We start from the raw sequence: 404,133 nt of genomic DNA on the forward strand, positions 1-404,133 counted from the left end.
CACACAAAGTGTCCAGGACGAATTTCGACCATTTCTGGCTTATCCGTTGAATAATCATGTTGATTAGCATCATAGACTTTCAACACTTTCTTCCGTTCCAAGATTGGGTCTGGAATTGGCACAGCTGATAATAAAGACTGAGTATAAGGATGAATTGGATTGTTAAAGAGTTCTTCTGTTTCAGCTACTTCGACAATCACACCCTTATAAATAACCGCAATACGATCTGAAATGAAGCGTACAACCGATAAATCGTGAGCAATAAAGAGATAAGTCAAACCTAATTCTTTTTGGAATTTTTTCAGTAGGTTTAAAACTTGCGCCCGCACAGATACGTCCAAAGCTGAAATTGGCTCATCGGCAATGACAAAATCTGGTTCCATAACAAGCGCACGAGCAATCCCAATCCGCTGACGTTGACCACCAGAAAATTCATGCGGGTAACGCGTTAAATGCTCTGATAACAATCCAACTTCATGAATAATATCTTTCACTTTTTTCTTGCGCTCTTCTTCATCTTTAAATAAGTGGAAATTATACAAGCCTTCCGAAATGATATAATCAACTGTCGCACGTTCATTCAAACTAGCGGCAGGGTCTTGGAAAATCATTTGAATTTTACGAATGATTTCTGACTCTTCTTCTTTTGATTTTTTGCCATTAATTTTTTTCCCTTCAAAGAAAATCTCTCCATGACTCGTATCATTTAAACCAATAATCGCACGACCAATTGTCGTTTTACCAGAACCAGATTCTCCTACAAGTGAAAACGTTTCTCCTTTATTGATAAAGAAATTAGCATTTTTAACAGCAACAAATTTCTTGCTTCCCTCACCGAAGGAAATTTCCAAATCTTTAACTTCTACTAATTTTTCAGGCATTTCCTTCCTCCTAGGCGTCTAAATGGGCAAAGCCCATTTTTGAGCTAATTTTTTCGTGTAAATCATCAATAACAGCTGGCTTATTCACTTTTGGAGCATTCTCATGTAACAACCATGTTTTTGCCCAATGGGTATCCGTTACATAGATTTGAGGTGGCTTCTCTTCAAAGTCAATTTCCATAGCATAATCCGAACGCAAGGCAAATGCATCTCCTTTCAAATGTGAATAAAGAGATGGCGGCGTTCCAGGAATTGAATACAACTCACCCTTGTCATCTGCCAACTGAGGTAGACTAGATAACAAACTCCAAGTATAGGGGTGGCGTGGGTCGTAAAAAACTTCTTCTACTGTTCCGTATTCAACGATTTCACCAGCATACATAACCGCAACCTTATCTGCAATACTTGCTACCACTCCCAGGTCGTGGGTGATAAAAATAGTTGTGAATTCATATTCGTGTTGCAAAGATTTCAACAAATCAATGATTTGTGCCTGAATCGTAACGTCAAGCGCTGTCGTTGGTTCATCACAGATAAGGATATCAGGTCGACAAGCAAGCGCAATAGCGATAACAATCCGTTGACGCATTCCTCCTGAATATTGAAATGGGTATTCATAAAAGCGCTTTTCAGCATCAGGAATGCCGACCTTATTCATATAGTCAACAGCCATTTCTTTCGCTTCTTTAGGCGTTTTCTTTTGATGCTTGATAATCACTTCTGTAATTTGGCTACCGATTGTGTTAATAGGATCCAAACTTGTCATCGGATCTTGGAAGATTGTCGCAATTTTAACACCACGTATAGGTTCCCAATCTTTATTTGACTTCAATTTTGTCAAATCTTGCCCCCGATAATCAATCGTTCCTTGAGCAACTCGACCATTTTCTTCTAACATTCCTGTAAATGTCTTTGTTAAAACAGACTTACCAGAACCAGATTCTCCTACAAGTGCAAGAACTTCACCTTCAATGAGGTCAAGCGAAACACCACGAATAGCTGTTAAGACCTTATCACGAACGTCAAATTCCACGACAATATCGCGAGCAGTCAATATTACATTTTTTTCTTGTGTCATATTTACTCCTATCTATGTGTACGTGGATCACTAGCATCCGCTAAGTTTTGACCGACAACGAATAATGAGAGGGAAACCAAAATCAAGGTTGTCAATGGAATCCAGAAAAGATACGCATTTGTTGTCACGTTTTGTGAATAATCTGAAATTAACCGTCCCAAACTTGGTACTGTGACAGGAAGCCCCAAACCAAAGAACGATAGAAATGCTTCATAAGAAATGAAACTTGGCAGCAGTTGTGAAGCCGTGGTCACAATAACAGAAACCAATTGTGGCATGATATTTTTTACAATGATTTTCAGTGTTGGCGTACCCAAAGTTCGGCTGGCAAGGTTATATTCCAAGTCGCGATAACGCATGATTTGGATACGAATCGTATAAGCAATCCCAACCCAACCTGTGATGGTCATAGCAAAAATCAAGTTCCAGAAACCAGCACCAATTGAATAAGTCAAGACAATGACAATCAAGAGAGATGGGATGTTAGAAATGATATTGTACACTTCCATCATGATACGGTCAACGGTTTTGGAAATTCCCCAGATACCACCAATCACAATACCAATAACTAAGTTAATCACAGTTGCAATGACAGAAATGAGGATAGAGTTACGAGCTCCAAACCATACTCCGTCAAAAAGGGATTTCCCGTTGCTATCTGTACCAAACCAATATTGACCATTTGGTTTAATATAACGCGCACCGAAATCATTCACCTTGCTGACATCGTTAAAGTCAAAATCTGAGAAAATCGGATAAATGAAACTCATCAAAATAATAGCGACCAAAATTCCCAACATGATAACTGTTGATTTCTTTTTTAGGAACTGACGCATAACTGATTTCCAGTAAGAATAGGCTGGAGCATCAATCGTTTCAGAGGCAAAATCATCGCGTTTGACAAATTGGAACTTAGTCTTATCAATTGTAGCCATTATTTACCTCCTTTTGATGTTAATTTAATACGTGGGTCAAGTACTGTCATCAGAATATCACCCAATAGAAGAGCGAAGATAGAAAGACATGTAAAGATAAAGACAAGACCAACGACCATAGAGTTATTTGAAGCTTTAACAGAGTCAATCAACATCTTACCCATACCAGGGAAAGCGAAGACTGTTTCAGTCAAAGTTGCACCTGTAATAACCCCAATAACTGAGTTTGGAATGCTGGATACAAGTGGCACCATGGCATTTTTGAAAATATGTTTATTTGAAATTTCTTTTTCAGAAAGACCTTTTGCACGTGCAAAACGAACAAAATCTTGTGATTGCAAGTCAATCATATAACGACGAATCCAAACGGCTGTCCAAGGCGCACTCAAGAGTCCAAGAATGACTGCCGGCAGCACATAAGAGCGCCAATCACCTGCTCCCAAAATAGGGAATGAATCAGGCAAGCCAATTGCCGAACCGATCAGCCGAATGATATAAACTAAAGCAATAGTTGGCAGTGACATCAAGAAAGTCAATGCACCGGTTGAAATACTATCAAATAACGTATTTTTAAAGCGAGCCATATAAGATCCAAGTGGAACGGCAATTAAGTAAGACAAAGCCAATCCAATCAAACCAACAATAGAAGAGCTCACAATCATCGATGGATATTGATAATTGCTCTCTGTTGCCGTATAAGGGTCATCTTTTCCGTAATTAGCAACATCGCGTGCATCAGCTTGTTTTGGAGACTTATATGTACGCGTATAAATATTAACAGATGAAGTTTTCTTTCCTGTTGGGAATTGAACTTCTGATGTTTTTGTTTGACCTTGCCCTTGTGAAATAACCTGTAAAACAGGAAGATTGGCATAGGTTGGATAGGAGATTCCCAGATTTAATCTCACAAAATTTTGGTGGATATATGGAAACTGACTATTGAAGTACAATAAATATTTATGTTTCGTTCCAGAACCAACAACAGACCAACCAATAGCAGGATCGTTTTCAATGCGAATATATCGCTTCAAGTTCGGATTAGAAGCATCTTTCACAGCACCGGTATGGTCAATTTGAATCAAATTACCATAGAAACCAAGAACGCGTTCATAGACTGGAACTTCACGAGTTGCATAAAATTGCTTGCTTTCTTTAAATTGCTGCAATTTCCAACCGCGTCCCAGCTTTTTGATGTAAGCTTCATAGATTTTTTTATTTGCATTAGTAGGTTCTACTGTTACAGAGGAATTCTCTTTACTAGCTTTTTCTTGCAATTCCTTCGTATCATAGTAGTCAATGTAACCCATACGCTCAAAAATCGTATTTTCGTAATTGGCTTTTTTATCAGGAGTTGTCGCTATTTTGTTATAGTTCGGGTCCTGTTTGAAAATCAACTTCCTAGGCACCATAGTATAGATAATGGTGTAAGTCAGCGTTGTTACCATGAAAATAGATACTAAAGAGCGTAAGATACGCATAAAAATATATTTCTTCATTTACCGTTTCCTTTAAAATCCCAAAAGAACTTTCCCTCCTGTTAGAGAAAGTTCTGATGAGAAGTTTATTTCACATGATCTGCTAATTCTTTTTATATTTTAATGATTCAGCATGAGTCACATCAGATATTCCACTTTAATAACTATGGTTAAGTTATTAAACATAACCTGTCAGCCAAGACCGAAGGAAGAGTTAGAGAAATGCCATACCTACGACAAATACCTATTTTCAATTTTAGAATACCTTCAATTTTTAAACTGATTGTTTAAAATTATATCATAATTCTGGTCAATTGTAAAATCAATTGTCAGAATATTTTTATCATAATTGAACTTTTTTTGTTTTTCTGTTAAATTTTATCTAATTTTTTTCAATTATTTAACATGATCTGCAAGTTCTTCTTGAGCTTTTTTATTAGATTTTGATCGCTCTTTATTCCATTTAGTCATAGCTTTCTTGTACTGATCTTGTGTAACAGGCTCATCTTGGAGTTCAAGATATTTATATAGAATGATTTCACTATTCCCTTTGTTTCCTGACCAAGCAAATGGATTAGTAAATGGCACTGTGCGAGAAAGAATTGGACGACCAGTCAAGGTTGTTGTCGGAATAACCAAAGCATTATCAGTCAACCAAGCTTGGGCTGCAGCATATTTTTCATAACGTGCATTCGTATTGTTGGTTTCTTTTTCAGCCTCATTCAACAACTTTTCATATTCGTTCATACCAACTTGGGCTGCAGCAGCGTTGTTCGTACCTGCATCAAATCCTAGATAAGTCTTAGTGCTTTCCCCGCTTGAAGGTTTGATAACATCAAGATAGGTAGATGGGTCTTGGAAGTCTGGACTCCAACCAACATTATCAGAAAGATCCCAATCTTCTGCCGCTGCAGATTCGGCAAAGTAAGTAATATTATTTACATCATCTTTAGACATTTGTTGAATATCAATTACAACATTTTCTTTACCAAGATTCTTTTCAATTGATTGCTTCAATGATTGCACGCGTTGAACTTTATTAGTCGCTGTTTGGTCAACTGGCATATCAATGTGGATTGGGAATTGAACGCCGTCTGCTTGAAGCGCCGCTTTAGCTTTGGCTAATTTTTCCTTGGCTTTGGTTGGATTGTAAAGTCCGTCTTGCGCATCATTTAAGTTGACATCTTTCCAACTTTCATCGTAGCTGACTAATTTTTCTTTGACTAATTCTCCAAAGCTCTTGTCATCTGTTTGAACAAACGTTGGTGGTACAAAGAGGTTACGAAGCATCTTCGTTGCACCATCTTTACCATTTACTTGTGACGCATAAGCTGTGCGGTCAAATGCAAATGTAATGGCTTGACGGAAGTCTTTATTTAGCAAAGCTTTCTTAGTAGAAGTCTTTTGAGCATCTGTTGTCTTTGAAGTATGTTTGTAAGATTGACGGTCAATGTTTGTAGCTACTAGGTAAGTCGTTGCATCTTGCGGAGTATAAACGATGTTATCTTTGTATTTCTTGCTGACAGAAGCATAACTTGGACTTGTTGGAAATACTTTGGCATTAGTAAATGAACCATCGCTAAATCCTTTAGCAAGTTTGTCCTGATCTTGACCATCATAGTAAGACAACTTGATGTTATCAATGTGCACATTTTTCTTATCCCAATAGTTTGGATTTTTCGCAAATTCGACAGATGATTTTGCTGTGATAGATTTTAGCAAGTATGGTCCATTATAAAGAAGACTAGATGGATCTGTTGCTTGTGCAAATTTATTGCCTTTTGATTTCAAAAATTCTGCATTAACTGGTGCTAGAACGCCCATTGTTGTTTTTGAGTTCCAAAAACTTTCTGGTCGATTAAGAGTGTATTGAACCGTGTAATCATCGACTGCTTTGATACCGACAGAAGAGAAATCTTTATTTTCACCTTTCATGTAAGCATCCAAGCCTTTAACAGAATCTTGCACCAAGTAAATAGCATCAGATTTATTGTCTGCAGCATATTTTAAGCCCGTTACAAAGTCTTGTGCCTTAACTTCTGCATACTCTTCGCCCTCTGATGTGTACCATTTCACACCCTTACGAAGTGTATAAGTATAAGTCAAGCCATCTTTAGAGACAGTCCAATCCTTCGCCACAGAAGGAACTAGATTTCCATAACGGTCATTTTCCAAAAGTCCGTCAATAACATTGCTGGTAAGATTTGCAGTAGCTGCTTTCCCAGTTGTCAAATAGTTCAAATTATCTGGATCTTGCTCATAAACATATGAGAATGTTTTGTTCCCTGAGCTTGTTTTAGAGCTAGAACAAGCTGCTAGGGTTCCTGTTGCAAGCAAGGCTAGCGCTGCTAGGGTAATGATTTTACTTTTCTTCATGAATATTCCTCCCAAAATCATTATTTTTATACATTCTAGCACACAAAATATAAAAAGTAAATAGAATTTTCTAAATTTTATGACATATTTTTTTAGACCTAGTATCAAAGGGATTATATTAATCTTACAATTTTATAGATAGAAAAAAGCAGATGAAACCCACTTTTAAGTGAGTTTCACCTGCTTTTATAAATGTATTATTTTACATGATCAGCTAATTCATCTTGAGCTTTTTTATTAGACTCGGCTTTTTCTTTTTGCCATTTCTTCTTAGCTGCTTCATAGTCTTTCTTAGTGACAGTATCGTTACCGACTTTAATGTATTTGAAGTAGGTTGAGCTACCTTTACTACCTGTTTGCGCAAATGCACCTGAGAACGGTTGAATGCGTGACACAAAAGTTCCGGCACCTGTTGAAGCCATTGTTGGTAAGACAAGTGAACTGTCTGTTAACCAAGCTTGTGCTGCTGCATATTTTTCATAACGTTTTGCAATGTCTGTTGTTTCTGCACCTGCTTCATCGACTAATTTATTATATTCGTCCAAGCCAACTGCTTTAGCACCAGCATTTTCACTACCAGAGTCAAATCCAAACCAAGTTTTCGTATTATCAGAAGATGTTGATTTCAAAATGTCAAGATAAGTAGATGGGTCTTGATAGTCAGGAGTCCAACCAACGATACCTGAGAGATCCCAATCTTCGCTAGCTGCATTCGGAGCATAATAAGTGATGTTCATTACATCATCTTCTGACATCATATTCAAGTCCATGACAACATTTTCTTTGCCAAGCACTTTTTCAATAGATTGTTTCATAGATTGCATACGAGCAACAAAGTTTTTAGAAGTTTCAATTACAGGAACATCTATGTGGATTGGGAATTGCACACCTTGAGCTTGCAATGCTTCTTTTGCTTTTGCAAATTTCGCTTTTGCTTTGTCTGGATTGTACAAACCGTTTTGTGAATCTGCTAATTTGACACCCTTCCAGTCATCACCATAGCTAGCTAATTTTTCTTCTACAACATCGCTAAATGATTTTTCTCCAACTTGGACAAAGTCAGACGGTACAAACATATTGCGGATTGCTTTAGCAGCGCCCTCTTTACCATTGACTTGTGCAGCGTAAGAGTCGCGGTCAAGCGCAAAGTTCAGCGCTTGACGGAAGTCTTTATTCAACAATGCTTTTTTCGTTGAATTTTTTTCTTCATCTGTTTTTTTAGCAGTGTGGTTGTACGTTTGACGGTCAATATTAAGTCCTAAAACTGCTGTTCCTGCACCAGCTTCTGATGTATAGATATTGTCTTTGAAGTCCTTTTCAAAAGTTGAAAAGTTTGAACTTGCTGGGAAGAGACGTGCATACGTATAAGCACCATCTTTAAAGTTACGTGCTAATGAATCCTGGTCTTGGCCATCATAATAAGCCAACTTGATGCTATCAACATTTACTTTATCTTTATCCCAATAATGTTTGTTTTTAACATATTCTACCGCAGATTTTGCTGTGATAGCTTTCATCAAGAATGGTCCATTATAAAGGATTGAGTTAGGGTCTGTTGATTGGCCAAATTTATTTCCTTTAGATTTCAAAAATTCGGCATTGATTGGCCACATAATGGCAGAGGTTGTCTTAGAATTCCAATATGGTTCTGGCTTGTTCAATGTATACTGAACAGTATAATCATCAACTGCTTTCACACCTACCGTTGAAAAGTCTTTTGTTTGACCATTCACGTAAGCATCTAAACCTTTAATTGAGTTTTGAACCAAATAAAGCGCCTCAGATTTTTTATCGGCAGCATGTTTCAAACCAGTTACAAAGTCTTGCGCTTTAACTTCTGCGTATTCTTCCCCTTCTGATGTGTACCATTTGGCACCCTTACGAAGTTTATAAGTATAGGTTAAACCATCTTTTGATACAGTCCATGACTTAGCCATTGATGGTACAAGATTTCCATATTTGTCATTTTCTAACAATCCGTCAACTCCATTTGTCACAAGATCGCTAGTGGTTGCTTTTCCTGATGTTACATAATCCAAAGTTTCTGGATCACTAGAATACACATAACCAAATTTTGTTTCAGCTGAGTTCGATTTCGAACCCGAGCAAGCAGCTAAAAGGCCAGAAGTTAAAAGAGCTAACCCCGCAACTGCGATGATTTTACCTTTTTTCATAGTTACCTCCGAAAAGTATGATATATTCTAATTATACTATATCTTACTAAAAAGTAAAGAATTTTCAAAACAAATCTTTCAACAAAAAACGTTGCTGTGAGCCGAAATGCTTTCAAACAACGGACTCACTTCTCGTATCCTATTGATGGATACATTGCTTTTTAGGTTATTTCCCCTCTGAGTGAATGACATACGTTTCAAATTCCAGATTTGGCATACATTCTGCCAAATCGTTCTCAATGCGCTCCAGTGCTTCTAAACGCATTTCCACAGATGTATGAGCATTTCCTTGAATGATAAAAATAGCATTCTTTGTCTCGTCATCAAATTTATAGTGTTCTCCATCGCGAACATCTAGCCATGCTAAAATTCCTTTTTGATCACGATAAACATAATCAGTCTGTGAAACGTGTTTTTCCGTAGATAAAATCGGTAGAAACACATCTTCTTTTTGACTAACCGTAAATTCAATTTGCCCCGCTATTTTATCCAAATCATGCCCACCAATGGCTAATAAAGAATGTAAAGATTCAACATTATAAATATCAATAATACTATTAATATTCGGGATGGAGCCACGATGTCGAATATTCCGAATAAGCGCCAAAACGGTAGGAGGATTCTTCTTGACACTACGTCCGACACTTTGCAATAAATCCTTGTAGCCTTGAATGACTGGAGTATCAGACACCTCATCGATATCGCAATTCAATGCCCACTTTTCCATCTCTTTTTGCTTTTTCAAAAATGAAGCAGGTAAAGGTGCACGTGGATCTACATTTTTAGCGATGCCAATAACCACATTTTTAATCCCAAGCATTGCGAGACTTTCATTCAGTATAAACTTCATCATGATCCACCTCCGTTTTATTATTTATTGAGCTCATCAACTATTCAAATTGTATCATTTTTAGGAGAAAATTTCTTACTTTAGTTTTAAAATGCTGTCTTTCATTCATATTGACAAATTTTTCTCCTATGAGAAATGCTAAAAAGACTGGAATTGCTTCCAATCTTATTTCTCACTATTTTCAACTGCTGCTGTGACAAAAGCGGTATAAAGTCCTTCTGGACGATTAGGACGGCTAGATAATTCTGGGTGGTATTGACAAGCCACAAAGAATTTATTTTCTGGCATTTCAACAATTTCCACCAGACGATTATCAGGTGAAACTCCTGAGAATACAAAACCAGCATCTTCAAATTGTTGACGGAATTCATTGTTAAATTCGTAACGGTGACGGTGACGACGCTGAACAACTTCTTGATTGTCATAAGCTGCAGCCGCTTTGGAACCGCGTTTCAACTTAGACGGATAAAGTCCTAAACGAAGCGTCCCTCCCATATCTTCTACATCAATCTGATCCCGCATCAAATCTATAACAGGATGTTTCGTATCTGGATTTAGTTCTGAAGAATTAGCATCATCAAATCCCAGCACATGGCGAGCAAATTCAACACAAGTCAACTGCATACCAAGGCAAATTCCAAGCATTGGCACATCATTTTCACGAGCATATTGAATAGTCGCAATCTTTCCTTCGGTCCCACGATGACCAAAGCCACCCGGAACAATGATACCGTCTGCATCTTTCAGTAATTCGGCGACATTTTCAGTTGTGACATCATTCGCATTGACCCAATTCAGCTTGATTTCCGCATCGTTGGCATAACCAGAGTGCTTGAGAGCTTCTACAACAGAGATGTACGCATCTGGTAGTTCCACATATTTTCCAACTAGTGCAATTTTTACTTGTTTCTTCAAGTTCATGACTTTATCAACCATAGCAGACCACTCTGTCATATCTGCTTCTGGCACGTCCAACTTCAAGTGATCACAAACGATTTGATCCATGTTTTGTGCTTGTAGGTTCAGCGGAATTTGATACAAATGTTCCACATCTAGCGACTCAATCACTGCTTCTGGTGCTACATCACAAAACTGTGCCAATTTATTCTTAATATTTTGACCTGCTGGCTTTTCGGTGCGAATGACCAGCATATTCGGTTGAATACCCAGACCACGCAATTCTTTTACAGAGTGTTGAGTTGGCTTGGTTTTCATTTCCCCAGCTGCCTTAAGATATGGAAGCAAGGTCGTGTGAATATACATTACATTATCTGCACCGACATCTGCCTTCATTTGACGAAGCGCCTCTAAGAATGGCAAACTTTCGATATCTCCAACAGTTCCTCCTACTTCTGTGATAATCACATCAGAGTCTGTTGTCGTTGCAGCACGTTTAATCTTTTCTTTTAAAGCGTCTGTAATGTGTGGAATGACTTGAACAGTCGCTCCAAGGTACTCACCTTTACGTTCTTTGCGAAGAACTTCACTATAAATCTTACCAGTTGTGACATTTGAATATTTATTTAGGTTAATGTCAATAAAACGTTCATAGTGCCCCAGATCCAAGTCTGTCTCTGCACCGTCGTCCGTCACAAATACTTCCCCGTGTTGGTAAGGGCTCATCGTTCCTGGGTCAATATTGATATATGGGTCAAACTTTTGAATAGTCACTTTAAGGCCACGGTTTTTCAAGAGACGACCAAGACTTGCCGCTACAATCCCTTTACCAATCGAACTAACTACACCACCTGTAACAAAAATATATTTTGTTGCCATAAATACTCCTTATCTAAAATACAACGTCCATTGCTTTTTAAGACGTGTTCATGAATAGCAAAACAAAAATAGCTCCCTAGAGCTAGGGAGCCTTTGACTTCTTTAAAAGAAGTGCCCGATATTATAATATCGCAGAATAGATTTTTTGTCAAATCAGAAAATGCTCTAAACTGAACTATTCTTCATCTTCTGGATCCACCTCATCATCTGAGTAATCCTCATCCTCTTCATTGAGTTCAACTTCTTCACCTAAATCATCAGGTGCGATTTCATTGATTTCAGCATCATACGCTTCAACTTCACTCTTCTCATCGTCCGGATTGTCCTCGTCGTAACTTAGAGCAGGATCAGCTTCGTATGAATCTTCATCTTCTGGATCATCATCACTGTAATCAATGGCGTTTTCATCTCCGTCCATAAAGGCATTCACACGTTTTTTCTTCCGTTTCTTAGGAGCTTCTTCATCGTCTTCTTCAAGAGTGATAATTTCTTCATCCACTTCATCAATCGCATACCATGAACGCAAGCCCCATTTGTTATCTCCAAGAGGAATGAAACTGCCGTCTACATTTAGCTCTGTATAAAAAAGTGGCAAGGCTTCACGAATATCACTATTTGATTTTTCAAGGTAATTTTGAATTTCATTGACAAGATCGTTAAAATACATTTCATGATGACGACCACGTGTTTCTAAGATAGCACGCGCTACTTCAATCATAGAAAGTTCACTTTTTTCTTGTCCAGCAAATACTTCTAATTCCAAAGTCGATCTCCTTTTAAGTCTGAGGGCTTCTGCCATGTTGACTCTCAAAAATTTAATTTATTGAATTTTTCGCTACTTTTTATTGTACGATAAAAATCCTCTTTCGTCAAAGGAATTTTATCCTCTATTCAAGAAAATCACTTTCTCACTAAAATGACTTCCGCTTTTATATAAAAAGAAGTAAAAAGGCAATTCAGCCGAATTTCCGACTGAACTTGCCTTATGTTATCGTTCGATTATTTTACTTTTGCAGTACTTGTAATCAATTCAACGGCTTTTTTAATCACAATATCATGTTTCAACATATCTGCTGAAAGAAGTTGACGAACGCGCTCTACTTCCATGCTGTAATCAGCGGCAAGTGAAGCAATTTCTGCTTCAATGTCTTCATCACTTGCTTCAAATCCTTCTGCTTTCGCAACAGCTTCAATCACAAGGTTGGTTTTAGTACGTTTTTCAGCATCAGCTTCATGTTGCTTGTGAAGGTCTTCTTGCGTTGTACCAGTGATTTGGAAATACATATCTGGTGAAATACCTTGACGTTGCATGTTTCCAAGGAATTCATTCACAGAGCGATGAACTTCTTCGTGAACCATTTCTTCTGGCAACTCAACAATTTCTGCATTTTCTACTGCAAGATCAAGTGCTGCAGATTCAACTGCGTCATCAAAAGCAATTTCTTTTGATTCAGCTAATTCTTTGCGATATTTTTCTTTTAATTCGTCAAGTGTTTCAACATCTTCGTCAATGTCTTTCGCTAGTTCATCATCTAGTTCTGGAACTTCTTTTTCTTTGACTTCATGAATGGTTGTAACAAACTTAGCATCTTTACCTGCAAGGTCTGTTGCTTGATAGTCTTCTGGGAATGTCACGTTTACTTCTACTGTTTCACCAGCAGCATGTCCAACCAATTGATCCTCAAAACCTGGAATGAATTGACCGCTTCCGAGTTCAAGTGAGAAGTTATCTCCTTTACCGCCGTCAAATTCAACGCCGTCAACTGTTCCAACAAAATCAATCACAACTGTGTCGCCATTAGCAGCCTTGTCTTCTTTCAATACAAGCTCTGCTAAATTGTTGCGCTCACGTTCAATTCTTGCGTCTACATCTGCGTCAGATACTTCTTTAGAGACATCAACAGATACTTCTAGATTTTTATATTCACCTAATTTTACTTCAGGTTTTGTAACCACTTCAGCGGTAATGGTCCAATCTTGACCTTTTTCCATAGACGCCACGTCAAATTGTGGTTGGGCAACAACTTCAATTTCTGCTTCTTTAACTGCAGCTTCATAAGCAGCTGGGAGAAGGGCGTTCAGTGTGTCTTGGTAAAGAGCTTCTTCCCCAAATTTTTGGTTAAACACCGGACGAGGAAGATGACCTTTACGGAAACCTGGTACATTCAGAGTTTTCTTAACTGAGTTAAACACGCGATCCAATTCTGGCTTGATTTGTTCTTGACTGATTGTAAATGTCAAAACTCCGCGATTTGTTTCTTTGTTTTCAAATGATACAGACATTCTGTCATTTCTCCTTAAAATTTATTGAATACAATCAATTATACCATAAATACACGTTATTTCACAAATTTTCTAATGAAAAATTTAACGATTTTTCCGTCCATTTGCTGATTTTGCTCTTTATGCTTTCCGAATTTTATCTTTTTGGTAAGCAGCTCGCGCTCCACCGATTAGCTTTGGACGACTGGCAAGCGCAGTCACATGCGCTTCTCCAAGTTCTCTCAAAATTGGTCGTACTGGAATTTGGACGTGCTTAATATGCATACCAATTGCTGTATCTCCGATATCCATCCCTGCTTGAGCCGTAATAAATTCCACTTCAACTGGATCGTTCATACATTTAAAAGCAGCTAACTGCCCGCTTCCACCGGCATGCAGAGTGGGCAAGACATTGACAATTTCTAGATTTCGTTTTTGAGCCAACTCTCGCTCCACAACCAAGGCTCGGTTAACATGTTCGCAGCCTTGAACAGCTAAGTAAAGACCACGCTCGGATAACATATCCAATATGGTTTTGACAATGACTTCTCCCACTTCTTGGCTGGAATTTTTTCCAATATGCCCTCCAATCACCTCACTGGAAGAAAGTCCAAGCACAAAAATATCACCAGCAGAAAGAACTGATTTTTCTAAAACATCTGCTAAAATTGTTTGTGTTTGTTCTCTAAGTTTTTGTAAATTCATGATTTCACCTCGTTTTAATTGTATTATAAATGATTTTTATTGCTTTTACAAACTGAAATTCTTAAAAGTAAAAAGGGCACAACGCCCCTTATTTACTTTATTTTTTCAAAACATCCACCAACAGTTTATTCAAGATCACCCCAACAATTATTCCTAAAGTATTTTGACAGAAGTTAGGAAATATTTCTGGAAAAGCTGCTCCCCAACCATGCATGATCGTGGAAGCAACAGCATACCCCCCTACCATAACAAGCGTCGCCAATACTAAACCAAGATAACGACTTTTCCCTTTAAAACCTGCAAAATAACCTTGTAGACCATGAAAAATCATGCTAAAAAACATCCACTGCGGATAACCCGAAATCAAATCAATAAGAAATCCGGCTAAACCACCAACAATTGCTCCTTCTTTTCTGCCAAAATAAAAGGCGGCAAAGAAAATTCCTGTATCAAGAAAAGTTAAAATTCCCGTTGGCGTTGGAATTTTTAAATAATATCCCAAAACAACTGTCAAAGTAGCAATCATAGATAAAAGGACAAGTTTATGCGTCTGATTCTTTTTCATATTGAACAACTCCATATTGATCTGAATGTTGGATAGCTCGGTAAACAAATTCTTTTGAATTTTGAACCGCTTCAAAAGTTGACTTCCCTAGTAATAGCTGACTGGCAATGCTGGAAGCAAAGGTGCAACCCGCTCCGGTATTATTTTTGTCTAAAACAGGCGATTCCAAAATTTTAAATTGCTCTCCGTCATAATAAACATCTATTGCTTTTTGAGCATCTAAGCGATTTCCTCCTTTGATAACAACGGATTTAGCACCCAAGGAATGAAGAAGTTTAGCCGCTTCTTTTACATCCTCCAATGTTCGTAACTCTTTTTGAACCAAGAGTTCAGCTTCTGGTAAATTGGGCGTGATAATATCTGTATAAGGAAAAAACTTGATGAGTTCATCTCGAAGCGCTGAAACCTCAACATCATGAGTTTCCTTGCAAACTAAGACAGGGTCTAACACAACAGGAGTCTCTGCATGAGCTTTCACAAAATCCAAAGCCAAATCTGCCACTTCTACATTGGGCAAAAGCCCCAATTTAATAGCTGAGAAAGGGACATCCTTGAGAGAGTTGAGCTGCTGAGCAAAGACGGTCGTGTCTACAGGAATAATCTCAAAACCTTGCTCCGTCATGGCGGTCAAACAAGTCACCGCCACAAAACCATGTAGTTGGTTGACCGTGTAAGTCGCTAAATCAGCATGCAGTCCGCCACCACTAAAAATATCATTCCCTGAAATTGCCAGAATAAGATTATTCTTCATATCGTATCTCCTTTAGATAAAGTCCGTTTGGCGCTGCAGTCGGTCCAGCCAAATGACGATCTTTCTCTGTTAAAATTCTATCAATCTGCTCAACTGGCATTCGACCGTTGCCGATCTTCAGCAATGTTCCGACCATATTGCGGATTTGCTTATATAAAAATCCATTGCCGGAAAAAGTAAACATCAGAAAATTACGTTTCTCATCAAAGTCTAAGCGTGCTTCTGTAATCGTCCGAACTTTATTTTCCACACTAGTCCCTGAAGCTGTGAAACCCGTAAAATCGTGAGTTCCTTCGAGCTTTGCAATAGCATTTTTCATTAAAGAAATGTCCAAAGGATAAGGAAAATGCGTTGCATAATGGCGCATCATAGGATTTTTAGGGCGTCCAACATCTACTATAAATTCATAGGTCTTACTATGTTTCCAATATCTAGAATGAAAATCCTCATCCACCTCTTCTACACTGATAAAATCAATGTCCTCTGGTGTTTGCGTATCGAGTGCAAAACGCAGCTTTTCTTCGTCTCTTTTTTGCGGCAAATCAAAATGAATAACCTGCTCCAAAGCATGAACACCGCTGTCTGTGCGTCCAGCTCCATGAACGATGACAGGTTTTCCTCTATTGATTTTAGTTAAAGTCTTTTCAATCTCTTCTTGGACGCTGCGAGCATGAGGTTGCCGCTGAAAACCAGCAAAATCATGACCGTCATAAGAAATAATCGCTTTATATCGTGTCATGTGTTTATTGTAACAAGAAATAAATTGGAAAACAAGAAACTAAAAACACAACTGTCCGGGGACAGGTTTTCATTAAAAATATGCTACACTAGAATACGGAGGAAAGATAAATGACTGATATTACTTTTTGCAAAAAGAAATCTCGATTTCGTTACAAAGCTGCTGCCGTCATTATTGAAGAAGGCGCGCTTGCTTTTATGACCAATCCAAACGAGGATTATTTTTATCCTTTAGGTGGAGCTGTTCAGCTAGGAGAAACATCAGAAGAAGCTATTCTTCGAGAAATTAAGGAAGAAACTGGACAGGACTACGAAATCGATCGATTGCTGTTCATTCACGAAAATTTTTTCCAACAAAATTCTGGCAAGTTAGCTGGTCTGAATTGCCATGAAATTTCCTTTTATTACTTGATGAAGTCAAAAGGCCAGCAGTTCCCAAGCTTCTCTCCTCGTGAAACAGTTGAATGGATTCCACTAGATCGAATGGATGAGTATCAAGCCTACCCAAATTTTCTAGCAAAACTTGTTTCCACACAACCAACTGGTATCAAGCGCGTCATCACCAAAGATGAAAAACACACAATTTTATCCTTATAATATAAAAGAGCAGCGTCAAACTGCTCTTTTCTTATTGCTCAAAGGCATCTTTCATTTTATCAAAGAAACCTTTTTTCTTTGGATTGACTTTCATATCACCAGCTTCTGCGAACTCTTTCAACGCTGCTTTTTGTTTGTCGTTAAGTCCTGTCGGTGTTACAACATTGACTGTGACATACTGGTCTCCCATGCTGCCGCCACGAAGGCTCGGTGCTCCCTTTCCACGCAGGCGGAAGCGTTTGCCGGTTTGTGTTCCTTCTGGAATGGTTAATTCCACATCACCGTGAACGGTTGGTATTTCCACGCTGTCACCTAAAGCTGCTTGAACGAAATTGAGATTGAGCTTATAATAAATGGTCGAGCCATCCCGCTCAAACTTATCACTTGATTCCACCTGAACGACGACATACAAATCACCATACGGTCCACCATTGAAACCAGCCTCCCCTTGACCAGACAAGCGAACTTGTTGACCACTTTCAACACCTGCAGGGATTTTTACATGAACACTATGGGCTTGTTTTTCATGTCCTGTTCCATGGCAGGTTTGGCAAGGGTCTTTGATTTCTTGTCCGCGCCCATGGCAGACATCACAAGTGACTTGACGACGCATCATTCCAAGTGGGGTTTGCGTATCCACATTGATGACACCAGATCCGTGACAGCGACTACAAGTTATTGGACTAGTTCCTGGTTTCGCACCAGAGCCATGACAAGTATGGCAAGTCGCCTCACGATTGTATTTAATTTCTTTATCTGTACCAAAAATCGCTTCTTCAAACTTAAGGTTGACCCGATATTGAAGATCATCTCCTTGACGAGGTGCGTTGGGATTGCGACTTGCACCACCTCCACCAAAGAAGCTAGAGAAAATATCTTCAAAGCCACCAAAGCTAGAACCGTCAAAGCCTCCGAAACCGCCAGCTCCGCCACCGAAGCCTCCGTTAGCTCCCGCAGCACCATATTGGTCATAGGCTGCCCGTTTTTGCTCATCACTCAAGGTTTCATAAGCTTCTTGGACTTCTTTGTATTTCTCTTCAGCACCCGGTTCTTTATTGATGTCTGGATGATATTTTTTTGATAATTTCCGATAGGCTTTCTTAATCTCATCCTGAGATGCGTTTTTTGAAACGCCTAAACGGTCATAAAATTCTGTATTGTTCATATAAGATACTAAGAGCGAACAGAAAGCGACTGAAATTTAGGAAACCGACAAGAAATCCTGATTTCTTAAGAGGTTTATCTAATTTCCGAGCTTTCCGCTCGTGTTCAATTCCATGAACACTCTTTGTTCCTTTCTGTTATTGTTACGAAACGAACCAATATTTAGGTCGGGTTCAGTTCCTCTTTATCCAAAAACAGAGGTTGGTTTATCAACCCCTGAATTTATCTGTTACAAATCGGCTACAAGTAAGATTGAGCAAGCACTAAATTATAATCCGCAATCGTTCTTGCCAAGATGTGACAAAGGAGGTTTCAGAATTTTCCTAAAGCACTCCTGTCTCATCGTTACGACGGGAGAAAGCAAAGACGATTTTTTCTTTGTTTTCGATCTAGTAAGCCGCTTAGCTTGACCGCCTTATAGCGGCAAGCGTTAGCAGATGAGCTGCTTTGGCGTCTTATTTCTCCGTAAACTCACCGTCTACGACATCATCACCTTTGTTGTCGCCTGTATTTGTTTGACTTGCTCCTTCTGCTCCTGCTTGAGCTTGTTGGGCTGCAGCCGCTTGTTCGTAAAGTTTCACAGCGAGGGCTTGCGCTTTTTCATTGAGTGCTTCAAGTTTTGCTTTCATGTCATCCAAATTGTTATCTTCTTGGGCTTTTTTCAATTCATCAAGAGCAGCTTGAGTAGCGTCACGTTCTGCGTCAAAACCTTTGCCTTCTGTTTCTTTGATTGTCTTTTCAGTTGCAAAGATAGCTTGATCCACTTCGTTGCGGAGATCTACTTCTTCTTTACGTTTTTTATCCGCTTCAGCGTTTGCTTCTGCATCTTTCATCATGCGGTCAATTTCTTCATCTGTCAAACCGGAGTTCGATTGAATAACAATGTGTTGTTCTTTTTGTGTACCAAGATCTTTAGCCTTAACAGACACGATACCGTTTTTGTCAATATCAAATGTTACTTCGATTTGAGGGATACCACGAGGAGCAGCAGGAATGTCAGTCAATTGGAAACGTCCAAGTGTCTTGTTGTCTGCTGCCATTGGGCGTTCACCTTGAAGAACATGGATATCAACGGCTGGCTGATTATCTGCTGCTGTAGAGAAGACTTGTGACTTAGAAGTTGGGATAGTCGTGTTGCGGTCAATAAGTTTTGTAAATACACCACCCATAGTTTCGATACCAAGTGACAACGGTGTTACGTCAAGAAGAACGACATCTTTAACATCACCAGTAATCACACCACCTTGGATAGCAGCACCCATAGCAACCACTTCGTCAGGGTTTACTGATTTGTTTGGCTCTTTACCAGTTTCAGCTTTTACTGCTTCCACAACGGCAGGGATACGTGTTGAACCACCAACAAGAATAACTTCATCAATTTCTGACAAGCTAAGACCAGCGTCAGACAATGCACGACGAACAGGTTCTTTTGTGCGATCCACAAGGTCACGAGTCAAGTCATCAAATTTTGCACGAGTCAAAGTCATTTCTAAGTGGAGCGGTCCAGCTTCTCCCGCAGTGATGAATGGCAAGCTGATTTGAGTAGAAGTTACACCAGAAAGGTCTTTCTTAGCTTTTTCAGCCGCATCCTTCAAACGTTGAAGAGCCATCTTGTCAGTTGACAAATCAATACCGTTTTCTTTCTTGAACTCTGCTACCATATAGTCGATAATCTTTTGGTCAAAGTCATCACCACCGAGTTTATTGTCCCCTGCAGTTGCTAGCACATCAAAGACACCATCGCCTAATTCAAGGATTGACACGTCAAATGTACCACCACCAAGGTCAAATACAAGGATTTTTTCTTCTTTATCTGTCTTGTCCAAACCATAAGCAAGGGCTGCTGCTGTTGGTTCGTTGACAATACGTTCTACTTCAAGACCAGCAATTTTACCAGCATCTTTAGTTGCTTGACGTTGGGCATCGTTGAAGTAAGCAGGAACTGTGATAACTGCTTTGGTTACTTTTTCACCAAGGTAATCTTCAGCATAGCCTTTCAAATATTGAAGAATCATAGCTGAGATTTCTTGTGGAGTATACTCTTTCCCATTTGCTGAAACTTTTTCAGAAGTTCCCATTTTTGATTTAATGGAGATAATCGTATCAGGATTTGTCACCGCTTGACGTTTTGCTGCGTCACCAACGATGATTTCACCGTTTTTGAAAGACACAACTGACGGTGTTGTACGGTTACCTTCTGGATTTGCGATAATTTTGCTTTCAGTTCCTTCAAGAACTGCAACTGCTGAATTTGTTGTACCTAAGTCAATACCAATAATTTTACTCATTATTTTTCCCTCTTTATTTTAGAATTTCTTTTTTGATACTCTTCTTAAGTGGCGGCGTCATCAGAGCTTGATTAAGTCAATCTCTTTATTAAAGTTTGCGCAGAGAGCACCACGGTGAAGAGTGTCGCTAATTGTTCGCTTCGCTCACGGTTTAGCAGAGCGAAAATATATTTTCTTTCTTCATAGTTTACCGTCGTTTCGGACGAGATTTTTTATTCTGCTACTACTACCATAGCTGGTCTTAGGAGACGTTCATGGAGTTTATAGCCCTTTTGGAAGACTTGTGCGATGCTTCCAGCTGGGTGATCATCATCTGCCGGCACCGTCTGAATAGCCATATGGAAGTTGTGATCAAACTCACCGTCTATCGGAACCTCTTCAATTCCTTCATCTTTAAGAGCGGCAATCAAACTTTCCTGTACCATTTCTAGCCCTTTTCGGACATCATCAGTCAATCCTTCAACTGCCAAGGCACGTTCTAAGTTGTCCAGCGAAGGAAGGATTGCTTTCCCTAAGTCTTGGCTACGATATTTCTGCAATTGTTGACGTTCTTCATTTGCTCGGCGCTGAATATTTTGCATTTCAGCAGCTGCACGAAGATATTTGTTTTCAAATTCGTCTGCGCGCTCATTCGCCAAGTCCAATTCAGACTTCTCAGGAGCTACCTCTGTTGTTTCTTCAGACGTTTCTTCTACTGAAACGTCCTCTTTTTTTACTTCTTCTTGCTGTTTTTCTTCTGCCACTAGGCACCTCCTTATGATCTTTTGATTATTTTTCTATCTATAGCTATCAGCTTTGTCGCCTTAATGCACTTCATAATGATTGCTACTCAGATATCTATAAAAATCTGTGAGCTTCATCGTTAAAACGCGATTGACAACATTGAGTTGACTGACAACTCGCTGATAATCTAAATTGACTGGTCCAATGACCGCTAGCATGCCAAATCCCCGGTAAGGAATGAGAAATTTGCTAGAGATGAGCGTCAAATTCGCCAGACTACTTTCTCTGCTATCCGCCACGCGCACCGTCTGCATTTGATCTTCAGCTAAACTATCTCGAATTTCAAAAGCCACTTTTTGCGGTTGGTCAAAGAATTGATAACTCTTTAGATCTGAAAAATTTAGCAACTTCACCTTACCAGATACAATGACATTTTCTTTGAAAATATCACTAAAGATATGCTCGAAAAGATCCATAACATTATCGGTCGTTGTAAAATAACGCTGAATAATTTGTGGAATCTCTGTCCGAATCTTATAGTGAATATCAAGAACTGTCTGTCCTAAGAAACGCTCTTGTATCAATTCTTTCAGCTGAATCAAATCACCTCGCAAGAAATTACGGGGAATCATGAACTGGCTGGTAATCGTATTGGATTCATCCAAAGTAAAGACTGCTAAAGCTGTATGCTGGCTGAGAATCACAATGTCAAAAGCTGTCAAGCGTTGTTGACTCGGTTCTACATCAAGTGCTACCACCGTACATCCACTTAGCGTTGAAAGAACGTCTGCTGCTTGTTGAAGAACATCCTCTAGTTTGAAGAATTCACGGTCAAATGCCTTGATTACTTCATAGAGTTCATTTTCAGCAAGACGATCAAAGGAAAGGGAATGTTTGACAAAGTATTGAAAACCCGCAACACTTGGTTTGCGTCCACTTGATGTGTGCGCTTTTTCCAAAAGCCCCTGCTTTTCAAGAACAGCCATGTCATTACGAATCGTCGCGCTGCTAGACTGGATTGATTCTTGTAGGGCTTTGGATCCGACTGGCTCATGGGTCTTTGTAAAGATGTCAATGATCAAATTTAAAATCTCATTCTGACGTTCCGTTACCATGACATCACCCCTTTCAGCTTTCAGCTGGAATATGAGATTTTCTTTTTAGCACTCTAAACACCCGAGTGCTAACTTATGTTTCTATTATACACGGTTCATTTTTAAAGTCAAGGCAAAAACTCAAAAAATTAGCACTCTTTTTAAAAGAGTGCTAAAAATCAGTCTGAGGACCTAGTTTTCTTCTTTTTCACAAGCCATATATAAAAGAACAATTCCGCAACCGCTAAAATCGGCAACAACAGAAGTATGACATTTGTTAGCCAACCTAAAAAATTTTCTTTTCCATTATACATCCTCCTTGCTATTTTGATAGAGTCGCTCAATTCGTTTCAGTTCTATTTTCAAAATCTCTCGTCCTATTTCTGTAATCTGATAAATTTTACGTTTCTCCTCTTCGTGAGAAAATACAATCAAACCATCTTTCTCCATTTTAGACAAAGTTCCATACATAGTTCCCGGACTAATTACAACCTGCCCTTTTGTCAGTTCTTTTACTTTCTGTGTAATGTTATAACCATGACTTTCTTTTTGCAAGCAAAATAAGATATAAAATCCCGTCTCTGTCATGGGAACATAAATCCGTCTTAATTTATCATCCATACTATTCACCTCGATATACTTGTCAAGTATTTTTTAGCAATAAAAAAAGGAGAGAAAGTCGTTCCCAAAAATCAACGCTTATCTCAACCTCTTAATTTATTTTCATTACAAAAACGACTCTTACTCAATCTCATCCAGTATTTTCTTGCCAACCTCACGATAAGACATATCTCCAATGCAGTCAACTGTAAACTGACCATTCTCGTATTCAATGACGGTCACACTACCATTGTCTAAACCATGTGGCCTTGTTTGGTCAATGAGATACACAAATGTTCCAATGGTCATACCGTGGCTAACAATCAGTGCATTGCCACCACTAGCGGCTTCGATTTCCTTGGCAATATCTGAAAATCCTTCCCAAATACGGCTACTCAATTTTTCCCAACTCTCAGCCCAACCAGCTGTATCAACTTCTACCAGGCCTTCAGCCAGTTCAGGGTAACTCAATTGATGAACATGCTCTACATTGAAAACACGGGGCATCACTCCCATAAACAGTTCACCATCGTAAGCTCCATCGAAACTACCAAAACACCATTCGCGAATTCGCTTATCTGTGCGATAAGGAATGCGCCCTGTCAAGTCAAGTTCTTCTAAAATAATCCCCATGGTTTGAATTGTCCGCCCGCTATCGCTAGAAAAAGCTTTTTTGAATGGAAGTCCTGACTCGCGAAGCCCAATTCCTAGCTCACGAATGCCACGTTCTCCTACAGCGGTCAAAGGCGTATCAGACCAGCCTTGTGCCCGACCGATTGTATTAAACATGGTCTTCCCATGGCGAACAATGTATAATTTTGTTTTTGCCATATTTTACCTCCGTTTTTCTTACTATATTATATCATTTTTTTGCAGAAAGTCGTTTGAGAGATGAAAGAAAAATCAGGAGTGAGATGAAAGCCACAATTCGTGAAAATTAACTTTTCTCACATTCCCGTTTTTGCGATTATTTCTGTCCTTCCAATATCTTAGCACCTACTTGGCGATAAGACATGTCTCCTAATGCCTGAATGGTGAATTTCCCATTTTCATACTCCACGACCGTTACACTGCCATTTTGTACGCCAGGATTTAAAATAATAGACGGATCAATCAAACAAGTAAAAGCACCGATTGTCATGCTGTGACTGACGACAAGAGCATTGCCCCCACCAGCAGCTTCTACCTCTTGCGCAATAGCTGTGAAACCATCTAGAATACGTCCACTCAGCTTTTCCCAAGGTTCTGCCCAGCCAGCTGTATCCACTTCGACTAGACCGTCTGCTAATTCCTGCAAGGTTAGTTTCTTATAGTCTTCAACATCCAGCACTCGTGGAATCACGCCATGAAACAGATCGCCACCATAAGCACCGTCGAAACTGCCAAAACACCATTCGCGGATTCGCTTGTCAAAGGTATAAGGAATTTTGCCTGTTAAACCGAGCTCTTCAAGGACAATCCCCATGGTCTGAATTGTCCGCCCAGAATCGCTGGAAAAAGCTCTTGTAAATGTAAGTCCTGATTCTCGCAAACCAATTCCTAATTCATGGATGCCACGTTCCCCTTCAGCCGTAAGCGGCGTATCACTCCAACCTTGCGCCCGACCAATTGTATTAAACATCGTTTTTCCATGACGAATAATGTATAATTTCGTTTTTGCCATTTCAATCTCCTTTTCAAAAGAAGAAGCTGGGACAAAAGTGCTCAGCTTCCTTTGCTTATATAGTCATAATTATAAGACGCAGTGGCTGAGTGGACTCTAATACGTTGATAAATCAACTTTTACAGCCCTACTCAACCGTGCGGAGGTGGGACGATGAAATCAAGTTTCTACGAAACTACTGATTTCTGTCCCACTCTCATTTTAATTTTTAAAACTATGAATCGGTGCTGGAATTTGTCCACCACGCGCGATAAAATCAGCTGATGAAGCTTTATTGACTCTCATCACTGGTGCCGTCCCTAAAAGACCGCCAAATTCAATCATGTCCCCTTCTTTTCCTTTAGGAATAATCCGCACCGCTGTTGTCTTTTGATTGATAACACCGATAGCGGCTTCATCGGCAATCATAGCTGCAATGGTTTCAGAAGGCGTGTCTGCTGGAATGGCAATCATATCCAATCCAACCGAGCAAATTGCGGTCATGGCCTCTAATTTTTCTAAATTGAGGGAACCGTTTTGAACCGCTGCTATCATACCTTCATCCTCTGATACAGGAATAAAGGCACCTGATAGACCACCAACCTGATTGCAAGCCATGACGCCACCTTTTTTGACTTGATCATTGAGCAAAGCCAGAGCGGCGGTTGTGCCATGCGTACCGACTGTTTCCAAGCCCATTTCTTCCAGAACGCGGGCAACAGAATCCCCAACAGCTGGCGTTGGTGCCAAACTTAAATCAACAATTCCAAATTTCACACCTAGGCGCTCTGAAGCCATTTGACCGACCAATTGACCGATCCGAGTGATTTTAAAAGCTGTTTTCTTGACTGTTTCCGCCACTACATCAAAACTTTCGCCGCGGACTTTTTCCAGCGCACGCTTGACAACACCAGGACCAGAAACGCCAACATTGATGACAACATCAGCTTCGCCAACGCCATGAAAGGCCCCAGCCATAAAAGGATTATCCTCGACCGCATTAGCAAAGACAACCAGTTTCGCTGCCCCCATGTCAGAAAGTTCTGCAGTTTCTTTGATAACACGTCCCATATCTGCAACCGCCGTCATGTTAATCCCAGACTTGGTGGAGCCAATATTAACAGATGAACAAACCTTGTCAGTTTCCGCTAAAGCTCGTGGAATGGAACGGATGAGGATTTCATCTCCTTTTTGATAGCCCTTTTGCACCAAGGCTGAAAAGCCACCGATAAAATCGACACCGATTTCTTTTGCTGCTCGATCCAGCGCTTTTGCTAGAAGCACATAGTCATCACTATCTGTCGCAGCACCGATCAAGGCAATTGGGGTCACCGATACACGTTTGTTGACAATGGGAATGCCCAGCTCCGCAGCTATTTCATCACCAACTGCCACCAAATCTTTAGCTTTCATGGTGATTTTTTGATAGATTTTTTCCGCTGCTCGCTCAATATCCGTATCAATACAGTCGAGAAGTGAAATCCCCATGGTAATCGTCCGAATATCAAAATTCTGCTCCTCAATCATGGAAATGGTTTCAGTAACTTGCTTTATATCCATTTTTCACCTCTATTAGATATTGTACATAGCGTCAAAAATCGCTGCACTTTGAATGTTAATTTTGACATTAAGTGTATTGCCAAAGGCTTCAAATTCATTGCGCAGTTCTGTAAAATCTTTCTTTTCTTCACTAGAAACGACTGCCATCATAGTGAAGAATTCATCTAAAACAGTCTGCGAAATGTCATCAATATTCAACCCAAGCTCTGCAATTTTGCTCGAAACTCCTGCCACAATCCCCGTTCTATCTTTGCCAACAACCGTAATAATCGCTTTCATTTTTTTACTCCAATCAACATCCTTTTTCCTATTGTAGCATAAGTAAAGGAAATTTGCATAAACCGAAAGAGAAAAATACGACTTTTGCCCTTAAGCTCTGCTTAATCGTTATCAATTGATTGTTGATTCTTTCCAATGAATACTACAATCCAGCACTTGTTGTTTTTCTTCTTGATGACGCCCCTCAATCTGGTCAATCAAAATCTTGGTTGCCTGCTGGCCTTCTTCAAAAGCTGGTTGGCCTTGTCGTGATACTCGGCGAAGATAAGCTCGTCATCTCGGTCAACGGGCTGAACGAAAACTCGTTCACTTCATCCGAGGGTCGGACAGGCTACCCGAAAACTGGTTTGCTCTGTCCTAAAGCGTTTTGTCAAGTATCTTTTTGATTTATTGATGCTTTTTCTTTTGACCTCATTCCCATTTTGAGCAAGAAAAATAGTAAACCATTTTTTTGATTTACTGTTTTGTAATTTGCTATATTATTGTTTTTATTTAATTATTTAATTTCAACAAACTGAAGTTTGTCAATCTCATTTGGCTTTCTTAGGTTTCTTCTCGGGCAGTTCCGTATACATTCCTCCCAGTAATCCTACAATCAAATTCGCATCCTCAAATTTGTCGAATACGTGCATCAGAGTCTTTGACCCTTCATACGGATAACGCAGTTCTGAATCTGCAAGAAGTCTGTCCGATGTCGGCGTTCTCTTTAAAAACAGTTCATTATTACAAATGTCACCTATCAGCTTACCATTAAAATATACAAGGTATCCGCCCATCATGGATTTTATGGTAATATCACCAACTGTAGAAAAACATTCACGTACATATTCGTTAAATTCATTCACTATGATTCCTCCCACAAATTCTAATTTATTTACGCCACTTCACTATTACTTCTTTATTGATTGCTGTCAACTCTAAAACCGAGAGTCATACCATACTATTTTTTCACATAGTGAATTTCTCATAATATCCCACCTTCCTAAAATCTTTAATATATATGGTATCATACCACTTTTAAGACAATTTCCCCATCGTCAAATTTCCTACTCGCTCCCAGAAATCGATACAAAGACAATCTACTTTTTCTTCATTCTTTTTAAAATGTATAATCTTTAACTACTTATCTTGAAAGATTTCCTTGCTATCAGGGGCAAAGAATATTTCAGTTGCAAAAGTCTTACCTCTAACCTTCTTCTAACCTTCTTCTAACCTTCTTCATTAGAACATTGTCAGACTTTCGAGGTGAAGTTTATTCTTTGATAGTCTTTAGTGTGTGCTTTGGGATTTTCTGCTATTCAATTCCTGCCAAAATTCATTACATATCTATTTATTTTGATACATTTCTATTTTTTGTCTACACTTTTGATTAAAACCGTTTACACTTTCTGGTATACTATCTTTGTATACTTCAAATAATAAGGGGAGAAAAATAACAGAGAATAACTAAGAGCTATTTTCGTTATTTTGGGTGCCCTCAATTTCATAAAGGAGGTTTCTTATGAAAAATTCATATAAGAAACGGTTGTACACAAATGTTCTCAGCTTGTCGGCTGCCGTTCTTGTTGCAGTTTTAACGCAAGGAACTGCTGCTGCCGATACGCAAGATAGCACAGAGACACAGCCTATTGCTAACAAGACAGAAACGGTAGTCCCTGCCGAAAAGTCAAGTACAGAAACAAACGCAACAGAAGCAACGGCAACGCCAGATTCTTCATCAGCTGAAGCTCAGCTTCCTACAACAACCAATCAAGAAGAAGCACAGAAATCAGAAAGTGCTCCTTCAATAGACAATTCGACTTCTACTACAAACGAATCCGAAACAGTGACTCCTGCAACACCTGCAAAACCAGAAACACGAGCAGCTGGAACAGAAGAAAAGAAGGTTCAATTAGCTGATAGTACAGTCCATATGTCTGAAAAAGCTACCATTACTGAGACTGTACAGGAACAAGGAGCCGCTGCTGGCAAGGTGACTTGGAAATTAGATAATAAGTCAATCGCTGAATGGAAAACTTGGAATATGGAAAAAGGAGACTTTTCAGGAGATTCCTTTGTCACCATTGAGGAAACAACCAATGGCTCTGACCTCAAACTTTCTCTCAAATTCAATGAATTATTTGGAAATGACTTAAGTCTTCGGACACCAAACAATATCCGCAGAACCTATCGGCAATTCATCGGAAATCATGAGCTCGTTGGAACAGATGAAGAATCCGGTCTGACGATTCGAAAAACACTTGTTTTCCGACCATATGAAAACTTCCATACTCACGAAGAAATGTTAGCTGCTATCGAAAAAAGTCGACAAGAAGCTAAAAATGACCGCCTTGTTCAAATTGAAGACATTGGTACCAGCGCTCAAGGACGGAAAATTAAGTTAGGCATTATCAGTTCTGATCAAAAAAGCATTGATGATTACCTAAACTCAACCAATAAAATGGCGCTAACCAAACCTGCTGAAATGTTAGCTGCCCTCAAAGACGGCAAATTAGACTACAAACTTCCTATTCTCATCAACAATACACATGCTGATGAGCAACCTGCTATCGATATCATTACCGGCTTGTTCAATACATTTGCAACCCAAGACCAGATCAGCTTTAAAACAACTCGAGCAGATGGAACACAAAAAATTGTAACCCTCTCCGTTAAAGACCTTCTCAAGAAATTTATTTTCCTCTTTGATTTCACAGAAAATCCTGACGGAGATGTTGCCAATACCCGTGCCCTAGCTAACGGAATCGATCCAAACCGCGATACTAGCTATCAGGCCAACCCAGAAACCCGGACTGTTGCTGGACTCATCAACAAATGGAATCCAATTGCACTTTACGACATCCACGGTTTTGTCAAGGACTTCCTGATTGAGCCAGCTACTCCACCGCATGATCCAAACTTTGAATATGACCTTTTGTCAAAAAATATGTTGGAAAATGCCCACCACATGGGCCGGGCTGGTGTTACCAATTCCAAGTATGATCACTACATCATTCCGAAGTTAGACTGGGGCGATGGCTGGGATGACTCTTTCTCTGGCTACACTGGTGTCTATGCTATGTACCACGGAATATTAGGACATACCGTTGAAATCCCTGAGGGCAATCAAGAATCCTATAAAGCTGGTTATCACGCTGTCCTTGGAGGTATCTCTTACCTGTCCCAAGATCCTGATAAACTCATGGAAATGCGCCTCAACTTCTATCTCCGTGGCATCAACAAGGTTGAAGATCCAAAAGCTGAAAATGAATTAGTTGGACCAGACGGTAAAGTAGTCGGTCGTATCAAACATGGACAAAAGAAATTCTTCCCTGATTACTATGTCATTCCAATGGAACTTGACAAATCCAATGACTCTCAACAAGCTTTCAATATGATTGAATACTTCAAGAGAAATGGTGTTGTCATTCAAGAATTGAAGGAAGACACTGGCAGTTATAAGAAGGGTGATTTGGTTGTTGACATGGCACAAGCTAAACGTGGCTATGCCAACCATATCCTCTACAAGGGCTCCAACGAATCTGCTTGGGCTGCTATGTATGCAGAATTGCTGGTTAATTTCCCGGATATGAGGGGATTCAAAGCAGTAGCAGTCTTTAAAGAAAAACTCTTTGACGGTAAACTCGGTAAAGTAACTGCTCTTCGTGCTACTCGGACTAGCGAAATTGACCACAAAGCACCATATTATGTCATTGCCAATACTTCAGAAAGTGCCGTTCGCGCTGTCAATCGTGCAATCCGAGACGGTAAGAAAGTTTATTTGACAGACGATGGCTACATCGTGGATACACCTACTTTTGCCAACCTGCTGAAAAACTATGCAATCTATGGAGATGCCCTTTATAAAACTCCTCAAGGGCAAACCTTAAAAGCTCTAAAAGTTTATGCACCGCCTCATCAATACTATTGGGCTGGTGTGGATACTCCTGCTCATACCGCTCTTGCTTTGAAGAATTTAGGATTTGACATTGTCAATACCCCTGAAGAAGCTGATGTGATTGTTTTAGAAAGTGACAACTTTGACAAGTCCCTCCTTGGTCTGAAGCCAACTATTGTAGTAGGCGGAACTGCTATGCAACGCCTTGAAGAACTCGGTGTGGTTGACGGCTTTGACGCAGAACAACTCAAAAATGGTGGTGATTATGAAGGCTTGATGAAAGCGATCATTGATGACAAAGATCCGTTGACTAGTGGTTACAATAAGAATGATCTCTTCTATTCTAACTCTGGAAATTGGATTGCTAAAGTACCTGCAAATTTCAAGACATTAGCTTCAATTGCTGGCAGTGATTATTATATCGCTGGTTGGTGGCCTGGTAATGAACAGCTAGCCAATAAAATTGTAGCTATTTCTGGTAACTACAAAGAACAACCACTCTTTATCTATGCTGGTAATCCAACAAATCGTCTTCATACAATTCATTTCTACCGTTGGGTATCCAATGCTATCTTTGGCAGTCAATTAGCTCAACTGAAAGATCTTGAGAAAGAACAAAAACCTTCTACTGAAGTTGTTGAAATCATCAATCAAAAACCTCAGGCTGGTCAAGCTACAACCCTACGCTACACTCCTCAACCTCAAATTGTGAATGCTACTCGAAAAGCTCAACTTCCGCAAACAGGAAGCAAAGAAAATCAAAGTAGCTTGGTTATTGCTAGCATGTTCATTCTTGTCAGCGGTTATTTGCTCCACTTAAAGAAAAAAGAAGAATAAAAATTCTCTTTTCTAACTCAAAACTTCCTCGGAGTTAATGTTCGAGGAAGTTTGTTTTTATAAATAGAAGACATCAGATGCTTGGTATTTTATTTTTTCATAAAAATCAGCAAGTCCCTATTAAAAATTGAACTGTTTTAATTACATAGAAAGCACCTCAAATTTTCTGACAGCCATTTTTATGCTTTAAATTGAATTCTTTCTTCATTTTCATTATACTAAAAAGAGAGAGGAGTTGTTTTATATGGTAAAAGGTAATCAACAAAAGATTTTGGATGCTTTCTATGACTTGGAAATGCAAAATCCTGCTGAAGTCAATCTCTCAATGAGTGACCTCGCCAAGAAAGCTGGCATTTCACGCCAAGCAATTTATAAACATCATTTCCATAATGTTGACGATATTATCGAATCAATTCATGAGAACATTGATAAACCTGTTTATGAGGCTTTTTTAGAATACAATACACTAACAAATAAAGACCCCTTTCTTTTCATTGCAGATAATATTTTCCCTATTCTTTATGAAAATCGAAAATGGCTAAAAATGCTGTATTCTAGCTCAACGGACCCTTATTGGACCAATTATTTAAAAAAGATTTACACAAAATGGGCACTTGAAAATATCAAACCGAATCAATCACTTGTTGATTTACCAGATGACTTTATCATCTCTCTATTAGTACATTATGTGATTGCCAACATTGAAGTGTGGCTCACCCAAGAAAAGCCAATTCCGCCACAAATCTTCAAAGAAAAATTTTTAACCCTTATTCATTCTTCTCTTGACCAATACATCTCACTAGACGAAGATGATCATATAGACTAGAAAAAAGAGCCCGAAAAATCGAGCTTTTAGAATATAGCTATTTTTCCTAGCTGGTAATTTTTGACAGAATAGCCCATACAATCAATATATTTGTAAAGGCTATTTTTGTATCTCTTTTTCCTTGGTTTGTAACAGCAACATTTAAACAGTGCTCTGACTTTCATATAATTTAGAATTCAGCAAAGAAAGAAATGATTTATCTACTTTTAAAGTAATCATCAGACTACAATTTACTACTTATATAACTGATGATGACAAACATTAGCGTAAAAATAATGGTTAAAATAGGAAGCACTATGGTAAAACTTCATAAATACAACTGCATAACTAAAAACTACATCAACACCTCTACCATCGTTCCAATGGACGTTGGAGAAATCGCCTACCGAACCCTAAAATAAATAATCGTGTGAATTTGGTGTGAAAAGTGGTGCTTTTTTTACTAAAAATCGCAAAAAAAGCACCTCATGGTGTGAACCATGAAGTGTTGTAAATACTGTATTGTAGCTAGTTCTTAACGTTTTGAGAACAAAACTTTAATTTTTTACGGAGAGCAGCACCAAACAAATCCCTTTATATCAACATTTAATAGGAAGAATGCTTCTCCCAAACCCTTTAAAATCCATAAAAATGGATAGCATTAACACCAATTAACACCATAAAATAGACTAGTCACTTCATCAAATTTTATTCCTCTAAACTGTCGGAAAAGCGTAGTCTTTCCGATTGAGCAGAAGAATCCAAAAGGCAGGTTCGCACCTGCCTTTATCTATTTTTTTGCCTTATGAGCTAATTCTTCTTGTAGAAATGGTTTTATTGATGTCAGAATAATAGCCACGGCTTTTTTATTTTGATTCTCAGTTCGATTACGTTTATTGAACATATCAATCATGAATTCATAATCTTTTTCTGGTTCAAAGTTATTCCATTTCGTTGCTTTAAATGCTCCAACTTCAAATAAATAACACAATAATTTACGACTGAAAAATTCTGATGATAATTGAAGAAATTCATTATCTTCTACTGCGTGTAACAACTTAAATAATTGTTCTTTGACATCCACTTCATATTTCAAATCATCACGCTCAAACTTCTTAATGCAAGAACTACCAATAGGATAAAGTACATTACCATTCAATTGATTTTCAATTGTAAAAAGATAACGAAGATGTTCTTTACCACATATACATGATTCTTCTAATAGTTCATCCTCTTCTACATCTGAAATCTCCCACTCTTTGACTGCTAAGTCCCAGTCATTGGAATCAGAGTTATCCATAACATCTTTGATAAGAGTCTGCAAATATTTACTTTGTGCTACCATAATGTAAGGATTTTCTAATTTATTTTATAAGCCACTTCTATCAGGAACAAGCTCTTTGAAGCCTTTATTGACCAATAGTGTATTACACATATTCACATCCCAGCTTGCTGTGCAATTAAGAATGAACTCATACAACATTTCTTGCTGATTTCCTACACGAAGTGTTCTTCCTGATAGTTCAACTAGCATTTTACTGATACTTGGTGGTAATTTCATACCAATACAAATGGCAATCACCGTTTCAAGTTTGGGTTCAGTCCTTCCATTCCTCAAGTTGGAAATAGCCTTCAATCCGAGATTGGTTTCATCAGCCAGTTCCTGATTTCGAACATCTCGCCATTTCATCACTTCTACTAATGCAGGAGCAAAACTATTCATCCCACTAAGCTTTAACATAATTTCCAGTGTATCATCAATGTGAACATCAACTTGTTCGAGCCAATTATTCTTATCCTTCGGATAACTAATCGTAAATTGAATATCAGAATCTGCATCACGATTGAGTAACAAGGTTAAAGAAGTAGAGCGACCTGTTCGAGTGCTTGACGAAATTTCAAAGACAATACAACATTCATCCATATGATGCCTTGCATAAGGCGTTAGGAATGGAGTTCCTGCAATATCATATGAAAGATACTTGGCATCATTGATACAGAGGTGGGATTCTACATAGAGTAATTCACCTTTCTCAACACGCTCTTTCAAGACTGGCTGAGATAATAATTGAAGACCAAGCTGAATCAGATTTACTGAAAAAGTTTGATTATCCTCTAAATTTCCCTGCTTCCATGTATGAGTTGGAACATAGGCGTCATCTATATAAATAAATGCACCTTTCACCTCTTCAAAACCACATTCTGCCAAGCGAACTTTAGCAGATAGACGAGAAACTCCGAAAAACTGAGCTAATTCATCAATCCATTTTTCAAGAATATCAAGAATATCTTGGGTTTGACTCAACTCTAGTAACCGTTGCTGTCTACTCCTTGCTTCTTGAATAAACATCTCTTTAGGCATCAAGATTTTGGGTGCAATTGATTCAGCGTGCCATTCCATCCAACCAATCATATCAGAAGCTTCTTCGTCCTTAATGTCATTTGTTGTAGATAGAACAGAAAGTTCCTCTTCCTCAGCTCTTGCCAATTCTAAAGCATAACGATGCAATTCCCAGTGAACACATTCATGAAGAATCGTATTTCTCACAACTCCAAGATTTCGTATCTGAGGAAGCTTTTCATCAATAACTACTGTTCCCGCAGAGATACCCTTTTCAGGATTATCTTGAAAATAGATTTGACCAAAAATTGAAGTATCCTCCGTAATGGAAGCATACTTTAACTGAAGCCCCATTTGTTGAACAATATAATCAGGTTCAACTCTTGTCGGTGTCAGCAAGGCATTTCGGTCATATTTATTCAAAATTGCTTCTGCCACCTTATCCAAATCATCCTTCCAAATAAATGGAACAAGTTTATCAGAGAGAGCATATTTAAAGGTACTATACGTCCCCCTCTCATAGGTATCAACTTTTACAATTTTAAAATTTTTGATTCCTGCATCAGGCTTTCCAATAGCAGATACACGAAGCCAACGATTCTTTTCGATGGTATTCTCATAATGATTCGTACGTTCAGTTACTACTGCATAGACATCTGTCAAAATATCTATATCAATTTCGCCATCTCCACGATGTCCAGCATAAACATACTTGAAGTCTACATCTGTAACTTCTACTTCATCGTCATAATCATAGGTAATACCTAGCTCTTCAAGATTGCCTAGGAAATATTTCTCACTTGCGTCATAAATTTCATTATAGAATGTTTTTTTTATATATTTGCTAAAAGAAATCAAGTTTCCTCCTAAAATCCAAATAGCTCATCAATGGAATGCCAATCTGTCATATCATCTTTCCATGCTCCTTCATTCAAATAGCGAAGAGTGCCCGAAATATCACGGATAAATGCCCCTTTTAAATTATATTTCTCAAGATAAGCTTTCAAGGCTTCGTATTTCAACGGTGCATACTCGTCAATATTCTTATCTTGACCTTTAGCACTTTCTCCACCCTTGGTTTCTACAATATAGACATCGCCATTCTTCATTTTGACAATATAGTCAGGATAGAAATGATGGGAAGAGCTGGCTGTATAATAGACAATTGAAAAATATTGACTTCCTTTATCACCGTTCTTATAGACAAACTCAACAGCATCTTCGTGTGATTCAATATAATCTTCAAAAAGTCGCTCAACTTCACTTCCCTTGATAACGCTATTGGTATAACCTGCATAGACATTGGTTGTTGTATCTACATGTTCCAACTTTGGATTATAAGAATAACGTTCTGTCATTGGAATGTAGAAATCATTCTCCTGAGGTACTACAAGTCCCATACTGATGGTTGGCTGAATATCAGCTTGTCTAAAGACTTCACGCAGAGCACGCCAATTATTCAAGATAAAGGCTGTCCATTCACTAGCTTCCAACTTCAAAAGTTTTTGCTTATTTGGTCGTTTATCATCCATGAAGAAGCGTTTCAGAAGAGCTTCAACCTGACTTACTTTCAAGTGAGTAACTCGGTCAAGTTCATGGTAAGCATGAAGCAAGTCAAGGCGATTAGCACGATAGTCTGCTTCTACACGTCTTTCTCTATCTTGAAGGCGGTCAGAGTGTTCCAACGTATCAAAACGACCTTGTTTATAAGTGTTGATAATGGAACTTCCAAATTGAAGTCCTTGATTTTCTAATTTTTGCTTATTCGATTCAACATCTTCTGTTAGATTCCATTCACGAACCAGACCTTGATAGAGATTTTCACGGATAGCTTTTTCATTTTGTCCTTCATGCAAATCAAGCACTCGCTCGCTGATTAAATGGAAATCTTTGGCTATATCTTTTCGATTCAGAAGTGGCGTAGGTGCTCCAACTCCTTTTTGAGTAAATGCACCATTCAAGAAATCCCCATCAAAGGTATAAAGATAAGCATTATCCAATACATCGACATCATAATGACCTTTGAAAGGTTCAGGCATCCTACGTATACGACCAATAGTTTGAATAGTAAAAGCTTCACCCATATTTTCACGAATCTTAATCAGAATCTTAGCTCGCGGGGCATCCCAACCCGTTGCAATCGCCTGCTTTATTATGAGGTACTCCACTTCATTATCAAGTTCTTGCACATTGAGATAGTTTCGTTTCTGGTCTGCCAACCAAATACCAAGTTTTCCATCTTCATAAGTTTTATGAAGTTTTTCTTGGATATAGGTTTCAATACGACTTACTAACTCGGGTTCTGAATCTGATTTATCAGGTAACTGAACCAACACCAATGGATTGATTCCTGTTACATCATGCTCAGCATAACTCTGAACAATCTCTTTACGTTTCTGTTCGGCACTTTCAAAGAGAAGTTCAAATTCTTTACTAATTTCCCGACTCTCATCAAGATAGTTTTCAATCCCTTCATTGACTACTACCGATTTTGTAATCAAACCTGATGCAATAACCTCTTCCTCACTGACCTCATAAAATTCTACCTTATCGGGTATATTGGGGTCTTCGATAGTAGCAGAAACCTTTACGGTTTTATCTGCCTTAAAGAGCGTGATAATCTCTCTAGCATTATCCGTATCATTGCTATGGGCCTCATCAATGATAAGGATAAAATGTCGGTTTGCTTCAAACGCCTTTTCTATCTTATCTTTTAGGTTATCCCGTTCAGTATCTGTCATCATAGCCTTTTTATTTTTACCTACTACCGATTCATAGTTGATAAAGGTTGCTGTGCCTTGTTCAAATCCTTGATTTAATGCATCAGAAAGTGACTGGGCTTTGATTGACGAAAAATTCTTTGCTTTGTCCTGACTCTGCTCCTCTAATTCCCCCGATCCAGGTGTAAACCAAACAAAAGCAACATTATCATATGTACTCTCAATATAAGTATTTACCCAATCCAGAAGGGTAATGGTCTTACCTGACCCCGTTGGCGATTTAATCACCATTTCATCAACAGCATATTCAGGAGCTGTAAATTTCAAGAGTTTATCAACCAGCTTTTGCTGGAATCGTTTTAATTCAATCATGACCAAATATCCTTTCCAAAGTAATAATGTGGAATTTCTTGTTTCGTAATTTTTTTCTCACGAAGAATTCTTTCCTGTTTCACGTCAAAGAAAATTTCAGGATGGAAGAAAATAGTAGAATTTTCAACAAAATCAGACTCATCCATCTCGTCTAATTGGTCTTCCGATAATATTACCTGTACTTTTGGATTTGAAATATCAACTCCAAACTCCAACTCAACAAGAGGTGTTACATAGTTAAGCAACTCATACTCAAGAGTAACATCAGGAAACTCTTCTTTATCCACAAAACTGGTCTTAAAATATTTAATATTGTGAGGAATCCCTTCAATTGGTTTTCCTTTTTTGTTAATACCTATTACTTTGATACTTGCATCTTCAAAAACAGTTTTTACAGAATCGTATTTTCCCTCCATTGTCTCGACAATCGTATCAACCTCTGCTTTGAGCAAATCAAACTTTTTAAATAGACTTTGTGTTAGCTTTTTCTCAAATAAAATTTCTTTAAAATCTTTTTTATGTATATATCCATCTGAAACTGCTTTTAGTCTAGGGTATGTTATAGAAGAGCAAATTCCAAATTCTTCCTCGTATTTTGAGTATTCATGTTTATTCTCTTCTGGAGATCCAAATTTCTTTTTAAATTCCCGTTCCTTCTTTTCTCCAATAGCATTATTAGTAGCCAGAATATATCTTCTATTACCACCATATAATTTATTGAGCATTTCAACTGCATGACCAGTTGTTCCAGAGCCAGCAAAGAAATCTAATATTACAGCATTTTCTTTTTCCTTTGTAGTTGCATACAAACATTCATATACATTCCATAGTGACTTTGGAAAATCAAAATCATTATGTGGAACCATGCTATTAATTATTTGAGTACCATACTCATTTGCATCATATTTTTTATCAAACCATACAGTTTTATAGGGTGCATATGGTTTACCAATTTCTATATCCCAAACATTTTTCTTACATGTTGCACGTAAAATATCCCAAATACTTTCAACAGTCTGCCTTGCATACCTCCATTTTCTTTCTATTCCAGAGTTGTCAATAGGATATACAATAATAGTCCCATCCTCAAGATACTTATTTTTTGTAGGATGCTCATCATCATCTAATACATCTTCAAAACCTATAATTTTTTCATCTTTTATCTTAATTCCGTAAAAACAGTTTTTTGCATCAGTTCTTAGTGACTCACTTCCCCAGTTTCTTAACGGAGACCAATCTATATCATTTTCGTCTACTTCTCTTTCAAAAATGACTTTATAATTTTTTTTATAAACAAATAAGGCAAATTCATTAGTATATGAAAAATTATTTCCTTGAATTCCTCTTGGATTTTGAATAATTGTTACAATATCAACAATAAATTCATTCCCAAAAACTTCTTCAAGTAACAGTTTTAATGTTGCAACTTCATTTTCATCAATTGCACAAACTAAAACGCCATCATCTTTTAGTAAATGTCTTGCACAGTCCAACCTACTCTTCATCATTGAAATCCATTTACTGTGTTTATATGAGTCCTTAGAATCAATGTAATTGTTATTATATTTCCAATTTTTTGCTCCTGTATTGTAAGGTGGATCAATATAGATAACGTCAATTTTTCCTGTATGAGTTTTCTTCAAAAGCTGTAGACTATGAAGATTATCTCCTTCCAAAAGGAAGTTAAAATCCTCTGATTCAGGATTACCCACAATTTTCTTTGTCCCGTTCTCAACAAAGACAGGAATTTTTGTCTTCATTTCCTCCTCAACCAATTCAGTATGCTCCTCCCAAACGAGACCATACTTCTTAGTATTGAGCAAACGAACTAGATTTTCCAGCTTGTCAACATCTTCATTTCGTCTATCCTCACGGGCTTGTTTTAGAAGATTCTGCACATAAGCAATTGCTCCATCTTTCTCGTTTTGACGTGGGCGTTCAATAAAATCCTTAGACATTACAAAACACCCCCTTTCTCAAAAGAGGGTGTTTTTGGTACGCCGAAAAGAGGTAGAAAACTACCTTGTTGCTTGTTGCTTGTTGCTTGTTGCTTGTTGCTTGTTGCTTGTTGCTTGTTGCTTGTTGCTTGTTGCTTGTTGCTTGTTGCTTGTTGCTTGTTGCTTGTTGCTTGTTGCTTGTTGCTTGTTGCTTGTTGCTTGTTGCTTGTTGCTTGTTGCTAATGGTATCAAGTTCTAAATCTCCTTGTCAACTAGGTTCTTTACTGTTCCATTATACCACGAAGAACTTTAGAAAAAAAATTTAATACTTCCAAAAGAAAAAAATGACCTGTCAAGTCATTTTTCAGGGTATTTTAGAGTGCTATTTCAAAGAAAATCACTAAAAAAACTATTATATCAAACCTTATCATAGTGACTTGCCAAGTTATATATTTATATCCCACAAAGAGTTAAGATTAGCTTATAAAAATAAATAGTCCAATTGCTGGCCAGCGAAGGACGGATTGAATCAATATGAAAATTAGTCACTAACAGGCTTATCATATATATTACTGTTTCACCGTTTCTTTGTTGTACCTTTTTGCATCCACTCGGTAACTGTAATAGCTCATTTGTTTCTTTCCGTCTAAGGGCTGGAAAGGACTGCTTATGCTAAAAGCTAAAGTTAAAATTCTCTATTGTGAACTGCTCGGTGAATCTCTCAAACAACAATTGATTGAGCAAGAAATCCCTCAAAATGAAGTAGCCTACTACTTTGATGATGACATCCGATTAATTTCAGCACCTACCATCAGTCAAATTTTAAAAGGGAAACGTAATATCTCTTTAGATACTGTGGATGCTTTGCAAGAGACACTAGAACTACCCAATGTAAAAGGTGTCTTCTTTCCTAATATTGATTTCTGTGAGTTACTCATTAGCCAATTGACAGAGTTACTTCTTACTGATGGTTTCAGCTCTACAAAAGAACTCATCCAAGCAAAAAAGAAGAACATTCAACAGAATCTCTCAGCCTTGGCATCTGCCTTATATGATTTTTTTCCTGATTTTCCTGAGGAAGAAACCTCTTACCAAATCGCTGATAGCTTAACTGAATGGTTAATTGAATTTGTCGTACTAGTAGCACAACTTTAAATGTAATACTTTCAAGATTCTTGAAATCGAGGAAAGGATAAATCCTATATCATAGAGATGTACTTAGCTAAGACAGTCAGCTCACGACTCAAACTGAGCAAATCACTTCAACAACTTTCAAAGACCATATGGAGGTAAATAATATGGCAATTAAAACCAAACACAAAAAAGGTGGCTACTCTGCCACAACTGCAACTGAATATGTGAATCCCACAAAACCAATTCATAGTTTGAGTATTGAACTTGAACCACAACAGCTCTTTGAAGATGGAAAGCCAACCGGTGAGATTATCGCCTACAAGGCAACCTTTGTCCAAGAAGGGCTCGAACCCTTCCAAGTCAAGTTTGAAGACAAGGTAAAACTTCCTGATTTCATGAATTTAGTTCAGTTTGACAATCTTCAAGCCGTTGAGGTTCGCTATAATGTCTACTTCAAAGCTGACGGTCTAAAGGAGGTCAAATAATGGCAACTAAAGCAGAAATAGTCCTGCAATCCTACTTGCTCCAGAGCCTGAACATGGCTCTTGGGGCTCTGATGCAGGGAGAAACCAGCTATACCAACAGCTTCAATATTGTGATTCAAGAGGATGGCTTCATCTTCATCCCTAGGCTTCCATGTGCCTATATCTTGGATGATGAACTCTACAATAAAATCTTCTTGATAGCTAACGCATCTCTATACCCTCACTATACCCTTCTGAAACAGAATGCCAATTACTTTGTCCCTCTAAAAACAGATGATATCCATGTTCAGCGTGGACTATTCTTTCCGTGGAAGGTAGGCATCTCAAAACGCTTGGTCATCCCTGACCTCGACAAATACACGGCAGGTCTTCCCAAGAACCACATTCCAATTATGGAAAACTTTTCTCTCAATCTTGATAAGGTCAACCATATGGCAATCTGTGGCAATAGTGGCTCAGGTAAGTCTTACGCACTCACCTATCTGCTGTCTGTGCTAAAAAATCAGTCTGATTTAATTATCGTAGACCCAAAATTCGATAGTCCAAGCCGTTGGGCTCGTGAACATAAAATTGCCGTCATCCATCCCGTGGAGAATCGCTCTAAATCTGACTTCGTTTCAGAAGTCAATGAGCGTTTGAGTCAATGCCTAAATCTGATTCAACAACGTCAGGCAATTCTTTATGACAACCCCCGCCATAAGTTCACTCATCTCACTATCGTCATGGACGAGGTGCTGGCTCTTTCAGAGGGTGTCAACAAGACCATCAAAGAGTCCTTCTTCTCCCTCTTATCGCAAATTGCTCTACTTGGACGGGCTACTAAGATTCACTTACTCCTTGTCAGCCAACGTTTCGACCACACAACTATCCCAATTTCTGTTCGTGAGCAACTCAATGTTCTCATCCAGATTGGCAATATCAATAAGAAAACAACCCAATTCTTATTCCCTAACCTCGACCCCGAAGGCATTGTCATTCCTACTGGACACGGTACTGGGTTGATTCAGGTGATTGATAATGAACATCCCTATCAAGTACTTCCTTTACTTTGTCCAACATACTACACAACGGAGGGTATTCACTAATTATGAAAAAATCATTCTTTATGAGGACTTACAACCTCAATATCTACTTGATTCTGTTTTCACTCTTAACAGGTTTCCTTGGATGGTCATTAGACTTTCTAGCAAGCACTCTTGACTTAACACTTCTTATCTCTCTTGACTTCTCTCAAATCAATAGCTATAGCCATTACGCTTATATGGCTATGAGTTACTTACTCGGTACTTTGTTTGCATCCGTTATGCTTGAAGTCTTGAATCGTATCCGATTTGATAATCTTTTCAACTATTTCAAATCTATCTACCACACCTTCAAGCTTCGTAACTTCCTGACTCAACGAGAAAAATCAGAGAAGGTCACCACCATAGACAACCAGACCATTACCACCTACAACCCAATTAATGGTAGTTTCAATCGCTGTGCTCATAAGAGCGTGGTAGACATCCGAAAAGATGAAGTAACAGTCTTCATAAAAGTCCCTAGAGACCAGCAAGGGCAAAAAGTCTTGGGAGATATGACTTCCCAATTGAAAGAAGAAGTATCTAGCCAGCATCCTGACTACTATTTCTCTGCACCTAATCGGGTTCGCAATAACCTTTGGTTAGTTGGGAAAAGACGGTAACAGAGGGGGCTATGGCTTGCGTTAAGCAGTTGCCAAATAGCTCCCTCTTTTCCATTGAACAATATAATTGGGGGTTACTACGACCCCCCAATTATCCAATAATCAGTAATCAAAATCAGAAAGGCATGTAAATATATGGCAAAAGAACAACGCTCAAGTAAGTGGACATTCCTTTTCTACAAAGAGAGTTGCCCTACCGACTATCTGGAGGTATTGGAAGAATTGCACGTCCCCTTCGTTCTGAGTCCTTGGCACGACAAGGACATCAATCGACAAACAGGAGAGCTGAAAAAAGCTCACAAACACGGAGCATTCTTCTTTGATTCACTCAAGAGCTACAAGCAAGTATCTGGGTTAATCAAGGATAAATTGAATGGTCCTGCCCATGTGGAAGTTGTCCAATCTCCTAAGGGACTCTTCGATTATTTCACTCACGCTGAAAATAAAGACAAAACCCAGTATGATGTGAATGATATTGAGGTGGGTTGTGGCTTCAATCTTGATAAGTTTCTTGTAGAGATTAACTCAGATGAGTTTATGCATGAAGTCGTGGATATTATTGAGCAGAATGACTTCACTGAGTTTGAAGAATTGGTTTGGTATGCTCGTGCTAATCACACACCACTTCTTGGACTCATCATTGAACGTACCTACTTCTTCGCCAAATATCTTGATTCACGGCGTTGCAATCCACAACGAAATCAAACAAAGAAAGGAAGTCAAACCGATGATTCAAAACACTCGACCACTTCTACTGACTAGGCAACAAGCTTCTGAACTACTTGGAATTGACCCTAAATCATTTGACAAATACATCAGAAATCACCCAGACTTTCAATGTTTTATGGTTGGGAAGCAGGAGCGATACCTAAAATCTAAACTTATAAGATTTATCGAAAATCACTGTGATTAACGGATAACGATTGATAAAATAAGATTTTTCATATATGCTATATGTGACTAGTCTATTTTATCAATCATTTTTCATATAGAAAGGCTGATAAGATGGCAACAATTACTAAACGTGGAAATTCTTTCCGTGCAACTGTATCACTCTACAAGAAAAGACAATACAAGAGAGAAACCAAGACTTTCTCTAACAAACAAGATGCTGAACTATGGGCTCTTGAAATGGAGCTGGAAAAAGGACGAGGGAAAGATATTGCTGAACGCTCTACCCTATTTACTGACTTTTATTGTAACTGGGTTAACTCTGTAAAACAGAATGAGGTTCGTGAAGCTACTTTCGTCAATTATAAGCGAACTCTTGTAATCGTGGATGAACTGTTTGAGGGAATGCGACTAAAACACTTAGATGATTTAGTCATGCAAAAGAAGCTTGATAAATACGCTGAAACTCACTCCAAAAAGACAACCAAAGAACTTGTCTTAAAAATCAGAGGTTCACTCAAATATGCCTATGCTAAAGGATTGATTACAAATGACTTTGGCTCACTCTTAAAAGCGAGAGGACAAGAACAACCTAAGCGAAATGTTCCCTTATCTGTAACAGAGTTTAAGACACTCCGAACATATTGCCTTGACCACCAAGAAGATGATGAATTTAATATACTTGTTCTTCTTGCCCTAGAAACTGGTGCAAGGCGAGGAGAATTACTTGGATTGAAGAAAGAAGATATTTTTGAGTATGGTATCAATATACGCAGGTCAATCAGTCCTATTAGTGATGATACTCAACTAAAAACGAAACACTCAAAACGGGATATTTCTATCAACCAAGATGTTTACTTCGCTCTAATGTCTCTAGCAGATAAAAAAGAGAATTATATCTTCAACTGGAATGGATTCAGACAAGCAAGCCAACTCCAAAAACTTTTGAAGAAACTAGACCTGAGCAAAACAACTTTTCATGGTTTGCGTGACACTCACGCTTCTTTCCTTTTTTCAAAAGATATTAGTTTAGATTATATTTCTCGTAGACTCGGACACAATAGTATTCTGACCACCCAGAACTATTATCTTGAGCTGATGCCAGAAAAAAAGCACCAGCAAGATGCTGATGCTTTAAGTCTCTTAAACGACTTATCAATATAATTAACACCAACTGACACCAAAAAGGTGCCATAATCGTTGGTATAATAAGGTTTTGATTAACGTTTTGAGAATTGGCTAGCTTTACGAGCTTTCTTAAGACCTGGTTGGTGGCACCTACATCTCTTTAAATACTAAAAGCCTTTATTTCTGCACTTTTATCACTATGCACTTTTCACTTTATGTTATATAATTTCAAATAATTTCATTTAAATAAGGTAAATTTCTCAACACTTCAAAAAATAGAATACTGGGCTAGAGGTTATCTTACTAGACAAGATGCCTTTTTTATTTTGATTAAATATAAAGTTGCTTAAAACAAAAAAATTGAGAGTTGGCAGGGCTTTGTCACTTACTTAATAGCATTGAAATTTTAAAAATTGACCAAAAATAATGACAAGACACACTAATTAAAAAATTTAAAGTTCCCAGATAAGAAATTGAGGTTGGGATGTTATACCCAGCCTTGTTTTAATATATTTGGAAAAATAGTTTGACACAGTGATTGGACGAAAGACTTAGGATTGAATAGTTGAAAGAACCTCAGTATCTGTCGCAATACTGCTGAAGGGCAAAGTTTTCTTGGACTGATACTGCTCTGTCTCTTTTATAATTGTGAATACAGATTTTTTAGGGTGATTAATCCTTCCTCCAGTTCTTCTACAGTGTCTGGAGAGCGAATGGCTATACGTATGGTTGATTGCTCTATCAAACTACCCGTAAAGAAACGTTCTGCACATAAAACTTCAATCCCCTCTTGTTTGGCAAGCTTCTCAAAGAACATAGCTAATAATCAAGAGCTATGGAAACAAGAGCTAGCAGCTTATCCATTTCATGAAGATGAATTAAAAATTAATAGAATCATTTTAAAGATAGAAGTTCCTTCCACTATTCAAAAGCGATTGATGAAGAGGGATAACAGTCATTGGGACAAAGATTTGATTGATTCTTTTCAAGCCAGAGAACAAAAGCGAGTAATCGAATTTGCTCGATTAGAAAAGATTCCATTATTCGTTTATGATAATAATTCAAAATTGGAAGAATTAAAACAATTTCTTCTTTAGAATAAAAATAAGCAAGAGTTGTAGCTACTACTTGCTTATTTTTCATATCGTATCATAATTGTAATATTTTTCTAGTATAATATTATAAAAGGAGGTTTGGAAAATGAAAAAATTACTTAGTCTATTACTTTTAGGAATTGCTACTATATTTCTAATATCTTGTTCCAAGCAAAATACTCTTGGCGGAGAATATTATAACCAATATGATTATCTAGTACTTGAAATTAAAGGAAATCAAGGAACATATCATGAAAATCACAATCATCCGATAACTAATGTAGATTCTCAAAATAAAACATTTACTTTTTCAGCTTCTGGAAGAGAATATGTTGCAACCTATGATATTAAAAAAGATGGGACTTTAACATTTGATACAGGAAACTTCCTAACAGGAGGAAATAAACAAACAGTTTATAAAAAAAATAGTGAAGCCTATAAGAAAAATATAAAAAAATGACTTAGAGATTTTCTCTAGGTCATTTTCTTGTTATTAAAAGGAGTTTCACATGCCATTTGGCTTCTACTTCTGTCAGTTGTTACAATAAAGGTTCGTGTGGATTAGAAATATACAAATCAAAATCATCAGACAGTTTGAGTATCAACTTTAAAAATAATTCCTTTTCTATCAGCTATGCTTTTAAATCGTTCTCTATTTAGTTCGTAAATTTCGTAGTAATTTTTTCTATTGCCTGTATCAAAATCGAGTGAATTTGTATAAATAGTATTGCCTCTTATCATTCTCATTAATTCCCAATATTGAATGAACTCGTTATCAGGTAGCTCATCAATCAAATGTTTAACATCATCTTCCTTTTCTTTGTATCCATCAAAAGTTCTAGTTATTAGAAAGTATATATAAGGTTTATATTTCTCAGAAGATAATTTTTCTTGATTATGAAGCATTTCATTTGATTCTTTTGTTAACAAAGAAATATCCTTTATATCTTTTTTGCGATTTTGTGAGGAATGCATAGTTTCAACAAGACGAATTTCTTCGATATCTTCATCCAAAAGCAACATACCAAAATCCTTCAATTCGAGGTAATATTTTGGATAAAATAAAAAAATATAATCTATCGTAATTAGCTGTTTAACATCAACTAGTTCTCTCTTTCCTCTTTTAAAAAGTTCATAATTTAATAAATCAGAGAATACTTTCAAAGACTGCCCCTTTTTCATATATCCTTTTATCTCTCTTTTTTCGTTCTTCCTGTTTCTGCTGACTGATGAGCTTTTTCCTTTTGTTTTGTAACTGCTTGATTTCTTCATCTGCCATTAAGATTTTTTCTTCAATGTTTTTCATTTTCTCGTTTCCTCCCTTTCTAATTTTGAGTAAAGAAAAACAGTAAACCTTTTTTTTGATTTACTGTTCCTGTGGTAATTTTTATTAAATTGTTAGTTCTACAAACTGGGATTTTCGTCGCTTATGACCGTTCTTTTATATAACCGTAAAACTGTCTGTGCAATTCTCTCATTTCATCCGGAGCCTTCATTGAATGGCGATACATGAACACATCTCCAAACTTACTTTTAAAAGCAAACGCCAGTCCGATTTTTATTAGATGTTTCGGCAATATGAGAAATATGTAAAATTTCCCTGGACTGAGTTTGCCTTTATGTTTTTTCAACCACTTCATATTCCTGCAGATCTTTTCCGCCGTCTTTGACATTAGAGTCGAATCTGTTCCTGCTTTCTCAGGCTCTTTCGATTCATAATAGGCATCTGCTATCGGAACGATCATTGCCAGATGGCAAAGCTGCCATAAATGCATATCCGAAACGATCTGATAAGGTATACGGGATCTGCGAAATAAATCTGCGAGTTCAGTAATACGTATGGTTCTTTCACCCGATATTTCCCCAAATGTTGTCGGCTGCACAATTGCTGGGGTTAATCCTGCATTAAGAATCCCATTATCTATACTGCCACCGGCTCCGGGAAACCCCGGAATTATCCTACCGCTTCCACATATATCTTCCCATTTCTTGTAATCATCCAGCGAATTTACCATCGTTACAATCGTACCGCTTGTATTATTCCGCAGTTCTTCTAAGGCTTTATACAGTTGATTTTCTCTGACCGTTAGGAAAATGTAATCGAATATATCATCATTCTTAACGGCTTCGACCACTTCGATATCGGCTGTATGTACTTCCCCATTTTTGCTGTATCTCAGCCCGTTTATACGGAGTTCATCAAGCCTTTTTCCTCTGGCATATACAGCCACATCATTATCTTTATTTTCTGAGAGCAATGCAGCATATAATGAGCCGATTACTCCCGCACCGTATATCAATATCTTCATCATCTTTTACTTCTTCAACTTCTGATTTGTTTATCTATATTGACTAATATTATAGCATTTTTTTTCGATATTTTTCTACTGTCATATTTCTCTACTCACTACTATTTACCCTTTGAATGTATTACCTTGAATAACTTATCTTGAAATGTTTCCTTGCTCTTTTTGTCAAAATATATCTCTGTTACAAAGGTCTATATCCTCATTGGTAAACATAAGAGGATTTTTAACCACTCTTTCTACTATCAATCCTCTTTGTATGAGTCTATGATTTCTTCTTTTTCGTTCCTTTTCGTTTGCAAGTTTTTCTAATTTCTTACCTTGATTTTGTAATTGTTTCAGCTTTACATCGCACTTTTGTCTTTCTTGCTGAAGTTCAAAAATTTGTTCCTGTACTTCCTGTAATGTGTTTTCTTTCTTCATTTTTCATTCCTCCGTTTCAATTTTTCTCAAATAAAAAAACAGTAAACTGTTCCTTTCAATTCACTGTTTTCATATTAGTTGTTAGTTATATAAGCTATAATTTACCTATCGCAGTGTGTACTTCATGATGGCAACCAAAACGATAACATCACACTTTCTCAAATATCAAGATTTTCTGTGATAGTTTGTGAGCAATCGGCAACCAGTTAATAAGCTTAAGCACTGGAAATATAGCAGACATCCCCCTCGTAATATCATCATCCTTTACACTACGGAAACCTCTTGCAATATCCTTAATATCATCAAAGGAATCCGCTCCAAATATAAATTTTGCTCCTGTTTTTTGTATGGACTTTTCAACATTTTCTTTCGCCACCCACCTTTTTGACAGGCACTCCATAAGAACATAAGCATTGTCAAAATTCTCTCGAATAATTCTGAGCATTTGGGCATTGTCTTCCCTTGTCAAGTACATTGACAAGCCCTCAATGATAAACAGAATGTTCCCATCTGCTTTTATTTCTTTTGCCCACGCCGAATCCGTTGTTGAAATACCGATGTTTGAAACTCTGCCGGATTCTGCAAAAATCTGATTCCTTACCTCAGCTGTTTCAGGCAAATCAAGGTTGTACCATGTGATTTTTCCGTTATCCATGCGATAAAATCTCGTGTCAAGTCCACAAGCAATATTTACGACTGTACAGGTTGGATTTTCGTCAATAAACTCTTTTACCAGTTCATCAAATACAAGCGTTCTTGCAATCACGCCATAACTCATAAGGGAATCATTTGTGGCGGCGGTAAAATCGTAATCAATTTTTTCAACCAATTCCACCGCTTTGGCATCATAAAATTTATGTCTTTTGCTCTTGGAATATTGTGCTCTTGCATAAAAACTCTGAAGCATCGTTTCCGCAGCACCATTCAAAATAGGTTTTATTTTTTCTTGCATTTTTATTTCTTCCAAGTATAAACACCTCCTACTAATTTGAATTTAGTTTTTAAAATAATGTGCATATCCATGCAATGACTAACGATCCGATAATCATAAATAACACTTGAATAATGTGTTCCCTTTTGTTATATCCAAAGAGTTTAGGACTAAGCTTATCTACCACTTCCGGATAATAATGTTCAAAAAAACTAAAACCTCGATTGCACAAAAGTATCCAATCAAAAAATACAATATCAAAGGCTTTCAACAAAAGAAGTATCATCAGAAATCTAATGAAAAACTGAATGTAAGTAAAGTTATTTTGAACACCATCCACTGCACCAACGATAATTGAACTCCCCATGAATAGTATTGCAATAATAGCTAATATCCATCCAACTAAACTCTGACCACGAAAGCGTTTTTCCTTTGGTTCAATAACATCAAACACTTCTTTAGGACACGAAGAAAAGAAGTCTTTGTTTTGAATAAATCCAACTCCTGCCCACAGCAATAAGAACAATCCAATCATCATAATAACGGCAAGCAGTATCGTCATATACATAATTATCAATCACCACACAATATCCACTTTTCTTCTGAAAACTACCTGTAGAATATTACAAGAGAAAGCCGTCATTTCTATCTCCCCTTATTACGGCATATATATTTCTTCTTACTTCCTTTGCCTCAGGTAAAAATCCTGCCGCCGCCCAAGCATGCATCATTCTTTCTCCTATGTATGTTTTCATAACCACGCCATCCATTTTAGCTTTTTCTTTTGCCTCCGGCAGTTCTGCTATCAACACTTCATAAGAACCATAAATGATATACATGTCAGGTAGCCCCTTCCATGAGTACTCAATTGGCGATTTCATATATTCCACATTATTTAAATTTATTCTTTGCATTACTTGATCTTGTTCTTTCATGTAGCAAGCCGGAATAATGCAATCAAACTTATCAAGTCTCTCCATCTCTTTCATCTGTTCTTTAGTTGGAGGAATACGAAAGGTCGGAGAGTGCATAATCAATCTTTTTGGCATTGATAATCTCATGTCGTTTTCAAGAATATGCAAACATATATTTTGTGCAAGGCTTGCTCCACTTGATAAACCAAAAAATATAATATCATCTGCATTAAACGCCTTAAGTGCCTCGCTATAAACGTTTAGACCTGCGTCGATAATTTGCAAGCCAGTTGCTTTTGGAAAAAGCGGGTACCATACAATCCAAACTTCAGCCTGACTTTGATTAGCCATATCTTGAGCAAACTCAAAATCACCGGAATCTCCCGGAATGGTATATCCACCACCAAAGAAATATAATACAAGCCTATTTGCCACTTTATTTTTTGGTTTGACGACATAATACAAAGTTCCGCTTGTACACTTTTCTTCAAAATCATAAGATTTATGAAGTTTTTCAAGAGGGAGTTTAGATTTCTGTTTCTTTTCTTGTTTAGCAAAACATTCATCCGGATTTTTTATTACTTTTTTCATCATAGGTTTTACAGTATGACGAAATAAAAATTCCGTTAATTTATATTTAACACTCACAATGCATACCTCCTTAATTCCAAAAATGGCAAATTATTTTATTTCTTAACTTCCATTAAATCTCTGAATTGATTAGCCATTTTCACAGGATAAAGACTTGCCATGCTGCCATGACCCATGTTTTCAAATTTAATAAACTCAGTATTTGGAAAATAAGTTTTCATATATTTGATATCCCATGCACGGGCTTTAGACTCTTTATCACCATACCAATATTGAATACGATCGCTATGTTCTGACACGTTCTTTGGCATAACATAGTTGTTGCAAGATTCAAATGTTCTCCATATCGTTTTATAACTAATAAAATTAAGGACTTTAGCAACATACTTCAATTCCTCTTCGCTGTATTCATCTGTAGAAAATGATTTTTCAAGAAGCTTTAACCCTCCAATTTTACCTATAGAAATCATAAGAAAATCTCTTATGGCAATCATTCTTGTAACAATCCAAGGAAGCTGATATGGTGTTATTGCTCCATCGCAAATAATGTTCCTTATTTTAATTCCGTGATTGGAGAACATTTTTAAAGCGATAGAACCGCCCATAGAGCAACCATACAAAAGATCAACTTTCTCAATTTTATGTTCTTTCAGCCATCCTAATAAATTATCGGCAATTTCTTCTACACTTGTAAAATTTTCGTTTGGATTCTCCTCATCATATCCGGGAAGTGCAGGAACAATAATATGATACTCTTCTTTAAGTATAGATAAAATGTATTCAAAATAGTCCCACATGACTAATGAAGGATGAATCAACACAATTATTTTATTTTTATCAGCTCCAAACTCATGTATGTTCACTAACTCTCCTCCAAAATCCCAATTTTAATATTACTTTTTATAAGCAATCATAACGCCGATGGGTGCAAGCCCTCCATGTATCAAATTCATTTCAACTACCGAAAATCCATGCTTCTCAATAAAATCTTTAAATTGTTTTTTATTCCATTCTTGATACATCTTAAATCCCACAACGGACATTATCCATTTTTTTGAATTTACTTTGGGTCCCTTCTTTCCATAGAAAAGTAGGAGCAGACAAAATGCCATTAGGTTTTAATACTCTGTATATTTCTCTCATTGCCTCATCCGGCTCCGGCATAATATGAAGTGCATTAGCAATTACAACGCAATTAAATTCACCATCAGAAAAAGATAATGAGGTTGCGTCAGCTACCTCAAAGGTAAGGTTTTCGTTTTCTCCACGCTTCCTTGCTTCTAAAATCATCTGTTCCGAAAAATCTGTCCCAATCCAATTTTTAGCATATTTTGAAAGATTAAATGATAACTGACCTGAACCGCAAGCAAGTTCAAGTACGTTCATATTTCTATTCAAGTAAGGACGAATATACTCACAAACATTATCATAAACTCCTTTATCCTTCTTCATAAAAGGAGCGTACAGCTTGGCGAATTTATTCCAAAACTTTTTATTGCTTTTATCATTCACTGCTAACACCCTCTTTTCAACAATATGTTTTAATCAATCTCAGCTTTTATCATTTTGCAATACTCTTCTACATTCGTTGTTATCTTTGTACAATGGTTTTGTCCCTTCCATATTCTTAACGCTGCATATGGATACTCTTTTGAAATAGCTCTCTTTGCATATTTTAAATTAACTTCTTTGGATCCATAACAGAATATGCACCTCTTTTGTTCTGCTTCTGATAACTTCGGAAGATCTACAAATGCACAATCATGGCAGATATTTTTAATGCTTTGTTTATCTATTCTGATTAGATTTTCAGTCATCATTCGTCCCTTTGTTTCTCCATATATGCTTATAATTTTTCTATTAGCTGAGTCACTATTTTTAATCGCTTTTTTCCGTTCATATAGAAAAATATTTCTTATAATAAACTCTAAAATACTCGCATTTTGACATAAACTACAGCCCTCAAATAAGGCTTTAACTATCTTTATATCCTTATGCTTTAATAATTCCAATAACACTACTCCACCTATTGATGCTCCAAAAGCAAGAGAAACTTCAGCAATATCATTTTCTTTAAAATAATTGTATAAATTCTCACTTTCTTGTTTTACCGACAAATACTTCCTATCTATCAATTTACCATGAGCAGACAGATCCGGAATAATGTATCTATACTCATTTCCAATATTATCGGCAATTAACTTTTTCATTCCCTCAGCAGAAGAAAGCATCGGATGTATGAGTAAAACTATTTTTTCTTTATCTTTATTTATGTCAATATATTCCATTTTGAACACCTCACAAACGGAAGTTAGTCTACATTAACTAATAATATTTTATCATTTTTAAGCCATTTTTTCTATATCGGCTTTTCATGTTGCTTAACAGTATTTTGCAAAGAAAGGTTAAGCACCTTTTTCGATACTTAACCTTTCTTCTTTACGAATTAGAGATGTGATTAGCTGATAAAATTCATCAATAATTTTTTGTAAAAACTTTCCGCTTTCATCATCACTTTTAGCAATCTTTTGATAGTCTCCTACAAATATTATTGGAAGTTTTCCATGTAGTATGTTAAATAATTTATAGGCTTCATTCTGTCTATCAGTCGTGATTCTATCAAAATCATCAATTACAAGCACCTTATTATTTGACAAAAATTTTGGCAAAAGACATATATACATTGAATCAGATTTTACTTTTAAAAGTTGATAAACCGTAACTATTAAAGCAATTATAGTGCTAAGTATGATGAGAAAATTGTGAAAATAAATTGGTAGACCTAAAAAGATTAATAAGTCCTTTAAATAACTTAGTAATCCTAAATTTATAGCAGGAGTCATTAAGACACTAGTAACTACTGCAATCACAATTAAAAATCTAAGTAGATAATATAAAAATGGATGTAAGAGACTAAAAGCTATCGCAGTCACACTTCTCTCATCATGTGCTTCCCAAAGCTTTAAGTAAATAAATTTAGTGCTTTTTGCTTGCCCTTCCACTTTTTTTAGGAAAGTTGTTTTGCCACTCCCCCATACACCATTTAGAAAAAAAGTTTGAAAGATATCCTCTTCTGTATTTTGCAATTTTTGTAAAATAATCTTAGAAAATGTTTCTTCAGCAACTTTTGTTGAAACTTTATCAAATCTGATTTCTTTCATATCGAACTCCTATTTTAAGTATCGCTTTGTTAATATTAGTATATCATATACTTTTTAATCAAAGAAAAAAAGAAACAGCTAGTAACAATATATTGACTGTTTCAAGGAGACTATGAAAAAGAAAAGTTTTAGCATTATTTATAATATATAGGTGTGGGCTTAAATAAGTCCTAACCTACCCAAACGGCTAGTTTGTTGTCCTATATACTGAGAGGTCCTGACGTTTTTATTCCCAGATTCTAAGGCATTTGAAACTGGAAGTAATGAAAAAGATAGTTAGTATCCTTCTATTTGGCTTAGCAACCATATTCTTAATACCATGCTCAAAACAAAAAAGCCTTGATGGGGATTATTATTGGATTAGTGATAATCGAAATGAAAAGATTATGACAGTGGAACTGTTGAGAGTAATGGGGATTCACTATCACTTTAAATACAGATAAGAAAACTTTTAAACTTCTTTTGGAACAACTGAAAACTATTCTTATAAAGATGGTGTTTTTACAGCTAATTTAACGGGAGTTAAAAGAGAATACTATAAAAAAGATAGTAACGCCTACAAAAAGGCTCTGAAAAAGTGGCTCTATAATTTCTGTAGTGGGTAAATCTACTACGGAGATTATGGAGCTTTTTCAGTGTATCAAAAAAGCTCCATAAGACTTATAATGAAAAGCGACTAAACAACTCATTAGGAAGACCTTATGGAACAACTTAAGAATACCACAGAACTCATCGGATTAAAAGACAAAAATATCAAAATCAAGACGGTTTTTAAGGCTGATACCCACATCACGATTGAGGCTAGCCTAGACTATCAGCCTCCACTCTGCCCTCACTGCAAAAGCCAGATGAGCAAGTATGACTTTCAACGAGCCTCTACCATCCCAATCCTTGATGTCCAAGGCATGCCAACAGTTCTCAAACTCAAGAAGCGACGCTTTCAATGTAAGGGCTGTCGTCGTGTAACAGTTTCTGAGACCAGCTTAGTCAAGAAGCATTGCCAAATCTCGAAGCCTGTCCGCCAGAAAATCACACAATACCATACCGAAAAGTTAACTAATACTGCCATCGCTAAGAGACTCCACCTTTCAGTATCTCTTGTCCAACGTCAGCTGGAAGCTTTCACCTTCAAGGAAGATTTTACTCGTCTTCCTGAGGTTCTATCAGTAGATGAATTTTCTCGAAACAAGGGACAACTAGCTTTCATTGCTCAAGATTTTGAGACCAGAAAGATTGTCACTCTCCTTGAAAACAACCGACAAACCACCATCAAAAACTACTTTTATCGCTATCCTAGAACTGTTCGTGAGGCGGTTAAAGCCGTTACTGTGGACATGTCTGGGTCTTACATTCCAATCCTAAGACCCTTCGCTCTCCTATTTTTAGGCTCAGGCTGAAACAGTCTCTCCCCAGACTGTTTCACTCCCCAAAGCTAAAATTGTGCTTGACCGCTTCCATATCGTCCAACACCTTGGCAGGGCTATGATGGCGACCAGAATTGCCATGGTGAAGACCTTTGACAAGCATTCTCTCCCTTATCGAGCCATGAAGAATCACTGGAGAATCCTGCAAAAGGACAGTCGCAAACTCTCTGACAAACGCTTTTATTCACGAACCTTTAGGCAAACCTTGACTCCAAAAGAAATTGTTAAGAAAATTCTAGATTTATCGGAGGAGCTCCGCTATTACTATGAGCTGTATCAACTCTTATTATTCCATTTTCAAGAGAAGAATACCGACCATTTTATGGCACTGATTGACGACAACCTTCCCTTTGTCAATCCTATATTTACCGCTGTCTTTAAGACCTTCAAGAAATACAAACCCTACATTGCAAACGCCCTGGAGCTCCCTTATTCTAACGCCAAGCTAGAAGCCACTAACAAACTCATCAAGGACATTAAGCGTCAAGCTTTCGGATTTCGAAACTTCAAGAACTTTAAAACAAAAATTCTCATCGCTTTGAACATCAAAATAGAGAGAACCAATCTGATTCTCTCTAGATGTTAGTGATGAGTCACCCACTACAGTTGACAATGAGCCGAAAAATAAGACAGTAACCTCAGAATAGATACTGTCTTATCTCTTTTTTTACTTAAAGCCTTGATAGACTTGACAAATGGTAGAAAAGAACCGTGAGTTCTTGCCAGAAGCTGAAGTTAATCCTTCAACCTGGAAAACCCGCAGAGGTGACTTTTTCTATACATTTCGATTTTTCTGGCAATAATCATTAACCGATAAATATGTCTGTGAATCACCCAGCGACTCCGCTATGTCCATAATCCGCGGTGGTAGTAATCCCACTCGCTGGACAAGTTCGTGATCGCTGAACAATTCCCGTGGACTGCCGGCGAAGCCAAACTTCCCGTGTTCCATAACATACACCGACTCAAACTCGGCGGCGACCCAATCCATATCATGGGTGATGGTCACAACTTGGTGGCCCGATTCAGCCAACTGATGGAAAATTGCGGTCAACTTGCGCCGGCTTTCCCAATCAAGCGACATCATCGGCTCATCAAATAAATAAATCGCCGGATCCACTGACAAAACTGTGGCAACGCTCAACAGCTTGCGTTCCGACAATGACAGGTCATATGGACTTTCAGCTGCTTTATCATCCAAGCCAACTCTTTTTAGAGCCGCTAAAGCCCGCCTCGTAATCGTGTCGTGGTCATCCATGACCTGCGCGACACTCCACTCCACCTCTCGTTGAACGGTCGGGTTGAAAAGCTGATCGTCAGGATTCTGAAAAGTAATCCCAACCTTCAGTAACTTTTCGACTGGTTTAAGATCATTAAAATTTTCTCCATCGATCTTAATCACACCGGTTTGTGGTGTCAGCAAGCCCGTCAACAATTTGAAGAGCGTTGATTTGCCGGCACCATTTTGGCCGACAATCGCCACCATCTGATCGGCGAAGTGTTTGTCTTCAACATCCAAGCTAAAGGACCGTTTCGGATAAGTGAACGTCAGGTGGTTCAGTTCAATTGTGGACATAACGAACCTCCTTCAGATCAGCGTAATTCACCGGATACCGGCCATCAGCCAAGTGCCAATCCATTTTTTGAGCAAGTTGCTGGATTGTCGGGGCTGGAATCTGCCAGTCAGCTGCCAAATGATTAAACACCTCACTCGGCCTGCCCTGGGCTACCATTTGACCCTCGTGCAGCACCCACACAACGTCGGCGACTTCGCACAAATCGTCAATTTCACTGGTGACAATGAAGACAGTCGTCTCTTTGACTTGGGCCAGCCATTGGAAAAATTGTCGGCGGCCAAGGGGATCCATCTCACTGGTCGGATCATCCATAATCAAAACAGCCGGGTTAGCCGCAATCGCCGTGGCAATTGCCAACCGCTGGATCTGACCACCGGAAAGGCTCTCGGGACGCAAATTCAGCTGTTCAATCAGCCCCATTTGCGTGGCAACTTCTTCAACCCGTTTTTGAATCAGTCCTTCAGCCATTCCCTGATTAATCAAGTCAAAGGCGATTTCATCGGCAACCGTGTCTGCCAACCCGCTTAGTTGGCCAGCTGGATTTTGCAGTACAACTCCATTCATGGCATTATAAACGAGCCAATTGTCGGACACTCTCTGGCCAAACATGTGCCAGTCGCCCTCAATCTCAGCAGACACAATTTTGGGAATGACCCCTGCCAGCACACGGCACAAAGTCGATTTGCCGGAGTGGCTATTCCCGATAATCCCAACCACCTGGCCGGTATGAACCTCCGCGTTAATCTGAAGCAGTTGTGGTTGCTCAGTACCCGGATAACGGGTGGTCAAATTTTCAATTACAATCCGTTTATCTTCGTCCATATCTTCCACCCAATCAATAAAATTGCCAATCCAGTCAGACCAATGTGCAGCGTCCGCGACAGGCGATACACGCGCTGGGAGGTTCTGACAGTCCGGTTGAGATTATCAAAACCTCTCAGTTGGAGAGAAATCGACCGCGCCATCGATTGATCCAAGGTCTTAATCACCAATGGAATTAGAACCGGCAAGACTGACTTTAATTTCTGAATCAACGTTTTTTGCGGATTGGTTCCGCGAACTTTTTGTGCCTGCTGGATTTTCCGCATATTGCGCATCATTTCCGGCAAAATATAACACACCGACATCAGAACGTAGACGGTTTTATAAGACAATCCGGACAGTTCCAAATAGGCCGCGTTTTCTGAAATACTCGTGGTCACCATAAAAAAGCCACTGGTCAAAATAATCACCAATACTCGACAACCCAGAGTGGTGGCGTAAATCAGGCCTTCTTTGTAGAACGACACCCCAAGCACAGAAAACAGCACAGTTTGATTCCGACTGTAAAATAACCCTTGGATGATCAGCATGGTGCAAATCAGAAACAGGCTGAATCCCACCGCCTTAAAGGTGGTAGAACTCAATTTGGAAAATAACAATAGCAGTGTTGCGACAAGAATTAATCCGGCCTGAAGCAATAAATTCATACTGGCAAAGCTCAACAACGTCATGTCCAAGATGAACAAGAGCTTAGTAATCGGATCGATCACCTGGTACCACTTGAGCTTGACCCGTGGCGCTCCAGAAATCAATGTTTGATCAGTTATCATTTATCACCGCTAAAGAAGTGCACCATCCGCTTCGGCAGCTGACGATAGATGAAGAATGCCAGGTAGGCCACGCATACTTTATCCAAAATATCCAAGACAAACTCATCGGTAAATGAGGCCAGCCACACTGGTGCATGATTGGCGACCATTACCGCAAACAATGAGTCACCCCAAGCGATACCGGTCTGGCCACCCCAAAAGATGACGTTGAGTGGCGTTGAAATGACAGCTGAAACGATGGCAATAATAATAGCAGAAACAAATACTCGTCGCGCTGACGAGAACCACCCATTAGCGTGCAAAACTCCGACAGCAATCCCAATTCCGATGCTGGTAATCGCATACACGGTTGAAATTGGCGATAAGGTCAGCCCATAGATCACGTTGTTGATGAAACCACTGATGCCACCGGCAATCGGCCCAGCCAACATGCTGGCAAGAAAAGTTCCCAAAGACCCCAGCCAAACGGGCAACTTTAACCCCTCCGCCAAGGCTTTGGCAACATAGTTAATTCCCACGGCAGCGGGAATCAAAGTCATGGTGGCAGCACTTAACTTAAATTTCCACATACTGGTACGATGAATCGGTTCTGTTTTCATAATCTTCTCCTTTTGTTTTTAAAGAGCCGTGTCGGGAATGACTTTCGGACGCAACGCTCTATAGTATAGTTAACAGAACTCTTAGGTCTTTTCACTGTACTAACCGTAGTCGACATAAGTTAATATAGTAAAATTACTATTTTCGAGTTCTTACTCATATCATACGCTTATTCTCAAAATTATCAAGTCTTTTCTGAAAATTCTGCGAAAAAGTTCGGTAATTGAAAATGCCCAGCTCCTGCTAGACATCTTTTGTTTTTATAATGACTTTAATCGTTATTACTTATACTTCTTTTTTAACAAGACAACATCTAGTCTGTTACATAAATCTCGCCACAGCTATAGAGGGCAGCTTTTCCTGCAAGGTAAATCCGATTTCCCTCCAAGCAACAAATAAGAACTCCGCTTCTCTCAGAAGCTTGGAAAGCCTTAAATTCTGTTTGTTCCAACTTACTAGCCCATAAAGGAATGACATGACAATGCCCTGAACCACAAACTGGATCTTCCTTGACTGACAATTTTGGAGCAAAACTACGTGTGACAGTATCGTATTTTCCCCTCTAGCAGTGATATTTAAGAGGAGACCATCTAAAGCTTTGACTCTGTCAAAATCTGGTGTCGCATCAATAACATCATTTTCATGGGGTAAGATACAGACTAGGTCTCTTCCCAGCCACGCTTCAAGCGGACGCACACCGATTGCTTCTTCCATCTCACTTGTGACTGGAACTTGCTGCGTAGCATACACTGGAAAATTTAGCTCATAATACTCAGCTTTCTTAGTAACCACAAGTTCGCCACTTTGTGTTGCAAAGGTTAGACTCTCAACATCCACTTCTATAAATTGAAAGAGAACGAAGGCAGTTGCTAAAGTAGCATGACCACACAAATGGTATATTGACTAATTGGTCTGGACTACTCCTTAATTTGTTATATTTATTACTCGTGGTGCTAGTTAATTTCAAAATACCATAAAAAGCCCAAAAGGACTATACTGTAAGTGACTAAACAAACAGAGAGGACGTCCAAATGAGCCACTTACAGTATACCGCTAAATCCCATCACTTACAATGGAATATCAAACAATTATCAAAACTTTGTTATCAGCTGTATCGTGATTATTGCCCTGAACCTTTCAAACATCGTCGCAATATTAGTCTATCTAAAGTTTCAGACCAATCTCTGAATCTATGGTTCTATGGGTTCAAAGTTTATATGCTGGTCACCCTATCAGGATATATTCTAAACTACGTTGTGACATCAGCCTCTGTTCACGATATTAGAGTAGTTGATGACTTATTGGAAAACTGCCATCACTCTTACATTTTGGCTGATTTGGGCTATCTTAGTCGCGAGCTTAGAAATAGTTTGGAACAAAAAGGTTATCATCTTTGGACTCCCTTGCGTCAAAATATGGCAGGGGCTAAGCAACATAATCATTGGAAACTGATGGCTATGAGAAGGACTATTGAAACACGTTTTTCAGAACTTTGTACGCTTTTCGATATGGAACAAACACTAGCTAGAGGAAAAACAGGATTGCAATTGAGGATAGAGCAAATCGTACTAGCCTATAATCTGAGATATTTTGAAATTAACTAGCACCACGGGTTAAATAATGATATTTCATAATGCTAGTACCTCTTATTAGTTCTTTAGTTATATTATATACATGCTTTAACAAAAAGAAAACCCCAACACGTATCATGTTAGGGTAGAGAATATGAAAAGAAAAGTTTTTGGAGTATCTAGATGATAGAATAACAGACTTAAACTATGCTAAAATAAGTTATTAATTATTTTGTTCTTACTATGCGCGTGGTTAATCACCTAAAAAGCATAGAAAAGAAGAGTTACTATGACTACTACTATTACTGTTAGATTAAATCAAAAAGAAAGAGTATTCGCAAAATCAACTTAAAACGTTAAATAAAGAAAACCGCTAAGCAATAACTTAGTGGCTTTTTAGTTTAATTGATTTATTCTTGTCGATAGTAAACATTGTCATTCGTTAAAGGTGTAGTTTGAAAACCTGCTTGGATACGGTTTTTTGTTGTATCAGAACTATCGCCAAGGTGACTAGTAACTCCTTTAGGATATAAGAAAAATAAACCTGCTCCTGCTGTTGGTCTGTTAACTTGTAAACCAAGATAAGGTATTGAACTATTTAACTCCGTGCTTAAATCAGGTACAGTCAATGTTGTTATATCAGTTGATGATGTTTGATTAAAGGTAACTGTGTTGTCACTATTAATAGTGAAGTAGCTACCATCACTTGCAACCCATGTGCCATAGAGAGTTGAGAAGTCACCGTCTAGAACCTTTGCAAGGTCAATACCATTTGGATAATAGCCTATTCCTCGATAGCTTGTTTCAGCTGTGATCCATTTGTGTTCTGCTAATCCGAACATTTCAAGTATTCCATCAGCTGTTATGCGATATTCTACTTTTTCTCCATTTGTCAACGACCAACCATACAATGTAGCATAAACTAAACCATCATCATGGGCTTTTACTGTTACGTGAAAGTTGGTAGGTGAGACTTCTAGACCTTTTAGATTAGTGTATGATGCAATTACCCATTCTCCTACTTGGTCTGTTGTTAGTTTTGTTGTATCTACTTCTTCTTTTAGTGAGGTTGCTACTGAGCTACTAGCATCTGTTTTTGATTCGGTAACTTTACTACTATTAGTTGTTTTTGACTTTGAAGTACTGCTTGTTGCTTGCTCGTTTTTAGTGCTTTTTTGTGTGTTTGATTGATTATATATAAATGCTCCGCTAATACCAGCTAGTACTACTAGCGAAAAGATAATGGCTTTTTTAGGCTTCCTCTCTTTAGTACACTCTGTTCGTTTAAATGGCGGTTGATTATTCATAGTTATGTCTCCTAATTCTACTTCTTTTTTAGCACGCGCTTCTACATCAAAACACTAGGGTGCTAGGCGTGTGATTTACTATTATTATAGTAAAATTCAGATAAAAATACCCCTCTGTAATGAATAGAATCAATTCCGAAAGTCCGTTTCTTGCCATCTATCACTCTTTGGAGGAACATTTTGACCATCAAAAAAGAATATGGTGTGCTCAAATCGCCTTGTTCAGTGTGATTTAGAATTGAAAGGAGTACTGTCCTCCCCAAAAGGGCAGACGCCACCCTTGGTCTTAAGGGAAACTTTTAAAGTTAAACACCCCAACTGGCCAAATGTGACGTCTGCCCGTGATTGAGCTTGTACAAGGCGAAGCCTACCATGACTAGAAGGCTCATGGTGACAACTACTTTCATTTTAGCTAAGCCCCTAATGATGTGATTTCCCAAACGAAAATCCCTGTCCAATCGCCCATTTAGCCTCGGCTGTCCGAAGACTTATCGTAACCTTTGTAGACCAACTCAATCGCTTTACCATTGTCAGTCACATACCAAACTTGGCCACTCTGATTGTCAATCAAATCAGTATCTAAATACTGTCTGGTCTCGTCCTCTTTCCACTGATGCTTATTGTCAACGATAGGGATAATTGCGGCTTCTTCTAAGAGAGTCTGGAGAGGCTTGCCGCTATAACCTTTATCAGCCATTAGGCACTTGGCTCTGTCAAGAATGGTCTGACTCATGTTTTTGATTATTCTTTTGGCAATTGTCGGCTCTCCTTTAGAAGCTGGTGTCACTTCCCAATCAACTGGTAAGCCGTACTTAGTATCCGCAAATAAGTGGAGACGATACCCAAAATGCTTAGTGCTTAAGACCTGACCGTTAGGTAATTGCGTCTCTTTCTTGGAGAAATCAGCGTCTAAATCAGAGCGGTGGTCCCGTCTTTTCTTATTCTTTTGATACGGACTAGCGTAACTGTCTAGATACTTCCCGTCTAAGGTCAAATGGACACCAAAATCAGGTAAGCTGTCATAGATCACGGTGACCGCAGTTTTAGCCCAAGCCTCTAAGTTGTCACCGACTGCTTCTAAGTCTGTCATAAAACGTGAGAAACTGGCTGCCGATGGGGCATGGACTTTCTTGGAGCTCCCATCTTTTAGAGTAACATAGTGAGTCTAAAAGTCACAGATTTGACGTAGCTGACTGTTAGAGTTGAGTTGACGAATCAGTTGCTTGTCAGTTTGAAATTGAAGCACTAATTTGACAATATAGGCTATAAAGTAAGACTCAACGCTATAGTCTTGACGCCCTCCCTTACGTTTGGATTCTATCTGTTCAAGTAGACCTGTCTCAGGAAGGCTATCAACCACAGCTAAAATTTTTTTCTAAATCACCTAGTTCTGTCTCCTCAAAGAGGTTGAGTTGTGTTACACTTTTCATTGTAAGACCTCGCTGTTTTTTTACAATTCTATTATAACGCTTTGACGTTTCACTGAGGCTTACAAAAGGGAAAATCGCCATTCTTTCGGCTCTATAATTTCTGTAGTGGGTAAATCTACTACGGAGATTATGGAGCTTTTTCAGTGTATCAAAAAAGCTCCATAAGACTTATAATGAAAAGCGACTAAACAACTCATTAGGAAGACCTTATGGAACAACTTAAGAATACCACAGAACTCATCGGATTAAAAGACAAAAATATCAAAATCAAGACGGTTTTTAAGGCTGATACCCACATCACGATTGAGGCTAGCCTAGACTATCAGCCTCCACTCTGCCCTCACTGCAAAAGCCAGATGAGCAAGTATGACTTTCAACGAGCCTCTACCATCCCAATCCTTGATGTCCAAGGCATGCCAACAGTTCTCAAACTCAAGAAGCGACGCTTTCAATGTAAGGGCTGTCGTCGTGTAACAGTTTCTGAGACCAGCTTAGTCAAGAAGCATTGCCAAATCTCGAAGCCTGTCCGCCAGAAAATCACACAATACCATACCGAAAAGTTAACTAATACTGCCATCGCTAAGAGACTCCACCTTTCAGTATCTCTTGTCCAACGTCAGCTGGAAGCTTTCACCTTCAAGGAAGACTTTACTCGTCTTCCTGAGGTTCTATCAGTAGATGAATTTTCTCGAAACAAGGGACAACTAGCTTTCATTGCTCAAGATTTTGAGACCAGAAAGATTGTCACTCTCCTTGAAAACAACCGACAAACCACCATCAAAAACTACTTTTATCGCTATCCTAGAACTGTTCGTGAGGCGGTTAAAGCCGTTACTGTGGACATGTCTGGGTCTTACATTCCAATCCTAAGACCCTTCGCTCTCCTATTTTTAGGCTCAGGCTGAAACAGTCTCTCCCCAGACTGTTTCACTCCCCAAAGCTAAAATTGTGCTTGACCGCTTCCATATCGTCCAACACCTTGGCAGGGCTATGATGGCGACCAGAATTGCCATGGTGAAGACCTTTGACAAGCATTCTCTCCCTTATCGAGCCATGAAGAATCACTGGAGAATCCTGCAAAAGGACAGTCGCAAACTCTCTGACAAACGCTTTTATTCACGAACCTTTAGGCAAACCTTGACTCCAAAAGAAATTGTTAAGAAAATTCTAGATTTATCGGAGGAGCTCCGCTATTACTATGAGCTGTATCAACTCTTATTATTCCATTTTCAAGAGAAGAATACCGACCATTTTATGGCACTGATTGACGACAACCTTCCCTTTGTCAATCCTATATTTACCGCTGTCTTTAAGACCTTCAAGAAATACAAACCCTACATTGCAAACGCCCTGGAGCTCCCTTATTCTAACGCCAAGCTAGAAGCCACTAACAAACTCATCAAGGACATTAAGCGTCAAGCTTTCGGATTTCGAAACTTCAAGAACTTTAAAACAAAAATTCTCATCGCTTTGAACATCAAAATAGAGAGAACCAATCTGATTCTCTCTAGATGTTAGTGATGAGTCACCCACTACAGTTGACAATGAGCCGAAAAAGTATGGTTACGACAGATAGAAAAAATGACTTAGAGACTTTCTCTAGGTCATTTTCTTGTTATTAAAAGGAGTTTCGCATGGCGTTTAGCTTCTACTTCTGTCAATTGTTTAGGATTCCAAGCATAGCTAATAGATTGTCCCTTATCATACAATCCCCAGATTTTGAACTTTGGATAACATTGTTTTATCAAAGAGGTGAATTGAGTATCTGCTAACTCTGGTAAATCAATATCTGAAATGAAGTTTACTTGATTCATTAAATGATTAAACTTTTCTAATGTGCTAGGCTCAAATTCGTTGTAATCAGAGATGATATAATCTTTAACTTGGTCAAAATAACCGATAATGTGTTTATTCTTTCTAGTTAGGTAATCTTCTACAATCTGTCTTGCAGATAGCCTATTGATGTCTAATTCAAAGTTTAAAAAGTCTGTCAAACGAGTTTTGAGAGCTTGACCAGAAACTTGTAATGCCGTTTCTACCTCTTGAAAAGCCATTTGCTGATAAAAAATCTTAGTTAGAAGCACAATATCAGGCATTAAGAGAAAAGCTGAGTAAAAATTAGCCTCTCTTTCTTGTAGAGAATCATCATGAAAATCAGTGAATACTCGCCCACTGTGATATAATAAGATGTGCCCTAATTCATGACATTTTGTAAAATTTTGACGAGTAATAGAATCACTATCTTGATAGGAAATCGTTAAAACATCATCATTGATATTAAAACCTGCTATATCTATCCGGATATGGTGAGGAATAACCAGTATATTTTTCTTGTTGACTTCATAATTGAAGTAATCCTGAAAAGTATAATAAAGAGGATGTACTTTATTTAATTTCATGAATGGATAAAGTGATTGTTTGACACGATTCCAAACATTAAAGTAAATTCTTTGCACGAAACATCAGTCTTTCTTTTCTTTATTCATAGCCTTAATGGCTTTTTCTCTCTCTAACAGAAATTCTCTCAAATCTTCTTCTAGTATTTTTTTCTCTTCATCAGATAAATTTTTAGAAGTTTTCCGATACAGAACTTCAAATGTTGATAAATCAATCTCATCTGAATTTTTGTAGTCAGATTTACCTAAAAGATAATCTGTCGAAACATTATAAAATTGCGCAAACTTTTCTAATGTTTCTGAAGATGGTTTTCTTCGTCCATTTTCCCATTGGGCATATGAAGGTTGCGATATATTTAAACTTTTAGCTATATCGTTTTGTGTCAGATTGGCTTCTAAACGCAGAGCCTTTAAGCGTTCAGGGAACATTTTTGTACCTCTTTAAAAAAATTTCTTTTTTTTACAAAAAACTCTTGACAATATAGTCACAAGACTATATAATATAAATATAGTCAGTTGACTATATAATAATTTTGCTAGACTTGACCTAAAAGTGAAATTAACTTCAATAAAGAATAGACAAGGCAATTTAGCAAAATAGTTGAATTTGTTCTTTGAAAATTGAATAAAAAAGTGCGTCAGACAACCTCACTCAAGCTTAGCTGACCAACACACAATAATCATTTAACAACTATTATTGTACAGGTTTTATCGCAAAAAGTCAAGGAGGTTGGAGTAGATGAACACAAAAATCCTTTGGAGTTATCTCACGCACTCGGCTTTTTGCCCCTCTTGACCGGATAACAAAGGGGAACTGCTGGCGCTGGTGGCGTCGGAAATGCTGACAGGTAAGATTCGTTCTGCTGGGGTAAGCATAGGCGGTTAATCGCGGCTATAGTGAAGTGAGATGACTATAATAACAGAGATTAGTCAAGTACAGCTATAGGACGGTGATAATAACAATGAGTGTGCGACGATATGAGCACGCCCTAAACAGGATTTCCTGTTTAGAAGAGTAGAAAATTGAAATTCAAAGTCACATCAATCAATAAACTTTAATTTTTTCCTCTATATTTGTAATTTTCTTTTGAAATATGGTATAATAAAGAAAATTACATTGAGAGGTGATGAAATGACACAAGAGGATATTTTATCTGAAGAACAGTGTCAACTACTTGTTGATGCTCTCCTTAAAGGAAACGAAGAATTTTGCGAAGAAATGAAAGCAAAAGAAAAAACAGAGCCGATTTACTCTGCTGCTAAAAATGGACGAGGAAATAAAATTGATAGTCGTCTTATCAAAACTTTTGCGAATCAAAAAATCAGCTTCATACAAGATTACAGTATAAAAAAAGCTGGATATAATTGGGACTACGGTGAGTATATTTGTGAAACACCTTTTGGTCGATTCTTATTTGTCATTAAATCTGACAAGGCATTAAAAAGAGCCTTTCCTAAGTCCAATAGTGATGAAAATCTTTCTGAGGATGAGGATAAAAAATATTTTGAAAATTATTTGGGAATTAACCAAAAAATAATTCGTCAAAGCAAAGAGCCTGTTGAAGGTTTATTTGAGATTCCGATTCCTCTTTTTGAAGAAGATAGAAATTCTGAAATCTTGTTAATCCCAGATGAAGTTGCTCATGAGGATATCGATTTCTTTTTTGTTCTGACTTATAAAACATCTGGCGAAGAGATAACAAGTATTGAGCTGACATTCCCTAATCCCGTTTCAAATGACCTACGATTAGCACAAGACTTATCAAGATACATTCAAACAAGTCAAATTAATGGTAACAATAGTCAAAACCCTATCAATACTACTTCTCCTCAAGAAAAAGATGAGGACATAGAAAACTTTGACGAAGGAGTGATTGAAACGAAGAAAAGTAAGTAAAAAATAAAACGTAAAGGGGGATTCACTCGTGTTTAACGGTGATATATTAAAACAATTACGCCTTTTATATGGCATGACAAGAAAGGAGCTGGCGGCTAAATTAGATATAACTGAGCAAGCAGTTTGGCAATTCGAAAAAAATGAAATCTCTCCTAAAACATCAGTTAGACTTAAAATGACCAATTTATTTGGAGTACGTTCAGACTATTTTTCACAAGTAAGTTCCAATTCAAATTTTGACATGACATCCGTAGCTTTCAGAAATGAGGCAGAAAGCACACGAAAAGCCACAGATATACAAGAAGCTTATCTAAATGCGTTGGATTCTCTTACCGTATTTCTTGAAAGTATGGTGATGATTCCTAATCAAAAAATTATAGATTTAGTAAACATTCTTTCTCAAAAAGAACCAGACAAGAATAATCTAGAAGAATTGGCGCTGTTTACTAAAGAGTTTCTAGGTATCTCTGACGATAATAGTGACCTTCTCTATCAATTGGAAAAGTCTGGTATTTATATTTTTGAAAGAAAAATGGCTAACAATGAAGACGCCTATAGTATCTGGTCTAACACAAATAGACCATTTATTATTTTAGGAACTGGGAAGACTGCCGTGAGACGAAATTTTGATTTAGCTCACGAATTAGGACACCTTCTCCTACATCGAAATATTGATTTTAGCACCTTGTCTAGAGATGAGTTTTTAGAGAAGGAATCGGAAGCCAATAACTTTGCTTCTTACTTTTTACTTCCACGAGAAAACTTTATTCAAGACATGGCTAATCTTGTTGGAAAGCGGGTAAGCAATCCCGATAACTATATTGACTTAAAACGGAAGTATACTGTTTCCATACAAGCACTGGAATACCGTGCCTTTAAGTTGGGCTTAGTTAGCCCTTCACAACATGGATATTTTTACAGATTGATTAACAAAAATAATTATAAAACATTTGAAAAACTTGATGACGAAATCATTGTAAAAAGACCATCTAAAGTCAGAAGCATGTTAAACACGATTTTGTTAAATATCTTGACGTTGGAGAGCCTATCTAGTGCTTTAAAGGTTGATAGCCGTTTCTTAGCTCATCTGTTATCGGTGCAGCCACAATTTTTTGATAAATATAAAAAAACGATTAGCGACGAAGATAAGTTTGATAACATTATCCGTCTGAATGATGTGTCTAGGGGGTCTATTTAAATGCCCAACAATAACAACTATAACCCGAAAATCTTAGACGCCTTGGCTGAAGCTAAACGGATTTCTCGAGATAAAATGGTTGTTTCTTATGGCAGCTTGACAGAGTTGAAGAAAGCTCTTGAAACTTAATAATGCTAGTATAGACAGTTCTTAATGGAGCTGTCTTTTTTATTTTCTACTCCTCTAAGCTGATAAAGCTACTTAACACATTCTAAAAGAAAGTGAGGTAACACTATGACCTATTATGAACAAAGTTTTCAGAGATTATATGAGAACTTTGTTTTTTCTTTGAAAATCTATCCGGATAACCATTATCAAAAGGTCTTATGTTATCAAGTGCTAGAAAAAATGGATAAGTTGTTTCACGACTACCAAAAACTAGGCTTGCCAACGGTTCAGTTAGTACAATGGAAAAATCACTACAAATTTAAAATTCAACAGTATTACATTATGAATGGAGGTACAACATGAATTATTTTGAAGAACGATTCCAACAAATCTATGAGAAGTTTCTTTTCTCCCTTAAAATTTATCACACGAATCCTACACACTGTGAAACGTGCTACCGAGACTGTCTAAACGAAATGGACAGTCTTTTTTTACGCCATGATACCCATGACCAGTTTGCTAAAGAGCTTTTGAATTGTAAAAAGACTTTTCAATTTAAAGTTAAAAAAGCCTATTTTGGAATGTAAGGAGGACGGTATGACCAGAGTAAGAGCACCTGCAGATTAAAAAGATGAGTTGATTTTTTGACCTAGACAAGTCATAAAACGGTCTAAACAAAATAGAAATTGAGGTAAACCTAATGGAAATTACAAAAGTATTCGTTGACCAAAACCAAGTCTTAGGAAATGAGGTCTTTGTCTCAGGTATGGAAGAAGTCCGTGCCAATGATTATAACCCTGTCTCTTATCGTATCTTTGAAATTTCAAGTCGAAAAGAGCCCTCTGCCTTTCTCATTGTAGAAGGATTTAAAATGTCAGATGTCCCTGAAGGGCGTCAAAAGGTTGTCTTCCCTCGTGGGATTGCTATTGAACGCCGTAACTTCCGCTTTGGAGGCAAACGTAAACATGAAAATGTCATTGTGGCGGAAGAAATGCGTACGGTAAAGTCTAAATAAGAAATAGAATAGGAGAAATACTATGACTGTAAAATTTGCTGCTGATGTGATTGAAACTTTTGATACTGCCAAAACACTTGGAACACTTAATTTTCTTGAAGCTCTTCCTAGTATGAAATGGGAAGATTACCTTGAAGAAGGAACGGGTGAAGAAAAGCGTCGTGAAACAAATGAAGTGGACTATGTAGATGTGAAGCTCTACTCTTCTGCTGTAAACGGGGACATTACCGTAACGGTTCCACCTGAAGCCAAAGTGGCGCAAATGACCGCTGAAAAGAACTACAATGAGGAAGTAACGCTGGTAGCTCCTACAGCTCGTTTCTGGTCAAATTCAGAAACTATTAACAATCGCCGTGTCCTAACAAGTGGGGTTAAACTACGGGCTAAAGATGTGGTGTTAGTGGGGAAGCCTGAACCTAAAAAGGAAGGATAATCGCCTATGAAGCTGTTCACCTATCGGGGGATTCGTGTTCGGAAGTTTCATGAAAAAATCAAACGGCTAACCTTTGCTCTTTTTCTTCTGCCCTTTCTCCTTGGAGGGGGCTTTTTAGCTTACCTGCACCAAGACCAGCTTCAAAGCCAGTTTCAACGTGACCCGCTAACCTACGGGATTCTTTTGGGTGGAAGCTTATTAGGGTTGTTACTACTAGACGACTTAGTGCAAGTAATTTGTTACCGAAAATTTCTTTTCTTTAGCCGTTTAGATAGTTTACGGATTCTTTCCCACTTTTTGCTAGATAATAACTTGTATAAGGTTAAGAAAGTTAAATCAAATCATCACACAAGGGAGCGAATTCTATTACCCAAAGTGTATTTGAAGCGTGACCGTTTTAGTATTACCGTTTCACTCCACCTTCAAGGTAGCCGATTCCAAGACCGTTTTATTGCTCTTGAAAAGCCTCTTGAAATTATGTTTGACGGAGACTTTATGAATAAGCAATTTACCAAAGGCTACGTGTCCTACACCATTGCCATTGACCAATTTTCAGGTCGCTTATCTATCTTTGATGTTAAGATGACTGAAAAAGGCATTTATCTAATGAAAGATGTCTATTGGGATTTCAATAAACACCCACACTTGCTGATTGGTGGTGGAACGGGTGGCGGTAAAACGGTTCTCTTGATGATTTTGATTTGGGTCTTGGCACAAATTGGTTATGTAGAAATTCTTGACCCGAAGCGCTCTGACTTTGTCGGATTGAAACAGATTCCTGTCTTTAAAGGGCGGGTTTACTGGGATAAACAAGAAATGTTAGCTTGTTTAAAGCGTGCTGAGCAGGAAATGGATAAACGTTATGATTACATGACTAGTCACCCTGACTATCAGGCAGGGAAAAAGTATTATGCTTACGGACTGAAGCCTCGCTTTATTGTCATTGATGAATTGGCAGCCTTAGCGGCTAAACTAGAACGGGATTACCAGTCATCTGGAGACTTTATCGAATACCTAACAGAATTGATTTTAAAAGGTCGCCAATCTGGAGTCATCATGATTGTTGCTATGCAGCGTCCTGACGGAGAATACCTCAAAACGTCTTTACGTGACCAATTTATGAAACGAATTTCTGTTGGGCACTTAGAAGATGTTGGGAATAAAATGATGTTTGGGGATGCTAACGCGAATAAAGTTTTTAAAAAGATTGATGAAATTGACGGGGAGGAGATTTTCGGTCGTGGTTATATTGCAAATGGTGGGGAGGTGGCTAGAGAATTTTATTCACCTGTTGTTCCCTTTGAGGAAGGCTTTTCTTTCTTTGAGGAATACAAGAAACTCCCCATCTTAGATGACCCATTATTAGAGATAACGGAAAGAACAGAAACCACGCAAACGCCATCATCTGACTTGACCGTTGAACAAGCGGAATCTTCCCTCCGTCCTCTGAATGACTTTGCCAAGGAAGCAGATGTGCCCATTTCAACCTTACGAAACCTTGTGAAATACATAGAAGAACAGGACTATACATTCAGAAGAGAGGACAACCGTATTCTGCTAGATGAAGCAGACATGGCTTTGTTGGAAGAAATTGTGACAGAGAAAGAACAGACTGACTTGCCTTATAAGCAAGTTGTCCTTCAACACTTTGAAACACCTCCTGAGCCAGCGTAGGCACGAAGGTCAAGGTCAGGGCTACGCCCGTCCGACCTGCCCGACCGAGCTGACAAGCGGGCGTTTTGGGGTGTGCCCTAGGCACGCCCCAAAAGGGCTTAACCTCCCGATACTAATAGGGGGGTTAAAACTAACACAAGCCCTTAAAAGGCTGTTAGATTCCCTATTTCTTTCCGTCACTAGAACAAACACAAAAAGGAGGTTAAAAAGAGTGATAAGCAATACTGATTTAAAACGTATCAGGCTTGAGTTAGGATTTACCCAGCGCAAAATGGCTGCTATGATTGGTTATAGTTACTACAACTACCGAAACATTGAACAAGGTCAGCGAAAAATGACCAAGGAATTTGAAAGGGCACTCTTTCACTTTCTGAATCGCAAATCAGAAACCAAACTAGAAAGCACGGTAGACTGGTTAAAAATTCGGTTCAAAACACTTGATTTTAAAACTGTCATCACATCTGTTTTAAAATTAAAACCAGCGGATTTTTTTCACGAAGAAAAGAGCTTATACAGCTATTCAGATATGGTGACCTATGGTTCTATTCGGGTGCTTTATTCCCATTCTGAAAAGAAAGCAGAAGCTGGAACGCTGATTGATTTAACAGGAGGTGGTTGTCGTGAGCTTGAATTGTTATTAAAGCAACAAAACCGAGATTGGTTTTCTTTTCTTCATGATGTCTTTCTCTTTGCTGAGCAAGAACGAAAAGATAGACCCTTGGAAGACTTTTTAGCCTTTCCACGCTTTGATATTGCTCTTGATGAATTATACAAAAAGTCAGGAAACCTTGACTTATTTGATATTAAAAATCGAATTTTTGACAATAAAATCATCATGAAAAAATTAAAAACTTTTACTGCTATTGAAGGCTTGAAAAAAGTTGAAAATCGTTTTGTTAATCAAGGGCTAACATTGAACTTTGGGAGCCGTCAGTCCAGTCTTATGATTCGCTTTTATCAAAAGGATTATGAACAAGCACTCTTAAAAGATGTGTCCGTTGACTATATCCATGAAGCCTATAATTATAAAAACCGTTACGAGATTGAATTGCACGATACTAAAGCTTTTGACATTTTAAAAGAATGGTATACGCTGGAAACAGACTTGACCAAAATAGGCGCTCGGATTTTAAATAACTATTTTGAAGTGAAAGATTGGAACGGTCACTATGATAGTGAATGGGATAACCTTCTTGGAACACAAGAGGGTTTTAAATTTGTCACACGTCCTCGCCAAATTAACTATGCGAGAACGAAACATTGGGTCACAAAGCAGGTTTCTAGTGCTTTGAAGTTGATGAAGATAGCAGATATTGTTTTTCAAACAGATGAGCTTTCAGAGATTATTTCTGAAGCTTATTTAAGTAATAATCATACCAAACTAGCAGAAGAAATCTGTGAACGAAATGGAGTTGATTTTGATGTCATTGTTGGACAGATATAAACCACTCAATATCCCTGATAAATTCAATCGCCCTCTTCAAACAAAGACCTTCCCAGTCGGCTATGAAGAGCTTTACTTATCATTTTATGATATAGAATTAGTTAAAGATTGGATAGACTACTGGGGACTGCTATATCATCAGCCTAAGAAAGATTCTGAATTGAAATATGCGGAACAATTTAGAAATCAATCCTTTAAAGATGAAAACCACCGACAAAATACGATTAAAAAGGCAGCTAGGCAAGAAGCTAGACAGCCTTTTTTTGATGAATTAACAACAAAACCGCTAAAAATGATGAGTAAAAACGCTCGCTGGGTGGCAGAGATGCTCCTACAGACGGGCTACGCTCAATTGGTACTATAAAAATGAAAGGAAAAATTTAATGGAATATAAAGTTGAATTAAATAGTCTAGACAATTTCAGGGCTTGGTCAGGTGCACGCAATACACTAGCAACTGTCCGTGAACGGGGTGACATGGATAGATTGACCTCGCTTGGTGAAGATATTTTTTCAGGAAGTATCCCCACAGAAACAGAAATCAATGATTGGCTTTGGTTTGATTCTGATGACATCTATCGATTTCTTGGTTATCATGATTTGGTAGAAGATGACGTATGAAGGTTGTAAAGAAAATTTATGAGGGAGTTTCCTATTTTCCTGATAAAAATGAATTCTGGAATCTTTATATAGTCTTAATGAAAGAAAAGGATTATTTTCTGGACGCCTTTGCCAGAAAAACAAATGATATAGAAGCTCTCCCTCAATACCAACATGCCTATTTTACCCTAGATGGAAATATCCTTGACCAAAATTGTGCAATGAATACACAGCTTGTCACCTTATTTAGACAAATCATTTTAGAAAAACAAATAGAATTTATGGAGGAAATCATAATGGCAACACAAAACACATTGGAAAAGAAAATCAGAACTATCTCTTTAGAGTTAGGAGAACTGATGAAAACCCACAATGACAAAGAAGCTTGGACAAAAGCAGGTGAATTAAACGGTCTCCTCAAAAAAGAAGAAGCTAAGCAAGTCCCAGAAGCGCTTGTTGAAAGTCTCCGCTCTGAACTGCGTGGTTACTATTATGTCAATGGAGAAATCAATAAACTTCATAAACAGCTTTATGCCAAAGGGAATAAATTGATTGAACTAGCTAATCAATAAGGAGAAATCATGGATAAATTGAAACTTATTTTTCATCAAGCAAAAGCTTATTTAGGACGTTTTTCTAAACGCCCTAAAAAGAAAAGAAAGCCTAAACTAATCATTGCCAACAAAAAAACAGTCAATCTTGCCGTTCTGTCAGGATTGGCTTTTATTTTACTTGTGGGGCTATTAGGAGGCATTCGGGCTATGACTTTATCCAGTCAAGTCACAAACCTTAAAAAAGCCGTTTCTTCTAACAAATCCGCTTCTGCTACTTCTTCTGCTACAACAATTGATAATCGCTTGCAGTATTATCTGAATGACTTTGTTAATTGTTATTTTACCGTTCCTAGTGATTCAGACGGTCAAACGAAGCATGCAAAACAACTGAATAGCTTTTATGGTTCAGAACCTGATATTCAAGCACAGGGTCAAGTCAAAAATCCTAGTCAATTGAGCTGGTCACGCTTACTAATGATAACAGACAATGTAGCCACTTATGAAGTACATTACAAACAAACTGTAAAGAATGGCGATAAAACAGAAGAAAAAGAAATCATAACAGGTTTTAATATTCCTTATGCCAAAACCAAAACGGGCTACTATGTTACCGGCTTACCTTGGTTTTCTAGTCTATCTACCAGTCAAGCAGATAAGAAAAGTACCGATACAGAAGTCAAACTTAATCAGTCTGATAGAGTTTCAGAGAAAGCAAAAAAGAAATTGGATAAGTTTCTCAATGTTTTCTTTACCAACTATACCACTGACCAAGATAACTTGGACTTGGTGGCTCACAATGTAACGGTTGTGAAGAATGCTACGTTTAAAACCTTGGATTTTAGTTACTATAAAGCGTCTGATAAAGTAGTTATCGCCTATGTTCAAGTGACTTTTGAAGTCGCAGGCTCTACACATGCTGAAAACTTTACCTTGACTTTATCAGAAAAAGGCAAGTCCTATTATGTGGAGAAAGTCAGCCATACAATCCCTGCTAATTACGCAGATACAAAAGAATAAAAGGAGATTTTAATCTATGAGTTCATCTAATTTACAAACATGGTTACAAGGAGACGGCTTTTGGTTCATTACCTTTGGAGCGATTATTCTTATCATTCTAGCTTGGAGAAACAGCTCTTGGGGTCGTCTGTTTTCAACCCTTATTTTCTATACTGTTATTGCGTCTTTAACAGGAGGTGGAAAACAGTTACTCCATGTCCTTGGCTGGTTCCTTCGTCTCTTTGGTATTGAAACGGGGTTATGATATGGAAGAAGAACGACTGTATGATTACGCTAGAGGGATAAACGCTCCCTACTGGATTCAAGAAGTCAAAACACAAAAAGGAAAACGCATTTGGTATTTTGCAACACCCATGCAACTTTCCTTTTTCGTGGTCTTTGCCCTAGTCTTGATTTTGATGTTGACAGTATTTAACTCAATTCTTCTTCCGTTGAACAAATTAACACATTCCATTTCGCTCTATCTTTACTGGTATATCCCTTATAAACTCGCCAAATTTTATACAGAATATGAACCACAAGGAAAGAAAATGCACGTTTTCCTATGGGATTATCTCTGCTATATGATGGATTTTCGGCTCAATCGTAAGGCGATTTATCATGGAGATAGAATGAAAATGATGGATGAAGAAGAAATAGTCTTTGAAAAAACAGATTTATAAAGGAGGTCTAATGGTTTTAAAACTAGTCTATCCGATTCTTAAAACACAGGATAATATAGCTTTAACAACAGATAAAACGGTGATGAGTTTTTATCGTATTCCCAACACTCCCATCACCATTACTGATAAAGCTAAGAAACAAAAACACAAGCTGACAACTGCTCAGCTAATAAAAAAACTGGTTAAAAACAAGTCCTTTGAAGTCTCCTTGATTCCAAAGGACTATTTGCTAGAAGAAAAGATGAAAGACTTTTCTCATGCCTTGTCCCCCGATAGTCAAGCATTGGGGGAAGAACTGTTGCAGTATTCGACAGACAAATTGACACAAGAAATGGAAATTCCCTATCAGTTTGACTGGTTGATTGGTGTCAATCTTTTAAAAGATGACCAAAACACTACCTTTCAGGATATGGCGGTTGAGCGCTTCTCTGAAGTCTCTGAAATGATTGCTAATAGCATGGGCTTTCAATATGATATTCCTGAAGATTGGGTTCAAGACTATCTTGTTAGTGAAGCGACCGTCTATCAAATCCTTTCCGCTCTTCGGGCACAACGTTTGACCAATGAAGAGCTCTTTTACTATCAACGCATGCAATACTTGCGCTATATCCCTCATCTAAAGCAAGAAGTCACCGCCAATCGGGCGCTCTTTAATGTGACAGATACCGTCTTAAGACCAATGGCAGGGGGCTTTATGAAGTTAGACAGCCCCTATGGCTCTTCTTTTCTCACCATACTTCCGATTGCTAAAACACCCATTATTTTTAATGGTTTTCATCTGGGAGAATTTACCCAACGCTTTAATTTCCCTGTAGAACTACGGATTAAAGCAGAATTTATCGAAAAGAACTCTTTAAAAGGACGAATGGCACGTTCTAATATTCGTTACCGCAACATTATGAATGAAGCCGAAAGTACTGATACCGTCCAACAAGATGAAATTATTCTGGGGGCAATGTCCCTCAAAGACTTGATGAAAAAGGTTGGTGGGAAAGAAGAAGTCATTGAATATGGAGCTTATCTCATTATTGCTGCTTCTAGCCTATCCCAATTACGACGTCGCCGTCAGGTAGTCTTAAGTTACTTTGAGGATATGCACGTAGAAGTGAGTGAAGCTAGTCATGATACGCCGTATCTCTTCCAGTCTCTCCTTTATGGTCAACCGCTTGAAAATAAGACCAGAACGTGGACACACTATGTCACTCCAAGAGGCTTTGCGGAGCTAATGCCGTTTACCAATACAGCTTCAGGAAACCATATTGGCTGGCATATTGGACGGGTGGATAATTGGACAGGTCGGTGGGAAAGTATTGAAAAGGCACAAGAAGCGTCTAAAAATATGGTGCTCTTTAATGCGACCGTTGGAAATAAAGAAGGGATTGCAGGAAAACTCACCAAGAATCCACATATCCTGATTACTGGCGCAACGGGTGAAGGAAAATCCTTTTTGGCAGAACTTATCTTTCTTCTAACCTCTCTTCAAGATGTGAAATGCTTGTATGTTGACCCTAAACGCTCTATCCGGAAACACTTTGAAGCAATTGCTCATCACCCAGACTTTGAAAAACGATTCCCACTTTTTGCTGAACATATCAAACAGATAAACTTTGTCACTTTGGATAGTAAGGTGAAATCCAATCATGGAGCTCTTGACCCAATTGTCATGTTGGATAAAGATGACGCTGTTTCGGTTTCAAAAAATATGCTCAATTATCTTATTTTCTCTAACAAGCGAATTAAGGTCACAATGAAGCAAATGACCGCTATTTCTAGAGCGATTAACAAAGTGGTTGCTCAAAGACAAGCAGGAGAAACGGTTGGGTTAAAACACGTCCTCAAAGAGCTCACCAATAGTCAAGATAGCACTATCTTTGAAGTAGGAGATTATCTAACATCTATTGTTGAAAATTCCATTTTGGAATTGGCTTTTTCAGACGGCGATGTCGAAGGATTGTCTTATGATAAACGGGTGACCGTTTTAGAAGTAGCGGACTTATCCCTACCAGATAAAGACACTCAACAAGATGTTACACCAGAAGATAAAGAAATCAATTCTACAGCTCTGATGTTTGCTTTAGGAGCTTTCTGTACACGTTTTGGAGAACTCAATCGTTATGAAGATACCATTGAATTCTTTGATGAAGCGTGGGTACTGATGAAGTCGGCAGAAGGACGAGCCGTTATCCAATCCATGCGCCGTGTTGGACGTTTCTTTAACAATGTCCTCTGCCTCATTACGCAATCCGTCCATGACGCTGAAGGAGATGATGATACCACAGGTTTTGGGACACTCTTTGCCTTTAGAGAAGACAATGAACTTTCTGATATTTTAGAACACGTTGGACTAACGGACAATGAAGAAAATCTGGAATGGATTAAAAATATGATTTCAGGTCAATGCCTCTATAAAGATGTTTACGGCAATCTCAATATGATTTCCATTTATAACATTTTTGATAGTATTGACCCACTTCTAAAACCAATGAAAGCTACTGTTTCTTCCAATCTTGAAAATAAATACGCATCTTAAGGAGGTGAGCTTGTGCAAGAAGCATTTGAAAAATTAAAAGGCATGGATATTTTTTCTTTAAAATCCTACATGATGAAAACTGGCTTTGGAGATTTCAGCGGTGTTTGGGTGATGTTCAACGAAATCTTTGTCAACTTCCCCTTTTTCCTCCTTAACCTCATTGTTGGTTTCTTCTCCCTGATGATTCGGATTTTAGAAAATGTCCGTCTTTACGACACTTACAAGCAATATGTCTTTAATGGGGCTCAATCCATTTGGCGAGGCTTTACAGGAGCTCCTTCTGGTGTGGCTCAATCTTCATTAGTCTTTTTGCTTCTCCTTTGCCTAGCTTTTTATCTCTTTTATCAGTTCCTCATTTCTAAAGGCAATTTCTCTCAAAGATTGCTTCATGTCCTTCTAGTTCTCTTTTTAGGCTTTGGTTGGTTTGGGACAGTTGCTGGAACTTCTGGCGGACTGTATCTGCTCAATACAGTAGACAATATCGCTAGTACTACGATTCATCACATTTCTAATGTCTCCGTCTCCTACGGAAAAAATCAGGCTTTAAAAATAGGGGCTTCTATCGCTGATTCTTATATCGCAGAAACCTCTTATAAAGCCTATCTCTTTGTCAATACAGGACAAGAAAACGGGAAATACAAAGACCGTCAAACAGGAAAAGAAGCACCGTTTGACGATTCAAAGGTTCTAGGAAGCTTGGATAAATCAGGCAAGTTTAAAGCCGTTTCTACCGCTGATAGGAATAAATATTTAGAAATAGGAAATGGAGCAGGTGATGATAATGAACATAACCGTTGGGTATCAGCCATTCCTGACTATATCCCTGTCAAGTTCTTCTATATCCTTTTTAAAATGGTAGAAGCGATTGTCATTGCCATTCCTATTGTCTTAATTCAGTTGCTCAATGTCCTTGCACAAGCCCTTGTCCTTATCATGATTCTTCTTTTCCCTATTGCCCTTTTGGTTTCCTTTATTCCCAAAATGCAAGATATTCTTTTTGGAGTTTTTAAGGTGATGTTTGGTGGCCTTGCCTTTCCAGCCATTACAAGCCTGTTAACTTTGGCTTTACTTTACCTTGAAAAAATCATTGAAAACTTAGTAAGTAGTGGCTTTGATAAGGTTATTGGAGATTTTTCTTCCTTGTCTACTTTTAGCGCTCTTTTTAAACTAATCGTCTCTGTTTGTGCTAAAGGCGTGATTTATTGGTTGCTTTGGAAATACAAAGGAGAATTGATTGAATTGTTACTCGGTTCACGAGCTAAGATTACGTTTGATGAGGTAAATACCAAAGTCAAAGAAACCGTGACAAATGGACAGGAAACTGTAAAGCAGCTGCCGGCAAAAGCCACTAACGCCTTTGAAATGGCTCAAACATCCGGAAACTTTTTCCTTGCAGGAGCAGGATTTGGGGCTGGACTCTTCATGAATGCTGGTAAACAGATGAAAACTCTTTTTTCAAATCCCCATCCGACTTCAGAAAAAACAGAAAGTTCAACACCTTCAGAAAATGACGAGGAGGAAACACCCGCTACTTCTTCCTTTGAAGAAACAGGCGTTCCCGACGAGGTAACAACACCATTTCAAGAGCCAGATATGCCAATGGAGACTTTTGAATCTGCTATTCAGGAAGAAGACACAAGCGTTCAACCTTTTGACACAGAACCTTCCCCGCTAATGGATACAAAGCAAAGCAGAGAACAGAAAGAGTTTGAAGAGCGCCGTCAAAATCGCCTCTCTTGGAGACAAAAACATCACATCAATAAACTTGAAAAGGAATTAGAACCTTATAAAGATGATGAAGCATTATACCAAGCGCAAGGTTCAAATGCCTTTATCAGGAACTATCGTAAAACCTTGCCAAAAGACGATAAATTAAAAGTCAATATCAACCGTAAACATCAGATAATAGAGGAATTAGCACGATTGAGAGGAGGAAAGGAATAATGAATACACGCATTTATTCTAAAAGAGGTTTTGAACAGACGGTGAACAATGCGGTTGCCCTTGCCTATGAAAGGAGAAAGCCTTCTATTGACTTTCTCCTTTTATTTTCAGTAAAAGAGGCTGAGAAAGAGCAATTGTTGGCAACTATCAAAGAAAATCCTCTTATTTTGACGGCTCAATGGCGATTTGAAACAGTGATGATGACAGTCTATGTGAAAACTTAGGAGGGAAGATGAAGAAAAAACTAGTAATTGTTAGTGCTTTAAGTGCTCTGTTTTTACCTTTGTTTTTAGTCGTCATTATCATGGGAGCTTTTGCGGGTAGTGCGTCTTCTAATGGACAAGCCAAAGGACTACAAACGAAACTAACCGCTAAAGAGGTGGCTCAAAAAGCTAATATTTCAGAAGAACGAGCTAGTGATGTCATCAAAATTCTCAACTATGAACTCTCACAAGAACAATTTACTATCGCAGGAGCTTCTGGAAGTTTAGCGGTTGCAGAGCGCGAAAGTGGCTTTGACCCTAAAGCCGTCAATACAGGTGGTGGCGTAGCTGGTTATTTCCAATGGTCGGGTTGGTCTTCTACTATCAATGGCAATCGCTGGTCAAAGGCAAAACAAAAGAAATTAGATTCTGATATTGAACTAGACCTCTTGTCTACAGAGCTAAACGGCTCTTATAGCAAAGTCAAAACAGAAATGCAAAAAGCGACTGACCCTGAAGAGGCAGCCCTTTATTGGTCAGAACATTATGAAGGGGTCGCTTTATCAGACGGTCAAACCAAAGCTAGTGACCTGAAGAAGAATGCGAGAAAATGGTATAACCTCTTCAAAGACACTTTAACAGGTGATACAACTAATGCCAAAACACGAGACGGTGGAGGCGTAACTTCTGATGGAGTGCCTGCTGGATATAGCCTTACAAAGGCAATCAACACTTCTAACTATACTTCTGCAACTTATCCTTGGGGACAATGTACATGGTTTGTCTATAACCGAGCCAAAGAGGTAGGCGTTAACTTTGACCCTTATATGGGCAATGGTGGGGATTGGAAGCAGAAAGCAGGCTACCAAACCACACATACACCAACTGAACATAGCGCTCTTAGCTTCTCTCCTGGTCAAGCTGGCGCAGACCCAACATACGGGCATGTTGCCTTTGTGGAGCAGGTCAAATCAGACGGGTCTATTCTCATTTCAGAAGCCAACGCCAAAGGACTTGGAGTTGTTTCTTACCGCACATTTGATAAAGCAACAGCTAACCAATTTACATACGCGATTGGGAAGTAAAAATTTGACAAAAAACTACATTTGTCGTACAATTGAAGTACAAAAGAGGTGATTGTATGACTAAAAAAATGTTTCAAAAGCGAGTAGATTCAGAATTACTAGATGAAGTATCGGTACTATACAAATCCTTAGGAACTTCTGTAGGTGACGCTTTCGTGATGTTCTTACAAAAATCAAAGGAGGTGAATGGATTGCCATTTGATTTAAGAAAACAAGTCCATGCTATTTCTGATAATCCTTTAGAAAGACTAGCTTTGGCAAACTCAAATGTTATCAAAGTGACTGCTTCTAATCCAGAAGCAATCGCAGATTTCTTTGATGAAGACTATCCAGAATACGAGGAAAGACATGGACAACTATAACCCATATGATATTCTGGTAGCAACTATCGCTTTTAGTGATGGGACAGGAGCTAAAAGACGTCCTGCTCTAGTCATTGCAAATAATGAAGAAGTTATCAGAACCTACCGTATCACTAGTCAGTATTCCCGTAAATCATCTTATATCCGTTCAAAATACTTTGAAATAAAAGAATGGGAAGAGGCAGGATTAGTGAAACCATCTTGGATTGATACCGTTCAACTTTATGATTTAGACGTAGAACTTGTTCAAGTTCGCTTAATCGGAAAGTTAACAGAAAATGACCAACAGAGATTTGAAAAATTTTTAAGAGAAAATTAAGATTATACGATTATATTATAAATAATGCTAAAACTTTTCTTTTTCATAATCTCCTTAAGGTAAGGGCTTTATAGCTCTTGCTTTTTTTATTGCCTAAAGGGGGGGGGAAACTATGCAAGTTATTTTACCAGAAGAACAAACAAAAGAAATTCAACTTTTTGTTGCAAATCTTATTAAAAATGAGATTGAAACCGTTAAAGAAGATTCAGGACAAATTAGTCCTTTTTTAAATAAAAAGCAGACCTGTCAGTATCTGGGAATTTCAAATAACACGCTGGATATCTGGATAAGAAAGGGAATGCCACATATTCGGATTGGAAAAACAATTCGATTTGATAAAGATAGTATCCGTAGATGGATGATACAACTGGAAAATCACTTTTGATTTCATTATAATAAAGTCAGGGTAATTTTCTAGCTCAGTAAAAAGGAGATTACTATGACAATTACAAAAACTTCAAATGGTTCTTATCGTTTAAAACTCTATGTTCCAACAGAAGCTAGACCTTCTTTGGGAATTTCAGGACATTACTACGATAAGCGTTTTAAAACAAAAAAGGAGGCTAAAGAAGCTGAATTACAAATTTTACTAGATATTAACACTATCCAAAAAGGGGGTGCATTACCACATCAAGCAATCAATGGCGATATTCTCTTCAAAGATTTTTATCATAATGTCTGGTGGGAAGCCTATAAAGCAGGTCAAACGACTTCAACAAATAAACCACCCACTCTTCCAACAGTTAACAATACAGAAACTGTTTTTAGATTACATATTTTACCAATATTTGGAAATTATTCCATTAAATTTTTAAATCAGAATAAAACGGTTGTTTTAAATTTGATGACTGCTAAAGCAAATGAATATGCCAATTTCAAGGTCATACGTAGTTATGTTAATTCTATTTTTGACTGGGCAGAGGAATTAGAATATATTGAAATGAATCGCCTATCTAAAACAATCAGTCGTATTAAGGCTACTAAAAAAATCAAATTACAAGAAGCTAAGCGTGATGAAGATTTATACCTTACTTTAAGTGAGTTACGGGAATGGTTTGAAATGTTCCAAGAGGACCTAGAAAACAAAAAATTGTCGCTTAAAGACTATGTTTTATTTTTTACAACTTTTATCTTAAACGACCGTAAATCGGAAAGCTATGCTTTACAGTGGAAACATATCTCCTTAGATATATCTGAAATTGGTTTAATTCAAGCCTTGGATAAATATAAGAAGCCTAAGTCTACTAAAGGAGAAAAGAAAACAATTTTTACTATTCCTCAAGAGTTAACTGTTCTCTTATATCAATGGAAAATTCAACAAAAAGCAGAATTAGCAAAATTTGGTATCATTCAAACTCCAGAACAATATGTCTTTACTTATATTGACACTAAAGGCAATGTGAATAGCCCTCTGCATGCAGATTACCTTAATAACAAGATGAAATCTGTAGAACGTCGCCATAAAAATCTTAGACATGCCACTCCTCACATGTTAAGGCATACTGGTGCTACTTTAGCTAAGAAGGCAGGAATGTCTCTGGAATCCATTTCAGAAGCTTTGACACATAGTGATTTGAGTACAACAAAGATTTATGTTAATACTTCAAATGTTGTTCCACTTAGTGCTGGCGAAACTGCTTACAGAGAGCTCAAAAATAAATAAGGTAAAAATAAGGTGAATTTTGAGGTGAGTTTTTCAAAAAGTGCACGAAAAAACACCCAATGAGGTAAACATTGAGTGTCTGTAATCGTTGCTGTAAAGCTGTTCTTAACGTTTTGAGAATTGTGAAGCTTTACGAGCTTTCTTAAGACCTGGTTTCTTACGTTCTACCATACGGGCATCACGTGTAAGGAGACCAGCGCGTTTGAGTGAGTCGCGGAAGTCTGGGTCTACTTGGAGGAGGGCACGGGCGATACCGTGACGGATAGCTCCTGCTTGACCAGCGTAGCCACCACCGAGAACGTTTACGAGAACATCGTATTGACCAACAGTTGAAGTAACTGCGAATGGTTGGTTGATGACAAGGCGAAGATCCGCATGTGGGATATATTCTTCAACATCTTTTTTGTTTACAGTAATTTTACCAGTTCCTGGAACAAGGCGAACGCGTGCAACAGCGTTTTTACGACGTCCAGTACCTGCATATTGTGCTTGTGACATAGCTTATTTGTTCCTTTCCTTAGATAAGTCCTGAAATATCAAGAACTTCTGGTTGTTGTGCAGCGTGCGTGTGTTCAGCGCCTACGAATACTTTCAATTTCATACCTTGAGCACGGCCAAGAGTATTGTGTGGAAGCATACCTTTAACTGATTTCTCAATCAAACGAACAGCATTTTTAGAACGGAGTTCACCAGCAGTGATTGATTTCAATCCACCTGGATACATTGAGTGTGTGTAGTAGACTTTATCAGTTGCTTTTTTACCAGTTAATTTTACTTTTTCAGCATTGATAACGATCACAAAGTCACCTGTATCAGTGTGAGGTGTGAAAGTTGGTTTATTTTTTCCACGAAGTACGCTTGCTACAACGGCAGAAAGGCGTCCAAGAGGTACATCAGTAGCGTCTACCACGTACCATTTACGTTCAACTTCACCTGGCTTAGCCATGTATGTTGTTTTGTTCATGATTTCTCCTATATGAATATCGTTTTTGTTTACAAGGCGGATGTTCCGGTCCGCAAGTTATTGGAAGGTTCCGGGGCCCTACAAATGGGGTAAACAATACCGTTTACTATCATACCAAATTTTAGGGGTAAAAGTCAATATATTTGATAAATTATTTATGAAAGAACGGTTTCATTTCGCTTAATCTTGATTTTCATGGGCAATACTGAATAGTCCCAAAGTTCCAGGACCTGTGTGAGTGGAAATGACTGGTCCTAATGGTAAAATTAAAACTTCATTGACTTGCTCTGACATAAGAAGTTGCTCTTTTAAGACTTGAGCCACCTCTTGGCTGTCTGCTCCAGCATAAGCAATCACCACGCGTGGATCAGAAATGCCTTCCAAGGTCATGCGCACCACTTCAGCATGGGCCTTTTTCTTTCCGCGAACTTTAGCCACAGAATCCAGCCTACCATCGGCTTTCACAGCAATAATCGGCTTAATATTGACTAAACTTCCCATAAGAGCTGCGGTCTTTGAAATTCGTCCGCCTCGCATGAGGTGATTTAGGTCATCTACTAGAAAATACGTTTTCACTTTTGGCACTAAAGATTTTATTAAGGCTACTACTTGTTCCAAACTTTGACCGGCAGCTTTCGCTTCCACCGCTTTCATCACCAGAATACCTTCTCCCATAGATGCCGCCTTGGTATCAATAATCCGGATAACCGCTTCTGGAAAATCTTCCAAAACCATATCCCGTGCCATAACCGCACTCTGATAAGTTCCTGACAAGACTGAAGCAAACGCAATATAAAGAACTGGCATACCGATTTCAGCGTAACCACGAAATATATCTTCAAACTGACCGACATTGATTTGGCTGGTTGTTGGCTGACTCCCTGCTTCCATTTTAGAGAGGAGCTGCTCACTCGTTAGCTTCTTCTCTCCGACTGTTTCATAGGTTATTCTGTCCAACTGAATAGTCAAACCAAGGATTTGAACATCATTTCCCAAAGCCCAGCTTTCTGGAAGGTCTGCGGTTGAATCCGTTAAAATTTTAAAAGCCATCTTTCTTTTTCTCCATCATTTTCTGTAAATCGCGCAAGGTTGGATTGTCCATAGGACGCAAAGGTGGTTTTCCCATTTGAAGCTGTTGGCTCATTTGATTCAGATCCGACTTTGTAACAGCTACTCGCTTTTCTAGTTCACGAGCCGATACACGTAAAGCCCCTTGTGCGAAAACAGTCCATTGCTCATTTAAGTCGCTCGTTGCCACAGATACTTGATTTATAGGGGTGTTGAGTTCAGCTGCTAAACGTTCAATGTAATCGTCTGCTGTTTCTTCTTCCTCAGTGAACACAACCGTAACATTGAATTCATCATAAGTCTGGCGAACTCCCGGCATATACTGAGCATCAAACACACAGATAATTTCTAGCTTTTCAAAACTAGCGTAATTACTGAGTCTATTGAGTAGAATAGTTCGTGCTGCGTCTAATTCCCCTTTGTTAAAGAGAGAACGAGTCTCCTGCCAAAATGCTACCATATTGTAGCCATCTACTAATAAAATTTTCCGTTTCATAGGCGATTTCTAAATACTTCATACATGAGAATAGCCGCCGCCACACTAGCGTTAAGGCTCTGCACATGTCCATTCATAGGAATGGTAATCATTTCATCAACTTGCTTTTTAATATTAGCAGAAATGCCCTTGCCTTCATTGCCGATAATCAGAGCCAGTTTACCTGCCGTATTCCACTTAGTCGAAAGGGTGCCATTCATATCTGTGCCAAAAATCCAAAAACCTGCATGTTTTAGTTTATCCAGAGCTTGGCTGAGATTGGTCACACGAGCAATGGGAATATGCTCCACCGCACCAGTAGAGGTCTTTGCGACGACCGGCGTAACACCAACCGCCCGATGCTTAGGAATAATGACGCCTGTAACATTTGTCGCGTCAGCTGTCCGCAGAATCGAGCCCAAATTATGTGGATCTGTTAGACCATCTAAAATGAGCAGCAGAGGATTCTCTTCTCGCTCTGCCATTTTTAACATCGCTTCAAAGTCTGTATAGGCAAATTCCGAAACGCGCAAGACAAAACCTTGATGAACGGCACCGTCTGTCATTTCTTGCAGTGTTTTTTTGCTTGTCCAAGAAATAGAAACCTTTTTTTCTGCTGCCAAATCTTTCATCTTAGCAACATTTTTCCCACGTAGGTCATCTTGAATATAGAGTTTATTCCCAGTATTGGCCATGAGAGCTTCCGTCACAGCATGTACACCGTAGACAATATCGTTATTTTCCATAGCTTTAGTATAACATAAATTTTAAAATGCTTCTTCTTATTTATAAATCACCTTATAGTTAACTTCTATAAAAAAACGCAGGAGTCTTGCATAAAACAAGGCATCCTGCATTTTCTTATTAATTTATTCTAGAGGCGTTGTAAATTAGTAAACTGTCTTTTCCGTTTCTGGATCAAAGAAGTGTGCTTTGTTCAAGTCAAAACCAAGGTCAATGCCTGCTCCAGCTTTGAGGTAATCGCGAGCATCTACTTTGGCAATAAATTCATTGTCTGCAACTTGGCAATACAAGTGGGATTCAGAGCCAAGCAATTCAGATACAGAGATTTTAGCATGAACTACTGAGTCTGGGAATGTTTCAAGGAAAGCAGCTTCTGTATTGATGTCTTCTGGACGAATACCAAAAATGAGTTTCTTGCCTTCATAGCCTTTTTCACGAAGTACCTTCAAGGCACCTTCTGGTACTTTCAGAGAAAGGTCTTGTGCGACGATTTCATCACCTTTCAAGGTAACATTGATGAAGTTCATCGCTGGGCTACCAATGAATCCTGCGACAAATTTATTGACTGGATTTTTGTAAACTTCTTGTGGTGTACCGATTTGTTCTACACGTCCGATTGTACCCGTTCCTGAAGGGTTTTTCGTTGCAGACATGATAACGATACGGTCAGCCAAGGTCATTGCTTCTGTTTGGTCATGGGTAACATAGATAGTGGTTGCCCCAATACGACGGTGGATTTTAGCAATTTCTGCCCGCATAGATACCCGCAATTTAGCATCCAAGTTAGAAAGCGGTTCATCCATAAGAAATACTTTTGCATCACGAACAATAGCACGTCCCATCGCTACACGTTGACGTTGCCCACCAGAAAGGTCTGCAGGTTTACGATCTAAAAATTCTTTCAAGCCAAGAATCTCTGCTGCTTCATTTACACGTTTTTCAATATCATCCTTGCTGTATTTACGAAGTTTCAAACCAAAAGCCATATTGTCATGCACGGTCATGTGTGGATACAAAGCATAGTTCTGGAAAACCATAGCAATATCACGGTCTTTTGGTGCCACATCGTTCACCACGCGTCCGTCAATTGAACATTCACCTTCCGTGATGTCTTCAAGACCAGCAATCATACGAAGCGTAGTAGATTTCCCACATCCTGAAGGACCTACGAAAACGATAAATTCTTTATCTTTAATATTCAAGTTGAAATCTTCTACAGAGTAGTGTTCGCTGTTTGGATATTTTTTGTAAATATTTTTTAAATTTAATTCTACCATAAAATAGAACTCCTTTGTTATTATGATTTTATTATATATGAAAACGCTTCATTATCCTATGGCAAAGTGAACAAAATAAAAAAAATGTTTTGTGCAGGATGCACAAAACATTACACTAAATCATTGATGACAATATGGTAACACAGGGTCAAATCTGTCAGGTCTTTTAGCTGTAAGCCCGTCAGTTCTTCCCATTTATCAATGTGATACTGTAAGGTGTTCCGATGAATATACAACTGCTGGGCAGCTTTTGTCACAACTGCCGTGTTTTCCCACAAAGCTGCAATAATATCAACGAGCTGATCCTGACTTTCAATCAATTGATGAAGTTTCTTCGTTAAAATTGGCAATATGAAATCCTTTTGACCAATCCCCCACAAAAAGAGGTGGGAAAAAGAATGCACATTGGAATGTTGAACCTGCTCCCACCATTTGACAAAAAGAGCATTTTCCGCTTGAAAAAGTTCTGGATAACTTTCTTCAAAAATTAGAGGCCAAATTTGCCCGATTTGAATCGTCAGAGTTAAGCTAAAGTCATATTCGATAGCCGATAAAGTATCACGGAGAACATCTTTTACAGGGACTAATTGCGTTTGATCCAGCACAAAGATGTAATCCTGAGAGGACAGCTGAAAATCTGCTATTCTATTGGGCAGTATGGTTCGCATCATTTCCAACCAAGACCCAATCGTTTCCTTTTCATAATGGAATAAATGACAATGGACGAACTGTAGCTTTTGAACGTTTTGAGGCATTTTGCCACGGTTATGAACCAAATAATCATACCAAGGTCCACCATCAAATGCAGAGTCTTTCCCAGTCAGTAAAGAAATAAGTTCTTGCTCTCGCTCTGTCAGACTGCTTTTTTTTAATAACAACCATTGATTACTTGAAATGGGAATTGCCACTTCATCCTCTTTTGCATTTGGATTGGATTGAAGCCTCCCTTGAGGGAACCATTCTAAAAGATCAGTTTTTGTCATGATGTGCGCCCTCCACTCTCACAATACACCAATCAATCAGCTCTTCTAAACGCTTGATTTGATCGGTCATGTGTAAATATCCCAGAACGGCTTCAAAACCTGTCGACATGCGATAGGTTACAATATCTGCGTTTTTAGCTTTAGTATGGCTATTAGCATTGCGTCCACGCTTATAAATGTCTTCTTCCTTTTCTGTCAGAATTTTTTCTTCCAACATTTGAGAAATGAGGTTAGCTTGCGCACGAGCTGACACATACTTGGTTGCTTCTCTGTGAAGCTGGTTCGGTTTTGTCAAGCCTTGGAAAATCAAGTGACGACGGATATAAGTTGAGTAGATAGCATCGCCTTCAAAAGCCAAGGCAATACCATTTATAAGATTGACATCAATCACGGATCCACCTCACTCCGTCCTTGGTATCTAAAAGCTTGATCCCTTTAGCTGCCAATTCATCACGGATTTTATCAGCTGTTGCAAAGTCCTTAGCAACACGCGCAGCTTGGCGCTGCTCAATCAAGGCTTCAATATCCGCATCCAGTACCTCTTCTGTAAAGACAATACCAAAAACTTGCAGAAGCTCAGCAAAAGCGCTTTTCACCTCTTGATTGTAATGACCGGAATTAATCCACTTAGCTAGTTCGAAAACGACTGTAATGCCATTTGCTGCATTGAAATCTTCATCCATAGCAGTGGTGAATTTATCCAGAAAAACCTGCAATTGTATCAGGTCAACCGTTCCCGTAAAGGGTTGCTCGTAAGTATTTTTCAGATATTTCAAATTCACTTCCGCATCGTGAACGGCTTTTTCTGTAAAATTGATAGGCTTGCGGTAGTGCTGAGTCGCAAAAAAGAAACGCAAGACTTGTCCGTCAATGGTTTTAAGGGCATCGTGAACCGTTATAAAGTTACCTAGAGACTTAGACATCTTGACATCATCAATATTGACAAAGCCATTGTGCATCCAGTAGTTGGCAAAAGTCTTTCCAGTTTTAGCTTCTGATTGAGCAATTTCATTAGTATGGTGCGGAAATTCTAAATCGGCTCCACCGCCGTGAATATCAATCGTATCTCCCAGAATTTCTGTCGCCATGACGGAACATTCGATATGCCAGCCTGGACGACCAGGTCCCCAAGGGCTATCCCAGAAGATTTCACCGGGCTTAGCAGCCTTCCAAAGAGCAAAGTCAACTGGATTTTCCTTGCGGGCCGTTTCTTCATCTGTCCGACCAGAAGCTCCAAGCTCTAAGTCTGCTAGGGTTTTATTAGCTAACTTAGCGTAATTAGAGGACTTTTCAACTCGGAAGTAAATATCCCCCTCTGACTCATAGGCAAACCCTTTGTCCACCAAGACCTGTACAAAATCAATGATGTCCGTCATATAATCCACCACGCGCGGGTGCTGGGTCGCTGGTTGAACCCCCAGCGCCGTCACATCTTCCCGAAAAGCAGCAATGTACTTGTCTGCCACTTCCTGAGGTGTGATCCCCTCTTCCTTAGCTCGATTGATAATTTTATCATCTACATCGGTGAAATTGGATATGTAAGCCACCTCATACCCACGATACTCAAAATAGCGCCGAACCGTGTCAAAAGCTACTGTTGAGCGAGCATTGCCGACATGGATATAGTTATAAACGGTCGGCCCGCAGACATACATCCTGACCTTGCCCTCTTCCAGAGGGACAAATTTACGCAGACTGCGGGTCATAGTATCATAAATTTTGATCATATTCTAACTTCATTCTTTCTGTTAGGTGAAAAACGACTTTTTGAAAAAGCATTTTTATTCTTTAGGAATAGTATCTACAGCTTAGACGAATAATAACTTTCTTCGCGGATTTCTTCTAAATTCTTGATCGTTGGAGCATCTTTTTGCCCGTGAACTCGGACAATTTTAGCTGGAATCCCAACAACAGTCACATCACTTGGCACGTCTGCTACCACAACCGCACCCGCTCCGACTTTGGCATTTTCACCAATTTCAATCGGACCAATTAGCTGCGCATGAGCTGAAATAAGCGCACCTTGACGAACCGTCGGATGACGTTTCCCACAATCTTTCCCTGTTCCTCCAAGAGTGACACCATGATAGAGCATCACTCCTTTTTCTACAATGGCCGTCTCGCCAATCACTAAACCACTCCCGTGGTCAATAAAGACACCTGAAGCAATCTGTGCCCCCGGATGAATCTCAATCTGAGTCCAAAAGCGCCAAAATTGGCTATGCATCCGAGCTAAAAGTTTACATCCATGATCCCACAGAAAGTGAGAAAGTCGGTGAGCAGCCAAAGCCTTAATCCCAGGATAAGTCAACAGCACCTCAAGTGAGGAGCGAGCTGCCGGATCATTTTCTTTCACAATCGCTATCGTCTCTTTCCACCAACCCATGATGACTCCTTTCTAGCTTTAGACTGAAGGCAAATACTTAGCAACCTGTCTAGTCTTGCGCCTTTTCTTCTTGAACAGCTTTATGCTCTTTATGTGTTTTATGATGATGTTTTTTTGCTTTCTCTTCTTTAGGAGGACGTGGTAGAAGAGCTTTCATAGAAGCGTCCACACGACCTTTTTCATCAATCTTAATAACTTTGACATCTACTTCATCACCAAGTTGTACCAAATCTTCAACCTTATTAGTACGCGTCCAAGCCATTTCTGAGATGTGCACCAAGGCATCTGTCTTGTCAAAGAGATTGACAAAAGCACCGAATTTCTCAATCCGAACCACTTTGGCATGATACACTTCATCTACTTTTGCTTCACGCACAAGAGCTGCAATGATTTCTTTGGCACGGTTAATCGCATCTTGATCGCTAGAGTAAATAGAAACATTTCCTTCTTCGTCAATGTCAATCTTGACACCTGTTTCTGCGATAATCTTGTCAATCGTTTCACCGCCTTTACCGATGACAATCTTAATTTTATCAACATCAATCTTGATGGTATCAATTTTTGGAGCGGTTGGAGCGAGTTCTGGACGAGGAGCTGGAATTGTACGTTCAATCAAATCTAAAATTTCAAAACGTGCTTTTTTAGCTTGAGCCAATGCTTCTTGCAAGATTTCAGCAGTAATTCCTTCAATCTTGATATCCATTTGAAGAGCAGTAATTCCTTCACGTGTACCAGCCACCTTGAAATCCATATCTCCGAAATGATCTTCTAAGCCTTGAATATCTGTTAAAATCGTGTAATTGCTACCATCTGAAATGAGCCCCATAGCAATTCCGGCTACAGGTGCTTTAATTGGTACCCCACCGGCCATGAGAGCAAGTGTCCCAGCACAAATCGAGGCCTGTGAAGAGGAACCATTTGACTCAAGAACTTCTGCTACCAAACGGATTGCATAAGGGAAATCTTCTAGACTAGGGAGAACTTGCGCAAGTGCACGTTCACCAAGTGCTCCATGACCGATTTCACGACGACCTGGTGCACCATAACGACCCGTTTCTCCTACAGAGTATTGTGGAAAGTTGTAGTGGTGCATAAAGCGTTTCTTGTATTCTGGATCCAAACCGTCAACGATTTGTGTTTCGCCCATTGGTGCCAAGGTCAAAACAGATAAAGCCTGAGTTTGCCCACGAGTAAAGAGACCAGAACCATGCACACGTGGTAGATAGTCAATTTCAGCATCCAATGGACGAATCTCATCTACCTTACGACCGTCTGGACGGACTTTGTCTTCAGTAATCAAGCGACGTACTTCTGCATGCTCCATTTGCTCTAAAATTTCAGCCACATCACGCATGATGCGGTCAAATTCTTCATGCTCAGCATATTTTTCTTCGTAAAGGGCTATAACTTCGTCTTTAACAGCTTGCGTTGCGGCTTCACGAGCTAATTTTTCTTCTACCTGAACGGCTTTTTGAAGATCGGCATTATAGCCTGCTACAATTTCTGTTTGCAATTCTTCATCCACACGAAGAAGCTCAACTTCTGCTTTTTCTTTTCCAACTACTGCCACGATTTCTTCTTGGAAAGCAATCAATTCCTTAACTGCTTCGTGACCTTTCAGAAGGGCTTCCAACATCAGCTCTTCTGACAATTCTTTGGCACCAGACTCAACCATGTTAATTGCTTCTTTGGTTCCTGCAACAGTTAATTCCAGTAAAGAAGCTTCTTTTTGCTCTTGACTTGGATTGATAATCAATTCTCCATTGACATAGCCAACCTGCACACCAGCAATTGGACCGTTAAAAGGAATGTCTGAGATTGATAAAGCAAGAGATGAACCAAACATGGCTGCCATAGGTGCTGAAGCATCTGCATCATAAGAAAGAACCGTATTGATAACCTGCACCTCATTGCGGAAACCGTCCGCAAACATCGGACGAATTGGACGGTCAATCAAGCGAGCTGTCAAAGTCGCATCTGTCGAAGGACGACCTTCACGCTTGTTAAATCCACCAGGGTATTTCCCAGCTGCATACATCTTTTCTTCATAATTGACTTGAAGTGGGAAGAAATCACCAGTCGCCATTTTCTTTGACATGACGGCTGCTGTCAAAACAGTGCTTTCACCATAGCGCACCACTACGCTGCCGTTTGCCTGTTTTGCCACTTGACCTGTTTCAACTACCAAGTCTTTACCAGCAAAAGTAGTTTTAAATACTTGCTTTGTCATATATATATTCCTCGTTGAGCTTATGCTCAATTTCTAATTTTTTTATACGTCTTGCCTACAAAGATCAAGATACAAAGCATTAAAATTGATTGGTACTTAGTACCTAATCAGTTTACGCTAATCGCTAAATACCTTGCTAAGTCAAAGCCTCTTGCCAAATAGTATTGATTTAACAAGTTCCTGTCGCAAATCTCGTTAAACGCTCACAATGTTCATCTGCTGTACTTTTGAAATAAACAAGGATTGTCTCCAATAAGCCTTTAAATCCTCATCTTTGTATCAAGCACGTATAAACCTTATTTTATCATATTTTCAACTAAAAGAAAAAGCCTTAAAACAGCTTTTTACCAAGAATTTTTGAGAATTTAGCGATAATTTTTGAAATGCTGTCTATTTATTGCGTTTTTCTGCTATACTAGAAGAAAGTTAATGACAAGGAGAAATAGATTTATGGTTGAACAAAAACAACGTTCTGAATTTCCAGAAAATGAACTGTGGGACTTAACAGCCCTCTATCAAGACCGAGAGGATTTCTTGCGTGCGATTGAAAAAACACGCGAGGACATTAACCAATTCACACGTGATTATAAGGATAACCTCCATACTTTCGAGGATTTTGAAAAGGCTTTTGCTGAATTGGAGCAAATCTACATTCAAAGAAGCCATATTGGCAACTACAGCTTTATGCCGCAAACAACGGACTACGGTGATGAAAGCTTTGCACAGATTGCGCAAGCTGGTACAGATTTTGAAACAGAAGCCAGCGTTGCGCTTAGCTTCTTTGACGCAGCTTTGGTAAATGCCAATGAAAAAGTACTCGACCGTCTCGGACAACTACCGCATTTGACTGCTGCAATTCGTCAAGCAAAAATTCAAAAAGCTCACTATTTAGGTGCCGATGTCGAAAAGGCTCTGACAAATCTCAGTGAAGTTTTTTACAGCCCACAAGACATTTACACCAAAATGAGGGCAGGTGATTTTGCTATGGAGGATTTTGAAGTAGACGGAAAAGTTTATAAGAATAGCTTTATCAGCTACGAAAATTTCTACCAAAATCACGAAAATGCTCAAGTCCGTGAAAAGTCTTTCCGTTCTTTCTCAGCTGGACTTCGTAAACATCAGCATACCGCTGCTGCAGCTTATCTGGCTCAAGTAAAATCTGAAAAACTGATTGCTGATATGCGGGGATATGACTCTGTCTTTGACTATCTTTTGGCTGAGCAAGAGGTAGACCGTTCTATGTTTGACCGGCAGATTGACCTCATCATGACTGAATTTGCACCTGTTGCACAAAAGTTCCTCAAACACGTTTCTAAAATCAACGGTCTTGAAAAAATGACCTTTGCAGATTGGAAATTGGACTTGGACAGCGCACTCAATCCTGATGTCACTATTGATGACGCTTACGACTTAGTGATGAAATCAGTTGCTCCGCTTGGAGAAGAATACACGCGCGAAATTGCCAATTATCAAAAAGAACGTTGGGTGGATTTTGCAGCTAATGCCGGTAAGGACTCCGGTGGTTATGCGACCGACCCTTATCGTGTGCACCCGTACGTTCTCATGAGCTGGACTGATCGCATGAGTGATGTATATACTCTAATTCACGAAATTGGTCACTCTGGGCAATTTATCTTCTCTGACAATAGCCAAAGCTACTTTAACACCCACATGTCAACTTATTATGTAGAAGCTCCTTCTACTTTTAATGAGCTGCTGCTTAGCGACTATTTAGAGCATCAATTTGACAATCCACGCCAAAAACGTTTTGCTCTTGCGCATCGCTTAACTGACACCTACTTCCATAACTTCATCACTCACCTCCTAGAAGCCGCTTTCCAACGTCGGGTTTACAATCTGATTGAAGCAGGCGAAACCTTTGGTGCCAATAAGCTCAATAGCATTATGAAAGAGGTTCTGACCGAATTCTGGGGTGATGCGGTGGAAATTGATGACGATGCTGCACTCACTTGGATGCGGCAAAGTCATTATTACATGGGACTATATAGTTATACCTATTCCGCAGGTCTCGTCATCTCGACTGCTGGCTATCTCCATTTGAAAAATAATGAAAATGGTGCTCGCGATTGGCTCAACTTCCTCAAATCTGGCGGAAGCAAAACGCCTCTTGAATCAGCTCGCATCATTGGTGCGGATATCTCTACTGATAAACCACTCCGTGATACCATTCAATTCTTGTCAGACACAGTTGATCAGATTATTGAATACAGTAAAGAATTGGAAGAATAACAGAAACTACTCAAAAATCCGCTTAGAAATTCTAAGTGGACTTTTTCGTCTGTAACTAATCCAAAGATCTTTCTGTTCACTTTTCTTCCAAGCCAAAGTCACTAGTCAGCTTGGCAATGATTTCTCTAAGTAAACTTTTATTTACATCATATTTCACATCTTTATGGTCACGATTAAAAAGTAGGAGTTTTACATTGATGAGCTTTTGAGTATGAAAAGAAACCGCTGCTCCAGTAATATCTAACTCTTCAGCAATCCGTTTGCTCTTAGCATACGGTTTAGCTAATTCTACCATAACATTATAGCGTGTGCTGTCACTAAGTACCTTGAGAACTGCGGCAAACGTATCCATATCCAGTTCTGTTCCGCTTTTAAGTAGTTGATCAATGCGACAAGAAACGATAAAATAATGACTCTCTTTCGGTTCTGTTTCACTGAAGTAAGATAAAAACTGCACCACCCATGGACTGACAACATAAAGCCTAATAAATTGATTTTCTTTAAAATTCCAATCAAAATGAGACAGACTAGCAGACTCTGTAATGGTATCCTCCAATGAAAAGGATGCCGCATAAGCTCTACGTTCGGCAGTACTTTTTTCCAAGTAAGGCTGGTAAAGCGGAATAAGTTCCCGAGACAATTCTATTAACTCTTTCATAGCTTCAAGTGGCTTCCGATAAAATTGACTGAAATACCACTTAGTTTCTGATTTAATAGATGACGCTTCTAAATAATCCCAAAAATCTCCACTTTTAGCCATGTGCTCAGGACCTGTGTTTAAGAGATCTTTTAGCTGTTCTCTTATCGCTTCGGCATCTAGCTGCAAACAATAGGCATGTACCGCTTCAACCGATTTGGGCATCAGCCCCTTATCTACCATCTCCAAATAGCAACTTTGCAGCAAGGTGATTCCATAACCAGTCAAATAATAGGTTTCCATTTTTTCCTTATAAGGTTGAAACAAAAGGCGAAGCTCTTCCATTACAGGAAAAACATCTTTAAAAAGCTCACGCTCTTTGCCACTAAAACTTTCGATAGTCTCTCTTCTATCCTGTATCAGAGTAGATAGAGAAAACTGCTCCATTAAATCACTTGCTTGTTCTGAATACTGTACTTCCACCATTATCTTTACTCCTTCTTTAGTGTTATCTTATCAAATTCACCCTAACAAGTAAACTGTTTGGAAAGCTATTGCATCACTTGTTTAGCATTTTTTCTGGGCACTTTCAGTGTATAAAAGAATAAAATTGATGATAATATTAAAAATAAGAAAGCAATTTGGGCTGATGACAAGAACGTTACCAAAACTGCTACTAGCATTTGACAAAGAACTAAGCCTAATGTGCAAAAACTACTAATCCCCGCACTGATTGTCGCCAAACGCTCCTCAGGAAGCGATGAAATGATAAAAGCATTCATCTTTGGCTGAAAAATGCCTACGATAACCATTGTCAAAAAATTAACCAAGAAAATAATATAAATACTGTGGAGTAAAAAACCAATAAAGAGAGCAGGGGGCATGAATACGGAAATCTTCAGTAAAAATTCCATACTTACTTTTTTTAATAAGGTCGTTACCAAAACACTCCCCAAAATATTTCCTATCAAAGTTACAACTGTAACGGTTGCTATAGTTGTGGCTGGATTGATAAATGCAAAACTGGAATTTTCTTTCATATTTAGGAGGAGCAGTGCATTCTCTGCTGCAAACACAGCATTTAAACCAGCAATGGTAAAAATAGAAGTCTTTAAGATGGAGATATTCTGAACAGTTTGATAAGATTGCTGCAAACTATTCCATGTATTTTTAATAAAATGCCTCTCTCCCTCACGATTCTCAACAGAAGAATGAATTGGATTATCTTTGAGCAGATTATTTAAACTGGGACGAAGTATCAGCATTATCAAAGCACTAACTACAAAAGTTCCAGCATTAAAAAATGCGAGGTGTTGATAACTCATCAGCCCAGCTAAAATTGCTCCACTGGATTGAAAGAGAATCTTTAGGATAGAGCTTGCTCCTTGACGAAAGGCATACATGGCTTCACGATTTTCCATTGGAATAATACGAAGGCTGAGTGGTATGTGCAAAGCATCTTCATATTGACCGGCTAGATCAGATAAAAGATTGACCAATACAGCTAAAATCACTACCCATAAAGCTGGCTGAAAGCCCATAGCCAGACCAATGAGCAGATACAGTCCTGTCCGAAACAAAAGCGTCACCAAAATCGTATCTACTTTCTTCTTAGTACGATCGCCCCACATGCCCATGAAAATCATCGTCAGAAAAGGCAAACTTTCAGATAAAGTCACTAAAGAGATTGCAAATTTTGCTTCTGGCAATAGCAGAACATAGTTCATTAAAGCCAAATAATAGAGTACATCTCCAAAATTAGACAACATATCCGAGACGAAAGTTCCCATAAACAGTTTATTTTGCAATATTCGTTTCATTTTATATCCACTTTCTTTTTGTTAATCAATCGCTTAATTTTTATTAAATATAATTATACGCTTAATTTTAAACAAGTCAATACTTTATTTTAAGTTTTATTATGGCTCCTCAAGAATCTCTTTTTTAAGTATCTGACTAAAAGTTTTCAGGCACCTAAAAATCCGCTTAAAAACTAAGCGGATTTTATGCTTTATCCTAATTCTGTCATGATTTGCTTGATTTGTGCTGCTGTATGTACCCCGGCGACTTGTTTCACAACCTGGCCGTCCTTTTTAAATAAGAGAGTTGGGATACTCATAATACCAAATTGTCGTGCGGTATTTGGATTTTCATCAACGTCTATCTTCACGATTTTCAATTCATCTTCTGGAATTTCTACGGAAAGTTTTTCTAGAATAGGAGCTTGCATACGACAAGGTCCACACCAAGTAGCCCAAAAGTCAATAATAACAAGACCGTCCTTTGTTTCTGCTTCAAACGTTGCATCAGTAATAGCTTTTGTCATCATTTTACCTCACTTTTATTTGTATTGATTTAAATCTTGCTTCATTAGATAAAAGAAAACATCACCGTAAGTCCCTTGGTAATCCAATTCGTGTCCATTAACAAGCAGCTTTTGAACCGGGTAATAATCTGCTACATTAATCAAGCAGGCTTGCTGCGATTGCTCAAATTCTTGATAGCTTTCAAACGTTATAACCCTCTCTTGCTTACTAGCATCCAAATAAGTGATTTCAATCATGGTCATTCTCCTTTTTATTATTCAATTACATTTGTAATTATTTTTATAAATACATTGTATCAATAGCTGTTACAACAGTCAAGAGATATGCTTACTCTACCACATTTCTATTTCTAATGGTAGAAAAAAAGCTCTCATTTTCATGAGAGACTTTTAATTGAATTAACGACGAAGTCCGAGTGAGTTAATCAATTCGCGGTAACGGTTAACATCGTTCTTACGCAAGTAGGCAAGAAGGTTACGACGACGACCGATTTTTTTCATCAAACCACGGTAAGTAGCGTGGTCTTTTTTGTGTACCTTGATGTGTTCGTTGAGGTGGTTAATTTCCCAAGTAAGAACAGCTACTTGTACTTCAACTGAACCTGTGTCACCTTCGTGACGTGCATATTGTGCAATGATTTCATTTTTTTTCTCTTTTGAGATTGCCATGATATTCTCCTTTTCTTTACGCTTCATCCGAGTGTTAGGCTTGGCCCACCTAATACCAAGAAAAAGTTATTTGTCTTTAACGACATTCTTATTCTACCAAGAAGGAAAGGTTTTGTCAAATGGGACATTCCGGCTTAGAGTTCTACACCAAAAATAGTGAGTTTTTCTAATTCTTCTTTTGTCAAACGGCGGAAAGTGCCTAATTCCAAACGCTCATCCAGCATAAGCGGTCCCATAGAAAGGCGTTCCAAATCTGTTATCGTTTTTCCGCAAGCCTGAACCATTCGCTTCACTTGGTGAAATTTTCCTTCAGAAATTATAATCTCCACCAGAGAAGTTTGCTGCTCTTCATTCACTTCTAATATGGTCAATTTTGCAGGCTGACAGGTAAAGTCCTTGAGCTCTATTCCTGCTTCAAAATGCTCCACATCTTTTTCAGTTATAATCCCATCTACCTTTGCACGATAAACTTTTGCTACATGCTTTTTAGGAGACAACATCGCATGTGCCAAAGCACCATTATTGGTTAATAACAAAAGTCCGTGAGTGTCAATATCAAGTCGTCCAACTGGAAAAACTTCTTTCTGGCGTGCACTTTCATCTAACAAATCCAAAACTATTTGATGGTTAGCATCTTCAGTAGCTGAAATGACTCCTTTCGGCTTATTTAAAAGATAATATACAAATTTTTCATAGTCCAATACTCGCTTATTGACTGAAATTTCGTCCTGATTTTCATCTATTTGAATTTTCGCAGATGTTTCTATTTTTCCATTAACCAAAACTTGCTTCTTTTTCAATAGGCGTTTGACTTCTGTTCGTGAACCAAGCCCCATTTCTACTAAAAACTTATCTAATCGCATCTTTTTCCTCATTTTGTTGATGAGTGACAAAAGCAGCTAAAATGGATACTGCTATCATGAGAACCCCTAGTACACTAAAAATAAAGGTTGGAACAGAAGAAATGATTCCAATCAAGGATAGGACGAATGTTGATACTGAAGCACCACTACTGCAACCCAAGACAACAATCGCTATTGCGCGATTGACCAAATGGGCAGGAATTTTCTCTGATACAATATGAAATACAGCTGTTAGAGATACGCTATAAGCAAAACCAGCCAACAGAGCACTTAAACTTAAGAACCAAATGTGGCTCGAAAAACCAATCATCACTTGACTGAAACCAAAAACAATTCCCGTTACTGTCAATAAGCGATTTTTCAACATACTCACTAAGCTGGCAAAGCTAACGCCAGCTAGAATCCCGACAAGCTGCATACAGCTGAGAATTAAGCTCGCTGTTTCAGCACTTCCCATTTTATTCTGTAAGACAAGACTTGGAATACGTAAATTGATAGCGACATTGGTACACACAATCATTCCAGCTATAAAAGCCAACAATATGCTTAAATGCACTTGTTTTGTGGTCATTTTCTGAGCAGACTTGAGATGCTCATGTTTATCGACTTTGCTTTTTTCATAAGGAACAAACAAAAGATATAGTGCTAAAATAATAAAGCCAACTGTATAAACTAGAAAAGTAGTTGTCCAGCCAAAACGCAAGAGTTGCCCGACCGCTAAAGTCAACAAAGCCATCCCTACAACTTCTGCTGACCCACGGTAGCCCAACATTTGCACACGCTCTCTCCCTTGGAAGCGCTCACTAATAATCGCAATTGCTCGAGGGTTCATCATACCTAGACCTAAACCAAAAATAAATCGCGAAGCAAAAACGAGACCATAAGCTTGATTGAAAAATGGGATGAGGCCACAAAGAGAAAATAACAATAGCCCTAGTATAATCATTTGTCGCTCAGATAAAAAACGCTCTAAAATACTATTAAAAAGCAATAAAGACATAATCCCAATAGATGGCAAGGAGACTAATAACTCTACCTGACTAGAAGAATAATTCTTATAAAACTGAAACATTGCCGGTAAGGCGCTGGAAATTGAAAATGCCGTTGTCAACACAAATGATAAAGCCAGAATACTAGCCTTCTCCATGAATCTTTTCATCTTATCTTCTTTCTAAAATCACACTATCCCTATCATACAGTTTTTTATGAAAAGACGCAATCTAATTCTGACATAAAAAACCAACGCCGTAAATAAGAATACAACGTTGGTTTGTTTAGTTTCAATCTTCATACAAGGTCAGCAATTTTTGTCTTTCCTGTCCTTTGTTAGCAAAATGAACAGCTGGTTTCTTGGTGAGAGGAGAAACAATTCCTAAAGCGATTTTGTATCCATTTCCTTCACCAGTCAAGTTAGCAGTTGAAAGAGAAATTTTTACTTTTTGTGCTTTATGAGGTAAGATTTTTGTCAATTCAATTGGTACAGTTTTACTTTCAACAATAGCGCCTGACTTATCTTGAACGTAAATCTTCACTTTCCAATTGCGATAAAAGGGAGCAACGCCTTTATTTGCTAATGTTATGGATAACTGAGTAGATTTCTTACTAGAAGTAAGTGTCATCTGTGGAACCCACAAACGATAACCCATATTTTTCAACAGTTCATTATAGCTACTATCGTCATTGTCTATCATTTCAGCAATTTTAGGACCCAAAAAAGTAGTATGAGATTCCTGAAGTTCTTTGATGATCTGTTTCAGCTTTTTCCCCATGAGAGTTTTCATAGTAGCTGAACTGGTTAATTCACCACCTATAGGGGCTGTTTGCCAAGCATCTGGCATAGAGACTAAGCCATTTTTGGCATTTTCCTGGTCATAATCTCCACCAGATTGAATCCAATTTAGCCAAACTTTTTTACTTTCTTCGTCTCCAACCACATCATTATAAAGACCAAATCCATACTTCTTGGCTGCTACAAACGGACGCCGCATTAGAATATTCGCTTCTGGAAAAGCATCTATCCAAGGGGTAATATATTTTTCACGAATAGCCGCTTCTGGCAACTTCCGAATATTAGCCTCATCATTCACATGCCACTCTCCCCAATGACCTAGTCCCCCTAGCTCAATAAAAGAAATTTGTCCAGAATCAGCCCAGCGTTGTCCCATTGCTTCAACCGCTTTTTGATAATAATGAATCAGCTTTTTATCCTCATAATTCGGCGAAAAGCCCTTTCCATAGGAAGAAGTATAGCGGTCTCCCGGATCAGACATTTCTTTGATTAACCAAGAAGGAATATCCTCATGAGTGGCTTTCCAAGGATAGTCCAAAACAAAGCGTAAAACAACATGTTTGCCTTCTTTTAGCCAACGTTTGAGCTGATTTTTCTCTTCTAAGGTTTCCCAAGCATACACTCCTTTTTGAGGTTCCAGCTCTTTCCAAGTCACATCCATATAGACCAACTGAATATCTTTGGTTACTTCTGGTTCTTTCGCTGAAGGAGCGTAGCCCATTAAAGGATTGGGCACCACTTTATCGGAGTAGGTGAAATTCTGCTCCACTCGTTTTCTATTTTTTTTCAAGGACGGGGAAAAAACTGCTACGCAAATAAATAGGGCTGCTAAAACGCTCAAACAAATTGATATTATTTTACTCATTCTCATCATCCGTGGTATTCACCATTATATTGGATTAGTGTTACGTCCGAAACCTGTTCAATATTACGTATTTGTTCTACAAAAGTGAAATCCTCTTTTTGACAAAAGACTTCTACTGCCATTTCAACGGTTTCTCCTCGCATTGTCTTTGATTTCACAAAATATTTCATTTTTCCAAAGACCTGAATGACTTTATCGCCAGCTTCATCTCCTTGATAATGGATAACAGCAATATAGACTTTTCCTTGTTCTTGCATTTTACTAAAAATGATTAACATGCCAAAAATGACAGCTGCTGTTACTAAGGCTAAAATATACATACCCGCTCCAACGGTAATTCCTGTTGTAATAGCCCAGAACAGATAAAGCAAGTCCATCGGATCCTTAACCGCCGTACGATAACGAACGATAGACAACGCCCCTACCATACCAAGTGAAATAACAATGTTTGAGCTAATAGCTAGTGTTACCATCGCTGTTAAAATAGACATTCCAACTAAGGTCATGGCAAAACTTCTAGAATAGACAACGCCGGTAAAAAATCGTTGATAAACAAAGTAAATAAAGGCTCCCAATGCAATGGCTAATAGTAAGGTCGCAACAATTTTCCCAATATTTTGGGTAGTAAAATTCTCTGATCGTAAGACAGATTTTTTAATGATATCTTGAACACTCATCTTTTTCTCCTCTACTAGTAGTCTGTATCATACCAGTATCCGAAATCATGCAAGTAGGCTGTTTTTTCATAACACAATACATATTTGGATACGGCAAGAAACTCGGAAGCTTGGGGGGGAATAACCTCTTTTATCATTTGGGGAAGCAATTCTGTATATTTTACTTCAAAAACTAACTTCCCCGGTGCTAAAACAGGTAAAGTTGGTAAGGTTTCATCAAATATATCATAGCTACCAATAGCAGCACGAACATTTGAATCAAATGTTAAACGAATTGTCCCCGTATCATAAACCCAAGGTTCACGCTCATAGTCTACTATGACACGAGGTCGCATCATATTTGCCACACATTCAACATAAAATTCTCGACACAACAAATAGGGACTATGGAGAAGAAAATCATAATTTCCATCAATAATTTTCTCTGTTTCTTCTCGTGTCAAAGGTGCAGCTTCCTTATAAATATACTGTCCAAATTTCTTTTTACGCTCCAATTTGATACTTCGGTCACTAAAATTATAGATCCGAATACGGTATTTTTTACGCATCAAAATTCCCGCTTCTTTCTCCTCATAAGCACTATTCCAGTAATCATCAAAGTACAGACTGCGAATGGTATAGCCACCATTTTGAGCATGTCTATCCAAAGATAGGATGGAGCCAAAGCGTTGCGTCAATAGTTCTTTTTCTTTCAGACCAATCAGGTATTTCCCTTCATGACGAAACTGTTCTTCTTTATTTATTTTCATAAACATCAACCTTTATCTTACCATCTTCCATCACATAAAAACTTAAAACGCCAAAAAGACTGGTAGTATCCACACGATATTGTTCAAAAGCAGCCTGAGATTTACCATCAGAATTTGTAGCAATCACGCGCATAAAATATTGACCTTTTGGAAGATGTTTTGTAGTGACACTTGTCTCTGTTAGACCTTTCTTGTCAAGGATCTTATCTTTAAAGTTAGGATCCTTAGCTAATTCTACATGATAAGTGATTTCTTTATTGTTAAAATCGTATGATGACATCCACTTAAGAACCAGTTCCCCATTCTCAACTCTTGGCTGGTCAATATAAAATGGTTGAGGAGACTGCAAACTATTTTTATAATCTTGATAATTTTTTTCAACTTCCTTTGGTAATTCATTTAAAATCTTGTCATATTGCTCCTCTTTTATAGGCATACGCTCCACATCTGGCATACGACTTAAATATGGTTTGACAATATTCGCATATTGCTTGCTCAAGTCACCGATACTGTTAGGACTAAGTTGATTTCTATATAATTTATCAACCACTTTATCCAAACCCGTTCTAAATCTTTCAGATTTTAGCAATCGTTGAAAAAGAAGATTCCCCCAATAATTACTCACACCATAACGCCAAGAATTTTGTCCCAGCGCACCCGATCTACGAAGTTCTCTCTCGCCTTTCCGTAAAGAATCGTCCAAATCCCAAGGTAAAATATACCAACGAGTTCCATTTTGTGGGCTATAAAGGAACATATTCCGATTTTGACTGTCAATGTTTCCCATTAAAATCTGAAAAGCTAACCAATATTGGATATTTTCGGCATCAAAATATTTTTCTAATATTTTATCGCCTGTCGTTGACTTATCATTCAATTTATCCAACATATCAATAAGCTTGGTATGATCGTGATCCCCCTTAACTTCTAAGAGTTCTTCAAATTTTTTCTTATCGAACTTTGGGTCATTTTCCTTTCGAATAGCATCTGCCTTCCGATAAAATTCAAAGTTGTTCAACTTATAAAGTTGACCAGCTCTATCTAATCCATGCGCTTCAAGAGCTGTTTTATTCAGTTGTTCAACTTGTGTATATAATCCATAGTCCTCAAAATTCTTTGAACCTGAACCAGTTTCATCTTTTACATACAAATGGACAAATTGAGTGCGAAGTCCAACAATTTGCGGAATGCCCTCCATCAATTTAAAAGCTAACCTATTTCGAAAACGAAGAGATTCATAAGGATGCTTATTCAAATTGATCGTTCGCTGTCCTTCCCAAATCCCTTTATTTTTTTTGATTTCTATCTTATAACTTTTCTGCTTTGAACGGCTAGAGCTTTGTCCTCGAATTTGAACGGTCGCATTTGGAACTTGCTCCTCAAATCCAAATTCACCCGCAACAGGACCTTTTTCATTTCCTACTTGCAAAAGACCCGCAACCTGATAGCGTTTCACTCCCATTTTTTCATAATCATAAGCAGAATATTGATTGATTTCTCGCCAAGAGTGATCGGTGTTCTCCGCAGTATTTCCGCGTCTCACTGTCAAATACATAGTAATAACATCAGGATTTTTTTGAGCATATAAAGATTCTTTATCACGGAGGTGACGATCGTTGATGTTTGCCACTTTTTCTTTTTTTACATGTTTTGTAGTTGGTTGCTTCGTTTTGTTTCCACCACTATCAGAAATAGCTAAAATAATAAATGCAAGTGCCATTAATCCAAAGACCAGTAAAAATTTAGTCCATTTATTATCCATCCTTCGACCTCGCTTTCAAAGTAGTGAATAACCTCGTAAAGAAGCCTTCCTCTTCACGATAAACGACTTCTTGACTTCCTAAGATACGATAGGGAAGATCTTTTGTATATTCGCTCAATCGCGTACTCGCCGTAAGATAAAGTACAAGAGCAGCTAATAAGAAGCCATATCCAATAAAAGATGTATCCATAAATTGGGTAAGGATACTAAAAATAACAGAGATTCCTGCAAACCATCTCGCACATTTCTTTGCCCCTTCATAATCAACAAAATAAAGTAGCATCAATAGATTGACATTTCCTACAGCATAAAGCCCGTAACCTAAGCAGAGTGTTTGAAAATAACCTTTCATCTGACTGTTAAAACCGAGCGGTAAAACTGTCAATAGAACAATTCCCACAAACATGGCTAATAAAGTAGCCAGAAGCTGTTTCCATGATAAATACTTTAATTCATTCCGAAGAACATTCATCATTTCAATTTCGCTCTGGTTGATTTTCTTAACGTTTCCCACTCCTTCATACATATGGTAATATTTCCTAAATTTAGGATAAAACTTCACCTCAACAGAGACCACAAAGTTTACAGTTGATACTAAAGTAACCAGATAAGCTAACATGGCAGGGACATCGTAAACCGGTGCTGTATGAAACAATCCTCCGATTCCCTTGCCGAGTGGGCCAAACCAATTGATGACGATATGGGAAAAAAGTCCAATAAACATATAAATGCCTACTTTGAAAAGATCTAAATATCGATCAAACCAAATTAAGAATTCAAAATTGGCGGCATAATTTTTGGGGAAGTGCCTGTACAAAATACGAATCATTTGTACAAGAATGAAGCCATAAGATATACAAACACTAAGGAGCAAACCATATGGAATAGCCGATGCAAGCGCCACTAAACCAACTCCAATAGTAATACCTATTGCTATAGCAAAAGTTTTTAGAATACTACGGTAATCTTTTACAGCTGTTAAGTAATTCACGGCATTCCAAATTAGGCATAGTTCACTAAACAAGACCAAATTTAAGATGATTTCTAACAAAGGAATCCCTGAAATCAAGAGAAAAACTCCATAAGTCACAACTCCAAGACCTAGCATCACGGCTCCAGAGGAAAAATAAGAAGATAGTACTTTTTCAAACTTTTTCTCATAAAGCATATCTGCTACATAGCGAGTGACAATCATTGAAAAGAGGTTGGTAATTGCTAGAGAAGCTAATATAGAATACGAAATCAAGCCCAGCAAATGATCACGTTCGCCATTCCCGAAGTGACCTAGAACACTTAGACCGACAACTGCTAAAATAAGCAAAATCCCAAGAAGCATCGGTCCGATATATACAACTCCTGCATAACCATAAGCTTTTTGTTTTGCAAGGAAGTTACCTTTATTATACACTTTTCGCAGCTCAAATCCCAACCCTGCCATTATTTTACATACTCCTTATATAATTGTCTATATTGTTCAATCATTTGATGATACTGGTAAAATTTCTCACTTCTCTTTTTAGCAATCTGTCCCATTTTTAGACGTTTTTCTTCTGAACTCGCCATGACAAGCATAGCATGAGCTAAACTCATTAAATCCGTTGGCGGAACGCAGTAACCAGCTACTCCCAGTTCATCATCCTCGCGCCCCTCTAATAATTCTTTGCAACAGCCGACATCTGTTGTAACACAAGGTTTTCCAGCAGCCATTGACTCCAAAATAGATAATGGTTGTCCTTCTGATATACTTGTTAGAATCATGAAATCCATCTTTTTTAAGTATTCCTTGACATCTACACGTCCTGTAAAAATCAGATTTTCTAATTTTAATTTACGAGCTAAAGCGTAGCATTCTTCCGCATAAGCTTTATCATCCACCCCACCCATGATATAAAGGCGAACATTTGACATCTGCGCTGATACTTCGTAAAAAGCATAAATCATAGTTTTAATATCTTTAATTGGCGCCATTCTGACAGCAGCGCCGATGTTAATCCAATCATCTTTTTCAAAAGGAATGTTAGAAAAGCTTTCATAATCAATACCATTTGAAATAACTCGGCATTTTTTCGCATCACAACCAAGAGCAATTTGTGTTTCACGAGCTTTTGAAAAAAGACTCGTAATACAATCTGCCTTAGAATAAATAGCATCTGATAACATATAAAAGAAATCAATCCATTGCTTACGCATAGAGGGCAAGAGCCAATCTGCACGAATAATTTCTTCCTCACGTTCACGTGTATAAATACCATGCTCCGTTAGAAGTAACGGCTTTCGCGTACGTGTGCTTGCTAATGTAGCTAGAATACCACCATACCCTGTAGAAATAGCATGATACGCATCCGCAGAAGGAATACTGCTTGATAAGAGGTTCAACAGAGGAAAAAGCATGGAACGAATGGTATGAAAGACATCTGACATAGGCTGTGAAGCATATTTTTCTTCACATAGCTCTTGAATCATGGAAAAGAACTCTTCGCTCGCTAAAAAATTATCTCGCTGAATTTTTCCTTCTTGTAGCAGATCAAATATAAGAGACCAAGCAGGTTTTGCACAAAAAACTAATTGTTTTAAAGCGTCATACTCTTCACGAGATAGTTCTTCAATTTTCTTCTCTATTATTTTTGAGCTACCTAAGCTATCCAGAAATACTTCATGAACTTCTACGACATTTTCAGGAAATTCATAGACAAATTTTCCCTTTTGTTCTTCATTGGCCCCAATAACCCAAATGATAAATTCATGTTCTTTCATTTCTGTGATATATTGGTGCATCCAAGTGGATACACCACCATGTACATAAGGGTAAGAGCCCTCTAAAACCAAACAGATTCTCATTTTTATTTTCTTTTCTCTTTTTATTTCAATTCAATCGCTACTTTTGCAGACGTAGCATGCAATAAATAAAGATTACCAGTCAAATGCTCTAATTTTCCACCTGTCACTTTTCCTGGTTTTCCTTCATTCAACCGAAGCATTACGTAAGCATTATCATGGAAATTCCCAAGATTTAATTCCAAACCAGTATCAGTCTTCTGTTGCTGAACACTTAAAATACCATAGCGTTGAATGGCCCCCGCCATTTCAGAACCCGTCAAATCTCTAATATTAGGTGCCATTTTATCAACCCATGCAATCTCATCACTAAAATCTTTATATAATTTTGCCCAGCCAAGTTTTGCACCTCGATCTTCGTCCATCACATCATCTGGATGGAGGAAATGGGTCATTACATAATGCATATTCAGCTCTGAAAAAACAGTCAACTTAGAATAATTGTCCCATGATGCACCTGAAACAATCCGTGGTTGCTCAATCAGTCCATCATCAGCTACCTCAAATTCTTGAGAATAGGTAAATCTTCCTGGGAAATAGTTACTGGCAATGCTTTTAATCTCTGGGAATTTCGCTCTCAACACTTCTCTTCCTTCTTTTGAAAGAACATTTGAAGGTGGAATATAGACAGACTTTTCGCCTTTTGGAAAGAGCTCCTTCGTAAATCGAATCAACTCACGAATAGAAGATTCCATTGCTTTTTTGTCTTTCCAAGTCTTGTATGTTGGAAATTCATCTCCATAATCAACATCCTTTGGAGAAAGTGGCTGGTGATTATAACCGTGGTAGCTAATCTCTCCGCCATTTGCTAAAAGAGATTTTCCAAAATACTTAAAGCGCTCTATATCTTTTTGTGCCGTTACATTTCCTGATGTATCATCTTCATAATTTTCAATGACACCACCAGTATACTTGATACCGTACTTTTCAGATAACTTCAATAAATCCGGCCACCAAATATTCGTATAAAAATCAGAAATACTTGTATTGTAATCTCGCTTAATGTAGGTAGCATCTCCTGCTGGTACTGGTGAAGGGAAATCATCCAAATAGAACGTAGCACCATTAATTACTGGATAAGCTGTTGCTTCTGTCAACAAGCTATAAGAAGCCGCATAAATCCCACGAACTGCTCTTTCGTAAATTCCAAAATTATCTACTACAAATTTGCCTTTGCCATATTTTTTCTCCCAAACAAGAGGAATACGCGCTTCATTATCTGTCCAAGCGTGAACTTTGGTGTCTGATGAAAGAGAGACCGTCCAAGCCGATTCAAATCCTCCATCAATTGGATAACTTTTCCCGCCACCAATCATGAAGTCTTTATCAATATACATTTTGTTTACCACAGAATTCTCAGCACTGGAATTCGTTACTCCTAATTTTTGCTCAATGGATGCAGAAGCATTATCCTTAACTAGCGTAACACCAAAGAGAACATTTCCGCCTTGCTCAACCCAGTCAACCATTTCCTGCGTTTTTTCTCCCAGAGTTTCTAAATCGCTTAAAAGTACGATAACTTTTTTATAATTTGAAAAACTAGGAAGAGAATCTTTTGAAATATCAACCAATTGATAGCCTTGCTTCATGTCTTTAAGAATCTGCGAGAATTGTTCTTTCGCTCGTCTACTGGTATCATTGCTCTCATCATAAAGGACAAGATTTTCTTTTGCCAAACTTTCAAAAACTGTTTTAGAAGTAGGAATATTCCCTTTTAGATAGGTATTTTTACTTGTAGCAACCGTATAACGCTCCCCACTTTTTTGAATCCATAAAAATGCGGCTAACAAAAGAAAAATAACCACCACTATAATGGATTCTCTTGAATAAGCCAACGTTTTTTTCTTCTTTTTCATTCCTTCCAACCTTTAAGACTGCCAAAAAGCTAATTGTTCTCGATTCTCTTTTGAGATGTAAATTGAATCTTCCTTTATAGCCTTTACTAATTCTTTTATCCTTTCCCCTTGTTTTGTTTCATAATAATATTGCAGATATAACATATAAATGTCTTCTTGTTGTGTCCACTTTTGTGAAATCAAATCTAAATAATCTTTAACTCGATTATAATGTTTGAGCAATAATTCATTTTTAATGAAGTTCAGATAATCCGACAACTCTTCTTTTTGTTGTATCTTTTTCTCCAAAAGATTTGAATAATCTGTTCTAAGTAGTTTTTCCAACCGTTTAGTGACAAGTCCCTTTTGCAAGTAACTTGCTAAGGTAGCACAATACTCTGTTAAAACTTGGAAATCATTAGGATTTTGACGATACTTTTTATTTAAATTTTGCAAACGAACATCGTACTGTCGTGACACCTCCGCAATCAAAGTTGTAGCGTAATGTACAACTTCTGTATCTTCATCTTTACGAGCCAAAAATAACAAATCAATAAAACGATTTGGAGTCCGACTAACCATTTCCATTAACATCCACCGTGCTGTCTCCTTATCTTGCAACAACAGCGCTTCTTCTAACGGAATGAGTTCTTCGACATCCTCATATGCATTTCCTAGTTCGTTCTTGTTTTCAATTCCACTTATCTCCGTCCAAACATCTGCCTCTTTTGCCAGAAGAGACACATTTGATTTATCGTCATGTCTAGATAGATTTAAAAGCCAAAGCAAAAGATAGCCTAGAAACGGTATTGCAATAGGAAAAACAATATAAAACAACGGTAGTTTGATTTTTTTATATTTGAGCAAATAGTAAGAATGAATACATAGAATCAAATCTAAAATCACACAAAAAATAGAAATAATGTATTCCATTTATCAACCTCCGTGTTTGATTGAGTTAGAATTATTCTCCAAAGACATCGGCTTTTTAATGTTTGCAAATGCTTGATGATAACCCGCTTTATCTAACATGGAAGCTGCTACTCCACCAATCATTTGCAAAAAGTGGAGGCGAGAAAGTGATAAACGGTTATAAGAAACATCTTCAATCCACAGGAGGTACTTTAATCCTGAAGCAGCTTTTATTTCTGATGCATAAAATGGGTAATCTGGAAGAAGATTCTTATTTATCCAAACTTCATCATTTTTTAACTCTTCTGCTAATGTAGGGTAGTTACTTAGATTGAAGTCAGAAGAATTAGATAATGAATAAATGTTGACTTTATTTGCTCCCAATTGCTCCTCAATAACTTTCTTCGTTTCATTTAAAACAGCTTCTACTGTCGGCTTATCCAATTGTTGAAAAATAGAGAATAGTTTGCTCGCACCATTTTGATTGCTAACGACTTGCTGAACGAGCTTTTCACGATCATAAACTGCATCCTCATAGGAGATAGATAAGAGTTCATTTCTTTCATTTAGCAGCTGATTTTCTTTTTCTAGCATTTCTTTCTCATCTTGGTACTTCATCTGGATAATCCCACAAATAAGAGCAACGAACATATAAGCCGCAAAGGAAATCCACCTATCGGTATTATAGACGATTGATTGCCAGTTTCCTCCCGAGAAGATATTGGCTGCAAATAACCCTAGTATTGAAAGGAGACCAGCAAAAATGCCATATAAAGTTCCAAAGATTGTACTAATCAAGGTTACAAAAAATAAGCGAATATCAATCATTTTGAATTGATTGAAACCATTTAATAACGTACTCAAACCTTCTGATAGTAAAAAAGCAAGCAAAATTTCAGCTACCTTTTGATAAACCTTATGAGACCGCATCAGATAAATAGCTTTTTTCAAATGATTGAATTCCAGATGATTAGACGTCTTATTTTCTTTTACGAAATCTTTGTAAAGATCTGATAGATCATCTAGAACCGAGTAACGAATAAACCAGCCATAACGTTGTCTTAAATTATCTTCATCTGTCGAGCGATAAAGATAAGGTTCAGTTGACTTTGAATCAATCTCTATGGCACTTTTAGAGAGAGACAGTTCTTCTAATTTCGCCGCAAATTGCTGAAATGTAATCTGAAAGGGATTATAAATAGTTAAGATTTCTGTTTGGTCATTCCAACTATCAAAAATTTTGCTGATTAGCTCTGCTAAATCTTCTGAATTGATAAAATTCGCAATTTCATCTGGATGTTCTCCAATATGAACTGTTTTATTTTGGTGAAGACTGTCAAACAACTGATACAAATAATCTTCTGGCAATTTGGAAGAATACAAATAAGGGCTACGAACTATTTTCAGAGATCGCCCATTTGTCTTGGACCAATTGAGGCAAATCTCCTCTGCCGCCCTTTCTAGCTCCTGAGGATCATTAAGCACTTCTGGTCCTGTCACATAAAGAATTTTCGAATGAGATAATTCTTCGGTATGATGTAAAAAAGTTTGCAGCCGTTCTAGCTCCCCTACTCGTTGATTCTTATAAGTTAGCAAATTAGAAAGATAAAGAATTTGGTCAAATTGATAGGTTCTTAAAACTTCTACTAAAATGGTTTCTTTTGTTTTCGGAAAAACTGTCAATTTTAATTTTTTTGAACTTTTTAAATCTGTTTCTCCCAAAAGATAAACCGTATCCTTTGGAAAAGCTTCTTGTATAAACTTTTTGGTTACATATCCCGTATTTCCAAATAGTAGAATTTTCAATTTTTTGTCCCTCCTAAAAAGTAATTTATTTTGTTACTAATAATATTTTAGGTATCCAACTAAATATCATACATATTTTTGCTAAAAATATCAAGCAAAATAGACTAATTTTTTACTAATTTATTTCGTGTTTTCTCCACATATTCATTACACGCTATTTCGATTTCTTTCTTTCTCCTTTATTTTGTGTTATATTTATCATATACAAAGAATTTAATTTGGAATAGAAATCCATTTTTAGAACGAAGGAGAAAACATGTCTGTTATTGAAAAATTAACAAAACCAGCTCACTTGATTGATATGAATGACATCATTCGTGAAGGGAATCCAACGCTTCGGGCAGTCGCCAAGGATGTCACCTTTCCACTTACAGAGCAAGAAGTTATCTTGGGTGAAAAAATGCTCCAATTTTTGAGAAATTCACAAGACCCTGCAACTGCTGAAAAAATGGGGCTTCGTGGCGGCGTTGGTCTAGCTGCACCTCAGCTAGATCTGTCAAAGCGTATTATTGCTGTATTGGTGCCAAACCTGCCAGACAAAGAGGGCAATCCACCAAAGGAAGCCTATGCTTTGCAAACGGTTATGTACAACGCTAAAGTAGTGGCACATTCTGTTCAAGATGCCGCACTCGCTGAGGGGGAGGGCTGCTTGTCAGTTGACCGTGAAGTGCCTGGTTATGTCGTGCGCCATGCACGCGTCACTGTTGAATATTTTGACAAAGAAGGTGAAAAACACCGTATCAAACTCAAAGGATACAACTCAATCGTGGTTCAACACGAGATTGACCACACCAACGGAATCATGTTCTATGACCGCATCAATGAAAAAGAACCCTTCGCAATCAAAGAAGGCATGCTAGTGATTGAATAATAAATAAAAGGGAATCTCTGTTCTAAAACAGCATTCCCAATTAAAATTTCTTTATAAAAGCACTATAACTCAAGAATACAAATAAAAAGAACAACTTTGGCTTCTGATAAACAGAAAATCAAGGTTGTTCTTTTTTGTAGTTATCGTGTGAATCTGTCTCAGACTCATGACTTTAGGATGACAAGCAATTTTAACGCAACTGCTATCGCACAAAACAAAGCACTATTTTGAGGTGGTAGATAGAACTTGTGAAGCAAGTCTCATCTTCATTCGCCTTTGAAACTCCAAAGAGCAATTTTGATGAAACCTTCGTTTTCTGCATTCACTATCTAAACAGTCTGAAAAACAGTTAAGTCGCCTTATGGGGCGAGACTATACAGAACATTTTGTACCGAAGCCTTGAAATAAGAAAGCTGAGATTAACATTTTCGAATTTTAATTCCTTTGTGGGCGACTGCACTAGCAATTGTAGGTATCGGTCTCACTCCTATTTTTAGAAGTCAGCTTCCTCTTTCCCAGAAAATAGCTAAAAGAATAATCGCTCCCAACACAGACGGTATAACCGCTGTATCTGACAGATGAGGTCCCCAGTTACCAAAGAGCATTTGCCCAAGCCAGGCCCCAAACCAACCTAGTAAGATCTTGCCAATACAACCCATTCGTTCCCCACGATTGGTGATTGCTGCTGCAATCAGACCAATAATGAAGCCGACAAACATACTTCCAATCATTTAGTTATCCTTCCTGATTATTCACAACTGGTACTATTGCATTATTTTTTATGCCAACAATAATTTTTCTTGTTTTTGAAAGAACAGGCACGACTTGCTAGCACAGCCAAACTGACCAATACTACCGAAGCAAGAACAGTCTTTCCAGAAAATTCAAGCGCATAATGAAAATCTCTTTGGGATTTTTTATCTTCAGCTGAAATCATTAACTTCATAATGTATCCTTTCTATTTGTAAATAGCTTACAAAGAACAACAAGAATCTATAAATTTTGTAAAAAATTTTACAAGTAGTAATTTTGAGGCAGAACCTTTCAAAAAACAGCTAGCTACTCGCAATAAATCATTACCATGAAAGATTGCAAAATCAATCATATTTCGCAAATGAATAAGCAAAAATTCTAGTTTAGTGGCAGCTGCCGTTGATGAAATTCCTGTCTTTCATCAAAAGAAGAAGTTTTAGAATAAATCATCAAAGAGACTGAGCTGATTGTCTTCTGGCATATTGCCTAGAATCCCCATTTCATCCATTTTATCGACTAGAGTAGTGGACAAGCCGCCACGCTTGCGCAATTCGGTTTTTGAAAGAAATTCTCCTTCTGCACGCGCTTTAACCAATTGTTTTGCAACGTTGTCTCCCAAACCATCCATAGCAGAAAATGGAGGAATTAAGCTATCTCCGTCAATAAGAAATTCTGTCGCATCACTCTTATACAGATTGAGTTTGCCAAATTTGAAACCTCTTTCCAACATTTCATTAACGATTTCCAAGGTTGTATACAGGTCAATTTCTACATTGGACGCTTCATTATTTTTACGTTTTTCAGAGATTTCATTCATTTTGCGCTTAACTGAATCTAATCCGCTACTCATGACTTTAATATCAAAGGCTTTGGCACGGATAGAAAAGTAAGCACAATAGTAATAAATCGGATGATGCACTTTGAAATAAGCTACCCGTAGAGCCATCATTACGTAGGCAGCTGCATGGGCTTTAGGAAACATGTACTTGATTTTTCCGCAAGATTCAATATACCATTCAGGGACATTGTTTTCTTTCATAGCGGCAATATAACCATTACGCTCTTCGTCAGAAATTTTCAACCATGCACCTTTCCGCACACGCTCCATAATGGTAAAGGCCATTTTTGGTTCTAAGCCCTTGTGCATGAGATAGACCATGATGTCGTCCCGACAACCGATAACGGTAGATAAGTCCGCAATTCCCTGCTTAATTAAATCTTGTGCATTTCCAAGCCATACGTCCGTACCGTGAGACAAGCCTGATAATTGAAGTAATTCTGCGAAAGTTGTTGGGTGAGTTTCATCCACCATGCCCCGTACAAAGTTGGTTCCAAACTCAGGAATCCCCAGCATACCAGTTGCCGTACCTATTTGCTCTTGTGTCACTCCCAGAACATCTGTTCCTGAAAAGAGTGCCATAACTTCCTTATCATCCATAGGAATATCATTAGGGTCAATACCTGATAAATCCTGCAATTTCCGAATCATAGTCGGATCATCATGACCGAGCACATCGAGTTTCAGGACATTTTCATCAATATCATGGAAGTTAAAGTGAGTTGTTTGCCATTCAGCAGTCAAGTCATCTGCTGGGTATTGAACCGGCGTAAAATCATAAACATCCATGTAATTTGGAATAACGACGATTCCTCCTGGGTGCTGTCCAGTCGTTCGTTTGACACCTGCTGCACCTTGCGCTAATCGTTCTACTTCTGCATCACGATAAAATTTATTATAATCCCGCTCATAACCTTTCACAAATCCATACGCTGTTTTGGCAGCGACTGTACCAACCGTACCAGCACGAAAGGCATATTCTTCACCAAAAATGTCTCGAACATCCAAGTGGGCACTCGGTTGATCTTCACCAGAAAAGTTCAAGTCAATATCAGGTACCTTATCACCGTCAAAACCAAGGAAGGTTTCAAAAGGAATATCCTGTCCATTTTTACTCAACTTATGCCCACAATGCGGACAATCTTTATCTGGCATATCAAAGCCTGAACCGTAAGAACCGTCCGTAATAAATTCTGAATACTGGCATTTGCCACAAACATAGTGAGGAGATAAAGGGTTTACCTCAGTAATCCCAATCATGGTCGCCACAAAACTAGAGCCGACCGAACCACGTGAACCCACCAAATAACCGCGTTCATTTGAGCGCTGTACCAACATTTGTGAAGCCAGATAAATCACGGCAAATCCATTCCCCAAAATGGAGGATAATTCCCGCTCAATTCGTCGGTCTACAATATCCGGCAGCGGATTTCCATAAATTTCAAAAGCTTTGGCATAAGTCATCTCAGCGACTTTTTCCTCTGATTTGTCAATAAATGGTGTATAAAGGTCACCTTTCACCACCTCAATCGGTTCAAAGGTTGCTGCCAATTGATTTGGATTATCAATAACCACCTGCCGAGCTAATTCTTCACCTAAGAAGGCAAACTCATCCAACATTTCATTGGTTGTGCGGAAATGCGCTTTTGGAAGTGGAGCTGGTTGAGCATTTTCGCCATGTCCAATGGTACGGTTAATCATCGCTCCTTGCCCTAGACTGCGGACGATAATTTCTCGATAAATTTCTTCTTCAGGCTCGATATAATGCACATCACCTGTAGCAAGAACAGGCTTGTCTAATCGATTTCCCACTTCAATCAAATTTTTGATAATAGTGTGAAGCTCTTCGACATCCTTAACCTGCTCTTTGGCAATCAACGGTGCATAAATTGCTGGAGGCATGATTTCAATAAAATCGTAGTATTTCGCAACTTCCACTGCAGCATCGACGCCTTGCGAAACAACCGCGTCAAACACTTCTCCTTCTGAACAGGCCGTTCCTAAAATCAAGCCTTCTCGGTGCGCATCCAAAACTGTTCGTGGAATCCGCGGTACGCCCTCAAAATACTTTGTATTAGACAAACTGACTAATTTAAAAATGTTCTTCAAACCCGTTTGATTTTTTACATAAATTGTAGCGTGTTTGACCCGCGCTTTTTTATAGGAGTTTTCATCCACCAAATCTGTGTTTAGCTTTTGAAGATTGGTGACACCTCGTTTTTCCGCCGCATCGTTAATGAAAATAAAGAGTAGGCGTCCTGTCGCTTCCGCGTCATAATTAGCCATGTGATGATGATCAAGCGATATTTGGAAACGCTTAGTCAATGGTCCCAAACCGTGGCGCTTGTATTCTGGGTAGAGATTACGGGCAAACTCCAAGGTATCAATGACTGGTTGCGTGATCTGTGGCAACCCATGCCGTTCATAATTGACATTCATAAATCCCACATCAAAGGTAGCATTGTGGGCAACGAGCACCGTATCTTGACAGAAGTCTTGAAATTCTTGCAAGACCTGCTCGAGTGGCTTCGCATTTTTGACATGCTCGTCTGTAATCCCCGTCAAATCTGTCGTAAAGGCACTCAAAGGATGACCTGGATTGATAAACTCGTCAAACTCAGCAATGACATTCCCCTTGTACATCTTACTTGCCGCTACTTGGATCAAGTCATTGTAAATAGCAGACAAACCGGTAGTTTCCACGTCAAAGACAACATAAGTGGCTTCCTTGAGTTCCATATCCACTTCGTTATAGGTAATAGGAACTCGGTCTTCCACGATATTAGCTTCCATGCCGTAAATCAGCTGAATACCAGCTTTTTTAGCAGCTTTATAGCCATGCGGAAAGCTCTGTACATTGCCGTGGTCAGTAATCGCAACTGCCTTATGTCCCCACTTAGCGGCTGTCGCAATCAATTCCTCCACTTCTGGCAGAGCATCCATGGTTGACATATTGGTGTGCGCGTGAAATTCAATCCGCTTCTCACCTTCTGGCATCAAGTCTTTCCGCTCATAATGTGTCACTTCTTGCACATCTTGAACATTCATGGTCAAGTCATGCGTGAAGTTGTTCATTTCAATATTCCCACGCACACGCAACCAAGAATTTTTCCTAATGATGTCAAATTTTTTGGCTTCTTCTTCGTTTTTAAACCATTTCTGAAGCGCAAAGCTAGAAGTATAATCAGTCATCTTAAAGTTAATCAGCACACGCCCTGTGCGGGTAACCTTTTGCTCAAGATCAAAGACCATACCTTCAAAGACAATGCGATTTTCCTCGGTCTGGATGTCAATCATCTGCGTAATCTCTGCCTTGTCCAGCTTTGGTCGAGCAGCCGCTTTTCGTGCTTGAAAATCAGAATAGTTTGGTTTTTCCTCAGCTGGTGGCGGTGCCATTTGTTGCAGTGCTTCGATAGCTTTTAGCGCCTCGTCATTAGCCGCTTGCACAATCTTTTCTTTTTCAGCTTGGAAAGTCTCAACTTGTTGCTGAGTTAAGGCGTCACTTGCTTTGACCCGACAGTGAAAATGCGGAAAGCCAAACTTCACCAATTGCTTGGCTAGATTTGGCAAATGGGTTTTCCGAAAATGCTCCGTATCAATACTGGATGGCCCCTCAATCCAGAGCTGATCGCCGTCCGCATGCACCTGTAGCTGTTGGTACATACTACGAAAGCCTTGACTGGCACAAGGTCCTTCTGTAAAAGCCTCTTTGTAATAAGCCTGCAACAGCTCCTCTGTAAAATCTTGATTGGCAGCCTTAATTTCAAAAATAGCTTGGTTGCCCGTCTTAGAAAATTCTTCATTTAAACGTTTTTTTAATTCTTGAAACAACTCAATGGGTAAAATTTCTCCAAAAGCAAACTGAAATTCCCAAACATGACTGACGGTATGCACTAAAACTTGCTCAATTTCTGCATGTAAAAAGGCACTTGATTGTCTCATATCAAGTGGCATATCAATTTGATTCATTAAAATTTCAAACGTAGATGACATCTTTTTCCCTCGTATTGTAATGAAACTATTTTACCATAAAACAAATGAATTTTCGATTAAAAAATAGATAAGGAATATCCCTCATTGTTTTTAATATAAACCAATCATCTCATCAAGGACGTCAAATGCTAAGCTTTTGGTTTCTGGAACTTTGACAATTTTAAAACGAAAATTCTCATCGCTTTGAACATCAAAAAAGAGAGAACCAATCTGATTCTCTCTCGCACTTAGCGATAGGTTACCCACTACAGTTGACATTGAGTCTGTTTTCCTTTTTATTTTTTATATCCTTCTAATGCTTTTTGACGTTCTTCAGTTTGGCCTTTCGCATCTAATTTTTTACCGTTATAAACAGTGCTTTCCCATGAACCGTACATTGGATTTGGGAAGATGATGAACTTTTCACCGAATTCGTTCTTTAATTCTTCTAATTTCTTACTACGTTCTTCTGCTGATGTTTTTGAGAAATCCGCAAAGTCAACGAGGTTATCACCTAAAAGCATGGCCAAATTCGTCGTTTCTTGTACTTTCTGACGGCGACCTTCTTTTGATTTCACACCTTTTTCTAAGAACATCAAATGGTCTTTCCCTTGTACTGGAATGCCTTCTTTTTCCAAATTCTTAATTGTCGCATCTACCTGGCTCGCATCACGGTCAGAAACATAGTAGATTTGAACACCGTTTTGATGTGCATACTGGAGAAATTCTTTGGCACCAGGAACTGCCTTAGCTGAAGCTTTTTTCACCCATGCATCCCAATTTTTAGGATTAAAGGCCGTACCGTCTTTGACATTTTGAACTTGATAAGGACTGTTGTCTAATACTGTTTCATCTAAGTCAAGAACGATTGAGTAAGGCTTATCTGTCGGTTTTTGCAGCAATTCTTTCAAACGATTTGTTGCAACATTATAACCTTGCAGGTACAGCGCTTTAGCTTCATCTGACTTTTGATACCAAAGAGTGGACATGGTATTTTCCCTTGACCGCAATTGGTCATAAGTCATGGTGACTTTACTGTCAGATGTGCTACTTTGCACAGCCTTATTGTCTGTCGTCTTCGTTCCACAGCTGGTCAATAAAATAACCGAAGCAAGAGCGGAAAAAATTGTGATTGTGGCTTTAGATGATTTCATAAAACCAATCCTCCTAATATTAATCTGTCAAAATTATAGCGCTTTCATATTAATTTTGCAAATTATCTGACCAAATGTAGGAGAAAAGTAGATTCGCAAAAAATGGTGAACTGTTGGAAAACTAGAATCCCTATACCACTTATTGTTGATTACAAGTCAAGAGCTTTTCATTATCTTTTCTTCAAGAAAGAAAAATAACTTAGTATTTATCCTTATTGCCTATAATAATACTGATCAGCAGGTTCATTTCCGATATTTTGACCGAGCAACAATCTTGGTCTGCTGGTATCAGATTTATCACCATACGGATTTTTAAAACCAATTTTAAATAAGGCAATCAGAGCCCCTGTATTACCCCATCGTATATTGAGTGTTGGAAACTTGGAAGTGGAGATTAAATTGGGAGAGATATTCTCATTTCTGTTCGTTTTTCCGTCTGAGCTTATAGTTATTTCTCTGCCTTCCTCATTCTTCCAGTATCCTGCCAAAGTCCTATAATCACCTTTCATAATGGCTGCAATATCTAAATCTTGTTGATTAGGGGGCTCTTTTTTACCCTCCTTGCTTGACTCAAAGAAATCCTTTTGATTTGCAAAAGCCATTTCGTGATTTGGGTTTCCATCAGACATAGTGATGGTAATCAGATGATTCTTTTTTGCTTTATATTTGAAAATACGTATCGTTATTGTAAAATCTGTATTTCCATCTGACTTTTTCATTTTATCCATTGCAACTAAAGCATCCCCTTCCGTTTTCCACTCTGTCGTAAATTGTCCTGAAACAGCACCATCAGGAGTCTGGTAGCCAATCGTCCATTGCTTACCATTCTGCTTACCATTCCTATCAAGTCGGGCTTTATCACCTGTATTGGCCATATAATCCCCTGTGATGTTAACTTGATTGTCAGAACTAGCCGACAGCGAAGATGTTGTAAATGACGCCACTTGTTTTTCATTAGGAGTGCCATCTGTCCTAGAATGAACAAGAAAATAGACTATGCTCCCTAAAACCAGTAGCAATACTGTACAGATCATAAATAAAAATTTATGTTTATCCCATTGATGATTCATTTAGCATGCCTCCAATAAAATATGTTATACCTAATATACCGTAATTATGCAACAAAGTAAAATAAAATAGTAAATATTAAACCTTCTAATACTTAACTTATCCCCTAGACGCCGTCATTCTAGTCAGTGTTAAGAAGACTGTTTATTCTAAAGAGATCGGACAAAAACGCCATTTTGGGGCATAAATAGATAACCAACGACACTATAAAAGGCTTAAAATCAAGGTTTATTTAAACCAGATTCTAAGCCTTTTTTGCTTTCATACTAATCTTCGTCCAGCCATTAAAACTCATTTTCTTACTATCCATTCACCCATTCACGTTTTTAAATGTGACTTTAGCTTCTGGATCAATACTCCTCACAATATTTGTATAGTAATGTTCTGCTGACTCTGTGATAATTTTTTTATACTGCTTGATATACCCTTCTTGCTCCTTACTACTAAGCCCTCTGGATACATATTCTCCCGTATCAATATTTTCGGTTGCTCCACTCAACAGCTGTCCTCTTGTATCATATAGTTTATATCGATATTTTGGATTATCTGGAACCCCTACTCCTATCACTTTATATTTAGGAATAGTTAATTCATACTGATGTTCCGCAAGCTTTCTAACCTTCACTGCTTCCTTAATCCCGAATTTAGCATTATAATTAAGAATAATAATAGCCTTCTTTATAGACAGTGGAATGCTGACATTAGTTCCAGGTATTTTCTTATCTTTCTCAATCATTTCAACCCTTTGAATTCCGACATTTAAAAAGACACTTTCGTTGACTTTCTCTAGATGCGTGATTTGAGTGTAAATCTGACTCCGCTCATCTGAAGCATTTTTCCCTTGGAAATACCCAATAATATTATAAGTTTTTGCGACAACAAAAAAAGTAGCAAGAACGGCTAACACAATCCAAACGTAAATCTTAGCCCCTAAAACTTTTTTTATGAAATTCTTCACTATTTTCATGTTCTATTTCCTCCGAATCAAAAATGCTATCCCTAGACTCATCACAGCGATAAAAGCTGCTATATAAGGATTCAGCGGAAAAAGAATGACAATCAAAAGCAACAAAACAAATGGTACAATTTTCCCTATTTTCATAATATAATTAAAACCTCTCCAGTACAAATTATATATATATATATAATTTGTCAAGTAATTTAATGCATTTTTATATCAAAAATTCCCCTAACAGAATTCTATATTCTGTCAGGGGAATTGCTATAGAATACAATCAAGAAACTTTTTAAGGATTCGTTTTTTATCTCTTAAATTTAATTTCACTAAACACATCCTTTCGTAGCTTCTAAAATCCAGTTTATGCCTGTCATTCTAAATTCGTGATATCAGCCGTTTCTAGGCTTAGATCAAACACAACATTCCTACATCAAAGTTATCAGGATTGACTTCACTCTAATGAGACTTTGCATCACCTCAAATAAAAAACGATACAAGTTAGACTACAAACAATATCTTTTTGCAAAACTACAGAATTTTCACCGTTCTATAAATTCCGATTTGAGTACAATGGTTCTTTTCTCTTCAGATAAAACCTGCTTGAAACTTTTCTGACCCAGCTGATAGGTAGAACTGCGCTTGTCTTTACGAGTGAAAATAAGGGCTAAATGTTGATAACCCAGTTACTTCAACCAGCGAAAAGCTTCTCTGCAAGCTGGTTTGCGATCCACATAGACACTACTCAGTTGAGAATGATTTACCGTTTCTAAGCAGACAATATTTCCGTACTTAGCATAGGAAGCAATGGTTTCCAAACCTATGCTTCGTGAGGTGAAAATCAAATGATCAAAAGCCTGACCTCGCAATTGTTCCAGGTACTGAAGCTCTAGTTCTTTGTCATACTGAGACGGCAAAAGCAGCAAATTATAGGCACTCCTCTGCGCTTGATCCAACATACCGTTGATGAACTTGGTAAAATAAGTGTGATGCACATGAGGAATGACTACACCCACTTTATAAGTATTGCCCAAACTCAGTTCTTTTGCGACTAGATTTAGAGTATAGTCCAGTTCTCTGACAATTTGCAGGATTTTCCCCCGTGCCTCGTCTGACACATATGGGTGATTGTTGAGCACGCGCGACACACTGGACACCGAATAGCCACTCAACTTCGCTATTTCTCAAATATTGGTCATCGAGTTCCTTTCTGATTTTCAAGCTTAACTGACGAGATACCTGTGAATTCCGTAACCAACTCCGTCCTCATCGTTACTCTTGGTAATTTTAAAAGCATGTGCCTTCACATCTTTAAAGGCATTGTCCATGACAATCGGAAAACCAACCATTTCTAGCATCGGAATGTCATTGTGACCGTCACCAAAGGCAGCTGTTTCTTCTTTTTTTAGATTTTCTTTCCGGCTAATGTAATCAATCCCTGATGATTTTCGAGCTTCTTTGCTAATGATTTCTAAATAAAACCGACCAGAACGCAGAATTGTCACACTAGTTAGTCCTAGACTATTCAGATAAGTCTGCAAATCTTGCATTTCTTCCTCTTCAAAACTAATCATCATGATTTTAAACAGATTATCACAAGCTGAAAAAAAACAATCTTCATCATGAACCTGAGTCGGTGCCTGATGAGTCAAGTCGTATTCGTAACAAATTCTTTCATCTACTGTATCACAATACCAATGATTCAAGTCATAATAACTGAGACTTGACCTGCTGAAAATGCTACCGCACCGCCTGTAAAATCGTTGCCGCGGTCTGCTTGAAAATAATCTTGATGTGCAGCGGACGAATTTGATGATTGACAACCTCATAAATCAAACCACCATTAAAGCCCACTTGCGGACCTTGCAAACCCAACAATTCAATAGCCTCACGCATCTCCATTGGCACACGCGCAGATACCAGCGTAATCGGAATATCTGCTCTGCGAATGCGTCTGGCATTCCTTTCGGAAACTTGCCCCTTTGAATTTAAAAGTGCCCCATCCATATTAGTAAAAATACGTTTAATCGTTCTTGTTTGCATGATTTTTCTCTCCTTTTCTTTATGGATTTGCGCTCCACTCCGAGTTCAAATCTTATTTCTTCGCTAGCTTGACTTCATTGTACAATCTGGAACGCGTTCCATGTCAAGAGGAAAATGAAAAAAAGTGAATTAAATTTTTTAGAGGTAGCAAAATGAAAATGACCTTTAAAAAGGGAAAAGTTCTGACTTGTCTTAATCGCTATAGTCTTTTAAGTAGGCTCTTAATTCTCGAATCATAGCTTGGCGGCCTTTGAACCGTTCATCGGCTAGTAAGCGTTCGTACTGCTCCTGTTTCTCTGGGCTCAGTTGAGCTTGATAGCTCTTTAGCTGGTCTCGGAGAATCACCAATTCATCCAGATATAGTTCTTTTAGGCTGAGCTTGTGACCAATCTCGCTCACTTCTTCATAAGCTTGACGATCAAGTTTGCGTTTTTGACTTTCCTGTTTACGGAGGACGTCCAGGATATGATTGCGGAACTTGGTCTTATAGTAAACATAGAGCTGACTTTCTGTCTCTACCAGCTGCGGATAGCGACTCACCAACTGATAGAGCACCAACATGCCCTCTTGGTCCCAATCGCTTAATTCCCACAGGTGGACATAATATTCCCTCCGACACTTCAACACAATTCCTCTCACCTTGGCATATAACTCCTTGAACTCCATTTCCTTCTCCTTCCTTTTACTTACCTTTTAAGGATAACATGAAGGAGAACCCTTTGGTTTTCTTCTATCTATTTTTTATCTTAGTGCATCTCTTTTGGGTCTCGTGAACAGCATCCCTGTCACTTCAGAGTGAAAACAAGCAAAAAGAGAGAACGAAGTTCGTTCTCTCAATCTATGTTCATTTCTTCTTAAAAGTTATTCTATAACAAATTTACTCAAAATGCCATTGATAAACTTGCTCGATTTTTCATCTGAGAATTTTTTAGATAGCTCAATTGCTTCATTGATTGCGACTAGTTGAGGTGTATCAAACTCTGTCATCTCAAACAATCCCAAGCGAAGAATATTTTTTTCTACCAATGTAAGACGTTCCAAAGTCCAACCTTCTTTTAGGTACTGGCTAAGCTTGTCATCCAACTCGTTTTTAGACTGTTCAACACCCGTGACGAGGTTCAATAAAAAGGCTGGAATTTCCACATCAGAATCGTTTGTCATATCTTTATCATAGAGATATGCAAAACGACACGCTTCTACAATGTCTTTTTCATATTCCAAACTCATTAATGCTTGAAATGCACGTTCACGTAGTTCTCTTCTTGCTTCCAGTTGTACATCAGTCATTGAGGAAATCCTCATCGAACAAATCTTTTAAATCTGGTTTTGGTGTTTTTTCAGGCACAATACCCGCTACATGGATGTTTACTGCGGATAATTCAACTTCTGCCATATCAGAAACAGCACTTTTAACAGCTTTTTGAATAGCAACAGCTACTGCTGGAACCCCTACACCGTATTCTAAGTATAAATAAATGTCAACAGTTACTTCACCATCACTGGCAGTATGAAGATAGACGCCACGTCCTAAAGAACGTTTTGCAAGGCTGTCAGACATGCTTTTATTTGCGAAAGAGTAAACACCGTCCACTTTAGCCGTTGCAATGGCAATAATTTTTTCTAAGACACGCGGTGCGATAACGATTTCGCCTAATTGTTCAGTTGCCATAACTTGTCCTTTCTTAAGACACAAAGACATTCAAGGAGTCTGCACAATATTTGTCAGGCTCTCAGTCTGAATTTGATAGTAATTTAAGAACTTCTAGTTCTTAGCATAAATTATGCACGAGAAATGTAAGTTCCTTCTTGCGTATTGATAATCAATTTTTGTCCAACTTCGATAAAGTCCGGTACGTTCACTACCAGACCTGTTTCAAGAGTAGCTGGCTTACCAGAACCTGTTACTGTTGCTCCTTTGATAGAAGGTTGTGTATCTGTTACGACTAATTCTACAGTCGTTGGAACTGTAACACCGATAACTTCGCTTCCGTAAAATTGAATTTTCACTTCTGAATTTTCAAGAATAAATTTCAATTCTTGCTCTACATTTGCTACTGGGATTTCATATTGTTCAAATGACTCTGTATCCATGAAATAAGCTGTGTCATCCATTTGGTACAAGTATTGTGCTGGGCGCGTTTCAATAATTGCTTGTTCAAATTTTTCTTCAGGGCGGTAAGTTGTGTCAAAAGTTGAACCTGTGCGTACATCCCGTAATTTCATACGCATAACAGTATTCCCTTTACCTGGTTTATGGTGGCTTGCTTCAAGGACACGAATCAATTTGCCGTCCGTTGTTTCAAACGTCATACCAGCTTTCAGCTTACTTGCTTCAATCATTATTATTACCTCTTTTAAAATAGATTTCTCTTTATTTTATCATAAACATTGACAATTCTCAAATAACAATTAATTCTTTTGGCGCAAGCGTTAAAAGCTCACAACCTGCGCCTGTGATGAGAATGTCATCTTCAATCCGCACGCCGTATTTTCCGTCCAAATAAATGCCTGGCTCATCTGTTAAGACCATACCTGCTTCAATCGGCTCAGAGGATTTACCAAAATAAGGGATTTCATGAATATCAAGACCAATCCCATGCCCAATTCCATGCGTGAAATATTGTCCGTAACCTGCATCGTTAATCACTTTGCGCGGTACTTGATCAAACTCAATACGACTCATACCAGCTTTCGCCGCTTCAATCAGAGCTTGGTTGCTCCGTAATACAATATCGTAAATCTCACGCTCCTCATCCGTCACATGACCGACATGAATAGTTCGCGTCATATCGCTGACGTAATGCTTGTAGTAGCAACCAAAATCCATGGTCAACGTCTCACCAGTCTGGATTACCTTCTCACTGGCAACCCCATGCGGCATGGCAGAGCGGTAACCTGATGCAATAATAAAGTCAAAAGAGGCTCCTGACGCGCCAAGTTGCCGCATGCGAGCATCTAAAAAGTTCATGACTTGTAGCTCCGTTGTTTGCCCCGGCTTGATAAAATCCAAAACATCTAGAAAGGCTTGGTCAGAAATTTGACAAGCTTTTCGAATCGTATCAATTTCTTCCGCATCTTTTATCATGCGTAGATTTTCAATGAAACTGCTCATAGGTATCAGTTCATAGGCTGCAAATACGCGTTTCAGCATTTTGAAGTAGGCATAGGACACTTGATCATCAAAGCCAATTTTTTCTAATTTATCGCCCCCAATAATTTTAGCGATTTCCCCCAAAGCATCACGCGTTTCGACAATATCAAAATCTTTTACCACGCCTTTGGCAATCAAGGTATAGCGGGAATCTGTCAAAAAAATCCGTCGCGTTTTGCTAATGAAAACTGTCGCTTCTGTTCCGCTAAAACCCGTTAGATAGTAAATATTCTTCAGATTGGTTACTAAAACAGCATCACACTCTGTCTGTTTTAAGGCTACTTCAAATTTTTCAACTCTTGATAACATGAGAAAACCTCCGTAAAATGATTCAATTTATTATAGCAAAAAAATACCGAAAATAATACAATCTATATAGTTAGGATTAGATGAAATTGACATTTGAAAGCGCTAAATGTATAATTTTTGTTAAACAAGAAAGAATGAGGTAACGATATGAATAAAACAGAATTACTGTTACAAAGACTAGATGAGATTGGTCAGTCTCTAAAAGATTCGAAACAAGCACTAGCTTTGCTGGCACTTGGTTCTTGCGGAACAGAAAGAGAACGATTGGATCAGTACTCAGATTTAGACTTCTTTGTTATTGTAAAAGATGGCTACAAGCAGACCTATATCCAAGACCTAACCTGGTTAAGTAAGCTAGAACCAATTGCATTTCACTACCAAAATACAGTGGACGGACATAAAGTTCTATTTGAAGATGATGTTTTTTGTGAATTTGCTGTCTTTGAAGCTCATGAACTAGTAAACATTCCCTTCGCTGAAGGCAAGATTATCTGGAAGGAGGTCGGTTTTGATGAAACAATCTGTCAGCCACAAAGACTGCCATCAAAAGAAAACAGAGACCGTGAATGGCTGTTGGGAGAAATTTCATGTAATCTATATTTAGGGCTAGGTCGCTATCAGCGAGGCGAAAATTTAGCTGCTTATGATTTCATCCAAAACAGATCCGTCAAGCTTTGGACTGAACTAATCAGTTTGGAAACAACTTCTAAATCTAATTTTATAGATATCTTTAATACCAACAGACGATTTGAAGAAGGTTATCCAAAGGAAGCCAAGCAATTGCCTCACTTTTTGCAAGGTTACGAACGCATTTCTGAGTCTGCTCAAGCACTCCTAGAATATCTGGATAAACACTATTCTCTTAACCCATTTATAAAAGAAAAAATTCGTAATTTATTATAAAAAAGACTCTGCCTAAAAAAGCAGAGTCTTTTAAATCTTATTTTAACTTTCCTTTTAGATACTGGCCAGTATAGCTAGCAGAGTTTGTAGCTACTTCTTCTGGTGTGCCAGTTGCAATAATAGTACCTCCACCAATACCACCTTCTGGTCCAAGGTCAATAATGTAATCGGCTGTCTTAATAACGTCCAAATTATGTTCGATGACGAGAACCGTGTTGCCATCGTCTACAAAACGTGATAGCACTTGGAGAAGTTTCGCAATATCCTCCGTGTGCAGACCTGTAGTTGGTTCATCCAGAATATAGAAAGACTTACCTGTTGAGCGCTTGTGAAGTTCGCTGGCTAGTTTCATCCGCTGAGCCTCCCCACCAGAAAGAGTTGTGGCTGGTTGTCCTAACGTTACATATCCTAGTCCTACGTCTTTAATCGTTTGTAATTTGCGCTCGATTTTCGGAATATGTTTGAAGAATTCGACTGCGTCATTGACTGTCATATCCAAAACTTGTGCGATATTCTTATCCTTATAATGCACTTCCAGAGTTTCACTATTGTAGCGAGTGCCGTGACAAACTTCACAAGGAACGTAGACATCTGGTAGAAAATGCATCTCAATTTTGATAATCCCGTCTCCAGAGCAGGCTTCACAACGTCCACCCTTGACATTGAAACTAAAGCGCCCCTTTTTATAACCGCGAATTTTGGCTTCATTGGTCTTGGCAAAAAGGTCACGAATATCATCGAAAACCCCAGTATAAGTAGCAGGATTGGAGCGAGGAGTCCGTCCAATCGGGCTTTGGTCAATATCAATCAAACGATCGATATGCTCAATCCCTGAAATCTTTTTAAATTTCCCCGGTTTATCTGAATTTCGATTGAGCTTTTGCGCAATCGCCTTTTTCAAAATCGAATTAACCAGAGTAGACTTTCCGGAACCAGAAACACCTGTCACAGCAATGAATTTTCCTAGAGGGAAACGAGCTGTGATATTTTGCAAATTGTGCTCTTGCGCACCTGTGATTTCAATAAAGCGCCCATTTCCAACTCGGCGTTCTAGCGGAACTTCAATCTTGCGTTTACCTGACAAGTATTGACCTGTAATGGATTTTTTGTTTTTCGCAACTTGATCAGGCGTGCCTGCCGCAACAATTTCGCCACCGAAAACACCTGCTCCAGGTCCAACATCAATCAACCAATCAGCTTCGCGCATAGTATCTTCATCATGTTCAACCACAATGAGGGTATTACCCAAATCACGCATTTTTTTGAGACTGGCAATCAAGCGATTGTTATCCCGCTGATGAAGACCGATAGAAGGCTCATCTAAGATATAAAGAACACCGCTGAGATTAGAGCCGATTTGAGTCGCCAAGCGGATCCGCTGACTCTCCCCACCCGACAATGTTCCCGCAGACCGAGACAGAGTTAGATAATTAAGTCCGACATTATGAAGAAAAGTCAAGCGATCGCGAATTTCTTTAATAATCGGTGTTGCAATGGCCACTTCATTTTCAGTCAAAGTCAGATGAGAAAGTAATTCTAAATGATCTGCAATAGACAAATCAGATACCTGGCCAATATTAAGACCACCTTCACCCCCCACTTTAACAGACAAGGCTTGTGGATTCAGTCGATAACCATGGCAGCTTGCACACGTCAGCTCATTCATATAAAGCCGCATCTGGGTACGGGTGAAATCACTATTGGTCTTATGGTAGCGACGGTTGATATTGGTCACGACGCCTTCAAAAGGGATGTCGATATCCCGCACGCCACCAAATTCATTTTCATAATGGAAATGAAATTCTCGCCCTTCAGAGCCAAAGAAAATCAGCTGCCGCTCGTCTTCTGTCAGGTCCTCAAATGGCTTATCCATATCAATACCAAATTCCGTCATTGCCTGCTCTAGCATTTGAGGATAGTAATTTGAAGAAATAGGATTCCACGGAGCTAAGGCGCCTTCCCGCAAGGTTTTACTACTGTCAGGAACCACCATATCCAAGTCCACTTCCAACTTCACACCCAGACCGTCACAATCAGGACAAGAGCCGAATGGTGCATTAAAAGAAAAGAGGCGAGGCTCCAACTCAGGTACCGTAAAGCCACAGACTGGACAAGCATAATGCTCGGAAAAGAGTAATTCCTTGCCATCCATCGTATCGATCACCACGTAACCGTCCGCAATTCTTAAGGCTGCTTCAATCGAATCAAACAACCGACTGCGTACACCGTCCTTAATAACAATTCGGTCCACCACTACTTCGATATCGTGCTTTTTCGTTTTAGAAAGATCTGGGACTTCGGTTACATCATAAACGTCCCCGTCCGCGCGCACTCGCACATACCCATCTTTTTGGATTTTTTCAAAGATTGTCTTGTGCTGTCCTTTTTTCTTACGGATAACTGGCGCTAGAATTTGTAATCGCTGACGTTCGGGTAATTCCAAAACTTGATTGACGATTTGTTCCACAGCAGAAGCAGTAATAGCTCCATGCCCATTGATACAGTAAGGAGTACCCACACGCGCATAGAGCAAACGAAGGTAATCGTTGATTTCTGTTGCTGTTCCAACCGTTGACCGTGGATTCTTGCTGGTCGTTTTTTGATCAATAGAAATGGCCGGACTAAGTCCGTCAATTGAGTCCACGTCTGGTTTTTCCATATTGCCCAAAAATTGGCGGGCATAGGCAGACAAACTTTCTACATAGCGACGTTGCCCCTCTGCATAGAGAGTGTCAAAAGCTAAGCTAGATTTGCCTGAACCAGACAAACCAGTCACGACAACCAGCTTGTCCCGCGGAATCGTAACATCAATATTTTTTAAATTATGAGCTCGTGCTCCATGAATGATAATTTTATCCTGCATTCTTACCACACTTTATTTTAAACTTCTTTTTATTATAACAAAATTTTCTACAATCTTTTACCCAAAAACTCGGAATTTTATAGTATAATAGTACGGTGTGCAAATAACTGAAGGAGGAAAACATGAAACAAGTCTTTCTATCAACAACAACTGAACTTAAAGAAATTGATACGCTTGAGTCGGGGACTTGGATCAATTTAGTCAACCCTTCTCAAAGTGAGTCTACTGAAATTGCCAACGCCTTTGACATTGATATTACGGACTTACGAGCACCCCTTGACGCAGAGGAAATGTCTCGTGTTACCATCGAAGATGAATATACCTTGATTATTGTGGATGTTCCAATTACAGAGGAGCGAAATAATCAGACTTACTATGTAACCATCCCTCTAGGGATTATTATTACCGAAGAGGCGATTATTACCACCTGTTTGGAAAAACTCCCTTTATTGGATATTTTTATCAATCGACGACTGCGTAATTTCTATACTTTCATGCGTTCGCGCTTTATTTTCCAAATTCTTTACCGCAATGCCGAGCTTTATCTGACAGCGTTACGCTCTATTGACCGCAAGAGTGAGCAGATTGAAAGTCAACTGCACAAGTCCACTCGCAATGAAGAATTGATTGAACTCATGGAGCTTGAAAAAACGATTGTCTATTTCAAAGCTTCCTTGAAAACCAATGAGCGCGTGATTAAAAAATTGACCAGCGCTACAAGCAATATTAAGAAATATTTGGAAGATGAGGACTTGCTGGAAGATACACTCATCGAGACCCAGCAGGCGATTGAGATGGCAGATATTTATGGAAATATCTTGCACAGCATGACCGATACGTTTGCTTCTATCATTTCAAATAATCAAAATAACATCATGAAAGCTCTAGCTTTAGTGACGATTGTCATGTCCATTCCAACTATGATTTTTTCAGCCTATGGAATGAACTTCAAAAACAATGACTTACCGCTCAACGGGGAACCTCACGCTTTTTGGATTATTATTTTTATCGCCTTTGCGATAAGTGTTTCCCTGACTGTTTACCTTATTCACAAAAAATTATTCTAATTAAAAGGAGATCTTATGACACAAGTTTCTTTGGATAAATTAAGCAAAAAGAATCAAGAATTTGTCCGTATCGCAACTCACCAACTCATCAAAGACGGAAAAACAGACGAAGAAATCAAAGCCTTGCTAGAGGAGATTATCCCAACAATCCTTGAAAATCAAGCAAAAGGCATCACCGCTCGCGGACTTTATGGAGCACCAACTGTTTGGGCAGCAAATTTCTCAGAAGCAAAACAAAAAGAAGCTCAGACCGTCCAAGAAAATACCAACCCTTATCTTATGATTATGGATGCTTTCTTATTTGTCTTTAGTTTGTTTGCTATTTTAAATAGTAGTGTTAACTTATTCTCCAAAAATCCTAGCAATTATGGCGTTGTGACGATTGTACTTGGTAGCGCGGTGGGGGCACTCGTATTTTACGGAATGTACTACTTTATTTACCGTTTTTATTATGCTGACCAAGACCAAAGTCAAAAACCACCATTTTTCAAATCGCTTCTTATCATTTCAGCTGCTACGATTTTGTGGGCTGTTGTTCTTTACGGAACAACCTTCCTGTTGCCAGCAGTTTTAAATCCAAAACTGCCGAACTTATTTATCCTTGTGTTTGGTGGAGGAACTTTGGCACTTCGTTTCTATCTCAAAAAGAAATTCAATATCCGCAGTGCTTTAACCGCACCAAGACAACTTTAGTCATATTTTTATTTGAACATCCGCTTGTTTCAACAGGTGGATGTTTTAATAAGATCTAATAAGTATTTTTGACAACCGTTTCAAACAATTTTGAGCATAAGAAAAGCAACCTATTTAGTTGCTGATTGAGTTTTAAAAAATGAGCATGATTTTATGAAATTCATGCTCATTTTTATATTTTAGTCTTCGTTTACGAAAGGCATTAAAGCCATTACGCGAGCGCGTTTGATTGCTGTTGTTACTTTACGTTGGTTTTTAGCTGAAGTTCCTGTTACACGACGAGGAAGGATTTTCCCACGTTCTGAAACGAAACGGCTAAGAAGCTCAGTATCTTTGTAATCAACATATTCAATCTTGTTTGCTGCGATGTAATCAACTTTTTTACGGCGTTTAAATCCGCCACGACGTTGTTGAGCCATGTTCTTTCTCCTTTATATCATTATTCTGTTTGTCCATTAAAATGGTAGATCGTCATCTGAGATATCCATTGGATTGGTATTGCCAAATGGATTTTCATCACGAGAAAAGTTGGGTACTTGATTGACAGAAGTTGAGTTCCCAAAATTGGAAGATGAATTTCCGAAGTTATTAGAAGTGTAGCCACCAGAAGATTGACCTTCACGGCTGGCACGGCTTTCTAGCAGTTGGAAATTGTCAGCTACCACTTCTGTCACATAGACACGTTGACCTTGCTGGTTTTCGTAGTTACGTGTCTGAATCCGACCAGTAATTCCGATAAGAGCTCCTTTTTTAGCCCAATTTGCAAGATTTTCTGCCTGCTGGCGCCAAATCACAACGTTAATGAAATCTGCTTCTCTCTCGCCACTTTGATTTTTAAAGTTGCGATTGACAGCAAGAGTAAAAGTTGCGACCGCTTGATTTTGCGGAGTATAGCGAAGTTCGGCATCTCGGGTCATCCGACCCACAAGTACAACGTTATTTATCATAGTAGCCCTTCTTATGCGTCAAGTTTGACGATCATGTGACGAAGAATGTCAGCGTTGATTTTTGAAAGACGATCAAATTCATTCAAAGCGACAGCATCTTCAGCTTCAACGTTCACGATGTGGTAAAGTCCTTCACGGAAATCTTGGATTTCGTATGCAAGACGACGTTTTTCCCAGTCTTTTGATTCAACAACAGTTGCACCGTTGTCAGTCAAGATAGAGTCAAAGCGTGCTACCAAAGCGTTTTTTGCTTCTTCTTCAATGTTTGGACGAATAATATAAAGAATTTCGTATTTAGCCATTGATTTTTCCTCCTTTTGGTCTAATGACCCCCAGACATTGCAAGGGGTAAGTGAGGTTTTCTCACGAATAACTATTATACTAAACTTTCTGGTAAATAGCAAGAAAAATTCGATTTTTGTTTTTGTAAAAAGCACAGTTTTTCCCTATATTCCATTACCCATTCCACTTCAAAACCTTAAAAAAAGCTGATATCAGTTAGTTTTAAGCTATGCTCTATATACTGTTGTGTAAATTTTCTATCACTTTTCTAAGAAAGGAGTAAACGCATGAACTATTTAGTCATTCCTGCTTACAAACCTGACCTTCATCTTATTCATTTGTTGCAAAAGGTGAAGGAAAAGAGCTCGCTGCAAATCATCGTGGTAAATGACGGCAGTCCAGCTAACGATGATTCCATTTTTCGAGAAGCACAGAAATATGCTACTATTCTATGCCATACAACAAATCAAGGGAAAGGGCAAGCGCTGAAAACAGCTTTTTCTTATATTGATTCCTTAGGTCAATATGGGGCAGTGGTCACAGCTGATGCAGACGGTCAACACAAAGTTTGGGATATTTTCCGAGTGAGCAAAAAGGCTCAAGAAAACCCTAATCGGTTGATTTTGGGAACTCGATCTTTTTCTGGTAACGTTCCTTTACGTTCGGCTTTTGGAAATAAATTAACACGATTTCTGTTTAAGCAACAGACTGGTGTTTCCGTGACAGACACCCAAACAGGACTTCGTGGATTTACAACCAACATGATTCCATTTATGTTGAAGGTTGAAGGGCGGCGTTATGAATATGAAATGAATATGCTGCTAGCTGCTTCCAAAGAATACCCTATCATTGAAGTTCCAATTGAGACGGTTTATATCAATGACAATCAAGCTTCTCACTTTAGACCGGTACGAGACGGGCTTATGATTTATAAAGATATGTTTAAGTTTGCTCTCTCTTCAATTAGTAGTTTTTTGATTGACTATATCGTCTATGCTCTCGCCCTCTTTGTGCTTGCTGCGGTACCAACTAGTCTCAAAATTTTACTGGCAAACGGAGTGGCTCGTGTCACGAGCTCGATTTTCAATTATTCCGCAAATAAAAAACTGGTCTTTAAAAATAAAGACAGTGTCGCCAAAACAGGGACTGGTTATTTCGGTTTAGCCTTGGGCTTGTTTATCCTTGACACCCTTTTGATTAGACTCTTTTATGCCATCTTCGGTCTCAATTTGCTGATTGTTAAAATCATTGTCGGCGCTCTACTTTTTTGCCTATCTTGGCTCGTGCAAAAAAAAATTATTTTCAAGGAAAGGACTCATACCTTATTATGAAATTATTTAAAAAATCCTATGCTTATGCCAGTCTCTTTGGTATTTTGCTAACAGGATCATTTACCCATTCAATGCTAAAAACCTTTGTCTTGTCAGAGTCTATTACAACTGTGAAATCTTCTTCAAGCTCGACAAGTACAACTGCTGCTAAAGCCACAACAAATGCTACAACGACTGATACGAGCTATAAAGACGATAATATTTCAGTAAAGATTACTACAAAAACCGTCAGCAACACGAAAGTATACATTGCAGATATTACGGTCAGCTCGCCTGAATATCTCAAAACCGCTCTAGCGCAAAATACTTATGGAAATAACGTGACTGCTAAGACTTCTGTCACAGCAGCCAATAACAACGCCATTCTTGCTATCAACGGAGACTACTACGGAGCCAACACGACTGGCTATGTCATCCGCAATGGTGTTGTCTATCGAAATACCGTTCGTGAAGATGCTAGTAATGGCGATCTAGCAATTTATAAAGATGGGAGCTTCGGAATTGTTTACGAAAATGATGTTTCTGCTGATGACTTGGTTAAAAAAGGTGTTGTAAACCTTCTCGCTTTTGGTCCAACTTTGGTTGAAAACGGTAAGATTGCTGTTTCAAGCAATTCGGAAGTGGGGCAATCCATGTCTTCCAATCCGCGTACAGCTATTGGAATGATTGACAAAAATCACTATATTATCGTTGTATCAGACGGTCGAACTTCAGAAAGCGCGGGACTTTCTCTCTATGAACTCGCAGAAGTTATGAAATCTTACGGGGTGAAAACAGCTTATAACCTTGACGGAGGAGGATCGTCTACTCTTTACTTCAATGGTAAGGTCATCAATAAACCAACAACAAACGGAACAATTTCAGAAAGGGCGGTGAGTGACATTGTCTACATCGGTTACTAAAGCAAGCAAGAAACGGTTCAAAAAGACAGCCGTTGTCTATGCCTTAATCACAATATTTTTCTTCATTTTTAGTCGTATTTACGAGCACTTCAGCTTTGGTGAGACTTCAGTTTATATGCATTATCTCTTTGGAGTGCCACTAATAGGAGGAGTGGTGCTTCTGATTTTCCAAAAAATGATTCCTAATCTTTCACGGCTCAGTCTCAATCTTTGGAATTCTGCGGTTGCAACCATTGCTACTGGCGTTCTCTTTCGTGGCATTGTCAACCTGTCTGGACGCTCCACCACAATGGACCTCCCCTACTGGTACGTAGGAGTAGGACTTGCTGGATTAGCCCTACTCTCCATGATCTTCACCAGAAGCGTGTGGGTGACAGAAGAATAGCTTTTATAATATTGCAGATCTCGAAAAATTCTTCGAGATTTTTCGTAAAATACTTGAGCTCAGGATAGTTTACTAATGCAATCACCTACAGAAAAAGGAAATTTGAGAAATTACATATAAAAAGAAAGAAAATGATGGTTTTGGTCATCATTTTCTTTCTTTTATTCAACTATTAAACAGTCACTCTATGCTATTTTCTCTATAAGAGATTAAGCGATAATAAGTAAGTTGCCGTTACAAGTCATAGACCGTTTTAGCCAATGGGTCAATAACTTGTCGAAGCAGAAACTGGTCGTTTTCATATTGGTAATGACAAATGGCACAGTTACTGAAATAAATATTAGGATCAGGCAAATAGCCTACTTTTAGATAAAAAGCCCACATAGCGCCACCGTGACTGACGACCAATGTTGGATTCTCAACAGCAGGCGTTTTTTTCATGACTTCTGTCAGAGAGGTCAGCATGCGTTCTCCTACTTGAGCCACATCTTCACCCCCATAAGGCACGTATAAATCTTCAAAAGACACCGCACCAGCTCGAAACTTGGGCTGCAATCTTTCTGGCTGAGCTTCAAAAAGTCCAAAATTCCACTCTTTCACCCCCTTGAGACGGGTGTAATCTGTTCGACCAGTCACAATTTCCAAGGTATCAGAAGCCCTCTCTTGAGTGGAAGAGTAGATACCGCCAAATTCAATGCCATTTTTCTCGAAAAAAGCTCGCGCTTGCTTGGCTTGCTCTATACCTAAATCAGTCAGCGGTGAATCACACACTCCTTGCACCAACCCTTCTTGATTGAAAAAAGTTTGACCATGCCGCATTAGATATAAATCTTTCATTTACGCTTCCTCCCAGCCGCTAAAATCGTGACCAATCACTTCTTCTAGGTAAAATTGGTCATGTTCAAAAGTAAACTTCAAAATACCACAATTTGTCATGTGACCCAACTCATCCAGTTGCCAATTATCTTTCCAAGCACGAGCAAAATTAGCCATAGCACCACCGTGAGATACCATGAGAACAGACTTGCCTTTCGTTTCTTGCATGAGCTGTAGGATGGTTGCAGCCGTGCGCTCTCGAACTTGGTCTTGAGATTCGCCACCATAGGTCACAAAAAAATCTTCATATGGCAAAGGAGGATTGAGGTCTTCACTTTCTCCTTCAAAGGTTCCAAAATTCCATTCCTTGAGGCCTTTAACTCGCTGATAAGGAAGACTACCATTTGTAACAATTTCTAAAGTATCGCAAGCTCGCTCAGATGTTGAGCTGTAAGCCGCATCAAACGTAATTGCTGCATTTTTAAAATATTGCCTAGCCACCTGAGCCTGATACACTCCTAAGTCCGTCAAAGGGGCGTCACACCAGCCTTGAATCCGATGCCGCTTATTGAATAAAGTTTGTCCGTGTCGCATCAAATAAAGTGTTTTTGTCATAAAATATTCCTCTAAAGAAGTTCTAATTTTTCAAAGGCATTGTAGAGACCGTCCTCGGCCACATCATCTGTCACCATATCCGCCATGGCTAATATTTCTGGGCCGCCATTGCCCATAGAAACCCCAATTTGACAATATTCCAACATCGGAATGTCAATCTTGGCATCTCCAAAAGCAATTGTATCTTCTTTTTTTGCCCCCAAATGCTCTAGCAGTACATCAATCGCATGTGCCTTCGTAATATCCTTAACTCCTAGATCGCCAAAGAGAGCTTCCTCTCCACGACCACCCCATGTACCAGCCTTGAGCTCTGGAAAAGCTTCCTTAGAGTCCAAGTGATCCTGATAAGAAGTGAGAATAAAGCTGATTTTATTCAGATCATCTCGGTAAAGCTCGCCACCAAAGACCATGCCGTGCATCACATCTTCAACCTCTTGATGTTCAACTTCCGCATCTGTTTTGCCTTTTTTCTTGGCATAAAGTTTCATGACCGGACGTGCTGCGTCACGAAAATGTTCACTAGCAAAGAGACCGTTGTTACTTTCTAAATAAAATTCCAATCCTCTCTCATGCAACCAGTCTACAACTCTCTTTTCCACTTCTAAAGGAATCAGCTGATGCATAATAACCTGGCCTTCATGCTCCACATAAGAACCATTCCCGCCAATCATACCGTCCAGACCAATATCCCAGATTTCCTGAGGCATTTCCGCCTTACTACGTCCCGTACAGACATAGATCAGATGCCCATTTTCCCGCGCCTGACGAATAGCCTGAATAGCAGATTCTGGAATGCGATTGTCATAATCCACCAAAGTTCCGTCTACATCTAAAAAGATAATTTTTCTGCTCATCTGTTGACCTTTCTATTCTTCTAAGGCTGCTGCCCCGTTTGTTTCAATCACTTTCTGGTACCAGAAGAAGGAATCCTTGCGGGAGCGGTCATAACTTCCATTTCCTTCATCATCTGCATCCACATAGATAAATCCATAGCGCTTGCTCATCTCAGAAGTAGAAGCAGAAACCAAGTCAATACAGCCCCAAGGCGTGTAACCCATAAGCTCCACTCCGTCCTCAATCGCTTCGTACATTTGCTTAATATGCGCCTTGAGATAATTGATTCGATAGTTGTCATGAATAGCACCATCTGCTTCTATCTTATCCAACGCTCCCAGACTATTTTCCACGATGAAAAGTGGCACTTGATAGCGGTCATAGAGCTTATTAAGGGTAATGCGCAGACCCACCGGGTCAATTTGCCAACCCCAATCAGAGGCTTCTAGATAAGGATTTTTTTCACCCATTGAGAAATTACCGGCAGTCTTTTCACCAGATGCTTCCTCTTGAGCGCGTACCACAGAGGACATATAATAACTAAAGGACATGAAATCAACTGGGTATTGTGCTAGAAGCTCCAAGTCACCATCTTCTATCTGCAATTCAATACCATTTTGTTTGAAAAAGCGTTGAGCATAACTTGGGTATTCCCCTCTGACTTGTACATCCGAGAAGAAAAGATTTTCATGATCTTTCTGAATCTCCTCCATGACATCCAAAGGATTGCAGGTAGCCGCATAAGCTTGCATACGAGCAAGCATCATACCGACTTTGAAGTCTGGGTTGATTTCTCGCGCTGCTTTGACTGCTAAACTGCTAGCTACAAATTGGTGATGTGCTGCTTGATACAAGTCTTGGAAATTTTGTTTCCCGTCTTCAAAAAGCAGTCCGCCGCCAACATAGCCAGAAATGCCCATAATATTGATTTCATTAAATGTCAGCCAATATTTCACCTTATTTTTATAACGTTCAAAAACTGTCCGCACATAGCGCTCGAAAAAGCCAATAACTCGGCGATCCTTCCAGCCACCGTACTCTAATGCCAAATGAATCGGTGTCTCATAGTGCGACAGGGTCACCAAAGGTTCGATGCCATATTTATTGAGTTCATCAAAAACTGCGTCATAGAAAGCCAAGCCTTCTTCATTAGGCTGGGTTTCATCTCCCTTGGGAAAAATTCGACTCCAAGCGATAGAGAGGCGGAAGGTTTTAAAGCCCATTTCCGCGAAAAGAGCAATATCTTCCTTGTAATGATGATAAAAGTCAGAGCCCCAGCGCTTAGGGTAGAGTCCTTCCTTGTCATTAAGAGCAGCTTCTACTTTTGCTTTGGTCATGGGCGCAGAGAAACCTTCTAAATTTTGACGTTCTTCAGGTCGCACTGCTTTAGCTGTACCAGATGTAGCCGGACCACGCCCACCTAAATTTCAGCCACCTTCATACTGATTGGCAGCAGTCGCACCACCCCATAAAAAGCCATTCGGAAACCGTTTTTCTGTCATTTCATTCACCTCATTCTTTGATTACTTCTATTATACTCTTTTTTGAAACCCTTTTCTTGTAGAATAGTCAGAGATAATGATACTATTCTTTCATTATTTAATATTTCCTATCTATCAGAAAACCAAAAAGAGCGCATTTTCAGCACTCTTTCAAGGTTTCTAGCTGCAACTGCAGAACAACAAAGGTCAGAACATCCTGTTCCCAAAACAAGTCAGGACATGCTTACTTATCAAAAAATGTATGCGTCGCTTTATAAATTCGATGAGCAGTATCGGAATTGTTCATTGTATATAAATGAACGCCTGCCACATCTTGAGTGACTAAGTCAACAATTTGGTCAATCGCATAAGCTAATCCTGCTGCTCTAAGTGACTCTGGATCGTGTTCATATTTATCTAGAATAGAGCAAAATTTTCGTGGTAAATAAATGTTTTCACAGGTTTTGAGCAAACGAAGAGCTTGATTTCAGTTTAAAATCGGCATAATCCCCGCATGAATAGGAACCTCAATCCCTGCTAAGATACATTTATCTTGAAAATCGTAAAAACTCTCATTATCAAAGAAAAGCTGTGTTAAAAGGCTGGAACAGCCGGCATCCACCTTCTTTTTGAGATTTTGGATATCTGAGATTTGATTGGGCGAGTCCGGATGACCTTCCGGATAGCAGGCCCCCACAATCTCAAAGTGAGGAGCTTCTTTCTTAATATACTCAATCAAATCTGTTGCATAGACGAAATCCTTTTGGGGCTCCACATCTGGGAGGATATCCCCTCTGAGTGCCAATACTTTATGAACACCTACCTTATCAAGTGCTGTCAGAGTTTCTGTAACCATTTCCTTAGTCAGATAAACCGCAGGCAGGTGAGCAATGGTCGGGATGTGCAGGTCATTGCGGATAAAGTCCGCCAGACGCACCGTCGTTTCTTCAATATTGAACTTATTATTACTCGCTGTAACACTGATGAAATGAGGCACCAGATCCTGCATTTCCTTCAGGGCCGCCATAATCTTTTCATTGCCTACTGCTGGATTGGGAGGAAATACTTCAAAAGAGAGAGACGGGCTTGGGCTAGACATGTTTTACAATTCCTTTACTAATACTCAATGAAAATCAAAATTAGACGCGAAAGCGAGACGAGGTTGCAGATAAAGCAAACCTAGTTTGCATCAAAAGTACTGGAGTTACATAAGAGAAAAGCTTCGCTTTCTTTATTTGCAACCTCTAACAGTCTCCCAGACAATTTTTGACAGGAACTGCATTCCTTTTATCCGCAACTTTCAACAGTCCACTGGACTGTTGAAACTGGCAAAGTATCATGTTGATTTTCGAAGAGTATAAGACAGCAAGGGCAGGGTCAGGTCCGCCCTTCTGTCAGCTCTTATTTTTTGATTAAAGTTTTTCACGCGCTGCCTTGGCTGCCTCTACCAGGCGGACCAGGCTGGCCTTGGTTTCAGTAATACCACGCGTTTTCAGACCGCAGTCAGGATTGATCCAGAGCTTGCGGCTCGGCACCTTGGTCAGGATGGCTTCGATGGTGTGGTCGATTTCCTCTTCATTTGGTACACGAGGAGAGTGGATATCGTAAACTCCAGGTCCCACTTCTGTCTGGAAGTTCTTGGCCTTGAGCTCATCCAGGATTTTCAGGTTGGAGCGGCTGGCCTCAAAAGAGATGACATCCGCATCCATGTTGTCAATGGCCGGAATGATATCGGTAAACTCTGAGTAGCACATGTGGGTATGGATCTGGGTATTCGGTGCTACGGTAGAGTGGACCAGACGGAAGGCCGGAATAGCCCAGTCCAGATAGTCTTCATACCAGTCGCTACGACGGAGCGGCAGCTTTTCACGCAGGGCAGCTTCATCGATTTGGATAATCTTAACGCCGGCAGCTTCCAGGTCCAGAACTTCGTCCTTGATGGCCAGAGCAATCTGCAGGGTAGAGTCCTTGATGGAAATATCTTCCCGTGGGAAGGACCAGTTGAGGATGGTTACAGGTCCCGTCAGCATTCCCTTAACCGGCTTGTCAGTCCGACTTTGAGCATAGCTGGACCATTTAACAGTAATCGGGTTGAGGCGGGTTACATCGCCCCAGATAATCGGCGGTTTCACCCCACGCATACCGTAGGACTGCACCCAACCGTTCTTGGAGAAGAGGTAGCTGGACAGGTTTTGACCGAAGTATTCTACCATGTCATTACGCTCAAATTCCCCGTGAACCAGAACATCAAAACCAACTTCTTCCTGCCACTTGATCCATTCGTCAATCTGTTCAGCCAGGAACTTGTCATAGTCTTCCTGGGACAGTTCTCCCTTACGGAAGGCCAGGCGCTTGGCCCGAACTTCCTTGGTCTGAGGGAAGGAACCGATGGTTGTCGTCGGAAGGGCCGGCAGTTTGAAGGCTTCTTTCTGAATGGCTTCGCGTTCTGCGAAGGTCGGCAGACGAGTATAGTCTGCATCTGTCAATCCAGCGATACGAGTCGCCAATTCAGCATTTTGACCGACACGCTCTGTCGCAAAGAGTTCCTTATTGGCAGCCAGGGCTTCTGCTCCGCCACCATTGCGGATGGCATCTAGGTCCCGAAGCTCATTCAACTTCTCAGCCGCAAAGGCAAAGTGCTTGAGGATGGCTTCTTCAAAGTCTTCATTGGCTGTGGTGAAAGGTACATGTAGGAGGGAGCAAGAGCTGGTCAGCACAAGCTTTTCAGCCGGAACCTGCTTCAGGACAGCTAGGCTCTTTTCATAATTATTGCACCAGATATTCTTACCGTTGACAATCCCGACATAGAGGGTCTTGTCGGCCGGGAAGCCGGACTTGACCAGCTCCAGGGTTTTCTTGCCTTCGACGAAGTCCAGACCGATAGCGTCTACCGGCAGTTCGATCAAATCAGAGTAGATATCCCGAACATCGCCGAAGTAGGTCTGAATCAGGACTTCCAGTCCCTTCTTGTCAGCCAGGAGTTTCCTGTAGAGATCAAGGAAGAGGTCCCTCTCTTCGGCGGACAGGTCCTTGACCAGGCTTGGCTCATCCAGCTGGATGCGCTCAGCTCCTAGGTCGGCCAATTTGGCAAAGACTTCCTGATAGGCCTTGGCCATGGCAGCCACAAACTGGGCAGCCTCTACCCCTTCTTCAAAGTCGGACAGCTGCAGAAGGGTAAAGGGACCTACCAGAACCGGACGGGTATCCAGACCCAGTTCCTTGGCTTCCTGGTATTCGTCAAAAATCTTGTGACCGGCCAGTTTGACCTGGGTGTCTTTTTCAAACTTTGGAACGATGTAATGGTAGTTGGTGTTAAACCATTTTTTCATGGGCAGGGCACGGACGTCCCCTTTTTCCCCTTGGTAGCCGCGGGCCAGGGAAAAATAACGCTCCAAATCAGACAGGTCCAAGCCCTGAACAGAGGACGGCACTACGTTAAAGAGGAAGGCAGCATCCAAAACGTTATCATAGTGAGAAAAATCGTTGGACGGCACTTCAGTAATCCCGTGCTCTTTGACGATATTCCAGTGCTTGGCGCGCAGGTCCTTGGCAGCAGCCAGGAGCTCTTGAGCTGAAATTTCATTCCTAAAGTATTTTTCAGTAGTGAATTTTAATTCGCGGAATTCTCCCAAACGCGGGAAGCCAATAATCGTAGTTGACATAGTCATCCTCCAAAATTTCTTGTTGACACTATCTTAACAGAAAATCTAAGCTCTGTATAATTGGAATTTCTAGGAGTTTGCTATAGTTAAAAACTATGGCAAGATTCTAAATATATATTAAGCGTTGATTTCATCGCGTGTCGTTTAACATTTTATGATTTGATATAGTTTAAGGCTATAGCAGCCGTATGCATCAAAATTTTTGAAAATCCTTTGCTTGCTATTTTTGAAAATAGATGTTAGAATAGCAACATAATAAAAAGAAAAGAACATTTGGGGTGCTGAGGCTGAGATTATACCCATGGAACCTGATGCAGTTAATGCTGCCGCAGGGAAATGTATAAGAAAGACCAAACCGTTCTAATCATTTATGTGATTAGATTTTATTTTGTCGTGCCAAAACTCCTCATCTGCTCTGTTAGAAGGAGTTTTTTTATGTTTGAAAAATGGAGTTTACGAGATGTTATCCTCTTAGCTCTTTTGGCTATTCTTTTTGGTGGGATTTTTGTCGGTTCAGGTTTTCTTTACAACATTTTGACAGCTATTTTAGCACCAGCAGGTTTGGAGCCTTTCGCCAATGAAGTCTTGTTTGGTCTTTGGTGTATGGCAGCTCCTATGTCAGCTATGCTCATTCACAAAGCTGGTAGCGCCACGATTGGAGAAGTGCTTGCAGCCCTCGCAGAGATACTATATGGCAGCCAATTTGGCATGAGCACGTTGATTTCTGGGCTCATTCAAGGTTTTGGTAGCGAGCTTGGGTTTGCTGCGACGCGATACAAACGCTACGACTGGCTAGCTCTGACTTATAGCGCCATTGGTACGACCCTTTTGAGCTTTACCTATGAATATTTCAAAATTGGTTACTATGCTTTTAACCCCGGTTTTGTCTTAGCATTGCTTATTGTTCGCTTCTTCTCTGTATTCTTTTTCTGCGCCGTTCTAGTCAAAATTATTATGAATCTTTACGACAAGATTAACCAAGCTGCTGGTAAATAAGATGAAACTAACATTAGAGCACATTTATTTTAAAGATGTCTTTAAAGATTTAACCTTCGCCTTTGAAACAGGAAAAATGACGCTCTTGATTGGTGATACCGGTGCTGGCAAATCAACCCTTTTTCGGATTTTAACGAATTTCAACGAACTAGACTTCTCTGGAGAGGTCAAACTAGGTGATACACTATTATCTCATTTACCTATTCATGAACGAGTCACCTACCTCAGTATGATGTTCCAAAATCCAAGCCGTCAATTCACCATGCCAACTCTCTATGAAGAATTGATTTTTACGTTGGAAAATCTCCAAACGCCTGCTGAACAGATTGATGCAGAAATCAAGCATGCTATCACTCTTGGGAAAGTAGAACACCTGCTCCATCGTAATTTTCTAACCTTATCTGGCGGAGAAAAACAACAAGTTTCTCTAGCCGTTCTGCTAGCTATGGATTCACAAATTATTTTGTTAGATGAACCCTTTGCTTCTGTCGATCAAGTAGCACGCAAACGCTTGATTCATTTACTAGCAGATTTGACAAAAATGGGGAAGACTGTTATTTTATGTGACCATGATCGTAGCCTCTATGCTGACTATGTCGACTGCCTTGTTGAATTAAAAAATGGGAAGCTTTTTAAACAAGATGTAGCTCTTTTAAAAAAGGCTCACCCAAGCTATCAGCTGGTACGTAAAAATACCCAGCGAAGTCCTCTCTTACAATTGCAACATGTTTCCTGTCAATTTGACAAAAAAATACTTTTTACAATTGAGGACTTTACTTTTCAGCAAGGTATTACAACACTCATCGGAGCTAACGGTGCCGGCAAATCAACTCTTTTTCGTGCCATTTTGCAATTGCAAAAATACAAAGGCAATATGAGTTATCAAGGACGAAAACTCAAGAAAAGCAAACAATTGTACCGCCATATTACTGCCGTTGTCCAAGATGCAGAGAAGCAATTCATTCGGACGACACCCACAGAGGAATTAAACCTGTCCTCTCTTTCCAGCGAAAACCAAGCAAAAGTACAAGAAGCTTTGGATTTATTTGGTTTAGCGGACAAAATGGATTCCAGCCTTTTCCACTTGAGTGGTGGGCAAAAAAAAATCATTCAATTATTATCTATCCTGACCTTGGAAACTCCTGTCATACTCATGGACGAGCCCTTTACTGGCTTGGATAAAAAAGCCTGTGTTTTTTTTGCTAATTGGATTGGAGAAAAAGCTGCACAACAGAGCTTTATTATTATTTCTCATCGCTTAGAACCCTTGGACGGCATTAGCGATTACTTGGTAGAGCTGACATCTCACGGACTGATAGAAAGGAGAGCGCTATGAAAAAAGAAGAAACAAATGTCCTAGCACTCTTGCTCCTTCTCATTGTATTGACGCTAGAAATTTCCTTTGTCCGCTCAACATGGCTCAACTGCGCTGTTGTCGTAGGGACACTTATCTACCTTACTTACCTTAGGAAATGGTGGGGCATTCTCTGGGTGTTCCTTCTGCCGTTGCTTCCGGCATTGGCAAATTTCTGGGCTATCCAGCTTCACGGCGATAAAAGTCAAGCAAGCGTTCTGTTTACACGTTCCTTTGCTTTAGCAGCTCTGGGAATGACCTTTTTATACGGCGTCAACCTCAATCAACTCTTGCGCTACTGGCATCAGAAGGGATTTCCAAGTCACTTTACTTACGGACTGCTCGTTGTCTTAAATGCTATTCCAATTATTCAAAAAGAAATCCAAGCTGTTCGCGAAGCTAGTCTCTTGCGAGGTAAAACCTTACATTTCTGGTCACCAATCTTTTATATCAAAGCTATTTTTATTGCCTTTAACTGGCGAGATTCCTATGTGGAAGCTATGTACGCCCACGGATTTGATGAAACAATCAAGCGAAGTTGTTACCGACAATTGGAAACACCCAAAAGTGCAAGCCTTGTCTGTTTCTTGATTTTCCTCATCATCAATTTAACCCTTTTTATCCCAAAGTAAGAATTTGATACAAAAAACACTGCGATAAGTTTCATTTTTTAAAAGGTCTTTCTATCCATTTAAAGTATTCTATCGCAACACAAGCACCGTCTTTATGCTATAATGATATCAAGTCCAATTTATTATAGATTTTAATAGGTTTACTCTTACAATCATTCCCATCTCTTTTGCTGAAAATAGAAAGGAATCACTCATGAAAATCATTTTTTTACACGGACTTGGACAGGATAAACACTCTTGGGATAAAGTCCGTGAACTTCTGCCACAATATGACACCGAGGCTTTAGACCTCTTTTACACAAATAACAACATCATGACAGTCTCTCAGCTAGAACAACACCTTTGTCAGGAACTTCAAGCCATCAATGAACCATTTGTTCTAGTTGGATTGTCTCTCGGTGGAACTCTTGCCTTAAAAGTGGGACAACAATTTCCTCAGCTCCAAGCACTCGTTTTATCAGGAACTCAATATAAACTAAGCTCCAATCTATTCTATAAACTCCAGCTGCTTATCTTCTCTTGCCTACCAGACTCCCTATTCAAAAAAGAGGGGCTTCATAAAAAATCTTTTGTTGGCCTGTTAAAAGACTTGAAAAATTTAGATTTATCAAGTCAACTAAGTGCAATACAACTTCCCAGCCTCATCATCTGTGGCAGCAAAGATTGGCCTAACCTGCCTTCCTCTAAAAAATTAGCTGCAGCTTTACCACAAGCAGATTTTGTGACACTTTCAGGTGGAAATCATACACTTAACACAGACCACCCTCAAGAAATGGCCGCTATGATTGAAAGATTTATCCTACAAAATTGTGAAATCTGAGGTTTGCTCAGATTTTTTAAATTTTAGAAATATTTGAGAATTGCTTGAGACTTATTTGACAAGCATTTTGTATACTAAATAGTGAACAGAGGGGAACTCTACGATAGAAAAATGGAGGTCATGTTATGGAAACTGTTGTAAATATGAAACACATCAGTAAGAGATTTGGTCAACAGCTGGCTCTAGATGATGTTAGTCTTACTGTGAAACAAGGAGAAATTTACGGTCTAATTGGGAAAAATGGAGCTGGTAAGACAACACTCATCAAAGTGATTACCCAGCTGATTCAGCCCAATAGCGGTACGATTGCTCTCTTTGGCTCTTCTAATAAATCCGAATGGACGCACGCTCTCAAGCGAGTCGGTTCTGTCATTGAAGCTCCTGCCGCTTATGCCCACCTGACCGCTTATGAAAATTTAAACTATTGCTGCAAAATACGACATATTCCCAATGCAAATAAGGTTATTCAAGAAACTCTCTCTTATGTGGGCTTGACTAATACTGGTAAGAAAAAATTTCGAGATTTTTCTCTTGGAATGAAACAGCGCTTGGGCATTGCCATTGCTCTTCTGTCAAAACCAGATTTGATGATTTTGGATGAACCGATTAACGGGCTTGACCCTGTCGGAATCAAAGAATTCCGCCAACTAGTGCAGCAGCTCAATGACGAATTGGATATGACTTTCATTATCTCTAGCCATATTTTAAGTGAACTTTATTTAGTTGCTACAAAGTTCGGAATCATCGAAAATGGGAAACTCATCAAAGAAATTACTAAAGCAGAATTTGAAGAAGAAAATGAAGATTATATCGTTTTGAAAACAAATAATCTTGCTGAAGCAAGCAAAATTCTTCACGATCATCTGGGCTACCGTCTGAAAGTCGTGAATGCAACAGACGAGCTGCATATTTTCACTCACTCGCACGAAATCAACAAGATTATTCAAGAGCTAGGAAAGGAGAATATTGCTATCAATGAAATCTACTATGCTCGTCAAGATTTAGAAAAATACTTTACAGATCTAGTAGAATAGAGGGAGGTTTATCATGTTTCATACTATTCAAGCAGACTTTTATCGTATCTTTCGCTCAAAGGGTTTTTGGATTACGGAGTTCTTCTTTATCATCACACTATTATCCGGTGTGCTCTATGGTGTTATGGGGAATGTCGGGGTTCATACAGATACAAAAGCTTTAGAAAAACTGGGCGACAACGGAGGCTGGACTGGCTTTGAGGCTATCACCAAGACTTCTGATAATTTTAGTAATACCATTATCTTTACTATTATCCTTGTTGTTTTATTGATTGGAATTGATCTCACCCAGAAATTATATAAAAATTCTATTACTAGTGGTATTTCACGGGCAGAATTCTATTTATCTAAATTCCTTGTTCTGGCAACTCTCATCGTACTTCAATTGATTCTAACCTATTCCTCATTTATTCCAGCTACGCTCATCAATGGTATGGGAACCGCACCCAAACATTTTCTTTCTAATTTTCTCATTACGATAGGGGTTCAATTTATTTGTACCCTAGCTTGGGTTAGTCTTGTTTCTTTCGTACTATATGCTACCAACTCTATTATAGCTGCTATTTTCACTTATTTGATCGGTGTTTCCCTGCTAAGTCTGCCAACTGCCTTTTATCCAGATATTGACTGGTTGAAATACTTGAACATGCAATTCTATTTTGACATGGTTTCTAAACAGGATATGGTATTCAAAACCATAACCATCGCTCTTCTCATCACACTTCTTTTTACATTTAGTGGTATACAGGTATTTAAAAGAAAAGATTTATAACAAAAGAAAACAGCTAGTCAAATGATTAGTTGTTTTTCTGTATAAAATATTCGCAAACGGATAAACAATCCAAACCATTCTCCTTCAGCTTTCATGGTTAAATCACCGCCAAGAATATCTACCAATTGCTGAGTGATATAAAGTCCTAAACCAGAGGATTCTTCCGTATTAGAGAGATTTTCAGAATAAAAACGATTGGTCAATTTTTCCAAATGTTGAATGGGCTGACGGACAATGTTTTTTACACTTAAATGAATAGTCGCATCTTTTCGGATTAAAGATAGCTGGGCAGTTTCCTTTCCATGCTTGAGGACATTGCTCAACATATTTTGGACAATTCGCTCCAAAATTTCTGGATCTGTCTTTATTACTAACCCCTCCTGCAAATTTACTTGCAATTCAATTCCTTGCTTTTGAAAAGCATCATAAAAAGAAAGCATTTGCTTTGCAATCAGCTTGGAAATATCTATTTGCCGAAACTGTGGTCGAACTGCACCTTCCATAAGACGGCGGTATTCCATGAGAGCTTCTAAACGATTGGAAACAACGGACAGATTGGTCGCAATTTTCAACAGCTGTTCATTTTCTTCTTTTCCTTTTATAAGCTGTTGGGTATAACCGCTAGCAATGGTCAAAGGTGTGCGAATATCATGAGCAATATTGCTAATCGCCATATCCAAGGTTTTCTTTTCCTGACGAGCGATAAAACGTGTCTGCTCTACTTCTTGAAAGAGCTTTTCAACTTCATTTGCCAACTCAACAATCGTTTGGCTGTGATTTTGAGGTGCCAAACGAATTTGACTACCAGTTTCTCGTTTCTCACGAATCTGCTGTGAAAAATTACGGACCGCAACATGATAACGCACGAGCAAGAACCCAAGCAGACCGATGAACATAATTAGTATAAATTCAAGCATTCTCAGTCCTCCTTAAGCCGTACACCCAGTCCCCAAATCGTTTCGATATATGCTTCCGAATCATCTACTTGTGCCAATTTCTTGCGAAGATTGCTTAGATGAGTGTTGAGCGTATTATCTTCCGGAAAATACGCCTCTTCCCAAATCAACTCAAACAGTTCTTCTTTTGTGTAAATTTTCTTCGGATGACGAAGCAAGGTTTGAAGTATCTGATACTCCTTCTTCCCCAAACGAACTCGCTTCTCGCCATTGACCACTTCAAATGTATCTGGTGAAAGACGGATATTTTTTATCCCTTGAATTTCCGTTGCTTGCTCTTGTGAAAGGTGGTTACGCAACTGCACTGTCACACGCGCAAAAAGCTCGTCCAGATCGAACGGTTTGACGATGTAATCATTCGCGCCGTCCAACAGATACTGACTAACCAGCGGCTTCTCACCCAAAGCTGTCAGCATGACCACTGGAATCTGACTGCTTTTGCGAATTTCTGCTAAGACTTGATCACCATTTTTTCCCGGCAACATAATATCCAGCAGCACCAAATCAATCTTCTGCTGCGCAAAAACAAGCAGTCCTTCCGTTCCAGAATAAGCTGAGAAAACTCTGTGCTCGGTTTCAAACAAATCTTTTAAAATTTCATGGATATCGTTATTATCTTCGATGATTAAAATAGTAGCCATATTACTTCCATTTCTAATGAAATCTTTTATCCTTAGTGTAACAAGGAAAAAGACGGAAGTCAACGGCACGCAAAAAAGAGAGTGGGATGACGAAATCAAGTTTCTACGAAGCTACTGATTTCTGTCCCACTCTCACCGAATTCTTGAAATAAGAGAGCCGATTAAAATGATTTTAAATTCTGTCTCATGCTCCAATTGTTCTATTTCACACTTGCCCCATTAGTCGCAATGACTTCTTTATACCAGTCAAAGGATTTCTTCTTGGAACGTTTGAGTGTGCCGTTTCCATCGTTGTCACGGTCAACATAGATGAAGCCATAACGTTTTTTCATCTCGCCAGTACCGGCTGACACTAGGTCGATACAGCCCCAAGTGGTGTATCCTAGAAGTTCTACGCCGTCTACATTGATTGCATCACGCATCGCCTTGATATGGGCAGCTAGGTAGTCAATGCGGTAGTCATCTTCGACATAGCCATTTTCATCCGGTGTATCAACTGCTCCCAGACCGTTTTCCACGATAAACATAGGCTTTTGATAGCGATCCCAGATGACATTGAGGGTAATTCGCAAGCCCAGCGGATCAATCTGCCAACCCCACTCAGAAGCTTCTAGGTAAGGATTCTTAAGCGAGGCAAAGATATTTCCGGCAGTTTTTTCATTGACCTTTGGATCACCAGAAGCCACACGGCTAGAATAATAAGAGAAGGAAATAAAATCCACCGTATAGGTCTTGAGCAAGCCTAGGTCTTCTTTTGTCATTTCAACCTCAATACCCAAACGCTCCCATTTCTTCTTGGCATAGTTTGGATATTCTCCTCTGGACTGGACATCGATGAAGAAATAGCTTTCTCGATCTTCCTGCAAAGCTGCCCAGTAATCTGCCGGATTGGCTGTATTTGGATAATACTGACCAGCTGCCAGCATGCAGCCAACCTTGTTTTCAGGGTCGATCTCGTGTGCCAATTTCGTCGCAATAGCTGAGGCTACCAATTCATGATGAGCTGCTTGGTATTTGACCTGCTCTTCATTTTCCCCTTCTTCAAAGTAAAGTCCTGCTCCCATAAAAGGCGCATGGAGAATCATGTTGATTTCATTGAAAGTCAGCCAGTATTTGACCAAACCCTTGTAACGAGTAAAGAGCGTACAGCAAAGGCGCTCGTAAAATTCCAGCATTTTGCGACTGCGCCACCCCCCGTACTCCTCAATCAAGTGCATAGGACAGTCAAAGTGGGTAATAGTCACCAAAGGCTCGATGCCATACTTATGGCATTCCTTAAAGAGGTCTTCGTAAAATTTCAAGCCTGCCTCATTAGGTTCCAGCTCGTCTCCCTTTGGAAAAATCCGAGACCAGGCGATAGAGAGTCGATAAGTTTTAAAGCCCATTTCGCCAAAAAGCGCAATATCTTCTTTAAAATGATGATACATATCAATGGATTCTTTTGCCGGATAGAAATAGCCATCCTCAAAGTCAAACATCTTCTTCTTACCAGCAATAATCGGGAAACGATCCGCACCAATCGGCACCACATCGACATTTGCAAGACCTCTACCATCAACATCATAGGCCCCTTCACATTGGTTGGCAGCGGTCGCTCCGCCCCATAAAAATCCATCTGGAAAAGTCAATTTTTCTGTCATATCTTCCTCCTTATAATATAAAACGTTTTCTACACTTTATATTATAACAAACAAAGAAGAAGTTTTCTTATAAAATACTGTCAAATAGTGATACTATTCTATTTTCCAAGTACATTAACGACTTTTGCTAACTTTTGTCATTTAGAACTGAACGTTTTTATTAAAATCGGGTATCTGACTTCATTTCTCTATCGCTTAGCATAACAAAACTCCCTTTGAAACGCCAAAGAGAGTTGGATGATAATTTATCCATTTTAGTACAATTTCAAATCCCGTGGGTCTACTGGGAAAGTTGGATTATAAGGATTATGACGAAGTTTGAAGTGTTTTACTTCTTCAATCGTTTGGGTACCAGATAATTGCATCACTGTTTTTAATTCATCATTGATATGCTCAAAGACTTGGCGGACACCAACACTACCACCAAGAGCTAGACCATAAATCACAGGTCGTCCAATAGCCACTAAATCTGCCCCAGAAGCGAGTGCCTTAAAGACATGCTGACCACGACGGACACCTGAGTCAAAGACAATTGGTACACGTTTGTCAACTGTTTCAGCCACTTCTTGCAATGAATCAAATGCTGCCGGGCCGCCGTCAATTTGCCGTCCACCGTGGTTGGTTACCCAAATACCAGAAGCACCGGCATCAAGCGAGCGCTCTACATCTTCACGGCATTGTGGACCTTTGACATAGACAGGAAGGTCTGAGTAAGATGCGATAAATTCCACATCACGAGGGGATAATTTTTGCTTAGCTGATTTGTAAACGAAGTCCATTGTCTTGCCTGCACCATCAGGAAGGTATTCTTCTACAATCGGCATGCCAACTGGAAAAACAAAGCCATTGCGTTTGTCCACTTCACGATTGCCCCCAACAGTCGCATCCGCTGTCAAAACAATTGCTTTATACCCTTCTGCTTTAACCCGATCCATGATATGACGATTAATGTCATCATCTTTACTAAAGTAGAACTGGAACCAATGTGGTGTTCCTTGAAGAGCTTGCGAAATTTCTGGAAGATCAACTGTGGAATAAGAGCTGGTGGTATAAAGAGAGCCAAATTCGTGCACACCTTTTGATGAAGCCACTTCTCCTTGTACATTCGCTAGCTTATGAGCCGCTACCGGAGCTAGAATAATTGGAGACGATAGTTTATCCCCGTCAAATTCAATCTCTGTACTTGGATTTTCCACATTGCGAAGTGTATGAGGCACAATTAGCTTATGGTTAAAAGCACGAATATTTTCCCGCAGAGTAAAAGTATCTTCGGCTCCACTTGCAATATAGCCAAATGCAGCTTTGGGAATGACCTTCTGAGCCATGGGCTCTAAATCATAAGTGTTAATGAAATCAACTGGGCCTTCAGCACTACTAGTTTGGTAAGACATCATATTTCCTCCTGTCTTATATGCGCATATCCATAGAGAGAATTCAATCAAGCCTTTAAAGCAAGCGCTTTCATTCTCTCGAAACAAAAAATTCAATCAGCCTATCTAACAAATCAGAATAATAAGAATTTGTATAAAATTTATACCAATTTAATGAAGTGAAACAGCTTCTGAAATTTATAGTAGAGTTAGAGAGGGATGCCCTCCCGCTCTAACTACTATAAACAGTCGTAAAAATTAAGATAAGCTGTGGCTCACGTTATGGCTTGACACCATATTCTTTGAAATAAGCTGTAATAGGTCGCAGCTCTTGCCCATCATAAGCCGCAAAGAATTCTTCTGGACTCATTTGACCATGTGTTTCTTGATAACCAGCAGAAATTTTTTCTACAAAGTCACCATCAACAATATCCAATTCCAACTCTTCCACAGGGATACCACGTTTGTCTGTGATTTTAGCATCAATCAGAACAGGCTTCCCAGATTTTGAAACTTCAAGTGCGCGGTCAAATGCAGCTGGCAATTCCTCTAAAGTTTTAACTGTTATTCCCTCTACTCCCATTCCTTCTGCAACTTTCGCAAAATCTACTTCGTAGAGATCTACGCCTGAAAAGTTCATGACCAGATCTTCCTGTTCAGACTTGATAAAGTTGAGTGAATTGTTAGAAGTGATAATATTAATAATTGGCAACTGGTATTTGACTTGGGTCGTCAAATCTTGCATGACCATTGAAAACGCACCATCTCCAGCAATATTGAAAACTTGGCGATTTGGAAAAGCAAATTGACCTGCGATAGAAGCTGGTACACCATAACCCATGGTGGCAAAAAGAGCGGAGATGGTCCATTTCTTCTCTGATGTAAAGTTTAAGAAGCGGAAGCTATTGATAATATTGTCCCCAACATCAATACCATAGACAGCATTGGCATCTGAAATGCGGTTGATTTCGCGATAAACTTGTTCAAACTCTAGTGGTCCGTCTGCTTTTTGCATTAAACGTTCCAGATAAGCTTTCCAATCTTTCATAGCTGCCACACTTGCTTGATAAAATGGTTGCGGAGCGACCGCTTCACTACGTTCCAAGGCTTTTTTCAGAAAACTTCCAGAATCTGATAAAATTCCTAAATCCAAGTAGTGATGACGACCAAAATTAGCAGCATCAATATCAATAGAAACAAACTTAAAATCATGAGAACGATAAACTAAGTTGGCAAATGGGAAGTTTGTCCCAAGAGCAATCACCAGATCAGCCGCCGCAAAAGCTTCATCACCAACCTTAGAAGCAGCACGATTCAATGTTCCTAAGTTGGCTTCAAAGTCATCTGGAATTTTGCCCTTAGCCAGACCCGCTACAGCAATCGGAATTTGCAATTTTTGAGACAGTTCTATCAATAACTGGGCATTGTTCCCGATACCAGAACCTACATGAAAAATAGGACGCTTAGCTGCTTTTACTAGTTCAAGAAATTGATCCACTTCGGCATCCGTTGCTTGTGGCAACGGTAAGTTTTTTTCTGCTGTATGAGAAGCATAATCTACATCTGGAATTTCTACATAACCAAAATTATTTGGCATAATAACAACAGCTACACCATTATGTTTATAAGCCTCACGAATCGCTTTATCGACAACATAGGGGAGACTTTCTGGTGTCATAACCACTCGGTTGTAAACCGCAACATCACTAAACATCGGTAATTCAGAAAACTCTTGGAAATAATCATAATTCATATTTGTGCTAGGAACTTGACCGACCAAAGCCAAAACCGGAGCATGATCTTCCCGCGCATCGTACAAGCCATTTAAAAGATTGACAGCACCAGGGCCAGCAGATCCAAGAGTTACGCCTATTTTTCCAGTCAATTTAGCATGAGCTGCAGCTGCAAGAGCTCCAACTTGTTCGTGACGAACTTGAACAAAGTGAATGTTTTCCTTTTCCAGATCTAGCGCATTCATAGTTGAATTGACAGAACCACCAGGGTAACCGTAAACATTTTCCACACCCCATGCTTCCAATACACGAAGCATAGCAACAGCAGCGGGCACTGTTTTCACATTAGACATAATAATCCTCCATCTCAGAGAATGGAATTGCAATTTCAAAATCTGTTTTTTAGTTACGGTAATATCATAATACTTTTTGAATTCGTTTACAAAAAATTTGCTCACAGATTTTCACAATCTCAGAAAATATCAAAAAAGCCTATACACAACAGCATTTCCTTTTATGCTTTATCTAAGTTTGTGAAACGATAAACAATGTTTTTCAAATATAAAAAAACACCTACGGATTGAACCGTAGATGTTGTAAAGTTTGAATTAAGCAATAGCAATATACCGTCTCTTTCCGCTAAAAGCAATGTAAGAAATCCATGTCGCACCATCTGCATTTAAAACCTTATCATAAGTGACCGATTGCCCGGCGTCATAATAAGCCAATTCAGGGGCTGACATTCTAGCTTCTGCTTTGATAGAGGAGCGTTTTGTAAAACGATAGACACCTTGAGCAGGGATAGCTGGTGTTTGGGGTGACGGAGTCGTTGGTTTTGACGGAGTTACTGATGAAGCGTAATCTCCACCTTCAAAGCCATAATATTCCTCTAAACTCAAACCAGAATGATAAACTTCATCAGCTTCCTTACCGATGTAACGAATATGCCATGCTTCTGGCATGTATCCTGTCGAAGCTTCTTTCCCTGGTTGGTAACGGACTACAAAACCGTAGCGATGTGCATTGTTCTTCAACCAATTACTTGCAGCAGTATCCTCTAAAAGATTGCCCGCTTTATCCGTTAAATCAAAGACAAGACCTGTTTGGTGCTCACTATAACCGGGGCGTGCAGAGTAACGATCCGCAGCAGCTTGTCCATCTTTATTCACATAATTTTGATACAAAACTTTTTGATAATCATAAGTTCTGAAGCCACTATAAGCGTATCCAACATTATAGCCTTTCGCAATCATATCATTTCTTAATCGAAGGAAAGCAGCTTTTGCAGTTAGATTTTCACCAGGATTGTAGTTAGCAGCCATCGGATGCTTTTTATTTGCTACTACAATTTCATCATATTTACCTTGGATAAAGTAGTAAGAGCCATTATATTGTACTTCTTTTGCACCCGTTTGAGAGCCTTCCACCTTGGTCGTTGTACCCGTTATACCTTGCAAGCTACCGTCTGACTGAATGTAATACATGTGTATGTTATATTCACCGCGATTATTTTTATGACGGCGGATATCTACACTCAACTTATAGGTGCCATCTGTTTGCTTAATCGCATCGTACCAGATTACATCATCTTGACCGCCTTGACTAGACCAAATAGGCAACTTCACTGTCTTCACACCCTTGGTCGAGCTGACATTCGTTACCACCACATCAAAGCCTTGCGAGGTCTTATTTTCAATGTGAATCGTGCCAGTCACCTGAACAGGTTTGGGAGCTTCTTCATTTGTTAAGGTTGCAATTGGGATATAGCGACGTGTACCACTGTAGCTAACATAACTAATCCATTGATGATGATCTGCGTCCAATACCTTATCATAGCGAATTCTTTCTCCTCTTGCAAAGGTAAATTCAGTCTTAGCCGTCATTGTGGGACTATTTTTGACTTCAACTTCCTTTTTAAAAGTATAAACTCCTTGAGACGGAATGGATTCTCTTGCAGAACTTGGTGCCACTACGGTTGTCTTGGTACCGCTAACACCTCTTACTTTGCCATTTGATTCAATGTAGTAAAGGTGAATATTATATTCGCCATATTCCCCCTTGTGCTTATCAATATTGACAGAAACTTTATAATTTCCATCACTTTGCTTAGTGGCATCATACCAAATAATATCGTCTTGACCGCCCTTATCTGTCCAGATAGGAACTTTCACTCTAGAAATTCCATTGCTGTCTGACGCATTTGTAATCAGGACATCAAAGCCTTGAGATGTCTTATTTTGAATGTTAATGGTGCCAGTCACACTATATTTTGGCTCTTCCACCTTAGTCGTGGTACCCGTTACACCTTGCAAGCTACCATCTGACTGAACGTAATACATGTGAATGTTGTATTCGCCTCGATTATTTTTATGGCGACGAATATCCACACTCAACTTGTAGGTGCCGTCTATTTGCTTGGCTGCATCGTACCAGATGATGTCATCTTGACCGCCTTGACTGGACCAAACAGGCAGCTTCACTGTCTTCACGCCTTTGGTGGAGCTAACATCTGTCACTACCACATCAAAACCTTGCGAAGTCTTATTTTCAATGTGAATCGTGCCGGTCACACTATATTTAGGTTCTTCCACCTTAGTCGTGGTACCCGTCACACCTTGCAAGCTGCCGTCTGACTGAACGTAATACATGTGCACATTATAGTCGCCGTAGTTATTCTTATGACGACGAATGTCCACACTCAATTTATAAGTGCCGTCATTTTGCTTAGTGGCATCGTACCAGATGATGTCATCTTGACCGCCTTGGCTAGACCAAATAGGCAACTTCACCGTCTTCACACCCTTGGTCGAGTTGACATTCGTCACCACCACATCAAAGCCTTGCGAGGTCTTATTTTCAATGTGAATCGTACCTGTCACTTGACTTTGAGCTGGTCTTTGAGGTGCTGGCTGAGCTAACTTTGTAACAGCTGCATAACGACGCATTCCACTATAAGAAATATAGCTAATCCATTGATAACCATCATTTTCCAGCACTTTATCATAGTTAACGCTATCGCCTCTATTAAAAGTAAATTGTGTCGGAGCTGACAATTTGGCTTCATTCTTAACCTCTGTCGTTCCAGAGAAAGTATATCTTCCTCTAGAAGGGAGTGTTCCTGTTGAAGAAGGTGTTTGCTTTGCTGGCTGTTGAGGTTCAGATTGAATCAGCTTGTTAATAGCCGCATAGCGACGAACACCACTATAAGAGCGGTAACTTAGCCATTGGTATCCATCTGCAATCAAAACTTGGTCGTAAAAAACACGATCCCCCGCATTTACATAAAATTGCAATGCTGCACTTGCTTTCGGTTCATTTTTCACTTCCGTACGTTTCGTATAAGTGTAATAGCCCTGACTTGGTAAGGATGGTACACTTTGCGTTACTTTGGATTCTGCCAAACGTGCTTCGTGCGCTGTTTGCGTTTTAGCCATCAACTTTGCGACATCAATTTCTTTTTTTCCTGCTTCTTTTTCAGCAGGATTCTTTTCAACTTTTGCAGTTGTTGAAGAATCAGCTGTGTCTGTTGTTGCATCAACAGATGAATTTGTTGTTTCGTCTTCTGTCTGTGTCGCTGCATCAACAGTCGTTGTTTGAGAAGGTGTCGTCTCTGTAGCTACAGAAACAGCTTTATCCGCTGATGAGCTAGCTGGCGCAGTTGTTGTTACAGCAGTTCCTTTCTGAGTTGCTGCTGATTGAGAAGACACATCAATTGATTCAGTTGTGTTTTGAGTCTTATTTACTGTGCCAACTTGAGCCGCTTCTGGTACTGTTCCAGTCGTGGCTTGTTCATCAGCTAACACGGTTTGACCGCCCATAAAGAGGACACATCCAATCAAAACAGAAGCTGCACCGCACGAATATTTACGAATGGAAAAACGTTGTTCTTCGTGATCAAACATTCTTTTTTTCATCACTTGTCCTACTTTCTAATTTATGTTTATCATCTTAATTTCTATAAAAGGTATGTGCATTGGCATTTTCATCTTGCCCAATCAAAATACGATCTGTATTAGAGACATTTCCTGTAATAGGATCAGCTATGCCTGCAGGAATCCTTAAATTCCAAAATCATTATACAACTTTGTTTTGTAAAAATTAACACATTTTATAAATGTTTGTAATTTATTTGTAATATTTCTCTTGTCCAAGAAAAAAGGTTAACAATATCTTTAATGTTTTACATCTGAATAGGCTATGTAGTAACGCTTAGACTCTGTTCCATTAGAAACTACAAAACTATACCAATTTTCACCGTTTTCAAAAACATACTGATCCCAATCAACATTTCCTTTAGGATAAGTATAAGCAACTTCGCTTGATTTATCTGGTGAAGCATAAACTGGCGTGTCTTGGTACAGTTCAAGAGTTCCAGAGGTCACTTGAGTACCTCCTCCTTGAGATTGAACAATTGAAGGAGTCGAAGATTGCTGACTACTTGCACTATTTTGGCTATTTGAATTACTAATCTCTGATGATTGAGCATTTGTAACCGAATTGTCTTGCTCTTTATCAGTTGTTTTATTATCATTAGTAGACGTTTTGTTATTTTGAGAAGCTTTTGTCTTTTTAGAACTACTACTTTTTGTTGTTTTCGTTGTTTTTACTGAATGTCCATTTGTCCCACTTTTGACTTCGTTTTTATGACAAGCACCAAGTAAAAACAAGGAACATAACATGGTTACACTTGCCAATTTATATGATTTTTTCATTGTATTTCCTTTCTTTTTCAGGAATCTTTAAATTCCAAAGTCATTATATAACTTTGTTTTGTAAAAATCAACATATTTTAGAAATATTTGTAATTTATTTGAAACAATTACCTTGTTCTCATATTCCTGATAGGAACAACAAAATTTTGATAACATTTTTTATGTTTTTCACAGAATTAAATCTCCTTTCTAGGTACACATTATATACCTTTGAATAAACTATTTCAATAGATTTTTATAAAAATAGTTATTTTTTTTGTAATTATGACTATAATCATCTTACGTGTTTGGATATATTCACTTAGTTGTAAGGTAGCAGTTCAAAAAATAAAACACGAATAAAATTAGCCCCATAATCAACTGGACATAAGATTATTCGTGTTTTCTAAAATTTATCTTTAACTTACACTTTTTGAAAATTATCACGAAGATACTTTTCAAGCGTCAATGCCATTTTTTCATTACCGCTTAGTTTATATAATACTTGCGAAAGTGTAAAATATTGTTTTACAATACTTTGGCTAGAAAAATCCTCGCTAATATTCGCTAATATACAGTATAAATCTGCTAATAAATAACTACAACTGTATTCATTACATTTTTCAATAACATCAAGCGTTTCCTCTATTCCCTTTTCAATCTGAGAACTTTTCCAAAGATATCGGCAAAAATTATATCTAATTTTAATATAAATTTTCAGCTCTATTATATGAGTAAAGTCAATACTTTGAAGTTTAGGTAGTACTGCTTGATAACATTTTTCAAATTCATCATTATTTTTTTCTTCTAAAAAGAAATTAAGCAAGGTATTAGAGATACGGAGGTACATTAACTCATCTTTACTTAATCGCACAAGCATTTGTTCTAATTTTTTAATAGCCTCTTCTCTTTTATTATCACAATGAAATGAAACAATTGCCCCTATCCATTCAAGATAATTTTGGTCTGATAGTGGCAATCTATGTTGTTTATCAATTTCTAAACTGTATAAATATTTTAATGAATCATACTCACGCTTTACTAGAAAAGATTCTACCAGCTCTTTAAATTGTACCAACTTAGATGTCTCACCAAGTACACTATCATCAAAAAAATAGTTCATTGTTACATTCATTTTTTTTGATAATGAATATAAAAGATCCGAACCAGGCATATACTTGCCTTTTTCCATTCTACTAATCTGACCTTGCTCACATACCCCTTCTGCTAATTCTTTTTGGGATAACCCTAATTCCAATCGCTTACTTTTTAATCTTGTAGCTAATAATGTACTCATACTATTCCTTCAATATTTTATAAATTATGTTTCATTATATCATATGAGTTAAAGTATATAAAATTAAATTTTTATGACAATAATAATTTTTTGATATTATCCCCATTAAAACGAGTTCAAAATTGCTAATCTATAGTTGACTCAAAGATTATAACTGTTCTGCTATTCGCTCTGCCAGCACTTGATAGCCTGCGACCGTCAAATGCAGCCCGTCAGTGGTAAATGCTTCTTTTAATTGTCCTGTTTCGTCTAGTAGGGCGTCATAGACATTTACAAAAGTCACATTCATATAAGCAGAAGTCAACTCTTGATAGACATGGTTGAGACTTTGAACTTTTCGATTGCTTCTTAGATGAACGCGCTTTTTGTAAGTAGGGCTTTCATTGACTGGTAAAACAGACAGAAGGCAGATTTCTGCAAGAGGATAATTTCTAGCAATCGTTTGGATGATGCTTTCCACATTTTTTACCGTTTCTTGCTGCGGAATTTCCTTTCCAATATCATTAGTGCCGATGAGAAGAAAAATCTTATCAACTGCCTGCCCAAATAAAAAAGATTCTAAATGCTCTAGTAGCAAATCTGACCGATAACCTCGAATACCACGATTTATCACTGTTTTGGGCGTCTTCAACAGCTCGTACAATGGAAAATATTCAACTATAGAATCTCCCAGAAAAAGTACATCGGGATCTTTGATGGATATACAATTCAAATTTTGGTATTTTTTTCTAATTTGTTCTTGTTCATTTAAAAGCCATTGGTCTAGTAATTGAACTGTCATATACACGCTCCTTTGCTCAAATAGTTCTCTAATATTTTTAAGACTCCTGCCTCTGTATTGGCTGGTGCAAGGTGATCGGCAACTGTTTTTACTCTCGGATCAGCATTCTCCATAGCATAGGAAATCCCTGCTAATTGCAGCATTTCAATGTCATTTTCACTATCTCCAAAGGCCATGATGTCTTGCTCTTGAATTTTCCATTTTTGCATCAGTTGTTTCAATCCCCAAGCTTTATGGATCCCTTTTTGTAAAATATCAATCGCTCCATAACCGCTTGTGACCGCATTTAAGGTACCTTCAAAATCCTGATTGAGCTGTCGAGTAGCTTGAACTGCTACTTGCTCGTTTACCATCATACTCATTTTCAAGACTTGTGGAAAATCGTCCGGACGCAATGCTTCGACAAAGTTTATCTTTCGATAAAATTCTTGTGCCATTTCTGCTGTCATAACTTTTTCAATCATTGGAAAAGTTGTCCCCGTTTTGACAAAGGCACCATTTTCAGCTGTAACAACTAAGTGTACATCGCGTTCTCTCCCTTCAAAATAAGACAAAACCTGTGCCACCAAGTCCGGAGACCAACATGTGCCCAGCAGTATCTCGTTTTTATCAAAAATTCGCGCACCGTTTGCGGCAATCAAGGTCACGCGCTCCAATAAATCACCAAACAGCAGGCGCATTCGATGAATTTCATTACCAGTTGCCACCACAAACCGCATCTCCTGCTTGTCCAGCTCATCCAATATATTTTTCAACCGACCTCGATCGAATTCCCCTTTTTCATCTAAGAGCGTTCCGTCCATATCGGTCACAACCATCTTAATTGTCATGTTATCACCTTTAACAATCATTCATTTCAAATTCAAATCCCAACGTTCATTTATTTCATGATGTACAACTATCCTTTTACCATTTCTGTAATTCCGCTTGGATAATGCAGGACAGGATTGGCTACATTTACATCCTATTCAAAAGGATTATAGCACATTTAAAAAATATCAAAATAGTAAACAAACCTTTTTCTTCTATTTTACCAAAAAAGAGGGGTGAAGAGGAAACAATTGTATTCAAGCAAGGACTGGTCTTTTCGGGTATAGTTTTAAACTATATCCCTTCCTCTAAATTAACTATTTTTCAAAAGTGCTTAGCTTGTGTACAATAAAAAGTAAGAAATTTAGAAAGAGGCTTTTGACATGACACAATCAAAATTCCAACTCGTTGGCTCCTTACTCCGCCCAGCCAACCTACTTGCCTACAAAAATAAAATCGAACATCGTGATGATATTCACTATCCATTTTACGACAGTTTTCCCGGCTATCTTGAAACGGAGACAGCAGCGATAAAAAAAGTGATTGCTGATGAAAAGGCAAATGGTATTGATATTTTGACAGATGGTGAATATTCTAAGTCCATGTGGCATTTAGATTTTATTTGGGGACTTAAAGGTATTGAACGTTACATTGCAGACCACGGTTACACTTTCCAAGATCATGATGGCGGACAGTACGAAACACGTAAAGACATCGGTATTCGCATTACCCAGCCACTTTCAGGTAAAAATCATCATTTTTTAGATATTTACAAACTGCTCAAGGAAGAAGCTGGTGATACGCAAACAAAATTAACCATTTGGGGTCCTGCTCATGCTTATACAGAACTGGCTATCTTTGACAGGCTGGCTGGCGATGATCAAGTTTACAAAACAAATGAAGAATTAAAGACCGGTCTCATCAAGGCTTACAAAGAATTCTTGGCGGAATATAAAGAAGCTGGCGGTGAAATTATCCAGTTTGACGACTGCCTTTGGGAACTTTTTGACGAATCAAATCCTGCTTCATTTTTTGCCGATGGCAATGCTGCGCTGGCTGATTTAGCTGATGAATTCATTGCAATCAATAACGAAGTGGCTGATTATGGGCATCAATTAGGACTCAAAGTTTGGACACATAACTGCCGCGGAAACTATGAAAGCCGTTCAGCATCAGGCGGAACTTATGAAGCCATTGCGGAAAAATTCCTACGTGATCAGCACTATGACCGCTTTTTCTTAGAATGGGACAGTGATGTATCTGGTGACTTGAAGGCTCTTGCTTCTCTGAAATATAAAGATGTCGAAGTTGTCCTTGGACTTCTTTCTAGTAAGACAACTGATCTGGATGATGAAGAACGTGTGCTTCGTTTATTAGAACAAGCCAGCACCATCCTTCCTAAGGAACGTCTCCTGCTGTCACATCAATGCGGTTTTGCTTCCTGCGATTCAGGTAATGAACTAGCTATTCCACAACAATGGGCTAAAATCAAACAAGGTCAAGAAATCGCTAAAAAGTTTTGGGATTAAGTTGTACGCGACAACAGCTCTTGTGACTATTTAGTGATCCCTTATAAAATGCGAGACAAACTTCTTTTTGAGGTTTGTCTTTTTTGACCTTTGGCAATAAATACGACTGAAAAAGAATACTATTAAAATGATTTCTCTATTGAGAAATTTTTAAGGTAAAAACAACAGAGAGCGGCACTGAGATATTTTCCACCTGATATCTATGTTACAACTTTCAGTTCATTTGTTTAACACAAAAAAGGAGGTTGGAACAAAAATTCCCAACCTCATGTATTTTATCGTTTAGCTTGCAAGACGCAGTGGTTGGTTGGATAGCCTTATCCCTTGTTATACCGGCGATAGCGGCTATCCTAACCAACTGTGCGGAGGTGGGAGTAAAACAGTCCACTGGACTGTTTTAGGTCAGCAAGTAGAAACTAGGACTTGCTGAAAAATCAAATTCTTCGAATGACTGATTTTTTCCCACTCTCTATTTATAAGGAGCAAATTTATCAATTATACGGTCAACTCAATCTGATTGCCTTCTAAAGCCAGAATGCAGCTTTCATAGTAGCCATCACCCGTCAGACGTGGACCGCTTAAAAGTTGATAACCGTCTGCTTGGAGTCTAGCTGTCAATTCATCTACCTTTTCTCTGCTTCCTAGACTGAAAGCCAAATGATGATAGCCCAAAAAGAGAAGTTCTTGGTTGTTCTCCGCTAAACCTTCCTTTCGAGTCATGATTTCCAATCTTGCTCCTTCGTCAAAGCTGAGGAAATAAGACTGAAAACCTGTTTTCTGATTATGGTAGAGCTGATTACTTTTTGCTTCAAAATATGTTTCAAAGAAGCATTTCGCTCCTTCTAAATCTCGAACATAAAGGGCTGCATGCTCAATCTTCATAGAGTTTTTCTCCGTTCGTTGCAATAACTTCTTTATACCAATCAAATGATTTCTTCTTATAGCGAGCCAAAGTCCCTGTTCCATCGTCATTTCGGTCAACATAGATAAATCCGTAACGCTTGCTCATTTGAGCTGTTGAAGCAGACACGAGGTCAATACAGCCCCAAGTGGTATAGCCCCAGAGTTCAACACCATCTTCAATCGCTTCACCAACCTGTTGCAAATGTTGTTTAAGATAATCAATACGATAATCATCTTCAACAGTTGGATCATTAGGGCCATCCACCAAGACATCTTTAGCCCCGAGACCATTTTCTACGATAAAGAGCGGTAACTGGTAACGGTCATAGAAAGCATTGAGAACCAGACGCAGACCAATTGGATCCACTTGCCAACCCCATTCAGAACTTGCCAGATAAGGGTTTTGCAGACCACCTAGAACATTTCCACGACCAGAAGAATAACTTTCTGGGTCATGAGCTTGAACCACACTCATATAATAAGAGAAGGAGATGAAGTCCACGGTATGTTCTGCCATCAATTCCTTATCACCCGGCGCAAATTGAATCTCGATTCCATTTTCCTTGAAGAAACGGTTCATATATGCTGGGTATTTACCACGCGCATGAATATCTGAAAAGAGATAGTTTTGATTTTCAAACTCACGGGCAGCCAGTACATCCTCTGGTTTTGGCGTCATCGGATAAGCTGGCATGGCTAGTACCATACAACCAATCTTAAAGTCTGGATTGATTTCATGCCCAATCTTCGTTGCAAGAGCTGATGCCACTAGTTCGTGATGGACTGCTTGATAAAGGTCTTGCTTGGACAATTCTTCTACTGGTGTTGCAATCCCTCCGCTCATAAATGGCGCATGAAGAACGGAGTTGATTTCATTAAAGGTCAACCAATAGTTCACCTTGTCTTTGTAGCGAGTAAAGACAGTGCGAACATAGCGCTCATAAAAACCAATCAAATCACGATTTGCCCAACCATTGTACTTGCGTGCCAAGTGTAGCGGTGTTTCATAGTGCGATAAAGTCACTAAAGGCTCAATACCATATTTTGCCAATTCATCAAAGAGGTCGTCATAAAACTTTAGACCTGCTTCATTTGGCTCCGTTTCATCACCATTTGGGAAAATCCGTGACCATGCAATGGAAGTACGATAGACCTTGAAGCCCATTTCTGCAAAAAGGGCAATGTCTTCTTTGTAACGATGATAAAAGTCAATCCCTTCTAATTTAAGATTGTCTAGTGTTGGCTCATCTGTAATCAAAGGATTGAGATCACCTGCTTTAGCTGGCATGCCGCCTTTTGGTGTCACATCTTGAACTGAAAGACCTTTCCCGTCCACATTGTAAGCTCCTTCGTATTGATTGGCAGCTGTTGCACCGCCCCAAAGAAAATCTGCTGGAAATTTACTCATGACTTTTACCTCTTTTATTTTTTACTTAATTATATTATAATCTTAGACAAGAGTATTTTCTAACACAATTCTCTTATAAATTGGTATTATTCTACGAAAGAGGCAACACTTATGGATCTGGGAACATTACACAAAGATATCGTTTACAAAACTCAAGGCACTCCTTATTCTCTCACACGAACCATTACAAAAAACGGTCAGCCGGACATTCTCTTTCATTGGCATACGGATGTTGAGCTGGTTTATGTTCATGAGGGAACTGCGCAGTTTCACATTGATTATGATTACTTTAATAGTGAAGCAGGTGATATTATCCTGATTCGTCCCAATGCTCTTCACTCCATTCACCCGATTGAAAATCAACGCCACTATATGGATGCGATTAACTTTCATTTGGACTTAATGGGCTATTCTGCTATGGATCAAGCTAGTATTGAATATTTGCAGCCGCTTTATAATGGTCAGCTGGATTTTGTTCGTGTCATCAAGCCCAATCAGCCAGCCTATGCAGACATTCGGCAGTGTCTACTTGATGCCATGAAAACAGGCTATTATCATACAGAGTATTTTGAATTTCAGCTCAAAGCCCAGCTCAACCAACTCTTTTTTCTCTTATTTGAAAATGGCTATGTGATTTCAAAAGAGCAATCCTTAGAAGGCTATCGCAAGGAAGAAAAAATCCGTACCATCATTGACTATATCGGTAGTCATTATCAAGAGGAACTCACGATTGATCAGCTTGCTCAAATTTGTGGTTACAGCGATACCCATTTCATGAATTTCTTTAAGAAACATCTTGGGGTATCTTGCATGGAATACGTGATTCAATTTCGCTTGCGAAAAGCGGCTGAACTCTTGCAACACTCTACCTTGCCCGTCCTAGAAATTGCTACACAGTCTGGCTTTAACAATCTCTCTAACTTCAATCGTCAGTTTAAAAAGTATTACCAAATAACTCCTAGTCAATATCGGAAAAAATAACAAGGAGGCATTCAATGAAAGATACTATCTGGTTGTTTCCGCTGCTATTCATTTTTCATGATTTGGAAGAAATCATCGGCTTCATGCCGTGGATAGAGCGAAATGAAAAACTGCTGGCGAAAAAAGCTACCTTCATTCTAAATACCCACAAAGGCTTATCCACAGAAGGTTTCGCGCTAGCTGTAGCAGAGGAATTTGTCGTGGTGCTCCTCGTCTCGTTCTTTGCTCTTTTTTACCATACTCGCCTACTTTACCTCATCTGGCTGGGCGGATTTGTCGCTTTCGCTCTTCATCTGGTGGTTCATATCCTGCAAGCTATCTGGCTTAGACGCTATATCCCAGCTCTTGCGACCTCTATCCTGTGCTTACCAGTTAGCAGTATCATCATTTGGAAAGCAAGCACTTTACTTCGTGTCAACACATCTGAGCTGCTCTTTTTCAGTCTCATTGGTATTCTCATTCTCATCAGTAATCTCTTTTTTGCACTCTGGTTAGGGAGGCAGTTTTCTGGGTGGCTGAATAAGATTTTTTACAACTCGGAAAAAATTGAAAAACTTTAACATAAATGGTACACTAAAAATGTAAACGAATTCACAAAAATTAGAAATACGGCATTATAGTTTTGAGAAATAAGGGGGGAAGAATTATGAAAAAAGTCATATACTCGTCAATTGTTTTCTTATTAGCCTTCATTGTGATTACTGCGTGTGTTCATGGAAACACAGCACCAGCAAAACCATCAGATACTGTTAAAGCCAAGCAAACACAACGTTCTCATTTTTCTGCCTCTCAACAAAATTCTTCTAGTTCAAGCCAGACAAGTTCTTCTCAAACCTCAACTGCTGGAGAAAACAATTCTTCAGCTACTAATAAAACAGTCCCCTCTGAATCTATAGATAGTACCGACCCAAAAAGTCATGTAGGAGGGGAAAAGGTTCAACTAAATATCTCTACAATTGTCCAACGACGGTGGAATTACTGCGCACCAGCAACCGTATCTATGATACTGGCAAGTCAAGGTCTTCAGGTTGACCAAGCCCAGCTAGCCAATGAAATAGGAACAGATGAAACTTTTGGAACTCATAATAGCAATGCTATAAAAGTTTTAAATCGCCATTTGTTTGGCTACGATGTACCATCAGGAAATCAAGCAGGATATCGTTTAGCAACTGTAACCAATCCTAATTCTGATTCAGAAGATATGAGATTATTCAAAAAACGCCTGATTCAAAATATCAATGGCGGCTATCCAATGTACTACACTTTCAATAATAGCAAAATATATCCCGGCAAAAGTGGAGAGCATAATGTTATCGGTGTAGGATATGTCTTAACAGAAGATGGTTCAGATGTTGCTTATGTCTATTATTTAGATCCATCTTATTTAGTCCAAGATTCTGTTTATGGAGGGTTAAAAATTGTGAGTCCAGAAGAATTGCTAAATGCAATGGTAAGTTGTACTGAACCAAATTATGCATGGTAAAAATCCTCTATACTATTGAATTTTACCAAAAACAAAAAGCCAGAAATTCTCAACGCAAGAATCTCTGGTCTTTTTTCTAAAGGAATAAACTTATTCGTTCCATTTCAAATTGACATGCTCATTCATTTCCTGATAAGCAGTGTCAATTCGCTCTTTGGTGGCTTGGTCTAGTTTGTCACGGTATTTTCCACCTTCAATGAAATCTTCTAAAATATAGGTCTGATAGGTGTAGAGAGGATAGCCTTCTGGTGAATACGTTCCTTTCGCCACACGACTAACCCAACTTGGATGCGCCTGTACTTTCTTGATAATCGTCCCTTTCTGTGATTTCTCAACTGTCACGTCCATGAGCACGCCGCGTTCTGTCCATTTTTTATTTTCCACACCGTCCATCGTCTCAATACGCTGATTGGAGATGAAATTTCCCATAGAATAGATAATGAATTTCTTTTGTCCATTTTGTTCGACGACTTCTGACGGCTCAACAACATGCGGATGTCCTCCAAAAATAATATCCGCTCCCCACTCAATCATCTTATGATAAAGAGTTTTTTGCTCCTGTGTCGGTTCCAATTGATATTCAACCCCCATCTGAGGCATGACAACGGTAATGTCTGCCTCTTTTTCGGCTCGCTCAATTTCTTTTTTCATCTTTTCTTCATTTAAATCTGACAAATGATGATTGTAGTCTGCCCGAGAGAGGTTTTCTTCCAAGCCATTAAATCCATAAGAATAAGCTAGAAGTGCAATTTTAATCCCATTTACTTTTTTAATGACAAGTGACGATTTATCCCGATTTTCATGAGTGTAAACCCCAATTGGTGTAATGTCTTGTTTTTCAAAAGCCTCCACTGTTGTGGTAACACCTTCCAATTGGGAATCCAAAATATGATTGTGTGCCAAATCCACCACTTGATAACCAGCATCTTTGATAGCGGATACCACCGACTCTGGCGCATTGAACAGCGGGTAGCCTGCCAAAGGATAATTTGGTCGAATCGTCCCCTCAAAGTCTCCTAATACCAAGTCCGCCTTTTTCAACCAAGGTTTGACATATTGATAATTCTCTGTGAAATCATACGTCCCATCTGACTGTAAGGCACTCATATATAGAAGGTCATGATACAGCAAATCTCCATTTGCCATGATACGAGCCGTCTGTACACCGTTTGGGGAAGAGGACGTTTTTTTCTTTTGTACAATACTTGTTTTTGTCGACTTTGCCTTAATCTTAACGCTATCGTTTATTTTCTCAGCTAATAAAATCCCACTTGCTACTAAAAACACTACGCAAAGCAAGCCTAAAATAAACTGCCAATTAGTTGCTGACTGTATTTTTCGTTCTGATCTTTTCATGTTCCATTCTCCTCTATCTACATTGTAGCACAAAGAAGCAAACATGACGCAGGAAATGATAAATAATAAAAAGGACAAAGCATGCTTGTAGTAGCTCTAGTTGATTTTTTCGACCAACTGTTTTGGAACTCTACAAATTTTGCTTGTCCTTTTCTTAGATTATTTACTTACTTTCAGCAAATCATCGCCTAGTTTCACATCTCCGCCAGCTAATGCTTCAACTGTCTTATAATCAGCTGTATTGGTTACAATGATTGGAGTTGTAACAGGATAACCTGCTTTTTTGATAGTATCTATATCAAAGCTTAGCAATAATTGACCCGCCTTGACCTTTGAGCCTTGAGTAACATGAGCCATAAACCCTTCTCCTTCAAGAGCGACTGTATCCATGCCCACGTGAATCAAGATTTCAGCGCCATCATCAGTCGCTAAGCCAATCGCATGGTTGGTTGGGAAAAGCAGACGAATCACACCGTCAGCAGGAGCGACAACTTCGCCAACACTAGGCTCAATTGCTATACCTTGACCCATTGCACCACTTGCAAAAACAGCATCAGGCGTATCTTCGAGTGCGACCACTTTCCCGCTAAGCGGAGCTGTGATGACTTGCTCAGGAGTAATCTCTTCAACTGGCAGACTGATTTCTTCAGCAGCGACTTCTTGTGCTCCACCATAAAGAGTTGGAATCTTTGTAAATTGGGTCAATACAAATCCAAGAACAAAACTGATTGCAATTGCTACAAGGAAGTGAATGAGTAATAGTGAATCTTTTGGATCAATGAAAGACGGAATCGCAAAGAGCCCCATTCCACCCATTACTTGCATTTTGGCATTAAAGAAAGCGAGATAAGCTCCTTGAACCGCACCGGCAATACAAGTCATAATAAATGGTGTTCGCATTGGCAAAGTAAGCCCGTAAATAGCTGGTTCTGTTACCCCAAACAAAGCTGAGATAAAGGCTGGAATAGCCAACTGTTTGACTTTTTCTTCTTTTGTACGCAAGAAGATATTGAGCAATGCTCCTGCTTGCGCAAAGCAAATAGCAATGGAAGCTACAAGAATGACACCTGGTCCTTTTTGTAATTCCAAAATTGCAAGCGGCACCAATCCCCAGTGGAGACCGAACATAACCAGCACTTGCCACAAAGCACCCAGAATAATTCCATAAATAATTGGGCTGAAGCTATAAATACCTGTGAAAATAGCACCGACTATATCAGAAGCCCATGTCATGACTGGTCCAATAACAAGAAATGATAACGGTACCGTGATTAAGATAACAAAGAATGGAACAACAAAGACTTTGACAACATCTGGAATAATTCGTTTAAAGAATTTTTCAATTTTTGAGCCGACCCAAATTGCTAGAATGATTGGCAATACAGTTGATAGATAACTAGAAGCAGGGAAGATAACCGGCAAACCTAAAAAAGTTGCGTAGATTTTTGACTCAATAAAAGTTCCTGCAAATAGCGTGTAGAGTGGTTTAGCAGCTGTAAAGCTAGCTGCGATTATTTGGATAGACCAAGGCAAAGCCAATTGCAAGCGCTGTGAATTTTTCCATTTTAAACCGCTTAGCAGCAGTCAAAGCCAGAATCAATGGTAAGAATTGGAAGAATCCATCACCAGCGGCATTTAAGATGACATAAGCACCGTCTGTCGACTTAACACCACAAGCTGCCATAATGGCAACTACACCTTTGATCATACCAGCTGCAGAAAGAGCTCCCAGCATTGGTTGGAAAAGTCCTGACACCAAAGCGATAAATCGGTCAAATAGATTTCCTTGCGGAACATCTCCCTCATCCACATCAATACTTCCCTCACCAGAAATGCCTGCTTCCTTAATGACCGCCGCATACACATCTGGCACATGGTTCCCAATCACCACTTGGTATTGTCCACCAGCTTTTACAACCGTTACAATACCGTCTCTATTTTTCAAGTATTCCGTGTCTGCCTTGCTCTCATCTTTCAGAGAAAAACGCAAACGCGTCACACAGTGCACTAACTTGATGATATTTTCCTTGCCACCAACGTGAGCAACAATATCCTGAGCTAAGTCAGTATAATCTTTTGCCATAATGGACCTCCTTTATTTTTTAGGTCAGCTGTGTTGTTGCACATATAAATATATAACAACGATAACAAAAAAACCTAAACACATACCAAATAGAAAGTAGTTCCCCTACTTCATATCTCGTATTTGTCTAGGTTTTGCCTGCATGACCAGTAACAATCCATGAATTAAGTATAACACAAGTTTCTAAAAATGCAAGCGGTTTCTAAAAGTTTTTTTAAAATTTGAAAAAATCGTTATCAAACTAGAGATAGAGCTACCATTCAATAACGAAGTAAGACAATTAAAAAACTTTGATTGGATTATCACCAACCAAAGTTTTGATTTATAAGAATGTGTAAAATCGTTTTTTTTACTTCATCTCATTTGTCAGCCGCTCGTATACATCAACGACTTCTTTTGCCAAGTCAATGAAAGTCAAACTTGTCATCAAATGATCCTGAGCATGCACCATCAAAAGACTAAGCTCAATCTTTTCACCTTGAGCTTCCTGTGTCAGCATTTCTGTCTGTGACTTGTGTGCTAAAACTAATGCCTCATCTGCTGCTTTTAACTTTTCACGTGCTTCTTCAAAAAGGCCTTTTTTAGCTTTTTGAATCGCTTCAAAAGCATTGCTCTTCGCCTCGCCGCCATACATAATGAGGGACATGATACTTTCTAAATTTGAATTTTCCATATCAACCTTCTAGCCTCCGATCAGTTCCTCAGCTAACGCTAGCACCTTTGAACCGTTCATCATGCCATAATCCACCATTGGGATAACTCCAACTGGGATATTCTTTTGAGCTAACTTTTCTGTAAATTGATCTAAAAGATAGCGCACTTGCGGGCCCAATAACAAGACATCTACTTCCTTCTCAGAAAGGATATCATCTACTTCTGGTGCTGGAACTGCAAAAATTTCTGCATCTAATCCTTTTTCATCAGCTGCAGCTTGCATTTTTGTAACAAGCAAGCTGGTACTCATACCTGCAGCACATGCTAACATAATGGTTGTTTTAGCCATGTTTACTCCTTCTATTTTATCAAATAATTACTCTCTACCGATTAACGGATCTTGCTAAACGTGACACAGTATGCCGAACGCCACGAATAGTATTGCTCAGTGCATAAATATTATCCACTACTGCCAAACCACCATAGCCTGCATCCCCAATATGTTGAATATCCACACCACAAATTTTATTACGAAGTGCGATTTGTTTAATCGTATCCACATCTGATGTCTCTTGGCTAGTGCCAATAGCACTTAAAACTAAACCTTTTTTACTATGTACTAAATCTACGACAGCTCTCATTTCCTCATCGCTGAAAGCAGGAACCGTTCCAACGGCTGGCACCAAAATCACATCTGCACCCGCGTCTAATAATTTCTCAGCTGTCTGAAGATCTGCAACCGGCTCGGATACCCCTGCACCGTGCATTTTCCCAGCTATAATCAAACCTGAAAAATGCTGCTTAGCTAATTTTACTGCATCAATAATTTCTTTATTGCTAACTCCTGTTCCTGGATTACCTGTTAAGCAGACAAAATCAAAGCCTAATTTTTCAATTTGTTCAAAAGAAGCCTGACTAGCTTGCCGACCGGCAGCAATCACTTGTACTTCTTCCAACATATCAGCTTCCAAATCAACAGGTTCTAGATTGACCCCAATTGGTGCTCCGACTAAGCGATGCAATTCGTGAACAATTTGCTCTTTTTTACAATCTAAGCCACATATTTCTGGCTGAAAAACATCTAAACAATTCAGTAAAATCATATCTGCGCCGAAAGCTCTTGCAATTTCAGCATTAGTGATATCTCCGATAAAGGTTTCACGAATGACCACATTTTCAGATAAGACAACCCGCCCTTCACTCGCTTGAATGCTTTGCTTGAGCTCTTGGGCTGTCATATTCAAAATTTCCGAAGGATTTGCACTAATTAATCGTTTCATATTCTCATCTCCCTACTGATTTTCTTCTGCTTTAAAGCGTTTTTCAATAGCAATTACAAATGGAATATAGATTAAAATATCAATTACAATAAGAACAGCTTGTAAAATAGACGCTTTAAAACTTCCCGTTGCCAGCAAGCCACTAATAATCGGAGGAGTTGTCCAACCTGGGTCAGTATATGTTAACGGTACAAGACCACTTGCCATGGATGACCATGCAACGATGAGATTCGCAATCGGTGTCAAAATAAATGGGAACAGAAGCAAAATGTTTAAGACAATTGGAACACCAAACATCGTTGGCTCATTGATATTGAACAAACCTGGAACCACTGTAATAGGTGCCAGTGTTTTGATCTGCTTGCTTGATTTTTTCTTTTTCGCTAAATAACCAAGTGCCAATACAAGTCCAATGGTAGCACCTCCGCCACCAATAAAGACAAAGTTATCCATAAAGACACTGGTAAAGATATGTGGTAGTTTTTCCCCTGCTTGATAAGCAACTTTATTGGCATCGAGATTCGAAAGCCACAATGGTTTCATAACCGCATTGACAACATTTCCTCCATGAAGTCCAACAAACCAGAATGAACTATTTAAAGCAACTAGAATCATCAAACCAAATAAATTATTACCTAGTAGACCTAGCGGTTTTCCTAAAACAGTTTGAGCTACCGCATGCAAATTTGGTAGTTTTAAACTTGCTAAAAGGGCATAAACCAACAACCAGCCTGTGATAATCACTGCACCTGGAATAATGGCGCTGAAACTTTTTGAAACTGCCGGTGGAACACCATCAGGCATTTTAATTTGGACATTATGATTGATGAACCATTGATAGATATAACCATTCACTAAACCAAGAATGATTGCTACAAAAAGGCCTTGTGAAGCTAAAAATGCTGTGGGAACACCGTTTCCTGTTTTAGTAGCAAGGAATGGTGTCACTGTGATAAAGGCAGCAAGCGAGATAATCCCAGAAGGAATCCCATCCACTTTGTATTGGCGGCTCATATAGTAGGCAATCCCAAAACTGGCTACCAAACCAATCAGACCAAAACTACTATCCACGCCTTTCCATAGATAGGCAGAAACCCCAATTTTTGTCAAATAAGCTTCCCATCCTGAAACAGGAAAACTAGCAATGACCATAAACAAAGAACCAATCAACAGTAATGGTACCGCAAGCGTAATGCCGTCCCGAATTGCTACTAAACCTTTATTGTTCCCCAACTTAATAGCAATAGGCATTAGTTTTGCTTGTAAAAATTTGTCCATCTTTACAATCTCCTTTGATTATAATATATTATTAAATAGCAGACAAAATCAACTTTATCTCGCTTTTTAATTATATTTTAAAAAAATATTCTAAAAAGTCAAGCGCTTTCACTTATATTTGATAATTTTTTATAATCAATATATAATAGATGCAGGGAAGGATGGTAGATAATGAATCAAACGAAAAAACAAGCTGAGTTACGAACAATTATTTTAGATAAAATTTACGCCAAGGGGCCAATTTCTCGCATTGATATTTCAAAAGAGACGGGCATTACTCCTGCTACAGTTAGTGCGATTACAGGAAGTTTGATCCAAGAAAAACTGCTGTATGAGCTGGGGGAAGATGAAGAACACACAAAAGTCGGGCGAAAGAAAATTCTCTTGGGTATAAAAAAACAGCACTCTTATTTCATCGGCTGTGAACTGTCTGAAAAATACTTTTCTTTTGTATTGAGTGATAATACAGGAAATGTGATTGATAAAAATAAAGCAACCGTCACCTCGGAAAAAATTCTAGCAGAAGGCGCTGATTTGTTTTGTCATTTACTTGAACAATTCATTTTTCGGAACAATTCCTATACAATTCAAGCCGTGGGAGTAGCTATCCCTGGACGCTATTTGCACAATGACTTGATTACAACAAACAATCAAACATGGAAACAATTTGATCTAGCGAAGATTAAAAACGAGTTTTCTTTTCCAATTTACTTTTCTAATAATGTCAATTGCATGGCACTAGCAAAGCGCCTTTTTTCTGCTTACCAACTGGATGAGAATTTTATCTATTTTCATTTTGCACGGGGTATGCACTGCTCTTATATGTACAATGGCAAAATCTACGGTAAAAGCAATATTGTCATCGGCGAAATTGGTCATACCGTTGTTTGTCCTGACGGAGAAGTCTGTGGTTGCGGACGCAGAGGCTGTTTGCAGACTTATGCTAGTGAAAGCTGGCTGATAAAAAAAGCAAAAATCATCTTTGAAACTGCGGAGTTGACACATTTAAAATCACTTGTCACAGATAAAGAAGAGATCACGATTCAAACTATCCTCACAGCATATAACTTAGGAGACCAAGCTATTCTCAATCTCCTTCATTTGGCATTTAAGTATTTGGCACAATCCCTGCTAAACCTTAGCATGATGATTGATGCAAAGAAAATTTATCTGCACAGTCCCATCTTGACTGATGACAAAGTCATTGCAGCTTTCTATCAAGAAATCTCACAACAACCAAAACTACTCTTCAAAGACTTGCCTGAACTCATTATCGAGCCTTACAATGACTTCACTGGTGCAACAGCTGGCGTTGCGCTTTGTCTGCAAAAGGAGTTTTTATCCATTTAGCTTCATTATGGCTCATAAGCTTGTTATACTTATTACAAAAATTAGAGGTTAGAACAATTGTTACGAACCTCTAATTTTTACTATACAATACAAGATGGACTTACTAATTGGTCTGAAATGTTTATAAAGAAAGAACCTCTATTGTGTCAAAGAGATTCTTCAAAGATTCGTTTAGAATTTTCATTTTAAATAACTGCATCCACCGTCAGGACTTGCCCATCCTTTACGACTTGCTCACCTGCTATATAGACATCTTTAACATCATTTCCCTTGACAGCATAGATGAGGTGGGAGAGCATCTTTTCTTCTGGATACAAGTGTACTTTACCTTTTGGCTGAATGATTAAAAAATCTGCTTGTTTGCCAACTTCTAGGCTGCCGATTTGATCATCCATGCCGAGTGCTTTGGCGCCTTCAATTGTCATTGTTTTCAAAGCCTGCTCAATGGTAAATTGGGTGGCATCACTTGTGCGCATTTTTTGTAAAAGAGCAGCGGTACGACTTTCTTCAAACATATCCAAATTATTATTAGAAGCGACCGAGTCCGTTGCAAGTCCGACTGTCACGCCAGCCTGAACCAAGTCTGTTACGGGAGCAATGCCAGATGCTAATTTGAGATTGCTGATGGGATTGTGGGCGATATGAATCTTAGAGGCTGTTAGTTCTGCAATTTCTCGCTCATTTAATTCCACACCGTGGGCAAAAATCCCCTCATGCTCCAGATAGCCTAATTCTTTCAAGAAAACAAGTGGACGTTTTCCATAACGCTCTAAAATCATGCCATTTTCTGCTTGTGTTTCTGCCACGTGGATATGCAATTTCAGCTGTAATTCACGCGCCAGCTCCAAGCTTCCCTTTAGCAAATCCTTACTGCAACTATATGGCGCATGTGGTGCTACCATTACTTTAAAGCGGTCATCGTTGTAGGACAGAATTTCCTCAATAATAGTCCGAGTACGCGCCAAGGTTTCTTCCGTCGTCTCCATATCGGAGCTAAACAAAGTCGGTGAAAAATAACAACGCATTTTAGAGCGTGCCACCACTTCATGAATCTGCCCAATTTCAACACCATTGGGATTGTACATATCATTAAAAGTCGTCGTCCCAGTCTGAAGCATTTCTGTAAGTGCCAGCTTGACAGCTCTTGTTGTGACCTCTGGTGTAAACTCGCTTTCTGCCGGCCAGATATAACCTTCTAGCCATTCGTGGAGATTGCTGTCGTCTCGAATGCCACGCAGTGTGGTCATAGCAGAGTGGGTATGGCAATTGACTAGACCAGGCATAAGCCAAGCTCCCTCACAATCTACTGTCTCATCTGCCCGCGCTTCCCAAGTAGCGTCCTCATTCCCACAATAAACAATCTTGTCCCCGTTTACCACCAGCAGCCCATTTCGATAGACATGAAAATCTACGTCACATGTCACCAAATTCACCTGTTTAAATGCTTTCATCGCTTCTCCTTTAAATAAGAGTCACAAGACATCCAATTACTATGCATTTGTCAGCGTAGCAATCGCAAAAACAAAAGTCGTATGGGACGATCATTTCACACTACCCTATGCTCTATTTGTATTTGACAACATAACTAAGGACAAAGCCACGCTTATTTACGGTAAGACGGTAGAAACTCTCCAACCCTATTATGGAGATTATATGTTTTCATTGAATTTTTTAGTTATTGTAGCAAAATCCACACCAAATAGCAAGCTTTAAAAAATAGGAAAAACATTGAAATTTACTCCGCAAATCCTATCTGCAATACTTTGAGCAATCAATCACTACAACATTTGTTTAGTCTGTAATTAGTTTTGAAACTGCTAGTCGCTCTATCCACACATTTATGAGTAGTTGCGAAATAAGCAGAGCCGTCTAGCTCAGTCCCTGTTTACTCTACTGATCTTACTTCATATATGAAAGCAAGTAGCCATATCCTGCTTGTTCCATTTTTTCTTTTTTAATAAAGCGTAGTGCTGCTGAATTGATACAATAGCGAAGTCCGCCTTGTTCCTGTGGACCGTCTGTGAAAACGTGGCCTAAGTGTGCATTTCCTGAACGCGACCGCACTTCAATTCGCTCCATGCCGTGACTTTTATCTTGATAATACTTGATCACATCTTTAGCAATCGGTCTTGTAAAACTCGGCCAACCACAACCAGCATCAAACTTATCACTGGCAAAGAAAAGCGGTTCTCCCGTTGTCACATCCACATAAATGCCTTCTTCAAACATTGCAAAATATTCGTTATGAAATGGTCGTTCGGTTGCGGCATGTTGAGTGACTTGGTAGGATTCTTCAGACAAATCTGCCTTTAAAGCTGCTTCGTTCGGTTTCTCATATTGTCCTGGATCTACTAGAGGCTGGTAGGCATCATTGACATTGATATGGCAATAACCACTAGGATTTTTCTTGAGGTAATCTTGATGATAATCCTCTGCCAATACATAATGGCGCAGCGGTTCTACTTCCACCGCAATCTTCTGACCGAATTGCCGCTCTTGCTCTTTCACGACTTCGTTAATAACTGGCACATCCGTGTCGTTTGTGTAATAAATCCCTGTGCGATATTGACGACCAATATCGTTTCCTTGCTTATTGATAGACAGCGGATCAACCACCCGAAAATAATAGAGCAGAATTTCTCGCAAGCTAACCAGATTTTCATCATAAGTCACATGAACCGTTTCAGCATGGTCGGTTTGATGAATCAACTGGTAATTGGTAGATTCCACCTGCCCATTGGCATAGCCGACAGTTGTATCAGTCACACCTGTGATACGGGAAAAATATTCTTCCAAGCCCCAAAAGCAGCCACCTGCTAGATAAATTTCAGCCATAAAAACACCTCATTTCTTTGTTCTTATTTTCTCACAAATTCCTAAAATGTTATAAGAATTTGATTAGAACTTTCTTGAGAATGATATGGCAATGAACTGTTAAATACCACTCTGGTTTAATCCAGATAGTTCAACTTCCCACGAAAATCTTCTATGCTTTCATAGCCTTTTTCTAACATGATTGCTTTCAGCTCCTCAGTAATACGCTCAAAAGCTCCTACACCTTCTTTGTGCAGCGTTGTTCCGACTTGCACCATACTAGCTCCACAGAGAATATGCTCAAAAGCATCTCGACCCGTCAACACACCACCTGTACCGATGATTTGGATTGTAGGATTGAGCCGTTGATAAAAAGCATGAACATTAGCAAGGGCAGTCGGTTTGATGTATTCACCACCAATTCCGCCAAAGCCATTTTTCGGACGAATAACAACTGTTTCATCATCAATATAAAGACCATTTCCGATTGAGTTAACACAGTTGACAAAAGAAAGAGGAAATTTGTTAAAAATTGCTGCCGCTTGATCAAAATGTGCCATATCAAAATATGGTGGCAATTTAATGCCCAGCGGTTTAGTGAAATAGGCAAATACTTCACTCAAAATCTTCTCTGTCGCCTCAAAATCATAAGCGATTTGTGGCTTTCCAGGAACATTTGGACAAGATAGATTGAGCTCAGTCAAGCCTTTAAAGTTACTATCCTGCACCTTTTTCAAAAGGATGTGGGTTTCTTCTAGCGACAGACCTACCAGCGACAAAAAGAAGGTTCGATTGGACTCTGTTTTTTGTAGGTCTAACAAATACTCCAAATAATAATCCAATCCATGATTGGGTAGTCCCATTGAATTGATTGAACCTAGTGGTACATCTTGGTAACGAGGTTCAGGATTTCCTGCTCGCGCTTGCAAGGTTGCTGTCTTAGTCACAAAAGTTCCCGCAGCTGAGTTTTTAACTTCTTCTAGTTCTTCAATCGTCATGCAGGCAACGCCAGCCGCATTCATCAGGCAGTTGTCAAAAGAAAAACCAGCAATTTGTGTTTGAGTTGATAGCATGAAATGCTCCTTTCATTTTTTCTATTGTACCACTAAAAGCAGAAATATGACTCTTTTAACGGAATAGAAAGAAGAAACGTTCGGGATAAACAACTGAATCTTTGCTGAGCAAGAGTTTGTTTTGAATATTAAGTCGGAATTTTCAGAAAATTCAACTTTTTTCTTTACAGCTCTTTTGTTTTCTGTTATAATGGCACATGTAACAAAAGATAACACACACAGAACTAGGACGAAAGTCTCGTTCTGTGATTGGGCTAAGACCATTGATAGCTAGAACAGACAAGTCTAACAAATCTTGCAAAGCAACTTTTGTTGAGCTACCTCTTTTTCCCATGACCGTTCGAGCATAGGGAATTACGGACGTGGATATTAAGGAGCATAGCGACGTGATTGCTTTTGTTTTTTACAGTCTTAGTATCTTATTGCAACTGAACTCGGATGGAAAGTCTAGCAAAAAAGATAGGTTTCCTTGTGTTTATCAAACACGGCGTTAGCCTCCTATTTTTGTACGACTTTTACTCGTCCTCGTATCTTATTTAAGGAGAAATCTATGACAACTGCTAAAGAATATATCCAAAGCACTTTTGAAGCTGTGAAAGCTCGCAATGCTCACGAAGCAGAATTTCTGCAAGCGGTAGAAGAATTTTTAAACACGCTTGAACCAGTTTTTGAAAAACATCCTGAATACATTGAAGAAAACATTTTGGCGCGCATTACCGAGCCAGAACGTGTGATTAGTTTCCGTGTTCCTTGGGTTGATCGCGACGGCAAGGTTCAAGTCAATCGCGGTTACCGCGTACAATTTAATTCCGCAGTTGGGCCATATAAGGGCGGTCTTCGTTTCCACCCAACGGTTAATCAAGGGATTTTGAAATTTCTTGGATTTGAACAAATCTTTAAAAATGTTTTGACTGGACTGCCAATCGGCGGTGGTAAAGGTGGATCTGACTTTGATCCGAAAGGCAAGACAGATGCTGAAGTGATGCGTTTCTGCCAAAGCTTCATGACAGAATTGCAAAAATACATCGGTCCTTCTCTTGACGTTCCTGCTGGTGATATTGGGGTTGGCGGACGCGAGATTGGCTATCTTTACGGTCAGTACAAACGCCTACGCCAATTTGATGCTGGTGTCTTGACTGGTAAACCACTTGGTTTTGGAGGTTCTCTGATTCGCCCAGAAGCAACTGGTTACGGTCTTGTTTACTATACGCAAGAAATGCTTAAAGCAAACGGTGAAAGTTTTGACGGAAAGACCGTTGTTGTATCCGGTGCCGGAAATGTCGCCCAATATGCTGTGCAAAAAGCAACAGCTCTTGGTGCTAAAGTTATTTCTGTGTCTGATTCAAATGGCTATGTCATTGACAAAGATGGTATTGATTTTGACCTTCTAGTTGATGTAAAAGAAAAACGACGTGCTCGTCTGACAGAATACGCTGCTGAAAGGGCAAGCGCTACTTACCATGACGGTTCTGTATGGACTTATACTGAGAAATATGACATCGCTCTGCCATGTGCCACTCAAAATGAAATCGATGGTGAAGCAGCAAAACGCTTGGTAGCGCAAGGCGTATTCTGTGTATCAGAAGGTGCTAATATGCCAAGTAATCTTGACGCCATTGCCGTTTACAAAGAAAATGGTCTCCTTTATGGTCCTGCCAAGGCTGCAAATGCCGGTGGGGTGGCTGTATCTGCTCTTGAAATGAGCCAAAATAGCCTCCGTCTCTCATGGACGCGTGAAGAAGTAGATACTCGTCTGAAAGACATCATGACCAACATCTTCAACACTGCTAAGACAACTGCTGAAAACTACAATCTTGGCAAAGACTATCTAGCAGGAGCAAACATTGCTGCTTTTGAAAATGTCGCCAATGCTATGATTGCCCAAGGAATTGTTTAAACGAATATACAGGATAAAAGGCTGTGGACGAATTTGTCCACAGCCTTTTACTGTTCTTCTGCTGAAAATTTCTAAAACTTCACGCTTTTGGTTTCTCCCCACTTGACATTGTCATAAGTGAGAGTGTAAGGCTGCTGCGATCCGTCCTCACCGTCATACATCAGCTTCCATTCTACCTTTTCACCCGCTACGAGTTCCTCTTTGATTTTGTTGACCTCAAAAATATCATCATCCATTACATAGGATTCGCCCATTTCGTCTTGTAAATCAAAGTCATAAACATTGAGTGGGAGCTTTTCGCTAGAGGTATTTTCGATAATAACCTTAGCCGTAATCATCGCACCTGTTGCTTGACCTTCCATTCGCTCTTTAGAATCCACGTGAATGTACTGGACAGTAACTTTCAGACCATTTTCAAAACGAACGCTATCTCCCAGGCGATGATGTTTGTAATTATCTTGATAAATTTCAGTTCGAGTGCCATGTCCTAGAAAAGCAAGGTTGACAATACTTAAACCAGCCACCATGAGGGTGATGCAAAAGAGCATGACACAGCTAATGATTGTCGTCCAAAACAAAGGCTGTTTATACAAAGGCTGTTTCAAGCGATAGACATGACCGTCAGGGGTCGTTATTTCATGCGGTACTTGTTCTTCCATAGTAATCTCCTTTCTGCCTATGCTGGCGCATAAATAGTTGGCAAATCAATTCCTCCCTTTAATAGAGCGTCATGATACAGTCTGTAAAATTGATGATAAACGGTGCTTTGGCTACCGCTTTGGACGGTGATACTGACACGAAAATAAAATTGTCCATTGTCTGCGAGTTGAGGGCCTAGAATCACTGGTTCCTGCAAAATTTCTACTTGATCGCCCGCGTATTCCTCATTGACCTGCTGGATAATCTGAGTGACCTTCTCCAAATCCGTCTGAGCGTATAATGGAATATCAATGAGCGCTCGCATATTGCCACGTGAGAGATTACTGACGACGGTAATGTTGCGATTAGGAACGTAATGCAAAGTGCCATCCGCATCGCGCACTTGTGTCGTCCGAATTCCGACACTCACGACTGTTCCTGCGATTTTAATCGAGCCATTAGTCAGACGAACGCTGTCTCCGACATCCAACTGCCGCTCCAACAAAATAAAGAAACCATTGACTAAATCAGACAAGAAGCCTTGCGCTCCCATCCCGATTGCCACCCCAGCAATCCCAGCTCCTGCCAGTAAACTTGACACCGGCAAGCCTAAAATCGCCAATATCCAATAAATCAAAAAAAAGTAAAGGGTGTAATTCAGCAAATTTTCAATCAAACGAGTGAGGGTCTTTTGCCTCCCTTCGTCTTGACTAGAGAGTTTCAATGAGGGGGAGATAATCTTTCTTACGAGTACATGTACCAGCTTTTTAGCAAGGTAAAAGAGAGCTAGCAAGAGCAAAAGTGAAACGAGCTTGCTAAAGACATCATCTACCAAATGAGACCAGTTGAGTTTTTCAAAGTAGCGATAGAATACATTCTTGTTTACTGAGAGCATACTTCACCTCCTCGTATTTATCTCTATTATACCATATCTGAGCCTAATTGAATCAGGGGAATGCTAACTCCCCCCAGTGTATTCTATCTAAAACAGATTGATTTTTCAGAATATTTATACTATAATGGGAGACATTATGATCATGAAGGGATTATATGATATGAAAAGAATAGTTTTAGCTTGGAAAAAATCTAGTTTGATTAAGCGTATTGCTATCGGGATTGCATTAGGAGCTGTCCTTGGCTTGACCTTTCCTAAGCTATCAGCAATTGGGTTATTAGGAGATATATTTGTTGGTGGCTTAAAAGGCATTGCTCCACTGTTGGTTTTTGCTTTGGTGACCAATGCTCTATCACAACATCGAAAAGGGCAAGAAACCAACATGAAAACTATCATTATCTTGTATCTTTTGGGAACATTCTCAGCAGCTTTAGTCGCAGTGCTAGCTAACTACCTTTTTCCTTTACACATCACACTCACAGCGTCAAAGACCAAGATTACACCACCAGATGGGATTGGGCAAGTCCTCAGTAATTTGTTGCTCAAAGTAGTGGACAATCCAGTCAATGCTCTCATCACCGCAAACTATATTGGAATATTATCTTGGGCTGTGGTATTTGGACTTGCCATGCGTGAAGCCAGCAAAAGCAGTAAAGAGCTTTTGCAAACTATGGCAAGTGTAACCTCTAAGGTCGTTGAATGGATTATCAATCTGGCTCCTTTTGGAATTCTTGGTTTAGTCTTTAAAACGATTTCTGACAAAGGGTTGGCAGTGTTGGCTAACTATGGCAGCTTGTTAGCAGTTTTAATCGCTATCATGCTTTTTGTAGCTCTGGTCGTCAACCCTTTCATTGCTTTTGTTCTGATGAGAAAAAATCCCTACCCACTTGTTTGGCGGTGTTTAAAAGTCAGTGGTGTGACAGCTTTCTTCACACGTAGTTCAGCTGCTAATATTCCTGTCAACATGAAACTTTGTGAAGAACTAGGACTCAACAAAGATACCTATTCCGTTTCTATCCCACTTGGTGCCACTATTAACATGGCTGGAGCAGCTATTACCATCAATGTGCTCACCCTTGCTGCAGTCAATACATTAGGCATTTCGATTGACTTTGCGACAGCATTAATCCTCAGCATTGTCGCCGCTATCTCTGCTTGTGGCGCTTCCGGGGTGGCAGGTGGCTCTCTTTTGCTCATTCCTGTTGCTTGTAGTCTCTTCGGGATTTCAAATGATGTTGCCATGCAAGTCGTTGGGGTAGGATTCATCATTGGAGTTATCCAAGATTCCTGTGAAACGGCGCTCAATTCCTCAACGGATGCCCTCTTTACCGCAGTTGCAGAAAAAAGTACTTGGAGAAAAAGGAAAAAAACGTAATACAATGAGATTGGAAATGTCCCAGCCTCATTTTTTAATTAACCCAATTCTGCTTTAGACTCCTTGCCCTTGCAACGGGCAAGGATATCCGCATAGTGCTTGCGGCTGTTATTGAGCACGGAAAGGAAGATTACTAAGTTTAAGTCCAATGAGCTTTTCTTGCTTCATAAATTTCTTCTTTCCTTTTTTACTTATCACTTAAAGCGACCGTTTCAATGACTTCTCCTTTTTCCGTCAGCGCGGCGGATGACCTCAACTACTTTTCGTTTGCTTCGTCCGCCCGGCGGAAAGTCTCCTTTACTTTTGGTTCACTCCGTCCGCCCGGCGGACGGCATGAATCAAAAGAAGTTTATCTCGTCCGCCGAGCGGACGAAATGAACGACAATCAGTTTGCCTTGTCAGCCGCGCGGACGAAATGAAATTGTCTCGTTTGTAGTTTTCTCATGCTTAACTTCTAACTTTATTTTTTGAAGATAACTTTGAAAAGAAGGTAGGTACAAATGAATAAAAGTACAACAATGACGAATACAGCTACTATTCCAAATGTTCCCAGGATTTAATCGTCCTTTCTGATTGAAACAATCTTTCTTCATTTTCATTATAGCACCGATTAGTGTATTGATCTATTAGCAAAAAGGTAGTGACTGATGAAAACGAATTTTCGTCAAAAGTACTCTTCTAATCTTGAAAAGAGAAAAGGCTTGAAACTTTCGTTCAAGCCTTTTCTTTTTTAGCTCAATTCCGCTACAATAGCTTTTAATTGTTCTTTGGTATGAACACCAACAACTTGCTTCACCACTTGCCCGTCTTTTTTGAAGATGAGGGTCGGGATTGACATGATACCAAATTCACGAGGTGTATTTGGATTGGCGTCCACGTCCATTTTAAAAATCTTCAATTCGTCTTCATGCACTTCTTCGGCTAATTTTTCCAAAATCGGTGCCTGCATGCGGCAAGGACCACACCATGCTGCCCAAAAGTCAATGAGGACAAGTCCGTCTTTTGTTTCTTCTGCAAAATTTGCATCTGTAACTGCTGCTACCATATTATTCTCCTCTGACGATGACCAATGTCATCGCTCTATTTCATTTCTTGACATCATTCTACACTAAAAGGGAGCATTTGCAAAATATTTGCTACGGAGCGAGGACTCCTCCGCAAATTAGTATTCAATAATTTTCCAAAAACGAACTTCTATTCGTTAGCAATTACTTGAGGCGAAGCATTTGTAGGGGCAGAATGTGCTACGGAGTTAGTCGCTCAAAGAAAAATGATTGGTCATCAGATTGCTGGCGTCTAGCAGGATTTTATTCAGAAGTTGGTCCGTTGCTTCTTGAATTTTATCGCTTAGGGCTTGATTTTCTGCTTCGAAGTCAACTATTTCTCCCTTTTCTAAGGCACAATCCACGCGCCCTAACATTTCATGTCCCAAAGCCATGGTCGTTTCTTGGTAATCATCCAAATCTCCCAGATGACTAGAAAAATGCGCGTCAGCCAAAGCAGCGATTAAGCGATTTGTCCAATAAAACGAATCCGTAGAGACTTTCTCACCTGTATTCGCAAAATAAGTCGGCGTCGTAGAAATTTGAGTAAAGAAAGGCACGGCTGTATTGTAAGGCATAGAGCCATAGGACAACCATTGAATGCCCGTCGTTTCCTGCGGTTTATTGGGTCTCAACTGCAAGATAGATGTTTGACTTGTGCGGTTAATCCCAATCGTGCGGAAGGTCCGCTGGCTGTGAGGTGTGCCTTCTAAGCCATAAGGGTCATAAGGAGAGTCTTGGTAATGGCTGCTAAGGACATACTTGACATCTTCAATCGTGATTTTGCGGTAGGGTTTTTGACACCAAGGAAGGAAAAAGGAGCGCGGCTCTTGCTCGATTTCTGGATTGAGAAAACGCTGAATATCCCAAGCACGCGGTGTATTGTAATGACGGTCTTTGTCACGCTGGCTGCCAAAAGCATAGCGCGGATTGAAAGATTCCCCGTCATAGTTGAGATTCAAATGATTGCGACGAATAAAGTCTTTCAAATCAGAATCACAGAGGAAATATTCTGGATTGTCAAACTCAAAATAATCCATTCCCAGCTGGTTTGGATTGGTCACATAGGCGTCATCTGGCACACGGCGAGCTATCCAATGATGTCCGCCGATTGTCTCCAACCACCAAATTTCATCCACGTCAGAAAAGGCAATCCCGTTTGACTCATAGGTGCCGTATTCTTCAAGAATCTTCCCTAAGCGCAACACGCCCTCACGCGCCGTTTTGATATAAGGTAGCACCAAGGTCAGCATATCTTCTTCTCCGATACCAGTCGCCACCAAAGGATCTGCTCCCAGCACTCGGCTATTGGTGGTAATCGTCTCTGTCTCGCTCATGGCTACATTGTAAACATTGATACCAGCTTCACCCCAAATCCCGTCTTTTGCAAGAGCGTCCGGTACACTGGTGTAGCGAACTGGATTGTCCGGCAAATCTATCTCAAAGCTTGATAGTAAAGACTTGTAATGCCGCGGCTGATCTTCTGGGCTAACAACAATAAATTTCTTGGGCGTAAACACACCATTTTGTGAATCTTCTGTACGTGCAATGATAGTTGAACCGTCATAACTTGCTTTTTTCCCAACCAGAATCGTTGTACAAGAATCTTGTATTCCTTTTTGTCTCATAAATGTTTCCTCTCTTCATTCTTTCTTTTTTATCCTGAACAGTTTTGCTTTGTTCACCAACTCTGCATTACTTAAACACCACAATCGTTGCTCCGCTGCCCCCAGCATTTTGCGGTGCATAGCCGAAACTCTTGACATGCTTATTGCGACGGAGATATTTGGTGACGCCTTCGCGAATGATGCCCGTCCCGATCCCGTGAATAATATCCACCTGTGCCATATTGTTGAGCAAGGCTTGGTCGATAAAGGTATCCAGCTCTTGCATGGCTTCTTCATAACGTTTTCCTCGCAAATCCAGTCGGGCTCTTGGTCCGCTTGTGGTTGTTCGTTTCACCACATTGACCTGCTTGCGCTTAGGCTGTTCTTTTTCAGCTTTGAGCAGGTTAAACTCTGCTTCCTCCAAGGTCATCTTGATGAGTCCCACCTGTGCTTCCCAGCGACCGTCTTTGAGCTGATTGACAAGCGTGCCTCTCTGACCGTAGCTAATCACCAGAATATCGTCTCCCACTTTTGGTTTCCGTGCTTTTTTGGCTTGTTTCAACACTTTATTCTGTGACAAATCCACCGTTTCAGGAGCCAATTTTTTCAGCTGGCTTTTGGCTTCGATAATTTCGTGCGGTTTGAGACTGGACTTAGCATGTAGATTTTTGAGAATCGTATCACTCTCGGTCAGCGCCACATCAATGATTTCCTGCGCTTCCAGCCTTGCCTTATTTAGCTCAGTTTCTTTTTCCCGATTGAACTCATTGTAGAGCTTTTTAAGAGCACGGTTAAATTTGAGATTTTCTTGCTCCACTTCTCGGATATTATCCAACCGCTTGCGACTTTCCAATGTCTGTTCTTCCAAGCGCTCAATAACGCGATTGACATCGCTGTCCGTGTCAGTCAATTCTTGAGCATCCTTGACCACTCTATCAGACAGACCTAAACGCCTTGCAATCTCAAAAGCATTGGAGCGACCCGGCACTCCCTGCATAAAACGATAAGTTGGCCTTAGGCTTTCTGTATCAAACTCCATGCTGGCATTTTGCACTCCCTCAGTCTCAATCCCATAGACCTTAAGCTCTGGATAGTGGGTCGTTGCCATTGTCTTGACCTGTCGCAGTCGCAAGTCTTCAAGAATTGCCATAGCAAGAGCTGCACCCTCCTGCGGGTCGGTTCCAGCTCCAAGCTCATCCAAAAGCACCAAGGCATTCTCATCAGCCTGCTCTAAAATAGAGACAATGTTCGTCATATGGCTGGAGAAAGTCGACAAACTCTGCTCAATAGACTGCTCGTCTCCAATGTCCGCAAAGATTTGGTCAAAAATCCCCACTCGACTCCCTTCATCTGCCAAAATAGGCAGGCCAGACTGTGCCATAAGCTGAGCCAAGCCTAGGGTTTTGAGCATAATGGTCTTTCCGCCTGTATTCGGGCCCGTAATGACAATCTCAGTCAAATCCGCCGCAAAGTACAAGTCATTGGCTACTGCATTTTCTATCAGAGGATGAGCAACATGGAGCAGGCGAATATCCTTACTATCAGACAGCATTGGCACCACCGCGCCTCTTTCCTGCATAAAACACACTTTTGCCCGAACTAGATCCAAATGTCCGATAATCCAAGCATTATTAGCAATTTCAGCAATATGAGGACGTATGCGGTCAGACAACTCTTGTAAAATCCGCAAAATCTCATAGCGCTCGTCTGCCCGCGCATTGGTGATTTCTTCATTGAGATTGACCACCGCCCGCGGCTCAATATACACCGTGTTTCCACTGGCAGAAATATCGTGCACCACGCCTGAGATACGATTGCGGAATGTATTTTTGACCGGCAAAACATTGCGACCGTTTCGACTAGCTACTACTTGATCTGCTAGCATATCGCCCTTGGTTTTGAGAATATCTTGCAAAATATCTCTCACTTGAACTTCATTTTCTTGAATTTTTCGGCGAATGCGAGCCAAATTATCACTAGCAAAACTTTCAACAAATCCGCCCTCATTGATAGCCTGCAACGCTCCTTGCAAGCTCGGAAAAGAAACCAAATTTTCAAAAAGCCGATTCAATCTTTGCAACTCAATATTTTCCAAATCCTCATAAAAATCAGTCAATTCTTGCGTGACAGCCAAAACCCGCTTCAGAGCGAGAAATTCTTCAATGTTTAAGTCGCCTTCCAGCTCCAAGCGCTTGGTCAAGCCCGTAATGTCTTGGGTCGCAGCTAGACTAAAATGCGGACGCTGTACAAAAATCTGCTGCATGTCCGTCATTTCTAAGAATGCTGTCTCCAGCCTTTCCTGTTTATTGGATGGGAACAGCTGCTGCAATTCCAAGCACCCTTGTTCTGTCAGCAGATAGGGTTCAAAGAGTGCCTTGATTTTCCCAAATTCTAATGTTTCTAAAATTTTTCTATTCATATTCTTATCTTTCCTGATGAAAAAGAAACTCAGCTAGCACCACCAACTGAGTCTTTGTATTTATCCGATGATTTTGGTCACCCAGAGTTGTTTTAACATTCCTGAAGTAATTGGTGTGTGACTGATGATAAAACGAGCTAAACCACTGGCATTGAGATGATTTTGAACAAGTGGTAAGGGAATCGTTGCTAAAACGGTCAGCAATATTTGAATCCCAAACAAAGTGACGCAAACAGCCAAAACACCGCTAGCAACATTGTACCAACGCTCATTGGCTTTCTTGTTTGGCACCAAGTGAATAAAAATCCCAATAAAACGGGCTATGCTATAAACAATCGTATAAACTGCTAGATAAGCCAGACCGGCATAAAAAACCTTGTCCAACTGGAACAATTGACTGCTGGGAAAGAAATAGGTAAATGTCCCTTCCTGTGCACTCGCATAGGGTACTAAAAGATTAATTTTTTCACCTAGAGATTGGTACAATTGCCCCGCAATAATAGCTGAAACAACCGCCGAAACAGTATAATAAGCTTGCAAAATAATTCCGCGCGAATAGCCAATGTAAAAACTCCAAGCTAAAATCAGCAAAATTACTAATGAAATCATAGGGCGCCCTCTTGCTCACTTACCTTTTGCTTGTTGGCTTCTAGCACTTTTTTACGAAGTTCTTCCAGCTCTTGCTCCTTGTCATCGAACTCAATCTCACGTGACAATTGCGTCGCTAAACTATTAACCGCCAGCAAAATAGCTAATGTTTCATCATCTGCCGCAGGCATCTTCTCTTTAATTGCGTGATATTTTTCTGTCGCAACCTTTTCAACTTCTTCCATGAATAAATTATCGTGTTCTGTTGTTAAGGTTACACTCTTCTTTCCGAAAGTAAATTTGTATCGATTTAAGTTTGCCATAAAATCACCTCAAAATATTATACCAAAAGGAAGCGATTTTGTCAGTTTTTAAAGAAATTTATAACTTTTATGGTACAATAACAATATGGAAAGTATTACCTTGCAACCAAGCGAGAGACAAATTCAAGATTTTGTCACACAATATCAGACACAGCTTGTCGCTAGCAAAAATCCCTACATTCGCTATCTTTTTAAGCTTGATAAGGCAACTGTCTCCATCTATACTTCAGGAAAAGTCCTCTTTCAAGGGGAAACAGCCGGACAGGCAGCACAATTTTTTGGCTATCAAGCGTCCAAAGAAAAAACGACATCTCATTGGCAGAATTGTCCTCTTATTGGGACAGATGAGGTGGGAAATGGCTCTTATTTTGGCGGGCTCGCTGTTGTGGCGTCTTTTGTGACACCAGAACAGCATGATTTTTTACGAAAGCTGAGAGTTGGAGATTCTAAAACTTTGACAGACCAAAAAATCAGGCAAATCGTTCCTCTGTTGAAAGAAAAAATTCAACACCAAGCTCTGCTATTGTCTCCGAAAAAATACAACCAAGTCATCGCTGCTGGCTATAATGCAGTCTCTGTCAAGGTTGCCCTTCACAATCAAGCCATTTATCTGCTCTTGCAAACGGGAGTGCAGCCAGAAAAAATTGTTATTGATGCCTTCACAAGTGACAAAAATTATCAGAAATATCTCCAGCAGGAAAGCAATCGCTTTTCAAATCCTATTACACTAGAGGAAAAAGCGGAAGGGAAATACTTAGCCGTAGCAGTCAGCTCCATGATTGCCCGTGACCTCTTTTTAGAAAATCTTGAAAATTTAAGTCAAGAGCTCGGCTATGAATTGCCCAGTGGAGCAGGAGCAAAGTCCGATAAAATCGCAAGTCAGCTTCTTCAAGCCTACGGCATAAAAGGCTTAGAAGCGAGTGCAAAACTGCATTTTCAAAATACTGAAAAAGCGAAGAAACTTCTAGAAAGGTAAGTTATGCAAACAAAATCAACTACTTTTTCAAAATTTATGAAAGAATGGGGATTTTTTATCCTCTTTATGGCCGTTCTTTTCTTATCACGCGCCTTTCTTTGGGTTCCTGTCAAGGTTGACGGGCATTCAATGGATCCAACCTTAGCTAATGGAGAATATCTATTCGTTGTCAAACACCTGCCTGTCAATCGCTTTGATATTGTCGTTGCAAGTGAAAAAGATGAAGATGGAAAAACTAAGCAAATTGTCAAGCGGGTGATTGGTCTTCCTGGAGACACTATCCGCTACGAAAACGACCAACTATATGTAAATGGCAAAAAGACCAACGAACCTTATCTTAAAAATTACCTCGCGAAGTTTAAAGATGATAAATTGCAGGCAACCTATTCCTATAACAGTTTCTTTCAGTCTTTAGCAGATAAAGCTCAAGCCTTTACGCAGGATGCAAATGGGAACACTAGCTTTACCATTGAAGTTCCAAAAGACGAATACCTGCTTTTAGGAGATGACCGTCTTGTCTCAAAAGACAGCCGTCAGGTGGGAACATTTAAAGCCAATCAATTGCAGGGCGAAGCAAAATTCCGTTTCTGGCCTTTGAATAGAATCGGCACTTTCTAATCTCAAACAAGTCTATTTTGATTCGTTGGAGCTGGGTAAAAAGTGTTCCAGCCTATCAGATTTAGGAATAAACGAATAACGCAGCTTCAACAATCTAGTGAATTGTTGACGGTTGGAAATCAGACTTGCGAAGCAAGCCACCGTGATTGCTCAAAGCACTGCTTTGAGGTGGCAGATAAAACTTGCGAAGCAAGTATCAAAGTTGTTCGCTTTTCAAGCTTGGAAGAGCACCTTTGACGAAAACTTCGTTTTCTTCATCTACAACCTTAAACAGCTTGATAACTGTTTAAGCACCCTTGCGGGGGTGGGACTACGAACTAAAAATTTTCGATTTTTAGTTCTGTTCCACTCCCATTCTTTTAACATTGATACAGGAAGATGATGGAATTTTACTTTTCAGGCACTATTGAACGCATTATTTTTGAAAATCCCAGCAGTTTCTTTCGGATTCTGCTGTTAGATATTGACGACACCGATGCAGATTTTGATGATTTTGAGATTATTGTCACGGGCACCATGGCGGATATTATGGAGGGCGAAGACTATACTTTTTGGGGAAACCTCGTGCAACACCCTAAATATGGGGAACAGCTCAAAATAACACGCTATGAGCGGGCAAAGCCAACCAGCAAAGGCTTAGTCAAATATTTTTCAAGCGATCATTTTAAAGGGATTGGTGTAAAAACAGCGCAAAAAATCGTGGATCTCTATGGCGATAACACGATTGACAAAGTTTTAGCAGAGCCAGAAAAATTAAAGGATATTGCAGGTCTTTCTGCCAAAAATCGCGAAGCCTTTCTCACGAAACTAAGACAAAATTACGGTACCGAGAGAATCCTTGCCAAGCTATCTGAATACGGTATCCCCAACAAACTAGCTTTTCAAGTGCAAGATTTCTACAAGGAAGAAACCTTAGAAATCGTGGAACACTATCCTTACCAATTGGTAGAAGACATTCAAGGAATTGGTTTTAAAATTGCCGACCAACTGGCACAAAGCTTAGGAATTGAAGGTACCGCTCCAGAGCGTTTTTGTGCTGGGTTGCTTCACACGCTCCTCACTCAATCTATGGAAAAAGGCGACACCTATCTTGAAGCAAAAGAACTTCTGGAACATACGATTGAACTCCTCGAAAGTTCCCGTCAGATTGAGTTAGACCCAAGTTCTGTTGCGGATGAGCTGGCACATTTGATTGAAGAAGATAAAGTTCAAAATATTGATACAAAGATTTTTGAAAACAGTCTCTTTTTTGCCGAAGAAGGGATTCGTAGCAATCTCTTGCACATTTTAGAAAAAGGGAAGCAAAACAAGTTTGAACCGAAAAAGATCGAAGCTGCTATTGCTCAAATCGAAAATGAGTTTGCCATTTCCTATGATGTGACTCAAAAACAAGCAATTTGTGACGCTATCAATCACAAAATTTTTATCCTAACGGGTGGCCCCGGAACAGGAAAAACGACCGTCATCAATGGAATCATTGCTGTTTATGCTCTGCTGCATGGGTTGGATTTGCGCAAATCTCAGGATTTGCCTATCCTGCTAGCAGCTCCTACTGGGCGTGCTGCCAGACGCATGAATGAATTAACAGGGCTTCCAAGCGCTACAATTCATCGGCATTTAGGCATGACAGGAGATGACGACACCAGCCATTTAGACGATTATTTGGACGCAGACTTTATTATTGTGGACGAATTTTCAATGGTAGATACTTGGTTAGCCAATCAACTCCTCAGCAACATTTCATCAAACACCAAACTCCTAATCGTCGGAGATGCCGACCAGCTGCCTTCTGTCAGCCCCGGACAAGTGCTGGCAGATTTGCTGAAAATCCCTCTTCTTCCGCAGACCAAATTAGAAAAAATTTATCGACAAAGCAAAGACTCCACTATCGTCACCTTAGCCAGTCAGATTAAAAAAGGCATCCTCCCAACTGATTTCACTGAGAAAAAAGCCGACCGCTCTTATTTTGAAGCGCGCAACGAGCATATTCCACAGATGATCGAGCGCATCGTGGAGGCAGCTCTCCGCAGTGGCATTCCAGCTCAAGATGTGCAGGTGCTTGCGCCTATGTACCGCGGACAGGCTGGGATTGACCACATCAATCAACTCATGCAAAATCTAATCAATCCTGTCGAAACAGAACAAATCATTTTTGAAGCAACTGATTGTCAATATCGACAAGGCGACAAGGTGATTCATCTGGTCAATGATGCGGAAAGCAATGTCTTTAACGGCGATTTGGGTTATATCACTGATTTGCTGCCAGCAAAATATACGGACTCTAAACAGGACGAGTTGACTATCAACTTTGATAGCAATGAAGTCATTTACCCACGCAGCGAATGGTATAAAATTCGTCTGGCATACGCTATGAGTATCCACAAATCTCAGGGTAGTGAATTTCCTGTAGTCATTTTACCGATTACATCCAGCAGCCACCGTATGCTGCAACGCAATCTTATCTATACTGCTATCACCCGTGCCAAGAGCAAATTGATTCTTCTTGGGGAAAAGTCTGCCTTTGACTTTGCTGTCAAAAACACTGGCACAGCTCGCAATACCTATCTAATCCAACGCTTTTCAGACCTCCTAACTGATGAAAAAGTTATACACACTTCTGTGAATAATTTGGAAACAACTGTGGAAAACTATGTCTTGACTGAGGAAAATTTCTTGAAAATCAACCCTATGATTGGAATAACGGATGAGGATATTCAAAATGTTTTTGGAGAATGATAGAAAAAAGTAGCTCTTTGTCAACTGTAGTGGGTTGATGTCAGCTAACATCGCGAGAGGACGAGATTCGTTCTCTCTCTTTTGATGTTCAAAGCGATGAGAATGCGTTTCTTAAAGTTGTCAAAGTTCCTGAATCCAAAAGCGTTTCGCTTAATGACCTTGATGAGATTGTTAGTTGCTTCCAGCTTGGCGTTGGAGTAGGGTAGTTCCAAGGCGTTGGTAATCTTGTCTCTGTCCTTCAGGAAAGTCCGAAAGACGGTTTGAAAAATTGGGTGAACAGCTGAAAGATTCTCCTCAATTAGGTCAAAGAAATAATCAGCTTGCTTTTCCTGAAAGTGAAAGAGCAGGAGCTGGTAAAGCTCATAGTGTTGTCGAAGTTGGTCCGAATAGCTGAGCAGCTGATGGAGAATCTCTTGATTGGTTAAATGCGCCCGAAAAGCTGGTCTGTAAAAACGCTTATGGCTAAGCTTGCGGCTGTCCTGCTGGAGGAGTTTCCAATAGCGTTTGAGGGCTCGGTATTCCTGAGATTTTCGGTCGAATGGGTTCATGATTTGGATGCGGACACGGTTCATAGCTCGGCTGAGGTGCTGGATAATGTGGAAACGATCGAGAACAATTTGGGCATGCGGGAAAAGTTGCTTGGCCAGCTGATAGTAAGGACTGAACATGTCCATGGTCATCACTTTAACCCTCATACGAACCTGTCTAGGATAGCGTAGAAAATGGTTTCGAATGACCGCTTGGGTTCTGCCGTCCAGGATGGCTAGGACCTCATTGGTATTAAAATCCTGAGCAAGAAAGCTCATCTTCCCTTTCTTGAAGCTATACTCATCCCAGCTCATGATTTCTGGCAGTTTCTGCCAGTTCATTTCAAATTTGAATTCCTTGAGCTTGCGAATGACGGTTGAAGTCGAGATCGAGAGCCTGTGGGCAATATCAGTCATGGCTTGCTTCTCAACTAATAATTGAGCGATTTTCTGTTTGACTGCAGAGGCAATCTGATGATTTTTCTGGACGAGGGAGGTTTCGGCGACAGCCATTTTTCCACAGTTCTTACAGCGAAAGCGCCGCTTTTTGAGTCGGATAAGAGTTTTGTATCCCGCTGTTTCCAGATAAGGGATTTTAGAAGGTTTCTGGAAGTCGTATTTGGCCATCTGTCCCTTGCAGGCAGGGCATGGAGGGGCATCATAGTCAAGATGGGCCAGAATTTCTTTGTGAGTATCGGCATCAAAAAGATTGTCTATTTTGATATTTTGGTCTTTAATTCCAAGAAGTTTTGTGATAAAATCGAGTTGTTCCATATGAGTCTTTCTAATGAGTAGTTTCGTCGCTTTTCATTATAGGTCATATGGGACTTTTTTCTACATAAAACATACTAAGATTAGTAGTGAAGAAATCTCCGACGGGAGAGAGTACTCACTGCTTTTTCTTTATGTTAAAGTAGAGGGTGTCTTGTTAAGTCGAGGGTCTTTTTGACGCTTGATGTCGTACACAAAACTGGCAAGACACCTGTTTTAGGAAGAATGTTATCAAAGTATGTGGGACGCTTGACGTCGTGTATTGAAAATGACATCACTAAAACAAGGTATCATTCAAGACAAAGAGGGATTTATCATGCGGACTGTGTTTGGAATTGATGTGAGTAAGGCAAGTTCAGAGGTGGCTATTTTAGTGAATGGTGAGAAAGTTCATGGCTACACCATGCCCAACGATACCATCGGATTTGCACGTCTCTTGAGCGATTTAAAAACCGTCCAACACCCTGAAATCATCTTTGAGGCGACTGGGGTCTATTCTCGGCGCCTTCAGGCATTTCTGGAGGAGAATAACTACGCTTATACACGGCTCAATCCTTTGGAAGCTAAGAAGTAGCTAGACAGCTTGCGTGTCCGTAAAACGGATAAAATCGATGCAGAGAAGTTGGCACAGTCACAATTCGTCTTAAACCGTAAGCCAAGCTATGTGCAAGAGGAGGTTTATCAAGACTTGCGGGATTTGAGTCGTTTCTATCAGAATCTGACAGAGGATACCGTTCGTACTAAGAACCGCCTTCACAAAGTACTGCAAGTGACCTTCCCCGAACTGGAGTCCATCTTGTCAACACCAACAGGTGAACAATACTGGCAGCTGGTGAGGGCATTCCCATGCAAAGCTTTCGTCCCGAAGGGATCTGAGATGGAACTGACTACCATCATTCGGCAGTCTACAGCCAAACGCATCTCTGACAAGCGTGTCGCTTATCTGGTGAGGAAACTCATTGAACTAGCCAAACAGTCTTATTGTGCTACCAAGAAAACCTCTACCAGAATACGAGATTCTTCTCTCCATCCCTGGTATCGCTGAAACAACCGCCACCTCTATCATAGGCGAATTAGGAGATATCCGTCGTTTTCAGTCTCCCAATCAAATCAACGACTTTATCGAGATTGATCTGAGACACTATGAATCAGGGAACTATTTAGCCCAAGAACATATCATCAAGCGGGGCAATCCTTATGCCAGAAAGATTCTCTTCAAGACCATTCACAACATTGCTTCGGCCAGTCATACCAATCCTTGCCACATTGCGGACTTTTATGAGAAACGAAAAAGACAATCGCAGACGACTTCAACTAAGCCTCATACGATTGCCTCAATGCATCGCCTCATAAGGACAATGTATTACCTCATTACGCATAACAAACTTTACGATTACACTTTAACCCAAAATCATTAAAGCCGTCTATGCTCTATCATTGTAACACCTTATGAAAAAAATAGCTAGATAAGGTGTTGATTTTGTGTACTCTTTTTCCAATCAAAAGAGCCGAAAAGGGATAGGATAAACTATTAAAATCAAATCAATCATCAATTCTTTGACTGAAAAACATTGAATTGCTTGACAAATGGTAGAAAAAAGACCACCTCTTTGGTGGCCCTTATAGGGAGATTATTATGAAAAAGTTTAGGATTTCTATCAAATAAAGTTAGGAGGTCTTCATTTGATAATATTATTATAAAACGATTTTCTTAAATGAAGCTTAAGCCGTATTTCAAATTTACAATTTCTGCAAAAGATACTGAAAAAGTTCTAGATTCCCTTTTTCTTCATTGACTAAAAACTCTGGGTGCCATTGAAGCCCAATGATCCGACTATTATCTAGCGACTCAATCGCTTCAATGGTTTTATCTCTAGGATCAAAAGCCGTTGCGCGAAAATTCGGCGCCAAATCCTTAATACTTTGTCGGTGGACAGAGTTGATCTGGCTAGCACGGCCAAACAGCTCTTCAACAACACTGCCTTTCTCAGTTTGAATGGAGTGAGAAGTTCCAAAAGGTAAACCCTGCCAATGGTTGTCAATGTGCTGATTCAGCGTTCCACCAAAAGCAACATTGACTAGCTGCAAGCCCCGGCAAATCGCCATAATTGGTTTTTCCTGTCGAAGAGTTTCTGCTAACAGAGCCAGCTCAAACTCATCTCGCACCATATTGTAATCATCACTCTCAATCGCCTGCTTTTCTCCATAAAAAGTGGGATGCACATGTTGTCCCCCAGACAAAATCAGCTTATCAATACTCTCAACATAATCCTTCACCAAGCTTTTATCACCAACAGGGATAATCATAGGCAATCCACCAGCGATTTTGATACTCTCAGCAAATTTACTAGAAACGGACGAGTGAATATTTTTACCTTCCTTATCAACAGGACAAAGATTAGCGGTCACTCCAACAATCGGTCTGCTCATACGATTCCCTCCTCATTGATATACACAATCTTACCACTTCCTCTACCTGCCGTCCAATTGATTTTTTTAAAGGTCGTGATAAATAGTTTTTATACTAGCCACAACTCCTGCCTCATTACACTCTTTTTATGCACTTTAATCAGACTTTATTCTTATAAAATAATAACTTATAAAAACAAGCTACTACTAAACAAGAAATTTATCGCTTTCTATGGTAAAATGAAATTAGAAAACTCTATAAGGAGAAGAACATGGAAAAACAAACAGTTGCTGTTTTAGGCCCTGGTTCATGGGGTACTGCCTTGGCACAAGTATTAAATGACAACGGACATGAGGTTCGTATTTGGGGCAATATTGCCGAACAAATTACTGAAATCAACGAGCATCACACTAACAAACGGTATTTTAAAGATATTGTTCTTGATGAAAAGATCACAGCGTATTACGACTTAAAAGAAACCCTTGATGGCGTGGATGCTATCCTTTTCGTCGTTCCAACCAAGGTTACACGTCTTGTAGCCAAACAAGTAGCCGAGGTGCTGGATCATCCAGTTAAAGTGATGCATGCTTCAAAAGGTCTGGAGCCCGACACTCACAAACGACTTTCCATGATTTTAGAGGAAGAATTGCCTGAACAATTCCGTAGCGAAATCGTCGTTGTTTCTGGTCCCAGCCATGCTGAGGAAACTATCGTTCGCGACATTACTCTCATCACAGCAGCTTCAAAAGACTTAGAAACAGCTAAATACGTCCAAAATCTTTTCAGCAATCACTACTTCCGTCTCTACACCAATACAGATGTCATCGGTGTGGAAACAGCGGGTGCACTCAAAAACATCATTGCGGTCGGAGCAGGGGCTCTTCACGGTCTTGGCTATGGTGACAATGCCAAAGCCGCTATTATCACGCGTGGCTTAGCAGAAATCACCCGTCTCGGTGTCAAACTCGGTGCCAGTCCTTTAACATATAGCGGTTTATCCGGAGTGGGAGATTTAATTGTCACAGGAACCTCCGTTCACTCACGCAATTGGCGCGCTGGTGATGCTCTTGGGCGCGGTGAAAAGTTAGAAGATATCGAAGCCAACATGGGCATGGTTATCGAAGGCATTTCCACTACCAGAGCTGCCTATGAACTCGCACAAGAGTTAGACGTCTACATGCCCATCACCCAAGCCATTTATCATGTCATTTATGAAAACCTTAACATAAAAGATGCTATTTATGATATAATGAATAATGAATTCAAAGCTGAGAACGAATGGTCGTGATCAGCCACATTAAATAAGGAGTCGTTCTATGACAAAAGTAAGAAAAGCAGTCATTCCTGCTGCTGGACTTGGAACTCGTTTCCTACCAGCCACAAAAGCACTCGCAAAAGAAATGCTACCTATTGTTGACAAACCAACTATTCAATTTATCGTTGAAGAAGCGTTAAAATCCGGTATCAAAGACATTCTGGTTGTAACAGGTAAATCCAAACGCTCTATTGAAGACCACTTTGATTCAAATTTTGAATTGGAGTACAACCTCAAAGAAAAAGGTAAATCTGATCTTTTAAAACTCGTAGATGAAACGACTGGTATCGGTCTTCATTTCATTCGTCAAAGCCATCCACGAGGGCTTGGCGATGCTGTTTTGCAAGCCAAGGCTTTCGTTGGTAACGAACCTTTCGTTGTCATGCTAGGCGATGACCTAATGGACATTACAAATAACAAAGCAGTACCACTTACCAAACAATTGATGAACGATTACGAGGAAACACACGCTTCAACTATTGCTGTCATGAAAGTACCACACGACGAAGTTTCTTCTTATGGCGTTATTGATCCACAAGGTGAAGGAGTAAATGGACTCTACAGCGTTGAAACTTTCGTTGAAAAGCCAAAACCAGAAGACGCACCAAGTGATCTCGCCATTATCGGACGCTACCTACTGACGCCTGAAATCTTCTCCATCTTGGAAACACAAGCGCCAGGTGCTGGGAATGAAATCCAGCTGACAGATGCTATTGATACTCTCAACAAAACACAAAGAGTATTCGCTCGTGAGTTTACAGGTGACCGTTATGATGTCGGCGACAAATTTGGCTTTATGAAAACATCTATTGACTATGCCCTCAAACATCCTCAAGTCAAAGACGATATGAAACAATACATTATTGAGTTAGGCAAGAAATTAGACAAAAAAGAAAACTAACAGATAGCTGTGATGGGTGGCACCTATTCCTAATCAATTGTTCCAAGGAACTCTAATTGATTAAAATCAAAAGTGCTTTTCCAATCACTACATTTGTTGGGAAAACAATAACTTGTAAAAGGCAGGGAAAATATCATCCCTGCCTTACTTTTTGATACCCAAAATTCTTAATGAAGTAGATAATTGCTCAAAGCACTAACTTGAGGTTATAGATAGAGTTTGCGAAGTAAGTCTCAATACTGCTTTTGGCAGACTCAGAAAAAGCCCCTTTGGAAATGAAAATAGTAACCGCAAATCTACTTTACAACAAACTCTCATTGTACCCAATCTAAATAAAAAACTCATTAAAATCCTGAATGGTCTGTTTTAGGTCTTAAACGGTCATTTTTAACTAAAACTCCGCCTTAGTGATTTCCTAAGACAGAGTTATTTCTATAAATTTAAAAGATGAATCGCAAACCAGCCACCAATACCACACCAAAAATCACAGTTACCACTAAGTTACGATAGCGAAAAGCAATATAAATTGTTGGAAAAACAGCTATTAAATCTAGCCATTTAAAGGTTGGCAACTGTCCTACTCCTCCCTTGGTAATGCTGGATAAAATCAACGCAAAAATAATAGAGACCGGTAAATATTGCAAGAAACGTTCGACAATCTTAGGTAACCCGCGATATTTTACCAATATAAACGGAGTAATCCGTGATAACCATGTCACCAAGGCTGAGAGAAGAATGGCGACAAATATATAATTATTTATCATCTAGCATTACCCCCGCAGCACAGCCTAATAAGGTCGACATTAAAACAGCTAAAGACGAAGAAACAAGCATGCTTAAAGCATAGAACGATAACGCTACCACAGACAACATCACTAATAGTTTTTGAAATTTTGTTTTGTGTAACATCACTAAAAATTGGGAAGAAAAAATCCCAATAAACATACCCACCAGCGCAAAATCCAAGCCAAACATTTCTGGATTTGGCAAAAGGCTTCCTAATGTCGTTCCGACTACAGATCCGACGAACCAAGCGAGATAGCTCGTAATGTTATTGCCGTACATCCATTGAAGCGAAATATATTTTGTATGGACGTGCTCACTTAGTAAAACGCCGTATGTTTCATCTGTCAAGAGTATTCCGATACCAATATTTTGCAAGAGACTTGCATGCCGAAAAAAAGTAGATGTATGAAGACCTAGCAAAAATAGACGCAAATTGATTAAAAAAACTGTCAGAGCAATAGCTGTTACCGGGGCGTGAATCGCAAGAAGTGCTAGCATAGCAAACTGAGCACTTCCTGCATAGACTAAACTGCTCATCAGTGTCATTTCAAGAGGACTGACATAAGAAGCACCAATAATTCCACAAGCTAGTCCAATACTAACATACCCAAGAGCCGTTGGCATCGCTGCCTTAGCCCCATCCTTAAAACTTTTTCCTATCATATTTATTCTTCCATTGTGTCAAATGCCAGACTTGGCTTAGCATTCAAGCTCAATGTTGCAAGATTCCCTTTGTTCCACTCACTAACACTCGCATAAGCAATCATTCCTGCATTGTCCCCACAGAGACGCAAAGGCGGTATGATTACCTTGATATCTGTCATTTCAGCTGCTAAACGTTCACGTAAACCTTGATTAGCAGCAACACCGCCCGCAACGACTAAGGTCTTAACAGGATATTTCTCCAAAGCTTTTTTTGTTTTTGCCATGAAAATATCTAAAACAGCAGCTTGAAAACTAGCAGCCAAATTTTCTTTTGCCAAACTTTCACCCCTTTGCTCCGCATTGTGACAGAGGTTGATAAAGGCAGATTTTAACCCAGAAAAGGAAAATTCCAAATTATCCTCTTTGATCATCGCCCTCGGAAAATCATAAATATCTTGTCCTTTATGGGCCAATTCATCTATCTCACGCCCTGCTGGATAAGTCAAGCCCATCACGCGACCAACTTTATCATAAGCTTCTCCAACTGCATCATCGCGTGTTTCCCCGACAATCTGATAATCACCGGCTTCGCTGACATAAACCAACTCAGTATGCCCCCCGCTGACTAATAACGCTAAAAGAGGGTATTCTAAGTTCTCAACACTTTGAGCCGCCATAAGATGACCTGCCATATGATTGACAGGAATAAGCGGTAAATGATGTGCCCACGCAAAAGACTTAGCAGCTGCCAGTCCGACTAAGAGGGCGCCTACGAGCCCTGGTCCATAAGTTACTGCTACTGCGGTCACCTCTTTTTCTGTAATACCGGCCTTCGCAAGAGCTTCCTCAATGCAAGCCGTGATAACTTCCACATGGTGACGGCTAGCCACTTCCGGTACCACGCCACCAAAACGTTTATGGCTCTCAATCTGGCTCGCAATAACATTGGATAAGAGTTCAGCGTCATTCTTTAAAACTGCCACGCTAGTCTCATCGCAGGACGTCTCAAAAGCTAAAATATATCTATCATTCATAGTTTTCCCTTTTCATTACAATCGCATTTTCCACTGGCTCATGATAGTAATTCTTGCGCCGAGCGATTTCTATAAATTTCTCTTTTTGGTAAAACAGCAGAGCTGCTTTGTTAGATTCTCGCACTTCGAGGAAAATCTCTTTGTCAATTGGCAGATGTTCAAACAAAGCGGTCGCAATTTTCTTTCCTTGATAGGCTTTCTTAACCGCAATTTGTAAAACTTCTGCTTCACAGTCCGACTCTTGAAAAGCCAGAAACCCGATTAAATTTTGGGCTTCTAAAGCCAAAACATAAACCGACAAAGGATTTTGTAAATCTTTCTCAATCTGCTCTATATTCCAAGGACTGACAGCATACACATCTTTCAATACTTGGTAAATTTGCTCCGCTAAATTAGCAACCCGCTTTTTTTCATCTTTTTTAATCTCAATCATAAGCGCTTGATGTAAGAATCGTTCGTTTCTTGATGGTTTTTGAGCCAATTCTCTTCTGCTTCCACTCGCTTGAGGTAATTCGGCACGAAATCATGAACAGAACGAGCTGATAGTTGCAGACCGATTTTAGCAAGGAGCACAGTGCTTGGCAGGGTTGCTTTGATAAGAGCTGCTGGCAAAGCGGATTGAATCTGCTCCACAAAATTTTCCACTTCTCCTACAAAAGTTACCTGAGAAGCAGACTTGGCTTTTTCTAAAACTTCTTCAAAAGATAAATGAGCTTCCGGCTGAGTTGCTCTGCCATTTTCATAAAAACCAGCATAGACATTGTTTCGTCTAGCATCCATGAGAGGAATGACCAAGCCGTCAATGTCCTCTGGCACCAGAATCCGCAAGCTAGAAACTCCCACCAAATCTATTTTAAGCGTATGTGCTAACGTTTTGGCCGTTGCCACAGCAATTCGCAAACCTGTATAACTACCAGGACCTTCTGCAACTACAATGCGACCTAAGTCACTTGGTTTCAAATCCAAACTTTCCATTAAAAAATCAATAGCCGGCATCAATGTAACGCTATGATTTTTTTTAATATTTACTGTCATCTCAGCAAGCAACTTATCATCTTCTAAAATCGCAATTGCTAAGGCTTTGCTGGATGTGTCAAAAGCTAAAACTTTCATTCTTATCTTTCCTTTGTGATAATCTACTTTCTATTATACTACAAAAAATACGGATTTCCTTAATATGATTTCCAAAAAAACAAGACCTTTTGAAAATCGCTTTCCTAGATTTTCTCACTTCTTTCTTTTACTAAATATCCTTTTTATGATATAATGATTGTAATTGTAACGTATCAAAATCAATCTATTACTCGGAAAATCAAATAGATGAAGACCGCCCTTGAAAATAAGGTGGCTATTTTCTGGTAGATTGATCATGAATGAGAAAGGAATTGAAATGATTTACAAAGTTTTTTATCAAGAAACAAAAGAACGCAATCCACGTCGGGAAAACACGCATTCTCTCTACTTGGATATTGACGCCAAAAACGAATTAGAAGGACGCATCAAAGCCCGGAAACTCGTCGAAGAAAAAACACCTTACAATGTTGAATTGATTACACTTTTGTCTGACAAACATTTAGAATACGAAAAAGAATCAGGCAACTTTACAATTACGGAGCTCTAAACCATGTCATATACTTTAAAACCCGAAGAAGTCGGTGTATTTGCCATTGGTGGTTTAGGAGAAATCGGGAAAAATACCTACGGGATTGAATACCAAGATGAGATTATCATCGTTGATGCAGGGATTAAATTTCCTGAAGATGACCTCTTAGGGATTGATTATGTCATTCCTGACTATTCTTATATCGTAGAAAATATTGACCGTATCAAAGGAGTGTTAATTACTCACGGTCATGAAGACCACATCGGAGGGATTCCCTTCCTTCTCAAGCAAGCAAATGTTCCTATTTATGCTGGACCACTTGCCCTTGCACTGATTCGTGGTAAATTGGAAGAGCACGGACTTTTACGTGACGCTAAACTCTACGAAATCAATCAAAATACCGAACTTCAATTTAAAAATTTAAAAGCAACCTTCTTCCGCACAACTCACTCCATCCCAGAGCCTTTGGGAATTGTCATCCACACACCTCAAGGGAAAATTGTTTGTACGGGTGACTTCAAGTTTGACTTTACACCTGTTGGCGAGCCAGCAGATTTACATCGAATGGCAGCACTTGGTGAAGATGGTGTTTTAGCACTTCTTTCTGACTCCACCAATGCAGAAATTCCAACTTTCACAAATTCCGAAAAAGTCGTTGGGCAGTCTATCATGAAAATCATTGAAGGCATTCACGGGCGGATTATTTTTGCCTCCTTTGCCTCAAATATCTTCCGTCTCCAACAAGCTGCGGATGCTGCGGTTAAAACTGGCCGAAAAATTGCTGTTTTTGGACGTTCAATGGAAAAAGCCATTGTCAACGGAATTGAACTAGGGTATATCAAAACCCCAAAAGGAACGTTCATTGAACCAAATGAAATCAAAGATTATCCCGCAAATGAAATTCTAATCATGTGTACAGGAAGTCAGGGAGAACCGATGGCAGCTCTTTCACGCATTGCGAATGGAACCCATCGTCAAGTCCAACTCCAACCAGGTGATACAGTGATTTTCTCTTCTAGTCCTATCCCTGGAAATACTACTAGTGTCAATAAGCTCATCAACACCATTTCAGAAGCTGGCGTTGATGTTATCCATGGAAAAATCAATAACATCCATACATCTGGACACGGTGGACAACAAGAGCAAAAATTGATGCTCCGTTTGATAAAACCGAAGTATTTCATGCCAGTCCATGGTGAATACCGCATGCAAAAAGTTCATGCTGGACTTGCAATGGATACAGGCATCCCTAAAAAGAATATCTTTATCATGAGTAATGGAGACGTCCTTGCTTTAACTGCCAATTCGGCTCGCATCGCAGGAAGTTTCAATGCCCAAGATATTTATGTTGACGGTAATCGTATCGGAGAAATCGGTGCTGCAGTCCTCCGCGACAGACGTGACCTTTCCGAAGATGGCGTTGTCCTTGCAGTAGCTACCGTTGACTTTAAATCAAAAATGATTTTGGCTGGTCCTGATATTCTTAGTCGCGGTTTTATCTATATGCGTGAATCAGGCGACCTCATTCGTCACAGCCAGCGTATTCTTTTCAATGCGATTCGTATTGCATTAAAAAATAAAGATGCTAGCATTCAGTCAGTCAATGGTGCTATCGTAAATGCTCTCAGACCATTTTTATATGAAAACACAGAGCGTGAGCCCATTATCATCCCAATGATTTTAACACCAGATGAAGAAATCTAACAATACAATCCTTACATAGTAAAAAAACAACTTGATTTAGGTAAAGTCAAGTTGTTTTTATTGTAGCTTGGTCATAACGACCAAACGAGTGGAAACTCTGGAGTTTTATCAACATTCTAATTTGATTTTTAATATATATTCAACTCCCAACTTCCACAAGTCTGAACTGAGGAGCGAATGGCAACAAAAAAGAGAGGCGAACCTCCCTTTTCTATACTGATGAATTATTTAGCAATTTTTGCAAAGTATTCAAGAGTACGTACAAGTTGTGCAGTGTATGACATTTCGTTATCGTACCAAGATACAACTTTCACCAATTGTTTTCCGTCAACATCAAGAACTTTAGTTTGAGTTGCATCAAACAATGAACCAAATGACATACCTACGATATCTGAAGATACGATTGGATCTTCTGTGTAACCGTATGATTCGTTAGCTGCTGCTTTCATAGCTGCATTTACTTCATCAACAGTAACATTCTTTTCAAGAACAGCAACCAATTCAGTAACTGATCCAGTTGGAGTTGGAACACGTTGAGCTGAACCATCAAGTTTACCGTTCAATTCTGGGATAACAAGACCGATAGCTTTAGCAGCACCAGTTGAGTTAGGAACGATGTTTGCAGCACCAGCACGAGCACGGCGAAGGTCACCTTTACGATGTGGACCGTCAAGGATCATTTGGTCACCAGTGTAAGCGTGGATTGTTGTCATCAAACCTTCAACGATACCGAAGTTGTCTTGAAGTGCTTTAGCCATTGGAGCCAAGCAGTTTGTAGTACATGAAGCACCTGAGATAACTGTTTCAGTACCATCAAGAACATCGTGGTTAGTGTTAAATACGATTGTTTTAACATCGTTTCCGCCAGGAGCAGTGATAACAACTTTCTTAGCTCCACCTTTAAGGTGTTTTTCAGCTGCATCTTTCTTAGCAAAGAAACCAGTTGCTTCCAAAACGATTTCTACACCGTCAGTAGCCCAGTCGATTTGTTCTGGGTCACGTTCAGCAGAAACTTTAACGAATTTACCGTTAACTTCGAATCCACCTTCTTTAACTTCCACAGTACCGTCGAAACGACCTTGAGTTGTGTCATATTTCAACAAATGTGCAAGCATAACTGGATCTGTAAGGTCGTTGATACGAGTAACTTCAACACCTTCTACGTTTTGGATACGACGGAATGCAAGACGACCGATACGACCGAAACCGTTAATACCAACTTTAACTACCATTCGTGATTTCCTCCTTATGAAAATCAAAAAATTTTTATGTGAAAAGAGTAACTTGAGTTGCTACAAATCACCTTTCAACATATCTATTATATACTTTATCCCTTAAAATTGCAACTGATTTCAGCATTATTAACAAGGAATATCATTTCTTTCAAAGATTTTCATTTCTCTTTCATTTCCGGAAGCTAAGTGGGAGATATGCAAAAAGAGAGTGGGACAGAAATCAGTAGTTTCGTAGAAACTTGATTTCATCGTCCCACCTCTGTACGGTTGAGTAGGGCTGTACAAGTTGATTTATCAACGTATTAGAGTCCACTCAGCAGTGATTGATTGGCGCTAAAGCGCCTAATCAACTGTGCATGGGAAACTCTACATTGACTAAAGTCAATAGAGCTTCTCCAAACTACTGCGTTTTATAATTCTGACTATATAAACAAAGGAAGCTGAGTACATTGTCCCAGCTTCCTTTGTTTATAAAAAACGCCCGCAATTGCGGTGCGGACGTATGGGCTTGACTTGATTAAGCCTCACCTTTGTTTTTCTTAATAATTTCTTCTTGTACTGACTTCGGTACATCTTCGTAGTGGTCAAAGACCATCATGAAAGTACCGCGTCCTTGTGATGCTGAACGAAGAACCGTTGCATAACCGAACATTTCAGCAAGTGGTACATAAGCACGCACGATTTGGCTGTTACCATGAGCTTCCATACCATCAACACGTCCACGACGAGCTGTTACGTGTCCCATAACGTCACCGAGGTTTTCTTCTGGAACAGTGATTGTAACAAGCATCATTGGTTCAAGAATGGTTGGTTGCGCAGTCTTAGCAGCTTCTTTAAGAGCAAGAGAGGCAGCAACTTTGAAGGCTGTTTCTGATGAGTCGACATCATGGTATGAACCATCATACAGTTTTGCTTTCACGTCAACGATTGGGTAACCAGCAAGAACACCATTTGCCATTGACTCAATCAAACCTTTTTCTACAGCTGGGATGAATTCACGTGGAACGACACCACCAACGATAGCATTTTCAAATTCAAAGCCTTTTCCTTCTTCGTTTGGAGTAAATTCAATCCAAACATCACCGAATTGACCTTTACCACCAGATTGACGTTTGAAGAATCCACGTGCTGATGTTTGGGCACGGAAGGTTTCACGATAAGATACTTGAGGAGCACCTACGTTTGCTTCCACTTTGAATTCACGACGCATACGGTCTACAAGGACATCCAAGTGAAGTTCACCCATACCAGAGATAACTGTTTCACCAGTTTCAACGTTAGTTTCAACGCGGAAAGTTGGGTCTTCTTCAGCCAATTTTTGAAGGGCAATACCCATCTTGTCTTGGTCAGCTTTTGACTTAGGTTCAACCATCAATTGGATAACTGGTTCTGGAACTTCAATCGATTCAAGGATAATTTTTGCCTTTTCATCTGTCAATGAGTCACCAGTTGTAGTATCTTTCAAACCAACAGCTGCAGCGATATCACCTGCGTAAACAGTTTCGATTTCATTCCGGTGGTTTGCGTGCATTTGCAGGATACGTCCAATACGTTCACGTTTTCCTTTAGAGGTATTCAAAACGTATGAACCTGAGTTCAAGACACCTGAGTACACACGGAAGAAAGTCAAACGACCAACAAATGGGTCTGTCATAATCTTGAAAGCAAGTGCTGCAAACGGTTCGTCATCAGATGCAGGACGAGTTTCTTCTTCTTCAGTATCTGGATTTACACCCTTGATAGCTGGAATGTCAAGTGGGCTTGGAAGGTAGTCAATAACTGCATCAAGCATCATTTGAACACCTTTGTTCTTGAAAGCAGAACCAGCAAGGACTGGGAAGAACTCAACATTGATAGTTGCTTTACGGATGGCAGCTTTTAGTTCTGCTTCAGTAATTTCTTTTCCTTCAAGGTATTTCATCATCAAGTCTTCATCAGTTTCAGCAACTGCTTCTACCAATTTTTCACGCCATTCTTGGGCTTGTTCAAGATAATCAGCTGGAATATCTTCTTCAAGAATATCTGTTCCAAGGTCATTTGTATAGATTTCAGCTTTCATGCGAACCAAGTCAATGATACCACGGAAATCATCTTCTGCACCGATTGGTAATTGAATTGGATGAGCATTTGCTTGAAGGCGATCGTGAAGAGTGCTTACTGAGTAAAGGAAGTCTGCACCGATTTTATCCATTTTGTTAGCAAATACGATACGCGGAACACCATATTCAGTTGCTTGACGCCAAACTGTTTCTGTTTGAGGTTCAACACCTGATTGTGAGTCAAGGACAGTTACTGCACCGTCCAATACACGAAGGGAACGTTGTACTTCAATTGTGAAGTCCACGTGTCCTGGTGTGTCAATAATGTTGACACGGTAATCTTTCCATTGTGCTGTTGTTGCAGCAGATGTAATGGTAATACCACGTTCTTGTTCTTGTTCCATCCAGTCCATTTGTGAAGCACCTTCGTGTGTTTCACCAATTTTATGGATTTTACCGGTATAGTAAAGAATACGTTCAGTCGTTGTTGTTTTACCAGCATCGACGTGAGCCATGATACCGATGTTACGAGTTTTTTCAAGTGAAAATTCGCGAGCCATTTGGTTGTTTCTCCTATTATTTTATTTACAGTTTATTATAACATATTTTAAGAAAAGCGAGTAGGCAAATCCTACCCGCTTGTTGATTACTCATGCTAATTAGTAAGAGTACTAAGCCTTGGAAAGAGCTTTTGCAATTCTCTAAAAAGAGAAGCAATCTTACCAGCGGAAGTGAGCAAAAGCACGGTTAGCTTCAGCCATACGGTGAGTATCTTCACGTTTTTTAACAGCTGCACCAGTATTGTTAGCTGCATCCATGATTTCTTTTGCAAGGCGATCTTGCATAGTGTGTTCTCCACGTGAACGTGAAATAGTTACCAACCAACGAAGTCCAAGAGTTGTACGACGTTCTGGACGAACTTCAACTGGGACTTGGTAGTTAGAACCACCAACACGGCGAGCACGTACTTCAAGTACAGGCATGATATTTTCCATAGCTGTTTCAAATACTTCAAGTGCATCATTTCCAGTAGCTTCTTTGATTTGTTCAAAAGCACCATATACGATTGAAGCTGCTGTACCACGTTTCCCATCAAGCATAACGCGGTTGATAAGACGTGTCACTAATTTTGAATTGTAGAGCGGATCTGGCAATACTTCGCGCTTAGGCGCACGGTTTTTACGACTCATTGATCTTTATCCCCTTTCCTTATGCTTTTGGTTTTTTCGTACCGTATTTAGAACGGCCTTGTTTACGATCAGTTACACCTGCAGTATCAAGTGCACCACGAACGATATGGTAACGTACCCCTGGAAGGTCTTTTACACGTCCACCACGAAGAAGCACAACGCTGTGTTCTTGCAAGTTATGTCCGATACCTGGGATATATGCAGTTACTTCGATCAGATTGCTCAAACGTACACGAGCAAATTTACGAAGAGCTGAGTTAGGTTTTTTAGGTGTCATAGTACCAACACGAGTTGCAACACCACGTTTTTGTGGTGAGTTTTCACGAGTAGGTACACGTTTAAGACTATTATAACCAACGTTTAAAGCTGGTGATTTAGATTTTTCTACTTTTGATTTACGCGGTTTGCGAACCAATTGGTTAATTGTAGGCATCTACATTTCTCCTGTATTTTTTTTAATTTTGGTGATGATACACTTGGTGACAGCTATCATCTGCGTGTACTTTCGCAACATTTGTCAGCACGTCTCTGTACACTTTTGAGAGACCAAAAGTAAAAAGTACCGTCTATTAGTATAACACGACGGCACTTTCTTTGTCAATATATTTTTTATAGTTTTCCTATTGAAATCCCAGTTACTGCCCCGTAGTATTTGCGGCTGGAGTTTGAGCTGAATTGGTCTCAGCCTGTCCTGTGGTAGCTGAAGTTGCTGGCGCTTGATAGGTTTGAGGATAAGTTTGTTGATAAGTTTGTTGGTACGTTTGCCCTGCATCTGTTTGAGGCGTCACAGCATTTTGACTTTCTGTAGCAGCTGCTTCGCTAGCTGCACGCGCCGCAATCGCATCACTGACTGCCTTAATCCGCTGTTGAAATTGAGTCTTTTGTGTTTCGTCTTTTACCTTATCTACTTTTTCCTGAGCAGCTGTTACATTAGCTGTTGTCTGCTCCGCTTCCAGTTTTTTAACAGCCTCTTCTGCTTCTTGCACAATTTTCGCTTGTTCTTTTTTGTCCTTTTCTGCTTTCGACTCTGAGGTTTTTGACGTTGAAACTGTTCGTCTTACAGTCGGAGCGGCTGCACGCGCCGCGTCATCTTGCTTTTTAACGAAAAATAATCCCGCAGCAAGAATGAGTGCCAAAACTGTAACAATCGAAACTCTCAGCCACAAGGAGCTTTGATCCAATTTATCCAATATATTTTTCAAATTTTCACCTCATCTATTTGTCAAAAATATTGCCAACTTCTACGCTGATTTTGTTGGACTTCACATCAATAGCTGTCACTTTCAACAATGATTTGTAATCCAAATGTTCGCGTTCTGTCTGTGCATTTTCCGCAAAGACCGCTACGCCAGCCAATTCCGAATCAAATTCTCGTAAAAGACTAATCATGCCATTGACTGTTCCGCCACCTTTTAAGAAATCATCTACGATTAACACACGGCTTCCAGCTTTCAGGCTGCGTTTCGACAAAAACATTTTTTCAATACGGTCACCACTTGAACCAGACACATAATTGACACTAACCGTTGAACCCTCTGTGATTTTCAAGTCGCGGCGCACAATGACAAATGGAACATTTAACACATTTGCCACTGCATTTGCCAACGGCACTCCTTTTGTGGCAACAGTCATTACGTCATCAATTTTTTGATTTCGAAACGTCTTGGCAATAATGCGTCCAATGTTGTTTAAAATAGAAGGCGTACTCAGCAAATCCGATAAGTAAATGTAGCCACCGGGTAAAATTCGATTGCTTTCAGACAATTTCGTGCGGAGGTCTTCCACCATTGCTCTAGCTTCTTTATCCGAGATAGAGGGAGTAAAAATAACGCCTCCTCCTGCTCCTGTAATGGTTTCGATGTGCCCAATTTCCATTTCTTCAAAAGCACGTTTGATAATGACAATATCTTCGGAAATGGAAGATTTTGCGGACTCATACTTTTCAGCAAATGTATTGAGACTTGTTAATTCGTACGGATGATTGATTAGGTAGTTAGAAATAACTACCATGCGTTCACTTCTTCTTAATTTCATTTTTTCACCAATTTATTTTATTTTCTTCATTATATCATAATCAGTCCAAAAAACGAACATTATTTTTGCAATAACATTCGTTTTTCGTTTTTTACTTATCAAAATTAGGCTTATAGAAAGAGCGGTTGTCCATAGCAAAGATTCGATTGGTCATCTCACCCTCGCCAACCAAGGCTAGAGCCGAAGTCATCATCATCATTTCCGCATCTAAATTATCAATCATGTGGATAATTTCAGCTTCCATGATTTTCGGACGCACTGGACTACCGTATTCCAACAAACCGTGATGACTTAGCAAAACATGTCGCAGAACAATGACATCTTCCTTTGTGTCGTCAATTTTTAATTCTGCCAACACTTTTGTTATTTCTTCATCAATCAAAGCGATGTGTCCGATGAGATTGCCTCGAACAGTGTATTCTGTTTGCTCTGGGCCTGTCAATTCCAGCACCTTTGCTAAATCATGGAGCATAATTCCTGCATAAAGTAAACTCTTATTTAGTTGCGGGTAAATCTCACCAATAGCATTTGCTAGCCGCACCATAGTCGCAGTATGAAAAGCAAGTCCTGCCTCAAAAGCGTGGTGATTGGTTTTCGCTGCTGGATAGGAGTAAAATTCTTTATCGTATTTAGCATACAAAGCCCGTACCACACGCTGCCAAACTGGATTTTCAATTTTAAAAATCATTTGTGAGAGATAGTCACGTAACTCCTGGACATCAACCGGTGGTTTTTCCTTAAAATCAGCTGGATTGTTTGGCTCACCAACTTTTGGCAGACGTAGTGTAATTTGATTCACTTGCGGAGTATTGTTATATACTTCTCTGCGCCCTTGCATATGGATGACTTTTCCAGCAGTAAATTCTTCCACATTGTGCGGTTGTGCATCCCACAATTTCCCTTCAATCGTTCCAGTGTCATCTTGAAAGGTGAATGCCAAATAGTTTTTCCCTGCCCTTGTTTGACGAAGTTCAGCAGATTTGATGAGATAAAACCCTTCAAACAGCTCGTCTTTTTTCATTTGGTTAATCTTCATATTCTTCCTCTTCATCTTGGAAATCTAGTAGACCGTTGAAGTCCGACTTGTCCGAAATTTCAATATGGCGCAAAGTTCGCTCGATAGCATTGGTTCTGCGCGTCAGCAATTCATCAATATTGCCAGAAGCATGTTGCAGATGTTTTTGTGCCTTGAGCAAAATGCCACCAAATTTATTAAATTCTGATTTGACATTACCCAAAACCTTGCTGATGTCATCTGCACTTCTTTGAATGTTGAGTGTTTTAAAACCGACCGAAAGCGAATTGAGTAGGGCAGACAACGTAGACGGTCCTGCGACCACAATCTGCTCGTCTCGACGCAAACTGTCAAAGAATTCCGGATTGCGAACGACTTCTGAATAAAGCCCTTCCGTTGGTAAAAACATCACGCCAAAGTTTGTTGTTGCAGGAGGCGCTAAGTATTTCTTATTGATGTCCTTGGCAAAACGTTTGACGCTCGCTAGCAAAGACTTACGATACAAATCAATCTCTTCTTTGTTTCCTGATTCGTAAGCATCCTCCAAGCGATAGTAGTCAGCAAGCGGAAACTTGGAATCAATCGGCAAATAGATATATTCTTTTTCCACTTGTCCCGGTAATTTAATCGCATACTCTACGCGCTCACTGGATCCTGCAACCGTCGCAAATTCGCGTTCATACTGACTCGGTGTCATAATATCTTCAATAATCTGACCAAGCTGCAATTCTCCTAAAATTCCACGCGTTTTGGTATTGGAGAGCACTTTGTTTAGAGTGCCGACATCACGCGCTACATTTTGCATTTCTCCCAAGCCACGATTGACCGACTCTAATTGTTTTGAAACTGTTTCAAAAGACGTTTGCAATCTCGCCTGCAACGTTTTCTCTAATTTTTCTTCCACTGTTTGGCGCATTTGCTCTAAACGACGGTCATTTGACTCTTGAATCTGACGCATTCGTTCGTCTGTCTTATCACGATTTTTAGTTAGATTCTCGCTTATCTCTAACCGCATTTCCGTTAAATTTCGATGTAAATCCGTACGCACCTCACCCAAACGATCTCCCAGAGCCAATTCCAGTTGTTGTTGTGTCAGAAGACTTCGTTGCCGTTCTTGCTCAAAACGGTAATCCAACTGATCAGATAAGTGATCAGCTTGATCTTCCAGCAATTTCTGTACCTGATCTGTCTGTTGCTGATTCTGTTGCCACAAAAGAAAGGTCACAATAAGATTTCCCAGCAATAAGAGGATAATTATAAACTCCATACTAACTCCTGTCTTTGCTATAAATGACAATAACATAACCTGATTGGCACTCTAAAAAAACGGGCTCATCTATAAATTCGTTAGAAGCATACACTTTTTTAAAAAAATAATTGGATTCGTTTAAAGGATATTTGGCGCCTTCAATGGTCAAACGACCGTCGTCCGCAGGCATAAAGGCTAGATAGTTCATACCAGCTACTAGCTTTATCTCGTGACGCCCTTGAGGGCAATAGCGGAGCTCATTTTGTGCATTGCACAGTCGAATTTGCTGCATATAAGGAGTAATTTCTGGATTACTTGGCAAGAAAATATTTGCCAAAGTATGATCCAAGCGCCCGCCAAAAGCACCAAAAATTGTCACTTGCGCCTGTGGATAACGTGCAAAAACAGCTTTAACTGCCAACTCTAAATCCGTATCATCTTTTTCAGGTTGTGCTTGAAGTACCTCTTTAGATTGAGAACAAATCAAAGCCAACTCTTTCTCCGAAACGGAATCAAAATCACCGACCGCTAAATCTGGGCAAATGCCTTGTTCAATGAGAAACAGGCTTCCCCTATCTACTCCGATAAAGAGGTCAAAATCCATTTGAAAGCTATCTATCGTCCCACCAGCAAAGAGAGCAATTTTAATCATGCAATGCTTCTTTCAAGGTTTGAACCTGACGAGCTACATCACCTTTGAACACATAACTACCTGCCACAAAGACATTAGCACCGGCCTCTTTGGCAATGCGAATGGTTTCATCATCAATACCACCGTCTACTTCAATATCAAAGTCTAGTTGGTTCACTTCTCTCAAAACGACTAATTCGCGTACTTTATCCATTGTTTCTGGTAGAAAAGCTTGTCCACCGAAGCCCGGATTGACAGTCATTACTAAGACTTGGTCAACTAGATTAAGTACGTTTTTCACCGCTTCAACAGGCGTTCCCGGATTGATAACAACACTTGCCTTGACACCAGCTGCCCGAATCTTTTGCAAAGCTCCGTGAATATGTGGTGTTGCTTCAGCGTGGATGCTGATAATATCTGCACCCGCACGAGCAAAATCTTTAATATGGTGTTCTGGATTGGAGACCATAAGATGACAATCAAATACCAATCTACTGTGTGGTCGCATGCTCGCTACCACACCCGCACCGAAGCTGATATTGGGAACAAAATGTCCGTCCATAATATCAATATGAGCGTACTCTGCCCCTGTGGCTTCTAATTTTTTCAATTCTGATTCAAAGTTTGCATAGTCTGCACTTAAAATAGACGGTGCAATTTTATAAGATTTCATTTGGCTTCCTCCTCATTTAGGTTGCTTTTTAACTGCTTTTTTATAGATTTCACGACGATGTTCAATTTCACTCAAAAATTGCAAGTAATCTTCAAATCGAAAGGCTGCAATTGTTCCATTTTCAACGGCAGGTTTCACCGCACAGTTTGGCTCATGCGTATGGGTACAGGTTCGGAATTTACAGCTGCGACTGACTTCAGCAATTTCAGGAAATGCTTGGTTTAAATCCTCCGCGTTGTCCACTTCGTAATCCAAGGAAGAAAATCCCGGAGTATCCGCAATTTTTCCTCCATTAAAATTGTAAAAACTGACAGCTCGTGTCGTATGACGACCGCGACCTAGACTCTCTGAAATCTCACCCGTCTCTAACTGTAAATCCGGTGCAATTTTATTGAGCAAAGTGGACTTGCCAACTCCCGTCTGCCCCATAAAAACTGTCTTTTTACTTGTCAAAAATGGCAACAGTTCTGCGACTGTTTTGGCAGTATCATAACCAATGGCTTGGTAAACCTCAAGGAAAGCATCTAGCTCTTTATCGTCCTCCAACAAATCCAATTTACTGATACAAATAATCGGATGAATGGCTTTCTGCTCCAAAAGGACTAAGAACCGATCCAAAAGATTAGAATTAAAATCTGGCTCTTTGGCACTCATTATCACGACAGCCTGATCGATATTAACAATAGGTGGACGTACCAGACTGTTTTTTCGCTCTGCTATTTTTAAAATGTATCCTTCAGAATCTTTCTCAGCAGAAAATTCGACCTCATCTCCCACATAGGGAGTTTGACCTTTCTTGCGAAAATTCCCTCTTGCTCTGGTCTGATACACCTTGCCTTCTGACTCTACATAATAGAAGCCAGCTAAAGCTTTCACAATTGTTCCTTTCAAATGAACTCCTTTAACGCTTAATAAGTTCATTATAACAAAAAAACAAGTATTTTGCTTTTTAGTGCAAAAAAAAGATGAAAAACGTCGCCAATGTGGTATAATAGATACCGAGCGGAAATGGCGGAACGGCAGACGCGCATGCTTCAGGCGCATGTGTCCATTCGGACGTGAGGGTTCAAATCCCTTTTTCCGCATTTTTATTTTGTTAGGTGTTTTGGTATTGCAGCTTATGCTGCGCTTTGCTTTCTCTCCTAAAACGAAATAGCCTATTTTGAATGCTTCTATCGAGCCCATTCAAAAATTCCTTATTCTAAATTTTGGAAAGGTGGCTCAGCTTGGTACGGCACCGGACTCGAAATCCGGCAAATGGATTTTATTCATGCGCGGGTTCAAATCCCGTCCTTTCCTTATAAAGAGCCTCACTAAGACGAACTTAGTGAGGCTTTTTGTTTACCATATTATCCAACTTATCTGAATCCTTCATCATATAAGCTGTCTGCTAAATGCGCAAATTCTTGCAAATCAAGCGCTTCTCCTCGTACACTTGGAGATAACTCAGCATTGTCCAAAGCGGACTCTAGCTTTGTTTTGACTTCATTAGACTTCCCAAAATAACTGGTCAGATTATTCCAGAGGGTTTTCCGACGGTGAGTAAAGCTAGCTTTTGAGACTTTGAAGAAGAAAGCTTCATCCTTGACCCCAACTGCTGGCTGGTCTCTGCGGACCATCTTGAGGATAGCCGAATCCACATTTGGAGCAGGAACAAAGACTGTTCGTGGTACGATAAAAGCGACCTTGGCGGTCATATAATACTGCACCGCTATTGACAAACTGCCATAAGATTTACTATTGGGTTGCGCCGAGATACGATCAGCCACTTCTCGCTGCATCATCACGACAAATTCACTAAAAGGAATGCCACTCTCAATCAAGTGCATGAGGATAGGAGTGGTAATATAGTAGGGCAGGTTGGCCACCACTTTGATAGGAAGATTTGGATTAGCAAATTCCTTGATTCGGGCTTGCAAGTCTGACTTAAGAATATCTTCATTGACCACGCGCACATTGTCAAAATCCCGCAAAGTATCTGCCAAAATCGGCACCAAGCGATCATCAATTTCAAAAGCCATGACTTCGGCTGCATTTTCCGCCAAAAACTCAGTCAGTGCCCCGATGCCTGGTCCGATTTCGATAACATTAACATTCTCATCAATCTCAGCTGTGTCCACAATTTTTTGTAAAATATTGGTATCCGTCAGAAAGTTCTGACCGAACGATTTTTTAAAAGTAAAACCATGACGCTCTAAAATAGCTCGCGTCACACTATAATCCGCAATTCTCATAAATCTCTTTTCTATCTGTTATCTGAATAAAATATATAAAATTCGCATAATTCCTAGCACAAGCAAAATCCAAAATGCCGGATGAATACGGCGTTTAGTTTCTGTTGAAGTAGATTCAGTCACATCAGTCATTTGCTTGTTTTTTTGATTTTTACGTTTCTTCAACTCATCTTGGTAGGCAACCGAATTTAGAATATTATCTACTGGCAACATGTCTGAAGCATAATCATCTGGGAAACCCATAGCTATCCCAAGCAAATCTTTATCTGTTAAAGAAAAATCCAAATCTTTCGGTTGATTTTGCTGAATAGCACGGACATTTTTTAAAAGTTTGTCAGAAGCAATAGGCAACTCGTCCATAGAAATAATTTCTAAAACGTCAAATCCTAGCGTATCGCCCTCTTTGATATTTGTAGTAATGTAACACACAAAGTCATCGTACAGTTGCAAAATTTGTGGAGCATGCTGCTCTAAAAAGGAGCGATTGCGACGAGCATTCTGATGAAAGTTTTCAACAGAAAGAGCAATCCCCATATCCTGTGTCCGATAAAATTCTTCTGTTTTTCCTTTATCTTCTTTTTCAAGCTCTTCTGCTTTTTTCCATAGAGCAATAGCCGCTTGCAGCTCTTCTTCACCCCAAAATAGTTGCCAGAAATAAGGAATCGTATAAATTCCCTCCGCTAAAACACGTGCCTCATCTCCGTTTTTTAAATAAATATAGCTTCTATTTGCCATCTCGCTTCCTTTCGTATTTTTTTCATTCCATCTCAACATCTGTCAATCCAATCTCAAATAATTCTAGTCGTTTGAGCAATTGTTTCTCATTTGGATAGCCCATGCAGAATTCTTCAACTCAGAATCCACAACATTTTTGGACATCAACTTCATATGAAACCAGTAGTACATAATGTTTCATTAGTGACATCAGTCATCATCACTGTCAAGCACTTCAAACATAATCTTTTGTAAATATCAAAGTTGACATATTATCGCCAGCTAAATCCCCCTTACCACTCATCATGCTTAAAAAACATACTAAACGCTATAATATTCGACTATCATTCTCCGGTCTTCTCTGTGGTTAGTTGCGTCAAAATTCGGTAGAGTTTCTCTTGTGCCTCTTGATCATAAACCGAGCGATTGGCTTTGACCTCTTGGCATTTTTCATTGTATAAAAAGCCGTTATAGCTGTTTCCCGTGGCGAGAGCGACATAGGTTTGTGCCATTTCTTCAGGCGAAATTGAGAATCGAGATTTCAGTTTGTATAGGTTTTTCATAAAGGAAGAAAGGTGACTATAACGCTTCATATCTACCTTAACACTAGGTACTCTGATAGCCTGAATTGTAACGTCTTTGTACCTTGCTCTCATCGCTAAGGTCAGCATCAGAAGCGCTAATTTGTTCTGGTAATAAGTTTTTGAAGGGGTGTAAGATTGTTCGCCCTTTAGATTATCAAAATTCAATTTAATAAAAGGATAGGCTTGTAAACCTTGCGATGAAATATTGAGAATGCGACCACTCTCGGACTCTTTCAATAAGGAAATAAAAGACTGGGATAGCAAAAAAGGAGCTACAACATTGGTCGCAAACTGCTTTTCCAATCCATCTTTGGTTAAAACTGGTTGCTTAATTGATAAATCAAAGTCAGCAGCATTATTTATCAAGACATCAAGCGCTCCTTGAGTCTGGATATAATTTTCAATAGCTGTTTTGGTACTCGTTAAGTCAGAAAGATCTGCTAATAGGTAGCTGACATGAGAATTACCAGTTTCACTAATGATTGTCTCACAGGCGCTCTCAGCTCTCTCTTTACTACGACAAAAAATCGTTACCTGCCAGCCTTTATCAGCTAGCTGTTTAGCTGCTTGATAACCTATCCCGCTATTTCCACCTGTTATGATACATTTTTTCATACTATTCCTTTACTTTTCACTTTCTTGATAATGCGCCATCACGCTCTCAACTTTTGCTAAATTTATCCCAAATAATTCCAAGCGTTTAAGCAATTGTTTCCCATTTGAATAGCCAATACGGAGTTCTTTCCCTAAAAACTCGCGACGTTTGCGGCTATCTTTTCCAGCTAGAAACCCTAAACGAATCAAATCTGAGCGTGTAATGTCAAAATCAGTCGTTTTTTCAAAATTCTTAGTCACCTGCGAAAGAGCTGTCCTCAAATCTTCATAAGAAGCATGCTCAATACCTAATGATTTCCCTTTACTTTTAGACTTAGGAGCTGCCTCATCGCGCCTTAAAAAAGCATGCTGAACACTAGGGATCGCTGTCATAATCATCCTACGAATCCGCTCACCATTGACATCTGGGTCAGTAAAAACAATCACTCCATACAGATCATGAAGGCGTTTGATGCGTTTCATATCTTCTTGGCAAATCGCAGACCCTCTCGTTTCGTAAGTTTCTACGTCAAAATACCGCTTGAGATTGGCCGTATCGTCCCGACCTTCTACAACGATGACTTGAGAAATTTTTTCTTTCATCAATCTTCTTTCAAATTAAATATTCGCAGCGCATTTTCATATGTCGCTTGCGCAACTTCTTCGACAGTTAACCTACGAAGTTCTGCAATCTTGTCTACAACATAGCGAGTATAAGCCGTCCGATTTTCACGACCACGTTTTGGAACAGGAGCTAAGTAAGGTGCATCAGTTTCAACTAGGATTTTATCCAAAGGGAGGTTTTGCGCAGCTTCCTGCACATCTACAGCCTTCTTAAACGTGACCACACCCGAAAATGAAATCATCATACCAAGCTGGATAAAACGCTCTGCCATTTCCAAAGAACCTGAATAAGAGTGCACAATGCCGCCGCGAGGACCAACACCTTCATTTTTAATAATCTCATATGTGTCGTCCAAGGCATCACGAGTGTGCACTACAAAAGGCAAGTCAAGATCTTTTGATAATTGAATCTGCCGTCGAAAAACTCGCTCTTGCATCTCTTTCGGTGTTGTCATCCAATGATAATCCAATCCAATTTCACCAAGGGCAATAACTTTGGGAGCATGCAAATGACTGACCAGCATGTCCTCCACTTCCTGCGTGTAAGAACCTGCCTCCGTCGGGTGCCAGCCAATCGTACTGTAAAGCTCATCATATTGACGAGACAGCGCTAGCGACTTTTCAATGGTTTCTGCATCAAAACCCACAATATTCATCTTGGTAACACCTAACTCGCGTGCAAAAACAATTTCTTCAGCTTCTTTGCCTGCAAAATTGTCCACGTTGAGGTGTGTATGTGTGTCAAAAATGTTCATCATTCATTCCTCTTTATATCAGTTTCTATTATATCAAAATCTCTGAGCAAATGCAGATTGTCCCTTTGTTCTCCAACAAAAAAACCAGCGGTCTCGAGTTTCCGTTGGTTCTTCATCTTGTATTCGTTTGGATTATGCAGCCAAAACTTTGCGTCCTTTACGACGACGGCTTGCAAGTACGCGACGACCGTTTTTAGTTGCCATACGATGACGGAAACCATGTTTGCGCGCACGACGGATTTTACTTGGTTGATAAGTACGTTTCACTTTGAATACCTCCTCTTAGATTCTTGTATTCGTTTAGCCGGCTATTGTGATCAGTTACTAAACATACTTTATTATTCTATATGATTCTAAGCCTTTTGTCAATAGCAGTGCGGAATTGTTTTTGGTAAATCTAAAGAAAGGTTGCTTAAACCTCTTATAATTCTCTGGTTGCCTCATAAAAAGGAATGAGAGTTGTCATAGCCTTCTGGAGTTGCTCCAACACTTGTCTTACCGATGTGGCTTGGGCTAAATCTACATCGTATTTTACTAAGACTTTACGGACTTGCCCTATTTTTACTTGCTGGCTCAAATACTGCCGATTCTCTTCTGCCCCAGCAAATCGTTGACTGACACCATTTATTTGAGCCAAGTAATAAACTGGAGCTGTGATTGGCACCTGCAAGACTCGATTTTGCTTCGTCAGACTGGTTTCATCTTTCTTGCGCTCGATAAAGCTAACTTCTAACGATACTCCAAAATCTCCTGGCTTTCCATATAAACGCAGGGCGAACATTGGTTCTGTGATATCGCCATAACCACACAAATAGTTCCAAAAATGGGGACGCAACGTTTGAGCTTGATTCATCCAGTTGCTGGTACGCTCCAGAGTTAATTTTGGATAAAATCTTTGAAATTGCTTAACCAAGTCCGAAAATTCCGTACGTGCTGCCTGACCTTTCCGTTTAAAATCAATCATCATTTCTCTTAATTCTCCCGCTTTATCAGGAGAAATATATTTATTTCCTTGTAATGCTAAGTATGTTTCAATAGCCGGAAAAATAGACATGTAAGCCCCTTTCTTCTCAATCTCAAGCACGTCAATTAGTGGACTAAGCGGAAAGAAAAACTGAAAAGAAATTCTTCCCAGTCCTCAGTTTATTATTCACTGTCAATATCCACGACAACATAACGATTTGGCTCATCACCTTCTGAATAGCTGGTAAGTCCGTCCATTTTAGAAATGATACGGTGGATAATTTTCCGCTCATTGTTGGACATTGGGTCGGTTTTTTGACTATGCTGGTATTCCAACACACGGTCAGCCAATTTTTGAGCGTAGCTTTGTAGAACTTCTGCTCGATGTTCTACATAATCATTAACATTGATAGAAATGTAAAAACTCTTAGAATAGCGATTATAAAGATAATTCTGTGCCAACAATTGAAGAGCTTTCAGCACTTTTCCGTGATAGCCGATAATGCGACCAGGCTCATTGGTATCAATCTGCATATTGATTGTCCGACGATTATGAGCACTTGCAATGCTAGCTTCAACGTCCATTTCGTCCACGATGTTTTGCACATAACCTGTCACACTCGCAACAACTTCTTCAACATCATAATCTTCTTCCACTTGAATACCCAGATCTTCAAAATCAGCCGGCTCCTCAGCTATCGGTTGGACTTCCGAGTGCTTTTCTACAGCTTGGTCAAAAGCAATAATCTTGTCAGTTGTCTTTTCTTCTTGAGCGACCGATTTTTGAAAATTTACGATGTCACTATCTTTCAATAAGTCAATTGTACCTGTTTCTTCAAGAATCGTGCTGGCTTCTTTTTCGTGCTTCAAAATTTCAGCTTTCACATCATCTGAGATTTCTTTGCCTTCTTCTTCGATTTTTTTAATAGCTGCAACAACATGTCCTAAGTCAACAGTTGCTTCACTCACGCTTTTAACGGGCTCATTTTGAGCATTGATTGCTTCCGGAACACCTTTGACAGCTTTTTGATTAGCTTTTACTACCGTTGTTTCGTTAATAGGTTCCACATCAACTTGGGCTAATTTCTTGCCAAATAATCCTAAAAATCCTTTTTTCTCACGAGAAATCACTTTGATATGTGCTTTCATCCGTGGAATATCTAACTCGCGCAAGCCATTTTGAATGGCTTCTTCAACACTCGCTCCTGTAAATAATACCATACAAGCGCCTCCTTACTTTTTCTTTTTTTGTGCTTTGCGATAAGCACGTTTTTTCTTTTCTTCACGTTCCCGCTCAGCAGTCGCTTTCGCTTCTCTTTCTGCAATGATTTTATATGGATTGCTCAGTAAAAGCGTTTGGAACACTTGATACGCGTACGATGTGCTCCAATACAAAGCAACCCCACTCGCTACACTCATGGCAAAGAAGAAGACAAACAGCGGCATGACAAACATCATTCCTGTCATCAAGCCATTGCGTTCCGCCATCCCTTTATTGCTCAACCAAGTACTCAAAAAGGTGAAAACGGCTGCTAAAACTGGCAAAATATAATAAGGGTCTGTCGCGCCCAGATTCAGCCAGAGAAAATGCCCTACTTTGAGAAATTCAACGCGTGTCAAGGCATGATACAAGGCAATCAACACAGGCATTTGAATGAGCAAGGGCCAAAATGATGCCGATGGCTTTACTCCTAATTCCTTATACAGCTTTTGTGTTTCTTCTGCCAAACGACTGCGACTTTCCATGTCGCGTCCTGGATACTTCGCCTGCAATTCTTTCACTAACGGCTGCGCTTCCTGCATTTTCCGAGAAGCATTAATCTGCAATTGGAAAACAGGCAAAAGAACTGTCCGAATAATCAATGTGAAAAGGATAATCCCAATTCCTGTACTTCCATTGAATGACAGAAAACGAATCGTTACGGCGAAGAAATAGACAAATCTCTCCCATAAATCCGGCGAACTCGCTGTGACCTCACTCGTCCCACACGCCGTTAAGATGAGCGAAGCTAAAATTAAAAGCCCCGCCAGTTTACTTTTCTTTTTCACTACTCAAACCTTCCTGATAAATTTTTGCTATTTTTAGTACATGAAGCAAATTTTGCTCTAATTCTTGATAAGTCAGAATTTCCACACCTTTTCGTGCAATAACGACAAAATCAAGCGTTGCTAACTCTGCTTGATGAACTATCAAAACGTGTCGAATACGGCGTTTAATCTTATTGCGCATTACCGCATTTCCTAGCTTTTTACTGACGGATATTCCAACTCGGAAGTGTTTTTGCTTCTTTTCTAATGTATAAATGACGAATTTTCTATTGGCAAAACTTTGCCCACTTTTGAAAATCGCATTAAAATCTTTCTCGCTCTTGACGCGATAGCTTTTCTTCAAAACTCAACTCCATCTACCAAAATTATATCTATTATACCATAATTTTCAAAAAAACCAATAAGAGTAGGCATATTCACCGTTTTACCCTATCCAACTGATATAAGAACGCATGTAATTCACTTTTATTCTGAAAATTTAATGCTAAAAGAGTTAGTAAAGTAAAGAAGAGCGACTAAGATTGTCTCCTAATCCCTCTTCTCGTATCTTATACTAAATGATTACCGACACTTGTAACTCATAGTTATATTTTTCAACTATTTGCTAGATTCTTTTGCAAAAAATTGCGTAGCTGCAACTGCTGCTTTCCAGCCTTTGTACAATTTTTGGCGCTCTGCTTCTAGCATCGTTGGTTGGAATACTTCTCCGACTGCATTTAATGTTTTAAGCTCTTCTATGTCTTTCCAATAGCTAACTGCAAGACCCGCCAGAAAAGCTGCTCCAAGAGCTGTTGTTTCCAAATTTGCCGCACGCGCTAATTCAATTCCCAAAATATCTGCTTGGAACTGCATGAGAAAATCATTCATGGCAGCACCACCATCTACCTTCAGAACTTGGATAGCTGTACCTGTATCCATTTGCATGGTGTCAATAATATCGCGCACTTGATAAGCAATGGATTGCAAAGTTGCTTTGATAAAATCTTCTTTACTCGTTCCACGTGTCAAGCCAAAAATAGAACCTCTTGCTTCTGGATTCCAATAAGGTGCTCCAAGGCCTGTAAAGGCTGGAACAATATATACTTCATTTTCATTGGTGGAATTTTTTGCATATCGCTCAGACTCAGGTGAGCTACCAATCATACGAAGCCCATCACGAAGCCACTGAATGGCACTACCCGCAATAAAAATCGAACCCTCCAAAGCATAAGTCACTTTGCCATTTATCCCATAACCAATAGTCGTCAAAAGATTATTTTTTGATAAATTGCATTCCTGACCAGTATTCATAATGATGAAAGAGCCCGTCCCATAAGTATTCTTCACCATTCCTGGCTCAAATGCTAATTGCCCAAAGAGAGCTGCCTGCTGATCGCCCGCCATTCCTGCAATTGGTACCTCTCCACCATAAAAATGATAGGGTGCTGTTTTGCCATAAATTTCTGAATTCGAGCGAACTTCTGGCAACATAGCCTTAGGAATATTGAGCAAGGATAAAATCTCATCATCCCATTGTAACTCTTTGATATTGTATAGCATGGTCCGCGCTGCATTTGAATAATCTGTCACATGAGCCGCACCATCCGTTAATTTCCAAACCAACCAGGTATCAATCGTACCAAAAAGCAATTCTCCTCGCTCTGCACGTTCCTGCGCGCCCTCTACCTGATCCAAAATCCAGCGTACCTTGGTCGCAGAGAAATAAGCATCTATGATTAAACCTGTTTTTTGATGAAAGAAATCTACATATCCATCTTGCTTGAGCTTTTCTGCTAAAGGAGCTGTTTGCCGAGACTGCCAGACAATGGCATTGTAAATGGGCAAACCCGTTTTCTTATCCCACACAACTGTTGTCTCCCGTTGATTGGTAATGCCAATTGCTTCAATCTCTGTGGGCTTGATGCCACTTTCAATAAAAGCATTTGCAATGACCGACTGCACAGAATTCCAAATCTCATTTGCATTGTGCTCAACCCAGCCCGCCTGTGGAAAAATCTGAGTAAACTCTTTTTGACTCGTAGCAACCTTCTCACCTTTCTTATTGAAAATAATCGCCCGTGAGCTGGTTGTTCCTTGGTCAATCGCCATGATATAAGTTTCTTGTGACATAAAGCGCCTCCGTTGTATAATCTGCTTTTATTATACACAATAAAGCGCTTTCTTTCTATCTTTTTCTTCTGTTTTTGTGAAAATTTCACTCAATTATATGCTTGGCGTATAAAAAACGACTCCTTTTCAGAAGTCGTTCCATTGTATACAAATTACAAACGAGCGTTCAATTCTTTGCTCAATTCTTCAAATCCTGGTTTTCCAAGAAGAGCAAACATATTTTTCTTATATGCTTCTACACCTGGTTGGTCAAATGGGTTAATAGCATTTAAGTAACCAGAAATAGCGATAGCAAGCTCAAAGAAGTAAATAGTGTAACCAAGAGTAAAGGCGTCTTGCTCTGGAAGAGTGACATACATATTTGGCACGTCACCGTCAGTATGAGCCAGAAGTACACCGTCTGTCGCTTTCTTGTTAACAAAGTCAACATCTTTTCCTTGAAGATATCCAAGTCCGTCTAAGTCTTCTGCCAATTCAGGAATCGTCACGTTTTTGCGTGGTTTGTCCACACGGACAACTGTTTCAAACATAATACGCGCACCTTCTTGGATGAATTGCCCAAGAGAGTGAAGGTCTGTTGAGAAATTAGCAGATGTTGGATAAATACCTTTTTGGTCTTTTCCTTCTGACTCACCAGCTAATTGTTTCCACCATTCTGAGAAGTATTGCAGAGATGGTTCGTAGTTAACCAAAATTTCAGTCGCATAGCCTTTGCGATAAAGGATGTTACGAAGAGCTGCGTACTGATAAGCTTCGTTTTCTGCAATCTTGTCTGAAGTGTAGTCCTTACGAGCAGCATTAGCACCTTCCATAAGGGCTTTGATGTCTGCGCCTGATGCTGCAATTGGTAGAAGTCCTACTGCTGTCAATACAGAGAAACGTCCGCCAATGTCATCTGGCACCACAAATGTTTCCCAACCATTGGCATCTGCTTCCACCTTAACTGCACCTTTTTGGCGGTCAGTTGTCGCATAGATACGTTTGTTAGCTTCAGCTTCACCATATTTTTTAATCAAAAGTTCTTTGAAGACGCGGAAAGCAATAGCAGGTTCTGTCGTTGTTCCTGATTTAGAAATCACATTAACTGAGAAATCTTTATCTGAGACGTATTCGACCAAGTCTGCAAGGTAAGTAGATGAAATAGAATTTCCAGCATAAAGGATTTGTGGAGCTTTGCGTTCTTCTTTGGTTTGCAAGTTTGCAAAATGATTGCTCAAGAAATCAATCGCTGCTTTTGCTCCAAGGTATGACCCACCAATCCCAATCACGACCAAAACATCGCTGTCTGATTTGATTTGTTCTGCCGCTTTCAAAATGCGAGCGAATTCTTCTTTGTCATAGTTTTCTGGAAGGTCAAGCCAGCCACGGAAGTCACTTCCTGCACCAGTTCCTTTTCGCAACAGTTCATCTGCCGCAGAAACTTGTGTTTGCATGTAATCTACTTCATGCGGTGCAACAAATTTTCCAAGCACGTTTGAGTAATTAAACTGAATATGTGTCATTATAGTCCTCCAATTTTTCTTCTCTACTATGATACCGCTTTACTACTTTTTTATCAAGCAATTTTCTTGACTAAAACGTTTCCAAATTGTTTTTTTATAATTAACTTTCAAAAATCGCAATCTCATACCAACCTTTAAAGCAATCGTTTGCGTAAATCAAAAAATAATCACCCACAGAATACTTCTAAAATAAAAAATAGAGGAAAATAAATAGTAGCCTAATCTTAGGTTCTAGAGTTTAACTAATGTTTCCTTTTTTGAGTCGATTATTTTGCAGAGACAGCAAAAGTGCCAACAGTGAAAAGACAACAAAAATAAACCAGCACAAGTAGATATTGTAGGCAGAGAGAACTGAAAAGAGGACCGTTCCTAAAGGCAAAGAGAAGGTAAACAACAATCCGAGAAAGTTATTGCTTTGAGCCAAGACATCAGATGGTAGATTTGCCATTAACATAGCATCTAGTTTAGGCGTGGATTTCCCCATTATGTAAGCAGAAAAAGCTAAGATAATAATCCCAATGATTGGTGGCAATCCTACTAAGTTGCTGATGCCAACTAGTCCAAATGAAGAACTATTCATTATGAGCAGAAAGGAAAATGATTTTTTTGAAAAATAATCGTGAGGTGTTAAACTTCCTAAAATAGCGCCAACCAATAACACTACTTCTACAATCAGAAGAGATTGTGCATAAGTCAGGTGAAAAATGGCATGTTTTAAAAAATAAAAATTGTAAATACTATTAACAGCTCCTCCTATCATATTCAGGGTTAAAATTGCAAGTAACAAGTGAATGAATGAAGCATTTTCGGATTCTTGAAAAATCAACTCCATATTTTGATAAAGCATTTTAAATTGCGTAAAAAGAGAAGTTTTTTCAGGAGTTGCTACCACAGCTTCATGAGTTAATTGACGACGCTTGTGCAAAAGCACTAAAGAAGAAGCTAAAAATGACAGCGCATTGATTATGGCAACTAGTGCAAAATTATTGTCTGAAGTTGCGAGCAACCAGACCCCTACTGTTTGTCCAGTAATGCTGCATAAATAAGTGATAAATTGCGTAAAGGAATAGGCTTCAAATAAATCAGCTTTTTCTAAATTCTTTTGCAAAATCGGCATTCTTAACCCACCAGCATAGTCACTTAACATATCTGTTATCACATTCAACAAACAGATGATTGCAAAAATGAGAAATGTCTTATTAGAAATCAGAAAAGCTACCCCTGTAAATAGAAGTGCCTGAACAAAGCCGATAAAAATCATGAAATCGCCTTTTCTACCTGTCCTATCAGCTTGTACTCCTATCCAAAATGTGAAAAGTGTAGGAATAATTGTAATGATATTTGCAATAAACACAGCTGTATTGGCATAAGGCAGACTAGCAGCATAAATCACAAATACAATATTGTATATGTAAGACCCCATTAAATTGAACATTCTCGATAGTGTGATACTTCTATATAGTGCATTAGAAAAAAATAATTTCATATTAAGTTCCCTTTCCAGTCTTTGCATGATTAGCAATAGACTTTCATTGCACTCAGTATATCTTAAAAGGTAACATTCAAACTAAATTTGTCATATATTCAAATCCATTTCAGTAACAAAAAAAGCAAGGAGCATGCTTTAGCCATGATTAGCTAAACCTATTTCCTTGCTTTTAGCCTTCTAACATTCTTCTGCTTTGTCATTTATTCAAATTCTTTTAACCATTCGGACATATTTTTAGAGTAATAATTTGCGCTATGCTCACAGCCGATGATTTCAAGAGTTGATATGGCATTTTTCATTTTTGTAAGCCCCTCATTTCTCTGTCCTAAAATATAATCATGCTGTCCATCTGCAAATAAATAGACAATTCTCAGGTATGCATCATTTTCATCAAAAAATTTTTCTTTGATTTTTTTATCAAAATAAGCAGCTTTTGTTAAACTTTTTTCTGCAATGGATTTAAACAAACCATTTAAAAGAATCGTGTAAATATAGTTTTTGTTTTTCTGTAAATCTCCTAAAAAATCAACCTTTTGAAGCATTTCTCGAGCATATCGAAAGTAAAGATCAAGAGGGAGCAAGGTGGCAATATCTGAAAACAAGCGTAATTCATACTCTCCCCAGATTTCAACAGAAAATAAATAATCATATAAAAAATTCAACTCAATCTCTGTTGCTTGAATGGTTTCATCTAAGAAAAACATGTGACCTTTGATGACAATCGCATTTAGGATATGCTTATCTTCTTTTGCAGATTGATATTGAGTCATTTCATTGTGGTACATTTCCCATAATGTATTCATATCCTTCTTTTCTTGAGCTTGCCACAGTTTATTTTTTAACAAAGTATAGGAAGTGGGCTGGAAGCCACGTACCAAATAGACAAATTCTTCTAGTTCTGTTCTGATATTCTCTAGACCAATTAACAGTTTTGAAGCCGAAATATCTGAATCTCCATTTTCAAATTTACTAAGCATGGAATAGGAAAATTCTTCTCCTGTTGCGGCTTTAAGAGAGATGTGCCGACCTGTTCGCAGTTCTCTAAAAATTTCACCCATGTAATACATATGTCTTTCCTTTACTGAAAAATGATATTGATTCATCACTGAATGTTGTTTTTTGAAAAATCCTTTCAACACACACTTTAGCAATCGTTCATACTTCTTCATATACAAAAAGAGCACACAATCCACACTCGCTTAGGGCTGCTGGATTCCTCCCCTGACCCACTTCACGCAGAATTGTTGCTCCGATAAGTATTATACCATAAATTTGTTTTTGTGCCAATCAAGATTTTCTTTTTCTCAAAAAAGAATAGATATTCAGAGCGAAAAATTGCTAACCTAGCAATAATAACATTAACTCTGCTACTATCTGGATAAGAGCATAGCCTTCTTAACAAAACGCTTCATTTTTGTCTCCTCTTTCTAAAAAAATCTTGCATCATCTGAGCACATTCTGCTTCCAAAATCCCATTTTCAAGCTCAACTCGGTGATTAAGTCGCTCATCTGTTAGAATATCATAGAGGCTACCGGCAGCACCAAATTTTTGATTTTTTGCTCCGTAAATAACCTGCGGAATGCGAGCTAGACCAATAGCACCGCTACACATGACACAAGGCTCAATGGTGACAAAAAGAGTCGTGTCTAACAAGCGCCAGCTTTTTTCATGAGCGTTGGCTTCTTCAATCGCCATCACCTCAGCATGCATGACAGCGCGCTGCAGCTCCTCACGCGCATTATGTCCACGACCGATAATCTTCCCGTCCTTGACAATAACACAACCAATCGGAATTTCATCATTAGCAAGCGCAATCTCTGCTTCTTTCAAGGCTTCTAGCATGAATTCTTCTTTTTCTTCGCGAGTATATTCCATCTTCTCATCTCTTCTTCAGTTCATTTTCACTCTGCTTTCCATTATATCATAAGACAAAGAGAAAGAAAAAAAGCCACTTTACAGTGACTTTCAGGAGATTATTATGAAAAAGTTTAGGATTTCTATCAAATAAAGTTAGGAGGTCTTCATCTGATGATGTTAGTATAAACCCGCTAGCTTAAAATTAACTTAAGAAGAGATGTATTATTTAAAATTTTTTAAATTCTTTGTTTTTTACGCATAAAAAGCGAGCTTGAACTCGCTTCCGACTATAATTTCTATTACAAACTTGACCAAACGCTTTCTAAAATATTAGTTTGTTCACGACCTGGTCCAACAGAGAAAGTGGAAATGCGAACACCAACAAGTTCACTCACACGGCGGACGTAGTTGCGGGCGTTTTCTGGCAACTCTTCTAAACTGCGAACGCCTGTAATATCCTCTGACCAGCCTGGTAATTCTTCATAGATTGGTTTGCAGCGTTTGAGTTGCTCTAAACTAGCTGGGTAATGGTCAATACGTTCCCCGTCTAGGTCGTAAGCTACACAGATTTTAACTATATCCAGTCCTGTCAAAACGTCAATTGAATTGAGAGAAAGGTTGGTAATCCCAGACACACGGCGACTGTGACGCATAACAACCGAATCAAACCAACCAACACGACGAGGACGCCCTGTGGTCGTTCCATATTCATGTCCGACTTCACGAATGCGGTTGCCTACTTCATCAAACAGTTCTGTAGGAAATGGTCCGTCACCAACACGACTGGTATAGGCTTTGCAAACCCCAACAACCTTGTCAATTTTGCTTGGACCCACACCGGAACCAATCGTCACACCACCTGCAACAGGATTGGAAGAGGTAACAAATGGATAAGTGCCCTGGTCAATATCTAGCATCACTCCCTGCGCTCCTTCAAAAAGGACACGTTTACCTTGATCAAGAGCATCGTTCAAGATAACCGACGTATCTGTCACGTATTGTTTAATCTGTTGACCATAAGCGTAGTATTCTTCAAAAATATCGTCAAATTGGATAGCTGTGCTGTCGTAGAGTTTTTCAAAGAGACGATTTTTTTCAGCTAAGTTGCGCTCCAAACGTTCTCTGAAAATATCTTTATCCAACAAATCCGCAATGCGGATTCCCACGCGGGCTGCTTTGTCCATATAAGCTGGACCAATCCCCTTGATAGTCGTTCCGATTTTGTGATCGCCTTTGGCTTCTTCTTGCAGACGGTCCAACTCGATATGATAAGGAAGAATCACATGTGCACGATCTGAAATGCGCAGATTATCTGTTGTGACACCTTCGCCATGCAAATAAGCTAATTCATTTACCAAAGATTTTGGATTGACTACCATTCCATTTCCGATAACAGAGATTTTCTCTGGGAAGAAAATACCTGACGGAATCAAGTGCAATTTATACTTTTTACCGTCAATTACAATGGTGTGACCGGCATTGTCTCCGCCTTGATAACGGGCAATCACTTCGGCATTGGCTGAAAGGAAATCTGTAATCTTTCCTTTTCCTTCATCTCCCCACTGGGTTCCTACAACTACAACTGATGTCATAATCTTGTCTGAGCTAAGCGCTCGTCCTTTCTTGTCTACATGGCAGGAGTTTCACCTGCAATTATGTCTTACACTCTATTATAAGAAAAATTCCTTCTTTTTTCAAGATAAGACTATCGCAGTTGTTTGCAAATGACGAAGTTTGAGACCCCCTCTTTTGGAAAATTCTTATCCTATCTAAAATAGAATCGTTTTCTTTTAAAAAAGGTTCGGAAAACGTAGTAGAAATTTGTTTTCTGAGCATTTTTATAATAGACTAAAAGTATTAGAAAACAAACAGGTATTTCCCATGAACATCAATCACTTATTCGAAAAATTAGCAGCAGATGCACCTATTTTACAAGCTACTTTCGGGTTGGAAAGGGAGGGCTTGCGCGTCAATCAAGACGGGAAATTAGCACAAACTTCTCATCCAAAAGCATTTGGCAGTCGCAATTTTCATCCAACGATTCAGACAGATTTTAGCGAGCAGCAGTTAGAACTCATCACTCCAATTGCTCCTTCTACAAAAGAAGCAAGGCGTTTTCTCGCTGCCATTACTGATGTAGCTGGACGCACCATTTCCAAAAGCGAAGCAATCTGGCCGCTCTCTATGCCTCCAAAATTGTCACCAGCAGAAATTCAAATCGCTCATTTAGAAAATGACTTTGAACGGCATTATCGAGAAAGTTTAGCAAAAAAATATGGAAAAACGCTACAAGCTATCTCAGGCATTCACTACAACATGGAATTAGGACCAGACTTGATTCAAGCCCTTTTCAAGGTCAGTGATTACCAAAATATTCGGCTTTTTAAAAATGACCTCTATCTTAAATTGGCTCGAAACTTTTTACGGTTCCGCTGGTTTCTGACTTATTTATACGGGGCAGCACCAATTGCTGAGGAAGGGGTTTTGACGAGAAAAATTTCTCAGCCTGTACGCTCTATCCGCAACAGTGATTTGGGATATGTAAATGATAAAAAGATTCACATTTCCTATGCTTCACTAGAGTCTTATGTGAGCGATATAGAGAAATACGTGGCACAAGGCGATTTAATTGCCGAGAAAGAATGCTACACACCCGTCCGCTTCCGTGGGCAAAAAGAAAATCGGCGTTACTTGGAAAAAGGCATTACCTATTTGGAATTCCGCTGCTTTGACCTCAATCCTTTTGAGGTGCTGGGAATCAGCCAAGAAACTATGGACACGGTTCATCTCTTTTTGCTTGCCTTGCTCTGGCTAGATGATATAGCAGCCCCTGATGAAATCCTAGAGCAAGCTCATGATCTAAATGAAAAAATCGCTCTTAGCCACCCTCTGACTCCTTTGCCTGTTGAAGCTGACAGCGATTTGCTCATCAAAGCCATGCAAGCTCTTATCCACCAGTTCGGATTAAGCTCCTATTATCAAGACCTGCTTCATCATGTGAAAGATGCAGTTGCTAATCCCCGTCTGACCCTTTCTGCTCAGCTCTTGCCTTATATTTATAACCAATCCTTAGAAGCCTTTGGTTTGGAAAAAGCTAAAGAATATCACCACTACGCCTGGACTGCTCCATACGCTCTGAAAGGCTACGAGGAAATGGAGCTCTCTACCCAGATGCTGCTCTTTGATGCGATTCAAAAAGGGTTGCAGGTCGAAATATTGGACGAAAGTGACCAGTTTTTAAAACTTCAACATAAAGATCACATCGAGTATGTCAAAAATGGCAATATGACCTCAAAGGACAACTATATCGTTCCTCTTGCGATGGCAAATAAGACGGTGACTAAGAAAATTTTATCTGCTGCTGGTTTTCCCGTTCCTGCTGGAGCTGAATTCTCCACTCTGGAAGAAGGGCTAGCTTACTATCCCCTTATCAAAAATATGCCGATTGTTGTCAAACCCAAATCCACCAATTTCGGGTTAGGAATTTCTATTTTTCAAGCACCTGCCAATCGAGACAGTTACCAAAAAGCATTGGAGATTGCCTTTTCAGAGGATAGCTCTGTCCTTGTTGAGGAATTTATCGCAGGAACCGAATATCGCTTCTTTGTCCTCGACAGAAAATGTGAGACAGTGCTTCTGCGCTTAGCAGCCAACGTTATAGGAGACGGTCAGCATACTATTCGAGAATTGGTAGCTTTTAAAAATACCAATCCCCTACGAGGTCGCGACCATCGCTCTCCACTGGAAATGATTGATCTTGGGGAGATTGAGCTACTCATGCTAGCCCAGCAAGGTTATAAAGCAGATGATGTCCTACCGCAAGGAATTCAAGTTTTTCTTCGCCGTAATTCTAATATTTCTACTGGTGGAGACTCAGTAGATGTGACTGAAATCATGCACACCTCCTATAAGGAACTAGCAGCAGAAATGGCAGCTGCTATAGGAGCTTGGGTCTGTGGCGTGGATTTAATTATCCCGAATAGCACACTTCCAGCCAGCAAAAATGAGCCCCACTGCACCTGCATTGAGCTCAATTTCAATCCTTCTATGTATATGCACACTTATTGTGCAGAAGGTCCCGGTCAAAGCATTACACCTAAAATATTGGCTAAACTTTTCCCAGAAATCCATTAAACTTTATTGCATAGAAAAACGAGCAAAAGAAGCAGCTCGTTTTTTTATGTATAACTTTCAATGAAAAATAGAAATATCTGCTAGAATTTCTCAGCTACTCCCAGTCCCTGCCATGTCCATGCTTGATTTCAAATTCAAAATAACCGTCTTCTTGGATTTTTTTGAAAATGTCACGATAGGCTTCTTCATCAAAAAACGGTCCTTTATAAAGAATTTCAAAACTTAAACCGTCGTATTCTAAGTAGGCGTGCGAAGAGCGAAAACCATTTCTCTTGTAGAAATCCATACGGGCTTTTCGCTGTTCCAGATTATCACAAGGCTCATCAAGTCGTTCTACCTCTAGCACCATAGTCCTTTGATAAAAATCCACCAACTTATCAATAATCTTCCCGCCATAACCATGACTACGCAAATGAGGCATAATCGCAAAAAAACTGATATAAAAGGCTCTTTCATTGTAAACTGAAAAGGCAAAACCGACAAATTCATTGCCATCATAAAAGGCAAAAAAATGAGAATATTCCCCATCTCCATAGCGTAGCAACTCGGATAGCGGTGCACGCTCCTCCTCAGGAAAGGCTTCTGTATTGAGTTGTTCTACTTTTTCTAAATCCGGAAATTCAGCTGTAACAATCTGACTAGTTAAAGACATGATTTTCTCCCCTTTTAACTGCTTTTCTTTTATTTTATCAAAAATGAAGGTATTTGAGAACTATTGGACTAACATTCACAACCATAAAAGAGGTCGGATTCTACCAACCTCTTTCGGAATTCTTAATTCATCACAATCATTGCTTTAATTGTTTTTCTGTCAGCCATATCTTTGTACGCTTGGTCAATATTTTCCAATTTGTAAGATTGAGTGAAAACTTTACCAGAATTGATTTGACCGTCTAGAACTGCTTTTAGCAAGATTTCTTTGTCATAAGTTGTACAAGAAGCTGGTCCACCAGCCATTGCCAAGTTGACCATCCAGTAGTCACCGATATTGATGTCTCCTGTATGTGGCACACCGACGCGTCCGACAACAGCACCGGGGCGAGCAACCTCTCTCACCTCCATTTTTCCTGGTTCTACAAAAACTGCTGCTTTCATCTTATTGCTCCTTTCTCTATTAAAAAGATGATGTTCCACATTCATCAAAAAGGTAAAATATTTACACTTTTATTATATACCTTGGAGCTCACTCTAAGTCAAGAAATTTTTGAAAAATCTGATCATTCCATGATTATTTTCAGCCAAACTTTTTATTAAAAATATCGTTCAGTTCCGTCTTTGATGCTTTTTTATGCTAAAATAGACTTAGAAATTTCAGAAGAAACGGGATTAGATAATTTATGTCCAGAAGAGATTATAGAAATGTACGTTCTAGAAGATGGATCGGTATACTGCTTATTCTTATCGCAGTTGGTATTATTATGCAGTACCTCATCCCGATCCTCTTTGCTGTCGGGATAGGCTACGGAATTTACTACTATGCAACCCATCAGCCGAAAAAAATCACAGGACCTAGCGCCAGTCAGCAAATTGAAGATTTGAAAGAGGAAATCGGTGCCGCAGATAGTCGAATCAAACAATTAGATGCTTATCTAGAAGAAAAGGCTTATGAAAAATACCAACAGTTGGCTGAACAGCTCTTGCCTCAATTAAGCTATATTCAAGGACGGGCTGATACTTTGAAAAAACATATCTCACCTGAGATTTACCAGCGTATTCAACGGAAAGTGCAAGACGTAACAGCAGACATTCATGCTCAACTTTACAATCTCCGCACGCAAAATGCTGAGAGTACAAAGTCAAGCCTTGAAGAATTAGCACCAGAATTGCTCGAAACCATTCACAATATCCAAACCGACCATGAAGCTATTCTCAAGAAAATTTCTCAATCAGAAAGCAACAACAAGGAAGAATTAACCGCTATTCATCAATCTCAAATGGAGCATTATGAGGATATTTTGGAAGGCTACCTAAAAATCAAGGCTTCCCCGAAAGATTTTTACAATGCCGAAGAACGACTGTCCAGCGCCAAAGCGGCTATTGAGCAGTTTGATTTAGACTTGGACGAAACACTCCGTCAGCTCAACGAAGCTGATCTACGAGATTTTGACATCAGCTTGCGGATTTTAACTAAAAAAGAAACGAACACAGAACTATAACATCAAAAGGAGACCTTATGAGCCAAGAATTTAACTTCGACATTGACAAAATCGCTAACAATGCCATTACGAAAACGGATAAAACCACCGAAATCATTGAATCAACCAAAACTCAAGCAAATGGGCAGTTAACTTTTTTGGAGAAATTAACTCCTGAACAACAAAATGCTATCATGGCAAAAGCCCCACAGTTGGTAGATAACTTTATTTCTGACCAGAATGCTCTTTTAGATTTTGGACAAGCCGCGGTCGAAGATGTTAATAACACTGTCAACCGTATTTTAGCCGAGCAAAAGAAACTTCAAATCCCACAAGTCGATGAATTGCTAAAAAATACTAATAAAGAGTTAAATGGTTTTGTTGCTAAGTACAAGGATGCTCAAATTGCAGAACTAGATAAAAAGCCAAATTTCTTAGAAAAACTCTTTAAACAAAGCAAGAATACCTTGCAAGAGTTCTATTTTGATTCACAAAATATCGAGCAAAAAATGGACGGAATGGCTGCTACTGTCGTCAAGCAAGAAGATGTACTCGCACGCAATATCGTTTCTGCTGAGATGTTGATTGAAGACAATACCAAATCCATTGAAAATCTAGTCGGTGTCATTTCCTTTATTGAAGCCAGTCAAAGAGAAGCCAGTGCGCGTGCCTTGACTCTTCAAAATGAAGTGGCACAATTAGATACCGCCACTCTAGATTACCAAACCAAATCACAAGAATTGGCTCGCTTAACCGAAGTTGTCAATACATTGGAACAGCAACACACTGAATACATCAGCCGTCTGTATGTTGCTTGGGCCACTACCCCGCAAATGCGTAATCTCGTGAAGGTGTCTTCTGATATGCGCCAAAAACTCGGCATGCTCCGTCGCAATACCATTCCGACCATGAAGCTCTCTATTGCTCAACTAGGTATTTTGCAACAATCAATGAAATCTGGTCAGGTAGCGGACGCCATTTCTAATGCCAACAATGCAGCGCTTCAAATGCTGGCTGAAACCAGCAAAGAAGTCATTCCACAAATGGAGAGAATCTCGCAAAATCCAACAATTGCTGTCGAATCTGTTACTAAGTTGGCTGAAAGCTTAGTCGCTCAAAACCAAGGTATTATCGAAGCCATTGACAAAGGACGGGAGAAACGCGCTCTCCTTGAAGCGACTGTTATCCAATCCGCTGAAACCATTAACGACTCTGTTAAACTACGCGACCACAAGATTATCCAGGCTCTGCTAGATCAGGGAAAAGAAACTCAAAAAGAAGTGGATGAACGGACTACAAACGAAAACTAATGGACTGGAACAAGAGTTTAGGACAAAAATTTCCTAAATTCTTACAATATACTATTTTTTCACCGAAACGAAATAGGTGCTTGGTGGTTGTTATTCCTTGCTATGCAAAGAATGACAACAGCCTCGTCAACTATGCGGGGTGGGACAACAAAATCAATTTCTTACGAAATACCGATTTTTGTCCCGCTCCCTTTTCTTTTTTTATGTTACAATAAAGGGTATGGACAAGATTATTAAAACTATTTCAAAAAACGGTGCTTTCCGAGCTTATGTACTGGACAGTACTGAAACGGTTCGGACAGCTCAAGAAAAGCATCATACTCAGGCCAGCTCAACTGTAGCACTAGGCCGTACGCTCATTGCCAGTCAAATCCTTGCCGCAAATGAAAAAGGAGATACAAAAATCACCGTCAAAGTGCTAGGGACAAGCTCTATCGGTGCTATTATTACCGTTGCAGATACAAAAGGTACGGTCAAAGGCTATGTGCAAAATCCCGGCGTAGACATTAAAAAAACCTCGACTGGCGAAGTGCTGGTCGGACCATTTGTTGGAAACGGCGAGTTCCTCGTCATTACAGACTATGGAACTGGAAATCCTTATCATTCTATGACACCACTTGTATCCAGTGAGATTGGCGAAGATTTGGCATTCTATCTAACAGAAAGCCAGCAAACTCCGTCAGCTGTCGGGTTAAATGTTCTACTAGATGCCAATGACAAGGTCAAGGTTGCTGGTGGTTTCCTCTTGCAAGTCCTTCCAGGTGCCAAAGAAGAAGAAATCGCCCGCTTTGAAAAACGAATCCAAGAAATGCCTGCTATTTCAACACTTTTGGAATCCGAAGACCATATTGAAGCCCTGCTTTCAGCTATCTACAGCAACGAACCTTACAAACGATTGTCAGAAGAAGAACTTCGCTTCCAATGCGATTGCAGCAAAGAGCGCTTCCTAAATGCTCTCTCAAGCCTACCTAAGTCAGACCTTGAAGAAATGCGAGACGAAGACCACGGAGCTGAAATCACTTGCCAATTCTGCCAAAACACGTATCATTTTGACGAGAAAGACTTGGAGGAACTCATTCGTGACAAATCTTAATACCCCTTTTCTGATTGGCGATGTAAAAATTCCCAATCGAACAGTTCTCGCTCCTATGGCAGGCGTCACCAATTCAGCTTTTCGGACGATTGCAAAAGAGCTGGGTGCAGGTCTTGTCGTCATGGAAATGGTCTCAGACAAGGGCATTCAGTACAACAACGAAAAGACACTTCACATGCTGCATATTGATGAAGGAGAACATCCCGTTTCCATTCAGTTGTTTGGGAGTGACGAAGATAGTTTGGCGCGCGCTGCCGAATTTATCCAAGAAAATACCCAAACAGATATTGTGGATATCAACATGGGCTGTCCCGTCAACAAAATTGTCAAAAACGAAGCTGGTGCAAAATGGCTCAAGGATCCAGACAAGATTTATTCTATTATCAGCAAGGTTCGGTCTGTTCTCAATATTCCGTTGACTGTGAAAATGCGCACTGGTTGGTCGGACGCCTCACTAGCTGTGGAAAATGCCTTAGCTGCGGAAAGTGCCGGTGCAGCAGCTCTTGCTATGCACGGACGCACACGCGAACAAATGTATACCGGTCACGCCGATCTTGAAACCCTCCACAGTGTTGCGCAAGCCTTAACCAAGATTCCTTTCATTGCCAATGGCGATATTCGCACCGTTCAAGATGCAAAACAACGTATAGAAGAAGTCGGTGCAGATGCAGTCATGATTGGACGTGCTGCCATGGGCAATCCTTACCTCTTCCAACAAATCAACCATTATTTTGAAACGGGAGAAATCTTACCCGACCTCAGCTTTGAGGATAAAATGCATATTGCTTACGATCATTTGAAGCGCTTGATTGACCTTAAAGGAGAACATATCGCCGTTCGAGAATTTCGCGGTTTAGCTCCTCATTACCTCCGCGGAACAGCTGGTGCTGCCAAACTCCGCGGTGCTATTTCCCAAGCCAACAGTCTTGCAGAAATTGAAGAGTTGCTGCAAATTTAAACATCAAAAAACACCAATTATCTGGAAGATTATTTCCAAATGGTTGGTGCTTTTTATTTAAAGAGCAATTTCTACTAGGTATCTATCCGAGTCATTTCAGTCCTTGCTTGATTGCGGTAAATGAGATCTTCTCAAACAGAGAAACCTAATCTTTCCCAAAATTGATTTCCTTCTGTGTTTCTTTTGAAAACAACCAAGGCAACCTTATGAATTTTTAAATCATCTAGGACGGTTAAAACTGTCTCAACCAGCTGTCTTGCAATCCCTCTCCTGCGATAATTCGGATGAACTGCTATATGGTAGATATAGGCTCTTCGTCCGTCCGAACCAACTAAAATCGCTCCGATAATCGTTTGATTTTCTACTGCCACCAGACAAGTTTGAGGATTTCTCTGCAAAAACCGAGCAATTCCCTCTTTTGAATCATCTAAATCATTCAATCCCATGCCTGCACATGACAGCCATAATTGGTAAACTTGGTCGTAATCTTCTTCTACCATTTCACGAATATTCATATTAAATACCTTATCTACTTTCTGATGAATGCTTCGAATAGAAACTCAGAGCACTTCAAACTTCAGCTGCCCAGCTTTGACACCGACTTTCAAACGTTGTCCCGTCTGTAACTCACCAGCTAAAAGAAATTCGGATAAATGATCTTCTACTTGAGTTTGTAGAGTTCTGCGAAGTGGCCTTGCTCCCATTTCAGGATCGTAACCTTTTTTAGCCAGAAGTTTCAAAGCACTAGGTTGGAATTTCAGCTCAATTCCTTTTTCAGCGAGACTGACAATGAGTGGTTTCACCATAATTTTTACCACTTCTTGCATATCTTCGCTAGTCAAGCTATGGAAAACAACCTTTTCATCAATCCGGTTGATAAATTCCGGACGATAACTTTTCTTGAGCTCTTCCATCATCCGTTTTTCCATGCTTTCATGATCAAAGCGGGCATCACGCGCTCCAAAACCGACCGTCTTATCGTCCCGCAAACTTGTCGCACCAAGATTGCTGGTCATAATGATAATGGTATTAGAAAAATCCACCTTACGTCCCTTGCTGTCGGTCAGCACCCCGTCATCTAAGACTTGAAGAAGCACATTGAAAATATCAGGATGAGCTTTTTCCACCTCGTCAAAGAGGAGCACCGAATAAGGACGATTGCGAACTTTTTCAGTCAATTCGCCCCCTTCTTCATAACCGACATAACCTGGAGGCGCTCCATTGAGACGACTGGCAGCAAATTTCTCCATATATTCGGACATATCAAAACGAATCAGCGCTGACTCATCATCAAAGAGGACTTCTGCTAAAGCCTTAGCCAGCTCAGTTTTTCCAACCCCGGTTGGGCCCAAGAACATAAAGGAGCCAATTGGACGTTTGCTGGTGCGGATGCCAGATTGATTGCGCCGAATCGCTCGACTGATAGCAGAAATTGCTTCATTTTGCCCAATGACCCGTTTGTGCAGTTCCTTCTCTAAATGGAGATATTTCTTCGCATCTGTTTGCGTCAACTTTTGCACAGGAATCCCTGATAAACCGCTGAGTGTTGCCAAAATATCCTCATCTTTAACCTTTAGTTTGTAGACAATTGGCTGACTTTCTTTCTCCAACAAAGCGCCAACCTTTTTCCAATCGCCTGCCATTAAAGCCGTATCTGCTGCACTCAATTCTGCTTTTACATGATTTTGCGGGCCTTTATTTTGTACCGTTGCAGCAGCTTCATCTAACAAATCAATCGCCGAGTCAGGTAGATGTTTGCTTGTTAGATAACGATGAGCATACTTAACAGCTGTCTCAATCGCTGAATCTGTAATCACCACTTTGTGGTGTTCTTCATAGCTTTTCTTGAGCCCCTGTAAAATCGCAATACTATCAGCTACTGTCGGCTCTTCAATAGTAACCTTGGCAAATCGCCGTGAAAGAGCTGCGTCCTTTTCAATATATTTCTGGTACTCTTCTTGTGTCGTTGCGCCGACCGTTCTAAGTGTTCCTCTGGCCAAAGCTGGCTTGAGAATGTTCGCTGCATCCAACGTCGAGTCAATCCCGCTACCAGAACCCATAATGGTATGAAGCTCATCAATGAAAAGAATCACATGCCCGTCTGTTTCAATATCATTGATAATATTGTTCATCCGTTCTTCAAAATCACCACGAAAACGAGTTCCAGCTACCACATTCATCAAATCCAGCTCCAGAACTCTCATCTTTGCAAGCTCATTTGGCACCTGACCAGCAGCCACACGCTGTGCCAAACCAAGGGCCAATGCTGTCTTCCCAACTCCTGCATCTCCTACCAAAACTGGATTGTTTTTCGTCTTGCGACTTAGAATCTGAAGCATACGCGAAATTTCTTCATCACGCCCAACGACCGGTTCTAAAAGACCAGCACGAGCCATTTCGGTTAAATCACGGGTATAGTCTTCTAGCCCGCCGCTGGTAGAAGGAGGCATTCCCATCATATTGGCCATCGTTTGTTTCGCAGCAGCAGTATTTTTATTTAAGTGGCGAATAGCCTTTATATCTTCTTTACCCCAGCTAGCCTTATGCTCTAAGTTTTTCCGAAGATCAGTCATGCGCAAAACGCCTTCTTTATCCTCATAGCTAAAGCCTGTAAATTCAAGGAGACGTGCCGCCAAACTTCCTCGGTCAAACAGCATAGCTAACAACACATGCTCTGTCCCAAGATTCTTAGCATGCACAGCCTCTGCAATTCGCTCAGCTGTCAAAAACAACACTTTCATACGATGAGAAAATGGCCAAATGGTAAAGCTTCCCTCTTGTTGATAAATCTTTCCTGTGATATGAAAGGCTGCTTTCTCAAAATCATCAATTTCAAGCGGATAATCATTTAAAACAGAACCCGCAACACTATAAGGATTATTCGCCATGGCAATCAACAAATGCCAAGACTCCAAATAATCTGTTTCAAAATGGCTTGCTAGCAGTTGCGCCGACTCAATACTTTTTGTCAAAGCTTTTGAATATTTCATATATTAGTTTTTCCCTTTTCTATCAACTTGTTGTAAAATCTTCTTTAACATTCGCGCACGAATTCGTGCAGCATCTGTTCCCAATACTCTATCAGTTGCCGTCGCTAAAAGAAGGTTACCTTCTCTTTCCGTCATGATTTTTTCATCAAATAGTAGCTGAATAATATCTGTAAAAACCTGCTGACTGATCTGTTCACCAACTCTATGCAGCAAATCACAAAGCAGCTCATGATGATTAGAGAATTCAATCCGACCAATCCGAATGTAGCCGCCTCCACCACGCTTGCTTTCAACAACATAGCCACGACTTTCCGTAAAACGTGTCTTGATGACATAATTTATCTGACTTGGAACAACCTGAAAAACATCCGCAATTTCACTGCGCTTCAACTCTGCAATCCCAGCTTGAGCTAAAATTGCTTTGATATATTCCTCAATACTGTCTGACGTATTCTTATGGCTCATGACAACCCTTTCTTCCAGTTCTTTCTTTTGCTCCATAAATGAGCAACTGACATTGACTATCTTTGACTAATATTATACCGAAAATCTCTTATTTTTGAAAGAAAAAGACCTAAATGAAAAACTGAAAAGTCTGATTATTCAAGCAAGTGAAAAAGCTTATAGAATAGGAATAATTTGAGTGTAAACGCTTGCCTTTTAATTTTAAAGCGTTATAATATAGATGAAAATTTGACGATAATAATAACAGGAGGCCAAATGAATGAAAATGGATTGGTTCAAATATACACGTCATGTACTGGTTTGGTTGGTTTCAACTTTATTCTTTTTTACAGTTATTTCTGCTGATTATGTGGATGTCCAAGTCGTCCCGTTAGTCATCTGCTTATTTGCTCCATTTTTATTTGAACCGTCTTTAATAAACCCTAGAACAAAATGGACAATCGATTTAGCCATCATTGCTGTAAGTATCTGTGCTATTCTCTTTACACAAACATACCGAATCGCTTTTACCTACTCCGAAATTACCTATCTACTAATTTCTTTAATCGTTCTAATATTTGTAAACTCTGTGATTTCTCACAAGGGATTCACGAAAAAAATTGTAAAATAAAAGCAGACACTACTAGAAAAGGCTAGAGAGTTATATCAGCTCTCTAACCTTTTTATTTATGATTTAAACGCTAGCTATTGATTGCCTTAGTTTTGACCAAGAGCAGCAGCCATCGTAGCAGCTACTTCTGATTCAAAATCGTTGGCAGCTTTTTCAATACCGTCACCTACTTCAAAACGAGTGAAGCTTGCAATTGTCACACCTTGGCTTTCAAGAAATGCTTCAACAGTCTTGCTGTCGTCCATGATATAGACTTGCGCAAGTAATGTGTAAGCTTGGTCAACTTTTGTATTGTCCAGCATGAAGCGATCCATTTTACCAGGAATAATTTTGTCCCAGATTTTTTCTGGTTTACCTTCAGCTGCAAGACCAGCTTTGATGTCTTCTTCAGCTTGTGCAATCACTTCATCCGTCAATTGAAGTTTAGAACCAAATTTGTAGTGTGGAAGCGCTGGTTTACCAACCATTGCACGACTTTCGTTGTCTTGATCAATTTTGTGGTTCATTTGAGCCAATTCATCATGGATAAATTCTTCACTCAATTCTTTGTATGAAAGAACAGAAGGTTTCATAGCGGCAACGTGCATTGCCACGTGTTTTGCAAGATCTTCGTCACTGCCTGAAAGAACTGTGATAACACCGATACGTCCACCATTGTGTTGGTAAGCTCCAAATACTTGATCATCTGCTTTTTCAACAACTGCAAAACGACGGAATGAGATTTTTTCTCCGATTGTAGCAGTTGCACTAACATAAGCAGCTTCAAGTGTTTCACCTGAAGGCATTGTCAAAGCAAGAGCTTCTTCGTTGTTAGCTGGTTTGCCTTCTGCGATTACTTTAGCTGTTTCGTTTACCAATTCAACGAATTGAGCATTTTTTGCTACAAAGTCTGTTTCTGAGTTCACTTCAACGATAGCAGCAACATTGCCGTCTACATAGACACCCGTCAATCCTTCAGCAGCAACACGATCTGCTTTTTTAGCAGCTTTTGCCATACCTTTTTCACGAAGCAATTCAATTGCTTTTTCGATATCGCCATCTACTTCTACAAGTGCTTTTTTAGCGTCCATGACACCAGCACCAGATTTTTCGCGCAATTCTTTTACAAGCTTAGCTGTAATTTCTGCCATTTTGATCCTCCAATTAAGATATTACGATTTTATTTAATAAAAAGGGGGAGGGCTAGGCCCCGCCCCATAGGTTCGTTACTTGATTATTCGTTTGAGCCTTCGACAACTTCAACGATTTCTTCGATAGAATCTGCTTGTGAATCAGCTGCAGCTAATTCTGCTTCTACTGATTCAACGTTGTCTTCTCCTTGACGGCCTTCGATAATCGCATCAGCCATTTTCGCAGTGATTAACTTAACAGCACGAATAGCATCATCGTTAGCTGGGATAATCACATCAATGTCATCTGGATCTGTATTTGTATCCACCATCGCTACAACTGGAATACCTAATTTCTTAGCTTCTTTAACAGCGATTTGTTCTTTATGTGGATCCACAACATACATCACATCTGGAATACGTGGCATTTCTTCGATACCACCCAAGAATTTTTCAAGACGAGCGCGTTGTTTGTTAAGAAGAGCGACTTCTTTTTTAGGAAGAACATCAAAAATTCCGTCTTCTTCCATACGTTTGATTTCTTTCAAACGAGCAACACGTTTTTGAATCGTTTCCCAGTTTGTAAGTGTTCCACCCAACCAACGGTGGTTGATGTAGTATTGACCAGCACGTTCTGCTTCTTCTTTTACAGCATCAGCAGCTTGTTTTTTCGTACCAACAAACAAGATAACTGCATCATTAGCAGCTGCGTCACGCATAAAGTCGTATGCTTGATCTGCAAATTTTACAGTTTGTTGCAAGTCGATAACGTGGATACCGTTACGTTCTGTGAAGATATACTTCGACATCTTAGGGTTCCAGCGACGAGTTTGGTGACCAAAGTGTACACCAGCCTCAAGAAGTTGTTTCATTGAAATTACTGCCATGAGTAATGTCTCCTTTTTTGTTTTTTCCTCTCCCAGATTTCAACTCGCAAAACCACCCGTAGGCAACGGCTTCACAATTCATCTGAAATGAGTATTTGCCGATTACACGACATCTACTATCATATCAAAATTTCTTCCATTTTACAAGAGAATTTCTGTTTTTTCATGCCAAATGCACGAAGAAAATCATTCAAAATTTATAACCTTTGAAAAGGGGAAAGTTCTGACTTATCTTAATCGCTATAGTCCTTTAAGTAGGCTCTTAATTCTCGAATCATAGCTTGGCGGCCTTTGAACCGTTCATCGGCTAGTAAGCGCTCGTACTGCTCTTGTTTCTCTGGACTCAGTTGAGCTTGATAGCTCTTTAGCTGGTCTCGGAGAATCACCAATTCATCCAAATACAGTTCTTTTAGACTGAGCTTGTGACCAATCTCGCTCACTTCTTCATAAGCTTGACGGTCCAGCTTGCGCTTTTGGCTTTCTTGTTTGCGGAGGATGTCCTTGATGTGATTTCGAAACTTGGTCTTATAGTAAACATAGAGCTGACTTTCTGTCTCTACCAGCTGCGGATAGCGACTCACCAACTGATAGAGTACTAACATGCCCTCTTGGTCCCAATCGCTTAATTCCCACAGGTGGACATAATATTCCCTCCGACACTTCAGCACAATTCCTCTCACCTTGGCATATAACTCCTTGAACTCCATTTCCTTCTCCTTCCTTTTACTTACCTTTTAAGGATAGCATGAAGGAGAAACCTTTGGTTTTCTGGTAGCTATTCTACTCTTTTTGGTTTCTATTTCGTACTTCTTAATACACCTATCTATCTCTTCAGGTACTTTTACATACTTTTCAGCAGATAAAGTTAAAACTAGTAGCTGTGATAAATTCAGCATGATAATTCTATAAGTTCTGTAGTGAGTTACCGATTATGAAATTCTAAAAAACGCCTGCTTACGAAATTGTTTTTTTGTAAAAGCAATTTCGTAAACAAGCGTCTACGTTTCTTATCATAAGATGAGTGTTCCCGCTAGGAAAAATCCTAGCGGTAGACCAGAGCTAGACTAAGAGTAACATTACTCCATCATCATAACACTCAACAAAATTGATAAAAATTATACTAATTCAATGATTGCCATTGGAGCAGCATCACCACGACGTGGTTCAGTTTTAAGGATACGAGTATATCCACCGTTACGTTCTGCATAACGAGAAGCTAAATCAGAGAATAATTTTTGAAGAGCAGTAGTTGAAGTATACTTTTCTGTTTCTTCATCATAGTTTTCTGATGCAATTTCGTTACGAACAAAAGCTGCTGCTTGACGACGAGCATGCAAATCACCACGTTTACCCAAAGTAATCATTTTTTCAACTGTTTTACGGATTTCTTTAGCACGAGCTTCTGTTGTCACAATTGATTCGTTGATAATCAAGTCAGTGGTCAAGTCGCGAAGCATTGCTTTACGTTGTGAGCTAGTGCGTCCTAGTTTACGGTAAGCCATGTTTTCCTCCTTTATTTATCGTTTTTTAATCCAAGACCGAGATCAGCAAGTTTTACTTTCACTTCTTCAAGACTCTTACGTCCTAGATTTCTTACTTTCATCATTTCAGGTTCAGTTTTTTCTGTCAAATCAAATACAGTATTGATACCAGCACGTTTCAAACAGTTGTACGAACGAACTGACAAATCTAATTCTTCAATTGTACGATCCAACACACGATCATCTGAAACTTTTTCTGTTTCTTTCATCACATCAGTAGATTTTGCTACTTCAGTTAAGTTAGTAAACAGGTCTAAATGTTCCGTTAAAATGCGCGCAGAAAGCCCTAGGGCATCTTCTGGAATAATCGTCCCATCTGTCATGATTTCAAGAGTTAATTTATCAAAACCATCATTGCTACCAACGCGAGCTGGTTCAACTTGATAATTAACTTTTTTCACCGGCGTATAGATTGAATCTACCGCAAGCGTCCCTACTGGTGCATCATCTTTTTTATTTTCATCAGCTGGTACATAACCACGACCTGTATTTACGGTCATAATAGCTTTTAAGCTAGCACCTTCACCAATTGTAAAGAGATAATGATCAGGGTTTACAATTTCAATATCACTATCTGTCAAAATATCACCGGCAGTGATTTCTGCAGGACCTTCAACATCAAGCTCAATTGTCTTTTCGTCTTCGACGTAAGATTTTACAGCAATCCCTTTGACGTTCAAAATAATTTGCATGACGTCTTCACGGACACCTGGAACTGTATCAAACTCGTGTAGAACACCTTCGATATTGATAGATGTCACAGCAGCACCTGGTAGAGATGCAAGAAGTACACGGCGAAGTGAGTTCCCAAGCGTTGTACCATAACCACGTTCTAGTGGTTCTACTACAAATATGCCATAGTCTTTATTTTCATCAATTTTTGTTATATTTGGTTTTTCAAACTCAATCATTTAGTTACTCCCTCTTAAACGAAAAGCAGTGTAATGGTTTATGATTATACACGGCGACGTTTTGGAGGACGAGCACCATTGTGTGGCACAGGAGTCACATCACGAATAGCTGTTACTTCAAGACCAGCGGCAGCAAGCGCACGAATAGCTGACTCACGACCAGAACCTGGACCTTTAACAGTAACTTCAACTGATTTAAGACCGTGTTCTTGTGCAGACTTTGCAGCAGCTTCAGATGCCATTTGGGCAGCAAACGGTGTAGATTTACGAGAACCTTTAAATCCAAGAGCTCCGGCAGATGACCAAGCAATTGCGTTACCATGCACATCAGTAATCATAACAATAGTGTTGTTAAATGTAGCGTGAATATGAGCAATACCAGATTCGATATTTTTCTTCACACGACGTTTACGTGTTGGTTTAGCCAAGACTTTTTACCTCCTTATATTATTTTTTCTTACCAGCAATCGCAACAGCTTTACCTTTACGAGTGCGAGCGTTGTTCTTAGTGTTTTGTCCACGTACAGGAAGTCCACGACGATGACGGATTCCACGATATGAACCAATTTCCATCAAACGTTTGATGTTTAAGTTTACTTCACGACGAAGGTCGCCTTCAACTTTGATGGCATCCACTTCACGACGGATAGCGTCTTCTTGATCAGATGTTAAATCTTTCACACGAATATCTTCTGAAACTCCAGCAGCTGCTAAAATTTTCTTAGATGTTGGAAGACCAATACCGTATACATAAGTCAGTGAAACAACTACACGTTTGTCATTTGGAATATCAACTCCAGCAATACGAGCCATTTTTTCTCCTTTCTATTATCCTTGACGTTGTTTGTGTTTTGGATTTGCTGGGCAAATCACCATAACACGACCATTACGACGAATAACTTTGCAGTATTCGCAAATTGGTTTGACCGATGGTCTTACTTTCATTTCTTATCCCTCCAAGTATTTCGATTATTTAAAGCGGTAAGTGATCCGTCCACGTGTCAAATCATAAGGACTCATCTCGACAGTAACACGGTCTCCCGCTAAAATACGAATATAGTTTTTACGAATTTTACCAGAAACTGTTGCTAAAATCTGATGTCCATTTTCAAGTTCAACCGTAAACATTGCATTCGGCATTGTATCAACTACTTTGCCTTCAACTTCAATCACATCGTCTTTTGCCACGCAAAAGCACCCCCTAAATTTCGATTCATTCCTCTGAGCACAGAGGTAACAATTATAAGTCAGACTAATTCATTGTATCACTACTTGTCAAATATTGCAAGTGTAAAAAACGCTTTTATTTTAACTTTAACAAGACTTTTTCAATGTCTTTAAATACATCATCAATCTCTTGATTTCCTTGAATATCATAAACCAAGCTTTGAGAACGATAGTGCTCAATAATTGGTGCTCCTTGAGCGATATTGACATCTAAACGGCGCTTCACGGTTTCTGGTTTATCATCCTCACGTTGGTAATAATCCTCTTCATTATAATCTGCTGGTGGATTGAAGACTTTATGAAAAGTTTCTCCCGTTTTTTTGTGAATAATCCGTCCGCTCAAGCGCTCTAGCAAGCTGTTAGGATCCACTTCGATATTGACAACCCCATCCAAAGCAAGACCAAGTTCAGCAAGTGTCTGATCCAGTGCGTGGGCTTGCTCAATGGTGCGTGGGTAGCCATCTAATAAAAAGCCTTTTTCTTTAATATCATCTTGTGCTAAACGTTCTTTGACAATTCCATTGGTCACTTCATCTGGCACTAATTCACCTTTGTCAATATATGATTTCGCAAGCACACCCATTTCAGTTTGGTTGGCCATGGCTGCACGAAACATATCCCCTGTTGAGATATGCGCAACACCAAATTCCTCCACGATTTTGGCCGCTTGAGTCCCCTTGCCTGCACCTGGCAAGCCCATAATCAAAAGATTCATGATCCATCTCCTTTTTTGTTTTTAAATAAATCTATTACAAATTCTTAGTAAACTTGTTTAAAAACAAAATAGAAAGAGTGGGACAGACTTCAGAAAATCTATGATTTTCGATTTGCTCTCCCACCCCGCAACATAGTTGATTTAGGATGAAAACAAAAGCTCATTTTCATCATCAACCACTGCGTTCGTACTTTAACGCAAATTGCTTTTAAAGTATAGAATATCTTTCTTTACTCTGTTTCTATTCTGTTGTATTCATAAAGCCAGTATATTTTCTCTTCAGAAGGTAGCCTTCAAGCTGTTTCATTCCTTCAATACCAGTTGCAATAATAATCAGCAAACTAGTACCACCTAAAGCAACAGCATCTGTCAATCCAAACAAATCTTTTGCTAAAATCGGTAAAATCGAAATAAAGCCTAAGAAAAGTGAACCAACTGTTGCTAAGCGACGAAGCAACTTAGACATATATTCTTCTGTTCCTTTACCAGGACGTACACCATGAATATAGGCACCACTCTTTTGCAAATTCTCTGCAGTTTTCTCTGGATTGATTTGTACAAATGTATAGAAAAATGTAAACAAAATAATCAAGAGTGCGTACATCACAATTCCGCTTGCGGTTGTTGTTGCAAACAAGGACTGGGCCACTCGAACCCATTGTGCATTATGACCTGTAGCTGTCAAAAATTGGAAAATAGCTGCAGGTGCGGCAGTAATCGAACTTGCAAAGATAACCGGAATAACACCCGCCGGATTGACCTTCAAAGGAAGGTATGAGCTAGAAGGCGCACCTTGCGCAATCTTTGTATACTGGATTGGAATTTTGTATTCTGCTTGTTGAACGAAGGTTGTAAAGTAAACAATGAGTAAAACAGCTATAATCAGAATAGTAACAAAAATGATAGATGAAGTAATACGGCTGCTTGGTACATTGACAAAGTAGTCTACATATATACTCTTAATCATTCCTGGAATTGCTGCTACGATACCTGCAAAGATAATCATAGAAACACCGTTACCATAGCCTTTATCTGTAATTTGTTCCCCTAACCAAGTCACAATCATAGAACCCGTCGTTAACAGAAAACCAATTAACAAATAGGTCTGCCAATTAGGTGTTGCCACCAACTTAGCACTAGATAAGGTATGGAAGCCTGCTGTAATACCGATAGATTGAACAAACGCCAAGACTAAGGCAATATAGCGCGTTGCTTGATTTAACTTTCTTCGTCCAACTTCACCTTGCTTGCCCCATTCTACAAACTTAGGTAAAATATCCATTTGTAGCAATTGAACAACAATAGAGGCGGTAATATACGGACTAACTCCCAATGCAAATACTGAGAAATTTCGCAAAGCATTACCTGACACAAGGCTGAGCATGTTTAGAAATGAAAGCCCGTTAAGAGCTTCCAAGCTTTTTGCATTAACACCTGGAACAGTAATCGTCGTACCAATTCGAAATACTAATACAATAAAAATTGTAAAGAGAATTTTTGAACGAACCTGTTTGATTTTTAATGCATCTTTTAATAGTTTAAAAAACATAGGTCACCTCGCTTAGATGACTTCCACTGAACCACCTTTAGCAGTGATAGCTTCTTCGGCTGATTTAGAGAATTTAGCTGCCTTCACAGTCAATTTCTTTGTCAATTCGCCGTTACCAAGAATCTTAACACCAGATTTTTCAGCTTTTACAATCCCTGCTTCAATAAGGACAACTGGAGTTACTTCTGCCCCGTCTTCAAAAACATTCAATTGATCAAGATTTACAATTGCATATTCTTTACGATTGATGTTCAAGAAACCACGTTTTGGCATGCGACGGAACAATGGTGTTTGTCCACCTTCAAAACCAAGACGAACTTTACCACCACTACGAGCTTTTTGACCTTTTTGACCACGTCCAGCTGTTTTACCATTACCAGATGAAGTACCACGACCAACACGGTTACGGACTTTACGAGAACCTGTAGCAGGTTGTAATTCATGAAGTTTCATTATATTTTTTCTCCTCTTTTGTAAAATGCTAGCGCTTATACTGAGAAAAAGGTGTCCTCAGTATAAACTCGCCTATACATATATTTAGTTTAAGGGGCTGAGAAAATCCTCTCATCCCCTAGTTTATTTCAATTTAAAGTTTTGTTAGCAAAATGATTACTTACTTAACTTCTTCAACAGTTACCAAGTGTGATACTGCTGTAATCATACCACGAACAGCAGCATTATCTTCTTTGATAACTGAGCTATTTAATTTGCCAAGTCCAAGTGCTACAACAGTTTTACGTTGTGACGGAATGCGTCCGATTGGAGACTTTGTCAAAGTAATTTTAATTTGAGCCATGTGAATCTCCTTTCTTATGCTAAGTCAGAAACTGAAATACCACGAAGGGCAGCAACTTCTTCAGCGCGTTTTAATTGTTTCAAACCTTCAACAGTTGCGCGAACGATGTTGATTGGAGTGTTAGAACCAAGTGATTTAGATGTTACATCTGCTACACCTGCCAATTCGATGACGGCACGAACAGCACCACCAGCAGCCACTCCAGCACCTTCTACAGCTGGTTTCAACAAGACACGAGCTCCACCAAATTCAGATGTTACTTCGTGAGGAATTGTTGTGCCAACCATTGGTACTTCAATTAGGTTTTTCTTTGCATCTTCAACGGCTTTGCGAATTGCTTCTGGTACTTCTTGAGCTTTACCAGTACCAAAACCAACACGACCATTACGGTCACCAACAACTACAAGAGCCGCAAAACGAAGACGACGTCCACCTTTAACAACTTTTGTAACACGGTTAATCGCAACTACGCGTTCTTCAAGTTCAACTGCATTGTCTTTAAATGCCATTTTTTAGTGTCCTCCCTATTAGAATTTCAATCCGTTTTCACGAGCTGCATCAGCCAAAGCTTTTACACGTCCGTGATATAGATATCCACCGCGGTCAAACACCACTTCAGTAATACCTTTAGCAACTGCACGTTCAGCAACAAGTTTGCCGACAACAACGGCTTGTTCAGTTTTAGTTCCTTTTGAAACTTCTTTGTCAAGAGTTGAAGCGCTTGCGAGCGTTACACCCGCTACGTCATCAATTACTTGAGCGTAGATGCCTGTATTAGAACGGAATACGTTCAAACGTGGGCGATCAGCAGTTCCAGAGAGTTTTCCGCGAACGCGACGATGGCGTTTTTGGCGGACTTTATTTTTATCTGGTTTCGAAATCACAATTTTCACCTCTTAATTTTATTGTGTGCCTAAGCACAAAGTTGGAAATAAATATCTTGGTTGAAAAACAACCTTATAACATTATTTACCAGTTTTACCTTCTTTACGGCGAACGAATTCACCAACGTAGCGGATACCTTTCCCTTTATATGGTTCAGGAGCACGCAAGCTACGGATATAAGCAGCAGTTTGTCCAACTACTTCTTTTGAGATTCCGTTCACAACAATAGTCGTTGGATTTGGAAGTTCAAAAGTAATACCTTCAGGAGCTTCCACTTCATCTGGATGAGATTTACCAACTGAAAGTACCAATTTTTTTCCTTGAAGTTGAGCACGGTATCCAACCCCACGCATTTCAAGTTCTTTCTTGAATCCTTCTGATACACCATGAACCATGTTGTTCAAAAGAGCACGAGTTGTTCCGTGGATTGTTTTCATTTCTTTTGTATCGTTTGGACGGTGAAGAGTTACTTCAGTTCCTTCCACACGAATATCAATATCTTTAGAGAACGTACGAGTGAGTTCTCCTTTAGGCCCTTTTACAGTTACGACATTGTCTTTGTTTGTCAATTCGACACCAGCAGGCAATACGATAACTTTATTACCAATACGTGACATGTTATTTTTTCTCCTGTTAAATTGTCAGGTCGTCCGAGGACGGCCAGTTTTCACGGGGCAACTATCATAGCAGTTTGTATGATAGTTCTAACGTTTTATTCAAATATATCATTCAAATCAGTTTTGCCAATCTGAACACGAGCTACGGCCTGTGTGGAAAAGATAAATCTATCTTGAATGTGAGCATTCATCGCTAGATTTCCTATTTTCACTTTGTCCGTCACGCTCTTTGTATCATGCAATTACCAAACGTAGGCGATTACTTCCCCACCAACATTCTTTTGGCGTGCTTCTTTGTCAGTCAACAAGCCTTCAGATGTTGAGATAATCGCAATTCCAAGTCCATTCAAGACTTTTGGAAGATCTTCACATTTTTTGTAAACACGAAGTCCTGGTGTTGAAACACGTTTCAAACCAGTGATAACTTTTTCACCGTTTTGACCGTATTTAAGGAATACACGAATAACACCTTGTTTATCATCTTCAATGTACTCAACGTTCTTCACAAAACCTTCGCGTTTAAGGATTTCAGCAATCCCTTTTTTGATATTTGATGCAGGTACTTCTAGCACTTCATGTTTTGCTTGATTCGCATTACGAATACGTGTCAAAAAGTCTGCAATTGGGTCAGTCATAACCATTTTATTTTTCTCCTCTTACTAGTAGTTTGATAATTCACTTGCTAGTTAATGATTGAGCTAGGCTCATAAGTTTTGTTTATAGATTTCATTTCCTAGATAAGTCTAGGCATTCGCTCGTAGGCATAACTTGAGTTAAGTAAGAGCGAATAACAACGACTCATGACGAAAAGGAAACTATAATTACCAAGAAGCTTTGGTAACGCCCGGAATTTGTCCTTTGTATGCCAATTCACGGAAGCAAACACGGCAAAGTTTAAACTTGCGGTAAACTGAATGTGGACGACCACAACGTTCGCAACGAGTGTAAGCTTGCGTAGAGAACTTCGCAGGGCGTTTGTTCTTAGCAATCATTGATTTTTTAGCCAATTTATTTACCTCCTAGATTATTTTGCAAAAGGCATTCCAAGGCCTGTAAGCAATTCACGTGATTCTTCATCCGTGTTAGCAGTTGTTACAATAACAATGTCAAGACCGCGAGTCTTGTCAACATCATCAAAGTTGATTTCTGGGAAAATCAATTGTTCTTTCACACCAAGTGTGTAGTTCCCGCGTCCATCAAATGATTTTGTTGGAACACCGTGGAAGTCACGAACACGTGGAAGTGATACAGTAACCAATTTATCCAAGAATTCATACATGCGTTCACCACGAAGAGTTACCTTAGCACCGATCGCTACACCTTCACGAAGACGGAAGCCGGCGATAGATTTTTTAGCTTTAGTGATAAGTGGTTTTTGACCTGAGATAAGAGCAAGCTCTTCAGCAGCTTTTTCAAGATTTTTAGCATTTGAAACAGCGTCACCAACACCCATGTTCAAAACGATTTTATCCACTTTTGGCACAGCCATAACAGATGAGTAGTTAAACTTTTCAGTCAAAGCAGGAACTACTTCATTAAGATATTTTTCTTTTAAACGATTAGCCATTATACTTCTCCTTTCCTTCGTGATTAGTCAAGCACTTCGCCTGATTTTTTATTGTAACGAATTTTTTTGCCATCTACAAACTTGTAGCCAACACGTCCTGCAACACCATTTTTGTCCAACACTTGAACATTAGACACATGGATTGGTGCTTCTTTTTCTACGATAGCACCTTGAGGGTTTTCGTTATTAGGTTTTTGGTGTTTCTTGATGATATTTACACCTTCAACAACAACTTTATTTACTTTTGGAAGTGCGGCAACGACTTTGGCTTCAACACCTTTGTCTTTACCAGCAATCACGCGAACTTTGTCGCCAGTTTTTACAAACATTGGTTTCTCCTTTGATTTCTTACGCCCTGAAGGGCACCCTATCTGTCGAAGATAGGGGACTTAGTTTGTTTTTGATTAAAGTACTTCTGGAGCAAGTGAAACGATCTTCATGAATCCACCTTCACGCAATTCACGTGCAACTGGACCAAAGATACGTGTTCCGCGAGGAGTTTTATCATCACGGATAATCACTGCAGCATTTTCGTCAAATTTGATGTATGAACCATCTTTGCGACGAGCACCTGATTTAGTACGAACGATAACCGCTTTTACAACGTCACCTTTTTTAACCGCACCACCAGGAGTAGCTTGTTTTACAGATGCAACGATGACATCACCAATGCTAGCGAATTTACGCTTTGAACCACCAAGAACTTTGATTGTCAAGATTTCGCGGGCACCGCTGTTGTCAGCAACTTTCAAACGAGTTTCTGTTTGAATCATTTAAGTTTTCTCCTTTCTGGTTTGATTAGATGATAACTGCTTCTTCTACAACTTCTACAAGACGGAAGCGTTTTGTAGCTGAAAGCGGACGAGTTTCCATGATACGAACAATATCGCCTTCTTTAGCGATGTTATTTTCATCATGCGCTTTGTATTTTTTAGAGTAGTTAATACGCTTACCATAGACTGGGTGGTTACGTTTTGTTTCAACTACAACTGTGATTGTTTTATCCATCTTGTCAGAAACGACGCGTCCAACAAGCGTTTTACGTTGATTACGTTCCATTTTAGAATTTCTCCTTTCCCAAGTCTATTATTTCATTTCTGATTGAACAGTTTTGATACGAGCGATTTGCTTTTTCACTTCTTTCAAGCGTGCAGTTTGTTCTAATTGACCTGTTGCTGCTTGGAAACGAAGATCAAACAATTCTTTCTTCAATTCTCTTTCACGCTTCGCGAGTTCTTCTTGAGAAAGACCACGAAGTTCTTTAACAAATTCTTTTACTTCATTAAGTTTCATGCCTTCTCCTTATTCAGCTTCACGTTTCACGAATTTTGTTTTAACTGGTAATTTGTGGCTTGCAAGGCGAAGCGCTTCACGAGCAACTTCCTCAGGCACACCAGCGATTTCAAACATCACTTTACCACGTTTAACTGGCGCAACCCAACCTTCTGGAGCACCTTTCCCAGATCCCATACGAACCCCGATAGCTTTGGCAGTGTATGATTTGTGTGGGAAAATTTTAATCCAAACTTTACCACCACGTTTCATGTAACGCGTCATAGCGATACGAGCAGCTTCGATTTGGCGGTTTGTGATCCAATGGCTAGTAGTTGCTTGAAGACCATATTCTCCAAATGCCACTTCCTTACCACCTTTAGCTTCACCGCGCATTTTACCACGAAATTCGCGACGGTGTTTAACACGTTTAGGTACTAACATTGGTTATTTACCTCCTTTAGTGTTTTTACGAGCTGGAAGAACTTCTCCGCGGTAAATCCAGACTTTAACACCAAGTTTACCGTAAGTAGTATCTGCTTCTTCCCAAGCGTAATCAATATCTGCACGAAGCGTATGAAGCGGAACAGTTCCTTCAGAATACCCTTCACTACGAGCGATATCAGCACCGTTCAAGCGGCCAGATACTTGAGTTTTAATTCCTTTAGCTCCCGCACGCATGGTACGTTGGATTGCTTGTTTTTGAGCACGACGGAAAGCAACACGTTGTTCTAATTGGCGAGCAATTCCTTCACCAACAAGATGAGCATCCAAATCTGGTGATTTGATTTCAATGATGTTGATGTGGACTTGCTTACTAGTCAATTTGTTAAGCTTTGCACGAAGTGCATCAACGTTTGCTCCACCTTTACCGATAACCATACCTGGTTTAGCAGTGTGAAGAGAAACGTTTACTTTATTTACTGCGCGTTCGATTTCAATAGTTGAAACAGCTGCGTCAGCTAATTCTTTTTGAACGAATTTACGGATTGCAAGATCTTCATGAAGGTAATCCGCGTATTCTTTTTCAGCATACCATTTGGCATCCCAGTCACGGATGATACCGACACGCATACCTATTGGATGTACTTTTTGACCCACGATTTTACCTCCTTATTTTTCTGCAACGACCACTGTGATGTGGCTAGTGCGTTTGTTGATTGGTGAAGCTGAACCTTTTGCACGTGGACGGAAACGTTTCATTGTTGGTCCTTCGTTTGCGTAAGCTTCAGATACTACCAAGTTTGCTTTTTCCAAACCAAAGTTGTTTTCTGCATTAGCGATTGCTGAGTTCAACACTTTTTCGATAATGCCAGCAGCTTTGTTTGGTGTGAATTTCAAGATTGCGATTGCGTCAGCGACGTCTTTCCCGCGGATATTGTCAAGAACTAGACGAGATTTACGAGGTGAAACGCGCACTGTACGAGCCATTGCTTTAGCTGAAGTGATTTCTGCCATGTTTTTCTCCTCTCTTATCTACGTGTTTTCTTGTCGTCAGCAGCGTGACCTTTGTAAGTACGAGTTGGTGCAAATTCACCAAGCTTGTGCCCTACCATGTCTTCTTGGATGTAAACAGGAACATGTTTACGTCCATCATAAACTGCAATTGTATATCCGATAAAACTTGGGAAAATCGTTGAACGACGTGACCAAGTTTTGATGACTTTTTTCTTTTCGTCGTTGGCTTGAGCTTCAACTTTTTTCATCAAATGCTCATCGACGAAAGGTCCTTTTTTAAGACTGCGTCCCATTTTTATGTTTTCTCCTTTAAAATATGTACCACAACGGCTTGCACTGACAATCAGCGCTACCGAGCTGGCGGAATTTTGCGAGTTAGCTCGCTAATTATAAGTATGTAACAACTCACGAGGGGCAGTGGTTGATTGCTAGTTAGCTATAGCTACCAGCCTTGCTACACATCTAATCAACTTTGCCAAGGTTTCGCAATGAAGTTTGGTAACTAATCCGCCAAACTTCTGCTCAGCCGCCTATTTCTCGTTGCGACGACGAATAATAAGTTTGTCGGATTTCGCTTTCTTGTTACGAGTTTTAAGTCCAAGAGCAGGTTTGCCCCATGGAGTAGATGGTGCTTTACGACCAACTGGTGCTTTACCTTCACCACCACCGTGTGGGTGATCGTTCGGGTTCATTACAGAACCGCGGACTGTTGGGCGGATGCCTTTCCAGCGGCTGCGTCCAGCCTTACCAAGGTTAACCAATCCATGTTGTTCATTTCCAACAACACCGACAGTTGCACGGCAAGTTCCAAGGATCATGCGAACTTCGCCTGATTGCAAACGAACAAGAACATATTTGCCTTCTTGACCGAGCACTTGAGCAGAAGCTCCAGCAGCACGTACTAATTCACCACCATGTCCTGGTTTCAATTCAATATTATGAATCAATGTACCAACTGGGATATTAGCAAGTGGAAGAGCATTTCCGACTTTAATATCCGCTTCTGGTCCAGAAACGATGCGTTGACCGACTTCAAGACCTTTAGGAGCGATGATATAAGCTTTCACACCGTCAGTATAATGTACAAGAGCGATGTTTGCTGAACGATTTGGATCGTATTCAATTGTTTTAACAACTGCTTCAACACCGTCTTTGTTACGTTTGAAGTCAATCAAACGGTAATGGCGTTTGTGTCCACCGCCTTGGTGACGAACAGTGATACGACCGTTGTTGTTACGACCAGCTTTGTTGTTCAAAGAAACAAGCAAAGTTTTTTCTGGAGTGCTCGTTGTGATTTCGGCAAAATCCAAAGAAGTCATATTACGGCGACCATTTGTAGTTGGTTTATAAACTCTGATTCCCACGATATTTCCTCCTTAGATTATTCTGCTTCAGCACCAAACAACTCGATTGCTTTAGAATCAGCTGTAAGAGTGATGATAGCTTTTTTAGTTTTATTTGTAAAACCAGTATAACGCCCTACACGTTTTGATTTTGGTTTTACATTGATTGTGTTCACATTTGCAACCTTCACTCCGTCAAAAGCAGCTTCAACCGCTTGTTTAATCAAAAGTTTATGAGCGCGAGTGTCCACTTCAAATACGTATTTGCCTTCTTCAAGAAGAGCCATTGTGCTTTCTGTGATGATAGGCTTTTTGATTACGTCATACAAATTCATTATGCAAGAACCTCCTCGATTGTAGAGATAGCTTCTTTAGTAACAAGAAGTTTGTCGCTATTTACGATATCAAGAACACTTGCAGTTGTTGCTGTTGCAACTTTCACATTTGGAAGGTTACGTGCTGAAAGTGCAGCAAATTCGTTTCCTTCTTCAAGAATTACAAGTACTTTTGAATCAATGCTAAGTGCAGCAAGTACTTTCGCAAACTCAGCAGTCTTTGGAGCTGTAAATGAAAGGCTGTCTACAGCTACGAATTTGTCCTCAGCAACTTTTTCAGAATAAACTGATTTAAGTGCCAATCTACGAACTTTTTGTGGAAGTTTGTAGGCGTATGAACGAGGAGTTGGACCAAATACGGTACCACCACCACGCCATTGTGGAGAGCGGATAGAACCTTGACGCGCACGTCCAGTTCCTTTTTGACGCCATGGTTTGCGTCCGCCACCTGATACTGCAGAGCGGTTTTTAACAGCGTGAGTTCCTTGACGAAGGCTTGCACGTTGACTGATAACAACATCAAATACAACTGATTCATTTGGCTCAATACCAAATACTGCATCGTTAAGAACTACTTCACCAGCTTCTTTACCAGTTTGGTCAAATAATTTTACGTTTGCCATTGTGACTGATTTCCCCTTTCTTTATTATTTACCAGCTTTAACTGCTGACTTGATAGTGATAAGAGATTTCTTAGCACCAGGCACGTTACCTTTGATGAGGATAACGTTTTTCTCTGGAACAACTTGTGCGATTTCAAGGTTTTGAATCGTTACACGGTTGCCACCCATGCGTCCTGCCAAGTGTTTGTTTTTGAAAACACGGTTAGGCGCAACTGGTCCCATAGAACCAGGACGACGGTGATAACGAGAACCGTGAGCCATTGGACCACGTGATTGGCCGTGGCGTTTGATAACACCTTGGAAACCTTTACCTTTTGAAGTTCCTGTTACATCAACAACATCGCCAGCTTCGAATGTATCCACTGTGATTTCTGCACCGACCTCTAAGCCTTCAATGTTTTTGAATTCACGAATGAAGCGCTTAGGAGCCGTGTTAGCTTTCGCTACATGTCCTTTAGCAGGTTTGTTGCTCAATACATCACGAAGGTCGTCAAAACCGACTTGAACAGCGTTATAACCATCTGTTTCAACTGTTTTTACTTGAAGAACCACGTTTGGTGTTGCTTCAACAACAGTTACAGGGATCAATTCGCCAGCTTCAGTGAAGATTTGAGTCATTCCCACTTTTTTCCCTAAGATTCCTTTTGTCATGAGAAAATGTTTCCTTTTCTATATTTTTTCAAAAAGTTTTTAACGAGCGTTTTTTATGCTCAAGATTAAGATATTAAGGGCGTTAAGAGAGTCTGGCAAAAATAGGAAACTGACGCAGTGTTCGACAAACACTAGGAAGTTTATCTTTTTTGCAGAGCTCTTAGCCCGTATTCAGTTAAATCCGAATACTTTTATCTTGCATCTGATTAAAGTTTGATTTCCACGTTCACACCACTTGGAAGATCCAACTTCATCAAAGCATCAACTGTTTTTTGAGTTGGGTTGATGATGTCAATCAAGCGTTTGTGTGTACGCATTTCAAATTGTTCGCGAGAATCTTTGTATTTATGAGTCGCACGAATGATTGTGTAGAGGCTACGCTCAGTTGGAAGTGGGATTGGTCCTGCAACTTCTGCACCTGTACGAGTAGCAGTTTCTACGATTTTTGCAGCCGCTGTATCAAGTGTACGGTGTTCGTACGCTTTCAAACGGATACGGATTTTTTTGTTTGCCATCTTTTTCTCCTTTTCGTCTATTTAAGATAATAGGCTAGCTCCACAAGAAAACCGAGACGCCATTGCGTGGCAATGCAACCGAGCGTGTCGCAACCTCTTGCATCAAAGCTACAGACTGTTTTTTCACAGCACCATAATAGAATAACACAAAGATTCACTGATTGCAAGGGATTTGATAATTTTTTTGAGATTTCTTTGACAAAAAGAGACTTTACAAGGCAAAAAACGAATTTAGCTCGGCGAAGGATAAAAAACAAGAGAAGACTTACTAATTTCTCTTGTTCATATTTTCTAAATAATGAGTATTGAATATTATTTTTTGTCTTGCTTTATTGGTACTATTGAAACACCCCAAGCAACAATCGCTCCGTAGATAGTGGATAACAGTCTATTTGCTACGTAGAGCAAGTCTCCTTTTCCCATAATCGCAACAATCAGTAATGTTAAAACTGCAATTCTCGCTAAGAAAGGAGGTAAGGCAACCGATTTGCTAACATATAGAGTTCCAAGAATAGCTAACATTAACAGACAGAACAATGTTATCTTACTTGGGATGAAATGATAACAGCAAATCAAAAGAACAGCCGCTAAACCACCTACCAGCATTGCTAGAATCCGATAATATTCACTTTTTTGCTTGCCAGCCCCTCTTCCTGTACACACAGCAAAGCCGAAAAAGAAGCCGGTAAAATACCTAAAAAAGGAATAAGTCAGGCACTTACAATACAAAACATAACTGAGACAACGATTTTAAAATCGAGTGAATTTAATTTCATTTTTTTATCTCCTTGATTATTTGTTCTAATTGTAACACTAAACCAATCAATACAAAAACACCACTAACATAATGTAGTGGCATTTGGGAGATTATGAAAAAGAAAAGTTTTAGGATAAATATAGAATAACTTTTCAACCTTAAAACTAGCTTAACGTAACTTTATCTTTTAAAATAGAGATTTTTTAACTTTAAAAGTATTTCCCGATTGACAAATCAATATATCTGCAAGGTCGTGATAAGGTCTATAATAACGCTCATATTGCTCACGACGCGCTTGGTGCGTTCTCTCAATCCACTCAGGCTGCCGATTACGTACTGCTACATCACGGGACAAGCGGCGATCTAATTCCGTCGCTGCATCGGTGTAAAAACAAATGGACAAATCAAACAACTCTTTCGGCAGAAAAGCAACTGACATGCCTTCCACAATTAGAATTGATTTTTCCACTGAAAGTCGTTGACTTGGTGCCCAAGGTTGATCAATCGTCACTATATCACAGCCAGATTGCAAGGCTCTTATATCACGTTTCAAGCTCTTCAATTCATGAACCACTGGAAGACAGGCTGTCACTTTTTGCTCTGGAAATTCTCTAACTGCCAGCAAGTCACGATATTCCCCGTCTATTATATAAGGATCAGCCGCAAGCAGATTAACTCGCTCTCGCCCCAGACTTTCTACTAAACGTTTGGCAAAAGTAGATTTTCCAGAAGCACCGTGACCGTAAATCGCTAGCGTATGTTTTTTCCCATCCAGCAAATAATTCTTGACTACTTCTACTAACGACCTCTCACCTTGATTCATCTAGAAATTCCTCTTTGAATGATTGTAGCCATAGCGCTCGATGAAATCTTCACGAAATTCAAGCAAATTGTCATCTAGAATGGCTTGGCGGACATTTTTCATCAGATTGATGAGGAAATAGAGATTGTGATAGCTAGTCAGGCGGAGTCCAAAGGTTTCATCAGCCTTGAGCAAATGACGAAGATAAGCGCGCGTATAGTTTTTGCAGGTGTAGCAATCACAGTTATGATCTAGCGGTGTGAAATCCTCTGCAAATTGAGCATTTTTCACGACCAAACGCCCCTCACTGGTCATGCAGGTACCATTTCTGGCAATTCGTGTCGGCAGCACGCAGTCAAACATATCCACACCACGTATTACCCCGTCAATCAGGCTGTCTGGTGCTCCTACTCCCATGAGATAGCGAGGCTTGTTTTCAGGCAGCATCGGAGTTGTAAAGTCCAATACTGCATTCATCTCTTCGTGAGATTCACCTACAGCTAAACCACCAATAGAATAGCCTGGAAAATCCATGCTGACCAAGTCTTGAGCAGATTGGCGACGCAAATCTTCAAAGCCAGCACCCTGAACAATCCCAAAGAGACCTTGGTCCTGGGGACGGTGGTGTGCCTTGAGGCCACGCTCTGCCCAACGGCTAGTCCGCTCAATGGACTTCTTAACATAGTCATAAGGTTGGTAGAACTGCGGGCACTCATCAAAAGACATCATGATATCACTGCCTAGATTGTTTTGAATAGAAATAGCCTTTTCTGGAGAGAGGAACATTTTTGCGCCGTTCAGGTGATTCTTAAAAGTCACCCCTTCTTCGGTGATGTTGCGGCTGTCTGCCAGAGAATATACCTGAAAACCACCGCTATCTGTCAGAATAGCCTGATCCCAGTTCATAAATTTATGAAGACCTCCAGCACGTGCAATCAGCTCATCTCCCGGCCGCAACCAGAGATGGTAAGTATTGGATAAAATAATCCCCGAACCCATTTCTTTGAGCTCTTCTGGAGACTGCGTTTTTACAGTTGCCTGAGTTCCCACGGGCATAAACATGGGAGTTTGAAAAGTGCCATGCGGCGTGATAATTTCTCCCAAACGAGCACCTGTGTGCTTTTCTTTTTTAATCAAACGATACTGAATCGGTGAATCTGACATTTTTACCTCCGATACTGGGAAAAACAGTCCCAGATCTTCATTCTATAGTGTGTGAGTTTCATTTGCTCACAACATCCTGTATGATTTTATCAAAAAAAAGAAGAAAGATAAAGTAGATAAAAACTTTTCTTTCTCTTAGAAGAATATGGTATAATATTTTTCAATATAGGAGGCAAATATGAACTTAAGTGAATTGCGAGCAGAGGCTCGTCATATCCAACGGCAAACAAAAGGAATCTCTGCCCTCTTTTTAGTGCCGATTGTAACAGCAATTATTTCCGTTATTTACAATTATTCTTCAGATAACTTGTCTAATAACATCTTACAATATGGCATCAAAAATACAGTTATCCACGGAATCAATCGTTCCTTTTTCCCAATCATAATTAGTTTTATTGTATCTTTCTTTTTAACAGCTGCTTTTTGGACCTTACTTGAAGTCGTTCGCGGAAAACGACAAGAGATACATTTTATAGATTCAGTTCGGACTTTTGATAGTAAAGTAATTGGTCCTGTTTTCAGAACACTTTTGCTCAAACGCGTATTACTATTTCTGTGGAATGTTTTCGTCTGGATTGGAAGCGGCATGATGATTCTAGCTAGTTTTAACGTCATAAAACTCCTACCCAATTCTCAAGCTCTCTCACAAAATACTGCACTTCAGACAACTGTTGGGACATTGTTACTTTATATTCTCATCGGTTTTATTTTGATGGTAATCGGTATTATTATTGCACTTCCTCAATATTACGCTTATTCGCAAGTAGAATTTATTCTTTGTGACACATTAGAAAACCAGAGCTATGAGAGCGCCTTTAAAATTATTCGTACAAGCCGCCAGATGATGAAAGGATATAAAGGCAAGCGATTTGTACTTGATTTAACCTTTATTGGCTGGTACTTGCTAACTGCTATTACTTTGGGGATCGCATCTATTTATGTCTATCCCTACGTTTATACAGCTCAAACTCTTTTCTATGAAGCTGTGCTAAAGGAACAAGATCAGACTCCAATTTTTTATTAATTTCTTGCGTAAAACAATTGGCAATCCAACAAAAGACTTGAACGAACTGTTCGGGTCTTTTGAGTTATATCCATTTTTCGTAAAGTGATTCAGCTAAAGTGTTATATTGCAAACTTTACATGAAAAAAGCCACCAATGGGTGACTTTTATTAGGGAGATTATTATGAAAAAGTTTAGGATTTCTATCAAATAAAGTTAGGAGGTCTTCATTTGATAAACATAGTATAACCAAGTTAGCTTAAATCAACCTTAATTTTTTATAATAAATTGATATTTTTTGAAAAGCATCTTCCAGCGAAACCTGATCTGTAAATATCGCTTCCTCCCAACCCAAGAAATCACATTCTTTCCACCAACGTTTCATATCAGCTGGACTAAAGTCTGCTTTCTTGTTCCTCGTTTGGTGACGGCGAACTGTCTCTTCAAAAATCAAATCATAATAGTAAGACAGAACTTTTGGATAAAAGAGGTCACGCAATTCTTCTAGCATTTGCCCGTAAATATCTGTTTCATAAAATCCTTCAACGATCACCAACAAATCTCGCTCATAGCCATAACGGGCAATGGTTGCTGTCAAAGGAATTGACAGATTGTCCGGCTCGACTTTTTCTTTCAGCATGTCACGCCGAAAGACATCTTGAGAGATGACAAGCGTCCTTCGTCCATAATACTCTTGCAATTTTTTTGCCAGACTTGTTTTTCCTGAACCAGAATCGCCTCTGATAATCACCAACGTTGTCATTTACTCTCCTAAAATCAGACGGGTATGCTCCCGCTTGATACAGCGGTTCATGACAATATCATCGTGTCCAGCTGCACGAAGGATTTGCTCAGTTTCTTCATTTTCCAAGCCTAATTGTGCCCAGAAAATTTTAGCATTCGCTTGCAGAAAATCACGCGCCACATCTGGCAAAAACTCGCTACGACGGTAGACATCAACAATATCCACCGAGAAAGGAATGTCCTTGAGACTGGCATAGACGGTTTCTCCTAAAATCTGACCGCCGGCTGCTCGGGGATTGACCGGAACAATCTGATAGCCCCGTTCTTGCATCTCCTTGGATACACGGTGGCTGGTTGCCTCTTCGCGATCTGACAAACCAACAACCGCAATCGTCTTACTGTTTTTTAAATACTGTTTGATAACCCCGTCGCTGGGATTTTTGAAATGATAGGTCATAAAATTTTCTCCGTAATTTTTATGTATTGTGAGTCATGCTGATCCTTTTGAATCAGAAACACAGCTATAAACACTAAGAAGCCAAACGACGCAAGAACTTCTCGCTGTCCTTATGAACTTAGCACCTTGCTTTTACTTGGCTTCATACCAGGTCTTGCCAGCACTTTCGTCCGCTTTCAAGGGAACAGAAAGTTCAATGGCAGATTCCATGATATTCTTCACCAGAGTTTTAACAGTCTCCAGTTCGTTTTCAGGTACTTCCAGCACAATTTCATCATGAACTTGCAGCAACATTCTGGTTTTAAAATTCCCATCTATCAGAGCTTGGTCCAGTCGAATCATTGCAATTTTAAGAATGTCTGCGGCTGAGCCTTGAATCGGTGAATTGATAGCTGTCCGTTCCGCAAATCCTCGAACATTGAAGTTACGAGAATTGATATCCGGGATCTCCCGACGACGGTGAAAGAGAGTTTCTACATAGCCCTTGTCTCGTGCCTCTCGCACTACATTTTCCATATAATTCTTGATACCCGGATAGCGCTCAAAATAAGTATCAATATAGGACTTCGCTTCCTTACGACTAATACCCAGATTGTTGGCAAGTCCAAAGTCAGAAATTCCGTAAACAACACCAAAGTTGACAGCTTTGGCATTGCGGCGGTCATTTGGTGTCACATCTTCTGGTCTTTCGATATTAAAAACCCGCATGGCTGTCGAAGTGTGAATGTCCGCTCCGTGTCTGAATGCCTCAATCAGATGTTCATCACCTGAAATATGCGCCAAAACCCGCAACTCAATTTGCGAATAATCGGAGCTAAGTAAGACACTATTCTCCCACTCTGGCACAAAAGCTTTCCGAATCAAGCGGCCTTGCTCTAGGCGGATTGGGATATTTTGCAGATTAGGATCAACACTTGATAGGCGTCCTGTCTGAGTCAAATCTTGAAGATAGCGAGTGTGAATCTTTCCGTCTGCCAGAATCCAGTCCTGTAGTCCCGTGATATAGGTTGATTGAATCTTAGCAATTTGCCGATAGTCCAAAATCTTCTCCACAATTGGCGCGATTGGTGCTAAACGTTCCAATACATCTACTGCCGTAGAGTAGCCCGTTTTGGTTTTCTTAGTAAAAGACGTTGGCAAACCTAGTTTTTCAAAGAGAATACCCCCCAACTGTTTAGGCGAATTAATGTTAAACTCCTCACCAGCAAGCTCATAGATGTCCTGCGTTAGTTGGGTAAGAAGCACCTCATTTTCAGCCTGCATAGTTTGCAATGTTTCGCGCTCTACTTTGATACCAGCAATCTCCATTTTAGCCAGCACAAAGGCTAAAGGTTGCTCCATTTCGTACAGTAGATTGAGTTGGTCATGCCGACATAGCAAGTCTGTCATAGGCTTTTCCGTTTCAATGAGAACTGTGACTTTTCTGGCTAAATGGCTCAATAAAATAGCTTTTTCAGGCAGTGCCCGCTTAGCGCCTTTCCCATAAACCGCCTCATCTTCGGCGAGTTTGGTCTTGCCATAAAGACCAGCAATTGTTGCGATTTCATTGTTATCAACGGTTGAAAGAAGGTACTTAGCTAAACGGCTATCAAATGCTGGTCGCGAAAGCTCAATGCCTAAGCGACTGAGCAAGACCTTGGAGCGTTTAAAATCATAAACCTTGAGGGCTGTGTTTTCCAAAAATTCTTTGAAAGCTGGTTGTTGCAAGAGACTGATGTCCTGACTGGCATAAATCTGTCGTGCATTCCCCCAAGCAAAGCCCACCATCTCGTCAATGTGGTAATTGTCACCCAACATTTCAAAGTAGAAAAAATCATCTTTACTGAGCATTTCTGGACGGACTTCCGTCACTTCCTCAAAAGCAATGTCATCCTCCTCTTCTGGCTCTGCTTCTGTTTCTAGCGCTTGCTTAAATTGCTTAAAGCCCATTTCATCGTAAAATCTGCTTAATTGTTTGATATTCGGACCTTGATAGAGAATATCTTCCAAACCAATTTCGATTGGAGCTTGGGTATCAATGGTTGCAAGTATTCTAGATAAGAAAGCAATGTCCTTGTCATTGATGAGATTTTCCTTCATCTTAGACTGCTTCATTTGGTCAATGTTGTTATAAATACCTTCCAGAGAGCCATATTCCAAGAGGAGCTTGAGTCCCGTTTTCTCACCGATTTTAGTCACTCCAGGGATATTGTCTGAGGAATCGCCCATAAGAGCCTTAAGGTCAATAAATTGTGTGGGTGTAATTCCCATTTTTTCCATGAGGTAGGCTGGTGTGAATTTCTCGAACTCAGCCACACCTTTTTTAGAAATTTCCACAATAGTATTATCATCGGCCAGCTGAATCAAATCCTTGTCTCCACTCACGATTGTCACATCGTAGGAAACAGCCGTGTTTTCAGCCATTTTATCCAAAGTACCGATAATGTCATCTGCCTCATACTGATCCAAATCATAATAGCAAATACCCAGCTTATCTAGCATTTCGCGAATAAAAGGCAGCTGCTCACGAAATTCTTCCGGCGTTTTAGCCCGACCACCCTTGTAATCAGCATACATCTCTGTCCGAAAGGTAGTCTTTCCCGCATCAAATGCCACCAAGATATGAGTCGGCTGTACACGTTCTATCAAGTGATTCAACATAAGATGAAAGCCGTAAATGGCATTAGTGTGAAGCCCAGACGGGCTCTTAAAACGGTCAATTTGATTATACAGTGCAAAAAAAGCACGAAAAGCGACGGACGAACCGTCAATCAACAGTAATTTATTCTTGTTTTCCATAGGTTTATTATAACATGAAACCAAAAAAATTTTTTGATTAAGGATAATGGCAGCACACAAAAAGCCTAAGAAAATTTTCTTAAGCCTTTATACTATTTTGATACAACAACTTCTCCAAATGTTTCACTGCATCTGCAAAGTAATCCACTACATACGTAGCTGCTTCTTGGACGGCCTTCGGAGCATGCGCCATACAGTAGGAAATATCGGATTTTTCAAACATCGAAATATCATTTCCTGAATCACCAAACGTCACAACTAGTTGAGCATTATTTTTCAAAGACTACAAGCTGCTTCCCTTTGAAACATTCTTAGCGGTCACTTCTATTCGTGTCCCACCCGATTGATAAACTTCCAAATGGGGGAACTGTTCTTTCTGAAGATCGTTCAGCAAAGATCTGACATCTAATTGCGATAGGGGGAAAGAAAATATTTTCTGCTTGATAAAATCAGTGACCACATGATTTTCGTCTACGATGCACCTAAAAAGCGCGAAAAACTACGCTCACGCTTGATGTTCAATTTAGTTGGAAATCTGCTTTTTGAAGTTATTTTAGCCGAGCAGCAACAAGGATAACAAAAAGAGTAGAACATCGCCTTTTCCGGTCTTGTCCTACTCTTTTTTTATATATCCAATACTAAAGAAAAGCTGCTACCTTGCCCATATTCGCTCTGAACGAAAATATCTCCACCCAGTTGATGTGCCAATTCACGCGCGATATAGAGCCCTAGACCGTGCCCGCCAGTTTTCATATTGCGAGAAGATTCCACCCGATAAAGTCGTTTAAAAATCTTATCCAAATCCTCTGACTTAATGCCCTGACCTTCATCTGCCACCGTTAAAGTCAAGCGCTTATTGTCAACCGCCGCATCAATAGTAAGCTTGGTGCCTGCTTCCGAATACTTAAAAGCATTGCTGACAAGATTGAGAATAATCCGTGAAAGTTTATCATAATTGCTAATAATTTTTGCTGATTCTGGCTGCACCGAAATCCGAATATCTCGGCCTTCTCTATCAATCACCAATTGGAACTCCGACATAATATCAATCAAGAGCTTATCAAGATAAATCTCCTCTTTTTCTATCGGTGTATCTGGTTCATGCATGGTATTTAACGTAATGAAGCTTAACTCTTCCACCAGTTTATTTAGGCGATCGGTCTGCCGACTGATGGTTTTGAGATAATACTGCTGCTCATCAGCTGCAATCACACCATCTAACATTCCCTCCACCGTCGCTTGAATGGATGTCAAAGGCGTTTTAATATCGTGTGAGAGCTGAGCAATCATCAAGCCTTTTTCTTTTTCACTCTCTTCTAAAGAGGCAAATGTGTTTTGCAAATCAGTAGACATTTCATTAAAAGCATCTGCTAATTCTTTAAACTCTGTTGGATTTTTAATTGTATTGACCGTTTCAAACTTCTTATCTGAAATACCTTTGATGAGCTGTTTTAATTTATCCAAAGAGAGAAAAACGCGGCTCAACAGTAAAAGACTGACCAATGCACCTGTAATACTTGCTAGAATACTAATCCCAATAATAAAATAAATATCACTTTTTGAAATTAGCATGGTGTTGACAGACCAGATAATGGCAACAACTGTGATGGTTGTGGAAATGAGGTAACCCACAATAATAAAGTGCTTTAATTTCATCTTACACCTCTATCTTATAGCCCAGCCCCCAAACAGTCTTGATCGTGGGTGTTTTTTCTGTACTGTATTTTGCTAAATCTTGCCGCAAGGCATGAATGTGAACATTCAACGTATTTGTATCATCTACAAAATCTTCTTGCCAGACTTTCTCATACAATTCTGTCTTAGAAAAGACCCGCTGAGGATTGCTGGCTAAAATCCATAGCAACTCAAAAGATTTAATGGTCATCATCAACGATTGTCCGTGCACTGTCACTTCGCGCGTTGCATGATTTATCTCTAAATCCCCTAGTTGGAGTTTTTCATCTGCTCCCACACTGCGGTGAATGCGCCGCAAGATATTATTGACTCGTAAAACCAATTCCCGCGGACTAAAAGGCTTGGTAATAAAATCATCCGCACCCATACTGAGAGAATAAATCTTATCTGGCTCAGATGTTTTAGCCGTGATAAAAAGGAAAGGCTGGTCTGGAGCAAGATATTGTACTTCCCCAATCAGATCATAGCCATCCATATTAGGCATCATAATATCTGTAATTATCAAATCAATTGAATATTTCTGAAACAACTCTAAAGCTTCTTGTCCATCATGCGCCACATTGACTTCATAACCTACCTGTGTTAAATAACGCTTGTTAATCTCGGTAATCTCTACTTCATCATCTACTAACAAAATTCTCTTCGTCATTTTCTTACCTCTACTGTGAAAAATAGTGTTATACCACGAAAAAGTATAACACTATTTCTATACTTGATTCAAGCGTTATTGCTCACAAATGCGAGAATTACTTCTTTTCTCTGCGTTTCATGCCAACAAGTGCTAAAATAGCTGCTGCACTTAGGCCAAGAAGTCCTAAAACTGTTAAAGCAAGAGAAGATTTTTGACCTGTATTAGGAAGCGATTTTTTACTTGCCCTAGCTTGTCCACCTTTTGAAGTTGTTGCAGAAGGTGTGCCACCTTTATTTGAATGTTTGCTTCCGTCATGATCTGCTTTTTTACCTTGGTTTTGTGCCTGACCATTTTGATCTTGTTGAGATTGCCCATTAGAGTCCGCTTTCTTTTCAGCTTTTAGGTTAATGGTCACAGATTTCGTCGCAATGACATTGTTCAAGTCTGCTTTACCGTCTTTAGTTGCACCATAAACTGTGACTGTTGCTTTATAAGAATGCGTTCCATTAGCTTTCAATTGTTCTAACAAAGCTTTATCTTGCTTACCCGCCACATTGTCATCTAATGAAACTTGATAGAAATATTTGCCTTTGTCTAGACCTGCAAGTGGTAGGAGACCTGCATGGTTTGCTTTACCATTATCTGACCACGGTGCGCCATCTGAGGATTTCAACAAGAGACGGGTTAACATACCGTCACCACCGAAGAGCTCATACGGAATGACTTGGTTGACACCAGCTGTAAATGGTCCTGGATAGACTGCATTTGTTAAATAACTTGCAGGAACATCAATTTTATCTTTGATGTTATCTGCTACGGATTTTTTCACTTGGTCAGCAGTCGTAGTGCCGTTCAGATTCAAGTTCACTTGACGTGTTGCGATGACATTGTTCAAGTCTGCTTTACCATCTTTGGTTGCACCATAAACCGTTACCGTTGCGGTATAGCTGTGTGTTCCATTCGCTTTTAGTTGATCTAAAAGAGCTTTGCCTTGTTTACCTGCTGCATTGCCATTGAGTGACACTTGATAAAAATATTTACCTTTTGGAATGTTGGCAAAGGGTAGTAAGCCGGCATGGTTTGCTGTTCCGTTATCAGACCATGGCGCACCGTCTGAGGATTTCAACAAGAGACGGGTTAACATACCGTCACCACCGAAGAGTTCGTACGGAATGACTTCATTCACGCCTGCTGTAAAGGGACCAGGGTGGTTCGCATTTGCTAGGAAGGAAGCAGGAACATCTGTACTGCTTTTAATGTTATCCGCTACAGATTGCTTAGCTTGAGCAAGAGTTAAATCTTCTTGCACTTTTTGACCATTCAAATTCAGATTCACTTGACGCGTTGCAATAACATTGTTCAAGTCTGCTTTGCCGTCCTTGGTTGCACCGTAAACTGTGACGGTTGCGGTATAGCTGTGTGTGCCATTCGCTTTTAGTTGATCTAAAAGAGCTTTGCCTTGTTTGCCGGCTACATTACCATTGAGTGATACTTGGTAGAAATATTTACCTTTTGGAATGTTGGCAAAGGGTAGTAAGCCGGCATGGTTTGCCGTGCCATTATCTGACCATGGGGCGCCATTTGAAGATTTCAACAAGAGACGGGTTAACATACCATCACCACCGAAGAGTTCGTACGGAATGACTTCATTCACGCCTGCTGTAAAGGGACCGGGGTGGTTAGCGTTTTGTAAGAAGGAAGCAGGAACATCTGTACTGCCCTTGATATTGTCAGAAACGGATTGTTTGGCTTGAGCGAGAGATGGATCTTCTTGCACTTTTGGAGTTGCTTCTTTTACAACCGTTTCTGTCGCCTTTTGGATTTTTTTCGTAGCTTCTGCAACGGATTTGCCTACTTTATTTTCTTTTGTAACTTCTTGTTTTTCTTGCACCTTTTTATCTGGTGTTTGAGTTGTTTTGCCAGACAAATCTTGTGAGGGCTTAGTTGCATCTGGCGTTTCTTTCTTGTCAGCTGTTGTTTTTTCAGATTGTCCTACTTTCGAATCAAGTATGGATTTCCCAGAGTCTGTTGGACTATTTGACGGGGCTGTCGTGACCACCTTGTTTTGCGTACCAACTTGGGCATTTACAGGATTACTAATAAGAATAAAGAATCCACTTGCCACAACTACGGACGCAACACCTACACTTAACCGACGGATAGACCATTTTGTATATTTTTCATTATTTGAACGATGATTTTTGTCAACCATATTATTTACTCCTTTGATTATTTTTAATGGTTGATTAAAGTTTACCAAGCTCTTATTAACTATCCGTAAGACAAAGTTAAAGTTTTTCTTAAATAAGCATTATTTCTTGCTTATGTATAGAATTTTCACATGTTGTGATATACTAGATTACATGAACGACACCTATTATTTTGTCCGTCACGCACACTCAACCTATACACCTAACGAATGGACTCGCCCTTTGTCACAAAAGGGACTCGCTTCCCTCTCACAATTAAAAATATTAGAGAATAAGCCAATCTCTGCTATTTATTCCAGTCCTTACCAACGAGCAATTGAAACGATTGAGCCTTTGGCACTAACTTTTGGACTTCCGATTCAACTGGATAAGCGATTGATTGAACGAAAGCTAAGCAGTCAGCCGGTTTCCGACCAAACATTTGAAACTACACTCAAGCAACTTTGGCAAAATCCTGACAGTTCTCTTCCGAGCGGCGAATCAAATCTCATAGCTCAAAATCGAGCTCTATCATTTCTACAAGAATTAGAAGAAAATCACCAAGATGAACACATCATCAGTTCTCACGGCAATCTGATTTGTATCCTGCTCAGCTATTTTGATGGACAAATCCATTATGATTTTTGGAAACAACTGTCCATGCCCGCTATTTTGATATTAAAAGATGAAAAAGTATACTTGCAGTAAGATTTGAATTAACTTTATCTATCAGTCACAAATGATTTTTTCACTAGTGAAACTCCTAAACTATTCCTATTTAGTTTAGGAATTTTTATTTGACAAATGATTTTCCAAATCACTTCAAGCTCTTATACAGTTTCTTTCGCGTTCGTTTCTTCCATGAAAATGGTTCTTGCTCTCCTTTGGGCCACTCTTGATTCTCAAAACCGCTCCCCCCAAAACTCGTAACTGAATTTTTGGATAAGTTCCGAATGTAAGCCTTGGTTCTGTCTCGAATAAAGTCTTGCGGTGACTCACCATTTAATCGTAATAAGTTCGTATGAGGTTGCCAGATAAAGTAATAAAAATCCCCTGTCTCCACCGACCGATAACATAAATAATGAACTCCTTGCTTAACCACCCAACTATCTACCAAATACAACAATCGTTGCCGATACAACATTTTCCTTCCTTCAAATATCTTCAAAGATGTCGTTGAATAATAAATCGTTTCATGTTCTGTTTTCCGGACGAGAAGATAACTCCCTATCGGAGAATCCGTTGAATCCGTCGGAAAAATATAGAAAAAGACAATCGGCAAGAGGAAAAACAAAGTTGGATATAAGATAAAGACTGAAAACGCACGCCGTATCTCATGCCAAAAACTCCGTTTGAACAAAAATGTTAACATACGAGACAAATTCACAGAAGTTACCACTAAAGTCAATACTGAAATCACACGAACTCTCAGCAACTTCCACACACGTTCCATATACTTTCTAAGAGAATGAAGCAACCTATTTCTCTGATACAAGCAATACCGCTTCAAATGATTTCCATAAAGTATGACTTTCCATATAAAGGATCAACCAAGCCAAAAACTTCTCTAACGCTAAGACCGTCCCATAATAAAAAGAAAAAATCTTCAACCCGTCTGGAACACTTTCCAGAAAATAAAAATAAAATCCTATCAATGTCCGAATGATAAAAGTCAACGACAACACAATCACCATTAAATAACTGACAAAGTAAAAACCACAAACTTTCTTATCAACATAATGCGTCACCAAGATATATACATACACCGCCAACACAGCAAACAATAACTGAAAATAAGGAATCCGATAGACCAACATATAGTATAAATTAGATACTGTATTGATAACCTCATTCGTATCATCCTGAGCAAAATAAACCATAATCCTTGTCATCAATAAAGGAAAAGTAACATAGACACTATAGCGATAAAGAAAATCATACTTGTGCAGACGCTTGCCTTTCTCATCTCTCGCTTGATAATAATGCATGCGATTCAAAAACAAATAAACTGGCAACGTAAAGTAGAATAAACCATTCATCACTCTCCGTCCAAAAGCATTTGTTTCTGACATCGAAACATGCTCATCAATCGGTCGAAAATCTGTCTCTCGAATCTCGCGAAACAACCTTTTGTCTACAACCAAACAATAAACCAAATAGAAATAATAATATGAACTAATCGTTATCCACAAAAGATGTTCTTAGTCCATACAATCCCTCCCACATGCTTTCATTTTAAGATAAATATAGTTATACCTGTTTTCAAACCATTTGTCTATATATTTTTGTCTCTTTTTGAGCATCAAAAAAAGCACGCAAATGAGACACTTTCCTAAAATGCGAAAGCTTCATTCGTGTGCTAGGGTTAGGTGGGAAAATAGAATAAAGTTAAACCAAGAAAATAATGAAAATTAATTGACTCTATCTTAGAATTCTTTCTCCACTACTTCCAAAGCTCGTTCAATAACCACATGCATATCATAATATTTGTAATCGGCTAAACGCCCACAAAAGATAACATTATCGTTCTTTTTTGCTTCTTCTAAATACTTATTATAGATAGCATTGTTTTTCTCATCATTGATTGGATAATATGGCTCATCTCCACGCTTCCAATTAGCTGGATATTCTCGCGTGATAACTGTTTTTTCTTGTGTTCCATATTCAAAATGTTTGTGTTCAATGATACGAGTATAAGGAATTTCACGCTCTGTATAATTGATGACTGCATTACCTTGATGATTTTCTTCATCTAAAACTTCATGCTCAAAACGAAGACTACGATATTCCAATTCACCGTGCTTATAATCAAAATATTGGTCGATCATACCTGTAAAGACAATCTTATCAGCAGATGCTTCCAACTCTTTGCGATTGACAAAAAAATCCACTCCAAGCTCAACTTCAACACCTTCAAGCATATTTTCAATGATAACATTATAACCACCGATTGGAATTCCTTGATAACGGTCGTTGAAGTAATTATTATCAAAAGTTAAACGTATTGGTAAACGTTTAATGATAAATGGTGGTAATTCTGTCGCAGAACGTCCCCATTGCTTTTCAGTATAGCCTTTAATCAACTTTTCGTAAACATCAGGACCAATCAATTTAATCGCTTGCTCTTCCAAATTTTGCGGTTCAACATTTTGTAAATCTTTAGTCTGATCTGCAATTTTATCCTTAACTTCTTGAGGTGTTTTCGTTCCCCAAAGAGCATAAAAGGTATTCATATTGAAAGGTAAATTGTACAATTTACCTTTATAGTTAGCAACAGGAGAATTAATATAATTGTTAAACTCTGCAAATTGATTTATATAATCCCAAACTCGTTTATTTGAAGTATGAAAAATATGCGCACCATACTTATGAACATTGATGCCTTCAATATTTTCACAATAAATATTCCCACCGATGTGATCTCGCTTATCAATCACCTTTACTTTTTTACCACGCTTGGTTGCCTCATAAGCAAAAATTGCTCCAGATAAACCAGCACCAACAATTAGATAATCGTACATGATAACTCCTATTTTTTCAAAAATTGTTCTTTTAATTCTTTTATATTAACAACTCGGAACACTAATGTAAAACTTATATAAAAGACAGCCCCTAATATACCATAAATTCCAACATTCACAACAGACGAAAATTTTAGTAATGGTTGCAATAATAATAATAAAATTATATACATCAAGCTTGAGGACAAGATGATTTTTAGCATTGATGATAAAATCGGTACTTCTTTGAGGTATGAACGAGTATAGTAATATTGAATAACCCAAACGAGTGCCTCTGTCAGAACCGATGTAATTGATGCTCCAACAAATCCCAAAGAAGGAATTAAAAGTAAGTTTAATCCAACGCTTACAAAAGCAGGAATTGTAGTTGATAACATAAACTCTCGATTTTTATTATGAGGTATTAAAATCTGAATTCCCATAATATTTGTCCAACCAATAAAGAACATCCGTGTAATCATAATATCAATAGCCACTCGTGCTTCTTGAAAGTCCTTCCCTAAAAAGAAATTAACAAAGTCTTTATTTACAATTAACATCCCTGCAATAATTGGGAAAATAATCAAATTATAAATCAAGAAAGACATCTCATGCATTTTATTAACGGCTTTATAATCACCTGAAGACAGCAAACTTGAAACACGAGGAAGCATCACACTGCCAAGAGAAGTTACAATTGTTAGTAATATATTTATGATTTTTAAGGCTTGATCATAAATTCCCACATCCTTAGTTGAAGATAAAGCGCCTAACATAGTTCGATCTAGCGTCACATATAGCGAGATGGCAATTTGAGGTAAAAACAACAGAATAACTGGTTTTAAATGTTCTTTTGCATGTACAACATCGAAATGTGGTTTCCCAATAAATTCCTTCGCTGGCAACCACATACTGAGCTGACCAAGTAGTTCAAATCCTGTCAAAAGAAAAACATATAAATATAAATCATTTGGTATTTTCACAAATAAAAAGATTGACAGAACCCCTAAAAGTTTAACTGTAATATTCCGAATGGTAATCTTGCGAAAATCTTCCAAACCTTGAAAAAGCCAAGAAATATCAAGACCCTTTGACAACAAGCTCAATCCTAAAATGTAAGCAACAGGGTTCTGCATACCTGGAACACTCCAACAAAGAAGAAGATAAAGAATTATAGAAATAAATGCTGCAGCTACTTGCAAACTATATATTCCCCAGAAAGTCAGCTGAATATTCTTTCGATTTGCAGAAACCTCTTTCGTACCATAATTCGCCACTCCTAAAGTCGCTAGTAAGATGAAGTAGGTCACAATTGAATTAAAATAACCGTAAGTTCCTAAATCCTCAGACGAGAAAATCCGTGTTACATATGGAGTAGTCAGTATCGGGAGGATGATGACCAGTAACTGATAGGAGAAGTTATAAGCGTAATTTTTTAATATTTTCATGTATTAAGCCTCGAGTTCACTTTCCTTTTTTGGAAAAGTAATTGAAGCAAACATTATATACATAAATATATCATAGGATGGTCGAATCCAAAATGCTTCAATCATACAGTTTACGGATACCAAAGATAAAATTGCCAACAACAAATAATTCCCTTGTTTATATGACTTCCAAGACTGTAGAACATATAAAATAATAAGTATAATTAATGGAAATATGCCATAGGTAAATAGCATTTGTATATAAGAAGAGTCCACATAATTATAACTGTAAACCGATTCTGTCGAACCTCCATATCCAATAAACTGAATCCCTTTTGTTCCAAATAAATGTAAATCATATTTTGATAGAGCTTCTTTACCTAAATGCAGTCTCATACTCATTAAATTATTCACCAATACATAAAATGGACTTGCCCAAGTAAACCGCGAACTTAAATAATACATTAATGAAGATAAAATTGGAACAGAAAAGGGTAAAATAGCATAAACTTTCAGCTTCGTAGTCTTCATATAATAAAAAAATAAAAAGATTAATGTAGCAATAAAAATAGAGAGAGCATTTAAACGAGCATCACAATATTTAAGAACAAAATAAGAAAGAAGAAGACCTATAATACTACGTATCCATATTATTTTATCTTTTAACAAATAAGAAATAGCTAGAAAAAGATAAAAACAATGAGAAGCAAAGTCTGTTGGATAAATAAAACCAAATGAATTTCGTACAACAGTTCCTGATAAGCGCTCTTGGACAAATTGTAAATTGGGAATTATACCAAGAAAAGATAAAAATACAACCAGTAAAACAATACTTCCTACAAAAATAACATATATTTTTAAAATACTCTCAATCTTTGCATTCAAAAGTAAGACAATTAATAGCGAGTAAAGTAAAAAATCAGCTTTTCCTGTGGAACAATAGACCTCTATTCCAGAAAACAATAATATCGGCGCAATGATGATATAATACAAAGGTATGTTCTTTATAAATCTAAAACGAATACATAAAATCAGAACAACAAGAAATAGTAGTCCAATTGGCAATTGTGGTAAAGTTCTATTTAATACTGTTGTATTGAGTGTGTCCCATACTATAACAATAGCTAATACAATCCCTATTAGTAAATTATCAAATTTCACTTTTAACATTTGACCTTTTCCGTCCTCTTAAAAAACTTAATTATTTTAAAAATCTATGTTTGTCATTCTGTTATAAAATCAATCTTATCTAAAAAATATTTTGAAAATTTTAAATGACATCATATCTAATTATTTAATCAAACATTTTAATGCTGTTTTTAAAAAATAACCATCTCTAATTTTTCTCCCAATCTCACTCACATTTTTTATCATAATCTCGTATTCAGCTTCGGTTAATTCTGCAAGTACCTTATTTAGTTCTTGAAGTGACTCAACTGCAATCCCACAGTTGTTTTTTAGAATAAATTGAGATAAAGCAGATCTGTTCCAAACAATTACTGGAAAACCTGCTGCAAGGTATAGAGATGCCTTATGAGAATTGTTGTACTTTAAATAATTACCAAATACTCCACTACATGTTTCTGCGCTATCCCCATCCCATACGAGACCAAAACTTCCTCTGAGAACTGACGGAAGATCATCTGGTAAAAATGAGCCAAAATAAGTTTCATTTGGTAATTTCTGTGTTTCATCAAATCCAACACCATACAAATGATAAGCTGGGGAAGTGGGCAAGTTATAAATATATCCCGCTTTTTTGAAGGATAAATTACCTGCAATAATAATTGGGGAATCTTTTTTCAGACATTCCGGCTTTTTAAAATTTGGAATAAGATAGTCAAAAATTCTTAGACTAACGATTTTATTAGAAGAGATACCTTTATTGACAAGAACTGATTTCATCATATCATTATGAGCAATGATACCATCTACTAAATCTAAAGGTTTACTTTCTAATACCTTAATTCTTATTTTATGTCGAAGTGCTGTATTTCTATCTCTGAAAGTTCTTAATTGTTCCAAATCATGAATTAATAAAAATACTCTACCTCCTTTTTTCTGAACAAACTTTATTAGTGAAGCAAAAAGAAGACTATGATGAATCATAGGAAATTGAATGACTAGACAGTCGCCTTCTGTTATCTGAGAAAAGGTTTGCTTAAGAAGCTTGTACTTATAAACCTGCGCTTGTAATAGGCTCATTTGATGCCAGTTTTCAGATTGTAAATAAAGTGGTTGGTAGCCTTCTAATTGTAAAATCTTATTAACATCATTTCTTGCTTTATTACCTGCATTTTTTATATCGGCGTTCTGTATAAAATTTTCTTGTAAATAGTACTTCATTTTCTCTCCTTTATATCTCAAAATTAGACTCACCTGGAAACGAATTTCAAAATAGTTCACCAACAATTTTGAAATTTCTAACTTTTCGACCAATCTTCTAACTAATATTTATAAAAAAAGTAACCAGGCACTCTTTTTAATATGGTCCTTATGTTATGCATACAAGCATTACTCACTTTCTTATATGGAGTAGATACTTCCACACTATCTATAGTGATATTACTTGCAACAAATTGTTCAAATGTATCAATTTGTTCAAACAATAATAAAATTTGGGAACTATATAGCAGTTTACATCAATCACAATATGTAGTATTTTAAAACAAGATTATTGTAAATTTGATAACTATACTTTGCAGTTGTGTAAACAGGTATATAATCCCCAAAATTTTTTCTAACCATATTATTGTCCCTGTCTATTCTTTATCAAAATTTTTATCTTAGCTGATAATTTCAAAATATGTAATCTATAAAATAAATATTTAATATAATTAGGATACCCTTTTAATTGAAACGGAGAAATCCTATACAATTTCAGCTCTCTTAAGATAGTTTTACAAATTTTACTATCTTCCTTGTTTTCTTCATATAGTTTCATAAGTAAATAGACAAGCCCATTATTATAATATGCTTTAGAGATACGATTGTCATCATCTAATACCTTTGTTGATACATGATAAATGTCCTGAAAAAATCGGAACATATCTTTAAACTTTTTATCTGACCAAGTTTTAGTAATTGCATTCTCATTTTTCATAAAATAACAATAATAAATTTGATTAGTATAATACACTTTTTGAGAAACTAAAAGCAACTTATAAATCGTACCTAAGTCTTCATAATATGCATTTTTAGGGAATTCAATATTATTAACCACAAATAATTCTTTCCGATACAATTTATCCGTAGAGAAACTAGTAATTTCTTGAGACCTTAACATACTTTCTAAAGATTCATGTCCTATAAATAGATGCTCCTTGAATAAATATTCTCTTCTAATATCCGCTTTTGTATAAACTTTTTGAACTCCAAACTGAATAATATCGTACTTAGAAGATAAAATAATATCTTTCATATCATTAAACATAGTCTTAATAATCCAATCATCTGAATCTAAGAAAAAAATGTATTTGCCTTTTGCATGTTGAACACCAACATTACGCGCATCAGAAAGCCCACCATTTTCCTTATGTATAACTGATATATGTTCAAATCGTTGAGCATATTCATCACAAATTATTGGTGAAGAATCAGTGCTACCATCATCAACCAAAATAATCTCATAAGAATCATAATCTTGAATTAACACACTCTCAATACAACGACTTAAATAATTTTCAACTTGATACACTGGTATAATTACACTAAGATGGATTTCCATATATTTATTTCCTTATAATTATTTCTAATTTAAAACATTCACACTAATAAGAGTAATTTTTCAAAAGACAATCTATCTATTCATTTTCATATATCGAGTTTATTATATATCCTTTTGTAGCATTAGATTTTGGGATTATCTTCCCCGGATTACCTAACACTATGCTATTATCTGGCACATCAAAATTAACAAACGCACCCGGCGCTATCAACACATTGTTTCCAATATTAATTTTACCAACAACAATAGCATTTGTTCCAATCCATACAGAATTTCCAATAGTTGGAGTGCCTTCCCTAGCTCCTCTACTTTGAGAGCCAATTAAAACACCATTTAACAGAGTTACATTTTCTCCAATAATTACATTAGGATTTATAACGATATTACCAATATGTTCAATTCTTAAACCTTTCCCAATTCTTACTCTTGCTGGAATATCCATCATATATTTTATTTTATATCTCTCATATAAAAAACGAAAAATATAAAATAAAAATCGGAAATTTAATCTATATGCCTCACATTTTCTTTTAAAAAATAGGAATCTGTACTGTGGTAAATACCATAAAAATTTTCTGTCTCCCCATCTATATTTGTCAGCCTTTAATTTTTCATCTCTCATATAGTTTTCCCTTTCAATAACTCAATATATATATAAGAAAAATTTTTGACATAGCTCTCCAAAGAAAACATCTCTTTCTGACGTTTCATCGAAGCTTGTCCAAATTCGCTGATTTTTTCTGGATTATCTATTAAATTCTGAATAAGTCGAGATAAAGCTTCAGAATCATTTGGCTTCGCTAACAAACCATTGATATCCTCTTCTACCATTTCACAAACACCACCATGTCGATAGCCTACAATCGGCTTTCCACATGCCATTGCTTCTAGCACTACTGTTGGTAGCGGATCTGGATTGGTACTTGGAAGCACAAAAATGTCAAACATATTATATAGCTCATTCGTATTAGCGTAATAATCAATACGCTTAATTTGTTCAGCTACTGGTAAGGAAGCAATTCTTGCATCCAACTCTTGCACGCGCCATTCTTCACCCTCAAACGCACTCCCTGCTAGGAAAGCTACTATGTTAGAGTTACGTTTCAAAATCGGAATTACTGCATCTAAAAAATCATTCTGACCTTTCCATGCATTCACGCGTCCTATCATTCCAATAACCATGGAAGTCTGATCAATCCCAAATTGTTCCCGAATAGACTGATTATCTTTTGGATAATAAGTAGCATTATCCACTCCATTGTAAATGACAGAAATTTGCTCTTTATTCACAAAACGAGATGTCAATACATGATTTGCAACTGCTTTTGAAACTGTGATAATTTTATCAGCATATCGTCCCATTAGCATATTAATAAAATCAGAAACAAATTTGGGTCTAACAATGATTTCATGAACATGCCATAAAAGAGGCAACTTCAACTTCCGTTTGAGGTAAATTCCTTCCAAAACAGCCGTTGTGTTATTATGGACAAGGTTAATCTGATGTTGTTTCGCATAAGTGGCAATCCTTTTAGCATAGCGATGATAGGAGCGGATATAGTCAATCATCCCTTTGGGATTAAAATATTTCCGTCGAAGAATAGGATATTCTATCACTTCAACTTTAGCACCTACTTGACGCAAAGCTTCAACTAAAACACCTTTGTTTGGTAAAATCACATGTGCTTCAAATTCTTGCTTATCCAGTCCTTTAATTAACTCTAATAAGACCTTATCTGCTCCATACATTTCTGCACCAGCATGTAAGTATAAAATCCTCTTCATTACCTATCCTTTAAACACCTTTTCATACTCACTAACAATCTTCTCCCAAGTAAAAGATTGATTGATTCGTCGGCTTGATTGGTGATCTAATTTTTCGATTGCTATCTCATCCAACTGCTCTGCTTTATCAATAATCTGAGCTAGTTCATCCTTCTTCCAATACATTGCCCCATCTTCTCCGACCTCACGATTAAATCCGACATCAAGTAAGAGGTTTAGTTTCGTAGAAGCTAATGCCTCTAAAAGAGAGGGATTAGTCCCACCAACTTCATGACCATGAAGGTAAGCAAAAGCATGCTCACGGATATACTTGAGCAACTCTTGGTCATAAACCGTCCCAACAAACTTGACACGTGGGTCTTTATCAAAACCAGTCTCTTGACGCAGTTTCTCATAAAACTTATTTTGCTCAACATTGGTAATCAAGACAAAATCTTTCTTAGAGCTAGACTTCATAAAGCCACGAATCATGGCTTCATAATTATTTTCAGGGACAAAGCGACCAACTACAAGATAATATTCATTCTCACGGATATTCTTTTCTCCATACCAAGATCGCACTTTTTCATCTGAGGATGTCAGTTGTGATCTAGTTGTATCAGTCCCATAAGCAATATAAGTTGTATTTGGTTGATAACGAGTATAATCCGTTTGGATATACTTTTCGATATTCTTACTATCACAAATCAAAAGGTCTGCGTGCTTCACCATAAGTCGTTCGGAATATTTCCAATATTTACGAACAGGCAAGCTCCATTTAGCTCGTAGCCACTCATGTCCATCTGGATTAACCATCAAAGTGCCCCCAAGAGCTTTGATTTTTCTTTTTATAGTTGAAATAAATGGACCAATTCGGCAAGCTAGAATATAAAATATAGGTGCTTCGTCCTTGTTTTTCTTTGCTATTTCAATTGCCTTGTTGAGAGCAACAATATCATAAGCGATTGCACGAGCCGGTCCAATATTCGGAACATCAATGTTAAAGCATGTGGCACCATTATGTTCAAAAACATCCTCTGTGATTCCAGACTTAGCTGAGTTTTCACGCATACAAGCGACATAATATTGAATGTCTTTATCCTTTTGAAACTCTGTTAATTTCTCTACAAAAGTTTCAAAACCGCCATATTTAGCTGGTATTCCTTTAGAACCGATAATATAAACTGTTTTTCCCATTCTCTCTTCCATCATAAATAGAGAGGAGGAAGTAAGACTACTTCGCTCCGTCTTTCATTAGTACAACTTTAATTGTTTTGAGTAAGATTTTAATATCTGACCATATGGTCCAACCGTCAATATAAGCAACATCCAGCTTGACGACTTCGTTAAAGTCCGTGATGCTACTGCGGCCGCTGATTTGCCATAAGCCAGTAATTCCTGGTTTAAAGCTCAACCTCCGCTTTTGCTCTGGTGTGTATTGCTCATATTCGTCTTTAGTTGGTGGTCGTGTTCCGACAAGACTCATATCGCCTTTAAGGACATTATAAAACTGCGGTAGTTCATCTAGACTGGTTTTCCGAATGAATTTTCCAATAGGCGTAATCCGTGGGTCATCATCCATTTTGAACATCCCGCCACTCATGGTATTATGTGCCATCAGCTCTTTTTTGCGCTCCTCGGCATCTACGTACATAGAGCGAAATTTGTAAAATTTAAAAATCCGACCGTTCTTTCCAACACGTTCTTGAACAAAAATTGCTGGTCCACCATCTTTACGAATCATTGGAACTAGGAAAAGCGCTGCAATTCCACATATAAGAAGTCCAAAGAGAGAACCAATGACATCCAAAACTCTTTTGGCAATGATGTGGCTATAATTGTAGAAATTTGTTGAAAAAGTGACCACGCTAAAGCCAGCAATTTCTTGAAGCTTCTTCTCACCAATTTGAAAATCCAAGGTGTTAATATTCACATTAACGGTGATTCCCATATTCTCAAACTGAATAACCAAATTTTCAATGGAATAGTAATCGCTCGGCAAGCTAATAAAAACTTCATCTACAACAGAGCGAGTTGCAAATTCAATGAGGCGTTCTTTTGGTATCGTTTGAATTGTCGGATGTTGGTAATGCGAGTTATCAAATACTGAGATAGCCACTATACATTCATTAAATGTGCGCGCTTCGGTTAATTGTTTTAAAATTCTGTCTAGACGATTAGAAACCGTAATGATGAGTACTTTTTTACTGCTTTTTAATCTTGGATGTACTCGTGCATAATATTGCTTGATTGATAGATTAATGCAATAAACACCCAAAGCATTCAACAAGATAAAAAAGATGAGATTGCTACGGGATAATGAAAAGTTGCCTCCCAGCATAAAAGAAGAGAATGTGATAATGACTGCATAAAAAGCACTGTATTTCAGTGTCTCGGTAAATTCAATTAAATAGCCACGTTGAAAAAAATGATAGTTATAATTGCTAATATAAAAAGCAACAATATGTAGCAACATTAACATCACAATATCTTTATTAGTTAGACTAAAGTTTGAAATTAAATTTATGATTGTAATCACAACAAAAACTGCAACTAGTTGAATAAAAGCAATTTCTGTTTTTTGAAACTCATTTCTATTTTCAAACATCCCTACTCCTAAATGCTAATCTCTACTTTTTCTTTCCGTAATTTCCGTAATTGCCATAATTTCCATAGGAGCCATATTTTTCTAACTGTGTATCATATTTATTTAGAATAACTCCCAAAAATGGTGTTCCGGTTTGCTCTAATTGTTCTTTTGCCTTTTGCAATGTTTTCCGTTTTACATTTCCTGACTCAACGACTAAAACGCTAGCATCACATTTTTGAGCAATGATAGCCGCATCAATGACCAGTCCAATCGGTGGGGTATCAACAACGATATAATCATAATGGTTTCTGAGAATATCAATCATGATACCAAAGTTTTTACTTTGCAATAAAGCTGTTGGATTGGGGGAGACTTGTCCAGCTTCAATCACAAATAGATTGTCAATATTTGTTTCGCATAAACCATTGGACAAATCTGTCGCACCAGCTAGATAATCTGTTAAACCTGTGATTTTATCACGCGTTTTAAAAATCCCTGACATGACAGAGTTACGAATATCTGCGTCAATTAGTAAAGTATTATAGCCTGAACGCGCAAAAGCAATGGCTAGATTTGTAGAAGTCGTTGACTTCCCTTCACCAGACTGTACAGAAGTGACAGCAATGACCTTAATATTATCCCCACTAAGTTGAATATTGGTTCTTAAGGCATTGTAGTATTCTTCTGTTTTCTTTATTGTTTTTTCTTTATTTTTAGCTAATTCTAAACTCGGCATTGTTTTCCCCTCTTATAGTTTATTCATATTTGGCACAACTCCAAGAAGAGTAATTCCCAGCGCTTCTTCCACATCTTCTGGCTTTTTCACTCGGTCATCTAACACTTCAACGACGAGAATCACAACTGAGATCAAAACTCCGCCTGCAAGGAAACCAATCAAGGTATTGCGTCTAATATTTGGTGAAGAAGGGGAGTTTGGTACTTCTGCCTCTTCTAACGTTGTTACATCGGATACTTTGGTAACAGCAATAATTTTTTCAGCTGCAACTTGGCGTAAACTATTAGCAATACGCGCAGCTTCTTTGGCATCCCCATCTGAAACAGCAATAGACACAATACGCGTATCCGTTGGGACGGTGACATTGATTTTTTTAGCTAATGCGCTTGGTTGTACATTTAACTTCAAGTCATCAATCACTTTTGCTAACACATCTTGAGATAAAATGATTTCTTTGTAGTCTTTTACCAAGTATGTTCCAGCTTGAAGGTCTTGATTGGTAAGAGTAGAGTTTTCATTGGCTTGTCGATTTACAACGTAAATACGAGTTGTACTAGTATAATTCGGTTTTATAATAAAGGTACTATAGCCTAAAGCAACAATAGCCATTGCAAAAGCGGTCACAATGATGAGAAATTTTCGTCTCCACAGGGTCTTAACTAATGATAGAACATCAATTTCCACCGTCTGATTATCTTGATTTTTCATTTCTTCTCCTAAATTAATTCGTCTTTTAATAATATTTCTTGATTTTCGCGAAATAGTGCATCAGCATATGCTTTGCCATACTTTTTAGAGATGATTTGGTACGCTTCTTGCATATAAGGAGGTCGTGGACCTAAATTGTGCATATCACTCGCCACAAAGTGCACTAAATCCTGTTCCATAAAGAATTGTGCCCGCTTCTTCATGAATTTATATTTTTCACCAAATAACTTCGGTTTGAGGACGCTGGAGCTGTTGATTTGCATATAACAACCCATATTAATCAAATCCTGCACTTTTTTCGTTTCATTCTCCAAGCAATGATAACGCTCAATGTGGGCCACAACGGGGGTAATTCCTAAACGGAGCACATTGTTTAAAGCGCTGTGGATTTCTCTGTACGGAGTTGTCATACTAAATTCAATTAAAGCATAACTCGTTCCACCTAAAGTTGGGATGATTTTCTTATCGAGTTTTTCTAAAATATCGCTGGTATAATAAATTTCAGCCCCATACAAAATAGTGAGATCGTCTGCTACTTCTTTAGCGATTTGCTGAACCTCATGAAAGTTTGCCGCGATTTTTTCTTCAGGAGTTTCAAACATTCCCTTTCTACGATGAGACGTTGAAATAATCGTTCGAACTCCTTGGCGATAACTTTCTGTCAAAAGCTCTCGCGTATCCTGACGTGTCTTGGGACCGTCATCCACATCAAACACAATGTGCGAATGAATATCGATCAATCTTATTTTCCTTCCATTACTTTCTGAATTGCCACTTTGGCTGCATTCAAGCTATCTTGATTTAACTCCATCATGTAAAGATTGGCATCTGGCATGGCATAAGACGGAAGTCCCGTACGACCTTCTCCCGTAACTGCCTGAGAAGTCACGGTATAACTACCACCAGATTCCAGTTGCGTGTTGATTAGGCTCATCATGGTTTCAAGACTCATATTGGTTTGAACTGAATCTTGTAGTCCTGAAATAATAGCATTGTAATTCTTCAAAGCGCGTGTTGAAGTCAATTTTTTAATAATAGCCGCAATGACCTTTTCTTGGTTTTTACCACGGTCATTATCACCACCACTCAATGAATATCGTTCTCGCACAAAGCCTAGAGCTTGCTCAGAATTTAGATGAACATCTCCTACGCCAAAATGATAATTCCCGTGCAAACTTGTAAATTCTTGGTCATTATAAACATCAATTCCACCTAGCAAGTCCACCAATTTGAGGAAAGAAGTGAAATTAAGTCGGATGTAATAGTTAGTTTTGATGCCGTAGAGATTTTCCAATGTGTGAATGGACGCTTCCACACCATAAATACCAGCGTGCGTCAATTTATCGTTTTGATTGTTGCCGCCATCAGCAATCGGTACGTAAGCATCACGCGGTGTTGTTGTTAACAACACTTTTTTCGTCTTGCGATTCACCGTCATGATGATATTTACATCCGAGCGAGATACAGACGAAATAGGACCATAGGTGTCAATACCACTGACATAAATATTGAATACATCAGTATTTGTCGCTGGTGATTGAGCATTATCTATTTTCTTACTAATCTTGTAGGTATAGATTTTCTTAATTTTTGAAGCGTAATCTGGATATTCATTTTCGATGACACTTTCAAAAACGCTATTTAACACCATAGCCTTCGCTTCACCATTCATCAAAGACTTATAAGCCACTAGATAAGACGAAGACTGATTAACCGTTAGATTGACTTTCTTGGTTTGCGCTAAGTTATCTGTCAATGCTTCAATATTTTTTCCGTCATTCGCTGTCGGAGCGAGGATATTTTTGACCTGACTAATATCTTTGATATCGCTATTTTTCGGTACTACCACACTCATTTCATATTCAGAGTAGTTGGAAGTTGCATTTAGCCCATTAGACAAATCTAGCACTTCTTTAACCGCATACATCGCACCTGAACTTGCCAGAATCGCTAAAATCAGTATAATCCTCGTTGTGACACGCGCTTTGTTTTTAAAAATTAAAAAGCCAGTCCCTAGTGCTACAACTGCTAGCAAGATTGATACCAAAACATTCATGTACCGAAAGGCTAAAATGTTATATCGGAACATTGAAAAAATCAACAATGCTGCTAACAATGCAAAGATGACTAGTAAAGCAATATTTAAGATCCGATTGCTTTTCTTCTTAGAAGAGCGCGATCTTTTTTTGGCCATTTGAAACTCCTATGCAAAAATATCCATTTTATTATCCCTATTATAGCATAAAATAACTGAAAGTTAAACATTCTTTAAGAATTACAAAAACTTTAAATGATAAATGCGTTTTCAATGCAGTTCTTCGCTATTACATTCCAAACAACAAAAAAGCAGGAACATTCAGTCCTGCCTTGGTTCAAATTTATTCTGTTTTATCTCGATTAACTTGTTCAAAACTTTCTGTGCCATCATTCAGTCTATCCCAAATGATCACTTTCCCAGCTTTGAGAGACTTTTGCACATCAATGATTCGTTGATTAGAAGAACCGCGAAATTGCAGCATGAGATTTTTCTTGGCTTTGTCAAACCGTCCATCAACAAGGATATCAATAAGACTCAGCAGTTCCAGCTTATCGGGTGTTTCCAACATCATTTCTTCCCATGTGTAGCCCGTCCAAGACCAAATATCTTTATCTGGCAATTCCTTACGAATCCGCTTAACCAAGGGAATAAGAATACCTGTATTGAGAAAAGGTTCTCCTCCAAGCAAGGTCAACCCTTGAACATAAGGCTCTGACAGATCTTTCATGATTTGCTCTTCCAGCTCCTGCGTATAAGGAATCCCTGCATTAAAAGACCAGGTTGCTACATTGTAGCAGCCCTCGCAATGGAACATGCAGCCGCTGACATAGAGGGAATTACGCACCCCTTCGCCATCTACAAAATTAAAGGCTTTATAGTCAATAATACGCCCCTTGCTTAACTCTTCACTTTTCCACTCACCTGGCTTCGGTGTATTCCATGTCATTTTTCTACTCCAAATCTATCCAATAGCGCTCTTTCCCAGCTCGTACATCTTCCAACACTCCACCATTGGCCAAAATCACTGCTCGACTAGCAGCATTATCCATATCGCAAGTAATCAGAACGGGAGAGAGCGCTAATTTTTTGGCTTCAAGTAAAGCCAAGGCTAATTGTTGTTTACCATACCCTTTCCCCCGCTCACTAGGCCGAATGCCATAGCCAATATGCCCGCCCAACTCTAAGTAAAAATCATTTAGTGTCATACGAAGCCCTAAAAAACCTAATGCACGATCATCTGCAAAGGAAGCAAACAGAATAGCTGGAACACGCCCTTCTTTCAAATTCAGTCCTGCCTCTTGATCACGATTGATTCGCAACCAATCTTCGTAATTTTCTGCACATGCCCAAGTGCTTTCTACACCGCCATTCATGAGAAGCCCCTGCTCTTTGTATTCTGCAATCATTTCAAGTATCGCTTCTTTATCTGCCAATTCTGGTCTTCGTAATTCCATAAATTACTCCTAATTCAAATCTATCCAATAGCGTTCGATGCCCTGTCGGATGTCTTCTAATATGCCCCCGTTTTTTAAAATAACTGCCCTACTAGCAGAATTGTCCTCCGCACAAGTAACTAGCACTCGGTGGATATTCTTTGAAGCAGCGACAAGAAGCCCTTCTTTCAACATAGCGGTCGCATAGCCTTTCCCCTGCATAGTTGGACGAATGCTATAACCAATATGACCGCCATGTCCGCGTAAATGTTCATTCAGACGCAAGCGTAAATTTAGAAAGCCAACAGCCTGTCCTTTATCAAAGGCAACAAACTGTATAGCCGGCACCCATGTATTAGGAATATTGAGACCCATTTCCGCATCTTGGTTTCCAGCAATCCAATCTTCATAAACGAAATTTTCCTTGTCCCAAAAACCGCCATCGTGTGCAGCATTCGACCTTTCAAATTCTAGTATGAGGTCTATCACCGCCTCTTTATCTTCTAATCCTGGTCGTCTTAATTCCATTTTTCTCACCTTGATAGAAAGAGAGTGAGACTAGCTTCATGCAAACCTCACTCTTTCTCCTATTTTTTCTTTGTTTTTTGTAAGAATTGTTCTCGCAAATTTGCAACACGATCTTTTTTATTGACTCCGCCTTTGGAATGCTTTTCATGATAGCGTGCCACCTGCGCTTTGCCCTTATCATCTAATTGATATTTTCCCATTAGAATTCCTACTTTTCTACATGATGCCCTTCAAACTTAATCGTTGAGCCATTCATATGTTTAACACGAGCTGAAATTTCCTTGTGGCGACCATTCACCATTGGACGAGCTTGAGGGTTACCAAGATAACCACAAGTCCGCTTGACAACATCAACTGTCTTTGGATCGCTATTGCCACAGTTTGGACAAGTAAATCCGCGCTCTGTTGGTGTGAAATCCCCTTCAAAATCGCATTTGTAGCAATGGTCAATCGGCGTATTGGTTCCTAGATAGCCCACACGGTCATAAGCGTAGTCCCAAACAGCTTCAAGCGCCTTTGGATTCTGTTGCAAAACAGGGTATTCACAATAGTGGATAAAGCCTCCCGACGCACCCGCTGCTGGGTAATCTTTTTCAAAGTCTAACTTTTCAAATGGTGTTGGATTCTTACGGACATCATAGTGGAAACTATTGGTGTAGTATTCCTTATCTGTAATATCTTTCACAAGACCAAATTTTTCTGTATCCAAACGACAGAAACGGTCGGTCAGACTTTCAGACGGTGTAGAATAAACAGAGAAGTGGTAATCATATTGGTCAGACCATTCTTCTACACGGCGTTTCATTTCACGAACAATGTCTACTGTAAATTTCTTGGCTTCTGGATTATGTTCCCACTCACCACCATAAAAGACAGTCGCTACTTCATACAGGCCAATATAGCCGAGAGAAACCGTAGCTCTACGATGTTTAAAGAGTTGATCCACCTTATCATATTTGCCAAGACGTTTTCCAAAAGCACCGTATTGATAAAGAATAGGAGCATTGGCTGGTGTTGCTTCTTTTGTACGTTCCACACGATAGACAAGGGCATCTTCAGCGATGTTCATCCGTTCATTGAAGATTTCCCAGAATTTATCCATATTACCTTCAGATTCGAGGGCAATTCTTGGAAGGTTGACAGTTACAACCCCAAGATTCATACGACCAGAATTGACTTCTTGACCATTTTCATCTTTCCAACCTTGTAAGAAAGAACGACAACCCATTGGAACTTTGAAAGAACCTGTTAATTCCACAATCTTGTCGTAAGACAAGACATCTGGGTACATCCGTTTCGTAGCGCATTCCAAAGCCAGCTGTTTAATGTCGTAGTTTGGACTACCAGGTTCTAAATTCAATCCACGCTTCAACGTGAAAATCAATTTAGGGAAGATAGCTGTACGGTGCTCAGAGCCAAGACCTTTGATGCGGATTTGAAGAATAGCTTTTTGAATTTCACGCTCAAAACGATTGGTTCCAAGTCCAAAACCAAGTGAAGTAAACGGCGTTTGTCCATTTGAGGTAAACAAGGTATTGATTTCATACTCCAAAGATTGCATGGCATCGTAAATATCTTTTTTAGTCTTTGCCCATGCATACTCTTCCTGCTTTTCAGGAAGCACCCATTCACGCGCATCCTTCAAATGTTTTTCATAATTTTTTTCAGCGTAAGGCGCCAAAACTTCATCAATTCGATCAGCAGAGCAGCCACCATATTGGCTAGAAGCTACGTTTGCAATGATTTGAGAAATTTGCGCAGTCGCAGTTTGAATTGACTTCGGACTTTCTACCTCTGCATTTCCAATCTTGAAACCATTTCCCAACATGCCTTTGAAATCAATCAAACAGCAATTTGTCATTGGCGTATATGGACTGTAGTCCAAATCGTGATAGTGAATGTCTCCTTTTTGGTGCGCATTTGCCACATGTGGCGGTAACATTTGCAAACCGATTGATTTTCCAACAATCCCCGCTGTCAAATCTCGTTGAGTATTGAAAACGTCGCTATCTTTGTTTGCATTTTCATTGACAACTGCTTGATCTTTGTTGAGCAATTTGCCAATTGTGAAGTTGATATCTGTTGCTTTTGAGCGCGCAAAATCACGTTGAGTGCGGTAAGTAATATAGCTTTCTGCAATGGCATATTCATTGGCATTCAGTAATTCATGCTCAACGATATTCTGAATTTCATAAATTTTAACGCCCGCAGGAAAACGTGCAATTACTTCTGCTACGATTTTATTGGTAATGCCTTCAAGTTTTGCTTCTAACAACGGAGTCATCGTCGTTACTTCTTGACTGGCTTTAACAAGCGCTTTGTAAATCTTATCTGCGTCAAAAGCCACACGACGACCGTCACGTTTTTCTACATAAATATCAGCAAATCCTTGTACTGTGTCTTCTTTTAATGCAATCATGAGCTCCTCCATTCGTATAAGACATATTATATCACTCCAACAAAAAAAATCAATATCTTGTGGTGAAAAACTTTAATTTTTGTTTCAAACACAAGATATTGATTTGCTATTTCAACTTATACAGCTTGAAATGAGTGAGTTTCAAGTCTGTCTGCTGATAATTTTCCTTTAATTGTTTTTGGACATCTTGAAGAACAGACACTTGATTGTTGACCAAAATATAAGTTGGTGTCGTTTCTTTCAAGCTATTCACTAAGGACATTTGATTTTCATCTGTTCCTTTGTACAAGCTAGGGGTTAAAATCGGTACCGCAGATAGGCGCCCACTCGCTTGGTAAAGAGCTGCTGTTGTGTCCCAAGCATAGATTTTATCAGTAGTCTTTGATTTGCTCTTGATATAATTTGCCGCAGAAATACGCTCACTTGTTGCGCCTATCGATAAAACATACTGATTGACAAATGGAAAACCAATTAAATAAATCATTGCTAGAAGCGGTAAAAAAGCATTCTTTGTGATATAAGTTCCGAAAACAGACGAAGATTTTTGAACTCTACTGTGCCTTCCACCTCTATGGTATGACTGCTTCCCAAGCCACATACTGAGCAAAATCAGGAAGAATGGCAAAATCGGCAACAGTTGATAAGCTCCCCGATCTGGCAAAAAGAAAACAAACATAACAAGAAAGAGAGAGGCTAAAAAACTAAAGAGTTGTAGAAATCGTTCTAAAGAATTCGTTGGCAATGAAAAACTTCTCACCCAAGTTACAACTACACCAAGCCCAATAATGAGTCCACCATAAAGCAAACCATTATACAACAAGTGCTGCCCTGAAAAATGCAGACTTTCCAACGGATAAAGAATCTGACTAATGGCGAGACCAAAACTACCATTTAAAACTGTATAATATCCCAAAGGATAAAACACAAGCGAAAAGCCTACAAGTGTAGCTAAAAATTGATAAAGACCACGTGCTTTTTTCTTTGCCCCAATATTATAGACTAACAAAGCAATGAAAGCCACCAGATAAAACACAAGACTTGTCATTGGGTCCGTCATAAACATCAGCGCACCAAGAGCACCAAAACCAATAAAGCCTCTGTCACTAGCTTCTCCTGCCACATAGCGCATCAGAAAGTATAGCGCACCAAATACAAAAGGAAAAACAAAAATACTAGAGTATAAGCCGCCCCAGCCTAAAGCGAGCGTCAAACAATAGAATAAAGAAAGGATTTTGATAGAAGTGTTTTTTACAGCCGTTAATTGATATACGATTTTAAACAGATAAATTCCTGCAACAAACAAAGCCAAGCATTGCATTGCCGCAAAGAAAATATTGCCCATGAAGAGACTACCCGCCCAATTAGCTAGATAATAAAGCAGACCACTTGTTCCATAGATATTTCCATAAATAACCTGCCCTTGCGCCATTGCCCAACCTGCATATAAATTTTGAGATTGCAGGTTTGTGGCAAGATTAGTCAGCAATGGATTAGCGACACTCAAAACGCTCAATAATAAGCTCCACAAAAATAAAACGACAAAAGGAGTCGACGTTAGCTCTATAAAAACCGATTTTTTCTCGTTCTCTTCGTGAAGCGTCTCTGCTACTGTCTCTTTCATCTCTTGTTCAGGCGTTGTATCATACATAAAGATTCTCCTTGATATCAGTCTTATCTAGTATATCAAAATCTTCCCTATCTGTCAGCTTGATTCTGACAAGTTCTGCATCTTTTGCAAAAGTAAAGCATAGTATTCCAATTCTCGAAAACGATGATAACTTACAGCCACATACTCTTTCAAAAATTCCTTTTCTTCACGTGATAAACCTATGACCATTCTGCCTCCTTTTACTAGATTATTCGTAAAAAAAGAAAAGATTCCTCTTATTGCAAGAAGAATTTTATAGCATCGGTGCAAATAATTCGACAATTTCTTTAATCAAGCGTTGATACCAGGTATTTTTAATGGTATCTTCATGTATTTCTTGTGAGGTTTCAAACAACTCCTCAAAATCTCGCTTCAAGTCAAACATAGAAGGCGTTTTATACATCAAAACAGCATTTTCATAGTGATGAACTAAGCTGCGGTAATCAAAATTGATTGTTCCGACAACACCAAAGTCATCATCAGCCACTACATGCTTACTGTGAATAAAGCCCGGTGTATATTCGTAAATCCGAACCCCAGCCGCCATTAAATCTGGATAAGCTCCTCGCGTAATGAGCTGAATGATTTTTTTATCTGGAATATAAGGTGTCACAATTCGGACATCTACCCCCCGCATAGCAGCATTTTTGATGTCTTCCGTCAAATCATAATCAATGATTAAATACGGCGTGGCAATATACACATAATCTGTCGCCTGGCTGATTATATTTTGATAGACATTTTTACCCACTTGAGCTTTGTACATGGGCTTCGGTCCACTCCCGTACGGAATATAGAGCCCTGGCGCATCTACAGCTTTGTTATCCAAATGATAGCGATCGAAATCACTGATTTTCCCACGGTTGATATACCAGTTCATCAGAAACAGCCGTGTCAAGGCTTTCACAGCGCGCCCATTCAGACGAATCCCGCCGTCTTTCCAGTGACCAAATCGCTCGATGTGATTGATGTATTCATCTGCCAGATTGATGCCACCGGTATAGCCAATCTGCCCGTCAACGACGAGGATTTTCCGATGATCTCGATTATTATAAGCCACCGTCATCCGCGGAATCACTTTGTTAAACTTATGAGCGTCAATCCCCATAGCCTGCAATCGGCTAGTATAATCTCCCGGAAGAGTTGCCATACAGCCAATGTCATCATAGAGCATTTTCACTTCCACACCTTGGGCTGCCTTTTCACGCAGAATATCCAAAATACTATTCCACATGAGACCTTCTTCTACAATGTAATATTCCAAAAAAATAAATTTTTCTGCATTGCGTAAATCTTCCAGCATTTTCTGGAACATCGCTTCTCCCAAAGGGAAAAATTGCGATTCCGTGCCGTCGTAAATATCCGCATTATGATCCATGCTGAGAAGCGACTTGATAATCCCGTAAGCTGATTTATCTGTCTTTTTCAAGTCTAACCGCAACTCATAACTATTGTCCTCACGAAATTTCATCTGATCCATATTTTTCAACTGTTTCAGCTCACTTCTGGACAATCGGCGCTCACCAAACATCAAATAAAGCAAGGGACCAATGACTGGAACAAACGCTACCAAGAGCCAAGTTACTTTGCTTTCTGGTGTCATTGAGCGATTGACAATCGCTAAAATCGTTGCCAAGCTGAATAAAATCACAAAGACAATCCATAAAGTAGGTGTCCAGCGACCAAGCCAAAAGAAAAACCAAAAAATGAGTGCAAGTTCTAGTACCATGATAATAATACTAAAACCATATTTTGACATCAATAGCTGAAATTTCCTAAGATTCATTTTCTCCCCCTGCTTTTACTTAGTACTAGTATAACGGGGATTTCCTAATAAATCAAGCCAGAATCACTCATTCTTCGATATTCAAAGTATTTTTTCATTAGAGCAAAAAAGAGTAAAAGAAAAGTTGTGATTCGTAACCATCAACTTTCTCTCCTACTCCCTATTTCTACATTTTAACTAGAATACTGATTGTTGTCCACTACCAATTTAGAAAGCAGTTAAAGGCAACAGATAAAGTTCATGAAGCATGCCCCTTTGTGAATAATTCGCTAAAACAAATGCAACTTCTCCTATCGACTTGTATGAATCAATAAACTTAAATCAAACGCGTCCTAGTTTTCGCAAGATCATATCAAATTTTGATCAAGAAATTTTGCACCAACGTTAGACAGGTTATTGCTTCGTTAAAACGACTGTATCATTTTCTCCATTTTCTTGCTCAATATCCTCAATCGTTAACCGATTGCCATCAATCATATAACGCTCAATGTCATCACCAATCGTCATTCTCTGATTTGTCGAATCAATGCTTACTTGTTTTACTTTCTCTTTACCGTTTGGCTCTTTTTCTGTCCACGTACCACTATTTCCTTTGATAACCAAAGTAATCTCATCTTCTTCGTCCATACCTTTATAAGTACCGTCTAATTTTTCTGACGAACTTTCTGCAATAGTTGACGAAGCACTACTCTCACTTGAGACTGTAGTTGATTGGCTGCTTGAGACAGATTGAGAAGACGGTGAAGTTTGGTTAGACTTGACGCACGACGCCAAAATGATAAGTCCTATCAGAAAAAATGCGATGTAGCTGAATTTCTTTAATTGTACCATTTTTATCCTCCTTTACTTACATTTCTATTATACCATCCACCATTCTAATCAGTCAATTTCTTTCTCCAAAAGAAAAGCACGAACTTCCGCAATGAAATAAAGAGAACCTGTCACAAAAAGAAGCTGATTATCAGTAGAATTTTTAATGAATTGTTCAATAAACTCCCGATAAGAGGAAACATAGGTTTCAGTTGTCAGATTCCGCTTGTCTATTGCACCGTCATCCTCAAATGTCGTTACGAATAACTGCACATGAGGCAATTCTTGTTTTAGATAAGACAGCATCCCCTGATAATTTTTGCGTTTCAAAGCACCAAATAAGAGAAAAATTTCTTTCCGTTCTTGCTGACGAATAAACTCCACTAAACGGGACAAAGCTGGTAAATTGTGAGCCCCGTCCAGATAAATTCCTCGCTCAAAATATTCCAGCCGCCCTGCCCAATGTGTCTCTTGCAGAGCTTTTCGTACTAGCTCTATTTGCACTTGCCAGCTGTGTTGCCCCATAAACAAAAGAAAACTTTGCAAAGCAACAGCGGCATTTTCTTCCTGATAAGTACCTGCTAGGCTCAACTTTAGATGAGGAATATTCACATCTGGGCTGAAAAATCGTCCCTTTGAAAACGAAAAATCTCTGCCATATTCGTACAAAACAACATCTAGCTTTTTCGCACGCAGTTCACAGATCCTTCTCGCTTCTTCAGCCAGTGGTCCGATGACAGCCACTTTTTTCTCCTTAAAAATCCCTGCTTTCTGCTCCGCAATGGCGGCTATGGAGTCTCCTAAGGTTTCTTGATGATCCAAACCCACAGACGTCACCACCGCAATATCTCCTGCCACTACATTTGTCGTGTCTAAAAGCCCACCAATGCCCACTTCAATTAAAGCCACATCTACTTGCTCTTCTTTGAAATACAATAAAGCCATAAGGGTTAAAATTTCAAAATAAGAAAGTGGGCCATGTGTTTGTCGAAGCTGTCTTTCCATTTCCCGAACTTGGCGTCCCAGTCGAACGAAATCTTCATTAGAAATGGGTTCATGGTTGATACAAATCCGGTCATGAACACTTGCCATGTGAGGCGACGTAAAGGTCCCTACTTTCTTTTCGTGCTGCACAAATAGCTGACTCATAAACGCAACCGTTGAGCCTTTCCCGTTCGTTCCTGTCACATGAATAATGGGATAATTTTCTTCAGGATGATTCAAAAGACTTATAGCCTGTCTCATTCGCTCTAAACCAGAGCGAAAGTTTAGTCCAATGCGACTTTCCAACCACATTTCAATTTCATTCATATTCTTCTCCCAGCAAAAAGGGAGTGAAACAGAACCAGATTTTGGTTCATGTCACACCCCACAACTCACTTGAATGGTTGGTACTCTTGCTCCACACAGGAATTAAACCAACCACTCATTCGTATACTATAAAATAACGATTCACACAGCCTTTTAATCTTTTCATCGTCTGTAAGTATGAAAAGCTAGCGTACACAATTTTTATTCTTCCATAAAGCTATTGAAAACTTCTTCAATCATGTCCCATTCAGCATCTGAATCTTCTGGGATTGGTTGCAAATCGCCTTCTGTTCCGTCCTCATTTTCAGTAAACGAGTAGGCTTGAATTTCTACCTCGCCATTTTCATCTTCTTCTGCGCTAGCTGGAATCAAGAGAACGTAGTTTTTTCCAAATTCTTCTTTTCCGTCAATGGTCAAGAGAATTTCAAACAAAGTTTCATTTCCTTGCTCATCTACTAGCGTAATCAATTCACGTTCTTCGTGTTCATGGTCATGGTTATGATCGTGTGCCATGTTTTCTCCTTTATTATTAAAAATTTCGATCTAAATAATTTTGTAAAATGAGCTGCGCTGCGAGCTTATCAATCACTTTTTTCCGCTTCTTTCTGCTCACATCTGCCTGCTCAATCAACATTCTCTCCGCAGCTACCGTTGTTAGGCGTTCATCTTGATAGTCAACAGGAAGCTGAAACAGCTGTTCCAGTCTACCACCATAGGCCTGACTTGCTTCGACACGCGGACCACTTGTATTGTTCATGTTTTTTGGGAGTCCTACAACGAACTTGTCAACCTTATATTCTTTTACAAGCTCACTCAAACGATCAAAGCCAAATTCCCCTTTTTCTTCATCAATAGGAATAATTTCAAGTCCTTGAGCTGTAAAACCAAGTGGATCACTAACCGCGACACCAACCGTTTTTGAACCAACATCTAACCCCATAATTCTCATTAGAGATCAATGCCTTGCCCTTTCAAATAATAACGAACTAATTCTTCTACAATCTCATCACGTTCATATTTACGAATTTGATTTCGTGCATTATTATAGCGAGGTACATACGCAGGATCACCACTAAGCACGTATCCCACGATTTGGTTGATTGGGTTATAACCCTTTTCATTCAGCGACACATAGACATCTTTCAATGTTTCACTAATCTCTTTTTTGTTTGAATCATCAAGATTAAAACGTACTGTCTCATCTGTAAATCCCACAATTACACCTTCTTTCACTAGAATACCCATATTATAGCACATTTCAAGACTTTTCACAAATGAAAGGGGTTGAAAAAAGCTGAATAAATTTCAGCTTTTTTGTTTCATATACACCTATAAAATCATGGATTTGCAACTTCTTTAGCACCAGCTGCTTTGACAGATTCAATATATTGTTTGGGTGTTAAATTTTTGATAGTTGAAAACATAGAGCCATATGTATCCAGTTTTGATGCTTCATCAAGGTTGATTTTGCTCATATCAATATTGATTGTAACTTTAATAATATAGTCTTTTGTAATGTCTGTTTTAACATCAACACCGCCCAAAGACTTAAATTTATCCAATCCTGCAGCCTTTTCAAAAGCAGAAATCAAGTACGGCTTAGTGCTTTCTAAATCTTGACCCGCTAATGCACTCTTCATATTTTCAGGAAGTATTTGTTCAAGATTTATCACAAACTTCTTAAAGGTTTTTCCTTCATAAGAAATAGTTTGCGTAAGTGTTTGTTCAATCCCTTGGACAGTCTGTTTTTGTTGAAAAGACTTGGTCACAACAGAATCTTTTTTCACAACACTCGAACCAGTCTTACTATCCCCCGACTGATTCTGACCGGATTTTTGACCACAAGCTGTGAGTAGCAACAAACTCGCTCCTAACAAAACAACCGATTTTCTCATAAAAATATCCTCCTTGTATTTTAGAGCTTTATAAGAATAGTATACCATCTTTTGTAAGCGTTGTCAAAAAGAGCCGTCTAAAAAATCAATTCGTGTTTAACAAGTTATTGATTGACTTCCGTTGCACCACTGGCAATCTGATCTTCAACATATTCTTTTGGTTTCATTTTTAAAAATTCTTTTAATTTCATATTCTTTAAATACTCAGTATTTGCGGCTTTATTAACATCCAAAACTTGAAAATCAAAAGTATGAATTCGCTTCAATTCTTGCTCATTTATAATTTCCAAAGAGGTCGAAAAACCTTCCAAACTTTTTGCTTGTGTAAATTTTTCATCTTCAGACAAAGATTTCTCCAATAATTTTTGTGCCTCAGCAACTCCAACTTCCGCAACTACTTTTTTCATTTCTTCTTTCATCGGCATGATTTGCTCAATCGTTAAACTTAAAAATTGATCGCCTTTGTAAGTAATTGTTTGTGTTTGTTGAACCCCTTCAGCTGTTTTAGGGAATGATAAGGTTTTTGTCACAACTGTTTCTTTTTCAGCGTTTGCAATAACTGGCAACGTACTATCAATTGATTGCTTGCTTGTTTTTGATTTTGTTTCTTTCTTTTGACCACATCCTGCTAAGACTGTAAGAATAATGGTTAATAGAATCAGGCTTCTTTTCATGGATTAACTCCTCCTCATTCTTTATTTTATCATATTTTTAATATCAATAAACATCGAAATAAAAAAAGAGTGGAAATTCCACTCTTTACAAGGCTGCACGTAAACGCGCTTCTGTATTTTCAACATTACGAACCGAGCGAGGTAAGAATGCACGAATATCGTCTTCTTTGTAGCCCACTTGTAGGCGCTTGTCATCTACTAGAATAGGGCTTTTCAAGATGCGTGGAGTTTCCATAATCAAGTCAATCACTTCATTCACACTTAATTCTTCAATATCTACACCTAAGCCTTTTGCATAACGATTTTTTGAAGAAACAATGCTTGCAACCCCATTTTCAGTTTTTGTTAGAATATCTAATAACTCTTCTTTTGTAATTCCTTCTTTACCAAGATTTTGTTCTTTATAAGTTAACTGGTGAGCATTGAGCCATGTTTTTGCTTTTTTACAACTAGTGCAACTTGAGACAGTATAAATTGTAATCATGTAAGTACTCCTTTCGCCACACGGTACTATTATCATACTATATTATACCACAAAATCCCTCCGTCTTGCGACCTATTTTTAAAAAATTATTCCTCAATCTCAATCGCGTCATCCAAGTCTAGCGTTACTTCCTCCACCTTGTTTGCTGATTTAGTTGCTTCTGCATTTTTTTCATCTTCAGCATCATCCTCAATCAAACCGTAATGCACTCGAACTTTATGATCAATTTCATCAAAAATTTCTGGATGATCCGCCAAGTATTTCTTAGCATTTTCAGACCCTTGACCAATCTTTTCATCATTATAAGAATACCAAGCACCCGCTTTTTTGATAATATCAAGGTCTGTCGCAATTTTAATCAACTCGCCTGTTTTAGAAATTCCTTCTCCATACATGATTTCTACGAAAGCTTCCTTGAATGGCGGAGCAACCTTATTCTTCACAACCTTAATCTTAGTTTCCTTACCAACATTGGTATCTTTTTCATCACCAGTTCCTTTGATTTGGGTATTTCCGCGAACATCCAAACGAACAGACGCATAGAATTTCAAGGCACGACCACCAGGTGTTGTTTCTGGATTTCCAAACATAATACCAACTTTTTCACGCAATTGGTTGATGAAAATCGCAATTGTCTTCGTTTTGTTAATAGAAGCAGACAATTTACGCATAGCTTGACTCATCATCCGCGCTTGCAAACCAACGTGACTATCTCCAATGTCTCCATCAATCTCAGCACGTGGTACGAGGGCTGCCACGGAGTCAATAACTACCAAATCTACCGCACCAGAGTCAATCAATTTCCCAGCAATCTCAAGACCTTGCTCACCAGAGTCTGGCTGAGAAAGTAAGAGTTCATCAATATTAACTCCAAGGGCTTGTGCATAAGCCGGGTCAAGAGCGTGTTCTGCATCAATAAAAGCTGCAATACCGCCTTCTTTTTGAGCTTGCGCTACTGCATGAAGAGCTACGGTCGTCTTACCAGAAGACTCTGGTCCATAGATTTCAATAATCCGCCCCTTTGGATACCCTCCTGCACCAAGTGCAATATCTAGTGCCAAACTACCTGAGCTCATGACTTGAACTTTTTGTTCAGCGCGCTCACCTAGGCGCATAATCGCTCCTTTACCAAAATCTTTTTCAATATTTTTAAGTGCAGTATCTAGCGCTTTTTGACGTTCCTCGCCAAATTTCTTTGAAATTTCTTCTAATTTTTTTTGTTTTTTTGCCATTTATTTCTCCTGTATAGTGATAAATTATTTTTTTGCCTATCTGATCATTATAGCATATTTTCGTTTTTTAATAAAGTTTTTCGCAGCAGATTGAAAGCATGCAGAACGGCTATTTTACGTACATCTGTCCGACTGCGACCGGCAATATTAACCTTAATAGACTGAACATCCTCTGTGGTTGCTAAGCCGATATAAACTGTCCCTGCTGGATGTCCTTCTAAGCTGTCTGGGCCTGCCACCCCTGTCAAGCTCACCGCATAGTCACTAGCAGTCAATTTTCTTGCCTGCTCAGCCATTTTCTCCGCTGTAAAAGCTGAAACCACCCCATACTTTTCCAAGTCTGCCAAGGGAATGCCCAGCATTCGGCTCTTTTCCTCCATACTGTAGGTAACAAAGCCACCACTAAAAACATTGGAGGCTCCAGCAAAGTTTGCCAAAGTTGCTTGAAAGAGTCCTGCAGTCAAACTTTCAGCTGCTGTGACAGTCTTTCCTGCTCTTCTCAGCAGTTCAAAAGCTGTTTGTCCCAGAGAATTATCATCTCCATAAGCGTAGAAAAGATCAGCTAAATGTTGTTTCTCAAAAGTCTGTACTGCCAAAATTTTCTTTTCTAAACGAGTAAACTTAACATCCGCTTCCTTTTGACTAGTAGCCTTGGTGGACAATCGCAAAGTTACTTCTCCCGTCTTAGCATAAGGAGCAATGGTCGGATCCGTTTGAGTATCAATTAAATCCCCTAAAAGGGTTACTAATTGACTTTCACCAATACCAAAGAAACGCAAAACTCTTGAATACAATTTTTGGCCAGTCGCTAAAAGCGGAACCAGCTCATTATTTACCATAGGTTTTAATTCACTAGGCGGACCAGGCAGAACGACATAAGTCACACCACCGACTTCAATCACGCCCCCCACCGCAAGTCCGGTTTCGTTTTGGAGAGAGGTCGAGCCTTCCACTATCTGAGCTTGTCGCTCATTGTTTGGTGTTCGAACATAGTCCGGTCGACTTGCGAAGAAGCGATCCAATTTCTCCGTAGCCATTCGGTCAAATACCAACCTACGATTTAAGAATTTTGACAAAGTCTGCTTAGTCAAGTCATCTTCTGTTGGACCTAATCCTCCAGTTAAGATGATCAAATTACTACGATTTCGAGCGATTTCTAAAATGGATAACAGACGAGCTTCATTATCTCCGACCGCTGTTTGGAAATACACATCTACTCCCAGACTCGCTAATTTTTCAGATAAAAATTGGGCGTTTGTATTGACAATCTGACCTGTCAGAATTTCAGTACCCACAGCAATAATTTCTGCTTTCATAAAACCTCCTACCTTACTATTCGCAATTGATTTTATTTTATCACAAAAAATCTTAAAAAAGTTGATTTTCATTTCAGGAAATAAAAAGAGCTGTCAAGTTCCTTGACAAACTTGTCAACATGCTGTGGAAAACTTTTAAGAATGACTGGTGTTATGCAGAATAACTGGATTGTTAGGGAAATGCTATTGGTAAATGGTTTCATTATTTTTATAATAAAGATGAAAAAGGAAATCATCTAAATATTTTTATTTGAAGAAAGGAGAGCATCATGAAAATTTCACAAGTTCTCAAAGATATTCGTCAACAAAATCAACTCACTCAGGAGGCTTTGGCAGAAAGACTCAAGGTTTCCCGCTCCACCATTGCCCGCTGGGAAAGCGAAAAAGGTATCCCTGATATTGGAAATCTCATCGCTATCAGTCGGGAGTTCGATATCAGTCTGGACACACTCATCAAGGAGGATGAGCGCTTGGAGAAAAAGGTTATCGAAGACAGTAAGGCCAAGAAATGGCATTATTTAGTCATTTTCTATCTCTTCTCCGTTTTGGTTGAGATTGCTATTTTTACCTATTTGCATCATATCTTTATGGCTGGCTTCCTCATATCTACCCTCTTTATGCTTTTCTATGAATTACGCATCTTTATCAAGGAAAAGATTTGGATGCAGAAAGGAGAGTAAGGATATAAAGAGAATAACAAAAAACCTAGAGGTCTGGAACTTCTAGGTTTTCATTTGTTTATAGACAATAAAGTAATGATGAAAGCAATAATATTGTTACAACAATGGAGGGCAATTGGATACCAGATATTTTTGTCCTTTCTCAGATATAGGAGCGAGAGAAGAAGACCTCCGGCAACATAGGAAATGGCTGTCACCCACTCTGACAGGGCCCAGCTGTGCATATGAAGGGTGGCAAATAGAAAGGTGGTTAACACAATACCTAACCAGTTAGAGAATTTTGCCAAGAAGCTGCCTAGGAAAAAGCGACGGAAGAAAAACTCTTCAACAATCGGCCCAATCAAGCAGCCGATCAAAAGGATTAGAAAGGGATTTTTCAACAAGGCACCTTGAATATTGGCGTCATTCTGTCCCTGCAGTGGCAAGCCCAAACTGTGTTTAATCAGAACTGAAAGCAGGTTGCAGGCAATGGACAGGAGAAAAACGAAAACCATATACAGGGAAATCGTTTTTAGAAATTCCTTCTTTTTAGTCAGAATCAGGGCTAGCTGCTCCTTTAATTCTTCCCGATAAGATAAGATTCCCAAGATAAATAAAAGGAAATAAACGGGGTAAATCAACCAATTTATCCCAAGCAGTTGCAAGCCTCTACCTAGAAAGAAGATCGTATAGAGGCTTATAAAAATGAGGAGAAATTTTCTTGTTTTCATTGTTCTACTTCCAATCACAATCATTTTCATGGTCATTGACAAGTCCAGCTGCTTCTAGGAATGAATAGACACAAACAGGACCGACAAATTTGAAGCCTTGTTTTTTCAGCGCCTTAGACATGCTTTCTGACAGCTCTGTCTTGGCTGGCGCTTCCTTGTAGTTCGTAATTTCATTGTCAATCGTTTTGAAACCGACAAAGGACCAGATATAGTCATTAAAAGAGCCAAACTGCTTTTGAACAGCCAAAAAAGCTTGGGCATTAGCCCTAGTCGCATAAATTTTCATCTTGTTACGGATGATGTCAGGATTGTCCAACAAACCATCCAGATCTGCATCCGTCATCTGAGCAATTTTCTGAGCATCATAGAAATGAAAAGCTTCCCGAAAAGCCTGGCGTTTATTCAGAATGGTCTCCCAAGAAAGTCCAGCCTGATAGGTCTCCATGCAAAGCAATTCAAATAACTTCTGATCATCATGGAGGGGCTTGCCCCACTCCTCATCATGATAGGCTACATACAAGGGGTTGTTCATTTTTACCCAGCCGCAGCGTTTGGTCATAGCTTCCTCCTATTTCACCAACATCTTGAGAGCTGACTTGATATAGTTTTCAGCAGTGTCTGTTGTGCCTTCAAAGAATTTCTTGATTTTCTTAAGCTCAGCAGCCTTGTAGCCCAAAGCCAGCATGGCTTCCATGGCTTCTTCCAGCTCCTGATTATCCACAGTCTGGATGGGTGCCTTGCTTTCTGACGGACCATCCGCAGCCACTACTTTGCCTTCTAAGTCCAGCACCATCTGCTGGGCTGTCTTCTTGCCAATCTTAGGAAACTTGGTTAGGTAGGTGATGTTTTTCTGCTCAATGGCTTGCACCAAGCCAGCATTATCATCAGCTGCGATTATCGCAAGAGCAGAAACGGGGCCAATACCAGAAACCGAAATCAAATTGAGAAAAAGCTGCTTTTCATCCTCTGTGCGAAAACCGTAGAGGAGCTGGGCATCCTCTCTGACCACCTGATGAACAAAAACTTGAAGCTCCTGATTGACCTGACCTGAATAGGCATAGGGATTTGCCACATGCAGGATATAGCCAATTTGCCCCACCTCCACTACAATATATTTGGCTGTGATTTTACTTAAAATTCCTTTAAAATATTCGTACATGACTTCTCCTTTTCAACCCTTTTAGTATATCATATTTTCAACTAGAAAAAATTGAAGCTGTTGGAAAAACCTCACATTGGATAGAAAAAAGCTAAAAAACAGAGAATATGGTAACTCTCTGTTTTCAGGATATTTAGTATTTCCCCAATTCTCTCAGACTGGTATGATTTTCCTGAATCCGACGGAACATTTTTTCCATATCAGATTTAGTGAAGTTGACCAAAACGGGACGACCGTGAGGGCAGTTGTAGGGATTGTCGCATTGTGATAACTGAAAAATCAAATCACGTGCTGAATAGTCATCCAAACTGTGATTAGCTTTAATAGAGCGTTTACAACTCATCATAATAGCCAGCTCAGCGCGATATTTCTTGATAGAGACTTCCTTGGTTAGAAGGAGCATATCGCACATCTCATAAATACCTGATTCGATCTCCTCTTCCTTAAGCCAAATGGGATGTTCACGAAGAATAAATTGATTAGTTCCGTATTCTTCAAGGAAAACACCAGCTTCTTCCAAAAGAGACATACGTTGTTTCAGACGTAGCATATCATCGGCTGGAAATTCAAAGATATAGGGAACCAGAATCTGCTGCTGACTAGCATCTACATCTCCGATTTTTTCACGGTAATATTCGTACTTCACTCGCTCTTGAGCCGCATGCTGGTCAATGATATAGAGACCACCGTTTCCTTGAGCAAAAAGGTAGGTGCCATGCATTTGCCCGAAATATTCCAATTCTGGAAAAGTTGAAGTTTCTTCTCCATCTAGCTTATCTAAAGCTCTCTCTAAGCTCGCCTGATCCAGCTCTGGATGATCTAGTTGATTGTAAGAAGGAGATTGCCTTTCTGCAAATTTGACAGAAGCAGCTTTTGAATTGAGTTCAGCTGTATCAGCAGATTGTTGGTCTAATCGGTCAGATTCCTCAAAAGAAGGTTGGGCTTCTGACACTTGTGGTTTCACAAAGAAATCATTTCTTTCTTTATCGTAATAAAGTCGATTTTCCTTGAGAGGGAGGCTAGTCTGCTCAGGCTTATTTGCTCGGTTAATGGTTGATTTGGCTAAATTCTCTAATGCGTCCGGAATCAAATCCTGCTCTTTTAAACTCGCAGAAATGGCTTGCGAAATCAAGGCCATCAGTTCTCTCTCTTTTGAAATCCGCACTTCTTGCTTGGTCGGATGAACATTGACATCAGCAAGATATGGGTCAATCCGAATATCAATCACAGCAATCGGAAAACGTCCCACCATGAGCTTGCTACCATATCCATCTAAAATAGCTCGATTGAGCAGGAAATTCTTGATGTAGCGACCATTGATGAGAATGGTGATGTAATTCCGATTGGCACGCGTCAACTCTGGTAGGCTAATATAACCCGATACTTCAAAATCCAGATTAGAAGCTGAAATTTCAATCATTTTTTTTGCTGTTGTTAATCCATAGATACCAGCAATTGCTTGACGCAGATTTCCTGTTCCTGCCGTCCGAGTCAACTCTTTACCATCATTGAGCAAGATAAAAGCGACCTCTGGATGTGCTAGACTCAAACGGTTCATTACATCTACAATGTGAGACAGTTCTGCTTGTTGACTTTTCATATATTTTAAGCGAGCAGGTGTGTTGAAAAAGAGATCTTCCACCTTGATTTTGGTGCCTCTAGGACAGCTACTTGGTTCTATAGTTTCAATTTCTCCACCTTGCGCAATCAGAAGCGTTCCATGTGTTCCACCATTTGTCGCAGTTTCAATCGTCAAGCGTGAAACAGAAGCAATAGACGGAAGCGCTTCACCGCGAAAGCCCAAAGTCCGAATCCGAAAAAGGTCGGCTTGCTTCTTAATTTTACTCGTTGCGTGCCGCCGCAAAGCCAAGGAAACCTCCTCATGCTCAATTCCTTCACCATTATCGATGACTTGAATACTCTTGAGCCCTGCTTCTTCAATCTCAACTATAATCTGAGTGGCACCAGCATCAATGGAGTTTTCTATCAACTCCTTGACCACACTACTAGGACGCTCAATGACCTCACCTGCTGCAATCTGATTAGCAAGATTTTCTGGTAGTTCTATAATTTTTGACATAGTTTTCTCCGTAATTATTCTAGCTACTATTATAACATAAAGCTGTTTTTCTATCAGAGGTCTAGTGTGAGAGGATCTGGACCAGATTCTCCTTTTAAAAGCAACCAAATAGGCGGGCAAAACAACCACTTAGGTAAAAGACCTTGTTTTCCTAGCCGAAATAATGTTTAATAGATTTAGGAAGGGAAGGAAATAATGAATCTCCCTTGCAATGAAAGTCAGCAGTAAGCAAGATACAACATCATTGGGAAAGAAGGGGTGTTTATGAAAGTTCAATTACATATTGATGAAAAATTTTCAGAAGAAAAGATCATTATTGAAGCGCCTGTTTTGTCGGATTCCGTTCAACAACTGCTGACATTTGCTCAACATATCGGTAAAAATAAAACCATTCGAGCCAAAAAAGAGGAAGAGATTTACCTATTAGATACTGCTGAAATTCAGCGGGTTTATATTGAAAACCGCCAAGTTTGGGCTGAAACAGCGACAGGCAATTATCTCTTAGGGCTTCCGCTTTATCAAGTTTTGGAATTGCTTCCCACTGATTTTCTACAGATTTCCCAATCTGAAATCATCAATATCAAACAGATTGATCATCTGAAATTGACTGGCAGCGGTCTGATTCAGATTACACTAAAAAACGGTCAGATAACGTATTCATCTCGCCGTTATCTCAAAGCTATAAAGGAGAAATTACAGCTATGAAAAAAACATTATTCAGAGATGCTCTAGGAGGTATTGTTATCGGGCTTCTCCTATCCGTCATCTTTTCTTACTTTTTTGCACCTGTCTATCATCCGCTCAACCCTTATTCAGCAGTTGGTCTTTGGATGGAACAGCATCATATTCACGGCGCCTTAGTCGTTCTCTATTGCGCAGCGATATGGTGTCTAATCGGCTTGCTCTTTAGCTTAGGGAAAGAGCTTTTCAAAAAAGATTGGAGCATTCTCAAAGCAACAATCTGTCATTATGGGCTTATGATTTTAGGGTTTATCCCTCTAGCTCTATTAGCCGGCTGGTTTCCAAGTGAACCCATTTTCATCTTACAGTTAATTTTGGAATTTACTGTTGTTTATCTCATCCTTTGGGCAATCCTGTCTTATCTGACTAAAAAGAAAATTGAGAAAATCAATCATCACTTAAACAAACAAAGCAAATAGCAAGAAATAACCGCTGTGAAAAAACTCACAGCGGTTATTTGAGCCCAACTTAGAATGCAGATTGATAGAAAACGATCATAGCTTACTAAATTGTTGTGGTTTGAAGATTAGACCCTAGCTGCAATTCTGGTATGACATTTCAGCAAATTAAGCTGTTAGCCAGTCACATCCACTATAGCTTCAACATTTTAAAGTTCCTTCTTTATCTCTGCCACAGCCAACATCACTTCCATTGGGGTCATATTATAAATGTCCAACTGGCGCAACTCGTCTAAAATAGGTGATTCGGTTGCTTCTGTAAATAAAGACATCTGCTCAGCCACTTGATTTTTTTCACGAGCATCCGCAGGCAATGTATTAGAGATGCCAAAAGATGACTTCTCATTTGCTTGGCTTTCTAATCGTGTCAATATTTGATCCGCTCTTGTCAACAAATCATTTGGCAAACCTGCAATTTTTGCTACATGAATCCCATAAGATTTATCAGCAGGTCCAACCTCAATCTTATGAAGAAATGTTACTTGACCATCTTTTTCTAGGGTTGCTACATGGACATTTTCTAGTTGTGTCAAGCTAGTTGACAGTTCTGTCAACTCGTGATAGTGAGTCGCAAAAAGTGTCTTGGCTCCTGTCCGATTGTGAATATACTCAATAATAGCTTGAGCAAGCGCCATGCCATCATAGGTCGCTGTTCCTCTTCCTAACTCATCAAAAAGAATGAGTGAATTTTCTGTTGCTTGAGAAATAGCATGATTTGCTTCCATCATTTCTACCATAAAGGTTGATTGTCCAGATACCAAGTCATCTGCCGCACCAATTCGAGTGAAGATGGCATCAAAAATCGGCAATTGAGCGCTTTCAGCTGAAACATAAGAGCCCATTTGAGCCATAATCACAACAATCGCTAACTGCCGCATATAAGTTGACTTCCCACTCATATTTGGACCTGTAATTAGCTGAACATTAACATTCTCGTTCATTGAAATGCTGTTAGGAATATAGGTTTGTGCACCCATAACTTTTTCTACAACCGCATGCCGCCCTTTATCAATTTGGATAGAGCGCTGCTCAATAAATTCTGGTCTCACAAAATGTTGCTTTTCAGCTACAGCTGCAAAGCTTTGCAGCACATCAACCGTTGCCAGAGTTTGCGCCAAAGATTGCAGGCGTTTGATATATTTACCAGCTTCCTCACGAATGCGCATAAAAATCTCGTATTCCAAATTAGCTGATTTTTCACGCGCTTCCAACATCTCGCCTTCAATACGAGCCAGCTCTTCCGTACCAAAACGCTCCGAATTTTTCAAAGTTGCCTTGCGGAAAAAATGACTGGGAACGTGTTCAAGCTGGGAATTGGTGACATGGAAATAATAACCATCTTTTTTATTGTAATCAATCTTCAGGTTGTTAATTCCACTAGTTTCTCTTTCTTTCGCCTCAATATCTGCAATCCAACTCGTTCCATCTCGCATGATCACTCGATACTTGTCTAAAGTTTCATCAAAACCTGTTTTAATAATATTACCCTCTGTAATGACATTTGGAGCATCCGATGAAATTGCTGACTGAATCAAGGCCGCCAATTCAGGAATTTCATCCAATTTGGCAATCAAATCTTCCAAAACTGGGCTGTCAATTCCTTTTAAAATTCCCTTAATTTGTGGTACATGACTCAATGTCGCAGCAAGTTGTAATAAATCTTTCGGATTGGTCTTGCCAAACGAAACCCGACTGGCTAAACGCTCAATATCATACACTCCTTTGAGACTGTCTGATAAGTCACTGCGCTCAAAGAAATGATCTAAAAAGACTTGCACTACATCCTGCCGCTTGACGATTCGCTCTTTATCAATCAACGGACGTTGAATCCACGCTCTCAACAATCGCGTTCCCATAGCTGTCTTGGTCTCATCCATCAACCAATAAAGGCTACCGTGCTTCTTTCCTGTCCGAGCATTCTCTGTTAAATCCAGACTTGCCATAGTTGAGTAGTCCATCTGCAAGAAATCTTTGACTTCATAATGATAAACTTGTTTCAAATGACTAAGCTCACGTAGCTGCGTTTTATGAACATACTCTAATAATTTTCCAGCTACTTGATGCTCTAGCGGCGACAAGTCCTTTCCTAGTAGCTGAACATCATCAAATGTAGTTTCTACTTGCGATAAAAGGAGATTCATTTGAGTCTCCAATACTTGACGCTCCATTTCAGGCAATTCATACCCTATGACCACTTCACGCGCTCGTAGGTTTCGGATTTCTCCACAGACCATGTTAAAATCACTGAGAGTTGTAACTTGAAATTCACCTGTTCCCACATCCATATAAGCCAGCCCATATATACCTGCCAGCTTATCCAAAGCCACTAAAAAGTTGTTCTGACTGTCTGGCTTTGAAGAATCAACAACCGTCCCCGGCGTTATGACCTGCACCACTTCACGTTTGACTACTCCAACCGCTTTTTTAGGATCTTCCATTTGCTCTGCAATCGCAACTTTATAGCCTGCTTCAATTAAGACATCAATGTATTGCTGCACCGAGTGATAAGGAACTCCTGCCATTGGGATTGGATTTTCCGAGTTTTTATTGCGGCTAGTCAGAGCAATCTCTAAAATCTGTGCCGCATTGGTCGCATCATCATAGAATAATTCATAAAAATCTCCCATGCGAAACAACAAAAAAGCATCTGGATAATCTTTTTTTATATCTAAATACTGTTGCATTCCTGGAGATAGTTTTTCTTTTGTCATTCTCATCCTTTCTGTTGGTTAATAGTGATAAGAGTGGGATAGAAAACAATAGTTTCGTAGAAACTTGATTTCGTCGTCCCACATCCGCATAGCTGGGAGTGGGACAGGACTCATCTTGAAAATTTTCAGTTCGTAGTCTCACCTCCGCAGGGTTGCTCAACAGTCTGGGAGACTGTTGAGCAATCAGCTACTGCGTCTTGTTGACTACATAAACAAAGGAAGCTGAGCTCTTTGTCCCAGCCTCATCATTCATTCTCTTAATCCATTTTCTCAAGGAGCTGCTCTTCCATTTGTTTTGCAGCTGCTGTATCACGACAGATAACTAAGAGCGTGTTAGCCCCTGCTACCGTTCCTAAAATCAGCTCACCTTTATTGGCATCCACAAAGTTAGCCAGAATAGAAGCATCTCCTAAGCGAGTATGAAGAACCAAGGAAAATTCCGCCCGAGAAACACCCTCTACATGATAAGACAAGAACTCAACCAAATCGATTTTATTTGTTTCATCTGCTAAAACATAATAAACTTCATTGTTTTTCTTGGCTTTCGTCAATCCAATTTCACGTAAGTCCCGAGAGAGGGTTGTCTGTGTTACAATGATGCCTTGTGCCTTTAAACGATCCTGAATATCTTTTTGTGTACTCAGTTTTTCTTCCTTAATCATTCGCTTAATTAGTTTATGACGTTCACTCTTTTTCATTTTATCCTCAATAATGTATATTTATACTCAAAATTATACCAAAAAAATTGAAGATTCGTCAAAAAATATGTTAAAATACTAGTAAAAGACCAAAGGAGAAACCATGGATAATAAACAATTGATTGCAAGTGAATTGGCTAAGGTCATTGACAGCTTAGACCAAGACGCTATTTTAAATTTACTAGAAAAACCCAAAAGCTCAGATTTAGGTGATATCGCTTTTCCTGCCTTTTCTTTAGCGAAAGTAGAACGAAAAGCGCCTCAAGCAATTGCAGCAGACATTGCAGAAAAAATTGACTCAACAAACTTTGAAAAAGTAGTGGCAACTGGTCCTTATGTTAATTTCTTCCTTGATAAATCAAAAATTTCAGCTCAAGTTATCAAAGAAATTGTAAAAGAAGGAAATAACTATGGTCAGCAAAATGAAGGAAATGGAGAAAACATCACCATTGACCTCTCCAGCCCAAACATTGCAAAACCATTTTCAGTTGGTCATTTGCGCTCAACTGTTATCGGTGATGCCCTTTCTAATATTTTCCGTAAATTGGGCTATAACACCATTAAAATCAATCACTTAGGTGACTGGGGAAAACAATTCGGTCTTTTAATGGTGGCCTATAAAAAATGGGGCAGCAAAGAAGCCGTCGAAGCAAATCCAATTGATGAATTACTGAAACTGTACGTTCGTATCAATGCGGAAATCGAAACAGATCCTGAGCTTGATGACGAAGGTCGCCTCTGGTTCAAAAAACTAGAAGACGGCGATCCTGAAGCTACTGAATTATGGCAATGGTTCCGCGACGAAAGCCTGAAAGAATTTAACCGTATCTACAAATTGCTTGGTGTTGAATTCGATAGTCTGGCTGGTGAAGCCTTCTATAATGACAAGATGGACGAAGGCATCAAAATCCTTGAAGAAAAAGGATTGTTGGAAGAGTCTAAGGGGGCTAGCATTGTCAACCTTGATGATGTCAATCTGCCACCAGCTATGATTAAGAAATCTGACGGAGCAACACTTTACATTACACGTGATATTGCGACAGCTATGTACCGTGCTCGCACTTACAACTTCGTTAAAAACATTTATGCTGTAGGTCAAGAACAAGCTAATCACTTCAGACAATTAAAAGCCGTTTTGAAGAAGATGGGATTTGACTGGAGCGATGATATGATTCACGTAGACTTTGGATTGGTAACAAAGAACCGCCAAAAATTGTCTACACGTAAAGGAAATATCATCCTTCTTGAGCCAACTCTCCAAGAGGCTATCAGTCGTGCTAAATCACAAATTGAAGCCAAAAATCCTGACCTTGAAAACAAAGAGGCTGTTGCTCGTGCTGTCGGGGTAGGAGCTGTTAAATTCTACGATTTAAAAACAGACCGTCGCAACGGTTACGACTTTGATTTGGAAGCCATGGTATCCTTTGAAGGAGAAACAGGTCCATACATCCAATACGCTTATGCACGTATCCAATCAATCCTTCGCAAAGCTGACTTCAGGCCAAGTGCTGAAGCAACATACAGCCTAGATGATGCTGAAAGTTGGGAAATCATTAAACTGCTACAAGATTTTGCCCGTGTTGTCAAACGTGCAGCTGACAATTATGACCCATCACTCATTGCAAAATATGCGATCAGTCTTGCACAAGCATTTAACAAATTCTACGCACACACTCGTATCTTGGACGAAAGCCCTGAACGTGACAGCCGTCTGGCTCTCAGCTACGCAACAGCTGTTGTTCTAAAAGAATCTCTTCGTCTTCTCGGCGTTGATGCTCCAGAAAAAATGTAATTTTCTAACCCTATCAAAAAATCCTATCGGTATTTACAACGATAGGATTTTTTATTACATTCCGTATAATTCTTCAATTTTCAGACCAATTCGTTTGACATCTTCATTCAAGCCACGAAGTTCAAATGTGTCCAAGACTGGAAAGTCAAATCGCTCTGCATATTGCTTAGCTGTTAAACAATATTGGTTGTTAAAATTACGATTACCACTACCAACAATGCCAAAACAGCGTTTGTAATTTTCTTCAAAAGCGATAAAGTCACCTAAATCATTGGTAAGAATCTCCACATCTCCATTATCCAAACCATTCCCACCTTCTAAGTAGGTTGGCAAAAAGGCTACAAAGGGCTGAGACATGGCGTAAAATGGTCGCTCCTCTTTCACCATATCTTTTATATCCACCTGCTCAATCTCAACATTTTCATGTCGCTCTTGCAAAAAAGCAGACAAACGTTTGATAAAACTCGCTGTGTTGCCACTTAAGCTAATATAAACTAAGGAAATCTTCATATTTTCTCACTTTCTAAAAATAAAACACATCTATCATTCTCTTAAAATTTTAAGCTAATAGATATGTTTTGTCAACTATTGTAATTCTTCTTTTGCTAAGTCTTGTTGCTGCCGTTTCATCTTGAAAAAGACAATAACAAGGAAAAGAATATTAAATGCAAAATAAATAATGGTCAAAACTCTTGTCGATGAGATTGCTGTGGCACGCATCGTTTGATCCTTATAAAGATTGTTGAGTGGCATACCACCGATATAATTGTAAATTGTCCCAATAATTCCTAATAACACATAAGCAATATAGGCAAAATTAGCGTATAAAATGTTTTTCTTGACGATAAACACAATAGCAGCAATCAACAATAAAATTGAAAGGACAACTAATATTTTATGCGGAATATTATGAAGAAAGACAAGACTTCTTTCAGTTACTTCCACGATTTGCTTCACAACCGTTTCAGACAGTCCTTTATAAGAACTTGTATTCGTTATTTTTTCACTGCCAAAAAAGGTTCCTACAAATGTAAAAGATGATAGAATGGCTGATAGTGTCAGCAAGACATATAGATAAATTGGTCGTTTTTTCACAATAATCCTCCTCGTTGTGAAAAAGTTTTCAGTTTTATTTATTATAACGTACGCAGTCAAAAATGGCAACAAAAATAAACAAAAGTTTCACTAGTGTCCTTTATTTTTTTCAAACAAAAGCCCCTCAACTACCAATCAAGGGGCCTATTCGCTATTGAACTAGTTCAAATGCCAAATTTCATCGTTATATTGAGCAATCGTACGGTCAGCAGAGAAGAAGCCTGCTTTTGCAATATTGACAAGAACTTTTTCAAGCCAAACATCACGGTCTTCATAATCCGCAAACATGCGTTCTTTTGTTTCGATATAATCTTCCAAGTCAAGAAGCGTCATGAACCAGTCTTTGTTGATCAATTCATTGTAAAGTCGTTCCAAGCGCTCTTTCTTACCAACTGCAAGAACGGCATCGCTGACAATGAAATCAACCAGCGGTTTGATTGCTTTACGAGCATAGAATTCACTTGACTTATAAGCTTCTTTGGCATACAAATCAATAACTGTTTCAGAATCTTCACCGAAGATATAAATATTGTCATCGCCAACTAATTCATGAATTTCAACATTCGCACCGTCTGACGTACCAAGCGTTAAAGCACCATTTAGCATGAATTTCATGTTACCAGTACCTGAAGCTTCTTTAGAAGCAAGGGAAATTTGCTCAGAAATGTCACCGGCTGCAATTAAGAAGCTAGCTGCTGTTACATTATAGTTTTCAACCATAACGACTTGCAAGTACGGAGAAACTTCTGGGTCGTTAGCAATTACTTCTGACAAGCAAAGGATTAAATGAATAATATCTTGCGCAATCGTGTATGCTGGAGCAGCTTTCCCACCAAAGAAGACTGTAATTGGACGCGCAGGAATGTTTCCGGCCTTGATATCCAAGTATTTGTGAATGACATAAAGAGCATTCATTTGTTGGCGTTTATACTCGTGAAGACGTTTGATTTGGATATCAAAGATTGATTCAGGATTGATTTCAACACCTTGGTGCTCTTTCAAGTGACGAGCTAATTTCCGTTTGTTATGAGCTTTGATTTTTTCAAGTTCAGCTTTCACATCAGCCTTACCAGAAAATTCAAGTAAGTCTTCTAATTTTGAAGCATCATGGTGCCAATCGCGGCCAATCAAGCTATCAATGTAATTTGACAAGCGTGGATTTGCATGCATGAGCCAGCGACGGAAGGTGATTCCGTTTGTTTTATTGTTGAATTTTTCTGGATAAATATCGTAAAAGGCTTTGAGTTCTGAGTTTTTCAAGATTTCTGTATGAAGAGCAGCAACCCCATTGACACTATATCCATAGTGAATATCCATGTGAGCCATGTGCACACGATCGTGTTCATCAATGATTTGAACAGCTGGATCTGCGTATTCAGCCTTCACGCGCTTATCCAATTCTTTGATGATTGGAACCAAGTGTGGAACAACTTCTTCCAAGAATTCAAGTGGCCATTTTTCAAGCGCTTCAGCAAGAATTGTGTGGTTTGTATAAGCCGTCATATTCTTAACGATATTGATTGCTTCATCAAGAGAAATGCCACGTTCTGTCAAGAGACGAATCATCTCTGGAATGACCATAGATGGGTGTGTATCGTTGATTTGGATAACAGCATAGTCAGCCAAGTCATGAAGATTGCTACCTTTTTCAATCGCTTCATCAATAATCAATTGTGCGCCATTTGACACCATAAAGTATTGTTGGAAGATACGGAGCAATTCACCTTGCTTATTGCTATCATCTGGATAAAGGAATAGAGTCAAATTACGAGCAATATCTGTCTTATCAAAGTCAATCCCATCTTCAATGATACTTGCATCTACTGAGTCAAGGTCGAACAGACGAAGACGGTTTTTAGTAGCTGTTTTGTAACCAGGCACATCAATATCGTAAAGAGTTGATGTTAAAGTGAAATCAGCAAATGGTACTTGATAGCTACGGCTTGATTTTACTAACCAATTTTGCTCTGTCAACCAGAAGTTTGGTACTGTTGTTTGCTCATTATTTTTCAAGACTTGTTGGAAAAGACCAAAGTGATAGTTCAGGCCTACACCGTCTCCATTCAAACCAAGTGTTGCGATAGAATCAAGGAAACAAGCAGCCAGACGTCCTAAACCACCATTACCAAGTGAAGGTTCTAATTCTACTTCTTCCACTTCAATCAAGTCTTTACCAGCATCTGCCAACTCTTTTTTGACATCATCATAAAGGCCAAGATTAATGAGGTTGTTTGACAACAGTTTTCCAATCAAAAATTCTGCTGAAATGTAATATAATTTCTTTTTATCAGTATTAACTGGCTTTTGTGCACTAGCCAATTTTGTATAGTTTAAAAGGGCAATATACAATTCTTCATTGCTACATTCAGCAATTTCCTTTTGATAAGTTTGTTGGATAAATTCTTGTAAATTTGACATTTTTTCTCCTACCTAGAAAAGAACGTTACAATTCATTCTCTTTCTTTAATAATTTTTTATTTAAACGACGATATGTTTTCGTCAAGCTGTATAACTCCGCTTCAATCACAGGGTCCAATTCATCTGCTGTCATACGCCATGACCAATTGCCACCGATAGTTGATGGGTAATTCATGCGAGCTGAACCATCTAACTCTAGTAAATCTTGCATGGTTGCAATTGCCATAAAGCTAACAGAAGCAAAGATAGTTCGTAACATTGCATGAGGAACTGTTTCATATTCCTTGCGATTGGTGTATTGAGCCATATACTCACGTGTAGCATCATCAATCTCATCACGATACCAACCAAGAACAGTATTGTTGTCGTGTGTCCCTGTGTACATAACAGAATTGTTCGGAGCAAGATGTGGGCTATCAATGCTTTCAGCATTTGGATTAAAGGCAAATTGAGTCACTTTCATACCAGGGAAACCAGTTTTTTCACGTAAAACAATTACTTCGTCGGTCATAAAGCCCAAGTCCTCGGCGATGATGTTTAGTTCACCCAATTCTTCCTTCACAGCTTTAAACAAAGCATAGTCAGGTCCCTTAACCCATTTACCAGGAGCGGCTGTATCGGAGCCAGCAGGGATTTCCCAGTAAGATTCAAAGCCACGGAAGTGGTCAATGCGAACTACATCATAAATCTTGAAACTTTCACGTAACCGTTCAATCCACCAACTGTATCCGTCCTCGTCCATTGCTTTCCAGTCATAAATTGGATTTCCCCAAAGCTGACCGGTTGCAGAAAATTCATCTGGCGGGCATCCTGCTACACATGTTGGTTGACCTAGTGCATCTGTTTTAAAGAAATGAGGTTGTGCCCACACATCACAACTATCAGCTGCCACATAGATTGGCATATCGCCAACGATTTCAATATGATGTTCGTTAGCATAATTTTTCAATTCTAACCATTGTTTGAAGAAGAGATATTGCGTAACACGATGATAGGTCAATCGATCAGCTAGCTTTTCGCGATAAGTTGCCAAGCTAGACGCTTCACGACGACGTACCGCTGCATCTGGCCATTCCGTCCAAGCTTTCAAGTCGAAATGCTCTTTAATCGCCATGTATTCAACAAATACTTCAAGCCAAGACGCATTATCTGCTACAAATTTTTCATAAGCCGCTAAATCTCCGCGTTCTAAGAAACGTTTCACAGCTTTTTCTAAAACCGGTCTACGATTGTTGAAAACTTTCGCATAATCTACTTTTCTTGGATCTTGTCCAAAGTCTAAACCGTCAAGATCACTTTCAGTAAGTAGACCCTCTTCAATCAGTCGGTCAAAATCAATAAAATGTGTATTTCCCGCAAATGCAGAGAATGATTGGTAAGGAGAATCTCCATAACTGGTCGTGCCTAAAGGCAAAATTTGCCAGTAGCGTTGCTTTGTTCTTACCAAGAAATCCACAAAATCGTAAGCACTTTTCCCAAATGAGCCGATTCCGTATTTTCCTGGAAGAGAAGAAATATGCATGAGAACACCACTTTGACGCTCTTTCATCTTATCACCTCAATAAATTTTTCTGTTAAATTTTGCATTCATTTAACGAAAACGTTTGCGTTGATTTGATTATAACTTAATTCCGGTCTGTGTGCAACCATTTTTCTAGTTTTTTTGTAAATTTTTAAAATATTTTGGACAATTGAATCATTTTCTTCTATATTTTATCAAGATTTTTGGAGTGGAAAATAAAAAATTTTCAAGATTTTTAAAAAAAGTGTTGCAACCGTTTTCTGTTTGTGGTATACTAAGTATAGTTTAAGAAAACGTTTGCGTAAACTATTTTAAATTGTTATCTTATTATTTTATTCTTTAGGAGGAATAAATCATGAAACGTAAAATGTTGAAAAGTGCTGCAGTTCTTGGAACTGTAGGGTTGGCTAGTTTGCTTTTAGTAGCTTGCGGAAGTAAAACAAGTAATTCTTCTTCTAGCGACGGCAAGAACATTACAGCCTACGTAGAAAAACAATACGAAGGCTACATGAAGAAAGCTGCTGCTGCTTTTGAAAAAGAAACTGGTACAAAAGTTACTATTAAGACAGGTGACCAACTTAAAGGTCTTGAAAATCTTTCACTTGACAACCAATCTGGCAAGGCTCCAGACGTTATGATGTCTCCATATGACCGCGTAGGTAGTCTCGGTTCGGACGGTCAACTTTCAGAAGTGAAACTTGACAAAGGTTCAATGACTGATGGCACAACAAAAGCACTCGTAACTACAAAAGGTAAGACTTATGGCGCACCTGCCGTTATCGAAACATTAGTAATGTACTACAATAAAGACCTTGTTTCTAAAGCTCCAACTACATTTGCTGAATTAGAAGAACTAGCAAAAGACAGCAAATATGCTTTTGCTAGCGAAAATGGCAAAACAACTGGTTTCCTTGCTGACTGGACAAACTTCTACTACACTTATGGTCTGTTAGCGGGTAATGGTGGATATGTCTTTGGTAAGAACGGTACTGATCCTAAAGACATTGGACTTGCAAATGACGGTTCTATCAAAGGTGTTGAATACGCTAAAACTTGGTATGCAAAATGGCCAAAAGGAATGCAAGATACTAAAGGTGCCGCAAACTTAATTCAAACTCAATTCCAATCAGGTAAAACAGCTGCTATCATTGAAGGCCCTTGGAAAGCTGCATCATTCAAAGAAGCTAAAGTGAACTATGGTGTTGCCACTATTCCTACACTTCCAAATGGTAAAAACTATCAAACCTTTGGTGGTGGTAAAGCTTGGGTCATCCCTGCAGGATCTAAAAATGCCAAAACAGCTCAAAAGTTTGTTAACTTCTTGACTTCGACTGAACAACAAAAAGCTTTCTATGATGCTACAAACGAAGTACCTGCAAACACAGAGGCTCGTAAATACGCTGAAGGAAAGAATGATGAATTGACTTCAGCTGTTATTAAACAATTCCAATCTGCTCAACCTATGCCAAATATCTCTGAAATGAGTACTGTATGGGATCCAGCAGCAAGTATGCTCTTTGATGCTGTAAGTGGTAAAAAAGATACTAAAACCGCTGTAAATGATGCCGTTAAATTGATTAAAGATACTATCAATCAAAAATTTGGTAAAAAATAAAACAGATTGAGGTAGGATAGAACTCGATTGGCAGCACCAGTCGAGTTCTATATTTTAGAAAAAGGAGACTCTGATGACTACACAACAACAGCCACGTAAAGCATTGCTGCTCTCCCTCATCCCAGGACTTGGGCAAATTTATAATAAACAAAAAGCAAAAGGGGCTATCTTTTTAGGAGTTACCATCTTATTTTTGATTTACTTTTTCGCCATTGCTGCTCCTGAGTTAGGAAACTTAATTACTCTCGGTGAGGTGCCTGGACGCGATAACTCTCTTTTCATGTTGATTCGTGGTGCATTCCACTTTATTCTTGTCATTGTTTATTTCATCTTTTATGCTCTCAATTTAAAAGATGCTTATACTATTGCGAAACGTTGGAATAATGATTATCCAGTTCCTACGACTTTCAAAGATATGTTAAAAGGAATTTACGCTAATGGTTTTCCTTACCTATTGATTATTCCTTCATATATTGCAATGACTTTTGCTATCATTTTCCCTGTATTGGTCACTCTTTTAATCGCCTTTACAAACTATGATTTCCAACATTTGCCTCCAACCAAGCTCTTGGATTGGGTTGGCGTGACAAACTTCACTAATATTTGGCGACTTAGCACTTTCCGTTCTGCTTTTGGAGCCGTTCTTGGTTGGACTATTATCTGGGCACTGACTGCCTCAACCGTCCAAATCGTTATTGGTATTTTTACCGCTATTATTGCAAACCAACCATTTATTAAAGGAAAACGCATTTTCGGCGTTATCTTCCTACTGCCTTGGGCTGTCCCAGCATTTATCACTATCTTAACTTTCAGTAACATGTTCAACGATAGTATCGGTGCGATCAATACCCAAGTCATTCCGCTTCTTGGTAAAGTTTTGCCATTCTTAAATGGACATCTGATTCCTTGGAAAACAGATCCAACCTGGACTAAAATTGCTTTGATTATGATGCAAGGTTGGCTTGGATTCCCTTACATCTATGTATTGACACTTGGTATCTTGCAATCCATTCCAAACGATCTTTACGAAGCAGCTTACATTGATGGTGCAAATGCATGGCAAAAATTCCGCAATATCACTTTCCCAATGATTTTAGCAGTTGCTGCCCCTACACTCATCAGTCAGTATACTTTCAACTTCAACAACTTCTCTATCATGTACCTCTTTAATGATGGAGGTCCTGGTACAGTTGGTGGTGGTGCAGGTTCGACTGACATCCTCATTTCATGGATTTATCGTTTAACGACAGGTGCAGCTCCTCAATACTCAATGGCTGCTGCGGTAACACTTATCATTTCTCTTATCGTGATTTCAATCTCCATGATTGCGTTCAAGAAACTACATGCATTTGATATGGAGGATGTGTAAGATGAATAATTCTATTAAATTTAAACGCCGTTTAAACCACTTCCTAACTTATTTCTATTTAGTGGCTTTATCTATTATCATTATCTATCCTCTCTTGATCACGATTATGTCCGCTTTCAAGACAGGGAATGTCCTTGCGTTCAAGTTGGATACTGATATTAATTTCAGTTTTGAAAACTTTAGCAAGCTCTTTACCGAAACTCTATACGGTACTTGGTACTTTAACACCTTAATCATTGCCATCTTGACAATGATCATCCAAACAAGTATAGTTGTACTAGCTGGTTACGCTTATAGCCGTTATAATTTCCTCGCTAGAAAACAAAGTTTGGTTTTCTTCTTAATCATTCAAATGGTACCAACAATGGCAGCCCTTACTGCCTTCTTCGTTATGGCTTTGATGTTAAATGCGCTCAACCACAGTTGGTTCCTCATCTTCCTTTATGTTGGCGGTGGTATCCCAATGAACGCTTGGCTCATGAAAGGGTACTTTGATACTGTACCTATCTCGCTTGATGAGTCCGCTAAATTGGAAGGTGCTGGTCACTTCAGACGCTTCTGGCAAATTGTACTGCCACTCGTTCGCCCAATGATCGCTGTACAAGCTCTCTGGGCTTTCATGGGACCATTTGGAGACTATATCTTATCTAGTTTCTTACTTCGTGAAAAAGAATTCTATACAGTTGCTGTTGGTTTACAAACCTTTGTTAGTGATGTGAAGAATTTGAAGATTGCCTACTTCTCAGCAGGTGCTATCTTGATTGCCTTGCCAATCTGTATCTTATTCTTCTTCCTACAAAAGAACTTTGTATCTGGTTTAACAAGTGGTGGCGACAAGGGATAATCTTGTCCCACCCTCTTTTATTTATAGTTGTATGATAGCCAATAAACACAGTTTATTGGTCGTCACCTGATTATAAATTTTAGAAAGAAATGCTTATGTTACCTTATCCATTTAATTATTTTTCCAGTATTTATGGTTTTAAAAAGCCTTTTGCTAATCGGAAATTGCTGACATGGTTTCAGCTGATTTTCACTAGTGTCTTTTTAATTTCCTTATCCATGATACCAATTGCGATTCAAAATTCTTCACTCAAAAGTTACCCACTCACCACTTTTGTAGACGGTGTTTTTGACTCGCTAACAAAAGAAACAATGGCTGATATTGCAGAGAACGCTAAAATAGAAAATCATCAATTTAGCTATTCTGGCCAGCAAGCAACTCACAATAGCAAAACGGGAACTGTCATTCTTGGAAAAGAGAATACAACCTTAGAAGAAAAGTTAACGCTTGCTTTTGAGCCAAAGCAATTGGTTATTAGTAAAAAAGGAAGAAAACTAGCAGAAATTCAATACCAGCATATTAATCAAGCTGCTTTGAAAGATAAAGCCGCTCTGAGCGCTGCTATTTCTCAAGACTGGTTCCAACAAAATCGTGTGACAGTCAGTCTATTTTTGATTCTGATTTCAGGATTTCTATTGGCATTAAACTTCTTTATTGTCCTTCTAGGTGCTACTTTTTTCCTTTATTTAACGAAAAAATCCCGTCTCTTCTCCTTTAAAACAGTCAAAGAATGCTATCACTTTGCTTTGAACTGTTTGGGATTGCCAACTTTGATTGCTGTTGCAGCAGGGTTATTGTTCGGTCAAGCCATGACCACTATGATTACCATTCAAAACATTCTTTTTGTTCTTTATCTCATCATTATTTTCTATCGGACACATTTCCGTGATGAAAAAATGAAAAAGTAGGAGGTTTTTTATGCGAGTTACTATTAAAGAAGTTGCTAAATTGGCAGGAGTTTCGCCTTCTACCGTTACCCGTGTGATTCAAAACAAATCCAGCATTAGCGATGAAACAAAAAAAAGAGTCCGCAAGGCTATGAAAGAATTGAATTATCACCCTAATCTCAATGCACGTAGTCTTGTTAGCAGTTACACACAAGTCATTGGGATTGTTTTACCTGATGATTCAGACACTTTTTATCAAAATCCGTTCTTTCCTTCTGTTTTCCGCGGAATTGCTCAGGTGGCTTCCGAGCATCACTACGCTATCCAAATTGCAACCGGAAAAAATGAAAAGGAACGCATGGAAGCTATTTCCCAAATGGTTCTTGGCAAACGAGTAGACGGACTCATCTTTCTCTACTCTCAAGAAAATGATCCACTAGTGAAAATGGTCAGTGAAGAACAATTTCCTTTCTTAATTTTAGGAAAATCGCTTTCTCCGTTTATTCCTTTGGTGGATAATGACAATATCCAAGCTGGATATGATGCAACAGAATATTTTATCAAAAAAGACTGCCACAATATTGCTTTTATTGGTGGTAGCAAAAGACTATTTGTAACGCAAGATCGCTATAAAGGGTATCAAAAAGCACTAGAGGATTATCACTTAGAGCTTGACCCTCAAAATACAGCCTTTGCAAATGAATTTTTGGAAGACAAAGGATATCAATTTACCAAGCGCCTTCTCAGTCATGATACAAAAATTGATGCTATTATCACAACAGACAGTATGCTGGCAGAAGGAGTTTGTAATTATTTAAATGAAAATCAATTGTCTGTTCCCACTCTAGCCTTTGACTCTATTAAACCCAAACTTGATTTAACAGCTTATGTAGACATTAACACATTAGAGCTAGGGCGGGTTTCGTTCAAGACTATTCTACAAATTATCAATGATACCAAAGAAAATCGACAAATTTGCTATCGCCAATTGATTCCACATCGCATTATCGAACGATAAAGAAAGGAAGTTTATGGCTTTCCGAACATTCCAAGCCTATTTAGATGACCAAAGTCTCATCACTATTGAGTTAGAAAAACAATTTTATGCCGAACCATTACAATTTACAATTGAAACGGTTGATTGTGCAGAAACTTTACGGATAAGAGCTGTAGGAGAACATGACAACTTCGTGCAATACAGTCTTGCTCCTCTTGAACCGCTGGACTTAGCTAGCCATTATTGGATTTACGACCAAGATCGCAATAAAACTTTCTTACAATTTCGCCATATTGTGAGAAAACCGATTTTTGACCAAACATTTACCTACAACGGAAGCGATTTAGGGGCTCATTATACTCCACAAGCAACTATTTTTAAGCTTTGGGCACCAATTTCTGAACAAGTATTGCTTCATTTGCAAAATGACATTTACCCAATGATGCTCGGAGAAAAAGGAGTTTGGCAAGCAGAAGTCTCTGGAGATTTTGATGGGGCGGCTTATTACTATCTACACAAAGTGAATGGTCATTGGGTGGAAGTACACGATCCTTATGCCTTATCTTCAGAAAGCAATTCTGGCGTTAGTTATGTTGTCAATCCAGAGAAAATTACTCGCCCAATTCACCGAGCAGCAACACAAATTCCAATAACAAAAGCTGTTATCTACGAGATGAGTGTGCGAGATTTTTCCATGCAAAAAGAAGCTGAGTTTTCTTACCCTGGTAAATTCAAATCCCTAACAGAGTCTCCGCAATTGCAAGAGCATACTTTAGGAATGGATTACATCAAACAGCTTGGAGTAACCCACATTCAGCTCATGCCTTTGTATGATTTTGGCAGCGTTGATGAAAATCATACAGAACTCGTGTATAACTGGGGCTACGACCCTATGCAATACAATCTTCCTGACGGTAGCTTTGCAACGAATCCACATGATCCTTATACAAGAATCGTTGAATTGCAAGAAGCAATCGCTACTTATCATCAAGCCGACATTAGTGTTATCATGGACGTCGTTTACAATCATGTCTACGATCCTAAAGCCTATGCTTTTGAAAAAATCGTCCCAGGCTATTTCTTCCGCTACGATCACAACGGCAATTTGACAAATGGGACTTTCTGTGGGAACGATGTGGCAAGTGAGCGGGCAATGGTTCGTAGCTATATTAAGCATTCCCTCAAACAATGGCTAACTCTTTATGGAATGGATGGCTTCCGCTTTGACCTCATGGGCATTCTAGATATGGAAACCATGAAGCAGATTGCAGAGGAATTGAAGTTTCTTTATCCAAATGTTTATTTGTATGGAGAAGGGTGGCGTATGGCCACCGGACTGGATAGCAATCGGCTTGCACATCAATTCAACGCCGCTCAGTTACCAAGCTATGGTTTTTTCAGCGACCACTTCCGCAATACAATCAAAGAAACGATTTTAGAAGGCAGTCAAATCCAAGATTCCAAACCAATAGATACGATAGAAAATGTATTGACAGCTAATGTTGGATTAACGGAAACAGCACATTTTATTGCACCCCAGCAAGCTATCAACTACGTGGAATGCCATGACGATGCAACGGCTTTTGATTATTTTACAATTAAAAAGCCAGATATCTCTCTAAATAAGCGGTTAGCAGATGCACGACTTGCTTTGCATATTACTTTGTTAGCTCAGGGAGTACCATTCATCCATAGCGGGCAAGAGTTTTTCCGCAGTAAAAACCTCATGGATAATACTTATAATGCTCCAGACACCATCAACCGTCTTGATTGGCTACGCTCCATTGAATATGAGAAAGACGTAGATTTTATTCGCCAGTTAGTCCAATTCAGAAAAGCAAATCCGCTCCTCAGTTTGGAAACAAGAACAGAAATTAAAGATTACTGTTCTGTCGAATGGCTAACTGATTCTGTGGTCGAATATAAAATTAAAGAAAAAGAAGATCAAATCACAATCCTCATTAACTTTGGAAATGAAGCATTTAGCTATCCAAATCAGGATAAACAAGCTATTTTTATCAACTACCCAGAGATCAGCCTTGACGTTCCTCTCAATACTAACAAAGATTCCTATACTGTCCCTGCAAAACAAGTTCTCGTACTTAAATAATCGTAACATCTGTTTTATTTGTCTCGCACTAAAAACCACGAGACGGACTGAAAGTCACATAACAAAAAACAATCAGATTGGCTAAACAAGCCAATCTGATATTTTATTCTTCTACGAAACGTCCAAGAATGTGAACATTATCTGCTACCGATACAAAAGCATGCGGATCAGTTTTACGCATAATATGTTTAAATTCATTAAATTCAGCACGCGTAATGACTGTAATCAAAACAGTCTTTTTTTCATGATTGTAAGTTCCTTCTGCACCATTAACCATGGTTGCACCACGATGCAATTTGTTATGAATTTTATCAACAACTTCTTCGGGATGACTGGTAATAATCATCGCCTGCATCTTCTTTTGCTTAGTAAAGACTGCATCTGTCACACGGCTTGACACAAAAATCGTAATCATCGAATATAGTGCATATTTCCAGCCGAAAGTCACACCGGCAATAATCATAATCATGCCATTGACCATAAAGGAAATATTTCCCACATTTCTGCCGGTTTTCTTCCGAACCGTCAAGCTGACAATATCCGTCCCACCACTAGAAATATTGGAACGCAAAGCAAAGCCAATTCCCATTCCCATGATGACCCCACCAAACAAGGCATTGATAATCGGATCATTTGTTAAACTCACTTCAGGAACAAACTGGATAAACAGCGAGCTCATGGAAACGGTTATAAAAGTAAATACCGTAAACTTGTGCCCAATTTGATACCAAGCCAAAATCATCAGCGGGATATTGATGAGGTAGAAAGTCACAGAAACCGGAATAGTAAATCCTAAAAAACGTGTACTTAAAGCAGCTAAAATCTGTGCCAATCCAGTCGCACCACTTGAATAAACATGTCCCGGTTGAAAGAAAAGATTCACTGCAACCGCAGATAGAAAACCATAAATGAGCGAAGCAGAAATCTTTTCATCGTATTTCTCACGAGAAATACTCTTAAGTACTCGTATCAACTTAAAATCATAGGCTAGACGGCGCAAATAATAACGCAATCGTTTGTAAATCTTACTTTTCTTCATGAGTTTCTACTTGTAAACTTAATTCTTCAAGTTGTTTGGCGTCAACTATGCTTGGTGCCTGAGTCATTGGATCACTTGCTTTGTTGTTTTTAGGGAAAGCAATCACTTCGCGGATATTTTCCTCACCAGCCAGCAACATGACAAAGCGATCGAGTCCAATTGCCAGTCCACCATGTGGCGGGAAACCATAATCCATTGCTTCTAGCAAGAAACCAAATTGATCAGTAGCTTCTTCTTCAGAAAAACCAAGGGCTTTAAACATTCGTTCTTGCAAATCTTTGTGGTTAATACGAAGACTTCCACCACCCAATTCATAACCATTCAAGACAATATCATAAGCAATAGCACGAACCCTGCTCAAATCACCTTCTAATTCATGAGCTGTGTCCGCTTGTGGAAGAGTGAAGGGATGGTGTGCACTCATATAACGACCTTCTTCTTCCGACCATTCAAACATTGGCCAATCCACAACCCAAAGGTAATTAAATTTCGATTCATCAATCAAGCCCAACTCTTTTGCCAAGCGTATACGCAAAGCACCTAGTGCTGCATTGGCAACTTCTAGAGTATCCGCTACAAAAAGAACCAAATCATTGTCTTCAAGCTGTAAAGCATCTGTCAAGTCACTTGTCAAGTCTTTCAAAAACTTAGCAACTGGTCCATTTAGTTCACCTGATGCCACTTTCACCCAAGCAAGTCCTTTTGCTCCATACTGTTTTGCTTGCTCTGTCAACTTATCTATATCTTTTCGCGAATAGCTGTCAGCTGCATTTTTCACAACAATAGCTTTAACAGCTGGTGCTTCTGAGAAAACTTTGAAGTCAATTCTCTTGACAAGATCTGTCAAGTCTTGCAATAGCATCTCAAAACGTGTATCTGGTTTATCACTTCCATACAAAGCCATTGCATCATCATATTTCATTCGTGGGAATGGTAGTGTAACCTCAACCCCCTTCGTTTCTTTCATCACTCGAGCAATCAAGCCTTCTGTAATATCTTGAATTTCTTGATCAGATAGGAAAGAAGTTTCTAAGTCAACTTGTGTAAACTCTGGTTGACGGTCTCCACGCAAATCCTCATCACGGAAGCATTTTACAATTTGATAATACCGATCAAATCCAGCATTCATCAACAGTTGCTTGGTAATTTGAGGGCTTTGTGGCAGAGCATAGAAATGACCTTGGTTCACTCGACTTGGTACCAAATAATCACGCGCCCCTTCTGGAGTTGACTTAGTAAGGAAGGGCGTTTCCACATCAATAAATTCAAGCTCATCTAAGTAATTGCGGATAGAATGTGTTACCTTAGCCCGCAATTTCAAATTTGCCAACATTTCAGGACGACGAAGGTCTAAATAACGGTAACGGAGACGGGTATCATCATTCGCTTCAATACCGTCTTTGATTTCAAATGGAGTCGTTTTGGCCGTATTGAGAACTGTCAGATTCTCCACGTGTAGTTCAACAGCTCCCGTTGCCAATTTATCATTCGCCTGCGTACGGGCTTCTACTTTTCCAGTCACTTCAATCACATATTCGCTTCGTAAACTTTCAGCGATTTCCATGACTTCTTTAGCCACATTTTCAGGATTGATAACTAGCTGCATTATGCCTTCACGGTCACGCAAATCAATGAAAATCAGTCCTCCCAAGTCACGACGACGGGACACCCAACCTTTCAAAGTGATTTTTTGACCAACATGTTCACTACGAACACGTCCGGCATACATTGAACGTTTCATTTTTATTCTCCAAACTTTTAATTCTTTTACTATTTTACCACAAAAGCGATGAAAAAGAAGATATGCTTTTCAAAAACTTCATATCTTAACGTAATATTTTTACAAAAGAAGATGATGACTCACCTCTTACTTTCTTTGTCATATAATTCAGGATGCAAAACCTTAACCACATAACTTGATGCTAAGCGCAATAGCCCTGCTGCTAAGCCAAAAATCGGTGCTAAAAACCGAAAAAAGAAATCCCCTCTTACAAAATAGGCAATTCCTCCTATAATCAAAAAAACAATTAGAAACTGAATTACAGACGGAATGATTATTTTTTTCATTGTTCTCTCCACTTCTACTTCAACATTCTACTATGTTATGAGAAAAAAGCCATTTGACTGGCCTTCTCCCTTTTTAAATTAAAACCCCAGTTGTTCAAAAATTGTTTGAAAATCTTTTTGAATCTGATTTAGGCTGACTGTCAATTCTTCACGAGTTTGATTGTTTTTGACGGTAACTTGGTTACTTTCAATTTCACTTTCGCCAAGAGTTATCAACACTTTAGCAGAAAAAGTATCTGCTGACTTGAATTGCGCTTTCAACTTACGGTTTAAATAATCACGTTCAGCTGTAAATCCTTGCTTGCGAAGTGCTTGTGCAATTTCCAAAGCTTTGTTATTAGCACCGTCTCCCAAAACTGCAACATAAACGTCCAAACTATCCTCTAGCGGCAAGACTACACCCTGCTTTTCAAGAACAAGAAGCAGGCGCTCCACGCCCATTCCAAAGCCAAAACCAGCCGTTTCTGGTCCGCCAAAATAAGCAACGAGGCTATCATAGCGGCCGCCTGCACAGATTGTCAATTCATTGTCCGCCACATCTGCAGTAAATTCAAAAATCGTATGATTGTAATAATCCAATCCGCGAACCATGTTGGTATTGATAACATAAGGAATTTTTAGTGATTCCAACATCGAACGCACAGCTTGAAAATGAGTTTGGCTTTCTTCATCTAGATAATCCAGGATAGAGGGTGCATTTTCAACAGCGAGTTTATCTTCTTTTTCCTTACTGTCTAGCACACGGAGAGGATTTTCTTCCAGACGACGCTGGCTATCTTTAGAAAGACTGTCTTTCAGCGGCGTCAAATAATCAATCAATGCTTGACGGTAAGCGGCGCGACTCTCTGCATTCCCCAAACTATTCAACTGCAACGTTACACCTTGAATACCAATTTCATTGAAAAATTGAGCTGCCATAGCTATTGTCTCTACATCTGTCGCAGGATTATTGGAGCCAAAACACTCTACACCAATCTGATGAAACTCACGCAAACGTCCGGCCTGAGGACGCTCATAACGAAACATAGAGCCCATATAATAAAGTTTCACTGGTTTTTGGACTTCTGGTGCAAAGAGCTTATTTTCCACATAAGAACGTACAACTGGTGCTGTTCCTTCTGGGCGTAATGTGATATGACGGTCGCCTTTGTCATAAAAATCATACATTTCTTTGGTTACAATGTCAGTCGTGTCTCCAACAGAACGACTAATCACTTCATAATGCTCAAATAGCGGGGTGCGAATTTCTGCGTAATGATATTTTTTAAACGTTTTGCGAGCAAATTCTTCTACATATTGCCATTTGACAGACTCTTGAGGGAGAATATCCTGAGTCCCTTTGGGTTTTTGTAATTTCATAGCTTTCCTCTTCATTCATATAATATAATTATTTTACCACAAGTAGCAGATTTTGAGGACAGTTTCAGTATATTTTCTCTAAAAAGCTAGCACGCTCTGCTATTTTCCAAAAAGTAAAAGAAAATCTGTCAAGTAACTTTACTTTACAAAATTTTTTTGATATACTATTACAGTTGATGAAAATCAAAGAGATTGAATCGAACTTATATTAAAAGGAGAATAAAGAAAATGGCAGTACCTGCACGTCGCACTTCAAAAGCGAAGAAAAACAAACGCCGCACTCACTACAAAATTACAGCTCCATCTGTACATTTTGACGAAACTACTGGAGATTACTCACGTTCTCACCGTGTATCCCTCAAAGGATACTACAAAGGACGTAAAATCGCCAAAGCTGCAGCAGCAGAATAATAGAAGGGAGCTATCATGCGCGTAAATATCACACTTGAACACAAAGCATCTGGTGAACGCTTGTACCTTACTTCTAAAAACAAACGTAACACTCCGGACCGTCTTCAATTGAAAAAATACTCACCAAAATTACGTAAACATGTAGTGTTTACAGAAGTGAAATAATTGAGATTAAAAAAGCCTATGAAATCAACGTTTCAAAGGCTTTTTCTTTTGGCTTTAGCAAAATAACTGAATTTTAACTGATGAAGATTTATTCACACTAGAATTTGATATAATAATCGTAAGAAAATTTTTGAAGGTAGATAATATGAAGAAGACAAACAGCATCAATTTCACTGAAAAAATTCCTGAAGTTTCCAAACAAATTGAAGAAATCAAAATCACTTGTTTTTATATGCTGAGCACCGACTTATACAAAATAGAAAATAATAAATTAACGGAAATAATAATTAAGAAATTTGAAAATCATCCTGCTACAATTATGACATTAATAGCTACCGAAGATAACCAACTTTTTTCAAAAAAACACGAACCATGGAAAATCCCCAAAGAGTTACACCATTTAAAAAGCGAGGTAGACGAAAAAACTAATTACTATTTAGATTTATATTTCAAAAAACTAGAAAAGGAAAAACAAAGTTGTCTATATAGTTCCAAATCTAATCCATTTGTTAAATTTGTTTTTACTCCTTTAATAGAGATGGACAGGGAAGATGAATTACATTTTTTCTTTGTTACACTCACTATTTTTCAAAACGGATCAATAATAATTGAATTATTTGAAGATTTAAGGTCCTCTTTCTACACTATTGACTTTCTCCATCCATATACAATAATGAAAGCTCAAATATTTCCCGATTTCAAAAAGAAAAATAGGATATATTCTTTAAATTCTGATTATCAAGTTGATGATATATTGAAGTATATAAAAAAAGAACTTTCATCTATAAATGGAGGTTTGAAATTAACTGAGAGTACATTTATTTTACATTTTATCACAAATATGGATCAAATGAATAAAATGGAGTTCTTTAAAAAAGATAAATTGTATACTTGGATGATTAATGCCCCTTATAGTCCAAAAAACGTGTCTTCTAAAAATAGATCAAAAAATTATCTAACAAACTATTTTGATTTAGATTCTATTAATTATATAAACAAAGGTGCAAATTATATCGTATGGAATAACGACAATTTTAATAATTTTGAGTCTAATTTTCTAAAACAAGCTAGCTTCTTTTTATCTTCGGCTACTCCGTTCTTTCAGTTAGTTTGTCTAGATGAAACTATTATGGACGGACTCGAAAAATTTCAACTTTCAAATGATAAACAGCTAATTAAATTTAACGAGTGGATTCACAACTATAAAAGATCTTCTCTTTTTATCTATCGAATCAATCATCGAGCTATTTTTGACTTATTTACTCATTTACAAAAGAATTCTTACTTTAAGCATGATGAATATATAGAAAAAATTAAGCAAGAAGAATTCAATTTGTTAAAGGAGCGAAATCAATTTAATGAGTTACAAAAGGATAGGATTATGGAAATTATGCTTTTCATCGTTAGTTTGGTCTCTGTTCTTCAAGTTGTAGATATTTTTACTAATAATATAAAAATATTATCGATAAGTGCTTTGATTACTATCTCTTTGTCTATTGGAATACTCATTTATAGAAATCGCAAATGATATTTAAAGCCGATGAAATCAATCTTTCAAAGGCTTTTTTCTTATATCTCAAACTAAATATCAAATATTTATAATCATCAAGAAATCATTTCAGCCAAATCTATCATAGCTTGTTCAATCTTATGTCTCCCTTTTTGCATGACATAAAGGTAGATTTTTTCTATCTCTCTACTATCCTCTGAATGTCCTACAAATTTTCGAATCACGTTTAGACTTACATTTTTATCTGCCATAACTGAAACAAAGCTATGTCGAAACATGTGAGGAACTATATGAATAGGTCTACCAAAATCTACTAAGTCATCAATATCTTTATAAGGTTTTCCACTTTTTTTGTTGTATTTCGCAGACTGACTTGAACCACCTTGCAGGAACATTGAAATTTCTGTATGATACAATGGGCTACCTTGCTGATTCTTACATTTAATATACGTGATACTAGTTTCCATATTTTAATTTATAAGTAAAATAATCAACCATTTTATGAAAGTAGAATTTTCAACAATCATAAAAAAGAAAACATACAAATAAAGAGTTTAAAACATCTGTCTTAAACTTTTTGCCCCTCACTGTTGCTCACCAATACAGCATTCTTCATGCTCATCTAAACTTTCGTCTGTCTGAATGGTTACTTTTGTAATTCCATACATTTTGAGATGTTGGCGAATGAGCTGCTGAGTTTCTGCTTGTTGTTCGGGATGTTTCATGCAAATATGAATCATCGCAAATTTTTCTAGCCCATCGGTTGTCCAAACATTTAGCTGAGTGATTGTTTGGATATTCTCGATTGTTTGAATCTCTGCATAAAGATCATTCAAGTTCACATCACTCGGTACGTGATCAAGAAAGATTTGAACATTTTCCCAAAACTTAGGCAATGCTTTACTCAAGATAAAGATCGAAATGATGAGCGAAAGCAATGGGTCAAGGAAATACCAGTTTGTAAAACGAAGAATGAAGGATACAAAGATCACAGCCAACCAGCCTAAAATATCTTCTAGGAAATGCAGACTCAGAATGGATTCATTGTGTGTATGTCCATGGCTAACAACTCTGCTGGCTGCAAAGTTGATTACAATTGCAAAAATTCCCAAAATAAGCATACCATCGTAATTTACCCGTTCAGGCGCAAACAGCTTGGGAACATTTTCAACCAGAATGAGAATAGAACCCACTATTAAAATGGTAGAAGTCAACATAGCTCCCAGCAAACTATACCGTTTATACCCTAGTGTGTATTCCTTATCATCTCGTCTGTTGGAAATTTTTTCAAAAAACGCCGATAAGCCAATCGCTAAGGCATCTCCTGTATCATGTACCGCATCTGCCAGTACAGCACTAGAGTTAAATAGAGCTCCAAAGATAAATTCAATAATCGCAAACGAAAAATTTAACAGAAATGCAATCCAGACATTTTTACTTGATTTCATTATTGTCTCCTTCTAATCGCACATTGAGATTTGATTTTATTTATTGTATAATGTATTCAAAACAAAACACTTTGTTCAATTATATTATCTACTATTTTAACGGAGGAAACAAGAAACAAATCTAATGCTTCGTTTGATAGTGTACATTTAAGGAGATTTGTTCGGAAACGATGGATAGACGAGTTAAAAAATCACGCGCAGCTATTTATCAGGCTTTTCTCACTCTTTTGAATCAAAAAAGCTATGAGTCCCTCACAGTTCAAGAAATCATTGACCTTGCAGATGTCGGTCGGTCGACTTTCTATGCTCATTTTGAGACAAAAGAGGCACTACTTGAAGAAATGTGCCAAGATTTGTTCCAGCATACGTTTGTTGAGCGCTACCAAGCAAGCGAACTTTTTGACGCAACAGCTCATATTTTTTACCATTTCAGGAAAAACCAAGATAAAATAGCCACTTTATTATTGTCTAAAAATATTTATTTTATCAATCGTTTAAAATTAGAACTAGAGCATTATCTTTTTCCTCTCATTCGTGAAAAGCTATTGGCACAAAAGTCTGAGCTACCAGAACCATTTTTAAAAAATTATGTCACGACAACTTTTATTGAAACAGTTACTTGGTGGTTGGGACAACGAAATAAAATCGATGAAGCCACTATTACAGCCTACTATCTTGAGCTAATGCACTAATATAGGGCTATAATTTTGGTTATCGCTATGGTATAATTTTTTTAAGAACCCTTCTAGGAGAATTTATGAAAAAACAACATTCTATCTTTTTATTACCAGGAATTATCATGGTGGGTGTCGCTTTGCGGACGCCCTTTACAACGCTTCCAACTGTCTTAACAGACATTGCCAACGGACTTCATGTTTCAGTTAGTTCCCTCGGTCTTTTGACCAGTCTGCCCTTAATCATGTTTGCTCTCTGCTCTTCATTTTCGGCGCGTTTAGCGAGCAAAATTGGGCTCGAACAGCTTTTTACTCTCGTCCTTGCTCTGCTTACCATTGGATCCTTCATTCGGATTTTTAATCTACCACTTCTTTATGTGGGGACGATTCTCATTGGAGTTTCCATTGCAGTACTTAATGTTTTACTTCCAAGTGTCATCCAAGCCAATCAACCGCATCGGATTGGACTCTTAACAACCATGTATGTAACCTCTATGGGGCTATCAACCGCTATTGCTTCTTCTATTGCAGTACCAATAACAAAAGCAACTTCATGGCGAGGTCTTGTTCTTTTTTTGACAATGGTTTGTCTTTTAGCATTTTTGATTTGGCTACCAAATACATCTTATAACCATTTCTTAGTGAACAAAAATAAAGAGCACCAAGGTAGCTCTATCTGGAAAAATAAAAAAGTTTGGGCTATTATTATTTTTGGTGGCTTGCAATCATTGCTTTTTTATACTTGCCTAACCTGGCTACCAACTATGGCAACACAAGCCGGCATTTCAAATACTTCTGCTGGAGTTTTAGCCTCTGTCTTTAACTTGATTAGTCTACCTTTTTCAATGACCATTCCTAGCTTGACAACACGGCTGTCTCCTCGTCATCGTATGATAATGTTAGCAATTATCTCTGCTGCGGGTATCCTTGGTATTAGCATGCTCTTAATTCAAACGAATGATTTCTTTTATTGGCTTATTGCCAATATCCTCATTGGGTCAGCTGTGAGTGCTCTTTTCCCATATCTTATGGTTACTTTTTCAACAAAAACGAGTAGCCCTGAACAAACTGCTCAGCTATCTGGCTTAGCACAAACAGGTGGTTATTTACTAGCTGCTTTTGGACCAGCTCTATTTGGTTATAGTGCCGATTTCTTCCATTCTTGGCTACCTGCTGTATGTGTCTTGCTCATTCTTACAATCATTATGATTATTGCCCTCTTTTATGTAGAAAAATCTGATAAAATTTTATAAAAATCAAAAACAGAATGGAGAGTGAACCTTTTTCAGTTGTTGGGCTCTTTTCTCCACTCTGTTTTTTTAATTATCTATTTTCCATGTCTTAGAATCTGGCAATAAACCTACCTTCGAAATTTTAGAAACATGCCGATTGCCCATAACATAAAAGCCTAGAGGCGCAGCTCGCCATTCATCTGTACAGGTCACGCCAATTCGAGAGCGCGAGCCAATTTAAAACGGGACAGCATTTTCTACCAATTGCAATCTTGAAGTGGTCAAACCTTGACCATCAAATTCCTTGGTAATCCCTGCAAATTTAGTTAATTTTCCTGGGCCGTTGGCAATCAATGTCCCGTCTGGCAATTCCAAGGCTCGAATCAAGACAGCTTCTGCAACATTCTCAGCTCTTGTGACTAAATTCAACATTTGATGTCCGTAGATTTGATAGACATACCAGTGTCCAGCAGATAAATACATAGACTCGTTTTTCGGTGTTCGTTTGCCATGCGCACTATGACAAGCACTATCTTTAGCTCCCAAATAGGCTTCTGTCTCAACAATTCGTCCCAACACTTGTCCGTCTAAGCACAATTGCATACCTAACAAGGACTTAGCCGTTGCGACTGTATCTGTCTGCATGATATGTTTAAATTCTTTTGATAACATGATTTCATTATAACATGAATGCCATACAAAAAAAGCAATCGAGAAAGACTGCTTTTTTGTTTAGGAAATTATGATGAAAAAAGTTTTTTAGGATTAGTTATAAGATACCTTGTTTTGCTTAAATTTGTCTTAATAGAAAACAGCTAAACCGCTTTCAAAAATTCTTTTTTGTGTTAAAATTATAACAAAGAAGAAAAATGAACATTCTGATTATCACCCCACAATGATATCATGCTTATAAGGAAGAAATTTTATGAACAAACGACCTATCCACCTTGTCATAAGCGATATTGACGGTACTATTTTAAATGACCAACACCAAGTTGATTATCAGCTAAAAACACAGCTTCCTCTTTTGCAGGAAAAAGGAATCCCTTTTGTGTTGGCATCTGCACGTTCACCACTTGGCATGAAGCCAATCGCACAGCAGCTTGGTCTCATTGACAATCCATTGGCTTGCTACAATGGCGCTCTTGTCATCAAAGGAAATCCTCAGAATTATGATATTTTAATGGAACACGCTTTGGATAAAAAAGAAGTTCGTTGTCTGCTAGAGCTCGTCCAAGAGAAGTTTCCAGCTGTAGCTATCAATCTCTATACAGGAAAGGATTGGTTTGCTGAACAGATTGACAAATGGGTTCAGGAAGAAGCAGATATTACCGGTGAAAATCCTATCCTTCAATCTCTAGTTTCTGTTGTAGAACATTATGCTTCTATTCACAAACTTCTTCTGATAGGTGAAGCAGTCATCATTCAAAATCTTCACGACTATCTGCAAAACACAGATTTTCCTAAAACAGCCTTTTATCTTTCAAAAGAGAATTATCTAGAAGTTACAGCTAAACAGGTTTCTAAGGAAAATGCTCTTCAAGAGATTGCTCATTTTTACCAAATCCCTCTCCAGCAAGTCATGGCAATCGGTGATAACTTCAACGATCTCCCCATGCTGAAATTGGCCGGTTTAGGAGTGGCTATGGGAAATGCTCCTAAAGCAGTCAAAGAGCAAGCTACTATAGTCACTCTGACAAACAATGAGGGAGGAGTCGCTCAAGCAATAGAGCAATACGTCTTGGATTAACAGCTATCTTTCCAAAATACAATAGAAAAACGAACAGATTCATAAAATTCTCTAGTTCTCCATATAAAAATTAAGGGAATTATGTACCTGTTTACACAACCGCAAAGTATAGTTGTCAAATTTACAAAATCTTGTTTTAAAATACTACATATTGTAATTGGTGTAAACTGCTATATAGTTCCCAAAAATAAAACACGGACAAGCAAACTAGCAACCAACTAGTTAATTTGTGTTCGTGTTTTATTTTTCTTATTTAAAATTCTCAATTGCTCCGTCATAATTTGCCCATTCTTTGCTGAAGAATCGATCATTCATCCGGTAAGTCGGAGCAGGCTTTGGATTGGAAATAAAAGGATTGACAGCCTTATCAAACGCCAGCCAGCCAAGCCAGCCCATGTGAATGGTGTCCTGCATAAAATAAAGTTTCCCACCATCGTTTGAAAAGTCTGCAATATTGGTAAAACCTTGGCTTTCCAACTGATAACGAATTTTCTTCACCGCTTGTTGGTACTTTTCTTGACTCAAACCAGTATAGGCCATCCACTTTGCATTGACAGGGGGAATAACAAAGATTGGATTCGTTTTTGACTTGGCAAATTGCTTCAAAACAAGCTGTAAGTCATTATACTCAGGAGACTTGACATAGGATAGCTTTCCCTGCGCACCTTTGAGCTTCTTTAAATGCTTTCGCAAACGGCGATGATAGAACTTATTATCAATTCCCAAGTTATTATTGTTAGTATTTTTTTGCGCATCTTTAATAGCAAATTTTTCTAAATCCTCGTAGGAAAATTTATTTGGTAAACGCTTGACTTGAGGCTGAACCAATTTTTCATAATTTGCATTGCGTTCGGCAAATAGTGAGCTAAAAAGAGCATCCTCCCGCTGATTCAAACGACTAATAAGACGAATATATTGCTTGTCAAAATTTGACAGTTTCTGATTAGCAGCGACTTTTTTTACATTGTCTTTCATAGCCACTGTCGGATACAGTTGTAAGAGACGCTTAGCCGCATACTGAGCAGCAATATCTCCTTCTTGCTGACGCAAGAAACTGGTCAATTGATCACTATTAAAATATTGTTGAAATGCTGCTGGACTGTAGCCTTTTTTGGTAAACCATTGAGGAGAGACCACATACACGACTGTTTTATTTTTCAGTTGAGGAAGCAGCTGCTGCATACCAAAATATTGTGTAAGAGACGCTGCGGCACGTTGCCCCAAAAAATACGGACGGTAATTGCGGTTGTATTTTTCTGACAAAACCGCAGGATGCATGCTGTCAAAGCGCAGCCATTCACTTGAACCAAAGTAAGGAACAAAGCGGTGCTTTTTATCTGTCAAAGTACGTACTTTTTGTGTTCTTCCCTTGAAACTTCCCGCCGTCAAAGTAACGGCTGAGCGCTTTTCAGCTTGGTAATCATGTTGTTGCTTGGTTGGGTAGAAAAATAGTAAAGCCACCACCATCAAAAGGGCGCAGAAAACTGGACCTAAAATGAGCCACAATCGTTTAAGCATTGCGAAGCTCCGTTACACCTTCAATAATTTTATTAGCCGTATTCCAATCATCACGACCAAATTCTGAGACGGGAACATGGATGTCAAAATGGTTTTCTAGCTCAACAATCAATTCCACAGTACCCATACTGTCCAGGACTCCTGCATCAAACAAATCTTCGTCCATCATGTCTGATACATCTTCCATAAACAAATCATCAATAATTTCTAATACTTCTGCTTTTACGTCCATTAGAGAACTCCTTTTTTATTTTTTAAACCATAAGTCATTCAAAAATCCTGAGAAGATTAAGAATGAAAACATTACAACATTAAAAGTGATAAACATCCCCACTGCTTGTGTCCATTTGTTATCTGGCAATGGTGGCAAATTCTTCTTTTTCCGTTCTTTATTGACGGTCTTCTTCTTTCGCACCCAAGCGTCATTGATAACGAGCCCTAGACCATGAAAGAGTCCATAAGCAATGTAATACCAAGTCACACCGTGCCAAAAGCCCATGACTAGCATGTTGATGATATAAGCTACGCTTGAAGTGGTGTTCCGATTTTTAAATACTTTATTTCGGATAAGTACTGTGACCAGCCGCATAAATACAAAATCACGGAACCAGAAAGACAGACTCATGTGCCAACGATTCCAAAACTCTTTCAAATCGCGCGAAACGAAAGGTTTATTAAAGTTAATCGGACTTTTAATGCCCATTAGATTGGAAATAGCGAGGGCAAACATGGAATAACCCGCAAAGTCAAAAAATAAATCCAATCCAAATACATACATCACTCCTAGAGTTGGCAGGTTGAAGATACCACCCATTTGCACTGCATATTGCTTGAGAGGAGGCAAAATCATTGAGCCTAAAACATGTGCCAAGATAAACTTGTATAGAAAGCCAAGCATTATGTATTGAACGGATTGCTCCAACATATCTAGCAGTTCATCACGATCAGGGATATTTTCATAATCTTGATTGAACCGCTTAAAACGATCAATCGGCCCACTTGAAAAAGTCGGCATAAAGAGCATGAAACGTAGAAAATCCCATAAGCTAAAGTCTTTTAGTACGCCATCTCGCAGCTCAATAATCATTCCTACTGAACGAAAAGTCAAATAAGAAATTCCCAAAAAGCCTAAGAGTGATTGATGTCCATAAATCGCTGGCGTCACTTTTACAAGGAAAAGCGGCAAGATAGAGAGAGCAATGTGCAAGTAGAATATCCACTTGCTGTCTCTTGCTTTTCGATAAATTTTGTAAGACCAAACCCAAATTATCTGCCAAATAACGTAAAACAGTAGCGCATAAATTTGCGTTAACTTCGGTCCAGTCAGCATAAAAATGATAAAAGCAAAGCTGACCAGAGCTTCGTAAATGGGAAATCTTTTTTTGAAGAATAAACCAACAAAGATTGGCAAAACGGCTAAAATGATATAAACAAAATACTGCGGATCCCCGTACGGTTCCAAGTGAGGAAGCTGTCTTATGAAATCCATCATCGGTTGTTGACCTCGCTAATCAAACCTTTAATATCAATCTTACCATTTGGTGTCAATGGCAAGGAATCCCGATAAAGGAATTTGGAAGGCATCATATAAGACATCATAATATCTTGCAAATCTTCTTTGATAGCTTTGGTGATGTCAATCTCACGCTCAAATTGTTCCTTAACCCCGTCCTTCAGGATGACATAGGCTAGAAGGTTTTGTACTTTATGATCTTTATTGTAACGCGGTACAGCCACAGCTGAGTCCACATATTGAGACTTGTTCAGGTTTTGGGAAACATCTTCTAACTCAATACGAAAACCGTTGAACTTGATTTGGAAATCCATACGACCGCCATAAAGCAGTAAACCTTCATCTGTCATAGTACCAACATCACCTGTATGATAAGCTGGTAACCCTTCAAACTCAAAAAATGCTTCGGCTGTTTTCTCTGGATTGTTCATATAGCCTTTTGATACAGCTGGTCCAGATATAATGATTTCTCCTTGCTCACCATTTGGCAATTTGTTTCCGTCTTCATCAATCACAAAAGTTGGAGAATCCGCTTTGGTATAGCCAATCGGCAAGCGTTTCATATTTGTCAGCATATCATCCGTTATAGCAACGGCAGATAGAGCCACAGTTGCTTCTGTCGGACCGTAAGCATTGATAATACGTGCATTTGGAAAACGGTCACGCAATTTTTGAGCCGTTTTAACCGTCAATTCTTCTCCGTCAAAGTAGAAATGTGTAATGCCTGGCATTTTTTCAGCATTGAAATCTTCAGACAGCATTGCCATGTCTGCAAAAGACGGCGTGGATGTCCAAATAGCGATTGGCAAATTCAAAATAGTCTCAAACAGCTGCTTGAAATCTTGCGTAATGGCAGACGGAACTGCAAAAAGTGTTCCTCCAAGTGCCAAGGTTGGCGCCCAGTACATAACTGATAAATCAAAAGAGTAAGGTGGCTGCGCCAACATTTGCGGACGAGCTGGAGTCGCAAATTCCTTATCTGTAATCATCCAGTTGGTAAAGCTAAGCAAATTATCGTGCGATATTTGCACACCCTTTGGCTTTCCAGTCGTTCCTGAGGTGAAAATGATATAGTAATTCTCATCACCTTTAACAGGGTGTGTAATTTCGTAAGGATGTTTGGCTGCAAAAGCTACTTGAACTGTTGTTACATCAAGAATCGGAATCGTCACATCTTTCAGCGGAAAGTCATTGATTGCAATAATGAGACTAGGCTGTGCCACTTCCACAATCGCTGTCACACGCTCCAGAGCTGAATGACTATCAATCGGAATATAAGCATGTCCTGACTTCGTCAAAGCTACAAAGGTTGCTAACATGTCGTATTCTTGCCCACCAAACACCACCACTGGTGACTTTTCAGGAAGCGCAAGACTATCAATCTTTGCAGCGAGCGAATCCGAGTCCACTTTCAAATCATGATAAGTATGAGCTTCTCCGAGAACATTGTAAACTGGAAAATCTGGTTGAGACTGAGCAAAGCGCTCAATCGTTTCAATCATGTCGTTAATTACTGAATTGGTCACAGTCTGCTCCTAAAATTCATTATAGATAAAACCACCTTGGCCTTGACCAAGATAATTAAAGAAATAAAGCAACGCTAGAAATATCACAAAATAAAACAGCGTCTGTCCAAAAAATTTAAAAATTATTTTATGTTTTTTCATCATATTCATCACTTTTGTCTTACTTCTAGATAAGACTTAGTATATTTTACCATTTTCTAACGCTATTTTTCAATACAAAACATTCTTTAATTGAGGAATTCAGTTAGAATTAAGGTTTATTTACAACAAACCTAGACAAATTACAGATACTTCTTGACACAGTTAGATGAAAAAATACGTCTACTAACAGCAACTTTTGATAATATATAAAAATTTTATATATTTTCTTGACTTTAAAAAGAAAAAGAACTATACTATGTATAGAAAAAATATATATAAAAATATTATATATAGGAGGTGCTCATGTATTTTCCAACATCTTCTACCTTGATTGAATTTCTCATTCTAGCGATTTTGGAAAGCGAAGATTCCTATGGCTATGAGGTTAGCCAAACGATTAAATTGATTGCCAATATCAAGGAATCAACCTTATATCCTATTTTGAAAAAGTTAGAAAAAAATCGTTATTTAACGACTTACTCGCAAGAATATCAAGGTCGAAAACGGAAGTATTACTCCCTTACTCCAGAGGGGCGAAAGCAGTTAAACACCCTTAAAAGGGAGTGGGAGTTATATACAGCGACAGTCAACGGTATCATAGAAGGGAGCATTCGCCATGACAAAAACTGACTATTTAGCCGCACTAGAGAAATACTTGAAAACATTGCCAGAAGCAGATTATAAAGAAGCAATGGATTATTTTACGGAATACTTTGAAGAAGCCGGACCTGAAAATGAAGCACAAGTCATTGAGGAGTTGGGAGATCCCAAAGACGCAGCAGAAGAGATTATTCGCTCACTTTCATCAAATCAAGCAGAAGAAACGTCAACTCGTCCTCAACACCAGTCATCTGCACACAATCACCAATCATATACCGACAATGCTTATATCTTTGAAGACTATGCAACAATCTCTGAATTGCATATTGATGTCACCACGCAAGATATTCTGATTGAGCCTTCACCTGATGATTTTTTCCACATCAAATACTATAATGGAAAAGGCAACAATCAAATCATTTCTACTGTTCAAAACGAGAAGTGGCACATTACAGAAAAAGGCAACACGCATTATAGTGGTTTGGACTGGATTATTAACGTCATGAAAAACGGTTTTGATAATCATCCTATTTGCATTCAAATCCCGACTGGCAAGGTTCTTCAGTCATTCTCACTTCAAGCAACTTCTGGTGATGTAGCTGTATCTCATCTTCAAACACAAAAAGGAACGATTGAGCTTTCAAGTGGTGATTTGACCATGCGTCATTGCCATTTGCAACAGACCAATGTTACCCTTATCAGTGGTGATATTCATCTAGCGCATGCCAAATTAACAGATTGTAAAATTACTCTTGTATCAGGTGATCTCGACACGCATTCTTTAGAAATTGCTGGTAAAACCTCTATTCAAACAACAAGCGGAGATATTTCACTTCATCTGCTGCGCCATGATTTCAGCTATGATCTTGAAACGGTGCACGGAGACATTTCTATCTCTGATCAGCTCCAACCAAGCCACCAAATCGTTGGCAACACGATTCACCACCAAGCAACGGCTTCTACAGATTCTCTTACTATCCAAGCTGTCAGCGGAGACATCAATCTTTATTAGAGGTTTCGCATGAAACAGATTCATTGGTTATTCTTTGATGTTGGCTCAACTTTGGTAAATGAAGAAAAAGCCTACCAAGATCGGATTGAGCAGGCTATTGCGGATACTCACATTTCTTATGCAACATTTTATCAAACTATGATCCACTAGTTTAAAGAAAATAAAAAAGGCAATGTAGAAGCTCTGAACGATTATGGTCTAAAGCATCCGTCTTGGAGGTCTGATTTAGAGGTGCTGTATCCTGACTGCAAGCAAGTGCTGAAAACTCTCCACCAGCACTACAAGATTGGGATTATTGCCAACCAGTTACCGAACTTGCAAGCAAGATTGGGAAGATTTGGTATTGATTCTTGGATTGATCTGGTGATTTCCTCTGCCGATGTTGGCTTGGCAAAACCTGATCTCGCTATTTTTGAGTTAGCTCTCCAACAAGCGAACTGCTTAGCTGAAGGCGCTGTGATGATTGGTGACCGTTTGGACAATGATATTCTTCCGGCTAAACAACTTGGAATGCAAACCATTTGGATCCGACAGGGATTTAGCCACTTGAACCACGTAACGAATCCAGCAGAAGCACCAGATTGGACTGTTGATAATCTGACAGAGATTCTAGAGATTTTAGGCTGAGCATGCAAAAAAAACTAGAGTTGTTTCGCTCTAGTTTTTTAACGTTATCAACTTTATTATATCATAAATTTTTTTCAAAAATAGACTTGTTTCTTCTTATTTTTGTGATATATTGAAAGTGAAAAAAGGGGAATTCTTTAAGCAGTTCGTCAGAAGGGAGGATTTATAATTAGAGCTGTAGTTTTATCAATTTGATTTTATAAAAGGAGGAAACACTATGAGACGTTTAGGTTTAATGTTTATTAGCTTTTTAAGTTTCTTAGTTCTAGCCTTTGGCATTGGAACGACTGTAAAAGCTGATGAAACTACTGTTAAAAATTTTGATGTTGTAACAGTTACTAAAGATGAAATCTTAGCCAATTATGTTAGTAATACAGGCGTTAGTTTTGCAGAAGCTGAACGTACTTTATTCCCCAATAAGAGCACTTCTCAAGCTAGAAATGCTCAGCTAAATGAAGAAACTTCATATGTAGTGTTACGTGGTGCTACATATCAAGATGATACGTTAATTTCTTATATTCCAAATAATGCAGGACATGTCTATTTTTATTGTGAAGTTAGTAAAAGCGGTTGGTTTAGAGGAATAAAACGAATTGTTTATGCAGGTTATTATTCTGGAAGTTTAATATTCCAAGGAAATTTTCAATACGCTTTACCCGATGCCAATAGAATACACTTTACTTTAAACGGTCATTTGTATAGAAATACATCAACAACCACTTCAATCGGAGCTGGAATTGGTATTGGTCAGGTTGGTAGCTTTAATGTCGGAGTTGCTGATACATCTAGTTACCACAGTCCATTATATTATCATGGAAATAGGAGTTATTAAGTATGAAAAAAAAGATTGTTATTTTTCAAGCTATTTGGTTTGTTTGTTCCCCTTTCATTTCTTTATTTATTTGTAGAAATATGCCAATTATACGTGATTTATTATTTCATATATTTTTCTTAGTTTTAATCCTATCACAATGGTTAGCGATTAAAACACTATCACACCTTGACGATTAAGCAAAGGTCAAACGAAAGAGGTTGGGTTTCCCCAGCCTCTTTTGTCTATCATCACCGTCCGCCAGGACCTCCGCCCATGCCGTTTCCATTTTGGGTAGTCAGGCTAGCTGTTGCGGTCGTGCTTTGTCCATTGACTGTAATGGTGTAGCTTTCACCGTCTTTGATAGCAGCTGAGCTAGCAAGAACGGATTGGAAATTTTTAGCAGCGGTATAGCTGAGGATTTCTTTGCCTGACGAATCGGTAATCGTCACTTTGTCTCCAGCACTACCTGATACATTCGCAAGGATGGAAGCTTGTTTAGAATTTGAGCCAAAGCCCATTGCCATGCCATTGCTGCCGACCATTACAACGGTCCCGCCAGTAATGGTGCCATTGCCGTCATAGTCAAGAGCACCATTGCCACCATTTGTCGGCCCGTCCACATAGACTTCGCCACCTGAAATGGTCAAATCTCCGTTAGAATCCAGACCGTCACCTTGGGCATTAACCTTGACCTTACCACCTGTGATGGTCAGACTGACACCAGCGGTCGCTTGTCCTGGAGCGCTCTCGCTACTGCTACCGTCTGCAGCATTGATACCATCGTCATTGGCTGTCAGGTCTAAATCGCCACCGTTAATGGTGACGGTCTTGCCTTCCAGCGCTTCTTCGCTCTTTTCAACCTTAATCGTACCGCCGTCAATAAAAGCAGTATTAGAAGCGTGAATACCATCATCTCCAGCGTGAATGGTAATCTTTCCAGACTGGATATAGAAATTGCCTAATGATGTATCTTCATCATTATCCGCATGAATGGCATCTTCCGTTGCAGTCAAATTCATTGTCGCGTCTTTGATATTGATTGCGTCATTCGCTGAAAGGGCGTTTTTATAACCTTTAATCGTGTAGGTTCCGCCTGTAATGCGCAAATCATCATTGGACTCAATAGCATTGCCATAATTGCCTTCGACCGTCAGACTACCAGAACCGTTGAAAGTGAGATCGTCCTTGCTGTAAATCGCAGCGTCATAGTCTGTATTCTTGTGATTGGCAGAATCCGAAATCGTGTTCTTGCTACCTTTTGCAAGCGTGATAAAAGTTTTATCTGCATTTTCTACGACAATAGCAGCATCTGTTCCGGTCATCGTGACTCCATTCAGCACGAGCTGAACCTTGTCTTGGTCGCCAACTTTAACGACAACTTGGACATTTTTACTTGAACCAGACAAGACATAAGTCCCAGCTTTAGTAATTGTCACCGTAGATCCCGACACTTCTGCACCGGAACCAGAAGTCTTGGCAGATGAACTATTCAGGCTAATCTTAGTTGCTTTTGATTCATCATAAGAAGCATCTTGGTCACGCTTAGTAAAATAAGTGGACGTCTTGGTGGTTGTTTTTTTACTTGTGCTAGAGGAGCTGGCGTTGGTTGAGCTGGTATTTGTCGCACTGCATGCCCCTAAAGCAACTGTCAATAGGACAAGTGGAACCAGTCGTTCCCATTTTTTTCGTTTTGAGGCTGTTTTTTTCATAGCGGTCCTCCTTTTATAGTTCATTTTCTTTTGTGACATAGCGGCTAATGGCAATCTCTAAATTCCCATTTCGCGTCCGCAGAGCGTCTACCAATTCTTTCTCTGTCATCGTACCATTTAATTGGACAATATACTTAATCTTGAACAAACTTCCCATATCAGACGTTTTGACATTTGCCAGTTCAACATAGTTGGTCGCCTTTTGAAAGATGTCATCAAAGACCATCTCATAATCCAAACTTTCTGGAATGACAACAGTCACTTGGCGCATAGAATGCTTCATCTGCCCAAAATTCACCGTTTCCAGCAACAACATGACAACTGACATGATGACCGTAAAGACGCTGGCAAAGACAAGATAGCCCATACCGACAGCAATCCCAATCGTCATCGCAAGGAAAATCGCAAGCAATTCCTTAGCGCCGCCCGGTGCCGAACGAAAGCGAATCAAACTGAAAGCCCCCATGACCGCAACCCCTGCTCCCAGACTACCATTAACTAAGAAAATGACAATGGCAATCAAAGTCGGCAGCATAACCAAAGTCATCATAAATGATTTGCTGTAAATGGTTTTGTACTGATAGACCTTGGCTAATATCAGCCCCAGCACAAGGGCAACACCAATCGCACCAAACATACTGGCTGGATTGACCGTTGTCCCTGTAAAGACATCACTAAATAGCTGATCGAACATGATTGATCACTCCTTTGTAGTCGGTTGTTTTCTTGTAGGCAACCCCGTATTTTGAGAAAGACTTTGGAAAAACGTGGTGGTGGTCCAGAATCTCTGCCAACCAGAGCGGATACGCCCCCGGCACCTTGATTTCCATGATGACATGGTTGTCAGGAAGAAGATTCTTGCCGTCTTTTCCTGCCAACAAGCTCAAATTTTTCGTCCGATAAGCCACATCATAGTCAATGGTAATCCGCACATTGGAGTTTTCTAAGCCTTTTAGAGAGTAGCGGTTGTAGTAGATATACATCATGGGCTGCACGCCACCATAGCGCTCGCAAAGCCATTCGATTTCCTGTTTAATCTGTGAATCTTCAAGCTGGCATTCCCCTGCGAGATACTGCTCTGCTGTCAACAACTCAGTCGCAATCCGACGCTTGTACACGACCTTGCGCACTTTTTTCTTAATTTCCAAAAAGACTCGGCTATCAGCCTGAGGACTGGCATCATAGGTGCGCACGCGCAATTTTTCCTTGAAATAAGGCTTCTCCAAAGACTCCCGAATCATCTGATAGGTCGGCGTATCATAGTAGAGGTTGCCAATCGTTGAATAGGCATGCTCATCCTCTGCCATATACGCTTCAAACTCCTGTAGCAAATCTGCCAACGTTTCCTTTGAGATGACGTACTTGGTTTCTATCCGTTGAAATTTATCTTTAAATGTTTTTTTAGCCATGAGATTGCTCTCCTTTGTCGTTCTTTATCTACGTAGTTTACGGGCAAATCCTTAAAAGAAAGCTAAAGAAAACTTAAAGAAAACAAAACACCCCCATTTTCTGGAGATGTTTAATAGATGTCTGTAGAATGAAATAGAAAATAGAAACTAGCGCAATCTTATTCTTCACTCTTCTCTTCTTTTTCTTTTTTGATAAGAAAACTGAAAATAATCAGAATATCTGCTACTAGAAAAATCCAGTACAACACATCGTGGCTGCTTCTCGGACCAGAGTAGAGGGAACGCGAAAAATAAATCATCAGATACAAGGAAATGTCATTATAAAATTCCCAGTTAAAGTGATAGCTGCCTACTGGATAGGACCGCTTATGCGAACACTCTGGCACAAAGATCTGCAAAAGCAAAAATGTTCCCAACACAGCAAAATAAATCACATTGTACACGTCTAATTTCGCATAAGGCTCAACAACCAAGGAAACGAATATCATCATGCTCAACAGATAAAACCGCCACCGAAACCAAAATTCGTTATTAAAATGAAATCTTATCATCCCATCACACTTTCTAATTTTCTGCTCGTTCCTCTTCGTCTTTATCCTACCACTCTGACAGACAAACTTCAAGTAAGATGAAGGAGAAATGTTAACTGATTTCTGCTACTTTTCCTGCTTCTGCTTTAGGATCTTTGCCCTTGCGACGGGCAAGGACATCCGCATAATGCTTGCGGCTGTTATTGAGCACGGAAAGGAAGGTCGCATAAAAGCCATCGTCTTTGACTTGGTGCAAAATCACTACATAGTCCGCCAACTGTTGGTAAGGCGTCGCCACTTCTTTGCGCAATCGCTTGACATCATAGCTCACTTTTTGCAATTTCTCTTGGGAGCGAGAAGCAAAAAGTTGTTCAAAAGTCGAGTGGCTTTCGGTCAGATTTTCAACGAATTTCCCAAGCGCTAAAGTCCCCACCTGCTCCTTATATGGGGCTGTTTTTAGCTTGTCCAGTAAGCTGACAATGAGGGCTGTTTCTTCCTCGTAATGCTTCTGATGAGCGTCTTTGTATTGGTCAAACAAGCGTTTCAAGCTGGCATAAGCTGCCTTTTCCTCTTCCCGCTTGGCTGCCCGATAAGGTTTCAGCGCATCGCGAAGAGCTTGCAAATCAGCGTCGCGCAATTCGTCAGCCGCACTAATCGAAGCTGACTTTTCACTCGCCCGAATCTGACCGAGAGAGGCTTGATAAGCAGGCAAGGCTGCTTTTATCTTCTTGACGAGAGCGGTAATGACATCCTCATTTTTAAAGTCGAGCGCTTCTTTCTCCACATCGTCTAAAAAACGAGTGATAAACTGCGTGAATTCCGCATGACGGAGATTACTAATTTTAAGTCCAATGAGCTTTTCTTGCTTCATAAATTCCTTCTTTCCTTTTTTACTTGTCACTTAAAGCGACCGTTTCAATGACTTCTCCTTTTTCCGTCAGCGCGGCGGATGACCTCAACTACTTTTTGTTCACTTCGTCCGCCCCGGCGGAAAGTTTCCCTTACTTTTGGTTTACTCCGTCCGCCCGGCGGACAGCATAAATCAAAAGTAGTTTATCTCGTCCGCCGGGCGGACGGAGTGAACGACAATCAGTTTGCCTTGTCAGCTGCGCGGACGAAGTAAAATTGTCTCGCCTCACCTCATCAGCCAACGAAATCCAGAAAAATCATCTCATTTAGTATAACATGAATGGGAAATTATAGGAAATTTTCTGAAAAAGAGGATTAACCACTTTCAAAACAGTTTGAACACACAGTCCTTAATGGACGGCAGAAGCAGAAAAGGTATTTTTCTTCATCACTTTTTCTCCTTTCATCTATATGATATAATATGATGAAAAGGCATTCACAAAATGCCCACTATTTTCACATTTCATATTTAACACAAGGAGTCACCTATGCGTTGGGATATTGGCACAGTTTACAAGACGATTCGAAAAGCAAAGGGAATCACCCAGCAAGAGATTTGCGGAGATTGGATTTCTCGCTCCAATCTTTCCAAGTTTGAAAGCAACCAATCCGTTCCCAGCTATGAAACCATGGAATTTCTGCTCCACCAGATTGACATGAGCTTTGGGGAATTTGAATATATTTGTGATTATTATCATTCAAATCACAGAATGAAGATCATCTTACAATTTAAAAATTATTTGTCTGTCGTTGAAACAGAACAATTATTGGATTTAACCAAACAGTGTGAAGCCTACTTGAAAGCTCATCATGATATTCCCATTAGCAATATTTTGCGTATGGCAAATATACTAATTGAAATTAGAAAAAATAAAATCAGTAGTCAAGCACAAGTTTTAGCCCAACAGTTATGGACAGATTTAGAAAAACGAGATACTTTTTATGAAAGTGACCTAAATTTACTAAGTGTCATTCTTTATTTCTTCCCACTAGAAACCATTCAAAATATAACGGAAAAAATCTTAGCCAGTCTCAACAAGTATAAGCATTACAAAGAAATTCACAGTACACAATTCTCCATTTTAGCCAACCTTTCGACCATCTACCTTTACAACAACCACCTTGACGATTGCCAGCGTATCACCGAGATGATCTTACCGATCGCCAAGCAAACCAAACGATACGACAAGCTCGGCTTTGCTCAGGTTCGCCTGGGCATTTGCCAAGGAGACGACGACCTTATCCAGAAAGGTCTCCAGTTGCTTGAGCTGACAGAAGAAACGACCTTGCTCGAAAACTTGAAAGAAGAAGTCAAACAGCATCGTACTTCCCCTTCTTCTCATGTTTCACGTGGAACTTCAACACCTTAAAAGAGACGGAGACGCCAATGACTTACAACGGATTTGTATTTTTTGATATTGACGGCACCTTGGTTGATAGCCAAGGACAAGTCCCAGCAGACAACAAAACAGCCATTGCTCAACTACGAGCCAACGGCTTTCTGCCTATTATCTGTACGGGGCGCGGTCGCGGAGAAATGGGGACGGTTCTGGAAGACGCTGGGATTCATTCCGCTATCTTGCTAAATGGCATGGAAATCCTCCATGAAAAGCAATTCCTGTTTGAAGGACGAATTGCACAAAACAGCATTCTCAAGCTCCTGCAACTGGCAAAGGAAAATGAGCATGACCTTGGTTTTTATTCGCAAGGAGAAATGCGTGTGACGGCGCTCAGTCTGACTGTTCAGCGGAATTTCCGCTATTTTCATCAAGACCTGCCCCAAGTCGGTCCGACCATTTATCAAAACCAGCCTTGTCAGATGTTGCTCATTTTTAGTGAGGAGCCAGAAAAAGACACCCAGTACCAAACAGAAGTCCCTGAACTGCACTTTTTCCGTAACAGCCCCTACTCGATAGACATCACGCCGCACGGCTGTAACAAAGGCTCTGGGATTCAGCACCTGCTGACCTTGATGGCAGACGAAGCACCGACTTACGCATTCGGAGACGGGCTCAATGACCTGACCATGTTTGAAACAGTAGATTATCCCATTGCAATGGGCAATAGCCAAACAGCCGTCAAAGAAGCAGCCACTTTCATCACGCGCTCTAATGATGAAAATGGCATTCCACATGCCCTTGCCCACTTTGGTTTAATTTAAAAAAGAAGCTCCTGTATTCAAGATACAAGAGCTTTTAGATTAGACTAATTCTTTTTTATTCGGATTGTAGACCAAGAAACCAAGACCGACAAAGAGCAGCAGAACAACTGTCATGAAGGCAACTTGTCCGCCAACTTGCCCCGTCATCGAAATCGTTTGACGCAAAGCCGAAACAGAATAGCTCATCGGCAACCAAGGATTGACATCTTGGAAAATCTTATCCGTCAATGGCAATGGGTAAGTACCCGCACTAGAGGCTAGTTGCAACAATAACAAAATCAAAGAAGTGAAAGCACCAAGCTTAGTGTCCCACGTTACCAAAGCCGTCACCACAGCCATGAAGCACATGCTGGTCAAAAGAATGATACCAAGCGTTGTCCATTCGTGGTTGGCGGTTAAGCCAATCATATGTACCGCACCATACACCAACAAACCTGCTAAGAGAGAAATAACGCCATTGACCTGAATACGTGCTTTCAGCCATTCCATACGTGTCTCAGGTTTCTTACCAGAGGGCAACGTGTTAAAAATGATATTGGTTGAAATCGCTGCTACAAAAAGTGCCACAGAAATCATATATGGAGCCATACCGATACCATTTTTACCAACGTGGTCTTTATCTGTTTTCTTCGTTGTCAATGGATTTGCAAGCGCCTTGGCGTTGGCTTTATTGGTTGTCACCGTGGATAATTGATCTTTGGCGTCTGTCAAACCTGCTGTTAAGCTGTCCGCACCCGACACAAGTGCTCCCAGATTAGACGTGATAGTTGAGCTGCCGTCTGCCAGCTTCGTAGAACCATTCGCAATTTGACCAGCACCGTCAGATAGTTTGCCTGCCCCTGACACAAGAGCCGCAGAGTTGTTCACTAATTGACTAGCTCCGTCTGCCAATTTTGCCAAGCCAGCGTCGATTTGACCATTATTAGCCGCCAATTGATTAGCTCCGGAATTGATTTTTGCCATACCAGATGTCAATTGACTATTTTTACCAGCCAAAGTCTTAGAACCTGAACTGATTTTCGCCATGCCAGACGTCAACTGCTCATTCTTACCAGCCAAGGTCTTAGAACCTGAACTGATTTTCGCCATGCCGGATGTTAATTGACTATTCTTACTAGATAAGGTATTAGCTCCTGCTGTTATCTGCGCAACCCCATTGGTGTAGTCGGTTACACCTTTTGCCAATTGACCAGCACCTGTTGCTAAGCTCGTTTGCAATTGGTCAATACCTGCTGCTACTTGATTAGCACCCACATTTGATTGTTGCAAAGATGCAAGGATTTCTGCTTGGGATTGTTGTGCGCTCGTTTGAAGCTCTGAAAGCGCACCTTTTGCTTGTCCGATGACAGCTGCGCTTTGTTGATTAGAAGATTGCTCTGGCAAGTTCGTCACTTGCGTCTTGAGCGCTTGAATATTTGTCAATAGACTTGCCGCAGTCGTAGCAGTTTGACTTGGAGTTTGCGAAATCGCAGCATTGATTTCTGCCTGCTCACTAGCACTTAACTTTTGATAAGCAGCTGTAGCAGCCACGTTAGTTGCAATCGTAGTCTTGTCTGTCGTCGCACTATTGGCAAGCGTGTTCACAGCCGTTTCCATATCGCTTAAAGCAGTTGTCATGCTTGCTTTGGCAGCTGACAAGTCTGATCCAGTTGAAAGAGCAGTTTGCACAGCAGTTAAACCTGCTTGCAAATCCTGTAGCTTTTGAACTTGTTCAGCAGTCATGCCAGATTGTTGAACAGTCGTCATTAACGTGTTCAGACCCGTAGCTAATTGATGCGCACCGCTTGATAATTTTTGAATTTCTTCATTAGAAGCACTCAATTGATTAACACCAGCCAATAAGTTTTGCGATTGACTGTTTAATTGATTTGCGCCACCTGCAAGATTGGCCACACCATTGGTATAGGTAGTTAAGCCATCTGATAATTGCCCTGAGCCGTCAGCCAATTGACCAACAGCACTTGTATAGTCTATCAGACCTTTTGATAATATATCTGACCCAGAAGCTAATTGACCAACAGCATTTGTATAGTCTGTCAGACCTTTTGAAAGCGTATCTGACCCAGAAGCCAATTGACCGACACCTGACGTATAAGCTGAAAGGCGTGTCGATAGCGTACCAATTCCGTCTGAAAGCTGACGCACACCAAGCGTATAGGTCCCCAAACCTGTCGTCAATGTATTAGCGCCGTCTGCAAACGTCATGCTAGAGCTAGATAAAGTATTCAAATTATCTGTCAAGGTTTGACTACCGTCTTTTAATTGTTGACCGCCAGAAGCGAGTTGACCACTACCAGAAGCAGCTGTTGTCATGCCTTTCCTCAAGCTATTCATACTCTTGAAGAGAGATGTCGTGTATGTATTTGTTACATTGTTAGCGACAGTTTGTTGAAGCCGCATCATAGCTGAGTCACTCATCTTGCTGGCAATAAAGCTGTGTCCGCTAGATGTTTGATAATCAATCTGCATCTTTTGCGGCTTATTATCCAGAATACTAGCAGCCTTTTGAGACAAATCACTTGGAAGCGTGATTATCATATAATAATCACCTTTCTCCAATCCCTTCTTAGCCTTTCCTTCAGATACAAAATGAAAGTCCAAAGCATCATTCTTTTTAAGACTTTTCACCATATCATCGCCAACAGATAAGGTGTTGTTGTTAAATGTTGCATGTTGGTCTTTATTCACAACCGCTACTGGCAATTCTGAAACTTTACCATAAGGATTCCACATGGAGCTCAAAAAGATCACATTATAAAGAGCAGGAATCAAGGAAACACCAATCATGACAATCACAAAAATTGGTTTTTTGAAAATTGCTTTCCATTCTTTGAACATTTTTTCTCCTCTATCTTAGACACTCTGTATAAAAATTTTAATTTTTGAAATATTTTTATACACATTGTCTAAATATTTGATATAATAGATTATACAGTTTCTGAAATTTTTCACAAGAGAAAAAATTCATTTTTAGACACGTTGTATAAAATTGTTCAAAAGAGGAAGGTAAAATGGTAGAAAGTAACAAACGTCAAAAAACAAAAATGATTATTGAAAACGCTATGGTAGAGCTACTGGAACACGAATCATTCGATCAGATTAGCACTGTCAAGTTGACAAAAACGGCTGGTATCAGTCGCAGCAGTTTTTATACACACTACAAAGATAAATATGACATGATTGAGCATTATCAGCAAAAACTTTTTCATAAGTTAGAATACATTTTTGATAAGTATGCCCAAGATAAGCGCAGTGCCATTATAGAAGTTTTTGATTTTCTCACACGTGAATCTCTCCTTTCTGCCCTATTGACAGAAAACGGAACCAAAGAAATCCAAACTTTTTTACGCCATAAATTCCAAATTATGCTAGCTGAAGACCTACAAGAGCGCTTTAGTAGTAAACTACTAAGTCAAGTGGAGAAAGAATACAGCCATGTTTACCTGACAAACGCCTTTTTTGGAGTTTGTCAAATGTGGATTGCTAGAGGGAAAAAAGAAAGCCCTGAGCAAATGGCAGATTTTCTTTTAAAAATGTTGGATTAGAATATTTCTTATACCTGCCCTAGTAGCACCCACAAGCTCTCTAGGACTTTTTTCGTAATCTTTATAACAAAAAAGAAGCTGGGGAAATCCCAACTTCTGATAATCCATTGATTAAAGTTGTTTGTTGTAGTATTCAACGACAAGTGCTTCGTTGATTTCTGGGTTGATTTCATCGCGTTCTGGAAGGCGAGTCAATGAACCTTCTAATTTTTCAGCATCAAACGATACGAACGCTGGACGTCCAAGAGTTGCTTCAACAGCTTCGAGGATTGCAGGTACTTTAAGTGACTTTTCACGAACTGAAATCACTTGTCCAACAGATACGCGGTAGCTAGGAATATCTACACGTTTTCCGTCAACAAGGATATGACCATGGTTTACGAATTGACGAGCTTGACGACGAGTTGTTGCAAGTCCAAGACGATAAACAACGTTATCCAAACGGCGTTCCAAAAGAAGCATGAAGTTAAAACCAAGGATTCCGCCTTTAATTTTAGTAGCTTGTACGAACAAGTTACGGAATTGTTTTTCACCTACACCATAAGTGAAGCGAAGTTTTTGTTTTTCAGCCAATTGCAAACCGTATTCTGACAATTTACTACGGTTGTTTGGTCCATGTTGACCTGGTACGTAGTTACGACGTGCTAATTCTTTACCTGTACCTGTAAGTGAAAGACCCAAACGACGAGCTTGTTTCCAAGATGGTCCTGTATAACGTGACATAAACATGTCCTCCTGTAAAAATAATAATTTGAGGAAATAGTCACTTAGAAAGCCCTGATTCGTGCAGAACATTTTCGCCTAAACAGCCAAGGCTACTTTTATAGCTAATGTTCTGTTGACGAGCTTCATGCTCTCCTGCTGCTATTTCACACAAAAGCCATTATATCAAAAAAAATCCTATCTGTAAAGACGGATTTTACCAGATTATTTCTTTCTATGAAAATAACCTTTCTTTTTCAACAATTCTTCTATCGCAATTATATTTTGCTGTTCAGATGTTGCTAAAATAGTTTCAAATCCTAGACTTTTAGCGACATCTAAATTAACCTGTAGATCATCTATAAACACACATTGATTAGCTTGTAATGCGTATTGAGCTAGTAACTTTTGATAGATACTTTTATCTGGCTTTGCACACCCTACTTCGTAAGAAAGGATTTTACCAGTCAAAACTTTCGTCATCGGTAATAAACCTGCATTTTCAACTGCATAAAATATCTCACTTGTAGTAGACAAAATATAAATGCCATATCCCAGCTGAGCCCATTCAAAAATTTTCTCTTGTAGCTGATGATAAACATCCACTGTCTCATACCAATGAGTAAAAATGGCTTCAACAGTAGCAGAGTAAGAACTATCTAGCAATGTTTGAGCTGCCTGAATGGCTACTTCCAAAGTTAATTGTCCAGTATCTGTCTGAGCCCAGAACCCCGAATCAAAAATAGCAGCTTTGACGCACTTTCGGTCTTCTTCATCTTCTACAAAAGTAGCTAAAATCTTAGCGGGATTCCATTCAATTAAAACATTGCCAAAATCAAAAACTAGATTTTTAATCATTTTTCACTCCAGCCACATCACATCAAAGCAGTTTTTCGCCATTAAAACAAATTTATTCTCAATCCAAATAATGAATGAGATTTTTCTCTGTTAAAATATCTGAATAAGTATAAGATTCGACATAAGTGTTTTCAATCTCACCTGGTTGACCTCCATTACTTGTATATTCAACGATAAACAAAGAAGGATAAACTTCAATCAAGCGCCCTTGCTTATTTTTTTGACGTTTACGACCATTTTCAAGAGTCATTTCTACCATTTTGCCCTCATGGGCTTTGATTTCTTCTTTGATTTTTCTCATTTTTGCAACATCTGTAAATGCATCACTCATTATTTATTCCTCTCTCTTGGAAATACTTGAAAACTTATTGTATTCTTTTTGGAAAATCAATTCCACCGTACCACGCGCACCGCTACGGTTCTTTTCGATAATCACTTCAACCTTGTTGTTTGGAAGCCCTTCAGGTTCTTCACCGCCGCGTTCATAGTAGTCATCTCGATATAAAAATGCAACAATATCTGCATCCTGCTCAATTGAACCAGACTCACGAATATCTGACAAAACAGGTCGTTTGTCCTGACGCTGTTCCACACTCCGTGACAATTGGCTCAGCGCAATGACTGGCACTTTCAACTCTTTTGCCAAAATCTTTAATTGACGAGAGATTTCAGAAACTTCCTGCTGACGATTTTCTCGACCAGTCCCTGTAATCAACTGCAAGTAGTCAATCAAGATCAATCCAAGATTTCCTGTTTCTTGCGCTAATTTTCGAGCACGCGAACGAATTTCTGTAATCCGAATTCCTGGCGTATCGTCAATGTAAATACTAGCTTCTGCTAGATTTCCTTGTGCAATCGCATACTTGCTCCATTCTTCATCCGTCAGTTGCCCTGTACGGATTGAATGTGATTCAATTAACCCCTCTGCTGCCAGCATTCGGTCTACTAGGCTTTCTGCCCCCATTTCTAAAGAAAAGATAGCGACTGTTTTATCTAGCTTTGTTCCAATATTTTGAGCAATATTGAGAGCAAAAGCTGTTTTACCAACCGCTGGACGAGCTGCCACGATGATTAACTCTTCTTCATGCAAACCCGTAGTCATGTGATCTAAATCTTGATAACCTGTCGCAATCCCTGTAATATCAGAAGTTTGCTGAGACCGCGTTTCCAAGCTGCCAAAGTTAAGATTCAAAATCTCTTTAATATTTTTAAAGCCGCTTCGACTAGCATTTTCACTAACATCGATCAGCGCTTTTTCAGCCCCAGCAATGATTTCATCTGCAGGACTAGAGCCATCATAAGCTAGATTGATAGAGTCTGTCAGCCGCGAAATCAACCGACGCAGAACAGCTTTTTCTGCGACAATCTTAGCATAATATTCAGCATTGGCAGAAGTCGGAACTGAATTGACCACTTCAACCAAGTAAGACAAGCCACCGATATTTTGCAAATCACCCTGACTGTCTAAAATATTACGAACAGTTGTCGCATCAATGGCATCGCCTCGATCTACCAAGTCAATCATCGCTTTAAAAATTAACCGATTAGCATATTTAAAGAAGTCAGTTGGCTCGATATATTCACGAACAAATACCAGCTTACTTTCATCAATAAAAATCGCACCTAAAACAGATTGCTCTGCTAAAATATCCTGCGGTTGTGCTCGCAATTCATCAATATCTGCCATAAGACCTCCTCTCTCAAAAAATATTCTTCAATTAACCTTCTTTTACACGTAAGTTAATCACACTCGTCACATCTTGATAAACTTTCACTGGCACATCAATCAAACCAACAGAACGAATAGGGCTCTTGACTTGAATCAATCGTTTATCAATCTTAATTCCAAATTGCTTCTGCAGCTCTTCAGCAATTTTTTTACTGGTAATAGAACCAAAAGTCCGTCCATCTGGTCCCACTTTTTCAGTAAATTCGACAATTGTACTTTCTGCTTCCAACTTTTCCTTAATGGCTTGCGCTTCAGCTAGCATTTCAGCGTGTGCTTTTTCTTCTGATTTTTGTTTTCCGCGAAGCTCGCCGATAGCTGCTGCAGTCGCCTCTTTTGCAAGATTTTTCTTAATCAGAAAATTCTGTGCATAGCCAGTAGGCACTTCTTTAATTTCACCTTTTTTTCCTTTACCTTTTACATCTGCTAAAAAGATTACTTTCATTCTTCTAACTCCTTATCTTTTAGTACTTCACGAACAATAATTTCATTCAGGCTATGAACCACCTGAGCAATTGTCTGGTCAGGAATTTGCGCTGCCGCCAAATTAAAATGACCGCCGCCGCCCAGTTCTTCCATGATACGTTGGACATTGATTTTACTACGACTACGAGCAGATATCGATATACTATTTTGTTTGTTTTTGCTGACAACAAAACTAGCTTCAATCCCTGACATAGCTAACATAGCATCTGCTGCTTTACTGATAACAACTGTATCATAGCATTTTTCTTCTGCTCCGGTAGCGACGAGTACATTTGGCAAGATTTTCTTACCATTTAAAATTAGCTCATTCACTTCACGGTACTCATCAAAGTCTGTGGCAGAAATATCTTGAATGGCTACGCTATCACTTCCGCGCGTGCGCAAATAGCTCGCTACATCAAACGTCCGACTCGTTACACGAGAAGAAAACTTCTTCGTATCCAGCATAATCCCAGCCATCAACACACTAGCCTGCATTTTACTCAAGCGTCTTGTCTTAGAATTTTGGAATTGAATCAACTCTGTTACCAATTCACAGGCACTGCTTGCTCCACTTTCGATATAAGTGATAACAGCATTTTCCGGAAAATCTTGATCTCTTCTGTGGTGATCAATGACAATAATTTGGTTAAACAAATCATAAAATTCTTTTGATAAAGTCAGAGCTGTTTTTGAATGATCCACCATAATCAACAGAGAACGATTGGTCACCATTGTCATCGCATCAGCGACCGAAAGAAGATTGGTCTCCCCTTCATCCTGCAGTCTGCGAACTGCTCGCTCAATATCCGCAGCCATTTGATGAGGATCATAAACAGCATAAGTCTGATCAATAATATTACTAGCAAATACTTGCATTCCCACAGCAGAACCAAGCGCATCCATATCCAAATTTTTGTGCCCAACTACAAAAACTTGGTCCACACTTTTAATCTTATCCGAAATAGCAGTCATCATAGCGCGCGTGCGAGTACGTGTCCGTTTCACCGATGCAGCTGAGCCACCACCAAAGTAAACAGGATTCTTTGACTCAGCATTTTCTTTGACAACAGCCTGATCACCACCACGAACTTCAGCAAGATTCAAGTTTAAGAGAGCCACTTTACCAATTTGCTCATGATTACTATCACCATAAGAAAAGCCCATACTCAATGTGAGAGGAATTTCCCGCTTTTTAGCTTCTTCTCTAAACTGATCAATAACTGCAAACTTATTTTGCATTAACCGATCTAGCACCGTGTAATCCGTAAAAATATAGAAACGATCCATTCCAACACGACGAGAAAACATAGCATATTTTCCTGCAAATTCAGAGACAAAATTTGCAATAAAGCTATTAATGTGGCTAATATCTGAATCTGAGACGACGTCCTCTAAATCATCATAATTATCGACTGAAATAATACCAATAACTGGTCTTGTCGTTACTAATTCTGAAGTTGCTTCATACTCATTAGATGCATCAAAAAAGTAAAACACACTTGAAGCATGATCTAAGTAGACCGAATATTTTGTATCCCCAATTGTTGCATACGACCCAGCACCCTCAGATGGTGTTTTGGTAATTTTTTGCAGCAAATCCACATCAAATTCACCGTCTTCATTGGTAAGAATCAACTCTGCGTAAGGATTAAACCATTCTACATTTCCAGATGTTTGATCAACTTTTACAACACCAACCGGCATTCTTTCAAGCAATGATGCCAAACTATTTTCTGCTTGATCATTCACATACTGGATTTGTTCCACTTCATCAATTTCATAACTTTTTTGTTGGTAAATCAATAGAAAAATCAAAAGGGCAAGCACCAAAAAAAGTGCAGATAACATCAGAATGCTGCTACCAAAAACTCGTAATAAAATAGCTAAAATTCCAAAGGAAATAATGCCCATGATTACAAACTGAATTGGAGTAAAACGAAATTTTTTCATCACAAACCTCTTAACCGCCATTTTACCACAAAAGCTCTAAAAAAGCGAGTTTTCCCTTATTAAAACAAGCCAAATAATACTGTCAAGCCAAATAATACTGTCAAACATTAGAAAAAATTAAATCTTCCTGCATCCCTTTGATTACTTTACAGAACAGAATACCTGATTTTCCCATTAAATTAGCTTTATTTCTCTGGTAGTTTACAGCTTTGTCAAGTATTATTGACGAAAAAACACTTGCTCAGAAATGTGAACAAGCATCTTCATCATTTATTTTTTTGCTTTTTCTTGATTTTTTGAGATACTTCGTGATTTACCTTCCAAATAAACCATCAAAATCGAAATATCCGCTGGATTGACACCTGAAATCCGACTAGCTTGACCAATTGTTTCTGGGTTTATTTTCTTAAATTTCTGACGAGCTTCTGTCGCAATGGAATCAATATCATCCCAGTCAATGTTTGCTGGTATCCGTTTTTCTTCCATTCGTTTCATCTTCCCAACCTGATCCAACGCCTTGGAAATATAGCCTTCATATTTAACTTCAGTTTCAATCAATTCAATAATCTTTTCATCTAAAACTTCAGCTGCTGAACCGACAAACTTGACAACATCTTGATATGAAACTTCTGGCCGACGCAAAAATTCTTTCGCTGTAACTGCATCTGTCAATGGTTTAAAGCCTAATTTTTCAACCATTTCATTCGTTTCTTTAATTGGCTTTAATTTAATAGAATTCAAACGCTTCATTTCAGTTTCATATTGATGTTTCTTAATTTCAAAACGCAGCCAGCGCTCATCATCAACCAATCCTACTTTACGTCCAATTTCAGTCAATCGCATATCTGCATTGTCGTGTCGTAAAATGAGACGATATTCAGCACGGCTTGTCAAAAGACGATACGGCTCCACCGTTCCCTTGGTGACCAAGTCATCAATCATGACCCCAATATAACCATCACTGCGTTTCAAAATCAGTTCTGGCTTTCCTTGAACTTTCAGAGCTGCATTGATTCCTGCAACAATGCCTTGTCCCGCTGCTTCTTCATAACCAGACGTCCCATTCGTTTGTCCAGCTGTAAACAAACCTGAGATTTTCTTAGTTTCTAGAGTAGCGCGAAGCTGATGTGGCATAATCATATCGTATTCAATCGCATAGCCAGTTCGCATCAATTCAGCATTTTCAAGCCCTTTAATAGAATGCACTAAATCTTTTTGAACATCTTCTGGCAAACTCGTTGACAACCCCTGAATATAAACTTCTTCCGTATCTCGCCCTTCTGGCTCCAAGAAAAGTTGGTGACGCTCTTTATCTGCAAAACGAACAATTTTGTCTTCAATTGACGGGCAGTAACGTGGTCCTACACCTTTCACCATTCCTGAAAACATTGGTGCACGGTAAAGGTTGTTTTGAATAATTTCATGACTTCTTCCATTAGTATAAGTTAGCCAACAAGGAATCTGATCTTTGAGGTAATCCTCATCGTGAGAAGTATAGGAAAAGTGGTTCGCTTTTTCGTCTCCAGGCTGAATATCCGTTTCTTCATAATTGATGGAAGAGGCTTTCACACGTGGTGGAGTCCCTGTTTTAAAACGCCCAATTTCAAACCCTAAATCACGTAAATTGTCTGCTAAGTTAATTGCAGCTAAACTATGATTAGGGCCAGAAGAATACTTCAAATCTCCAATAATAATTTCTCCACGCAGAGCTGTACCGGTTGTTACGACAACTGCCTGTGCAGCAAACTCTTGGTGCGTGGCTGTTTTCACACCAACGACTTTCCCATTCTCAACTAGAATCTCATCTATAATAGTTTGACGCAAAGTGAGATTTTCTTGATGTTGAACCGTCTTGCGCATTTCTTTAGAATAAAGTTCCTTATCTGCTTGGGCACGAAGAGCACGAACCGCTGGACCTTTCCCAGTATTGAGCATCTTCATTTGAATATAAGTTTTATCTATATTCTTAGCCATCTCTCCACCTAGAGCATCCACTTCACGTACAACGATCCCCTTAGCAGATCCTCCAATAGAAGGATTACAAGGCATAAAAGCTAGCATTTCAATATTGATTGTCGCAAGTAGGACTTTACAGCCCATTCGACTGGCTGCTAACGAAGCCTCAACACCTGCATGCCCTGCGCCAATTACGACAATATCATAACTTTCAGTAAAATTGTGTGTCATCTTTTCTTTCCTTATTTTTTCACCAAAAAAGTCAAACCTCTAGAAGTGCAGGACAAAAAGCCTGCAACATCCATGAGCTTTGACCATCATAGTTATTGCTATATCCATTTTAGCAGATTGCTAAAAAATGTCAATCTAAATATACTGTTGAAGTTTACCATCTTTATAGGCATTGTCAATCAAGCCACCACCAAGACACTCTTCTTCATCATAAAATACAACGGCTTGTCCAGGTGTAATAGCACGTTGAGGTTCTGCAAAGTTGACAATTGCCTTGTCACCCTTTACAGTTACTGTAACCTTAGAATCTGGCTGACGATAACGAAACTTAGCTGTACATTCCATAGTAAACTCAGCTGGCATTTCTCTTGTAAAATGTACTTGACTAGCGTCAAGACTCGTTGACATCAAGTTGTCATGGTAAAAACCTTGACCAACATAAAGAATATTTTGACTGAGATCCTTACCCACTACAAACCAAGGTTCATTATCCCCGCCATGCTGACCACCAATGCCAAGGCCACCACGCTGACCAATTGTATAATACATTAAACCAGCATGTTCACCCATATCTCGACCATCAACTGTCATCATGCGACCAGGTTGAGCCGGTAAATAGTTTCCTAGGAATTCTTTAAAGTTTTTCTCACCAATAAAGCAGATGCCAGTTGAATCTTTTTTCTTAGCAGTAGCTAATCCTGCTTTCTCTGCAATAGCTCGAACTTCAGACTTTTCTAAATGTCCCAAAGGGAACATCGTTTTTTGCAGCTGCTCTTGTGATAACTGACTAAGGAAATAAGTCTGATCTTTGCCATTATCCACTCCTCGCAGCATATGAACAATTCCGTCTTCATCGCGCTTTGCACGCGCATAGTGACCTGTTGCCACATAATCCGCTCCCAATGTCATAGCATAGTCCAAAAAAGCTTTGAACTTAATTTCTTTGTTGCACATGACATCTGGATTCGGGGTTCTACCAGCTCGATATTCAGCTAAGAAATATTCAAAAACGCGATCCCAATACTCTTTTTCAAAGTTGACAGAATAATAGGGAATGCCAATTTGGTCTGCCACAGCTGCTACGTCTTTATAGTCCTCTGTAGCCGTACAGACCCCATTTTCGTCAGTGTCGTCCCAATTTTTCATGAAAATGCCGATCACGTCATAGCCCTGCTCCTTTAACAAAAGAGCCGTAACTGACGAATCCACACCGCCACTCATTCCGACAACGACACGTGTTTTAGAATGATCACTCATAGTGTTCTCCCATCTTTTCGTTATTTCACGATTGAAGGTCGTGTTTTGCTTTCAACGATTGAAGGTCGCTTAGAGCAAGGTTTATTATAACACGAAATAACCTTAAGAACAAATTTCAATAACCAGACATCAATAACTTTACACTACTGTAAACTAAAAATTCAGTGGATAAACTATTAAATCAGTGAATGAAACAATAGAGATTCTATCAAAAGGGCGAATCTAATGAGCAACTTTCAGCCTCTATCTACAGTCTGAAAATGGTGCTTTTAGTCGTAAACTACTATATTAAAACCTTGCTTTCATCACAAAAAGGTTGAGACATCTTGTCCCAACCTCAATCATTTTTTGTATTCATCAATACCAGCCATTTGCTAACCAGAAAGTCTTTGCAGCTGACCAAGAACCATAACGACTTGCTACATAAGCATCAGCTACTTTTTCTTGATTTTCTGCTGACAAATCACCATTTAAGTAAGATAAACTCAATTGGTAACGACCATAATATTGTCCATTTTGGGCTGTGTAACTGCCACTTGATTCTTTTTGCGCAATCCATTCTTTTGCAGCTGCATCTTCAGCACTCAGACCAGATGTGGTAGTTGCCGAATTACTTGACTCCGCAGTTGCAGTGCTTGTAGTGGTGTCATCTAACTCCAATACCTGCCCAACACTAATCAGATGAATATTGCTAATTTTATTCTTCTGAGCAATTTTATCAACTGTTGTATGATGTGATGCAGCAATAGCTGAAAGTGTATCTCCAGATTTCACTGTATAACTATCCGCGTTTGCAAGTGTAGGAAGAAAGAACAGCGCTGTTGCTGCTAAGCTCATTAAACCTACTTTCATTTTTTTATTTGTATTCTTTAAATTCAAAATCATTTAAATTCTCCTTTTCTGTGATAGAACTATCATATACCTTAATTATTACTATTGTTTTTACCTTTCATTAAAAATATTACAGGCAAATTGAAGAGAGACTAAAATTCACCCTATATTTCTTTGCTTTAAGGTTACTATAAGAAAAGTGACCTTAAAGATGGTCTAGAATTTATATCACATCTATTTTATCAAACAAAAAATACTGAATTTTGATATAATGAAGCTAATGAACTTATAAGGAATTACAATGAACTCACTAAAATTTCAATCTGTTTTTGATATTATTGGACCTGTTATGATTGGTCCATCTAGTAGTCATACTGCAGGAGCTGTTCGTATCGGAAAAATTGTCTCGTCTATCTTTGATGACGAACCAACAGAAGTTGAATTCCAACTATTTAATTCTTTTGCGAAAACTTATCGGGGACATGGTACAGACCTGGCTCTTGTAGCTGGGATTCTCGGAATGGATACAGATGACTCTGATATTCCAAATAGCCTAGAAATTGCTCATAAAAGAGGGATTAAAATTGTCTGGACTATTCAAAAAGATAGCAATGCTCCACACCCAAATACAGCTAAAATCACCGTAAAAAACGACCACAAAACGATTAGTGTTACTGGTATTTCTATTGGTGGTGGAAATATTCAGGTAACTGAATTAAATGGTTTTTCTGTTTCACTCAGCATGAACACTCCAACAATCATTATCGTTCACCAGGACGTACCTGGAATGATTGCTCATGTTACTGAAGCACTTTCTCGTTATAACATCAATATCGCACAGATGAATGTCACAAGAGAAAAAGCAGGTGAAAAAGCAATTATGATCATTGAAGTTGACAGTCGCAGCTGTGAAAGAGCTATTGAGGAAATCAAGAAAATTCCTAAACTTCATAATGTCAATTTCTTTAAATAGGAGAGTTTATGTTTTATTCAATCAAAGAATTAGTGGAGCAAGCAGATTTAGACTTTCAGGGTAGTGTTGCCGAACTTATGATTGCTACTGAATACGAACTGACAGGTCGTGAACGAGATGAAGTCTTACGCTTGATGACTAGAAATCTAGAAGTTATGAAAGCTTCTGTCGTTATGGGATTAGATGAAAGTAAATCTCGGAGTGGTTTAACAGGTGGCGATGCAGCCAAACTCCACAAATATATTCAATCAGGAAAAACTCTTTCGGACTATACTGTCTTGACGGCAGCTAAAAATGCTATTGCTGTCAATGAATACAATGCTAAAATGGGGTTGGTCTGTGCAACACCGACAGCAGGAAGTGCTGGTTGTTTACCCGCTGTCCTTACATCTGCTATCGAAAAATTAAGCCTTACTGAAAAACAACAACTAGACTTTTTATTAACAGCTGGAGCTTTCGGTCTAGTCATCGCTAATAATGCTTCTATTTCAGGAGCTGAAGGGGGTTGTCAAGCAGAAGTTGGATCAGCCTCAGCCATGAGTTCAGCAGCACTTGTTTTGGCAGCAGGTGGTACCCCATTTCAAGCCAGCCAGGCGATTTGTTTTGTGATTAAGAATATGCTTGGATTAATCTGTGACCCCGTTGCAGGATTAGTAGAAGTTCCCTGTGTCAAACGAAATGCTATGGGAGCTAGCTACGCTTTCATTGCCGCTGATATGGCTTTAGCAGGTATTGAATCAAAAATTCCCGTTGACGAAGTAGTTGACGCTATGTATCAAGTTGGAGCAAGTATGCCAACTGCCTTCCGTGAGACTGCTGAAGGTGGATTGGCAGCTACACCTACTGGTCGTAGATTGTCCAAAGAAATTTTTGGAGAGTAACTTTCTCCAAAAAAGGAAAAAGTTTACAACTCTGTAAACATGAATTTAGACTATGCAAAATTTTAAATATATTTTTTTCGATTTAGATGGAACACTTGTTGACAGTTCTGTAGGAATCAAGAATGCTTTCCAGCACGCATTTACTTCACTAAATATCAAAGCCCCTGATAGCAAAGAGCTGGATACTTTCATTGGACCACCTTTAGAAGTTAGTTTCGCTTCTGTAGTGCCAGAGACCAACGTCAATCAAGCTATTGCTTTCTTTAGAGAATACTATAAAAATAACGGTGTTTTTGAAGCTCAACTTTACAAGGGTATAAAAGAACTGTTGTTAGAATTAGAACATTCGGATTACCATGTCTATATTACCACTAGTAAAAATGAACCAATGGCCCATAAAATGGCACAATACCTAGAAATTGATAAACATTTTAATGGTATCTTCGGCTCTCTTCCAAATTCTTATCATAAAGCAGATGTTATAACTCGTGCTTTAAATAATTCTCATGCTAATCTTAAGCAATCTATTATTGTTGGGGATACAAAATTTGATATGATTGGTGGAAAATCAGTCGGAATTGCTACTTTAGGAGTTCTGTGGGGATTTGGAAACAAGAAAGAATTAACTGACAATGGGGCAGATTTTATCTCAGATTCGCCTCAGAAAATTTTAACAGCTTTGGTAAATAATACTTTACATGAATTGTAAACCATCTTTACAATATACAATCAAAGATTCTAAAACAAACAACTATGTTTACTAAGCCAATCACTCATAGAAAAAGACGAATCATTTTTTACTCAATGATTCGTCTTTTTGTTTACTCATTTATCATAAAATTTTGCTTAATAGTTCCAAGCTGAAAGACCTTGAGCATTATAAGCACGGTAAGCAGATTGAATCTGATCATCTACTGTTGCTGTTGACCCCCAACCTGGCATAGTTTGGAAAAGACCACTAGCTCCTGATGGGTTATAAGCATTTACTTGTCCGTTTGACTCACGAGCAATGATATGTTCCCAAGTTGATGCTGGGACACCTGTCAATTCTGCCATACGAGCAGCTGCATAAGATCCCGTAGCACCAGCAGTATTTCCATTAGGAAGAACAACATTTGAAGAAGTGTTTGCAGCCGGTTGCGAATAGGTAGTGGAAGCAGCAGGTGCGTTATATGTCACATCTTCATAAGTTACAGCTTCTTCTGTTGTAGTTTCTGTTGAAACTTCTGAATTTTTCTCTTCATCAAGTTCTAAAATTTGCCCAACTTTAATCAAGTCAGGATTTTCAATTTTATTGAGCTCAACAATTTTTTCAACTGATGTGTTTTTTTCTTTAGCGATTTCTGATAAAGTGTCACCTGATTTAACAGTATAAGATTCAGCACTTGCAATAGCTCCCGTTGCAAAAAAAGCAACTGCCGTAAAAAGTCCTGATAAAGTCCATTTCATTGATTTTGTATTCATGTATATATCAATTTCTCCTTTTTTCGTATAATACTATATTACACATAAAATATTACTTTAATCTTATAATTATATTACAAAGATTACAGAAATATTGATTTTATACGCAAAAAACGCCCTTCAAGGCGTTTTTTAGCTAACAATAATATAAGTTTTTTAACTTTTTAAGAAAAATAACATCAAACCTAAAGCAAACATGATAAAAATAGAAAGGGTATCTGCTTTTTTCCACCTCAATTGACGATAACGACTTCTTCCTACACCACCTTGATAACCTCTCGCTTCCATAGCAGTTGCCAAAGCATCCGCACGTTTAAAGCTAGAAGCAAATAACGGAATTAAAATCGGAATAATTGATTTTACTTTTTGAACAATATTTCCTTCACCAAAATCAACCCCACGCGCCCTTTGAGCATTCATAATCCGTGTCGTATCATCCATCAAAGTAGGAACGAAACGTAAACTCATTGATAACATCAACCCTATTTCATGAACGGGTACCTTTAATGCTACTAAAGGCTGCAATAATGATTCAACTGCGTCTGCCAAACTAAGTGGCATTGTTGTTAAAGTCAATAAGGTAGAGAATATAATAATTAAAAGAAAACGACTAAAAATGATACCCGCCTGAGCCAGACCTACTTCAGTAATTCTAATAAAGCCAAATTGAAATAAAGTCGTGCCACCAGATGTAAAAAGTAGTTGAAACAAAGTAGTAAAAGCAATCAAAAAGACCATAGATCTTAATCCTTTAAGGAAAAAGCCTAAAGGAATCTTGGAAAGTCCAACTAATAATATTGTAAAGACGAATAATAGTCCATTTGTTACAATATTATTTGCCAAAAAGATAATTAAAATAAAGAGAAACATTGACAAAAGTTTGCTGCGAGGATCTAATCGATGAATGATTGAATTTCCAGAAACATATCGCCCCAAAATCATACTATCCATGTAGTAACTCCTTAAATTCTTCTATGGTGATAGGTAAATACGGAAGAGTTAACCCTCTATTTTTTAATTCTTGTACAAATTTTGTAATTTTAGGGACTCCTAGTTGAATACTTTCCATAAATGCTACATCTTGAAAAACTTGCCGAGGCTCTCCGCTTTTGACTAATCTTCCTTTTTCCATCACATAAACCGTATCTGCAAAATTAGCAACATCATCCATCAAATGCGTTACCAAAACAATGGTCATTCCTGCTTCATGTAATCGTTTAAATAAACTCATCAATTCTTTTCGTCCAGCAGGATCTAAGCCTGCTGTTGGCTCATCCAATACAAGAATATCTGGCTCCATGGCTAGGATACCAGCTATGGCTACTCGACGCATTTGTCCCCCAGACAGTTCAAACGGGCTTCGTTCAAATAATTCTTCTGAAATTCCGACAAGAGTTAATTTTTCACGTGCTACACGTTCAGCGTCTTCCTTTGATATTCCAAAATTTTGTGGACCAAAAGCAACATCTTTTAAAACGGTCTCATCAAAAATCTGACTTTCAGCAAACTGAAAAACTAGGCCTACTTTTCTACGTACTTGTTTAATATCTTTGTTTACAGATGTGGAAGTAATTTTGACATCATCAATCACAACACTTCCTTCAGTTGGGACTAAAAGCCCATTCAGCAATTGTAAAATAGTTGATTTTCCACTACCTGTATGACCAACCAAAGCAGTATATGAGCCATCTTTTATTTCTAAATTGACTTCAAAAAGGGCAGGACCCTCAAAGGGAGTGCCTGCTTGATAAGTATAACTTACATTTTCTAAAGTGATTCCCATAAATAATCCTGCAATTCTTTTTCTGTTAAATAGCGCTCTGGCAATTGAAAGCCTGAATTCAGCAAAGTTTCCTTTACTTGATTTGTAAAAGGTTCATCTAAACCTAAATCTTCTAAATCCACTCGTGAAAAAAGCTCACTTGGTGTGCTGGTTGATTCCACCTGACCTTCCTTCATCACCAAAACTCGGTCACTAAGAGCCACCTCCTCCAAATCATGCGTGATAGAAATAACAGTCATTCCATGTCGATCTTTAATCTTTTTAACTGTCTGGATCAACTCTAAACGCCCTTCCGGATCCAACATACTAGTTGCTTCATCTAAAATAATGATGTCAGGACGCAAAGCAACCACACCAGCAATAGCCACGCGCTGCTTTTGCCCACCTGAAAGTCTTGCAGGTTCACGCTCTTTAAAATCTTGCATTCCAACAATGTCTAATGCTTCTTGAACTCTGTCAAACATTATTTGGTAATCCATTCCTTGATTTTCCAAACCAAAGGCAACATCATCCTCAACAGTCGCCCCCACAAATTGATTATCCGGATTTTGAAAAACCATCCCAATATGCTGGCGCTTTTCCCATACATTTTCAAGAGTTAATTTATCTCCATCAATGATAATCTCGCCACTTTCTGCCTCCAACAAGCCATCTATTAAACGAATCGTCGTAGACTTGCCACTGCCATTATGCCCCACAATAGACAGCCACTCTCCTTGTTTCACGTGAAACGTCACATCCTTGAGAATATAATCATCTACATGATGATCGTATTTATACTTTAAATGCTGAACTTCAATGATATTTTTCATATTATCTAAATGTATCTTTAAAAAGATAGGCACTTCCTTTGAAGTAGTCATAACCCGAATAAATCGTAAAAATCAATGCAATATATAGCAAAACTTGTCCTAGCAGTGTCCAGTGCAATAACAGAAAAATAATGGAAAACATCTGCGTAAATGTTTTTATTTTCCCTGGCATAGCAGCAGCTAAGACTGTCCCTCCAGTTTCAACCAATAATAACCGCAAACCTGTCACAGCTAACTCACGACAGATGATAACTGCAACAACCCAAGCAGGTGCTATATTCATTTCAATCAACATAATAAAAGCTGACATGACCAATAACTTATCTGCCATCGGATCAGCAAATTTCCCAAAATTTGTTACAACCTTCCATTTACGAGCCAAATATCCATCCAAATAATCTGTAATGCTGGCTACTGCAAAAATAATCGCTGCAAAGACATGCATTCCAACAGAGTGACCCAAGGATAGTACTAAAATAAAAATTGGAATTAAAGCAATCCGCAAAAGAGTTAAAGCATTGGGAATATTTTCTTTTTTCATTTTCTTTTCCTTAATTGTTTATTATAAGTGTAATTGTACCTGTCAAACTTGTCAAGCCTGACGTATCAATCTGTTGATTATCAATTGTAATGGTCACACCTTGAACCACACCAAGAGTAATTGTTGATGTAGTGCCTGGTGAAATAGTGGTTGACACACTTTGATTCTCAGGACTTAATATTGCCCCACCTTCTAAGTCTGTACCTGTAACACTTACCCAACTAGTTGCATCAGTAACTGATAGTTTTAAATTGACAGAGCTTGTTGCACCTGTTAAGGTTGCTGTCAAGTTGTTACCATTTCCTGATACAGTCAAATTTGTATTTGAACTGCCAGAAGATTCACTAGAAGTTGCCTCACTAGTCGAACTAGAAGAAGTAGTTGTCTGTTTGTTTACAACACTATAACTTGATGAAGGAGTGGTTGTTAATGAGTTATGGTGAACGTATGTCCAAACATAATAACTAACAAAAGATAAAATAGCTAATGCAAGAATCGTCAGATAAAATAATGGTAAAAAAGAAGTTCGTTGTTTTTTTGTTCTTCGACTTCTAAAATTCTCTTCCTCATCAACATCCACTTCATCATAAGTAATCATGTTTCCCTCTTCATAAGCATCAAGAATAATTCGCTCATCTAAATCAACAGCCCAAGCATATTTTCTTAGAAAAGAACGGGCATAGAAGGGACTGGGAAGACGATCAAAATCATCAGCTTCCATAGCTTCCAGTAGCTCTAACTGAATATCTGTTTTCTGTTGTAAATCTTCCAAGCTCATTCCTTGATTAATACGAGCTAACCTCAGGACTTCACCGATTGTTTTCTTTCTCATACACACTAGCCTTCTTTCTATTAAACACTATTTTACCAAATTTCATCAAAACATGAAATTATTTTGGAAAAATAGTAAAATCAATCATTTCACAAGAATCAATAAAATGATGTCCTATTTCAATCACATCAACTAAACTAATTGTCTGTAATATTTTTGGTAAATCAAATAGATTATCCCCTTCTGAAAAGGTTTCGTATTGAGTGGCAATATATTCTAATGAGTTCAGTCCATGTAAAAAATCACCAAACATTTCACTTTTTATAATATCAAGATGCTCTTCTGTTACATCAGGGTCTTTTTCAAAATCACGAATCGCAGAACGAAATTGGTGAGACAGAGCAACTGGCTCACTAGTATCCATTGTTAACATCACAAAGTGAAAATCTTTTTCTACTTCAACTTCTAACGATAATGAGTTGTCTATTTTTCCAGCCTCATAAAGCGTTTGAAATCTTTTAGATGTCCAACCAAACATCATTGCAAATAGCAATTTTAAAGCAGTCTTATAACGAAATAAATCAGCTCCCACTAGTGATTGACTCCCACGTAATCCGATTGCAAGTTTAGAACTTGCCACTTCCATTCGAACACTCCCAGTAGAAATAACAGGATTTAACGCAAGGGGAAAACGTCTAATCAAACTTGCTTCATCAATCCCCTTCAAAGATTCGTGTTGTTCCCGAATAACAGCAATGGTCTTTTCTAAGTCAAAATTACCAATCAGCAGTAAACTCATATTAGATGGATGGTAAAAGGTTTCAAAGTTTTCATCCAAATCCTCAACAGTTATTTCTGCAATTGATTCAACGCTTCCTGCAATATCTTCTGCCAATGGAGTGTCTGGATAAAGATTTGCTAAAGTGTGAAAAAACAGGCAATAATCTGGATTGTCTTTGTACATATCAATTTCTTGCTGGATAATTCCCTGTTCACGTTGAACAGATTCTTCTGTGAAATAAGCATTTTCTAGTAAACTTTGCAACAATCTCACATTTTCTAAAACATTGTCCGTCGCCGAAAAAAGATAACTGGTCTTAGTAAAACTTGTAAAGGCATTGCTCTCAGCACCTAATTCAACAAATTGTTGTAAAAGATCTTGACCATTTTCATCCTCAAATAATTTATGTTCCAAAAAATGTGCAACTCCTGCAGGGTATTGAACAGCTTGATTAGAACCACGCGGAATAAAAGAAGTATCAATTGAGCCAAAATTTGCTGTCATAATCCCATAAGTTTCATTGAAATCTCGTTTGGGTAAAAGAAATACTTTTAGACCATTTCGTAAAGTAGTCTGATAGACTGCTTCTCCAACTGCTGGATAATCCTTCCTCTCCATTTTTAAAATTTGCATTATTTTCCTTCCATAAAATAAATCGCTTGTAGCCTGAGTTGTGTTGCAGCAACAATGATATCTTCTCGGCTGACTGCTTCTAAAGCATTTAGCCAAACAGCAATTGGCATAAATGTTTTCTGCAAAACAGATGCCATATAAGCTTGTTCTATCAACGTATTTTGCCTATCTAAAGAAAGGAGCATCGTATTTCGTAGCATTTTTTTGGTCTGATTTAACGCCTCATCAGTAAAATGTCCTTTTTTTAAATCTGCAATTTGTCGATAAATTAAACTCACTGTTTTTGTTCGATTTTTCCTATCAATTCCAGCATAAATACGCATCATACCCGAAAAAATATCAATACTACTTGAAATTGTATAAGCTAGACCCTCTTTTTCCCGAACATTAACAAATAATTTTGAATGAGCAAAGCCACCTAAAAGTCCGCTCAATACAATAAGAGGGATATGAGTCTTATCACCATATTGAGCAGAAAAATGATATCCTAATTCAACAATAGATTGATGAGCATCTTTTCGCTCCAATGATTCTTTTAAAACATTCGAAAATTCTTGATGATAATGCAGTTGCAAACTAAGTTGACGCGGCTGTAAACCAAAGGTTTTAATATGTTCACAGACTTCAATCTCATTAAAATCACCCATAAAAAAGATGTCAATTTTATCATTTTGAAGCATTTTTTGAAAAATAGCAAAACTACTTTCTGGTGTTTCCTTGTCAACTAAGTCTGGCGTAGCTAAACGAGGAGTTTTCATTTCCTTTTCTGTATAAAATAATTTATTCAGCTCTTGATGCGCGTGATAAAAATGATCTTCAATTTCAGCTTTTAAATCATTGAGTACATTCTTTTTTTCAATTTCAAAAACAGCCTGATTAAAAGCTCCTTCATTCGCTAAAGGTTTTAACAAGCTATCCTTTAAAAAATCAAGTATCTCTCCTGTTAGTGTATTTTTTCGACTTAAAAATGCATCGCTAACAAAAGAGATATTTAAATCCACGTAATGTATTAGTCCTCTGCGTGATAATCCCGTTGAAAAGTTGGCACCATAAAGAGTTGCTAATCGTTCACGAAAAATCTGCGAAGTTGGATAGATTTCATTAGCTGTTTCAAGCATACTTGCAACCAGCACGCGCCCCGCTATCGTATCCGTAGACATCGGAGCTGAAAACCTCATTTTTATTCGATTCGTTTTAAATTTTTTGGATGTTATAAAATGGAGATCTACTCCAGAAACCAGCTCCATAGTGTCCCTCATGTTCTTTTAATATTGACTTCTATTATATCACGAAACGACTCCTAATTTCTCCTTCAAGCTTTATTCTTTCAACTTAAAACGTTTTCTTAATGGTGTGATTGTGATAATTCTAATATCATCTTTTCATCTAATTATGATATAATGACAAAGATCGAGGTGAATTATGAAATATAAATTATTTGATGACTACATCACCCTACAAGCTTTATTAAAAGAAGTCGGAATCATTCAAAGTGGTGGTGCTATTAAAAGTTTTCTTCAAGAAAATCAAGTTTATTTTAATGGAGAGCTCGAAACTCGCCGCGGAAAGAAAATTCGCATTGGCGATACTATTACTCTTCCAAATCAAAAATTAGAAATACTGCTGACTGCACCAAATGAAGAGGAAAGGGGGGAGCATGAAAAAGAGCTTTTAGAAAAAAGACGAGTTGCCACCCTTGTAAAAGAAATGAACAAAAGTATCAAAAAAAGTAAATCGACAACAAGTCTGAGAACCAATAAATCGGATAAAAAGGCTCCTATCCGCTTCCCAGGTATTTAATATGTGGTTAAAAAACTTACAAATTCAACATTTTCGTAATTATGAAGTAACTGAAATAGATTTTCATTCTGGTCTCAATATTTTTCTAGGCCAAAACGCTCAAGGAAAAACAAATATCTTGGAAGCTATCTATTTTCTTGCATTGACACGAAGTCATCGAACTCGTTCAGACAAAGATTTAATTTATTTCTCCAAAGATACCCTGAAAATATCTGGACAACTTGTCAAGCAAACTGGAAATATTTCTTTGGAAATTGACTTGACACCTAAAGGAAGAATTACAAAAGTTAATCATCTAAAACAAAGCAAACTATCTGATTATGTTGGAAATATGAATGTTGTTTTATTTGCTCCAGAAGATTTACAGTTGATTAAAGGAGCTCCAGCTCTTAGACGAAAATTTATTGATATAGAATTGGGGCAAATTAAACCAATCTATTTATCTGATTTATCACATTACCACCATGTTTTAAAACAAAGAAATACTTATTTAAAAACAGCAAAAACAATAGATGAGACTTTTTTAGCAGTTTTAGATGATCAACTAGTGGAGTTTGGTTGTCGTGTTATGCAGCATCGGATAGAATTTCTCAAGAAACTAGAGCACTTTGGTCAACAAAAACATTTGGAACTCTCAGGTCATTTAGAAAACTTAACCATTAAGTACTGCTCTTCTGTTCCACTTTCAGATTCCAATAAGTTAAAAGAATCTTTCCAAATTGCATTAAAGCAAAGCCGTAGTAGAGATTTATTTAAAAAAAATACTGGAGTTGGTCCCCATCGAGATGATATTGCTTTTTATATCAATGACATGAATGCCAATTTTGGTAGTCAAGGACAACATCGAAGCGTGGTTTTATCTCTCAAACTGGCAGAAATTGAGCTCATGGAAACTGTTACTAAAGAAAAACCAATTCTTCTACTTGACGATGTTATGAGTGAACTTGACAATAGTCGTCAACTTAATTTACTTGAAACTATTTCTCAAAATATCCAAACATTTATGACAACAACAACTCTAGAACATCTACAAAACATGCCTTCTAATATTAAAATTTTCTCAATTCATGAAGGACATTTAACTGAAGACAAGGTATAAACTAGATATTAACACGCTTTACACGTTTGTAAAGTATGTTAATTATAAAAGCTCTGCATTATCTACTGCAGAGCTTTTATAATAGATCTTATTGTACAGAATAGTTTGGAGCTTCATTCGTAATTTGAACATCATGAGGGTGGCTTTCTTTCAAACCAGCTCCACTCATTTCAATAAATTGAGCTTTGTCATGTAGTTCTTGGAGATTGGCTGCTCCACAATATCCCATACCAGAACGAACTCCTCCAATCATTTGGAAAACGATATCTGCTGCTGCACCTTTATAAGCTACACGACCTTCAATTCCTTCTGGAACTAGCTTGTTCGCCTCATTGACAGAACCCTGGAAATAACGATCGCTGGACCCTTTCTTCATAGCAGCAATGGACCCCATCCCACGATATGTTTTAAACTTACGGCCTTGGAAAATTTCTGTTTCACCTGGTGCCTCATCTGTACCAGCAAACATTGAACCAAGCATCACTGCATTTCCTCCTGCAGCAAGTGCTTTCACGATATCTCCTGAATACTGAATCCCACCATCTGCAATAATTGTTTTCCCGTATTCACGCGCAACTTGTGCAGCATCATAAATTGCCGTCACTTGAGGTACACCAACTCCAGCAATAACACGAGTGGTACAAATTGAACCTGGACCAATCCCGACTTTTACAACATCAACTCCGGCATCATATAATGCACGGGCACCTTCTGCTGTAGCAATATTCCCTGCAATCAACGTTCGTTCTGGAAAATGTTCACGAATCTCAGCAATCTTCCGAAGTACTCCCGCTGAATGTCCATGTGCTGTATCAATGACAATAGCATCTGCACCTGCTTCAAATAAAGCTTCTGCACGCTCAAATGTATCAGAAGTAACTCCTACTGCACCAGCAACCAAAAGACGACCATATTCATCTTTAGCTGCATTTGGAAATTCAATTACTTTTTCAATATCTTTAATTGTAATCAGACCAGATAAACGACCGTAGTCATCAACCAATGGTAATTTTTCAATGCGATGCTCATGAAGTATCCGCTCTGCCGTTTCAAGATCTGTTCCAACAGGAGCTGTCACAAGATTTTTACTCGTCATATGCGCTGAGATAGGTTGATTATAATCCGTAATAAATCGCATATCACGATTTGTAATAATCCCAACTAATTTGCGATTTTCAAGCGTTTCAACAACAGGAACACCACTGATACGATAACGTTCCATCAATTCTTCTGCATCTGATACCGTATGAGTTGGAGTCAAGAAGAATGGATCAATGATAACTCCATTTTCTGATCGTTTAACTTTCCGAATTTCATCCGCTTGTTGCTCAATAGACATATTTTTGTGAATAACACCAAGACCTCCAGCACGAGCAATAGCAATGGCCATTTTACTTTCTGTAACAGTATCCATTGCTGCGGTGATAATTGGAATATTGAGTGTCAAATTTTCAGCCAATTTTGTTTGTAAATTCGCATCATTTGGCAAAACATGACTCTCTGCAGGAATGAGTAATACATCATCAAAAGTAAAACCTTTTTTCAAAAATTTAGTGTCCCAGTTAGACATCCACAAATTCCTCTTTTCTTTATTGATTGAGCACAGCTCGTATTTATTGTTAATATGATACCATTCTATCTGTATTTGTCAATCACTATTATCTAAAAAACCATCACTTTTGGTGATAGTTTTGCTCATTTTTATTTAAAATAGTTAATCCCCATAGCAGATTTTACCTCAGAAAGGGTCTGACTAGCTACTTGACGTGCTTTTTCGCTACCTTTTTGTAGCATAGTGTAAACTGCTCCCATATCTTTTAAAAATTCAACACGACGTTCACGAATTGGTCCTAACTCACGCTCTAAAATTTCCAATAAATAGCGTTTTGTTTTTACATCTCCCAGTCCACCTCGTTGATAGTGTTCCTTCATTGCTGTAATTTCTTGCGCATCTTCTGGACGACCAAACACATCTAAATAATGAAAAACCATATTGCCTTCAATTTTACCAGGATCTTCAATCTTGATATGGTCAGGATCAGTATACATGCTCATCACTTTCTTTTGTAAAGTATCCATATCATCAGATAAATAGATGCCATTATTTAAAGATTTAGACATTTTTGCATTCCCGTCAAGCCCCGGCAAACGTCCTGCTGCTTCATTTTGAGGATAAATGCCCTCAGGCTCTACCAAGACATCACAATTATAAGTATGGTTAAAAGAACGTACAATTTCACGAGTTTGTTCAATCATTGGTTTCTGATCATTTCCTACTGGAACATAATTCGCTTTAAAAGCAGTAATATCTGCTGCTTGTGCAATTGGATAAACTAAAAAACCAGTTGGAATACTTTCACCGAATCCTTTTTGAGCAATTTCTGACTTGACAGTTGGGTTACGTTCCAAACGCGCTAATGACACCAAATTCATATAATACATTGACAACTCTGACAACTCAGGAATTTGACTTTGAATAAAAATAGTTGTCTTTTCAGGATCTAATCCAGTAGCTAAATAGTCTAATGCTACATTTCCAATTGACTCTACAATTGTCTTAGGATCCTTAGCATGATCTGTCAAGGCTTGCTGATCAGCTAAAAATACAAATAATTCATATTTTCCTTCATCTTGTAATAAAACACGATTTCGCAAACTTCCTACATAATGACCAATATGTAATTTTCCTGTTGGACGATCTCCTGTTAAAATAATAGGTTTTGACATCACATTCTCCTTGAATTTTCTTGATAATATTATACCATTTTTAAGAAAAATGTGTAGAAACTATTTCTACACTTCTTAAAATTATTTGACAATTGAATTACCAGCTTTCACACGCCATTTATAATCAGATAATATAATATCTTTCAAAGAATAAGTTGCTTGCCAATTTAAAAATTCTTTTGCTTTAGAAGCATTTGCTAACACACTTGCTGGATCACCAGAACGACGTGCCACAATTTCATGAGGAATTTTTTGCTGTAAAATTTGCTCTGCAGTATTGTATATTTCCTTGACAGTATAACCTTGTTCTGTTCCTAAATTGAAAATCTGTGAAGTTGACGAATATGTAAACAAATAGTCAAATCCCTTTACATGTGCCTGCGCTAAATCTAAAACATGAATATAATCACGAATGCATGAGCCATCTCGCGTTTCATAATCATCGCCATAAATTTTTAAAGCATCATTTTGTCCAAGAGCCGTTTTATTAATATTAGGGATAATATGTGTCGGATTTTTAACCCTCAAACCATTTGAAGTATCCATAGCAGCACCAGCAACATTAAAATAACGAAAAATGACATATTTCCAACTATAGCGGTTGGCCATCCAATAAATCATGCGTTCTCCCATCAGTTTTGTCTCTGCATAAGGATTTACTGGATTTAATAGCGTATCTTCATTTGCAGGTTTATCCATACAATTATTGCCATAAACTGAAGCTGTAGAAGAAAATATAATTTTATCAATTCCTACTTCTGATAATACTTTTAACACACGATTCATACCAGCTACATTTGCTGCAAAATATTTACTAGGATTTTCAATACTTTCACTAACAACGATTTCCCCTGCACAGTGCAATACAGCATCAATTTTATGAGATTGTAAATAATCTTTTAATGCCAGCTCATCATAAACATCCAGTTCTTTAAAGTGCGCTCTTACATCCACCGCATCCCTGACACCTGATGCTAGATTATCCAAAACATGCACATCATAATCAGCATCTAAAAGTGCCTTTACAGTATGAGAGCCAATATATCCAGCTCCACCTGTTACTAAAATTGATTTCATTTTTTCTTCTCCTTGTCTTTCTACATCAATACAAGAGTATCTTTTAGTAAGTATTGGTAGGTTTCAACCAAACTTTCAATTCTATCTCCAATAAGAATCCCATCAAATCCAATATTTAAAATCTGTTCAATATCTTCACAGTTTACACCACCACCAAAAATCAACTGATATGTAAACCCAAACTTTACACTTAAATTATCCAAATAATCTTTTAAATCTTGAAAACTTTCTTCAACATCTATAAAGGAATAATCTTTTTTTCCTTTTAATGTTGCACTCAATATTTCGTAAGCTACAATAATATGTTTATCCTGAAGATCTAGATCATCTAAATATGTTGCGCATTCAAAAATAGGATTTTCATGATTTCCTACACAAATAATAGGAATAATATCTTTCTGTAAAGCATTGTCAATCTTTGAGCGAATCATTCTTGTTGTTTCATTTAAATACTTTTGCCTTTCTAAATGACCTACAAAAGCATAATTTATATTATAATGTTTTAAATGTTGAGGCGATAAATCACCTACATTTCTTCCTTTAATTGACAAATTTTGAACTGCAATGTCAAAATGATATACATTATAATCCGGTATGATAGGAGCAATAATCAATTGATGTTGCTTGCTTATTGGTTGATTGAACTTCTCTAACAATTCTAATTGTTGCTTGATTGACATCTGATTTTTAAAATTAAAAACAACTAACACTTTACGCCCCCTTTACACTATTTACAACTCTTTTAAAAAATAATCTTCTATTGTCTGTTTATAAAATTTAAATTGAGGATTTTTCACAACATTATGAAAAGATAGTGTTTTTCTTTTCTTTAAACCACAAAATTCCATGGTCTTATGGAATGAAATCAAAACATCATCTACATTTTTTCCATCAAAAAATGCAGCCGGATTATTAAAAACTTCTTCTGGTGCATTCCAAGTTGTGGATAAGATATATTCTTTATTTTTCATTAAACCACCTTGTCCATAAGTATCTGCAAATGAATAAAATTGACCATATTCAAAGACTTCATCCATATATAATTTCAACTTCCCAGGTACATTAAATCAATAAATAGGAAATTGAAAAATAATCAAATCTGCCCACAAAAACTTATTTCTCTCGTCTATTACATTATAGTTCTCAACTGACGATAATTGCACATCATGATTGTGACGTAATTTATCCAACATAATATTATACAAACTAAAATTTAATTCTCCTTTACAAAAATCATGTTTTTGATAACCATTTACCAATAAAATTTTCATTTTCTCCTCCTAAAAATATTCTAAATTCATTATAAATTTTTGAAATTTCTCTTACTTATCAATATTCTAAAATGTCATATTTTATCCCCGAATCATTTGAAAAAAGTCAAATTTTCTAGTAAAATGAAACTAATTACAGATTACAGAATTAGGAGAAAAATATTGCTTACAGTATCAGATGTCTCACTACGCTTTAGTGACCGAAAATTATTTGATGATGTGAATATCAAATTTACAAAAGGAAATACTTATGGTTTAATTGGTGCTAATGGTGCAGGAAAATCAACTTTTTTAAAAATCCTAGCTGGAGATATCGAACCAACGACTGGAAATATCTCACTCGGACCAGACGAACGTCTCTCAGTCCTTCGGCAAAATCACTTTGATTATGAAGAAGAACGAGTGATTGATGTAGTTATCATGGGAAATGAGCATCTTTATAACATTATGAAAGAAAAAGATGCCATTTACATGAAACCTGATTTTTCTGATAAAGACGGTGTCCGAGCAGCTGAATTAGAAGGTGAATTTGCTGAGTTAGGTGGTTGGGAGGCTGAAAGTGAAGCCTCTCAACTCCTCCAGAACTTGAATATCCCAGAAAATCTTCACTATCAAAATATGAGTGAATTATCCAATGGAGATAAAGTAAAAGTACTCCTTGCAAAAGCTCTATTTGGTCAACCAGATATTCTGCTGCTAGACGAACCGACCAACGGTCTTGACATTCAATCTATCTCTTGGTTAGAAGATTTTTTAGTTGATTTTGAAAATACCGTTATCGTTGTATCCCACGACCGTCACTTCCTCAATAAAGTATGTACACACATGGCTGATTTAGACTTTGGCAAAATCAAACTCTATGTTGGTAACTATGATTTCTGGAAAGAATCTAGTGAGTTAGCTGCTAAACTCTTAGCAGATCGTAATGCTAAAGCTGAAGAAAAAATCAAGCAACTGCAAGAATTTGTTGCTCGCTTCTCTGCTAATGCTTCAAAATCTAAGCAAGCAACTTCTCGTAAAAAAATGCTTGACAAAATTGAGCTGGAAGAAATTGTCCCATCAAGCCGTAAATATCCATTTATTAACTTCAAAGCCGAACGCGAAATCGGAAATGACCTCTTGACAGTCGAAAACCTTTCTGTCAAGATTGACGGCGAAGTCATCCTTGACAACATCAGCTTTATCTTGCGTCCGGGTGACAAGACAGCTTTGATTGGACAAAATGACATTCAAACAACCGCTTTGATTCGAGCTATTATGGGAGATATTGACTATGAAGGAACTGTCAAGTGGGGTATTACAACTAGTCAATCTTATTTACCAAAAGACAATAGCAAAGATTTTGCCAGCGGTGAATCTATTCTTGACTGGCTCCGTCAATTTGCAAGTAAAGAAGAAGATGACAACACCTTCCTTCGAGGATTTCTAGGTCGCATGCTTTTCTCTGGTGATGAGGTTAACAAGTCTGTCAACGTCTTGTCAGGTGGTGAAAAGGTTCGTGTCATGCTGTCAAAGCTCATGTTGCTCAAATCAAACGTTTTAGTACTAGATGATCCAACCAATCACTTAGACTTAGAATCTATTTCTAGCCTAAATGACGGTCTGAAAAACTTTAAAGAATCTATTATTTTTGCTAGCCACGATCATGAATTTATCCAGACACTTGCTAATCACATTATTGTTCTTTCTAAAAATGGTGTCATTGATCGTATTGACGAAACCTATGATGAATTTTTAGAAAATCAAGAAGTACAAGAAAAAGTCAATAGTCTTTGGAAAGATTAGACTTTTCAAAAAATAGGAGCTGATGAAAGATTCAGTTCCTTAAATTTTAGTATTTTAAGATAGCTTATGAAAAAAATCAAAAAACTCTTCAAAAATTATTATTTGATAGCCTTTTTTATTCCATTTTTGATTCTGTTTATAACTTACCTTATAAATGGAATCTATTGGAAAAGTGACACTTCTCCGCTATTAGGAGACGGATTTCATCAATATGTTATTTTTGATGTCACTTTAAGGAATATTTTGCATGGTACAGATAACATCTTTTATACGTTTACAAGTGGACTCGGTTTGAACTTTTATGCCTTATCTAGCTATTATCTAGGGAGTTTTTTATCACCTTTAGTTTATTTTTTCAATCTAAAAAATATGCCAGATGAAGTATACTTATTTACTTTGATAAAGTTTGGTTTGATGGGATTAACTTGTTTCATCAGTATTAAAGGTATCTTTAAAAAAATTTCTCCTTATCTTATATTAATACTGTCAACTTCCTACGCTCTAATGAGTTTTGCAGTTAGTCAACTTGAAATAAAAACTTGGCTAGATATCTTCATTATTATTCCACTTATTTTACTTGGTTTACACCAGTTGATTACTCAAAAAAAACGTGTTCTTTACTTTACAGCTTTGTCAATTCTTTTTATTCAAAATTATTATTTTGGGTATATGATGGCAATCTTTCTTGTATTGTGGTTCTTTGTTCAAACTTCATGGGATTTTAAAATTAGGATTAAATCTTTCATAGACTTTACCGTTGTGTCAATTTCAGCTGGGATAACTAGTCTCATTATGATTCTACCAACTTTTCTAGATTTAAAAACGCATGGTGAGAAATTAACAAAAGTAACAACCTTACTGACTGAAAAAAGTTGGTATTTGGATATCTTTGCCAAAAACTTTATTGGAGCTTTTGACACAACTAAATATGGATCTATTCCGATGATTTATGTTGGGCTTGTTCCATTATTACTAGCAATTCTCTTCTTCACTTTAAAGTCTATTAAGTTTCACGTGAAACTTTCCTATGTTATTTTAATTATATTCTTAGTAGCTAGTTTTTACTTACAGCCTTTGGATCTTCTTTGGCAAGGTATGCACACGCCAAATATGTTCCTACATCGTTACTCTTGGACTTTTTCTATTGTCATTATTTTCTTAGCTGCTGAAAGCTTGGAGCGTCTAAAAGAAATTAAATTGACAAACATTCTAGCCAGTTTTTCTATCTTAGGACTTGGTTTTATTGCTACTTTTATTTTTGAGAAGCATTATAAATTTTTAGGTTCTGTTAATTTCATCTTAACATTGGAATTTTTAGTCGCTTATCTTTTAATTTCTTGGGCTTATACAAAAAAATATATCTCTGTTAAAATATTTACTATTTCTACTTTATTGTTTGTTTGCTTTGAACTAAGTTTAAATAGTTTTTATCAAATGGAAGGAATTGCAAAAGAATGGGTCTTTGCAAGTAGAAATGCTTATGAACAAGATTTAACAGCTATTGATTCACTCGTCAAATACAGTAAAAAGAAAAATTCCAATTTCTTTAGAACTGAAAAATTAGCTATTCAAACCGGAAATGACAGTATGAAATACAATTATAATGGTATCTCTCAATTTTCTTCTGTTCGCAATACCGCAGCTAGTTCTATTCTTGATAAATTAGGTTTTAAATCATCTGGAACTAATTTAAACTTACGTTATCAAAACAATAGTATCATTATGGATAGCTTATTGGGTGTAAAATATAATATTTCAACAAACAATCCTCAAAAATATGGTTTTACTTCCATTAAAACGAAAGATAATTTAACACTTTATGAAAATAAAAATGCTAATTCACTAGCATTTTTAACAAATTCAATTTACAGAGATGTAAAGTTTAATCACTTAACATTAGATAATCAAACTCGTTTTCTCAATCAGCTTTCTGGATTAAATTTAAAATATTATCACAGATTATCTCCTACAAGTAATCATAATGTTAAGCAAGTTGGAAATAGAATAGCGGCAGAAGTAGATAAAGAAAATCATGATTCCTTTGCTAGTGTAACTTACACTTTAGAAGTTCCAACAAATAGTCAAGTTTATTTAACTCTGCCAAACTTAACTTTCTCAAATGACAACCAAAAATCAGTTGACATAACTGTAAATAATAATCAAAAAATGCATTATGGTACCAACAATGTCTTTCCATTTTTTAATCTTGGTTATTTTAAGCAAAAACAAACCATAACCGTTAAAATATCTTTCCCAGATAACTCAAAAGTTTCGTTTGATACTCCTGAATTTTATACGCTTGACACAAATCATTTTCAACAAGCAATAAACAAGATTCAACGACAAAAAGTATCTGTAACAACAAAACATAACACAATAACAGCACATTATCAAGCTCAACGAGATAGTTCTTTATTCTTCACAATTCCTTATGATAAAGGTTGGACTGCCACACAAAACGGAAAATCAATTAAAATTTCAAGAGCACAAAATGGCTTTATGAAAATTAATGTCAAAAAAGGCGCAAGAAAAATAAAACTGACATTTATCCCAAATGGTCTTAAAGAAGGCAGTATAGCATGTTTATCTGGAATCTCATTCTTTATAATTTATAATCAGATACGTAAGAAAAAATTGTTATAGTTAAAAAGCCGACTCTTTGTCAACTGTAGTGGGTTGATGTCAGCTAAGCTTTAGAGAGGACGAGATTCGTTCTCTCTCTTTTGATGTTCAAAGCGATGAGAATGCGTTTCTTAAAGTTGTCAAAGTTCCTGAATCCAAAAGCGTTGCGCTTGATGACCTTGATGAGATTGTTAGTCGCTTCCAGCTTGGCGTTGGAGTAGGGGAGTTCCAAGGCGTTGGAGTAGGGGAGTTCCAAGGCGTTGGTAATCTTGTTTCTGTCCTTCAGGAAAGTCCGAAAGACGGTTTGAAAAATCGGGTGAATATCCGAAATAACCTCCTCAATTAGGTCAAAGAAATGATTAGTTTGCTTTTCCTGAAAGTGAAAGAGCAGAAGCTGGTAAAGCTCATAGTGCTGTCGAAGTTGGTCCGAATAGCTGAGTAGCTGATGGAGAATCTCCTGATTGGTTAAATGAGAGCGGAAGGCCGGTCTGTAAAAACGCTTATGGCTGAGCTTGCGAATGACGGTTGAAGTTGAGATCGAGAGCCTGTGCGCAATATCAGTCATGACTTGCTTCTCAACTAATAATTGAGCGATTTTCTGTTTGACTGCGACGGCAATCTGATGATTTTTCTGGACGAGGGAGGTTTCGGCGACAGCCATTTTCCCACAGTTCTTACAGCGAAAGCGCCGCTTTTTAAGTCGGATAAGGGTTTTGTATCCTGCTGTCTCCAGATAAGGAATTTTAGAAGGTTTCTGGAAGTCGTATTTGGCCATCTGTCCCTTGCAGGCAGGGCATGAAGGGGCATCATAGTCAAGGTGGGCCAGGATTTCTTTGTGAGTATCGGCATCAAAAAGATTGTCTATTTTGATATTTTTGTCTTCAATTCCAAGAAGTTTTGTGATAAAATCGAGTTGTTCCATATGATTCTTTCTAATGAGTTGTTTCGTCGCTTTTCATTATAGGTCATATGGGACTTTTTGTATACACAAAAATAGCTCCATAACCTCTGCGGTAGTTTTACCCACTACAGAAATTATAGAGCCAAAAAGCCAAGCTGAACAATAAGACAGTTTGGCTTTTAGTATTCTTTAGTTATATAAAAAAGCATTCTTTATGAATGCTTAGTAGCTCCGGCAGTAGGACTCGAACCTACGACATCATGATTAACAGTCATGCGCTACTACCAACTGAGCTATGCCGGATGATATAGTCCGTACGGGATTCGAACCCGTGTTACCGCCGTGAAAAGGCGGTGTCTTAACCCCTTGACCAACGGACCATATATGTTCTTTCACAGAACATATACTATTATACCAGTTTGGAAAACTTTGTCAATAGTTTTTATTTAAAAATTTAACTATATTTGCTATTTCATTTGCCTATTCTATTTATCCTTTTAATTCCTCTAAAATAGCCTTTAACTTTCCAATTTTCATTCGAGTAATCGGACAACGATGATCTTCATAAAAAATTATTTCTCGCATTTTTTTGTCATAACCTTTGATGTTTCCAATATTGACTAGATAAGATTTATGAGGTGAAAAGAAACGTCTTGTTTCTTTATCTTTTTCTTGAATATCTGCAATAGTACCATAAAATTCTTTAAAAAAGTTTTTACCGACAATTCTTAATTTATGAGAAGAGCCTGTCGTTTCAATATATAAAATGTCATTAAAAGGCATTCTAACCTCTCCGCCACGAAAGCTATATTCAAAATAATCCACCATATCTTTATTTTCAATCAATGTCGCTTTTGTATACTCAATGCTGTCTTTTATATGTTTTTTAAAAGCAATATCACTCAAATTTTTATCAACAAAATCCAGTGCAGATACTTTATATTTAAATGTCATCGTAGCAAATTCTGATTTCGTTGTAACAAAAACAATAATAGCATACGGATTGTGATGACGTATAAATTTTGCTATTTCTAAACCTTTTGTTTCCTCTCCTTTGATATCAATATCTAAAAAATATAATTGATTCACCTCATCATTTTCAATATATTCTTTAAATTCTCTTACTTTGCCAGTTACTTTAACTTTTATCGTAATTCCCATTTCTTTCGCAATCTCTGCCAAAGTTGTTTCCATTCTTACTTGATGTGAAATTTCATCTTCTAATACTAATACTTTCATTATAAACCTTCTTTCCGCACTCTCATTACTTGTGTAAAATATTCATCCTCAATTTTAGTATCGAGGATAATTCCTTCATAGTTGTTAATAATTTCTTTGATATTGCTTAAGCCTAAACCGCGTCCTTCACCCTTTGTTGAAAAATCAGTTTGGTAAATCTCTTCTAAATCTAGCGGTCTTTTCTTACGTGAATTTTGAATGACTAAGATTGTTTCTGTATCTAAATCCACCAAAGAAACATTCATCGTTTTTTGATAACTTTCTGCTGATCCTTCTATGGCATTATTCAAAAGAACACTTGTCATTCTAACCAAATCTAACAATTTAATTGGCAAAGGTTTAACAAAATCTTTTACTTCAAATGTTAATTCTATATTGTAATCTCGTGCCTTAAACAATGTTTGCGTCATAACACTTCTAAGTGCTGAATCTCCAACATTATTTAAATCAAAATACGTATATTTATCAGAACGAAGCTGTAAATTAGCATTTACGAGAACCTCCTGATAGATTCGCTCCACTTCTTTTATATTACCTGTATGAATAGCTGATTGAAAACTTGCCAACATCCCACCATAATCGTGACGAAAACCTCGAATTTCATTATACAGATTAACAATTTCATCTGTATATTTTTGTAATTGTAGTTGTTCTCGTTCTTTCTGTTTAATTTGTTCTTCTTTTTCATACTTTTCGCGAATAGATTGTAAGTAGAATAAAGTTGACATAAACATTAAAAAGCAAATTGTAGCAATCATACTAGAAAAACTATTTAAATTTTTCATATTACTAAGCCAATGCGACAAATTTAATAAAAAATGAATAAATAAGAGATAAAAGTTTAACTGCACAATATTCTCTTTAAAATCCGCCTTTTTAAAATATTTAAAATTAAACTTAAAATAATCAATTGCTTTTAAAATAAAAACTAAAGAAATGATATTGATAAAAATATAGAACAATCCCCAGTATCTATCAACAAACTTATCACCTGTAACAGAAGAAATAATGACTGAAAAGAAGGTTTCAGAACTTGACACAGCTAAAGATAAAAATAGTGCTAAAAATACAGAAAGATGTTTTTTAACTTTTTTTACTTTAAAAAAATATAAATAAAAAAATAATGGTTGAATAAAAAACATCATATATCTAATGGAATAATGTATTAAAGTAGTGAAATCAGTTAAAAATACAATTCCTAAACACAACAAAGTAAAGTGAATATTCACTTTATTCACTCTACTTATTTTCTTATAGCAGTATACAACAGAAACAGCTTCTATAATTGAGAAAATAATCCAATGTATAAATTCTATTTTCACAATATTATTCTCCTAAATAATTATTTACCAAAAAGTTTTGAAAAATCAAATCCCATTCTGATTCGACTATCCCCACCAATGATTTTATCTAACTGCTCATCATTCAGTTCTTTAAATTCTACAACTTCCTTTTTTACTACCTCTTTTTTAGCAAACAACTTTTTCATAATTTCTCCTTAATGTTTGTTTTTTGTAAGAAATCTTACAAGGTAATTATACAAAATCTTCATAAATAAATTGAAAAAAACTCTAAACGACACATTTTTACATCTCAAAAGACTTCTTTATCCAGTTATAGAAAAAGGCACGCTTTCCCGTGCCCTTTTCTTATATGATCCCAGCAGGATTCGAACCTGCGACCGTTCGCTTAGAAGGCGAATGCTCTATCCAGCTGAGCTATGAGACCAATGCTCTATCATTTTAACAAAAAAAGCCTATGACGTCAAGATTACTTATGATAGGGACTTCCTTGTTGAATCATAAATGCTCGATAAATTTGTTCTACTAAAACTAATCGCATTAACTGATGAGGAAGTGTCAATTTTCCAAAACTCATCAGCAAATTAGCTCTTTTTTTGACAGCAGTAGACAGACCAAGACTCCCACCAATCACAAAAGTAATATCCGAAAATCCACGAACAGTCACATCGCTTAATCTCTTACTGAATTCTTCTGACGGAAATTGTTGCCCTTCAATAGCTAAAGCAATCATAAATTCTTTATCAGTTATTTTCGATAAAATACGAGTTCCTTCTTTGTCAAGAATTTGTTGATTTTCTAAATGACTTGCCTTATCGGGTGTTTTTTCATCTGGAAGTTCAATCATATCAAATTTAGTAAAGCGTCCTAAACGTTTTACATACTCTGCTATTCCATCTTTAAGGTATTTTTCTTTTAATTTTCCAACAGTTACAAGTTTTATTTTCATATCTCTATTCTACCATATCCACAATTATTTCACACCTTATTCACAGGATAAAAAATAAATTACCTTATAAATGACTTAGAAAATCACAGATTTTAAAAGTTATCCACAATTTGTGGAAAAGATAAAACATTTAAGCTATAATTAAGTTAAATTCTTTATACTTTCAGTAATTGAAATAACTAGGAGGAAGATATGAAAAACTCTTCAAATTTCACAAAAAAATTGTTATTGCTTTTCATGGTCTTAGCTATAGGTTTTATTGGTGGTTTACTTGGAAACTTAACTTCATCTAAATTATCAACAAATAGCTCTACAACGACTAAAGTTAATCAAGTTACTACTGCTTATAAAAATACAAATTCCACAACACAAGCTGTGAGTAAAGTAAAAGATGCTGTTGTATCCGTTATTACCTATGCTAATAATAATTCACAAAACAGTGTGTTTGGAAATGATGATTCAAATAATAACAATGATAATTCTCAACAAGTAGCTAGCGAAGGATCTGGAGTTATTTATAAAAAAGATGGAAAATACGCTTACTTAGTAACCAATACCCACGTTATCAGTGGTGCTAAAAAAGTTGACATTCGTTTAGCAGATGGTAATAAAGTTCCTGGAGAAATTGTAGGGTCAGATACTTATTCTGATATCTCCGTTGTTCGCATTAGTGCTGATAAAGTAAAATCAGTTGCTGAATTTGGAGATTCTAGCAAATTGACTGTTGGTGAGACAGCTATTGCGATTGGAAGTCCGCTCGGATCAAATTACGCTAACACTGTGACGCAAGGAATTATTTCTAGTTTAAATCGTAATGTTTCTCTAAAATCTGAAGACGGACAAACGATTTCAACACAAGCTATTCAAACAGACACAGCTATCAACCCAGGGAACTCTGGTGGACCACTTGTGAATATCCAAGGGCAAGTAATTGGTATTACTTCAAGTAAAATAGCTAGCAACGGCGGAACTTCGGTTGAAGGATTAGGATTTGCTATTCCATCTAATGATGTTATAAACATTATTAACCAGTTAGAAGCAAATGGAACTGTTACACGACCAGCTCTAGGAATCCAAATGATTGACATCACTAATCTGTCTAGTTCAGATCTATCACGCTTAAAACTTCCATCAAAAATAACTAGTGGAGTTGTCGTGCGTTCAGCTCAATCTGGAATGCCAGCTGAAGGAAAACTTCAAAAATATGATGTGATTACAAAAGTAGATGATAAAGAAATTTCTTCAACAAGTGATTTACAATCTGCTTTATACAAACATTCAATTGGCGACAACATAAAAATCACTTTCTATCGTGATGGAAAAGAAACTACTAATACCATTAAGCTTACAAAATCTACAAAAGATTTAGATTCAAATAATTGACACTTTATTAACACATCTTTACAGAATTGTAAAGGTGTGTTATTCTATATAAACATGGAAAAATATCAATATATTGCACTTAAGGACATTCAAACTAATCCTTATCAACCAAGAAAAGAATTTTCAGAAGAAAAAATTACTGAGCTTGCTAATTCTATAAAAGAACATGGGATTATTCAGCCCATTATTGTACGAAAATCTCCGATAATTGGTTATGAATTGCTAGCTGGTGAAAGGCGTTTTAGAGCTGCTAAATTAGCAGGCTTAACAAATATACCAGCTATTATAAAAGAAGTAACAGATGATGAAATGATGAAGCAAGCTATCATTGAAAATTTACAACGAGAAGATTTAAATCCTATAGAAGAAGCACAATCTTATCAATATTTGATTGACAAAGGGTTGACACATAAAGAAATCGCTCTAACTATGGGAAAATCACGTCCTTATATTACAAATTCCGTCCGGTTATTAAATTTACCTCTCAATATTATCGAAGCGATAAAAGAAGGAAATATTTCTCAGGGACACGCTCGTCTGCTCATTAATCTCTCAGAAAAAGAGCAAAATCAGTGGTTTGATAAAATCTTATCTCAAAGCCTTTCAGTTCGACAGCTAGAAAAACAATTGCATTCCCAACAGACAAAAACTGTAACAAAAAATAAACATCATCTCTTCCTCAAAGAGGAAGAAAAAAGATTAAAAAAGATATTTGGTACAGAGATTTCTCTTCAATTTTCTAAACAATCTCAATCAGGGAAAATTTGTATTCATTTTTCAAACTTAAAAGAATATCAAAGAATTATTGACAGCTTTAAATAAGGCTGTTATTTTTATTCTTTCAAGTCACAGAGTTATCCACTCTTATTTTATAAGAAAACCTTAATAAATCACAGAAAAACTGCTTTATTCACAATTTGTGGAAAACTTCAAAGAACAATGTGAATTTATTTCCACAGATTGTGGAAAACTTTTGCGTTTTATGTTAAAATAACTTCTATGGATAATTAAATATAACGAAGATTTATTAGCAAGGAAGGAGGTTTCTT

General features: G+C 38.7%; 388 protein-coding genes, 5 tRNA genes, 1 other RNA gene, 20 pseudogenes and 2 riboswitches (1 of these 416 cut by a window edge). Of the genes and pseudogenes, 110 read left to right on the forward strand and 304 right to left on the reverse strand.

The window, feature by feature from the left end:
- From EL087_RS07145 to truA, 14 genes are all read right to left on the reverse strand, one after another.
- Window positions 1–881: the 5' portion of an ATP-binding cassette domain-containing protein gene (locus tag EL087_RS07145; protein ID WP_003026175.1), read on the reverse strand. The gene continues 43 nt to the left of window position 1, outside the view; 881 of the gene's 924 nt are visible here — the first part of the coding sequence; it begins with the start codon at window positions 879–881; its stop codon lies off the left edge, out of view.
- A gap of 10 nt (window positions 882–891) precedes the next feature.
- Entirely contained in the window at window positions 892–1,959 is a 1,068-nt protein-coding gene (locus EL087_RS07150; RefSeq protein ID WP_049534433.1) for an ABC transporter ATP-binding protein, read from the reverse strand.
- A gap of 8 nt (window positions 1,960–1,967) precedes the next feature.
- Window positions 1,968–2,894, reverse strand: a complete 927-nt coding sequence (gene oppC, locus EL087_RS07155) for an oligopeptide ABC transporter permease OppC (protein WP_003026180.1) — start codon at window positions 2,892–2,894, stop codon at window positions 1,968–1,970.
- Window positions 2,894–4,390, reverse strand: coding sequence for an ABC transporter permease (locus EL087_RS07160; RefSeq protein WP_022525149.1), 1,497 nt, complete (start codon window positions 4,388–4,390; stop codon window positions 2,894–2,896). The genes oppC and EL087_RS07160 overlap by 1 nt, the downstream gene beginning before the upstream one ends.
- A gap of 375 nt (window positions 4,391–4,765) precedes the next feature.
- On the reverse strand, window positions 4,766–6,745 hold the full coding sequence (locus EL087_RS07165) for a peptide ABC transporter substrate-binding protein (RefSeq protein ID WP_126407716.1): 1,980 nt from the start codon (window positions 6,743–6,745) through the stop codon (window positions 4,766–4,768).
- A gap of 197 nt (window positions 6,746–6,942) precedes the next feature.
- On the reverse strand, window positions 6,943–8,919 hold the full coding sequence (locus EL087_RS07170; protein WP_126407718.1) for a peptide ABC transporter substrate-binding protein: 1,977 nt from the start codon (window positions 8,917–8,919) through the stop codon (window positions 6,943–6,945).
- Window positions 8,920–9,085: 166 nt separating this feature from the next.
- Window positions 9,086–9,772 carry a B3/4 domain-containing protein gene (locus tag EL087_RS07175; protein WP_164558138.1) on the reverse strand — a complete coding sequence of 229 codons (687 nt, stop codon included), beginning with the start codon at window positions 9,770–9,772 and terminating at the stop codon, window positions 9,086–9,088.
- A gap of 162 nt (window positions 9,773–9,934) precedes the next feature.
- Window positions 9,935–11,545 carry a CTP synthase gene (locus tag EL087_RS07180; RefSeq protein WP_059221467.1) on the reverse strand — a complete coding sequence of 537 codons (1,611 nt, stop codon included), beginning with the start codon at window positions 11,543–11,545 and terminating at the stop codon, window positions 9,935–9,937.
- A 175-nt stretch (window positions 11,546–11,720) separates the two neighbouring features.
- Complete coding sequence (gene rpoE / locus EL087_RS07185; RefSeq protein WP_126407720.1) at window positions 11,721–12,308, reverse strand: DNA-directed RNA polymerase subunit delta; 588 nt, start codon at window positions 12,306–12,308, stop codon at window positions 11,721–11,723.
- A 236-nt stretch (window positions 12,309–12,544) separates the two neighbouring features.
- Window positions 12,545–13,828 (reverse strand): trigger factor, encoded by a 1,284-nt coding sequence (tig, locus tag EL087_RS07190; RefSeq protein WP_049534453.1) that lies wholly within the window; start codon window positions 13,826–13,828, stop codon window positions 12,545–12,547.
- Window positions 13,829–13,948: 120 nt separating this feature from the next.
- Window positions 13,949–14,512 carry a TIGR01440 family protein gene (locus EL087_RS07195; RefSeq protein WP_126407722.1) on the reverse strand — a complete coding sequence of 188 codons (564 nt, stop codon included), beginning with the start codon at window positions 14,510–14,512 and terminating at the stop codon, window positions 13,949–13,951.
- 97 nt (window positions 14,513–14,609) lie between these two features.
- Window positions 14,610–15,077: an ECF transporter S component gene (locus EL087_RS07200; RefSeq protein ID WP_126407724.1), complete on the reverse strand. Its 468-nt coding sequence runs from the start codon at window positions 15,075–15,077 to the stop codon at window positions 14,610–14,612.
- Entirely contained in the window at window positions 15,055–15,828 is a 774-nt protein-coding gene (locus tag EL087_RS07205) for a bifunctional hydroxymethylpyrimidine kinase/phosphomethylpyrimidine kinase (protein WP_126407726.1), read from the reverse strand. Before EL087_RS07205 ends, EL087_RS07200 begins: the two co-directional genes overlap by 23 nt.
- Window positions 15,818–16,567 (reverse strand): tRNA pseudouridine(38-40) synthase TruA, encoded by a 750-nt coding sequence (gene truA / locus EL087_RS07210; protein ID WP_126407728.1) that lies wholly within the window; start codon window positions 16,565–16,567, stop codon window positions 15,818–15,820. The genes EL087_RS07205 and truA overlap by 11 nt, the downstream gene beginning before the upstream one ends.
- Window positions 16,568–16,677: 110 nt before the next feature.
- Between truA and EL087_RS07215 the strand changes: the two genes are divergently transcribed.
- Entirely contained in the window at window positions 16,678–17,163 is a 486-nt protein-coding gene (locus EL087_RS07215; protein ID WP_004224118.1) for an NUDIX hydrolase, read from the forward strand.
- Window positions 17,164–17,194: 31 nt separating this feature from the next.
- Here EL087_RS07215 and dnaJ read toward each other — a convergent pair whose 3' ends face one another.
- From dnaJ to EL087_RS07270, 11 genes and pseudogenes are all read right to left on the reverse strand, one after another.
- Complete coding sequence (gene dnaJ, locus EL087_RS07220; RefSeq protein ID WP_126407730.1) at window positions 17,195–18,328, reverse strand: molecular chaperone DnaJ; 1,134 nt, start codon at window positions 18,326–18,328, stop codon at window positions 17,195–17,197.
- Window positions 18,329–18,782: 454 nt separating this feature from the next.
- Window positions 18,783–20,615: a molecular chaperone DnaK gene (gene dnaK, locus EL087_RS07225; protein ID WP_126407732.1), complete on the reverse strand. Its 1,833-nt coding sequence runs from the start codon at window positions 20,613–20,615 to the stop codon at window positions 18,783–18,785.
- A gap of 212 nt (window positions 20,616–20,827) precedes the next feature.
- A complete protein-coding gene (gene grpE / locus EL087_RS07230) occupies window positions 20,828–21,358 on the reverse strand; it encodes a nucleotide exchange factor GrpE (protein ID WP_004224126.1) in 531 nt (176 codons plus the stop codon).
- Between the two features lie 60 nt (window positions 21,359–21,418).
- Window positions 21,419–22,453 carry a heat-inducible transcriptional repressor HrcA gene (hrcA, locus tag EL087_RS07235; RefSeq protein ID WP_126407734.1) on the reverse strand — a complete coding sequence of 345 codons (1,035 nt, stop codon included), beginning with the start codon at window positions 22,451–22,453 and terminating at the stop codon, window positions 21,419–21,421.
- A gap of 285 nt (window positions 22,454–22,738) precedes the next feature.
- Window positions 22,739–23,053 carry a PadR family transcriptional regulator gene (locus EL087_RS07240; RefSeq protein WP_126407736.1) on the reverse strand — a complete coding sequence of 105 codons (315 nt, stop codon included), beginning with the start codon at window positions 23,051–23,053 and terminating at the stop codon, window positions 22,739–22,741.
- Between the two features lie 120 nt (window positions 23,054–23,173).
- Window positions 23,174–23,863 (reverse strand): histidine phosphatase family protein, encoded by a 690-nt coding sequence (locus EL087_RS07245; RefSeq protein WP_126407738.1) that lies wholly within the window; start codon window positions 23,861–23,863, stop codon window positions 23,174–23,176.
- Window positions 23,864–23,999: 136 nt separating this feature from the next.
- Complete coding sequence (locus EL087_RS07250) at window positions 24,000–24,695, reverse strand: histidine phosphatase family protein (RefSeq protein ID WP_004224131.1); 696 nt, start codon at window positions 24,693–24,695, stop codon at window positions 24,000–24,002.
- A gap of 201 nt (window positions 24,696–24,896) precedes the next feature.
- On the reverse strand, window positions 24,897–26,234 hold the full coding sequence (locus tag EL087_RS07255; protein ID WP_126407740.1) for a PFL family protein: 1,338 nt from the start codon (window positions 26,232–26,234) through the stop codon (window positions 24,897–24,899).
- Window positions 26,235–26,246: 12 nt separating this feature from the next.
- A complete protein-coding gene (locus EL087_RS07260; RefSeq protein WP_003026213.1) occupies window positions 26,247–26,513 on the reverse strand; it encodes an ACT domain-containing protein in 267 nt (88 codons plus the stop codon).
- A 111-nt stretch (window positions 26,514–26,624) separates the two neighbouring features.
- Window positions 26,625–26,796: pseudogene (locus EL087_RS07265) on the reverse strand (substrate-binding domain-containing protein); the annotation flags it as partial.
- A gap of 247 nt (window positions 26,797–27,043) precedes the next feature.
- Entirely contained in the window at window positions 27,044–27,358 is a 315-nt protein-coding gene (locus EL087_RS07270; RefSeq protein WP_022525154.1) for a TfoX/Sxy family protein, read from the reverse strand.
- A 656-nt stretch (window positions 27,359–28,014) separates the two neighbouring features.
- On the opposite strand from EL087_RS07270, the gene EL087_RS07275 reads away from it, so the two are divergent.
- Together EL087_RS07275 and EL087_RS07280 are read left to right on the forward strand one after the other, a co-directional pair.
- Window positions 28,015–31,227, forward strand: a complete 3,213-nt coding sequence (locus EL087_RS07275; protein ID WP_126407742.1) for an LPXTG-anchored zinc carboxypeptidase — start codon at window positions 28,015–28,017, stop codon at window positions 31,225–31,227.
- A gap of 244 nt (window positions 31,228–31,471) precedes the next feature.
- A complete protein-coding gene (locus tag EL087_RS07280) occupies window positions 31,472–32,053 on the forward strand; it encodes a TetR/AcrR family transcriptional regulator (protein ID WP_126407743.1) in 582 nt (193 codons plus the stop codon).
- Window positions 32,054–32,822: 769 nt separating this feature from the next.
- Here EL087_RS07280 and EL087_RS07290 read toward each other — a convergent pair.
- Genes EL087_RS07290 through EL087_RS09260 form a run of 5 tightly spaced genes read right to left on the reverse strand, consistent with a single transcriptional unit; the run spans window position 32,823 to window position 39,654 of the window.
- A complete protein-coding gene (locus EL087_RS07290; protein ID WP_126407745.1) occupies window positions 32,823–33,377 on the reverse strand; it encodes a hypothetical protein in 555 nt (184 codons plus the stop codon).
- A gap of 24 nt (window positions 33,378–33,401) precedes the next feature.
- Window positions 33,402–35,231: an XRE family transcriptional regulator gene (locus EL087_RS07295; protein ID WP_126407747.1), complete on the reverse strand. Its 1,830-nt coding sequence runs from the start codon at window positions 35,229–35,231 to the stop codon at window positions 33,402–33,404.
- 8 nt (window positions 35,232–35,239) lie between these two features.
- A complete protein-coding gene (locus EL087_RS07300; RefSeq protein WP_126407748.1) occupies window positions 35,240–37,465 on the reverse strand; it encodes a DEAD/DEAH box helicase in 2,226 nt (741 codons plus the stop codon).
- The gene (locus EL087_RS07305; protein ID WP_126407750.1) at window positions 37,462–39,423 is read right to left on the reverse strand and encodes a site-specific DNA-methyltransferase; all 1,962 of its coding nucleotides are present in this window, start codon (window positions 39,421–39,423) and stop codon (window positions 37,462–37,464) included. The genes EL087_RS07300 and EL087_RS07305 overlap by 4 nt, the downstream gene beginning before the upstream one ends.
- Before the next feature lie 60 nt (window positions 39,424–39,483).
- Window positions 39,484–39,654, reverse strand: coding sequence for a hypothetical protein (locus EL087_RS09260; RefSeq protein ID WP_164558123.1), 171 nt, complete (start codon window positions 39,652–39,654; stop codon window positions 39,484–39,486).
- A 417-nt stretch (window positions 39,655–40,071) separates the two neighbouring features.
- Here EL087_RS09260 and EL087_RS07310 point away from each other — a divergent pair, with 417 nt between their 5' ends.
- From EL087_RS07310 to EL087_RS07340, 7 genes are all read left to right on the forward strand, one after another.
- Entirely contained in the window at window positions 40,072–40,557 is a 486-nt protein-coding gene (locus EL087_RS07310) for a helix-turn-helix domain-containing protein (protein ID WP_115263470.1), read from the forward strand.
- Between the two features lie 143 nt (window positions 40,558–40,700).
- Entirely contained in the window at window positions 40,701–41,021 is a 321-nt protein-coding gene (locus EL087_RS07315) for a hypothetical protein (protein ID WP_126407751.1), read from the forward strand.
- Window positions 41,021–42,106, forward strand: a complete 1,086-nt coding sequence (locus EL087_RS07320) for a helicase HerA domain-containing protein (RefSeq protein WP_126407752.1) — start codon at window positions 41,021–41,023, stop codon at window positions 42,104–42,106. The genes EL087_RS07315 and EL087_RS07320 overlap by 1 nt, the downstream gene beginning before the upstream one ends.
- Window positions 42,106–42,705, forward strand: a complete 600-nt coding sequence (locus tag EL087_RS07325) for a hypothetical protein (protein WP_331852330.1) — start codon at window positions 42,106–42,108, stop codon at window positions 42,703–42,705. The genes EL087_RS07320 and EL087_RS07325 overlap by 1 nt, the downstream gene beginning before the upstream one ends.
- A gap of 135 nt (window positions 42,706–42,840) precedes the next feature.
- On the forward strand, window positions 42,841–43,467 hold the full coding sequence (locus tag EL087_RS07330) for a replication protein (RefSeq protein ID WP_126407756.1): 627 nt from the start codon (window positions 42,841–42,843) through the stop codon (window positions 43,465–43,467).
- Window positions 43,433–43,618, forward strand: coding sequence for a helix-turn-helix domain-containing protein (locus EL087_RS09410; protein ID WP_080982813.1), 186 nt, complete (start codon window positions 43,433–43,435; stop codon window positions 43,616–43,618). Before EL087_RS07330 ends, EL087_RS09410 begins: the two co-directional genes overlap by 35 nt.
- 92 nt (window positions 43,619–43,710) lie before the next feature.
- Entirely contained in the window at window positions 43,711–44,760 is a 1,050-nt protein-coding gene (locus tag EL087_RS07340) for a site-specific integrase (protein ID WP_126407758.1), read from the forward strand.
- Window positions 44,761–45,364: 604 nt separating this feature from the next.
- On the opposite strand, the pseudogene EL087_RS09550 reads toward EL087_RS07340, so the two are convergent.
- A pseudogene (locus EL087_RS09550) lies at window positions 45,365–45,535 on the reverse strand (PLP-dependent aminotransferase family protein); the annotation flags it as partial.
- Here EL087_RS09550 and EL087_RS07350 point away from each other — a divergent pair.
- Both EL087_RS07350 and EL087_RS07355 read left to right on the forward strand, forming a co-directional pair.
- Complete coding sequence (locus tag EL087_RS07350; RefSeq protein ID WP_371319432.1) at window positions 45,465–45,821, forward strand: hypothetical protein; 357 nt, start codon at window positions 45,465–45,467, stop codon at window positions 45,819–45,821. The pseudogene EL087_RS09550 and the gene EL087_RS07350 overlap by 71 nt on opposite strands.
- A gap of 103 nt (window positions 45,822–45,924) precedes the next feature.
- Entirely contained in the window at window positions 45,925–46,278 is a 354-nt protein-coding gene (locus EL087_RS07355; RefSeq protein ID WP_126407760.1) for a hypothetical protein, read from the forward strand.
- A gap of 125 nt (window positions 46,279–46,403) precedes the next feature.
- On the opposite strand, the gene EL087_RS09415 is transcribed toward EL087_RS07355, so the two are convergent.
- The 12 genes and pseudogenes from EL087_RS09415 to EL087_RS07410 all read right to left on the reverse strand — a co-directional run bounded on the left by EL087_RS09415 (window position 46,404) and on the right by EL087_RS07410 (window position 54,144).
- Entirely contained in the window at window positions 46,404–47,000 is a 597-nt protein-coding gene (locus EL087_RS09415; protein ID WP_037620922.1) for a hypothetical protein, read from the reverse strand.
- A pseudogene (locus tag EL087_RS09265) lies at window positions 46,972–47,124 on the reverse strand (hypothetical protein); the annotation flags it as partial. The gene EL087_RS09415 and the pseudogene EL087_RS09265, both read right to left, overlap by 29 nt.
- A 121-nt stretch (window positions 47,125–47,245) precedes the next feature.
- Window positions 47,246–48,130, reverse strand: coding sequence for a ketopantoate reductase family protein (locus EL087_RS07365; protein ID WP_197716128.1), 885 nt, complete (start codon window positions 48,128–48,130; stop codon window positions 47,246–47,248).
- A 98-nt stretch (window positions 48,131–48,228) separates the two neighbouring features.
- Window positions 48,229–48,303 carry a hypothetical protein gene (locus EL087_RS09555; RefSeq protein ID WP_080554318.1) on the reverse strand — a complete coding sequence of 25 codons (75 nt, stop codon included), beginning with the start codon at window positions 48,301–48,303 and terminating at the stop codon, window positions 48,229–48,231.
- Between the two features lie 13 nt (window positions 48,304–48,316).
- Window positions 48,317–48,547: pseudogene (locus EL087_RS07375) on the reverse strand (DUF3847 domain-containing protein); the annotation flags it as partial.
- Window positions 48,548–48,695: 148 nt separating this feature from the next.
- A complete protein-coding gene (locus tag EL087_RS07380) occupies window positions 48,696–49,514 on the reverse strand; it encodes a class I SAM-dependent methyltransferase (RefSeq protein ID WP_232008240.1) in 819 nt (272 codons plus the stop codon).
- Window positions 49,515–49,548: 34 nt separating this feature from the next.
- Window positions 49,549–50,016, reverse strand: coding sequence for a hypothetical protein (locus EL087_RS07385; protein WP_224785088.1), 468 nt, complete (start codon window positions 50,014–50,016; stop codon window positions 49,549–49,551).
- Between the two features lie 85 nt (window positions 50,017–50,101).
- Window positions 50,102–51,040 carry an alpha/beta hydrolase gene (locus EL087_RS07390; protein ID WP_003041966.1) on the reverse strand — a complete coding sequence of 313 codons (939 nt, stop codon included), beginning with the start codon at window positions 51,038–51,040 and terminating at the stop codon, window positions 50,102–50,104.
- Between the two features lie 38 nt (window positions 51,041–51,078).
- Window positions 51,079–51,846, reverse strand: a complete 768-nt coding sequence (locus EL087_RS07395; protein WP_004224168.1) for an alpha/beta fold hydrolase — start codon at window positions 51,844–51,846, stop codon at window positions 51,079–51,081.
- Window positions 51,847–51,876: 30 nt separating this feature from the next.
- Window positions 51,877–52,495: pseudogene (locus EL087_RS07400) on the reverse strand (class I SAM-dependent methyltransferase).
- A gap of 29 nt (window positions 52,496–52,524) precedes the next feature.
- A complete protein-coding gene (locus EL087_RS07405; RefSeq protein ID WP_003041915.1) occupies window positions 52,525–53,271 on the reverse strand; it encodes an alpha/beta hydrolase in 747 nt (248 codons plus the stop codon).
- A gap of 117 nt (window positions 53,272–53,388) precedes the next feature.
- Window positions 53,389–54,144 carry a P-loop NTPase fold protein gene (locus tag EL087_RS07410; protein WP_003041884.1) on the reverse strand — a complete coding sequence of 252 codons (756 nt, stop codon included), beginning with the start codon at window positions 54,142–54,144 and terminating at the stop codon, window positions 53,389–53,391.
- A gap of 701 nt (window positions 54,145–54,845) precedes the next feature.
- On the opposite strand from EL087_RS07410, the pseudogene EL087_RS07415 reads away from it, so the two are divergent.
- Window positions 54,846–56,154 (forward strand): annotated as a pseudogene (locus tag EL087_RS07415) (transposase).
- Window positions 56,155–56,343: 189 nt separating this feature from the next.
- On the opposite strand, the gene EL087_RS07420 reads toward EL087_RS07415, so the two are convergent.
- From EL087_RS07420 to EL087_RS09515, 5 genes and pseudogenes are all read right to left on the reverse strand, one after another.
- Window positions 56,344–57,144 carry an energy-coupling factor ABC transporter ATP-binding protein gene (locus EL087_RS07420; protein ID WP_126407762.1) on the reverse strand — a complete coding sequence of 267 codons (801 nt, stop codon included), beginning with the start codon at window positions 57,142–57,144 and terminating at the stop codon, window positions 56,344–56,346.
- The gene (locus EL087_RS07425) at window positions 57,131–57,967 is read right to left on the reverse strand and encodes an ABC transporter ATP-binding protein (protein ID WP_126407764.1); all 837 of its coding nucleotides are present in this window, start codon (window positions 57,965–57,967) and stop codon (window positions 57,131–57,133) included. Before EL087_RS07425 ends, EL087_RS07420 begins: the two co-directional genes overlap by 14 nt.
- Window positions 57,943–58,737 carry an energy-coupling factor transporter transmembrane component T gene (locus EL087_RS07430; protein WP_126407766.1) on the reverse strand — a complete coding sequence of 265 codons (795 nt, stop codon included), beginning with the start codon at window positions 58,735–58,737 and terminating at the stop codon, window positions 57,943–57,945. Before EL087_RS07430 ends, EL087_RS07425 begins: the two co-directional genes overlap by 25 nt.
- Window positions 58,734–59,336 (reverse strand): ECF transporter S component, encoded by a 603-nt coding sequence (locus EL087_RS07435; protein WP_126407768.1) that lies wholly within the window; start codon window positions 59,334–59,336, stop codon window positions 58,734–58,736. Before EL087_RS07435 ends, EL087_RS07430 begins: the two co-directional genes overlap by 4 nt.
- A gap of 311 nt (window positions 59,337–59,647) precedes the next feature.
- Window positions 59,648–60,225 (reverse strand): annotated as a pseudogene (locus EL087_RS09515) (PhzF family phenazine biosynthesis protein); the annotation flags it as partial.
- Window positions 60,226–60,365: 140 nt separating this feature from the next.
- Here EL087_RS09515 and EL087_RS07445 point away from each other — a divergent pair.
- On the forward strand, window positions 60,366–60,938 hold the full coding sequence (locus EL087_RS07445; RefSeq protein WP_126407770.1) for an IS982 family transposase: 573 nt from the start codon (window positions 60,366–60,368) through the stop codon (window positions 60,936–60,938).
- A gap of 377 nt (window positions 60,939–61,315) precedes the next feature.
- Here EL087_RS07445 and EL087_RS07450 read toward each other — a convergent pair whose 3' ends face one another.
- From EL087_RS07450 to EL087_RS09520, 3 genes are all read right to left on the reverse strand, one after another.
- Entirely contained in the window at window positions 61,316–62,212 is an 897-nt protein-coding gene (locus EL087_RS07450; RefSeq protein ID WP_126407772.1) for a DUF6287 domain-containing protein, read from the reverse strand.
- Between the two features lie 466 nt (window positions 62,213–62,678).
- Window positions 62,679–63,302, reverse strand: coding sequence for a transposase (locus EL087_RS09430; protein ID WP_232008243.1), 624 nt, complete (start codon window positions 63,300–63,302; stop codon window positions 62,679–62,681).
- Window positions 63,303–63,377: 75 nt separating this feature from the next.
- Window positions 63,378–63,572, reverse strand: a complete 195-nt coding sequence (locus EL087_RS09520) for a transposase (protein WP_331852328.1) — start codon at window positions 63,570–63,572, stop codon at window positions 63,378–63,380.
- 279 nt (window positions 63,573–63,851) lie between these two features.
- Here EL087_RS09520 and EL087_RS07460 point away from each other — a divergent pair.
- Window positions 63,852–65,160: pseudogene (locus EL087_RS07460) on the forward strand (transposase).
- Between the two features lie 86 nt (window positions 65,161–65,246).
- Here EL087_RS07460 and EL087_RS07465 read toward each other — a convergent pair.
- Both EL087_RS07465 and EL087_RS07470 read right to left on the reverse strand, forming a co-directional pair.
- On the reverse strand, window positions 65,247–66,098 hold the full coding sequence (locus tag EL087_RS07465) for an ImmA/IrrE family metallo-endopeptidase (RefSeq protein ID WP_197716129.1): 852 nt from the start codon (window positions 66,096–66,098) through the stop codon (window positions 65,247–65,249).
- A 6-nt stretch (window positions 66,099–66,104) separates the two neighbouring features.
- On the reverse strand, window positions 66,105–66,467 hold the full coding sequence (locus EL087_RS07470; RefSeq protein ID WP_008809667.1) for a helix-turn-helix domain-containing protein: 363 nt from the start codon (window positions 66,465–66,467) through the stop codon (window positions 66,105–66,107).
- Window positions 66,468–67,125: 658 nt separating this feature from the next.
- On the opposite strand from EL087_RS07470, the gene EL087_RS07475 reads away from it, so the two are divergent.
- The 23 genes and pseudogenes from EL087_RS07475 (at window position 67,126) to EL087_RS07580 (ending at window position 84,745) form a co-directional block, all read left to right on the forward strand.
- Window positions 67,126–67,935, forward strand: a complete 810-nt coding sequence (locus EL087_RS07475) for a hypothetical protein (protein ID WP_232008244.1) — start codon at window positions 67,126–67,128, stop codon at window positions 67,933–67,935.
- Between the two features lie 28 nt (window positions 67,936–67,963).
- Window positions 67,964–69,133 (forward strand): XRE family transcriptional regulator, encoded by a 1,170-nt coding sequence (locus EL087_RS07480; protein WP_049533219.1) that lies wholly within the window; start codon window positions 67,964–67,966, stop codon window positions 69,131–69,133.
- 15 nt (window positions 69,134–69,148) lie between these two features.
- Window positions 69,149–69,262, forward strand: a pseudogene (locus EL087_RS09490) (type II toxin-antitoxin system antitoxin, RelB/DinJ family); the annotation flags it as partial.
- Between the two features lie 105 nt (window positions 69,263–69,367).
- Complete coding sequence (locus EL087_RS09525; RefSeq protein WP_049533218.1) at window positions 69,368–69,604, forward strand: hypothetical protein; 237 nt, start codon at window positions 69,368–69,370, stop codon at window positions 69,602–69,604.
- Entirely contained in the window at window positions 69,601–69,828 is a 228-nt protein-coding gene (locus EL087_RS07490; protein WP_126407774.1) for a TetR family transcriptional regulator, read from the forward strand. The genes EL087_RS09525 and EL087_RS07490 overlap by 4 nt, the downstream gene beginning before the upstream one ends.
- Before the next feature lie 113 nt (window positions 69,829–69,941).
- A complete protein-coding gene (locus tag EL087_RS07495; protein ID WP_000406626.1) occupies window positions 69,942–70,256 on the forward strand; it encodes a hypothetical protein in 315 nt (104 codons plus the stop codon).
- Window positions 70,257–70,278: 22 nt separating this feature from the next.
- Window positions 70,279–70,689 carry a DUF961 family protein gene (locus tag EL087_RS07500; RefSeq protein WP_125455679.1) on the forward strand — a complete coding sequence of 137 codons (411 nt, stop codon included), beginning with the start codon at window positions 70,279–70,281 and terminating at the stop codon, window positions 70,687–70,689.
- A 6-nt stretch (window positions 70,690–70,695) separates the two neighbouring features.
- A complete protein-coding gene (locus EL087_RS07505; protein WP_126407776.1) occupies window positions 70,696–72,363 on the forward strand; it encodes an FtsK/SpoIIIE domain-containing protein in 1,668 nt (555 codons plus the stop codon).
- A 211-nt stretch (window positions 72,364–72,574) separates the two neighbouring features.
- Window positions 72,575–73,807, forward strand: coding sequence for a replication initiation factor domain-containing protein (locus EL087_RS07510; protein ID WP_125455677.1), 1,233 nt, complete (start codon window positions 72,575–72,577; stop codon window positions 73,805–73,807).
- Window positions 73,785–74,171 (forward strand): hypothetical protein, encoded by a 387-nt coding sequence (locus EL087_RS07515; RefSeq protein ID WP_126408173.1) that lies wholly within the window; start codon window positions 73,785–73,787, stop codon window positions 74,169–74,171. Before EL087_RS07510 ends, EL087_RS07515 begins: the two co-directional genes overlap by 23 nt.
- A gap of 19 nt (window positions 74,172–74,190) precedes the next feature.
- Window positions 74,191–74,427, forward strand: coding sequence for a hypothetical protein (locus EL087_RS07520; protein ID WP_000456039.1), 237 nt, complete (start codon window positions 74,191–74,193; stop codon window positions 74,425–74,427).
- Window positions 74,424–74,978 carry a conjugal transfer protein gene (locus EL087_RS07525; RefSeq protein ID WP_126407778.1) on the forward strand — a complete coding sequence of 185 codons (555 nt, stop codon included), beginning with the start codon at window positions 74,424–74,426 and terminating at the stop codon, window positions 74,976–74,978. The genes EL087_RS07520 and EL087_RS07525 overlap by 4 nt, the downstream gene beginning before the upstream one ends.
- Window positions 74,979–74,987: 9 nt before the next feature.
- Window positions 74,988–75,977, forward strand: a complete 990-nt coding sequence (locus tag EL087_RS07530; RefSeq protein ID WP_125455675.1) for a conjugal transfer protein — start codon at window positions 74,988–74,990, stop codon at window positions 75,975–75,977.
- Between the two features lie 16 nt (window positions 75,978–75,993).
- A complete protein-coding gene (locus EL087_RS07535; protein ID WP_002271001.1) occupies window positions 75,994–76,221 on the forward strand; it encodes a hypothetical protein in 228 nt (75 codons plus the stop codon).
- Between the two features lies 1 nt (window position 76,222).
- Window positions 76,223–76,639, forward strand: a complete 417-nt coding sequence (locus EL087_RS07540) for a conjugal transfer protein (RefSeq protein ID WP_125455674.1) — start codon at window positions 76,223–76,225, stop codon at window positions 76,637–76,639.
- Window positions 76,640–76,649: 10 nt separating this feature from the next.
- Window positions 76,650–79,169 (forward strand): ATP-binding protein, encoded by a 2,520-nt coding sequence (locus EL087_RS07545; RefSeq protein ID WP_126407780.1) that lies wholly within the window; start codon window positions 76,650–76,652, stop codon window positions 79,167–79,169.
- 12 nt (window positions 79,170–79,181) lie between these two features.
- Window positions 79,182–81,113 carry a conjugal transfer protein gene (locus EL087_RS07550; RefSeq protein ID WP_126407782.1) on the forward strand — a complete coding sequence of 644 codons (1,932 nt, stop codon included), beginning with the start codon at window positions 79,182–79,184 and terminating at the stop codon, window positions 81,111–81,113.
- Window positions 81,110–81,337, forward strand: a complete 228-nt coding sequence (locus EL087_RS07555; protein WP_003034616.1) for a hypothetical protein — start codon at window positions 81,110–81,112, stop codon at window positions 81,335–81,337. The genes EL087_RS07550 and EL087_RS07555 overlap by 4 nt, the downstream gene beginning before the upstream one ends.
- Window positions 81,338–81,345: 8 nt before the next feature.
- A complete protein-coding gene (locus EL087_RS07560) occupies window positions 81,346–82,401 on the forward strand; it encodes a phage tail tip lysozyme (protein ID WP_126407784.1) in 1,056 nt (351 codons plus the stop codon).
- A gap of 56 nt (window positions 82,402–82,457) precedes the next feature.
- Complete coding sequence (locus EL087_RS07565; RefSeq protein ID WP_000162871.1) at window positions 82,458–82,763, forward strand: hypothetical protein; 306 nt, start codon at window positions 82,458–82,460, stop codon at window positions 82,761–82,763.
- The gene (locus EL087_RS07570; RefSeq protein WP_002299685.1) at window positions 82,750–83,082 is read left to right on the forward strand and encodes a type II toxin-antitoxin system PemK/MazF family toxin; all 333 of its coding nucleotides are present in this window, start codon (window positions 82,750–82,752) and stop codon (window positions 83,080–83,082) included. The genes EL087_RS07565 and EL087_RS07570 overlap by 14 nt, the downstream gene beginning before the upstream one ends.
- A 112-nt stretch (window positions 83,083–83,194) precedes the next feature.
- Window positions 83,195–83,467 (forward strand): helix-turn-helix domain-containing protein, encoded by a 273-nt coding sequence (locus EL087_RS07575; protein WP_004224179.1) that lies wholly within the window; start codon window positions 83,195–83,197, stop codon window positions 83,465–83,467.
- 54 nt (window positions 83,468–83,521) lie between these two features.
- Entirely contained in the window at window positions 83,522–84,745 is a 1,224-nt protein-coding gene (locus tag EL087_RS07580) for a site-specific integrase (RefSeq protein WP_126407786.1), read from the forward strand.
- Between the two features lie 105 nt (window positions 84,746–84,850).
- On the opposite strand, the gene rpsI is transcribed toward EL087_RS07580, so the two are convergent.
- The 11 genes from rpsI to pnp form a co-directional block, all read right to left on the reverse strand.
- Window positions 84,851–85,243 carry a 30S ribosomal protein S9 gene (rpsI, locus tag EL087_RS07585; protein ID WP_003035124.1) on the reverse strand — a complete coding sequence of 131 codons (393 nt, stop codon included), beginning with the start codon at window positions 85,241–85,243 and terminating at the stop codon, window positions 84,851–84,853.
- A gap of 19 nt (window positions 85,244–85,262) precedes the next feature.
- The gene (rplM, locus tag EL087_RS07590; RefSeq protein ID WP_003026230.1) at window positions 85,263–85,709 is read right to left on the reverse strand and encodes a 50S ribosomal protein L13; all 447 of its coding nucleotides are present in this window, start codon (window positions 85,707–85,709) and stop codon (window positions 85,263–85,265) included.
- 180 nt (window positions 85,710–85,889) lie between these two features.
- A complete protein-coding gene (locus tag EL087_RS07595; RefSeq protein WP_126407788.1) occupies window positions 85,890–86,759 on the reverse strand; it encodes a DegV family protein in 870 nt (289 codons plus the stop codon).
- A complete protein-coding gene (locus EL087_RS07600) occupies window positions 86,749–87,273 on the reverse strand; it encodes an NYN domain-containing protein (protein ID WP_126407790.1) in 525 nt (174 codons plus the stop codon). The genes EL087_RS07595 and EL087_RS07600 overlap by 11 nt, the downstream gene beginning before the upstream one ends.
- Window positions 87,270–87,998, reverse strand: a complete 729-nt coding sequence (gene rlmB, locus EL087_RS07605) for a 23S rRNA (guanosine(2251)-2'-O)-methyltransferase RlmB (RefSeq protein WP_126407792.1) — start codon at window positions 87,996–87,998, stop codon at window positions 87,270–87,272. Before rlmB ends, EL087_RS07600 begins: the two co-directional genes overlap by 4 nt.
- A gap of 144 nt (window positions 87,999–88,142) precedes the next feature.
- Window positions 88,143–89,273, reverse strand: a complete 1,131-nt coding sequence (locus EL087_RS07610) for an ABC transporter ATP-binding protein (RefSeq protein ID WP_126407794.1) — start codon at window positions 89,271–89,273, stop codon at window positions 88,143–88,145.
- A 110-nt stretch (window positions 89,274–89,383) separates the two neighbouring features.
- Window positions 89,384–90,256, reverse strand: coding sequence for a helix-turn-helix domain-containing protein (locus EL087_RS07615; RefSeq protein WP_125396076.1), 873 nt, complete (start codon window positions 90,254–90,256; stop codon window positions 89,384–89,386).
- On the reverse strand, window positions 90,243–90,647 hold the full coding sequence (locus tag EL087_RS07620; protein ID WP_003026238.1) for a Mini-ribonuclease 3: 405 nt from the start codon (window positions 90,645–90,647) through the stop codon (window positions 90,243–90,245). Before EL087_RS07620 ends, EL087_RS07615 begins: the two co-directional genes overlap by 14 nt.
- A complete protein-coding gene (gene cysS / locus EL087_RS07625; RefSeq protein WP_126407796.1) occupies window positions 90,640–91,983 on the reverse strand; it encodes a cysteine--tRNA ligase in 1,344 nt (447 codons plus the stop codon). Before cysS ends, EL087_RS07620 begins: the two co-directional genes overlap by 8 nt.
- 74 nt (window positions 91,984–92,057) lie before the next feature.
- Window positions 92,058–92,642 (reverse strand): serine O-acetyltransferase, encoded by a 585-nt coding sequence (cysE, locus tag EL087_RS07630; protein ID WP_126407798.1) that lies wholly within the window; start codon window positions 92,640–92,642, stop codon window positions 92,058–92,060.
- 49 nt (window positions 92,643–92,691) lie between these two features.
- Window positions 92,692–94,872: a polyribonucleotide nucleotidyltransferase gene (pnp, locus tag EL087_RS07635; protein WP_126407800.1), complete on the reverse strand. Its 2,181-nt coding sequence runs from the start codon at window positions 94,870–94,872 to the stop codon at window positions 92,692–92,694.
- A gap of 450 nt (window positions 94,873–95,322) precedes the next feature.
- On the opposite strand from pnp, the gene pepF reads away from it, so the two are divergent.
- Window positions 95,323–97,122, forward strand: coding sequence for an oligoendopeptidase F (gene pepF, locus EL087_RS07640; RefSeq protein ID WP_126407803.1), 1,800 nt, complete (start codon window positions 95,323–95,325; stop codon window positions 97,120–97,122).
- Window positions 97,123–97,198: 76 nt separating this feature from the next.
- Here the strand turns inward: pepF and EL087_RS07645 are convergent, their stop codons facing one another.
- The 16 genes from EL087_RS07645 to EL087_RS07720 form a co-directional block, all read right to left on the reverse strand.
- Window positions 97,199–98,245 (reverse strand): ArsR/SmtB family transcription factor, encoded by a 1,047-nt coding sequence (locus EL087_RS07645; RefSeq protein ID WP_126407805.1) that lies wholly within the window; start codon window positions 98,243–98,245, stop codon window positions 97,199–97,201.
- Window positions 98,246–98,310: 65 nt separating this feature from the next.
- The gene (locus tag EL087_RS07650) at window positions 98,311–99,579 is read right to left on the reverse strand and encodes an MFS transporter (protein ID WP_126407807.1); all 1,269 of its coding nucleotides are present in this window, start codon (window positions 99,577–99,579) and stop codon (window positions 98,311–98,313) included.
- 191 nt (window positions 99,580–99,770) lie between these two features.
- Window positions 99,771–100,085 carry a thioredoxin gene (gene trxA, locus EL087_RS07655; RefSeq protein WP_126408175.1) on the reverse strand — a complete coding sequence of 105 codons (315 nt, stop codon included), beginning with the start codon at window positions 100,083–100,085 and terminating at the stop codon, window positions 99,771–99,773.
- 15 nt (window positions 100,086–100,100) lie between these two features.
- On the reverse strand, window positions 100,101–100,322 hold the full coding sequence (locus tag EL087_RS07660) for a DUF4649 family protein (RefSeq protein ID WP_003026254.1): 222 nt from the start codon (window positions 100,320–100,322) through the stop codon (window positions 100,101–100,103).
- 162 nt (window positions 100,323–100,484) lie between these two features.
- Window positions 100,485–100,754: a 30S ribosomal protein S15 gene (gene rpsO, locus EL087_RS07665; protein ID WP_003026255.1), complete on the reverse strand. Its 270-nt coding sequence runs from the start codon at window positions 100,752–100,754 to the stop codon at window positions 100,485–100,487.
- A 134-nt stretch (window positions 100,755–100,888) separates the two neighbouring features.
- Complete coding sequence (locus EL087_RS07670; protein WP_126407809.1) at window positions 100,889–101,617, reverse strand: pseudouridine synthase; 729 nt, start codon at window positions 101,615–101,617, stop codon at window positions 100,889–100,891.
- Window positions 101,604–102,776 (reverse strand): MFS transporter, encoded by a 1,173-nt coding sequence (locus EL087_RS07675; protein ID WP_126407811.1) that lies wholly within the window; start codon window positions 102,774–102,776, stop codon window positions 101,604–101,606. The genes EL087_RS07670 and EL087_RS07675 overlap by 14 nt, the downstream gene beginning before the upstream one ends.
- 121 nt (window positions 102,777–102,897) lie before the next feature.
- Entirely contained in the window at window positions 102,898–104,271 is a 1,374-nt protein-coding gene (locus tag EL087_RS07680; protein WP_390614113.1) for a DUF4832 domain-containing protein, read from the reverse strand.
- A gap of 5 nt (window positions 104,272–104,276) precedes the next feature.
- The gene (locus tag EL087_RS07685; RefSeq protein WP_126407815.1) at window positions 104,277–104,948 is read right to left on the reverse strand and encodes a DUF4956 domain-containing protein; all 672 of its coding nucleotides are present in this window, start codon (window positions 104,946–104,948) and stop codon (window positions 104,277–104,279) included.
- 14 nt (window positions 104,949–104,962) lie between these two features.
- Window positions 104,963–105,697, reverse strand: a complete 735-nt coding sequence (locus tag EL087_RS07690; RefSeq protein WP_003039522.1) for a polyphosphate polymerase domain-containing protein — start codon at window positions 105,695–105,697, stop codon at window positions 104,963–104,965.
- Complete coding sequence (locus tag EL087_RS07695; protein ID WP_003039853.1) at window positions 105,684–107,459, reverse strand: CotH kinase family protein; 1,776 nt, start codon at window positions 107,457–107,459, stop codon at window positions 105,684–105,686. The genes EL087_RS07690 and EL087_RS07695 overlap by 14 nt, the downstream gene beginning before the upstream one ends.
- Window positions 107,452–108,897, reverse strand: a complete 1,446-nt coding sequence (gene pelG, locus EL087_RS07700) for an exopolysaccharide Pel transporter PelG (RefSeq protein WP_126407817.1) — start codon at window positions 108,895–108,897, stop codon at window positions 107,452–107,454. The genes EL087_RS07695 and pelG overlap by 8 nt, the downstream gene beginning before the upstream one ends.
- Complete coding sequence (pelF, locus tag EL087_RS07705) at window positions 108,897–110,297, reverse strand: GT4 family glycosyltransferase PelF (protein ID WP_037566770.1); 1,401 nt, start codon at window positions 110,295–110,297, stop codon at window positions 108,897–108,899. Before pelF ends, pelG begins: the two co-directional genes overlap by 1 nt.
- A 20-nt stretch (window positions 110,298–110,317) precedes the next feature.
- Window positions 110,318–112,150 carry a DUF2194 domain-containing protein gene (locus EL087_RS07710; RefSeq protein WP_003039652.1) on the reverse strand — a complete coding sequence of 611 codons (1,833 nt, stop codon included), beginning with the start codon at window positions 112,148–112,150 and terminating at the stop codon, window positions 110,318–110,320.
- A gap of 12 nt (window positions 112,151–112,162) precedes the next feature.
- Window positions 112,163–113,062 carry a hypothetical protein gene (locus tag EL087_RS07715; RefSeq protein WP_003039611.1) on the reverse strand — a complete coding sequence of 300 codons (900 nt, stop codon included), beginning with the start codon at window positions 113,060–113,062 and terminating at the stop codon, window positions 112,163–112,165.
- Window positions 113,063–113,065: 3 nt separating this feature from the next.
- Entirely contained in the window at window positions 113,066–114,847 is a 1,782-nt protein-coding gene (locus EL087_RS07720; protein ID WP_126407819.1) for a hypothetical protein, read from the reverse strand.
- A gap of 256 nt (window positions 114,848–115,103) precedes the next feature.
- Between EL087_RS07720 and def the strand changes: the two genes are divergently transcribed.
- The gene (gene def / locus EL087_RS07725; protein ID WP_126407821.1) at window positions 115,104–115,718 is read left to right on the forward strand and encodes a peptide deformylase; all 615 of its coding nucleotides are present in this window, start codon (window positions 115,104–115,106) and stop codon (window positions 115,716–115,718) included.
- A gap of 500 nt (window positions 115,719–116,218) precedes the next feature.
- Here def and EL087_RS07730 read toward each other — a convergent pair whose 3' ends face one another.
- The 3 genes from EL087_RS07730 to EL087_RS07735 all read right to left on the reverse strand — a co-directional run bounded on the left by EL087_RS07730 (window position 116,219) and on the right by EL087_RS07735 (window position 121,302).
- Window positions 116,219–116,449: a GlsB/YeaQ/YmgE family stress response membrane protein gene (locus tag EL087_RS07730; RefSeq protein ID WP_106100006.1), complete on the reverse strand. Its 231-nt coding sequence runs from the start codon at window positions 116,447–116,449 to the stop codon at window positions 116,219–116,221.
- A 41-nt stretch (window positions 116,450–116,490) separates the two neighbouring features.
- On the reverse strand, window positions 116,491–116,664 hold the full coding sequence (locus EL087_RS09270; protein ID WP_164558140.1) for a hypothetical protein: 174 nt from the start codon (window positions 116,662–116,664) through the stop codon (window positions 116,491–116,493).
- 243 nt (window positions 116,665–116,907) lie between these two features.
- A complete protein-coding gene (locus EL087_RS07735; RefSeq protein WP_126407823.1) occupies window positions 116,908–121,302 on the reverse strand; it encodes a PolC-type DNA polymerase III in 4,395 nt (1,464 codons plus the stop codon).
- 99 nt (window positions 121,303–121,401) lie between these two features.
- On the opposite strand from EL087_RS07735, the pseudogene EL087_RS07740 reads away from it, so the two are divergent.
- Window positions 121,402–121,533 (forward strand): annotated as a pseudogene (locus EL087_RS07740) (ISL3 family transposase); the annotation flags it as partial.
- Between the two features lie 44 nt (window positions 121,534–121,577).
- Here the strand turns inward: EL087_RS07740 and EL087_RS07745 are convergent.
- The 10 genes and pseudogenes from EL087_RS07745 to EL087_RS07790 all read right to left on the reverse strand — a co-directional run bounded on the left by EL087_RS07745 (window position 121,578) and on the right by EL087_RS07790 (window position 129,961).
- On the reverse strand, window positions 121,578–122,435 hold the full coding sequence (locus EL087_RS07745) for a 5'-nucleotidase, lipoprotein e(P4) family (RefSeq protein WP_126407825.1): 858 nt from the start codon (window positions 122,433–122,435) through the stop codon (window positions 121,578–121,580).
- A gap of 212 nt (window positions 122,436–122,647) precedes the next feature.
- Entirely contained in the window at window positions 122,648–123,505 is an 858-nt protein-coding gene (locus tag EL087_RS07750; protein WP_126407827.1) for a DUF6287 domain-containing protein, read from the reverse strand.
- A gap of 308 nt (window positions 123,506–123,813) precedes the next feature.
- Entirely contained in the window at window positions 123,814–124,470 is a 657-nt protein-coding gene (locus EL087_RS07755) for a phosphoribosylglycinamide synthetase (protein WP_106083798.1), read from the reverse strand.
- Window positions 124,471–125,144: 674 nt separating this feature from the next.
- Window positions 125,145–125,615: a LacI family DNA-binding transcriptional regulator gene (locus EL087_RS07760; RefSeq protein ID WP_232008246.1), complete on the reverse strand. Its 471-nt coding sequence runs from the start codon at window positions 125,613–125,615 to the stop codon at window positions 125,145–125,147.
- A 66-nt stretch (window positions 125,616–125,681) separates the two neighbouring features.
- Window positions 125,682–126,501 (reverse strand): annotated as a pseudogene (locus tag EL087_RS07765) (Cof-type HAD-IIB family hydrolase).
- A 192-nt stretch (window positions 126,502–126,693) separates the two neighbouring features.
- Window positions 126,694–127,167 carry a sigma-70 family RNA polymerase sigma factor gene (locus EL087_RS07770; RefSeq protein ID WP_126407829.1) on the reverse strand — a complete coding sequence of 158 codons (474 nt, stop codon included), beginning with the start codon at window positions 127,165–127,167 and terminating at the stop codon, window positions 126,694–126,696.
- Between the two features lie 195 nt (window positions 127,168–127,362).
- Entirely contained in the window at window positions 127,363–127,788 is a 426-nt protein-coding gene (gene nusB, locus EL087_RS07775; RefSeq protein WP_003039673.1) for a transcription antitermination factor NusB, read from the reverse strand.
- Entirely contained in the window at window positions 127,781–128,170 is a 390-nt protein-coding gene (locus EL087_RS07780) for an Asp23/Gls24 family envelope stress response protein (RefSeq protein WP_003037725.1), read from the reverse strand. Before EL087_RS07780 ends, nusB begins: the two co-directional genes overlap by 8 nt.
- A 110-nt stretch (window positions 128,171–128,280) precedes the next feature.
- On the reverse strand, window positions 128,281–128,841 hold the full coding sequence (efp, locus tag EL087_RS07785) for an elongation factor P (protein ID WP_003037772.1): 561 nt from the start codon (window positions 128,839–128,841) through the stop codon (window positions 128,281–128,283).
- A 58-nt stretch (window positions 128,842–128,899) separates the two neighbouring features.
- Window positions 128,900–129,961, reverse strand: a complete 1,062-nt coding sequence (locus EL087_RS07790; RefSeq protein WP_126407831.1) for a M24 family metallopeptidase — start codon at window positions 129,959–129,961, stop codon at window positions 128,900–128,902.
- Between the two features lie 147 nt (window positions 129,962–130,108).
- Here EL087_RS07790 and EL087_RS07795 point away from each other — a divergent pair, with 147 nt between their 5' ends.
- On the forward strand, window positions 130,109–130,864 hold the full coding sequence (locus EL087_RS07795) for a hypothetical protein (protein ID WP_049513876.1): 756 nt from the start codon (window positions 130,109–130,111) through the stop codon (window positions 130,862–130,864).
- Window positions 130,865–130,901: 37 nt separating this feature from the next.
- Here the strand turns inward: EL087_RS07795 and uvrA are convergent, their stop codons facing one another.
- Window positions 130,902–133,727 (reverse strand): excinuclease ABC subunit UvrA, encoded by a 2,826-nt coding sequence (uvrA, locus tag EL087_RS07800; RefSeq protein WP_126407833.1) that lies wholly within the window; start codon window positions 133,725–133,727, stop codon window positions 130,902–130,904.
- A gap of 122 nt (window positions 133,728–133,849) precedes the next feature.
- On the opposite strand from uvrA, the gene EL087_RS07805 reads away from it, so the two are divergent.
- Both EL087_RS07805 and EL087_RS07810 read left to right on the forward strand, forming a co-directional pair.
- Window positions 133,850–134,794, forward strand: a complete 945-nt coding sequence (locus tag EL087_RS07805; protein WP_003026319.1) for a magnesium transporter CorA family protein — start codon at window positions 133,850–133,852, stop codon at window positions 134,792–134,794.
- Window positions 134,795–134,809: 15 nt separating this feature from the next.
- A complete protein-coding gene (locus EL087_RS07810; protein ID WP_117644765.1) occupies window positions 134,810–135,487 on the forward strand; it encodes a DUF1129 domain-containing protein in 678 nt (225 codons plus the stop codon).
- 179 nt (window positions 135,488–135,666) lie between these two features.
- Here EL087_RS07810 and rpsR read toward each other — a convergent pair whose 3' ends face one another.
- Genes rpsR through rpsF form a run of 3 tightly spaced genes read right to left on the reverse strand, consistent with a single transcriptional unit; the run spans window position 135,667 to window position 136,736 of the window.
- Entirely contained in the window at window positions 135,667–135,906 is a 240-nt protein-coding gene (gene rpsR, locus EL087_RS07815) for a 30S ribosomal protein S18 (protein ID WP_000068664.1), read from the reverse strand.
- 36 nt (window positions 135,907–135,942) lie between these two features.
- Window positions 135,943–136,434, reverse strand: a complete 492-nt coding sequence (locus tag EL087_RS07820) for a single-stranded DNA-binding protein (protein ID WP_021002092.1) — start codon at window positions 136,432–136,434, stop codon at window positions 135,943–135,945.
- An 11-nt stretch (window positions 136,435–136,445) separates the two neighbouring features.
- On the reverse strand, window positions 136,446–136,736 hold the full coding sequence (rpsF, locus tag EL087_RS07825) for a 30S ribosomal protein S6 (protein ID WP_003026325.1): 291 nt from the start codon (window positions 136,734–136,736) through the stop codon (window positions 136,446–136,448).
- 267 nt (window positions 136,737–137,003) lie between these two features.
- On the opposite strand from rpsF, the gene EL087_RS07830 reads away from it, so the two are divergent.
- The 3 genes from EL087_RS07830 to EL087_RS07840 are packed head-to-tail and all read left to right on the forward strand — an operon-like array spanning window position 137,004 to window position 139,334.
- The gene (locus EL087_RS07830) at window positions 137,004–138,047 is read left to right on the forward strand and encodes a bifunctional glycosyltransferase family 2/GtrA family protein (RefSeq protein WP_126407835.1); all 1,044 of its coding nucleotides are present in this window, start codon (window positions 137,004–137,006) and stop codon (window positions 138,045–138,047) included.
- Window positions 138,044–138,949, forward strand: coding sequence for a phosphodiester glycosidase family protein (locus EL087_RS07835; protein ID WP_126407837.1), 906 nt, complete (start codon window positions 138,044–138,046; stop codon window positions 138,947–138,949). The genes EL087_RS07830 and EL087_RS07835 overlap by 4 nt, the downstream gene beginning before the upstream one ends.
- Window positions 138,924–139,334, forward strand: coding sequence for a hypothetical protein (locus tag EL087_RS07840; RefSeq protein WP_049533362.1), 411 nt, complete (start codon window positions 138,924–138,926; stop codon window positions 139,332–139,334). Before EL087_RS07835 ends, EL087_RS07840 begins: the two co-directional genes overlap by 26 nt.
- A gap of 234 nt (window positions 139,335–139,568) precedes the next feature.
- Here the strand turns inward: EL087_RS07840 and EL087_RS07845 are convergent, their stop codons facing one another.
- The 6 genes and pseudogenes from EL087_RS07845 to metE all read right to left on the reverse strand — a co-directional run bounded on the left by EL087_RS07845 (window position 139,569) and on the right by metE (window position 146,742).
- Entirely contained in the window at window positions 139,569–140,171 is a 603-nt protein-coding gene (locus tag EL087_RS07845) for a histidine phosphatase family protein (protein ID WP_003030549.1), read from the reverse strand.
- A complete protein-coding gene (locus EL087_RS07850) occupies window positions 140,172–140,765 on the reverse strand; it encodes a histidine phosphatase family protein (RefSeq protein WP_003030523.1) in 594 nt (197 codons plus the stop codon).
- Window positions 140,766–140,776: 11 nt separating this feature from the next.
- Window positions 140,777–141,619 carry a Cof-type HAD-IIB family hydrolase gene (locus EL087_RS07855; RefSeq protein ID WP_126407839.1) on the reverse strand — a complete coding sequence of 281 codons (843 nt, stop codon included), beginning with the start codon at window positions 141,617–141,619 and terminating at the stop codon, window positions 140,777–140,779.
- 12 nt (window positions 141,620–141,631) lie between these two features.
- Window positions 141,632–143,101 (reverse strand): annotated as a pseudogene (locus EL087_RS07860) (glycoside hydrolase family 1 protein).
- A 223-nt stretch (window positions 143,102–143,324) separates the two neighbouring features.
- Window positions 143,325–144,179 (reverse strand): annotated as a pseudogene (gene metF, locus EL087_RS07865) (methylenetetrahydrofolate reductase [NAD(P)H]).
- A 313-nt stretch (window positions 144,180–144,492) separates the two neighbouring features.
- Window positions 144,493–146,742, reverse strand: coding sequence for a 5-methyltetrahydropteroyltriglutamate--homocysteine S-methyltransferase (gene metE, locus EL087_RS07870; RefSeq protein WP_126407841.1), 2,250 nt, complete (start codon window positions 146,740–146,742; stop codon window positions 144,493–144,495).
- A gap of 264 nt (window positions 146,743–147,006) precedes the next feature.
- Window positions 147,007–147,094: riboswitch (TPP riboswitch) on the forward strand.
- A gap of 83 nt (window positions 147,095–147,177) precedes the next feature.
- Here metE and EL087_RS07875 point away from each other — a divergent pair.
- The 6 genes from EL087_RS07875 to EL087_RS07900 all read left to right on the forward strand — a co-directional run bounded on the left by EL087_RS07875 (window position 147,178) and on the right by EL087_RS07900 (window position 152,350).
- Window positions 147,178–147,738, forward strand: coding sequence for an ECF transporter S component (locus EL087_RS07875; protein ID WP_126407843.1), 561 nt, complete (start codon window positions 147,178–147,180; stop codon window positions 147,736–147,738).
- Window position 147,739: 1 nt separating this feature from the next.
- Window positions 147,740–149,074 (forward strand): ATP-binding cassette domain-containing protein, encoded by a 1,335-nt coding sequence (locus EL087_RS07880; protein ID WP_126407845.1) that lies wholly within the window; start codon window positions 147,740–147,742, stop codon window positions 149,072–149,074.
- Window positions 149,071–149,724: an energy-coupling factor transporter transmembrane component T gene (locus EL087_RS07885; RefSeq protein ID WP_126407847.1), complete on the forward strand. Its 654-nt coding sequence runs from the start codon at window positions 149,071–149,073 to the stop codon at window positions 149,722–149,724. The genes EL087_RS07880 and EL087_RS07885 overlap by 4 nt, the downstream gene beginning before the upstream one ends.
- Window positions 149,725–149,917: 193 nt before the next feature.
- Window positions 149,918–150,544, forward strand: coding sequence for an alpha/beta fold hydrolase (locus EL087_RS07890; protein ID WP_126407849.1), 627 nt, complete (start codon window positions 149,918–149,920; stop codon window positions 150,542–150,544).
- A 125-nt stretch (window positions 150,545–150,669) separates the two neighbouring features.
- On the forward strand, window positions 150,670–151,578 hold the full coding sequence (locus EL087_RS07895; RefSeq protein WP_126407851.1) for an ATP-binding cassette domain-containing protein: 909 nt from the start codon (window positions 150,670–150,672) through the stop codon (window positions 151,576–151,578).
- A 13-nt stretch (window positions 151,579–151,591) separates the two neighbouring features.
- The gene (locus EL087_RS07900) at window positions 151,592–152,350 is read left to right on the forward strand and encodes an ABC transporter permease (protein ID WP_126407853.1); all 759 of its coding nucleotides are present in this window, start codon (window positions 151,592–151,594) and stop codon (window positions 152,348–152,350) included.
- Between the two features lie 17 nt (window positions 152,351–152,367).
- Here EL087_RS07900 and EL087_RS07905 read toward each other — a convergent pair whose 3' ends face one another.
- From EL087_RS07905 to EL087_RS07955, 10 genes are all read right to left on the reverse strand, one after another.
- Window positions 152,368–153,267, reverse strand: a complete 900-nt coding sequence (locus tag EL087_RS07905; RefSeq protein WP_126407855.1) for a sensor histidine kinase — start codon at window positions 153,265–153,267, stop codon at window positions 152,368–152,370.
- 2 nt (window positions 153,268–153,269) lie between these two features.
- Entirely contained in the window at window positions 153,270–153,947 is a 678-nt protein-coding gene (locus tag EL087_RS07910) for a response regulator transcription factor (RefSeq protein ID WP_126407857.1), read from the reverse strand.
- 200 nt (window positions 153,948–154,147) lie between these two features.
- On the reverse strand, window positions 154,148–155,587 hold the full coding sequence (locus EL087_RS07915; RefSeq protein WP_126407859.1) for a 6-phospho-beta-glucosidase: 1,440 nt from the start codon (window positions 155,585–155,587) through the stop codon (window positions 154,148–154,150).
- Window positions 155,588–155,841: 254 nt separating this feature from the next.
- Window positions 155,842–156,978: an L-lactate oxidase gene (gene lctO, locus EL087_RS07920; protein ID WP_126408177.1), complete on the reverse strand. Its 1,137-nt coding sequence runs from the start codon at window positions 156,976–156,978 to the stop codon at window positions 155,842–155,844.
- A 259-nt stretch (window positions 156,979–157,237) separates the two neighbouring features.
- Window positions 157,238–159,043: a pyruvate oxidase gene (gene spxB, locus EL087_RS07925; RefSeq protein ID WP_126407861.1), complete on the reverse strand. Its 1,806-nt coding sequence runs from the start codon at window positions 159,041–159,043 to the stop codon at window positions 157,238–157,240.
- Window positions 159,044–159,298: 255 nt separating this feature from the next.
- Window positions 159,299–162,604: an LD-carboxypeptidase LdcB/DacB gene (ldcB, locus tag EL087_RS07930; RefSeq protein WP_126407863.1), complete on the reverse strand. Its 3,306-nt coding sequence runs from the start codon at window positions 162,602–162,604 to the stop codon at window positions 159,299–159,301.
- Window positions 162,605–162,862: 258 nt separating this feature from the next.
- Window positions 162,863–163,402 carry an SH3 domain-containing protein gene (locus EL087_RS07935; protein WP_021002108.1) on the reverse strand — a complete coding sequence of 180 codons (540 nt, stop codon included), beginning with the start codon at window positions 163,400–163,402 and terminating at the stop codon, window positions 162,863–162,865.
- Window positions 163,403–163,805: 403 nt separating this feature from the next.
- Entirely contained in the window at window positions 163,806–164,678 is an 873-nt protein-coding gene (locus EL087_RS07945; RefSeq protein WP_022526473.1) for a helix-turn-helix domain-containing protein, read from the reverse strand.
- Window positions 164,679–164,826: 148 nt separating this feature from the next.
- Entirely contained in the window at window positions 164,827–165,459 is a 633-nt protein-coding gene (locus tag EL087_RS07950) for an SGNH/GDSL hydrolase family protein (RefSeq protein ID WP_126407867.1), read from the reverse strand.
- A complete protein-coding gene (locus EL087_RS07955) occupies window positions 165,456–166,289 on the reverse strand; it encodes a Cof-type HAD-IIB family hydrolase (protein WP_126407869.1) in 834 nt (277 codons plus the stop codon). The genes EL087_RS07950 and EL087_RS07955 overlap by 4 nt, the downstream gene beginning before the upstream one ends.
- A gap of 363 nt (window positions 166,290–166,652) precedes the next feature.
- Here EL087_RS07955 and EL087_RS07960 point away from each other — a divergent pair, with 363 nt between their 5' ends.
- Window positions 166,653–167,798 carry a cobalamin-independent methionine synthase II family protein gene (locus EL087_RS07960; protein WP_126407871.1) on the forward strand — a complete coding sequence of 382 codons (1,146 nt, stop codon included), beginning with the start codon at window positions 166,653–166,655 and terminating at the stop codon, window positions 167,796–167,798.
- A gap of 495 nt (window positions 167,799–168,293) precedes the next feature.
- On the opposite strand, the gene EL087_RS07965 is transcribed toward EL087_RS07960, so the two are convergent.
- Both EL087_RS07965 and EL087_RS07970 read right to left on the reverse strand, forming a co-directional pair.
- Window positions 168,294–168,680: a VOC family protein gene (locus EL087_RS07965; protein WP_126407873.1), complete on the reverse strand. Its 387-nt coding sequence runs from the start codon at window positions 168,678–168,680 to the stop codon at window positions 168,294–168,296.
- On the reverse strand, window positions 168,670–170,109 hold the full coding sequence (locus tag EL087_RS07970; RefSeq protein WP_126407875.1) for a glycoside hydrolase family 1 protein: 1,440 nt from the start codon (window positions 170,107–170,109) through the stop codon (window positions 168,670–168,672). The genes EL087_RS07965 and EL087_RS07970 overlap by 11 nt, the downstream gene beginning before the upstream one ends.
- A 111-nt stretch (window positions 170,110–170,220) precedes the next feature.
- On the opposite strand from EL087_RS07970, the gene EL087_RS07975 reads away from it, so the two are divergent.
- The 3 genes from EL087_RS07975 (at window position 170,221) to EL087_RS07985 (ending at window position 172,573) form a co-directional block, all read left to right on the forward strand.
- Entirely contained in the window at window positions 170,221–171,090 is an 870-nt protein-coding gene (locus tag EL087_RS07975) for an AraC family transcriptional regulator (protein ID WP_106083228.1), read from the forward strand.
- Window positions 171,091–171,104: 14 nt separating this feature from the next.
- Window positions 171,105–171,650 carry an HXXEE domain-containing protein gene (locus tag EL087_RS07980; RefSeq protein ID WP_126407877.1) on the forward strand — a complete coding sequence of 182 codons (546 nt, stop codon included), beginning with the start codon at window positions 171,105–171,107 and terminating at the stop codon, window positions 171,648–171,650.
- Window positions 171,651–171,736: 86 nt separating this feature from the next.
- Window positions 171,737–172,573 (forward strand): C39 family peptidase, encoded by an 837-nt coding sequence (locus tag EL087_RS07985; RefSeq protein ID WP_126407879.1) that lies wholly within the window; start codon window positions 171,737–171,739, stop codon window positions 172,571–172,573.
- A 90-nt stretch (window positions 172,574–172,663) separates the two neighbouring features.
- Here EL087_RS07985 and EL087_RS07990 read toward each other — a convergent pair whose 3' ends face one another.
- The 6 genes and pseudogenes from EL087_RS07990 to EL087_RS08015 all read right to left on the reverse strand — a co-directional run bounded on the left by EL087_RS07990 (window position 172,664) and on the right by EL087_RS08015 (window position 179,224).
- Window positions 172,664–173,929, reverse strand: coding sequence for a CapA family protein (locus EL087_RS07990; protein WP_126407881.1), 1,266 nt, complete (start codon window positions 173,927–173,929; stop codon window positions 172,664–172,666).
- Window positions 173,930–174,088: 159 nt separating this feature from the next.
- Window positions 174,089–176,012, reverse strand: a pseudogene (locus EL087_RS07995) (beta-glucoside-specific PTS transporter subunit IIABC).
- Window positions 176,013–176,361: 349 nt separating this feature from the next.
- Complete coding sequence (locus EL087_RS08000) at window positions 176,362–176,685, reverse strand: PTS lactose/cellobiose transporter subunit IIA (RefSeq protein ID WP_049534129.1); 324 nt, start codon at window positions 176,683–176,685, stop codon at window positions 176,362–176,364.
- 9 nt (window positions 176,686–176,694) lie between these two features.
- A complete protein-coding gene (locus EL087_RS08005) occupies window positions 176,695–177,015 on the reverse strand; it encodes a PTS sugar transporter subunit IIB (protein ID WP_126407883.1) in 321 nt (106 codons plus the stop codon).
- Between the two features lie 34 nt (window positions 177,016–177,049).
- Complete coding sequence (locus EL087_RS08010) at window positions 177,050–177,946, reverse strand: haloacid dehalogenase-like hydrolase (RefSeq protein ID WP_126407885.1); 897 nt, start codon at window positions 177,944–177,946, stop codon at window positions 177,050–177,052.
- Between the two features lie 12 nt (window positions 177,947–177,958).
- Entirely contained in the window at window positions 177,959–179,224 is a 1,266-nt protein-coding gene (locus tag EL087_RS08015; protein ID WP_126407887.1) for a PTS sugar transporter subunit IIC, read from the reverse strand.
- A 171-nt stretch (window positions 179,225–179,395) separates the two neighbouring features.
- Between EL087_RS08015 and EL087_RS08020 the strand changes: the two genes are divergently transcribed.
- Window positions 179,396–180,574, forward strand: a complete 1,179-nt coding sequence (locus EL087_RS08020) for an ROK family transcriptional regulator (RefSeq protein WP_126407888.1) — start codon at window positions 179,396–179,398, stop codon at window positions 180,572–180,574.
- A 185-nt stretch (window positions 180,575–180,759) separates the two neighbouring features.
- Here the strand turns inward: EL087_RS08020 and EL087_RS08025 are convergent, their stop codons facing one another.
- From EL087_RS08025 to EL087_RS08035, 3 genes are all read right to left on the reverse strand, one after another.
- Window positions 180,760–182,025: a TRZ/ATZ family protein gene (locus tag EL087_RS08025; RefSeq protein WP_126407889.1), complete on the reverse strand. Its 1,266-nt coding sequence runs from the start codon at window positions 182,023–182,025 to the stop codon at window positions 180,760–180,762.
- 123 nt (window positions 182,026–182,148) lie between these two features.
- A riboswitch (purine riboswitch) is annotated at window positions 182,149–182,251 on the reverse strand.
- A 222-nt stretch (window positions 182,252–182,473) separates the two neighbouring features.
- Window positions 182,474–183,409, reverse strand: a complete 936-nt coding sequence (gene msrB / locus EL087_RS08030) for a peptide-methionine (R)-S-oxide reductase MsrB (RefSeq protein ID WP_126407891.1) — start codon at window positions 183,407–183,409, stop codon at window positions 182,474–182,476.
- A gap of 116 nt (window positions 183,410–183,525) precedes the next feature.
- Window positions 183,526–184,461 carry a dihydroorotate oxidase gene (locus EL087_RS08035; protein ID WP_004224442.1) on the reverse strand — a complete coding sequence of 312 codons (936 nt, stop codon included), beginning with the start codon at window positions 184,459–184,461 and terminating at the stop codon, window positions 183,526–183,528.
- A gap of 550 nt (window positions 184,462–185,011) precedes the next feature.
- Between EL087_RS08035 and gdhA the strand changes: the two genes are divergently transcribed.
- Window positions 185,012–186,358, forward strand: coding sequence for an NADP-specific glutamate dehydrogenase (gene gdhA / locus EL087_RS08040; RefSeq protein ID WP_126407893.1), 1,347 nt, complete (start codon window positions 185,012–185,014; stop codon window positions 186,356–186,358).
- 71 nt (window positions 186,359–186,429) lie between these two features.
- On the opposite strand, the gene EL087_RS08045 is transcribed toward gdhA, so the two are convergent.
- Window positions 186,430–187,017, reverse strand: a complete 588-nt coding sequence (locus tag EL087_RS08045; RefSeq protein ID WP_126407895.1) for a DUF4352 domain-containing protein — start codon at window positions 187,015–187,017, stop codon at window positions 186,430–186,432.
- Window positions 187,018–187,034: 17 nt separating this feature from the next.
- The gene (locus EL087_RS08050; RefSeq protein ID WP_003039594.1) at window positions 187,035–187,892 is read right to left on the reverse strand and encodes a mechanosensitive ion channel family protein; all 858 of its coding nucleotides are present in this window, start codon (window positions 187,890–187,892) and stop codon (window positions 187,035–187,037) included.
- 160 nt (window positions 187,893–188,052) lie between these two features.
- Here EL087_RS08050 and sstT point away from each other — a divergent pair, with 160 nt between their 5' ends.
- Complete coding sequence (sstT, locus tag EL087_RS08055) at window positions 188,053–189,267, forward strand: serine/threonine transporter SstT (RefSeq protein ID WP_100069427.1); 1,215 nt, start codon at window positions 188,053–188,055, stop codon at window positions 189,265–189,267.
- 730 nt (window positions 189,268–189,997) lie between these two features.
- Here sstT and trxA (EL087_RS08060) read toward each other — a convergent pair.
- The 5 genes from trxA (EL087_RS08060) to EL087_RS08080 form a co-directional block, all read right to left on the reverse strand.
- A complete protein-coding gene (trxA, locus tag EL087_RS08060) occupies window positions 189,998–190,312 on the reverse strand; it encodes a thioredoxin (RefSeq protein ID WP_106384693.1) in 315 nt (104 codons plus the stop codon).
- Between the two features lie 207 nt (window positions 190,313–190,519).
- Window positions 190,520–191,938 carry a C69 family dipeptidase gene (locus EL087_RS08065; protein WP_126407897.1) on the reverse strand — a complete coding sequence of 473 codons (1,419 nt, stop codon included), beginning with the start codon at window positions 191,936–191,938 and terminating at the stop codon, window positions 190,520–190,522.
- Between the two features lie 67 nt (window positions 191,939–192,005).
- Complete coding sequence (locus tag EL087_RS08070) at window positions 192,006–194,336, reverse strand: endonuclease MutS2 (protein WP_126407899.1); 2,331 nt, start codon at window positions 194,334–194,336, stop codon at window positions 192,006–192,008.
- 60 nt (window positions 194,337–194,396) lie between these two features.
- A complete protein-coding gene (locus EL087_RS08075; RefSeq protein ID WP_126407900.1) occupies window positions 194,397–194,945 on the reverse strand; it encodes a CvpA family protein in 549 nt (182 codons plus the stop codon).
- Window positions 194,942–195,247: a hypothetical protein gene (locus tag EL087_RS08080; protein ID WP_004224416.1), complete on the reverse strand. Its 306-nt coding sequence runs from the start codon at window positions 195,245–195,247 to the stop codon at window positions 194,942–194,944. Before EL087_RS08080 ends, EL087_RS08075 begins: the two co-directional genes overlap by 4 nt.
- A gap of 85 nt (window positions 195,248–195,332) precedes the next feature.
- Between EL087_RS08080 and rnhC the strand changes: the two genes are divergently transcribed.
- The 3 genes from rnhC to EL087_RS08100 all read left to right on the forward strand — a co-directional run bounded on the left by rnhC (window position 195,333) and on the right by EL087_RS08100 (window position 199,577).
- Window positions 195,333–196,223, forward strand: coding sequence for a ribonuclease HIII (gene rnhC / locus EL087_RS08085; protein WP_126407902.1), 891 nt, complete (start codon window positions 195,333–195,335; stop codon window positions 196,221–196,223).
- 3 nt (window positions 196,224–196,226) lie between these two features.
- Window positions 196,227–196,841, forward strand: coding sequence for a signal peptidase I (lepB, locus tag EL087_RS08090; protein WP_126407904.1), 615 nt, complete (start codon window positions 196,227–196,229; stop codon window positions 196,839–196,841).
- Between the two features lie 381 nt (window positions 196,842–197,222).
- On the forward strand, window positions 197,223–199,577 hold the full coding sequence (locus EL087_RS08100) for an ATP-dependent RecD-like DNA helicase (protein ID WP_126408179.1): 2,355 nt from the start codon (window positions 197,223–197,225) through the stop codon (window positions 199,575–199,577).
- 44 nt (window positions 199,578–199,621) lie between these two features.
- Here EL087_RS08100 and EL087_RS08105 read toward each other — a convergent pair whose 3' ends face one another.
- Window positions 199,622–200,878 (reverse strand): ISL3 family transposase, encoded by a 1,257-nt coding sequence (locus tag EL087_RS08105; RefSeq protein WP_126407908.1) that lies wholly within the window; start codon window positions 200,876–200,878, stop codon window positions 199,622–199,624.
- A gap of 313 nt (window positions 200,879–201,191) precedes the next feature.
- On the opposite strand from EL087_RS08105, the pseudogene EL087_RS08115 reads away from it, so the two are divergent.
- Window positions 201,192–202,293: pseudogene (locus EL087_RS08115) on the forward strand (IS110 family transposase).
- Between the two features lie 322 nt (window positions 202,294–202,615).
- Here the strand turns inward: EL087_RS08115 and EL087_RS08120 are convergent.
- Window positions 202,616–203,305: a gamma-glutamyl-gamma-aminobutyrate hydrolase family protein gene (locus EL087_RS08120; RefSeq protein ID WP_126407910.1), complete on the reverse strand. Its 690-nt coding sequence runs from the start codon at window positions 203,303–203,305 to the stop codon at window positions 202,616–202,618.
- A gap of 251 nt (window positions 203,306–203,556) precedes the next feature.
- On the opposite strand from EL087_RS08120, the gene EL087_RS08130 reads away from it, so the two are divergent.
- Window positions 203,557–204,573, forward strand: coding sequence for an NAD(P)H-dependent glycerol-3-phosphate dehydrogenase (locus tag EL087_RS08130; RefSeq protein ID WP_126407912.1), 1,017 nt, complete (start codon window positions 203,557–203,559; stop codon window positions 204,571–204,573).
- 28 nt (window positions 204,574–204,601) lie between these two features.
- Window positions 204,602–205,501, forward strand: a complete 900-nt coding sequence (gene galU, locus EL087_RS08135) for a UTP--glucose-1-phosphate uridylyltransferase GalU (RefSeq protein ID WP_126407914.1) — start codon at window positions 204,602–204,604, stop codon at window positions 205,499–205,501.
- Between the two features lie 440 nt (window positions 205,502–205,941).
- Here the strand turns inward: galU and EL087_RS08140 are convergent, their stop codons facing one another.
- The 5 genes from EL087_RS08140 to tsaB are packed head-to-tail and all read right to left on the reverse strand — an operon-like array spanning window position 205,942 to window position 209,079.
- Window positions 205,942–206,265: an AzlD domain-containing protein gene (locus EL087_RS08140; RefSeq protein ID WP_049533034.1), complete on the reverse strand. Its 324-nt coding sequence runs from the start codon at window positions 206,263–206,265 to the stop codon at window positions 205,942–205,944.
- Window positions 206,255–206,950 (reverse strand): AzlC family ABC transporter permease, encoded by a 696-nt coding sequence (locus EL087_RS08145; RefSeq protein WP_126407916.1) that lies wholly within the window; start codon window positions 206,948–206,950, stop codon window positions 206,255–206,257. Before EL087_RS08145 ends, EL087_RS08140 begins: the two co-directional genes overlap by 11 nt.
- A 2-nt stretch (window positions 206,951–206,952) precedes the next feature.
- Window positions 206,953–207,966, reverse strand: a complete 1,014-nt coding sequence (gene tsaD, locus EL087_RS08150; RefSeq protein WP_126407918.1) for a tRNA (adenosine(37)-N6)-threonylcarbamoyltransferase complex transferase subunit TsaD — start codon at window positions 207,964–207,966, stop codon at window positions 206,953–206,955.
- Window positions 207,959–208,399 (reverse strand): ribosomal protein S18-alanine N-acetyltransferase, encoded by a 441-nt coding sequence (gene rimI, locus EL087_RS08155; RefSeq protein WP_126407920.1) that lies wholly within the window; start codon window positions 208,397–208,399, stop codon window positions 207,959–207,961. The genes tsaD and rimI overlap by 8 nt, the downstream gene beginning before the upstream one ends.
- Window positions 208,396–209,079: a tRNA (adenosine(37)-N6)-threonylcarbamoyltransferase complex dimerization subunit type 1 TsaB gene (gene tsaB, locus EL087_RS08160; RefSeq protein ID WP_049533038.1), complete on the reverse strand. Its 684-nt coding sequence runs from the start codon at window positions 209,077–209,079 to the stop codon at window positions 208,396–208,398. Before tsaB ends, rimI begins: the two co-directional genes overlap by 4 nt.
- A gap of 277 nt (window positions 209,080–209,356) precedes the next feature.
- Here tsaB and EL087_RS08165 point away from each other — a divergent pair, with 277 nt between their 5' ends.
- Together EL087_RS08165 and rnjA are read left to right on the forward strand one after the other, a co-directional pair.
- Complete coding sequence (locus tag EL087_RS08165) at window positions 209,357–209,587, forward strand: DNA-dependent RNA polymerase subunit epsilon (RefSeq protein ID WP_037582642.1); 231 nt, start codon at window positions 209,357–209,359, stop codon at window positions 209,585–209,587.
- Between the two features lie 3 nt (window positions 209,588–209,590).
- A complete protein-coding gene (gene rnjA, locus EL087_RS08170) occupies window positions 209,591–211,273 on the forward strand; it encodes a ribonuclease J1 (protein WP_106083610.1) in 1,683 nt (560 codons plus the stop codon).
- A gap of 224 nt (window positions 211,274–211,497) precedes the next feature.
- Here the strand turns inward: rnjA and gap are convergent, their stop codons facing one another.
- The 11 genes from gap to rsgA all read right to left on the reverse strand — a co-directional run bounded on the left by gap (window position 211,498) and on the right by rsgA (window position 222,230).
- Window positions 211,498–212,505 carry a type I glyceraldehyde-3-phosphate dehydrogenase gene (gene gap, locus EL087_RS08175; RefSeq protein WP_003026445.1) on the reverse strand — a complete coding sequence of 336 codons (1,008 nt, stop codon included), beginning with the start codon at window positions 212,503–212,505 and terminating at the stop codon, window positions 211,498–211,500.
- 520 nt (window positions 212,506–213,025) lie between these two features.
- Window positions 213,026–215,107, reverse strand: a complete 2,082-nt coding sequence (fusA, locus tag EL087_RS08180; protein ID WP_126407922.1) for an elongation factor G — start codon at window positions 215,105–215,107, stop codon at window positions 213,026–213,028.
- Window positions 215,108–215,266: 159 nt separating this feature from the next.
- Entirely contained in the window at window positions 215,267–215,737 is a 471-nt protein-coding gene (gene rpsG / locus EL087_RS08185; protein WP_003026449.1) for a 30S ribosomal protein S7, read from the reverse strand.
- A 19-nt stretch (window positions 215,738–215,756) separates the two neighbouring features.
- Window positions 215,757–216,170: a 30S ribosomal protein S12 gene (gene rpsL, locus EL087_RS08190; RefSeq protein ID WP_003026451.1), complete on the reverse strand. Its 414-nt coding sequence runs from the start codon at window positions 216,168–216,170 to the stop codon at window positions 215,757–215,759.
- Between the two features lie 202 nt (window positions 216,171–216,372).
- The gene (locus EL087_RS08200; RefSeq protein ID WP_049517037.1) at window positions 216,373–216,939 is read right to left on the reverse strand and encodes a hypothetical protein; all 567 of its coding nucleotides are present in this window, start codon (window positions 216,937–216,939) and stop codon (window positions 216,373–216,375) included.
- Between the two features lie 13 nt (window positions 216,940–216,952).
- The gene (gene purR / locus EL087_RS08205) at window positions 216,953–217,771 is read right to left on the reverse strand and encodes a pur operon repressor (protein WP_126407924.1); all 819 of its coding nucleotides are present in this window, start codon (window positions 217,769–217,771) and stop codon (window positions 216,953–216,955) included.
- 91 nt (window positions 217,772–217,862) lie between these two features.
- Window positions 217,863–218,807 carry a 3'-5' exoribonuclease YhaM family protein gene (locus EL087_RS08210; protein ID WP_049506816.1) on the reverse strand — a complete coding sequence of 315 codons (945 nt, stop codon included), beginning with the start codon at window positions 218,805–218,807 and terminating at the stop codon, window positions 217,863–217,865.
- The gene (gene rmuC, locus EL087_RS08215; protein WP_126407926.1) at window positions 218,797–220,053 is read right to left on the reverse strand and encodes a DNA recombination protein RmuC; all 1,257 of its coding nucleotides are present in this window, start codon (window positions 220,051–220,053) and stop codon (window positions 218,797–218,799) included. The genes EL087_RS08210 and rmuC overlap by 11 nt, the downstream gene beginning before the upstream one ends.
- A gap of 1 nt (window position 220,054) precedes the next feature.
- Window positions 220,055–220,687 carry a thiamine diphosphokinase gene (locus EL087_RS08220; RefSeq protein WP_126407928.1) on the reverse strand — a complete coding sequence of 211 codons (633 nt, stop codon included), beginning with the start codon at window positions 220,685–220,687 and terminating at the stop codon, window positions 220,055–220,057.
- Window positions 220,680–221,339 carry a ribulose-phosphate 3-epimerase gene (rpe, locus tag EL087_RS08225; RefSeq protein WP_126407931.1) on the reverse strand — a complete coding sequence of 220 codons (660 nt, stop codon included), beginning with the start codon at window positions 221,337–221,339 and terminating at the stop codon, window positions 220,680–220,682. The genes EL087_RS08220 and rpe overlap by 8 nt, the downstream gene beginning before the upstream one ends.
- Window positions 221,340–221,351: 12 nt before the next feature.
- Window positions 221,352–222,230: a ribosome small subunit-dependent GTPase A gene (rsgA, locus tag EL087_RS08230; RefSeq protein WP_126407933.1), complete on the reverse strand. Its 879-nt coding sequence runs from the start codon at window positions 222,228–222,230 to the stop codon at window positions 221,352–221,354.
- A 111-nt stretch (window positions 222,231–222,341) separates the two neighbouring features.
- On the opposite strand from rsgA, the gene EL087_RS08235 reads away from it, so the two are divergent.
- Window positions 222,342–222,424, forward strand: a tRNA-Leu gene (locus EL087_RS08235).
- 125 nt (window positions 222,425–222,549) lie between these two features.
- Window positions 222,550–222,638: transfer RNA gene (locus EL087_RS08240), tRNA-Ser, on the forward strand.
- A 59-nt stretch (window positions 222,639–222,697) separates the two neighbouring features.
- On the opposite strand, the gene rsmA is transcribed toward EL087_RS08240, so the two are convergent.
- From rsmA to EL087_RS08325, 17 genes are all read right to left on the reverse strand, one after another.
- Complete coding sequence (gene rsmA / locus EL087_RS08245) at window positions 222,698–223,573, reverse strand: 16S rRNA (adenine(1518)-N(6)/adenine(1519)-N(6))-dimethyltransferase RsmA (protein ID WP_126407935.1); 876 nt, start codon at window positions 223,571–223,573, stop codon at window positions 222,698–222,700.
- Window positions 223,574–223,591: 18 nt separating this feature from the next.
- Window positions 223,592–224,308 (reverse strand): dimethyladenosine transferase, encoded by a 717-nt coding sequence (locus tag EL087_RS08250; protein ID WP_126407937.1) that lies wholly within the window; start codon window positions 224,306–224,308, stop codon window positions 223,592–223,594.
- A 323-nt stretch (window positions 224,309–224,631) separates the two neighbouring features.
- On the reverse strand, window positions 224,632–225,486 hold the full coding sequence (locus tag EL087_RS08255) for an SDR family NAD(P)-dependent oxidoreductase (RefSeq protein WP_106083620.1): 855 nt from the start codon (window positions 225,484–225,486) through the stop codon (window positions 224,632–224,634).
- A gap of 9 nt (window positions 225,487–225,495) precedes the next feature.
- Window positions 225,496–226,068, reverse strand: a complete 573-nt coding sequence (rnmV, locus tag EL087_RS08260; RefSeq protein ID WP_126407939.1) for a ribonuclease M5 — start codon at window positions 226,066–226,068, stop codon at window positions 225,496–225,498.
- Window positions 226,068–226,847: a TatD family hydrolase gene (locus tag EL087_RS08265; protein ID WP_197716130.1), complete on the reverse strand. Its 780-nt coding sequence runs from the start codon at window positions 226,845–226,847 to the stop codon at window positions 226,068–226,070. The genes rnmV and EL087_RS08265 overlap by 1 nt, the downstream gene beginning before the upstream one ends.
- Window positions 226,848–226,976: 129 nt before the next feature.
- The gene (rpmH, locus tag EL087_RS08270) at window positions 226,977–227,111 is read right to left on the reverse strand and encodes a 50S ribosomal protein L34 (RefSeq protein ID WP_003026476.1); all 135 of its coding nucleotides are present in this window, start codon (window positions 227,109–227,111) and stop codon (window positions 226,977–226,979) included.
- A 154-nt stretch (window positions 227,112–227,265) separates the two neighbouring features.
- Window positions 227,266–227,898 (reverse strand): ribonuclease P, encoded by a 633-nt coding sequence (locus EL087_RS08275; RefSeq protein WP_126408183.1) that lies wholly within the window; start codon window positions 227,896–227,898, stop codon window positions 227,266–227,268.
- Between the two features lie 92 nt (window positions 227,899–227,990).
- Complete coding sequence (gene jag / locus EL087_RS08280; RefSeq protein WP_126407941.1) at window positions 227,991–229,028, reverse strand: RNA-binding cell elongation regulator Jag/EloR; 1,038 nt, start codon at window positions 229,026–229,028, stop codon at window positions 227,991–227,993.
- Window positions 229,029–229,040: 12 nt separating this feature from the next.
- The gene (locus EL087_RS08285) at window positions 229,041–229,856 is read right to left on the reverse strand and encodes a YidC/Oxa1 family membrane protein insertase (protein WP_126407943.1); all 816 of its coding nucleotides are present in this window, start codon (window positions 229,854–229,856) and stop codon (window positions 229,041–229,043) included.
- Complete coding sequence (gene rnpA, locus EL087_RS08290; protein WP_003028698.1) at window positions 229,840–230,199, reverse strand: ribonuclease P protein component; 360 nt, start codon at window positions 230,197–230,199, stop codon at window positions 229,840–229,842. The genes EL087_RS08285 and rnpA overlap by 17 nt, the downstream gene beginning before the upstream one ends.
- A gap of 254 nt (window positions 230,200–230,453) precedes the next feature.
- The gene (gene glpK / locus EL087_RS08295; RefSeq protein WP_126407945.1) at window positions 230,454–231,965 is read right to left on the reverse strand and encodes a glycerol kinase GlpK; all 1,512 of its coding nucleotides are present in this window, start codon (window positions 231,963–231,965) and stop codon (window positions 230,454–230,456) included.
- Window positions 231,966–232,117: 152 nt separating this feature from the next.
- A complete protein-coding gene (locus EL087_RS08300) occupies window positions 232,118–233,467 on the reverse strand; it encodes a glucose-6-phosphate isomerase (protein WP_003026484.1) in 1,350 nt (449 codons plus the stop codon).
- A gap of 238 nt (window positions 233,468–233,705) precedes the next feature.
- Window positions 233,706–234,953, reverse strand: coding sequence for a transporter (locus EL087_RS08305; RefSeq protein WP_126407947.1), 1,248 nt, complete (start codon window positions 234,951–234,953; stop codon window positions 233,706–233,708).
- Window positions 234,954–235,156: 203 nt separating this feature from the next.
- Window positions 235,157–236,023 carry an Rgg/GadR/MutR family transcriptional regulator gene (locus tag EL087_RS08310; RefSeq protein ID WP_126407949.1) on the reverse strand — a complete coding sequence of 289 codons (867 nt, stop codon included), beginning with the start codon at window positions 236,021–236,023 and terminating at the stop codon, window positions 235,157–235,159.
- A 98-nt stretch (window positions 236,024–236,121) separates the two neighbouring features.
- An RNA gene (gene ffs, locus EL087_RS08315) (signal recognition particle sRNA small type) lies at window positions 236,122–236,217 on the reverse strand.
- Between the two features lie 147 nt (window positions 236,218–236,364).
- Window positions 236,365–236,832 carry a tRNA adenosine(34) deaminase TadA gene (gene tadA, locus EL087_RS08320; RefSeq protein WP_126407950.1) on the reverse strand — a complete coding sequence of 156 codons (468 nt, stop codon included), beginning with the start codon at window positions 236,830–236,832 and terminating at the stop codon, window positions 236,365–236,367.
- Window positions 236,833–237,113: 281 nt separating this feature from the next.
- Window positions 237,114–238,406, reverse strand: coding sequence for an adenylosuccinate synthase (locus EL087_RS08325; RefSeq protein ID WP_003028706.1), 1,293 nt, complete (start codon window positions 238,404–238,406; stop codon window positions 237,114–237,116).
- A gap of 289 nt (window positions 238,407–238,695) precedes the next feature.
- Here EL087_RS08325 and gshAB point away from each other — a divergent pair, with 289 nt between their 5' ends.
- The gene (gene gshAB, locus EL087_RS08330; RefSeq protein WP_126407952.1) at window positions 238,696–240,948 is read left to right on the forward strand and encodes a bifunctional glutamate--cysteine ligase GshA/glutathione synthetase GshB; all 2,253 of its coding nucleotides are present in this window, start codon (window positions 238,696–238,698) and stop codon (window positions 240,946–240,948) included.
- Window positions 240,949–241,042: 94 nt separating this feature from the next.
- Here gshAB and EL087_RS08335 read toward each other — a convergent pair whose 3' ends face one another.
- Both EL087_RS08335 and EL087_RS08340 read right to left on the reverse strand, forming a co-directional pair.
- Window positions 241,043–241,600 carry a GNAT family N-acetyltransferase gene (locus tag EL087_RS08335; protein ID WP_003041718.1) on the reverse strand — a complete coding sequence of 186 codons (558 nt, stop codon included), beginning with the start codon at window positions 241,598–241,600 and terminating at the stop codon, window positions 241,043–241,045.
- Between the two features lie 122 nt (window positions 241,601–241,722).
- A pseudogene (locus EL087_RS08340) lies at window positions 241,723–241,998 on the reverse strand (alcohol dehydrogenase); the annotation flags it as partial.
- Window positions 241,999–242,285: 287 nt separating this feature from the next.
- Here EL087_RS08340 and EL087_RS08345 point away from each other — a divergent pair.
- From EL087_RS08345 to dusB, 4 genes are all read left to right on the forward strand, one after another.
- Complete coding sequence (locus EL087_RS08345) at window positions 242,286–243,104, forward strand: hypothetical protein (RefSeq protein ID WP_126407954.1); 819 nt, start codon at window positions 242,286–242,288, stop codon at window positions 243,102–243,104.
- A 17-nt stretch (window positions 243,105–243,121) separates the two neighbouring features.
- Window positions 243,122–244,393: a toxic anion resistance protein gene (locus EL087_RS08350; protein WP_049533051.1), complete on the forward strand. Its 1,272-nt coding sequence runs from the start codon at window positions 243,122–243,124 to the stop codon at window positions 244,391–244,393.
- Between the two features lie 220 nt (window positions 244,394–244,613).
- A complete protein-coding gene (gene hslO / locus EL087_RS08355; protein WP_313769825.1) occupies window positions 244,614–245,486 on the forward strand; it encodes an Hsp33 family molecular chaperone HslO in 873 nt (290 codons plus the stop codon).
- The gene (gene dusB, locus EL087_RS08360; protein WP_164558141.1) at window positions 245,473–246,444 is read left to right on the forward strand and encodes a tRNA dihydrouridine synthase DusB; all 972 of its coding nucleotides are present in this window, start codon (window positions 245,473–245,475) and stop codon (window positions 246,442–246,444) included. The genes hslO and dusB overlap by 14 nt, the downstream gene beginning before the upstream one ends.
- Before the next feature lie 131 nt (window positions 246,445–246,575).
- On the opposite strand, the gene EL087_RS08365 is transcribed toward dusB, so the two are convergent.
- The 3 genes from EL087_RS08365 to EL087_RS08375 are packed head-to-tail and all read right to left on the reverse strand — an operon-like array spanning window position 246,576 to window position 249,899.
- Window positions 246,576–246,959, reverse strand: coding sequence for a GNAT family N-acetyltransferase (locus EL087_RS08365; protein WP_126407958.1), 384 nt, complete (start codon window positions 246,957–246,959; stop codon window positions 246,576–246,578).
- A 45-nt stretch (window positions 246,960–247,004) separates the two neighbouring features.
- Window positions 247,005–249,434: an ATP-dependent Clp protease ATP-binding subunit gene (locus tag EL087_RS08370; protein ID WP_126407960.1), complete on the reverse strand. Its 2,430-nt coding sequence runs from the start codon at window positions 249,432–249,434 to the stop codon at window positions 247,005–247,007.
- A gap of 3 nt (window positions 249,435–249,437) precedes the next feature.
- Window positions 249,438–249,899, reverse strand: a complete 462-nt coding sequence (locus tag EL087_RS08375) for a CtsR family transcriptional regulator (RefSeq protein WP_037567136.1) — start codon at window positions 249,897–249,899, stop codon at window positions 249,438–249,440.
- A 259-nt stretch (window positions 249,900–250,158) separates the two neighbouring features.
- Here EL087_RS08375 and EL087_RS08380 point away from each other — a divergent pair, with 259 nt between their 5' ends.
- On the forward strand, window positions 250,159–250,509 hold the full coding sequence (locus EL087_RS08380) for a hypothetical protein (protein ID WP_037567137.1): 351 nt from the start codon (window positions 250,159–250,161) through the stop codon (window positions 250,507–250,509).
- A gap of 86 nt (window positions 250,510–250,595) precedes the next feature.
- Here the strand turns inward: EL087_RS08380 and tsf are convergent, their stop codons facing one another.
- The 35 genes from tsf to tgt all read right to left on the reverse strand — a co-directional run bounded on the left by tsf (window position 250,596) and on the right by tgt (window position 271,233).
- Window positions 250,596–251,639: a translation elongation factor Ts gene (gene tsf / locus EL087_RS08385; protein ID WP_003041778.1), complete on the reverse strand. Its 1,044-nt coding sequence runs from the start codon at window positions 251,637–251,639 to the stop codon at window positions 250,596–250,598.
- An 83-nt stretch (window positions 251,640–251,722) separates the two neighbouring features.
- Entirely contained in the window at window positions 251,723–252,505 is a 783-nt protein-coding gene (gene rpsB / locus EL087_RS08390) for a 30S ribosomal protein S2 (RefSeq protein WP_022525388.1), read from the reverse strand.
- A 233-nt stretch (window positions 252,506–252,738) separates the two neighbouring features.
- Complete coding sequence (locus tag EL087_RS08395; protein WP_022527131.1) at window positions 252,739–253,212, reverse strand: sigma-70 family RNA polymerase sigma factor; 474 nt, start codon at window positions 253,210–253,212, stop codon at window positions 252,739–252,741.
- Window positions 253,213–253,620: 408 nt separating this feature from the next.
- Window positions 253,621–254,007 carry a 50S ribosomal protein L17 gene (gene rplQ / locus EL087_RS08400; protein WP_126407962.1) on the reverse strand — a complete coding sequence of 129 codons (387 nt, stop codon included), beginning with the start codon at window positions 254,005–254,007 and terminating at the stop codon, window positions 253,621–253,623.
- Between the two features lie 11 nt (window positions 254,008–254,018).
- Window positions 254,019–254,957: a DNA-directed RNA polymerase subunit alpha gene (locus EL087_RS08405; protein ID WP_003026514.1), complete on the reverse strand. Its 939-nt coding sequence runs from the start codon at window positions 254,955–254,957 to the stop codon at window positions 254,019–254,021.
- 44 nt (window positions 254,958–255,001) lie between these two features.
- A complete protein-coding gene (gene rpsK / locus EL087_RS08410; RefSeq protein ID WP_001118385.1) occupies window positions 255,002–255,385 on the reverse strand; it encodes a 30S ribosomal protein S11 in 384 nt (127 codons plus the stop codon).
- Between the two features lie 19 nt (window positions 255,386–255,404).
- Entirely contained in the window at window positions 255,405–255,770 is a 366-nt protein-coding gene (gene rpsM / locus EL087_RS08415; protein ID WP_002262317.1) for a 30S ribosomal protein S13, read from the reverse strand.
- Between the two features lie 15 nt (window positions 255,771–255,785).
- The gene (gene rpmJ, locus EL087_RS08420; RefSeq protein ID WP_001808836.1) at window positions 255,786–255,902 is read right to left on the reverse strand and encodes a 50S ribosomal protein L36; all 117 of its coding nucleotides are present in this window, start codon (window positions 255,900–255,902) and stop codon (window positions 255,786–255,788) included.
- 24 nt (window positions 255,903–255,926) lie between these two features.
- The gene (gene infA / locus EL087_RS08425; RefSeq protein WP_001029883.1) at window positions 255,927–256,145 is read right to left on the reverse strand and encodes a translation initiation factor IF-1; all 219 of its coding nucleotides are present in this window, start codon (window positions 256,143–256,145) and stop codon (window positions 255,927–255,929) included.
- 115 nt (window positions 256,146–256,260) lie between these two features.
- On the reverse strand, window positions 256,261–256,899 hold the full coding sequence (locus EL087_RS08430; protein ID WP_003040498.1) for an adenylate kinase: 639 nt from the start codon (window positions 256,897–256,899) through the stop codon (window positions 256,261–256,263).
- Between the two features lie 241 nt (window positions 256,900–257,140).
- Window positions 257,141–258,448, reverse strand: a complete 1,308-nt coding sequence (secY, locus tag EL087_RS08435) for a preprotein translocase subunit SecY (protein ID WP_003026523.1) — start codon at window positions 258,446–258,448, stop codon at window positions 257,141–257,143.
- A 12-nt stretch (window positions 258,449–258,460) separates the two neighbouring features.
- The gene (rplO, locus tag EL087_RS08440; protein ID WP_003026525.1) at window positions 258,461–258,901 is read right to left on the reverse strand and encodes a 50S ribosomal protein L15; all 441 of its coding nucleotides are present in this window, start codon (window positions 258,899–258,901) and stop codon (window positions 258,461–258,463) included.
- A gap of 160 nt (window positions 258,902–259,061) precedes the next feature.
- The gene (gene rpmD, locus EL087_RS08445) at window positions 259,062–259,244 is read right to left on the reverse strand and encodes a 50S ribosomal protein L30 (protein ID WP_003029471.1); all 183 of its coding nucleotides are present in this window, start codon (window positions 259,242–259,244) and stop codon (window positions 259,062–259,064) included.
- 14 nt (window positions 259,245–259,258) lie between these two features.
- Window positions 259,259–259,753: a 30S ribosomal protein S5 gene (gene rpsE / locus EL087_RS08450; protein WP_003029472.1), complete on the reverse strand. Its 495-nt coding sequence runs from the start codon at window positions 259,751–259,753 to the stop codon at window positions 259,259–259,261.
- A gap of 18 nt (window positions 259,754–259,771) precedes the next feature.
- Entirely contained in the window at window positions 259,772–260,128 is a 357-nt protein-coding gene (rplR, locus tag EL087_RS08455; protein WP_003026531.1) for a 50S ribosomal protein L18, read from the reverse strand.
- 81 nt (window positions 260,129–260,209) lie between these two features.
- The gene (gene rplF, locus EL087_RS08460; RefSeq protein ID WP_003029474.1) at window positions 260,210–260,746 is read right to left on the reverse strand and encodes a 50S ribosomal protein L6; all 537 of its coding nucleotides are present in this window, start codon (window positions 260,744–260,746) and stop codon (window positions 260,210–260,212) included.
- 242 nt (window positions 260,747–260,988) lie between these two features.
- Window positions 260,989–261,387 (reverse strand): 30S ribosomal protein S8, encoded by a 399-nt coding sequence (gene rpsH, locus EL087_RS08465; protein ID WP_003026535.1) that lies wholly within the window; start codon window positions 261,385–261,387, stop codon window positions 260,989–260,991.
- A 180-nt stretch (window positions 261,388–261,567) separates the two neighbouring features.
- On the reverse strand, window positions 261,568–261,753 hold the full coding sequence (locus EL087_RS08470; RefSeq protein ID WP_001085699.1) for a type Z 30S ribosomal protein S14: 186 nt from the start codon (window positions 261,751–261,753) through the stop codon (window positions 261,568–261,570).
- Window positions 261,754–261,770: 17 nt separating this feature from the next.
- Window positions 261,771–262,313 (reverse strand): 50S ribosomal protein L5, encoded by a 543-nt coding sequence (gene rplE / locus EL087_RS08475; protein ID WP_003026536.1) that lies wholly within the window; start codon window positions 262,311–262,313, stop codon window positions 261,771–261,773.
- Between the two features lie 23 nt (window positions 262,314–262,336).
- Window positions 262,337–262,642, reverse strand: coding sequence for a 50S ribosomal protein L24 (gene rplX, locus EL087_RS08480; protein ID WP_126407964.1), 306 nt, complete (start codon window positions 262,640–262,642; stop codon window positions 262,337–262,339).
- 75 nt (window positions 262,643–262,717) lie between these two features.
- The gene (rplN, locus tag EL087_RS08485) at window positions 262,718–263,086 is read right to left on the reverse strand and encodes a 50S ribosomal protein L14 (protein WP_003026541.1); all 369 of its coding nucleotides are present in this window, start codon (window positions 263,084–263,086) and stop codon (window positions 262,718–262,720) included.
- Between the two features lie 25 nt (window positions 263,087–263,111).
- The gene (gene rpsQ / locus EL087_RS08490; protein ID WP_003026542.1) at window positions 263,112–263,372 is read right to left on the reverse strand and encodes a 30S ribosomal protein S17; all 261 of its coding nucleotides are present in this window, start codon (window positions 263,370–263,372) and stop codon (window positions 263,112–263,114) included.
- Between the two features lie 27 nt (window positions 263,373–263,399).
- Window positions 263,400–263,606: a 50S ribosomal protein L29 gene (gene rpmC / locus EL087_RS08495; RefSeq protein WP_003029476.1), complete on the reverse strand. Its 207-nt coding sequence runs from the start codon at window positions 263,604–263,606 to the stop codon at window positions 263,400–263,402.
- Window positions 263,607–263,615: 9 nt separating this feature from the next.
- Window positions 263,616–264,029, reverse strand: a complete 414-nt coding sequence (gene rplP, locus EL087_RS08500) for a 50S ribosomal protein L16 (RefSeq protein WP_003029477.1) — start codon at window positions 264,027–264,029, stop codon at window positions 263,616–263,618.
- A gap of 3 nt (window positions 264,030–264,032) precedes the next feature.
- On the reverse strand, window positions 264,033–264,686 hold the full coding sequence (gene rpsC, locus EL087_RS08505) for a 30S ribosomal protein S3 (RefSeq protein WP_003029478.1): 654 nt from the start codon (window positions 264,684–264,686) through the stop codon (window positions 264,033–264,035).
- A gap of 12 nt (window positions 264,687–264,698) precedes the next feature.
- Window positions 264,699–265,043 (reverse strand): 50S ribosomal protein L22, encoded by a 345-nt coding sequence (gene rplV, locus EL087_RS08510; RefSeq protein ID WP_003026550.1) that lies wholly within the window; start codon window positions 265,041–265,043, stop codon window positions 264,699–264,701.
- Window positions 265,044–265,057: 14 nt separating this feature from the next.
- Entirely contained in the window at window positions 265,058–265,336 is a 279-nt protein-coding gene (gene rpsS, locus EL087_RS08515) for a 30S ribosomal protein S19 (RefSeq protein WP_000533765.1), read from the reverse strand.
- A gap of 237 nt (window positions 265,337–265,573) precedes the next feature.
- A complete protein-coding gene (rplB, locus tag EL087_RS08520; RefSeq protein WP_003026553.1) occupies window positions 265,574–266,407 on the reverse strand; it encodes a 50S ribosomal protein L2 in 834 nt (277 codons plus the stop codon).
- 17 nt (window positions 266,408–266,424) lie between these two features.
- Window positions 266,425–266,721 carry a 50S ribosomal protein L23 gene (locus tag EL087_RS08525; RefSeq protein WP_126407967.1) on the reverse strand — a complete coding sequence of 99 codons (297 nt, stop codon included), beginning with the start codon at window positions 266,719–266,721 and terminating at the stop codon, window positions 266,425–266,427.
- The gene (gene rplD, locus EL087_RS08530; protein WP_037598474.1) at window positions 266,721–267,344 is read right to left on the reverse strand and encodes a 50S ribosomal protein L4; all 624 of its coding nucleotides are present in this window, start codon (window positions 267,342–267,344) and stop codon (window positions 266,721–266,723) included. The genes EL087_RS08525 and rplD overlap by 1 nt, the downstream gene beginning before the upstream one ends.
- Before the next feature lie 24 nt (window positions 267,345–267,368).
- On the reverse strand, window positions 267,369–267,995 hold the full coding sequence (rplC, locus tag EL087_RS08535) for a 50S ribosomal protein L3 (protein WP_003026558.1): 627 nt from the start codon (window positions 267,993–267,995) through the stop codon (window positions 267,369–267,371).
- Window positions 267,996–268,201: 206 nt separating this feature from the next.
- Window positions 268,202–268,510, reverse strand: a complete 309-nt coding sequence (gene rpsJ / locus EL087_RS08540) for a 30S ribosomal protein S10 (RefSeq protein WP_002894478.1) — start codon at window positions 268,508–268,510, stop codon at window positions 268,202–268,204.
- 312 nt (window positions 268,511–268,822) lie between these two features.
- Complete coding sequence (locus EL087_RS08545; RefSeq protein ID WP_126407969.1) at window positions 268,823–269,173, reverse strand: hypothetical protein; 351 nt, start codon at window positions 269,171–269,173, stop codon at window positions 268,823–268,825.
- A 281-nt stretch (window positions 269,174–269,454) separates the two neighbouring features.
- On the reverse strand, window positions 269,455–270,090 hold the full coding sequence (locus tag EL087_RS08550; protein WP_119005808.1) for a uridine kinase family protein: 636 nt from the start codon (window positions 270,088–270,090) through the stop codon (window positions 269,455–269,457).
- Window positions 270,091–271,233 (reverse strand): tRNA guanosine(34) transglycosylase Tgt, encoded by a 1,143-nt coding sequence (gene tgt, locus EL087_RS08555; RefSeq protein ID WP_126407971.1) that lies wholly within the window; start codon window positions 271,231–271,233, stop codon window positions 270,091–270,093.
- A 178-nt stretch (window positions 271,234–271,411) separates the two neighbouring features.
- Between tgt and EL087_RS08560 the strand changes: the two genes are divergently transcribed.
- The gene (locus EL087_RS08560; protein ID WP_126407974.1) at window positions 271,412–272,257 is read left to right on the forward strand and encodes a DUF975 family protein; all 846 of its coding nucleotides are present in this window, start codon (window positions 271,412–271,414) and stop codon (window positions 272,255–272,257) included.
- Window positions 272,258–272,495: 238 nt separating this feature from the next.
- Here EL087_RS08560 and EL087_RS08565 read toward each other — a convergent pair whose 3' ends face one another.
- From EL087_RS08565 to EL087_RS08600, 7 genes and pseudogenes are all read right to left on the reverse strand, one after another.
- On the reverse strand, window positions 272,496–272,999 hold the full coding sequence (locus tag EL087_RS08565; RefSeq protein WP_126407976.1) for a kinase: 504 nt from the start codon (window positions 272,997–272,999) through the stop codon (window positions 272,496–272,498).
- Complete coding sequence (locus tag EL087_RS08570) at window positions 273,000–273,437, reverse strand: CoA-binding protein (protein WP_126407978.1); 438 nt, start codon at window positions 273,435–273,437, stop codon at window positions 273,000–273,002.
- Between the two features lie 132 nt (window positions 273,438–273,569).
- Window positions 273,570–276,215 (reverse strand): DNA polymerase I, encoded by a 2,646-nt coding sequence (gene polA / locus EL087_RS08575; RefSeq protein ID WP_126407980.1) that lies wholly within the window; start codon window positions 276,213–276,215, stop codon window positions 273,570–273,572.
- Between the two features lie 79 nt (window positions 276,216–276,294).
- Window positions 276,295–276,591 (reverse strand): annotated as a pseudogene (locus tag EL087_RS08580) (HAD family hydrolase); the annotation flags it as partial.
- 248 nt (window positions 276,592–276,839) lie between these two features.
- On the reverse strand, window positions 276,840–277,871 hold the full coding sequence (locus tag EL087_RS08590) for a sensor histidine kinase (RefSeq protein ID WP_126407982.1): 1,032 nt from the start codon (window positions 277,869–277,871) through the stop codon (window positions 276,840–276,842).
- A 1-nt stretch (window position 277,872) separates the two neighbouring features.
- Window positions 277,873–278,559, reverse strand: coding sequence for a response regulator transcription factor (locus tag EL087_RS08595; RefSeq protein ID WP_126407984.1), 687 nt, complete (start codon window positions 278,557–278,559; stop codon window positions 277,873–277,875).
- Window positions 278,560–278,656: 97 nt separating this feature from the next.
- The gene (locus EL087_RS08600; RefSeq protein WP_126407986.1) at window positions 278,657–280,753 is read right to left on the reverse strand and encodes an SSURE domain-containing protein; all 2,097 of its coding nucleotides are present in this window, start codon (window positions 280,751–280,753) and stop codon (window positions 278,657–278,659) included.
- 151 nt (window positions 280,754–280,904) lie between these two features.
- On the opposite strand from EL087_RS08600, the gene EL087_RS08605 reads away from it, so the two are divergent.
- Entirely contained in the window at window positions 280,905–281,438 is a 534-nt protein-coding gene (locus EL087_RS08605) for a histidine phosphatase family protein (RefSeq protein ID WP_126407989.1), read from the forward strand.
- 109 nt (window positions 281,439–281,547) lie between these two features.
- Here the strand turns inward: EL087_RS08605 and EL087_RS09435 are convergent, their stop codons facing one another.
- The 33 genes from EL087_RS09435 to EL087_RS08760 form a co-directional block, all read right to left on the reverse strand.
- Window positions 281,548–282,183: a hypothetical protein gene (locus EL087_RS09435; RefSeq protein WP_232008249.1), complete on the reverse strand. Its 636-nt coding sequence runs from the start codon at window positions 282,181–282,183 to the stop codon at window positions 281,548–281,550.
- Between the two features lie 25 nt (window positions 282,184–282,208).
- Window positions 282,209–282,856, reverse strand: coding sequence for a hypothetical protein (locus EL087_RS09440; protein WP_232008250.1), 648 nt, complete (start codon window positions 282,854–282,856; stop codon window positions 282,209–282,211).
- 300 nt (window positions 282,857–283,156) lie between these two features.
- Window positions 283,157–284,251, reverse strand: a complete 1,095-nt coding sequence (gene glf, locus EL087_RS08615; RefSeq protein WP_126407991.1) for a UDP-galactopyranose mutase — start codon at window positions 284,249–284,251, stop codon at window positions 283,157–283,159.
- Between the two features lie 8 nt (window positions 284,252–284,259).
- Window positions 284,260–285,678: a flippase gene (locus EL087_RS08620; protein WP_126407993.1), complete on the reverse strand. Its 1,419-nt coding sequence runs from the start codon at window positions 285,676–285,678 to the stop codon at window positions 284,260–284,262.
- Between the two features lie 3 nt (window positions 285,679–285,681).
- Window positions 285,682–286,827 carry a polysaccharide polymerase gene (locus EL087_RS08625; protein ID WP_126407995.1) on the reverse strand — a complete coding sequence of 382 codons (1,146 nt, stop codon included), beginning with the start codon at window positions 286,825–286,827 and terminating at the stop codon, window positions 285,682–285,684.
- A gap of 120 nt (window positions 286,828–286,947) precedes the next feature.
- The gene (locus EL087_RS08630; RefSeq protein WP_126407997.1) at window positions 286,948–288,003 is read right to left on the reverse strand and encodes a galactofuranosyltransferase; all 1,056 of its coding nucleotides are present in this window, start codon (window positions 288,001–288,003) and stop codon (window positions 286,948–286,950) included.
- Window positions 288,004–288,406: 403 nt separating this feature from the next.
- The gene (locus EL087_RS08635) at window positions 288,407–289,384 is read right to left on the reverse strand and encodes a glycosyltransferase (protein ID WP_126407999.1); all 978 of its coding nucleotides are present in this window, start codon (window positions 289,382–289,384) and stop codon (window positions 288,407–288,409) included.
- 76 nt (window positions 289,385–289,460) lie between these two features.
- Entirely contained in the window at window positions 289,461–290,006 is a 546-nt protein-coding gene (locus tag EL087_RS08640) for a serine acetyltransferase (protein WP_126408001.1), read from the reverse strand.
- Entirely contained in the window at window positions 290,003–291,169 is a 1,167-nt protein-coding gene (locus EL087_RS08645) for a glycosyltransferase family 4 protein (RefSeq protein WP_126408003.1), read from the reverse strand. Before EL087_RS08645 ends, EL087_RS08640 begins: the two co-directional genes overlap by 4 nt.
- Window positions 291,170–291,172: 3 nt before the next feature.
- Window positions 291,173–292,345: a beta 1-4 rhamnosyltransferase Cps2T gene (gene cps2T / locus EL087_RS08650; RefSeq protein ID WP_126408005.1), complete on the reverse strand. Its 1,173-nt coding sequence runs from the start codon at window positions 292,343–292,345 to the stop codon at window positions 291,173–291,175.
- 37 nt (window positions 292,346–292,382) lie between these two features.
- Window positions 292,383–293,756, reverse strand: coding sequence for a sugar transferase (locus EL087_RS08655; RefSeq protein WP_126408007.1), 1,374 nt, complete (start codon window positions 293,754–293,756; stop codon window positions 292,383–292,385).
- Window positions 293,757–293,778: 22 nt separating this feature from the next.
- A complete protein-coding gene (locus EL087_RS08660; protein ID WP_003026604.1) occupies window positions 293,779–294,474 on the reverse strand; it encodes a tyrosine-protein kinase in 696 nt (231 codons plus the stop codon).
- Window positions 294,475–294,486: 12 nt separating this feature from the next.
- Complete coding sequence (locus EL087_RS08665; protein ID WP_003040547.1) at window positions 294,487–295,182, reverse strand: CspC family polysaccharide chain length determinant protein; 696 nt, start codon at window positions 295,180–295,182, stop codon at window positions 294,487–294,489.
- A gap of 8 nt (window positions 295,183–295,190) precedes the next feature.
- On the reverse strand, window positions 295,191–295,922 hold the full coding sequence (cps4B, locus tag EL087_RS08670) for a capsular polysaccharide biosynthesis protein Cps4B (RefSeq protein ID WP_003031248.1): 732 nt from the start codon (window positions 295,920–295,922) through the stop codon (window positions 295,191–295,193).
- Window positions 295,923–295,924: 2 nt separating this feature from the next.
- The gene (locus EL087_RS08675) at window positions 295,925–297,376 is read right to left on the reverse strand and encodes an LCP family protein (protein WP_126408009.1); all 1,452 of its coding nucleotides are present in this window, start codon (window positions 297,374–297,376) and stop codon (window positions 295,925–295,927) included.
- A 184-nt stretch (window positions 297,377–297,560) separates the two neighbouring features.
- Entirely contained in the window at window positions 297,561–298,166 is a 606-nt protein-coding gene (gene nrdG / locus EL087_RS08680; RefSeq protein WP_106388237.1) for an anaerobic ribonucleoside-triphosphate reductase activating protein, read from the reverse strand.
- Window positions 298,167–298,170: 4 nt separating this feature from the next.
- The gene (locus EL087_RS08685) at window positions 298,171–298,674 is read right to left on the reverse strand and encodes a GNAT family N-acetyltransferase (protein WP_126408011.1); all 504 of its coding nucleotides are present in this window, start codon (window positions 298,672–298,674) and stop codon (window positions 298,171–298,173) included.
- Window positions 298,675–298,683: 9 nt separating this feature from the next.
- Window positions 298,684–299,181 carry a GNAT family N-acetyltransferase gene (locus EL087_RS08690; RefSeq protein WP_126408013.1) on the reverse strand — a complete coding sequence of 166 codons (498 nt, stop codon included), beginning with the start codon at window positions 299,179–299,181 and terminating at the stop codon, window positions 298,684–298,686.
- A gap of 59 nt (window positions 299,182–299,240) precedes the next feature.
- Window positions 299,241–299,381, reverse strand: a complete 141-nt coding sequence (locus tag EL087_RS08695) for a hypothetical protein (protein WP_003027756.1) — start codon at window positions 299,379–299,381, stop codon at window positions 299,241–299,243.
- A gap of 8 nt (window positions 299,382–299,389) precedes the next feature.
- Window positions 299,390–301,600 carry an anaerobic ribonucleoside-triphosphate reductase gene (gene nrdD, locus EL087_RS08700; protein WP_126408015.1) on the reverse strand — a complete coding sequence of 737 codons (2,211 nt, stop codon included), beginning with the start codon at window positions 301,598–301,600 and terminating at the stop codon, window positions 299,390–299,392.
- Between the two features lie 106 nt (window positions 301,601–301,706).
- The gene (locus EL087_RS08705; RefSeq protein WP_126408017.1) at window positions 301,707–303,248 is read right to left on the reverse strand and encodes a heme transporter CcmD; all 1,542 of its coding nucleotides are present in this window, start codon (window positions 303,246–303,248) and stop codon (window positions 301,707–301,709) included.
- Window positions 303,249–303,302: 54 nt separating this feature from the next.
- The gene (locus tag EL087_RS09500; protein WP_003031261.1) at window positions 303,303–303,437 is read right to left on the reverse strand and encodes a hypothetical protein; all 135 of its coding nucleotides are present in this window, start codon (window positions 303,435–303,437) and stop codon (window positions 303,303–303,305) included.
- Between the two features lie 64 nt (window positions 303,438–303,501).
- Window positions 303,502–305,034, reverse strand: a complete 1,533-nt coding sequence (gene cls / locus EL087_RS08710) for a cardiolipin synthase (protein ID WP_018543614.1) — start codon at window positions 305,032–305,034, stop codon at window positions 303,502–303,504.
- Window positions 305,035–305,427: 393 nt separating this feature from the next.
- On the reverse strand, window positions 305,428–305,865 hold the full coding sequence (locus EL087_RS08715; RefSeq protein ID WP_126408019.1) for an SP_0198 family lipoprotein: 438 nt from the start codon (window positions 305,863–305,865) through the stop codon (window positions 305,428–305,430).
- Window positions 305,866–305,913: 48 nt separating this feature from the next.
- Window positions 305,914–307,155 carry a bifunctional folylpolyglutamate synthase/dihydrofolate synthase gene (locus tag EL087_RS08720; protein WP_126408020.1) on the reverse strand — a complete coding sequence of 414 codons (1,242 nt, stop codon included), beginning with the start codon at window positions 307,153–307,155 and terminating at the stop codon, window positions 305,914–305,916.
- Between the two features lie 201 nt (window positions 307,156–307,356).
- The gene (locus EL087_RS08725; protein WP_003027765.1) at window positions 307,357–307,668 is read right to left on the reverse strand and encodes a DUF1292 domain-containing protein; all 312 of its coding nucleotides are present in this window, start codon (window positions 307,666–307,668) and stop codon (window positions 307,357–307,359) included.
- 16 nt (window positions 307,669–307,684) lie between these two features.
- A complete protein-coding gene (ruvX, locus tag EL087_RS08730; protein ID WP_037566947.1) occupies window positions 307,685–308,104 on the reverse strand; it encodes a Holliday junction resolvase RuvX in 420 nt (139 codons plus the stop codon).
- Window positions 308,104–308,370 (reverse strand): IreB family regulatory phosphoprotein, encoded by a 267-nt coding sequence (locus tag EL087_RS08735; protein WP_009569646.1) that lies wholly within the window; start codon window positions 308,368–308,370, stop codon window positions 308,104–308,106. Before EL087_RS08735 ends, ruvX begins: the two co-directional genes overlap by 1 nt.
- A 122-nt stretch (window positions 308,371–308,492) precedes the next feature.
- Window positions 308,493–309,050, reverse strand: a complete 558-nt coding sequence (locus EL087_RS08740) for an SP0191 family lipoprotein (RefSeq protein ID WP_126408022.1) — start codon at window positions 309,048–309,050, stop codon at window positions 308,493–308,495.
- Between the two features lie 104 nt (window positions 309,051–309,154).
- Window positions 309,155–309,724, reverse strand: a complete 570-nt coding sequence (locus tag EL087_RS08745; RefSeq protein ID WP_003040606.1) for an SP0191 family lipoprotein — start codon at window positions 309,722–309,724, stop codon at window positions 309,155–309,157.
- A gap of 85 nt (window positions 309,725–309,809) precedes the next feature.
- The gene (spx, locus tag EL087_RS08750; RefSeq protein ID WP_003027770.1) at window positions 309,810–310,208 is read right to left on the reverse strand and encodes a transcriptional regulator Spx; all 399 of its coding nucleotides are present in this window, start codon (window positions 310,206–310,208) and stop codon (window positions 309,810–309,812) included.
- 86 nt (window positions 310,209–310,294) lie between these two features.
- Entirely contained in the window at window positions 310,295–311,440 is a 1,146-nt protein-coding gene (gene recA, locus EL087_RS08755) for a recombinase RecA (RefSeq protein ID WP_003040800.1), read from the reverse strand.
- A 47-nt stretch (window positions 311,441–311,487) separates the two neighbouring features.
- Window positions 311,488–312,756 carry a competence/damage-inducible protein A gene (locus EL087_RS08760; protein WP_003040629.1) on the reverse strand — a complete coding sequence of 423 codons (1,269 nt, stop codon included), beginning with the start codon at window positions 312,754–312,756 and terminating at the stop codon, window positions 311,488–311,490.
- 269 nt (window positions 312,757–313,025) lie between these two features.
- On the opposite strand from EL087_RS08760, the gene EL087_RS08770 reads away from it, so the two are divergent.
- On the forward strand, window positions 313,026–313,436 hold the full coding sequence (locus tag EL087_RS08770; protein ID WP_126408024.1) for a helix-turn-helix domain-containing protein: 411 nt from the start codon (window positions 313,026–313,028) through the stop codon (window positions 313,434–313,436).
- 50 nt (window positions 313,437–313,486) lie between these two features.
- Here the strand turns inward: EL087_RS08770 and EL087_RS08775 are convergent, their stop codons facing one another.
- From EL087_RS08775 to mutL, 4 genes are all read right to left on the reverse strand, one after another.
- On the reverse strand, window positions 313,487–314,146 hold the full coding sequence (locus tag EL087_RS08775; protein WP_003040738.1) for a type II CAAX prenyl endopeptidase Rce1 family protein: 660 nt from the start codon (window positions 314,144–314,146) through the stop codon (window positions 313,487–313,489).
- 4 nt (window positions 314,147–314,150) lie between these two features.
- Window positions 314,151–314,705, reverse strand: a complete 555-nt coding sequence (locus EL087_RS08780) for a DNA-3-methyladenine glycosylase I (protein WP_003027778.1) — start codon at window positions 314,703–314,705, stop codon at window positions 314,151–314,153.
- A 9-nt stretch (window positions 314,706–314,714) separates the two neighbouring features.
- Window positions 314,715–315,305 (reverse strand): Holliday junction branch migration protein RuvA, encoded by a 591-nt coding sequence (gene ruvA / locus EL087_RS08785; protein WP_003040577.1) that lies wholly within the window; start codon window positions 315,303–315,305, stop codon window positions 314,715–314,717.
- Between the two features lie 133 nt (window positions 315,306–315,438).
- Window positions 315,439–317,385 carry a DNA mismatch repair endonuclease MutL gene (gene mutL, locus EL087_RS08790; protein WP_126408026.1) on the reverse strand — a complete coding sequence of 649 codons (1,947 nt, stop codon included), beginning with the start codon at window positions 317,383–317,385 and terminating at the stop codon, window positions 315,439–315,441.
- 264 nt (window positions 317,386–317,649) lie between these two features.
- Between mutL and EL087_RS08795 the strand changes: the two genes are divergently transcribed.
- Both EL087_RS08795 and EL087_RS08800 read left to right on the forward strand, forming a co-directional pair.
- On the forward strand, window positions 317,650–318,090 hold the full coding sequence (locus tag EL087_RS08795; protein WP_126408028.1) for a LytTR family DNA-binding domain-containing protein: 441 nt from the start codon (window positions 317,650–317,652) through the stop codon (window positions 318,088–318,090).
- Entirely contained in the window at window positions 318,087–318,545 is a 459-nt protein-coding gene (locus EL087_RS08800) for a DUF3021 domain-containing protein (RefSeq protein ID WP_003026654.1), read from the forward strand. The genes EL087_RS08795 and EL087_RS08800 overlap by 4 nt, the downstream gene beginning before the upstream one ends.
- Before the next feature lie 188 nt (window positions 318,546–318,733).
- Here the strand turns inward: EL087_RS08800 and mutS are convergent, their stop codons facing one another.
- The gene (gene mutS, locus EL087_RS08805; RefSeq protein WP_126408030.1) at window positions 318,734–321,295 is read right to left on the reverse strand and encodes a DNA mismatch repair protein MutS; all 2,562 of its coding nucleotides are present in this window, start codon (window positions 321,293–321,295) and stop codon (window positions 318,734–318,736) included.
- Between the two features lie 257 nt (window positions 321,296–321,552).
- Window positions 321,553–321,993 carry an arginine repressor gene (gene argR / locus EL087_RS08810; protein ID WP_003027809.1) on the reverse strand — a complete coding sequence of 147 codons (441 nt, stop codon included), beginning with the start codon at window positions 321,991–321,993 and terminating at the stop codon, window positions 321,553–321,555.
- Window positions 321,994–322,096: 103 nt separating this feature from the next.
- Here argR and argS point away from each other — a divergent pair, with 103 nt between their 5' ends.
- Window positions 322,097–323,785, forward strand: a complete 1,689-nt coding sequence (gene argS, locus EL087_RS08815) for an arginine--tRNA ligase (RefSeq protein WP_126408032.1) — start codon at window positions 322,097–322,099, stop codon at window positions 323,783–323,785.
- A 54-nt stretch (window positions 323,786–323,839) separates the two neighbouring features.
- On the opposite strand, the gene nrdI is transcribed toward argS, so the two are convergent.
- The 4 genes from nrdI to malQ all read right to left on the reverse strand — a co-directional run bounded on the left by nrdI (window position 323,840) and on the right by malQ (window position 328,847).
- On the reverse strand, window positions 323,840–324,295 hold the full coding sequence (nrdI, locus tag EL087_RS08820) for a class Ib ribonucleoside-diphosphate reductase assembly flavoprotein NrdI (protein WP_003027811.1): 456 nt from the start codon (window positions 324,293–324,295) through the stop codon (window positions 323,840–323,842).
- Between the two features lie 75 nt (window positions 324,296–324,370).
- On the reverse strand, window positions 324,371–324,880 hold the full coding sequence (locus EL087_RS08825) for a hypothetical protein (protein WP_003027812.1): 510 nt from the start codon (window positions 324,878–324,880) through the stop codon (window positions 324,371–324,373).
- Window positions 324,881–325,039: 159 nt separating this feature from the next.
- The gene (gene glgP / locus EL087_RS08830) at window positions 325,040–327,298 is read right to left on the reverse strand and encodes a glycogen/starch/alpha-glucan family phosphorylase (protein WP_003027814.1); all 2,259 of its coding nucleotides are present in this window, start codon (window positions 327,296–327,298) and stop codon (window positions 325,040–325,042) included.
- Window positions 327,299–327,323: 25 nt separating this feature from the next.
- Window positions 327,324–328,847 (reverse strand): 4-alpha-glucanotransferase, encoded by a 1,524-nt coding sequence (malQ, locus tag EL087_RS08835; RefSeq protein ID WP_126408033.1) that lies wholly within the window; start codon window positions 328,845–328,847, stop codon window positions 327,324–327,326.
- Between the two features lie 328 nt (window positions 328,848–329,175).
- Between malQ and EL087_RS08845 the strand changes: the two genes are divergently transcribed.
- From EL087_RS08845 to pulA, 6 genes are all read left to right on the forward strand, one after another.
- Window positions 329,176–330,435: an extracellular solute-binding protein gene (locus tag EL087_RS08845; RefSeq protein ID WP_126408035.1), complete on the forward strand. Its 1,260-nt coding sequence runs from the start codon at window positions 329,176–329,178 to the stop codon at window positions 330,433–330,435.
- Between the two features lie 73 nt (window positions 330,436–330,508).
- On the forward strand, window positions 330,509–331,804 hold the full coding sequence (locus EL087_RS08850; protein ID WP_022526080.1) for a sugar ABC transporter permease: 1,296 nt from the start codon (window positions 330,509–330,511) through the stop codon (window positions 331,802–331,804).
- A 1-nt stretch (window position 331,805) separates the two neighbouring features.
- Complete coding sequence (locus EL087_RS08855) at window positions 331,806–332,648, forward strand: sugar ABC transporter permease (protein ID WP_126408037.1); 843 nt, start codon at window positions 331,806–331,808, stop codon at window positions 332,646–332,648.
- Window positions 332,649–332,743: 95 nt separating this feature from the next.
- Entirely contained in the window at window positions 332,744–333,556 is an 813-nt protein-coding gene (locus EL087_RS08860) for a DUF1189 domain-containing protein (RefSeq protein ID WP_126408187.1), read from the forward strand.
- A gap of 10 nt (window positions 333,557–333,566) precedes the next feature.
- Window positions 333,567–334,553, forward strand: a complete 987-nt coding sequence (locus tag EL087_RS08865; protein ID WP_003027820.1) for a LacI family DNA-binding transcriptional regulator — start codon at window positions 333,567–333,569, stop codon at window positions 334,551–334,553.
- A gap of 13 nt (window positions 334,554–334,566) precedes the next feature.
- Window positions 334,567–336,642: a type I pullulanase gene (gene pulA, locus EL087_RS08870; protein ID WP_126408039.1), complete on the forward strand. Its 2,076-nt coding sequence runs from the start codon at window positions 334,567–334,569 to the stop codon at window positions 336,640–336,642.
- Between the two features lie 103 nt (window positions 336,643–336,745).
- Here the strand turns inward: pulA and EL087_RS08875 are convergent, their stop codons facing one another.
- The 4 genes from EL087_RS08875 to hisS all read right to left on the reverse strand — a co-directional run bounded on the left by EL087_RS08875 (window position 336,746) and on the right by hisS (window position 341,107).
- Window positions 336,746–337,681 (reverse strand): YitT family protein, encoded by a 936-nt coding sequence (locus EL087_RS08875; protein ID WP_003027823.1) that lies wholly within the window; start codon window positions 337,679–337,681, stop codon window positions 336,746–336,748.
- Complete coding sequence (gene aspS, locus EL087_RS08880; RefSeq protein WP_126408040.1) at window positions 337,668–339,422, reverse strand: aspartate--tRNA ligase; 1,755 nt, start codon at window positions 339,420–339,422, stop codon at window positions 337,668–337,670. The genes EL087_RS08875 and aspS overlap by 14 nt, the downstream gene beginning before the upstream one ends.
- Before the next feature lie 119 nt (window positions 339,423–339,541).
- Entirely contained in the window at window positions 339,542–339,748 is a 207-nt protein-coding gene (locus tag EL087_RS08885; RefSeq protein ID WP_003027825.1) for a hypothetical protein, read from the reverse strand.
- Window positions 339,749–339,826: 78 nt separating this feature from the next.
- Window positions 339,827–341,107, reverse strand: a complete 1,281-nt coding sequence (gene hisS / locus EL087_RS08890; RefSeq protein ID WP_126408042.1) for a histidine--tRNA ligase — start codon at window positions 341,105–341,107, stop codon at window positions 339,827–339,829.
- A 228-nt stretch (window positions 341,108–341,335) separates the two neighbouring features.
- On the opposite strand from hisS, the gene rpmF reads away from it, so the two are divergent.
- The 3 genes from rpmF (at window position 341,336) to EL087_RS08905 (ending at window position 343,211) form a co-directional block, all read left to right on the forward strand.
- Window positions 341,336–341,518: a 50S ribosomal protein L32 gene (gene rpmF / locus EL087_RS08895; RefSeq protein ID WP_003026691.1), complete on the forward strand. Its 183-nt coding sequence runs from the start codon at window positions 341,336–341,338 to the stop codon at window positions 341,516–341,518.
- Between the two features lie 15 nt (window positions 341,519–341,533).
- Window positions 341,534–341,683 (forward strand): 50S ribosomal protein L33, encoded by a 150-nt coding sequence (gene rpmG / locus EL087_RS08900; protein ID WP_003026692.1) that lies wholly within the window; start codon window positions 341,534–341,536, stop codon window positions 341,681–341,683.
- Window positions 341,684–341,828: 145 nt separating this feature from the next.
- Window positions 341,829–343,211, forward strand: coding sequence for a hypothetical protein (locus tag EL087_RS08905; protein WP_126408044.1), 1,383 nt, complete (start codon window positions 341,829–341,831; stop codon window positions 343,209–343,211).
- A gap of 77 nt (window positions 343,212–343,288) precedes the next feature.
- On the opposite strand, the gene EL087_RS08910 is transcribed toward EL087_RS08905, so the two are convergent.
- Both EL087_RS08910 and EL087_RS08915 read right to left on the reverse strand, forming a co-directional pair.
- Window positions 343,289–343,660: a tyrosine-type recombinase/integrase gene (locus EL087_RS08910; RefSeq protein ID WP_232008251.1), complete on the reverse strand. Its 372-nt coding sequence runs from the start codon at window positions 343,658–343,660 to the stop codon at window positions 343,289–343,291.
- A gap of 117 nt (window positions 343,661–343,777) precedes the next feature.
- Entirely contained in the window at window positions 343,778–344,641 is an 864-nt protein-coding gene (locus EL087_RS08915; protein ID WP_126408045.1) for a cation diffusion facilitator family transporter, read from the reverse strand.
- 170 nt (window positions 344,642–344,811) lie between these two features.
- Between EL087_RS08915 and EL087_RS08920 the strand changes: the two genes are divergently transcribed.
- Together EL087_RS08920 and EL087_RS08925 are read left to right on the forward strand one after the other, a co-directional pair.
- Window positions 344,812–345,333: a TetR/AcrR family transcriptional regulator gene (locus EL087_RS08920; RefSeq protein ID WP_049512812.1), complete on the forward strand. Its 522-nt coding sequence runs from the start codon at window positions 344,812–344,814 to the stop codon at window positions 345,331–345,333.
- A 65-nt stretch (window positions 345,334–345,398) separates the two neighbouring features.
- Window positions 345,399–346,568 carry a CynX/NimT family MFS transporter gene (locus EL087_RS08925; protein WP_126408047.1) on the forward strand — a complete coding sequence of 390 codons (1,170 nt, stop codon included), beginning with the start codon at window positions 345,399–345,401 and terminating at the stop codon, window positions 346,566–346,568.
- A 66-nt stretch (window positions 346,569–346,634) separates the two neighbouring features.
- Here the strand turns inward: EL087_RS08925 and EL087_RS08930 are convergent.
- Window positions 346,635–347,219, reverse strand: a pseudogene (locus EL087_RS08930) (DNA-3-methyladenine glycosylase).
- A 253-nt stretch (window positions 347,220–347,472) separates the two neighbouring features.
- Here EL087_RS08930 and EL087_RS08935 point away from each other — a divergent pair.
- Window positions 347,473–348,297, forward strand: a complete 825-nt coding sequence (locus tag EL087_RS08935) for a Cof-type HAD-IIB family hydrolase (RefSeq protein WP_126408049.1) — start codon at window positions 347,473–347,475, stop codon at window positions 348,295–348,297.
- A 249-nt stretch (window positions 348,298–348,546) separates the two neighbouring features.
- Here the strand turns inward: EL087_RS08935 and dltD are convergent, their stop codons facing one another.
- From dltD to EL087_RS08960, 5 genes are read right to left on the reverse strand one after another with little or no spacing between them, the layout of a single operon-like run.
- The gene (dltD, locus tag EL087_RS08940; RefSeq protein WP_126408050.1) at window positions 348,547–349,815 is read right to left on the reverse strand and encodes a D-alanyl-lipoteichoic acid biosynthesis protein DltD; all 1,269 of its coding nucleotides are present in this window, start codon (window positions 349,813–349,815) and stop codon (window positions 348,547–348,549) included.
- Complete coding sequence (dltC, locus tag EL087_RS08945) at window positions 349,808–350,047, reverse strand: D-alanine--poly(phosphoribitol) ligase subunit DltC (RefSeq protein WP_003027846.1); 240 nt, start codon at window positions 350,045–350,047, stop codon at window positions 349,808–349,810. Before dltC ends, dltD begins: the two co-directional genes overlap by 8 nt.
- Before the next feature lie 15 nt (window positions 350,048–350,062).
- The gene (dltB, locus tag EL087_RS08950; protein WP_126408052.1) at window positions 350,063–351,307 is read right to left on the reverse strand and encodes a D-alanyl-lipoteichoic acid biosynthesis protein DltB; all 1,245 of its coding nucleotides are present in this window, start codon (window positions 351,305–351,307) and stop codon (window positions 350,063–350,065) included.
- Window positions 351,304–352,830: a D-alanine--poly(phosphoribitol) ligase subunit DltA gene (dltA, locus tag EL087_RS08955; RefSeq protein WP_390614118.1), complete on the reverse strand. Its 1,527-nt coding sequence runs from the start codon at window positions 352,828–352,830 to the stop codon at window positions 351,304–351,306. The genes dltB and dltA overlap by 4 nt, the downstream gene beginning before the upstream one ends.
- Before the next feature lie 33 nt (window positions 352,831–352,863).
- Entirely contained in the window at window positions 352,864–352,995 is a 132-nt protein-coding gene (locus tag EL087_RS08960) for a teichoic acid D-Ala incorporation-associated protein DltX (protein WP_037566969.1), read from the reverse strand.
- 303 nt (window positions 352,996–353,298) lie between these two features.
- Between EL087_RS08960 and EL087_RS08965 the strand changes: the two genes are divergently transcribed.
- From EL087_RS08965 to EL087_RS08980, 4 genes and pseudogenes are all read left to right on the forward strand, one after another.
- Complete coding sequence (locus EL087_RS08965; RefSeq protein WP_049511941.1) at window positions 353,299–353,625, forward strand: PadR family transcriptional regulator; 327 nt, start codon at window positions 353,299–353,301, stop codon at window positions 353,623–353,625.
- Window positions 353,612–354,607 carry a DUF4097 family beta strand repeat-containing protein gene (locus EL087_RS08970; protein ID WP_126408056.1) on the forward strand — a complete coding sequence of 332 codons (996 nt, stop codon included), beginning with the start codon at window positions 353,612–353,614 and terminating at the stop codon, window positions 354,605–354,607. Before EL087_RS08965 ends, EL087_RS08970 begins: the two co-directional genes overlap by 14 nt.
- Before the next feature lie 9 nt (window positions 354,608–354,616).
- A pseudogene (locus EL087_RS09450) lies at window positions 354,617–355,234 on the forward strand (HAD family hydrolase).
- A gap of 217 nt (window positions 355,235–355,451) precedes the next feature.
- A complete protein-coding gene (locus EL087_RS08980; RefSeq protein WP_003027853.1) occupies window positions 355,452–356,066 on the forward strand; it encodes a hypothetical protein in 615 nt (204 codons plus the stop codon).
- Window positions 356,067–356,296: 230 nt separating this feature from the next.
- On the opposite strand, the gene EL087_RS08985 is transcribed toward EL087_RS08980, so the two are convergent.
- The 5 genes from EL087_RS08985 to EL087_RS09005 all read right to left on the reverse strand — a co-directional run bounded on the left by EL087_RS08985 (window position 356,297) and on the right by EL087_RS09005 (window position 360,567).
- The gene (locus tag EL087_RS08985; protein ID WP_126408058.1) at window positions 356,297–357,757 is read right to left on the reverse strand and encodes a carbohydrate-binding domain-containing protein; all 1,461 of its coding nucleotides are present in this window, start codon (window positions 357,755–357,757) and stop codon (window positions 356,297–356,299) included.
- A 13-nt stretch (window positions 357,758–357,770) separates the two neighbouring features.
- On the reverse strand, window positions 357,771–358,451 hold the full coding sequence (locus EL087_RS08990; RefSeq protein ID WP_126408060.1) for a DUF4956 domain-containing protein: 681 nt from the start codon (window positions 358,449–358,451) through the stop codon (window positions 357,771–357,773).
- Window positions 358,432–359,166 carry a polyphosphate polymerase domain-containing protein gene (locus EL087_RS08995; protein ID WP_126408062.1) on the reverse strand — a complete coding sequence of 245 codons (735 nt, stop codon included), beginning with the start codon at window positions 359,164–359,166 and terminating at the stop codon, window positions 358,432–358,434. Before EL087_RS08995 ends, EL087_RS08990 begins: the two co-directional genes overlap by 20 nt.
- Window positions 359,167–359,324: 158 nt before the next feature.
- Window positions 359,325–359,717 (reverse strand): hypothetical protein, encoded by a 393-nt coding sequence (locus tag EL087_RS09000; protein ID WP_164558142.1) that lies wholly within the window; start codon window positions 359,715–359,717, stop codon window positions 359,325–359,327.
- 91 nt (window positions 359,718–359,808) lie between these two features.
- Complete coding sequence (locus tag EL087_RS09005; RefSeq protein WP_126408064.1) at window positions 359,809–360,567, reverse strand: DUF6261 family protein; 759 nt, start codon at window positions 360,565–360,567, stop codon at window positions 359,809–359,811.
- A 526-nt stretch (window positions 360,568–361,093) separates the two neighbouring features.
- On the opposite strand from EL087_RS09005, the gene EL087_RS09010 reads away from it, so the two are divergent.
- Together EL087_RS09010 and EL087_RS09015 are read left to right on the forward strand one after the other, a co-directional pair.
- Window positions 361,094–361,975, forward strand: coding sequence for a helix-turn-helix domain-containing protein (locus EL087_RS09010; protein ID WP_126408066.1), 882 nt, complete (start codon window positions 361,094–361,096; stop codon window positions 361,973–361,975).
- Between the two features lie 17 nt (window positions 361,976–361,992).
- On the forward strand, window positions 361,993–362,766 hold the full coding sequence (locus EL087_RS09015; RefSeq protein ID WP_021002231.1) for a Cof-type HAD-IIB family hydrolase: 774 nt from the start codon (window positions 361,993–361,995) through the stop codon (window positions 362,764–362,766).
- A 39-nt stretch (window positions 362,767–362,805) separates the two neighbouring features.
- On the opposite strand, the gene EL087_RS09020 is transcribed toward EL087_RS09015, so the two are convergent.
- Complete coding sequence (locus EL087_RS09020; RefSeq protein WP_126408068.1) at window positions 362,806–365,604, reverse strand: YhgE/Pip domain-containing protein; 2,799 nt, start codon at window positions 365,602–365,604, stop codon at window positions 362,806–362,808.
- A gap of 173 nt (window positions 365,605–365,777) precedes the next feature.
- Between EL087_RS09020 and EL087_RS09025 the strand changes: the two genes are divergently transcribed.
- Window positions 365,778–366,311 (forward strand): TetR/AcrR family transcriptional regulator, encoded by a 534-nt coding sequence (locus EL087_RS09025; protein WP_126408070.1) that lies wholly within the window; start codon window positions 365,778–365,780, stop codon window positions 366,309–366,311.
- A 111-nt stretch (window positions 366,312–366,422) separates the two neighbouring features.
- Here EL087_RS09025 and rpsD read toward each other — a convergent pair whose 3' ends face one another.
- The 9 genes from rpsD to EL087_RS09070 form a co-directional block, all read right to left on the reverse strand.
- Complete coding sequence (gene rpsD, locus EL087_RS09030) at window positions 366,423–367,034, reverse strand: 30S ribosomal protein S4 (protein ID WP_003026749.1); 612 nt, start codon at window positions 367,032–367,034, stop codon at window positions 366,423–366,425.
- A 204-nt stretch (window positions 367,035–367,238) separates the two neighbouring features.
- Entirely contained in the window at window positions 367,239–367,871 is a 633-nt protein-coding gene (locus tag EL087_RS09035) for an HAD family hydrolase (RefSeq protein ID WP_126408072.1), read from the reverse strand.
- 58 nt (window positions 367,872–367,929) lie between these two features.
- Window positions 367,930–368,202, reverse strand: a complete 273-nt coding sequence (locus EL087_RS09040; protein ID WP_003027868.1) for a Veg family protein — start codon at window positions 368,200–368,202, stop codon at window positions 367,930–367,932.
- A 3-nt stretch (window positions 368,203–368,205) separates the two neighbouring features.
- Window positions 368,206–369,558 (reverse strand): replicative DNA helicase, encoded by a 1,353-nt coding sequence (dnaB, locus tag EL087_RS09045; RefSeq protein ID WP_126408074.1) that lies wholly within the window; start codon window positions 369,556–369,558, stop codon window positions 368,206–368,208.
- Between the two features lie 31 nt (window positions 369,559–369,589).
- Complete coding sequence (rplI, locus tag EL087_RS09050; protein WP_126408076.1) at window positions 369,590–370,042, reverse strand: 50S ribosomal protein L9; 453 nt, start codon at window positions 370,040–370,042, stop codon at window positions 369,590–369,592.
- Window positions 370,039–372,015 (reverse strand): DHH family phosphoesterase, encoded by a 1,977-nt coding sequence (locus EL087_RS09055; protein WP_126408078.1) that lies wholly within the window; start codon window positions 372,013–372,015, stop codon window positions 370,039–370,041. Before EL087_RS09055 ends, rplI begins: the two co-directional genes overlap by 4 nt.
- A gap of 270 nt (window positions 372,016–372,285) precedes the next feature.
- The gene (mnmG, locus tag EL087_RS09060; protein WP_126408080.1) at window positions 372,286–374,202 is read right to left on the reverse strand and encodes a tRNA uridine-5-carboxymethylaminomethyl(34) synthesis enzyme MnmG; all 1,917 of its coding nucleotides are present in this window, start codon (window positions 374,200–374,202) and stop codon (window positions 372,286–372,288) included.
- Window positions 374,203–374,337: 135 nt separating this feature from the next.
- The gene (gene mnmA / locus EL087_RS09065; protein ID WP_260664242.1) at window positions 374,338–375,483 is read right to left on the reverse strand and encodes a tRNA 2-thiouridine(34) synthase MnmA; all 1,146 of its coding nucleotides are present in this window, start codon (window positions 375,481–375,483) and stop codon (window positions 374,338–374,340) included.
- Window positions 375,484–375,816: 333 nt separating this feature from the next.
- Window positions 375,817–376,344 carry a LysM peptidoglycan-binding domain-containing protein gene (locus EL087_RS09070; protein WP_003027874.1) on the reverse strand — a complete coding sequence of 176 codons (528 nt, stop codon included), beginning with the start codon at window positions 376,342–376,344 and terminating at the stop codon, window positions 375,817–375,819.
- Window positions 376,345–376,591: 247 nt separating this feature from the next.
- On the opposite strand from EL087_RS09070, the gene sdaAB reads away from it, so the two are divergent.
- Genes sdaAB through EL087_RS09085 form a run of 3 tightly spaced genes read left to right on the forward strand, consistent with a single transcriptional unit; the run spans window position 376,592 to window position 378,853 of the window.
- Window positions 376,592–377,263 (forward strand): L-serine ammonia-lyase, iron-sulfur-dependent subunit beta, encoded by a 672-nt coding sequence (sdaAB, locus tag EL087_RS09075; RefSeq protein WP_003040771.1) that lies wholly within the window; start codon window positions 376,592–376,594, stop codon window positions 377,261–377,263.
- Window positions 377,264–377,271: 8 nt separating this feature from the next.
- Entirely contained in the window at window positions 377,272–378,144 is an 873-nt protein-coding gene (gene sdaAA / locus EL087_RS09080; protein ID WP_003040650.1) for an L-serine ammonia-lyase, iron-sulfur-dependent, subunit alpha, read from the forward strand.
- Between the two features lie 52 nt (window positions 378,145–378,196).
- Complete coding sequence (locus EL087_RS09085) at window positions 378,197–378,853, forward strand: HAD hydrolase-like protein (protein ID WP_003027877.1); 657 nt, start codon at window positions 378,197–378,199, stop codon at window positions 378,851–378,853.
- Window positions 378,854–378,990: 137 nt separating this feature from the next.
- Here EL087_RS09085 and EL087_RS09090 read toward each other — a convergent pair whose 3' ends face one another.
- The 8 genes from EL087_RS09090 to yfmF form a co-directional block, all read right to left on the reverse strand.
- The gene (locus EL087_RS09090; RefSeq protein WP_003027878.1) at window positions 378,991–379,608 is read right to left on the reverse strand and encodes a LysM peptidoglycan-binding domain-containing protein; all 618 of its coding nucleotides are present in this window, start codon (window positions 379,606–379,608) and stop codon (window positions 378,991–378,993) included.
- 156 nt (window positions 379,609–379,764) lie between these two features.
- A complete protein-coding gene (locus EL087_RS09095) occupies window positions 379,765–380,559 on the reverse strand; it encodes an energy-coupling factor transporter transmembrane component T family protein (protein WP_126408084.1) in 795 nt (264 codons plus the stop codon).
- A complete protein-coding gene (locus tag EL087_RS09100; RefSeq protein ID WP_003027880.1) occupies window positions 380,552–381,391 on the reverse strand; it encodes an energy-coupling factor transporter ATPase in 840 nt (279 codons plus the stop codon). Before EL087_RS09100 ends, EL087_RS09095 begins: the two co-directional genes overlap by 8 nt.
- On the reverse strand, window positions 381,376–382,203 hold the full coding sequence (locus EL087_RS09105) for an energy-coupling factor ABC transporter ATP-binding protein (RefSeq protein ID WP_003040763.1): 828 nt from the start codon (window positions 382,201–382,203) through the stop codon (window positions 381,376–381,378). The genes EL087_RS09100 and EL087_RS09105 overlap by 16 nt, the downstream gene beginning before the upstream one ends.
- A 1-nt stretch (window position 382,204) precedes the next feature.
- A complete protein-coding gene (gene pgsA / locus EL087_RS09110; RefSeq protein WP_003027883.1) occupies window positions 382,205–382,744 on the reverse strand; it encodes a CDP-diacylglycerol--glycerol-3-phosphate 3-phosphatidyltransferase in 540 nt (179 codons plus the stop codon).
- A gap of 10 nt (window positions 382,745–382,754) precedes the next feature.
- Window positions 382,755–383,576 carry a cytoskeleton protein RodZ gene (gene rodZ, locus EL087_RS09115; protein ID WP_126408086.1) on the reverse strand — a complete coding sequence of 274 codons (822 nt, stop codon included), beginning with the start codon at window positions 383,574–383,576 and terminating at the stop codon, window positions 382,755–382,757.
- Between the two features lie 58 nt (window positions 383,577–383,634).
- Window positions 383,635–384,930 carry an EF-P 5-aminopentanol modification-associated protein YfmH gene (gene yfmH / locus EL087_RS09120; RefSeq protein WP_126408088.1) on the reverse strand — a complete coding sequence of 432 codons (1,296 nt, stop codon included), beginning with the start codon at window positions 384,928–384,930 and terminating at the stop codon, window positions 383,635–383,637.
- The gene (gene yfmF / locus EL087_RS09125) at window positions 384,930–386,177 is read right to left on the reverse strand and encodes an EF-P 5-aminopentanol modification-associated protein YfmF (protein ID WP_126408090.1); all 1,248 of its coding nucleotides are present in this window, start codon (window positions 386,175–386,177) and stop codon (window positions 384,930–384,932) included. Before yfmF ends, yfmH begins: the two co-directional genes overlap by 1 nt.
- Before the next feature lie 175 nt (window positions 386,178–386,352).
- On the opposite strand from yfmF, the gene yaaA reads away from it, so the two are divergent.
- A complete protein-coding gene (gene yaaA / locus EL087_RS09130; protein ID WP_126408092.1) occupies window positions 386,353–386,730 on the forward strand; it encodes a S4 domain-containing protein YaaA in 378 nt (125 codons plus the stop codon).
- A gap of 1 nt (window position 386,731) precedes the next feature.
- The gene (gene recF, locus EL087_RS09135; protein ID WP_126408093.1) at window positions 386,732–387,829 is read left to right on the forward strand and encodes a DNA replication/repair protein RecF; all 1,098 of its coding nucleotides are present in this window, start codon (window positions 386,732–386,734) and stop codon (window positions 387,827–387,829) included.
- Between the two features lie 88 nt (window positions 387,830–387,917).
- On the opposite strand, the gene guaB is transcribed toward recF, so the two are convergent.
- The 5 genes and pseudogenes from guaB to EL087_RS09160 form a co-directional block, all read right to left on the reverse strand.
- Window positions 387,918–389,399 (reverse strand): IMP dehydrogenase, encoded by a 1,482-nt coding sequence (gene guaB / locus EL087_RS09140; RefSeq protein WP_003030719.1) that lies wholly within the window; start codon window positions 389,397–389,399, stop codon window positions 387,918–387,920.
- Between the two features lie 131 nt (window positions 389,400–389,530).
- Window positions 389,531–390,556, reverse strand: a complete 1,026-nt coding sequence (gene trpS, locus EL087_RS09145) for a tryptophan--tRNA ligase (RefSeq protein WP_126408095.1) — start codon at window positions 390,554–390,556, stop codon at window positions 389,531–389,533.
- An 81-nt stretch (window positions 390,557–390,637) separates the two neighbouring features.
- Entirely contained in the window at window positions 390,638–391,633 is a 996-nt protein-coding gene (gene galE / locus EL087_RS09150) for a UDP-glucose 4-epimerase GalE (protein ID WP_003027892.1), read from the reverse strand.
- A gap of 20 nt (window positions 391,634–391,653) precedes the next feature.
- Window positions 391,654–392,343, reverse strand: a complete 690-nt coding sequence (locus EL087_RS09155; protein WP_003027894.1) for a triose-phosphate isomerase — start codon at window positions 392,341–392,343, stop codon at window positions 391,654–391,656.
- 21 nt (window positions 392,344–392,364) lie between these two features.
- A pseudogene (locus EL087_RS09160) lies at window positions 392,365–392,904 on the reverse strand (NAD(P)H-dependent oxidoreductase).
- A gap of 162 nt (window positions 392,905–393,066) precedes the next feature.
- Between EL087_RS09160 and EL087_RS09165 the strand changes: the two are divergent.
- Together EL087_RS09165 and EL087_RS09170 are read left to right on the forward strand one after the other, a co-directional pair.
- Complete coding sequence (locus EL087_RS09165; protein WP_003040594.1) at window positions 393,067–394,689, forward strand: ATP-binding cassette domain-containing protein; 1,623 nt, start codon at window positions 393,067–393,069, stop codon at window positions 394,687–394,689.
- Between the two features lie 66 nt (window positions 394,690–394,755).
- Window positions 394,756–397,332: a YfhO family protein gene (locus tag EL087_RS09170; protein WP_126408097.1), complete on the forward strand. Its 2,577-nt coding sequence runs from the start codon at window positions 394,756–394,758 to the stop codon at window positions 397,330–397,332.
- A 43-nt stretch (window positions 397,333–397,375) separates the two neighbouring features.
- Here the strand turns inward: EL087_RS09170 and EL087_RS09175 are convergent, their stop codons facing one another.
- The 8 genes from EL087_RS09175 to rlmH all read right to left on the reverse strand — a co-directional run bounded on the left by EL087_RS09175 (window position 397,376) and on the right by rlmH (window position 401,701).
- A complete protein-coding gene (locus EL087_RS09175; RefSeq protein ID WP_126408099.1) occupies window positions 397,376–398,233 on the reverse strand; it encodes a transposase in 858 nt (285 codons plus the stop codon).
- Between the two features lie 208 nt (window positions 398,234–398,441).
- A tRNA-Asn gene (locus EL087_RS09180) sits at window positions 398,442–398,515 on the reverse strand.
- 5 nt (window positions 398,516–398,520) lie between these two features.
- Window positions 398,521–398,592 (reverse strand) — tRNA-Glu (locus EL087_RS09185).
- 109 nt (window positions 398,593–398,701) lie between these two features.
- The gene (comE, locus tag EL087_RS09190) at window positions 398,702–399,451 is read right to left on the reverse strand and encodes a competence system response regulator transcription factor ComE (protein WP_003029521.1); all 750 of its coding nucleotides are present in this window, start codon (window positions 399,449–399,451) and stop codon (window positions 398,702–398,704) included.
- Window positions 399,451–400,773 carry a sensor histidine kinase gene (locus EL087_RS09195; protein WP_218969867.1) on the reverse strand — a complete coding sequence of 441 codons (1,323 nt, stop codon included), beginning with the start codon at window positions 400,771–400,773 and terminating at the stop codon, window positions 399,451–399,453. The genes comE and EL087_RS09195 overlap by 1 nt, the downstream gene beginning before the upstream one ends.
- A 20-nt stretch (window positions 400,774–400,793) precedes the next feature.
- Window positions 400,794–400,940 carry a bacteriocin gene (locus EL087_RS09200; RefSeq protein WP_003029519.1) on the reverse strand — a complete coding sequence of 49 codons (147 nt, stop codon included), beginning with the start codon at window positions 400,938–400,940 and terminating at the stop codon, window positions 400,794–400,796.
- Window positions 400,941–401,105: 165 nt separating this feature from the next.
- A tRNA-Arg gene (locus EL087_RS09205) sits at window positions 401,106–401,179 on the reverse strand.
- Window positions 401,180–401,221: 42 nt separating this feature from the next.
- Window positions 401,222–401,701 (reverse strand): 23S rRNA (pseudouridine(1915)-N(3))-methyltransferase RlmH, encoded by a 480-nt coding sequence (rlmH, locus tag EL087_RS09210; protein WP_049533214.1) that lies wholly within the window; start codon window positions 401,699–401,701, stop codon window positions 401,222–401,224.
- 192 nt (window positions 401,702–401,893) lie between these two features.
- Between rlmH and EL087_RS09215 the strand changes: the two genes are divergently transcribed.
- Together EL087_RS09215 and EL087_RS09220 are read left to right on the forward strand one after the other, a co-directional pair.
- Window positions 401,894–403,084 carry a S1C family serine protease gene (locus EL087_RS09215; RefSeq protein WP_126408101.1) on the forward strand — a complete coding sequence of 397 codons (1,191 nt, stop codon included), beginning with the start codon at window positions 401,894–401,896 and terminating at the stop codon, window positions 403,082–403,084.
- A 54-nt stretch (window positions 403,085–403,138) separates the two neighbouring features.
- Window positions 403,139–403,906: a ParB/RepB/Spo0J family partition protein gene (locus EL087_RS09220; RefSeq protein WP_126408103.1), complete on the forward strand. Its 768-nt coding sequence runs from the start codon at window positions 403,139–403,141 to the stop codon at window positions 403,904–403,906.
- Window positions 403,907–404,133: the final 227 nt, after the last annotated feature.

Origin of the sequence: Streptococcus milleri, assembly GCF_900636525.1 — a bacterium.
Taxonomy (GTDB): domain Bacteria; phylum Bacillota; class Bacilli; order Lactobacillales; family Streptococcaceae; genus Streptococcus; species Streptococcus hominis.

Excerpts from the sequence above, each read along its gene's own strand:
- EL087_RS08995 (WP_126408062.1), bottom strand. The coding sequence starts at position 359,166 with ATGGCTAAAAAAACATTTAAAGATAAATTTCAACGGATAGAAACCAAG.
- EL087_RS09270 (WP_164558140.1), bottom strand. The coding sequence starts at position 116,664 with ATGAAGTTAATGATTTCAGCTGAAGATAAAAAATCCCAAAGAGATTTT.
- fusA (WP_126407922.1), bottom strand. The coding sequence starts at position 215,107 with ATGGCTCGCGAATTTTCACTTGAAAAAACTCGTAACATCGGTATCATG.
- EL087_RS07315 (WP_126407751.1), top strand. The coding sequence starts at position 40,701 with ATGGCAATTAAAACCAAACACAAAAAAGGTGGCTACTCTGCCACAACT.
- EL087_RS07575 (WP_004224179.1), top strand. The coding sequence starts at position 83,195 with ATGCAAGTTATTTTACCAGAAGAACAAACAAAAGAAATTCAACTTTTT.
- EL087_RS07755 (WP_106083798.1), bottom strand. The coding sequence starts at position 124,470 with ATGAAAATAGTGAAGAATTTCATAAAAAAAGTTTTAGGGGCTAAGATT.
- EL087_RS09525 (WP_049533218.1), top strand. The coding sequence starts at position 69,368 with ATGACCTATTATGAACAAAGTTTTCAGAGATTATATGAGAACTTTGTT.
- EL087_RS07650 (WP_126407807.1), bottom strand. The coding sequence starts at position 99,579 with ATGAAACGAATATTGCAAAATAAACTGTTTATGGGAACTTTCGTCTCG.
- pulA (WP_126408039.1), top strand. The coding sequence starts at position 334,567 with ATGGCTTTCCGAACATTCCAAGCCTATTTAGATGACCAAAGTCTCATC.
- rplE (WP_003026536.1), bottom strand. The coding sequence starts at position 262,313 with ATGGCTAATCGTTTAAAAGAAAAATATCTTAATGAAGTAGTTCCTGCT.
- EL087_RS07300 (WP_126407748.1), bottom strand. The coding sequence starts at position 37,465 with ATGATTGAATTAAAACGATTCCAGCAAAAGCTGGTTGATAAACTCTTG.
- EL087_RS08860 (WP_126408187.1), top strand. The coding sequence starts at position 332,744 with ATGTTACCTTATCCATTTAATTATTTTTCCAGTATTTATGGTTTTAAA.
- rplO (WP_003026525.1), bottom strand. The coding sequence starts at position 258,901 with ATGAAACTTCATGAATTACAACCTGCTACAGGTTCTCGTAAAGTCCGT.
- EL087_RS09010 (WP_126408066.1), top strand. The coding sequence starts at position 361,094 with ATGCGTTGGGATATTGGCACAGTTTACAAGACGATTCGAAAAGCAAAG.
- nusB (WP_003039673.1), bottom strand. The coding sequence starts at position 127,788 with ATGACTGATGTACAACTGGAAGCAAGAAGAGAACTACGTGAACGTGCA.
- EL087_RS08795 (WP_126408028.1), top strand. The coding sequence starts at position 317,650 with ATGAAAGTTCAATTACATATTGATGAAAAATTTTCAGAAGAAAAGATC.
- EL087_RS07610 (WP_126407794.1), bottom strand. The coding sequence starts at position 89,273 with ATGGTAGAATTAAATTTAAAAAATATTTACAAAAAATATCCAAACAGC.
- pelF (WP_037566770.1), bottom strand. The coding sequence starts at position 110,297 with ATGAGAATCTGTTTGGTTTTAGAGGGCTCTTACCCTTATGTACATGGT.
- EL087_RS07385 (WP_224785088.1), bottom strand. The coding sequence starts at position 50,016 with ATGATGATTGGATTGTTCTTATTGCTGTGGGCAGGAGTTGGATTTATT.
- pnp (WP_126407800.1), bottom strand. The coding sequence starts at position 94,872 with ATGACAAAGCAAGTATTTAAAACTACTTTTGCTGGTAAAGACTTGGTA.
- EL087_RS08845 (WP_126408035.1), top strand. The coding sequence starts at position 329,176 with ATGAAACGTAAAATGTTGAAAAGTGCTGCAGTTCTTGGAACTGTAGGG.
- EL087_RS09100 (WP_003027880.1), bottom strand. The coding sequence starts at position 381,391 with ATGGGAATCACTTTAGAAAATGTAAGTTATACTTATCAAGCAGGCACT.
- mnmG (WP_126408080.1), bottom strand. The coding sequence starts at position 374,202 with ATGACACACAATTTTACTGAAAGTTATGATATTGTCGTAATTGGCGCA.
- EL087_RS07205 (WP_126407726.1), bottom strand. The coding sequence starts at position 15,828 with ATGAAGAATAATCTTATTCTGGCAATTTCAGGGAATGATATTTTTAGT.
- rpsO (WP_003026255.1), bottom strand. The coding sequence starts at position 100,754 with ATGGCAATCTCAAAAGAGAAAAAAAATGAAATCATTGCACAATATGCA.
- EL087_RS08140 (WP_049533034.1), bottom strand. The coding sequence starts at position 206,265 with ATGATAAATAATTATATATTTGTCGCCATTCTTCTCTCAGCCTTGGTG.
- EL087_RS07435 (WP_126407768.1), bottom strand. The coding sequence starts at position 59,336 with ATGAAAACAGAACCGATTCATCGTACCAGTATGTGGAAATTTAAGTTA.
- EL087_RS09005 (WP_126408064.1), bottom strand. The coding sequence starts at position 360,567 with ATGAAGCAAGAAAAGCTCATTGGACTTAAAATTAGTAATCTCCGTCAT.
- EL087_RS07745 (WP_126407825.1), bottom strand. The coding sequence starts at position 122,435 with ATGAAATCATCTAAAGCCACAATCACAATTTTTTCCGCTCTTGCTTCG.
- EL087_RS07975 (WP_106083228.1), top strand. The coding sequence starts at position 170,221 with ATGGATCTGGGAACATTACACAAAGATATCGTTTACAAAACTCAAGGC.
- trxA (WP_106384693.1), bottom strand. The coding sequence starts at position 190,312 with ATGGTAGCAGCAGTTACAGATGCAAATTTTGCAGAAGAAACAAAAGAC.
- EL087_RS07565 (WP_000162871.1), top strand. The coding sequence starts at position 82,458 with ATGACTAAAAAAATGTTTCAAAAGCGAGTAGATTCAGAATTACTAGAT.
- EL087_RS08350 (WP_049533051.1), top strand. The coding sequence starts at position 243,122 with ATGAGCCAAGAATTTAACTTCGACATTGACAAAATCGCTAACAATGCC.
- EL087_RS07150 (WP_049534433.1), bottom strand. The coding sequence starts at position 1,959 with ATGACACAAGAAAAAAATGTAATATTGACTGCTCGCGATATTGTCGTG.
- EL087_RS08080 (WP_004224416.1), bottom strand. The coding sequence starts at position 195,247 with ATGGCAAACTTAAATCGATACAAATTTACTTTCGGAAAGAAGAGTGTA.
- EL087_RS09410 (WP_080982813.1), top strand. The coding sequence starts at position 43,433 with ATGATTCAAAACACTCGACCACTTCTACTGACTAGGCAACAAGCTTCT.
- rpmC (WP_003029476.1), bottom strand. The coding sequence starts at position 263,606 with ATGAAACTTAATGAAGTAAAAGAATTTGTTAAAGAACTTCGTGGTCTT.
- EL087_RS07960 (WP_126407871.1), top strand. The coding sequence starts at position 166,653 with ATGACACAATCAAAATTCCAACTCGTTGGCTCCTTACTCCGCCCAGCC.
- EL087_RS07750 (WP_126407827.1), bottom strand. The coding sequence starts at position 123,505 with ATGAATCATCAATGGGATAAACATAAATTTTTATTTATGATCTGTACA.
- EL087_RS08020 (WP_126407888.1), top strand. The coding sequence starts at position 179,396 with ATGAATCAAACGAAAAAACAAGCTGAGTTACGAACAATTATTTTAGAT.
- cls (WP_018543614.1), bottom strand. The coding sequence starts at position 305,034 with ATGAATCTTAGGAAATTTCAGCTATTGATGTCAAAATATGGTTTTAGT.
- rplD (WP_037598474.1), bottom strand. The coding sequence starts at position 267,344 with ATGGCAAACGTAAAATTATTTGACCAAACTGGTAAAGAAGCTGGTGAA.
- EL087_RS07175 (WP_164558138.1), bottom strand. The coding sequence starts at position 9,772 with ATGATGAAGTTTATACTGAATGAAAGTCTCGCAATGCTTGGGATTAAA.
- EL087_RS07955 (WP_126407869.1), bottom strand. The coding sequence starts at position 166,289 with ATGACAATTAAGATGGTTGTGACCGATATGGACGGAACGCTCTTAGAT.
- cysE (WP_126407798.1), bottom strand. The coding sequence starts at position 92,642 with ATGGGTTGGTGGAAAGAGACGATAGCGATTGTGAAAGAAAATGATCCG.
- EL087_RS08770 (WP_126408024.1), top strand. The coding sequence starts at position 313,026 with ATGAAAATTTCACAAGTTCTCAAAGATATTCGTCAACAAAATCAACTC.
- rmuC (WP_126407926.1), bottom strand. The coding sequence starts at position 220,053 with ATGGAGTTTATAATTATCCTCTTATTGCTGGGAAATCTTATTGTGACC.
- tgt (WP_126407971.1), bottom strand. The coding sequence starts at position 271,233 with ATGTCAGATTCACCGATTCAGTATCGTTTGATTAAAAAAGAAAAGCAC.
- sstT (WP_100069427.1), top strand. The coding sequence starts at position 188,053 with ATGAAAAGAATAGTTTTAGCTTGGAAAAAATCTAGTTTGATTAAGCGT.
- nrdI (WP_003027811.1), bottom strand. The coding sequence starts at position 324,295 with ATGAAGATTTCCTTAGTTTATATTAGCTTAAGTGGCAACACAGCGAGT.
- EL087_RS07425 (WP_126407764.1), bottom strand. The coding sequence starts at position 57,967 with ATGGACGAAGATAAACGGATTGTAATTGAAAATTTGACCACCCGTTAT.
- EL087_RS07200 (WP_126407724.1), bottom strand. The coding sequence starts at position 15,077 with ATGAAAAAGAATCAGACGCATAAACTTGTCCTTTTATCTATGATTGCT.
- EL087_RS07830 (WP_126407835.1), top strand. The coding sequence starts at position 137,004 with ATGAACTATTTAGTCATTCCTGCTTACAAACCTGACCTTCATCTTATT.
- argR (WP_003027809.1), bottom strand. The coding sequence starts at position 321,993 with ATGAAAAAGAGTGAACGTCATAAACTAATTAAGCGAATGATTAAGGAA.
- msrB (WP_126407891.1), bottom strand. The coding sequence starts at position 183,409 with ATGGCTGAAATTTATCTAGCAGGTGGCTGCTTTTGGGGCTTGGAAGAA.
- EL087_RS07685 (WP_126407815.1), bottom strand. The coding sequence starts at position 104,948 with ATGAGTGTTCAAGATATCATTAAAAAATCTGTCTTACGATCAGAGAAT.
- EL087_RS09435 (WP_232008249.1), bottom strand. The coding sequence starts at position 282,183 with ATGGAACGTGTGTGGAAGTTGCTGAGAGTTCGTGTGATTTCAGTATTG.
- EL087_RS08560 (WP_126407974.1), top strand. The coding sequence starts at position 271,412 with ATGAACTTAAGTGAATTGCGAGCAGAGGCTCGTCATATCCAACGGCAA.
- EL087_RS08010 (WP_126407885.1), bottom strand. The coding sequence starts at position 177,946 with ATGAAACGATTAATTAGTGCAAATCCTTCGGAAATTTTGAATATGACA.
- EL087_RS08620 (WP_126407993.1), bottom strand. The coding sequence starts at position 285,678 with ATGAAAATATTAAAAAATTACGCTTATAACTTCTCCTATCAGTTACTG.
- EL087_RS08635 (WP_126407999.1), bottom strand. The coding sequence starts at position 289,384 with ATGGAAATCCATCTTAGTGTAATTATACCAGTGTATCAAGTTGAAAAT.
- EL087_RS07305 (WP_126407750.1), bottom strand. The coding sequence starts at position 39,423 with ATGTCTAAGGATTTTATTGAACGCCCACGTCAAAACGAGAAAGATGGA.
- EL087_RS07810 (WP_117644765.1), top strand. The coding sequence starts at position 134,810 with ATGACACAAGTTTCTTTGGATAAATTAAGCAAAAAGAATCAAGAATTT.
- rpsI (WP_003035124.1), bottom strand. The coding sequence starts at position 85,243 with ATGTCACAAGCACAATATGCAGGTACTGGACGTCGTAAAAACGCTGTT.
- EL087_RS07795 (WP_049513876.1), top strand. The coding sequence starts at position 130,109 with ATGAATAAAACAGAATTACTGTTACAAAGACTAGATGAGATTGGTCAG.
- EL087_RS07885 (WP_126407847.1), top strand. The coding sequence starts at position 149,071 with ATGAAAAAAGAAGAAACAAATGTCCTAGCACTCTTGCTCCTTCTCATT.
- lctO (WP_126408177.1), bottom strand. The coding sequence starts at position 156,978 with ATGTCTTACCAAACTAGTAGTGCTGAAGGCCCAGTTGATTTCATTAAC.
- EL087_RS08985 (WP_126408058.1), bottom strand. The coding sequence starts at position 357,757 with ATGAAAAAAACAGCCTCAAAACGAAAAAAATGGGAACGACTGGTTCCA.
- EL087_RS07320 (WP_126407752.1), top strand. The coding sequence starts at position 41,021 with ATGGCAACTAAAGCAGAAATAGTCCTGCAATCCTACTTGCTCCAGAGC.
- EL087_RS08300 (WP_003026484.1), bottom strand. The coding sequence starts at position 233,467 with ATGACACATATTCAGTTTAATTACTCAAACGTGCTTGGAAAATTTGTT.
- EL087_RS07805 (WP_003026319.1), top strand. The coding sequence starts at position 133,850 with ATGAAACAAGTCTTTCTATCAACAACAACTGAACTTAAAGAAATTGAT.
- rplV (WP_003026550.1), bottom strand. The coding sequence starts at position 265,043 with ATGGCAGAAATCACTTCAGCTAAAGCAATGGCTCGTACAGTGCGCGTT.
- purR (WP_126407924.1), bottom strand. The coding sequence starts at position 217,771 with ATGAAATTAAGAAGAAGTGAACGCATGGTAGTTATTTCTAACTACCTA.
- EL087_RS08760 (WP_003040629.1), bottom strand. The coding sequence starts at position 312,756 with ATGAAAGCAGAAATTATTGCTGTGGGTACTGAAATTCTGACAGGTCAG.
- EL087_RS07570 (WP_002299685.1), top strand. The coding sequence starts at position 82,750 with ATGGACAACTATAACCCATATGATATTCTGGTAGCAACTATCGCTTTT.
- EL087_RS08370 (WP_126407960.1), bottom strand. The coding sequence starts at position 249,434 with ATGAAATATTCAAAAGCTTTGACAAAAAGTATTGAGTCGGCGCAACTG.
- EL087_RS07505 (WP_126407776.1), top strand. The coding sequence starts at position 70,696 with ATGAAGCTGTTCACCTATCGGGGGATTCGTGTTCGGAAGTTTCATGAA.
- rplN (WP_003026541.1), bottom strand. The coding sequence starts at position 263,086 with ATGATTCAAACAGAAACTCGTTTGAAAGTTGCTGACAACAGCGGTGCC.
- EL087_RS07690 (WP_003039522.1), bottom strand. The coding sequence starts at position 105,697 with ATGAAAATAAATAAAGAAGAACAGTTTCGTCATGAAGGGAAATACCTG.
- EL087_RS07180 (WP_059221467.1), bottom strand. The coding sequence starts at position 11,545 with ATGGCAACAAAATATATTTTTGTTACAGGTGGTGTAGTTAGTTCGATT.
- rpe (WP_126407931.1), bottom strand. The coding sequence starts at position 221,339 with ATGAAATCTTATAAAATTGCACCGTCTATTTTAAGTGCAGACTATGCA.
- pgsA (WP_003027883.1), bottom strand. The coding sequence starts at position 382,744 with ATGAAAAAAGAAAATATTCCCAATGCTTTAACTCTTTTGCGGATTGCT.
- EL087_RS07715 (WP_003039611.1), bottom strand. The coding sequence starts at position 113,062 with ATGGAATACATTATTTCTATTTTTTGTGTGATTTTAGATTTGATTCTA.
- EL087_RS08970 (WP_126408056.1), top strand. The coding sequence starts at position 353,612 with ATGACAAAAACTGACTATTTAGCCGCACTAGAGAAATACTTGAAAACA.
- rpsE (WP_003029472.1), bottom strand. The coding sequence starts at position 259,753 with ATGGCATTTAAAGACAATGCAGTTGAACTTGAAGAACGCGTAGTTGCG.
- comE (WP_003029521.1), bottom strand. The coding sequence starts at position 399,451 with ATGAAAGTATTAGTATTAGAAGATGAAATTTCACATCAAGTAAGAATG.
- EL087_RS08630 (WP_126407997.1), bottom strand. The coding sequence starts at position 288,003 with ATGAAGTACTATTTACAAGAAAATTTTATACAGAACGCCGATATAAAA.
- EL087_RS07165 (WP_126407716.1), bottom strand. The coding sequence starts at position 6,745 with ATGAAGAAAAGTAAAATCATTACCCTAGCAGCGCTAGCCTTGCTTGCA.
- tadA (WP_126407950.1), bottom strand. The coding sequence starts at position 236,832 with ATGGAATATACTCGCGAAGAAAAAGAAGAATTCATGCTAGAAGCCTTG.
- EL087_RS07595 (WP_126407788.1), bottom strand. The coding sequence starts at position 86,759 with ATGGCTTTTAAAATTTTAACGGATTCAACCGCAGACCTTCCAGAAAGC.
- EL087_RS07990 (WP_126407881.1), bottom strand. The coding sequence starts at position 173,929 with ATGAAAAGATCAGAACGAAAAATACAGTCAGCAACTAATTGGCAGTTT.
- dnaB (WP_126408074.1), bottom strand. The coding sequence starts at position 369,558 with ATGGCAGATATTGATGAATTGCGAGCACAACCGCAGGATATTTTAGCA.
- EL087_RS07790 (WP_126407831.1), bottom strand. The coding sequence starts at position 129,961 with ATGTTATCAAGAGTTGAAAAATTTGAAGTAGCCTTAAAACAGACAGAG.
- EL087_RS07195 (WP_126407722.1), bottom strand. The coding sequence starts at position 14,512 with ATGAATTTACAAAAACTTAGAGAACAAACACAAACAATTTTAGCAGAT.
- recF (WP_126408093.1), top strand. The coding sequence starts at position 386,732 with ATGTGGTTAAAAAACTTACAAATTCAACATTTTCGTAATTATGAAGTA.
- EL087_RS07545 (WP_126407780.1), top strand. The coding sequence starts at position 76,650 with ATGGTTTTAAAACTAGTCTATCCGATTCTTAAAACACAGGATAATATA.
- EL087_RS08070 (WP_126407899.1), bottom strand. The coding sequence starts at position 194,336 with ATGAATAGAAAAATTTTAGAAACATTAGAATTTGGGAAAATCAAGGCA.
- EL087_RS08915 (WP_126408045.1), bottom strand. The coding sequence starts at position 344,641 with ATGAAATCAAGTAAAAATGTCTGGATTGCATTTCTGTTAAATTTTTCG.
- EL087_RS07560 (WP_126407784.1), top strand. The coding sequence starts at position 81,346 with ATGAAGAAAAAACTAGTAATTGTTAGTGCTTTAAGTGCTCTGTTTTTA.
- rnhC (WP_126407902.1), top strand. The coding sequence starts at position 195,333 with ATGGAAAGTATTACCTTGCAACCAAGCGAGAGACAAATTCAAGATTTT.
- EL087_RS08065 (WP_126407897.1), bottom strand. The coding sequence starts at position 191,938 with ATGAGACAAAAAGGAATACAAGATTCTTGTACAACGATTCTGGTTGGG.
- EL087_RS07945 (WP_022526473.1), bottom strand. The coding sequence starts at position 164,678 with ATGAGTACATTATTAGCTACAAGATTAAAAAGTAAGCGATTGGAATTA.
- EL087_RS08925 (WP_126408047.1), top strand. The coding sequence starts at position 345,399 with ATGAAAAAACAACATTCTATCTTTTTATTACCAGGAATTATCATGGTG.
- EL087_RS07820 (WP_021002092.1), bottom strand. The coding sequence starts at position 136,434 with ATGATAAATAACGTTGTACTTGTGGGTCGGATGACCCGAGATGCCGAA.
- EL087_RS07965 (WP_126407873.1), bottom strand. The coding sequence starts at position 168,680 with ATGAAGATTGAGCATGCAGCCCTTTATGTTCGAGATTTAGAAGGAGCG.
- mutS (WP_126408030.1), bottom strand. The coding sequence starts at position 321,295 with ATGACAAAAGAAAAACTATCTCCAGGAATGCAACAGTATTTAGATATA.
- uvrA (WP_126407833.1), bottom strand. The coding sequence starts at position 133,727 with ATGCAGGATAAAATTATCATTCATGGAGCACGAGCTCATAATTTAAAA.
- EL087_RS09220 (WP_126408103.1), top strand. The coding sequence starts at position 403,139 with ATGGAAAAATATCAATATATTGCACTTAAGGACATTCAAACTAATCCT.
- EL087_RS07855 (WP_126407839.1), bottom strand. The coding sequence starts at position 141,619 with ATGAGCAGAAAAATTATCTTTTTAGATGTAGACGGAACTTTGGTGGAT.
- rpsR (WP_000068664.1), bottom strand. The coding sequence starts at position 135,906 with ATGGCTCAACAACGTCGTGGCGGATTTAAACGCCGTAAAAAAGTTGAT.
- EL087_RS07615 (WP_125396076.1), bottom strand. The coding sequence starts at position 90,256 with ATGACAAAAACTGATCTTTTAGAATGGTTCCCTCAAGGGAGGCTTCAA.
- EL087_RS08335 (WP_003041718.1), bottom strand. The coding sequence starts at position 241,600 with ATGTCTTTAACTAGTCAGATTGTTACAGCTGAATTTCCGGATTTAGAA.
- lepB (WP_126407904.1), top strand. The coding sequence starts at position 196,227 with ATGCAAACAAAATCAACTACTTTTTCAAAATTTATGAAAGAATGGGGA.
- EL087_RS09035 (WP_126408072.1), bottom strand. The coding sequence starts at position 367,871 with ATGATTAAAAATCTAGTTTTTGATTTTGGCAATGTTTTAATTGAATGG.
- rpsJ (WP_002894478.1), bottom strand. The coding sequence starts at position 268,510 with ATGGCAAACAAAAAAATCCGTATCCGTTTGAAAGCGTACGAACACCGT.
- EL087_RS09200 (WP_003029519.1), bottom strand. The coding sequence starts at position 400,940 with ATGAAAAAGTTGTTTGCTAAAAAAGAGGTAGTAAAAAAGGAAGTTGTA.
- ldcB (WP_126407863.1), bottom strand. The coding sequence starts at position 162,604 with ATGAAAAAAAGAATGTTTGATCACGAAGAACAACGTTTTTCCATTCGT.
- EL087_RS08380 (WP_037567137.1), top strand. The coding sequence starts at position 250,159 with ATGAAAATGGATTGGTTCAAATATACACGTCATGTACTGGTTTGGTTG.
- EL087_RS08905 (WP_126408044.1), top strand. The coding sequence starts at position 341,829 with ATGAAGAAGACAAACAGCATCAATTTCACTGAAAAAATTCCTGAAGTT.
- EL087_RS07535 (WP_002271001.1), top strand. The coding sequence starts at position 75,994 with ATGAGTTCATCTAATTTACAAACATGGTTACAAGGAGACGGCTTTTGG.
- EL087_RS07410 (WP_003041884.1), bottom strand. The coding sequence starts at position 54,144 with ATGAAAGAAATCAGATTTGATAAAGTTTCAACAAAAGTTGCTGAAGAA.
- EL087_RS08590 (WP_126407982.1), bottom strand. The coding sequence starts at position 277,871 with ATGAAATTAAAGCACTTTATTATTGTGGGTTACCTCATTTCCACAACC.
- dnaK (WP_126407732.1), bottom strand. The coding sequence starts at position 20,615 with ATGAGTAAAATTATTGGTATTGACTTAGGTACAACAAATTCAGCAGTT.
- metE (WP_126407841.1), bottom strand. The coding sequence starts at position 146,742 with ATGTCAACTACGATTATTGGCTTCCCGCGTTTGGGAGAATTCCGCGAA.
- EL087_RS08965 (WP_049511941.1), top strand. The coding sequence starts at position 353,299 with ATGTATTTTCCAACATCTTCTACCTTGATTGAATTTCTCATTCTAGCG.
- rodZ (WP_126408086.1), bottom strand. The coding sequence starts at position 383,576 with ATGAGAAAGAAAACAATCGGTGAAGTCCTGAGGTTAGCTCGTATTAAT.
- rpsS (WP_000533765.1), bottom strand. The coding sequence starts at position 265,336 with ATGGGACGCAGTCTTAAAAAAGGACCTTTCGTCGATGAGCATTTGATG.
- EL087_RS08025 (WP_126407889.1), bottom strand. The coding sequence starts at position 182,025 with ATGAAAGCATTTAAACAGGTGAATTTGGTGACATGTGACGTAGATTTT.
- EL087_RS08550 (WP_119005808.1), bottom strand. The coding sequence starts at position 270,090 with ATGAATCAAGGTGAGAGGTCGTTAGTAGAAGTAGTCAAGAATTATTTG.
- oppC (WP_003026180.1), bottom strand. The coding sequence starts at position 2,894 with ATGGCTACAATTGATAAGACTAAGTTCCAATTTGTCAAACGCGATGAT.
- rsmA (WP_126407935.1), bottom strand. The coding sequence starts at position 223,573 with ATGAGAATTGCGGATTATAGTGTGACGCGAGCTATTTTAGAGCGTCAT.
- yfmH (WP_126408088.1), bottom strand. The coding sequence starts at position 384,930 with ATGCAAATTTTAAAAATGGAGAGGAAGGATTATCCAGCAGTTGGAGAA.
- rpmJ (WP_001808836.1), bottom strand. The coding sequence starts at position 255,902 with ATGAAAGTAAGACCATCGGTCAAACCAATTTGCGAATACTGCAAAGTT.
- EL087_RS07695 (WP_003039853.1), bottom strand. The coding sequence starts at position 107,459 with ATGGATAATAAATGGACTAAATTTTTACTGGTCTTTGGATTAATGGCA.
- guaB (WP_003030719.1), bottom strand. The coding sequence starts at position 389,399 with ATGTCTAACTGGGACACTAAATTTTTGAAAAAAGGTTTTACTTTTGAT.
- rplX (WP_126407964.1), bottom strand. The coding sequence starts at position 262,642 with ATGTTTGTAAAAACTGGCGACAAAGTTCGCGTGATTGCTGGTAAAGAC.
- glgP (WP_003027814.1), bottom strand. The coding sequence starts at position 327,298 with ATGTCAAATTTACAAGAATTTATCCAACAAACTTATCAAAAGGAAATT.
- EL087_RS08935 (WP_126408049.1), top strand. The coding sequence starts at position 347,473 with ATGAACAAACGACCTATCCACCTTGTCATAAGCGATATTGACGGTACT.
- EL087_RS07255 (WP_126407740.1), bottom strand. The coding sequence starts at position 26,234 with ATGGATATAAAGCAAGTTACTGAAACCATTTCCATGATTGAGGAGCAG.
- EL087_RS08305 (WP_126407947.1), bottom strand. The coding sequence starts at position 234,953 with ATGAAATTATTTTTTTCTAATGCACTATATAGAAGTATCACACTATCG.
- EL087_RS07770 (WP_126407829.1), bottom strand. The coding sequence starts at position 127,167 with ATGGAGTTCAAGGAGTTATATGCCAAGGTGAGAGGAATTGTGTTGAAG.
- EL087_RS08275 (WP_126408183.1), bottom strand. The coding sequence starts at position 227,898 with ATGTCTATTTTTCCGGCTATTGAAACATACTTAGCATTACAAGGAAAT.
- hrcA (WP_126407734.1), bottom strand. The coding sequence starts at position 22,453 with ATGGTAACGGAACGTCAGAATGAGATTTTAAATTTGATCATTGACATC.
- EL087_RS08130 (WP_126407912.1), top strand. The coding sequence starts at position 203,557 with ATGGAAAAACAAACAGTTGCTGTTTTAGGCCCTGGTTCATGGGGTACT.
- EL087_RS08145 (WP_126407916.1), bottom strand. The coding sequence starts at position 206,950 with ATGATAGGAAAAAGTTTTAAGGATGGGGCTAAGGCAGCGATGCCAACG.
- EL087_RS07500 (WP_125455679.1), top strand. The coding sequence starts at position 70,279 with ATGACTGTAAAATTTGCTGCTGATGTGATTGAAACTTTTGATACTGCC.
- EL087_RS08105 (WP_126407908.1), bottom strand. The coding sequence starts at position 200,878 with ATGGAACAACTCGATTTTATCACAAAACTTCTTGGAATTAAAGACCAA.
- dltD (WP_126408050.1), bottom strand. The coding sequence starts at position 349,815 with ATGCTTAAACGATTGTGGCTCATTTTAGGTCCAGTTTTCTGCGCCCTT.
- spx (WP_003027770.1), bottom strand. The coding sequence starts at position 310,208 with ATGATTACAATTTATACTGTCTCAAGTTGCACTAGTTGTAAAAAAGCA.
- EL087_RS08850 (WP_022526080.1), top strand. The coding sequence starts at position 330,509 with ATGACTACACAACAACAGCCACGTAAAGCATTGCTGCTCTCCCTCATC.
- pelG (WP_126407817.1), bottom strand. The coding sequence starts at position 108,897 with ATGGCAGGGTTGGGATTTGAGCTGCGAAAAGTGTATAATAAAGGTAAC.
- hslO (WP_313769825.1), top strand. The coding sequence starts at position 244,614 with ATGGACAAGATTATTAAAACTATTTCAAAAAACGGTGCTTTCCGAGCT.
- EL087_RS07450 (WP_126407772.1), bottom strand. The coding sequence starts at position 62,212 with ATGAATAATCAACCGCCATTTAAACGAACAGAGTGTACTAAAGAGAGG.
- EL087_RS07280 (WP_126407743.1), top strand. The coding sequence starts at position 31,472 with ATGGTAAAAGGTAATCAACAAAAGATTTTGGATGCTTTCTATGACTTG.
- EL087_RS08690 (WP_126408013.1), bottom strand. The coding sequence starts at position 299,181 with ATGGAATTAAGACGACCAGGATTAGAAGATAAAGAGGCGGTGATAGAC.
- EL087_RS08525 (WP_126407967.1), bottom strand. The coding sequence starts at position 266,721 with ATGAATTTGTATGACGTAATCAAAAAGCCTATCATCACAGAAAGCACA.
- rplM (WP_003026230.1), bottom strand. The coding sequence starts at position 85,709 with ATGAACAAAACAACATACATGGCTAAGCCAGGTGAAGTTGAACGTAAA.
- rpsQ (WP_003026542.1), bottom strand. The coding sequence starts at position 263,372 with ATGGAACGTAATCAACGTAAAACGCTTGTTGGACGCGTCGTTTCTGAC.
- EL087_RS08705 (WP_126408017.1), bottom strand. The coding sequence starts at position 303,248 with ATGTATGATACAACGCCTGAACAAGAGATGAAAGAGACAGTAGCAGAG.
- EL087_RS08865 (WP_003027820.1), top strand. The coding sequence starts at position 333,567 with ATGCGAGTTACTATTAAAGAAGTTGCTAAATTGGCAGGAGTTTCGCCT.
- EL087_RS09105 (WP_003040763.1), bottom strand. The coding sequence starts at position 382,203 with ATGAAAAATATCATTGAAGTTCAGCATTTAAAGTATAAATACGATCAT.
- EL087_RS08695 (WP_003027756.1), bottom strand. The coding sequence starts at position 299,381 with ATGGGAAAATATCAATTAGATGATAAGGGCAAAGCGCAGGTGGCACGC.
- EL087_RS08265 (WP_197716130.1), bottom strand. The coding sequence starts at position 226,847 with ATGATGAACATTTTTGACACACATACACACCTCAACGTGGACAATTTT.
- rplP (WP_003029477.1), bottom strand. The coding sequence starts at position 264,029 with ATGTTAGTACCTAAACGTGTTAAACACCGTCGCGAATTTCGTGGTAAA.
- EL087_RS07660 (WP_003026254.1), bottom strand. The coding sequence starts at position 100,322 with ATGATTGAAATCACTTATTTGGATGCTAGTAAGCAAGAGAGGGTTATA.
- EL087_RS07845 (WP_003030549.1), bottom strand. The coding sequence starts at position 140,171 with ATGAAAGATTTATATCTAATGCGGCATGGTCAAACTTTTTTCAATCAA.
- ruvX (WP_037566947.1), bottom strand. The coding sequence starts at position 308,104 with ATGAGAATTATGGGGTTAGATGTTGGTTCAAAAACGGTTGGTGTCGCG.
- EL087_RS07675 (WP_126407811.1), bottom strand. The coding sequence starts at position 102,776 with ATGAAAAGATTCATGGAGAAGGCTAGTATTCTGGCTTTATCATTTGTG.
- tig (WP_049534453.1), bottom strand. The coding sequence starts at position 13,828 with ATGTCTGTATCATTTGAAAACAAAGAAACAAATCGCGGAGTTTTGACA.
- EL087_RS07915 (WP_126407859.1), bottom strand. The coding sequence starts at position 155,587 with ATGACAGAAAAATTGACTTTTCCAGATGGATTTTTATGGGGCGGAGCG.
- EL087_RS07875 (WP_126407843.1), top strand. The coding sequence starts at position 147,178 with ATGTTTGAAAAATGGAGTTTACGAGATGTTATCCTCTTAGCTCTTTTG.
- gshAB (WP_126407952.1), top strand. The coding sequence starts at position 238,696 with ATGAACATCAATCACTTATTCGAAAAATTAGCAGCAGATGCACCTATT.
- EL087_RS08165 (WP_037582642.1), top strand. The coding sequence starts at position 209,357 with ATGATTTACAAAGTTTTTTATCAAGAAACAAAAGAACGCAATCCACGT.
- rlmH (WP_049533214.1), bottom strand. The coding sequence starts at position 401,701 with ATGAAAATAAAACTTGTAACTGTTGGAAAATTAAAAGAAAAATACCTT.
- EL087_RS08075 (WP_126407900.1), bottom strand. The coding sequence starts at position 194,945 with ATGATTTCATTAGTAATTTTGCTGATTTTAGCTTGGAGTTTTTACATT.
- EL087_RS08990 (WP_126408060.1), bottom strand. The coding sequence starts at position 358,451 with ATGTTCGATCAGCTATTTAGTGATGTCTTTACAGGGACAACGGTCAAT.
- EL087_RS08000 (WP_049534129.1), bottom strand. The coding sequence starts at position 176,685 with ATGGAAAATTCAAATTTAGAAAGTATCATGTCCCTCATTATGTATGGC.
- EL087_RS07495 (WP_000406626.1), top strand. The coding sequence starts at position 69,942 with ATGGAAATTACAAAAGTATTCGTTGACCAAAACCAAGTCTTAGGAAAT.
- EL087_RS08015 (WP_126407887.1), bottom strand. The coding sequence starts at position 179,224 with ATGGACAAATTTTTACAAGCAAAACTAATGCCTATTGCTATTAAGTTG.
- EL087_RS07275 (WP_126407742.1), top strand. The coding sequence starts at position 28,015 with ATGAAAAATTCATATAAGAAACGGTTGTACACAAATGTTCTCAGCTTG.
- EL087_RS08325 (WP_003028706.1), bottom strand. The coding sequence starts at position 238,406 with ATGACATCAGTTGTAGTTGTAGGAACCCAGTGGGGAGATGAAGGAAAA.
- EL087_RS08365 (WP_126407958.1), bottom strand. The coding sequence starts at position 246,959 with ATGAATATTCGTGAAATGGTAGAAGAAGATTACGACCAAGTTTACCAA.
- dltA (WP_390614118.1), bottom strand. The coding sequence starts at position 352,830 with ATGATTGAAACGATTGAGCGCTTTGCTCAGTCTCAACCAGATTTTCCA.
- EL087_RS09170 (WP_126408097.1), top strand. The coding sequence starts at position 394,756 with ATGAAAAAAATCAAAAAACTCTTCAAAAATTATTATTTGATAGCCTTT.
- rpsB (WP_022525388.1), bottom strand. The coding sequence starts at position 252,505 with ATGGCAGTAATTTCAATGAAACAACTTCTTGAGGCTGGTGTACACTTT.
- EL087_RS09020 (WP_126408068.1), bottom strand. The coding sequence starts at position 365,604 with ATGTTCAAAGAATGGAAAGCAATTTTCAAAAAACCAATTTTTGTGATT.
- EL087_RS08100 (WP_126408179.1), top strand. The coding sequence starts at position 197,223 with ATGGAATTTTACTTTTCAGGCACTATTGAACGCATTATTTTTGAAAAT.
- dnaJ (WP_126407730.1), bottom strand. The coding sequence starts at position 18,328 with ATGAACAATACAGAATTTTATGACCGTTTAGGCGTTTCAAAAAACGCA.
- mutL (WP_126408026.1), bottom strand. The coding sequence starts at position 317,385 with ATGTCAAAAATTATAGAACTACCAGAAAATCTTGCTAATCAGATTGCA.
- polA (WP_126407980.1), bottom strand. The coding sequence starts at position 276,215 with ATGGAAAACAAGAATAAATTACTGTTGATTGACGGTTCGTCCGTCGCT.
- EL087_RS08045 (WP_126407895.1), bottom strand. The coding sequence starts at position 187,017 with ATGGAAGAACAAGTACCGCATGAAATAACGACCCCTGACGGTCATGTC.
- spxB (WP_126407861.1), bottom strand. The coding sequence starts at position 159,043 with ATGTCTAATGTGAAAACAGTGCCCGCTGCTGTTGCTATGCTTCGTGTA.
- tsaD (WP_126407918.1), bottom strand. The coding sequence starts at position 207,966 with ATGAATGATAGATATATTTTAGCTTTTGAGACGTCCTGCGATGAGACT.
- EL087_RS08675 (WP_126408009.1), bottom strand. The coding sequence starts at position 297,376 with ATGGCCAAAAAAAGATCGCGCTCTTCTAAGAAGAAAAGCAATCGGATC.
- EL087_RS08775 (WP_003040738.1), bottom strand. The coding sequence starts at position 314,146 with ATGAAAACAAGAAAATTTCTCCTCATTTTTATAAGCCTCTATACGATC.
- EL087_RS09175 (WP_126408099.1), bottom strand. The coding sequence starts at position 398,233 with ATGGAACAACTCGATTTTATCACAAAACTTCTTGGAATTGAAGACAAA.
- EL087_RS08625 (WP_126407995.1), bottom strand. The coding sequence starts at position 286,827 with ATGTTAAAAGTGAAATTTGATAATTTACTAATAGGGATTGTATTAGCT.
- EL087_RS08600 (WP_126407986.1), bottom strand. The coding sequence starts at position 280,753 with ATGGTTGACAAAAATCATCGTTCAAATAATGAAAAATATACAAAATGG.
- EL087_RS09000 (WP_164558142.1), bottom strand. The coding sequence starts at position 359,717 with ATGATAAGATTTCATTTTAATAACGAATTTTGGTTTCGGTGGCGGTTT.
- EL087_RS07420 (WP_126407762.1), bottom strand. The coding sequence starts at position 57,144 with ATGTCCACAATTGAACTGAACCACCTGACGTTCACTTATCCGAAACGG.
- EL087_RS07470 (WP_008809667.1), bottom strand. The coding sequence starts at position 66,467 with ATGTTCCCTGAACGCTTAAAGGCTCTGCGTTTAGAAGCCAATCTGACA.
- EL087_RS08605 (WP_126407989.1), top strand. The coding sequence starts at position 280,905 with ATGAACGACACCTATTATTTTGTCCGTCACGCACACTCAACCTATACA.
- EL087_RS07880 (WP_126407845.1), top strand. The coding sequence starts at position 147,740 with ATGAAACTAACATTAGAGCACATTTATTTTAAAGATGTCTTTAAAGAT.
- rpsL (WP_003026451.1), bottom strand. The coding sequence starts at position 216,170 with ATGCCTACAATTAACCAATTGGTTCGCAAACCGCGTAAATCAAAAGTA.
- EL087_RS08210 (WP_049506816.1), bottom strand. The coding sequence starts at position 218,807 with ATGAAGATTAACCAAATGAAAAAAGACGAGCTGTTTGAAGGGTTTTAT.
- EL087_RS07330 (WP_126407756.1), top strand. The coding sequence starts at position 42,841 with ATGGCAAAAGAACAACGCTCAAGTAAGTGGACATTCCTTTTCTACAAA.
- pepF (WP_126407803.1), top strand. The coding sequence starts at position 95,323 with ATGGTTGAACAAAAACAACGTTCTGAATTTCCAGAAAATGAACTGTGG.
- EL087_RS08595 (WP_126407984.1), bottom strand. The coding sequence starts at position 278,559 with ATGACGAAGAGAATTTTGTTAGTAGATGATGAAGTAGAGATTACCGAG.
- EL087_RS09095 (WP_126408084.1), bottom strand. The coding sequence starts at position 380,559 with ATGGATAGTATGATTTTGGGGCGATATGTTTCTGGAAATTCAATCATT.
- EL087_RS07530 (WP_125455675.1), top strand. The coding sequence starts at position 74,988 with ATGGATAAATTGAAACTTATTTTTCATCAAGCAAAAGCTTATTTAGGA.
- EL087_RS07515 (WP_126408173.1), top strand. The coding sequence starts at position 73,785 with ATGTCATTGTTGGACAGATATAAACCACTCAATATCCCTGATAAATTC.
- galE (WP_003027892.1), bottom strand. The coding sequence starts at position 391,633 with ATGAAATCAATTTTAGTAACAGGTGGAGCTGGATATATTGGCTCTCAT.
- tsaB (WP_049533038.1), bottom strand. The coding sequence starts at position 209,079 with ATGAAAGTTTTAGCTTTTGACACATCCAGCAAAGCCTTAGCAATTGCG.
- EL087_RS08745 (WP_003040606.1), bottom strand. The coding sequence starts at position 309,724 with ATGAAAAGAAGCCTGATTCTATTAACCATTATTCTTACAGTCTTAGCA.
- EL087_RS07900 (WP_126407853.1), top strand. The coding sequence starts at position 151,592 with ATGTTTCATACTATTCAAGCAGACTTTTATCGTATCTTTCGCTCAAAG.
- EL087_RS07355 (WP_126407760.1), top strand. The coding sequence starts at position 45,925 with ATGAAAAAATTACTTAGTCTATTACTTTTAGGAATTGCTACTATATTT.
- EL087_RS07780 (WP_003037725.1), bottom strand. The coding sequence starts at position 128,170 with ATGGCAACTGAACAATTAGGCGAAATCGTTATCGCACCGCGTGTCTTA.
- EL087_RS07250 (WP_004224131.1), bottom strand. The coding sequence starts at position 24,695 with ATGGCAAAAACGAAATTATACATTATTCGTCATGGAAAAACGATGTTT.
- efp (WP_003037772.1), bottom strand. The coding sequence starts at position 128,841 with ATGATTGAAGCAAGTAAGCTGAAAGCTGGTATGACGTTTGAAACAACG.
- EL087_RS08685 (WP_126408011.1), bottom strand. The coding sequence starts at position 298,674 with ATGGAATTACGAAGACCAGAATTGGCAGATAAAGAAGCGATACTTGAA.
- nrdD (WP_126408015.1), bottom strand. The coding sequence starts at position 301,600 with ATGATTGCATTAAAAGAAGACACAGTACAAGGATTTGCTGATATTTAT.
- EL087_RS09055 (WP_126408078.1), bottom strand. The coding sequence starts at position 372,015 with ATGAAAAAATTTCGTTTTACTCCAATTCAGTTTGTAATCATGGGCATT.
- EL087_RS09025 (WP_126408070.1), top strand. The coding sequence starts at position 365,778 with ATGGTAGAAAGTAACAAACGTCAAAAAACAAAAATGATTATTGAAAAC.
- EL087_RS07245 (WP_126407738.1), bottom strand. The coding sequence starts at position 23,863 with ATGGCAAAAACAAAATTATACATTGTTCGCCATGGGAAGACCATGTTT.
- EL087_RS07365 (WP_197716128.1), bottom strand. The coding sequence starts at position 48,130 with ATGATGAAGATATTGATATACGGTGCGGGAGTAATCGGCTCATTATAT.
- yaaA (WP_126408092.1), top strand. The coding sequence starts at position 386,353 with ATGAAATATAAATTATTTGATGACTACATCACCCTACAAGCTTTATTA.
- EL087_RS09430 (WP_232008243.1), bottom strand. The coding sequence starts at position 63,302 with ATGACAGACTTAGAAGCAGTCGGTGACAACTTAGAGGCTTGGGCTAAA.
- EL087_RS08715 (WP_126408019.1), bottom strand. The coding sequence starts at position 305,865 with ATGGTACAATTAAAGAAATTCAGCTACATCGCATTTTTTCTGATAGGA.
- dltB (WP_126408052.1), bottom strand. The coding sequence starts at position 351,307 with ATGATGGATTTCATAAGACAGCTTCCTCACTTGGAACCGTACGGGGAT.
- rplQ (WP_126407962.1), bottom strand. The coding sequence starts at position 254,007 with ATGGCTTACCGTAAACTAGGACGCACTAGCTCACAACGTAAAGCAATG.
- EL087_RS07950 (WP_126407867.1), bottom strand. The coding sequence starts at position 165,459 with ATGACAGTTCAATTACTAGACCAATGGCTTTTAAATGAACAAGAACAA.
- rpmF (WP_003026691.1), top strand. The coding sequence starts at position 341,336 with ATGGCAGTACCTGCACGTCGCACTTCAAAAGCGAAGAAAAACAAACGC.
- rnjA (WP_106083610.1), top strand. The coding sequence starts at position 209,591 with ATGTCATATACTTTAAAACCCGAAGAAGTCGGTGTATTTGCCATTGGT.
- EL087_RS07290 (WP_126407745.1), bottom strand. The coding sequence starts at position 33,377 with ATGGTAGCACAAAGTAAATATTTGCAGACTCTTATCAAAGATGTTATG.
- rlmB (WP_126407792.1), bottom strand. The coding sequence starts at position 87,998 with ATGGAAAATAACGATATTGTCTACGGTGTACATGCTGTGACGGAAGCT.
- EL087_RS07985 (WP_126407879.1), top strand. The coding sequence starts at position 171,737 with ATGAAAAAAGTCATATACTCGTCAATTGTTTTCTTATTAGCCTTCATT.
- EL087_RS08345 (WP_126407954.1), top strand. The coding sequence starts at position 242,286 with ATGTCCAGAAGAGATTATAGAAATGTACGTTCTAGAAGATGGATCGGT.
- EL087_RS07645 (WP_126407805.1), bottom strand. The coding sequence starts at position 98,245 with ATGGTGGAAGTACAGTATTCAGAACAAGCAAGTGATTTAATGGAGCAG.
- EL087_RS08980 (WP_003027853.1), top strand. The coding sequence starts at position 355,452 with ATGAGACGTTTAGGTTTAATGTTTATTAGCTTTTTAAGTTTCTTAGTT.
- trpS (WP_126408095.1), bottom strand. The coding sequence starts at position 390,556 with ATGTCAAAACCTATTATTTTAACAGGAGATCGTCCAACAGGAAAATTA.
- EL087_RS08220 (WP_126407928.1), bottom strand. The coding sequence starts at position 220,687 with ATGATTAAAATTGCTCTCTTTGCTGGTGGGACGATAGATAGCTTTCAA.
- recA (WP_003040800.1), bottom strand. The coding sequence starts at position 311,440 with ATGGCAAAAAAACAAAAAAAATTAGAAGAAATTTCAAAGAAATTTGGC.
- EL087_RS08250 (WP_126407937.1), bottom strand. The coding sequence starts at position 224,308 with ATGGCAAATAGAAGCTATATTTATTTAAAAAACGGAGATGAGGCACGT.
- argS (WP_126408032.1), top strand. The coding sequence starts at position 322,097 with ATGGATAATAAACAATTGATTGCAAGTGAATTGGCTAAGGTCATTGAC.
- cps2T (WP_126408005.1), bottom strand. The coding sequence starts at position 292,345 with ATGGGAAAAACAGTTTATATTATCGGTTCTAAAGGAATACCAGCTAAA.
- dltC (WP_003027846.1), bottom strand. The coding sequence starts at position 350,047 with ATGGACGTAAAAGCAGAAGTATTAGAAATTATTGATGATTTGTTTATG.
- EL087_RS07340 (WP_126407758.1), top strand. The coding sequence starts at position 43,711 with ATGGCAACAATTACTAAACGTGGAAATTCTTTCCGTGCAACTGTATCA.
- galU (WP_126407914.1), top strand. The coding sequence starts at position 204,602 with ATGACAAAAGTAAGAAAAGCAGTCATTCCTGCTGCTGGACTTGGAACT.
- EL087_RS07895 (WP_126407851.1), top strand. The coding sequence starts at position 150,670 with ATGGAAACTGTTGTAAATATGAAACACATCAGTAAGAGATTTGGTCAA.
- EL087_RS07600 (WP_126407790.1), bottom strand. The coding sequence starts at position 87,273 with ATGAAACGGAAAATTTTATTAGTAGATGGCTACAATATGGTAGCATTT.
- glpK (WP_126407945.1), bottom strand. The coding sequence starts at position 231,965 with ATGTCACAAGAAACTTATATCATGGCGATTGACCAAGGAACAACCAGC.
- EL087_RS08005 (WP_126407883.1), bottom strand. The coding sequence starts at position 177,015 with ATGGCTAAAACAACCATTATGTTAGCATGTGCTGCAGGTATGAGTACC.
- EL087_RS08855 (WP_126408037.1), top strand. The coding sequence starts at position 331,806 with ATGAATAATTCTATTAAATTTAAACGCCGTTTAAACCACTTCCTAACT.
- EL087_RS07850 (WP_003030523.1), bottom strand. The coding sequence starts at position 140,765 with ATGACAAAAACACTTTATTTGATGCGACACGGACAAACTTTATTCAAT.
- EL087_RS07835 (WP_126407837.1), top strand. The coding sequence starts at position 138,044 with ATGAAATTATTTAAAAAATCCTATGCTTATGCCAGTCTCTTTGGTATT.
- rplC (WP_003026558.1), bottom strand. The coding sequence starts at position 267,995 with ATGACAAAAGGAATCTTAGGGAAAAAAGTGGGAATGACTCAAATCTTC.
- EL087_RS08665 (WP_003040547.1), bottom strand. The coding sequence starts at position 295,182 with ATGAAAAATCAAGATAATCAGACGGTGGAAATTGATGTTCTATCATTA.
- EL087_RS08910 (WP_232008251.1), bottom strand. The coding sequence starts at position 343,660 with ATGGAAACTAGTATCACGTATATTAAATGTAAGAATCAGCAAGGTAGC.
- gap (WP_003026445.1), bottom strand. The coding sequence starts at position 212,505 with ATGGTAGTTAAAGTTGGTATTAACGGTTTCGGTCGTATCGGTCGTCTT.
- EL087_RS07905 (WP_126407855.1), bottom strand. The coding sequence starts at position 153,267 with ATGCTTGAATTTATACTAATTATGTTCATCGGTCTGCTTGGGTTCTTG.
- EL087_RS08885 (WP_003027825.1), bottom strand. The coding sequence starts at position 339,748 with ATGAAAAAAATAATCATTCCGTCTGTAATTCAGTTTCTAATTGTTTTT.
- EL087_RS07935 (WP_021002108.1), bottom strand. The coding sequence starts at position 163,402 with ATGAAAAAATCATATAAATTGGCAAGTGTAACCATGTTATGTTCCTTG.
- EL087_RS09015 (WP_021002231.1), top strand. The coding sequence starts at position 361,993 with ATGACTTACAACGGATTTGTATTTTTTGATATTGACGGCACCTTGGTT.
- EL087_RS08655 (WP_126408007.1), bottom strand. The coding sequence starts at position 293,756 with ATGTTTGAAAATAGAAATGAGTTTCAAAAAACAGAAATTGCTTTTATT.
- EL087_RS07680 (WP_390614113.1), bottom strand. The coding sequence starts at position 104,271 with ATGAGTAAAATAATATCAATTTGTTTGAGCGTTTTAGCAGCCCTATTT.
- EL087_RS07310 (WP_115263470.1), top strand. The coding sequence starts at position 40,072 with ATGCTAAAAGCTAAAGTTAAAATTCTCTATTGTGAACTGCTCGGTGAA.
- EL087_RS08035 (WP_004224442.1), bottom strand. The coding sequence starts at position 184,461 with ATGCTATCAACTCAAACACAAATTGCTGGTTTTTCTTTTGACAACTGC.
- jag (WP_126407941.1), bottom strand. The coding sequence starts at position 229,028 with ATGGTATTATTTACAGGAGCGAGTGTTGAAGAAGCCATTCAAAATGGC.
- rplI (WP_126408076.1), bottom strand. The coding sequence starts at position 370,042 with ATGAAAGTAATCTTTTTAGCAGATGTAAAAGGTAAAGGAAAAAAAGGT.
- hisS (WP_126408042.1), bottom strand. The coding sequence starts at position 341,107 with ATGAAATTACAAAAACCCAAAGGGACTCAGGATATTCTCCCTCAAGAG.
- EL087_RS08920 (WP_049512812.1), top strand. The coding sequence starts at position 344,812 with ATGGATAGACGAGTTAAAAAATCACGCGCAGCTATTTATCAGGCTTTT.
- EL087_RS08565 (WP_126407976.1), bottom strand. The coding sequence starts at position 272,999 with ATGACAACGTTGGTGATTATCAGAGGCGATTCTGGTTCAGGAAAAACA.
- EL087_RS08310 (WP_126407949.1), bottom strand. The coding sequence starts at position 236,023 with ATGTATTACATGGGTGAAATTTTTAGAGAACTGCGAACAGGTCGGCAC.
- EL087_RS08960 (WP_037566969.1), bottom strand. The coding sequence starts at position 352,995 with ATGAAAAAACATAAAATAATTTTTAAATTTTTTGGACAGACGCTGTTT.
- EL087_RS08640 (WP_126408001.1), bottom strand. The coding sequence starts at position 290,006 with ATGAGAGATGAAAAATTAAAGGCTGACAAATATAGATGGGGAGACAGA.
- EL087_RS09040 (WP_003027868.1), bottom strand. The coding sequence starts at position 368,202 with ATGAGTGATGCATTTACAGATGTTGCAAAAATGAGAAAAATCAAAGAA.
- EL087_RS09215 (WP_126408101.1), top strand. The coding sequence starts at position 401,894 with ATGAAAAACTCTTCAAATTTCACAAAAAAATTGTTATTGCTTTTCATG.
- EL087_RS07240 (WP_126407736.1), bottom strand. The coding sequence starts at position 23,053 with ATGGATGATAAATTAAGACGGATTTATGTTCCCATGACAGAGACGGGA.
- EL087_RS09085 (WP_003027877.1), top strand. The coding sequence starts at position 378,197 with ATGCAAAATTTTAAATATATTTTTTTCGATTTAGATGGAACACTTGTT.
- EL087_RS07580 (WP_126407786.1), top strand. The coding sequence starts at position 83,522 with ATGACAATTACAAAAACTTCAAATGGTTCTTATCGTTTAAAACTCTAT.
- EL087_RS07520 (WP_000456039.1), top strand. The coding sequence starts at position 74,191 with ATGGAATATAAAGTTGAATTAAATAGTCTAGACAATTTCAGGGCTTGG.
- rpsH (WP_003026535.1), bottom strand. The coding sequence starts at position 261,387 with ATGGTTATGACTGACCCAATTGCAGACTTTTTGACACGTATTCGTAAT.
- EL087_RS09500 (WP_003031261.1), bottom strand. The coding sequence starts at position 303,437 with ATGGTCATAGGTTTATCACGTGAAGAAAAGGAATTTTTGAAAGAGTAT.
- rimI (WP_126407920.1), bottom strand. The coding sequence starts at position 208,399 with ATGATTGAGATTAAAAAAGATGAAAAAAAGCGGGTTGCTAATTTAGCG.
- aspS (WP_126408040.1), bottom strand. The coding sequence starts at position 339,422 with ATGAAACGTTCAATGTATGCCGGACGTGTTCGTAGTGAACATGTTGGT.
- EL087_RS08800 (WP_003026654.1), top strand. The coding sequence starts at position 318,087 with ATGAAAAAAACATTATTCAGAGATGCTCTAGGAGGTATTGTTATCGGG.
- rpsG (WP_003026449.1), bottom strand. The coding sequence starts at position 215,737 with ATGAGTCGTAAAAACCGTGCGCCTAAGCGCGAAGTATTGCCAGATCCG.
- EL087_RS09070 (WP_003027874.1), bottom strand. The coding sequence starts at position 376,344 with ATGATTTTGAATTTAAAGAATACAAATAAAAAAATGAAAGTAGGTTTA.
- EL087_RS08725 (WP_003027765.1), bottom strand. The coding sequence starts at position 307,668 with ATGGCACACGATCATAACCATGACCATGAACACGAAGAACGTGAATTG.
- EL087_RS07970 (WP_126407875.1), bottom strand. The coding sequence starts at position 170,109 with ATGAGTAAATTTCCAGCAGATTTTCTTTGGGGCGGTGCAACAGCTGCC.
- EL087_RS07215 (WP_004224118.1), top strand. The coding sequence starts at position 16,678 with ATGACTGATATTACTTTTTGCAAAAAGAAATCTCGATTTCGTTACAAA.
- sdaAA (WP_003040650.1), top strand. The coding sequence starts at position 377,272 with ATGTTTTATTCAATCAAAGAATTAGTGGAGCAAGCAGATTTAGACTTT.
- EL087_RS08120 (WP_126407910.1), bottom strand. The coding sequence starts at position 203,305 with ATGAGCAGACCGATTGTTGGAGTGACCGCTAATCTTTGTCCTGTTGAT.
- EL087_RS07170 (WP_126407718.1), bottom strand. The coding sequence starts at position 8,919 with ATGAAAAAAGGTAAAATCATCGCAGTTGCGGGGTTAGCTCTTTTAACT.
- sdaAB (WP_003040771.1), top strand. The coding sequence starts at position 376,592 with ATGAACTCACTAAAATTTCAATCTGTTTTTGATATTATTGGACCTGTT.
- gdhA (WP_126407893.1), top strand. The coding sequence starts at position 185,012 with ATGACAACTGCTAAAGAATATATCCAAAGCACTTTTGAAGCTGTGAAA.
- rpsD (WP_003026749.1), bottom strand. The coding sequence starts at position 367,034 with ATGTCACGTTATACAGGACCATCTTGGAAACAAGCTCGTCGTTTGGGT.
- EL087_RS07910 (WP_126407857.1), bottom strand. The coding sequence starts at position 153,947 with ATGGCTACTATTTTAATCATCGAAGATAATAACGATATCCATGAAATT.
- truA (WP_126407728.1), bottom strand. The coding sequence starts at position 16,567 with ATGACACGATATAAAGCGATTATTTCTTATGACGGTCATGATTTTGCT.
- EL087_RS08405 (WP_003026514.1), bottom strand. The coding sequence starts at position 254,957 with ATGATTGAGTTTGAAAAACCAAATATAACAAAAATTGATGAAAATAAA.
- EL087_RS07430 (WP_126407766.1), bottom strand. The coding sequence starts at position 58,737 with ATGATAACTGATCAAACATTGATTTCTGGAGCGCCACGGGTCAAGCTC.
- def (WP_126407821.1), top strand. The coding sequence starts at position 115,104 with ATGTCTGTTATTGAAAAATTAACAAAACCAGCTCACTTGATTGATATG.
- rpsF (WP_003026325.1), bottom strand. The coding sequence starts at position 136,736 with ATGGCTAAATACGAAATTCTTTATATTATTCGTCCAAACATTGAAGAA.
- EL087_RS08050 (WP_003039594.1), bottom strand. The coding sequence starts at position 187,892 with ATGCTCTCAGTAAACAAGAATGTATTCTATCGCTACTTTGAAAAACTC.
- yfmF (WP_126408090.1), bottom strand. The coding sequence starts at position 386,177 with ATGGAGCTGGTTTCTGGAGTAGATCTCCATTTTATAACATCCAAAAAA.
- EL087_RS08660 (WP_003026604.1), bottom strand. The coding sequence starts at position 294,474 with ATGCCGAGTTTAGAATTAGCTAAAAATAAAGAAAAAACAATAAAGAAA.
- EL087_RS07525 (WP_126407778.1), top strand. The coding sequence starts at position 74,424 with ATGAAGGTTGTAAAGAAAATTTATGAGGGAGTTTCCTATTTTCCTGAT.
- tsf (WP_003041778.1), bottom strand. The coding sequence starts at position 251,639 with ATGGCAGAAATTACAGCTAAGCTTGTAAAAGAATTGCGCGAAAAATCT.
- rnmV (WP_126407939.1), bottom strand. The coding sequence starts at position 226,068 with ATGAAAGAAAAAATTTCTCAAGTCATCGTTGTAGAAGGTCGGGACGAT.
- EL087_RS08875 (WP_003027823.1), bottom strand. The coding sequence starts at position 337,681 with ATGAAGAAAAGTAAGATTTACAAACGATTGCGTTATTATTTGCGCCGT.
- EL087_RS07260 (WP_003026213.1), bottom strand. The coding sequence starts at position 26,513 with ATGAAAGCGATTATTACGGTTGTTGGCAAAGATAGAACGGGGATTGTG.
- EL087_RS07670 (WP_126407809.1), bottom strand. The coding sequence starts at position 101,617 with ATGCGATTAGATAAGTTTTTAGTAGAAATGGGGCTTGGTTCACGAACA.
- cysS (WP_126407796.1), bottom strand. The coding sequence starts at position 91,983 with ATGATCAAAATTTATGATACTATGACCCGCAGTCTGCGTAAATTTGTC.
- EL087_RS08430 (WP_003040498.1), bottom strand. The coding sequence starts at position 256,899 with ATGAATCTTTTGATTATGGGCTTGCCAGGTGCAGGCAAGGGGACTCAA.
- EL087_RS07405 (WP_003041915.1), bottom strand. The coding sequence starts at position 53,271 with ATGGAATATATTGACATAAATAAAGATAAAGAAAAAATAGTTTTACTC.
- nrdG (WP_106388237.1), bottom strand. The coding sequence starts at position 298,166 with ATGACATGGAATACACCGAAGCCAGGTGAGTGGAAAAGTGAAGAGTTA.
- EL087_RS08740 (WP_126408022.1), bottom strand. The coding sequence starts at position 309,050 with ATGAGAAAATCGGTTGTTTTGTTAGGAGCGAGTTTGTTGCTACTCACA.
- secY (WP_003026523.1), bottom strand. The coding sequence starts at position 258,448 with ATGTTTTTTAAACTATTAAAAGATGCATTAAAAATCAAACAGGTTCGT.
- EL087_RS08570 (WP_126407978.1), bottom strand. The coding sequence starts at position 273,437 with ATGACCTATCATTTCAAAAATCCCAGCGACGGGGTTATCAAACAGTAT.
- EL087_RS07540 (WP_125455674.1), top strand. The coding sequence starts at position 76,223 with ATGGAAGAAGAACGACTGTATGATTACGCTAGAGGGATAAACGCTCCC.
- glf (WP_126407991.1), bottom strand. The coding sequence starts at position 284,251 with ATGTACGATTATCTAATTGTTGGTGCTGGTTTATCTGGAGCAATTTTT.
- EL087_RS08645 (WP_126408003.1), bottom strand. The coding sequence starts at position 291,169 with ATGAAGAGGATTTTATACTTACATGCTGGTGCAGAAATGTATGGAGCA.
- EL087_RS07890 (WP_126407849.1), top strand. The coding sequence starts at position 149,918 with ATGAAAATCATTTTTTTACACGGACTTGGACAGGATAAACACTCTTGG.
- trxA (WP_126408175.1), bottom strand. The coding sequence starts at position 100,085 with ATGACAAAAGCTATTACTGATGCAACGTTTGAAGCAGAAACAAAGGAC.
- rpsM (WP_002262317.1), bottom strand. The coding sequence starts at position 255,770 with ATGGCTCGTATTGCTGGAGTTGATATTCCAAATGACAAACGTGTAGTT.
- EL087_RS09415 (WP_037620922.1), bottom strand. The coding sequence starts at position 47,000 with ATGAAAAAGGGGCAGTCTTTGAAAGTATTCTCTGATTTATTAAATTAT.
- EL087_RS08255 (WP_106083620.1), bottom strand. The coding sequence starts at position 225,486 with ATGAAAAAATGTATCATAACAGGTGGAAATAGCGGGATAGGTTATCAA.
- EL087_RS07490 (WP_126407774.1), top strand. The coding sequence starts at position 69,601 with ATGAATTATTTTGAAGAACGATTCCAACAAATCTATGAGAAGTTTCTT.
- EL087_RS09090 (WP_003027878.1), bottom strand. The coding sequence starts at position 379,608 with ATGAATACAAAATCAATGAAATGGACTTTATCAGGACTTTTTACGGCA.
- EL087_RS07160 (WP_022525149.1), bottom strand. The coding sequence starts at position 4,390 with ATGAAGAAATATATTTTTATGCGTATCTTACGCTCTTTAGTATCTATT.
- rpmD (WP_003029471.1), bottom strand. The coding sequence starts at position 259,244 with ATGGCTCAAATTAAAATTACTTTGACAAAGTCTCCAATCGGACGCATT.
- EL087_RS08720 (WP_126408020.1), bottom strand. The coding sequence starts at position 307,155 with ATGAATGAAATTGAAATGTGGTTGGAAAGTCGCATTGGACTAAACTTT.
- EL087_RS07735 (WP_126407823.1), bottom strand. The coding sequence starts at position 121,302 with ATGTCATCTACGTTTGAAATTTTAATGAATCAAATTGATATGCCACTT.
- EL087_RS07980 (WP_126407877.1), top strand. The coding sequence starts at position 171,105 with ATGAAAGATACTATCTGGTTGTTTCCGCTGCTATTCATTTTTCATGAT.
- malQ (WP_126408033.1), bottom strand. The coding sequence starts at position 328,847 with ATGAAAGAGCGTCAAAGTGGTGTTCTCATGCATATTTCTTCTCTTCCA.
- rpmG (WP_003026692.1), top strand. The coding sequence starts at position 341,534 with ATGCGCGTAAATATCACACTTGAACACAAAGCATCTGGTGAACGCTTG.
- EL087_RS07710 (WP_003039652.1), bottom strand. The coding sequence starts at position 112,150 with ATGAAAAAGAAGAAAAAAACGTTGGCTTATTCAAGAGAATCCATTATA.
- EL087_RS08375 (WP_037567136.1), bottom strand. The coding sequence starts at position 249,899 with ATGAGCCATAAGAATACGTCAGACAGTATTGAGGAATATATCAAAGCA.
- ruvA (WP_003040577.1), bottom strand. The coding sequence starts at position 315,305 with ATGTACGAATATTTTAAAGGAATTTTAAGTAAAATCACAGCCAAATAT.
- EL087_RS07445 (WP_126407770.1), top strand. The coding sequence starts at position 60,366 with ATGAGCCACTTACAGTATACCGCTAAATCCCATCACTTACAATGGAAT.
- EL087_RS08780 (WP_003027778.1), bottom strand. The coding sequence starts at position 314,705 with ATGACCAAACGCTGCGGCTGGGTAAAAATGAACAACCCCTTGTATGTA.
- EL087_RS07730 (WP_106100006.1), bottom strand. The coding sequence starts at position 116,449 with ATGATTGGAAGTATGTTTGTCGGCTTCATTATTGGTCTGATTGCAGCA.
- EL087_RS08395 (WP_022527131.1), bottom strand. The coding sequence starts at position 253,212 with ATGGAGTTCAAGGAGTTATATGCCAAGGTGAGAGGAATTGTGCTGAAG.
- rplF (WP_003029474.1), bottom strand. The coding sequence starts at position 260,746 with ATGTCACGTATTGGTAATAAAGTTATCGTATTGCCTGCTGGTGTCGAA.